At 58.0% G+C, this 426,678-nt stretch carries 340 protein-coding genes, 5 tRNA genes, 1 other RNA gene and 2 pseudogenes (1 of these 348 only partly in view); 184 read left to right on the top strand and 164 right to left on the bottom strand.

What is annotated here, in order from left to right; all coding sequences use genetic code 11:
- Positions 1–2,315 (top strand): putative Ig domain-containing protein (locus VGM18_20290; GenBank protein ID HEY3975354.1); only part of this gene is annotated, 2,315 nt, incomplete at its 5' end.
- Positions 2,316–2,533: 218 nt separating this feature from the next.
- Positions 2,534–3,001 (top strand): NUDIX domain-containing protein, encoded by a 468-nt coding sequence (locus VGM18_20285; protein ID HEY3975353.1) that lies wholly within the window; start codon positions 2,534–2,536, stop codon positions 2,999–3,001.
- A gap of 112 nt (positions 3,002–3,113) precedes the next feature.
- Here the strand turns inward: VGM18_20285 and VGM18_20280 are convergent, their stop codons facing one another.
- From VGM18_20280 to VGM18_20170, 23 genes are all read right to left on the bottom strand, one after another.
- A complete protein-coding gene (locus VGM18_20280) occupies positions 3,114–6,368 on the bottom strand; it encodes a choice-of-anchor D domain-containing protein (GenBank protein ID HEY3975352.1) in 3,255 nt (1,084 codons plus the stop codon).
- Between the two features lie 148 nt (positions 6,369–6,516).
- Positions 6,517–7,596, bottom strand: coding sequence for a sulfotransferase (locus tag VGM18_20275; GenBank protein HEY3975351.1), 1,080 nt, complete (start codon positions 7,594–7,596; stop codon positions 6,517–6,519).
- On the bottom strand, positions 7,593–8,780 hold the full coding sequence (locus tag VGM18_20270) for a glycosyltransferase family 4 protein (GenBank protein ID HEY3975350.1): 1,188 nt from the start codon (positions 8,778–8,780) through the stop codon (positions 7,593–7,595). The genes VGM18_20275 and VGM18_20270 overlap by 4 nt, the downstream gene beginning before the upstream one ends.
- A gap of 144 nt (positions 8,781–8,924) precedes the next feature.
- Complete coding sequence (locus VGM18_20265) at positions 8,925–9,704, bottom strand: WecB/TagA/CpsF family glycosyltransferase (protein HEY3975349.1); 780 nt, start codon at positions 9,702–9,704, stop codon at positions 8,925–8,927.
- A 172-nt stretch (positions 9,705–9,876) separates the two neighbouring features.
- On the bottom strand, positions 9,877–10,875 hold the full coding sequence (locus tag VGM18_20260; GenBank protein ID HEY3975348.1) for an NAD-dependent epimerase/dehydratase family protein: 999 nt from the start codon (positions 10,873–10,875) through the stop codon (positions 9,877–9,879).
- Positions 10,876–10,970: 95 nt separating this feature from the next.
- Entirely contained in the window at positions 10,971–12,521 is a 1,551-nt protein-coding gene (locus tag VGM18_20255) for an O-antigen ligase family protein (GenBank protein ID HEY3975347.1), read from the bottom strand.
- Between the two features lie 49 nt (positions 12,522–12,570).
- On the bottom strand, positions 12,571–13,671 hold the full coding sequence (locus VGM18_20250; protein HEY3975346.1) for an endo-1,4-beta-xylanase: 1,101 nt from the start codon (positions 13,669–13,671) through the stop codon (positions 12,571–12,573).
- Positions 13,672–13,719: 48 nt separating this feature from the next.
- Positions 13,720–14,619, bottom strand: coding sequence for a sulfotransferase domain-containing protein (locus VGM18_20245; protein HEY3975345.1), 900 nt, complete (start codon positions 14,617–14,619; stop codon positions 13,720–13,722).
- Positions 14,620–14,634: 15 nt separating this feature from the next.
- Positions 14,635–16,029, bottom strand: a complete 1,395-nt coding sequence (locus VGM18_20240) for a hypothetical protein (protein ID HEY3975344.1) — start codon at positions 16,027–16,029, stop codon at positions 14,635–14,637.
- A gap of 159 nt (positions 16,030–16,188) precedes the next feature.
- Positions 16,189–21,612 carry an amino acid adenylation domain-containing protein gene (locus VGM18_20235; GenBank protein HEY3975343.1) on the bottom strand — a complete coding sequence of 1,808 codons (5,424 nt, stop codon included), beginning with the start codon at positions 21,610–21,612 and terminating at the stop codon, positions 16,189–16,191.
- Positions 21,613–21,695: 83 nt separating this feature from the next.
- A complete protein-coding gene (locus VGM18_20230) occupies positions 21,696–23,657 on the bottom strand; it encodes a non-ribosomal peptide synthetase (protein ID HEY3975342.1) in 1,962 nt (653 codons plus the stop codon).
- Between the two features lie 30 nt (positions 23,658–23,687).
- Positions 23,688–25,133: a sugar transferase gene (locus VGM18_20225; protein ID HEY3975341.1), complete on the bottom strand. Its 1,446-nt coding sequence runs from the start codon at positions 25,131–25,133 to the stop codon at positions 23,688–23,690.
- 246 nt (positions 25,134–25,379) lie between these two features.
- The gene (locus VGM18_20220) at positions 25,380–25,640 is read right to left on the bottom strand and encodes an acyl carrier protein (protein ID HEY3975340.1); all 261 of its coding nucleotides are present in this window, start codon (positions 25,638–25,640) and stop codon (positions 25,380–25,382) included.
- A 169-nt stretch (positions 25,641–25,809) separates the two neighbouring features.
- Positions 25,810–27,378 carry an amino acid adenylation domain-containing protein gene (locus VGM18_20215; GenBank protein HEY3975339.1) on the bottom strand — a complete coding sequence of 523 codons (1,569 nt, stop codon included), beginning with the start codon at positions 27,376–27,378 and terminating at the stop codon, positions 25,810–25,812.
- A gap of 153 nt (positions 27,379–27,531) precedes the next feature.
- Positions 27,532–28,674: an acyl-CoA dehydrogenase family protein gene (locus tag VGM18_20210; protein HEY3975338.1), complete on the bottom strand. Its 1,143-nt coding sequence runs from the start codon at positions 28,672–28,674 to the stop codon at positions 27,532–27,534.
- 183 nt (positions 28,675–28,857) lie between these two features.
- Positions 28,858–29,484 (bottom strand): hypothetical protein, encoded by a 627-nt coding sequence (locus VGM18_20205; protein HEY3975337.1) that lies wholly within the window; start codon positions 29,482–29,484, stop codon positions 28,858–28,860.
- A 156-nt stretch (positions 29,485–29,640) separates the two neighbouring features.
- Complete coding sequence (locus tag VGM18_20200; GenBank protein HEY3975336.1) at positions 29,641–30,420, bottom strand: CpsD/CapB family tyrosine-protein kinase; 780 nt, start codon at positions 30,418–30,420, stop codon at positions 29,641–29,643.
- A 66-nt stretch (positions 30,421–30,486) separates the two neighbouring features.
- Entirely contained in the window at positions 30,487–31,560 is a 1,074-nt protein-coding gene (locus tag VGM18_20195) for an AAA family ATPase (GenBank protein HEY3975335.1), read from the bottom strand.
- A gap of 5 nt (positions 31,561–31,565) precedes the next feature.
- Positions 31,566–33,149 carry a hypothetical protein gene (locus tag VGM18_20190; protein HEY3975334.1) on the bottom strand — a complete coding sequence of 528 codons (1,584 nt, stop codon included), beginning with the start codon at positions 33,147–33,149 and terminating at the stop codon, positions 31,566–31,568.
- An 82-nt stretch (positions 33,150–33,231) separates the two neighbouring features.
- Positions 33,232–34,026 carry a polysaccharide biosynthesis/export family protein gene (locus VGM18_20185; GenBank protein HEY3975333.1) on the bottom strand — a complete coding sequence of 265 codons (795 nt, stop codon included), beginning with the start codon at positions 34,024–34,026 and terminating at the stop codon, positions 33,232–33,234.
- Positions 34,027–34,105: 79 nt separating this feature from the next.
- Positions 34,106–34,417, bottom strand: a complete 312-nt coding sequence (locus VGM18_20180) for a helix-turn-helix domain-containing protein (protein HEY3975332.1) — start codon at positions 34,415–34,417, stop codon at positions 34,106–34,108.
- Positions 34,418–34,484: 67 nt separating this feature from the next.
- Positions 34,485–35,015 (bottom strand): UpxY family transcription antiterminator, encoded by a 531-nt coding sequence (locus VGM18_20175; protein HEY3975331.1) that lies wholly within the window; start codon positions 35,013–35,015, stop codon positions 34,485–34,487.
- Between the two features lie 468 nt (positions 35,016–35,483).
- The gene (locus tag VGM18_20170; protein HEY3975330.1) at positions 35,484–36,860 is read right to left on the bottom strand and encodes a TonB family protein; all 1,377 of its coding nucleotides are present in this window, start codon (positions 36,858–36,860) and stop codon (positions 35,484–35,486) included.
- Between the two features lie 340 nt (positions 36,861–37,200).
- On the opposite strand from VGM18_20170, the gene VGM18_20165 reads away from it, so the two are divergent.
- Together VGM18_20165 and VGM18_20160 are read left to right on the top strand one after the other, a co-directional pair.
- Positions 37,201–38,607 (top strand): UDP-glucose/GDP-mannose dehydrogenase family protein, encoded by a 1,407-nt coding sequence (locus tag VGM18_20165; GenBank protein ID HEY3975329.1) that lies wholly within the window; start codon positions 37,201–37,203, stop codon positions 38,605–38,607.
- Between the two features lie 83 nt (positions 38,608–38,690).
- Positions 38,691–39,662 carry a UDP-glucuronic acid decarboxylase family protein gene (locus VGM18_20160; protein HEY3975328.1) on the top strand — a complete coding sequence of 324 codons (972 nt, stop codon included), beginning with the start codon at positions 38,691–38,693 and terminating at the stop codon, positions 39,660–39,662.
- Between the two features lie 31 nt (positions 39,663–39,693).
- On the opposite strand, the gene VGM18_20155 is transcribed toward VGM18_20160, so the two are convergent.
- From VGM18_20155 to VGM18_20140, 4 genes are all read right to left on the bottom strand, one after another.
- On the bottom strand, positions 39,694–41,097 hold the full coding sequence (locus VGM18_20155) for a choice-of-anchor tandem repeat GloVer-containing protein (GenBank protein HEY3975327.1): 1,404 nt from the start codon (positions 41,095–41,097) through the stop codon (positions 39,694–39,696).
- Positions 41,098–41,102: 5 nt separating this feature from the next.
- The gene (locus tag VGM18_20150; GenBank protein ID HEY3975326.1) at positions 41,103–42,917 is read right to left on the bottom strand and encodes a hypothetical protein; all 1,815 of its coding nucleotides are present in this window, start codon (positions 42,915–42,917) and stop codon (positions 41,103–41,105) included.
- Positions 42,892–43,266, bottom strand: a complete 375-nt coding sequence (locus VGM18_20145) for a hypothetical protein (GenBank protein HEY3975325.1) — start codon at positions 43,264–43,266, stop codon at positions 42,892–42,894. Before VGM18_20145 ends, VGM18_20150 begins: the two co-directional genes overlap by 26 nt.
- A 431-nt stretch (positions 43,267–43,697) precedes the next feature.
- Entirely contained in the window at positions 43,698–44,858 is a 1,161-nt protein-coding gene (locus VGM18_20140) for a PilZ domain-containing protein (GenBank protein ID HEY3975324.1), read from the bottom strand.
- A 351-nt stretch (positions 44,859–45,209) separates the two neighbouring features.
- Between VGM18_20140 and VGM18_20135 the strand changes: the two genes are divergently transcribed.
- From VGM18_20135 to VGM18_20105, 7 genes are all read left to right on the top strand, one after another.
- Positions 45,210–45,809, top strand: a complete 600-nt coding sequence (locus VGM18_20135) for a prepilin-type N-terminal cleavage/methylation domain-containing protein (GenBank protein ID HEY3975323.1) — start codon at positions 45,210–45,212, stop codon at positions 45,807–45,809.
- A complete protein-coding gene (locus VGM18_20130; GenBank protein ID HEY3975322.1) occupies positions 45,809–46,450 on the top strand; it encodes a prepilin-type N-terminal cleavage/methylation domain-containing protein in 642 nt (213 codons plus the stop codon). The genes VGM18_20135 and VGM18_20130 overlap by 1 nt, the downstream gene beginning before the upstream one ends.
- Positions 46,451–46,483: 33 nt before the next feature.
- The gene (locus VGM18_20125; protein ID HEY3975321.1) at positions 46,484–47,536 is read left to right on the top strand and encodes a prepilin-type N-terminal cleavage/methylation domain-containing protein; all 1,053 of its coding nucleotides are present in this window, start codon (positions 46,484–46,486) and stop codon (positions 47,534–47,536) included.
- Positions 47,537–47,594: 58 nt separating this feature from the next.
- Positions 47,595–50,552 (top strand): PilX N-terminal domain-containing pilus assembly protein, encoded by a 2,958-nt coding sequence (locus tag VGM18_20120; GenBank protein HEY3975320.1) that lies wholly within the window; start codon positions 47,595–47,597, stop codon positions 50,550–50,552.
- A 251-nt stretch (positions 50,553–50,803) separates the two neighbouring features.
- A complete protein-coding gene (locus VGM18_20115; GenBank protein HEY3975319.1) occupies positions 50,804–52,150 on the top strand; it encodes a DUF3179 domain-containing (seleno)protein in 1,347 nt (448 codons plus the stop codon).
- 78 nt (positions 52,151–52,228) lie between these two features.
- Complete coding sequence (locus tag VGM18_20110) at positions 52,229–52,423, top strand: hypothetical protein (protein ID HEY3975318.1); 195 nt, start codon at positions 52,229–52,231, stop codon at positions 52,421–52,423.
- A 116-nt stretch (positions 52,424–52,539) separates the two neighbouring features.
- A complete protein-coding gene (locus VGM18_20105; protein HEY3975317.1) occupies positions 52,540–53,151 on the top strand; it encodes an HAD family phosphatase in 612 nt (203 codons plus the stop codon).
- A 71-nt stretch (positions 53,152–53,222) separates the two neighbouring features.
- Here VGM18_20105 and VGM18_20100 read toward each other — a convergent pair whose 3' ends face one another.
- The 6 genes from VGM18_20100 to VGM18_20075 form a co-directional block, all read right to left on the bottom strand.
- Complete coding sequence (locus tag VGM18_20100) at positions 53,223–54,359, bottom strand: DUF4440 domain-containing protein (GenBank protein HEY3975316.1); 1,137 nt, start codon at positions 54,357–54,359, stop codon at positions 53,223–53,225.
- A 63-nt stretch (positions 54,360–54,422) separates the two neighbouring features.
- Complete coding sequence (locus tag VGM18_20095) at positions 54,423–54,863, bottom strand: TonB family protein (GenBank protein HEY3975315.1); 441 nt, start codon at positions 54,861–54,863, stop codon at positions 54,423–54,425.
- 309 nt (positions 54,864–55,172) lie between these two features.
- Complete coding sequence (locus tag VGM18_20090) at positions 55,173–55,703, bottom strand: hypothetical protein (GenBank protein HEY3975314.1); 531 nt, start codon at positions 55,701–55,703, stop codon at positions 55,173–55,175.
- Positions 55,704–55,981: 278 nt separating this feature from the next.
- Positions 55,982–56,983 (bottom strand): metallophosphoesterase, encoded by a 1,002-nt coding sequence (locus tag VGM18_20085; GenBank protein HEY3975313.1) that lies wholly within the window; start codon positions 56,981–56,983, stop codon positions 55,982–55,984.
- A 95-nt stretch (positions 56,984–57,078) separates the two neighbouring features.
- Positions 57,079–60,123: a carboxypeptidase regulatory-like domain-containing protein gene (locus VGM18_20080; GenBank protein HEY3975312.1), complete on the bottom strand. Its 3,045-nt coding sequence runs from the start codon at positions 60,121–60,123 to the stop codon at positions 57,079–57,081.
- Positions 60,124–60,275: 152 nt separating this feature from the next.
- Positions 60,276–61,550, bottom strand: a complete 1,275-nt coding sequence (locus tag VGM18_20075; GenBank protein ID HEY3975311.1) for a DUF5666 domain-containing protein — start codon at positions 61,548–61,550, stop codon at positions 60,276–60,278.
- 364 nt (positions 61,551–61,914) lie between these two features.
- Between VGM18_20075 and VGM18_20070 the strand changes: the two genes are divergently transcribed.
- Positions 61,915–62,541 (top strand): hypothetical protein, encoded by a 627-nt coding sequence (locus tag VGM18_20070; protein ID HEY3975310.1) that lies wholly within the window; start codon positions 61,915–61,917, stop codon positions 62,539–62,541.
- Between the two features lie 31 nt (positions 62,542–62,572).
- On the opposite strand, the gene ilvA is transcribed toward VGM18_20070, so the two are convergent.
- From ilvA to gltB, 3 genes are all read right to left on the bottom strand, one after another.
- Positions 62,573–63,781: a threonine ammonia-lyase gene (gene ilvA, locus VGM18_20065; protein HEY3975309.1), complete on the bottom strand. Its 1,209-nt coding sequence runs from the start codon at positions 63,779–63,781 to the stop codon at positions 62,573–62,575.
- Positions 63,782–63,890: 109 nt separating this feature from the next.
- The gene (locus tag VGM18_20060; protein HEY3975308.1) at positions 63,891–65,345 is read right to left on the bottom strand and encodes a glutamate synthase subunit beta; all 1,455 of its coding nucleotides are present in this window, start codon (positions 65,343–65,345) and stop codon (positions 63,891–63,893) included.
- Complete coding sequence (gltB, locus tag VGM18_20055; GenBank protein HEY3975307.1) at positions 65,338–70,020, bottom strand: glutamate synthase large subunit; 4,683 nt, start codon at positions 70,018–70,020, stop codon at positions 65,338–65,340. Before gltB ends, VGM18_20060 begins: the two co-directional genes overlap by 8 nt.
- Positions 70,021–70,320: 300 nt before the next feature.
- On the opposite strand from gltB, the gene VGM18_20050 reads away from it, so the two are divergent.
- On the top strand, positions 70,321–71,223 hold the full coding sequence (locus VGM18_20050; protein HEY3975306.1) for a LysR family transcriptional regulator: 903 nt from the start codon (positions 70,321–70,323) through the stop codon (positions 71,221–71,223).
- Between the two features lie 133 nt (positions 71,224–71,356).
- Here VGM18_20050 and VGM18_20045 read toward each other — a convergent pair whose 3' ends face one another.
- Genes VGM18_20045 through VGM18_20030 form a run of 4 tightly spaced genes read right to left on the bottom strand, consistent with a single transcriptional unit; the run spans position 71,357 to position 75,273 of the window.
- Positions 71,357–72,112, bottom strand: coding sequence for a phosphoadenylyl-sulfate reductase (locus VGM18_20045; GenBank protein HEY3975305.1), 756 nt, complete (start codon positions 72,110–72,112; stop codon positions 71,357–71,359).
- Positions 72,109–72,945: a uroporphyrinogen-III C-methyltransferase gene (gene cobA, locus VGM18_20040; GenBank protein ID HEY3975304.1), complete on the bottom strand. Its 837-nt coding sequence runs from the start codon at positions 72,943–72,945 to the stop codon at positions 72,109–72,111. The genes VGM18_20045 and cobA overlap by 4 nt, the downstream gene beginning before the upstream one ends.
- Entirely contained in the window at positions 72,942–73,562 is a 621-nt protein-coding gene (locus tag VGM18_20035; protein HEY3975303.1) for a bifunctional precorrin-2 dehydrogenase/sirohydrochlorin ferrochelatase, read from the bottom strand. Before VGM18_20035 ends, cobA begins: the two co-directional genes overlap by 4 nt.
- Positions 73,555–75,273, bottom strand: coding sequence for a nitrite/sulfite reductase (locus tag VGM18_20030; protein ID HEY3975302.1), 1,719 nt, complete (start codon positions 75,271–75,273; stop codon positions 73,555–73,557). Before VGM18_20030 ends, VGM18_20035 begins: the two co-directional genes overlap by 8 nt.
- A 415-nt stretch (positions 75,274–75,688) precedes the next feature.
- Between VGM18_20030 and VGM18_20025 the strand changes: the two genes are divergently transcribed.
- Genes VGM18_20025 through VGM18_20015 form a run of 3 tightly spaced genes read left to right on the top strand, consistent with a single transcriptional unit; the run spans position 75,689 to position 81,441 of the window.
- Positions 75,689–78,991, top strand: a complete 3,303-nt coding sequence (locus tag VGM18_20025) for an alpha-mannosidase (GenBank protein ID HEY3975301.1) — start codon at positions 75,689–75,691, stop codon at positions 78,989–78,991.
- Positions 78,988–79,995: an ROK family protein gene (locus VGM18_20020; GenBank protein ID HEY3975300.1), complete on the top strand. Its 1,008-nt coding sequence runs from the start codon at positions 78,988–78,990 to the stop codon at positions 79,993–79,995. Before VGM18_20025 ends, VGM18_20020 begins: the two co-directional genes overlap by 4 nt.
- Before the next feature lie 36 nt (positions 79,996–80,031).
- Positions 80,032–81,441 (top strand): hypothetical protein, encoded by a 1,410-nt coding sequence (locus tag VGM18_20015; GenBank protein ID HEY3975299.1) that lies wholly within the window; start codon positions 80,032–80,034, stop codon positions 81,439–81,441.
- A 94-nt stretch (positions 81,442–81,535) separates the two neighbouring features.
- Here the strand turns inward: VGM18_20015 and VGM18_20010 are convergent, their stop codons facing one another.
- Positions 81,536–81,868, bottom strand: coding sequence for a hypothetical protein (locus tag VGM18_20010; protein ID HEY3975298.1), 333 nt, complete (start codon positions 81,866–81,868; stop codon positions 81,536–81,538).
- A gap of 156 nt (positions 81,869–82,024) precedes the next feature.
- Between VGM18_20010 and VGM18_20005 the strand changes: the two genes are divergently transcribed.
- A complete protein-coding gene (locus tag VGM18_20005; GenBank protein HEY3975297.1) occupies positions 82,025–83,518 on the top strand; it encodes a hypothetical protein in 1,494 nt (497 codons plus the stop codon).
- A gap of 59 nt (positions 83,519–83,577) precedes the next feature.
- On the opposite strand, the gene VGM18_20000 is transcribed toward VGM18_20005, so the two are convergent.
- From VGM18_20000 to VGM18_19925, 16 genes are all read right to left on the bottom strand, one after another.
- On the bottom strand, positions 83,578–85,743 hold the full coding sequence (locus VGM18_20000) for a VWA domain-containing protein (protein ID HEY3975296.1): 2,166 nt from the start codon (positions 85,741–85,743) through the stop codon (positions 83,578–83,580).
- A 23-nt stretch (positions 85,744–85,766) separates the two neighbouring features.
- On the bottom strand, positions 85,767–89,237 hold the full coding sequence (locus VGM18_19995) for a TonB-dependent receptor (protein ID HEY3975295.1): 3,471 nt from the start codon (positions 89,235–89,237) through the stop codon (positions 85,767–85,769).
- A 270-nt stretch (positions 89,238–89,507) separates the two neighbouring features.
- On the bottom strand, positions 89,508–91,325 hold the full coding sequence (locus VGM18_19990; GenBank protein HEY3975294.1) for an outer membrane beta-barrel protein: 1,818 nt from the start codon (positions 91,323–91,325) through the stop codon (positions 89,508–89,510).
- Positions 91,326–91,533: 208 nt separating this feature from the next.
- Positions 91,534–92,106 (bottom strand): potassium-transporting ATPase subunit KdpC, encoded by a 573-nt coding sequence (kdpC, locus tag VGM18_19985; protein HEY3975293.1) that lies wholly within the window; start codon positions 92,104–92,106, stop codon positions 91,534–91,536.
- A gap of 8 nt (positions 92,107–92,114) precedes the next feature.
- Positions 92,115–94,142 carry a potassium-transporting ATPase subunit KdpB gene (gene kdpB, locus VGM18_19980; protein HEY3975292.1) on the bottom strand — a complete coding sequence of 676 codons (2,028 nt, stop codon included), beginning with the start codon at positions 94,140–94,142 and terminating at the stop codon, positions 92,115–92,117.
- Positions 94,143–94,148: 6 nt separating this feature from the next.
- Positions 94,149–95,951, bottom strand: a complete 1,803-nt coding sequence (kdpA, locus tag VGM18_19975; protein ID HEY3975291.1) for a potassium-transporting ATPase subunit KdpA — start codon at positions 95,949–95,951, stop codon at positions 94,149–94,151.
- 1 nt (position 95,952) lies between these two features.
- On the bottom strand, positions 95,953–96,042 hold the full coding sequence (gene kdpF / locus VGM18_19970) for a K(+)-transporting ATPase subunit F (GenBank protein HEY3975290.1): 90 nt from the start codon (positions 96,040–96,042) through the stop codon (positions 95,953–95,955).
- A gap of 770 nt (positions 96,043–96,812) precedes the next feature.
- Entirely contained in the window at positions 96,813–97,805 is a 993-nt protein-coding gene (locus VGM18_19965) for an aldo/keto reductase (protein ID HEY3975289.1), read from the bottom strand.
- A gap of 15 nt (positions 97,806–97,820) precedes the next feature.
- A complete protein-coding gene (locus VGM18_19960; GenBank protein HEY3975288.1) occupies positions 97,821–98,600 on the bottom strand; it encodes an alpha/beta hydrolase in 780 nt (259 codons plus the stop codon).
- Between the two features lie 140 nt (positions 98,601–98,740).
- The gene (locus VGM18_19955) at positions 98,741–99,391 is read right to left on the bottom strand and encodes a sigma-70 family RNA polymerase sigma factor (GenBank protein ID HEY3975287.1); all 651 of its coding nucleotides are present in this window, start codon (positions 99,389–99,391) and stop codon (positions 98,741–98,743) included.
- Positions 99,392–99,517: 126 nt separating this feature from the next.
- Complete coding sequence (locus VGM18_19950) at positions 99,518–99,682, bottom strand: SDR family oxidoreductase (GenBank protein HEY3975286.1); 165 nt, start codon at positions 99,680–99,682, stop codon at positions 99,518–99,520.
- 235 nt (positions 99,683–99,917) lie between these two features.
- Positions 99,918–100,367: a nuclear transport factor 2 family protein gene (locus VGM18_19945; protein ID HEY3975285.1), complete on the bottom strand. Its 450-nt coding sequence runs from the start codon at positions 100,365–100,367 to the stop codon at positions 99,918–99,920.
- A 387-nt stretch (positions 100,368–100,754) separates the two neighbouring features.
- Positions 100,755–102,035: a choice-of-anchor tandem repeat GloVer-containing protein gene (locus VGM18_19940; protein HEY3975284.1), complete on the bottom strand. Its 1,281-nt coding sequence runs from the start codon at positions 102,033–102,035 to the stop codon at positions 100,755–100,757.
- Between the two features lie 67 nt (positions 102,036–102,102).
- Entirely contained in the window at positions 102,103–103,695 is a 1,593-nt protein-coding gene (locus tag VGM18_19935) for a TIGR03118 family protein (GenBank protein HEY3975283.1), read from the bottom strand.
- Positions 103,696–103,851: 156 nt separating this feature from the next.
- Positions 103,852–104,046 (bottom strand): hypothetical protein, encoded by a 195-nt coding sequence (locus VGM18_19930; protein HEY3975282.1) that lies wholly within the window; start codon positions 104,044–104,046, stop codon positions 103,852–103,854.
- 225 nt (positions 104,047–104,271) lie between these two features.
- Positions 104,272–107,229: a PAS domain S-box protein gene (locus VGM18_19925; GenBank protein HEY3975281.1), complete on the bottom strand. Its 2,958-nt coding sequence runs from the start codon at positions 107,227–107,229 to the stop codon at positions 104,272–104,274.
- Between the two features lie 151 nt (positions 107,230–107,380).
- Here VGM18_19925 and VGM18_19920 point away from each other — a divergent pair, with 151 nt between their 5' ends.
- From VGM18_19920 to VGM18_19910, 3 genes are all read left to right on the top strand, one after another.
- Positions 107,381–107,830: a DUF2231 domain-containing protein gene (locus VGM18_19920; GenBank protein HEY3975280.1), complete on the top strand. Its 450-nt coding sequence runs from the start codon at positions 107,381–107,383 to the stop codon at positions 107,828–107,830.
- A 106-nt stretch (positions 107,831–107,936) separates the two neighbouring features.
- The gene (locus VGM18_19915) at positions 107,937–108,923 is read left to right on the top strand and encodes a metallophosphoesterase (GenBank protein ID HEY3975279.1); all 987 of its coding nucleotides are present in this window, start codon (positions 107,937–107,939) and stop codon (positions 108,921–108,923) included.
- A gap of 59 nt (positions 108,924–108,982) precedes the next feature.
- Entirely contained in the window at positions 108,983–109,369 is a 387-nt protein-coding gene (locus tag VGM18_19910) for a cupredoxin family copper-binding protein (GenBank protein ID HEY3975278.1), read from the top strand.
- Between the two features lie 368 nt (positions 109,370–109,737).
- Here the strand turns inward: VGM18_19910 and VGM18_19905 are convergent, their stop codons facing one another.
- Positions 109,738–110,481, bottom strand: a complete 744-nt coding sequence (locus VGM18_19905) for a glucose 1-dehydrogenase (GenBank protein HEY3975277.1) — start codon at positions 110,479–110,481, stop codon at positions 109,738–109,740.
- 58 nt (positions 110,482–110,539) lie between these two features.
- Here VGM18_19905 and VGM18_19900 point away from each other — a divergent pair, with 58 nt between their 5' ends.
- Positions 110,540–111,238: a helix-turn-helix domain-containing protein gene (locus tag VGM18_19900; protein ID HEY3975276.1), complete on the top strand. Its 699-nt coding sequence runs from the start codon at positions 110,540–110,542 to the stop codon at positions 111,236–111,238.
- 1,724 nt (positions 111,239–112,962) lie between these two features.
- Here the strand turns inward: VGM18_19900 and VGM18_19895 are convergent.
- Positions 112,963–113,682 carry a hypothetical protein gene (locus VGM18_19895; GenBank protein HEY3975275.1) on the bottom strand — a complete coding sequence of 240 codons (720 nt, stop codon included), beginning with the start codon at positions 113,680–113,682 and terminating at the stop codon, positions 112,963–112,965.
- 140 nt (positions 113,683–113,822) lie between these two features.
- Here VGM18_19895 and VGM18_19890 point away from each other — a divergent pair, with 140 nt between their 5' ends.
- The 8 genes from VGM18_19890 (at position 113,823) to VGM18_19855 (ending at position 120,469) form a co-directional block, all read left to right on the top strand.
- Entirely contained in the window at positions 113,823–114,590 is a 768-nt protein-coding gene (locus tag VGM18_19890; protein HEY3975274.1) for an alpha/beta hydrolase, read from the top strand.
- Between the two features lie 69 nt (positions 114,591–114,659).
- On the top strand, positions 114,660–115,400 hold the full coding sequence (locus tag VGM18_19885) for an alpha/beta hydrolase (GenBank protein ID HEY3975273.1): 741 nt from the start codon (positions 114,660–114,662) through the stop codon (positions 115,398–115,400).
- A 414-nt stretch (positions 115,401–115,814) separates the two neighbouring features.
- The gene (locus tag VGM18_19880; GenBank protein ID HEY3975272.1) at positions 115,815–116,657 is read left to right on the top strand and encodes an enoyl-CoA hydratase/isomerase family protein; all 843 of its coding nucleotides are present in this window, start codon (positions 115,815–115,817) and stop codon (positions 116,655–116,657) included.
- 9 nt (positions 116,658–116,666) lie between these two features.
- The gene (locus VGM18_19875) at positions 116,667–117,518 is read left to right on the top strand and encodes an MBL fold metallo-hydrolase (GenBank protein HEY3975271.1); all 852 of its coding nucleotides are present in this window, start codon (positions 116,667–116,669) and stop codon (positions 117,516–117,518) included.
- Positions 117,519–117,954: 436 nt separating this feature from the next.
- Positions 117,955–118,353 carry a hypothetical protein gene (locus VGM18_19870; GenBank protein ID HEY3975270.1) on the top strand — a complete coding sequence of 133 codons (399 nt, stop codon included), beginning with the start codon at positions 117,955–117,957 and terminating at the stop codon, positions 118,351–118,353.
- Positions 118,350–119,081, top strand: coding sequence for a hypothetical protein (locus VGM18_19865; GenBank protein HEY3975269.1), 732 nt, complete (start codon positions 118,350–118,352; stop codon positions 119,079–119,081). Before VGM18_19870 ends, VGM18_19865 begins: the two co-directional genes overlap by 4 nt.
- Entirely contained in the window at positions 119,078–119,893 is an 816-nt protein-coding gene (locus tag VGM18_19860) for a hypothetical protein (GenBank protein ID HEY3975268.1), read from the top strand. The genes VGM18_19865 and VGM18_19860 overlap by 4 nt, the downstream gene beginning before the upstream one ends.
- A gap of 36 nt (positions 119,894–119,929) precedes the next feature.
- Entirely contained in the window at positions 119,930–120,469 is a 540-nt protein-coding gene (locus tag VGM18_19855) for a metallophosphoesterase (protein HEY3975267.1), read from the top strand.
- A gap of 25 nt (positions 120,470–120,494) precedes the next feature.
- Here the strand turns inward: VGM18_19855 and VGM18_19850 are convergent, their stop codons facing one another.
- From VGM18_19850 to VGM18_19830, 5 genes are all read right to left on the bottom strand, one after another.
- Positions 120,495–126,296 carry an alpha-2-macroglobulin family protein gene (locus VGM18_19850; protein HEY3975266.1) on the bottom strand — a complete coding sequence of 1,934 codons (5,802 nt, stop codon included), beginning with the start codon at positions 126,294–126,296 and terminating at the stop codon, positions 120,495–120,497.
- A gap of 240 nt (positions 126,297–126,536) precedes the next feature.
- Entirely contained in the window at positions 126,537–126,983 is a 447-nt protein-coding gene (locus tag VGM18_19845) for an SAV_6107 family HEPN domain-containing protein (protein ID HEY3975265.1), read from the bottom strand.
- Entirely contained in the window at positions 126,955–127,578 is a 624-nt protein-coding gene (locus VGM18_19840; GenBank protein ID HEY3975264.1) for a nucleotidyltransferase domain-containing protein, read from the bottom strand. Before VGM18_19840 ends, VGM18_19845 begins: the two co-directional genes overlap by 29 nt.
- Positions 127,579–127,628: 50 nt before the next feature.
- Entirely contained in the window at positions 127,629–128,723 is a 1,095-nt protein-coding gene (locus tag VGM18_19835; protein ID HEY3975263.1) for an AAA domain-containing protein, read from the bottom strand.
- The gene (locus VGM18_19830; protein HEY3975262.1) at positions 128,723–132,436 is read right to left on the bottom strand and encodes a DUF4011 domain-containing protein; all 3,714 of its coding nucleotides are present in this window, start codon (positions 132,434–132,436) and stop codon (positions 128,723–128,725) included. The genes VGM18_19835 and VGM18_19830 overlap by 1 nt, the downstream gene beginning before the upstream one ends.
- Positions 132,437–133,458: 1,022 nt before the next feature.
- On the opposite strand from VGM18_19830, the gene VGM18_19825 reads away from it, so the two are divergent.
- Positions 133,459–134,145, top strand: a complete 687-nt coding sequence (locus VGM18_19825; GenBank protein HEY3975261.1) for a site-specific integrase — start codon at positions 133,459–133,461, stop codon at positions 134,143–134,145.
- Here VGM18_19825 and VGM18_19820 read toward each other — a convergent pair.
- Positions 134,124–134,201: transfer RNA gene (locus VGM18_19820), tRNA-Glu, on the bottom strand. The genes VGM18_19825 and VGM18_19820 overlap by 22 nt on opposite strands.
- A 282-nt stretch (positions 134,202–134,483) precedes the next feature.
- On the opposite strand from VGM18_19820, the gene VGM18_19815 reads away from it, so the two are divergent.
- The 3 genes from VGM18_19815 (at position 134,484) to VGM18_19805 (ending at position 137,929) form a co-directional block, all read left to right on the top strand.
- Positions 134,484–135,986 (top strand): ATPase domain-containing protein, encoded by a 1,503-nt coding sequence (locus VGM18_19815; protein HEY3975260.1) that lies wholly within the window; start codon positions 134,484–134,486, stop codon positions 135,984–135,986.
- Positions 135,979–137,205: an ATP-binding protein gene (locus tag VGM18_19810; GenBank protein HEY3975259.1), complete on the top strand. Its 1,227-nt coding sequence runs from the start codon at positions 135,979–135,981 to the stop codon at positions 137,203–137,205. Before VGM18_19815 ends, VGM18_19810 begins: the two co-directional genes overlap by 8 nt.
- Before the next feature lie 85 nt (positions 137,206–137,290).
- Entirely contained in the window at positions 137,291–137,929 is a 639-nt protein-coding gene (locus VGM18_19805; GenBank protein ID HEY3975258.1) for a hypothetical protein, read from the top strand.
- A gap of 70 nt (positions 137,930–137,999) precedes the next feature.
- On the opposite strand, the gene ppdK is transcribed toward VGM18_19805, so the two are convergent.
- The 3 genes from ppdK to VGM18_19790 form a co-directional block, all read right to left on the bottom strand.
- The gene (gene ppdK, locus VGM18_19800) at positions 138,000–140,789 is read right to left on the bottom strand and encodes a pyruvate, phosphate dikinase (protein ID HEY3975257.1); all 2,790 of its coding nucleotides are present in this window, start codon (positions 140,787–140,789) and stop codon (positions 138,000–138,002) included.
- A 205-nt stretch (positions 140,790–140,994) separates the two neighbouring features.
- The gene (glyS, locus tag VGM18_19795) at positions 140,995–143,139 is read right to left on the bottom strand and encodes a glycine--tRNA ligase subunit beta (protein HEY3975256.1); all 2,145 of its coding nucleotides are present in this window, start codon (positions 143,137–143,139) and stop codon (positions 140,995–140,997) included.
- A gap of 55 nt (positions 143,140–143,194) precedes the next feature.
- The gene (locus VGM18_19790) at positions 143,195–144,238 is read right to left on the bottom strand and encodes a glycine--tRNA ligase subunit alpha (GenBank protein HEY3975255.1); all 1,044 of its coding nucleotides are present in this window, start codon (positions 144,236–144,238) and stop codon (positions 143,195–143,197) included.
- Between the two features lie 315 nt (positions 144,239–144,553).
- Between VGM18_19790 and VGM18_19785 the strand changes: the two genes are divergently transcribed.
- The gene (locus tag VGM18_19785) at positions 144,554–145,606 is read left to right on the top strand and encodes a cytochrome c (protein HEY3975254.1); all 1,053 of its coding nucleotides are present in this window, start codon (positions 144,554–144,556) and stop codon (positions 145,604–145,606) included.
- A 72-nt stretch (positions 145,607–145,678) separates the two neighbouring features.
- On the opposite strand, the gene recO is transcribed toward VGM18_19785, so the two are convergent.
- Positions 145,679–146,422, bottom strand: a complete 744-nt coding sequence (recO, locus tag VGM18_19780; protein ID HEY3975253.1) for a DNA repair protein RecO — start codon at positions 146,420–146,422, stop codon at positions 145,679–145,681.
- A gap of 166 nt (positions 146,423–146,588) precedes the next feature.
- Here recO and VGM18_19775 point away from each other — a divergent pair, with 166 nt between their 5' ends.
- Positions 146,589–147,032 (top strand): hypothetical protein, encoded by a 444-nt coding sequence (locus tag VGM18_19775; GenBank protein ID HEY3975252.1) that lies wholly within the window; start codon positions 146,589–146,591, stop codon positions 147,030–147,032.
- Between the two features lie 210 nt (positions 147,033–147,242).
- Here the strand turns inward: VGM18_19775 and VGM18_19770 are convergent, their stop codons facing one another.
- From VGM18_19770 to VGM18_19730, 9 genes and pseudogenes are all read right to left on the bottom strand, one after another.
- Entirely contained in the window at positions 147,243–148,475 is a 1,233-nt protein-coding gene (locus VGM18_19770) for a choice-of-anchor tandem repeat GloVer-containing protein (protein HEY3975251.1), read from the bottom strand.
- Between the two features lie 216 nt (positions 148,476–148,691).
- Positions 148,692–149,195: a DUF5818 domain-containing protein gene (locus tag VGM18_19765; protein ID HEY3975250.1), complete on the bottom strand. Its 504-nt coding sequence runs from the start codon at positions 149,193–149,195 to the stop codon at positions 148,692–148,694.
- A 417-nt stretch (positions 149,196–149,612) separates the two neighbouring features.
- A complete protein-coding gene (gene pnp / locus VGM18_19760) occupies positions 149,613–152,072 on the bottom strand; it encodes a polyribonucleotide nucleotidyltransferase (GenBank protein HEY3975249.1) in 2,460 nt (819 codons plus the stop codon).
- A gap of 331 nt (positions 152,073–152,403) precedes the next feature.
- A complete protein-coding gene (gene rpsO, locus VGM18_19755; GenBank protein HEY3975248.1) occupies positions 152,404–152,670 on the bottom strand; it encodes a 30S ribosomal protein S15 in 267 nt (88 codons plus the stop codon).
- Between the two features lie 110 nt (positions 152,671–152,780).
- Positions 152,781–153,539: a hypothetical protein gene (locus tag VGM18_19750; protein HEY3975247.1), complete on the bottom strand. Its 759-nt coding sequence runs from the start codon at positions 153,537–153,539 to the stop codon at positions 152,781–152,783.
- A 28-nt stretch (positions 153,540–153,567) separates the two neighbouring features.
- The gene (locus VGM18_19745) at positions 153,568–153,978 is read right to left on the bottom strand and encodes a hypothetical protein (GenBank protein ID HEY3975246.1); all 411 of its coding nucleotides are present in this window, start codon (positions 153,976–153,978) and stop codon (positions 153,568–153,570) included.
- Between the two features lie 746 nt (positions 153,979–154,724).
- Positions 154,725–155,045, bottom strand: coding sequence for a BrnA antitoxin family protein (locus VGM18_19740; protein ID HEY3975245.1), 321 nt, complete (start codon positions 155,043–155,045; stop codon positions 154,725–154,727).
- Positions 155,029–155,312, bottom strand: a pseudogene (locus VGM18_19735) (BrnT family toxin). Before VGM18_19735 ends, VGM18_19740 begins: the two are co-directional and overlap by 17 nt.
- A 495-nt stretch (positions 155,313–155,807) precedes the next feature.
- Entirely contained in the window at positions 155,808–156,107 is a 300-nt protein-coding gene (locus tag VGM18_19730; GenBank protein ID HEY3975244.1) for a hypothetical protein, read from the bottom strand.
- Positions 156,108–156,616: 509 nt separating this feature from the next.
- Between VGM18_19730 and VGM18_19725 the strand changes: the two genes are divergently transcribed.
- Both VGM18_19725 and VGM18_19720 read left to right on the top strand, forming a co-directional pair.
- Positions 156,617–157,021 (top strand): VOC family protein, encoded by a 405-nt coding sequence (locus VGM18_19725; protein ID HEY3975243.1) that lies wholly within the window; start codon positions 156,617–156,619, stop codon positions 157,019–157,021.
- 48 nt (positions 157,022–157,069) lie between these two features.
- Positions 157,070–157,303, top strand: a complete 234-nt coding sequence (locus VGM18_19720; GenBank protein HEY3975242.1) for a hypothetical protein — start codon at positions 157,070–157,072, stop codon at positions 157,301–157,303.
- Between the two features lie 192 nt (positions 157,304–157,495).
- On the opposite strand, the gene VGM18_19715 is transcribed toward VGM18_19720, so the two are convergent.
- Complete coding sequence (locus tag VGM18_19715; GenBank protein ID HEY3975241.1) at positions 157,496–158,716, bottom strand: DHHA1 domain-containing protein; 1,221 nt, start codon at positions 158,714–158,716, stop codon at positions 157,496–157,498.
- 115 nt (positions 158,717–158,831) lie between these two features.
- Here VGM18_19715 and VGM18_19710 point away from each other — a divergent pair, with 115 nt between their 5' ends.
- Complete coding sequence (locus VGM18_19710; GenBank protein ID HEY3975240.1) at positions 158,832–159,653, top strand: alpha/beta hydrolase; 822 nt, start codon at positions 158,832–158,834, stop codon at positions 159,651–159,653.
- A gap of 35 nt (positions 159,654–159,688) precedes the next feature.
- Here VGM18_19710 and VGM18_19705 read toward each other — a convergent pair whose 3' ends face one another.
- The 3 genes from VGM18_19705 to VGM18_19695 form a co-directional block, all read right to left on the bottom strand.
- Positions 159,689–160,939 (bottom strand): threonine synthase, encoded by a 1,251-nt coding sequence (locus VGM18_19705; protein ID HEY3975239.1) that lies wholly within the window; start codon positions 160,937–160,939, stop codon positions 159,689–159,691.
- 64 nt (positions 160,940–161,003) lie between these two features.
- Positions 161,004–161,195: a twin-arginine translocase TatA/TatE family subunit gene (gene tatA / locus VGM18_19700; protein HEY3975238.1), complete on the bottom strand. Its 192-nt coding sequence runs from the start codon at positions 161,193–161,195 to the stop codon at positions 161,004–161,006.
- Between the two features lie 124 nt (positions 161,196–161,319).
- Positions 161,320–162,357: a ferritin-like domain-containing protein gene (locus tag VGM18_19695; protein ID HEY3975237.1), complete on the bottom strand. Its 1,038-nt coding sequence runs from the start codon at positions 162,355–162,357 to the stop codon at positions 161,320–161,322.
- 405 nt (positions 162,358–162,762) lie between these two features.
- On the opposite strand from VGM18_19695, the gene VGM18_19690 reads away from it, so the two are divergent.
- The 4 genes from VGM18_19690 to VGM18_19675 all read left to right on the top strand — a co-directional run bounded on the left by VGM18_19690 (position 162,763) and on the right by VGM18_19675 (position 166,363).
- Positions 162,763–163,311 carry a c-type cytochrome gene (locus VGM18_19690; protein ID HEY3975236.1) on the top strand — a complete coding sequence of 183 codons (549 nt, stop codon included), beginning with the start codon at positions 162,763–162,765 and terminating at the stop codon, positions 163,309–163,311.
- 231 nt (positions 163,312–163,542) lie between these two features.
- Positions 163,543–164,667 (top strand): hypothetical protein, encoded by a 1,125-nt coding sequence (locus VGM18_19685; protein HEY3975235.1) that lies wholly within the window; start codon positions 163,543–163,545, stop codon positions 164,665–164,667.
- A gap of 80 nt (positions 164,668–164,747) precedes the next feature.
- The gene (locus VGM18_19680; GenBank protein ID HEY3975234.1) at positions 164,748–165,335 is read left to right on the top strand and encodes a sigma-70 family RNA polymerase sigma factor; all 588 of its coding nucleotides are present in this window, start codon (positions 164,748–164,750) and stop codon (positions 165,333–165,335) included.
- Positions 165,336–165,568: 233 nt separating this feature from the next.
- The gene (locus VGM18_19675) at positions 165,569–166,363 is read left to right on the top strand and encodes an anti-sigma factor (protein ID HEY3975233.1); all 795 of its coding nucleotides are present in this window, start codon (positions 165,569–165,571) and stop codon (positions 166,361–166,363) included.
- 186 nt (positions 166,364–166,549) lie between these two features.
- On the opposite strand, the gene acs is transcribed toward VGM18_19675, so the two are convergent.
- Entirely contained in the window at positions 166,550–168,541 is a 1,992-nt protein-coding gene (acs, locus tag VGM18_19670) for an acetate--CoA ligase (protein ID HEY3975232.1), read from the bottom strand.
- Positions 168,542–168,875: 334 nt separating this feature from the next.
- Between acs and VGM18_19665 the strand changes: the two genes are divergently transcribed.
- Entirely contained in the window at positions 168,876–169,205 is a 330-nt protein-coding gene (locus VGM18_19665; protein ID HEY3975231.1) for a hypothetical protein, read from the top strand.
- A gap of 162 nt (positions 169,206–169,367) precedes the next feature.
- Here VGM18_19665 and VGM18_19660 read toward each other — a convergent pair whose 3' ends face one another.
- The 3 genes from VGM18_19660 to VGM18_19650 form a co-directional block, all read right to left on the bottom strand.
- Complete coding sequence (locus tag VGM18_19660; GenBank protein HEY3975230.1) at positions 169,368–170,396, bottom strand: substrate-binding domain-containing protein; 1,029 nt, start codon at positions 170,394–170,396, stop codon at positions 169,368–169,370.
- Between the two features lie 139 nt (positions 170,397–170,535).
- Positions 170,536–171,939: a rhodanese-like domain-containing protein gene (locus tag VGM18_19655; protein HEY3975229.1), complete on the bottom strand. Its 1,404-nt coding sequence runs from the start codon at positions 171,937–171,939 to the stop codon at positions 170,536–170,538.
- 242 nt (positions 171,940–172,181) lie between these two features.
- Entirely contained in the window at positions 172,182–172,460 is a 279-nt protein-coding gene (locus tag VGM18_19650; GenBank protein HEY3975228.1) for a PilZ domain-containing protein, read from the bottom strand.
- 273 nt (positions 172,461–172,733) lie between these two features.
- On the opposite strand from VGM18_19650, the gene VGM18_19645 reads away from it, so the two are divergent.
- The 3 genes from VGM18_19645 to VGM18_19635 all read left to right on the top strand — a co-directional run bounded on the left by VGM18_19645 (position 172,734) and on the right by VGM18_19635 (position 175,051).
- Positions 172,734–173,525 (top strand): TPM domain-containing protein, encoded by a 792-nt coding sequence (locus VGM18_19645; GenBank protein ID HEY3975227.1) that lies wholly within the window; start codon positions 172,734–172,736, stop codon positions 173,523–173,525.
- Between the two features lie 45 nt (positions 173,526–173,570).
- The gene (locus VGM18_19640) at positions 173,571–174,335 is read left to right on the top strand and encodes a nucleotidyltransferase domain-containing protein (GenBank protein HEY3975226.1); all 765 of its coding nucleotides are present in this window, start codon (positions 173,571–173,573) and stop codon (positions 174,333–174,335) included.
- Positions 174,336–174,430: 95 nt separating this feature from the next.
- Positions 174,431–175,051 (top strand): LemA family protein, encoded by a 621-nt coding sequence (locus VGM18_19635; GenBank protein HEY3975225.1) that lies wholly within the window; start codon positions 174,431–174,433, stop codon positions 175,049–175,051.
- A gap of 169 nt (positions 175,052–175,220) precedes the next feature.
- Here the strand turns inward: VGM18_19635 and VGM18_19630 are convergent, their stop codons facing one another.
- The 5 genes from VGM18_19630 to VGM18_19610 all read right to left on the bottom strand — a co-directional run bounded on the left by VGM18_19630 (position 175,221) and on the right by VGM18_19610 (position 182,669).
- Positions 175,221–176,684: a TolC family protein gene (locus VGM18_19630; protein HEY3975224.1), complete on the bottom strand. Its 1,464-nt coding sequence runs from the start codon at positions 176,682–176,684 to the stop codon at positions 175,221–175,223.
- Positions 176,681–179,944 (bottom strand): efflux RND transporter permease subunit, encoded by a 3,264-nt coding sequence (locus VGM18_19625; protein HEY3975223.1) that lies wholly within the window; start codon positions 179,942–179,944, stop codon positions 176,681–176,683. The genes VGM18_19630 and VGM18_19625 overlap by 4 nt, the downstream gene beginning before the upstream one ends.
- 95 nt (positions 179,945–180,039) lie before the next feature.
- Entirely contained in the window at positions 180,040–181,215 is a 1,176-nt protein-coding gene (locus VGM18_19620) for an efflux RND transporter periplasmic adaptor subunit (GenBank protein ID HEY3975222.1), read from the bottom strand.
- 200 nt (positions 181,216–181,415) lie between these two features.
- Positions 181,416–182,189 carry an RraA family protein gene (locus VGM18_19615; protein HEY3975221.1) on the bottom strand — a complete coding sequence of 258 codons (774 nt, stop codon included), beginning with the start codon at positions 182,187–182,189 and terminating at the stop codon, positions 181,416–181,418.
- A gap of 132 nt (positions 182,190–182,321) precedes the next feature.
- Entirely contained in the window at positions 182,322–182,669 is a 348-nt protein-coding gene (locus VGM18_19610; protein ID HEY3975220.1) for a hypothetical protein, read from the bottom strand.
- Positions 182,670–182,864: 195 nt separating this feature from the next.
- Between VGM18_19610 and VGM18_19605 the strand changes: the two genes are divergently transcribed.
- Positions 182,865–183,413 (top strand): hypothetical protein, encoded by a 549-nt coding sequence (locus VGM18_19605; protein HEY3975219.1) that lies wholly within the window; start codon positions 182,865–182,867, stop codon positions 183,411–183,413.
- Between the two features lie 153 nt (positions 183,414–183,566).
- Positions 183,567–183,950 carry a hypothetical protein gene (locus VGM18_19600; protein ID HEY3975218.1) on the top strand — a complete coding sequence of 128 codons (384 nt, stop codon included), beginning with the start codon at positions 183,567–183,569 and terminating at the stop codon, positions 183,948–183,950.
- A gap of 251 nt (positions 183,951–184,201) precedes the next feature.
- Here the strand turns inward: VGM18_19600 and VGM18_19595 are convergent.
- A tRNA-Asp gene (locus VGM18_19595) sits at positions 184,202–184,278 on the bottom strand.
- A gap of 400 nt (positions 184,279–184,678) precedes the next feature.
- The gene (locus tag VGM18_19590) at positions 184,679–185,887 is read right to left on the bottom strand and encodes a response regulator transcription factor (GenBank protein ID HEY3975217.1); all 1,209 of its coding nucleotides are present in this window, start codon (positions 185,885–185,887) and stop codon (positions 184,679–184,681) included.
- Positions 185,888–186,708: 821 nt separating this feature from the next.
- Here VGM18_19590 and VGM18_19585 point away from each other — a divergent pair.
- The 17 genes from VGM18_19585 to VGM18_19505 all read left to right on the top strand — a co-directional run bounded on the left by VGM18_19585 (position 186,709) and on the right by VGM18_19505 (position 207,992).
- On the top strand, positions 186,709–188,214 hold the full coding sequence (locus tag VGM18_19585) for a sigma 54-interacting transcriptional regulator (protein HEY3975216.1): 1,506 nt from the start codon (positions 186,709–186,711) through the stop codon (positions 188,212–188,214).
- A complete protein-coding gene (locus VGM18_19580) occupies positions 188,211–188,879 on the top strand; it encodes a polysaccharide biosynthesis/export family protein (protein HEY3975215.1) in 669 nt (222 codons plus the stop codon). The genes VGM18_19585 and VGM18_19580 overlap by 4 nt, the downstream gene beginning before the upstream one ends.
- 8 nt (positions 188,880–188,887) lie before the next feature.
- Positions 188,888–190,402, top strand: coding sequence for a hypothetical protein (locus tag VGM18_19575; protein ID HEY3975214.1), 1,515 nt, complete (start codon positions 188,888–188,890; stop codon positions 190,400–190,402).
- A gap of 55 nt (positions 190,403–190,457) precedes the next feature.
- Positions 190,458–192,062, top strand: a complete 1,605-nt coding sequence (locus VGM18_19570) for an XrtA system polysaccharide chain length determinant (GenBank protein HEY3975213.1) — start codon at positions 190,458–190,460, stop codon at positions 192,060–192,062.
- A gap of 5 nt (positions 192,063–192,067) precedes the next feature.
- A complete protein-coding gene (locus VGM18_19565; protein ID HEY3975212.1) occupies positions 192,068–193,081 on the top strand; it encodes an AAA family ATPase in 1,014 nt (337 codons plus the stop codon).
- 33 nt (positions 193,082–193,114) lie between these two features.
- Positions 193,115–193,978 carry a CpsD/CapB family tyrosine-protein kinase gene (locus VGM18_19560; GenBank protein ID HEY3975211.1) on the top strand — a complete coding sequence of 288 codons (864 nt, stop codon included), beginning with the start codon at positions 193,115–193,117 and terminating at the stop codon, positions 193,976–193,978.
- Between the two features lie 17 nt (positions 193,979–193,995).
- Positions 193,996–195,384 carry a TIGR03013 family XrtA/PEP-CTERM system glycosyltransferase gene (locus VGM18_19555; protein ID HEY3975210.1) on the top strand — a complete coding sequence of 463 codons (1,389 nt, stop codon included), beginning with the start codon at positions 193,996–193,998 and terminating at the stop codon, positions 195,382–195,384.
- A 52-nt stretch (positions 195,385–195,436) separates the two neighbouring features.
- The gene (locus tag VGM18_19550) at positions 195,437–196,639 is read left to right on the top strand and encodes an alkaline phosphatase family protein (GenBank protein HEY3975209.1); all 1,203 of its coding nucleotides are present in this window, start codon (positions 195,437–195,439) and stop codon (positions 196,637–196,639) included.
- Positions 196,636–197,871 carry a glycosyltransferase family 4 protein gene (locus tag VGM18_19545; GenBank protein ID HEY3975208.1) on the top strand — a complete coding sequence of 412 codons (1,236 nt, stop codon included), beginning with the start codon at positions 196,636–196,638 and terminating at the stop codon, positions 197,869–197,871. The genes VGM18_19550 and VGM18_19545 overlap by 4 nt, the downstream gene beginning before the upstream one ends.
- A 49-nt stretch (positions 197,872–197,920) precedes the next feature.
- Entirely contained in the window at positions 197,921–199,075 is a 1,155-nt protein-coding gene (locus VGM18_19540; GenBank protein HEY3975207.1) for a glycosyltransferase, read from the top strand.
- A complete protein-coding gene (locus VGM18_19535) occupies positions 199,072–200,181 on the top strand; it encodes a FemAB family XrtA/PEP-CTERM system-associated protein (protein HEY3975206.1) in 1,110 nt (369 codons plus the stop codon). The genes VGM18_19540 and VGM18_19535 overlap by 4 nt, the downstream gene beginning before the upstream one ends.
- Positions 200,182–200,272: 91 nt before the next feature.
- Positions 200,273–201,217: an XrtA system polysaccharide deacetylase gene (locus VGM18_19530; GenBank protein HEY3975205.1), complete on the top strand. Its 945-nt coding sequence runs from the start codon at positions 200,273–200,275 to the stop codon at positions 201,215–201,217.
- 45 nt (positions 201,218–201,262) lie between these two features.
- A complete protein-coding gene (locus VGM18_19525) occupies positions 201,263–202,519 on the top strand; it encodes a hypothetical protein (protein ID HEY3975204.1) in 1,257 nt (418 codons plus the stop codon).
- A 21-nt stretch (positions 202,520–202,540) separates the two neighbouring features.
- Positions 202,541–203,521 carry a glycosyltransferase family 2 protein gene (locus VGM18_19520; GenBank protein HEY3975203.1) on the top strand — a complete coding sequence of 327 codons (981 nt, stop codon included), beginning with the start codon at positions 202,541–202,543 and terminating at the stop codon, positions 203,519–203,521.
- A 56-nt stretch (positions 203,522–203,577) separates the two neighbouring features.
- Positions 203,578–204,894: an O-antigen ligase family protein gene (locus VGM18_19515; GenBank protein ID HEY3975202.1), complete on the top strand. Its 1,317-nt coding sequence runs from the start codon at positions 203,578–203,580 to the stop codon at positions 204,892–204,894.
- Positions 204,891–206,969: a hypothetical protein gene (locus tag VGM18_19510; GenBank protein ID HEY3975201.1), complete on the top strand. Its 2,079-nt coding sequence runs from the start codon at positions 204,891–204,893 to the stop codon at positions 206,967–206,969. Before VGM18_19515 ends, VGM18_19510 begins: the two co-directional genes overlap by 4 nt.
- Before the next feature lie 39 nt (positions 206,970–207,008).
- Entirely contained in the window at positions 207,009–207,992 is a 984-nt protein-coding gene (locus VGM18_19505; protein HEY3975200.1) for a glycosyltransferase family 2 protein, read from the top strand.
- Between the two features lie 15 nt (positions 207,993–208,007).
- On the opposite strand, the gene VGM18_19500 is transcribed toward VGM18_19505, so the two are convergent.
- Complete coding sequence (locus tag VGM18_19500; GenBank protein HEY3975199.1) at positions 208,008–211,391, bottom strand: putative Ig domain-containing protein; 3,384 nt, start codon at positions 211,389–211,391, stop codon at positions 208,008–208,010.
- Positions 211,392–211,739: 348 nt separating this feature from the next.
- On the opposite strand from VGM18_19500, the gene VGM18_19495 reads away from it, so the two are divergent.
- The 10 genes from VGM18_19495 to VGM18_19450 all read left to right on the top strand — a co-directional run bounded on the left by VGM18_19495 (position 211,740) and on the right by VGM18_19450 (position 234,452).
- Entirely contained in the window at positions 211,740–213,386 is a 1,647-nt protein-coding gene (locus VGM18_19495) for an MBL fold metallo-hydrolase (protein HEY3975198.1), read from the top strand.
- A gap of 10 nt (positions 213,387–213,396) precedes the next feature.
- On the top strand, positions 213,397–215,415 hold the full coding sequence (locus tag VGM18_19490; protein HEY3975197.1) for a non-ribosomal peptide synthetase: 2,019 nt from the start codon (positions 213,397–213,399) through the stop codon (positions 215,413–215,415).
- On the top strand, positions 215,412–223,571 hold the full coding sequence (locus VGM18_19485) for an amino acid adenylation domain-containing protein (GenBank protein ID HEY3975196.1): 8,160 nt from the start codon (positions 215,412–215,414) through the stop codon (positions 223,569–223,571). Before VGM18_19490 ends, VGM18_19485 begins: the two co-directional genes overlap by 4 nt.
- Before the next feature lie 41 nt (positions 223,572–223,612).
- Positions 223,613–227,638, top strand: a complete 4,026-nt coding sequence (locus tag VGM18_19480) for a condensation domain-containing protein (GenBank protein HEY3975195.1) — start codon at positions 223,613–223,615, stop codon at positions 227,636–227,638.
- A 103-nt stretch (positions 227,639–227,741) separates the two neighbouring features.
- Positions 227,742–228,812: a methyltransferase, TIGR04325 family gene (locus tag VGM18_19475; protein ID HEY3975194.1), complete on the top strand. Its 1,071-nt coding sequence runs from the start codon at positions 227,742–227,744 to the stop codon at positions 228,810–228,812.
- A 91-nt stretch (positions 228,813–228,903) separates the two neighbouring features.
- Positions 228,904–230,472, top strand: coding sequence for an oligosaccharide flippase family protein (locus VGM18_19470; protein ID HEY3975193.1), 1,569 nt, complete (start codon positions 228,904–228,906; stop codon positions 230,470–230,472).
- A 234-nt stretch (positions 230,473–230,706) separates the two neighbouring features.
- Positions 230,707–231,336: a PEP-CTERM sorting domain-containing protein gene (locus VGM18_19465; protein HEY3975192.1), complete on the top strand. Its 630-nt coding sequence runs from the start codon at positions 230,707–230,709 to the stop codon at positions 231,334–231,336.
- A 163-nt stretch (positions 231,337–231,499) separates the two neighbouring features.
- On the top strand, positions 231,500–233,788 hold the full coding sequence (locus VGM18_19460) for a tetratricopeptide repeat protein (GenBank protein HEY3975191.1): 2,289 nt from the start codon (positions 231,500–231,502) through the stop codon (positions 233,786–233,788).
- Positions 233,789–233,832: 44 nt separating this feature from the next.
- Positions 233,833–234,084, top strand: coding sequence for a hypothetical protein (locus VGM18_19455; GenBank protein ID HEY3975190.1), 252 nt, complete (start codon positions 233,833–233,835; stop codon positions 234,082–234,084).
- 38 nt (positions 234,085–234,122) lie between these two features.
- Positions 234,123–234,452, top strand: a complete 330-nt coding sequence (locus VGM18_19450; GenBank protein ID HEY3975189.1) for a hypothetical protein — start codon at positions 234,123–234,125, stop codon at positions 234,450–234,452.
- An 81-nt stretch (positions 234,453–234,533) separates the two neighbouring features.
- Here the strand turns inward: VGM18_19450 and VGM18_19445 are convergent.
- Positions 234,534–234,610, bottom strand: a tRNA-Val gene (locus VGM18_19445).
- A 171-nt stretch (positions 234,611–234,781) separates the two neighbouring features.
- Between VGM18_19445 and VGM18_19440 the strand changes: the two genes are divergently transcribed.
- On the top strand, positions 234,782–235,672 hold the full coding sequence (locus VGM18_19440) for a ChbG/HpnK family deacetylase (GenBank protein HEY3975188.1): 891 nt from the start codon (positions 234,782–234,784) through the stop codon (positions 235,670–235,672).
- 148 nt (positions 235,673–235,820) lie between these two features.
- Positions 235,821–236,501: a PilZ domain-containing protein gene (locus VGM18_19435; GenBank protein HEY3975187.1), complete on the top strand. Its 681-nt coding sequence runs from the start codon at positions 235,821–235,823 to the stop codon at positions 236,499–236,501.
- A 221-nt stretch (positions 236,502–236,722) separates the two neighbouring features.
- On the opposite strand, the gene VGM18_19430 is transcribed toward VGM18_19435, so the two are convergent.
- The 3 genes from VGM18_19430 to VGM18_19420 form a co-directional block, all read right to left on the bottom strand.
- The gene (locus tag VGM18_19430) at positions 236,723–237,274 is read right to left on the bottom strand and encodes a transposase (GenBank protein ID HEY3975186.1); all 552 of its coding nucleotides are present in this window, start codon (positions 237,272–237,274) and stop codon (positions 236,723–236,725) included.
- A 126-nt stretch (positions 237,275–237,400) separates the two neighbouring features.
- Positions 237,401–238,855 carry a choice-of-anchor tandem repeat GloVer-containing protein gene (locus VGM18_19425; GenBank protein ID HEY3975185.1) on the bottom strand — a complete coding sequence of 485 codons (1,455 nt, stop codon included), beginning with the start codon at positions 238,853–238,855 and terminating at the stop codon, positions 237,401–237,403.
- 79 nt (positions 238,856–238,934) lie between these two features.
- On the bottom strand, positions 238,935–240,506 hold the full coding sequence (locus VGM18_19420) for a hypothetical protein (protein ID HEY3975184.1): 1,572 nt from the start codon (positions 240,504–240,506) through the stop codon (positions 238,935–238,937).
- Between the two features lie 492 nt (positions 240,507–240,998).
- Here VGM18_19420 and bshA point away from each other — a divergent pair, with 492 nt between their 5' ends.
- Positions 240,999–242,144, top strand: coding sequence for an N-acetyl-alpha-D-glucosaminyl L-malate synthase BshA (bshA, locus tag VGM18_19415; protein ID HEY3975183.1), 1,146 nt, complete (start codon positions 240,999–241,001; stop codon positions 242,142–242,144).
- Here bshA and VGM18_19410 read toward each other — a convergent pair.
- From VGM18_19410 to galE, 4 genes are all read right to left on the bottom strand, one after another.
- On the bottom strand, positions 242,114–243,466 hold the full coding sequence (locus tag VGM18_19410; GenBank protein ID HEY3975182.1) for a histidine kinase: 1,353 nt from the start codon (positions 243,464–243,466) through the stop codon (positions 242,114–242,116). The genes bshA and VGM18_19410 overlap by 31 nt on opposite strands.
- A 25-nt stretch (positions 243,467–243,491) precedes the next feature.
- Positions 243,492–244,478 carry a D-2-hydroxyacid dehydrogenase gene (locus VGM18_19405; GenBank protein ID HEY3975181.1) on the bottom strand — a complete coding sequence of 329 codons (987 nt, stop codon included), beginning with the start codon at positions 244,476–244,478 and terminating at the stop codon, positions 243,492–243,494.
- A gap of 8 nt (positions 244,479–244,486) precedes the next feature.
- The gene (proC, locus tag VGM18_19400) at positions 244,487–245,311 is read right to left on the bottom strand and encodes a pyrroline-5-carboxylate reductase (GenBank protein HEY3975180.1); all 825 of its coding nucleotides are present in this window, start codon (positions 245,309–245,311) and stop codon (positions 244,487–244,489) included.
- Between the two features lie 124 nt (positions 245,312–245,435).
- On the bottom strand, positions 245,436–246,413 hold the full coding sequence (gene galE, locus VGM18_19395) for a UDP-glucose 4-epimerase GalE (protein HEY3975179.1): 978 nt from the start codon (positions 246,411–246,413) through the stop codon (positions 245,436–245,438).
- 281 nt (positions 246,414–246,694) lie between these two features.
- Between galE and VGM18_19390 the strand changes: the two genes are divergently transcribed.
- Positions 246,695–247,033, top strand: coding sequence for a 4a-hydroxytetrahydrobiopterin dehydratase (locus VGM18_19390; GenBank protein HEY3975178.1), 339 nt, complete (start codon positions 246,695–246,697; stop codon positions 247,031–247,033).
- 227 nt (positions 247,034–247,260) lie between these two features.
- Here VGM18_19390 and VGM18_19385 read toward each other — a convergent pair whose 3' ends face one another.
- Positions 247,261–248,277, bottom strand: a complete 1,017-nt coding sequence (locus VGM18_19385) for a YpdA family putative bacillithiol disulfide reductase (protein HEY3975177.1) — start codon at positions 248,275–248,277, stop codon at positions 247,261–247,263.
- A gap of 245 nt (positions 248,278–248,522) precedes the next feature.
- Here VGM18_19385 and fumC point away from each other — a divergent pair, with 245 nt between their 5' ends.
- Positions 248,523–249,959, top strand: a complete 1,437-nt coding sequence (gene fumC, locus VGM18_19380; GenBank protein HEY3975176.1) for a class II fumarate hydratase — start codon at positions 248,523–248,525, stop codon at positions 249,957–249,959.
- Between the two features lie 223 nt (positions 249,960–250,182).
- On the opposite strand, the gene VGM18_19375 is transcribed toward fumC, so the two are convergent.
- The 6 genes and pseudogenes from VGM18_19375 to ffs form a co-directional block, all read right to left on the bottom strand.
- The gene (locus tag VGM18_19375) at positions 250,183–250,704 is read right to left on the bottom strand and encodes an EamA family transporter (GenBank protein HEY3975175.1); all 522 of its coding nucleotides are present in this window, start codon (positions 250,702–250,704) and stop codon (positions 250,183–250,185) included.
- A gap of 9 nt (positions 250,705–250,713) precedes the next feature.
- Positions 250,714–251,133, bottom strand: a pseudogene (locus tag VGM18_19370) (EamA family transporter).
- A 253-nt stretch (positions 251,134–251,386) separates the two neighbouring features.
- Positions 251,387–251,842: a nuclear transport factor 2 family protein gene (locus VGM18_19365; GenBank protein ID HEY3975174.1), complete on the bottom strand. Its 456-nt coding sequence runs from the start codon at positions 251,840–251,842 to the stop codon at positions 251,387–251,389.
- 261 nt (positions 251,843–252,103) lie between these two features.
- On the bottom strand, positions 252,104–253,102 hold the full coding sequence (locus VGM18_19360; protein HEY3975173.1) for a beta-ketoacyl-ACP synthase III: 999 nt from the start codon (positions 253,100–253,102) through the stop codon (positions 252,104–252,106).
- A gap of 194 nt (positions 253,103–253,296) precedes the next feature.
- Positions 253,297–253,587 carry a hypothetical protein gene (locus VGM18_19355; protein HEY3975172.1) on the bottom strand — a complete coding sequence of 97 codons (291 nt, stop codon included), beginning with the start codon at positions 253,585–253,587 and terminating at the stop codon, positions 253,297–253,299.
- Between the two features lie 166 nt (positions 253,588–253,753).
- An RNA gene (ffs, locus tag VGM18_19350) (signal recognition particle sRNA small type) lies at positions 253,754–253,850 on the bottom strand.
- Positions 253,851–254,139: 289 nt separating this feature from the next.
- Here ffs and VGM18_19345 point away from each other — a divergent pair.
- Positions 254,140–256,341: a DUF3488 and transglutaminase-like domain-containing protein gene (locus VGM18_19345; GenBank protein ID HEY3975171.1), complete on the top strand. Its 2,202-nt coding sequence runs from the start codon at positions 254,140–254,142 to the stop codon at positions 256,339–256,341.
- Between the two features lie 28 nt (positions 256,342–256,369).
- Here the strand turns inward: VGM18_19345 and VGM18_19340 are convergent, their stop codons facing one another.
- Positions 256,370–257,011: an outer membrane beta-barrel protein gene (locus VGM18_19340; GenBank protein HEY3975170.1), complete on the bottom strand. Its 642-nt coding sequence runs from the start codon at positions 257,009–257,011 to the stop codon at positions 256,370–256,372.
- A 169-nt stretch (positions 257,012–257,180) separates the two neighbouring features.
- Between VGM18_19340 and rimO the strand changes: the two genes are divergently transcribed.
- The 10 genes from rimO to VGM18_19290 all read left to right on the top strand — a co-directional run bounded on the left by rimO (position 257,181) and on the right by VGM18_19290 (position 267,185).
- The gene (gene rimO / locus VGM18_19335) at positions 257,181–258,722 is read left to right on the top strand and encodes a 30S ribosomal protein S12 methylthiotransferase RimO (protein ID HEY3975169.1); all 1,542 of its coding nucleotides are present in this window, start codon (positions 257,181–257,183) and stop codon (positions 258,720–258,722) included.
- A gap of 138 nt (positions 258,723–258,860) precedes the next feature.
- Entirely contained in the window at positions 258,861–259,073 is a 213-nt protein-coding gene (yacG, locus tag VGM18_19330; GenBank protein HEY3975168.1) for a DNA gyrase inhibitor YacG, read from the top strand.
- Entirely contained in the window at positions 259,070–259,843 is a 774-nt protein-coding gene (locus VGM18_19325) for a transposase (GenBank protein ID HEY3975167.1), read from the top strand. The genes yacG and VGM18_19325 overlap by 4 nt, the downstream gene beginning before the upstream one ends.
- Before the next feature lie 21 nt (positions 259,844–259,864).
- Positions 259,865–260,425, top strand: a complete 561-nt coding sequence (locus tag VGM18_19320; protein ID HEY3975166.1) for a phosphatidylglycerophosphatase A — start codon at positions 259,865–259,867, stop codon at positions 260,423–260,425.
- Between the two features lie 88 nt (positions 260,426–260,513).
- Entirely contained in the window at positions 260,514–261,560 is a 1,047-nt protein-coding gene (locus tag VGM18_19315; GenBank protein HEY3975165.1) for a gluconolaconase, read from the top strand.
- A gap of 117 nt (positions 261,561–261,677) precedes the next feature.
- Entirely contained in the window at positions 261,678–262,922 is a 1,245-nt protein-coding gene (locus VGM18_19310; GenBank protein ID HEY3975164.1) for a competence/damage-inducible protein A, read from the top strand.
- Between the two features lie 112 nt (positions 262,923–263,034).
- Entirely contained in the window at positions 263,035–263,622 is a 588-nt protein-coding gene (thpR, locus tag VGM18_19305) for an RNA 2',3'-cyclic phosphodiesterase (GenBank protein ID HEY3975163.1), read from the top strand.
- 90 nt (positions 263,623–263,712) lie between these two features.
- Positions 263,713–264,381 (top strand): glycerol-3-phosphate 1-O-acyltransferase PlsY, encoded by a 669-nt coding sequence (gene plsY, locus VGM18_19300; protein HEY3975162.1) that lies wholly within the window; start codon positions 263,713–263,715, stop codon positions 264,379–264,381.
- Positions 264,378–265,397, top strand: coding sequence for an NAD(P)H-dependent glycerol-3-phosphate dehydrogenase (locus tag VGM18_19295; GenBank protein HEY3975161.1), 1,020 nt, complete (start codon positions 264,378–264,380; stop codon positions 265,395–265,397). The genes plsY and VGM18_19295 overlap by 4 nt, the downstream gene beginning before the upstream one ends.
- Before the next feature lie 861 nt (positions 265,398–266,258).
- Positions 266,259–267,185, top strand: a complete 927-nt coding sequence (locus tag VGM18_19290; GenBank protein HEY3975160.1) for a polysaccharide deacetylase family protein — start codon at positions 266,259–266,261, stop codon at positions 267,183–267,185.
- Positions 267,186–267,251: 66 nt separating this feature from the next.
- Here the strand turns inward: VGM18_19290 and VGM18_19285 are convergent, their stop codons facing one another.
- Positions 267,252–267,623 (bottom strand): GIY-YIG nuclease family protein, encoded by a 372-nt coding sequence (locus tag VGM18_19285; GenBank protein ID HEY3975159.1) that lies wholly within the window; start codon positions 267,621–267,623, stop codon positions 267,252–267,254.
- A gap of 274 nt (positions 267,624–267,897) precedes the next feature.
- Here VGM18_19285 and VGM18_19280 point away from each other — a divergent pair, with 274 nt between their 5' ends.
- Together VGM18_19280 and VGM18_19275 are read left to right on the top strand one after the other, a co-directional pair.
- Positions 267,898–269,745, top strand: a complete 1,848-nt coding sequence (locus tag VGM18_19280) for an HD domain-containing phosphohydrolase (protein ID HEY3975158.1) — start codon at positions 267,898–267,900, stop codon at positions 269,743–269,745.
- Positions 269,746–269,893: 148 nt separating this feature from the next.
- Complete coding sequence (locus VGM18_19275) at positions 269,894–270,154, top strand: hypothetical protein (GenBank protein ID HEY3975157.1); 261 nt, start codon at positions 269,894–269,896, stop codon at positions 270,152–270,154.
- Between the two features lie 105 nt (positions 270,155–270,259).
- On the opposite strand, the gene VGM18_19270 is transcribed toward VGM18_19275, so the two are convergent.
- Together VGM18_19270 and VGM18_19265 are read right to left on the bottom strand one after the other, a co-directional pair.
- Positions 270,260–271,477, bottom strand: a complete 1,218-nt coding sequence (locus VGM18_19270; protein ID HEY3975156.1) for an MFS transporter — start codon at positions 271,475–271,477, stop codon at positions 270,260–270,262.
- A 146-nt stretch (positions 271,478–271,623) separates the two neighbouring features.
- The gene (locus VGM18_19265; GenBank protein HEY3975155.1) at positions 271,624–272,910 is read right to left on the bottom strand and encodes a choice-of-anchor tandem repeat GloVer-containing protein; all 1,287 of its coding nucleotides are present in this window, start codon (positions 272,908–272,910) and stop codon (positions 271,624–271,626) included.
- Between the two features lie 297 nt (positions 272,911–273,207).
- Between VGM18_19265 and ftsY the strand changes: the two genes are divergently transcribed.
- The 4 genes from ftsY to VGM18_19245 all read left to right on the top strand — a co-directional run bounded on the left by ftsY (position 273,208) and on the right by VGM18_19245 (position 276,596).
- Complete coding sequence (gene ftsY, locus VGM18_19260) at positions 273,208–274,167, top strand: signal recognition particle-docking protein FtsY (protein HEY3975154.1); 960 nt, start codon at positions 273,208–273,210, stop codon at positions 274,165–274,167.
- Between the two features lie 94 nt (positions 274,168–274,261).
- Positions 274,262–274,468 carry a hypothetical protein gene (locus tag VGM18_19255; protein HEY3975153.1) on the top strand — a complete coding sequence of 69 codons (207 nt, stop codon included), beginning with the start codon at positions 274,262–274,264 and terminating at the stop codon, positions 274,466–274,468.
- A 106-nt stretch (positions 274,469–274,574) separates the two neighbouring features.
- Positions 274,575–275,741: a bifunctional diaminohydroxyphosphoribosylaminopyrimidine deaminase/5-amino-6-(5-phosphoribosylamino)uracil reductase RibD gene (gene ribD, locus VGM18_19250; GenBank protein HEY3975152.1), complete on the top strand. Its 1,167-nt coding sequence runs from the start codon at positions 274,575–274,577 to the stop codon at positions 275,739–275,741.
- 210 nt (positions 275,742–275,951) lie between these two features.
- On the top strand, positions 275,952–276,596 hold the full coding sequence (locus tag VGM18_19245; GenBank protein HEY3975151.1) for a riboflavin synthase: 645 nt from the start codon (positions 275,952–275,954) through the stop codon (positions 276,594–276,596).
- A gap of 185 nt (positions 276,597–276,781) precedes the next feature.
- Here VGM18_19245 and VGM18_19240 read toward each other — a convergent pair whose 3' ends face one another.
- Positions 276,782–277,549: an ATP-binding cassette domain-containing protein gene (locus tag VGM18_19240; GenBank protein ID HEY3975150.1), complete on the bottom strand. Its 768-nt coding sequence runs from the start codon at positions 277,547–277,549 to the stop codon at positions 276,782–276,784.
- 67 nt (positions 277,550–277,616) lie between these two features.
- Positions 277,617–278,279, bottom strand: coding sequence for a molybdenum cofactor guanylyltransferase (locus VGM18_19235; GenBank protein HEY3975149.1), 663 nt, complete (start codon positions 278,277–278,279; stop codon positions 277,617–277,619).
- Between the two features lie 186 nt (positions 278,280–278,465).
- Here VGM18_19235 and VGM18_19230 point away from each other — a divergent pair, with 186 nt between their 5' ends.
- Complete coding sequence (locus VGM18_19230; GenBank protein ID HEY3975148.1) at positions 278,466–279,005, top strand: PilZ domain-containing protein; 540 nt, start codon at positions 278,466–278,468, stop codon at positions 279,003–279,005.
- A gap of 416 nt (positions 279,006–279,421) precedes the next feature.
- Complete coding sequence (locus VGM18_19225; GenBank protein HEY3975147.1) at positions 279,422–280,510, top strand: hypothetical protein; 1,089 nt, start codon at positions 279,422–279,424, stop codon at positions 280,508–280,510.
- A 149-nt stretch (positions 280,511–280,659) separates the two neighbouring features.
- Here the strand turns inward: VGM18_19225 and VGM18_19220 are convergent, their stop codons facing one another.
- Positions 280,660–281,190, bottom strand: coding sequence for a hypothetical protein (locus tag VGM18_19220; protein ID HEY3975146.1), 531 nt, complete (start codon positions 281,188–281,190; stop codon positions 280,660–280,662).
- A 409-nt stretch (positions 281,191–281,599) separates the two neighbouring features.
- Here VGM18_19220 and VGM18_19215 point away from each other — a divergent pair, with 409 nt between their 5' ends.
- The 3 genes from VGM18_19215 to groL all read left to right on the top strand — a co-directional run bounded on the left by VGM18_19215 (position 281,600) and on the right by groL (position 285,356).
- On the top strand, positions 281,600–282,940 hold the full coding sequence (locus tag VGM18_19215) for a hypothetical protein (GenBank protein HEY3975145.1): 1,341 nt from the start codon (positions 281,600–281,602) through the stop codon (positions 282,938–282,940).
- Positions 282,941–283,198: 258 nt separating this feature from the next.
- Positions 283,199–283,534, top strand: coding sequence for a co-chaperone GroES (locus VGM18_19210; protein HEY3975144.1), 336 nt, complete (start codon positions 283,199–283,201; stop codon positions 283,532–283,534).
- Positions 283,535–283,691: 157 nt separating this feature from the next.
- A complete protein-coding gene (gene groL, locus VGM18_19205; protein HEY3975143.1) occupies positions 283,692–285,356 on the top strand; it encodes a chaperonin GroEL in 1,665 nt (554 codons plus the stop codon).
- A gap of 106 nt (positions 285,357–285,462) precedes the next feature.
- On the opposite strand, the gene VGM18_19200 is transcribed toward groL, so the two are convergent.
- The 3 genes from VGM18_19200 to VGM18_19190 form a co-directional block, all read right to left on the bottom strand.
- Positions 285,463–285,903 carry a hypothetical protein gene (locus VGM18_19200; GenBank protein HEY3975142.1) on the bottom strand — a complete coding sequence of 147 codons (441 nt, stop codon included), beginning with the start codon at positions 285,901–285,903 and terminating at the stop codon, positions 285,463–285,465.
- A 525-nt stretch (positions 285,904–286,428) separates the two neighbouring features.
- Positions 286,429–286,875 (bottom strand): IS200/IS605 family transposase, encoded by a 447-nt coding sequence (gene tnpA, locus VGM18_19195; protein HEY3975141.1) that lies wholly within the window; start codon positions 286,873–286,875, stop codon positions 286,429–286,431.
- Positions 286,876–287,159: 284 nt separating this feature from the next.
- Positions 287,160–287,813, bottom strand: a complete 654-nt coding sequence (locus VGM18_19190; GenBank protein HEY3975140.1) for a hypothetical protein — start codon at positions 287,811–287,813, stop codon at positions 287,160–287,162.
- A gap of 72 nt (positions 287,814–287,885) precedes the next feature.
- Here VGM18_19190 and VGM18_19185 point away from each other — a divergent pair, with 72 nt between their 5' ends.
- Positions 287,886–288,299, top strand: a complete 414-nt coding sequence (locus tag VGM18_19185; protein ID HEY3975139.1) for a helix-turn-helix domain-containing protein — start codon at positions 287,886–287,888, stop codon at positions 288,297–288,299.
- An 84-nt stretch (positions 288,300–288,383) separates the two neighbouring features.
- Entirely contained in the window at positions 288,384–289,223 is an 840-nt protein-coding gene (locus VGM18_19180; protein HEY3975138.1) for a hypothetical protein, read from the top strand.
- Positions 289,224–289,263: 40 nt separating this feature from the next.
- Here the strand turns inward: VGM18_19180 and galT are convergent, their stop codons facing one another.
- Positions 289,264–290,289, bottom strand: a complete 1,026-nt coding sequence (gene galT, locus VGM18_19175; GenBank protein HEY3975137.1) for a galactose-1-phosphate uridylyltransferase — start codon at positions 290,287–290,289, stop codon at positions 289,264–289,266.
- Between the two features lie 233 nt (positions 290,290–290,522).
- On the opposite strand from galT, the gene asd reads away from it, so the two are divergent.
- From asd to VGM18_19140, 7 genes are all read left to right on the top strand, one after another.
- Complete coding sequence (gene asd / locus VGM18_19170; GenBank protein HEY3975136.1) at positions 290,523–291,575, top strand: aspartate-semialdehyde dehydrogenase; 1,053 nt, start codon at positions 290,523–290,525, stop codon at positions 291,573–291,575.
- A gap of 133 nt (positions 291,576–291,708) precedes the next feature.
- On the top strand, positions 291,709–293,082 hold the full coding sequence (gene lysC, locus VGM18_19165; protein HEY3975135.1) for a lysine-sensitive aspartokinase 3: 1,374 nt from the start codon (positions 291,709–291,711) through the stop codon (positions 293,080–293,082).
- Between the two features lie 150 nt (positions 293,083–293,232).
- Positions 293,233–293,919: a dihydrodipicolinate reductase C-terminal domain-containing protein gene (locus tag VGM18_19160; protein ID HEY3975134.1), complete on the top strand. Its 687-nt coding sequence runs from the start codon at positions 293,233–293,235 to the stop codon at positions 293,917–293,919.
- 131 nt (positions 293,920–294,050) lie between these two features.
- Positions 294,051–295,181, top strand: a complete 1,131-nt coding sequence (gene dapA, locus VGM18_19155) for a 4-hydroxy-tetrahydrodipicolinate synthase (GenBank protein HEY3975133.1) — start codon at positions 294,051–294,053, stop codon at positions 295,179–295,181.
- A gap of 268 nt (positions 295,182–295,449) precedes the next feature.
- Positions 295,450–296,313 carry a 2,3,4,5-tetrahydropyridine-2,6-dicarboxylate N-succinyltransferase gene (locus tag VGM18_19150; protein HEY3975132.1) on the top strand — a complete coding sequence of 288 codons (864 nt, stop codon included), beginning with the start codon at positions 295,450–295,452 and terminating at the stop codon, positions 296,311–296,313.
- Between the two features lie 65 nt (positions 296,314–296,378).
- Complete coding sequence (locus VGM18_19145) at positions 296,379–296,600, top strand: AbrB/MazE/SpoVT family DNA-binding domain-containing protein (GenBank protein HEY3975131.1); 222 nt, start codon at positions 296,379–296,381, stop codon at positions 296,598–296,600.
- Positions 296,591–297,034 (top strand): type II toxin-antitoxin system VapC family toxin, encoded by a 444-nt coding sequence (locus VGM18_19140; GenBank protein ID HEY3975130.1) that lies wholly within the window; start codon positions 296,591–296,593, stop codon positions 297,032–297,034. Before VGM18_19145 ends, VGM18_19140 begins: the two co-directional genes overlap by 10 nt.
- 45 nt (positions 297,035–297,079) lie before the next feature.
- On the opposite strand, the gene VGM18_19135 is transcribed toward VGM18_19140, so the two are convergent.
- Positions 297,080–297,733, bottom strand: coding sequence for an HAD family hydrolase (locus VGM18_19135; GenBank protein ID HEY3975129.1), 654 nt, complete (start codon positions 297,731–297,733; stop codon positions 297,080–297,082).
- Positions 297,734–297,757: 24 nt separating this feature from the next.
- On the bottom strand, positions 297,758–298,456 hold the full coding sequence (locus VGM18_19130; protein ID HEY3975128.1) for an EcsC family protein: 699 nt from the start codon (positions 298,454–298,456) through the stop codon (positions 297,758–297,760).
- Between the two features lie 201 nt (positions 298,457–298,657).
- On the opposite strand from VGM18_19130, the gene VGM18_19125 reads away from it, so the two are divergent.
- Together VGM18_19125 and VGM18_19120 are read left to right on the top strand one after the other, a co-directional pair.
- Positions 298,658–300,322, top strand: coding sequence for a ribonuclease J (locus VGM18_19125; GenBank protein HEY3975127.1), 1,665 nt, complete (start codon positions 298,658–298,660; stop codon positions 300,320–300,322).
- A gap of 124 nt (positions 300,323–300,446) precedes the next feature.
- The gene (locus tag VGM18_19120) at positions 300,447–301,220 is read left to right on the top strand and encodes a hypothetical protein (GenBank protein ID HEY3975126.1); all 774 of its coding nucleotides are present in this window, start codon (positions 300,447–300,449) and stop codon (positions 301,218–301,220) included.
- A 28-nt stretch (positions 301,221–301,248) separates the two neighbouring features.
- Here VGM18_19120 and VGM18_19115 read toward each other — a convergent pair whose 3' ends face one another.
- A complete protein-coding gene (locus tag VGM18_19115) occupies positions 301,249–301,677 on the bottom strand; it encodes a TA system VapC family ribonuclease toxin (protein ID HEY3975125.1) in 429 nt (142 codons plus the stop codon).
- Complete coding sequence (locus tag VGM18_19110; protein ID HEY3975124.1) at positions 301,674–301,910, bottom strand: CopG family transcriptional regulator; 237 nt, start codon at positions 301,908–301,910, stop codon at positions 301,674–301,676. Before VGM18_19110 ends, VGM18_19115 begins: the two co-directional genes overlap by 4 nt.
- A gap of 59 nt (positions 301,911–301,969) precedes the next feature.
- Here VGM18_19110 and VGM18_19105 point away from each other — a divergent pair, with 59 nt between their 5' ends.
- The 4 genes from VGM18_19105 (at position 301,970) to VGM18_19090 (ending at position 308,122) form a co-directional block, all read left to right on the top strand.
- Complete coding sequence (locus VGM18_19105) at positions 301,970–303,004, top strand: threonine/serine dehydratase (GenBank protein ID HEY3975123.1); 1,035 nt, start codon at positions 301,970–301,972, stop codon at positions 303,002–303,004.
- Positions 303,005–303,314: 310 nt separating this feature from the next.
- Positions 303,315–304,304, top strand: a complete 990-nt coding sequence (locus tag VGM18_19100) for an SH3 domain-containing protein (protein ID HEY3975122.1) — start codon at positions 303,315–303,317, stop codon at positions 304,302–304,304.
- 124 nt (positions 304,305–304,428) lie between these two features.
- Positions 304,429–305,322 (top strand): undecaprenyl-diphosphate phosphatase, encoded by an 894-nt coding sequence (locus VGM18_19095; GenBank protein HEY3975121.1) that lies wholly within the window; start codon positions 304,429–304,431, stop codon positions 305,320–305,322.
- 364 nt (positions 305,323–305,686) lie between these two features.
- Entirely contained in the window at positions 305,687–308,122 is a 2,436-nt protein-coding gene (locus VGM18_19090; GenBank protein HEY3975120.1) for a DNA translocase FtsK, read from the top strand.
- A gap of 85 nt (positions 308,123–308,207) precedes the next feature.
- Here VGM18_19090 and VGM18_19085 read toward each other — a convergent pair whose 3' ends face one another.
- From VGM18_19085 to VGM18_19070, 4 genes are all read right to left on the bottom strand, one after another.
- Positions 308,208–308,993 carry a zinc ribbon domain-containing protein gene (locus VGM18_19085; GenBank protein ID HEY3975119.1) on the bottom strand — a complete coding sequence of 262 codons (786 nt, stop codon included), beginning with the start codon at positions 308,991–308,993 and terminating at the stop codon, positions 308,208–308,210.
- Positions 308,994–309,241: 248 nt separating this feature from the next.
- The gene (locus VGM18_19080) at positions 309,242–309,781 is read right to left on the bottom strand and encodes an HD domain-containing protein (protein ID HEY3975118.1); all 540 of its coding nucleotides are present in this window, start codon (positions 309,779–309,781) and stop codon (positions 309,242–309,244) included.
- A 112-nt stretch (positions 309,782–309,893) separates the two neighbouring features.
- Positions 309,894–310,307: a PIN domain-containing protein gene (locus tag VGM18_19075; GenBank protein ID HEY3975117.1), complete on the bottom strand. Its 414-nt coding sequence runs from the start codon at positions 310,305–310,307 to the stop codon at positions 309,894–309,896.
- Positions 310,298–310,582: a hypothetical protein gene (locus VGM18_19070; GenBank protein HEY3975116.1), complete on the bottom strand. Its 285-nt coding sequence runs from the start codon at positions 310,580–310,582 to the stop codon at positions 310,298–310,300. Before VGM18_19070 ends, VGM18_19075 begins: the two co-directional genes overlap by 10 nt.
- Before the next feature lie 377 nt (positions 310,583–310,959).
- On the opposite strand from VGM18_19070, the gene VGM18_19065 reads away from it, so the two are divergent.
- From VGM18_19065 to ispG, 7 genes are all read left to right on the top strand, one after another.
- On the top strand, positions 310,960–311,502 hold the full coding sequence (locus VGM18_19065; protein ID HEY3975115.1) for a helix-turn-helix transcriptional regulator: 543 nt from the start codon (positions 310,960–310,962) through the stop codon (positions 311,500–311,502).
- 279 nt (positions 311,503–311,781) lie between these two features.
- The gene (locus tag VGM18_19060) at positions 311,782–312,855 is read left to right on the top strand and encodes a trypsin-like peptidase domain-containing protein (protein ID HEY3975114.1); all 1,074 of its coding nucleotides are present in this window, start codon (positions 311,782–311,784) and stop codon (positions 312,853–312,855) included.
- Positions 312,856–312,923: 68 nt separating this feature from the next.
- Positions 312,924–313,769 (top strand): isoprenyl transferase, encoded by an 846-nt coding sequence (locus tag VGM18_19055; GenBank protein HEY3975113.1) that lies wholly within the window; start codon positions 312,924–312,926, stop codon positions 313,767–313,769.
- A gap of 100 nt (positions 313,770–313,869) precedes the next feature.
- Entirely contained in the window at positions 313,870–314,766 is an 897-nt protein-coding gene (locus tag VGM18_19050; protein HEY3975112.1) for a phosphatidate cytidylyltransferase, read from the top strand.
- A gap of 85 nt (positions 314,767–314,851) precedes the next feature.
- On the top strand, positions 314,852–316,048 hold the full coding sequence (locus tag VGM18_19045; GenBank protein HEY3975111.1) for a 1-deoxy-D-xylulose-5-phosphate reductoisomerase: 1,197 nt from the start codon (positions 314,852–314,854) through the stop codon (positions 316,046–316,048).
- A gap of 39 nt (positions 316,049–316,087) precedes the next feature.
- Positions 316,088–317,416 carry an RIP metalloprotease RseP gene (rseP, locus tag VGM18_19040; protein HEY3975110.1) on the top strand — a complete coding sequence of 443 codons (1,329 nt, stop codon included), beginning with the start codon at positions 316,088–316,090 and terminating at the stop codon, positions 317,414–317,416.
- Positions 317,417–317,854: 438 nt separating this feature from the next.
- The gene (ispG, locus tag VGM18_19035; GenBank protein HEY3975109.1) at positions 317,855–319,108 is read left to right on the top strand and encodes a flavodoxin-dependent (E)-4-hydroxy-3-methylbut-2-enyl-diphosphate synthase; all 1,254 of its coding nucleotides are present in this window, start codon (positions 317,855–317,857) and stop codon (positions 319,106–319,108) included.
- 73 nt (positions 319,109–319,181) lie between these two features.
- Here ispG and VGM18_19030 read toward each other — a convergent pair whose 3' ends face one another.
- Both VGM18_19030 and VGM18_19025 read right to left on the bottom strand, forming a co-directional pair.
- Positions 319,182–320,531, bottom strand: a complete 1,350-nt coding sequence (locus tag VGM18_19030; GenBank protein ID HEY3975108.1) for a choice-of-anchor tandem repeat GloVer-containing protein — start codon at positions 320,529–320,531, stop codon at positions 319,182–319,184.
- A gap of 224 nt (positions 320,532–320,755) precedes the next feature.
- A complete protein-coding gene (locus tag VGM18_19025; protein HEY3975107.1) occupies positions 320,756–321,670 on the bottom strand; it encodes a LuxR C-terminal-related transcriptional regulator in 915 nt (304 codons plus the stop codon).
- Between the two features lie 258 nt (positions 321,671–321,928).
- Here VGM18_19025 and VGM18_19020 point away from each other — a divergent pair, with 258 nt between their 5' ends.
- Positions 321,929–325,075 (top strand): CusA/CzcA family heavy metal efflux RND transporter, encoded by a 3,147-nt coding sequence (locus tag VGM18_19020; GenBank protein HEY3975106.1) that lies wholly within the window; start codon positions 321,929–321,931, stop codon positions 325,073–325,075.
- Positions 325,076–325,097: 22 nt separating this feature from the next.
- Here VGM18_19020 and VGM18_19015 read toward each other — a convergent pair whose 3' ends face one another.
- The 5 genes from VGM18_19015 to VGM18_18995 all read right to left on the bottom strand — a co-directional run bounded on the left by VGM18_19015 (position 325,098) and on the right by VGM18_18995 (position 332,773).
- Entirely contained in the window at positions 325,098–327,182 is a 2,085-nt protein-coding gene (locus tag VGM18_19015; GenBank protein ID HEY3975105.1) for a hypothetical protein, read from the bottom strand.
- 20 nt (positions 327,183–327,202) lie between these two features.
- Positions 327,203–327,346, bottom strand: a complete 144-nt coding sequence (locus VGM18_19010) for a hypothetical protein (protein HEY3975104.1) — start codon at positions 327,344–327,346, stop codon at positions 327,203–327,205.
- A 609-nt stretch (positions 327,347–327,955) separates the two neighbouring features.
- On the bottom strand, positions 327,956–330,088 hold the full coding sequence (locus VGM18_19005; GenBank protein ID HEY3975103.1) for a hypothetical protein: 2,133 nt from the start codon (positions 330,086–330,088) through the stop codon (positions 327,956–327,958).
- Between the two features lie 270 nt (positions 330,089–330,358).
- On the bottom strand, positions 330,359–331,195 hold the full coding sequence (locus tag VGM18_19000; protein HEY3975102.1) for a Ku protein: 837 nt from the start codon (positions 331,193–331,195) through the stop codon (positions 330,359–330,361).
- Positions 331,196–331,492: 297 nt separating this feature from the next.
- The gene (locus VGM18_18995) at positions 331,493–332,773 is read right to left on the bottom strand and encodes a sensor histidine kinase (GenBank protein HEY3975101.1); all 1,281 of its coding nucleotides are present in this window, start codon (positions 332,771–332,773) and stop codon (positions 331,493–331,495) included.
- Between the two features lie 457 nt (positions 332,774–333,230).
- On the opposite strand from VGM18_18995, the gene VGM18_18990 reads away from it, so the two are divergent.
- Both VGM18_18990 and VGM18_18985 read left to right on the top strand, forming a co-directional pair.
- Entirely contained in the window at positions 333,231–334,259 is a 1,029-nt protein-coding gene (locus tag VGM18_18990) for a TIGR03118 family protein (GenBank protein HEY3975100.1), read from the top strand.
- Between the two features lie 250 nt (positions 334,260–334,509).
- Positions 334,510–335,532: a TIGR03118 family protein gene (locus VGM18_18985; GenBank protein HEY3975099.1), complete on the top strand. Its 1,023-nt coding sequence runs from the start codon at positions 334,510–334,512 to the stop codon at positions 335,530–335,532.
- 139 nt (positions 335,533–335,671) lie between these two features.
- Here VGM18_18985 and VGM18_18980 read toward each other — a convergent pair whose 3' ends face one another.
- Entirely contained in the window at positions 335,672–336,208 is a 537-nt protein-coding gene (locus VGM18_18980; protein HEY3975098.1) for a hypothetical protein, read from the bottom strand.
- A gap of 154 nt (positions 336,209–336,362) precedes the next feature.
- A complete protein-coding gene (locus VGM18_18975) occupies positions 336,363–337,778 on the bottom strand; it encodes a hypothetical protein (protein HEY3975097.1) in 1,416 nt (471 codons plus the stop codon).
- A gap of 559 nt (positions 337,779–338,337) precedes the next feature.
- Between VGM18_18975 and VGM18_18970 the strand changes: the two genes are divergently transcribed.
- From VGM18_18970 to VGM18_18960, 3 genes are all read left to right on the top strand, one after another.
- A tRNA-Lys gene (locus tag VGM18_18970) sits at positions 338,338–338,413 on the top strand.
- Positions 338,414–338,620: 207 nt separating this feature from the next.
- The gene (locus VGM18_18965) at positions 338,621–338,845 is read left to right on the top strand and encodes a hypothetical protein (protein HEY3975096.1); all 225 of its coding nucleotides are present in this window, start codon (positions 338,621–338,623) and stop codon (positions 338,843–338,845) included.
- Positions 338,846–339,045: 200 nt separating this feature from the next.
- Positions 339,046–340,065 carry a cyanophycinase gene (locus tag VGM18_18960; protein HEY3975095.1) on the top strand — a complete coding sequence of 340 codons (1,020 nt, stop codon included), beginning with the start codon at positions 339,046–339,048 and terminating at the stop codon, positions 340,063–340,065.
- A gap of 93 nt (positions 340,066–340,158) precedes the next feature.
- Here the strand turns inward: VGM18_18960 and VGM18_18955 are convergent, their stop codons facing one another.
- From VGM18_18955 to argS, 7 genes are all read right to left on the bottom strand, one after another.
- On the bottom strand, positions 340,159–340,683 hold the full coding sequence (locus VGM18_18955; protein HEY3975094.1) for a putative metal-dependent hydrolase: 525 nt from the start codon (positions 340,681–340,683) through the stop codon (positions 340,159–340,161).
- Between the two features lie 240 nt (positions 340,684–340,923).
- Positions 340,924–343,152 carry a radical SAM protein gene (locus VGM18_18950; GenBank protein HEY3975093.1) on the bottom strand — a complete coding sequence of 743 codons (2,229 nt, stop codon included), beginning with the start codon at positions 343,150–343,152 and terminating at the stop codon, positions 340,924–340,926.
- 532 nt (positions 343,153–343,684) lie between these two features.
- Positions 343,685–344,098 (bottom strand): type II toxin-antitoxin system VapC family toxin, encoded by a 414-nt coding sequence (locus VGM18_18945; GenBank protein ID HEY3975092.1) that lies wholly within the window; start codon positions 344,096–344,098, stop codon positions 343,685–343,687.
- Positions 344,098–344,340: a type II toxin-antitoxin system VapB family antitoxin gene (vapB, locus tag VGM18_18940; GenBank protein HEY3975091.1), complete on the bottom strand. Its 243-nt coding sequence runs from the start codon at positions 344,338–344,340 to the stop codon at positions 344,098–344,100. Before vapB (VGM18_18940) ends, VGM18_18945 begins: the two co-directional genes overlap by 1 nt.
- Before the next feature lie 98 nt (positions 344,341–344,438).
- Complete coding sequence (locus VGM18_18935) at positions 344,439–344,786, bottom strand: GIY-YIG nuclease family protein (GenBank protein HEY3975090.1); 348 nt, start codon at positions 344,784–344,786, stop codon at positions 344,439–344,441.
- 130 nt (positions 344,787–344,916) lie between these two features.
- Positions 344,917–345,924, bottom strand: coding sequence for an alpha/beta hydrolase (locus tag VGM18_18930; protein HEY3975089.1), 1,008 nt, complete (start codon positions 345,922–345,924; stop codon positions 344,917–344,919).
- Between the two features lie 54 nt (positions 345,925–345,978).
- Positions 345,979–347,997: an arginine--tRNA ligase gene (argS, locus tag VGM18_18925; protein HEY3975088.1), complete on the bottom strand. Its 2,019-nt coding sequence runs from the start codon at positions 347,995–347,997 to the stop codon at positions 345,979–345,981.
- A 237-nt stretch (positions 347,998–348,234) separates the two neighbouring features.
- On the opposite strand from argS, the gene larC reads away from it, so the two are divergent.
- The 7 genes from larC (at position 348,235) to VGM18_18890 (ending at position 355,641) form a co-directional block, all read left to right on the top strand.
- Positions 348,235–349,722 carry a nickel pincer cofactor biosynthesis protein LarC gene (gene larC / locus VGM18_18920; protein ID HEY3975087.1) on the top strand — a complete coding sequence of 496 codons (1,488 nt, stop codon included), beginning with the start codon at positions 348,235–348,237 and terminating at the stop codon, positions 349,720–349,722.
- 103 nt (positions 349,723–349,825) lie between these two features.
- Complete coding sequence (gene metG, locus VGM18_18915) at positions 349,826–351,856, top strand: methionine--tRNA ligase (GenBank protein ID HEY3975086.1); 2,031 nt, start codon at positions 349,826–349,828, stop codon at positions 351,854–351,856.
- Between the two features lie 217 nt (positions 351,857–352,073).
- Complete coding sequence (locus VGM18_18910; protein HEY3975085.1) at positions 352,074–352,898, top strand: TatD family hydrolase; 825 nt, start codon at positions 352,074–352,076, stop codon at positions 352,896–352,898.
- Positions 352,899–352,957: 59 nt separating this feature from the next.
- Complete coding sequence (locus VGM18_18905; protein HEY3975084.1) at positions 352,958–353,452, top strand: YajQ family cyclic di-GMP-binding protein; 495 nt, start codon at positions 352,958–352,960, stop codon at positions 353,450–353,452.
- Positions 353,453–353,489: 37 nt separating this feature from the next.
- Positions 353,490–354,479: a polyprenyl synthetase family protein gene (locus VGM18_18900; protein ID HEY3975083.1), complete on the top strand. Its 990-nt coding sequence runs from the start codon at positions 353,490–353,492 to the stop codon at positions 354,477–354,479.
- Positions 354,480–354,669: 190 nt separating this feature from the next.
- Positions 354,670–355,482 carry a VTT domain-containing protein gene (locus VGM18_18895; protein HEY3975082.1) on the top strand — a complete coding sequence of 271 codons (813 nt, stop codon included), beginning with the start codon at positions 354,670–354,672 and terminating at the stop codon, positions 355,480–355,482.
- Positions 355,483–355,506: 24 nt separating this feature from the next.
- Positions 355,507–355,641 carry a hypothetical protein gene (locus VGM18_18890; protein ID HEY3975081.1) on the top strand — a complete coding sequence of 45 codons (135 nt, stop codon included), beginning with the start codon at positions 355,507–355,509 and terminating at the stop codon, positions 355,639–355,641.
- A gap of 104 nt (positions 355,642–355,745) precedes the next feature.
- Here the strand turns inward: VGM18_18890 and VGM18_18885 are convergent, their stop codons facing one another.
- Positions 355,746–356,384, bottom strand: a complete 639-nt coding sequence (locus tag VGM18_18885) for a DinB family protein (protein HEY3975080.1) — start codon at positions 356,382–356,384, stop codon at positions 355,746–355,748.
- A gap of 287 nt (positions 356,385–356,671) precedes the next feature.
- Between VGM18_18885 and vapB (VGM18_18880) the strand changes: the two genes are divergently transcribed.
- The 8 genes from vapB (VGM18_18880) to VGM18_18845 all read left to right on the top strand — a co-directional run bounded on the left by vapB (VGM18_18880) (position 356,672) and on the right by VGM18_18845 (position 362,451).
- Positions 356,672–356,905 (top strand): type II toxin-antitoxin system VapB family antitoxin, encoded by a 234-nt coding sequence (gene vapB, locus VGM18_18880; GenBank protein ID HEY3975079.1) that lies wholly within the window; start codon positions 356,672–356,674, stop codon positions 356,903–356,905.
- A gap of 27 nt (positions 356,906–356,932) precedes the next feature.
- The gene (locus tag VGM18_18875; protein ID HEY3975078.1) at positions 356,933–357,340 is read left to right on the top strand and encodes a type II toxin-antitoxin system VapC family toxin; all 408 of its coding nucleotides are present in this window, start codon (positions 356,933–356,935) and stop codon (positions 357,338–357,340) included.
- 124 nt (positions 357,341–357,464) lie between these two features.
- A complete protein-coding gene (locus VGM18_18870) occupies positions 357,465–358,466 on the top strand; it encodes a tagatose 1,6-diphosphate aldolase (GenBank protein ID HEY3975077.1) in 1,002 nt (333 codons plus the stop codon).
- Between the two features lie 430 nt (positions 358,467–358,896).
- Positions 358,897–359,934 (top strand): hypothetical protein, encoded by a 1,038-nt coding sequence (locus tag VGM18_18865; GenBank protein ID HEY3975076.1) that lies wholly within the window; start codon positions 358,897–358,899, stop codon positions 359,932–359,934.
- A 699-nt stretch (positions 359,935–360,633) separates the two neighbouring features.
- Positions 360,634–361,017, top strand: a complete 384-nt coding sequence (locus VGM18_18860) for a cupin (GenBank protein HEY3975075.1) — start codon at positions 360,634–360,636, stop codon at positions 361,015–361,017.
- A gap of 61 nt (positions 361,018–361,078) precedes the next feature.
- Positions 361,079–361,285, top strand: coding sequence for a type II toxin-antitoxin system VapB family antitoxin (locus tag VGM18_18855; protein HEY3975074.1), 207 nt, complete (start codon positions 361,079–361,081; stop codon positions 361,283–361,285).
- Positions 361,282–361,680, top strand: a complete 399-nt coding sequence (locus VGM18_18850) for a PIN domain nuclease (GenBank protein ID HEY3975073.1) — start codon at positions 361,282–361,284, stop codon at positions 361,678–361,680. Before VGM18_18855 ends, VGM18_18850 begins: the two co-directional genes overlap by 4 nt.
- A gap of 51 nt (positions 361,681–361,731) precedes the next feature.
- Positions 361,732–362,451 (top strand): ATP-binding protein, encoded by a 720-nt coding sequence (locus tag VGM18_18845; protein ID HEY3975072.1) that lies wholly within the window; start codon positions 361,732–361,734, stop codon positions 362,449–362,451.
- A 22-nt stretch (positions 362,452–362,473) separates the two neighbouring features.
- Here the strand turns inward: VGM18_18845 and guaA are convergent, their stop codons facing one another.
- Together guaA and VGM18_18835 are read right to left on the bottom strand one after the other, a co-directional pair.
- Positions 362,474–364,054 (bottom strand): glutamine-hydrolyzing GMP synthase, encoded by a 1,581-nt coding sequence (gene guaA / locus VGM18_18840; protein ID HEY3975071.1) that lies wholly within the window; start codon positions 364,052–364,054, stop codon positions 362,474–362,476.
- 126 nt (positions 364,055–364,180) lie between these two features.
- Complete coding sequence (locus VGM18_18835) at positions 364,181–365,218, bottom strand: hypothetical protein (GenBank protein ID HEY3975070.1); 1,038 nt, start codon at positions 365,216–365,218, stop codon at positions 364,181–364,183.
- Between the two features lie 253 nt (positions 365,219–365,471).
- Between VGM18_18835 and VGM18_18830 the strand changes: the two genes are divergently transcribed.
- On the top strand, positions 365,472–365,840 hold the full coding sequence (locus VGM18_18830; GenBank protein ID HEY3975069.1) for a hypothetical protein: 369 nt from the start codon (positions 365,472–365,474) through the stop codon (positions 365,838–365,840).
- A 127-nt stretch (positions 365,841–365,967) separates the two neighbouring features.
- On the opposite strand, the gene leuS is transcribed toward VGM18_18830, so the two are convergent.
- Positions 365,968–368,598, bottom strand: a complete 2,631-nt coding sequence (gene leuS, locus VGM18_18825) for a leucine--tRNA ligase (protein HEY3975068.1) — start codon at positions 368,596–368,598, stop codon at positions 365,968–365,970.
- Positions 368,599–368,649: 51 nt separating this feature from the next.
- Complete coding sequence (locus tag VGM18_18820; GenBank protein HEY3975067.1) at positions 368,650–369,489, bottom strand: fumarylacetoacetate hydrolase family protein; 840 nt, start codon at positions 369,487–369,489, stop codon at positions 368,650–368,652.
- Between the two features lie 370 nt (positions 369,490–369,859).
- On the opposite strand from VGM18_18820, the gene VGM18_18815 reads away from it, so the two are divergent.
- Entirely contained in the window at positions 369,860–371,776 is a 1,917-nt protein-coding gene (locus VGM18_18815; GenBank protein ID HEY3975066.1) for an alkaline phosphatase family protein, read from the top strand.
- 93 nt (positions 371,777–371,869) lie between these two features.
- Here VGM18_18815 and VGM18_18810 read toward each other — a convergent pair whose 3' ends face one another.
- Positions 371,870–372,811 (bottom strand): deoxyribonuclease IV, encoded by a 942-nt coding sequence (locus VGM18_18810; GenBank protein HEY3975065.1) that lies wholly within the window; start codon positions 372,809–372,811, stop codon positions 371,870–371,872.
- Between the two features lie 219 nt (positions 372,812–373,030).
- Here VGM18_18810 and aroF point away from each other — a divergent pair, with 219 nt between their 5' ends.
- The 5 genes from aroF to VGM18_18785 all read left to right on the top strand — a co-directional run bounded on the left by aroF (position 373,031) and on the right by VGM18_18785 (position 377,014).
- Positions 373,031–374,089 (top strand): 3-deoxy-7-phosphoheptulonate synthase, encoded by a 1,059-nt coding sequence (gene aroF, locus VGM18_18805; GenBank protein HEY3975064.1) that lies wholly within the window; start codon positions 373,031–373,033, stop codon positions 374,087–374,089.
- A gap of 245 nt (positions 374,090–374,334) precedes the next feature.
- The gene (locus tag VGM18_18800; GenBank protein ID HEY3975063.1) at positions 374,335–374,982 is read left to right on the top strand and encodes an energy transducer TonB; all 648 of its coding nucleotides are present in this window, start codon (positions 374,335–374,337) and stop codon (positions 374,980–374,982) included.
- Positions 374,983–375,019: 37 nt separating this feature from the next.
- Positions 375,020–375,292, top strand: coding sequence for a hypothetical protein (locus VGM18_18795; protein ID HEY3975062.1), 273 nt, complete (start codon positions 375,020–375,022; stop codon positions 375,290–375,292).
- Complete coding sequence (locus tag VGM18_18790) at positions 375,283–375,687, top strand: PIN domain-containing protein (GenBank protein HEY3975061.1); 405 nt, start codon at positions 375,283–375,285, stop codon at positions 375,685–375,687. Before VGM18_18795 ends, VGM18_18790 begins: the two co-directional genes overlap by 10 nt.
- A 112-nt stretch (positions 375,688–375,799) precedes the next feature.
- Positions 375,800–377,014, top strand: a complete 1,215-nt coding sequence (locus tag VGM18_18785) for a beta-propeller fold lactonase family protein (GenBank protein HEY3975060.1) — start codon at positions 375,800–375,802, stop codon at positions 377,012–377,014.
- 142 nt (positions 377,015–377,156) lie between these two features.
- On the opposite strand, the gene VGM18_18780 is transcribed toward VGM18_18785, so the two are convergent.
- A complete protein-coding gene (locus tag VGM18_18780; protein ID HEY3975059.1) occupies positions 377,157–377,588 on the bottom strand; it encodes a BrxA/BrxB family bacilliredoxin in 432 nt (143 codons plus the stop codon).
- A gap of 277 nt (positions 377,589–377,865) precedes the next feature.
- Here VGM18_18780 and VGM18_18775 point away from each other — a divergent pair, with 277 nt between their 5' ends.
- The 4 genes from VGM18_18775 to VGM18_18760 all read left to right on the top strand — a co-directional run bounded on the left by VGM18_18775 (position 377,866) and on the right by VGM18_18760 (position 381,043).
- Positions 377,866–378,951 carry a UDP-N-acetylmuramate dehydrogenase gene (locus VGM18_18775; GenBank protein HEY3975058.1) on the top strand — a complete coding sequence of 362 codons (1,086 nt, stop codon included), beginning with the start codon at positions 377,866–377,868 and terminating at the stop codon, positions 378,949–378,951.
- Between the two features lie 248 nt (positions 378,952–379,199).
- Entirely contained in the window at positions 379,200–379,901 is a 702-nt protein-coding gene (locus tag VGM18_18770) for an RNA polymerase sigma factor (GenBank protein ID HEY3975057.1), read from the top strand.
- Entirely contained in the window at positions 379,898–380,476 is a 579-nt protein-coding gene (locus tag VGM18_18765; GenBank protein ID HEY3975056.1) for a hypothetical protein, read from the top strand. The genes VGM18_18770 and VGM18_18765 overlap by 4 nt, the downstream gene beginning before the upstream one ends.
- Before the next feature lie 21 nt (positions 380,477–380,497).
- On the top strand, positions 380,498–381,043 hold the full coding sequence (locus tag VGM18_18760) for a hypothetical protein (protein ID HEY3975055.1): 546 nt from the start codon (positions 380,498–380,500) through the stop codon (positions 381,041–381,043).
- A gap of 214 nt (positions 381,044–381,257) precedes the next feature.
- Here the strand turns inward: VGM18_18760 and VGM18_18755 are convergent, their stop codons facing one another.
- Positions 381,258–381,947: a uracil-DNA glycosylase gene (locus tag VGM18_18755; GenBank protein ID HEY3975054.1), complete on the bottom strand. Its 690-nt coding sequence runs from the start codon at positions 381,945–381,947 to the stop codon at positions 381,258–381,260.
- Between the two features lie 138 nt (positions 381,948–382,085).
- Here VGM18_18755 and VGM18_18750 point away from each other — a divergent pair, with 138 nt between their 5' ends.
- The 10 genes from VGM18_18750 (at position 382,086) to VGM18_18705 (ending at position 393,044) form a co-directional block, all read left to right on the top strand.
- Complete coding sequence (locus tag VGM18_18750; GenBank protein HEY3975053.1) at positions 382,086–382,859, top strand: class I SAM-dependent methyltransferase; 774 nt, start codon at positions 382,086–382,088, stop codon at positions 382,857–382,859.
- Between the two features lie 305 nt (positions 382,860–383,164).
- Positions 383,165–384,874 carry a pyrrolo-quinoline quinone gene (locus VGM18_18745; protein HEY3975052.1) on the top strand — a complete coding sequence of 570 codons (1,710 nt, stop codon included), beginning with the start codon at positions 383,165–383,167 and terminating at the stop codon, positions 384,872–384,874.
- Between the two features lie 125 nt (positions 384,875–384,999).
- The gene (gene lolA / locus VGM18_18740; protein HEY3975051.1) at positions 385,000–385,674 is read left to right on the top strand and encodes an outer membrane lipoprotein chaperone LolA; all 675 of its coding nucleotides are present in this window, start codon (positions 385,000–385,002) and stop codon (positions 385,672–385,674) included.
- Positions 385,675–385,917: 243 nt separating this feature from the next.
- Complete coding sequence (locus tag VGM18_18735) at positions 385,918–387,117, top strand: type II secretion system F family protein (GenBank protein ID HEY3975050.1); 1,200 nt, start codon at positions 385,918–385,920, stop codon at positions 387,115–387,117.
- A gap of 94 nt (positions 387,118–387,211) precedes the next feature.
- Positions 387,212–388,882: a GspE/PulE family protein gene (locus VGM18_18730; GenBank protein ID HEY3975049.1), complete on the top strand. Its 1,671-nt coding sequence runs from the start codon at positions 387,212–387,214 to the stop codon at positions 388,880–388,882.
- A gap of 192 nt (positions 388,883–389,074) precedes the next feature.
- Positions 389,075–389,971 (top strand): hypothetical protein, encoded by an 897-nt coding sequence (locus VGM18_18725; protein ID HEY3975048.1) that lies wholly within the window; start codon positions 389,075–389,077, stop codon positions 389,969–389,971.
- 102 nt (positions 389,972–390,073) lie between these two features.
- Complete coding sequence (locus VGM18_18720; protein ID HEY3975047.1) at positions 390,074–390,832, top strand: hypothetical protein; 759 nt, start codon at positions 390,074–390,076, stop codon at positions 390,830–390,832.
- The gene (locus VGM18_18715) at positions 390,832–391,371 is read left to right on the top strand and encodes a hypothetical protein (GenBank protein HEY3975046.1); all 540 of its coding nucleotides are present in this window, start codon (positions 390,832–390,834) and stop codon (positions 391,369–391,371) included. Before VGM18_18720 ends, VGM18_18715 begins: the two co-directional genes overlap by 1 nt.
- The gene (locus VGM18_18710; protein HEY3975045.1) at positions 391,372–391,977 is read left to right on the top strand and encodes a hypothetical protein; all 606 of its coding nucleotides are present in this window, start codon (positions 391,372–391,374) and stop codon (positions 391,975–391,977) included.
- A gap of 140 nt (positions 391,978–392,117) precedes the next feature.
- A complete protein-coding gene (locus VGM18_18705) occupies positions 392,118–393,044 on the top strand; it encodes a hypothetical protein (protein HEY3975044.1) in 927 nt (308 codons plus the stop codon).
- Between the two features lie 122 nt (positions 393,045–393,166).
- On the opposite strand, the gene VGM18_18700 is transcribed toward VGM18_18705, so the two are convergent.
- Entirely contained in the window at positions 393,167–393,562 is a 396-nt protein-coding gene (locus tag VGM18_18700) for an iron-sulfur cluster assembly accessory protein (GenBank protein ID HEY3975043.1), read from the bottom strand.
- A 307-nt stretch (positions 393,563–393,869) separates the two neighbouring features.
- On the opposite strand from VGM18_18700, the gene VGM18_18695 reads away from it, so the two are divergent.
- The 3 genes from VGM18_18695 (at position 393,870) to VGM18_18685 (ending at position 394,977) form a co-directional block, all read left to right on the top strand.
- Positions 393,870–394,136 carry a hypothetical protein gene (locus VGM18_18695; protein ID HEY3975042.1) on the top strand — a complete coding sequence of 89 codons (267 nt, stop codon included), beginning with the start codon at positions 393,870–393,872 and terminating at the stop codon, positions 394,134–394,136.
- Between the two features lie 186 nt (positions 394,137–394,322).
- A tRNA-Leu gene (locus VGM18_18690) sits at positions 394,323–394,407 on the top strand.
- Positions 394,408–394,536: 129 nt separating this feature from the next.
- Positions 394,537–394,977, top strand: a complete 441-nt coding sequence (locus VGM18_18685; GenBank protein HEY3975041.1) for a nucleoside deaminase — start codon at positions 394,537–394,539, stop codon at positions 394,975–394,977.
- A 429-nt stretch (positions 394,978–395,406) separates the two neighbouring features.
- Here the strand turns inward: VGM18_18685 and lhgO are convergent, their stop codons facing one another.
- A complete protein-coding gene (gene lhgO / locus VGM18_18680) occupies positions 395,407–396,621 on the bottom strand; it encodes an L-2-hydroxyglutarate oxidase (protein HEY3975040.1) in 1,215 nt (404 codons plus the stop codon).
- A 109-nt stretch (positions 396,622–396,730) separates the two neighbouring features.
- Positions 396,731–401,563 (bottom strand): fibronectin type III domain-containing protein, encoded by a 4,833-nt coding sequence (locus VGM18_18675; protein HEY3975039.1) that lies wholly within the window; start codon positions 401,561–401,563, stop codon positions 396,731–396,733.
- Positions 401,564–401,851: 288 nt separating this feature from the next.
- Between VGM18_18675 and modA the strand changes: the two genes are divergently transcribed.
- The 4 genes from modA to VGM18_18655 all read left to right on the top strand — a co-directional run bounded on the left by modA (position 401,852) and on the right by VGM18_18655 (position 406,076).
- Positions 401,852–402,643: a molybdate ABC transporter substrate-binding protein gene (gene modA, locus VGM18_18670; protein ID HEY3975038.1), complete on the top strand. Its 792-nt coding sequence runs from the start codon at positions 401,852–401,854 to the stop codon at positions 402,641–402,643.
- 69 nt (positions 402,644–402,712) lie between these two features.
- Complete coding sequence (gene modB, locus VGM18_18665) at positions 402,713–403,408, top strand: molybdate ABC transporter permease subunit (protein HEY3975037.1); 696 nt, start codon at positions 402,713–402,715, stop codon at positions 403,406–403,408.
- A 36-nt stretch (positions 403,409–403,444) separates the two neighbouring features.
- Positions 403,445–404,623: a molybdenum ABC transporter ATP-binding protein gene (gene modC, locus VGM18_18660; GenBank protein ID HEY3975036.1), complete on the top strand. Its 1,179-nt coding sequence runs from the start codon at positions 403,445–403,447 to the stop codon at positions 404,621–404,623.
- A 73-nt stretch (positions 404,624–404,696) separates the two neighbouring features.
- Positions 404,697–406,076, top strand: coding sequence for a hypothetical protein (locus VGM18_18655; protein ID HEY3975035.1), 1,380 nt, complete (start codon positions 404,697–404,699; stop codon positions 406,074–406,076).
- 22 nt (positions 406,077–406,098) lie between these two features.
- Here VGM18_18655 and VGM18_18650 read toward each other — a convergent pair whose 3' ends face one another.
- Together VGM18_18650 and VGM18_18645 are read right to left on the bottom strand one after the other, a co-directional pair.
- The gene (locus VGM18_18650; GenBank protein HEY3975034.1) at positions 406,099–407,856 is read right to left on the bottom strand and encodes a glycosyltransferase; all 1,758 of its coding nucleotides are present in this window, start codon (positions 407,854–407,856) and stop codon (positions 406,099–406,101) included.
- A 113-nt stretch (positions 407,857–407,969) separates the two neighbouring features.
- Positions 407,970–408,266, bottom strand: a complete 297-nt coding sequence (locus VGM18_18645; GenBank protein HEY3975033.1) for a DUF3467 domain-containing protein — start codon at positions 408,264–408,266, stop codon at positions 407,970–407,972.
- Positions 408,267–408,521: 255 nt separating this feature from the next.
- On the opposite strand from VGM18_18645, the gene VGM18_18640 reads away from it, so the two are divergent.
- Positions 408,522–409,073: a GAF domain-containing protein gene (locus VGM18_18640; GenBank protein HEY3975032.1), complete on the top strand. Its 552-nt coding sequence runs from the start codon at positions 408,522–408,524 to the stop codon at positions 409,071–409,073.
- A gap of 49 nt (positions 409,074–409,122) precedes the next feature.
- Here the strand turns inward: VGM18_18640 and gpmI are convergent, their stop codons facing one another.
- The 4 genes from gpmI to eno all read right to left on the bottom strand — a co-directional run bounded on the left by gpmI (position 409,123) and on the right by eno (position 413,346).
- Entirely contained in the window at positions 409,123–410,754 is a 1,632-nt protein-coding gene (gene gpmI, locus VGM18_18635) for a 2,3-bisphosphoglycerate-independent phosphoglycerate mutase (protein HEY3975031.1), read from the bottom strand.
- 141 nt (positions 410,755–410,895) lie between these two features.
- A complete protein-coding gene (locus VGM18_18630; protein HEY3975030.1) occupies positions 410,896–411,186 on the bottom strand; it encodes a hypothetical protein in 291 nt (96 codons plus the stop codon).
- Positions 411,187–411,245: 59 nt separating this feature from the next.
- Positions 411,246–412,055: a hypothetical protein gene (locus tag VGM18_18625; GenBank protein HEY3975029.1), complete on the bottom strand. Its 810-nt coding sequence runs from the start codon at positions 412,053–412,055 to the stop codon at positions 411,246–411,248.
- Positions 412,056–412,059: 4 nt separating this feature from the next.
- Positions 412,060–413,346: a phosphopyruvate hydratase gene (gene eno / locus VGM18_18620; GenBank protein ID HEY3975028.1), complete on the bottom strand. Its 1,287-nt coding sequence runs from the start codon at positions 413,344–413,346 to the stop codon at positions 412,060–412,062.
- A gap of 274 nt (positions 413,347–413,620) precedes the next feature.
- On the opposite strand from eno, the gene VGM18_18615 reads away from it, so the two are divergent.
- A complete protein-coding gene (locus VGM18_18615; protein ID HEY3975027.1) occupies positions 413,621–414,220 on the top strand; it encodes a DNA-3-methyladenine glycosylase in 600 nt (199 codons plus the stop codon).
- 52 nt (positions 414,221–414,272) lie between these two features.
- Here the strand turns inward: VGM18_18615 and VGM18_18610 are convergent, their stop codons facing one another.
- Positions 414,273–414,575: a GxxExxY protein gene (locus VGM18_18610; GenBank protein HEY3975026.1), complete on the bottom strand. Its 303-nt coding sequence runs from the start codon at positions 414,573–414,575 to the stop codon at positions 414,273–414,275.
- Between the two features lie 299 nt (positions 414,576–414,874).
- Here VGM18_18610 and VGM18_18605 point away from each other — a divergent pair, with 299 nt between their 5' ends.
- The 9 genes from VGM18_18605 to VGM18_18565 all read left to right on the top strand — a co-directional run bounded on the left by VGM18_18605 (position 414,875) and on the right by VGM18_18565 (position 422,846).
- Entirely contained in the window at positions 414,875–415,294 is a 420-nt protein-coding gene (locus tag VGM18_18605; GenBank protein HEY3975025.1) for a cobalamin B12-binding domain-containing protein, read from the top strand.
- Positions 415,294–416,022 carry a hypothetical protein gene (locus tag VGM18_18600; GenBank protein HEY3975024.1) on the top strand — a complete coding sequence of 243 codons (729 nt, stop codon included), beginning with the start codon at positions 415,294–415,296 and terminating at the stop codon, positions 416,020–416,022. Before VGM18_18605 ends, VGM18_18600 begins: the two co-directional genes overlap by 1 nt.
- Before the next feature lie 224 nt (positions 416,023–416,246).
- Complete coding sequence (locus VGM18_18595) at positions 416,247–417,956, top strand: acyl-CoA carboxylase subunit beta (GenBank protein HEY3975023.1); 1,710 nt, start codon at positions 416,247–416,249, stop codon at positions 417,954–417,956.
- 102 nt (positions 417,957–418,058) lie between these two features.
- Positions 418,059–418,937 carry a hydroxymethylglutaryl-CoA lyase gene (locus VGM18_18590; protein HEY3975022.1) on the top strand — a complete coding sequence of 293 codons (879 nt, stop codon included), beginning with the start codon at positions 418,059–418,061 and terminating at the stop codon, positions 418,935–418,937.
- Positions 418,938–418,980: 43 nt separating this feature from the next.
- Complete coding sequence (locus tag VGM18_18585; GenBank protein ID HEY3975021.1) at positions 418,981–419,763, top strand: enoyl-CoA hydratase-related protein; 783 nt, start codon at positions 418,981–418,983, stop codon at positions 419,761–419,763.
- 13 nt (positions 419,764–419,776) lie between these two features.
- Positions 419,777–420,208 carry a thioesterase family protein gene (locus tag VGM18_18580; GenBank protein HEY3975020.1) on the top strand — a complete coding sequence of 144 codons (432 nt, stop codon included), beginning with the start codon at positions 419,777–419,779 and terminating at the stop codon, positions 420,206–420,208.
- A gap of 103 nt (positions 420,209–420,311) precedes the next feature.
- Positions 420,312–421,862: a histidine ammonia-lyase gene (gene hutH, locus VGM18_18575; protein HEY3975019.1), complete on the top strand. Its 1,551-nt coding sequence runs from the start codon at positions 420,312–420,314 to the stop codon at positions 421,860–421,862.
- A gap of 23 nt (positions 421,863–421,885) precedes the next feature.
- Positions 421,886–422,299, top strand: coding sequence for a secondary thiamine-phosphate synthase enzyme YjbQ (locus VGM18_18570; GenBank protein HEY3975018.1), 414 nt, complete (start codon positions 421,886–421,888; stop codon positions 422,297–422,299).
- Positions 422,300–422,303: 4 nt separating this feature from the next.
- Positions 422,304–422,846, top strand: a complete 543-nt coding sequence (locus VGM18_18565; protein ID HEY3975017.1) for a DUF4337 domain-containing protein — start codon at positions 422,304–422,306, stop codon at positions 422,844–422,846.
- On the opposite strand, the gene VGM18_18560 is transcribed toward VGM18_18565, so the two are convergent.
- On the bottom strand, positions 422,843–424,645 hold the full coding sequence (locus VGM18_18560) for a carbamoyltransferase C-terminal domain-containing protein (GenBank protein HEY3975016.1): 1,803 nt from the start codon (positions 424,643–424,645) through the stop codon (positions 422,843–422,845). The two genes, VGM18_18565 and VGM18_18560, sit on opposite strands and share 4 nt — an antisense overlap.
- Before the next feature lie 49 nt (positions 424,646–424,694).
- On the bottom strand, positions 424,695–426,678 hold the 3' portion of the coding sequence (locus tag VGM18_18555; GenBank protein ID HEY3975015.1) for a bi-domain-containing oxidoreductase. Its footprint extends 254 nt past the window's final position; only the last 1,984 of its 2,238 coding nucleotides appear in the window; the start codon falls outside the window, past its right edge; the stop codon is at positions 424,695–424,697.

Genomic DNA, 426,678 nt, shown 5'->3' with positions numbered 1-426,678 from the left:
TGGCGAACAGCTCCAACGTTGCCGTGACCTGGTCGGCCTCAAGGGGTACGATTTCCAGCAGCGGTCTGTATCAGGCGCCCTCGGTCAGCGCCAATACGGACGCGACTGTAACTGCGACCAGCTCGGTCGACTCGACGAAGTTCGGAAGCGCCGCAGTCACAGTCACACCTTCAGTGTCTGCGCTCTCTGTTACGACCACCTCCCTGGCCAATGCAACGGCAGGAACGGTATACTCTGCCACTCTGTCTGCCACTGGAGGAACAACCCCATACCACTGGAGCATTGCGTCAGGAACTCTGCCGACGGGCATCACCTTGGCCAGCAGCGGCTTGCTCTCTGGAACGACCTCGCAAACAGGACAGTTCACCTTCACCGCCCAGGTTGTGGATTCCTCTTCCCCCAGCAAAACGGCGACGAAATCTTTAACTCTGAACGCCCTCGGATCGATCACCGTGACTGTCAGCCCGGCCGCGACCTCGGTTTCATCGTCAGGAACGCTACAGTTTACCGCCGCGGTGACCAACACCTCCAACGTTGCCGTAACCTGGTCGGCCTCAAGGGGTACGATTTCCAGCAGCGGTTTGTATCAGGCGCCCTCGGTCAGCGCCAACACGGACGCGACTGTAACTGCGACCAGCTTGGCCGACTCGACGAAGTTCGGAAGCGCCGCAGTCACCGTAACGCCTCAGGTGGCGGCGCTCTCTGTTGCGACCACCTCCCTGGCCAACGCAACGGCAGGAACGGCATACTCCGCCACTCTGTCTGCCACTGGAGGAACGACCCCCTATCGCTGGAGTCTTGCGTCAGGAACTCTGCCGACGGGCATCACCTTGGCCGGCAGCGGCTTGCTCTCTGGAACCACAACGCAGACCGGACAGTTCACCTTCACCGCCCAGGTTGTGGATTCCACTTCGCCCAGCAAAACGGCGACAAAAGCCTTAACTTTAACCGTGAGCACCTCAATAATTTCGAAGGGAAATACGGCGCCCTCCACTTTGTTTGGCTTCTCCGCCACCAATACCTCAATCGGCGGTTACCCGACGGTGAATTATTCGATGCAGCGCTTCTGGGACTCGCCGCCGCTACAGTGGCCGTCGATTAACACCGCATCCGGGGTCTTCGATTTCAACAACCTCGACGCTACTCTGGCCACTGCCTATTCCAGCGGCGTGACGGAGGGTATGTACACTCTGGCCCGGACTCCATCGTGGGCCTCGTCCAATCCATCGGATATGTCCTGTAATTATGCCACCGCCGCATCCGGAGGCGGCGGGGGAGAATGCGATCCCCCGAATGATCTCAACAGCGATGGCACAGGAAGCAATGCCATCTGGAAGGCTTGGATTACCGGGATTGCCTCCCATGTCAACAATCCAACGTATTTGCAGACGCACGCTCACATTAAATACTGGGAGATCTGGAATGAACCCGACGCTCAGTTTTACTGGAACGGTAGCTTCGCCCAGCTGGCGCGCCTCACCGAGGACGCGAATTGCATTATCACTGGCCGAGGCGTAATCCATGAGAGCGGCAACGGCACCGCCACGGCTTGCACTGCTACCGCGATCGACCCTACCGCGCAAATCATCATGTCTTCGGGCCACGCAACTGGCAAGCTTCTGACTTACGCGCAGAACCAACTCTATTGCAATGCCTCTCCCACCGGATACCAACTGCCCTGTCCAATTCCCGGGAACGCGGTTGCCTCCGCCGTCGACATCATCAACTTCCACATGAAACCGGGAAACCAAACCGGAGACACCTGCCCGCCGCCCACGGCTTGTACACCGGAGTCCGCCATGCAGATGTACATCTCAGGAATTCATGGCATTCTTCAGCCCGCCGAACAGGCCAAGCCGCTGTGGGATGGTGAAGCGTCCTACGCGGAAGCCGGCTTTACCGGCGCCTATACCGATGTCGACATGGCGGCTTCTTTCCTGCCGCGCTTCTATCTGATCGACTGGTCTCTCGGCATCTCCGGCATCGCCTGGTATGACTGGAGCTACATGACGACTCTGCCCGCCCCAGTACAGACTTCCTATCAACAGACTTACAACTGGCTGTCAGGATCGTCTCTCAGCACGCCGTGCGCCGCCAGCGGGACGGTGTGGTCCTGCACGATCACCAAGTCTGGAACGCAATACCTGATCATGTGGGACGCTTCGCAAAGTTGCGCTAACGGCTCATGCACCACGGCGACCCAGACCGTTGGCTCGCAATGGTCAACGTATCAAGACATAACCATTGCCAACGCGCCGGTTTCCATCTCCGGACGAATCGTTCCCGTGGGCATTAAGCCGGTAGTGATGCACTGAAAACGGACGACCGGGCCGGGATCGCCGGTCCAGACCCGCCGGTACAAGATCCCAATCCAAGATCGCAACCCTCTCGTTGCGTGACGAAGAAAGAGCCCGTATCGAAACGATGCGGGCTCTTTTTGTTTGCGCATATTCATCGCTACCGCTCCAACCTAACCGGCCCGCTCGGAAAGCTTGCGTGCTAGACTTCAGTTGTCTGCCGTGCTGACCAACCTGTGCTGAGCCACCTGAAGCGCCGGCTGTTCTGGATCGTCGCTCGAACTTGCTTCCTTGCCTATCGCTGCCTGCCGATATTCGGCACACTCCGCGCATCCATCGCCATCATCCGCCGTGATCAGACTTTCCTGGTCATCCAGCGCAACGATGGACGCGGCCTTTCCTTACCGGGAGGCATAGCCGGGTGGAAAGAAGCGGAAGAGAAGACTGTTCAGCGTGAGGTTCTGGAAGAGACTGGATTGAGCCTCACCAAAGAGGAGCTGAGATTACGCTATCGCAGCACGGTGGACGTGCCTTGCGACATCTCAGTGTTTGAGGCCGAAGCCATTGGCGTGTTGGAGGGTTCCTGGGAAGGATCGCCGCGCTGGATGACGCTGGATGAACTCGAAGCTGGACTGCTGGAGAGCCAAAGGCCTGTTCTCGAGTTGCTCAAGAAACTTGCCGGCGAAAGCTCCGCTGAAGCATGAGGTTTACGACCAAGAAAAAAGGCTGCGGATGCGCTTCAAATTAGAAGCACACCACGCAGCCTTCACATCGATTTTTCTTCAAACCAGCTTTTTCAACAACCCAGCTTGCAGCCTATTGACCGGTGCCCGATAAGGTCACCACTTGCGGGGAAGAAACCGCGGAGTAGCTGAATGTAAGGTCGCCGTTGATCGATCCGGTGTTGGTTGGACTGAACTCCACTCCAAGAGTGCAAATTCCGTTCGCCGGAACGCTCGTGCCGCACGGAATTGCTCCGCCGCTGGTATAGATATAGTCGCCGCTGGCCACGATGCTGGTAATGGGAAGCGCGGTGGTCTCGTAGTTGGTGACTGTGATTACCTGAACCGCACTCGTGCTCCCTACTGCCACCGTTCCAAAGGCGAGCGTCGCGGGAGACATTTTTACCGGCTCAATGCCGGTGCCTGCGGCGTTCAGCACTTGCGGGCTGATCGCAGCGTTGTCGATTACGGTAATGCCTGCGAGCGTGCCGCCCGCCACCAGCGGCTTGAACGTAACGGTCACGGTGCATGACTTGCCCGTGCTCAACGCTCCGCCGCAGGGTGATGTACCGCTCGGGGTCACTGTATATGAGCCGCTTCCGGTCACGCTGGTGAGGTTTACCGTTGCTGTGCTCACGTTCTTAATAGTGACGACTTTGCTCGACGTGCTATTCAAAATAATATTGCCAAAGTTGAGGTTTGACGGGCTGAAGGTCAACGGCACCGCGGAGCCGTTCTGTCCGGTTCCGGTAAAGCCGCCGAACGCGGGGCTCTCCGGCGCGTTGCTCGTAACGGTCAAGGCGCCTTTGATCGTGCCGGAGTAGGTAGGCGTAAAGGTTACGGAAAAAGAACATTTGGCCTTCGCCGCCAGCGTCCCGTTGCACGGCGTCGACCCGCTGCCCACGGCCGAAAAATCTCCGCTGGTCGTGAACGTAAAGGTCAAAGTCTTGCTCTGATTGTTGGTCAGCGTCATCGTCTCTGCGGCACTGGAACTGCCCACATTCGTGGCGGGAAAAGTTATATTTGCAGAGAATGTAAGGTCCGTCTGTCCTATCCCGCTCATGGTTACGATGTGGGGCGAACCCGGCGCGGTGTCGTTAATCGTGATCGTACCGGGCGCCGATCCAGTGACTACCGGCGCAAAGCTGGCCGTAATCGTACAAGTCTGACTCGCCGTGAGCGTTACACCCGTGCAATTGTCCGTCTTGGTATAGCCGCCGCTCGGCATCACAGAATTCACCGTGATATTCGCAGAGCCGTTATTGGTGACCGTAATTTTCTGGCCGGCGCTCGAAGTGTTGATGACCTGATTGCCAAAAACCAGGTTGGTCGGCGAAATAGAGATCGACGCCATAGAGGAAACACCCGTCCCCCCAAGTGCCACCATCTGCGGGCTCGTGCTGGCATCGTCGGTAATCGTGAGTGTGCCCGTTGCCGCGCCCACGGCCGACGGAGTGAAGTACACACTGATCGTGCAGTTTCCCCCCGGAGCCACTGCCGCTTGACAGGTGTTGGTCTGGCTAAAGACTCCGCCGCCCGTCGAGATGCCCGTGATATTCAGAGCCACCGCCTGATTGTTGGTGACCGTTTCTACCAGTGCCGTACTCTTCACATCCACTTGCTGACTTCCGAAATTGAAGGCGACATTCGATAGCAATACCGGCCCGCCCGCGCAGGTACTCGCCGGAGGCAGCTTCGCCATTTCCGTGTACCACCACGGTTCTGTGGTCCGGTTGCTCGGCAGGTATTCTCCTGCGACCCAAACCGTGCAAGAGTCGCTCGGATCGAGCACTCCGCTGGACCAGTCGCCCCAGCGATATCCCAAACTGTCGGTATCTTCGGCGTCGCCGTCAGTAACAGGACTGGCGATGTATCCCCAACTGCTCCCCTGCAACGTGCCCGGATTGAAATTCAAGCTATCCAGTCCCGGATGCTGAGATGTCCCGCTTCCCGAAATTTGCAGTATGCCTTGCAGGTTGCCGGCTTTATCCCGGACGATGCTGGGCAGATAAGTATAGAGAGTCGAGTTGGACGGATCCACGATTTGATAGTCGGCGGAAACATATACAGTTTGCGGAGCGGCGGCATTCCTTTGCAGAACACGCACGTCGGCTTCGGTTTGCGTAAGCTGCCGGTTGCTGGGAACGATTTGAAGGGCATGCGCGGAGGTCCATACGCTGCCCTGCCCGCCTTTGGCGGTGTAGTGGAAGAACTGCTGCATGCGGTCGGCCACAGAATCGATCACGATGCCAGTGCTCGCCGTGGAAGGCTGCGGAATGCAAACCGTATTGTAGTAATTGTTCGCTTCAAAACAACCCAACTGATCGCCGGCCGGCTGCGTGGATGGAAGATCCCAGCTGGTGACGAAGGTTGGCGTCGGGGTCGTCGCACTCCAATTGATCGTCCACTGTTCGACGCCCTGGGTATGATTCGGATCGGTCAAATAGCTCGCGCCATCTTTCGGAGGCTCGATCATGTAGGTAAACATTTCTCCGTCCGCCGAGATCGGCGGAGTCGTGTCGGAGTTATTGGCCGGCACCCAACTGCGCCGCTGGTTGAACGTGGTGAGTGGATGCGCTACTGTGCAGGCAGGCGTCTTCGAGTTGTTAACATACGGATTCGACGTGCTGGCGCGCAGTCCGGCTAAGTCCACCGCGCACACCAGCACTCCGTTGATATTGTCGGCGTTGTTGACATCTTGCAGATCGTAAGTGATCCACATCGCCTGATCGGTCGCTGCCGTGTAGGGCGGCGTGGTCGTAGTGGAGCTTTGCCACAATCCGGTCTGCGGATAATCGGGATAGTAGAAATTCCCGTGCGAATTCGTCGGGATAACCGTATCCAGATCGAATTCGAAAGCAAACCAGGCAAATGCAGGAGAAGTTGACGAAACATCTTCAACGTTGCTAATGGCCACGCACATGTAGTTATGGCCGCCGCCTGAAGCCGTGATTCGCTTCTCCATGATCCACAAGTTGTAGACGTTGTCGTGCAGCAGTTGCGAGTTCGGGCTGTAAGCCGTCGGGCAGTGCGTGGTGTGGCCGGAATTGTTGCCGTTCTGGCTCCACGGCCCAGCATCGGACTTTACATTCGTATTCCCTAGAAAATTCACCGGCTGATTGGCATTGACTCCGCTCTTGTACCAGCACTGGTAGCCACTGTTGACGTGCTCGCAATAGTCGTAGAGCCCGACCGCGATGGTCGGGTCCGGGGCAGCCGTCGAGTTGATGCGGTCCGCAACTGTATTCAGGCCGGTATACGTGCTCAGTGTTCCCTGGCCAAACCCATAGCCGCAAAGCAGCGTGAACGCACATGCGAGAAATGCCAGCAACTTGGCTCGATGAGTCAAGGCGGAAAGCTCCTTAGTGAAAGTTGGGGAGGGAGACGTTCGGCAGTAGCTGTGCATGTGAGGGTCCAATCCGCCAAAACAATGGCTGCTATACATCTTTTAGAATGAATAGTTTGGGGGAACTATCGCCTGGGTTACTGAGCTGACGCTACGGCTTAGCTGCAACTCTTTGGTACCGCGACTTCACTTGACGGTAACTTTGCCAAGCCGCTATAGGCACAAAGGCATATGCGAAAGGAACAATCAGATCCAAGCTGCGCAAGGCCCTGTGCCGGACTCGATCGACCGTACGCTCGAGCCAGGAAGCTGGTCTCGCACATTCCTTGGCGGTCGCCACGATCGGCCAGCTTCCTCCCGACTCCTTCCGCCAGAATGCGACGTAACGCTCTATTTTGCTTTTTAGCGCGGAAGAGAGAACCTCCGGGCGATCGCGCTTGGCCACAATGCTCGAGCTCTTAACCCCGGAATGATGATCGCCGTTATATAAGGCCGAGCGATCCGCTCCCTCGAGCGATGCCATCCGCGAGTCGAACCGGATGCCAATGAAGTCACAGATGGCCGTGATCGACATTGCGGGATCGCGGACCAGATCGTCATACTGCAACTGATGAATCGCTGCCCCACGCCGCGCCAGTTCGTCCGCCTCTTGCTTCATTCGGCGATAACCGAGCAGCGCCCGCAAATCCATTCCCTGTCGCGCAAACCAGGGAGACTTCTCCGCGGCACGAACAATGCTCCGCAAAACTTCCGCCGGATCGCGCCAGATTACAATAAACTTTGCCTGCGGAAACCAATCGGCCAGGTCCGTCATGCAGTCGTAATAGCTCGGCGACTTGCACCCCCAAATCGTCGCGCCGTTGTTTCGCGCATACTGCCGCGCCACCGCACTGAAAGCGCCGGGCAGATCGCCGATGTTCTCCGCAATCAGACTGGGATCGATCTTGTGCCGGGTTAACACGCCGTTCCACGAATCCACCTTCTTCAGCCACCACGAACTCTTTCTCGGCAGCAAGAACAGGGGCGACAACAGCGCTAGATCCGATTCATACATCAGTCCGATCTGCGGATGCTGGTTCAGCAGCGCGTAAAGCAGCGAAGTCCCCGAACGCCACATGCCCACCACAAACACGGGCCCTGCGCTCATCTCGGGACTCTGCACCGCAGCCTTGTTCGCAGACATGTCGTGTGCGGTCGCCGTGCGTTCGCCATTGACTGTCGCCGTACTCATGCCGCCTGCGCCTGCGCAGAAATTACTTGCTCAAAAATTTTCATCAGATTGCGGTAGCCCTGTTCCGGACCATATTTCGTTTCCGTCAAGCGCCGTCCGCATTCGCCCATGCGGACGGCCTCGTCCGGCCGGTCCACCAACCATTGAATCTTTTGCGCCAGCTCGCTCACGTTACCGGCCTCAAAAAGAAGACCCGACTTCCCTTCTTCCACAATGTAAGGCAGCCCACCCAGGCGCGCCGCAATGATGGGCTTGCACGCCATGAACGCCTCCAGAGCCGTCACCGGAAAATTCTCGTACCATTCCGAAGGCATCGCCAGACAACGAGCGTTGCGCAGAATCTCCCATTTCTCACTGCCGCTCTTAAAACCCAGCATCTCGATATTGCGAATTCCTTTTTGCTGGACGTATTGCCTGAACTCCTGCTCCAGCGGACCCGTGCCCAGAATCTTCAGCCGCACCAGCGGCAGTTGCTCGAAAGCCCGAATCAGTGTCCAGCAGCCTTTTTCAGGGGATAATCGCCCCATGAACAGCACATAATCTCCCGGCATTTTCCCAGCAGGCAGCGGCGGCGCGTACACAAAATTCGGTCGCACGAACAGCTTCGACTCCGGCACGCCCATTTCCTGCATCTTCGATTTGAAAAACTCAGTCAGGCAGATGAACCCGGAAATCTTGTCGATCACTCCCCCTACCCGGTTCAGACCTAACGTCGCAGCATACAACCCGCTGAACGCGTAGCTGTCTTTGTAGCAGCGCTTGCGAACCGCGTTCAGGTAATCGCCGCCCTTGCACGCTTCGCAGATTTGCCCCTGCGTATAGAACAATCCGTTGGGGCAATGCAGGCGAAAGTTGTGCAGCACCTGCAACGTGGGAATGCCGAGGGAATGCAGCTTGTGATACCCCGAGGGGGAGATCAGCGGGTAAACGTTGTGGATGAAAGCCACGTCCGGCCTGAATCCCCGGACCACATCTTCCAGTTCTCCACTGGTCTTCCACGAGTAAATCGTCTGGGGGAGGAAGGCGGCCTTTTCCGTCAGGCCAAACTGCTTGATCTCGTCGTTATGCCGCGAATAATGGTAAACTTCGTCGGCATGTTTCCGCAGCAACTCTGTTTCCGCGCGCACCACTGAGTCTTCCCCACCAAACTGCTGATACGCACTGTGGACAAGAAGAACTCTCATGGTCAAGATTCATGCCGCAACTCACGCTTGTCATTGCCAACGCAATTTACTTAAATTGTCATTTCGAGCGCAGCAAGATGGCGCGCCTTACGCGTCATCTTGCGGAGTCGAGAAACCCGGTGTTCCTCGCCCGCGAAATTGGCGTCAGATTTCCTGCTGCTCCCCAAAGCCCAGCAACTCCAGCGCGATCCGGTACACAAACTTCGGATTATTGACCAAATAACGCTTCCACAGCCGCGCCGGATCCTGATAGATGCGGTGCATCCACTGCACCCCCACCACCTTCATCCAGTACGGCGCATCTTTAATTCGCCCCGTATGCATATCGAAGGCCGCGCCCACACCGAACATCAGCTTGGTATCGAGCTTCGACCGATACTGGTCCATGAACTTTTCCTGCTTCGGCGTGCTCAATCCCACCCAGAAAAAGTCGGGCTTCGTTTCCGCAACCATTCGAACCAGACCCGCCTCTTCCTGCTCGTTCAGCGCACGAAATGGAGGACAGTAAGTGCCAACGACGTTCAGTCCCGGAAAGCGCCGAGTCAGCGAATCTTTCAGCTCATCCGCCACTCCGTCGTTTCCGCCGTAAAAGAAGTGGGTATACCCTTTCTCCGCCGACAGCGCGCAAAGCCGCAGCATCATGTTAGGGCCGGTTACCTGGCGCATCTGAAGCATCCCGCGCAGCCAACCCACCCATACCGTCGGTCGTCCATCGGGAATGTTCAGGGCTGCCTGGTTGATGATGCGCTTCAGGTTGGCATCCATTTGCGCTTCCATGATGCCCTGCACTCCGGTGACGCAGACGTAACCCTTGTCACCGCGTGCGACCGCCTCCTCCACCTGAGCCAGCGCCCGGTCCATGTTCGTGGCATGAACCTTGACGCCCAGAATCTTCACGCACTTGTCTGCCGAAAAGGTTTCCATGATCGTGCCCTGCATTTTCTTGCAATGAATTCAGACTTACGCGCGAATGCGAAAGACAACCGCGAACGGGAAGGGCACGGCTTTCAGCCATGCCGTCGGCGGCAAAAACACCTGAGGGCTTTAGCCCCTGAGGCCCGCTGACTCTTCCCGCCCGCCGATTCGTTAGACGAGATTAGTCGCCCGTAACTTCGGCCAACTCGCCCACTTCTTTCTTCTTCACTTCCCCTTCGATCCACTTGTAGGTAATGGCCAGACCCTTCTCGAGAGGCATCGAAGGCTCCCAGCCCAGCACCTTGCGCAGCATGGTGTTGTCGCTGTTGCGTCCGCGCACCCCCTGCGGCTTGTTCAGGTCATGCTCTTTGGTCAACGTTTTGCCGGCAATGCCGCAGATCATATCGACCAGATGGTTGATGCTGACCATCTCGTCGGTGCCCAAATTCAGGGCATCGCGATGATCGGAAGCCATCAGCCGGATCAGGCCCTCGACGCAATCATCCACGTACATGTAGGAACGTGTCTGCTCGCCGTCGCCCCAGATTTCGATCGCGCCGCCGTCGTTGGCTTTCGCAACTTTGCGCGAGATCGCCGCCGGAGATTTCTCTTTGCCGCCATCGTAGGTGCCGAGCGGCCCGTACACGTTGTGGAAGCGTACGATGCGCGTCTCGAACTTGTAGTCGTGATAGTAGTAGCGGCAGAGTTCTTCCGCGAACAGCTTCTCCCAGCCGTAACCCGGCTCGGGATCCGCGGGATACGCGTCCTCTTCCTTCAGCGGCGTCACTTCTGCATTCTTCTGCTTCGATTGCGCGTAGACGCAAGCCGACGACGAGAACAAGTAACGCTTCACGTCGTTCTGTTTCGCCGCCTCCAGCATGTGCGCGTTGATCAGAATGTTATTTTTCGAGATATCGGCCAGGAACGACGTGATGTAGCCGATGCCGCCCATGTCGGCAGCCAGGTTGTAGACCTGATCGATGTCTTGCGTGGCGGTCAGGCAATTGTCCCACACCCGCAGGTCGAGAATTTGAAAATCGTCCGCGGCTGAGGTTTCGTACTCGGGATATTTCACATCCACCCCGCGAACCCAATGACCATCGGCCTTCAAACGCTTTACCAGATGATGACCAATGAACCCACCCGCACCCGTTACCAGAATCCGAGATTTATTTGCCATTTGCGTGAACTCCCCCCAAGGTATTTTTGTTTTTGGTGTTGCAGTTTTATTGGAAACCTTTGTTGCCGCACTTCTTCGGACAAAATTCTCGGCCGCTAGAACGCCCGCAGCTCCAGGGCACGGCTGCGCTGCGCCTTCTGGCTCTGCCGCACGAACTCGGCATAGCCCAGAATCGCGAAATACAGCAGAGGACAGTGCCAGCTCAACTCATCGTTAAAGAACGAATGCATGGTGAGCATGCCCAGCAGCGCGAACATCTCGAGCGCGAGCTGGCGCTGGTCGGGGGAAAAGACATCGCTTCGAATGCAGCGATACAAATACCACCACGCCGCAATCAACGCGCCGGCAAACGGGATGATGCCCCAGAAGCTGGTCCCGATGAGAACTTCAATCCAGTCGCTGTGCATCATGGCAGCCGAGCCGACCCCCAACTTGCCCAGCACCGCAAAACGTCCGGCCGCGTACGCTCCCAGGCCGGTAAACGGATGATGCATCAACTGCTCAATGCCATAGGCCCACCACGCGGTGCGGCCGCTCAATGAGCCGATCGCCGCGTCCGATTGATCGCGCTCGGCAACGCTCAATACCATATCCCAGGCGTAGCCCAGCAGTTTGTCGTTCAGCAGGATTGCTACAGTAATTAGCGGTGCCACGGCAAGGCTGCCCCAGGCGGCGATTTTTCGCAGACGTTTCGACAAAACCACGATCAGCACCACCGCAAAAATAAACGCGGCCTCCGCGTTTCTGGTCTTCGACAGGGCCATCGAGACCACACCAAAAATCAGCAGAAGAACGTACCAGGCGCGGTTCTTGATTTCTCCGAACACGGGCAGCAATCGGCACAGCGCGATGATGGCCAATACCGCCCCGGAAGTTCCGACGCTGTTGGAAGCTTCCACGGGAATCACGCCCGTGAGGCGGCCGCCATCCATCGCCTCCGTCGGCCATATCGGAAGATTGCTCCACACCCCCAGCAGCGAGAGTCCGTAGAACGTCAGCGTCCAATCCAGCAGATTCTTGTAGGTGAAGAAGCCCTCGGCGCTGGCCACGATCGCGGCCAGAAGAGAAACGTCGGCCAGAAATTCCAGCGACTTATACGCCGTCCATGAGGCATTCACCGACCACGCCGTCGTCGCCAGACAGACCAGGCAATAGATTGCCATCGCACCTGGAATGCCCCGAAACAACGCTCCCAGCCAATTCGGCTTCTTTAGTATCAACCGGACAATCAGCGTGATCGACACGAAGGCTTCAGGAATAATTCTCAGCATGGCGTAGGCGTCGATCGGATTCGCCCTGGCCTCGCCGACGTCGCGGATGCGGAACACCAGCATGCTGAAAAAGATGAAGAACCACAGCGGATGCCACCAGGTCCAGTTCTGCGCCAGTTCCCGCGCGCTCGCCAAGGCTTCCGGCGCCGCATTAATCATCAGAAAAAGAAGTGGAATGCACGCCCCGATAACGCCCGCAACGATCAGCACCCCATACGGCGACGACCCGGCCAACATCGAAACTCCCACCGAGATGGAAAATCCGACTACGACAAAAAACACAAGCAGCCACCACGGCTTGCGCGGGCGGACCTCGAGCGTATGGTCCTGGCGCACCTCCGCCAGCCTCGTCCGTTCTAAAACGCTGTAGCTCATCGCCCTTCTTCCTTGTAGTGCATCTTCTTCTGACCCATTTTCTTGTAGCTTATCGCCCTTCCTTCAATGCCTGCAGCACGCCCTCGTAGGCCGGCTTTTTCCCGTAATTATCGTCGAACATGGTCTGCTTCGCGTTCGGCATCCCCTCGCCCCGCAGAAAACTATAACGATCCGCAATCCCCCAGGTCGTGAAGCCGATGCAATTCGAATCTTTCAGGCAAGTGTGGACCACGTTGTAGTAAATCTCTTTCTGCTTCGCAAACACTTCCCTAGAATCCGTGGCTCCCTGATACAAGTCCATTTCCGTGATGTGCACTTTTACCCCGGCCCTGCGCGCGCTTTCCAGAAACGACTTGAACTCTTCCAGATACGTCGGCCGCAATTCAGGCATCTGCCAGTGCATTTCCGTCCCCACGGCGTCAATCGGAGCGCCCGCCGCTTTGACTCGGCTCACCAGCGCGAAGAACGCATCCGCCCGCTCTTTGTCGATTCCACCATGGCCGAACGTATCGTTGAGCACAAGCAGCGCGTTGGGATTGGCCTCGCGGGCATACTGGAACGCCTTCACGATGTACTGCTCCTCCCCCAGAATCCGCGCCCAGCACCCGTTATGCGTGGGATTGGTCGGCTCGTTCACCACCTCCCACGAATAATAAGTATCCCCGCCGTGGCGGACGATCGTCTGGATGTGCTCCTTCAGAATCTGATCCAGCTCCTTCGCCGACCATCCCCCACAAGCTTCAGTATTAAAGTTCAGCCAGGGCGACGACGTCATATTCCGATACACCAGGCTGTGTCCCATGAGCTTCATCTGATGCTGCCGGGCGAAACTCATGGCCTCGTCCATCGGATCGAAGTTGAAGCGCCCTCGCTCCGGCTGCGTGATCCCGGAAAACACAATCGAGACCGCCGCATTAAACTCCCGTGCCAGCACGGGCTTGTACGATGGATCGTGATTCCACATTCGCCCTTGAATCGTTGTCCCGACCCAAAACCCCAGCGGTTCGGCAGCTTTGCGCAAGGTGTCGTTTTCGGCGGCGACTCCCGCTGCTTTCTCTGGGAGCACTTTTTCTTGTGCAACTTTTTCTTGCCCAATCATCCACGCGGCAAGCAGCAACATCATCGCCAGAATCGAAGGAATTTGCTTCATTACATGAGTCATCGCGAGGTGGTTACATCTGTATGGTTACGGTGCCGGTTACCCTCGCGCGGGTGAGGCCAGTTCTTCCGATTGATTTTCTTTCGCCAGCCCTGCCGGATATCCCGCCCGCACCAGCGCTTCGCCCGCGTACTTCTCCACCATCTCGATCTGCGCGGCGCTCAGCTTTTCGCGCCATCCACCGACCGACCCGGTGCGCACGAAGCGCGCATCTTCGCGGTCCACGCGATGCTTGCGCAGCAACGTTCCCTTACCCAGCGTCGCCCCCGATTTCTTGGCTTTGTCTTCTTTCTCGCGCATCGCCCGCAGTGAATTGTTTTCTATGGCCTTGCGGACCCGTTCCCGGTCCCCTGGAATTCCCAGGAACTCGAGCATCTCCATCAATCCCGTTTCCGTATCCTTCCGCAGATCTTCATAGCGCACGACCAGCAGATTGCCATTCTTCGCCAGCGGACAGTTCATCCACGAGTCGACGTGCGCCTGCCACGATCCAAAGCGCGTGACCTTTCCTTTTAAGAAAGACTCGACATATCCGTCCATGCCGCGGCCATCGTCGAAGTATTGCGAGAACCCCATTTCCTTGTCCCGCGCCCAGTTGGAAAGCATCACGTCGCGCAGATCGCGCATAAGATAAACGGCGCGTTTATATTCTGGCCGATACATTTCATGAGTCTTGATAAACCGCCCGCCATTCGGCAGCACTGGCTTCATCTCGCGGTGCGTCCCCATCTCCGGCAGAATCTGGTTGACGTTGAGAAATCCCGCGTCGCCCTTGCCCAGAATCTCCATCAGAACAAAGCGCAGCCAGGTGTTGCCCGAGCGTTCGAACGAAGCGAATAATACGTCGTTATCGTTGAGACCGCGATGTTGCCACCATGCCTTGGGGAGGCGAAGCTTGGTGCGCGAAGCCTTAAAACGGAGTTTCTTGAGAGTATTCATGATCGAACTTTCCCCTTACAGAACCGGACTCGGAATGGAGTTACTGACCGACAATGACTGCGCTTTGCGATGGAGGATGTACATCGAAATCAGAAATGCGGCGAAGTTGGCGACGATGATGCTCACGACTACCCCCCACAGGCCGAACATTTTCGTCGCCGGAACTCCGATGACAAGCGAGAGCACGCTGGCTACCACGCGGGCATAGAAGATCGAATCCGGAGACTCAATCGCGCGCAGCAGAATCGCCGGTCCAAACGCCGCCGCCCACATGGTCGTTCCCAGTGCCACGTACGGAATGAAGTGCGCGACCTCGGTGTACTTCCCGCCGTAGAGGACGTGAAAAATCACTGTTTTGAAGGGAATCAGCAACGCCCAGTAGGCAACCGCACCGACTACGAAGAGCAGCGTGATCCGCCGCACCAGCGGCCCAGAACTCGCAACGCCCTTCTCCCGGCACACCCGCGCCGCATAGGGCAGAAACAAAATCGAGAGCGCCGTATAACTCTGCTCCATGGGCAACGAAAGATTCATCAGCGCCCGCAACTGCCCGGCCTGCGCCATCCCCGAAAACGCGCTAACCAAGGGGTAGTACATGTAATAAGGAATCCAGGTCACCACCGAGACCGCCAGCGCCCACCGTCCGTATTCCCAATGCTTCTTCCATGCCTGCCCGGCCGTGGGCGCCGTCACCGTATCCGGCGGCAGAACTTTGTTCACCTGCGACAGCAGGAAGAATCCTGTGCCCAGGGCGCCGATCGCCATCAGCAGATACGCCGAGAATGGCGAGACCAGCGCCTTCTTATAGGCGACGAACAGCCCGCCCGTCACCAGCACGCAATAAATGAATGCCCCGACCGCAGCCCGCGCCGGCGCCAGATTCATGTAATATGCGCGCCGCAAGAGCCAGAAAAACAGAATGCAGGGCGACGCGATCGCAACTCCGGCCAGCGCTCCCGGCAGCCCCTCGGCCTTGCCCATCGCGTAAACAATCGCCGCCGACCCGCCCAGCAGCACCAGGCCAAAAACAGTCAGGATCGCCTGAATCCCCAGCAGTGCCTTCAAATATCCGCGCAGGCATTGGCTGTAAGCCGACCCGCTGAACACCCCTTGCGGCTCCGACAGCAGCGCATGGTAGACATAGGAAAGCAGCAGAAAAACCGAAAACGCCAGCGAAAACGCACCGTACTGCGCTGGAATCAGCCAGCGCGCCAGCAGAATCCCGATCAGAAAATTCGATCCCGAAATCAGTCCCTGATCCAGAATCGCCAGTCCACCCTTGGTAACCCAGCGCCCGAGTTTGCGCGATAATCCACCGGAGTCAACGTCGCCTTCGTCGGCAGGCGCGACGACGACGGCGTCCTCAACGTATTCCGGGTCGAGCAATTGTTCGGTATCAGGTGCACTCATAAATTCGATTTTTCTTAAATCGATCGTTATCGATCGTTAAGGTCGCGAACTCCGACCTCAAAGCTACTTACCACTTGTCATTTCGAGCGAAGCAGAATGGCGCGTTTCGCGCCGATCTGCGCAGTCGAGAAACCTGCTGTTCCTGGGAGCGTCCCGGCTCTAACTGCCCACCGCAGCCAGCAAACCTTCCTGCACCGATTGGGCCAGGCAGTCGCCCAACTCCTGCCCCAGAAACCGTACTTGCGGCTCCTTCAACAAGCTGAGGTGATCGCCGCTGATCTCCCGCAGGTCCACGCCGTCCGCCGCCACTTGCCACCAGATCGCGTAAGGATCGTTCAGGCTGCCGACGGACTTTTCCTTGACCCGAAATAAAGTGACGCGACCGCGATACGGCTCGACGTCATAATCCCCCGCAGCCTTCGCGCAGGCCTGCCGAACGTTGCGCAACGCCCGTGGAAGCATCTGCAACTCCAGCCGCTTGCGTAGCGTCATCATGACGAAGCTGCCCTTCTTCCAGACAAAGCTCACCTGTTCTTTCAGGGGAAGTCCAAACAGATTCTTCAACTGCGATCCGCGCGATTGCATCTTGCCGGGATAGGTATCGAACAAGGCCAGCAGCGCCATTTCCTCTCCCTGCGCTTCCAGTTGCTGTGCCATTTCGTACGCCACTAAGCCGCCAAAGGAATATCCACCGACCCGATAAGGCCCCTCGGGTTGAATCCGCTTGATCTCCTGCAAATACCGTTTCGCCATCTCCGGAATGCTGGTCAGGCATTCGCGCTTGCCATCCAGCCCCTGCGGCTGCAGCGCATAAAAAGGTTGATCCGGCCCCAGATGCCGCGCCAGGTCCCGAAAGCCGACCACGTTCCCGCCCACGCCATGCACGCAAAAAAACGGCGGACGCGATCCCTCGGCCTGAATCGTCACCAGCGAAGACCACGAATCGGAATATTTCTCGTGCCGCAGCAATCCGGAAAGTTGTTCGACCGTCGGCGCCTGCAACAGCGCAGCCAGCGGAAGCCTCTGCCCCAGCGACTGCTCGATCCGGTGCATCAACCGCGCCGCCAACAGAGAATGTCCGCCCAGCTCGAAGAAATTATCCCGAATGCCGATCGGTTTCTTGTCGAGAACCGTCTCCCAAATCGCCGTGAGCTGCCTTTCGAGTGCATCGGTAGGCGCAACATATTCCTGCGTCTGCGCAAAGTCGGTCGACTTCGGCGCCGGCAATGCCCGCTTGTCCACTTTGCCGTTGGGCGTCTTCGGCATCGCCTCCAACAAGACGAACGCCGACGGCACCATGTAGTGCGGAAGTTTCTGCTTCAGAAACGATCGCAACTCGCTGGCGGTGGGAACCTGCTCGCGCGACGGCACTACATACGCAACCAGATTCTTCTCTCCCGACGAATTCTCGCGCGCCGCCACCACCATTTCGCGCACCCCGGCGTGCGCGCCCAGCACCGCTTCAATCTCTTCCAATTCCACGCGGTAACCGCGGATTTTTACCTGGTCGTCGGTGCGCCCCGCGAATTCGATCTCTCCGCTCGCCAGATAGCGCGCCAGATCGCCCGTCTTATACATCCGTGCTTCGGGATCTTTGCGGAACGGATCGGCAACGAACTTCTCTGCCGTGGTTTCGGGGCGATTCCAGTATCCCCGAGCCAGCCCAGGCCCCGAGACGTACACGTCTCCGGCAATCCCGACCGGGAGCGGCTGCAAGTTTTTGTCCAGAATGTAAATCTTCGTGTTGGCAATGGGCCGCCCGATCGGCAAAACCGCCGGAATTTCTTCGCCCGCCTTGGGCTCGTACGACGTCACAATCACGCTGGTCTCAGTCGGACCATACGTATTCACCCATCGCACTCGCGGCCCCGCAATTTTCCGCCACGCCGTCAACGCCGCCGCGGAGGCCTTTTCCCCGCCGACAATTAGAATCCTCAAACTCTGCGGTAGCCGCTCGGACGACTCCGAAAGTTCGCGGACCAACTCGTGCCAATATGCCGTCGGCAGATCGAGCGCGGTCACACCCTTCTTCGCGACCCAGCGCAGAAAGTCTCCCGCCGCCAGCGACGCATTTTCCTCGCGCACCACCAGCGCCCCGCCAGCCATCCATGTCGGAAAGATTTCCTCGACCGCAATGTCGAACGAGATCGAGGCAAACTGCGCCATCCGGTCCGCCGTGCTGATTCCAAAAAGCCGCGCGGCGGCAACGTTGTGATTCACCAGCCCGCCATGCGTCAGCAGCACTCCGCGCGGTTTGCCCGTGGAACCCGAGGTATAGATCAGGTACGCCAGATTTTCCGGCTTCACTCCGCTGCGAACATTCTCCGCGCTCTCCGGCGCGAACATCTGCCAACCGGCATCCACATTCACGACTTCGGCGTTGAAATCCGTAACTTCCGCCAACAGGCCGGCCTGCGTGAGCACCAGCGCAGTGCCGGAATCCTCCAGCATGTACGTCAGCCGCTCTTTCGGGTAAGCCGGATCGAGCGGTACGCAAGCGCCTCCCGCCTTCAGCACCGCCAGCAATGCCACCGGCAATTCAATCGACCGCCGCAGGCAGATGCCGACCTTCGACTCCGGCCCAATGCCGCGCTTCCGAAGAAAATGCGCCAACTGATTGGCGCGCCGGTTCAACTCTCGATAGGTAAGAGACAACGTGCCGTGCTCGACCGCATTGGCATCAGGCGTCCGCGCCACCTGAGCTTCGACCAGTTCGTGCATGCAGAGTTCGCGCGGATATTCGGTTTCGGTGCGATTCCACTCCGCAAACTGCCGCTGCTCTGCGGCTGACAACATGGGAAGCCGGGAGACCTTCTGCTCGGGATCGGCGACAATCGCCTCCAGCATGGTCTCGAAATGTCCCGCCATGCGCGCGATGGTGGCCGCGTCAAACAGGTCGGTGCAGTAGACGAAGCGGCCTTGCAGCCCCGAAGGCCGGTCATCCAGTTCGAGATCAAGGTCGAACTTCGCCGTGCCAATTTCAAGATCAAGCTGGTTCACGTCCCATCCGTCCTCGTACGCGGGCGTTGGCGGCGCCAGCGAAAACATTACGGGAAATACTGGATTCCGGCTCGTGTCACGCCTTACAGAAAGCTCCTCCACCAGGCGCTCGAACGGAGCGTTATCGTGCGCGAGGGCGCGCAGCGTGACCTCCCGCGCGTGGGTCAGCAATTCGCGGAACGTAGGATCGCCCGCCAGCCGCAAGCGCAGCGCCAGAGGATTCTGGAAACATCCGAGGAGCGACTCCAGTTCGGTGTGCTTGCGTCCGGAGGTCACCGTGCCCAGCACGAAATCGTCCTGTGAGCTGTAGCGCCGCAGCAAGGCGGTAAAGCAGGCCAGAATGGTGGTGAAGAAGCTGGTGTGCTCGCGATTCGCTAACTGGTGCAGGCGGTCGGAAAGATTTTTCGAAAAGGCAAAGCGGTGCATCGCCCCGCGAAAGCTTTGCAGCGCCGGCCGCGGACGATCCGTCGGCAACTCCAGCACCGGAATCTCGCCGTCGAGCTGGCTCGACCAGTAGGCGCGCGATTCCTTCAGTTCCGCCTCGCCTAATACTGAAGATGAACGCTGCCACGCGGCAAAATCCGCATACTGCACCGGCAACTCCGCCAGCGGCGCGCCCGGGCCCGCGAGAAGCGACTCATAAACCGTGACCAACTCCGGCAGAAAAACGTTGTACATCGAGAAGCCGTCGAAAATAATGTGGTGTAGAAAAAGATAAAGCCGGAAATCTTCTTCGCCCAACTGCACCAGCGTAGCGCGCAACAGCGGACCGCGCTCCATATCGAAAGGCAATCGGGCGCGCTCCCGCCCCCGGCGCAATGCCTCCGCTTCCCGCTCTTCGATCGCCAGATGTCGCAGATCGATCGCCTCCAGATTCGGCTCATACGGAGCGTTCACAATCTGCACCGGATGCCCTTCGACCACTTTGAAGGTGGTCCGCCACGCCTCGTGACGCCGAATGATCTCAGTCAAACTCCGGCGCAGCGCGAGCACATCGAGCGGTCCGTTGCGAACAACGGTGACCGATTCGTTGTACAAATCCTTCGCAAACTGGCAGTGCAGCCAAATCTGTTCTTGCGCAAACGACAGGGGAGCAGGTCCGGATTCGCTGCGCCGGGGAATGACCGCCGCACTCTCCGCCTGCTGCGACATCCGCGATTGCAAGTATTTCCTGATCAGGTCCTGCTTGTCGTGGGAAGCAGAGTCCGATGGAATGCCGGAAGACAGGCCCGATTTATCGGCCGGCCCCGGCGCTTCATACGGGCACTCGGACGGTTTTACTGCCGGCACATCAGCCTTGGTGCGTTGCGAACCGCCGGATCCTTCCCGTTCCGCCGCCTCGCCCACTTTCACCTTCAACGCCTTCAACCCGCGCAGACCCAGATTCGAACGCCACTCGAGCGACTGCGGCGCCAACGTAATTTTGGGAAAGCGTTGCAGAAAAGCTTCGAAAAGAACCTGGCCTTCGACTCGCGCCAGCGGCGCTCCAAAACAAAAATGCGCCGCATACCCAAACGCCAGGTGCCGGTTATCTTTCCGCGTAATGTCGAAGCGATCCGGATCGGGAAACTTCTCCGGGTCGCGGTTCGCCGCCGCCATCACCGCAATCACCGCTTGCCGCTTTTGAATTTTCTTTCCGCCCATTTCCCGCTCGGATGGGCACATTCGCGCCGTATGCTGGCTCGGGCTTTCATAGCGCAGCATCTCCTCCACCGCCGACGGAATCAAAGACAGATCGCCCCGCAACCGTTCCATCTCTGCCGGATTGCGCAGCAAAGTAAGTACTCCGTTTCCAATCAAATTGGTGGTCGTTTCCTGCCCGCCCACCATGGTCACGATGCAGTTCGCAATCACTTCCTCTTCAGTCAACCGGTCGCCGTCAATCTCCGCCGTCAACAACGAATGAACGAGTCCTTCACGAGGCTGCTCGCGCTGCTGGCGAATTGCATCCTGAAAATAAGCCGTCATTCCGGCGACCGCATCCAGAACCTTCGGATAGCGGCCCGGATTATGCTGGAAATTCCCCAGCATCTCGGCAAAATCCGCCGACCACCGTTTCAATTGCACATGATCCCGGGTCGGCACGCCCAGCATTTCCGCAGTCACGATTGCGGGCAAAGGCTCGGCCAGGTCCGCGATCACATCGATCTCGTCTTTCCCCTGTAGCCCATCCAGCAAATTCTTCGCAATATCCCGGATGTGCCCGCGCAACTGCTCGACTCGCGCCGGAGTAAATGCCTTCGACGCCAACCCCCGCAGCCGCGTGTGCGCAGGAGCATCCATGAACAGCATCTGCTTCACCATCACGCCGGCGATCGGATTCAGCGACGACAATCCCATCTCGTCCAGTTGCGCGGGAGTCGGCGTGCGGTCGGCCGAGAAATTCAGCAGCACTTCCAGCACATCGGAATAGCGCGTCACCACCCAGGCATGCAAAAACGGATCCCAGTGCACCGGATCTTCCGAGCGCATGCGCTGAAACAACGGATAAGGATTCGCCAGCACCTCCGGGTCAAGAAGGTGATACAGGCTCATCGCCATATCGCGGCTCTCCAGCCGTGGTGGTGTGTTGGCGCTAGACATGTTTTCTAAAATATCTGGCTAAATATGTCGGGAGTTTAATTTGCTAAGAAGCTGGCCGTACCCCTGGCGCCCCTCTGCTTGCTTCAGTTCGTTGCGATCTTGTTCTGATCCACCTTGGTCTGATCCATGTTGGTCTCATCCATGTTGGTTTGATCCATCTTGGTTAAGATCAGGTTCTCAATCTCCATCGCCATTTCGGCCACCGTGGGATGATCGAATAATTTCAATAACGTTAAATCGACGCCGAAGGTCTCGCTCACGCGGGCGATCACCTGCGTGCCGAGCAGGGAATGTCCACCCAGCAGGAAGAAGTTGTCGTTCACCCCCACCCGTTCGAGCTTCAACAGCGGGCGCAGAATCTTCACCAGCCCTTGTTCCACCAGAGTCCGCGGTTCTATGTAGACTTCGTCCGACAAGCGGTTCCCATTGACGCTCGGTAACGCCACGCGATTCACTTTTCCCTGTTCGGTGACCGGCAAGCTGGGGATCGCGACAAACGACGCCGGAACCATGTAATCCGGCACGCGCTGCCGCAAATATTCGCGCAGCGCCGTTGCACTCACCCGGGCGCTCGGATTTAACACCAGATAAGCCACCAGTTGCTTCTCTTCCGGCGCGTCCTCCCTGGCAATCACCAGGCTTTCCTGCACAGCGGGATGTTGACTCAATACAGTCGAGACTTCGCTGGGCTCGACCCGATAACCCCGCACCTTGATCTGCTCGTCCAAGCGTCCCAGGAACGCGATATCGCCGTTCGGCAGCCAGCGCCCTACATCGCCGGTGCGGTACATGCGCGCGCCAGCCACCGCGCTGAAGGGGTTCGGCACAAAGCGCTCCGCGGTCAAGTCCGGCCGATTCCGATATCCGCGACCCAGGCCGGCCCCGGCAATGTAGATTTCTCCCGAGCCCTCGGCGACCGGCTTCTGCCGCTCGTCCAGGATGTAAATTTCAACGCCATCGATGGCGTGCCCGATCGAGGGGGCCGTCACCATCTCGTTTGCCGCTATTTCGTTCGCAGAAGTTTCGGCCGCGGAAGTTTCGGCGGAGGAAGTTCGCGCCGCAACCACGCCGGAGGTGCTCACCACCGTGCACTCGGTCGGACCATAATTATTCACCAGCACAAAGGGCAGCCCTGGCGGGGGATATACCCTTAACGTATCCGCGCCGGTAAGCAGGAATCGAAGCGTCGCCGCCGCCGGCCACTCCAGCCGCAAGAGCCTTTCGGCCATCACCGTAGCCGCGAAACAGATCGTGATCTTTTTCGACAGCAGCCAGTCGCGCAACGCGCACGCATCGTTTCGCACCGAATCGTCCGCCAGGTGCAAGCTTGCCCCAGCAGCCAGGTACGACCACATCTCCCAGACCGCCGCATCGAACCCTAGCGCGGATTGTGCGCTGGCTCGATCGGTCGCTATAACTTCAAACGCGCGCCGGTGCCAGGCAACCAGATTCGCCAGGCCGGAGTGGATCGACTCCACTCCCTTAGGCTGTCCCGTCGAACCGGAGGTGTAGATGATGTAGGCCAGATCGTCGCCGCTCACGCCGCTTTCGAGAGCGCGGTCGGGCGCGGCAGCAATGTGGTCAGACTCGCCGTCGAGCGTGATTACGCGGCCGTCGCCCGCTGGAAATCGCTGCGCTAGGCGCGTCGTCGTGAGCAAAACGCTCGCCTTCGAATCGCGGAGCATGAACGCCAGCCGCTCCACGGGATGAATGGGATCGAGCGGAACATACGCTCCGCCGGCCTTAAGAATCGCCAGCGCCGCGATCACCATCGCCGGCGTGCGGTCGAGATAAAGACCAACCGCCACATTTCGCTGGACTCCGGCTGTCCGAAGATAATTTGCCAGCCGGTTGGCGCGCCGGTCGAGCTCGCCATAAGAGAGCTCTTCCGCTCCGCTGGCTACCGCCAACGCGTTCGGATTCTCCGCCGCGCGCAGTGCCACCGCTTCGTGCACACTGAGTTCGTATACACCCGCACCCGGCGAACTGAAGGTGCTGCCAACGCGGATCTCAGGGACAGATCGAGCGATATTGACGGAAGGCATAGTTTTTGAGAGTAAGACGTTCTTAAGTTCTTACGCGGCCCCAGAACCTTTCAGGACAGCCGGAACAGTCTTGGCCAGAATCTCTAAATCGAGCCACAACGACCAGGTGCGAATGTACTGTAAATCAAGTTCCATCCACTTTTCGAAGGTGGTGGAGCTGCGCCCCATAATCTGCCACAGACAAGTAATGCCAGGACGCACGCTGAACCGCTTGCGCTGCCAGTCCTGGCAATAGGTTTCGAACAATTCGTAATCCCGCACCTGCAACGGACGCGGACCCACCAGGCTCATCTCCCCCTTCAGCACATTAAACAGTTGCGGAAGTTCGTCGATGCTGGTCTTGCGCAGAAACGCTCCGATCGCCGTGATGCGTGGATCGCTCTTGATCTTAAACACCGCTCCGTCGGCTTCGTTCAAGTGCTCCAGGTCCTTCAGGCGCTGCTCCGCATCCACCACCATGGTGCGGAACTTATAAATCTGGAACATTCTCTTGTTCAGCCCCAGCCGCTTCTGCACAAAGAAAATCGGTCCCGGCGAAGTCAGCTTCACCAGCAGGGCCGCCAGGAGCATCACGGGCGAAACCAGAAGGATCGCCGTCACCGAGACCACAATGTCGATCGCGCGCTTGATCGTGAGGCCCCAAAAATCGGTAATCGTACTCTCGTGGCTGATCAGCGCATCGCCGTCAAACTCGTCGGCGCGCTGGCGCGCTTCTTTCAAGTCGAAAATATTGGGCAGGAATCGAACAATGATCCCCTGTTGTTCGCAGGCCGACGCAATCTGCGACGCGTATCCGTGGAACGACCGGATGGGCAGCGCCAGCACGACTTCATCGACAACATTGCGCCGCACGTACGAAGGCAAGGTATCGAGGCTCGAAACCAAAACGTGTCCCTGCCTCTTGAACTCCTCTATCCCGGTCCACTCTTCGTCGGCGAATCCCAATATCTTGTAACCCAGTTCCGGCTTGCGCTGGATTCGCTCCACCAGTTCCAGCGCGCGCGAGTTCGTACCGATCACCAGCATGTTCCGCGTGTTCCGCCCATGGCGCCGGGCATACGCCAGCGCCTCTCGAATCACGACACGGCTGAGCACCACGCTCGTCGTAGTCAGCAACCAGAACAGCGCCAGAAAGATTCGATTGACCACCCAGATGCGGAAACTTAAGCCGAAGACGGCTATCACGATCGTCCCCAGCGTTGTCGCACGCAGGATGTCCCAGATTTCCGAGCGCCGGCCCACCAGCCGCTTCGAGCCGTAAAGCCCGAAGACGCTGAATACGATGTGCCAGATGGCGAGAAAACTGATGAAGAGAATAAGATTCCCGAGCTTCACCCGCAACTCGAAGAACTCCGCCAGGGTAAACCGCCCCACCCGCTGGTATTGCGGCAGGGTCGACACGGCGAAGGAAACCACCATCAAGAGCAAATCAAACGCCTTGAAACCGTTGGAAAATACTTTACGGCCGATGCGCATAAGAAATCCTGGGATGGGTCTGAGTCTGTCGCGAACCGTCTGTCGCGAACCGTCTTTCGCGAACCGTCTTTCGCGAACCTGGGGGAGGGGAAACAACTTTACAACTAGGGCCTGAGCGGACAACGCGGCCGGTGCCCGCTTTACGATCAGGGTTTGCGACTAAGCGTGGACGATTTGGATCGAAAAACCAGGTCAACAGTTTACGTCAACCGTTCACGTCTACGCCGATCGGACTTGAAGTAGTATTTACTTCTTCGACTTGGCAATCACGAGCCGCTCGATCGCATCGATGCTTTCGAGATTGTCGTGCGTAATTTCTTCGTCTCCGACGCGAACGTTGAACGTGTCCTCGAGAAACGACACCAGGCGAAAAATTCCCATGGAATCGATGATGCCGTTCTTGGTCAATACTTCCTGGTCCGTGATTTGCATGATGCCCTTGGGCTTGGCAAACTCCTCCAGCACATACTCGCGGATCTGATCTTTCACCATGGCTGACTCAATCATTTTCGTCTCCCAACTGCTATTGATTTATTGCTTGCCGATTCATTCCTTGCCGATTCATTGCTTGCCGATTTATTGCTTACCGAATCCACAACCAAACTTTCGCTTCCTGTGGAAGAGCGGCGCTTTAGCGCCGCGTAAAGCCCCTACTGTGACTTGGGCTTTAGCCCCGCTAACGCACGCCCGCAGGCTCCGCCGCTAACTTGACCCGATCGATCTTCCCCGTCGAAGTCTTCGGCAGCTCCTCGCACAAATCCATCACTTCCGGAATCATGTACTTCGGCACCCGCGACGCGCAGTATTGCTGCAACTCAAGCACGCTCAGCGATCCCGCAATGTGCAGCGCCACCACGGCCCGAATGCGGTTGCCGATGATCTCATCCGGCACCGCCAGCACCGCCGCTTCGCGCACTCCAGGATGGCTCAACAATGCGCTCTCAATCTCGCCCAGCTCAATGCGATAACCGCGGCTTTTGATCATGCTGTCGCGGCGGCCCTGGAAATAATAGTTGCCATCCTCGCCCACCGTAACCATGTCCCCGGTGCGGTACATCTTCTCTTCGAAGTGATGTTGGAAATGATTCGGCACCACCATCTTCGCCGTTTTCTCCGCGTCCGCCCAATAGCCGTTAGTCACCGCCGGCCCGCGCACATACAACTCGCCCGCCTCGCCCTTCCCTGCCAGCCGTCCCTCCGGCGTCACCGAAAAGCAATCCGTATTGGCGCAGGCGATTCCGATCGGCAGCTTCTCCATCCCGGCCAGCCGTTCGCGCTCTACTTTGTAATACGTGCAGACGTTGGTTTCGGTGGGTCCGTACAGATTGTAAAGTTCGCTGTTGGGCGAAACCTCCGCCAGTTGGCGCAGATATTTCATCGGGAATACTTCGCCGGCAAAGAGCAGAATGCGAATGCTCTTCAATCTCTCCGCCGTCACCCGCCCATGCAAAAGCAACAACATCAGCGCCGAAGGCACCGAGTACCAGATCGTAATTTGCTGGCTTTCGATAAAATTAGCCAGGCTGGTCGGAAACACCGCCAGATCCTCGGTAATCAGGTAAACCGTCGCCCCTGCTTCCAGGGTGTTGTAAACATCGAACACCGAAAGATCGAAGTGCAGCGGCGCATGATTCGACAACCGGTCGTCGCCGCGCACCTGAAATTCTTCCGCGCACCACTCCACAAACGTCAGCGCATTCTGGTGCGACAGCATCACGCCCTTGGGCCGCCCCGTCGAACCGGACGTATAAAGAATGTAAGCCAGGTCGGTTTCGATCAGATCGACCTTAGGCGCATGCGACGCCTCAAACGCCGCGAGTTGCGTCCAAGAGATGAGATCGCTTCCGTTGCCTTCGCCTTCGGTCAGAATGCAGCATTCCAGTTCGCTCTGCGTCTCCGGCGTCAACGCCGCCCGCTTCTCGCTGTTGGTAATCAGAATCCGGATGCCGCAGTTCCCGATGATGTAGCCGACGCGATCCGCCGGCGCCTGCGGATCGAGCGGCACATAAACTCCGCCCGCCTTCAGCACGCCCAGCATACTCACAATCGATTCCACGCACTTGGGGAAGAACAATCCGACGCGATCACCCTTGTCGATCCCCTTTTCCCGCAAAAGATGCGCCAACTGATTCGACCGCTCGTCCAACTCCCGATAGGTAATGCTACGGCCGCGCGCCCACACCGCCGGCTTCTCCGGATAAGCCTTCGCACTCTTGCTCAACAATTGCTGCAATACGTATGCCATGATCGAAAACCCTGTCCAATAGGATTTAGTTTGGAGGATGAAGCAACAACGATAAAGTCTACGATTTACGATGTCATCCTGACCGGAGCCGTCTTTCAGGCGAAGGGAAGGATCTCCCGCTCAACAGGCCCAGAGCGCCAGCCAAGACAAACACTACAGACCCTGCATGTTCGCGATAATCACCCGATGAATTTCCGAAGTCCCCGAATAAATCGTGCCAGCGATGGCGTCGCGCAATTCCCTTTCGAGTTCATACTCAGTCATGTAGCCGTAGCCGCCATGCAACTGGATCGCGTCCAGGCAACTCTGCACGCACGCCTCGCTCACATAAAGTTTAGCGATCGAAGCCTCGCGCAACGGATGCCGGCCCTGGCTCTTCATCCACGCCGCCTTATAAAGCGCCAGCCGCCCAGTCTCGAGTCGGACATCCATGTCCGCGATTTTGTTGGCGATCGCCGAAAATTTTCCGATGGGCTCGCCGAATTGCTTGCGCTCGCGGGCGTACTTCACGCAAGTTTCCATGATCCGCTGCATCGCACCCAGGTGGCTGGCCAGAATGCAGATGCGCTCCCATTCCATCGACGAGGTGAACACTGCCTGCCCGCCAAATTCCTTGCCGAGCAGGTTCTCTACCGGAATCTCGCAATCCTGCAGCGCAAGTTCCGCCATCGGGGAAGTCCGCAGCCCCATCTTGTGCAGCTTGCGGCCGACGGTGAAACCGGGCGTTCCCTTGTCCACCAGAAATGCCGTGACCCCGTTTGGCCCGCGGCTGGGATCGAGGTTCGCAAAAACAATCGTGACGTCCGCATTCGGAGCGTTGCTGCTGAAGGTCTTCGATCCGTTCAGCACATACTTATCGCCCTTGCGCTCGGCCCGCGTCTTCAGGCTGTAGGCGTCCGAGCCCGACCCCGGCTCCGTCATCGCATGCAATCCCAGGCCCCCGCTCACCAGGCCAGGAAGATATTTCTGCTTCTGCGCCTCGGTGCCAAAATTCCAGATCGGAATCTCCGAGCTCCACATGTGCGCATTGATTGAAAACAGCAGCCCGTTGTCGTGGCATCCGTAGCCGAGCGCTTCCAGCGCACATACTGTAGTCAGAATATCCGCGCCGCCTCCGCCATACTCTACGGGAATCGGCAGTCCCTGAATACCAAACTTCGCGCATTTCTCCCACAGCGGCCGGGAGAATTCTTCGTTGCGATCCCGCTCAATAACGTCGTCTTTCAGCTCCTCGCGGGCAAATCGCAAAACCTCCTTACGAAATGCCGCCTGCTCCTCGTTCCATGCAAAGTCCAAGGTTGTCGTTCTCCTTTTCGTTCTGGCCCCAGTACCCCGGACTGCCGGATACGAGCTTAGTACTGCAATGTCATCAATGATTGCGATTTCATCAAGAACGCGATGTCATCCTGACCGGAGCCGTTCCTCAGGCGAAGGGAAGGATCTCAGTCTTAATCGGCCCGGCGCGCGAACCCGACCGTCTTACGCCGAAATCCCAGCCGCCGACCGCTCCGGCACGGCCGCACTGGCAGGCGCAGCCGGCGCCGGCGCCGGCGCCTTCACAAACCGTTGCGGACGCCCGCCCGGCAACTTGATGCGCGCCGGAACTCCCATCACCATCATGTTGCTGCGCACATCGGTCAGCACCAGGCTGTTGGCCGCGATGGTCACGTTGCTGCCGATCTTCGCGTCTCCGACCAGCTTCGCGCCAGGGCCGAAATAAACATCGTCGCCAATTCCGCGGCAGGCATGCGAAATCAGGCATCCCGTGGCGATCGTGAAATTCTTGCCGATTTTCGTCGCCCCCAGGTTGATCGCGTACACCGAGTGGATCACCAATCCCGGCCCAATATCGGCCCGCACGTCGATATGCACGCTGGTGAAAACTTCCACCCACTTGCGGAAGAAAAGCCCTGAAATCCGCAGCAGCAGCCCAATCACGGGGATGCGCACGCCACGCGCCCAGCGCGAATAGCGGTAAGCGATCACCGGCCAGGTCGAATGCCGGACCATGACTTCCAGGCGCTTGCCCAGACTCGGCTTCCAGTTCGGGTCGTTGCGCGTCTCCCGCATCGCCCGGTTAATGTCTTCTCTCAAATTCTCGAACATAAGTCTCTTAATGTTTCGTGCGAACTGTTTCGACTAACTTTTTTGCATTGTCATCCAACGTCGTTTATCCAATCAAGCGGAGCCGCTCTTCAGGCGAAGAGAGGGATCTCGGTCGCAACCGCTGCCGCGCGCCAGCCGCACGGCACCCCTGGCACTCTACAGTTTCCGGTAAATCGCCTCCGGCACCGGAAACGTACGATGATTCAGCACCGCCCCCAGCACCCGAACATTCGCATGTTCCAGATTGCGCACCGCTTTACGCGCCGTCTCGCGTCGCGACAAATTCGCTCGCAGCACCAGCACGATCCCTTCCGCGCTGCGCCCGAGCATCAGGCCATCGTCGCCCGATCCCATCGAGGGTGCATCGATCAATACATAGTCGAACTCGCGCTGTAATTCCGGCAACAGCGACCGCATGCGGTCCGAGCCCAGCATATTCTGCATGCCGTCGATTTCCGCGCCGCAGCTGAGCAGCCACAGGTTCGGACGCGAAAGCGAGGTCACAAATCGGCGCACCGGCTCATTCACCTGCAACGCGTCGGTGAGTCCGTAATGATTGGGCACGCCGAATTCGCGATGCAGCCCCGGCGAACGCAGGTTCGCGTCCACCACGCACACCGATCCGGAGGTTTGCGCGGCCAGCACTTCCGCCATGCGGGCGCAAATCCAGCTGCATCCATTGCCCGATTCCATCCCCGAAACCACGACCACGCGCGACTTCTCCCCTGGCATCAAAAATACGCGCTGCACCAGCTTGAAAATTTCTTCCTTCTGCTTATCTTCCATTTTCAATTGGAGGGGTTGCAGCTCGACCGGCTGCGCTGCATTGACCACCGGCTCTTCCACCGTGGCCGTTTCCGTGGCTTGCGCTATGGGGGCCTGGAACATTTCCTGTTCCTTGCCCAGGTTTTGCATCAGTTCAAAGTTTCTGCTCATAAGGTCCCGTAGTGCCTCTAGTCTTCTGGTTCCCGTGCTGTTTCTACCGACGCCGCTACGTGGCGGCTAGGCTGACTGCCGGTCGGGACGGCCCGATCCATTGCGCCAGTTATGCAACAACCGCGCTACATCCCGCATATGCTCGATAGCTTCCGCCGGGCTCAAGTAATCCTTCGCCCCCGCACCCGCCGCCGCGATCGCATTGGAATATTCCCGCGCCACGCCGGGAATTTCCTCCACCGGATGAAACGGATCGCCATTGGAGCCATTCGCCCCGTTCGCTCCGTTTCCATTCGAGTGCCGGTGCGGCGGCAACCCAACATCCGACACGAAGCGGTGAATATCCAGGTCGTGCACCACTTCCCGCACCATGGCCGCGTCGACCATCCTTTTTCGCATCGCGCAGGCCAGCGAAAGCGTGTGGAAACAATAATTATTGATCTGCCGCGGAATGCCCTCGCTTACTTGCGCGATCAACTCCTGCGCCTCCGGCGAAAACAGCTTCGCTCCCTTCAGTCCGGCCACTTGCAGGCGATGATCCATGAAGTGAACCGTTTCTTCGCGGGTCAGCGGAGCCAGTCCGCTCACCGAAGTAATTCTCTGCCGCAACTGCACCAGCGCCGGACTCGCCAGCTTGTCCGCCAGCCCCGGCTGCCCCACCAGAATAATCTGCAGCAACTTGGCCTGCGGGGTCTCGAAATCGGAGAGCAGCCGGACCGTTTCCAATACGGTTGCATCCAGATTCTGCGCTTCGTCGATCACCACGATAAAGCGCTTGCCGGCTCGCGCTTCCTGCACCAGGCAGCGGTTAAACTGCTCGTGCATTTTTACGAAATCCTGCGACTCGCTCTCGATGCCAATCTCGGCCAGCAGGAAGCGCATGAACTCCCGCGAGCTGCACTGGGTTTGAAACAAAAACGCCGTCCGGGCCGTGCGGTCGAACTTGGCCAGCAGATGGAAGAGCAGCGTGGTCTTCCCCATTCCCGGCCGCGCGATCAACGACAAAAAGCCGCGGTTCGCCTCGATCCCGTAATAGAGAGATGCCAGGGCTTCCCGGTGTCCCGGTCCGAGATAGAGATATCGCGGGTCCGGCGTGACACCGAAAGGCTGCTCTCGAAGGCCGAAAAATTCTAGAAACATCGGTCTTACCCTCGTCCCTGAATGACTTGTCCGCTGGTTCCGGTCTGGTCAAACCTCTCGTTGTCCGCCCGCCCATTTCCGTTTCCATTGCCGCTCGGCAACTCGTTGGTCCGATGCAGTGGAACCGCCGCCAGCACCGGAATCCTCAGCTCCGACATCACTTCCGAAGGCGTGCGGAAGGACTGATCCGCATAATCGATCGCGAATACCACTCCCAAACTCACCGCCGCCGCCAACAAGCAAGCCACCAGAGCGAATATCCACGGAGAGCGCGTCGGCAAACTGGGCAACAAAGGCGCCTGTGCCACTGACACATTCAGCAGACGGGTCCGGTCGAGAGCGTCCTCGATCCGGGCTTCTTCTTTTTTCTTGGTGTACAAAAGATAATTGGCTTCGTTCGCCTTCTCGGTGCGCACTAGGTCGCCTTGCAGAATTCCCTGCTGATCCATCTGCCGCGCCTGCGTGTTGTATTCATTGACGATCGCAACCAGCGAGGTCTCGCGCGCCTGGAAGCCGCTTAAATCCGCCTTCGCCTTTGCCAGCTCCGAATCGACCCATGCGTAGGTGGGATTCTGCCCGGTCGTTTCTTCTTTCACCGGAGAAGTTTCCTCTTTCGCCAGCGCCGCCGTCGTGTCCGCGATCTGTTTATCCACTTCCTGCACCAGCGGATACGTGGGTTGATACTTAGTTAACAACGACGTGCGGCTGTTTTCGAGCGTCAGCAACGTTGCCTTGAGATTTTCGAGCACCTGCGCGTTGTCCCCCGCCTTGGTTTGGGTGGTCAGGCGCGCCGGAGTGGACCGCGCCTGATTCTCCAGATCCGTAATGCGCTTCTGGGTTTCGGCAATTGATGCCCGCGTGGTCTGCAACGATCCGTTGAAATCAGCCAGCTTTTGCAGAGTCATGTCCCGCATCGTAGTGGGCGCGACGCCGGCTTGCTGCCCGGAGAATCCTTTCAACTGGGCTTCCGCACTCAGCATGTCTTTCTTGTACTGCTCCGCCTGCTGGTCGAAGAACTCGAATTGTCCCGAAGGATGATGCACATCCAGATGCTTTTGCAGATAGGCCTCGTCAAGGGTGGCCAGAACTTTCTGCGCCTGTTTGGGATCATGCGATTCGTAGGCGACAAAGATGACGTTGGTCTTCTTCAGCACTTCGACCTGCAAATCCGCGCGCAAATCCAGCACCGCTTTGTCGAGGCGATTCTGCGGCGTCTGCCAGGGATGCAGCAGGCCCGATAGCAATTTTTTCTTATCCAGGCCGCACGTCGTCACTACTTTTTGCAGGACGTCCTGGCTCTCGAGTAACTCCACTTCCGAGTTAATCTCTTCCTCGGCCACGGTGTCGTGAAATACCATGGGCGCGTTCTGTTCGGGCGAAACCACGGGGTCAACGCGGTCGCGCTTCACCAGAATCTTGGTTTCGGCGCGGTACTTGGTGGGCAGGAATATCGCGGACAGGCCCACACCCAGCACTACTCCCACGAAACACAACACCAGAACCCGCTGGTGGCGAAATCCGATCGCGACCACGTCGCGCGCGGTAAACGAATAGGGCCGGTGCCCGTGGCTGCTGATTGCTTCAGTCATAATCTCTCCGTGTTCTTTCATAGTTCCGGGCATACTTGAACCTAGTTCCCGGACATACCACACGAGCCAGTTCGGGGGCCTTCTATGGGATTGTCAGTGGAAGATACGTACCCATGCTCAGGTTCGGAATATAGCGATCGATCTTCGACATCGTATTCTTGGGAACAATCAGCATATCGCCGGGATGAAGAAATGGATCCTCCGTCAGGTTTCCCTTCTTCTCCATCTTTTTCACGTCGATCAGCTTGGCCTCAGTCCACTGGTCGTCCAGGCGGCGAAACAACATAACCTGCGAGTGCTTGGCGCTCGATTGAAAACCGCCCGCAATCTCGATCGCCTGGGTCACCGTGACGTGCCCATGCATGTCGTACTTGCCGGGCTTGGCTACTTGTCCGCCAGCCACGAAGTACGGCTTCTCAAAGTCCTTCAGGACTACCGAAATCAAAGGATCGTTCAGAATCTTCGAGTACGCCATGCGCAGAGTCTGGGTCAGCTCCGGCACCGTCTGATCCGCAACCTTCAGGTCGCCGACGCCCCGCAGGGTCACGAAACCATCGGGCTGCACCGCCACTGCAACCTGATTGAATTCGGGGCTCAGCTCGAACGTGAGATCGAAGGTATCGCCAGGCTCGATGTGGTAGCGCGGACTGCGCTGCGGAAAGTTAGCGGCGGTGCTAGCCGAAGATGTGTTAGCCGCAGTTGCCACGGTGCTCGTCGGAGTCGAGGTCGAACTGCTGGCCGCCGGCGCTGCGGTAGCGCCCGCTGACACCAGCGACGCGGCTGGCGTCGCAGCCTTTTCCCCCTGTGCCGCGCAAACGGCAGTAACGGCCAGTACTACTGCGCACAATCGTATTGCCGACACGAAACTCGTTTTCATTATCATTGCAAGTCCTCCGACATAATGACACTGCACCCGATAACGCCCGGGGATTATTCTCTTCGTCCCGCCCTAAGCGCTAACCCTGAGACTCTGCTTTAAGAATCTCGCTCACCGGCGGTTCTTGCCCCCGTGGACGCGGCGTCAGGTTGTGCTGGCGAATCTTGTACAGAATTCCGCGGTAGCTGATGGACAGCAACTGCGCTGCCCGCCGCCGGTTCCAGCCGGTGTACTCCAGCGTCCGGCTGATGGCATAAATTTCAGCTTCGACGCGAAGGCTGCGCAGCGAGGGCGGATTCTGGCCCTGTTCCGCCCCGCTCTCATTCCGAGACAGCTTCCCCGCCATCGGCTGGGATTCAATCTTACTGCCTTTCACCTGTGTTTCATTCATAAAGTGCACCTCACCACAGCGTTTGATCTTTTTGAACTTTGTATTTCCAAGTAAGGGGAGAAGGAGACTAAATCGGTTCCACGTGATAGCCGGCCACTCGGACACTTAACGATCGCTGAATCAATCCCACAGAAATCACCAGGCTGCGGTCGCTGTTTTCGGCGGCCAGAATGCCTTCCATCCCGTCCAGCGCCCCGCCGGTCACCCGCACCCGCTGGCCGACATGCAGATACGGCCGCTCCTGATAAGTCAATTTGCTGGCCAGAAGAGTATTGATGTTCTCGATCTCCCGATCGGGGATCGGAATTCCCACGCCCTGCACGCCCACGAAGCTAACCACGCCCTGGGTCTTAAGAACGCGCACGCGATCGTCCGAGGCATGGTCCACGCGCACGAACGCATAGCCCGAGAACAGCGGCATTTCCACTTCTTTCTTGCGATCGCTCCAGTTGCTGATTTTGGTGACGACGGGAAGGAAGGACTGGATGCCCTGAGTTTCCAATTGCCGGGCCACCAGTTTTTCGTGCCGCGAGCGGGTGCGAACGGCGTACCAGCGTGTCGGATCGGCAGTCGCAACGCTTTCCATTGACTGTTCCATTTCCTCCGCTTGTAGCTCTCCGTTCATGGCTCCGCCCTCTCAGTCACATTCGTGGTTCCGACAGATTTCCCACGGACGCGACTTTTGGTTGATTTAATCCTGGACAAGCGAGAACCTGATCGCTTGCGCTTTCATGAAAAGGGGGGGGTCAGTACTACCAGTGAAATTGCCTTAGACTCAAGGCGTAAAGCCAACAGCAAGTGGGACTAATCTAGCGACTCCTGCAAGATCCTGCAATGGGAAGAAAGTGCTGGTGAAGAAAGACTTCCGTGGAGCTAAAAGACTTGTTTTCACTAGAGAAGAAAGACCCCAACGCCCCATACCTGGTCGCTTTTCATAGACTTGGAATCGCCCAAAAAACGCGGCAAAACCGGGCAATATCCGTCAATTGCCCGTATCTCTCGACAAAATCTCAGAAAAGATAGCCTTCGCGATACTTCGTGCCCTTCGCGATTCCGAGTCTATTCGTTAGTTCGGCGGCAGCCTAAACCGGATCGTGATTCGCGCCTGCCTTTCCACTGGTCTGCCGTCGACGGAGTAAGGACGATACCTCCACTCCCGCACCGCCCGCACCGCCGCATCCGCCAGCACCGCATCGCCCTCTACAACCGCGATGTTGCGCACCACTCCATCCGATCCAACTTGCACATCCAATACCACCACACCCTGAATATTTCGAACTCGCGCCGCCTGAGGATACTCTGGCTGCACGCGATGAATGAGTCGACTCGCAAGGTCATCATGGCTCGCCTTATCTGGGGTTGGGTTCGATTGAGCAGCAGCCGATTCCTCCACGGCCGGCTGACGATAGATGACTCTGCCATTTTGTGTGACGACGAGCTCGCCGCCGGACGCTTCGGCCAGGACGGGCGCGGTATTTTGTGGCCCCATCGCGGCGCCTGAGCTTTGTGGTTCCGGCGAACCGGTCGATGGGGCTGCTTCGCTCCGCTTTGTCTGACTCTCGGGCCCTAACCTCGACCCCGCGCTCTTTAACTTCGAGCCTTCGGATCGCAATCGCAGTTCGAACGCTCCCCGCCACCCCACCGCCAGCACCAGCAATATCGCGGTCACGATCACCAGCACGCCCAGCAGCGATGACCAGAGGTCTGTGCGGACACGTTGCCGATCTTTCTGAACGTCTCTCTGAACGTCTTTCTGAACATCTTGAACTTCACTCTGAACGTCGCTCTGAACATGGGGGAGCCCCGACGATTTTTCTTCGAGCGCGATTCGGGTTTCCAATTCGCTCTCCGCATCCTCGGCACCTCGCTTGTTCTCCATCACGCGCCGCGCCAATACTTGCAGCGAACTCATATCCCGATCGCTGAAGGCGTACGGTCGTGATGAGAACACCTCGAGAATTCCAAACGGATTCTTATCATCTCCCAGCGGCAATACCATGATCGATCGGACACCCAGTTGCCGGCAGGCTTCGGCATCCACGCGCGGGTCTGTTTCCGTGTCGGCGCATTGCTGCATCTTTCCGTTTTGCAGGCACGCTCCCGACAACCCTGACGTAGTCTCGACTCTTGTTCCCAAGTCAGGCGCATCCGCCCCCGCAGTCGCGCGACAAACCATTTCGCCATCTCTGGCCAGCGCGATCGCCGCTCCGGTGGCACCGGTCAACAAGCGCGCCTGTTCCACTAAATCGTTCAGCACCAGGTCCAACGCGAGGTCGAACGATCCCGTTCCGCCGCCATGCGCCGCAAGGGCCCGCGCCACCTCAAACACATCGCGCGCATTCTCCGAAGAAACCACATTCCCCATCTGGCGAGATGATTTCTGATCCGCATTCTTCTCTTGATCCCAGGATGGTGCGGGTTCGTACGATTCCGGTTGCGGCATGGGGTTGGAGTCATGCGAGGACCAACAGTCTTCCGCCGGCACTCGGCTTCTCATGCGGAGTCTGGCGCGAATCCAGTGCGGTGTCAACCGCAAACGCAGTCGTATTCACAAACGCAGTCGTGGAAGAGCGGCTCTTTAGCGCCGCGTCCAGCCCAATCCACGAATTGGGCTTTAGCCCCGTCGGTCGTGCTCAGCGAAAAATTTCCCGTTTTGGCAGTTCCTCAATCCCAACACAAGTTTTCTGACCCACGATCTCAAACAACCCACTAGAATTTGTAAGATCAGAAGAGAGTTAGTCCCCGGCAGTATTATTTCTCGACTCCTCTTGAGGACTTCAACGATGCGGATTGCAGTGGTAGGGTCGGGATACGTAGGTCTGGTAGCCGGCGCCTGTTTCGCCGATCTCGGACACGACGTGATCCTCGTCGATAACGATCAAGCCAAACTGGCCGCGCTGCGGGACGGCCAGGTGCCCATTCATGAGAAGTTTCTGCCCGAATTGCTCAGCCGCCATCGCGGACAGCGCCTTACTTTTTCCGACGATCTAACCGAAGCGGCGCGCTTGAGTGCGGTGATCTTTGTGGCCGTCGGCACTCCGCCCACCGAAAGTGGAGAAGCCGATCTCTCTTACGTCGAATCGGTGGCTCGCGAAATCTCCGGGGGCATCAACGATTACAAAGTGGTCGTCGAAAAGAGCACCGTTCCCGTTTACACCAGCGATTGGGTGCGCAGGATCATCCTGCGTAACGGCACCGACCCGGAGTCATTCGATGTGGCCTCCAACCCCGAATTTCTGCGCGAAGGCACCGCCGTCACCGACTTCCTGTTCCCCGATCGCATCGTCATCGGCTGCGACAGCGAGCGTTCCGCCGAAGTCCTGCGCGAGGTCTATGCTCCGCTCACCGATGGCAGCTACTACCGGCGCACCGACGCCATCCCCAAACCCGACCGCGCTCCGATCCCGCCGCCGCTCATCGCGACCAGCAGCAAGAGCGCCGAGTTGATCAAGCACGCCTCGAACGCTTTTCTCGCCATGAAGATTTCTTTCATCAACGCCGTCGCTTCGGTCTGCGAGTCGGTCGGCGCTGACGTGAATCAAGTGGTTCACGGCGTCGGCACCGATTCCCGCATCGGCTCCCGCTTTTTGAACCCAGGCATCGGTTATGGCGGATCCTGCTTCCCTAAAGACGTGATGGCCTTTCGCTCCGTCGCGCGCGAGAACGGATACGACTTCCGCCTGCTCGACGAAGTCATGCGCATCAACGAAGATCAGCGCCAGCGCTTTCTGCGCAAAGTGCACAGCGCGCTCTGGACCCTGCGCGGCAAGAATCTCGCCGTGCTGGGCCTGGCGTTTAAAGGCGGCACTGACGACGTCCGCGAATCGCCGGCGTTATTTCTGGTGCAGGCGCTCTTGCAGGCCGGCAGCAAGATCACGGCCTACGATCCCGCCGCCATGGAACGCGCCCAGCAACAAATTCCGCAGGGCGTCACCTTCGCCAGTTCGGCGTACGAAGCCGCGCACGGCGCCGACGCTCTGCTGATCCTCACCGAGTGGGAGGAATTCGCCAACCTCGATCTCGCCCGCATTCGGCAGGAACTCAAGTTCCCCATCGTCGTCGATGGCCGCAACTTGTATGATCCCGAAATCATGGCCGCCCAGGGATTTACTTACTACAGCGTGGGCCGCGCCGCCGCTCATCCCGATGGCGTTCCCGCTCCGGCGATGAAAAACGGCAAGAAAGCATGATCGGCGAAGTATGATCCGACAAAGTATGATCGGCGAAGTATGATCGACGAAGTTATGATCAACGAAGTTATGATCAACAAAACATGAGTAAGAACGGCAATCGAGCACAACGCGCAGTCATTACCGGTGGCGCCGGCTTCCTCGGCTCTCATCTCTGCGATGCCCTGCTCGGCGAGGGCTGGAGCGTCGTCGTCGTCGACAATCTTCTGACCGGCCGCCGTGCCAATCTCGATCACCTGCGCAACGAGCCGCGCTTCGAGTTCGTAGAACAAGACATCTGCCAGCCGTTCGATGTTGGCCGGGTCGACTACGTCTTCCACTTCGCCAGCCCAGCCAGTCCTGTGGACTATACCGTGCATGGCATTCCCACGCTGAAGGTCGGCTCACTCGGGACGTTTCATGCTCTCCATGTCGCGCACAAGTACGACGCGAGGTATCTCGTCTCCTCCACCTCGGAGTGTTACGGCGATCCGCTGGAGCACCCGCAGAAAGAAACTTACTGGGGCAACGTGAATTCCGTTGGCCCGCGCTCGGTCTACGATGAGGCCAAACGTTTCACCGAGGCCGTCACCATGGCCTATCATCGCTATCACAAAGTGGACACGCGCATTGCGCGCATCTTCAACACCTACGGCCCGCGCATGCAGCTCAACGACGGACGCGTCGTCCCCAACTTCATGAAGCAGGCTCTGCGCGGCGAACCCCTCACGGTCTATGGCGATGGCGGCCAGACCCGCAGCTTTTGCTATGTCAGCGACGAGATCGACGGCTTCCTGCGCCTCTCGAAATCGGACGAGCATCTTCCCGTGAACATCGGTAACCCGAATGAATTCACCATCCTCGAATGCGCGGAGATGGTTTTGAAGGTGACCGGATCGAAGAGCAAAATCAGTTACGGATCGCTCCCCATCGACGACCCCCAGCAGCGCTGTCCCGATATTAGCAAGGCGCGCCAGTTGCTGGGATGGGAGCCCAAGATTGATCTGGAGATCGGATTGCGGCAATCGCTGGATTATTTCAAGGCAGCGGCTGCCCAAGAAGTGCACGTGAAGTAAGCCCGTATTTGAAGGCCCCGCCCGTCGAGCGTCACTTCAAAATCCGGAAGCTCCGGTTACCGTTCAGCGTGCCGGATGGCGTGGTCACGGTGACGGTTCCCGTGGTTGCGCCGCTGGGGACGACCGCCGTCATATAGGTATCGGACTTCACCGAAAAGCTGGTGGCGGGTACGCCGTTGAAGGTGACGCTGGTCGCGCCAGTAAGTCCCTGGCCAAGAATCTGCGCCGTGTGGCCGACCTTACCCGTGTGCTGCACGAACGTGATGAACGGTGCGAGCCCCATGTTGAGGCTGTAGACGGCGCCGTAGCCGTAGGCGCCGCCGTATTCGGCACTGCCATAAAAAAGGCCGTTCGTATCCTGCAAAAGCGCAGACCCGATGCCCGAGCCTACCGCCTGAGGAAATCGATACAGCTGCTGGTATTGACCGCCTAGACTAATTCTAAAAAGCGCCCCTTCGTTCTGTGTGCTTAGGCTTAACGTTCCGTATAAATATCCGTCCGTACCCTGCACCACGCCTCCCAACGGGTTGTAGGCCGTGGTCGAGGGATCGAAAGAGAACAATATTGAAACCGACCCCTTCTTATTCATCTTGAACACGGTTCCGTATCCTGACTGCTGTGTCGAGCCTCCCAACTCCGTCGTCCCGTAGAAATTTCCGTCGGTGGCCTCGACGAGCGGTCCCTGCGGAACCCGGCCTCCGCTTCCTCCGGGGAAGCTATAGGAGAACAGCATTTTGCCGGAGGTGTCCAGTTTGAAGGCTGTTCCAAAATTGTGGGCCCCGCCGCTGCGTGCAATGCCATAAAGATAGCCGTCGGATCCCTGAAGAAGTCCTGCCCACACGTCGATTCCGTGGATGGAGTCGAACACATATAGAGTTGTCAGCGTTCCGGCCGAAGGGGTGTACTTGTAGATGGTGGGCGGATTTCCCGCGTTCCCTGCGGTAGTTCCGTAGAAGCTGCCGTCGGACCCTTCGATGGGAGCCGACGTTGGCGACGAACCGTCGCTTCCACCAAGGAAGTTGTGGAGGATCGTAAAGGTGCCCAGTGGGCCCAGCCGATAGAGTACGCCATACGCTGAAGTTCCACCCGCCGCGGTTGCCCCATAGAAATTTCCGTCGGTACCTAGTGTAAGCCCTGCGAATGGATTGACTCCTCCTGCCTCTGATCCGAAACTGTGAATTACGTGCATCACGCCGGTCGTAGAGAGGCTGAAGTCCGATCCGGAGAACCCAAGCGGATTCGGCGAAGTTCCATACAGTTTGCCATCTCTGCCCTGCGCTGGCGGTGCGGCCGGATCGCCCGACTCGTTCTGCCCGGTAAAGCTAATTACGTCGCGAACTACCTGCGCGCCAGCTTCACTTGCCGCTATTAGTAACCCGAGGGAAACGACTGCGGCTGACCCGAATTTAGCAATCTTGGCCATAATCTTTGCCATCCAGTCTATTTGGTCTGCCCGTAGACCACGAGAAGTCCCGGACAGGTTGATGTGGAACTTCCGCCGTAGGCTGCAGGGGAACAATTGACGCCGCTGACTGACAGAAGACCGGGGGAGTAGGCAGGGCTGCCCCCTCCGACAAATACCATGCCGTTTGCTACAGTCGGCACCGTATACTTGACGCCGCCGGGCCCCGACGTGCCGCTTGACCACAGCTCACCAATGTTGCCGCTTGTCGGAATGGGATTGTAAACGTAAAGGTTAGCGGGTGAGGCTTTGTTGGTCGTGGTCGTCGTTCCGCTCCCCGCTTTGCTGATGTTTACGACCCAAAGAAGGGCATTGCCGGAATTCTTATTGTCCCACGAAATGGCGGGGCTTGCGCCTGGGTAGCCGAAGGTGGGGGGAGTGGTGGCGTTGGAGCCTGGCGTTTGGAACTGCCAAGTGGAAGGGCTAAGTTGGTAGGCATTCAGGACGTCGCCCGAGCCCGCTATGTATAAGTAATTTTCAAAAACACCTTGCGACGCGTTTCCCGCCCAGAAGGCCGCAGTGGCCCGGCTGCCCGGGGCTCCCTGGAGCGTATTTAGTATGTTTACGCCCTTAAAGCACTGCGCAATCTGCCCGTTTGTGGGTGTTGTGGTGAATTGGGTGCACGCGGTATTTGCGGAGTTCGATACGGTGCTGCAACCGTACCCGCAGTCGTCTAGGCCGCCCATCAGGCTTTGCGGAGAAGTACTCGTCGAGGTGCTGTAGCAAACATCATAGAGTACGCCCTCTTTGCCGCCGCCAATCAGTTGCTGGTTCGATGGGCACAGGGGATTCGGGGAGCCGGACGGGACCGTCGGCGACAAGAGAGTAACGCCGCCCGAGCCCAGATCAAAATCGCCGGCGGTAGGAATCACAACGGAGTTCTGAGTGGGATTGGGGCACGTTCCCGTGCTGTTAACCACGCAGACCGATTTGCCACCCGTATTTTTGTCGAGAATTGCCCAGGCGTTTGGGGTATAGAAGTCGACGGGGGTCAACGCCGGCGATGTGCCTGTGGTCTGCACCAGCTTCACCATGCTTTGCCCGAAATCCGTAGGCAACTGTGTCGCACTCGTACTGGGTGTGAAAACGCCGTTGCCGACGGCTATATAGACGTTGTTGTTCGAGTCGAGCACGGGGGCGCCCCCGCCCATCCAGATTCCGCCGCCGGGTTTGTTGTTCGGGTCCGCGGCTTCGGTGTCAAGAACTCCGATGGTGGAGAACGTCGTGCCACCATAATTGAATTGGAACGCAGCCAAATAGCCGCTGTATTGACCGTTAGTCGGAGGGGTGTCGCAGAATGAGCCGAACCCCACGTAAATATTCGCCGGCCCGGTTGAAGTTTTGTACATGGCGAGGCCGACGCGTTGGTTTTGCCCGACGGCAAGGAAGGGGTCGGTGGTATCGCCGAGGTAGTTGTTAATGGCGGTAGGAATATCGTAGGGCCCGTTGCTGTTTAGAAAGTTGTTGGCGGGGGTTATATCGAGGCCAGCGTTCAATTGGATCGCGTGGAGCCGATAGGTCCAGCTGCCGCCGCCAGCCAACACGTGCGCGGTCACGACGTACATGATCGGTGGAGTGACTGTGGTATCGATCACCGGTGTTGCCGTTATGCCGCTCTGCGGAATTACGTTGTTGCAGGTCCCAGGAAGCTGATCAAAGGGAATCGCGTATTCGTTGGTACCGTTAAGGGATGTGGCCCAGCATGGTGTCATCTTAAAGCTGCCGACGGTGCTGTTGTCCACAGCAAAAGCGTAGACCGAGTTGTTTTCAGAGGCGACTACGACGATGTTCATTATGCCAGTGCATGTGCTCCCCTTCGAGCTTCATGGTGATTCCGGTGAGGTAGAGCGGCTGCGCGTAGATCAGGCCGTCAATGACGGTGGAGGTATTGGCAGCGCTGGAGCCGATGAACCCGAACGTTCCCGCCGCAATCAGAGTCGAATTGAGGATGCTCTCATTGGGCTGCACGCCGTCGCGCGACTTGTCGTTGTGATACGTCGTTACGCAGGGTGTGGTGACGGTAACGCAGGCTCCGGGGGTGTTCGGGTCGATAGGATCCTGCGCCCAGGCGATGCTGGCAGTGATAGTAATAACGACAACGATGCAGAGGTGGAAAAGCGGGCGGCGACTGGGCGTACGCAAGGTGTCTGCGGTTACGATTCGAACCTCGGACGGGGCCCTGTGCTGCTGCATACTGGGTTCACAGCATGGCGTTGAATCGGCGGTCTGTCAAGGGAAATGCTGTTGGCAAAGATAGAGATGAGGCGGGCTGGGCCAATGTAAGATCGGCAAAACCTATTAGCTTCTTTTGCGGCGACTTAGGCGGAGACTCTTTATGGGTTAGTGCCTTATTAAGCAGAAGGGCAAATCTGTCAAGTCCACTTTCGTAGGTATTGAACGTCCACGAAAGTAGACATTTCTTCCACAGCCTAACTAACTCAAAACAAGGCATCGCCAAAATGCCTCGTAACAGAATCAACCACTTGAGGCTCACGACTCCGTACCTTTTCCACAGTGTTCCTGCAGGAACATATCGGGGACAGCTAGATGAAGCGAAGTAGTTGGAACTTACTTTAGGAGGGTTCCGTGGTGCTGGCGACGAAGGCGATCAGCTTGTTGACGTTAGCCTGTTCGTCTTTCGTTTTGAGTTCAAAGGCCACGCCGATCCCATAACCGGGATGCGAGGCCTGCACCAATCCGCGCAGATGCAGCTTTATTTCGTAGGTGCGAACCACGATCTCGACCGACTTGCCTTGCGGAATTGACAGCGGCACTTCGAGATAGCAGCCGCCCGAACTCAGATCGGTGAGGCAGCAATGATTGGGAACCGAGCTTCCGGTCTGATACACTTCCGCGCCCAGGCGGCAGGCATAGCGCACCAGCTTGCGCCGGTTATCGGCATCGGAAACGGCCGCAGTCGCCGCCGCCATCTGATATGCCCCGCTTGGCGATTTGGCGCTGCCATGGGTTTGCTCGGCCACCGACACCATCGCCAGTTGCAGGCCGTCGTCCATCTGCATCTCTACGGTGATTTCGGGAAACTGATTTTGCCGAACGCCATTGGCCACATGGACCGCGAGGAAATCCGTCAACAACCGGCGCGAAGTCTTGGGCACATCCACAAATTGAACGCCGGCGCGGCCGCTCCACTCCTGCCACACCACCTGGCCCGATAAACGAATGCTCGCGGTCTGATCCGGCAACTTAAACTGGAAATACACTTTACTGACGGGCGGAAGTTGTTTGCCGAACTGCACCTGCATGCCTTCTTGCGACAAATCGACCAGGGTGGCTTTCTCCTGCGCGACATTGGCGTAATCGATGGTGGCTTGGGCGTGCACCGGAGCGCGCGGATTTTTGCGCTTTTCCTTGCGCATGACTTCGCGCGCCGCCTTCAGCGTGCTCAGCGCCCGGTCGTAGGCGACCGGTTTGTACAGAACGAAGTTCACGCCCATGGAAAACATTTCCCGGATGCTTTCCTGCCCGGCCACGACCACGACTGCGAGCGTGGCATCGTTCACGCGGGACTCGCGCGAGTCCTTCAACAGGGAAATTACCTGCTTATTGGATCCGCCGGACACGATCAACACGTCGAAACGTTCCTGCGCCAATCGGACGCCGGCGCGCACAAAATCCGGGCAGCATTCGACCCGAATGCCCAGTTCTTCGACGACCTGGCGCAGCACCTGCGTCGGCTCCTCGTCCACGCACACGAGCAGTGCAGATAGAGTCATACCTGCCTCATCCTAGTGATCCCCTCGTTCCGCCCACAAGTTACCGGGGTCACCGTCCTAGGGAGCCCGCGCGGAAGGCTGCGCTCTTAACTGGCGCGTTCTCAATCCGTGACATGAGTAACCACTTATCGGCGCAAAAGACCAACTCTGGTATTGACCCCTCGTGCGTTGACGGCACCATGAACCGTTCCTAGGATGATCCATGACGCGATGCAGGAGCGCGAGCCCCCGCTGTTGTTCAGGCAGGTTATGCGATCTCCCCCGTTCTGGCGTCGGGCGTCTGGCGTCGTTTGTGATTGACGGGAGCGAGTAGCGCATTTGCAGGAACCGCTTCTCCCTCCGAGACAAACTATGACATCGAGCAAACATCGCGGATTCTCTCTGCTGGAATTGCTGATCGTCGTCTCCATCGGCATGATCATGGCGGGGGTCACGTTCATGGCTCTGAAGCCGCTGCTGAACCAGGATCATGTGGACCAAAGCTATGACACGGTCCTGGGAGTGATGCGCACTTATAGAAATCTCTCCATCGCCCAGAGCAAGCGCTACATCATGATCTTCACCCCTCCCCGAACCCTCCAGGTGGAGTACTGGGGCGTGGGCGTGCCGGTGAATCCGGCGCCGGTGCCGGTGGCGACTTATACGCTGCCGTCCGATATCTCGTATGCCGTGCAAGCGGGATTTCCGAATCCCGGGCCGGAGAATTTCGGCACCGGAAACACAGCGGTCACGGTGAACAATTGCGCGCTGGTGACTCAGAACTGCGTCATTTTTTATCCCGACGGCTCGGCGCAGGACGATACGGGCAACTTCAACAACGGCGTCATTTATCTGACGCGACCGGGCGACCTGTACAGTTCGCGTGCGCTCACCATCTGGGGCACAACCGGAAGAATGCGGGGCTGGCGACTCTACCTGCAAGGTGGAGTCAACAAATGGGTGCAACAATAATGCGCACATCTTATTACGCAGGTCGTCATGCAACTCGTTACGCAACTCGTCAGGCTGCTGCGCGGCACAGTTCGAGGCAGGCCGGGTTCACAATTATCGAGACCATGATCGCGATCGCGATCATGGGCATCGGCATCCTCACGGTGCTGGCCGCTTTTGGCAGTGCGCTGGCCGCCACTCAGGGGGCGGAGGAAAATCTGATCGCCCGGCAGAAGGCGCTGGAGGCGATGGAGAGCATTTACACGGCGCGCAACACGCAGCAGGTCACGTTCTCGCAAATCAATAACATCTCCAGCGGCGGCATTTTCACCAACGCGGCGACTCAACTCCTCTCCGCCGGTCCCGACGGACTGGTGAATACTGCCGATGACGTCAATTTCCCCGCCACCGGCGCATGCGCGGCCGGACCGGAGTCCATCACCCTGCCCGGCCCTGACGGCATTCTGGGTACCGCCGACGACACGTGCATGAGCCTGGCGAATTTCAGGCGGCAGATTCAGATTGGCACCGTCCTCCAGAGCGATGGCGTGACCATCAATCCCAATCTTAAGCAAATCACCGTGACCATCAGCTATTACATCGGCGGAGCCTCCACTCCGCGTACGTACGTGGTGAACGGACTGATTTCGGCTTTCCGATAGAGCGGGAACGAGAAACCGAGCATGGGAAACATCATGAAACTGTCAAAACGAGAACCGGGACGAGGCTTCACGCTGGTGGAAGCGACTGTTGCCATGGCCATTGGCTTGATCGTGCTGGCGTCTATCGTCAGCCTGTTCAAGACGGCGATGAACTCCACCATGCTGATGACGCAACGGGCAGAAACTCAGCAGAACATGCGCGGCGCTATGGATCTGATGGTCAAGGACATCAGCATGGCTGGAGCCGGTCTGCCATCGGGGGGAATCCAGTTGCCGGTGGGAGCGGTGACCAAGTTCGGTTGCGATCAAACCGGCACCTGCCATGTCGCCACTCACGCTTACCCGACTGGCAACTATATGTACGGCATCATTCCCGGATACACCAATGGGGTTGAGGGCGGCGCGGTCATTCCGGCTGCGCCGACGGCGATTAACGACAGCATCACCAGCATTTACTGCGACTACAACTTTCCTTTGTTTGAATACACCGTGACTTTCCAGTCGCCGTACGTCAATCAGATCACTCTGGCGCCGGCGACAGGATTCACTCCTCCCGCCATCAATTCAAACGGCGGCATTCAGGTCGGCGACCTGATTATGCTCAGCAATACCGCCGGCACAGAGGTGGGTGAAGTTACCACCCTTAACGCGACCACCATCACTTTTGCGGCACTGGATCCGCTCAATTTCAATGTAGCCGCCGGGGCCAATACCGTCGCATCGATTTCCGGCGGATCGAATACGGTCGCGTACCGGCTGTACGCGGTGACGTACTACTTGACGGTTCCGGGGGCCGGGCAGACTCCGCGCCTGATGCGCCAGGTCAACGGGCTCACGCCGGTTCCCGTGGCCGACGACATCATCAACCTGCAATTTGCCTACGACATTTACAACTCGACGACCAACGCGCTCGATGCCGACGAGCCCAACCCCCTCGGAGTAGGGGACTCTCCCAACAACATGCAAAAGATCAACATCATTGTCATGGGAGAAAGCATGCTGACCAACGGAAACAAATCCCAGAACATGTATCTGGCGACGGGAGTCAGCGCCCGCAACATGGCATTTCGTAATCGGTATCAGTAATTCGTTATCGGTGTTCGTTATCAGTAGTTCGGTGTTTTGGGGCAGGAGACCAAACAACATGCTACAGGGAAAAATGGGACGGCGAAGAATGGTACAGGGAAAAACAGGGCAAGGAAAAAACGGTTCGCAGCGGGGTTTCACGCTGATTGCCGCACTGCTCATCATGGTGCTGCTGTCGGGCGTGGCGGCTGGCCTTATGTTCATGGTCACCAACGAAGCCCACATGGGTGGCAACGACCTGGAAAATAATATGGCGTACTACGGGGCTGAGTCGGGCATGGAGAAACTGACGGCCGATCTCTCCGCTCTTTACAGCCAGTACCAGGTCCCGACTAACGCCCAGATTCAGAACCTGGTCAATTTCCCCCCAACGTCGGCCATGGTCCCGAACATGAACTATCCCGCGGGAAGCATCACCATCAGCTATCCGGTGAACGGCAGTGGAGAGCCGGTCAGCAGTTGGAATACGGTTAGCTCGGGATCGAACCAGGGACTTTACGCCGAACTTATCCCGATGACGATGCAGGTGATCGCCACACGGCCCTCGGGCGCGAGCGTGAATATTACCCGCAAGGTGGAAGTCTCGCTGATTCCGGTATTTCAATTTGGAGTGTTCTGCGGCTATGACTGTAGCTACTTTGCCGGTCCGAACTTCAGCTTCGGCGGACGCGTGCACACCAACCAGAATCTTTTCCTGGCTTCGGGCCTTAACCTGGTATTCAATGACAAGATTTCGGCATTTTCACAAATCGTGATGGATCAATTGGAAAACGGCCATTCAACGACGGTAGGTTACGGCGGGACGGTCTACGTTCCCAAAGCCACTGCAGGCTGCCCTCTCAACGGAGTATTTCCTCCGACCGGCGTCAACTGCGTGGCTCTTCCCGGCGCAGGAACGGTTCCGGGGGACGCCAGCTGGAGCGGCGGTTATCCCAGTGTGGGTGGCTCGGTCAACAGCAACTTCCCCAGCATTTCTTCCGGAACGCTGAACGGATTTATGGTGAATTCGCTGACCGGCGCGAAGAACATGCAGTTGCCGTTCGTGCAAAACAGCTGCACCAGCAACCCGCCGCCCTGCACCGATCCAATTTCGATCGTGCGCAAGCCGCAGCCCGGCGAATCGGCAAGCAGCACGCTGGGCACGGCGCGCCTTTATAACAAGGCAGTCATTCGCATCCTTCTGGCGGACACGCAGGTCGACTTGCATCCTGAGCGCGGCGCGATTGCCGATGGACAGGATTACCAGTTCCCCACCGCCTCTGGTACGGTCTATGCTCCGGGTACGACCGAATATTTTGGTTGGGCCACGCCGGGAAGCCATGGATGGGTCAATCCCCTCAGCAATGGCGTGCTGCAAAACTGGACCGCTACCGGATTTCCCATCATCGGGGAGCTGACCAGCAATCCCACTTCGGTAGCGCAAATGGCTGTCGCTGCGACCGGAGGCCCCTGGCTGCGCGTTGAGTACTTGAACAATGCCGGGACCTGGGTGGGCGTCACGACGGAGTGGCTGGGACTGGGTTTTGGCCGCCAGTTCGATATCGTCCCCACTGCCCCCGGTACGACTAATACGATTGATCCCAACGCGATTCTCATTCTTCATCAACTTATGCCCACCGTGGCTCAGACCGCAGCCTCCGCTCACGGCGCAGGAACGCAAGGAAACTGGTACCCGATCAACTTCTATGACGCGCGCGAAGGCGAGATGCGCGACAACACCGTGGCCAACACGGTGAGCGGCACGAAGCAATATTCTTCCTGCTCGGTGCAGGGCATTATGAACGCGGTTGAGCTGGACGTGGGCAACCTGGCGAAGTGGCTGAAGGGTTCGATCGGCGCCAGCGGACTGAACGTGAACTACACGAATTTCAACGGCTACGTTCTGTACTTCTCCGATCATCGCGGCATGCTGCCGTCTACGCACACTTCGAACGGTGGGCAGACTCCTGCCGGCGTCATCAACGGAGAATCGGGACTTGAGGATGTGGTGAATTCAAGCGCGAATCTGACTTCCACAACGCCGGACGGAGTTCTGGAAGGCGCGACTTATTACACGTACTCGCCCGAGGATGTCGATCAGAATGGGTTCCTCGACAATTGGGGTGAGAAAAATCTGGGCTATGGCTTCGAGATCAACACCGGCTCTCCGCTGAATGGGTATCAGCGGATTGTGGTCTCAGGGGCGGGCACGGCTAGTTCGATCGACTGCGCAGCCTATAATCCCGGTACCACCGCCACACCACTTCCTATTCCTACCACCACCACGCTGCTTAGTGGCGTCACAGATCAGCGGGGCATGGCGAATCCGGTCAGCGGAGCTCGCCACGTATTGAAACTCGTGGATGGGGGCATGAGCGCCGGCCTACTGAGCTACCTGCCGGTCATGCCTACGACCAGCGGATGCTCGCAAAGCGCGACCAATCCGACGGGCTGCGGTGGGTTCACCATCGCTTCCGAGAACCCGGTGTACATCCAGGGCAACTACAATACCAACTCGTCAGATCCTTTCTGGGGCACGGCCAATGCCGCAACGCCAACCCAGACCCCGCATTCGGCAGCGTCCATTATCGCCGACTCGGTCATGCTTCTATCGAACCAGTGGAGTGATGCGAACAGTCTCGCGAACCCCGACGTCGCTGGGAATCGTGTTCCCACGGCGCCTTCGTATTACCGCACTGCAATCTCGGGTGGAAAAAGTGCTCCATTCCCGCAACCCACCTGGACCAACGTGGCGAACGACTTCGGAACCGACGGAGGAATGCATAACTTCCTCCGGTATCTCGAGAACTTGGGCGCGCAACCCCTCTACTACAACGGTTCGCTGGTCAGCATGTACTACTCGGAATACAACACGGGAACGTACAAAGACGGGCCGGGCGGCGACGTGTACAGCCCGCCGCAGCGAGATTACTACTTTGACGTCCTGTTCCTGACGCCGAGCAACCTGCCACCGGCAACGCCTCAGTTTCAGGACATCGACAACCTGAGTGCGCACCAGAACTTTACGCCGCAGTAGTTTTGCTGAAGCTGCAACCACGAAGGGCACGAAGGTATACGAAGGAAAACCTTGACGGCAAGGTCCTTTATACTTCGTGCCCTTTGTATTTTGGCATGGTTGCGGTTTCGTTTTCGTTTTTTCATCTTTTGCGAAGCTTTCGGGCGGGGCCTTCGGGCGGGGCCGGACGAATGCGTCCGGCCCTACGTGATCTTCGTTTGGGTAAGATCGTATAGATATACTATTGCTCGGCTCCCCAGGCCTTTGCGAGGATGCTCGACGCCATGCAGCCTTATTTTTATCGTCGCGGCTATTTGTGGTTCATCTTTGGTTTGTCCGCGCTCGTAGGCATTGCATTTTTCTTGATCCCTGCGTTTATCATCCGGCCGTTTGCACACCAGAGTGGGCGAGGACTGGCGCTGGCGCTGGCTCTGCGCGAGCGCGCGCCCTGGGGCACGGTATGTGCTGGGATTGTATGTCTGCTCGCAGCCACGGCGCTCTGCGGCGGCTCAAGATCCGCTGATGTGGGATCGCGCACCAGACGGGGCGAGTGGAGGCGCAAGGCTATCCTCGGCGGGGTCATCTTGTTGGTCGCATTTTCTACCGCGATGGCGCGGCTGAATTACTTTGAGTGGATGTTTCATCCTGTCGATAGTCCGCAGTTCGAACTGGCTGCGGCGAGCAAGCTCGACAAAGGAGAGATGGTTCTCGCGGTGCGCATGGGCTCCGACGCGCGCGCCTACCCCATCCGCGAGATGGCTTACCACCACATTGTGAATGATTTGGTCGGCGGGGTCGCAGTGGCTGTGACGTATTGAACGCTGTGTCACACCGGTCTGGTGTGGTCGCGAAATGTGAACGGAAGAGTGCTGCATTTTTATCTGGCCGGCATCAACAATCAGAATTTCCTGATGCGCGATAAAGAAACCGGCACGTGGTGGCAGCAGATCACCGGGAGGGCGATCTCCGGCCCTTTGCAGGGCGCGTCACTCGGGTTGGTGCTGAGCGATGAATTAACTCTGGGCGAATGGAAATTGGAGTTGGGGGACGCATCCGGCGGCAAAGTTTTGGCCGAGGTGCCGAAGTACGCAAAGGAATACGACAGCAATTGGGAGCCGGAAGTGGCGAAGCTGCCGGTGGTGATCAGCTTTCCGGGAACCGTGTTGAAGTCGCGCGACGTCGTGGTCGGCTTGCAGATCGACGGACCGGCTCGCGCTTATCCCTGGGACTTACTGGTGAAACAATCGCCGGTGGTGGATCGGGTGCATGGCGTACCGTTACTGTTGGCGGTCGGGCCGGACGGAAAATCGTTTCGAGTCTTCATCAGCCGCATCGACGGACAGGATGCTGAGTTCTTTTTGAAAAGCGAGGGCGAAACCGAGACGCACGTGGCGACGGCAACCGCGGCGGCGCCCGTCGCCGAACCCAAAGCCACTCCCGCTCCCGCTGCAAAGCCTTGGATTCTGCTCGACACCACCACGGGGAGTGAGTGGAATTTTCAGGGATGCGCTGTCTCTGGTCCGGCGCTAGGGAAATGTCTGGATCGGGTTCCGGCGCTGAAAGATTATTGGTTCGATTGGCGCAACTATCATCCGGAGACGACGGTTTATCAACGGTAAGTTGTCGCGGTTCAGGCTCTCGCATATGTCTGATGGCGCAGCCTGGTCAAGCGGAAATATGCCGGATAGAATTACGCTATGGCCATGGAAGCGCATCCCGAATCCAATCGCGAGCAAGATCGAACCCAGGCGGCCACGCATATTGCCGGTGCCCAAAAGATTCTGAAATCGCTGCAAGAGAAGATCGGCGAGCATCCGGAAATCGGCGATGCCATCACGAAACTGGAGATGGCATTGAATGTTCTGGCGGTGAAAACCGGCGGCCTGCTGTAAAGGCGATCGACTTTTAATTGACTGACTTAATCTGAGGTTGCAATCGCCTTGTGGTTCACTCCCCGAAGTTCATCTACACTTTGTTGAGAACTATTTGAGCAGACGGAGGGATCACCTTGTCGAGCGTTCGCGCGATTTTCTGGGATGTCGGCGGTGTGCTGCTCACCAATGCCTGGGACCACACCGAACGGGCCGACGCGCTCGAACACTTTCATCTCGACGCAAAACAATTCCACGATCGGCACGAGATAGTAGTTGCCTCGTTCGAGCGGGGGCAGATCACACTCGACGAATACCTCGACCGCACGGTCTTTTATCAGAAGCGCGTTTTTTCGCGCGAGGCCTTTCGCGAGTACATGTTTTCTTTAACGAAGCCCATTCCCGACGTTCTGGACTTTGCGCAGGCCCTCGCCAAGTCGGGAAGATATTTCATGGGCACGATCAACAACGAATCGCGGGAACTCAATCAATATCGGATTGAGAAATTTGGACTGCGGAAGATCTTCCGGCTTTTTGTAAGTTCGTGCTACGTGGGATTGCGCAAGCCTGAGTGCGAGATTTATCGCCTGGCGCTGGAGATCACGCAAATTCCGGCGGAAGAATGCTGCTTCATCGACGACCGCGCGGAGAATCTGGAATACCCGTCCAAACTTGGGATGCACACGATCGAGATGCGAGGTCTCGATCAGCTACGAGGCGATCTCGCGAAGGTAGGCGTGACGCTGTGAACGGAACCGGTCGTCGGTCATCGGTTGTCGGCCATCGGTCGTGAGCTCGAGATTGACGGCCGACGCCTGCTTTACACGTTCTTGCGCGGTTGGCTGGTCTTTACGGCTGCGCCCTGCGGGATGTCGGACTCGAGGGTGGTCAGCGTCAGATCGCTGGACCAGCAGTCGGCGGTGACTCTCCACTCGCCGTTACCCTGGCGCGCGCAGACCCACAAATATTTGCCGCGCTCTTCGCGGCGTTTGCCGGTGGCGCTGGGGATCAGGGCTTTGAATCGTCCACCTTCGTAGGCAAGTTCGCCGACAACTTCCACGCGCAACGGTTCCAGTTCGACTTCTCCCAGGCCGGCGTCGAGCGCACCGAAGAAAAATTCGTGCACCGCCGACGCGCCGCGCAGCGGGGGACAATTCGAGCGCAGCACCAGGGCGTCCGCCGTATATAGCTCGAGCAAATCATCGAGATGTTTGGTATTGCAGGCCAGCACCCACTCGTGCGCGATGCGCCGCACCGCAGCTTCGGCGCGGCTCAAGTCTCCACGCAGGGCCGCTGTAGGCCGGAATTTTTCTTCTCGCAGGGAATCGCGCACGGAATCGCGGGCTGGCTCCGCCGCCGATCGCGCCGCGATGGCTTCTCCGCCAGGAAAATAATGATGATGATAATGGTGATGGTAGTGGTGAGTTTCCTGTCCGGTGGGCCGCGTGGAGGGCGGCCTCATGGCGGGATCTGGTTCAAGGAACGTATTGGATGAAGGCGTGAGAGCCTCCGGTTCTTTTGGATTCGCCACCGGCAAATTCGCTGGGGGCGAAATTTCGGATTCTGGCGCCGGCGATTCTGTCACCGCGATGCCGCACATACCGCAGAATTTGTTCCCCTGGCGATTCTGATAGCCACAAACTCCACAGACAATCGTATTGGGATCGCCGGAGAGTTCCTGGACCGAGAGTTGCTGCGCAGAGACTTGCTCGACGGAATGGTCGGCTGCGTGTTCCGCGTCGGCTTCGGTGGCCAGACGCTGAGCGGCTTCCAGCGCCGCGGCAATCGCCTCCGGACTCGGCTTAGGACGCCGCAATTCAGGCTGGAGCCTGCGGTAGAGTTCGTCCATTTCGGGGCGGCGAAGGGGGGCATCGGCGGGTCCGGGATCTTTGTCTTTTTCCCGGTCTTTGCCTTGGCGCTGGTTTCGGTTGGGGTCTTTGTCCACGAATCGAATCACTCCGCCGGCTCATTCTAGTCCAGCGGGCGGGACTCGTGCTATGGGGCTCGTGCGATTGGACTGCTATCGGCTGGAGAACTGGATCTTGCCTTCGATCTCGGTGGGAACGCCGTTGCAGGTTGCCGGACGATATCTCCAGGTGCGCACGGTCTGGAGCACGTGACGATCGCCGGTGAGGCCGGCACTCTCGAGAATCAGTGGGCTATGAACGCGGCCGTCGGTTCCGATGATAAAGCTGACTGTGACTTTGTGGCCTTTGGTAGCGGGAGGAAAAAGGGGATCGGGAGTGGCGAGGGCCTCGGGCGGCTCAACGTCTTCGCAAGAAGGGCGGGAGCTGACATGAGCTACATCGACAAACTGCGCAGCGCGGGCCAGAGTTCCCGAGAGCCGATTTTCACGCTGCTCGAGGGTTGCCGACTGCGGGCGGGGGGCGGGTGCGCTCGCAGCGAACGCAAACACCGGGATGGCACAGATCAGAATCGCAGGCCAGTTGCGACGATGCATAGAGTCTCGTGGTTTCCTTTCGACTTATGGCTCGCGGCTATGGAGTGCCGACAGTTGAGCCGGAACGAGCTTAAACCGCTGCTGCTGGGGAGGCAAACGCAGGCCCACACTATCGAATTCGTATCTCATTGTCAGCACATGGGTTACGAGTAGGCGCCGGAAGTCGATGCAGATGCGGGTGCAAGAGATTGCATACTGGCGAAGAATGCTGTCGTCGAAGTAGTGCGCATATCAAGAATGGACTTTCTTCAATAAGCGAAGGGAGGCGAAGCTGACGCTTCGCCCCCAAATTCGAGTCGGCCGGAGAGCCTACGGTTTGTAGATACTGTAGAGGTTGGTGTAGGTGTACATCGTCGTTCCGTAAGTGGTGTAGAACGACATGTAGGCGGTGTGAGTTCCGGGAGTTACCACAACGTTGTTGATAGAGCTGATGGCAGAGTAGGAGCCGTCGGCTGCGTCGTATCCATTGTAGGCGCAAGCGCCCGCAATCGCTCCATCCACAACCAGGCAGAGTGCGCGGTCGTCGTCGGCAAGGCCGCCGCCGGAACTGGTGGCGAACGAATTCACCAGCAGAGTGCAGGTGTTATAGACGCTGCTCGGGCAACTGAAGGTCGCTCCACCGTCTTCTACGTTGAAGCCGGCGGCGAGAACGGCATACGGCGTGGCGGTCGTGATGAAGTTAGTCCTGTTGATCTCGTTGGTTGGTGGCGGAAAGTGCAAGTTTGAGATGTTGCGGGGAGGGCCTGCTTCGTGAGTTCCAGCGGCGGACACCACGAAGTACGCTCCGACCAATAACATGGTGAGAGCAACGCAAAGGGCCAGCTTTGTTATCTTCGTCATGGTTTCTCCTTGGTACTCCAAACAAGTTTGTGTAAATCGAACGGTGGTACGCGGCCCAGACTTCAAAAGCCCCACGAAGTTACCCCATCTGGCAGGAATCTTAAAGCGCAAATTTTCAATCTGCCTGTGAAAAAACTCTTGATCGGCAAACTCTTGCACAGTAATGAAAATTTGTTGCAGCAAGGAACGGCAGTTTGAAGTGCGGGCTGGAAGTGTCCGACTTTGCGCGCTCCGCGCAAAGGTCGCGAAGTCCAAGAGGACGCCTGCCCAGGTCGAGCCTAGCGACTCGCGGCACGGCGCAGCGTGAGTAGCGTAATTTCGGGGGGGCAGTTCATGCGAACTGGAACGCCGACTGTGCCCAGTCCGGGATTGGTGTAGAGAGTGAGCCCGCGCACGTTGTACAGACCCCAAATGTACTTTCTTCCCAAGTCCGGCAAGTAAATGGGCCGGACAAACGGGATGCGCACCTGACCTCCATGGGAGTGACCGGAGAGTTGGAGATCGACGGGATGTCGCGCCACTCGGTCGGCATAGTCGGGCTCGTGCGCGAGCAACACCGTGGCATCATCGGCAGGAATGTCATGCAGAGTGGAGTTGAGGTCGGCGGTGCCGCCCAGCACATCGTCGATGCCAGCGAGCCAGAAGCGCGCTCCGTCGTGTTCAATAGCGACCGATTGATTGGATAACACTGGAATTCCCGCGCCGTGAAGCGCAGCGGTCACGCGATCGGGATCGGTAAAGGCGTCGTGATTTCCCAGCACCGCCCAGGGGCCGTGAGGCGCGCGCATTTGCCGCAGCAGTTGAGCGCAGGGCTCGGCCGCAGCCGCGGCTTCGGTGGGGTCGCCGACCCAAGGAGAAGTAACGAAGTCTCCAGTGAAAACGATCAGTTCGGGATGCAGATCGTTGACCAAGCCGATTGCGGAATGAATCGGATGCACCGAGAAGTGAGGATCGTAATGGAAATCGCTGAGCAGGGCGATGCTAAAGCCATCCAGCCGGGAGGGCCAGCGGCGGAGGGCAATCTCGCGGCGGACGACGCGAACCAGATTTGGCGCGAGCAAGGTGGTGTCGAGGGCAAGTGCGGCAACGCCTGCGGCCGCGGCGAGGCCGAGAAATTTTCGGCGGGTGGTGCGGGACTTGCGCGCTACCAGTTCGTTTGCAGATAGTTCAGTTGCGTTGGGGCTGAGCGGGACGGACTTGGCCGAACGTTCGCCGGCCGGGTTTCCGTTCGCCTTTGCTCCGTCAGCCTTGGGAAGAGAGCGCAATCGGGTTTTTGGCACCCCACGCTTGTGGATCGCAGTCCGTTCATTTCAGCATATCGCGAACCCTTCGGTCCGCGATATACCGAGCCGAGTGCGCCTGTTCTATAACGCAATCAGAAGGCAAATGTGGCTTGCAGTTCGATGCGGCGATTGGCGGAATTGCCCTGCGAGAACGGACCGCCTTGCAGCGAATTGGAGACGTCAAAGAGCCGGGAACCAAGAACTCCGTTAGGATTCGAGGCGTTGACGTTGTTGAAAACGTTGCGGGCATTCACGCCGAGAGTGACGTTGTAGCGCCGGTCCGAACTTGATGAAGTGGTAAAGCCGCCACCTCCGCCGCCGAAAAGCGGGCCCCGCGGGCCACCGCCGGCTCGTCCGCCGCCACCTCCGCCGCCAGAACCACCCTGCGGTTGGTGCGGTCCTGTGGCTTTAGTCCTGGGCCCGATTCCGAAGGTTTTCGTAAAGCGCAGGTTCATCACAAAGTGATTCGGGCCCGTGCCGTAGTTTATGGGCAGAAGCCTTCCGGTGGCGCCCGAGGCGTCGAAGGTTCCCAACTGGGTGCAGTAGATGGAACCCGAGGGCGCAGCTCCGGCGGGGCAGGTTGCGGTGGAAACCAGCGTGGGACGGTCGTTGTAGATCTGATCTCCGTTCTGATCAATCGGGGACGTGATGTTGAAAGGAGAGCCGGAACTGATGACCATGAAAGGACTGAGGCGCATCAGGTAGGGCAGGGCGATACTGCCGCCGAGGAATACCCGATGCCGAATGTCGAAAGCGCCGCGGCCATAGTCCTGGCTGATGTTGTAGGAATTGGACGCGAAGCTGGCAGAGCCGGAGTTAGAAACGCCAGCGGTATCGCTGTTGGCATAATTCAGGGTATAGAACCCGAACAACTGGAGCTTTGCTCCGACGCGGATATTGCTGTTCACGATGAGCTGATTTTGTTTGAAATTGCCTTCGGAAACGTAGCGGTAGATGTTGCCTCCGCTCACCGCTGCGCAAGCGGGAAGTCCGGCTTGCCCGCAAGGGGTGCCAGGGTAAGGAGCGTTGGCGTTGATGGTGACCAACTGATCGAATCCCCGCGAGTTTAAGTACGTGGCCGCGACGGTTGCGGATTTCGTGACTTGGCGTTCCACACTCACCGCGCCTTGCAGAGTGTAGGGAGCATGCAAGCGAGGACTGATCTGGTAAATGTTGGAACTGGAAGTACTCACTGGGCCGCAGTTGGAGAAATTCGTGAGCGCAACACCAAGCCCCGGGAAACAGGTGGGGTTGTCGATGATGAACTGCTGCTGCGTGACTCCGTTCAGGCGCTCGGCCTGCAAGATTGGCGTGGTCTGGAAGCGATCGTAGAAAATTCCGTAGCCGCCCCGAATCACCACTTTGGGTGGAAGGGTGCGGCCGCCCACGCCCCAGGCGAATCCCAGGCGCGGGGCCCAGTCTCCGCGGTCGTGGATGTAATTTTGGCTCTCGAAACGCAGACCGGCACTGAGGGTGATATTCGGGCGAATTCGCCAGTCGTCCTGGACGTAAGGTTCGACGTCGTAGTAATCGATGGCAATGTTCGGGCTTCCCGTTGTGTAGGAGAGCTGGGTCGCATATGGAATCCCGCCCCCACCGTTCAATTGCCGCTCGGCATAAGCCAGAGAAATCGGACAGGGCGTAGTCGCGCCTAGCGCGCAGGGCGGATTGTCATTCGGTGGAGGCTCATTCCCTGGTGTATTCAGCGACGAAAAAGTGAAAGTGCCATTGAACCCTGAGGTGGAAAAATTTGGTTCGTGCGTGGCGCGGACGCGCGCCCCGAACTTGACGGTGTGATTGCCGTGAATTAACGAAGTATAGTTCTGGATTTCGTAATTATTCTCCACATCGTTGAGGTTGCCCTGGCCGAAGCCGCCGCCCGTAAAGTTGCCGAGCACGCTCACCGCTGGATTCGTATCCTGCGGGGTCTGGATCGTCACGTCGCGGTTGTACTGGAAGCGCGTCTCATTAATGACTTTCGAGCCGATCACCTGTGTATCGCTGACCTGCACCGTGTCTTCGGTTTCCTTGGAGTAGTAGGCCTGGGTCGGTAGGCTGGTAACGCCCGGCAAGTCGTTGTTCTGAGTGTCGCGATAATACTGGTAGCGCGCCGTCAATGTGTTGTTCTTGCTGAGCGCCCAGTCGAAGCGCGGACCGAGGTTGGTGCGCTGGCGCGGGCTGGAAATGGACTCGACCAACGAAACTGGAGTGGTGAAAGTGGGATCAAGCACGACCGCGTTGATGGCGGACAATTCGTTGATGTTGCGGCGTTGCAGGTTGAAATAGAATGACGCTTTCTTGCCGATCGGTCCGCCGATGTTTCCGTTGTACTGAACGGAATCGTAAGGAGGCTCGGCACCCGCGAATGGATTGGGCGAGTTAAAGGCGGAATCGTTGCCCAGAACGAAAATCTCTCCGTGATATTTATCGGTGCCGGGCTTGGTGAAGATTTCGATGCGGCCGTAACCCAACTTATCGTATTCGGAGGAGAACGGATTCTGATTGATGCGAATTTCTCGGATTGACGATTTGGGCGGCAGTTGACCGGCGGTAAAGCCGTCAATGTACATCTGTCCGCCGTTGGGACCTGCCGAAGGCCCGGCGAGGGCTTGCAGATCGGAGAGCAATTCGTCGGGATCGTCGGGCAGCGCTTCGAGTTCTTTACCGGAGATCGTGATCGCGCCGGCGTTGTTCGAGGGATTTACGTCAACCGTCGGCGCCGTGTCGGAGACCTGGACTTTCTCGGTCTCGACTTCGATTGCCATCGATACGTTCAGTCGCAGGGGCTGATTGCCGATTATGACGTTGTCGTTTTCGTAGAGAGTAAATCCTTGAGCGGCGACCGTGAGCGTGTACTTTCCTGCCGGCAGGGACTTGAATTCATACATGCCCTGGGCATTGCTCTGCACTACGACGGGAGATCCGTTTGGAGGAGTCATGATCACATTGGCCGCAGAAATAGCGGCTCCCGAGGGATCGGTCACCAGGCCCCGGAGCGATCCGGCGGAGGTTGCAGCGCCGGTTTGAGCTGACGACGTTTGGCCTGACGCCGCTTGAGCGACCGAAGCTTGACCCAGCAATGCGCTTACTGACAGCAACGATAACGATGTTATGACGAGGTAACGCAGGTATCTCATTTGCAATTTTCCTGATTTCTGAACAGGTCTGGATTCATTTGAATTTTGTTTCGTATGAATTCGGGAGTGGCCAAACATTCGGGAGCGGCGGCCAAACAATAATTCAGCAATAACCTTCAGCAACAATCTTCAAGCAATAATCATTGAGAGAGCTACGGGCCGGAGTCGCCCCCAGGTGCGCCCCCTAAGCTCCACGGAGCGAGCATCATCGCCTGGCCGGCGGTGGGCGAAGCTTGAAGGATCGGCTCAACCCCGCTGAGCAGCGTAATCGCGGTATTGGGACTCGAAGGCGAGCCTTCGGTGGCGAGGATCACTACTGCGTCTCCTTTTTTCAGGTCGAGATCAGTCAATGTTGAAGACGGAAGTCGGCTCAGGACTTGCTGGAAATCGATGGCTCCGCCGGTGCGCACGCCACCCGGCGCACCACCGCCCATCCCTGCTGCGCCCGCGCCCGGAGTTCCGACGCCTGGAGCACCCGCATTTCCGCGCGCTGACGAACCGCTGGTCGGCGTTCCGCCGGCTGGCGCGGAGGAACTCGCCGCACCCGGCATACCCGGCGGAAGGGCGCTCTTGATTCTCATCGCAAAGCGCTGCGCCATTTCGGCCGGTATCTTGTGGAGTTGCGAGTCGGGCGTAATTTTCACCTCCACGGTTTTCTTGCTCAACACATCCTGAACGCTGAGTGTGCCGGTGCTTGCATCGACACTTTTGACGGTTCCCTCGATGTAGGGGAACTTGCCGGAGACAATCTCGTCGGCGGTTATTTCGGCGCCATCGGAGCTGCGAGTCCCGCGCGCGCGCAATTGGTCTCCGACGTGAATTTCGTGCAATGTGCTGGGCTTGGCATCTTCAAATTTCACGGAGTCGGGAGCGTAGCGCCGGATGACGGTACTTTTTGTGATGTGGACGACGGTGGTCTTGGTTCCGGTGCGGCAAGAGGCCGCGACGGTTATTGTGCCGGTGTTTTCATCCAGAGCGCAGACGAGGCCGCCCATGCCACGCTTTTGCCAGTCCTGGCGGATTTGCTCACCGACGGCGGCCACGGTTGAGCGCGTGATGACGATGATCTCCAAGGCGGCTAGCGTCTTGCCGTCATCGGATGCATGGCCGCGGGCGCGAATCGTATCGCCGACCTGCAACTCCTGCAACTGAATGGGCGTGGCATTCTTGAGGTCCTTTTCCCCGGGGGCAATGCGCAGGATGCGTGCGTTGGGCTGCACAGTCACTGCAACCTCGGCACCGGCTTCCGCTGCGAGCGTGATTGTGTTTCCATTGATCGCTTTGATGGTTCCGATGCGCTTCGCCACCGCGGCCTGGCCCGCATTCTGCGCCTGGGAAAAAGTCGCTGCGAAAGATGCCGGAAGAAACGGCGCTCCGGTCACGAGCATGACGGCGAATCCGACGGTTGCAAGTGTTCGTCTTGCCATCGTTCGTCCCGCCATCGTTCTTATTGCGGTCAATCGTAGTTTTGCGCTCATACGCCCCACCTATAATTTACATTGCCGCAGGCCGCGGAAGCCTATGGTTTACAAAGTTTTACCCAAACATAACAAGTATGGCGGGCGGCGTTCCCGGCGGGCATTTTCGGAGACCGTTTCTTCTGACGCATCCAGAGTGCTAATAGACGAGGGGGGTGGGCGGAGATACGATTTTGACAGGCAAGTTTGCGGATATTTGTCTTTCATGCATGTTCCTATCTTACGTCGTTTTCTGTGTTGGGCGATGCTGCTCGTCCTCCCTCAGGCCGTCTTGGGCCAGAGTGGGACGGACAAGAACGGTCTAGCTCCGCCTGTGCAGCCTCAGAAGGGCGGGTCAATTCTCCGCACCCAGGGCAGCGTCTGGGTCAACGGCTACGAAGCCAGGGACTCCTCCGCAGTGTTTCCCGGCGACCTGCTCGAAACTAAGGCTGGAGCTTCCGCGAACCTGAGCCTGGAGGGAACTACTATTCTGCTTGAGCCAGAAACCGTCGCCCAACTGGGAGCGAATCTTCTTGAATTGGATCATGGCAGCGTTTCCGTGGGAACCTCGAAAAGTTTTAAGGTGAAAGTAAATTGCCTGACCGCAATACCAGTGTTGACGGAATGGACGCAGTATGAGGTGGCGAATCTGAGTGGAAACATTCAGGTGGCCGCGCGCAAGAGCAACGTGAATGTGGAGCGCGCGGGAATCAAGGAAGCGGCCCACAAGAAACCGATTGCAGGGACGGGAACGTCCAGCGGATCTACGGTTCACGAGACCGAGCAAAAGAGCTTCGATCAGTCGGAACTGTGCGGGACTCCGCGCCCGCAAGGCGCCGGTGCCAGCCCAAACACCAAATGGATTGCGGCGGGTGCGGCAGGGGGAACAGGAGTTCTACTTTGCGTCCTGCTGTGCGGCGGTAGCAGCTCGAAAACTCCTATTAGTTCGTCGGCTCCGTGACCGACTGTCTCGGATTACTATTCGGGCTGGATCACAAAATTCTTTCGTGGGTGTAGCCTGCGGCGACCAGGGCCTCCAGAAGCTCGACGATATGGTCGGGGCCTCGGGTTTCCATGGTGATGTCGATGGCGGTGTCGCCGAGATTGACACCGTGGTAGGCGCGATCATAGGCGGTCTCGACGATATTGGCGCGATGGTCGGCGAGGATTCCGGTGAGGCGGTGCAGCGCGCCGGGATAGTCGGGCAGGTGAACGCGTAGACGGACGAGGCGGCCGTCTTTCACGAGACCGCGCTCGATGATGCGCGAAAGCAATGTGACGTCGATATTCCCGCCGCCGACGAGGACGGCGATTTTCTTTCCTTGGAGCGGCAGCTTGCGGTTGAGCAGGGCGGCGATGGCGGCCGCTCCCGCGCCTTCCGCCAAAGTTTTTTCGCGCTCCAGCAACAGGAGAATTGCGTTCGCGATTTCTTCCTCTTCGACCGTCACGATGTCGTCGACATACTGTTGAACCAGAGGGAGCGTGCGCTCTCCGGCGCGGCGTACCGCGATTCCATCGGCAATGGTCTTGGCGGCGTTCAGAGTAACGGGCTTGCCTTCGGCCACGGCGGCTTTCATGGAAGGAATGCGCGCGGGTTGCACGCCGAAAATCTGCACGGCGGGACTCGTTTCTTTGACGGCGCAGGCGATGCCGCCGATCAATCCTCCGCCGCCAATGGGCGCGACGATTACTTCGATCCCAGGATGCTGCTCGAGAATTTCCAGCCCCAGCGTTCCCTGCCCTGCGATGACGGCATCATCGTCGAAGGCATGAATGAGCGTCAGGCCATCGTGCTGGCTCAGGTGAATGGCTTTCTCGTAGGCCTCGTCGTAGTTTGTGCCGTGAAGAACGACTTCGGCTCCGTAAGCGCGCGTGGCCGAGACTTTGGTTAGAGGTGTGGGGAGCGGCATGACGATGCGGGCGGCTATTTTGTGCCGTCCCGCGTGGTAAGCGACGCCTTGCGCGTGATTGCCGGCGGAGGCCGCGATTACGCCGCTGGAGCGTTCATCCGGATTGAGAGTGAGAAGTTTGTTCAGCGCGCCGCGTTCTTTGAACGCTCCGGTGCGCTGCTGATTGTCGAGCTTGAGGAAAATGGAATTGCCGGTGAGGCCGGAAAATGTCTCCGAGTGCGTGCAGGGCGAAACGCGGATATCGGCGCGAATTCTGTGGAGAGCGGCCTGGATGTCGGAAAGTTGGATCATGCGGGTTGAGCAGCATCTTACACGGCCCCGGCTTTCAAGTTCTGCATAGGTATCGCGACGGGGGAAATCAAAGCTTGAACCGCAAAGAACGCTAAGAAAGACAAAATCATCAGGCGATTTGTTGCGCGGCGGAAGCTGGCGTGACCGGGCGGATGGATTGCGCTTTCAAGTACGCATCTACTGAGGCAGCGGCTTTGCGGCCTTCAGAAATCGCCCACACTACCAGCGACTGTCCGCGGCGCATGTCGCCGGCGGCGAAGACTCCGGGAATTGACGACATATAGTTCGGGTCGGTCGCCACGTTGCCGCGGTTGTCGAGTTGAACTCCCAGTTGCTCGATCATGCCACGGCGCTCGGGGCCGAGGAAGCCCATGGCGATCAGGACGAGATCCGCGTCCATGCTGAACTCGGTGCCGGGGATGGAGTCGAACTTCGGAGGAGTGCCGACCCTAACGGCGTGAAGTTGTTTAACGTGGCCGGCCGCGTCGCCGATGAATTCTGTGGTCGCAATGCTCCAGTCGCGCACGCCGCCTTCTTCATGAGCGCCCTCAACGCGAAGTTGCATGGGCCAAAGCGGCCAGGGCGTTAGCGGCGAGCGTTCGTCGGGCGGCTTGGGCATGATCTCGAACTGATGCACTGAAGCCGGCTTCTGGCGATGCACCGTGCCCAGGCAATCGGCGCCAGTGTCGCCGCCGCCGATGATGACGATGCGTTTTCCGGTGGCGAGAATTTCGGTCGCGGGATCGAGCGTGTCGCCGAGGCAGCGTTTGTTCTGCTGCGCGAGAAATTCCATCGCGTAGTGAATTCCCTTCAACTCCCGTCCGGGAATTTTCAGGTCACGAGGACGCTCGGAGCCGCCGGCGAGAACTATGGCGTCGAAGTCGCGGCGAAGATCTTCGACAGGAATTTTCGTTCCTACTTCCGCATTGGTTACGAACTTCACGCCTTCGGCGGACATCTGTTCGAGGCGGCGATCGATGATGTGTTTTTCGAGTTTGAACTCGGGGATGCCGTAGCGGAGGAGTCCGCCGAGGCGGTCGGCTTTTTCGTAGACCGTTACAGCGTGGCCGGCGCGGCACAACTGTTGAGCAGCAGCGAGTCCGGCTGGACCTGAGCCGACGACAGCGATTTTTTTTGCGGTGCGAACTTTCGGAGGCTCGGGACGAATCCAACCTTCGAGAAATCCGCGCTCGACGATATTTTTTTCGTTTTGCTTAATGGTGACCGGAGACTGGTTGATACCCAGCACGCACGAGGCTTCGCAGGGCGCGGGACAGATGCGTCCTGTGAACTCGGGAAAATTATTCGTGGCGTGCAGTTGGCGAAGCGCGTCCTTCCAGCGTCCGCGATAAACCAGATCGTTCCAGTCAGGAATGAGATTGCTGACGGGGCATCCGGTTTGGCAGAAGGGCACGCCGCAGTCCATGCAGCGGGCACTCTGCTCGCGCAGCTTGGCTTCGGGAAAATCCTGGTAGATCTCGAACCAGTCATTCACGCGTTCGGTTACGGGGCGGCGCGGGGCAAGCTCGCGCGAGTAATCCATGAAGCCGGTGGTCTTACCCATGCAACACCTGACCATGCTGCACCTGCTCGGCTTGAAGCTGCTCGGCTTGAAGTTGCTCGGCTTGAAGTTGCTCGGCTTCAGCCAGGAGGGAAACAGGCTGGCTCGGAATGTAGGCTTGTTCGCTCCGGCTGATGCCCAGCACGCGCTTGAATTCGTGCGGGAAGACTTTGATGAAGCGCGAGCTCATCTCGTTCCAGTTCGCGAGAATCGACTGCGCGCGGCGGCTGCCGGTCAGTTCGCGATGCCTCGTGATCATGTCGCGGACAATCTGAACGTCCTGCCCATCGAGCAGAGGCTCGAGATCAACCGAATCGAGGTTGCAGCGCTTCTCGGTGAAGTCTCCACGCTCGTCGAATACGTAGGCGACGCCCCCGCTCATGCCGGCGGCGAAATTTCTGCCACAGGATCCGAGCACCAGCACCAGACCGTTTGTCATGTATTCGCAGCCGTGGTCGCCGACGCCTTCGACAACGGCAGTCGCGCCAGAGTTGCGCACCGCAAAGCGTTCACCCGCGACTCCATTGAAGAAGGCTTCGCCACTCGTCGCGCCGTAGAGCGCCACATTGCCGATGAGAATATTTTCTTCCGCGGCGAAACCGGAGCCGCGCGGGGGATAAACAACAATGCGGCCGCCGGAGAGTCCCTTGCCGACATAATCGTTGGCTTCGCCTTCGAGCGTGAGCGTGACGCCTTTCGCCAGGAACGCGCCCAGACTCTGCCCAGCCGAGCCGGAAAGTTGAACGCACACGGTGTCGTCGGGGAGTCCGGCAGAACCGTGGCGGCGGGCGATTTCGCCGCTCAACATGCTGCCGACGGAGCGGTGGATGTTGCGCACCGGAAAATTCACTTTGATCGGCGTTAAACTTTCAAGAGCATCTTGGACCTGCCCGAGAATTTTGTGATCGAGGGCCTGCTCCAGGCCATGATCCTGCGAGTGGATGCGACGCCGTGCGACGCGCGACGGCACGGGCGGGTTGTAGAAGATTGCCGAGAAGTCGAGGCCTTTCGCCTTCCAGTGATCTTTCCAGAAGTTCAGCGCGGAATTCACATCGAGCATATCGACACGGCCGACCATCTCGTCGACGGTGCGGAAGCCGAGATCCGCCATGTATTGCCGAAGTTGTTGGGCGATGAAAAAGAAAAAATTGATGACGTGCTCGGGCTGTCCCTTGAATTGCTGGCGGAGCACCGGGTCTTGCGTGGCGATGCCGACCGAGCAAGTGTTGAGATGGCATTTGCGCATCATGATGCAGCCCATCGCGATTAGAGGCGTGGTCGCGAAGCCGAACTCTTCTGCCCCCAGTAACGCGGCAATGGCGACATCGCGGCCAGTTTGCAACTTACCGTCGGTTTGCACGCGGATGCGGCTGCGCAGATCGTTCAAGAGAAGGACTTGCTGGGTTTCGGCGAGACCAAGTTCCCACGGAACGCCGGCGTGCTTGATGGAACTCAAGGGCGACGCGCCAGTGCCGCCGCTGTCTCCGCTGATGAGCACGACATCTGCGTGCGCTTTGGCCACGCCCGCCGCGACGGTGCCGACGCCCACTTCGGCGACCAGCTTCACGGCGATGCGTGCCTGCGGATTTACATTCTTCAGGTCGTAGATGAGCTGCGCGAGATCTTCGATGGAGTAGATATCGTGATGCGGTGGCGGCGAGATCAGCCCCACGCCAGGAATCGAGTGCCGCAGGCGCGCGATTACGTCGTCGACTTTGTGGCCGGGCAGCTGGCCGCCCTCGCCGGGTTTCGCGCCTTGCGCCATCTTGATCTGCAACTCGTCGGCGTTCACGAGATAGTTTGCCGTCACACCGAAGCGCGCAGATGCGACCTGCTTCACCGCGCTTCGCCGTAAATCGCCGCTGGCGTCGGGCCTGAAGCGCTCTTCGTCTTCTCCCCCTTCGCCGGTGTTCGACTTGCCGCCGATGCGGTTCATGGCGATGGCCAGAGTCTCGTGCGCTTCCTTGCCGATCGAACCGAACGACATGGCGCCGGTGGTAAAGCGTTTCACGATTTCTTTGGCGGGCTCGACTTCCTCGATCGGAAGCGGCGTGTCGCTCTTCTTCAACTTCATCAGGCCGCGCAAGGTGCACAGGTTGGCGCTCTGATTGTCGATGAGGTCGGTGTATTCCTGGAATGTCTTAAAGCTATCCTCGCGCACGGCGTGCTGCAGCTTGCCGATGGTCTGCGGATTGAGAAGATGATATTCGCCGTTCACGCGTTGGTGATAGGCGCCGCCAACTGCAAGTTCGGTTTCGAATTCGGTCAGCGGGCGGAAAGCGTATTCATGTTTCAGTTGGGCTTCGGCGGCCAGAACCGAGAGACCGATGCCCTCGAGTCGTGAGATGGTCCCGGCGAAATACGCATCGATCAACTCTTTGTTCAGCCCGATCGCTTCAAAGACTTGCGCTCCCTGATAACTTTGCAACGTTGAGATGCCCATCTTCGAAAAAGTCTTCAGCAGGCCCTTTTTGATGGCTTTCATGAAATGCTTGACGGCGAGTTCGGGAGTCACATCGCCCAATTCGCCGCGCCAGGCCAGATTCTCCACGCTCTCAAGCGCCAGGTACGGATTGATGGCGCTCGCGCCGTAGCCGCTCAGCAAGGCAAAATGCATGACTTCGCGCGGCTCGCCGGATTCGGTGATCAGCGCAACCTGGGTTCTGGTTTCCTCCCTCACCAGCAGGTTGTGCACTGCGGCCAATGCGAGCAGACACGGAATGGGAGCGTAATCTTTGTCGACGCCGCGATCGGAAAGAATGAGCAGCGAGTATCCTGCCTTTACCGCGAACGAGGCGCGCTGGCATAGATCGTCGAGAGCGCGCTTGAGGCCAGATTCACCGTCGGCGGCGCGAAATAGAGCAGGCAGCGTGGTCGCGAGCAGGTCGCGATTCGAAACGCGGCGAAGTTTTTCCAGTTCGCGATTCGAGAGCAGCGGATGCTCCAGCTTCAGCATGTGGCAATTCTCTGGCGCTTCTTCGAGAATGTTGCGCTCGCTGCCGATGTAGCTGATGAGTGACATCACCATCTCTTCGCGGATGGGATCGATTGGAGGATTCGTCACCTGCGCGAATAGCTGCTTGAAATAGTTAAATAGCGACTGCGGCTTGTCAGAAAGACAGGCCAGTGGCGTATCGGTTCCCATCGAGCCGATCGGTTCTTCACCCTTCGAGGCCATGGGCGCGAGGAGCATCCGCAAATCTTCATCGCTATAACCGAAGGCGCGCTGGCGGCGGAGCAGCGTCTCTGCGTCGGGATGGTGCATGCGCGTGGGGTCGGGCAACTGATCGATGGTGATCTGATTGTCTTTCACCCACTCGGCGTAGGGTCGACGCGCAGCGAGTTTCTGCTTGATTTCTTTGTCAGAAACGATGCGGCCTTCGACGGTGTCGACCAGGAACATTTTTCCAGGCTGGAGGCGGCCTTTGCTCTTCACCTGTTCCGGCGCGATGTCGAGAACTCCGGCTTCCGAGGCCATGACCACCAGATCGTCGTGGGTGACAACGTATCGACCTGGACGCAGGCCGTTGCGGTCGAGCGTGGCGCCGATGACGCGGCCATCGGTAAATGCCATGGCAGCAGGGCCGTCCCAGGGCTCCATCAGGCACGCGTGATATTCGTAGAAAGCGCGCTTCTCCGGCTTCATGTGCGGATTGCCCGACCAGGCTTCTGGAATCAGCATGGCCATCACATGCGGCAGGCTGCGTCCGGCCTGGAGAAGCAATTCGACTGCATTGTCGAAGTTGGCGGAGTCGCTGCCGTCGGGAGCGATGATTGGGTAAAGCTTTTTCAAATCGTCGCCAAAGAGCGGAGATTGCAACAGCGACTGGCGAGCCTGCATCCAGTTGACGTTGCCACGAAGCGTGTTGATCTCACCGTTGTGCGCGACATAGCGGTAAGGATGCGCGCGATCCCAACTGGGAAACGTATTGGTCGAGAAGCGCTGGTGGACCAGACACAACGCGCTGACTGCATCGGGATCGGAAAGTTCGCGATAGAAGTTGGTGATTTGCGAAGCCAGCAGCAATCCCTTGTAAACGATGGTGCGGCAGGAGAGCGACGGGATATAAAACATTTCCGCGTCTCCAATGCCGGATTCGCGGATTTCATTTTCGGCACGCTTGCGCACGACGTAGAGCTTGCGTTCGAAGGCCTCTTCGTCGGCGCAAACGGCGGCAGGGCATTTAACGAAAATCTGCTGGATATACGGCTGCGAGGCACGCGCTACGCGACCGATCGCAGAAGCATAGACCGGAGTGTCGCGCCAACCGATGAGCGTCAGGCCCTCTTCGCGAACGATGCGTTCGAGAATTCCTTCGCACTGAAGGCGCTGATGCTTCTCGACGGGCAGGAAGGTCATGCCGACGCCGTAGCTTCCCGCTTTCGGCAGCGTAAAGCCAAGCTTCTCGCATTCGCGCGCGAAGAACTTGTGTGGAATCTGAATCAGGACGCCGGCGCCATCTCCGGTTTCAGGATCGCAGCCGCATGCGCCGCGATGCGCGAGGTTGAGCAGAACCTGGATTCCCTTGCGAACGATCTCGTGGCTTTTCTGACCGCTTATGCTGGCGACAAATCCGATGCCGCAGGCGTCGTGCTCGTGCGCGGGGTTGTAGAGGCCCTGGGCGGCAGGCCGGCGGGGCTTGCTCACGCCAAGCTTCGAGTTGAGACGCGTCGTCATCGAGTCTACGGGGACTCCGTTTGTCGAGCTGAATTTCGTGGCAAATCACTTGTACTTGCGTTCTTTGTTCTTTGCTCTTTGTTTTTGGCGTGGCTTGCAAGCGCGAGGCGGGGTCACACACCTCTGCTCAGGAACAGCCGTTCGTATTTTGGTGCCTGCGGGTAGGCAAAGTACAATACAGAATTTCGATACAAGCCATGCAAAATTCAGAGCGGCTGCCCGCTGAGTGTTTCCCAGTTATTAACCTTGGAATTGCGACTGCTCCGCTATAATTCCGGTCAACTATTTCGCTCAAACACAATGGACTTCGATCAACTCATTACGTTCCTGGAAGTGGCCCGGCAAGGCAGCTTTTCCCGCGCTGGAGAGAAGGTTTTCCGCTCCCAGTCAGCGGTTAGCGCGCAAATCCGGCAACTGGAGCAGGAATATGGCGACCGCCTGCTCGACCGCTCGGGCAAGACGGTGAAGCTCACGCCGGCGGGGCAGGTGTTTTTTGAATACGCCGAGCGACTGAAGAGCCTGCGCGATGAGTCGTTGACGGCGGTTGCGGACCATAGCGGCACGCCGCGCGGCACCTTGCGTGTGGGGGCGAACGAAGCAACTTGTTTATACGTTCTGCCGGAAGTGTTCGGAGAATATTGCCGGCGCTATCCTCCAGTGCAGATCAGCATCTACCGCAATTTCACTTACAAGATCGTGGAGAAACTGGAAAACGGGCAGGTGGAAGTGGGGATTTTGACGCTGCCGATCCAGTCGCCGAGCCTGAAGATTCAGCCTATTTTCCGCGACAAGCTGATGCTGATGGTGAGTCCCAAGAATCCGCTGGCTAGGTTCAAGGTGGTACCGGTGAGCGAGATCGTCAAGCATCCACTGCTGTTTCCGAAGACCGGGCACACGCGCAGGCTGCTCGATAAACTGTTCCGCCCCCATTCCGCCGACCTTCAGGTTCGGATGGAGTTGCCCAGCATTGGGATGATCAAGAGCTTTGTGGCGGCGGATTTGGGCGTGTCGCTGATCAGCGCGTCATTCGCGCGCGATGAGGTCGACTCCGGGCGGGTCAAACTGATCGAGATTGAAGACGCGGTGCTGTACCGTGAGCTTGGGCTCGCCTATCGCCGCGACCGCACCCTTTCCGTGGCGTCGACGGCGTTTGTCGCGCTGCTGCGGCAGTTCGCCACGCAGATGAAGAAGGCGGAAGATTAGGTCGGAAGATTAAAGGTTAACGATTGGTTACAGGCAATCGGAATTTTTAATTTCCCTGCGCGAGGCGCCGCGAGTAGCCTTTAGAAGAATCGTCGTTCCTCTAGCCGCTAAGGACGCAAAGTCGATCTAGTTCTCAATTCCCCACCTTGGCGATTTTCGCCGCTTCAGATGCTGGAGGTAGCGGCTCGATGAGGTGCAGGCCGCATTCGGTTTTGGCGAATCCGGGCCAGCGGCCGGCGCGGGGATCTTCTCCTGGGCGAACCGCGCGAGTGCAATGCGTGCAGCCGATGCTGGGGTAGTCCTGATTGTGAAGCGTGTTGTAGGGAACATCATGATCGTGGATGTAGCGCCACACTTGCTTGGATGTCCAATCGACCAGGGGATTGATCTTCACCAGGCCGAACTTGGCGTCCCGTTCCACTCGGCGTGCGGCGGAGCGGACTGAGGTTTGGTCGCGGCGAATGCTGGTAATCCAGGCGCTCAACTCTCCGAGTTTGCGGCGCAGCGGCTCTACTTTGCGCAAGCCGCAGCACAGGTCCGGATCACGCTTCCAGAGCGCTTCGCCGTGCGTGCGCTCCTGCTCTTCGGGTGAAAGCTCGGAATACACTTTCTCGACCGCGATGCCGTATTTTTCTTCGATCCGATCGATCAGGTTGTAGGTTTCGGGGAAGAGAAATTCGGTGTCGATGGTGAACAGGCGAAACTCTTTGCGGACGCGCGAGGCCATATCGATCAGGACCATTCCCTCGGCGCCAAATGCCGAAGAAATGGCAACGTTGTTCCCGAAAGTCTCGAATGCCCAGGCTAACGCGCGCTGCGGAGTCCAGCTTTCCGCTGCATGCTGCACATCTCCGATCTGCTTTTGAATATCGCCCTCGATGGTCTTCACGCCCCTGGCTCCTCATTTGTTCTGAATCCCGCTGACGAAACTTCGGTGAAAACCGCGGCGGGCAGCGGATTGCTTTCACCCGCGGAAATAGCCGATATAGCGAATCGCGGGCCCATGACTTCTGGATCGGCCCAGCGCACGACTTCTCCAACTACCAGCAACGTTGGAGCGGCGAGCTTCGGCGGCCGGTGCAACTCGGCGATCGTGGAACGGTGCGCGCGCTGCTGTGGCGTGGTCGCGCGCGAAATAATCACACATGGGGTTTCCGGCGCCAAACCGGATGCTTTCAGCCTCGCGGCGATCTCGGCGTAATTCTGTCCGGGCATGTAAATGACGAGCGTTGCGCCACTGCTCGCTAACTTGTCCCAGTTTGCGGCTTCACTTCCCGGCGCTTGATGTGCCGTAAGAAACACCAGCGCGGAAGATGCGCGTCGATGAGTCAACGGAATCTCCGCCACGGCCGCCGCACCCATGGCGGAGCTAACTCCGGGTACAACTTCGAACGCAATGTTGGCTCTTCGGAGCGCTTCCATTTCTTCTCCCGCTCGGCCGAAGATCAACGGATCTCCGCTTTTTAACCGCACTACGCGCAGACCCGAATCCGCGAGCGCGATCATCAGAAAGTTAATTTCCTCTTGCTGAATTTTCTTCTTCCCGCAGCGCTTGCCGACGTTACGCTTTTGCGCCCTTGCCGGGATGAGTTTCAAGACTTCCGGCGCGACCAAATCATCGTGCAACACGGCATCGGCTGTTTGCAGCACACGCAGCGCCTTTACTGTGAGTAACTCCGGATCGCCTGGCCCGGCGCCAACGAGATAGACTTTTCCTTTCATGCGCCCTCCCCCTTGGCAGCGAGTTCCGGGGTCTCGGCCAGCGCCGCTTCCAGCGCTTCCCTGCTGGCCAGCGAATGTAAAAGATGGAGCTTGCGTCCTTTGTCGAGATCGCTGGCCAGGATGAGCTTTCGAGTTTCACCAAGGTCCGCTACCCACGCGGCATATCCGGGGCCAAATTGTTTTTCAAGCTGCTGGCGAATCTTCTGCGCCAGCGAAGGACTTTGCCCTGCGGTTGAAACTGCGATCTGCAAATCGCCACGGCGCACGACCGCGGGATAGAAGAAGTCGCAGAGATCGGGAACGTCGACCACGTTGCAAAGCACGCCGCGCCGCTGCGCTTCGCGATATACGAACTCGTTCAAGCTGCGCGCATTCGTGGCCACGATGGCCATAAAGACGCCCGACAAGTCGTCGGTCGAAAAGGCGCGCAATTCGAGATCGAGCAATCCCGCGCGCGCCCATTCGCGGACCGCAGGAGTAGCATCGAGAGCGACCACGCGGATGCGCGCTCCGGTGTCGAGCAAGCCGCCGATCTTGGGTTCGCCAACTTTTCCGGCGCCCACGACAAGGCATTGCCTGCCCTCCAGCTTCAGAAACATGGGGAACAAGTTAATCACCGATTCCTCCGGCAGACTGCGCCAAGCCGCGAGTTGGCTCTGGCAAGTCGCGGGCCACTGCGGCCACAACCTCGCCCGCAAGAAACTCACGCAGTTGCGCATCGGTGTGTCGAACAAAAAAGCGGCGTAGATTTTCTCCCGGTTCGCGCTGCGCCAGGTATCGGCCCAACAGTCGTTCGAGCGCGTCGGGAACTTCAGTCGCCGGGCAACGATATCCGACGGGCCGCGCGGTCGCCTGATGGAATCCGAGCGCGCCGCCTACGCAGAAGTAATAGGCATCGACCATGTCGCCATTAACTTTGATCTTCTTGCCTTCAATGCCGATGTCGGCGATCCAATGCTGTCCGCAACTGTTGGGACATCCCGTCACGTGCAGCTTCAGGTGCTGATCGAAACCGGGAAGCCGCTCTTCCATTTCTTCCACTAGCCAGCGGGAAAACTGCTTGGTTTCCGTGATGGCAAGTTTGCAAAACTCTGTGCCGCTGCACGCCACTGTTCCCCGCCAGAATGGGGAGCCACCGACCTTCAATCCAATCTCATCGAATTCTTTGGCCAGTTCGTCGGCGTTGATGATGGGCACGTTTACGACCAGCAGGTTCTGCATGTTGGTGGCCCGCAATTCGCCATCGGCATAGCGCTCGGCAAGGTCGGCTGCGGCCTGCATCTGATCGGCGGTGATGCGTCCGCGCAAGGCCACGGCTCCCACATACGCTAGACCGGACTGCTTCTGCGCATGAATTCCGACATGGTCGCGATACACATCATCGGGCGGATGCTCTTCAACGGCGGGATCAAGTTGGAATCCGATGCGCTGGTGCAGTTCGTCGAGGAAGCGGTCGGCGGTCCAGCCATGGCGCAGGAAGAGAAATTTCAAGCGTGCGCGTTCGCGGTGCTCGCGCAACACGTCGGAATCGCGGAACAATTCTGCGATGCCCTTGACGACCGGCAGCACCTGGTTCCAGCGCACGAATGCATTCAGCCGCGCGCCGAGATACGGTTCCGTCGAAAGTCCGCCAGCGACGCGGAGAGAGAATCCAATCTCTGGCTTTCCGCCAACCGTGCGTGTGATCGCGGTCAGTCCGATGTCGTTGATCTCCGGATACGGGCACCACACGCGGCAGCCCGTGATCGAAATCTTGAACTTGCGGGGCAGATTGTAGAAATCGGCATTGCCCGCCAGAAGGTGCGATGTCTCCAGGACCAGAGGCGATGCGTCGACGAGTTCGTCGGCGTCTACGCCGGCGACGGGGCAGCCGGTGACGTTGCGGACCACATCGCCGCAAGCGCCGGTGGTGTTGAGTCCAACCTGCGCGAGGCCGTCGAGCACCTCCGGCAGCGATTCGATCGTGACCCAGTGCAGTTGAATGTTCTGGCGTACGGTCAGGTCGGCGATGCCGTTGGCATGGCGGCGGGTGAGATTGGCGATGGCGCGCAGTTGGCGGGAAGTCATGATGCCGTTGGGAATCCGGATGCGCACCATGAAGCGTTGCAGCGCCTTACCCACGCCGCCCTGGCCGCCGGTTACTCCAGCGCCATCGCCCTGGGTGTAGACTCCCCACCAGCGGAAATAGGTTCCGATCCATTCCGGAGGGATGGAATCGAATCCGTCGCGCGCGAAGCGGCGGATTTCTTCCAATCCGTCCCATGGGTTGGCGGCGCGCTTCAGGCGCTCAACTCGCTGGGCTGTGGTTTCCTTCGCAGTTTGTGTCATAAGAGTTGTGTCCAAGAGTTCAAAGCAAAATAAAAAACCCACCGCCAGGTTTTTTGGCGATGGGTGTATGAGTGCTTGAGTTAAGAAAAACTTCTTAGGTCAGCAGCCCTCCCGCGCCAGCGCACACGCATGCACAACAACAACAGCTACACATGCACATGGCGCGAAGATTTGGGGACGCTGACATATATCTCTGACCTTGCAGCTTGAATTCTAGTTTGAACGGCTCACGCTGGTCAACAATCTTACGTAACAACTTCGATTCATAATTCCGATAGAAAGAATCATAAATTTTCGCGCGCGCCGCACGAGCGCCTCAACTTGGCTGTAGAATCAGCGACTTAGCATTTATAACAACTGCTGAGTGATAATCTTCGCTTCGCAGCAGTTGCGAACTCCAATGAAAGGCATTTCGATGAAGCGTTCCTTCGCCTTCCTCTTTTTCTTTGCGGTTGCGATCTTGTTCCAGACAGTTTTTGCCCTCTCGCAGACGGCCTCGGCCGATCCCTATAAGGCGACTCTCGACCGGTTAGGAGCGCTCACGCGCCAGGGTGAAATCGAATGGCGCTATCACGGCGACGTTCCCCATCCGGAGGACCCGGGCCTGGATGATTTCGCCTGGAGCAAGTTCACGGTGAAGAATGTTTCGGGGCCGGGAGGACAACATCCGAATGAAGAGCATTGGGCCGGAAGCCGCGTCTTCCGCCGCTGGATTCAAATTCCCGACAAGATCAATGGCTACTCCACAAAGGGGTCGCGGGTGTCGATCGATTTGCGTTTTGGCAGTCCGCAGGGTTTGAAGATTACCGTCTTTTCGAATGGCGCGATTCTTTATCGTGGCAGTGACGACGATATTCTGCCCATGCTGCTGACCGAGGATGCACAGCCGGGCCAGAAATTTCTTGTCGCGGCGCGCGTGGTAGCGGACGATAACGCGCAATCGGAATTCGTTCATAGCGAATTGACCATCGAACCGCCATATACCCGGCCAGATCCCGCATTCTTGCGCAGTGAAATTCTTTCGGCTCGTCCCATCATTGCAGCTTACGAGGAAGGCAAGGCCGAACGTGAACGGGAGCTTGACGCAGCGCTGAAGGCCGTTAATTTCTCGCCGCTCGATCGCGGAGACCAAGCCGGCTTCGATGCTTCGCTCAGGGCAGCACAATCTAAACTGCAAGCGCTGAAGCCGTTTCTGCAGCAGTTCAACATTCGCATCGTCGGCAATTCGCACATCGACATGGCATGGCTCTGGCCGTGGACCGAGACGGTCGAAGTTGTGCGCAATACATTTCAGAGCGTGCTCGACCTGATGCGCGAGTACCCAGACTTCAAGTTCACGATGTCATCGGCGCGCGCGTATGAATGGATGCAGGAGAAATATCCCGATCTGTTCCGGCAGATCGAGCAGCGCGTGAAGGAAGGCCGGTGGGAGGTCATCGGCGGCATGTGGGTCGAGCCCGACTTGAATATGCCGGACGGCGAATCGTTGGTGCGTCAGATTCTGGTGGGGAAGGGATATTTTCAGAAGAATTTCGGCGTGGATGTGAAGATCGGATGGAATCCGGATTCGTTCGGTTACAACTGGCAACTGCCGCAGATTTACAAGAAGTCGGGCATGGATTATTTCGTCACTCAGAAATTGTTATGGGCGCACGAATACACGACGTTCCCATACAAGTTCTTCTGGTGGCAAGCGCCGGACGGCAGCCGCCTGCTCACTTATTTTCCGCATGATTACGCCGGCGGAATCGATGCCGAGCCGCTGGCCAAAGATGTCTCGATCTGGATGCCTTCAATTTATGGCAAGAGCATCCCTCGCGACCCCGAGATGATGCACCTGTACGGCGTCGGCGACCATGGCGGCGGCCCCACTCGCATTATGCTCGACAATGCCGACCGGTTGCGCGCTCCAGATGCGGTGTATCCGAAACTTGAGTTCAGCTTCGCGCGCGATTTTTTCAGCGACATGGAGAAGAAACTTCCTAACATGCAGGTTCCCACCTGGGATGGCGAACTTTATTTCGCCTATCACCGCGGAGTGTTCACGACGCAGGCGGAAACCAAGCGCCGAATTCGGCGAGCCGAGGAAAATGTTCTGAACGCTGAGAAATTCGCATCGCTGGCCTCGCTTTTCGGGCGAGCCTATCCGCAGGATGGAATGGAGTTGACGTGGAAGAATCTGCTGTTCGATCACTTCCACGACATTATGCCGGGCTCGGGAATTGCGGTGAATTATCTGGATGCGAAGCGCAACCTGGAAGATGTGGATCGTGCCGCGAACGACGTCACTATGGGATCGCTGCGCGAGATCGCGGCGAACGTCAATACGAATTCTCAAGGCGATGGAGTCCCGGTGCTGATCTTCAATCCGCTGTCGTGGCCGCGGACCGAAGTAGCCGAGATCGAGGTGCAACTACCGGCTCCAATGCGCCAGGTTGAAGTCGTCGATTCCACGGGGAAACCGGCGGAATCGCAACTTTTATCTATCGACGGAGACACGCATCGTGCCCGCCTTTTATTGCTCGCGACCGTGCCGTCGCTGGGCTATCGCACCTATTTTGTGCGCGCGGCGCCGGACGCGCCCGCCGTCCACTCGATGCTGAAGGCTTCCGCCGACTCATTGGAGAACGAATTTCTTCGCGTGAAGATCGATCCGCAAACCGGTTGCATGACCAGCCTGTTCGATAAGCGCAGCGGCACCGAATCCCTTGCCCCCGCAGAAACCGATAGCGGCGGACCCACGACTTCAATCTGCGGCAATCTGTTGCAGACTTTCGTCGACAAGCCGAAGGCGTGGGATGCCTGGAACATCGACGCTGATTTTGAGAAGCAACATTGGGATTTGGATAAGCCGGATGAAGTGAAGCTGACAGAAAGCGGACCGCTGCGGGCTGTGATCCAGGTCAAGAATCATTTTCAGAACTCAACTTTCGTACGCGATATAACTCTCTACGCGGGCGTCGATCGCGTCGATGTGAAAACGACGACTGAATGGCATGAGAAACATATTTTGCTGAAAGTCGCGTTCCCGCTCAGTGCACACAACGACAGAGCGGCATTCGAAATCCCCTTCGGCTCGGTGGAGCGACCGACTACGCGGAATACTCCCGCGGAGATGGCGCAATTTGAGGTTCCAGCGCAGCGCTGGGCCGACATCTCAGACTCCAAACACGGATTCAGCCTGCTCAACGACTGCAAATATGGATACGATGCCAAAGGAAATGTGCTGCGGCTTTCGCTGCTGCGGTCGCCGGAGTGGCCCGATCCACACGCCGATGAAGGCCATCATGAGTTCACGTACTCACTTTTTCCCCACGGCGGCGGCTGGAAAGAGGCGCTTACGATTCGCCGCGGCTACGAACTGAATTACAAGTTACTTTCGCTGCCATTCGCAAAACATGAGGGAACACTTCCCGCCGAGCATTCGTTCGTGCAAGCGCAACCCGATAACGTCATCGTCACCGCCGTGAAAAAAGCAGAGGACGATAACGCGCTGGTTGTGCGCTTCTACGAGTGGGCGGGCAAGGACGGTCAGGTTACAATTCAACTTCCTTCGGCCGCGGAGTCGGCGGAAGAAACCGATCTTATGGAAAGGTCCATTGGCAATTTGTCGATGCACAACGGAGCCGTTAGCGTACTCACCAAGCCGTACGAGATTAAGACGATCAAAGTGCGGTTCGCCGCCTGGCGTCAGATGGCGGCGACGGCACAACAGTGACTGATCGAGCCCAGACTTCCCGCTCGAACATTAGTGGATCGCAGCGCCTCGCGCCAATTCTCGGGGTCGACATCGGCGGTACGAAAGTCGCCGTCGGCCTCGTCGACCATGATGGCAAGATTCTCGCGCAAGCTCGCAAGCCGATGGTCGCCAATAGCACGGCCGAAGCTGGATTCGACGCAGTCCTGGCCGCCATCGATTCGATCTTGTCCGCTGTCCCGGGCGGCATTCACAGTATCGGCATCTGCGCTCCTGGGCCGTTGGATCCCAAGACAGGAGTGGTTCTGAATCCTCCGAATGTTCCCTGCTGGCGCAACTTTCCTTTGGCCGACAGAATCGTGGATCACTACAGCGTGCCCGTGAAAGTCGATAACGACGCCAACGCTGCGGCCCTGGCGGAAACGCGTTGGGGCGCGGCTCGCGGATTTCGCTACGTTTTCTACGCTACGATCGGTACCGGCATCGGGACTGGCTTTGTTCTTGACGGCCACATTTACCACGGCCACACCGGCTCAGCCGGCGAAGGCGGACATGTCAGCATCGACTACCGAGGTCCGGTTTGTAATTGCGGCAAACGCGGGTGCATCGAGATCCTCGCCGCCGGCAAGGCGATTGCATTGCGAGCGCGCGCCAAACTCGCCGCCGAACCGTCCCGACATTCCGCGATCCTCGACCTGGCAAATGGAGACGAGGCCGCTGTCACCGCCGAACTCGTGGGCCGGGCATTTGCTGTGGGCGACCCGCTGGCGCGCGAAGTTCTTCAGCAGACGGTCGAGGTCTTAATCCCGTGGCTCGGGAATATCGTGGATCTGCTCGACCCCGACGTTCTGGTAATGGGCGGGGGCGTGGCGGCGATGCTCAAACCGTTCTTCGACGACATCAGAACTGGGCTTCCCCGCTGGTGCGTGAACCCTCACGCCGCGGAAATTCCTCTGAGAATGGCTCACTACGGAGCCGACGCTGGAATTGCGGGTGGCGCGGCACTTTGTGCGGAAGATCTTTAATAACAATTTAAACTTGTGGAGACTAAAGGACTACCAATGTTTACTTCGCCTCGCCATTTCGCAGCATTTGCCGGCTTCACAATCGTTGTCGCCGCGAGTCTTTCTATGCATGCGCAGGATCTCCCCAAAGCTCCTCAGGCACAGATCTTTTCTCTGACGCCTGCCGTCGGTCCCTACACTGAGCCGGCAATCGCCGTGAATCCAGGTAATCCGCAGCAAGTCGTGGGCGTGTTTCAGGACAACGTGCATGCGTCTTACTCGACCGACTTCGGCCACTCGTGGAATCCGGCAGAAAACGTCGCACCCAAGAACTATCGTATCTCCGGCGACGTGTCGGTCGCCTTCGATAACCAGGGCCATGCCTTGGTGTGCTACATCGCCTTCGACAAACTCGGAGCTTTTAATTATTGGGCGCACGGCGCAACGCGTAATGGCATCTTTGTTCGCCGCTCGCTCGATGGCGGAAAAACCTGGGAAGCCGACCAATTTCCGGTTGCCGAGCAACCCAGTTCGCCGGGAATTCCGTTCGAGGACAAACCGATCATCGTGGCCGACAATACCAAGGGACGTTTCGCCGGCAATCTTTACGTCGGATGGACGCGCTGGCGATTGACGGATTCGCAGATGGTATTTTCGCGATCCGTCGACGATGGCAAGACGTGGTCCCAGCCCATCGAGATCGATGCGCATCCTGGACTGCCGCGCGATGACAACGGCGCCGCCGAGGGGTTCGACGGCGTCGTCGGTCGGGATGGAACGCTGTATGCGATCTGGAGCCAGAACGATGACATCATGTTCACCGAGTCGCGCGATGGCGGAAAGACTTTCTCTCACGCTCGTGCCGCCATTCATACGGCGCCCATTATGTTCGCGATTCAAACACTCGAGCGGGCCAACGGGTTCCCCCAGATTGCCATCGATCCCAAGGGCAAGCGTCTATATGTAACCTGGAGCGATTACCGCAATGGCGATCTCGATGTTTTTCTGGCAACGTCGGACGACCGAGGCAAGCATTGGGCCGCGCCGGTCCGCGTGAATAACGATCCCGTGCACAACGGCGCGGAACAATTTTTTCAGTGGCTTGCAGTGGACCCAATCGATGGCAGCGTGAATGTTATCTTCTACGATCGGCGCGGAGATCCCAGGGGGCGCAAGCAGATCGTGGTCCTGGCCCGATCGACCGACGGCGGACACACCTTCAACAACTATGCCTGGACCGATGAATCATTCGACGCGAGCGGGGTCTTTTTCGGCGACTACAGCGGACTGGCGGCGTACGGAGGGCGCGTCTATGGCATCTGGACCGAGAAGCCGCCGCCGCCGGAAGTCAAGGACAAGCCGGAACAAAGCGGTAAAGACGCAAAAGATACGAAGGAAACGAAAGAGCCGCCGCGCGGAACCGTCGTCAAAATCGGAATCGCTGTCTTCGGGGCGGCAGAGCAGTAAGTGAGGGTCGGGCGGGTAGTCAGCCTGTCACATTTCCTCCGAAACAAAAAGACGATCTGGCCAGACGATCGCCTTTTCAGGGGAGGTCAGCGACCTAACGCGAGAAGCCGCTTCCGTTGGAGCCTTCAGCGTCTTGCGTGGCCTTGGTCTCCCGGCGCTCCAGTTCCGCCTGACGCAACTGCGTGGCTTCCATGGGATTCATCCCAGCCTTCAAATTTGACTTTTCCAGAAAGTAGCGCCAGCCCTCATGGCGATCCGTCGGGCTCTGTCCGGCTTCGAAGTTCTTCAAGGTCGACTCGGCGTTCTGCCGTCCCTTGACGACCTCGACCACTCCTGCGGATTCATAAGTACGGACGTTGTGACGTATCACAACGTAAGAGGCCTTGAGTTCTTCGTGCGTCAGATGCTCTCCCTGTTTCGCTCTCAATGCTGAACGTTCATCCGGAAGGTTCAGCCGCAAGCAACACCACTCCCAGAATATGCGCGCAAGCCGCGATTGGCAAGCTGATTGCGGGATGGCGGGTTACCCGCGCTTGGCCGAATGTTCAAAACATCGTGTTACAACTGACCGAAGCACTTCCCCATGACCAGCAATGTCCGCCAAAAAAGCGCTGAATCCTTGCAGTGGGCCATCTGGCTCGGGTTGGGCTCATTGTTTTGTGCGCTGATCTCTTACAACTTCGCCGACATTGACATCTGGCATGAGATGGCCTTGATCCGGGAAAGTTTAGCGGCGGGACATCTGCTGAAGGCCGATCCGTACGCATATACCCCCACGATCCATCCCCTGGTCGATCACGAATGGGGAGCGGGCTTGATCGCATATTTCCTGACTGCCCGGCTAGGAAGTTCATCCCTGATCGTTCTCAAGTTTCTACTCGCTCTGGGCACCGCCTTTTTGTGCGTGCAGTGTTCGAAAATGCGCGGAACCGATTTTCGTCTGCTGGGAATCTGCGCTCCGCTGCCCATCGGGTTGATGTATCTGGGATTTTTCTCGGTCCTCCGCGCACAGGCGTACTCCTTCTTTTTCACGGCGCTTCTTTTAATGCTGTGGGAGTTCGATGACCGTTTCGATGACCGTCGAGCATGCACGTGGGTTTTGGCGTGGCTTGCGGTTTTCCCCGTATGGCTGAATGTGCATGGAGGTTTTGTTATCGCGATCGCCCTAACCGGATTACATATCGTCGAGCAACTTTTGCGCCGTAATCCGGTCCGGCGCCCGCTGTTACTACTGGGCGGGATGTGCGCGGAAGTATTGTTCAATCCCTACGGCGTTGCTTATGTCAGCTACCTGAAGCGGGCACTCTCCATGGCTCGCCCCTATGCTGCGGAGTGGGGACCAGTCTGGACTCTGGGCGAGCCTTTAACGGCCGGGTTCATGGCTGCTGTTCTTGTCGGCGCTTATGCCGTGGCATCGGCAGGGTTGCGTCAAACTTCGGGAATCCTTGTTCTGAGCGCAACCATGCTGGAAGCGGCGCTTCACCGCAAGCTGCTGCCGTTCTTTGCCATCGCATGGCTTTGCTACGTCCCCTCCTACCTTCAACAAAGCCGCGCGGGAATATGGCTTCTCCACTTCGCGCAAAAGAGATCGCGATTCATGCAGGCCGCATGGATCGCCCTTGCCTGCATTTGCCTGACAGCATCTACGCGGCAAGAACCGTGGAAGCTCAATGTGCCGCAACCCATCTATCCCGTGGGCGCCGTGCAATATCTCGCACGGCAACACTTCGCGGGGAATCTCATGACGCCATTCCGATTAGGAGCGTACATTTCCTGGAAGCTCTTCCCCGCCGTCAAAGTTTCTTTGGACAGTCGTTACGAGGTAGCCTATCCCGACGACGTCGTGCAGCGGGTTTTTACTTTTTACGACGCTCGTCCCGGTTGGCGAGCCATGCTCGACGGTTCCGCGACCGATGCGGTTCTCGTACCTCGAGGAGCCCCGGTCGAGAAGTTGATGAGCGGAACGAATTGGACGCGAACTTACGCCGACCAAGAATTTGAAATTTACGTCAGACCCGGGATCCGTCTTCCGTTCGAGGACTGGAGTGCCGCGTCGTTCCGCGGAGTTTTCCCTTAGTCAATATCCCACGGGCAACAATATCCTGGTCCGCCCGCCGATATGCGGATTGCGCATTCCTAGTGAGCGACGGTCGCAGTTTCCGGTCGAATCAGTAAAGCAAGCCTCGGGAATAGAAAGTGGCCGCCCGCATCATCGATGACGTTGACCTGACAGGTATAGAACCCCGGCTTCAGCGGACTCAGTGGCAGGTCCAACTGGAATACGCCGGCTCCGCGGTCGCGGGCATTCAACTCCGTCAGTTCGACCATCGTGCTTTCGAATACCTTAGCTTTACCGCGAAAAAAGCCCACGCTGCTGAGCAGGCGGATGCTGGACTTACTTTGTGCTGCCGATGGTCCTGATTGCACAGCCTCCGACGCACTCACGCGAGTCGGGTCATAAACTTCATAGTAGAGACGGAGGTGCTGGGCGGAAGAGAATACGTGGGTTACATTCGGAATAATTTCCGTTCCGCCGCGAATCAAAGGATTGGGAGTCGAGCCTTTCTTCGCCGGTTGCAGTTGGCTGGCCAGCACAATCGAACTCATCTTCAAGGGCTGCGACTTGAGATCCGGAATTTCCAGATCGGTTTCGAATGAACCCATGCGGCCGGTTTGGTTTTCCCGCACCACCAATTTCAGGTGATATTTGCCGGGAGTCAGACTCAACCCGGTGTCGTATTGCACGTTCTTTTTCTGAACCTGTGACGAACTATCGATAGCCAGCTTCACCGTGTCGCGAATGCGGGTCACCGGGTGCTGTTCGGTGTCGAGGACCATGCCGATCACGTCCAGCGTAGCCTGGTCTCGGTCACTGCTGCGGGTGAATGGAATCTCCGATCCGGGCACGACGAGTGAGATGGGAACGAAGAATTTCTTGGCATCGATTCGAAAATAGCCAGCGCTGAGATACAGCGGAAGATCGGTGGTCGGCAACTCGGAAGCGAGTTCTTCCTGCAACTGCAGCTCCTTGTCTTCCTTCGTGGAATGCTTGTAATCCGCGGGCGCGTAGTAGCCGCGGCGGTAGTCGATCTTCGCGCCCGGCAGATTAACTTTTACCGTGATGCGCCGGTAGCGGCCGTCTCTAGCGGGATTCGTGCTGTGAAATCCAAGCAGATAGTAGATGGACGTATCCCGTTGCACTCCCTTGAAGACTTTCGTAAAGTCGTTGGAGTCGAGGAATGCGCGTCCGCCGGTATCGGCGGCGAGCGTAACCAGCGTTTCCTGCGTGGTGAAGTTGGAGTTCAAAGCATTGATCGTAGCCTGGCCGGAATAGGCGGACGTGCCTCGCATGCTGGCATTCTGTGCCTCTCCCCCGGCCACAAACGCTTGCAGGCCGCGCAGGTCCATGGTGTAAATCGCCAGATTAGCGCGCACGGCTGCGTTGACCGCCGCCCGCAGTTCTGATTGGTTCTCGATACCGGTTCGGTCCATTCCGCTGGAAAAATAAATCAGCGACTTTTTCTGCTGGAGGTGCGAGAGCTTCTCCGCGACCGAACGCAGCCCCTCCAGCCGACGATCCGTATTGAAGATGTTGTATTCCGTATCGTCTGCGGTGAAGGGTTGACCCGTGTCGGGCGTGCCTTCGGTCGTGCCCGTGGTGCCCTCTTCGAATCCCTGACCGCTTCCGCTGCTGAAAGCCTGCAACTGTTTCTTGAGCAGATCGTGGTCCGAAGTGAAATCCTGGTTGACCAGCAGTGCGCTGCCAAGAGAAACAATCGAGACCAGATCTGCCGGAGCCATCTGTTGGTCAATGTAATTTTCGGCGGATGTGACTGCGCGGTCGATCTCGTCGGGTTCCATAGCGGAGAGATCGAAATACAGAACGATGAGCCGTCGATCCTTATACAGGTTCGCCGCATCCACCGCGGAAGGAGTTGCCGCTCCGGGATTTGCCGGTTCAGAAGCTGCGCCGGGCAGCGATTTCACCTGGGTCACATCCTGCGTCGCAACAGAGTCCACCTGCTCCAGGTCGAAAGAAGAAATCTTCTGTGGTTTGTTGTCTTCGAGGATCGTGAAATCTTCCGGCTTCAGGCCCAGCACGGGATTTCCATTCTTATCTCGCACGGTCACATTCACCAGTACAAGATCGGACTGCACGCGAAAAGTGTAATCTGCCGGCTGCTGCGAGGATTGAGAAGATCGGGAGGATTGGGTGGACTGCGAGAATGACGACGACAGCGCCGAGCACAACAGGCAAATGTCGATGCCGACCGTCAGAATCTTGCTCGCCCGTCGTTTCAAATTAAAAAACATCTCAGTTGTCCTCAAAACCGGAACCGGGCGGTCATGGTAATTTGCCGCATCGCCCCCACGCCAGTTACTCGGCCAAAGGTCGGCGAGTTGACCGACGTATCAATCGTCGTGTAGTTGGGCATATTAAAAATATTGGTGGCTTGCGCCCGCAATTCCAGCACGCGAGACTCTTTCAGCGGCACTGTTTTGGTTAACGCCATATCAAACACTTCCGTTCCAGGGCCGGTAATGCTGTTGCGGCGGGCGTCGCCATAAGGCGTTGGCTGCACGGGCGAGAATGCGGCGGTGTTGAACCATTCGCCAATCGTAGGATGCGGCAGCACAATCGATTGCCCCGGAACCAGGTTGGGACGCAGGGTGCCGTTCGTCCCGCGGTTAACCTCGGCCGCGTTGCCGATGAATCGCGGCGTGAATGGAAGCCCGGAAGCAATCGTCCAGTCTCCGCTCCACTGCCAGTCGCCGAAGATCGCGCGCAGCGGCGTATTTTCCGTCAGCCAATGCCGATCGTTTCCGAAGGGCAGTTCCCACAAATAGTCCGCGGTGAACTTATGCGTCTGATTGAAGCTGGAGAGCCCGCGCTCGGCGGAGAGATCAAAAGGATTTTGCGCCACACTCGCCGCACTGCTGGCCGACGAGCTGCCGCCACCACCAACCGGTCCGGTGCCTCCCCCGCCGAGGCCAGACCGGCCCGCGGCCGTAGTGACTCCCGCTCCAATGGAGGACGCATCGTCAATGGCTTTGGAAAAAGTATAGAGGCCGCCAACCGAAAAGCCATTGGACAAACGCTTTCGCAGGCGCACGGAACCGGCGTTGGCTTCAGAATCCCCCACCGAACTTTCGAAAGTAAAGGCCTGCGCGTACGGAACTCGAATTCCGTTGGCGTCGCGGTTGGGCGCCTGAAGCATGTCGAGGCGTGTACCTTTCGTTCCCGTGTAGTCTAGATTGAAAACCAATGTCGGGCGGATCTGCTGTTGAATGTCGAGATTGCGAATCTGCACGTAGCCGAGCCGGTAATTTGGATTCACCGCATAATTATTGGTGATGCCATTGGCCGAAGGCGGCGGAAAACCGTTCTGCAATGTAAGCTCTCCGGCGGTGGTCTGGATGTTAGTCTCCGCCGTCGAGAACGGCGGCTGAAAAGCCAACTGCTGCGCGATTCCCTGGTAAGCCCCAGTGTTGTAGTTGATTCCGTATCCACCGCGCACGACCATCTTAGAAAACGGCTTCCAGGCGAAACCCACACGCGGCGCGACATTATTGCGATCCGGCCGCACCAGACTGCCGGGCAAGTTGCCACTGTAAGGTCCAGGTTGCCCGGGCACGACCACAGCGACCACCGGCGTGCCCAGCGCCGGGTTCAACACTGCGGGCGAAAGATCGAGATTCGCAATCAGGTTGTTCTCTTCGGTTAGCGGCGAAACGTACTCGTAACGGACCCCCAGATTCAACGTCAGATTCCCGCGCACTTTCCATTCATCCTGCGCATATAAATCCCAATAGTTGCCGTGAAAGTGATAGTTGTCTTTGCCAAACTGCACAGAAGTCTGCTGCGGCAATCCAAGAGCAGGCTGGCCATTCAAGAACCCGTCATAAAGAAAATCGGCAAAATCGTATCCAGTATTGAGGCCTGTAAAGATGAACGACCCGCGCGCATTGCTGCTGGTTTCGGTGTTGAGTTGGACGCGCCGGAAGTCGCCTCCCCAACGCCACGTGTGCTTGCCATGATTCCACACCACACTGTCGGAAAAAATGTACGTCTGGTTCCGCAGCAGTTGCGGATTGACGTCTTGCAGGCTGCCGAAATTAGTGAAAGATAGAGTGGGCAATCCCCAATCGAACGGATTCGTTGAAACTCCATCGATTCCTACCGCAGCGGCAATGTTGTCGTTAAACGCGTAGAGATTCTGCGTCCGCGTCCGGCTGCGATTGAAATCGACCCTTACGCTGTTGGTCAGCTTGCCGATACTTCGCACATATCCCACTGGCACATCAAAACTCCGGACGTTCGTACTTCCGCCCACACTCGGAAACGGGTTGGTAATGCTCGCGCTCGATCCGTGATAGTGAAGGCCGAGCGTCAAATTATTGCGCGGAGCGTTGCGCCCTCCGCGCCGTCCGCGTGGGGTCGCGGCTCCGAACGTATGGTTCACACGCACGTTCAAGTCGTCGCTGTCATTCGTCGCGGAAGTCACAAAGTGAAAATTCTGAAAATCCCCGGGAAGATTCGGTTGCGGGATGTAGGGCAGCAGAGCGCCTGCCACGGGATTAATTTGAGGAAGCGTATTGTTCGGGAAAGGCGTGTTCGTCGCGGGATCGATAATCTGGACCGGTTGCCCTGCTTGCGGCCCCGTCGTATACGTCGTTCGGGAAAAATTGCCCTGCCGTTCGAGCAACGTAGGAACCGTGGAAAACTGATCGAAAGGATTCTCTCCGCGCTTACCGTTGTAGTTAACGAAGTAGAACGTCTTCGCGCCACCGTGATAGATCTTGGGTATGTTCAGCGGTCCGCCCACCGAAGCTCCGAAGCTGTTCTGCACGTAAGCTGGATTGGTCGCCGGTTCTCCGGCCAGGGCATAGGGCGCGGCATTGAGCGCCGAATCGCCGACGCCATAGTAGATCGATCCGTGGGGATGATTGATGTCGAAGCCTCGGCGCCCAACGATTGCTGAGCTCCCACCGAAGCCGCGTCCCCCACCTCCGCCGCCGGGCCCGCCGAAACTTCCGGGCCCGCCGCCGAATCCAAAACCACCCCCCTGGGCACGAGCATCGTTGATCCGTTGTTCGATCTCATCTCCACTCATCGCGTTGAGCGGATTGGATGAGTTGCCCGAGACGGCGATAGACTCGGTAGCGCTGTTCGGATCGATGCCTGGCAAAGGCATTCCTGATGGCACGACATCGGTGATCGAATTGCCACCCGCATCCTGACCACCCGCAGCCTGCTGCACAGAAAGATTCTGAAACCCACGTTGAGCCGTGCCTGGAGCCCCGGCCCTCCGCCACTCATGCGGGGCGGATTTCGTCCGAGACAAAAGTGTCAATTCGAAATTCGACAGCACATTTTGGTGCGACGCGTCGATCACGACTTGCTGCGTGGTATTGGCAAACGCCGTCATTTGTATGCCCACGGTGTAAGAGCCATAAGCCGGCACCTGCGCGGAGAAGCTTCCGTCCACGTCGGTCCAGGTGGAAATGTTCTCGTTCGAGGATGCAGGAGAAATAGATACCGCGGCGCCCGGAATCGGCATGTTGCCGGACTTTACTACGCCGTGGATGATTCCGCCTTGCGCCTGGCTTGCAGGAGGCTGTGCTGACGGAACCGGGGCTGCAGGAACTTGAGCTGGCGGAACTTGTGTTGAAGGAATCTGCGTTGAAGGAGTGTGGGCTGGCGAAATGTCAGTTGTCTGAGCCTGCCCGGAACCGCGACTAAGAACAAACAAAATCAATCCCAAAATCAGAAACCGCAAAACTAGTCTTCGCACTGCGGAAATCGACGAATCGCTTGGGCATCTTGAACCATGGCGGCAACGCGACGGAAGAACCACGACCAAACTCTGTCTGAACACTGCTTCGGCACCTCTTCTCACGCACCCCGTGGTGAAGGTGCGCACGCCATCAGTGAAATTACAAGGAGTTTTCGCTCCGCTACAATGGGCTCCCTACGATGGATGATAGCGTGATCGTCTCGCGGCCACTGTAAAACTTTGTCTGTTTGTCACCTCTTTTCCGACAACGAGGGCTTCGATTGCGCTCTAGAACTTCACCATGATAGCCGTTCTGAAACTGGGCTCGTCCCTGACCAGGTTAGGAGTCCACAGACCGCCGTTATTGCCGCAACCCGCTGCGGTCGTAGACGGCGTGTTGTCCATGCAGACGAATTCGCCAGGAGAACCATTATTGCCGCCGGGAGGAGTGATCCCGCCAGGTCCTGACCAATAGGGTTGATTCGCGTGGCGGTAGCCGAACTCCCACAGGAACGAAATGTACTGCTTGGGCATGTAGTAGAAACTGGCGGACGTATCCCAGGCTTTGAACGGCAATCCCGGAGCACTTGGGAAATAAGGAGATCCGGAAACGGCATCTGCTCCGTTGATTGGCGGAAGCAGGGTAAGGTAGCGTCCCGGATTGTCCAGCACCCCTCCGCCCAGTGTAATGGCATACAAGTCGTGCTTGAACCACCAGCGGTTATAGGCCATCCATCCCGCGAAACTCTGCTTCGGACCGCCCTTTACGCCGACAATCGGTTCATTTTTGTGGCAGCTTACGCCTCCGCCATATTCGCATCCCAGATCGCCGGTCAGAGAAAAGGCCATCTTGTCGACGAACCTTTCTGGGTGGTCGTAGTACTTGACCTCGATGCTATCGTCGGTGTGGATGCGCGAGCGGCCACCACCGGGATCGCTTGCATTCAACGTGTCTTCACCCATCCCGTAGTTGTTGAACACCATTGAGATCCACTGCTTCGGGCGGTAGAGTATCTGTCCGCCTAAACCGGGTCGATTGCCGATTCTGCCGTAAGATTGCCACCCATTGATGATCCAGGGCTCGATCTTCAATTTGTCGGTAGGAAACCACTGGATGCGAAGGCCGTTGAAAAACCAGGGGGTATTCGACGAGACAAACGAAGGCTGGTAGGCCCAGTTGTCGAAGTTGTAGTAGCTGAACAGGCCGATGTAAGAAACAAATATCCCCGCGTCAACGTTGAGCCCATGGTTCACATTGAAGTGGTATCCACCATAGGCTTCTGCAAAATATTTGTAGGCGCCCCGCAAATCCCACTGACCGCGGCCTACACTGGGATCGTTGCGCGGGGTAGTAACGCCAAACATCCCTCCCATAGTCAATACTCTGCCCCGGACGTTTTGCCAGTGGAAGTCTCCCCCGAAACTGATTTGCTCTACCTGAATCTCATTCGAACGGAAGATCTCGGTCGATCCGCCCAACGAATCATCCCTCGGGTGGTTGAAACTGTAAATGTAGTCTGTGTCAAATCTGATCTCTGGGGTGAAGAATTTGGAATCCCAGACCGCGTCTTTGGTGTGCGGGCTACCATTCAACCAACTCCAATCGGCATAGGCAAACGGAGCCGTGGGCTCGACTTTTTCAGGCGGCGTGGACAACCCAGCTTTCGCTTCCTGCGCGGCGGACACAGCAGGCTGGACCGCAGATTCGGAAGGAGCAGCGAATGTTGCTGAAGGAATCGGAGAGGTGGTTGCCGTCGATTCCTCAATAACAGGCGATGCCGGTTGGACCACCGCGCGGCCTTTCAGTTCCGCTTTGAGCTCTTCGATTTCCGCCTCCAGCGCGGCGAACTTTTTCGCAACTGCGGGCGATATTTCGGGATCCGGCGTGGAGGTTCCCGAGCGGGGGGCTACGGGAGTATTGGGCGCTCCTCCGTCGTGCACCAATGCGTTGGGCTGTGATCCATCAGACGCAGCTACTGCGGATAGGTCGCCACGCTGGGACTGGGCTTCACAGCGCTTCGCTGGAGCAAAAAGAAAAACAAACCCAAACGCAAAAGGCAAAGCCCCGGCTGTCAAGATCGCATACAACTTAGCTTTTATGTTCATGACACCCTATCTCCTGCTGATTCAAAATCTTGCTGCATCCCGCAGAGCGGCAACATCGGTTGATGTCCCTGAGATCACAGACGCGCCTTCGCCCGTTTCTGATTACATCCGGAAGGGTACAAAGGTCGAGAAAAGACATCGCATAAAAGCATTGAAGATTCATAACTGGCAATCCAATTGATCTTTCAACCCCTTCAGCGCTTAACTATCAGTGCTTAACTGCAAGATCGTCGAGGGCAAGATTGAGTTCGAGCACGTTCACGCGGGCTTCGCCGAGCAGGCCAAGGTCGCGTTGCCGAGTATGCTCCTGGACCAAATCGCGGATGGCGGATTCGGGAACGCCGCGTTCGCGAGCAACTCGACCAATTTGAAACTCGGCTGCGGCGGGCGAGATCTCCGGATCGAGGCCCGATGCGGATGTAGTGATCAGGTCCACTGGAATGGGCTGGGCGGGATTCTCCTTATGCAGATTCTTGGCATCTGTCTGAATGCGGTCGATTAGTTTCTGGTTGGTGGGCCCGAAGTTTGTTCCTCCAGAATTGGCTGCATCGTATCCGTTGCCGGCGTTTGAAGGCCGAGAGTGGAAGTACTTTGGCGAAGTAAAGGGCTGCCCAATGATGCGAGAGCCGATCGCTTCGCCGTTGCGACGAAGGATCTGGCCATTTGCCTTTTCGTAGAACAACACTTGCGCCAGGCCGGTGATCACAAGCGGATAGACCAGTCCCAGCAGAATTGTCGTGGCGATGGTCATTAGGAATGCAGTAATCAGGTTCTTCTTCATTCAGGTCCTCAGGCCAATCCGGCGGCTGTAATTATGACGTCAATGATCTTGATGCCCACGAAGGGCGCAATCAATCCACCGACGCCGTATATAAGGAGGTTGCGTCGCAGCAGAGCCTCGGCATTCATGGCGCGATATTTCACGCCTCGCAGAGCCAGCGGAATGAGCGCAATGATGATCAGCGCATTAAAGATGACGGCGGAGAGGATAGCCGACTCCGGCGTCTTGAGCTGCATGATATTCAGCGCGTTGAGTACGGGGAAGGTCCCTGCGAACATCGCCGGAATAATGGCGAAGTATTTCGCGACATCGTTGGCAATGGAGAACGTGGTGAGCGCACCGCGTGTCATCAATAGCTGCTTGCCGATTTCGACGACCTCGATGAGCTTGGTGGGATTGGAGTCGAGATCCACCATGTTTCCGGCTTCTTTCGCGGCTTGTGTGCCGGTGTTCATGGCAACGCCGACATCGGCCTGAGCCAGTGCGGGCGCGTCGTTGGTGCCGTCGCCCGTCATGGCGACGAGTTTGCCGCCGGCTTGCTCGCTGCGAATGAGCTTCAGTTTGTCCTCGGGCGTGGCCTGGGCGAGAAAATCGTCGACTCCGGCTTCGCGTGCAATGGCGGCAGCGGTCAGCGGATTGTCGCCGGTGATCATCACCGTGCGAATCCCCATCGCACGCAACTGGGCGAACCGATCGCGGATTCCTCCTTTGACCACATCCTTCAGATGAATCACGCCCATCGCACGGCGATTCTCCGAGACTACGAGCGGAGTCCCGCCCGAAGATGCGATCCGCTCAACGGCGGCGCGCACGTCCTCTGGCAGGGCCGCATTGTTCTCCTCGAGATAGCGCGCAATCGACTCGGAGGCGCCTTTGCGAATCTTATAGCCATCCAAATTGACGCCGGACATACGAGTCTGCGCCGTGAACGGAATGAATTCCGCCTCGTGATCGGCGAAGTCACGGCCCCGAAGCTTGTATTTTTCTTTGGCCAGCACAACGATGGAACGGCCCTCCGGAGTTTCATCGGCCAGAGACGACAGTTGCGCGGCGTCAGCCATTTCGGCTTCGGTCACTCCGGGTGCGGGCAGAAATTCAGTGGCCTGGCGATTTCCGAACGTGATGGTTCCGGTTTTATCGAGCAGCAGAGTATTCACATCGCCGGCGGCTTCTACAGCGCGTCCCGACATCGCAAGCACATTGTGCTGCACCAGACGGTCCATGCCGGCAATGCCAATGGCCGACAACAACCCCCCAATGGTGGTGGGGATGAGACATACCAACAGCGAGACCAGGACGAATACAGTCTGCGGCGATCCGGAATAGATGGCAAACGGTTGCAGCGTAACCACCGCCAGTAGAAAGATGATGGTCAGCCCGGCGAGCAAAATGTTGAGCGCGATTTCATTGGGCGTTTTCTGTCGCGAAGCCCCCTCTACCAGTGCAATCATGCGGTCAAGAAAAGTCTCGCCGGGGTTTGACGTGATCTTCACCTTGATGTGATCGCTGAGCACGCGCGTTCCGCCAGTGACGGCCGACCGATCGCCGCCCGCTTCGCGAATCACGGGCGCAGATTCGCCGGTGATCGCAGATTCGTCAACCGAGGCTACCCCTTCGACAATTTCCCCATCTCCCGGAATGAGTTCCCCGGCAGAGACCAAACAAATATCGCCCGTCCGCAGCTGGGCACTCGCAATCTCTTCCAATTTGTTATCGCAGGTAAAACGCTTCGCGGCGGTTTCCGACCGGGCCTTCCGCAATGTCTCTGCCTGAGCCTTACCGCGGCCTTCGGCCATCGCTTCCGCAAAGTTGGCAAATAGCACGGTAAACCAGAGCCACAACGTGATCTGTAGGTTGAAGCGAAACGCCTCATGGGGATGGAGGACCAAAAGCACGGTCGTGATCACACTCCCGATTTCCACCACGAACATCACAGGATTCCCCATCATGTTTCGAGGGTTGAGCTTGAGCAATGAACTCCAGGCGGCGTTGCCGACGAGATTCAAATTCCACATCGATTTGCGATGGCTTGCCATAGTTTCCTAGAAACTCTTTCCGGCGTTCATGAGAAGGTGTTCCAGAATCGGCCCGAGACTCAAGGCCGGGAAGAACGTGAGGGCCCCCAAAATTAGGATGACGCTGATCAACAGCAGCGTGAACATCGGCGTGGTGACCGGAAACGTTCCGAGTGATGGCGGCACATATTTCTTCTGAGCCAGGTTTCCGGCAATCGCCAGCATCGGAATAATCATGAAAAAGCGGCCCACCAGTGTTGTGATCCCCGTGGCGGTGTCGTACCAGAGTGTATTGGCAGTGAGTCCGCCGAATGCAGAACCGTTGTTTCCCGCGGACGATGTAAACGCGTAAAGGATCTGACTGAGGCCGTGGGGGCCGGGATTGGTGATGCTTGACGTTCCGAAGCCCCTCGCGGTCGAGATTCCGGTGAGCGTAAGAATGATCAACGGAAAAACCAGCGAGACCAGCATCGCCATCTTTATGTCGTAGGCCTCGATTTTCTTCCCCAAATACTCCGGCGTGCGCCCGACCATAAGTCCAGCGATAAATACGGCCAACACGACGTAAATGAGAATTCCATACATTCCCGATCCCACTCCACCGAAGATCACTTCGCTCAGCATGATGTTGACCAGCGGAACCATGCCGCCCAGCGGTGTGAATGAATCATGCCAGCCGTTGATCGCGCCGCAACTTGCATCCGTGGTCACGATGGCGAATAGCGCCGAGTTGGCAATGCCGAAGCGAACTTCCTTGCCTTCCATGTTGCCGCCCGGTTGCAGGCTCGTGGCCTGCTGTGCGACGGTCGTCGGGTACAGCGGATTTCCTTGCGCCTCTGCCCAATAGGCGACAGTCACGCCTGCCAGAAACAGGATCGCCATCGCCGACCAGACCGCCCATCCGTGAGCCGGAGAGCCGGTCATCCGGCCGAGCGTGTAGGTGAGACCCGCGCCGATAGCGAAGATGCAAAACATTTCAAAAAGATTAGTAATGGGTGTTGGATTTTCGAATGGATGGGCGCTATTCGCGTTGAAGAAGCCACCGCCGTTCGTGCCCCATTCCTTAATAATCTCCTGCGATGCGACCGGACCCTGCGCGATCGTCTGCGTCGTCACTGTGTCCATGATGGGCTTGCCGTTGGCGCCAACCACGGCTTTGCCGTCAGCCCCCACGCGCTGCACTTGTTGCGGTTCGAGCAGCTTTACCGTGTCGTAGGGCTTCAGGTTCTGCACCACTCCCTGCGAAACCATGAACAGAGATCCCACCACGCAAAATGGCAGAAGAACCCATAAACAACAGCGCACGAAATCGACCCAGAAGTTTCCCAGCGTATTCATCTGGCGGCGGGCAATGCCGCGAATGAAGGCAATCGCCAGCACGATGCCTGTGGCCGCGGACGCGAAGTTGTGAAATGCGAGCCCCGCCATCTGCGTGAGGTAGCTCATCGTCGTCTCGCCCGAATAAGCCTGCCAGTTGGTGTTGGTGGTGAACGACGCGGCTGTGTTGAAAGCAACGTGCTCGGGCGTGACCGCTCCGAAGTGCTGTGGATTGAAGGGCAGCATACCCTGAATTCGCTGGATCAAATAGAGGGCCAGCATCGACACCGCGCTGAATAGCAGCATCGCCGTAGCGTACTCGGCCCAGCGCATCTCATGATTTTCGTCAACGCATGTGACGCGGTGGAGCAAGCGCTCGATCGGTCGCAGCACCGGGTCAAGGAACGTGCGCTCGCGGGCAAACACGTGGGTCATAAAAACGCCCAGCGGCTTAGTCACAGCGAAGATCAGGCCCAGAAATACGAAAACCTGCAGCCAGCCATTGATCGTCATTTCAGAATTTCTCCGGACGCAGGAGCGCATAGAAGAGATACACGGTCACAACCGCGCTAACAATCAACATAATGAGAGACTGTATGTCCACAAGTTCCTCCTATTTCATTCGATCGCAGAAACGCACGTACGCAATCGAGCCGGCGAAAAACACAACCGTGACAGCAATCCACAGAACGTCTTGCACGCTACTCTCCTCGACTTAAGTATCGATTCCGTTGCACAAACATCACAGGGCTATGCGTTCCCTGCTTCGTCCTGGAAACTTGTTTTTCCCACTCTCAGTATTCATTACGATGAGTTCTCCTCGTCGTCTTGAGTGGTTGACTTTTGCCACGTAGAACTTCCTTCTACCGAGGCGCAGACTCATCCATTCCTTGATAAACGCCACCAGGACGCGCATTAAAAAGATTTCGGCGCGATACACGATAGCGCTAGCGCAAGCCTCATAGATGTCGCCCCTCGGCTGGTTGCTCGAAGGCAAGAGATATTTGACGCCTCGAGGCATAAGAGTGGGCTCAAGAGTTCATAAGAAATTCGTAAGGAGAATCGCACCCGCTGTTTTTCTTAAGTTCACGCGTTGGTTGAACCGCAATTAAGTTCGACCGGAAACACTGCACCGGTTTCTGCCACGTAGGAAATATCAATTGTCGGGAGTCAGACCCGGATTTGCAGCCTGGGATGCTACCGCCCGGCTTCACCGAAGACATTTCGTTAAACACAGCCGCTCAGCGACCGCTCAATTGCCCGAACTGCTCAGGATACAGCCGAGCGCAATGGCTGAGACTTGCAGATTGCTTTTTCCAACCCTACGTTTTTGCGTTTGTTGCTCCTTGCCATTTCGTGGAAACTTCTGTTCCCTTACCGGCCTACCATTTTTTGCAACTCTTCGGGATAGCGAGCGCCTTGCACTGGAATCTTAGAGGCGGCGATGTCCAGTTCGCGGAGATCTTCGGCCGTAAGTTCGAGGTCCGCCGCCCCGAGATTTTCTTCGAGACGATGAAGCTTCGTGGTGCCAGGAATCGGCACAATCCATGGCTTCTGGGCCAGCAGCCATGCCAGAGCGATCTGCGCAGGCGTCGCCTTCTTCTGTTGCGCGAACCTGCCAATCAGGTCAACCACTGCCTGATTCGCTCGGCGATTCTCTTCGGAAAAGCGAGGAGCGATGTTGCGGAAATCGCTCTTGTCGAATTTCGTATCTTCGCCGATCTTCCCCGTGAGGAAGCCCCGGCCAAGAGGACTGTAGGCAACGAACCCAATCCCCAGTTCCTCCACCAGCGGGATCAGTTCCCGTTCAGGCTCTCGCGACCAAAGAGAATACTCGGTCTGGAGTGCGGTAACCGTCTGGACATCGTGAGCGCGGCGGATGGTCTGAACTCCCGCCTCGGAGAGCCCAAAGTGTTTTACTTTGCCTTGCTGAATCAGATCCTTCACCGCTCCGGCAACTTCTTCGATCGGTACAGTCGGATCGACACGGTGCTGATACAGGAGATCGATGACATCGATCCGCAACCGCTTCAGTGAGGCCGCAACCACTTCCTTGATGTGCTCCGGTCGGCTGTCGACGCCTGTCTGTTTGCGAGTATTCGGATCGAATTTGAAGCCAAATTTGGTGGCGATCACAACCTGATCGCGAAAAGGAGCGAGCGCTTCGCCCACCAGTTCTTCGTTGGTGAATGGTCCGTAACTCTCAGCGGTATCGAAGAATGTGACACCGCGTTCGACTGCGGCACGAATCAGCGAGATGCCCTCCTGCCTGTCCATGGCTGGCCCGTAGGCATAGCTCATGCCCATGCAGCCAAGTCCGATCGCCGATACCTCTAAGTTGCTTTTTGCAAGTTTGCGCTTCTGCATTGTTCCTCCTTCGAGTTACTTCGAAACCGCGCTTGCTGCGCTCTCGATTACGTCTGCAACTTCCTTAGGATGCGAAATGTAGACTGAGTGGCTGGCTCCTGCGACTTCGATCGTATGGCTTTTGGCGCGTCTGGCATACCAACGTTCCAAGTCAGGGTTGATGGTTCGGTCGCTTCCCGCCACTATCATCCAGCTCGGTTTGTTTTTCCAGGCAGCCGTAGTGATCGTCGCTGAAAAATTGTCGGCAAAGTTGAGCACTTGCGAACGCGCCATGATTGCGGCCTGTTCGCCGGGAAGGTCAGCCGCAAACAATTCATGAAATTGTGCCGGGTCGATATACGTGAAACCATCCGGCGTTTTCTTTATGGCACCCGATTTGGCGAGGTCGCTGGGAAAGCGCTTTCCGTCTTCCGACTCTTTTTCGCCGGAATCCGGCATGTGCGCGGCGACATATACCAGGCCGACCACAGCTGGATCCGCACCTGCCTCAGTGATTACAGCTCCCCCATAGCTATGAGCGACAAGAATGCACGGGCCTTCTTGCAGCGCAAGGATTCGCCTGGTTGCAGCCACATCTTCCTTAAAGGACGTCTCCGGCTCCTGAACGATGCTGACGCTATAGCCATCCTTGACAAGAATGTCGTAGACGCCTTTCCAACCAGAGCCATCTGCCCAGGCTCCATGTACCAGAACGATGTTCTTAATCGGCGTACCAGACGTTTGGCCGACGGAATTGCTGGATATGCCAACGGCGCATAGACATGCGAGCACCGCCTTCACATAGTTCGCCATCATACAAACTCCTCAACCTTACATTTCCTTGGAAGCACTTTGCCTCCACGTTGATTGCACGAGATGTGGTGCTCCGGGAATGATGATCGGTTATGTGATCCGCCTTGCAAGGGCTGAGTCCCTCCAATCACTAAATGTGTTCGTCAAATCGATGCGGGAGGACTGCCGATGGGTTTCCGGAAATAAACTGTCAATCTTTCCCGGAGCCGGAGCCGTGCGCGAAGCAGGCGCGATTTGACGGCAACGGTGCTCAAACTCAGCGCCTCGCAGGTTTCTTTGACCGACAGTTCTTCGATATCGCGGAGAACGAACACCACTTTCAGCGCTGGTTGCAGCGAGTTCAGGCACTTGATCAGAATCTTCCGAAACTCCACCTCGCCATAGCGTTGCTGCGGATTAGGAGACCAGTCCGCCAAGTCCCTCGGGAGGGCATCGCTCTCATTCGGAAAACTACAGTCGAGCGACTCTTCCCGGAAGCTGCGCTGTTTGCGCAGTTTCATCAGGGCTTCGTTCAACACGATCCGAATCATCCACGTGGAGAACTTTGCATCCTCACGAAATTGATCCAGTTTCTGATAGGCCTTCAAGAAAGCTTCTTGAACTGCGTCTTCGGCTTCCTCGCGGTTATGCGTGACACTTCGTGCAATTCGCAGCATCCTTCTGTCGTACCTTCTTACAATCTTGTCGAAGGCTTCGACACTTCCTTTCTTTGTCGCGTGCACGAGAGTCAGGTCGTCCTCGGCTTCAAGAGGAGCCTCACGCTCCACGAGGGTTTCTATAACGTAAGTGCCCATACGCCACCTCACATTTCGTTTCGGACGGAAACGTCGCGCTCATCGCTGGTAGAACCACTTGACCGCTCTTCTTCTACTCAGCCGGGCATTCAGTAATTAGTCCCCGGCCCTTGGACCGCGGCGCTGTCAAACCTCATTAAGAGTCAACGATTGGCCGTTGAGATAGGACAATTCGTCCGAAACAAGCCATGCAACGGCGTCAGCTATTTCCTCCGGCCGCCCAATTCGGACAAGGGGATGAGCCGCGCCCGTCCTGTCGATTTCTTCACTCCCAAAAGCGGAGAGCAACATCATGAGCGACTCTATCCTTCTGCAGCGAACATCCGGCGTAACTCAAGAATCTGCGAGTGCACATCCGGCGGTAGGCCTGCGGTTCGCTGCTCATCGGCGCCGTACATTGGTTCGTCACCTTCCGGCTCACGCCGAGACAGCCTCTGTGCTCTGATCACCTCATCCGGATCGAATCCCCAAACGGATTTGAATGACATAATGCGATTCCTTCAACCGATAAACCACGTCCGTGATGTCAATATTCGATCCATTCCGTAAAGTGGGCGGCCAAGGCCGTGCGCCGCGCTGTCAAACCGTCGTAGTACTCGTCCCATTCGGCAATCTTGCCATTTTCAATACGTACAATCGAGGCTCCAGCTATCGAAACGGGAACTCTTCTGGTGAGTCCGGCGTAGAAAGGCTCGTTGACAGTGACTTGAAGTGTCCACTGCGTGATGACGTGCTCGCCGCTGACCAACGTCTGGTCGGTCCGCACGAAGTAGTCCGGATAAAGCTCTCGGGCCTTTCGGAAGAATTCAGTCACACCCTCTTTTTCCGTAAACTTCAATCCAATGCCGTGATCCTGATACCGACAATTTGCGGTGAAACAAGCGCTAGCGTCCTCAATTTGTTCCTGGTTTAAGTGCCTCAGCGCCTCCGATACGACCTTTTCTGGCGACAACGTCTGAACTGATACATCACTCATACAAGATCTCCTTCTTAGTATTTCCATGGCCAAAGCACTGTAACCTCACACGCTCTGGCGGCGTTCTCTCGCGAAAACCGTTGTGGCTGTTCAAAGACCACCAAGTGCGACTGAAGATGTCTCCAATCTGTGTTGGTGGTGCAACAGCCCTGCTGCGCGCTCGCCGATGATGACGCAAGGAGCCGTGGTATTGGCGGGCTACAACCGACCCGGAGAACCCGATCCACAGACGATGAAGTCATACTGCGACTTCAAATTCGACCTGAGCCTTTGCTGATTCGCGCGAACGCGCTCCTTGAAATCTGCGCCTGTCCGCTGTGTGCTATTCGACCTCATCACGACTACTCCTTTCCCGTTACTGCCGGAAATCCGAACAATCGAGGACGGCTAAGGAACGATTTTGTAGACCGTAGCCGATCCGCTGACTGACCCTTGGGTTGTGCCGAAAACCGTGTTGCCACGCTTCAGCAGTTCGCCGATTGGGTCCGACCCGTCATTTCCACCCGCGAATTGATGGAGTGGGGTCAGCGTCCACGTACCACCCTGCGCTGCCGGCGGAACGAGGTGAAAGAAGTTGCCGTTGCCTGTGGCGCCACCTTGCGAGGCTGTTCCAAAAAAGCCGCCGCTTCCGTCGGCCACCAAACCAGTCTGCGGCTCACCTCCATCGGTTCCGCCAGAGAAATCGTGCAAGACAACTTCAGTCCAGCTCCCTCCACTTTGCGCGGGTGGCGTTAGCTGAAAGACGACTCCCTGGCCGAACTGACCACCCTGAAAAGTGACTCCATACAAGGAGCCTTTGAACTCAAGCAAATTGGCGACGGGCTGCGCTCCATCGGTAACGTTGAAGGCGAAGATAGGCGTCTCCCTAAAATTGTTCGAACCGTCGCTGGGAGGCGTGAGTTGGAAGACTACGCCATTGTTGAATTCGCCATCGGTCTCCGTCGTACCGAAGAAATTACCTTTACCGTCGGCGATCACACCTATTTGCGGCTGGCCGCCATCCGCACCACAGGCGAAGTGGAAAATAACAGTCTCCTCGAATGTGCCGCCCGAAGCCGGCGTTAGTTTGTAAGCGGTGCCGCAATTGGAGGTGCCGCCAAAGCTCGTGGTTCCGAAAGTCGTTCCGTTTTGATTCAACAGGGAACCGAGAGGGCCGGAACCGTCCCCGCTGTTTTGGCCCTGAAAGTTCTCAAGCACTTTTTCAATCCAGGGACCATTGGAACTAGTGGGAGGGCTTAAACGAAAGATAGTTCCATTATTTGCCGTGCCCCCCATAAGCGTCGAACTGACGAGGTCGTCGTTCGATGCAACCACCAAGGGCGAACTGGGAAACCCTCCATCATTGCCATCGGCGAATGAAAAAATGACTTTCTCCGTCCAATTTGTCTTTCCGGCCGCCGGTGGTTTCAGCATGAAAATTGCGCCAAAACCGTTCGCTCCGCCGAATTCGGCTGAGCCGAACAGATTGCCTGCCGGATCCGCTTGCACCCCCGCCATTGGCGCTTGCCCATCACCCGCCTTGTTAAAGACATGCAGAACCTGAAAAGCCGATTGCGCCGCCAAAGGTTTCGATGTGCTTGCAAAAACCACAGCTATGACGAGCAAGCTAAAGATGACGCGAGCACAATGCGTTTTGTTTTTGTCTGGAAACATTTGTATTTTTTTCATGAGATCAATCCTTTTCTTAAGTATTTTGTCGCGGCACCGAAGTGCTCCCTGACCTGAGCTGTTGGACTTAGTTAATGGTTACGTTTACGGCGCTGGTGTGCGTCAGTGAGCCGGAGGTGCCCGTCACCATCACGTTCACCTGACTTCCCTGCGGTGGAGTCTTCGAGTTGCTACCGCCGCAACCCAGTGCAAACACTGAGACGAGAAGCAGTAGACCTAGCAGGCCTATCCACAGACTGCTCTTCCGCACAAGAAACTTTCTTTTGCGAGTAGTCAGAACAGTTCCGAACAGTCCCAGCCCAGGCAGCAGCAGTGCCGCACCACCGCCATAGCCCCCACTCGGCGCCGTCGCAGCGACAGTGATCGACAAGGTTGAGCTCGACGCACTAGATCCGGGTGAGATCGTTGACGGATTGAGAGCGCACGTCAGACCAGTCGGTGCAGAGCAGGTAAGGGAAATTTGCCCGTTAAAGCCTCCGACCGCGCCCGCGGTGATCTTGAGACTCGACGTACCGCCCGGACTGATCGTTGCGCCTGGGGCCGAGACAGTCAGGGAAAAATCGGGACCATTGGCCGCGGCTGCAGGCGCAATGGCGGCAAACACTGCGGTCGTGCTTCCTCCCGTTGGGAAATTAGGCTGGTTGTTGCCTCCGGCCGTGATATACAGCGTGCCCGGATCCCCAGAGGCGCCGCCTCCGCCAACCACCATGTCCCACAATCCGGGGTTCACCAATGCCGTTGGAGGGTTCGCTGTGTTGGTGAGCTGGCCGAGAAATTTCCCGGTTGTATCGAACGCGCTGATGGTACCGTCGCCAAAGTTTCCCACCAGGACCGCACCGGCGAACGTTCCGAAGCTAGCCGGAGCTATAGTTATGCCCCAGGGAGCGTTCAGATTGTTGCCAGTACCGGCCGCTACGAGTGTTTTCACGAAATTACCACTCGTGTCGAAGATATCCACCTGGCCCTGACCGGCGCCGGGAACGGAATCGTGCTTTGGACCATCCTGCATCGCGTAGGCGATATAAACCATGCCATTCACGACATGGATGCCATGGGGAGCAAAGCCGGCCGGAGGGGCGGTAGCAGTCCCATTCGTGAAGGAGCCAGCTAGGTTCGTGGGTTGAATATTTGAATCGTAGACGTCAACTTTGCCGCTGTTGAAGTTTGCTGCCAAAAGTGACGTGCCCGTAATGGCGAGTCCTTTGTAAACCGCGCCACTCGCCGAATTATCGAAGGCTACGTTTGCGTTGTTGCTGCTTCCATTCCAACTGGTGATCAATCCATCTTCTGTGTCAAAGAGAAAAGTTCCTCCACCGAAGGAGCTACCGCTTCCGTTGTATACAGTTCCGGTTGGGCATCCAGGACTGCAATTCCCATTTGGGTTGTGTGCCGCCCCCGGTATGGTCACCACCAGCTGAGCGTTTTTGACTCCATTGTTGTCATAGAGCGTGGAAGTGCCGCTGTTATTATTGGCGATCCAGAAATCTTGTTGCGGAGCGAAAGCGATTCCCCATGGGTTCAATAGTTGAGGATCTGTAGTTTTAGCGCCGGCCACATTCGAGACGAGGTTGGTCTGCGAATAGCCGGCCTGCTGGGCCCACATACCTGTTGGAATCGCCAAGGCCAGGAGCAGGCCGAGAAGTAACGATGCTTGTTTCAAGTTGTTCTCCACAGTTTTAGGATTTGTTCAACACAGCTTTTATTCGAAGACCTTTAAACTCTGAGCCATCCTGGTGTGCCGAAAGACTGAACTCACCACCGCGATTGCATTCCTCTCTCAAATCGAGGCTTTACTGCAGTGCCTGCGCGTCGTCTCTCAATCTTTTTCTCTATCCATCCATTCGCGGATATAGGGGGGACAGTTTTCAAGCTTCATGCCATCCGCCTCGCCAGCCCTTAGAAACCTCACTGCGTCGCGATCCGCCAGCCTCAGGTCTCGCAAATCCAGAATGATATTTCGGTACTCGCAGTCAAAATGCTCCTTCAGCTCCGCGACCTGTTCCGCCGCCATACGTCCACTCAAGGTAAAGACTGCAAATCTCTGCCTCGCTGATCTTTCGATCCTCAGGGTCATGAGTTATCGTCGCTCTGTATTGCTGTCCGGGCGACTGATGTAAGTGGAAATGCAATACAGAGGCCAGATGCAACAGCTTGAAAACAGGAGGTCAGGGCCAACGGCGGGATGACGAGACTTCGGGAAGTGCCGAATTTTCGGGAGTTGAAAAGTGAGCTTAAACTACTCGGAGGCGAACTTACGTTTCTTGATCTTTAGCTGCTTTATTTTCGAGTCCAGAGTTGATCGGGGAATTCCCAGTTTCGCTGCCGCCCCTTCTGGGCCAGCAACTTTCCCTTTGCTTTCTGCCAATGCAGTTTCGATAATCCCTCTCTCCTGATTTTGGAGAGTATCGGGCAAATAACCTGACAAGTCTTCCCGAACTGGCTCCGGGCTGGCCAGCCAAGCCTTTTCGATCCGAAAGATGTCGCCGCCGCTAAGGATCACCGATCGCTCAACGATGTTTTGCAGCTCACGGATATTTCCCGGCCATGAATACGACTGGCACAGTTCAAGCGTATTCTTGTCAATCCTGCGAATTTGCTTGCCAAGTTTCTCCGCGTATCGCTTAACGAAGTACTCGACCAATATTGGAACATCTTCCTTGCGCTTGCGCAGAGCAGGCACCTCAATCGGGAAAACGTTGAGCCGATAAAACAAGTCCGAGCGAAACGTTCCCGCGGCGATAGCTGCCGTTAAATCACGGTTGGTTGCGGCTAGGACGCGAACGTCGGTCGTCAGAATTCGGTTACCTCCCACGCGCTCGAACTGCCGCTCCTGAAGTACTCGGAGCAATGTAACCTGGGTCTCTGCGGGAAGATCGCCCACCTCGTCGAGAAAAATCGTACCGGAATGTGCCAGCTCGAAGCGGCCCTGCCGGCGCTGCACCGCCCCGGTGAAGGCGCCCTTCTCGTGACCAAAAAGCTCCGACGCGATCAAGGACGCAGGAATCGACGCACAGTTTACGCTGATGAATGCCTGGCCCGAGCGTTGTGAGTGCTTGTGTATGGCGCGCGCAATCAACTCTTTTCCGGTGCCGGTCTCGCCTGTAATCAGCACCGTCGAATCGGTGGGCGCTACTTTCAAAATGCTCGAGAGCACGTTTTGCAGGGGCGGAGACGAACCCACAATTTCCTCAAACATGAATGCCTGATCGATCTGCTCTCTCAGCGCCAGATTTTCGTCACGCATCCTCTCTTCGGCCTGCTTGCGATCCTCGATATCCGTCCCAGTCGCATACCAGCGAATAATGTTCCCATGGTCGTCGCGAAGCGGATTGTAGCGGACAAGAAACCAGCGATATTTCCCGTCCTTCCCAAGCCCTCGTTGCTCATTTTCGAAAGGCATGCCGCGCGCAAGCGCTGCTTGGCGTTCCTCACGCAACCTTTCCACATCCTCAGGGTGCAGGATCCGCGCCCGATGGTCTCCCCTCTGGAGTTCCTCCAAAGTGAAACCGCTGTAATCGAGCACGGTCTGATTTGCATAAAGGGGCGTCCCGTCCGGGCGCAACACGAAAATATAAGTGGCGATGGCGTCAACCATCCGCCGCAGCTCTATTTCCTCCGCCTGGATTTGCTCAAACGCCTTCTGCAGAGCCGAGTTCGCTTCGTGCTGCTCGCTGACATCCACGTCGGTGCCAACGTATTCCACAATATTTCCCGTCTCATCGAGAACCGGGTGCCCGATCCCGTGGATATGCTTTACCGTTCCATCAGGCAATACAATCCTGTAATCTTGCACAAAATCGGCTTTCTCGCGGCGCGCCTTCTCGATCCGTTCGTTAAATCTGTCGCGATCGTCGGGGTGCATCAGTCGAAAGAACTCTTCCGAATCCGGGAGGTAGCTTCCTTGTGGATCTAGTCCAAAGATGCGTCGCATTTCCTCGGACCAGTAAATCGCTCTCTCCGTGTTGGGGTTATAACCCCAACTGCCCGTTTTGGTTAGTCTCTGCCCCTCGGCCAGATACGCCTCATTCCGCCGCAGGGATTCTTCGGCGCGCTTGCGCTCTGTGATGTCCTCGGACAGCGCCATAAAGAATCGCGGTACTCTCTCGGTGCCCGGCACGAGAGAAACGTTGACGCTTACCCAAATCAAGCTGCCGTCCTTGCGTGAATACTTTTTCTCCATCTGAAACTGCCGGCATTTGCCCTCCAGCAACTCGCTGACGAGCGCCCGATTGGCTTGGTGATACTCCTCGGGTGTAATGTCCAGAAAAGAAAGTGAACGCAGTTCCTCCTCCGTGTAACCCAGCATTGCCTGATAGACATGATTGGTGGCTAGAAAGCGGCCGCCGTCCGGGTCGGTCAGCGAAACGCCGATAGCAGAATTTTCAAAGACGGATCTCCATCGCTCCTCGCTTTTCCGAAGGGCTTGTTCGGCCTGCTTGCGGTCTTCGATGTCAATAGCGGTTCCATACCATCTGACAAGTTTTCCAGTTTCATCGCGCAGCGGTACATTGCGAATAAACCACCAGCAATATTTTCCGTCTGCCCGCCGAACCCGGGTTTCAGTATCCATCGCTCGCCCGTTCTCAAGGGCGCTCCGCCAATCGACGACGATCCTCGTCCGGTCATCGGGATGAACCACCGATTCCCACTTCCAACCCAAGGCCTCGTCCAAAGCTAGACCTGTGAACTGCAACCAACGATCGTTAACGAACTCCACCTGGCCCTCGGGCGAGGTGCTCCAGACGTGCGCCGGAACCGTATTGACCACGTCGCGAAGCGCTCTCTCGCTCCGTTCAAGTTTCGTTTTTGCCTCTTTGTACTCGGTGATATCTCGATAAATAAGGTAGACAGCTATTTTGTCGAAGCCTATCGAAATGCTTTTTGCCACAACGGAAACTTCAAAACGAAGGCCGTTCTTGCGTTGCCGAATGCCTTCGAATTCGATTCTCTTCCCCGAAAGGAGCGAAGCCCTGTGCTTAAGATGCTCGGCGTGCAATTCCTCGGGAACGATTAAATCCGCAAGCCCTTGTCCCGCAGCCTCTTCTGCTGTGTACCCGAAGATTCTTGTGAATTCCTTATTGACTCGCAAGACGTGGAAATCATCGTCGGTCATGATTACCGCGTCGAGCGACAGGTCAAACAGTCCGTCAAACTGCTCTTTCTCTCTGCGCAATTCCTTAGCCGAATCAGCCATGGTTTCGCCCTTCTCTCAATTACTGTAGCTCCGTTCCAATGACGGTACAACGCAACAGCCGATTCGACGCGGTGAGCCAGTAGGCCAGTCTGGAATAAAAGATCCGGATGCCAGTTATCTCTCACGAAGGTCACCCTTAAGGAGCGGCGTAATGGTAAGTCCCTTTGATCTCAAAACCATACTTCTGGCCAAGCACGCACAACACGTCGTCCTCATCCATTTTCCAATCGCCCTGTTCATCGCGGCAGTTGTCTTCGACTCGATCGCGCACTGGGCGAAACGCCAGGGATTGGCAAACGCCATTTACTACAACTTGCTATTGGCGGCGATATCAAGCGTGCCGGTAATCGCGACGGGCCTGCTGGCGTGGCAGTTCCAGCTTGAGGGTCAAAAGCTCAAGGGAATCCTCCTGCTTCACCTGTTATTTGCGCTGCTCTCGAGCACCATGATCTGGCTGGTTTGGTGGATACACTTTCGGGCACGTCGGCGCCAAGTAGCCCTACCCAGATTTCGTCTGGCAATCGAATTGGTTGCCGTTGGTGTTGTCGCTATAACGGCACATTTAGGCGGCTTTCTGAGCGGCGTGAACGGACCCGCCTAGATCCGGGTCGGGTACGGCACGGCGATTCACAATAAGTTTCGCGTTAGCCGGGAATAAAACCAATCTTTCAAGGTTATCTACCTCGATGGCGATTCACGGAGGGCAAATGGCAAACAAGAAGCAAGATCTGATCGATCAAAAATTACAAGACTTTAACAACGACGGCGTCGATCGCCGCGGCTTTCTCAAGTGCATGGCCTGGGCCGGTACCGGACTTCTCTGGACGATGAACGGCGGCGTTCCCGCGTCTCGGGCCTTTGCGAAGAACATGGGCAAAGATGCCGGCAAAGGCGCGGACTTCACTTTCGTACAGATCAGCGACAGCCACATCGGCTTCAACAAGCCGGCGAACCCAGATGTTACTGCCACCTTGCAGGTCGCCATCAACAAGATCAACGCTATGCCCCAGAGACCGGATTTCGTCATCCACACGGGTGACCTAAGCCAACTCTCCAAGCCCAATGAATTCGATACTCTCGACCAGGCATTAAAAGGCGCATCGGCGAAGCAGATCTACTTTGTGCCCGGCGAGCATGACATGCTCTCCGATAACGGGGAGCAGTATCTCCAGCGCTACGGCAAGGGAACGAAGGGTACCGGGTGGTACAGCTTCAATCACAAGGGAGTCCATTTTGTCGGCTTAGTGAACGTCGCCAACTTGAAAGCCGGAGGTATGGGATCGCTCGGTCACGAGCAGCTCGAATGGTTGGAGGATGACCTAAAAGGACGATCCGCCAGCACTCCTATTGTGCTGTTTGCGCACATTCCGCTGTGGACGATCTATTCCGATTGGGGCTGGGGGACCGATGACAGTGAGCAGGCATTGTCTTACGTGAAGAGGTTTGGTTCCGTCACCGTCCTCAACGGGCATATTCACCAGATCATGCAGAAGGTCGAAGGCAGAGTCTCGTTCCACACCGCGATGTCAACTGCCTTCCCCCAACCTGCACCCGGATCAGCTCCGTCGGCCGGACCGATGAAGGTGCCAGCGGACCAGTTGCAACAGGTGCTGGGCATCACGGATGTGAACTATGTAGTCAGCGGCAAGAGTCTTGCAATCGTCGACTCGCAGCTATCGGCCTCAGGTTCTTAAAGTTTGTGCTTCAACAACAGATTAGCCGCCTGGGCGCGGCCCAACAAAACGCGATAACAATGTCAAACTTGGAAAGGAACACGACCATGAAGGGCAAGAATGTATGCGTTGCAATTCTCGCGGCAACAGTAGTGATTGCGATTGTATCGCTGCTAGCGGGATCACCCATAGTGAGAGCGAGTGACAGACCCTCTTCGCAGGGGGCAGAAGTGAAAATTGACAATTTCAGTTTTGGGCCACAGACGATCACGGTACCAGTCGGAGCGACAGTCACCTGGACGAACCGCGACGACATTCCTCACACGTCGGTCAGCACGGAGGGTGCGTTCAAGTCGAAGGTGATGGATACTGACGAAAAGTTCTCCTATACCTTTACCAAGGCGGGAACCTATCCCTACTACTGTAGTATTCATCCAAAGATGACGGGCCAGATAGTCGTGAAATAAAGGCTGTTCGCCTCGGCGAACGGCGGCCTTTTGATCGCGGGTTGGCATTGATATGAAGGCAAACTGCCCCGGCGGTGACCAAGCGCTTACGGGAGTTGTCCCGAAACTTTCCCACGGGCATGGACTACACATTCCGTTCGACAACAACAAGGCCATCACTCAGGGCATTCACTTTTCACAAGTTCTTTGCAATGTTGGCGTCCCCGACGGGATTTGAACCCGTGTTGCCGCCGTGAAAGAGATACGAACGATTGTAAGTAACTGAAATCAAAGGCACGGTTGCTTGCGCCGGTTCATTCGGCATCCGGCTCATGCGGCGCAATACGTCGCGCAAAAGTCGTGTTGAGGTTCAGTGGTAGAAGAAGGGCTTACACGGCCACACCGCCGCCATCGACCGGCAAATCGATTCCAGTGATAAAGCTGCTTTCGTCCGAGGCCAGGAACACCGCTGCCGCTGCGATCTCTTCAGGTTTTCCCATGCGCCCCATCGGAATCATCGTTTTGAAACGTTCCTTCATCGCTTCCGTGTTCGCTCCAAATTGACCTGCAAGAATAGGTGTCTCTGTGGGACCGGGACTGATCACGTTCGTGCGGATTCCTTTGGGTGCGAACTCCGCCGTCCATGTGCGCACGAACGAGCGCAGCGCCGCCTTGGTCGCTCCATACGTCGCATAGGCCGGGAAGCCTTTTTGCCAGATCCCCGAGCCAGTCAAGATAATTGATCCACCCTGTTTTATCAGAGGCAGAGCCTTTTGGACTGCAAAGAACACCCCTCGCGCGTTGATGTCGAAAGTCTTGTCGTAGTCCTCGGCGCTCACGACTCCTGTTGGTTTCGGCTCTGCTATGCCCGCGTTCGCAACCAGCACATCGAGCTTGCCTTTCTTTGTAGCTACTTCCTTGTATAGCCGGTCCAGGTCGTCGAGATTGGAAACGTCCCCTTGGACGGCAGTCACATTGCTGCCGATTTCGGCGACGGCCTTATCCAGCTCCGCCTGCCGGCGGCCGGTAATGAAGACATAGGCTCCCTCTTTCACGAACCGCTTGGCGGTCGCAAGTCCGATACCGCTGCTACCCCCGGTGATGACGGCGACTTTCCCCTGTAATGCAGCCATGATTTGATCTCCTTCTCAGATTCGAAGTGTCCGAACTTATGGACCTGTCGTTTCAGATGTGCGCGATGCGAAATGGGTTCATATTTTTCAACCTTTCGTTCCAGAAATGCGTCAAACGTTTATGAATACCTCAATGCCCGTGGAAGTGAAGATGGGGCGGCCTCGCGGCTTTGATGAAGACGCCGCGCTCGAAGCTGCGATGCGAGTCTTTTGGGAGAAGAGCTACGAAGGCGCGACCATGGCCGACCTGACAAAAGCCATGGGAATCAATCGTTCCAGCATGTATGCCGCATTTGGCGATAAGGAATCACTCTTCCACAGGGTCATGGAGCGCTACCGCGAAGAACGGATGAGTTATATCAGCCAGGCTCTCGCTCTGCCGTCGCTGCGGGAAGTCGTAGCCAGGGTGATCTATGGAACCGCGGAGTTCCTCTCGACACCTGGCAATCCTCGGGGCTGCCTTTCGGTCCAAGGGGCACTGGCATGTGGCACAGATGCGGAACCTGTAAAACAAGCAATTATCCACTGGAGAAGGAGCGGTGAAGCGGCTTTGAAGAAGCGACTGCAACAGGCGCAATCTGAAGGCGATTTCCCTGGAGAAATCCAACCCGCAGACTTTGGCCGATACCTCGCTTCGGTAATAGCAGGCCTTGGCGTTCAAGCCGCCAACGGGGCAACGAGGGCAGAATTGCGGCGCGTCGCTGAAATCGCCTTGCGCTGCATTGAAACTGCTCTTTCGCAGACAGGAAAGCAGTAACCCGAAGCGTGCGCACTTCTTCTGCTTTAAAGACTGGCGTCGAAAAGCGCAGAGCTTTACATCTTTCTGCAAGAGCTACGCCGACACTCTTCACCAAGAGGCGCTTCGGTGAACACCATCCCTATCCGGCTTGGGCACGAATCATTCAACGTGACGCGCGCTGCCGGGGGCAAGGACGCGAGTCCAAAGAAGCGCAATTCGAATCTTCCGCTTTCATTTTCGAGGTTTTGGCCGTATCGTCGGCTAACCTGAAGTTGAGCCCCGTTAGGAGGCGACGGGTTGCCCGTCATTCGAACACAATGCGTTCAACTTGACAGAACTCAACTTCTGGCCGGGAATCGCTTCCCGATTACCCGTGACCACGAGCCATGATGCCTGGAACTTGAAACCCGCGCAAGCCAATCGCATTAATCGCACGCTTGGCCGAGATCTCCTTCGAATATTTCCAAGGGCCCTTTGCGTCCCGAATTTTCCCGCTTCCATTTTCCTGGAGGCGCGCCAACCACACTCGCAAAAGTCCTACATAGCTTGGATTGGTCCGAGAATCCTGCCAGCAGTGCGATTTCCGCCAAGGAATTCTGCGTTTGGGAAATGAGGCCCTTCGCGATCTCGACGCGTTGCAGAATCAAATATCGATGCGCGGACATTCCAAACGATTTCTTGAATGACCGTGCAAAATGGCTGACGGAGAGTCTGCATTCATCGGCAAGAGCCCCCAACTTCACTTCGCCATCCAAATGCGCGTGAATCAGCTCTACGACACGCCGTTTTTGCCACGGGGCCAAACCGCCCTCAAAACGCTCCACCGGTCCAGTGGTACCGCCGTAACGCCCGACGAGGTGAGAAGTAATCGTCAACGTAAAATAATCCATGAACAGCCGAGAGAATATTTCCGGTGTTTTGAGGGATGGCACGATTGACTGCGTCAAGTGATACAAGGTCGGATCCGGAGTTCCGTAAACGCAAAAGAGCCGTCTAACTCGGGACACTCCTTGATCGTCGGTGAATGCATCCAGTGTCGTTCGTGGAACGTGGAAATGAACCCAGTCGATTGCACCCGGGTTTCGGATGCTCGAATCTGATTCCAGATCGCACATCGCAACTCCGCCCGTCGGCCATGGGCCGGTCTTGATGTGTTTTCCATCCGTCCACAGTTCCCAGTCACCCTTGCCTGCTGGATTCAGATGAACTGAAACAACGTAAGCTCGTTCCGATGGAATTGAGGCTGTCCGTTCCGGGATTCCACTGCGTGCGATCAAACGCGTCATCGCCAATTGTGGCCGGACAACCGAGTCCAAGGAATCGATAGCCACATGCGGCGGTTGGTTCATTGTGAAGTATTTCGCCATCTGCGCGCCGTACGCACTTGCAGAATTTCCTGAAGTCGCCATCAAAAACTCCATTCTGAATCTGCTCCGTTCCAAAGCTTTCGAAGAAAGTTGTTCGGACGAAATCCACTAAATGATCGAAAGCCAAGCGGCGCCAAATCGCACACAAAATATACATCTGTCTAAAGATTTCGAAAACAATTTTCCACCGGATCCGTCCGGTTCAAACCGCGTTTGATTCCACAAACGAGCGAAAAGATCCGCACACTTTTGCTCAGATTATTCATGCGATGGCTCCCTGCTTCACTTCAAGCCGTCGCCCCACATCACAGTCTGAACAGCGAGAAGGATGGGTTCCTGCTATGAGGAAATAGTCCCTCGATGAATCATGAGCGTTCATTGCACGCGCTCGTACCGCATTGTCCAGACTCCTCGATCGCCTGAACGGTATTCGTTTCCATCCCATGGTGAACCGCAAATATGCAAGTGCGCGTAGGGCGTTCCAGCGAACATCACCATCGTTCCTGCGTCTCGCATGACCGTGCCGAGGCCGGTCACTTTCGCGTCGAACGGCCAAAGGATCATCCAATGCGGACCGATCGGAATCGCAGGGCTTGTCGTGTCAAACGGGTCCGTGAAACTCCTTTGCGTCGCTCCGTTCAACATATAGATCAGGCCCGGCGAAGTATTGGTCGGTTTTGGCTTTCTCGCGAGAAGATCCTTGAACCAAACCATACCCATCGGATCCAGCGCCATATCGACTTTTCCGATGATGTTTTGGTCTCCGGGAACGCACACCCAATTATTGGTGCCAGCTCGAAGGACGCTCAGATTTCCTAGATGGTCCATCTCACCGACGGTTGCGTCGGCCGTGACTTGGGAGGGACCCGCAAGCATCGCGCGCCGTATCTTTTCCTTCTTGATTTCTTCCGTCATTCGCCCATTCTCCTCCGCCGAGCCAAGTGAACTTAATGCGACTCCGGAAGCCGCAGCGACACTCATAAATTTCCGCCGACTCAAGGCTCCAGTTATTGGGCTAGAACTGTTCTGCCCTTTCTGATCGTCATTCATAAGTCTCCTTGTCTGACCAAGAGAATCTAGTTTGCTGACCACCACACTACTCCCTCACAGCCGACTCTGGGCCAGCCTGTCAGTCCTTGCGTTCATTCTGCGGGCAATAAACGGCAAAAAAAGCAAGAACGAGCAAGATGGAGTTCGGTGATATCCCCTACGCTCTTGCCATGGAGGAGAAATTTATGCGTGATTTTCTGAAAAGCATTCTCGTGGTCGTTTCAATCGTAATTCTATTGATCGCCGGATCTCTTATGGCACAAAGTGCGCCAGTAAAGAATATCGTCCTCGTCCATGGGGCCTTTGCTGACGGCTCCAGTTGGTCGAAGGTCATTCCCTTGCTTCAGGCGAAGGGCTATCACGTTACTTCGGTCGCGATCCCGCTTACTTCGTTCGCTGACGATGTCGCCGCAACGAAGCGTGCGATCGCCGCCGAAGATGGGCCAGTGATCCTGGTCGGCCATTCCTATGGTGGAGTCGTAATCACCGAGGCAGGAAACGACACTAAGGTAGCCGGCCTGGTATATGTCGCGGCGTTTGCCCCAGATGCAAATCAAAACATCACGGAGATCAGCAAGCCTTTCCCGCCACCTCCCGGTCTAACCATGGTCAAGCCGCTGAATGATGGTTTCATCCTGCTGACGCCAGAAGGTATTGAGACCGCATTCGCTCAGGACTTGACCAAGGACGAAAAGGCACTCGTTCTGGCGGTTCAGCCCCAGACCGCGGGCGCGATCTTCGGTGCGAAGCCCACAGCGGCTGCCTGGCATAGCAAGCCCACGTGGTACGTCGTTTCCAGCAACGATCGCATGATTGCGCCGGAGCACGAGAAGAGCATGGCGAAGCAGATGAACGCCGCGACTACGGTCCTGCCATCGAGCCATGTCGCTATGCTGTCTCATCCCAAAGAAGTCGCTCAGGTGATCGAAGACGCAACCCTCGGAAAGAAATAAGGGCGATCCGCAGTTGAATTAGCCGCGGGCCGAAACACATTCCATACCAAAAAATCTAGCACGGCACGCTTGAATCAAAGCACTGAAAAGGAGAACAAAATGAAACCTATGCAAACCAAACCCAGCATCGTATTTTGCCACGGGCTCTGGGCTGACGGCTCGTGCTTCAGCAAGTTAATCGGTCCCCTGCAGACTGAAGACTATGAGTGCATCGCGGCGCAATACGGCCTCAACTCAACGGCCGAGGACGTTGCCTTAACGAAAGCAACAATCGGGCGGGTCAGCAACCCGGTCATTCTTGTCGGCCACTCCTACGGCGGAACTGTCATCACCGGCGCTGGAACGGACGATCGCGTTGTCGGTCTGGTTTACATCTGCGCGCTTGCTCCGGACGCGGACGAGAGTTCGCAGACGCAGCAGTCTAAATTCCCGACGACTGACGTTTTCTCTCAGATAGATGTCGTGGATGGTCGTATCTGGCTGCGTCGGGAGGGCACAAAGTTTTTCTGCGGAGACCTTTCGGAGCAGGAGCAGCAGCTCGTTTGGGCGACACAAGGTGTTCCGACACCCGACCTGTTTGACGCGAAGGCGGGAGGAACTGCCTGGAAGTCAAAGCCCAGCTGGTACATCGTCGGTAAGAAAGACCACACGGTTAATCCCGATCTGGAGCGCTTTTTCGCCAAGCGCATGGGCGCCACCGTGTACGAGCTCGACAGCAGCCATGTGCCGATGCTCTCCCAACCGCAACGCGTCCTCGACGTAATCCGTACCGCAGCAAAAGCCGTTCAAGAAGCTACGGCGGCGGCCTAAAAACGTCGGGCGTGGAATATTGCCTGCAGCAATTCCCGGTAACCGTTCAGGTAGGTTGCTGTCACTTGAGAACATCGAGTCCGGCTGAACGGTTACAGGATTGAGGCCACCGCACGCCTGAAAGAGAGCTCAAAACGATATGTCATCAGATTTACTTCAGAACGTTCTTCAGGCGCACGGGGGCATACAGCGCTGGAGTCGCTTCGCAACCATGGAGGCAGCATTCGTGACAGGTGGGCAATCGTCTCGTCCGCACTGCGATCGATACCCCTCTCGCCGAAGGCCTTGCGCTTGAGCGAAATCTCTTCATGAGATTGTGCATCTCCGACGATGCGCTAGCGCGCATGCGCTCTTACGAAGCAAAGAAGATCACAGACCCGTCCCGCTCGCTCGAAGCTTAAAGGAGGATGAAAAATGGCCAAGTCCAATACGACGCCGATACGCGTGATCGAGGAAACGCCCGGCTATTGGAGAGCGGTGTTCGATTATCCGCCCTTCAATGTCGTCGATGGGGATGTCTTCCGGGCACTCCAGTTCCTTCTTGTCCGAATGGAGACGAGCGAGACGCTGCGGGTGGTTGTATTCGAGAGCGCGCTTCCCGACTTTTATCTGTCGCATTTCGATCTGACCGGCAACCTTGGCAATGTCATGACGGGGATCGGGCCCTCCGGCTTGCCTATCTTGATGGACACGTTCGTACGCCTCACGAAAGTGCCGGTCGTCAGTCTCGCCAAGATCAGGGGTTGCGTGCGTGGCGTCAGCAGCGAGTTCGTTCTTGCATGCGATATGCGCTTCGCCTCGCGCGAGAACCTGAAACTCGGCCACCCCGAACTCGGAGTCGGGCTGCATCCTGGTGGCGGCGGAACAGAACGCCTTCCCCATCTGGTGGGACGTGGGCGGGCGCTTGAAATCGTCCTGGGTGCCAACGACTTTGACGGCGAGATAGCGGAACGATATGGCTATGTGAACCGATCATTGCCGGACGCCGAGCTGGACGGCTTCGTCGATGGCCTTGCGCGCCGGATCGGCTCCTTCGATCGGCCCGCTCTCGCAGCGGCAAAACGTCTCGTCAATGAGGTCTCCTTGCCGTCGTTCGATCGACTCCTGGCCGCCTTCACATCATTTGGGACAGCACTCGGCTGGCCCGCGGCCCAGAGGCGTGTAGGAGCCGTGTTGGAGCGCGGACTGCAAAGCGACGCCGAATTCGAGAAGGATTGGCCTGAGATGCTTGGTACTCTCGGCGCGCCGAAACATTGAGGAGGAGTGATGACGAATCGACTGCGGTGGGAAGTTTTTGTCAGTGTCCAAATTCCGGTAGTCACGGATAACCTTGCGCCCAGGACGACGGAGATGAAGTGGTCGCCTATCTCTTCAACGCTCATTTCCGGCGAGCGCGATGCAGTTCTGGTGGACACGGCAATCACGGTCGATCAAAACCAGAAACTTGTCGATTGGATCGTGGCCAGCGGCAAGAATTTGACGGCAATCTACGCAACCCACGGCCACGGCGATCACTTCTTTGGAGTACACACAATTCAGAAAGCATTTGCAGGGGCTAGGTTCGTCGCGAGGAAAGAAGTCATTGATGTCATGCGAAAGCAGGCATCGGCTGCGGTAGTTGAATCATATTGGCAACCGCGGTTTCCGGGGCAACTAGATTCAACCCTTGTGATCGCAGACGAACTCAAGGGCGGGGTTCTCGAACTGGAAGGAGAACAGCTTGTCAGTGTCTCTCTCGGGCATACCGATACCGACAGCACGACATGCCTTCACGTCCCTTCGATTGGGCTGGCCGTTTGCGGCGATGCGCTCTACAACGATGTCCATCTCCACTTGGGCGAATCGGACGCCGAAGGCCGTAAAGAGTGGATCGCAGCCCTCGATACGATTGAGTCACTCAGGCCGGTAGCCGCCATAGCGGGACACAAGAGGCCGGACGCGCCTGATACGCCAAACAACATCGAAGCGACGCGAAAATACATTCGCGATTTCGACAACATTGCTTCCCACACCAAGACCGCGCTCGAACTCTACGATGAGATGCTTACGATTTATCCCGAACGTGTGAACCCGGCCGTCTTGTGGCTTTCGGCGAAGGCGTCAAAGCCGGGGACGTGAGCAAGATTCAGAGCGCTCTCGCATAGGAGGACCGCTGCGGAAAGAGGCGCGAACCTGAAGATCACTTCATGGCTAGCTCTCGCAAACAGGGTACCGAGCTTGCTGCCCATGAGTCCTGAGCCAAAAACGCCGATACGCATGTGCTCTCCGCGCAATGTCGGAAGGAAGCGCAACGCTCATCGTGGAGTGATTCAGCAGCTAAACCGTAGCGTAACCCGTAGTGCGCCAAAACCGGCAATTCCGCAAATTGTTGATCAGGTTGGCGTCCCCGACGGGATTTGAACCCGTGTTACCGCCGTGAAAGTCGTCCTAGAGTTCTTAACTGATTGAAATTAAACGGTACGGATAGCGCTCTAGGGCACTTATCGGACTGTAGAGACGGGTTATCGGACTGTTAACGGACTGTGATGGCCAGGTGCCAAGGAGCCTGAAAATCATGGACCCTACACTTCTTTCTCTGCTGGAAGCGATCCCGCAGAAACCGCCTCGCTCCAAACTCGAAACCCACCGCGAACTGATTCGCCAACTGCGACGCAAGGGCTGCACCTATCGCGATATCGTGCGCATTCTCCGCGAACGCGTCGGCCTTGACGTAGCAGTCAGCACGATTCACTCGTTCATCAAGGTTCGCGCAAAACACCGAAAGCAGGTGCAGTACGAACTGCCACCGCTCGAACCGCAATCGTCCGTGACCGCCCGCATGAATCCCGAAGACGTTGCCTCCCGAATTGCGGCGCTTAAAGCAAAGCCAGTCGAGCACAAGGCAAAATCCAAGCACTTTCACTTCGAAGAGAGCGAGCCGTTGAAACTCATCGGCCAAGGAGGATCGCGATGAACACCCAACCAAAGAAGAAACGAGTCGTTTTTACCATGGGCGGCAAAGGCGGAGTTGGCAAGACTGGCCTGATGGTCACCCTGGCTGAGTGGTTCGAAGCCAATGAGATTTCGTTCACGCTGCTCGACCTCGATACGGAAAACAAGGCACGGGGATCGCTCAAACATTTCTTCAACGGGTCAGTAGCTAAGGTGAATATTCACACGCCAGCCGGCCTCGACGCGTTCGTGGATCATCTCGAATCCGGCGCGGCGATCATCCTCGCCGACATGGGAGCCGGTTCGGGGCAAGTGGCGAGCGACTGGTTCGACGCCATGTATGAAGACGTTTCTGCCACAGGTGCGCGCTTTACTGCCGTAGGCGTTATCACGCCAGATCCGGCGAGTGTTGAAAGCGTCCTCGCCTGGGCAAATCGTCTGCAGGATCGCGCCCAGTATCTTGTCGTCCAGAATGCAACGAGTCCCCAAGCGGACTTCAGCTATTGGGACTCGGCTGAGCAAGCGCTCCGTTTCCGAGAAGCTCTCTCACCGATGGTAATCCGTGTGGAATTTCGCTTGGCCGAGTTGGAAAATCCGGCGCGGCAGCACGGCGTACGACTCGGACAGGTAGCCACGAGGCAGAACTCGGTCCACGAACTAAAGCGTGCGTCGATCGTGATGCGCGCCGAAAGCTATCGGCGGCGTCTCTTTTCCGAATTCGACCGGGCGAAGGAGGTGTTCCTGCCATGAACACGGATCAGCAGGTCCTGAGTTTGGCGGGTACCGAACCCGAAGGCCAGACGCTGTTCGATGAACTGGCAGGACTGGTGCCCGCTGAACGACAGGCCGAATACTACAGGGTCATCGCGCACACGCGCACACTCAGTCCAAACGATGAGATGCTCAGGATACTGGAAGCAATGGGCATTCTCGCACTGCTTACGCGAGAAACGCCCGCGGAAATCGCCGCAGAACGCAAGCAGCTGCGAAAGATTCTGGAAGCCTCGGCGTCGCAAGCCGGTACAGTCGAGAAGCGGATGGAAGAGTACGCATCACGACTCGAATCGCGCCTCGCTCAATTGCCGAAGGAATTGGAAACAGGGTTAGACCCGCCACGAATTGCGAAGTTGCTGGGTGAGAGCCTGCGACAGTGCTTCCAGCAGTCCGGTCTGCCGGATACTGCCAGCGCTCTTGGCCAGTCCTGTACTGAGATGAACTCCGTTCAAAAGCAATTGCTGAACGTGCTGCGAGAGGTAGCCCACCCTGACGTTGGGGTGATTGCCAGAACCAGGAGCGCCAACGACTCGCTTCTGCGGAGCATGGCTACTAGAGCACAACAGATGGACGATTTCCTTGTTAGGCTGGAAAAACAGGTGTGGGCGATTTGGCTGCCTGTCGTTACCAGTGCTGCCGTAGCCTTGGGTTTCGCCTTAGGGACGTGGTTTGCCAACTGGAGGCAACCCGCGCCCGAGACCGGGAACGCAGATCAGTCGCAACAGCGGCTGAGCGCTCCCGACGACGCATCTCAAGCCGCTCAGCGCGAGCGGACAAAGCGCCATTGAGGGCACGATTGCATCGCCACAGAGTTCAAGGGATCTATGCCGGACACATGGTTCACAGCAGATTTTCATTTTGGACACCGCAACATCATCCGTTACTGCAATCGTCCGTTCGCAAACGTCGCGGAGATGGACGAGGCAATCATTGAGCGATTGAATGCATCGGTAAAGGCGAGCGACGTTCTCTATTTCCTCGGAGATTTCTGCATTGGAAGCAAGTCACTCGTTCTGGAGCACCGGAGGAAGATTCGCTGCAAGAAGATTTTTGCGGTGCCCGGCAATCACGACAAAGAAGCTCGCAAGTTGAGCGAGGATTTTTCTTGGCTCAACAACCTCGCAGAAATCTCCATACATGGCCAACCCATCGTGCTCTGCCACTATGCCATGCGCGTATGGAACGGTTCCCATCACGGCTCTTGGCATCTTTATGGACACTCCCATGGGCGATTGCCAGAATCGCCCACTTCGCTGTCACTGGATGTCGGCGTCGACACACATGACTTCCGACCATGGCACTATGACGAAATTAGTTCATTGCTGACAGGGAAAGCAAAGGCACGAAGCGTACCCGGTGGCTAGGGGCACTCCGGGCTGCGAGAGATTCCTATTCTGCTGCTACGGTCTTCCCCGGTTCTGACTGTGGACTCGGCTTAACGTTGAAATCAGCTGGTGGCAGGGCGACCAGCGCCTCGGGGTTGTAGTAGTCATACAGAATCGAGGGAGCAGTTCGGGCTTTTAGCCCGTATCGAGGACGGAACGCGAAGGTGAGCTTGGTGCCTCCGGCGTTTGGCCAAAGATAAAGTACGAGACGGTCGGGCAGAACATCATAATGCGACACAGTCCATCCCGAGTTGTTGACTACATCGTCCAACACCCGGCGATCAACGTCGGCACCAGGTGGTAGGCCAATTTCAGCAATCATCATGCCCCATCCACGGCTTCCGATTCGCTCGGCGTCGATAGAACAACGAACCTCCTCTCCAGCGTGAGCTTCCGTCTTATCGAATCTGACCGCGAGACGGAGGGCATCAGAATCGCCGGGACGAGTAGCCTCGGTGACAGCGGTTCCGGCCCACGGGACATAGTAATCGGCGACAACCTGAACACTGGCGGAAGAAAGCGTACTTCCGTTCTGGACGACTATCGTGTTATCGCCCGGCTGAATCATCTCCGAAATATCAATAATTGCTGGGGCGTCTGAGGTCGGAGACCACGCTCCAGTGAGCGACACAGCCTTGCCATTGACTGCAGCCGCGAGTCTAGCGTCGGGGTTTCTAAGAGCGCTCGTATCGATTCCTTTAAGTAGTGCAGATAGAACATCGACAGTCGCCTGACCCGAGTACCAGACCCCGTAACGATCCTTCTGTTGCAGTAGCCACAGCGTGCCCGCGTCAACCAACCTGCGGTTGTCAGGAGTTGGATCGATGGTCGCGAGCGATAAGACGGTCATCGCGGTACTCTCGACGCGGCCCGCATGTCCCCAGCCGTAAAACGGAGTGTTGTGCGCGAGAGCCCAGTACATCCCACCGTGTTCTGGGGCAGCTAGTTTGACGAGTTTCGCAACCGCGGCGGACGATTGTTGTTTATCGCCGAACTGATAAGTCGCGATGGCGAACTCTGCAAGGGCATACGGTTCACTGAGATCACGATGAGGATCGGACAAATAGGCGAGTGCACGTGAAACCGATTCGTAGAGAGACTTCTTCAGTGGTTCCTGGGCACGCTTTTCCGATTGCGCCACTGTAACGGCAATGTACGCGGTGAGCCCGCTGTCATCGTATCCGTACCGTGGTTGCCAGTGGCCATCTTTCGCCTGCTGCCCAATGAGCCATTTCTCAGCACGGTGGATGATCTCGCGATCAACATCGGTGAACTCTGAGACATCCGATAGAAACCGCACGGCATAGGCAGTGAGTGCCGCATCCGGCGAGCCGTGACCCCAATAACTGAACCCGCCGTCGGCCTCGCGATAGTTGAGCAAACGGTGGTAACCGAGGCTCACATAGCGGCTGGCCTTCGCCTGCAATGGAGCATTCGTCCTACCGGAGGCCTTGTAGTACTTCAACAACATCACACTCGGATATGTCGAAGACAACGTCTGCTCACCGCAACCGTAGGGACGCTCCAATCCGGCTTCGATGCTCTCCGTGACCTGAGCCAGCAGGTTGGGATAGATTTTCAATCTGGAGCGCACACTTCCGGGAATAACATCGGGCGCGATGTTCAGCGAGAGTGTGGAGTCACCGCGGAGAATGCTGGCCACAGTTGAGCTTTGCTCCAAACCATTGGGATGAACGGTAACTGACTTCTCGATAGCGTCGCCGGTAGTGCGATTCGCAGCGTAGACCTGCTGTTTGCCGGCCTTCACTGTGGCGATCGCACGGAATGGGAATGTGGCAGTCCTGGATTCGCCAGCATCCACTGAAATCTCTTGTTTGCCAGGCTGTTCCAAAGAGAACCAACTGGCCGGCTTCAGTTCGACGCTGAGTTGCTGTGCCTGCGGAAGGTAATTTCGCACTACGACCGGAAGGTCGATGACATCACCGATGGTGAGGACCTTAGGCGGATCATGCTCAAGAAAGAACGGTTGGAAGGCTTGGATTTCGCTGTCGGCTACCCCGATCTCGCCCGTCTTTGTCGAAGCCAGCACGGTCATCTTCCATGTGGTGATGTTGTCGGCGAGCTTGAACTTCAACTTGGCATGGCCGCTGGCATCGGTAATTACGGAAGGCGACCAGAACAGGGTCTCGGGAAAGTAGTCACGCAGCCTCGGCGTAAATGTCTCTTCGTGAACCTGAACCTTGGTTCCTTCGGCAGACTTGCTTACCGCCACGGATGCGCTCGTTGTCTCAACGTTGGCGACCGCCGCTGAAACCTCTACTGTCTCAGACACCGAGCCAACGTTGAGCATGACATTTACAGCCGTCATGCTCGTTGAATGAACTGGCACGGTGCGTATCTGGGTCGCTCGAAATCCAGGAGCGGAAATACTCATGTCATAAGTGCCAGGCGGAATGTTGCGAATGACGTACGCACCGTCCGCACCAGTGGTCGCAGAGAACTTCTGGCCGGTCTGCCGCAGCGTCGCGACTACGGTAGCGCCGCCAATGACGGCACCAGTCGCGTCTGTCACAACCCCGTTCATGGCACCGGTGTTTCCGCTCAACGGCTCAGAAGTAACGGATTGAGGGATCAGGTCCTTGCCGCTCTGCTCGGCAATGTCACGGGAGAAGCTGGCAACGGGAAAGTCGTCTAGAGTGTTCGCCTTGCCGTCTGGACCAGGACTCATGATGCGAATCCAAGCGAGCTTTCGCGTCACGGGAGTGCCCGTTTGGATTCTTGCGTCAGCCTGATAGGTAATCCGGGTCGCGTCGCCGTATTCCGACTCGACGCTGTACTTGACGTAATAAGGATGTCCCCAGGGGTCCACCAGTTGGCGGAAGTTGACGCCACTGTCCATCATCGCTTTGTCGAACGTCTCGTCGTCTTGAGGGAACGATCCACTCGAACGAGAGAGACCGTAAAGCCCCGAATCGACCTTCGCACGCGCCTGCTCAAAATAGTCGATGGCGCTGGTCCAGATAGCAAACGGTTCGTAGAGATCTCGCGGAATGTTGTGTCCAGAGCTGCGGACAATAATTTGATAGATCGAGCCGCTGACTTGGAATGTGAACTGGTAAGGGTTGCCCCAGGGGTCGCGAAGTGTTTTGAGGTCGAGTCCACGCGAGAGTACAGCGGCGCTGAGAGCATCACGATCGCGGATGTATGCGCCCGAGGATGCGTACGTCTCTTTTACAACGCGGTCAATGATCTTTCCGAAAGGCTGGAAGTATGGCCAGCTCACGGTAAGGACATCAATGTCATCTGCCGTACCCGACTGCTTGTCAGGACCGGCGGACACGACATTGAGCGTGCGATTACGGTAGTCGATGCCGAAATTGTAGCGATACGGAGTACCCCAAGGATCGACGATGCTTCCAGGGTCGAGGCCCCCTTTTCGAAGAACGGACGCCAGTTCATCGGTGTTCGTGGCAAACTTCCATCCGATCACATCTTCGTCGAGAAGAACTTTGCGGACTGGTTCAAGTTCACTCCGCATCTTCTCAGAGAAGAGTGAGCGGGTTTCGTATCCGTATTTGTAACCTTCGATTTCTGGTAAGCCGACCCAGTAGTAGCCGCGGCCCTGCAAGAGCATCTCGGCGACAAGGTCCATATCGTCAGGCAGTGGCTTTGAGAGGTCAAGCCCGTCAAGGTCCTTAAATGTGATTCCTCCAACGGACTCGGGTGGATACCACCAACTCCAGTCCCAGAAACCGTAGTGCCCCTCCCCGAATTCCTGGTCCGTACGAATTCGTTCTTCTACCGCTTTGTCCACTACCACAACTCCCAAGGCGCTGGCGGAAGTCGCCCCAGAGGGAAGGCTAACATTGAGCGCGGCACTTACGTCCTCTCCTGGCTTGTACGTTGTGCGGTCCGTTTTGACTTTTACGGTCAGGGTTGACGGACTGGGAAACAGAACGGCCCTCGCGCCGGAGGGGATCTCGTAGCGCTCCTCACTGTCCGTTTCCAGCGAATACGCTGCGAGGATCAACTCTCCCTTGAACTCGGGCTGGTACGGGACAACCGTGAACCCTCGATGATTATGCAGACCTATCCGACCAGACCAGAGGACAGCTCCATCGCGGGAGAGGTCGACGATGACGTGCCCCGAGAGAGTGCTGGAGGCGCGAACAGAGACGACCATTTGATCATTGGCCTGATACAGAGACTTGTCGGTTGTGACCTGGATCAACCGGTCGGAGTCACTCCAGAACACTTCGTCATACGAAACGGTGTGTCCGCTGTTGTCGCGCACGTCGAAAACCAACTGATAGCCGGTGTTCTGGTTAGAGTTGTCGTCACCTCCAGTCAGGAGCTGTAGATCGGAAACCTTGGCGACGCCGTATCGGTTAGTTTTCACGGTACGAAGGAAATCCCGGATGCCGGATGAACGTTCCTCGCGATAGTTGCTGTAGCGGTTTCGGTCCTCGCTGACGTTGACATGACACTCCGCGGGCGTGCCGTCCGGATAGTAAGTGGAGAGGTAAAAGGCGGCCCGATCTCCGCTGACGTTCATGCCCGAAACATAGACGTGGATCTGTTGATGACTGAGGCGGACCTGAAAGCGACGCTGCTCGGTCTTGCCAGTGCTGGGATCTGTGACATACGCCGCGTAGTTGAGGTCTTTGAAGCGTCTGTACGTCTCCTCCGCGAGTTCCTCGTGTAGCTTCGCAAAGTCAAGTGTGAATGTCGCCCTCCCGAAATGGTCGAGTTCGCCTGACTGATGATCGGCCTCATCAACTACCCACTTGTGCTGGGTCGAATCCCAATGACCCTGCTCTTCGCGGACCAGCTTCACTGGACCGCGGGTCAGGTCCTTGCCGAACAGGTACTTAGCAGATACCTCAATTGATGCGCTTTGACCCGGCAAATAGTAGGAGCGGTCCGGCTTGGCAGCAACGGTAAAGTTAGGGAGATCGTACCGGCTGACGCGAACGTTCGTCATCTCTTGAGCGCTGCCGTAACGATCGCTGTTTGAGAGTGAAACCTGGAGCCCATATGGACCGAGTTCGGTGGAGTCGGGCAGATCCCAGTCGATGTTGGCGATGCCGAATTCGTTAGTTTTAGCGGTGGTGCTGAATACAGTGTTTGAGTCGGGGTCAACCAGCTTGAACTCGGCGTCCTCGTTTGCGATGGCGTGCTTATCGACACTAAGTACGAGGGCACGAGCGTGCAGCGACTGCCCTGGCTGATAGAGAAGCTTGTCGGTATTGATAATGATTCGGGCGCGCGGGTCGAGATCGAAGTCGAAATCCTCTTTCCGCGTTTGGTCGCGTTTCCGAGCCTCAACGTTGACTGAGCCCCCGTCAGTCACACTTCCTGGGATTCGGAACAGAAGAACCGCATCGCCAGATGAGTTCGTAGAGTGCGCGATTGCCGCAGATTTGTCAGCCGAGTCGAAGTCCAGTTTGCCTCGAACCTCCACTCCGCTCACCGGCTTCCGCGTAACGGGATTGGCTGCGTGAACCCGGACGCGATATGCCTGGCCAGGTACGGCTTTGTCGGCGTGCGCGATACGGAGTTCGAACATCTCGGGGGAAATAGTCCCGAGGGCAACGATTCCGTTAGCGACCTGCTTGCTGTTCACTTGGAGACGGTACCGCACTCGGTACCAGAGCACCGGGTCGTTCTCAGAGACCGTCGGGACAGCCGGTCGCGGCAGATTCCGGTTAATTAAGTTGCGGCCGGGTTGGAACAGCTCGCTATTAACGGTGCGGGATGATGCGACGACTGCGTCTTTAGGATCAAGCAGCTCAACGTAGAGAATCCCTGAGACGACCGATCCAGACTCGTTCAAAACGGGCACTGCGAGTGAGATTTCCGTTTCCGAGATGACAGCACTCATCTCCGATTCGCTGATACGGATAGTCGCGGAGCTCGCGAAAAGACACGCCGAACCAACGAGTAGGAGAATGGCCAGCAAACGAATGTATTGCGCAGATCGCATGTAATCTGACCGCCAAGCGTAAGATTTACGCGAATGGTAGCACGGGAAAGGACTTATTTCTGTGTCGCGGGGGGCTTGGTATCAAACCGTGGCCGTTTTCTACTTCTTAAGCGAAGGGTGATTTTTCGCAATCCAATCTTCTACCTCGCCACAAAACTGGAACGCCTGGGCAAGAAGTTCCTTCGCTTCGGTCTCAGTCGCTACGTTGGAGAAGGTGTAGTCGATGGTATTTCTCTTCCGGCGACAGGTCTCAAAATAATCGGCGTACTTGTCAGCAGGCTTACCCAATACAAGCTTTACGCTTTCAAACGATACGCGGTGATGTCCGACCTTGCTTACGATACGATACCCTGCACACGCGATGGCCATGTTTGCGGCTTGGAGTGCAGCGTTGTAGGCAGTTGCGAACTTCCGGTCTGCCGAAAGGCCGGCAAGGCTCGCGTCTGCGAGGTCCCGGGCGATCAGGGCGCGCATATTGTCCAGTTCCTTCTTGGATGTTTTGTGTTTCTGGGCATCTTTATCTGCCAACAATTTCGTCCAAGTCACTCTGACCTCCTCTCACAAACTGCTTCCTACCCCGCAGGATCGCAGTAAGGAAATGATCGCGTGATTTTACTTTCTCCCGAAACTCTTCGGAAGAATATACCGTGGCGTTCACTTCCCTCCCAAGGCGCTGTTCCGCCTTGCGCAGTGCTGGGGACAGGTCTGCGAGACCCGCTTTGCCTATAACCATCAAATCCACGTCACTCGTTGCATGTTCACGGTTTCGCGCCACCGAACCGTAGACAAAGGCAGATTGGATCGTATCGCCGAACGGCTCAAGAATCTGCCGCACAATTGGAACCAATCCTGCAGTCTTCTCGAAAAGTTGCTGCAGTTCCCGGAATACAGGCGAACTAGTTTCCGCTTTGAAGTAGGTTCGGGTTCCCTCACGGCGGTGCGCCAATATTCCGCTCGCCACGAGCGACGACAGCTCGCGCTGAAGGCTGGATGGGGTGGTCCCGAGGCGATCGGCGAGTTCCGACAAATACCACCACTTCTCTGGCTGCGTAAGCGTGGCCGCGAGCACACCTTGTCGCACCTGTGGGAACAAAGCCGTCAGTACGGACGAGTTACGCATATTGCGTATATTATTACGCATATTGCGTAAGTTGTCCAACTGTACATTGGAGCGCGTGGCCGGGTGTAGGCTCAGGCACGAGCCGATTCCAGTCGGGCGGCAGATAGAAACTGCAACAGTCGAGTCTCCTCATGCCGTTTGTTCTTAAACCAGTCTGTTGACCAGATTCGATAGATTTTCCAGCCGTGACTCTCAAGGATCTCCTGACGTAGCCGATCGCGATCGCGCGCTGACTTCGCTGAGTGATAAGCTGCCCCATCACACTCGATTCCTGCCAAGAATCGGCCTGGGGTGGCCGAGTCTCTGACGCCGATGTCGATGGAAAATCCTGCGACTCCCACCTGGGGCACGATGTCGTACCCAGCCGACTTGAGAATGTAGCCAACGGAAATCTCGAAATCGCTATCAGGTTCGCCGCCCGAGCCCGGCATCTCGGGAATTGTGCCGCTCTTAGCAAATTCTAAGTATTGCCGGAGTACCTTCACACCCCAAGAAGCACCGTCCGTCATGATGTTGTTAGCTTGTAGCGAGGAGAACACCTCGACGCGTTTCTTGGCGCGGGTGAACAGAACATTCAGTCGCCGATGCCCCTGTGGTCCGTTGATAGGCCCGAACCTCTGAAACTGCTTGCCTTGCTCATTCGGTCCGTACGTGGTCGAAATGAAAACCACGTCGCGCTCATCGCCTTGCACATTTTCCAAGTTCTTGACGAACAACGGTTCCGACTTGTCCCGCCACTCCAATACGAACGCCTCAGCGTGAGGGTCGTTCATGATTTCCTGGTCAAGCAAGTCGTCTATCAGTTCACGTTGTTCAAAATTTAATGCGACGATTCCGAGGCTCTCTTGAGGGTGTACGCGCATATGTTCGACAGCAGCTCGAACGACTCTCTGTGCTTCGGCAACATTCCTGCGATTTACGAATCGTCCATCTGGGACTTCGATGAGCTTCACTCCTAATTCCGGATGATCCGAATATGCTGACGGAAACACGACTAGGTTCTTGTAAAACTCGTGGTTCGAAAACTCTATTAGGCTGTGATGTCTTGAACGGTAATGCCAACGCAACCGCCTGATCGACTGGTACACCGACGTGGCGACATCGAGAATGCTCTCAGCATCCTCAGCAGCGGTGAGATCATCGTCGGTCCCGTCCCCGTCTTCCATTACTCGTTCGAAGAACGTGGTCGGGGGAAGCTGCTTCGGATCTCCAACAACAACCAATTGCCCTCCCCGTGCAATTGCGCCGAGGGCATCCTCGGCTTGAGTTGGGATGCTTCATCCATGACGACGAGATCAAAAACTAGCCTGCCCGGTTCTAGGTACTGAGCAACCGACAAAGGACTCATCATGAAACACGGCTTAAGTGCCTTTAAAGCATCTCCCGCACGGTTCACGAGCTGCCGTATTGGCACATGACGTTTCTGTTTCGCTAGCTCGTGATCGATCAGCGAAAGATCAGTCCATTGTGCTACCGGTCCAGATCGAGTTCCCATTGGTACGGAACGGGCGTCTAGAACAGATGCCGCGTATTTGGCATTGAGAGACATGATCTCGCGATCAAGACCAGCAAACCGAGCCCTTACATTCTCGTGAGCTAATCCTTTGAATAACATCAAATCGGCATGAGCATTAATGCAACTGGTGGCTAGGGAGCTGTAAAAAAGATACTCGTAGACTCGGGGCAGCCCGTCAGTCGTCACCGCATTGCTGAGAACCAAACGAGGCACCGCAGGCAACGTTGCGACCGAGCACTCGTCCCAGGAGCGTAGCCAGTCGACGAACATCGGGAGGTCATCCGGGGCATGCAGTGCCCGTACCAAGCGAGCAGCCACTGCCGTAAACGGAACTTCGTAGATCGTCTGACAACCCCAAAACCCCACGACATCCAGCCTGGCAATTTTCGTCATGGACAGCAGTGTTCGCTGAAGTTCCGACATCGAGTCTATGTAGCTGTTCAGCTCACTACGAAGCAACGGAGAATTCGTGTCGAAATCTTGCAGTAACCAGCGGCAAACAGCGGGCGGAAGGCCGCTGGCGTCAATATCAGCTGCGAAGTCCAAGGCTTGTCTTATTGCGTCGACGTTTGTGTCCGGACCTTCGCAGACCTTCCCTAACCCAAGCTCGTTGGTTAGACGATCAGACTCAGCAACATGCACGCTATCGTCACGGCATAGATCATGCAGCCTTCCAGCATGAGCCAACTTGAGAAGATTCTTAATTCCGCTTTGGGCTGCCAGGGTGGACAAATGGGACAGTTTACGGGCGACCCCTTGGAGATCAGCCTCGAAGTCTTCCAGAGAACCGTCCCACGAAGACCTCATAGATGGCGGCAGGGCATCCGTTGTCGGCTTGGCGAGATCGCAAACAGTTGTCAGAGCGTCGATCTCCTGGCTCCTCCCTTCGATCTGCCGGCGCAAAGCTCGAAAATCGGCGGTCGGCATCGTGGCAAGAACGTTCAGAAAGTCTTTGCCCGCCGAGCCTAGACTGAGAGCTGCTCCGGAAAGCCATTCCGCCACGCGCAGAAGGGCCGGCCACGGACTGTTGATACTGTCATAATGAAGCCCTGCAACTTCGCTGAAACGCACGTCGGCATTGAAAGCGCTCAGCCGATCTTTGTATTCAGCCAACTCCCTGAGTCCTGAGACGACCTCCGAGAGGCGAACGCTGTTGGGCGTTTTCAGCATCCTGCGGAAGGCTCGCTTCGCATTTCGACAATCCTTTCGAAACAAGCGGCTAACAACATTGCTATCCAAGAGGTTCGCTGCATGATTGTGCAGCTCGTCAGATGAAGGAAGGTTGCTCAGTTCAAACTGTTCTCTGAGCTTCGTGTTTCTGGCGCAGATGTCGGCAGCTTTCTCTTGGGCCAACCTGATCACACTGGGTGAGTATTCACGCTGAAGCGCGGGGTGCCGGTAGTTGATTTCCCCATCGGGAGCCGTGGCGAACGCTCTGAATGCTTCAAGAAGCAAGTCGGAGCCTTCGCGGCTGCTAGAAACTGCCGGTGAGAGAGTAGCATGAGCCCAAGACGACAGAGTTAATGCGTGAGGAATCTGATCAAGTAGCTCTTTGACACTTGCGGCGTGGACATTTATATCCGCCTTGGACAGCTCCCCGATATCATTCCCATCCACTAAGCAAGAGAGTTCGTGGAGAGAAGAAGGATAGCCTTGGGTGGCCGTACTTAGGTCCGCCAACTGTGAAATCTGAACCCTAATCTTGTGCCAGCTTGATATCTGGTCGCAGAAGGCGCCAATGAACCGGCGCGAACTATCTGAATGGAGTTCGGGTAGGAGAGCAAAGGTAGGATTTGGGCTGCTAGGAGAAAGGCTCGCCTCAATTGATCGACACCACTCCAAATCTCCCAGAGTCCCGGCAACTACGAATCCGCGCGCTTGGAGCTTCGCGACGGCATCCGCGCAGGACTCCGCCAAATCATTGCCACTCCGGATCAGTCTCAGTAGGTCGGCTTGTTCTGGATATCCGATGTCTGCCGACTCGACGCCATACCAGGGATGTTCTTTTAGCACGGGCCACTTCTGGAACATCTCGTTGGTCATAACCGCGAAAAGATCCGTGGCGTGCTTGCCGCGCTCATAGGCAGGACGGCTAAGTCGCTCCTCGTCTCGAATCATCAACGAATCGAGATCGGGAACATCGCCGGAAAGGGCCATCGCTGCGCGATGTCTGGCCCATATGATCTCAAAAGTTGTGCTTCCAAACTGCGGGTGCGGTAGATTCAGCAGGCGAACGTACTTATTGAGTTGGGCTCTCGTTTCCTTGGCCTGACTCAGCTTGTATTCCAGATTCGGAGCACCCGCAAAAGTGTTACGCGCGGTCAATCGTCGTTCAAGGCCGTTTAGCAGCTCACGTTTCTGCGTCTTGTGACTATGCAATTCTAAGCAAAACAGGCCCAAGCCAATTGCGTCGAGACGCCGGTAGACGACCTCCAGCGCAGCCAACTTTTCTGCAATGAAGAGTACCGACTTCCCCTTCAGAAGCGCGGCAGCGATCAGATTCGTGATGCTCTGGGATTTTCCAGTTCCTGGTGGTCCCTCAATAACCAAATTATTGCCATTGAGAGCGTCGATCAACGCGCTGTGTTGCGAACTGTCCGCGTCATAGAACAATCGCGGAACCGGCAGCTTCAGATCCTCATCATCGATTGGATATTCTTCAGGAAACGTTAAAGTTGATGCCTTAATACCCTCAAATAGGTTCTTGATGACCGAATGATCTGTAATCCTCGCTTTGGCTGGCCACCGCGCAGGGTCAAGATCGAGGAACATCAGAAGCTTCCCAAAACTCAGGAGCGCAAGCGTCAGGATATTCTTGACCTGCCACCCTGGCCTACTAGAAATTGCTTCGCGAACAGCATGAGCATAAGACGATGGGCTATCCTCCTCGCGAAGGTAGGGCAGGGCCACGCCAAAGTCCCGCTTCATTTTTTCAACAAGAGACAAGTTAGTCGTGAGGTCTTCACCGGAATATTGGATTTGGTAAACCCATCCCTGATTTCGCGGTGCTTTCTCCCGTTCAATCGTGACCGGCATAATTAGAAGGGGCGCATGTGACGCCGGGACCGTCTCCGAGTCTTTCCACTCCAGGAATCCGAAGCACAAATAAAGCATGTTCGCACCGGATTCCTCAATCGAGGTCCGCGCTGTAGTGGTGATCTTTTTGGCCGTCCTATCGAGATCGTCTTGGTAGGCGAGGACGCGCATCCGCGGTGGTTCGTCAGTGGAATCAAGATCAAACTCTGTGTTCCAGCCAAGCTCAGCAGCGTAGTCTCTTGCTGGAATCGGCTCTTCCTGATCGCCATCGGTCAACACGAAAGGATCGGCCGCACTGCGTGCGACGCCACTGGGCTCCGAAGTCAAAAAGAAAAAAGATTCTTCGGAGTGGAAGCAACAAATGCGTCTTGTACGGTTTCTATACGAATATTGTTCTCGTCCGCCCATGACGCGAAGACTAACGCCAGCCGAGTAGTGAAGGAGTTCGAAGTCGATCGGATAGAGCCGAACATGGAATTCGGTTTCCAGACCTGTCTTTGATTCCAGCCACGTCTCGACTCTCTACTGTGGGGTCATATGAGCGAGATGCACGAAGCGGTACCAGTCACCCAGCCTGTTCCTCATTTCGAGAGATTTCTCGATTCACGCGAAGCCGCAGCATTGCTGCAAATTCATCCGAAGACACTTCAGCGTCTCGCTCGCAAGGGCGAGATACGCGCCATGCGGATCGGAAAATTGTGGCGCTTCCGCACATCTGATCTCGACGCGTGGGTTGATTTGCGGTTAAAGTTAGGCAGCTATCCGTACCGTCCCTAACCACGGAGGATCGTGATGAGACGGACGAGATTTCAGCAAGGCAGCCTTCGGATCGTGAAGCGTGCCCGCGGCCGGAACGCTTGGGAGTATCGGTGGTACGAACTCCAGGCAGATGGCACTCGCAAGCGACGCTGTCTGATCGTTGGTACTGTCGAGCAGTACCCGAACGAGGCTTCGGCACAAAAGGCCGTTGCCGCACTTCGGGCAGACATCAACGCTGAGAGTCCGCGCACCAGTTTGACTCCGATCAGTGTTCAAACGCTCATCGAACACTACCGGGAAAAGGAACTGGGGCCGAATTGCAGCAAAACACGGAAGACGCAGGTTACCTACGAGGGCTATTTCAACAAGTGGATTCTGCCTCGCTGGGGAAGCTATCGCGTCACCGAGGTTAAGGCAGTCGCTGTGGAGCAGTGGCTTCGTTCGTTGTTGTACGCAAACGGAAGCAAAGCCAAAGCTCGAAATATCATGAGCGCGGTTTTCAATCACGCTGTCAGGTGGGAATGGCTTGATCTAAATCCCATCCGCATGGTGCGTCAGAGCGCCAAGCGGACCCGGATGCCCATCGTGCTATCCATCGAACAGATTGCGGCGCTGCTTCGCATCCTGAAGGAGCCTACGCGCACGATGGTATTCCTCGCCGCGTTCACGGGCCTTCGGGTTGGAGAGTTGCTGGCCTCAAGTGGAAAGACATCGATCTCAAGAAAATGGAGATCCATGTCATCCGCTCGATCGTCATGCAACACGTTGGCGACTGCAAGACCGAAGCCTCCCGTAAACCGGTTCCCCTCGACTCGCGATTGGCTAAGGTTCTGTGGAGCTGGCGAACTCAAAGTCCGTACCCCATTGACGAGGACTGGGTATTCGCTAGTCCACACAGTGGAGGCAAACTGCCGTACTGGCCAGGTTCGCTCTACAAGGCGCACTTGGAACCGGCGGCCAAAGAAATCGGAATCGTGGGCCATTTCGGTTGGCACACATTCCGACACACGTACGCGACGCTCCTCAAAGGCAACGGGGAGGACGTGAAGGTTGTGCAAGAACTCATGCGGCACGCAAACATCTCGGTCACGCTGAACATCTACGCGCAAGCGATCACGCAAACCAAGCGAGATGCGCAGAGCCGGGTTGTGAGCTTGTTGCTCGACAAAAACGAAGAAAAACCAAGCACCAAGGCTTATCGGACGTTAACGGACATACAAAATTCTGGAGGGGATTTGCAAGTTGTTGAGAAGTTTGGCGTCCCCGACGGGATTTGAACCCGTGTTACCGCCGTGAAAGGGCGATGTCCTAGGCCAGGCTAGACGACGGGGACGATGGCAGAGAGATGCCGGTGAGTCTTGATGTTAACAGCCGGTCTCAGACGGTGTCAAAACGGATCCGGGCCGTTGCTAGTGGGTCAGTCTGATCGCTAGCGGACGAGTCCGATCATCAGACTCACCCCCTAACCTGACGTGCAAATACATCTGGATCCAAACATACATAGATCAATGTATTTACGAGACCGGCCTTGATCCAAAAAATAGGGCTGCGGCGCTTGTGGTCATGGGGTGTGCATGCGTCCACACACTGAAAGGAAAAACGCAAAGGCTAACTCATGCTAGATCGGCAACTGGCACTCGCGGTCGCTCGCTGTAGTTCAGGATGTGTAGGCCTGGACGACGTGCTGGGCGGGGGATTCCCCACCGGCCATTCTTATCTCATCGAAGGCGAACCCGGCACCGGCAAGACCACCCTTGCCCTTCAGTTTATCGAGGAAGGAATTCGCCGCGGCGAGAAAGCTCTCTATGTCACGCTTTCCGAGTCTCGCGATGAACTGCTCACAGTTGGCCGGGTGCATGGACTCCGACTGGATGGCATCGACATCCTTGAAGTCAGGCCCAGCGAGGAAGACCTTAAGCCCGAGGGCCAGTACACCGTTTTCTATCCTGCCGAGATCGAGCTTAACGATCGTGTGCAAACCATCATGGCCGAAGTGGATCTTAAGAAGCCTTCTCGGCTGGTTATCGATGCCCTGTCGGAAGTGCGCATGCTCGCGAAAGATCCTTTGCTTTACCGCCGCCAGATTCTCTCTCTGAAAGAGTACGCCCCAAAAGACTGCACGGTATTGCTGCTCGATGACCGCAGCAGCAGCTACACCGATCTCGAGCTGCACAGTATTGTGCATGGCGTTATCACTATGACCCGAGTGTCGCGCGAGTATGGCAAGACCATGCGCCGGGTCGAGGTCACCAAACTCCGCGGCTGCGCTTTTCGGGAAGGCTTTCACGATTATCTGATTCGCACCGGAGGCGTGTGCGTTTTTCCCCGGCTGGTCGCTGCGGAATACGCCAGCACTCAGGAAGAAATTAGCGTGGCGCCGAGCGGCATTCCCGAACTCGACACTCTGGCGGGCGGAGGGCTCGGCCGCGGCACCAGCACCCTGCTGATTGGACCTGCGGGATGCGGCAAAACCACCATTGCTCTCCGTTGGCTGACCACCGCCGCCGAGCGCGGAGAAAAATCCGCTGCCTTCATTTTTGAAGAAACTCTCAACACCCTGATAGGCCGCGCCGCCGGCCTGGGGATGAACCTCAAGCCTCTGATCCAATCCGGCCGCATGAAAATCGAACACATCGACCCCGCGGAGGTCTCTCCGGGCGAATTCGTCCACATGGTGCGGCAATCGGTCGAGAATGACGGAGTTCAGGCCGTTCTCATCGACAGTCTCAACGGCTTTTTACAGGCCATGCCGGGTGAGCAGTTTCTCGCACTTCATCTTCACGAACTGCTCACCTATTTGAACAATCGGGAGATATTGACCTTGCTGGTGCTGGCGCAAATGGGTTTGGTAGGTAGCGCCATGCAAAGTCCCATCGATGTGAGTTATCTGGCGGACAACATTTTGGTCCTGCGTTACTTCGAAACACATGGCCAGGTTCGCCAGGCTATCTCCATGATGAAAAAACGCAGCGGCAGCCACGAACGCTCGATTCGCGAGCTCCAGTTGGGTCCAAAAACAATCAGGGTGGGTGCGCCGCTGTCGGATTTCCAGGGAATTTTGTCGGGAGCTCCGACTTCTCTGGCTCCTATTCTCGGACCAGGTTCCGCCAATGACTAATTCCGCCGTGCTCGATCTGCAAGTGTTGGTCTTTGCACCCTTTGGCAAAGACGCAATACTCATTGAACGTGTGCTGCGTCAGTCGGCGCTGCCCATTTGCTCGCTGAGCACGTTTTCGGAATTCGAAGCGGCCATTTCAGAGCACGCCGGCGCTGCCATCATTACCGAAGAAGTTCTTCAGAGCGCGGCGATCGTAGCATTGGCGAAAAAACTCTCGGCGCAGCCTCCCTGGTCCGACTTTCCCGTGATCGTACTCACCGGAACCGGACTAAGTACACTCACCACCGAGCTAGCCGTACGCTCACGCGCGCCTCTCGGCAACGTGACCCTGCTGGAACGCCCGTTGCGCCCGGTCACTTTGATCAGCGCCGTGCGCAGCGCGCTTCTGGCCCGCCGCCGGCAATATGAGGTCCGCGATCATCTGCGGGAACGGGGGGTGGCGGAACAAGCGCTCCAGCGCGCGCATGATGTTCTCGAATCCCTGGTCGAGCACCGCACCGCAGCGCTGCGCCGGCTCTCGGCGGAACTTCTGCGCGTGCAGGACGAGGAACGCCGCCGCATCGCCCGCGAACTCCACGACAGTCTCGGCCAGGACCTCGCCGCCGCCAAGATCTGCCTCGACATGCTCGCTCAGGAACTCCCCACCGAATGCGCCCTTTTGCGGGACGCACAAAGTCTCGTCAATCGCTCCATCGCCGACACTCGAACTCTTTCGCACCTTTTGCATCCTCCGCTGCTCGACGAAGCTGGATTTGTTTCGGCCGCCAAATGGTATGTGGAGGGCTTTGGCAAGAGAAGCGGCATCGCCACCCAGCTTCACCTGCCCGAACACCCCTATCGGCTTTCCCGCCGAATCGAGACCGCCCTGTTCCGCATCATGCAGGAAGCTCTCACCAACGTTCATCGCCACTCTGGCAGCCGCACCGTAGAAGTCGCCGTAGTCGCCGAGAAATCCCGCGTCGTCCTTACCATAAAGGACTTCGGCATGGGCGTTCCGCGAGAAGTGCTGGATCGTTTCTGGAAGACTGGAAACGTCGGCGTCGGCCTGGCCGGCATCCGGGAGAGACTCAAAGAACTGGACGGCTTCCTTGAGATCGAATCCGACCTCGATGGCACTTTGATCAAAGCCACGATTCCAGTCCCCGCCTCGGATCCTGTCGGCCGCGATTCCATCAGCGCCTTGCCCTTAGCCGAGCGCCACTCGCTCCTGGCTGATTAGCCGACGTAACGATTTCCTTGCCGCAAATGACCACCAGCCAACCGCTATCCACGCATTACAATAATTCTGCGAGCCCGCAAACTCTATGGCCGATCCTCTATTTCTGAGTCTCTGGTTTCCCGACTTTTCCGGGCCGGCTATGCTGCCCCACATGTTCGCCCTGCTGCAGCAGTTCCCTTTTTCGGACCAGCGTCCCGGCGTCACTTATGCAGCCGTACAGCCCGTCTCGTGGAACGAAGCCAGCGTTCTGGAACGCCGCTTCTCTCCCGGAATCTCGCCCGAGGAAGCCGTCGTCGTCGCAGCCGATCTCATTCATGACGACTATGCCTATGTTTTCGACACCTATTGGGATCTCTGGACGCCAGCCGAGAACGCCCCAGATGGCGGCGGCAAAGATGCGCGGGGGCAAGACGTGAACTCCAAGGAATGGCGGCTCATCCCCAGCCTGGTGAAGTTTATCGTGCAAGGCGAAGAGTTCGACGACGGAACTTATCAGGAGACCGGCCACATCGAAATCGATTTCGGCCTCGACTCACTTTTCGTGCAGGAGAACGTCGAACTCACCGAACAAAATCAGGCGAAGATTCGCGACAACGTCACCAAGCTGGTGGAATTCACGAAGAAAGCGGAGATGAACACCAGAGCCACATCGCGCCGACTATGGTCAGAGTCGGAAGAGAGCCTCCCTCAAAAACTAATCGCGCGCCTGCAAAAAGTGCAATAACTACAGAAGGCACAGAGAATCACAGAATTGCATTATCCTGTGATCCTCAGTGCCCTCTGTGGTTAAAGTTTTATTTCGTTCTTCCACCCTCAACCTTTAACGTTTCAGCAGCGGCCGCCTGCGCCGCCGCCAACCGCGCCGTCAACACGCGGAATGGTGAGCACGAAACATAGTTCAGCCCGGTCCGGTAGCAGAACTCAACCGACGACGGTTCGCCGCCGTGTTCTCCGCAGATTCCGACTTTCAACGTCGGCCGCGTCTTCCGCCCGCGCTCCGTAGCCATCTTCACCAGTTGTCCAACGCCCTCCTGATCGAGCGCGGCAAACGGATCCTGCTTCAAGATGCCCTCCGCCAGATACGTCGGCAGCACCTTGTTGACGTCATCGCGCGAGAAGCCAAACGTAGTCTGCGTCAGGTCGTTGGTGCCGAACGAGAAGAACTCAGCCTCTTTCGCGATCTCATCCGCCACCAGCGCCGCCCGCGGCAACTCGATCATGGTGCCGACGAGGTACTCGACCTTCGTTCCCTTCTCCTTGAATACTTCATCAGCGACGCGACGCACAATCGCCGCCTGATTCGCCATCTCTTTCACCGTGGCCACCAGCGGAATCATCACTTCCGGCAGCACCTTCACGCCCTTCTTCGTGACATCAACCGCCGCCTCGAAAATCGCCCGCGCCTGCATCTCGGTAATTTCGGGATACGTGATGCCCAGCCGGCATCCGCGATGCCCAAGCATGGGATTGAACTCGTGCAACTGCTCCACCCGCGCCAACAGCGTCGGCAACAGTTTCTTCAGATCGCCGACGCCCTTCGCGCCATAATCGGCGTACCGCGCCACCAGCGCCTTCTTCGCCTTCGCATCGGCATACTGGAAGGTCGCGATCTCGACCATCAAGTCTTCGCGACGCGGCAGGAACTCGTGCAACGGAGGATCGAGTGTCCGGATAGTGACCGGCAACCCGTCCATCGCCTTGAAGACTCCCGCAAAATCCGCACGTTGCAGCGGCAACAATTTCTTGAGTGCCAACCGGCGGTCCTTCTCGTTATCCGCGAGAATCATGGCGCGCATGTGGCGAATCTTGTCTTCCCCAAAAAACATGTGCTCGGTGCGGCAGAGCCCTATGCCTTCTGCTCCAAATGTCCGCGCCTGAATCGCATCACGCGGAATGTCCGCATTGGCGCGCACTTTCATCTTGCGGAACGGATCGGCCCACTGCATGAACTTTTGCAGCTCCGGATCATCCGGAGAAGGATCGAGCGTGCCCAGCTTTCCCTTGATCACGCGCCCCGTCGTGCCGTCGAGCGAAATCCAGTCGCCCTCTTTAAAGGTTTGACCCTTAACCCGCATCTCGCGCGCCTTCTCATTCACGTCGATGTCGCCCGCGCCCGCCACGCAACACTTGCCCATACCGCGCGTAACCACCGCAGCGTGACTGGTCATGCCCCCGCGCGAAGTGAGAATCCCCTTCGCCACTTCCATGCCATGAATATCTTCCGGCGTCGTTTCCGCGCGCACCAGAATCACCGGATTCTTCGCCGCATCGTGTCCCGCCATCTTCACCGCTTCATCGGCGGTGAATACGATCCGCCCCACCGCCGCGCCCGGCGACGCCGGCAGTCCCGTAGCCAGCACTTCTACCTTTGTGCTCTTCTCATCCAGTCGCGGCACCAGGAAGTCATACAACTGATTCGGCTCGACCCGGAAAATCGCTTCTTCCTTCGTGATCAGTCCTTCCTCCACCATGTGAATCGCCACGCGAACCGCGGCCAGCCCCGTGCGCTTGCCGTTGCGCGTCTGCAGCATGTAGAGCTTGCCGTCCTGAATGGTGAACTCGAAATCCTGCATGTCTTTGTAATGTTTTTCGAGCCGCGTGGTAATGTCGCGCAGCTGGTCGTAGACATCCGGCATGATCTTCCGCAATTCAAGGATCGGCACCGGCGTGCGCACCCCCGAAACCACATCTTCTCCCTGCGCGTTTAGCAGGAACTCGCCGTAAAACTCTTTCGTCCCGATCGCGGGGTTGCGCGTGAAGCCCACGCCCGTGCCGCTGGTGTCGCCCAGGTTGCCATAAACCATAGCCTGCACGTTGACCGCGGTTCCCAGCATGTCGTCGATATTGTTAATGCGGCGATAGTGCTTCGCGCGATCGTTGAGCCACGAGCGGAACACGGCATCGCGCGCCATCACCAACTGTTCCCGCGGATCCTGCGGAAAGTCGCGCTTGGCGTGCTTCTTCACGACTTTCTTATATTCGACGATCACTTCCTGCAACGCCTTGGCGTCGAGATCGGTGTCGAGCTTAGTCTTCTTCTGTTTTTTCTTGGCGTCAAACACTTCATCGAATTCCGACTTCTCAATGTCGAGCACGACGTTGCCGAACATTTGAATCAATCGCCGGTAGGAGTCCGCGGCGAAGCGCGGATTGTTGCTGCGCTTGGCCAGAGCTTCGACGCTCTTGTCGTTCAACCCAAGGTTGAGAATCGTATCCATCATCCCGGGCATGGAGAACTTCGCGCCGGAGCGCACGCTCACCAGCAGCGGATTCTCGCCCGTCCCCAGCTTCTGCCCCTGCAACTCTTCCAACTTGGCCAGCGCCTCATCCATCTGCCGCTCAACTTCTTTCGAAGTGGCGCCGGTCTTCATATACTCGCGACAGGCTTCCGTCTGAATGGTGAACCCCGGAGGCACGGGCAGCCCGGCATTGGTCATCTCCGCCAGCCCGGCGCCCTTGCCGCCCAGCACATCCTTCATCTTGCCGTTGCCATCGGCCTTGCCGCCGCCGAAAAAGTAAACATACTTGGTTGCGCCCTTCTTATTTTCCTTAGCTTCCGTTTCCGGGAGAGTCATCGTCGCCATATGAGTCCTTTGTGTGTTGCCGATTTTTCAATTGCACTTTTGTGAAATCTAATCTCGCGCTGTCATCCTGAGCGAAGTTGCCGGCCGCGAAGCGGACGGCAACGCAGTCGAAGGACCCCATGTACCTATGCGCTACCAGAGGCCCCACGAGGAATTTCTGCCAAGATCCGTCCCGCGGATATCGCGGACGATTGCGTTCAGCGCATTACGCCTTCCCTTCCGTCACGATCTCGGAAAAATCCGCGATCGTCGAAAACTCCTTCAACAATGTCTGCAACAAAGCCAATCGGTTCGCCCGCACTCGTTCGTCATCGACCATCACCATCACTTTGTCGAAGAACGCGTCCACCGGTTCCCGTGCGGTCGACAGCAACCGCAGCGCGTCTAGATACTCCTTCTTGCGCCGGTGCTCTTCCACGCGAACGCCTGTCCGTTCCAGATACGCGATTAAGCTCTTCTCTTCTTCGGCCGAACCCGGCAGAGCTTGAAATCTTGCCGCCGGCGCAATTCCCTTCTCTTCCGACTGCCTAAGAATATTCCGTATGCGCTTGCACGCTGCGCCAATCGCCTGAAACTCCGGCATATGCAATACCTGCTTCACCGCCTCAGCCCGCCGCACCGCGTCCACGACGTCTTCCCAATCCGCCGCCAGCACGGCTTTCACCACATCGTAGGCATACCCGCATACATCGCGCAGATAAAACTCCAGCCGCTCGCGGAAGAAGCTCGCAATCGACTCGGAATACTTTTCCTCCGCAACAAACTTCTTCTCCGCCTCCGACCGCTGATATCCCGCGCGCGCATCGCGCATCAGTTCGCCCAGCCGCAACGGCAATTTCTTTTCCGCGAGAACTTTCACGATCCCATTGGCCTGCCGCCGTAGTGCAAACGGATCCTTCGATCCGCTCGGCACCAACCCCAGCGCAAACATTCCGGCAATCGTATCGGCCTTGTCGCCGATCGACAGCACGGCGCCTTCGAGCGATCGCGGCACCTCGTCGTCCGTCGACTCCGGCTTGTAGTGGTCGTAAATCGCATCCGCGATCGCCATCCGCGTCGCTTCCGGCAAACTATCGTCCAGTTGCTGCACCCGCGCATAGAGCCCGCCCACAACGCCCTGCAACTCGGTAAATTCTTTTACCAGTTCGGTAGTCAGATCCGCCTTCGAAAGGCATGCCGCCTTGTGAATCACGCCCGGGCGCACCGTGATGCCCGCATGTTTAAGAATTTCGCTCAACCAACTGCACAGTCGCTGCACGCGCTGCGTCTTGTCGAAGTAACTCCCCAGGTCTTTTTGAAAGGTAACGTGTTTCAGCAGGTCGAGTCGTTCAAGTAGAGATTTCTTCTGATCGGTCTGCCAGAAAAATCGCGCGTCATTGAAGCGCGCTCGCAGCACGCGTTCGTTGCCGTGGCGGATAAGTCCTTGCGAATCGCTGTCAGTATTCAGCACGGCCAGGAAATGCGGAGCCAGTTTTCCCTCCGCATCTTCCACCGCAAAATATTTCTGGTGGTCGCGCATCACCGTGACCAGAACTTCTTCCGGCAATTCCAGAAACTGGGGATCGAAACTTCCCAGAATCGCCGACGGAAATTCCGTGAGATTCACTACGGTATCGAGCAATGCCTTATCTTCGCGCCAGCGCGCGCCGGGAATGGCGCGCGTCGCAGCATCAAGCGCCTTACGAATCTGATGCTCGCGCTCGTCACGTCCCAGCACCTTTGCCCCTCGCAGCAAATCAAAATAGGCCGGCCCTGCGCGCGGGATCGTCACTTCGCCAGGTTTCAGAATGCGATGTCCGCGCGAGTTCTTCCCAGCGCGAATCCCGTCGAACTCTATCGGAATCGTTTCTTCATCCAGCATTGCCACCAACCAGCGCACCGGACGAACAAAGCGTTCGTTCGACTTCTGCCAATACATATTCTTCGGCCAGTAGATGGTGGAGAGTTCTTTGGGCAGGCCCTCGGCAAGAATCTCCGCCGCGCTACGCCCTTTTTTTGTGACTCTCGCCGCGATGTATTCGCCCTTCGGCGTGATCACTCGTTCGAGCTGCGTTACCTCGACGCCGGATTTTTTGGCGAACGCATGAGCCGCGGCCGTCGGCTGCCCCTCTTTATATGCGACGCTGACCGACGGCCCCGTAACTTGCTCGACCACGTCGGCCTGCGATGCGGCGATGCCGCCCGCCAACACCGCCAGCCGGCGCGGCGAATCGAAATGTATGACCTCGCCTCCCGCCAGTCGCTCCCGAGTTAACAACGCAGCCACGCGTGACCGCAACTCCTCCGACGCCGCCGCAATCATCCGCGCCGGAATCTCTTCGCACCCGATTTCTAATAGAAAGTCTGGCATGAAAGAACTGATTTCTATTTCAACCCGAAAATGATGAGGATGACAGTCGGTTGAGCTAACTAACAACCGGCGACAGCGCTTCTTTCTTCGCCTTCGGTTTTTTCTCACGCACAGGTTCGGGCTCGTCGGATTTTTCCGACGCAGCAGCCGCTTCGCTCTTCTGCTGATCCACCCAGGCCTTCGCGATCCCGACCGCCAACGCTCGCACACGCGCGATCACACCGACGCGCTCGGTTACCGAAATCGCACCACGCGCATCGAGAATGTTGAACAGGTGCGAGCACTTCAAACACAGATCGTAGGCCCCCAGCAGCGGAAATCTTTGTTTGTTGCACAGGACCCCGTCCCCGCTCGCCTTGTTTCCTGCCAATGCTGCATACTCTTGGATCAGCTCCTTGCACTCCGCCTCACACAAATCGAAGTGTTGCCACGCCTTCGCCACATCGGCCAACTCGAAGTTGTAGACGGAGAACTGTTGCTCCTCCGCCAGCCGCACGTCGCCGTATTTCACCACCGCGCCAGTATCCGGCTCGCGCGCCCACACGATGTCGTAGATCGAGTCCACATCCTGCAAGAACGCGCCGATGCGCTCGAGGCCGTACGTTAGCTCCGCAGAAATCGGAAACAGATCCACACCGCCGCATTGCTGAAAATAAGTAAACTGCGTGATCTCCAGCCCGTCGAGCATGACCTGCCAACCCACGCCCCACGCGCTGAGCGTCGGCGCTTCCCAGTTGTCTTCTTCGAACTTGATGTCATGCTGGCGCAGATCGATGCCAATCGCACCCAGAGACTCCAGATATAACTCCTGCACGTTCTCCGGCGGCGGCTTCAGAATTACCTGCAACTGCATGTGCTTGAATAGCCGGTTGGGATTCTCGCCGTAGCGCCCGTCCGCTGGGCGCCGCGATGGCTGCACGTACGCAACCTTGTAAGGCTTCGGCCCCAGCACGCGGAGAAAAGTCTCCGGAGCCATGGTCCCTGCGCCCACTTCCACGTCATAAGGCTGCTGCAACACGCATCCGCGCTCCGCCCAAAATGCCTGCAGGCGCAGGATGAGTTCCTGAAACGTAAGCGGGTTGGAAGTGGCTGGAGTCATGAATGAATGCTTCTAGCTGCTGGCTCCTAGCTTCTAGCAAAACTTACGGCTGCCTTCGCAGGAGCTAGTGGCCAGGAGCTAGAGGCTGCCTTACAGTGCCGTTGGGAGCGCAGCAGGTTAATCCACGATTGTAATGGATGCAGACCTCAGCCGTCAGCCTTGAGGGGCGAGAGACGTGCTCAACTTGAAACTGGCCAGATTGAAACGGGCGAACAAGATTTTATTGCGCCGGCAGTTCTCTGCTGTATACTTGCGCGGCGAAAATAATTGATTCGCTATTGAACCTCGCATTCAACCTAGCCACTGGGGGCGTGCATGAGCGAGCGGAACAGGATATCCCTGCGGATTCCTGCGGCTGTGGTTGTGCTTTTCCTTATCTGTCTCTGTAACACCAACCAAAAAGCGTCGGTCGTTGCTGCCGCCAAGCCTACGGCATCGATTCTGGAAATGAACACGATCCCGCGCACGCCGGAGCGACTGGCGCGCGGCAAGTACTTGGTCGAAGGCCTGCTGCAGTGTTGGGGATGCCACTCCGAGATCGATTTCACCAAGCGCCCGGCGGTGCCGGTGCGGGGCAAGACCGGCGGCGGCTTCGTCTTTCCCAACGCTGAAATGGATCTGCCGGAGCCGAATCGCGTAGTGGCGCCGAACATCTCTCCCGATCCGGATTACGGCGCGGGGAAATGGAAGGACGCGGATTTTGTGCGCGCGCTGCGCCGCGGCATTGGTCATGATGGGCGAACTCTTTCCCCCCTGATGCCCTACGCGTTTTTCCGCAACCTCTCCGACGAGGACTTAGCGTCGGCGATCGTCTACGTGCGCTCGGTAGCCCCAGTGCACATCGAGCGGCCGAAGATCGTCCTCACCGACGACATTCGGAAAACTTTTCAGCCGCTGCCACAGGCGTCGTCGGTGCCGCAGCCGGATAAGTCGGACCGGGTTGCGTACGGGAAATATCTGGTGAATGCAGGGCATTGCGCCGCTTGCCATACGCCCACGGACGAGCAGGGCAATCCGATTCCTGGGATGGACCTCGCCGGTGGCCAGGTACTCACCGGGCCCTGGGGGCCAGATCCGGTCAAGATGGTTTCCGTGGCTTCGCTCAACTTGACGCCCGATCCCTCGGGCATAGGATATTTCGACGAAAAGATGTTCATCACAACCATTCGCACTGGATCGGTGCAGGCGCGTCCGTTGTCGAATATTATGCCCTGGGGATTTTTTCGCAATTTGACTGACGACGACTTGAAGTCCATCTTCGCTTACCTCAGAACTCTGAAACCTGTGTGCCACCGCGTGGACAATACCGAAGAAGCGCGTTACTGCAAGGTCTGTAAGAGCAAGCACGGGTTTGGCGACAAGAATTGAGGGCCGCGAACCAAGTAGTCACCCCCCCAAGGCGAACCGGCCCTGCAACGAGAAGGCCGGATGTGCAAGCCGCTAAAATCCGCCTTTCTCCAGCATCCCCGCCGTGACTAGTTTTTTTTCCAAATGGCGCTGCAGGATTTGAATCAGAAATTTCCGCAGGTCGGCGGCTTGCGACTTCGGCCACGGCGTCGCTGAAACATTCTCTACTGGGGCGCGAAACATCTGCGCCGCCAGCGTGCGCGAGTCGCTGGAGATTTCGGACGAGGCCAGGCGTTTGTCGTCAGGACACATCAGGCCGTCGGCCAGCGCGTGATAATAGGCGCGGCTGCCGTTCAGGCTGCGGCCGCAAACCGTGCACTCCGTCAACTCCGGAAGAAAGCCGACCAGTCGCGTCAACCACAAATCGAAGTACGTGATGGGCATCCAGATTTCGGGCCCGTTCAGAACGTGCAACACGGAAAGTGTGAGACGAAAGATCGCATCGTTGGCCTCATGGTCGGGGAGAAGTTCGTCCAGCAATTCGGCAATGTGGCCCAGGGCGACGGCCCGCGCGTAGCTGACCTCCGACGCCATGGGAGATTCGAGAACTTCGCAGGAATCGAGGCGCGCCAATTCCTGGCGCTCGCGGACATCGTAAAACGCACGCACATACGTCAGCGGTTCGAGGGCTCCGCCGAAGCGCCGTTTGGATTTCTTGGCCGACCGCGCCACACCACGAACTTTGCCCTCCACGCGCGTGAACAGCGTAACCAGCAGATCGGCCTCGCGCAGCGGATAGCTGCGCAGCACAATCGCTTCTGACTCTCGCAAGGCCATGGGACGGGGACGGCTTGATTTTAGTGGAAGGAGCTTTCAGCCGTCAGCTATCAGCCATCCGCCAAAAGCCCCACTTCTCGCAAAAGGCGCGAGAAAATAAGGCACCCCATTCGACTTGGCTGCGGCAGGCTGGCTGAGATTAGCGGCACGATATACTTTCTGTATCGTGAAACGAGTTGTCCTTGTCTCTCTTCTAATCTTTGCAATCGCTACCCTGGGCTTTGCCGACGACGCATCGTTTCGCCATGTTCGGGTGCCGAACCTGAAAGGGCAGCACGTCAAAGCCGTCCTGATCTTCAGCGACGGCGACAAGGCGGTCGAAGTACATCCCAGGAAGGGTCCCGCGGTGAACATTCCGTACGGGCAGATCGACAAAGTTTCCTATGAATACACTACCGAACTCACAATCGGTCTGACCGAGGCCAAGAACCATTGGCTCAAGATCGACTACCACGACCAGGACGCCCCGAAAGTCGCCCTCGTGCTCATGGACAAGCACGACTATCTGCACATCCTGGATGCGCTCAAGAAACACACTGGAATCGATGCTGAGATTCTGGGCAACGCCGACAAGCGCCACGAAAAGCTCTGGCCCTCAAACAGAAAATAAAATCACCGTCGAGGCCGGCAGCGCGCATCCCGATTTTCGATGGCTCTGGCCTAGCTCCTCCCGGACGAATGCGTCCGGGGCTACGTGATTACCAATCCTGTCTCGCCGGATTCTGCGGTCCTATCCAACGTTTCCTCCGCACGAAAATCTTGCAGTCCACCGAAACAATTTCCCCCCACTCACACTATCCCCGTGAGGCGATGCTTTTCTTCACGGCGTCACTTCAAACACCGCGCCGCCGTTCGCCGGGCCGCCCTGAAACGACGTGCCGTACAAATTCCCGGCCGCATCCGCCACCAATCCGGCACTCGGACCGCAGCCGTCATTTCCGCCCGTGAACTCATAGATCACATTCTCTTTCATGCGTTGTGCTCGCTGCGCAACCTCGAAAATCACTCCGTTGCCATTTATCAACGCACAAGCTCCATTCGAAATCCCCCCTTGCGACGTAACCCCATAGAATTTTTGGTTCAGAAACAAGAGCGGAGCCATTGGGCCCAGTCCGTCGAGGTCGTCGAAATCGAAGTAACTGACTGACCACCCTTTGTTCTCCGGTATTAGCTGAAACACCGTCCCTTCGGCGCTCGGGCCGCCGTTATTCGTGGTGCCGAAAATCTTCCCGTTCGCCAAAGTCACTCCCGCTTCTGGTCCATTTCCGTCGCCGCAAAAAACCGATCTGTAGCAGAAAGTATGGAGAATACTCTCCGTCCACGTTCCATAAGCGCCTGGCGATAACTCAAAGACTGTGCCGTCGGCTTCAAAACCTCCGGACAACCCGCCGACGTCGGTCGTGCCGTAAAGGTTGCCCTTGGCGTCAAATACCACTCCCCCAATCGGGTAAGCCCCGTCAACCGGATAATTGAAAAATGTGTGAAGGATTTCTTTCTTCCAAGCGTCGGCCTTGATCAATTTGAACACCGTGCCGCAGCCCAGGGAACAAGCATTGGCCACGCCCCCGATCGTGGTCGTACCATACAGATTTCCCGCAGCGTCCATCACTACGCCGCTCGGCATTCCTCCATCCGGTATTCCGGTAAATGTGTACAGCACAGTCTCGGTCCACTCGCCCGAGGACGGCGTCAGCTCAAACACCACTCCGCAACCGATCGTGCAGTTCTGATCGACCAGTCCTCCCTGCGACGCAGCCCCATACAGATTTCCTTCCGCATCGAACACGATCGTTCCCAGCGGCAACCCGCCATCCGCGCCGTCTTTGAAGTTGTAGAGAATCTTCTCCGTCCAGCTTCCAGTCGAATTCTTCACCAGCTCAAAGACCGTTCCGCCACCATAGAGTCCCCCGCCGACGGTGGTCCCGTAAAGATTTCCGGCGGCGTCCATGATCATTGGACCCTCCGGCAGCGCCGCGTCGGAACTCCCGGATGTGCCGAATGTGTAGAGCACCTTGAAAGCGGCGGCATTCCCCACGCTGCTCATTCCAAACATGATTGCTAAAGTGAGTGCAAAGGTAAAAATTCGCCACCGGCCTCGGCGCATGACAACTCCTTGAGAACGATAATGAGAACGAAATCGGGCCAGCGTTAGATGTCTCGCCGTTCTCCAAGGTTGGCAGATACTCCCCGCCACAAACAAAAGGCGCCGAAGATCACGGAGCGGTTTGCCCGGTGTCCTCGGCGCCTCTTTTTTCCGAAAATCGTAACCCTACTTCACCTGAATCATTGTGCCGCTGGCATCCAGCTTGCCCTGTACTCGGACGCGCTTGCCGTCAAACTTCTTCACATCGTCCTGATGATCGATGTCATAGGTCTTGCCCGAATCGGTCTTCAGCACATACTTGTCGCCAGACTTCTCAACCGTACCGGAGAACGTCTGCGTGCCGGCTGCGCTCGGCGTATCGGTCGCATTCGGGGTGGCCGAAGTGTCCGGCTTCGAGTCCGGCGTCTGCGTCTGATCCGGAGTTTGCGAAGGAGTCTGCGAAGGAGCCGCGGAAGGCGCTTCCTGCGAAGGAGTCGTAGCATCAGGCGCTGGTGTCGGAGCAGGCTGTTGTGTAGGCGGAGTATCTGGCGTCGGCGCCGGCTGAGCCTGATCGGCCGGGCTGGAACTCGATGGAGTCGATTGCGCATTTAGCATGCTGCCCCAGGAGATCATACCGAGGACGACTGCCAGGGTGGCGAGAAATGAAAGTGACTGAATCCGTGTTTTCACAAAAAATCCTCCAGGAGCCATTCGGCTCTTTTGGAGAAGTAGCAAACCGACTGCCACGAAAACCAGAAGCTCCTCACTACATTCAGGCACTCCGCGCATACCTATTGCAAAAGCAGCATTTAGCTATGCCCATGAAGATTCCCGGAAATAAATCTCGGTGATATTTGTTCGCCGCCTACACCAGGCGCTGTAGCATCAAACTCCGCAATTCCGTGTTGCCACCGCGACCTCCCGCCGACTTCTTGCTCGCTGTCACGAAAACTATTCCAAAGTCGTGACCCTGAATTCCTCGGTGTGCCTCTGTGCCCTCTGTGGCTGAGGGGTTCGGTTCAGGGAAAGAAAAAAGGCCGCAGCATTCGCCGCAGCCCTTGTTAGTTTTGATCCGTGAAAATCTGTGAAGATCCGTGGCCCAGGGTTCTAGTGCCGTCCCCCGCCACCACCGCCGCCGCCCGGACGCCCGCCCCGCCCGCGGTCGCCACCACCGCCGCCCGGACGTCCGCCACGTCCCCGGCCGCGTCCGCCTCCGCCGCCAGGTCGCCCGCCGCGTCCGCGATCTCCGCCGCCATCCCGGCGCGGAGGCCGATCGCCGCCGCCGGCACTCACGTGCGGCGGTCCATCGCGATTGAAATTCGGCTCGTCGCTCGGCTCATCCGGAAAATCTCCGCCGCCCTCGATCACCAGCGAACCCGTCATGGCCGGCGCCGGCTCGTCACTATCGCCACCATGCGCGGGCGCCATCCCAGCATCAACGGGCGGAGCCTCGCCGCCGCCCATCTTCGCCCGCTGCTCTTTCAGAATCGCTTTGCGCGATAGCCGGATGCGGTTGCCTTCCACCGCCAGCACCTTCACCAGAACCTGATCGCCCTCTTTCAGTTCGTCGCGCACATCGGCAATGCGATGCTCGGCCACTTCGCTGATGTGCAGCAACCCGTCGGTGCCCGGCAGAATCTCGACGAACGCGCCAAAGTCGGCCAGCCGCGTAACCTTCCCGAGATAGGTTTTTCCTACCTCGGCCGTCGCCGTAATGTCGCCGATAATCTGGAGCGCCTTCGCCGCCGATTCCTGGTCGCTCGACGCCACCTTCACCAGCCCGGAATCCTCCACGTCGATCTTCACGCCGGTCTGCTCCACGATCGAGCGAATCATCTTGCCGCCCGGCCCGATCAGGTCGCGAATCTTGTCGACCGGAATTTGCACGGTGTAGAAGCGCGGCGCGTAATCGGAAATCTTCTCGCGCCCCGTCGTGATCACTTCCTCCATCTTGCCGAGGATGTGCATCCTTCCCCGCTGCGCCTGCGCCAGCGCCTCGCGCATGATCTGCGCCGTGATGCCGGCAACTTTAATATCCATTTGTAGCGCCGTGATGCCGTCTCTGGTCCCGGCAACTTTGAAGTCCATGTCGCCGTAATGATCTTCCGCGCCCGCTATGTCGGTCAGGATGGCGTACTCGTCGCCTTCCTTCACCAGTCCCATTGCAACTCCGGCCACGGGAGCCTTCAACGGAACGCCCGCATCCATCAGCGCAATCGACGCGCCGCAGATGGTTGCCATTGACGATGATCCATTCGACTCCAGAATGTCGGAAACCACGCGCATCGCATAAGGCCATTTGTCTTCGGTCGGCAACACAGTCGACACGGCCCGCTCCGCCAGCGCCCCATGCCCAATCTCGCGCCGGCCCGCTCCCCGCATAAACCCAACCTCTCCCACCGAAAACGGAGGAAAATTATAATGTAAGAGAAATCTTTTCTTGGCTTCGCCTTCGAAGCCTTCCAGGCGCTGCATGTCGTCGCTGGTACCGAGAGTGGTTGTAACCAGGGCTTGGGTTTCGCCGCGGGTGAAGATGGCGCTGCCGTGGGTTCTGGGCAGGACGCCGGCTTCGATCCAGATTTCGCGGACTTCGTCGAATGCCCGCGCATCCGGACGCCGCTTCTGATTGATTACCTGCTCGCGGAAAATGCGCTCACGCAGCGTCTCGTAATAATGCTTGAGTTTGTCCTTGGCTTCGTCATCGTCCGGCGGCAACTCCGCTTGCAGCTTTTTCTTGATATCTTTGACGAGCGCGTAGCTTTCTGCCTTGGGATGCTTCTTCGTGTCGAGCGCGTCGGTGAGTTCGGCGCCGACTTTCTTTTTCAGATCGTTGTAGTACGCGTCGTCGAATTGCGGAGGCTCGACGGTGCGCTTCGTCTTGCCGACTTTCGCGCGCAGATCGCTCAGCGCGGCGCAGATCTTTTTGATTTCGGTATGGCCGAACTCGATCGCGTCAACGACTGTCTCTTCCTTCACTTCTTTCGCGCCAGACTCGATCATCACGATGCCGTCGGCGGTTCCGACGACCATGATGTTCAGCAGTCCCTCGCGCATTTCGTCATACGTGGGATTCACCACGAACGCGCCATTGATCATGCCCACGCGCACCGCGCCGATCGGTCCGAGAAATGGAATGTCCGAAAGTGTCAAAGCGGCAGAGGCGGCGTTGATGCCGAGAACGTCAGGGTCGTTATTACTGTCCGCGGAAAGCACGAAGGCGATGACCTGCGTCTCGCACTTAAATCCTTCGGCAAACATCGGACGCACCGGTCGATCGATCTGGCGGCTGGTAAGCACTTCGCGCTCGCTCATGCGGCCTTCGCGCTTGATGAAGCCGCCGGGGAAACGTCCGCCAGCGTAGGTGTATTCGCGATAGTCGACGGTGAGCGGGAAGAAGTCGATGCCTTCGCGCGGATCCGGATTGGAAGTTGCGGCGGCGAGCACGACGTTCTCGCCGAGGCGCACCACGGCCGATCCGCCAGCTTGTTTGGCGAGCTTTCCGGTTTCAAATGAAATTTCTTTGCCGCCGGTGAGATGTACGGTGACGCTGGTTGCTTCTGGTTTCATGATTCAGTCCTTTGAGAACAGCTGCTAGCTGCTAGCTCCTAGCTTCTAGCTGGGCGCCCAGGCTCGCGCTCCGGCGCGAGCAGTGGAGATTTTTTCCGTCCAACCGGGAGAAGACACACTTCACCCGCCGGATGCAGTTGGATAGGTTCGTTGCGCTTGAAAACCGCACGTGTGGAGATTTCCTCGATGCTGGCCCGTCTCTCCAGAGACGGATTTCCAGAAATAGCCCGGAAGGAAGTTGATCGAATCTGATGTCCCCCACTCTAACGTCGCAAAGTGCGCGCCGTTAGAATGGGCCACCCAAGATCGAGGGACTTTCCGGGTCAAGTATCTACTTGCGGATGCCGAGTTTCGTAATGACAGTTTTATAGCGCTCGGAATCGTATTTCTTCAGGTAGTCCAGCAAGCTACGCCGCTTGCTGACCAGCATAAGCAGGCCGCGGCGCGAGCCGTGGTCCTTCTGGTGCGTCTTGAAGTGCTCCGTCAATTGACCAATGCGTTCGCTGAGCAACGCGATCTGGACTTCAGGGCTGCCGGTATCGCTGGGATGCGTGCCGTATTGGTCGATGAGGGTCTTTTTGTGCTCTCTGGCTAACACTTGCCTGGTGCACTCCTGTCTTTAATCGATTGTCCTTGTGACGTTTAGAGAATATCACGGGCGGTCGGGGAGCGTAAAGGAGGGGCGGTGAGGCGACATCGGTCATTCGGTTATCCCAACAGCATCTTGTCAGACAACTTCTCTCTCACGTATTTGGAGCCTATATCCGTCAAGCGAAATCGCCCCGACGTCAAGAGGATCACCTGCCGTTGAACCGGGGATGTCAGTGCCTTTAGAGCCTCGGTGATTCTCGGCGGGTCGTGCATGACGTACTTACCAAGTTCTTTGCGGCTGAATCCGGCTTCGCCAGCATAGTGCAGCAGCATTAAGATCTCCTCCGAAGGGGAGAGATCGGTCCGCTGCACCATGAGTACGTCTTCGAATCTCCCTATTGCTGGTACCTCGAACTGCAAGAGTTCGCGGATCGCCCTCGAAACTTGCTCACGATCGCCGTTCCAGAAAATTCTGAGCGACTCAGAGAACGCCCAACGAACCATATCCACAACCACCTTGGAGTCCATGTGATTCGGTGTGTAGTTGGGCGATATATGCACGGCACCGCGCTGACTGCGGAACTTATAAATTATCTTAAGAACCTTGATTAGGTGGATTGCATCGTGCCGAGGACTAATTGCATGAGGCACCTGATCATTCTCCACATACGCGCAGCAGTCCTCGAACTTCTTGCCAGCGTTTAGATTTCCAGAGTCCTGGTGATAGAGGATGCGCGAGAGAATCTCGCAGAATTGTCCACCATCCAATTGGGTCGGCTCCCAGTCCCCTTGGATGAAACGTTTCTCCTGCGCAATGAACTCTTCAACTAACAATTGAGCCAGTTGAGCGTCCAGAGGCGGCGTCAACTGGCTCATTAACGTGTTCTTGCTGATTAACATCGGCCTAAGCCGCTACGGCCCCTCCTTTGGCTTCCGTAACAAGCTTATCGGCCAGTTCCTTGCCGGATTGCTTGAGAAAAAATCTGCCGTCAAGAGAACCGAATAGTTCGGCCTTACCGCCGACATCGCGCGCGATGTTTCTCTTCACAATGAGACCGGCATCTTTAAAACGGGCCTGGAAGATGTCTGCGATTTCGGCTGCGCTGAGGTCCGCCTTTCCTATTTCTTGTTCAACAACTCTGAGAAGCCATGCGATCTTTTGAAATGGTTTCCACGTCTGGACAGGAGAACCCCAACGGCTCGGATCGTGCGTCCAGGTGATCGGCGAATCCGCTGCGGCGCTGCTGGATGATGCCCGCCCGGACTTTCTGGTGCGCTTGCGGGTCACTGGTGAGGAGTCCGCATCGATGGTCATGGGCTGCACATGTCCGTTCTTCGGAGCCTCGATTAGTCCTGCTGGCGAAAGGACAGCCGCAAAATGTCGTCCGACATTGTTCGCGACGATCGGCGCGATTTCTCGATCGCCCTTGACATGAATCTTTAAGCCGGTCAGTTCGAACTCTACTTCAAAATTTGCGAACTTGTTCATAGCCACTCCTTTGGAATTTTCTAAGCAGGCTAGGGCTGGTCATGCGGTTGAGGCTGGAGTGGACGACGAAGCACCACGCAACTGCAAACCGACTCGAAGTCTACACTGTTCAGACTAACACATAGTCACACGTGGTGTCAAACTGGTTGGGGCGATAGCCTGTTCGCCCCAACTAATAGTCCATGCGATGGCAAGGCACACACCGATTGCCAAGGATTAGGGTCGGCTCATCTTCGCAGAGCCGCGACTGAGGCTGCCCCATTCGTCGCGGTTTTCGACGGATGGGCACCACGAACGCGACCCGCGGTTTCCGTCTCGCCGGACGCGTGACGGTTTCAATCCCAAGCAGGATGGGTCTGTGGTTCCCACCCCTTCGACAAGCTCAGGGCAGGCTCATTCGCAGAGAACGCGAATGGATGGGGCAGCCTTTTTCGTGGCGGTGCATAGAACAACCAAGGTTGGGTCGTCTCGTCTGAGGAGCGGGCCTCAGCGGCTGAAGCCGATTGATTTTTGATGGCGCTTACGGCACGACTGAAGTCGTGCCCTTCCACCGTCCGTACGGCCACGGCCGCTCACGCGCGCCGCAGTTCGTCCAGCATGCGCTGGCGGAGGATTTGGTTGGCGCGGGTTTGGTAGCCTTTGCCGGCTTTCTTTAGCCACGCGATCACGTCGGCGTCGAGGCGCATGGACACGGCTTGTTTCACTGGACGATAGAACCGGCCTCGTACTGCGTCTTTCCATGCTCCGGGCGGGAGTTCCGGGATGTCGGAGGTGTCGATCTGATCATACGGCATGGCCGCCAGAGCTGACAGTTCCCTCTTCTGCTTCGCGGTCAAGGGCTGCGCGACGGTTCTCTTGAATCTTACTTCGGTTTTTTTAGTCGCCTTGCGCATAGATGTTCCGTTCCCGGCGCGTTGCTTTTCGAGCGGAGAGAACGCGGATCACCGCTTCTTCCTCGTGTTCACCCACCGTGTGAGCCACCAACAGCATGTGGAGGCCGTTCACCATACCGATGGTCTGCCATCGCGCCTCGCCTTCGACTTCCCTGTCCTGCGCCGTGACGTGAAAAGGGTCGTCGAAGACATGAACCGCCGTCCCGAAGCTGATGCGGTGTTTTTCTGGTTTGCCCGGTTCTTGCGCGCGTCCCAGGTGAATTCCAACATCTGCCTCGTAATTACGAATCTGTATATACGATAAGCCCGCTGCAAAATTCAAGGTCGGGCTCATCTTTGGCCGGCGCGGCTGTGCCGGCCTTTGCAGCACCGCGACTGCGAATCCCCCATTCCTCGCGGTTTTCGACGGATGGGCACGACGAATGCCGGCTCCGCCGGTTTCCTTCTCCCCGGATGCACAACGCGTTTAAACCCCGAACAGAATGGGCCTGTGGTTCCCCACCCCTTCGACACGCTCAGGCGCCGCTTCCCATCTAGCAAGATAAAGGCCTGGGACGCGGACGCCGGTTGACCCCCAAGAATCCCATGTATCTCAAAGCGTCGTCGTGAGGCCGACAAATCCATAGATCCCTCGGCCCGCAAAGAACGCGGGCCTCAGGATGACAAGCTTTTACTGTGGAGGCACTATGGAAGCTCGCTGATTTCCGTGGCTAGAGCATGAGCCCGACCCCCGCGGCGGCGCTGCCGGTAGCCGTACAAATTTTAGGGCCTGATGCGCAGCAGGCGCCAGGCTTCGCGGTAGGAGTCGTAGATGCCGCGGCGGCGGTCGCGTTTGCGGCGGAAGAGGAGGCTGGTGCGCCCGAGAATGTCGCGGAGAGGAAGGATGAACCAGGAGTCCTCGGGAATGACGTAGGCGGCGATGAAATCAATTTCCGTGAGTTTGTAGGGGATGGCTCGGCCGTTGATGCGGCGATGGGCGTTGGTGCGATAAAGGCCCGTCGACGAGTTGGGTGGAGCATGTGACTTGAACGCGAGAGAGTTTGGGCATGGTGTCGGGCTCATGGGAGTCGACGATGAAGTCGTAGCGTTCGCTGTCACCGTAGGGCTTGGAGACGGCGAATCCGAGTGCGGTGGCTTTGAGGGTGAAGGCGAGTTCGGCGAGTTCTCCGCGGCGCTTGGTGGTGAGTTCGCGCTGGAGTGCGGTTGGAGGTACGGAGTTCCTTCGAGTGAGCTTTTTCGCAAGCGGCTTGGCCGGGACAGGGATTGGGCACGACGCGGAAGGGGTCCGACGCGCGCGTCTCGACTTTGACATGATCGGGAAAGAGAAAAGGCGCAAGCTTGGGAGCTTGCGCCTGATTTCCAGTCTATATATCTAGAATAGCATTTCGCCGAGGGTAAACCGGAAAGGAATTTATTTTTATTTTGTGATTGTCCTGAGCGAGTTACGGGGATTTCCTCAAGTTGAGGGTCTTGACAGATTTCCAGGGAAAACGAGGTCCGCAAGAACGAGGTGGAAGGTCGGCGAAGGGCCGCGACGGGGAATAATGTAGGATTCTTCCGGAGACCGTGCTATGGCGAATCCCAATGCATCCCGTGTGTACTACGAAGGCAGTCAACCGATTCTGCGCGTCGAAAATATGGAGGCCAGCCTGCGTTTCTATGTCGACGTCCTCGGATTCGCCAACGCCAGTTGGGGCAGCGACGACTTTACGTCCGTGAACCGTGATCGCGCCGGCATTTACTTGTGCCGCGGCGGACAGGGGCGCGGGGGCGCATGGGTGTGGCTCGGTGTCGAAGATGTTGTAGTCATCTACGAAGATTTGAAGGGCCGCGGCATCCCGATCCGCATGCCCCCCACGAATTTTCCGTGGGCGCTCGAGGTCCACGTGGAAGATCCCGACGGGAACGTATTGCGTTTCGGTTCCGAACCCAAGCCGGGTTACCCAAGTTCCACAAAAGCTCAGGCGCACTATTAATCGGAGATTAACCGGCACTGCGGCAAATACAGCGTATGATCGTTACTGATGCCATATATCACCGAACGTCTCTCCAGCCTTCGCCAGGAAATCGCTGATTTGCGCACCCTGAATGCCCGTTTCAGCGAAAAAGGCGGCCACAATGCAGTCGATCAGACGGCGCTCGAATTGCGCACCAACCGTCTGCGCGAGATTAAACAGGAGTTGTCGAACATCCTGAACCGGCCGGACGATCCCAAGGTCTGGTGGGAGCGGGCGCGGCGGCAGCAACCGCTGGCGTAAGCGCCTGGCTTGATCCTGAGCACCCACGTTTCGACATTCGAAACGTGGGTGCGGTAGTTTCTGGTGGAACTCTAAGTCGCCGGCGGCAAAAGCCTGGACCACAATGGTCGCGAAGAACTGCCGCAAAGGCCGCTCAGAAGATGTAAGTGTGATTGGAGTCTCCTAATTTTTTTCCTGCTGGGGTTCCGCTTCTCAATCTCCCTTTTCAATCATTGCAGCAACAGCTTTAAGTGCGTCGTCGATTCCGGCCGCGTTTGGCACGCCGCCTTGCGCCATGTCTTTACTACCACCGCCGCGGCCACCTAGTTTGGCCATTGCTTCTTTCAACAGCGCGCCCATGTCGAAGGGCTGGCCCGCGGACTGCGCAAAGACCAGCGCCGGCTGCGGAGAGGTTGTCGCCAGCAGTGCGATGACGTGCGGAGACAGCCGCGTTAATTTCTGCGCGAGCAGCTTGACGAAGTTCAGGTCGCGGTCGGCGAGGGTACGAATGACGACGCGGCGACCGTTGACTTCGGGAGTTTGAGCGAGCAGAGAAGCGGCATAGACACCGGCCAATTCTTCGAGAGACTGCTCTCGTTCTTTCCGCAGCGATCTGATCTCGTCGAGCAACTTGCGCGCCTGCTGCGGCACGTCGTAGATGTGCGCGGAAAAAAGCGCGGCGGTTTCGGTGAGCGCCGAGTAGTCGCGGCGAGCTGTAGCGACGGCACGCTGGCCGGCGACGAATTCCACGCGCCATCCCTGGCGAACTTTTTCGGTTTTGCGCAGCAGGATGCTGGCGATCTGTCCGGTGCGGGCGACGTGCGTGCCGCCGCAGGCGGTCAGGTCAAAGTCGCGAATGTCGATGAGGCGGAGTTCGTCGCGCTCGGTGGGCGGCAGTTTGCGCAGGCCAAGCTTCCCGGCTTCGGCACGGGTGACGAAGCGAATATCTACTTCGCGATTCTCCAAAATGATTTCGTTGGCCAGGCGCTCGGCGGATTCGATTTGCTCTTTGGTCAGCGTCGGCGTGTCGAGATCGATCGAGCAATAATCGTCGGCCATGTGGAACGAAACGGTCGCCATGCCGTGGAGCCGCACGAAAGCTGACGAAAGCACGTGCTGGCCGGAGTGCTGCTGCATGTGGTCGCGGCGGCGGGCGCCGTCGATCTGGCCGCGGACGCGGGCTCCGGGCTTCACGTCTTTTACGGACTCGACGTAGTGCACGACCTTGCCGTCTTCTGTGTCGGCGACTTCGGTGACTTCGAATTCGGTGGAACCGGCAGTGATTTTTCCGGTGTCGAAGACCTGGCCGCCGCTGGTGGGATAGAACGCAGTGCGATCGAGAATGATGGCGGGGCGCGGGGTTGCGATCACGTCGCGAACTTCGGCGTCGAAGTCATAAAGGAAGGAATCGTGGTAATAGAGGCGCGTGGTCATGGGCAGCAAAACCATTTAACCACAGAGGGCACTGAGGAGCACGGAGGAACGCGGGCCTTGTATCGAACGATATGCGAGAATATGCACTCGCAAACATCACAGCAAGGAGATAAAAATGGACACGATCACAGTCAAAGACGGCACGCAGATTTTCTACAAAGACTGGGGCACAGGGCAGCCGCTCGTATTCCACCATGGTTGGCCGCTTTCGGCGGATGACTGGGACGCGCAGATGATGTTTTTTCTCGAACGCGGATTCCGCGTGATCGCGCATGACCGCCGCGGCCATGGGCGCTCCACGCAAACGGTTACCGGCAACGAAATGGATACATATGCCGCCGACGTGAAGGAGTTGGTCGACAAGCTTGACCTGCGCAATGCTGTTCACATCGGCCATTCGACGGGTGGTGGAGAAGTTGCCCGGTATGTGGCTCGTTACGGTAACGGCAGAGTGGCGAAGGCGGTGTTGATCAGCTCTGTGCCGCCGATCATGGTGAAGACTGATAAGAATCCGGGCGGGCTGCCGATCGAAGTGTTCGATAAATTTCGCGAGGAAACGGCCAAGCATCGTTCGCAGTTCTACCTCGACACCACGCTTCCCTTCTATGGTTTTAACCGGCCGGGAGCAAAGGTTTCGCAGGGCGTGCGAGAGAACTGGTGGCGGCAGGGAATGATGGGCGGGATCAAGGCTCAATATGATTGCATCAAGGCCTTCTCCGAGACCGACTTCACCGAGGACTTGAAGAAGATTGATGTGCCCACGCTGGTGATGCACGGCGAAGACGACCAGATCGTTCCCTTCGCCGATGCCGGGCCGCTTTCAGCCAAGCTGCTGAAGAATGCCACAACGAAGTTTTATCCTGGGTTTCCACATGGCATGCCGACGACGCAGGCGGATCAGATCAATGCCGACTTGCTGGCGTTCGTGAAGAGTTGAACGTCACAGTGCATGCAGCACGGTTTCCTTGAACGTCAATACGGCCCGATGATGCCGCCGATTTGGCGGGATGATGGTTTCTTGGTAGTGGCTCCCCGGACGAATGCGTCCGGGGCTACGTGTTTCGTATCCAGCACGTCCAGATATTTCAGGCCTGTGCCGGTGTTAAACAGGACAACCGTGTCTTCGGGTTTGAAGAATTCGGTGGCGCGGAGTTTGCGGTAGGCGACCAGGCTGGCTGCACCTTCGGGCGCGGCGAAGATGCCTTCGTGTCTAGCCCAATGGTGGGTGGCTTCCACGATCTCTTCATCGGTGGCAGCAATGGCGGCGCCTTTGCTTTTCTTTAGAATATCGAGAATCAGGTAGTCGCCATAAGGCTTAGGCACGCGCAGGCCCGATGCTAAGGTCGCGGCGTTCGGCCACATTTCCGACGACGGCTTTCCTTCTTCAAAGGCCTTCACAATGGGAGCGCAACCGGATGATTGCACTGTAATCATCTTCGGGCGCTCTGGCCCGATCCAGCCCAGGGCTTCCATTTCGTCGAAGGCCTTCCACATTCCGAGCAGGCCGACGCCACCACCCGTGGGATAGATGATGCCTTGCGGCATTCTCCATCCCAGCTGTTCGGCGACTTCGTAGCCCATGGTTTTTTTGCCCTCGACGCGATAGGGTTCTTTGGTAGTGCTGACGTCGAACCATCCGTCTTTTTTCCAAAGCTCGGATTCCTTCAGGTCTGCAACTTTACGAGCGCAGTCGCTGATGAGCCCGTCGACCAACGTCACATGCGCGCCGTAATAATCGCACTCGATACGGTTGGCCACGGGGACATCTTTCGGCATGAAAATGTGCGCTTCGAGCCCCGCGGCGGCGGCGTAGGCGGCGAGCGCACTGGCGGCATTGCCGGCGGAGGGAATCGCGAGTTTTTTCAATCCGAACTTCGGGCCGAAGTGGCGAGCCATGGTAACGGCGGCGGAGAGTCCGCGCGCCTTGAATGATCCGGTGGGATTGAGGCCTTCGTCTTTTATATAAACATTGGGAAATTCGCGGCTGGCCAGCATGGGCGTGAAGCCTTCGCCGAGCGTGACGGGGTTGGCTTCAGGCAAGACGGCGTCGTAGCGCCACATGGTGGGGGCGCGTCCGGCCAGACGCGCCGAAGAGAACGCGCGCCTGATCGCCGCCAGATCGTAGCGGGCGTAGAGAATGCCGGCGTCTTTCGGACAAACCGATTGCGGGCGGTCCGCGGGATAGTGTTCGCCGCAGCGGGTGCATTCGAGATGAGTCAGCATGCCGAAGGTGAGTTTAACATCGGCTCCCGACTTCCGGCTTCCGACTTCCGACTTCAGTTCGTCGTCACTTGCTGTCGGTTGACTCCGTCTTCGACGTGGGCTTTTCTTCTTCTTTCGCGGTCATTGCCGATTTGAAGCCGCGAATGCTTTCGCCAAGCCCTTTGCCGAGTTCGGGAAGTTTTTTGGGGCCGAAAACCAGTAGAGCAATTCCGGCGATGAGGAGCAGATGCGTGGGCTGAAACAGGCCTTCAAACATTTTTCTCTCCTGAGTTCATAAAACATAATGTGCATAGAATGCATTGGGTAGAAAATGGGGCGCTGCAATTTCTCCAGCAAAAGCGCAGCGCCCCGCGAAAATCGGCAATCGGTCGTTAAGCGGTTCAGAAACCCCGTTGCGCTGCATCAGCGGCTGCGGCTGCGGCGTTCAGCGTGTCGAAAAACTCGTTCGACTGGCCAATGAACAGACCACTGTCGGTGAAGGCTTTGACGGCTCCGGCAGCGATGCCAGCGGGCTCGGTCGGGCGAATCACGGCGCAGTGGGGCAAATTCGCGTTGATGAATTCGCACGCCAGCGGAAAGATGAGGTTGGTCTGGAGCAACGGATTATCCGCGGCGTTGAAGTCTGGGAAAGTGAGCCCATTCGTGGGATCGGTGAAGGGAGCGATGGGAGCTTGCACGCCGTTCCCGGCAAAATCCACCCACTCCAGGAAGTGCGCGACTTCGTCTCCGCCAATGCTAACCGCGACCCGCAGAACTTCGACGTCGTGAGCTTTCTGCGCCATGGCTGAGTACAGGCTGCTGCCGCCTTGCTCGATGGCGCCGAAGTGAAATGCCGCCGTATTGGCGATGGCCTGCACGTGATCTGTGGGGCCAAAGTCGGAGTTGTCGCGGGGAATGGCGGGCACGTCAGCGAGTACAATCGCTTGCGGATACGTATCGCCGAAATCTGGATTTGTGGTGCTCCGGTAGCGTGTGTAGTAGCTGGTGTCAACCGTGAGCTGCATGAGGTTGGTGAGGCGCCCGATCGGCTTGGCGCCGCTCGCCTTGCTGCTGGGCAGAGTGCGGAACTTGCTTAGATTCAGGGGCTGTGCGCCGCGCATCTGCAAGTATGCATTCAGGAACTTCGCGTGGCTGATTTCGTCGAGCGTATTGCTGGTGATGTATTGCGAGGCGTCGCCATCGAGTTGCTGCAAGGCGAGCTGGTAGGGATTTTGCGTTCCTGCGCTGAGTCCGCCGAGTTCCGCGTATTGCTCCCACAGGTCGCTCTCAATCTCTTCCGCAAAGGCGACAAATTGCAGGATGGCCACATCGCCCGGGGTGAGTTTCGAGCTGCGGCCGGACTTGGTTTGAGCTCGGCTCTGGCCCGCCAATAGAGCGCCGGCGGTGAGGGTGGCACCGGCCATTCCAAGTCCTTTCAGGAAAGAACGGCGCGGTGCGACACGGCGGGACTGCGGGTTAGGGGATGCGCCGGATTCGGCGGATTCGACGGCTGACGGTTGATTGAGTTCTGAGTCGAGAGCGGGAGAAAACGGCTGTTGATTGCGCATATTTTTTAAACTCCAATTTTTTGGCGATGAAGTTGACTCGAGGCAGGGACTTCGAATCAGCGTGAATGCAGAATATTTCGATCGGTCGTCGCATCTGTCACGAGGGAGTTAGAGAGTTGTCAAAGGTTCGTCTTTCAAGCAAGGGGCGGCACTGAGGAAAAAATAAAATTCGTTTCAAGCTTGGAAATCACAGAGTTTCCAGCATTTACAACTTTGGGTTAGTATCAGTTTCCGGTTTCGTATCGGTATCTCAGCTGTCGCGATAGGAGAGAGCGTATGGGAAAGTTTCTGATCGGGCTGTTTGTGGGCTTGATTGTAATTCCGGTAGGCGTCTATATGTATTTTTCTTCGGGAAGCGTGCCGGTGGCGACTTCGGCGGAGCCAATGCCATTTGAAAAGATGCTGGCCGGGATGGCGCTGCACGCGCGGATGAATAAGGAGATGCCGAAATCGGTGCCAGTCGCGGCGGATGAGGCTGCCTTTGTGGCGGGCGCGCAAGTCTACAAGGAGCACTGTGCAGTGTGTCACGGACTTCCGGGGAAGCCGCAAACCGCGATCGCGCAGGGAATGTTTCCCAAGCCTCCGAAGCTTACCGAAGGGATGGGAGTATCGGACGATCCGCCGCAGGAAACTTATTGGAAAGTTGCGGGAGGAATTCGCATGACGGGGATGCCGGGATTTGAGAAGACACTCTCGACCACGCAAATGTGGCAAGTAAGTTTGTTGCTGGCGAATTCCGACAAACTGCCGCAGGCGGCGAAAGACGCTCTCGCCGCCCCTCCGCCGACAATGCCGGACATGAAGATGCCAGATGTGAGGAAATAGGAAGGACGTCGGAGTCGGCGCGGGGTTGCCTTCATTTTTTGTTTCCCCATCCCGTACGGGTCATTATTGTGGATACCCCGTCCAGGTTGGCGCTGCATCGAACCTGCAAGATATCGTAAGCTATACGTAGACGAATCCTGATCGGGAGGGATGGTGCGCTGCCCCCGCTGTGGCAATGAGAATTCGGAGGAGAACCGCTTCTGCGGCATGTGCGGAGGTTCTTTGTTGCCGGTGTCGGAGCCGGTTGCTTCGACTGCGGCGCAGGGAGCTGGCGCACGAACGCCAAGCCTTTCCGAGCAACCGCAGACGCCCACTCCGTCGCGAACGGCAGCATCGCCTAGCATCAGTGGGCCGTCGTTTCTGGGATTGAACGACTCGCCGCCGGCCGGCCGGCGAGCGGGACTGAGTATTGATCCGCATGCATCTTCCGGTTCGAACCTCGATTACTTGCTTGAAGATCAAGAACCACACAAGGGCTGGGGCGCCGGAAAATTTGTTCTGATTCTGCTGGTGCTGATGTTCGCGGCGGGGCTGGGATATTTTCGCTGGAAGCACGGACTGCCGCCGTGGTCGATTCCTCCCGATAAGAAATTTCCGGCGGCGCAGAGTACCGACACCGCCGACACGAATTCCGCGACGCCCGCCGGAAATAGCGCGGGCACGGCAGCATCGCCGTCAGCAGCGCAACCTGCTGCGAACCCGGATGCCAACAGTGCCGCAGCTGCGAATTCGGCCGCCACAAGTCCTGCGACCACAAGTCCTGCAACAAATCCCGCAGCGTCAAACCAATCCCCAGCGAATCCCACGGCCGCCGCGAACAGCCCAGTTCAGACCGGCCCAGTTCATTCCAGCCAATCTCAGAACGGCCCGGCGCCGTTGACTCCGGACGCCCCTGCCGAAGGCGACGCCGCGACTCCAAGCGATTCCACCTCCTCGCCAGCCACGCCCGCAACCAGAACACCAGTAACCGCCGCTGCGGAGGCTCCCCGCGCCGCGCCTCACCCCAAGCCAGCGGCCGCTTTGCCCAAGCCTCCGGCGGAGGCCCGTCCGGTCAGCGATTCCGTGGCCGAAGCTCAGAAGTATCTTTATGGACGCGGCGTGCCGCAGGACTGCGAGCGCGGCATGCACTTGTTGAAACCCGCTGCGGCGCAATCGAATCCCAAGGCCATGATCGAGATGGGCGCGCTATACTCGGCGGGATTGTGTACGCCGCACGATCTGCCCACGGCCTATCGCTGGTTCGCGCTGGCGCTGCGGAAAGATCCCGACAATCAGTCGGTGCAGGCGGATCTGCAAAAACTCTGGGGCGAAATGACGCAGCCGGAACGGCAACTGGCGATCAAACTGAGCCAGTGAGGTTATAGGCAAGCGCCCGAAAGAGGCAATCCGCCAGGGGCCCTCGGTACGTATTTCTAACAAGGAAGAGACTGAGCGCGTTGTCGACTCCCGAAATAAAGTCGAGTCCTGAAAGCAAAGGGATATCGGACGACCTGGCCATGGTGACGGCCATGAAGTCGGGCGCTGGGAGCGCGGCGGCGGAGCGCGCTCTCGCGGAGCTCTACGACCGCTATTCGGGCGTTGTCTATGCGGTCGCGCTGCGCGTGCTGGGCGATACCGGAGGGGCGGAGGATATTCTGCAGGAGGTGTTTTTGCAGTTGTGGCGCAATCCGGGGGCCTTCGATGCCGCGCGCGGCAGCCTGGGCCCGTGGCTGGCAGTGATCACGCGCAATCGCGCGATTGATTCTCTCCGGCGGCGCAAGCCGGAAACGGATATTGAAGAAGTCATCGTCTCCGTGGCGCCCGATCTTGCCGGCGACGCCGATCGCACGCGTGCCGCGGAAAAAGTTCGCGGCGTACTGGGCGCCATGCCGCCGCCACAGCGCAACGCGCTGGAGATGGCATATTTCGAAGGCCTGAGCCATTCTGAAATCGCGATCAAGACCGGCGAGCCGCTGGGCACGATCAAAACCAGAATTCGCGCCGGATTGATCGCCTTACGAAAAGCGTTTCAAGGCGGAGGATAGATTTTTTTGAAGGTGAGGGAAGCAAGAACGTGGCAAGAAATGGGTGCCCCATCCTTTCGCGTTCTGTGCGAAAGGGTGGGAATTCGAGAGGCATGAAGCAAGAGTTCTTTGGTTTGAAAGTGAGAGCCGCAAGAAAGCGGGTGCCCCATTTCTCGCGTTCCTGGCGAGAAGTGGGAGTTCGAAAGGCCGAAAGCAAAGGTTGTTGATGTTGAAGTTCCAGCGATAGAAGGTAAATGTCAGTCCACGAACAATTCGCCGAAGATCTCGCACTGCACGCGCTGAATGCGCTCGAGGGCGAGGATCGCGTGAACCTGGAAAACCATCTGGCGACCTGCAGTTCGTGCAGGATGGAGCTTGAGCAACTGCGGGGCGACGGCGCGCTGCTGGCGCTGTCCACGTTGGGCCCGAAGCCTCCGGCGCGGGCGCGGCAGCGCCTGCTGGATGCGGTGGCGAAAGAAGCAGCAGCGTCGCCCACTTCTCGCACAGAGAACGCGCGAGAAATGGGGCACCCGCGGAAATCTTTGTGGGGACTCTTGGGATGGGCGTCCGCCACGGCAATTCTCGTGTTCGCCGCGTCGCTGTGGAAAGAAAACGCCGAGCTAAAGCGGGGCGCGATGATCTGGAGCGCCCGCATTAGCCAGCAGACGGCGGACCTCGAAAAGGCGCGGGCCATCGTGAACGCCATCACCGATCCCGCGGGACAGCACTTCACGCTGGTCTCAGTAAAGACTCCGCCGCAGCCGCAGGGCAAGGCTTTCTATCTGCGCAATCGCAGCACCCTGCTGTTCGTCGCGAACAATCTGCCGCCGCTGCCTCCGCAAAAAGCGTACGAGTTGTGGCTGATCCCAAAAGAAGGTGCGCCCGTTCCCGCGGGCGTATTCAAACCAGATGCCCACGGCAGCGCCACAGTCGTGAATCCCCCGCTGCCCGGTCAGATGGAAGCCAAGGCCTTCGCGATTACAGTAGAGAATGAAGCGGGCGCGACCGCGCCCACGATGCCCATCGTGATGATGGGCACCGGCGAGTAGGCCCGATTAAAGCTTCACGGCGCGTTCCGGCAGATCACCACGAAAACGGCTGCCCCATCCTTTCGCGTTTCTTTGCGAAAGGGAACACCACGAACCTCTGTTTCTGGGTCTTTGGTTGAAGCTGACGATCGCGTCGTGGATGGAAACCGGTCGTATCAGCATTCGTGGCTGCCGCGCTGTACGCTCTTACACTTCGTCCTGCTCCCGCAGCTTGGCGATTACTCCGAAATCTTCGAGCGTGGTGGTGTCGCCTTTCACGTCGCCGTGAGTGGCTAGTTCGCGGAGGAGGCGGCGCATGATTTTTCCGCTGCGCGTCTTCGGGAGCGAGTCGGTGAAGCGGATGTCGTCGGGCTTGGCCAGCGCGCCAATTTCTTTTGCAACCCACTTGCGCAGGTCTTCTTTTAGTTCGGGCGTGGGCTTTCTTCCCTGCTCCAGCGTGACGAACGCGGAAATCGCTTGACCTTTCAAATCATCGGGACGGCCCACCACCGCGGCTTCGGCGACGGCCTCGTGCGCGACCAATGCACTCTCGACTTCCATCGTGCTCAGGCGATGGCCGCTGACATTGAGCACGTCGTCGACGCGGCCCATGATCCAGAAATATCCGTCTTTATCTTTTCGCGCGCCGTCGCCGGTGAAATACATGCCGGGAATTTGCGACCAGTAATTCTTCACGTAGCGGTCGGGATCGCCATAGACGGTGCGCAGCATGCCGGGCCACGGGCGCTTGAGGACGAGAAATCCGCCGGAGCCGAGCGGGACGGAGTTGCCATCCATGGTGACGATATCGGGGACGACGCCGGGAAACGGCTTGGTCGCAGAGCCGGGCTTAGTAGCGATTGCGCCGGGCAGAGGCGTGAGCATGATATGTCCGGTTTCAGTTTGCCACCAGGTGTCTACGATAGGGCAGCGATCGCCACCGATGACCTCGCGATACCACATCCAGGCCTCAGGATTGATGGGCTCGCCGACGGTGCCGAGCAGGCGCAGGCTGGACATGTCGTGTTTCTTCGGCCACTCGTCGCCCCATTTGAGAAAGGTGCGAATTGCCGTGGGCGCGGTGTAAAAGATATTTACCTTGTGGCGCTCGATGATCGACCAGAAGCGGTCGGGCTCGGGAAAATTCGGCGCACCTTCGTACATCAGGCTGGTGGCGCCGTTCTGGAGAGGGCCGTAGACGATGTAGCTGTGGCCGGTCACCCAGCCGATATCGGCCGTGCACCAGTAGGTGTCTTCCTCTTTCAGGTCGAAGACCCATTTTGTGGTGAGGTAGGTGCCGACGGAATATCCGCCGGTGGTATGGACGACGCCTTTGGGTTTGCCGGTGGTTCCGGACGTGTAGAGGATGTAGAGCGGATGTTCGGCGTCGAGCGGTTCGGCGGGGCAGACGTCGGAGGCCTTGGCCATGAGTTCATGCCACCAGTTGTCGCGTCCTGCTTGCATGTTGATAGGAGTGCCGGATCGTTTATAGACGACGACGTTCTTCACAGTCGGACACGATTTCAGCGCTTCTTCAACCGCGGGAAATAATTTGACTTCTGCACCGCGCCGGTACGAACCATCCTGCGTGATGACGGCGGTAGCTTCCGAATCATGAATGCGATCGACCAGCGCGTTCGATGAAAACCCTCCAAAAACGATAGTATGAGTCGCTCCGATGCGGGCGCAGGCTAACATCGCTATGGGGAGTTCGGGCGTCATGCCCATGTAAATGGCGACGCGGTCGCCCGTCTTCACTCCAAGACCTTTCAGTACATTCGCGAACTTCTGCACTTCGCGGTGGAGTTGCTGGTAGGTGAGAACGCGGACTTCGCCGGGTTCGCTCTCCCAGATGATGGCGGCCTTATTCTTTCGCCAGGTTTCGACGTGGCGGTCGAGGCAATTGTAGGAAAGATTAATCTGGCCGCCGACAAACCACTTCGCCCAAGGGCAATTCCATTCGAGAACGTTGTCCCACTTCTTAAACCAGTGCAGTTCGCCGGCGATGCGCGACCAGAACTTGTCGGGCTCGTCGACGGATTCTTTATACAGACGCTCGTATTCCGCGAGGCTCTTGATGTGGGCCTTCTGGCTGAATTCGGCGGGAGGTTCGAAGCTGCGCTGCTCGTTCAGGATGGAATCTATGTGTGGGTCATGAGTGGCAGGGGATTTGGGAAGAACGTCGGCTTTATCGGCCATGATAAGAACCTCGAACCTGGAGGATATTTCGTTCGTACCGGCAACGCCGGCACGAGTCGCAGGAGTTTATTCTACACATCGCCTGGAGCGCGACGTGAGTGGAAGGCGAAATCTTGAACCGCAAAGCTTGCGAAGGAAAGCCGCAAGGGACGCGAAGATCTCACATTCGGCGGCCCCTTAGCAGTTCGCGTAAGATTCAACTCCCCGGGCGACTAACAGCACGGACGGTAGCCATCGGCAGATCAAATCGGAGTATCTGGCGATATTTCTTGTGGTGGCCGGAAAAAACAGGTGTACAATTCCGCGCTATAGTTGCCGCCCGCAGGAGGTGCGCATGCAAGCCCGCCTCGCTTCACTTCTCTTGATTGTTCTCGTAGTGCCGGCTGCTCCGCAGGAACCGGGAGCCGCGCGACAAATCAACCAGAGAATCGAGATGAAAGAACAACGCTTAAACCAGATTGAGAACGATCGCACGCAGGCCCATCCGGCGCTGGTGCGGCTGCAACTCGTCCATCAGGATGCTCAGGAATTGTTTACTCTGAGCGCCGCTGTACAGTCCGACCTCCAGCAACTGGGAAGGGGCATGCTGACCAAAGATCTCGGGGCAAAGCTGAAGAAGATGGAGAAACTTTCCAAGCGGCTGCGGCAGGAAATGAATCCTTGATCGGGCAGGTTCCGAGGAGCAGTGGTGCAAGTTGCAACTCGGCTTGCGCGCTGCGACCATTGAGCTTGAGATTCCTTCGACTTTGCCCAGGACTGGCTCTTCGCTTCGCCTGACGAGCGCCTCTCAGGATGGCAATGCTAATAGCGACCCGGGAAAATGCGCCTAATTGATCTGCTGGTCTGCGGGCAGACCCAAGTTAATTTCTTTTAGCGTTTGGAATCCGTCTTTGACGACGGTGGCTTTGATGTTGTCCCTGGTTACCAGGACGGGGCTTAGCAATATAGCGGGAACGTTCGTCTTGCCGTTACCCAAGGTCGCGCCTGCGTCGGTTTTCTCGCCTTTCGCCAGGTGAACGGCCGCTTCGGCCGCGGTTGCCGCTTCGTTAGGAATGGATTTGTAAACGGTCATGGTCTGCGTGCCCTGGGCGATGCAGATCACCGCGGCCAGGTCCGCGTCCTGCCCTGAGACCGGCACCTTGCCGGCCAGGTTATGTTCGCGCAAAGCCTGAATCGCACCTCCGGCGGTTCCGTCATTCGAGGCTAGAACCGCGGCGATGTCCCCGCGGGAGGAGTCAATGGCCTTCAGCATGTGGAGGTAGGCTTCGGAAGGGAGCCAGTCGTTGCTATAGGCATCCGCGATGACTTTTATGTCTCCCCGATCGATATAAGGACCCAAGACGTTCATTTGTGCGTCATGCAGAGTCTTTGCACCTTCGTCGTGGGGAGAGCCGCCGATCAACACATAATTCCCTTTGGGCGCAAGATTCACAATCGATTCGGCCTGCATGCGGCCGATCTCAACCCGGTCAAAACTCACGTAGAGATCAACATCGCTATTCTGTACGAGGCGATCGTAGCTGATGACCTTCACATTTGCGGCCTTGGCTGCGTCGACGATGCGGGCAGCCTTATTGGTGTCGTGGGGCAGTAACACCAGCACCTGGATGCCAGCCTTGATCATGTCCTTCACTTGTTGGAGTTGAAGATTATCGTCGCCGTTGGCGTCGCTGGAGATCACATTCGCGCCGAGCTCTTTGGCCCGCGCCTGAAAAGAATTCAGGTCGGTCTGCCACCGCTCTCCCTTCATCGCTTCCACGGAAAATCCGATCTTGATTGTTTTGCTGTCGGTTTGCGCGTGCAGAAGTTGAGCGCCGAGGACAATAGCGAACAGGATGGATAGTATCGCTGACATTGGTCGGCGTTTTGCCAAGATATTTCCCCCGCGATTAGATTGGCCTCAGTATAGACGGGTGCGGACGACAGTCCTTGGTCACAAGGGTCACCGAGGACACACGAAAGGGAAAGGCGGAATATGCACTTCTGGGTATCGCTTAAACCCTGACGGGCTTCGGAGTAATGGTGGGGAGTCTGGCCTGGTGCCAGGCATCGAACCCTCCAGTCAGATTGAACACCTGCGTGAAGCCGGCGCGTTGCAGCAGGCTGCTGGCAATCATGCTGCGGTAGCCGCTTTTGCAGTGGACGGCGATGGGGGCGTGGTGGTCGAGTTCCGGGGGAGAAACTTTGAAATTGTCGAGCGGCCACCAGGTGGCGCTCTCGATGTGCCCGGCATCCCACTCGGACTCGCGCCGCACGTCCAGCACTTGCACGGGATTGGATTTTATTTGCGTATCGAGTTCGCTGGCAGTGAGTTGCGCAATGGTCGCTAAAGGAAGACCTGCTTGCTTCCAGGCGGCGATACCTCCGTCGAGATATCCGTTGAGAACTTCAATGCCGACGCGGGTCAGGCGGAGTCGGGCTTCCTCAATCTGCTCGTCCGAGGCGGCGATCAGCACGGGATGCGCCGATAAACCGAGCACGGTGCCGGCCCACGAGGCAAACTGGCCGCCGAGTGCGATGTTCACCGAGCCGGGCACGTGCGCGGCGGCGAATTCCTCGTTGGGGCGAACGTCGAGGGCCATCTCACCGGCGTTCAACAGGATGTTCAATTGGGCGGGCGCAAGGGCGCGCAGCGGAGGAAGATCGGACAATGCGGCGGCGCCAGTGCGGTTGATCTCGGCGTCCTTCAGAAAATAATCCGGACGTGTGGGAAGATTGCTGGTGAGCTGAGCGACGAACTCTTCCCTGCTCTTAATTTGTAGCGCGTAGTTGGTGAGGCGTTCGGTGCCGATGGTGGATGAGCGCTCGGCGCGCATATTTTTTCCGCAAAGAGAACCGGCGCCGTGCGCGGGATAGACCAGCACTTTGTCGGGCAGCGTCAGCAATTTCGTGTGCAGACTGTCGTAGAGCAGTCCTGCCAATTGGGCCGGAGTGTGGCGGGGCGAAAGATCGGGCCGCCCGACATCGCCGATAAAGAGCGTGTCTCCGGTCAGCACGGCCCAGGGCTCAGAAGGTTTCTCTTCATCCGCGATGCGGTCGGTGACGACCATGCAGATGCTTTCTGGAGTGTGCCCCGGAGTTTCGAGAACGCGGATCGAGGCCCTGCCGAATTTCAATTCGAATCCGTCGGTGACGGGCACGTGAGGAAAAATGGCTCCGGCTTGCGCGCCCATGTAGATGGCAGCGCCGGTGCGGGCGGCGAGTTCGCGGTGTCCGGAGACGAAGTCGGCGTGCAGATGACTTTCAAAAATGTGGCGGATAGTAAGGCGGTGATCGGCGGCGGTTTTCAGATATAACTCGACATCGCGTTGCGGATCGACGACCACGGCTTCGCCTTCGGAGGCGAGCATGTAGGAAGCATGGGCGAGACAGCCGAGATAGAACTGTTCGAAAAACATAGCTAGGGAATGCTAGAACAAGGGGGTGGAGAATGTCACGGTGGCCTGTTGGATTGTACCGGGGTAGGCCCTTTAATCCTGCCAAAGTGCAGGCTTGGATTTCGGCTTCAGCGGCTGCGATTGTGCAGGCCAAACCCCAGCGGGCAAAAGCCATCTGAGTCTCTCGCTGTTTCGGCACCGCTGAACCGGCGCACGGTGAGCTTGTCTCGCCGATCGCTGGATCGTGAAGAAACACCAGAAAATCACGCCGGGAGCGGCGTGATAAATTCGAGGCCGAAGCAGAAGCCGTTGCGGGAGCGGACGATGGCGGGGAGACGCGAGGGCGTGGGAGTATCGAATTCAATTTCCAGTAAGTCGCCGGGGTTCAACAGGATACCAGCGTACAACACCATGCCGCCTTCGCTCATTTCCGTGCCGCGACCCTCCACCACCGTGGTGGAAAAGCCCCTGGACGTAACGACGCGGACAGGCATATCGACGGGAAGTCGCGGCCAGCGGCGGGTGGTGTCAGAATTTGGCACGCCAATAATGATGAACGCTCGACCGGGCTTTCGGCAAATTACTAAGGTGATTGGGCGGCGGCGGGCAGCGGACCTACTACTTACATCTCCGGATAAGAGATCTCAGGCTGAGTCCATTGCTACTGACCCATTCGTTCTGATGGTCGTAAACCCCCGCCATGTTTGAGATCAGGTCAGAATCGGGATCAAAGTCAAGGGCGACGGACTGGAGTGTCCGTTCTACACCGGCGGGGGTCTCACGCCTGACGCCTGGCTTTTCTGTACAATCTGCGGGTGAGTTGGCGCGCGCGAATATGTCTGACTGCCGTGCTGGTATTGTCGCTGGGCGCGGCAGTACGGGCGGAGTCGGTCGCTCAACTACAACCCACCGGCTACGTCAACGATTTCGCGCATGTGCTGAATCAGACGACGACTGCGCAGATCACCGATACCTGCCAGCAAGTCGACGAAAAGGCTCATGCCCAAATCGCCCTGGTGACGATCAATTCGCTCGATGGCTCGGATATCGAGACCTTTGCCGTCGATCTATTTAAGAAATGGGGCATTGGCGCAAAGTCCACCGATCGCGGAGTACTGATTCTGTACGCCATACAGGATCACAAGGCGCGCATTGAAGTGGGGTACGGGCTGGAACCGATTTTGCCCGACGGCAAAGTAGGAGGATTTCAGCGGGAAGCGATTCCGCTGATGCGCAGCCAGGAGTACAACCAAGCTTTACTGCTGGTAACGAGCCGGGTTGCGAACGTCATCGCGGCGGATGCGGGCGTGCAACTCACGGGAGCGACGCCTCCCGCCCCGGTTCCCGCAGTGCGCGAACCAAGCGGAGGGATTTCGATTGGCGGAGTGATTGCAATCATCGTGGTGGTGTTGATCATCCTGTTGACGCCGTTGCGTAGTCTGTTCTTTTGGCTTCTCTTTTCGCAGATTTTTGGCGGGCGCGGAGGCGGGTTCGGTGGCGGTGGATTTGGCGGTGGGGGAGGCTTTGGTGGTGGGGGTGGGGGTGGCGGGTTCGGTGGTTTTGGTGGGGGCAGTTCCGGAGGCGGCGGCGCCAGCAGCAGTTGGTAGCAAACGAGGAATGCGATGGTTTCTGCAAATCGGAACGAACGGAACATGAACAACAAAGTCGACGGCACGATAGACAGCAAAAATAAGGATAAGCTCGACGAGTTCGTGAAGCGGCTTCGCGAAGCAGCGGGGACGAATCTGGAGAGCGTCATTTTATTTGGATCGGCGGTGGCGGGTGATTTTCGTCCAGGGCAGTCGAATCTGAATCTGTTGTGCGTGCTGGGCGATAGTTCGTTCGCGGGGTTGCAGGCTCTGGGGCCGGTCGCGAAATGGTGGGGCAAGCAGAAGCAGCCTGCGCCTTTGTGCATGACGCGGCGGGAACTGGAGCGGTCGACGGATGTGTTTAGCATTGAATTGCTCGACATACAGCAGCAGCATCGGGTGCTGTTTGGCGATGATCCCGTGCAGGGCTTGAAAATTTCACTGCATGTGCACCGGGTGCAGGTGGAATATGAACTGCGGGAGAAACTGATTCTCCTGCGGCAGCAGGTGCTGCTGGCGGCGGGAAACGATGCGCGGTTGTCGGAGTTGCTGCTGCGTTCGGTGCCCTCGTTTGGCACGTTGTTTCGGCATGCGCTGATTGCGCTGGGGGAGGCGGCGCCGGCGAGCAGGCGGGAGGCGGTAGATGCGTTGGCCAAGCGAATGGGAGTCGATCTCTCGGCGATCCATCAGGCGCTGGATGTGCGGGAAGGGAAATTGGAGCGGAATGAACTTAAAGGCAGCGATCTGGCAGCGCGCTACCTGGCGGCGGTAGAGAAAGTGACGGCCGCGGTCGATGAGGCGTTAGACTCAGAAGCATCGGGGCGCTGATTTTCGATTGCAGAATTTCGATTGCTGATTTTCGATTGCAGAATTTCGATTTTAGATTTTCGAGTTTTGATTTCAGATTTCGGAGGAGGAAGCGTATGGGGAAGGGCTTGCTGGTTGTCATCGTAATTCTGGTGATTCTGGCGGTGTTTACGCTGGTTTTCTTCGGGCAATATGTGAGCGTGAAGAACACGCTGGTTCAAAAGAATGAGGCGGTGAAATCGGCATGGTCGCAGGTGGACGTGGTGCTGCAACGGCGTGCGGACCTGATTCCGAATCTGGTGGAGACCGTGAAGGGCTATGCACAGCAGGAAGTGACCGTGTTTGGCGACATCGCCAAGGCGCGTTCGGCGCTGCTTTCGGCGGGGACGCCGCAGCAGAAGATTGCCGCGAACGGACAACTCGATGGTGCGATCGGGCGCCTGCTCGCCATCTCAGAGAATTATCCCCAACTGAAGTCGAACGAAAACTTTCTGCGCCTGCAAGATGAACTCGCGGGCACCGAGAACCGCATCGCCGTGGAACGTAAGCGCTATAACGACACGCTGCAAGACTACAACACGTATGTACAGCAATTTCCCAACAGCATTTTCGCGGGATGGGCCGGGTTCAAGGTGAACGACGCATATTTCACCGCCTCGGAAGGGTCGCGGCAGGTTCCGAAGGTAAATTTCGCGCCCGCTCCGCAGGGGAATCCGCAACCGGCGCCGGCGCACTAACTCGAGGGCGAGGTGCGTGGCTTACGCTCCCCGCTGGATTAACGGGAGATCCCCTTCGACTTCGCTCAGGGCAGGCTCTCGCTTCGCCTGAAGAACGCTCCGCTCAGGCTGACGCCGCGGTTTATCGATTCAAGAATGGACGACTACTAGGGCCCAGCGAAGCCTCCCTCTAGATTCCGTTGGTCTGGTACTGCAAGACGGCCAGGGCTAGACGGTAGTCGTAACCGGCTCCTACATCGGCGATCTGGGCTTGAGTCTGTTGGAGCTGCGCCTGGCTGAGTTCGACGATCGAACCCAATCCCAGGTTGTAGCGGGACTGCGCCAGATTGAGGCTAAGGTTGGCTTGCTCCAAAAGTTGTTGCGTTACCGCGAGGCGGTCGTAGGACGTTTTGGCATTGAGCCATGCGGTGCGCACATCGCGGGCGATACGGTCACGTAGATCCCGCAACCGTTCCTGCGTGGCTTGTGCACGGAGCGACGCTTCGTGAGAGCGAGCCGTAAAAAGAAATCCATTGAATACAGGGATTTCGACATTGACTCCGACCGCGCCGTACCAACTGGAAATGATGGGATTGCGAACCGGAGTGTCACCCACGGCTCCGAGCGCCCGAATATTCGGGAAGAGCAGGTCTCGTTCCGCCTTTTGAAAACGTTCGGCGGACTCCGACTGAAACTCGAGAGAAAGAATCTCCGGGCGCATGGTGAAAGCTGCTCGGATCAGATCGTCGACGTTATCGGAGGGTGGAGCGACCGGAGATGAGTCTCCCACCAGTTGAAAGTTTTGCAGGTTCTGGAAACCCAGAACCGCAGACAGCGAAGACTGCGCGGCATTCAGATTATTCTGGGCATCGAGCAGCAGAAGTTTCGCCTGCGCAAGGTTCACGTTGGCAAAAGTAAAGTCCAGCTCCGACTTTAATTTGCTCTTGAACAATGCACCCACCTGATTGGAGACCGTCTGCCGATCTTTGACCGTCTGTTGCGCCACAATGAGAACCGCCTGGGTTTGCAACGTGTTGTAAAAGGCCTGATCGACGGCCAGAAGAATCTGTTCCCTGGTGGCCAGAGCATTCTGGTCTTCGGCTTTGGCGGCGAGGTTCGCGCTGGCGACTAAGTTCGTGGTGCGTCCGAAGTCCGTGATCATTTGAGTCACCAGGGCGCCGGCTGCGGCGCGCTGGTAAACGGTCGGGTTGTTCAGCGCGCCGGCCGTGATACGGGTTCCCGGATTGGCATCCACGGCGGTGAGATCAATTTCCGCTGTCGGCCATAAAGCCGATTTAGATTCGCGTGTCACCTGCCGCGAGGCGAGAGCGATTAAGCGGCCGACCGAAATTTGCGGATTATTCTTAAGGGCGAGCGCCTCCGCGTCTTTTACTGAGAGCAGCGTCGGCGCACCCGAAGCGCTCTGTGACGATGGGGCCTGCGCCGGCATTTGTCGGTTCATCGTGCCTGCGTGAGTCCCGGAGCTTGAACCGGCTATCGACTGAGTGGCCGTTTGCGGCATCGGCGCGGAAGGCAGAGTTGAGAGCTTCGCAGAGTTGGCGTCCTGCGCTACTCCGGCCAAGGGCAACGCCAGTATCGCTGTTCTTGCGATCGCATTTCTCACTCCCCGAAAAGCCTGCCGCGGGCGGTTCATGCTTGCACCTCCTGCGCCGGCGCCGCCGGATTCTTTTCGCCGCGGTTGCCATAGACCAATAAGTAAGCGGCGGGCACGATGAAAATTGTGAGCAACACCGAGGAGGTAAGGCCTCCGATGATGGCCTTCGCCATGGGCGCGTATTGTTCGGCGCCGGTGCCCAACCTCAATGCCATGGGAATCATGCCGATGATGGTGGCGAGCGAAGTCATCAGAATGGGCCGCAGGCGCACGCGGCAGGCGGTGATGACCGCATCCTTCGGCGACAATCCCTGCTTCTCGAGATTGTGAGCGAAATCAACGATCAGAATGCTGTTGGAGTCGGCGATGCCGACCAACATCAGCACCCCCATCAGCGACATCACGTTTAACGTTGCGCCGGTGAGCGGCAGGATGATGAGCACGCCCACGAATCCCATGGGAATCGCCAACATGATCAGGAACGGGTCGATGAACGACTTGAACTGCGCGGTAAGAATCAGGAAAAGCAGAAGAAACGAAATCAGGAAGCCGAAGGCAAAGCTCTTGAACGACTGCTGCATGCCGACCACCATGCCACGCAGGTTGACGCGAACGTTTTCGGGAACGTTCGCATGCTTGAGGATGTCGTGAATCCTGCCGGTCACGCGTTGCAGGTCTTCTCCGGTCGGGGTCACATAGATATCGATGGCCTTTTGAATCTGGTAATGGTCGACTTCGGTCGGGGTTTGGACCTGCTTGACGCTGACCACATTGCTGAGGACGGTGGTTGGCCTGCCTCCGTCGGAGCAGGCCCAGGACGGTTGACCGTTTCCGAGTCGCGGCGGCCCCGACGGCCCGCAGTTCACGCCGCTGCCTGTGGCTGGATCGCGCAAAGGAATCTGACCCAGGTCGGCCAGGTTGTGAATCGCGGCCTGGCCTTTTTCGAAGTACTGCACGGTCAGGTAGTAGTCGTTACCGCTTTTGCGATCGACCCAGTAATTGGGAGCGATCATGTAATTGGAGTTGAGGGCGGTGATGACGTTATCGACCACGTCTTTTTGCGTGAGTCCCAACTCGCCGGCGTGGACTCGGTCTACGTTGAGTCGTAGCGCTGGATAGTTCATGTCTTGCGGAACGTAAACCTGGCCTACGCCGTGAATCTGACGAATCTGAGCGGCCAGGTCCTGCGCGATCTGATTGTCCTGCGCAAGACTGGAACCGCTCACCTGCACATCAATCGGAGCCGGCATGCCTGTGTTCAAGATGGCGTCGACCATGGAGCCGCTGGAAAAGAATGTGCGAACCTCAGGAAAGTTTTTGGCCATGCGCTGCTGCACGCGGTCCATATACTCGAAGCTGCTCAGCTTGTGCGACTCGCTTAACTGCACCTGAACCGTCGCCGTGTAAGGGCCGGAGTTCGTCGTGTACAGTGAAGAAAAATCGGGGACTACGCCGATGTTCGAGACGATCCTCTTCAGGTCTTGACCTTCCATCGCGCCCCGAATGAGATCTTCGACTTTGGCGACGTATTGGTCGGTCACTTCGATGCGTGTTCCGGTAGGAACTTTCAGATTGATGGTGAACTGGCCGGCATCGGTCTTGGGAAAGAATGCTAGTCCCATGAGCGGATAAATCAAAAGGCTGGCCACGAACACGCCGCTCAAAAGCAGAACCGTGAGTCCGGGGCGCAACAGGGCGCGCCTCACCCAACGCTCGTAGAACTCCAGAAGGTTGTTGAACACGCGATTGAAGCGGGCATTGAACTTCTCCATCCTGGAGGGCGAGTACTCCTCGTGATACTCCGAGGTGTCGTGAACTTCACCATGAGGTTTGGCCTTCAGAAAGCGCGAACAGAAAAGAGGAATCACCGTCATGGCTACTACAAACGAGGCCAGCAGCGACAGACAGAACGCCAGCGCCAGCGCGGAGAATAGAAATTTAGCGACGCCGTAAAGAAATACGACGGGGAAGAAATCGACCACGTCGACCAAGGTCGCCGCCAGAACTGCCAGGTTCACTTCCGCTCCGCCCACTTCGGCCGCGATCATCGGCGCAGCGCCCATCTCGAGATGGCGATAGATGTTCTCGAGCGAGATCACAGAGTTGTCGATGACGCGCGAGAAGGCGAGCGCCATGCCGGCGAGGATCATGGTGTTGATGGTGCCGCCCAGCAGGGCCAGCACCACAAAGGCCGCCAACGCCGATAATGGAATCGAAAGCAACACGGCGGATGTCGCGCGAAAGCTGCCCAGAAAAATCAGGATCATCAGACTGGTAAGAATCAGCCCCAGAACGCCTTCGTGCAGCACGGTGTGGATGGCTTCCTTCACGTACACAGATTGGTCAAAGACAATGCTCGTGACCATCTGCTTGGGAATATCGTAAAGATGCTTGATGAGGGCGCGTACTCCATCGACCACAGCGATGGTGTTGCTGTCGCCGCCCTGCTTCATGATGGGAATGTAGGCGGACTTTTGACCGTCGATGCGGACGATGTTGCTTTGTATCCCGTGAGAATCTTCGGCTTTGCCAACGTCATTGACCGTGACCCAGGAATGTCCGTCGACTTTGAGCGGAACTTTGCCCAGTTCGTCCATACTGTTGACCAGGCTGTTGGAGTAGACGAAGTAATCGTAAGGGCCCATCTTCACATCGCCGGCGGGCAGAATCAGGTTCGCGCTGTTCACGGCGCCCACCACATCCATCAGGCTCAATTGGCGAGAAGATAATTTATAAGGATCGACGTAGACCATGATCTGCCGGTAGATTCCGCCGAATACGCCGGGGATCGAGGAACCCGGCACAGAGGTGATCTGGTTACGAATCTGAAACTGGGCGTAATCGTGCAACTGCGTTTCGTTGAGGCCCTCGCCTTTCACGGTAACCAGTGCGACGGGCAAACTGGAGGCGTCGAACTTGAGCACGACCGGAGGCAGCGTGCCCGGCGGCAGACGCTTCAGGTCGGCGAGAGCCAAGTTGGACAATTCGGTGACGTCGGCATCGGCGCTGGTCCCGGGCTGAAAATAGACTTTGATGATGCTCACGCCCAGCATCGATCGCGACTCAAAGTGATCGACGCCCGCCGCTAGAGTAAAGAAGCGCTCGAGCGGGTCGGTGATGTCGGTCTCGACGTCCTCGGGCGGCATGCCGGAGTAAAACGTCGCCACCACAACTTCCGGCAAGTTGATCGGTGGAAATAGATCGACCGGCATGCGCGCGATGCTGGTCACACCGATGACCACCAGTGTCAGGCAGATCACGATAATGAAATACGGATTACGTATGGAGAAGCCTGGCATAAATATTTCCAATCTGACTGCGTGGTAAAACCTTTAGGGCATTAACCACGAAGGCCACGAAATACGAAGGAACCCCGTGCGCTCTGCCGCACTGTTTATTGCGTACCCCCCTCGTGGTACTCCATCACGGCGACTAATTGAGGATGAACTTTTTGCCCAGGTTTCAAGCCGCTGCGATCGCTGACTACGACTTCCTCGCCTTCGCTCAGTCCGGAAACAATTTCGGCGTCGCTGCTGGTTTGCAGTCCCACCTGCACCGCTCGTTCTTCCAGCATTCCGTCGGAGTTGACGACCCAAACGTCAGTTTTGTCGCGTTCATGACTCAAGGCCTGAACGGGTACGGCAGGAATGTCTACTTTCTCGTCGACATTGAGTTGAGCCTCGGCATAGAGGCCTGGCAGCAAAAGACGATGAGGATTGGGGACATCGACTTCGGTGTGCATAGTCCGCGTATCGGCGCGGACGTCGACAGAGAATCGTGCTACCTTGCCGGGAAACGTGCGATTCAAAGAGGGAACGTTCACGTTCACCCGATCTCCGATCTTGATGTAGCGCACGTAGGATTCTGGAACCGGAATGACCAGACGAAACAGGTCGTCCTGCGAGAGCCTTACTAGAGGAATCGCCTGCGTGCTCGAGCCGGTGCCGGCCTGCATGAGGGTTCCGAGATTGGCGTAGCGCTCGGTGACGGTGCCGGCAAATGGCGCCGTGATTTTTGAATAGTCAAACAGACTTTGGTCGTGAGCGAGCTTCGCTTTGGCGACGGAGAGCTGGCTCTCGGCGGCTTCCAGGCTGGCCTGTCCGGCATCGACTTGCGAAGACGCCGCCAAATCTTTTCCCTGAGCGTCATCCACTTCCTGCTGGGCCACGATTCCCGGTTGGCTCTGGAAGACTCCGTTCAAGCGTGTGTATTGCAGATGCAGTGCGTTGTACTGAGCCTGATAGCGTTGTAATTCGTGCTGCGCTCTCGTCACCTGATTGGCCGCGTTTTTGATCTCCGCCTGGTCCTCTTGCAGTTGCGCTTCCAACTCAGGAATCTCAAGAATGGCCATGACCTGGCCCGCTTTCACCGGCGTCCCGTAGTCGACCATCAACTTCTTGATGTAGCCAGATTCCTTGGCATAGACATCGATCTCCTGGAAAGGCACCAACTCGGAAGAAAGCGTGACTTGCTGCCCGAGAGATTTCTTGACTACTTTCGCAACTCCGACCGTGATCGTTGGTCCGCCCGCCTCTACTCGCTTTTCCCCGCTTCCTGAACAAGAAGACAAGGGGACGGCAAATGCGACGGCAGCAGCCGCTAGAGCAAGTGGAACGGATCCGGGGCGCCTGTGTGCTCTCGGCGTGCCGGATTTGCAAGCATGTTGAGTCATCGTGTTACCAGCCTTTTTTTCTGCCGTTTCTTCTTCTGTTTCTCCGAACGATCCGCTCGATCGCCGCGGGGGACGCGATTCATTCCGCGTTTCGTTCACTAGAGTATCTTCTTCATAATCTCGCCCAGCTTCGCAACCGAGAAAGCGCTGGATTGGCAAAAATCGATTACTTTCTGTTCAGCTGCGCGCAGTTCGGCGGCAACCGCCGGAATCCTTGAGGCAATTTGTAGCGGTATTGAGAGCACGCCGTTCGCGTCGCCATGCAGCAGTTCTCCCGGATGGACTTCCAGACCTCCTACCGTGATCTTCGCCCCGAAATCGAAGATGTGGGCGTAGGCGTGCGAGACTGCGACACTGCCGGCAAACAGCCGAAATCCCATTGTGCGTACGGACGAAACTTCGCGCACGGCGCCATTGGTCAAATACCCGATGCAGCCCAACGCCTTCAAAATCGCAGCGTGCATGTCGCCGACAAAGGCGCCTCGCCCAGGAGGATTATCCATGTCTTGCAAGACCAGGACGCGCGGGGCAGGACACTGAAGAATGTAGTTCCAGAAATCGGCGCGATCATGGAAGGTGCCGCCCCGCATGGGAGGTTCGCCGCTACGGAGACGGGCGGTAACGGCGTACCCGACCATCGGTGGAACGGCGCCGATCGGTGGCGCGGCGCTGAAGGTAACTTTACTGGAGGGATCATTGCACGAACCTTCGTTGCACGAACCTTCGTAGAACATGGACCGAATGCTGGCGTCGGAGAATCCTGTATTGCGCAATCTGACGTTAAAAGTTTCGACGGCGTTCGCGACCATGCACGTATCGAACTGGCGAAGCGCATCCAACTCTTCTTCTGTCAACAAGGGTGCAACGGCCATGTGGGTTTCCTTTCAGGACCCGTCTTGCATCCACCCCAGAAACCGTCTATTGCGATGAGATGAGCCAGACGCGCCGGCAAATTCGATGAGATAAGATCGAATTACCGGCAATATAGTTGCTCCAGGAACGGGCTAGGAGAGAGACTTAAGGGCGGGCGGAGGTCGCTTATAGAGGCTCTTTTCGAAAAGAAGGCTCGCGATGGGCGGACCGGACGGCGCAATACGTGGATACGAACTCGGGGCCTGCATCACGGCGGTAGCCGACACCGGAATCCAGCTAGCGACAGTCTTGATAAGGCGCTGCCGGGCGCGCTCCGGCGAGATATGCTTGTGCACGGTAGTCGCCGACCCGCTCACTCTCCCGCGCGCGAAGTTATAACGCGTGGCCACGCTCACAGTGAGTGCGCATACGGCAAATAAAACCACTACGGCACACCACCGTTTGCTCAAGCCATTTTCGGGATTTGTCAGCCGCAGCATCTTCAGCCCTAACAGCAGGATTTTGGGATCCTGATTTTTTCTAGCATACCGGACCGAACTTGCGCAAGCCGCCAGGCTCGAATGCAATGTTACAACTGTAACGGTATAGAAACGACGACAGCGATTTTCCACGCGGCGCCGGTCCAAGTACCCAAGGGCATGGCCTTAGTCGTCCCTCTTCTCTATAATCCCGCTGTGGCTCTCGTTGTCTTCCTCAGGGGCATGAATGTGGGCGGTTTCAGAAGGTTTCGCCCCACCCTCTTCGCCAAGAAACTGAGCGACTATGACATAGTGAATGTGGGCGCTGCCGGCACGTTCGTGGTTCGCAAACCGGGACCCCGCGCGAAGTTCCGCGCCGAAGTGCTGCGCAAGCTGTCATTTGCGGCGGAAGTGGTGTTCTGCGATGGTCGCGATCTTGTCCGCCTGGAGAGGGAAAATCCCTTTGAGGCCTCCGCCACATCGCGCACCGACGTCGTCCGATTCGTAAGCATCCTGCCGAAGGCCGGTCGCTGTCGGACGTCTATTTCATGCACCTTTCCGCCAGGCGGAGAGTGGTTCGTGCGCGTGATCGGCTCCCAAGACCGTTTCGTCTTCGGAGAGTATCGTCGCAGCATGAAAACCATCGGGTACCTTGGCCAAATCGACAAACTCTTCGGCGCCCGCGCCACGACGCGAAATTGGAACACCATAGTCGCGGTTGTTCGGATTTTGAAAGGTGGGGGAAAACGGCCTAAGCGCGATTGAACCTTTGTGGGCAGCAGGTCCAAGCCCGCCGGTGATAATTTTCCGAGTTGCCCCGGAAACCTGCATTCACCGCACTCAGAAGGCTTTTGGTAATCGATATCTCACGCCAGCCTTGGTACCATTTTGTCTCTGAGCAAACTAGCCAGTTAAAGGTTGATCCGGATCGATATTGGTTTGTCGGCAACCGTTGAGTTATCTCCAAAGCGCCAACAAACCTGCCCTCTTTGGATCCTCAATGCTCTAAGTGAAACCCATAGGCAGTTTCAGAGCATGAGAAACATTTACTGGACTTTGCCCTATCAGTTCTCGCAATTGCCAACAGGTGCGAGGAGCGTGCTGTCGTTCGATGACCGGGAACTGCTGCCGGCGAGTTCTATCAATAGGAAATTGGGAGGCGAGTTGTTAGGGAATTGGGAGGCGAGTTGTTCGCAGCTGTTCCCCTTAGTGGTGATCCGATTTGCCGCTTTGATCGGCCACCTGCGAAAACTCTTCTTCCGCGTTTTCTTGTTGTCGTTCTTCCACGGTCTTGGGATTTAGTTGCTCCCTATGCCTTAGTTCGGTGGCGTGCAGCTGATATAGGAAGAGCACTAATTTCCAACTGTCGGCGTCTCTGCTGTCGCGTGCGCTTCGCCGAATGCGGGCATCCCGGTCAAACGAACCGAAAGAAACTTGGTGCTCGCCCGGAGGTTGCGGTCCGAAGCATTGGCAGGACGCTTTTCCCGGCCTGTGGATTGTGCCTTTGTGCCTATGCCGGGACGGCGCCATTTCCGCAAGTACTGAATTCGAAATGGCGGGGACGACGGGACTCGAACCCGCGGCCTCTGCCGTGACAGGGCAGCGTTCTAACCAACTGAACTACGTCCCCACTTTTGCGCTGCTCGGAAACTGCGTGGTCTATAGGGTCAGCTGTCCCTGCCCTGTCGTTAAATTGTAGCAGAGCAAATTGGAATCGGTACAGATTCGGGGCCAACGGCACTTTGCGGCTTGGCTTTACGCGCCGGGCGGTTCGGCGCGAGTTCCTTCGACTTTGCTCGGGCAGGTTATTTTTTCCTCAGAACTTCTGTTCTTTTTTGCCCGAAGAAAGGCTGCGCACAGCGGACGCAGCGATCTGCGAAACTAAGCCGCCACTTGCCGTCCACGTGCGAATGGGATGAGAAGTGGATGAGACCGAAAATCTCTTTTTAGTAGCTTTCTTTGGCTAGCGGTGAGCCTGGGGCGTGGTCGGGGTTCAGTGGTGTTCTCCTGTGTCAATCAGGCTGTGCCGCCTAGGCGATGGAAAATTTAGCAGACTCCTTTTGCACACCAACCCGGCGGAGGGGGATGGTCTCGCAGTGGTCTTTCTGGAACTCCTGGTTCTGAGATTCATGGTTCTGAGACTCATGGTTCTGGAACTCATGGTTCTGAGACTCCCGGTTCTGAGACTCATGGTTCTGAGATTCATGGTTCTGGGACTCATGGTTCTGGAACTCATGGTTTTGATTTTGGAACAGCTGGTTTCGAGACCTCTCGAGCCATTCGCTTGCGCGCTGTTGAGCCTCAAGAATTTCGACAGAATTCATCGAGTACTGCAATTGGGCCTTGACCTTATTGATTCGCTCGCGCAAGTCCACAAGGGTATGCTCCGACAAAAGGCACCACATGTAAGAGGCGACCGAATCCTGTGAGGTTCCCTGGCCCTTGCGGTAGAGCTCGGCCAAAACGATTTGCGCCTCCGGCGAACCCTCGGTCGCTTCTTTTCGGCAGATTTCGAATTCCGAAATGGGGCTTTTTTCGAGGTCGGGATTTGGGGCGGAGCTTCGCCACGGGGCGGACGGACGCAGGGTCAGATGGAGAAGCTCCATCCGGCTCGAAACGCCGATCTTGTCAAAAATGCGGAACAAGTAGTTCTTTACGGTATGACGACTTAGGCCCAGGCGATCGCCGATCTCGCGATTGGTGAGTCCCTCGGCCAGGGAGCGAACGACCTCGAGTTCGCGCTCGGAGAGCAGACTCATGCCTTGATAATCCAGTGCGCTGATTTCGGGTGCGCTCGCAAGAACATCCAGGACAAACAACATTTCTTTGGCGCTGGCCCAGACCTGGCCGTCATCGACGCAACGAATACATTTGCAGAGATCCGCTAGCGAGGCTTGGCGGCCGAGGACGCCTCGGGCGCCGGCGCGAAACGCCTGCACCACGACTTCGCGCTTGGAAGATTCCAGCAGCATGACTGCGGGCAGGTCCGGATGTAGTGAGCGGAGCGTACGGAGGACCTCGAAGCCGCGACCCGGTTCATCGAGAGTCGAGCTGACGACAGCAACATCAATCTGGTCTTGAGCGGCCGCTTCGAAAACGTCGGCAGGAGTGGCGGCAGAAAGCGCCTGCAATTTCCCGACTCGCTGGATACCCTCGGCCAGAAGTTGACTGTGCAGCGCACTGCTGTCGACCACGATCACGCGTATCGGACGCCCTTCCGGAACTTCGCGTACGCCCATTGACTCCCCCCTTCGCATCCAGCAGCCAGGTTCCACAGACAGATGCTCGTTGGAGCCAATGCATCGTCTAAAGGAACATCTTCACTCGGGGGAGAGGCACTGAGCCCAGCGCTCAAAACGAACCGGTCCGGGAGAGAGACCGAAGTTGAGCACTACTAACACAGATACAGATGAAGATCGCGTGGGGAGATACTTCAAAGTGGCGCGCGACCGGTACAAATTAATGTGATAGTAACATTGCAACCGAGACGATTCAAGTGCGAAGGTTGCATTCTTTTGGACATTGCAGATTTTTTGCAGCGCGACGAAGTAAATTGCGCTCTTCATGACACAAATTGTTAAGAACGATCGAACGATCGAACGCTCTCAAGATTCAGCGCGGGTGAGTCGAACGCTACGTTTTAGTAACCAATCCACAACACCGAAGTAACTCATCCCGCTAACCTTCTCCTATTTCAGTATTTATCGGTGTTGTATTCCCCGACTTAAGAGAGCTGATCAGCGGGGCAAGGAGCCTCGGAGCACAGGGATAGAGACATGTGTCTCACGCCCAGAGTTCTCCAGCTTGTGGGAACAACGGACGTATCCCCGATGAGCCACATGCCACCGGGGAACTCTACCTCTTGCAGGCACTTGCATGTGTCTTTAGGCTTGCGACATCCCCCTCCTTGCAACAAATTCTCCCCCAAGTGAGCGTCCATCAGCATCCGCTGGGCCCATGAACCGCATGGGACTGAAGGGGCGGAGCTGTATCAAACCTCGTAAGTTTCAGCTCATAAATTCACATGATCGATGTTGTTGAACAACGACGGCGAATAGCAATGACCTCGCCGCACATCCTGGTGATGAGCGAAAGCGCGGCGAGCGCCCGGGCGGTGAGCGGCTTGCTGGCAGAGAGGGCTTGCCATTCCCATCTGGTGCAGAACGAAGCGGAGGCTCTGCTACGAGTTCGTCAGCATCCCGCTCCAGACCTGGTTTTGCTGGAACTGAATGGTGGCAAGTACTCCTTGCGGACACTGGAGAATCTGCTGCGTTTCTGTCCGGAAGTCAAAATCGTAGTGGTCTCGGATCATCACGAAACTCGCCAGATTGTGGAGGCGATTCGCCTGGGGGCTCGCGACTTCCTGACGATTCCGGTGGGATGCAGGGAGCTGGAGCAGGTCATTCGGCGGCATGCGCAGTCCGCCGCATCGCGAAGCCTGTCGCTGGTGCGAGAGACGGTTGAAGATTTGGGAGACGGACAATATCTGGTGGCGGCGAGCGCCGCAATGCGGAGGATTCGCAGTCAAGCCGAGCGGTTGGCCCATATCGACGCTCCCGTACTGATCCTGGGAGAGAACTGGACGGGCAAAGCGGGGGTGGCTCGCCTGATCCACAAGTTGTCGGCGCGCTCGCGAGAGCGTTTTTTGCAGGTGAATTGTGCCGCGTCTGCCGGCGAGATGCTGGAAAGAGAGCTGTTTGGCGGCGAGGAAAAGAAACCAAGCGCGGCCAGGCAAGGAAAGATCGAGTTGTGCCACCTGGGAACGTTGTTGCTGAATGAAGCGCTGGCCCTGCCGGCGCGGTTGCAAGCCCAGTTGTTACAGGTGTTGCAGGAGCGTCAGTATTTCCGGTTGGGTGAGGACGATGCCATTCAGGCCGATGCGAGGATCCTGGCGGCGACGAACACGGAGGGCGACGCCGGCCGGGCGGACAGCAACCTTTGCGAAGACCTCTATTACCGGCTGAGCGCTTTCGTGATTCAGTTGCCGCCTCTGCGGGAACGGCGGGAAGACATGCCTGCCTTATTGCAGAACTTCATGGCACGCCTGGCAGCGCAATATTCGCGGCCCCCGGTCGCATTTTCTCGCGCCGCCCTTGATGCCTGCCTGCACTACTCCTGGCCGGGCAACTTAAGGGAGCTGGAAAACTTCGTAAAGCGCTACCTGGTGATGGGGGAAGAAGCCATCGCACATGGGGAACTGCGTTCCGGCGCTGGCCGGCAGCACGCCAAGGGAAGCAAGTGGAGTTCTCCTAAAGGAGCTTCCGCTCGGCAAGCCTCCCAACAGCCTGGAAATGAGGAAGGTCCTGCCTGCCATTTGAAAGCATTAGTGCGCAACATAAAAGACGAGGCTGAAATTCGAGCCATCCGTAAAGCGTTGCAGGATACGGGCTGGAATCGCAAGCGGGCGGCCAAGCTGCTCGACATCAGTTACCGGGGCCTGCTCTACAAGATCCGCCAGCACTCGCTGACAGAGGAGTCGGAATGGGATTCGGCAACTCCCGTGCGGCAAGGGCCTTACTCCCACCGAGTTCCAGCGCGTCACCTAGATTCTCCGGAGGAACGATGAAAAACCAAACAACATTTTCTGCGGCGGCACTCGCCATGTCGATGCTGTGCGGGAGCCTGACTGCGGCCTGGGGGCAGAATCAGAACAGCACAGCCGTAGCGCCGTCGAAGGAATACGCGAAGCTGGTAACCGGCAACGCCGGATCCACCGGCTCGGTGCTAGCGGCAACAACTGGCAAGGAACACTACCTGATCGGAAACGAAGACGTGCTGGCGATCAATGTATGGAAGGAGCCTGACGTTTCCCGATTGGTTCCGGTGCGCTCCGACGGAAAGATCTCTCTGCCTCTGCTGGGCGAAGTGCAGGCCGCAGGAAAGTCTCCGAAGGAACTGGAAAGCGACATTGCCAAAGGATTGCGCGATTACATTTCGGAACCAGAAGTGACCGTAATTGTGCAGGAGAGCAAGAGCCGCAGGTTCAGCATCCTCGGCCAGGTGCAGCGGCCGGGATCGTACCTGTTGAGCGGAGAAATGAGAGTCCTGGATGCGATCGCGATCGCCGGCGGCTTCCGGGACTTCGCCAAAGTGAAGAGCATTCGAGTGCTGCGCCTGGAAGCGGACGGCAAGCAAAGCAGTCTGCCATTCAACTACAAAGACGTGATCAAGGGTACGAATCCGGGACAAAATGTCGAACTCGAGCCGAAAGACACGATCTACATCCCGTGAGAGCCGCCATGCGAATTCTTTCATCCATTTTCGTCGCGATGTTGGTGAGCGCGATCGCGCTGGGACAGTCCCAGGGGGACGGCTCGGCAGCGGCCGCGGTATCGTCGGCGACGTTGCCTGCAATCGCCGGCCCGTCTTCGTCTTCTGCATCTTTCGCTTCCGCATCTTCCTCCAGCGCTTCTACCTCGGCTGCACCCGCGGCGGCGTACGGCTACATTCCGTTTGCAGGCAGCTCACAGGGAGCGGAGGCTGATGTCGACTCGTCGAATCCGAATACGCCGTGGCTGCCGGTGCTGATTAATGGCGAGACGCCGTCGGCGGCTTTCGCAGGAGAGCTCGAACGAAACAACCAGATCTCCGGCGGAATGACTGTTGCCAGCGGTTACGACGAGAACGCACTGACGCAGAACGGCGGCCAGGTTGACAATGCGAGCGTCTCATTCCTGCCCAGCCTGTCCTGGGAGCAATCCCGGCCGCACGGACTGTTCGATCTGAGTTATAGCCCAGGCTTCACCGTGAACCAGGCGCTGCCCGAGCTGAACAGCTCGACCCAGAATGCCGGGATGAATTCGCAGCTTCGGTTGACGGAAAACCTCACCTGGAGAATTCGCGACGCATTCGTCGCAACGAATAACGGTTGGACCAATACCACTGCGGATGCACCCGGCAGTGTCTTGCACGAACCGTCGCAGCCGGTGCTGATGCCTCTGGCGCGGACTGTGAGCAATCTGGCGGCAAGCGATCTGATCTACCAGATAGGCGCGGGAACGATTGTGGGCGGCACAGGTTCCTATTCGCTGTTGAGCTATGGCAACCTGCAAAGCGGACCCGGTGCGGAGTTGGGCGTTAATTTGATAGACAGCCGAACCACCGGCGCCGAGATTTTCTACCAGCACAGGATTTTGCCCAAGCACTGGATCGGGCTGACCTATAGTTTTCAGCGCCTCAGCTTCGACGGCGGCCTCGAAGAAACCCAAAGCCACAGTGCGCTGCTGTTCGACACGATTACGATTCAGTCTCACCTGACGCTGTCGCTATTTGGCGGCGCCACGCATTCGCTTACGAATGGACAGGTAGCGCTCGTGACTTCCGGTACGACCGCAACGGCCGGCTCGGCACAATGGTCGCCCAGTGCGGGGGTAATGCTTGGATGGGAAGGCACACACACTGCGGTGAGCGCGACCTTCAGCCGGCGCGTCGAGTCCGGCGGCGGCATCCTGGGAACGGTCGACCGGTACAGCGGGATCGCCACGGTGCGGCGGCAATTCAGCCCGAACTGGACCGGCGCCATCAACTTCATCTACGACAGCAACCGTCCCCTGGATGGCGCGGAAGGGGAATACCGCACGCTTTCCGGAAGTGCGAGCGCCGAGCGGCGAATTGGACGGCAGATGGCGGCAGCAGCCAGTTACACCCGGGTCCACCAAACCTACGGCGTGGTGATTCCCACCCAACTATTTCCCGACCACAACCGGGCGATGGTAAGCGTGAGTTACTTCTTCAGCCGTCCGCTTGGTCGGTAGCAAGACCGAGCCTCGGAAAACGGACCGGACACAGGAAACAGGACAGAGAAAAAACATGATCGAAGAATTGGAGCAAAGCTCGTCCCCTTCGCGCACCCTTGAGCAATACCGGGGAATCGTAACGCGGCGCCGCTGGTGGATTATTTTGCCGGCGTTTCTCGTCTGGGCGGCAGTCTGGGGTGTCAGCTGGTTTCTCCCGGCGTCCTACAAATCGGAGACGCTGATTCTGATTGAACAGCAGAAGGTGCCGGAGCAATATGTGGTTTCGAACGTTGCCAACGATCTACAGGACCGATTGCAGAGCATGACGCAGCAGATCATGAGCCGCACTCGGCTGCTGCGGATTATCGAACAATTCGACCTTTATGCCGGAAGCCGCGGGCGCATGACCGAAGAGCAGATGGTAGACCGGATGCGCAAGGACATCGAGATTCAGTTGGTGCAAGCGCCCGGTCGCAAAGACGATCTTTCGGCTTTCCGGGTAAGCTACTCGTCGCGCGATCCGCTCGTGGCCCAGCAAGTAACCAACGAACTGACCTCGCTGTTCATCGAGGACAATTTGCAATCGCGGCGCCAGCAGTCGCAAAGCACGACCGGATTCCTCGACAGCCAGATGCAGGAGGCGCGCCAGAAGCTCAGCGCACAGGAAGAGCGGGTGCGCGACTTCAAGACTCACTATCTGGGAGAACTGCCCACGCAGATGCAGAGCAACGTGCAGATTCTTACCGGGTTGCAGGCCCGGTTGCAGGGCGCGACCGAGTCGCTCAGCCAGTCGCGGCAGCAAAAGACCTATCTGGAATCTCTATTGGCGCAGTACCGGGCAGTGCATGACAGCCTGAGCCGCGGCGGCGATCAAGGCCAACTGCCGCCGGCGCTGGACGAAGAAATCGCGCGGCTGAAAGCGCAACTGGCGGAAGTGGCGGCGCGCTATACCGAAAAGCATCCCGACTATAAAAAGCTCAAAGAGCAGTTGCAGACTGCCGAGCGCATGCGGGACAAGATCGCAGCCGAGGTCAAGACGACGCCGGCGGCCGGAACAGACGATAAGACGCCGACCACCTACAGCGATTTGAAGGACATGTCGGCGATGCTGCAGATCGAGAGCCAGCTCAAGGCCAATGAAGTGGAGATCGCGAACCGGCAGCAGCAAGTGAAGACCGTCGAAGCGCAGATCGACGACTATCAGAAGCGCATTAACGAGGCCCCGGTTCGCGAACAGCAACTGGCCGACTTGACGCGCGATTACGATCAGTCGCGGGCCAACTACGAATCTTTGCTGGCCAAGCGCAACCAGTCCGAACTGGCGACCAATCTCGAAGAGCGCCAGCAGGGGGAGCAGTTCCGTATCCTCGATCCCGCCAGCCTGCCCCAGAAGCCCTACAAACCCGACCGCCTGCTGTTAAGCGGCCTGGGCCTGCTGCTGGGCTGCGTGCTCGCGGCTGCCATCACGGGTGCCCTGGAACTGACCGACGATCGCATTCACAGCGAGAGCGATCTCGAAGGCGTGGTGACGGCGCCGATTCTGAGCGAGGTTCCGACACTGCGCACCGTGGCTGAAGAATCGTGGGCTCGTCGCCGCTTCTGGGTCGAATGTTTGGCTGCAAGCCTGATGCTGGCGGCGACTGCGATGGGATTGTTCGCGACGTACTACTTCGGGTAAAGCCTATGTACAAAACTTTTTACGGACTGAAGCGCAGTCCCTTCGAAATCTCGCCCGATCCGCAGTTCCTGTTCCCGACCTTGCATCATCGGGAGGCGCTGGCCTCGATCTATTACGGAATCTGCCGCCGGAAGGGTTTCGTGGTGATGACCGGAGAAGTGGGAACGGGCAAGACGCTGCTGGTGCGCTGTCTGCTCGAACTGCTGAACCGGCAGCAGATTGCCTTCGCCAACGTATTCAACGCCCAGCTTTCCGACCTCGATTTTCTGCGCTACATCGCCGGCGACCTGGGATTGAAGTTGCGCAATCAGCCCAAGAGCGAACTGCTGCTGGAACTGAATCATTATCTGATCGAACGCCACCGCAACGGGCAGACGACGGTACTGGTAGTGGACGAGGCCCAGCATCTTTCGGCGGCAGTGCTCGAGGAGATTCGGCTGCTGACCAATCTGGAGACCTCGCAGCAGAAACTGCTGCAGATCTTACTTGTAGGTCAGCCAGAACTGGAGGAAAAGCTCGAAAGCCATGACTTACGGCAATTGAAGCAGCGCATCGGCCTGCGCTGCCGCCTGGAGTCGCTGACCGTGGAAGAAACCCGCGGCTATATTGCCCGCCGCCTGCGGCAAGCGGGGGCGGGTGAGCAGGCAGAGTTCATCTTCCCGGCGGCGGCGTGCACGGCGATTCACCGCTGTTCCGGCGGGATTCCTCGCCTGATCAATACGATTTGCGAAAACGCGCTGATTACCGCCTTTGCCGCGCGTTGTTCGGAAGTAAAGCCCGAGATGGTGGAAGAGATCGCTCGCGAATTCCGTCTGGGAGTGGTGAAGTCGGCTCCGACGACGGGTTTTGCGGCCACTCCCGTCATAACCGGCCCAGTCATGACCAGCGAACAGGAATCGTTGCTTCGTACATTTCTAAATTTGCTCGAAACACTGGAGCGATCGAGTCAAGGCCGGCCCGATGGTGTGATCTGGCCATCCCCGGCGGCAGCAGAGAAAAGCAGCGTAATTCCCCAATAAGACCGACTAGGCAACGAAAGGGAACCCTAAAGAATGAGTCACGTCTTCGATGCACTGAAGCAGGCGGAAACGGAGCGCAGCGGGCGATCGCTGGACGTTTCTGAACTGGGGGATTTTGCCACCCGGTTGCTGCGCGATGAGATGAAGCAGCAGAAGGTCGACCGCAACTGGATGGACGACGTGCAAGTGGTCAATGTGGCGGCCCGCGAAGAACATCGCATGGTGACCTTGACCGACCCGGACTGCCTGGGAGCGCAGAAGTTTCGTTTGCTGCGGGCGCGGCTCCGTCATCTGCGGGAAAAGTCTCCGCTCAAGAGAATTGTAGTGACGGGAGGAGTGCCGGACGATGGAAAGACCGTGGTTTCGTCGAACCTGGCCATGAGCCTGGCACACCACAATTCGCAACGCGTGTTGCTGCTCGAAGGCGACCTGCGCCAGCCCGCGGCCAGCGCTCAGTTCGGACTCCAGGGACTGCGCGGGTTGAACGAATGGTCGCTGGAGGACAAACCGATCGGCGAGTTCATTTACCGGCTGGGCGCTTCGCAATTGTTCCTGCTGCCTGCGGGAGAACCGGCCGAAGATCCGCTGAAGATTCTGAACTCCAGCCGCTTCGCGGCCACGCTCGATCGAATTTCGGTCTTTTTCGACTGGATCATCATCGACACGCCGCCGCTATTCCCGGTCGCCGATGTGCATTCCTGGGTGAACTACTCGGATGGCGTTCTGCTGGTCGTGCGGCAGGGTCACACTCCGAAAAAGCTTCTGCAAAAAGGGCTCAGGAATCTGGACGGCGTGAATCTGCTGGGGGTTGTAATGAACGACGCGCCGGCGGCGGAACATACCTATTACCGCAAATATTACAACCAGAGCGTGAATCGCGCTCATTCAGAGAAATAGAAAGGTCGACGCAGCCTGTGATTCGTATTCTCAACGTTTATTTTCCATCCCGGACCGTATTGCTGGGGGTGTCGGAGGTGGTGCTGGTCTGCCTGGCCTTTACGCTGGCGGTGTTTGTCCGCATGGGCCAGGACGCCGATCTGCTCTTCGCCGACGAGCACGGCCTGCTGAAGATCGCTCTGGTGGCCAGCACTTATTTACTGTGCATGTATTATCTCGACCTCTACGAATCACAGGTTTTGGGCAATCCTCATGAAGTCCTGACCCGGCAATTACAGGTGCTGGGCCTCGGAAGCGTGATGCTCGCCATTTTTTACTACGTGTACCCGGAAGCGCAATTAGGGCGCGGCGTATTCTTGCTCGGGCTGCTGCTGATGATTCCGTTCCTCATCTTGTGGCGGAAAGTGTTTCGGCGGTTGGTCAAGTCTCCACGCATGTCGGAGAAGACGCTGATCGTCGGACATGGTCCGCTGGCCAAGGCCCTGACGCGCGAAGTGCGGGTGCGGCCGGAGCTGGGCCTGGAGATTGTCGGCTGGGTGGACGTATCGCAGAACGGTTTTGCCATGGACGGCCTGCCCTTTTTGGGGGAACTGTCGGCGCTGCGAAAGGTCGCGCGCGAGCAAAAAGTCGGCCGCCTCGTGCTCGCGCTGGAGGACCGGCGCGGCAACCTGCCGATCGATGATCTGATGGCGTTGCAGGCCGCCGGCGGCGTGGTGCAGCAGGGAGCGGACCTCTACGAGAGCGTCACCGGGAAAATTCCGCTGCACTCGCTGCGCCAGGGATGGCTGCTGTTCTCCTCATCGTCGCATGCCTCGCGCAAGTTTCTGCTGCTCAAACAGGCCTTCTCGCTGGTGTTGTCGCTGGTGGGCTTGCTCGTGAGTTTGCCGGTTCTGGTGGTGATTGCAATTGCCATCAAACTGGATTCCAAGGGACCGCTATTTTATTGCCAGAAGCGGGTGGGAAAAAACGGAAAGGAATTCACGCTGTACAAGTTCCGCACCATGCTCGACGGCGCGGACGCCGACGGCCAGCATCGGCCGGCCCAGGCCAACGACGACCGCTTTACCCGCGTCGGGCGGTGGCTGCGGCGCACCCGGCTCGACGAAGTGCCGCAAATGTTCAACATTCTGCGCGGCCACATGGACTTCGTCGGTCCCCGACCTTTCGTCCCCAGCCAGGAACAGGAATGCGCGCGCCAGATTCCCTTTTACAGCCAACGCTGGGCGGTGAAGCCGGGCGTCACCGGATGGGCTCAGATCAATCACGGGTACTGCGCCAGCATTGAGGACAACATCGAAAAGGCGGCGTACGACCTTTATTACATCAAGCATATGTCGATCGGACTCGACCTTTTCATCATTTTCCGCACCATCAAGACGGTGCTTCTGGCGCGGGGTTCGCGGTGAAGACATCCCGAATTCCCACTCCCATTACTTTCCACAGATCGCCTGAGGTGGCATGTACACGTTAGCCGAGACGATTTCTTCGAGTTCCGAGTCGATTCAACCCGAGGCTAACCTTCGCCTGTTTGTGCTGATCGATGCCCTCGGTTGGGAGGTGTTGAAGGAACATGAGTTCCTCAATGACATCCTTCCGCATCGGCAGCCGCTGCGCACGATTCTGGGTTTCAGTTCAGGAGCAATTCCAACCATCCTGACCGGTAAGACTCCCGCACAAACCGGGCATTGGAATCTCTTCTACTACGACCCGCAAGGCTCGCCCTTTGGCTGGTTGAAGTGGTTTCAGTTTCTGCCCGACTTCGTCTTTGAGCACCGCATCACCCAGAAGATTGTGAAGGAACTCGGCCGTCACGTGCTGGGCATGGGGCCGCTGTTTGAGTGCTTCGTCAGTCCGCGGCTTTTGCCCTGGTTCAATTGGGTGGAGAAGAAAAACATCTACGATAAAGACGGGATTTCGGGCGCACATTCGATTTTCGATCGTCTTGCCGAGCAGGGAGCGCCCTACAAGGTCTACTCCTATCACCACCAGGGCGACGAGGAAATCCTGAAGCAGGCAGCGCTGGATGTTCAGGCCCGGGCCGCGAATTTCTACTTCATTTATCTCTGCGAAATCGATTCCCTGTTGCACCGCCATATTCTCGATCGAGGCAAGCTGGCGGAACGGTTGGACCATTATGCCGAGCATCTGCGCGGCATCTTCCGCGATGCCAAGCGGATCGACCCCAGTGCCAGCCTGACTCTCTTTTCCGATCACGGGATGACTCCGGTGACGGATCGCTTCGATCTGGTGGGGGCGATCGAAGCTCTGGGCTTCTCCATGCCGGACGATTATCTGGCGGTCTACGATTCCACTATGGCGCGGTTCTGGTTCTTCAACTCCGAAAGCCGGGCGAAAATCGCCGAGCGTCTGGCAGAACTCAATTGCGGACGCGTCTTGCCCAATGCGGAACTGCGGGAACTTGGCGTGTTCTTTCCCGACCAGCGCTATGGCGAGATCGTTTTCCTTTTGCATCCGGGCTGGCTCATTTCGCGCAGCGACTTCAATGGCAAGGGCTGGAATCCGATCGGCATGCACGGATATCACCCGGACGACGCCTATTCCGACGGAGTTTTTCTGAGCAGTGAAAAGCCGCCGGTCGCGATCCGCTCGGTGGCGGACGTTTATCAATGCCTGCGGCAGGCGCTAGGAACGGCGCGATGAAGAGTTCGATCAACGAGATCGCCATCCACCTCCAGACCCGAGAAGTCATGAAGCATCAGCCGATCTCGGTATTGCATTTCACCAATGCAACCGCGCGCGCGGGCGCCGAGGAGCACATTCTTACCCTGCTGCGCGGACTCGACCGGCAACAATTTCGGCTCAGCCTGGTATGCGACCCGGAAATTGCGGAACTTATGCGTCCCGACGTGCCCAAGGATGTGGAACTGATACCGCTCACCTTCCGTCGTCTGCGGGATGGCGCAGCAGCATTTCGCCTGCGGCAGATTCTGCGCAGCAGGCGCGTCGATGTGCTGCATTCCCATCTGTTCTGGAGCAGCCTGTTTGCCTCGCCAGTCGGGCATTTCTGTGGTGTGCCGGTGGTGATCGAAACCACGCATGTGCGGGAAGTGTGGAGAAAAGGATGGAAGGCAAACTTCGCGATTGACCGCGCGGTCGGACGATGTGTAGACCGTTACGTCGCTGTCTCCGAAGCCAACGGCCGGTACCTGATTCAGGAGAAAGGCTTGCCGGCCGGGAAAGTCAAAGTGATTCGCAACGGCTCCGACATTCGCCGCTTCGATCCGGAGTACAAACCCGGGGTCGCGCTGAAGACAAATTTGGGCTTGGCAGAGTCCGACCCCTTGGTGGTGGTGGTGGCGCGTCTCGAACCCCAGAAAGGACACCGGGTTCTGCTCAACTCCATGCCGGCGATTCTTGCGGAATTTCCCAATGCGCGGCTGGTTTGCGTGGGTGAGGGCGTTCTGCGCGCTGAATTGGCGGGTCAGGCCCGTGCTTTGGGTTTGGAGCAAAATGTGCGATTCGTCGGAGCGCAGAACAATGTGCAGGACTGGCTGGCGCTCGGGCAGATGAGCGTGCTGCCCTCGTTTTACGAGGGATTGCCGCTGGTGGCAATCGAGTCCCTGGCTGCCGGCGTGCCCGTGGTCGCAACCGATGTCGACGGAACTCCGGAAATTGTCGTCCACGGAAAGACCGGGCTGACGGTGCCGCCCAACAATTCCACAGCACTCGCGCAAGCCATCTGCCTGCTGCTGCACTCTCCGGAATTGCGGCGGCAGTTCGGAGCCGCGGGACGGCAATGGGTTCTCCAGGAGTTTACCGAGGCGCAGCAAATCCGGCGCACCGCGGAACTCTATCGGCAAACCTACTCCCGCAAGACGGGCCGGTCGACCCTGCATGAGTCCCGGCCCGAAACTTCGAGCACGGCGGTCTGAGAATTCGCTCAATCGAGTTGCATTCGGAACCGGTAATTCCTGACTTTTTATGAAAATCGTTTTTTGGATCGGCGCCGGCTGGCTGTTGTATGTCTATGCCGGCTACCCCATCGCTCTCTGGCTTCTCGGCTGCTTTCGGCGCGTTCATCCCGTAGCGGGTGATGCATTGCCCACGGTGTCCGTGCTGATCTCCGCCCGCAACGAAGAAAAAGATATCGAATGGAAGGTGCGCCAGACTCTGGCATGGGACTATCCGGTGGAACAATTGCAGGTGTTGGTGGCGTCGGATGCTTCCGAGGACCGGACCGACGCTCTTCTGCACTCCATTCGCGACCCGCGATTTGGTTTCATCCGTTTGCCGGAACGCGTGGGCAAGAACTCGGCGTTGAACCGGCTGGCCGCGATGGCGAACGGCGATTTGCTCTTCTTTACCGATGCCAATTCCGACATCGATGCGGGATGTCTGCGCCGGATGGTGAGGCATTTTGCGGACCCGCGCGTGGGCTGCGTGACCGGCGTGGAAGACGCCGTGAGTGGCGAACCAGCAGCGGGGCTTTCGACGGGTGGCGGCGCCTATCTGGAGTATGAGTCCGCGATCAACCGACTGGAAAGCGATTTAGGTTCCGTGCTGGTCTGTGACGGGTCCATATTCTGCATGCGGCGCACTCTTTATCGGGATGTACGTCCGGAGCTGGCCAACGATCTCGAATTGCCGCTGCGGGTGGGACGGGGCGGGGCCTGGGTGCTCTACGAACCCAGCGCGCGCTCGCGCGAATACACCACGCCGAGCGCCAGCGAGGAGTTTTCCCGGCGCAAGCGCATCTGCGGCCAGGGCATTCTCGGCCTGTGGACCTTGCGCGAACAACTGACCGGGCTGCGGGCATGGCAGTTCTTTTCACGGAAATTTCTGCGCTGGTTCTCGCTCGCTCCCATGTTCACAATTTTCGTGGCCAGCGTGGCTTTGCGGCTGGACCGCTGGTATGCCGCATTGCTGGGGCTGCAATGTGTTTTCTTCGCGCTCGCCGCCATGGGTTGGCTGATGAGCCGTCAGGGGAAAAGGCCAGGCCGGATCATCGCGCTTCCCTTCTACTTCTTGCTGATGAATGTCGCCGCGGTACGCGGAATCGCCGAGGCGCTGCTGGGCCGGCGGTTTGCGGTTTGGGATATTGCCCAGCTTTCGCGCGGGCGACAGGGGGCGGCATGAGCACCACGATGGTTCAAGCGACGACGGCAGCAGAATCAATGACGGCGGCATCCGATGCCGCAGTTACCACCCGCCTGGCGACTACTGCCTGCGATGCGGCGCGCTGGGAAGCCTTTGTAGCCGGTCATCCGGAGTCGACGAGTTATCACGCCTGGGCGTGGCGGACGGTTTTCACGAATTCATTCGGATGGAAGCCCTATTACTTGATCGCGGAAAAAGATGGCGAAGTATGCGGCGTCTTGCCCCTGATCTGGCAACGTAACTGGCCCATCACGTCTGCGCTGGTATCGATGCCCCATTTGAAGGGCGGCGGAATTCTGGCCAATAGTGTTGAAGCCGCCGAGAGCCTTCTGGCCGAAGCCAAACAGTTGGCGCTGCACTTGAAAACCGATTGCCTCGAATTGCGTCATGCTTCCCTGTCGGAGTCCTGCCTCGGACTACCGGCGCGTACCGATAAAGTCACGTTCGTGGTCGGTCTGGAGCGCGACGAAGAAAAAATGCTGAAGGCCCTCGACGGTAAGGCCCGCAACATGGTCCGCAAATCCATGAAGCAAGGCTTGACTGTAGACTTCGACAGCGAAGGCTGCCTGGAAGAGTTCTATAAGATTTACTGCGAAAACATGCGCGAGCTGGGCTCGCCGGCATATGCGCGGCGCTTTTTCGAGGAGATTCGCCAGGCGCTCCCCGCCAACACTTACATCTGCATTGTGCGGCATCAGGGCAAAGCCATTGCGGGCGCGTTCTTATATGGATTCCGCAATACTATCGAGGCGGTCTGGGCGTCGTCGCTCTATAAGTATCTCGACATGAAACCGAACATGTTTATGTACTGGCACATGTTCCGCTTTGCCAGCGAACGCGGGTACGACACGTTTGACTTCGGCCGCTGCTCGATCGACTCCGGCACCTACCGTTTCAAGAAGCAGTGGGGCGCCCGCGAATTGCCGTTGTATTGGCACCAGTGGCGGGCTGACGGCGCGCCGCTGGCACAGCCGAAGGGAGCGAGCCCGGCCTTTCGCCTGGCATCGTGGATGTGGCAACGGCTGCCTTTGCCGCTCACCAATGTACTGGGCCCGCATTTGATCAAGTATTTGGCAGGCATTTAACGTAACTCCCCTCGCTCTTACTCCCCCGCGGTTGTTCCCGTGGCAGTCTTGCCGTTTCCGCCACCCCAGTTCCACTCCCCCCACCAAACCTATGTCCATCACTGAAGTACAATTGCTGACCCGCAAACCTGCGCAAAGCGTAGCGGCGCCAGGTCCACGAGGCCATTCCGCACGCGCGCGTTGCGTCTTCTCCGTGGATGTGGAGGACTGGTTTCACATTCTGGATGTGCCTTCGGCGCCGCCGATTTCTGTGTGGGACCGTATGCCTTCGCGCGTGGAGGCCAATTTCTACCGGCTACTGGACTTGTTCAGCATGAAGAAAGTTCAGGTCACGTGCTTTTTCCTGGGCTGGGTGGCGGAAAAATTCCCGCATCTGGTGACGGAGGCAGTCGAACGCGGCCACGAAATCGGCTCCCACGGATACTCGCACCGTCTGGTCTACCAGATGGCGGCGCGCGAGTTCCGCGAAGATGCCCGGTATTCGCGGCTGCTGCTCGAAGATCTATCTGGCTCAGCCGTGCTCGGCTACCGCTCGGCAGGATTTTCGATGACCGATGCGACACCCTGGTTTTTTCGGGAACTGGCTGAAGCCGGCTATGTCTACGATTCGTCGGTATTCCCGGCGAGGCGCGGCCACGGCGGCATGCCGGCGGCTCCACGCGTTCCCCATACCGTAGCCCAGGGCAACCATAGCATTGTCGAGTTTCCCATGACGGTGACCGATTTCGGAGCGGAGGATATGTGCTTCTTCGGTGGCGGATATCTTCGGCTGTCGCCCTATTGGCTGATCCGGCGGATGACACGCCAGGTGCTCGACTCGGGGCGGCCGGTGGTGTTCTACATTCATCCCCGCGAGATCGATCCCGATCACCCCCGGCTGCGCATGAGCTTCTCGCGGCGCTTCAAGTCGTACGTGAACTTGCGCTGGACGGAAGAAAAACTTCTGCGCATTCTCGAAGACTTCCCGGTAAGTCCCTTCCGGGACTTTCTTTCGACTGACGGCCGGAGTTGGGAGCTCGACGCGACCACGGCTTGAGCCGCCGCATTTGCTATGTCAGAGTCCATCACTATCGCGAACGAAATGAACGTGGCGCTTCAGCCGCCTCCCGCGTCTGTTCGCCCGGCAATCGTCGCAGGAATAATCCTCCCGGGAATAGTCGTCCGGCAGATCGTCTGCGAAGAAACTGCGGCTGCCTGCGCGGGCCTGACCGGACTCGACGCAATCATTCTGACGGGGAGCATGGCGCGCGATGAGGCCTCCATCGCGAACGATCACGGGATGACGGTGGTGCGCGGCGATGCCGAATTTCTGCTGGTGTTCGCCGAGAACAGTCGTGTTCCGGCGCCTGACGCAGCTGAACGGATCGCGAAAAAGGTGGAAGAACGGCTGTTGGATCGCAATCTGCGGTGCCGCGTCTGCCTCTCTCCGGTCTCGACCATGTTCCTTGAGGAAATGGTTCCCAACATTTTCGGATACGAGTTGCGCTCCTGCGGCCAGGTAATCTGGGGCGATGCGAATGCATTGGCGCGCGTGCCCGCGATGGAGGCTGCCCGGATTCCGCTCGACGACGCAGTTCGTTTGCTATGCAACCGCATGATCGAACTGCTTGAACTGGTCGCCGTGTCGGGTCGGGGATCGAAAGAAACTCAATACGCCACGGTGAAGTTGTATCTCGATATGGCCACGTCGTTTCTGGTTTTTGCCGGAGCGTACCAGCCCACCTATCGCCGGCGGATCGACGAACTGAACCAGCTTGCGGCGACGATGCCGGTGGCAGACGCGCCTTTCTCTCTGTCCGAGTTCACCTCCGCAGTAGAGCATTGCACGTGCTTGAAACTTGCATCCTCGGATTTCTCGGTGGCAGCGTCAGCAACTCTCAGCGTCAACCAGCAACTGATCGAAGGAGTCCGCCTGGCGCATCGGCTGTGGCAATGGGAATTGGTCCGCCTGTTGAAGCTCGATCCCAAATTATCCGACGAACAATTGCTGGCGTGCTGGGCAAGCTCGCAACCCTGGACAGTGCGGCTGCGCGGCTGGGCTCGCGTGTTGCGCGACGCAGACGGCGCGGCCATGCGGAGAAACTGGATGCGTTGGCTAAGGCTCGCGGTCCGCAACTCTCCTCGTCAAAGCATCTACGCGGCGGGTTGCCAGTTATTCTTTCGGCTGCCAAACCTGTTGCGTAGCCAGCGCGACGAATCTCTGACAAAGTGGAGAAGCCTGCTCCCGGTCATTCCCGAAGTCAATGTCGCGCATCCGGGGACGGCAAGCGAGTGGGCTGCTCTCGCTGCCGCGATTGCACGGAATTATCACCAGTTCGTGGAGTTCACTCGAACCTAGCCATCGATACCAGAACCGATCATGAATCACGAAATGACATTCACTCAATTGCCCGCATTGCCCGAGTCGCCTCGGATCAGCATTGTGATCCTGAATTACAAGCGTCTCAGCGCGTTGCAGCAGTCCATCGAATCGGCGTTACAGCAGACTTATGCCAACCGGGAGATTATTGTGGTGGACAATCACTCCGAGGAAGATGTCGCCGGCCTGGTGAACAGTCTCGATCCCGGAATTAAGCTGATCGAACTGCCGGAGAATCGCGGCACCTGCGGCGGCCGCAACGCCGGAATTCGCGAAGCCCAGGGCGAGATCATTATTACGCTCGACAACGACGTGCATTTCGCCTCCTCGTTCGAATTGACCAAAGTGGTGGCAAAGCTGAGGGAGCGGCCGGACGTTCACGTGCTGGCGTTTCAGATGTGCGAAGCGGGCACGGGAGAGATTCGGATACGGGAGTGGTGCCATGCCCGGAACTGGAAACAATTTGGGCAGACGGAATTCGACACGTTTTATTTCGTCGAGGGCGCCTGCGCCCTGCGGCGGGAAGTTTTCGAACACGCGGGTCATTACTATGATCGGCTGTTCATCGGTTGCGAGGGACACGACCTGGCCATGCGGATCCTCGATCATGGCTTCCGCATCCTCTACACGCCCAATATCCGCGTGCTGCATTTGATGTCGGCCGAGACGCGTACCTCGGACCGGCCTTACTATTTTTACACGCGAAACTATATCTGGATCGCGGCCAAAGATTATCGCGTCTGGCCGGGACTGCTCTTCCTGCTGCCCAAGCTGGCTATGATGTTTTATTTCTCGCTGCGCACCAATAGGGTGCGGGCGTTCTTCCGGGGAGTCTGGCACGGACTGCGGGGTCTTGCGCAGGTGTGGGCGGAGCGCACGCCGGTCCAGCGGCGCACGCTGCGTTATCTGGCGGAACTGGAGCGCTGGCGGCCGAACCTGATGCTTCGTCTGGCCCGCCACCGAACGCAGCCGCAAATCTGAAACAGGTATCGAAATAATTCAAAAATAATTTTCGTGACCCACTTTTTGGAACCCACGTGATTCTCTTCTACTTCCTGATTCTGCTGTTGCCGCTGACGACGCATCCCTTGTGGACGCGGACGATGGCCGGCGTGACTCCGATCAAGGCTCTCGGGCTCATGATTGCGGTGTGCGCGCTGGTTCACTTTTTCCGTCGCAACGAGTCTCCCCGCTTTTTTAGCGCTTGGCAGGCTCGTCTCTATGGATTGCTGTTGGTCATCGCAGCGGTATCGCTGGCGGCGAATGGGCAAGATTTCGAGCTGAGACGGGAAATGCTCCAGATTTATGTTTCTCTGGGCCTGCTCTTCTTTGTGACGCTCGTGCTCATCGATTCCTTGCAGTGTCTGCGCTATGTGCTGTTGGCCATGATCGCGGCCACGGCGGTTGCCTCGTTGTATGTCCTGCGCGAATGGCAGGTGTATCACAACATTTATCCCGGGCTGCGGCCGGGCGGGGTTTCCGGGGACTGCAACTACTTCGCGGCTTCCGCCCTGATCACCCTGCCCATGGCCTACTACTTCTGGCGCAGCACGGCCCGGACCTGGGTCCGGCTGTTATGCGTGGCTTCGATCTGGCTGACTCTGGTGGCGATGCTGCTGGGCGCGTCGCGGGGAGGCTTCCTCGGACTGCTGGCGGGGCTGCTCATGATCATTTGGAGATCCCGAGCAAAGCTGCGGAACCTGGTCCTGGTTTCATTGACCATCGGGCCGCTAGTTCTGCTGGCGCCTTCGTCCCCGCTCCGTCGCTTGCTGCAACCCGACTACGCCGACAATCTGGGAAGCGATATACGGATCGTGCTGTGGCGCGCGGGTTGGCGCATGATCCAGGAACACCCGCTGTTCGGTGTGGGCCTGGGCAACTTCGCGCACATGAGTGGAGTTTATGAAGACCGCAGCGCTTTGTATGGAACCGTGACCGACAAAGTGCAGGGCCTGGCCTGCAATGCGTTTCTCGAACTCGGAGCCGAACTGGGTTTAATCGGACTGCTCGTGTTTGTGGGCATTCTGGTGACGACTTACATTTCGCTCGGCCGCGTCCGCCAGCGGACCGGCGGCGCGAAGGCGAACTTATTGAACATGGCGGCCACTTCCATGCAGGTGGGGCTGGTCGCTTTTTCGGTATCCCTGATGTTTCTCTCCGGGCAGTATTTGAAGCCGTTCTGGATGCTGTTGTTTCTTTCCATGTGTCTGCCCGTGCTCGAGGCGCAGCAGCGCCGGAAACTCCGCAAGCGGGAGCCTGCGAAGAAAGAAACGGAGCATTCTCAGCCGGAACCCGAACTTTGGTATGCCGCCACCGCAGTCCTTGGGACTGTGGGAAACGAATTGGTGCGATGAATCTGTTACCGACACGAAGCGGCTTGTGGGCCATGGTACTCGCTGGGCTCGCAACGTTCCCGGCTTGCGTGCGGGCGCCACAGACTGTATTGGCTGCGCCCACGCCGGCGAGAGCCGTTGCGCTCGACCAGTTTGGCGGATTCAGCAACTTATCGTCGCCGAATCGCGCGACCGGACAGTTTAGGGTCGAGAAGCTTGGCAATCGGTGGATGTTCGTCGATCCCGCGAATCATGGATTCTTCATGATCGGCGTTTATGCCCTCAGCGAAGATCAGTCTACCGGCGATACCGGAACGACATACTACCAGCGCACCAGCGCGAAGTATGGCGACCCGGGGCCGAGCTGGGCTACCGCTCAACTGCGGAGGGTCACATCGTGGGGATTCAACGCCCTCGCGCCTTACGCTTCGGACTATGTATTGCCCATCACCAAAGACTATCGCTTGCCGGGAGATCAAACTCAGCCGCTGAAGCTGCCCTTCATCGGGCTTCTGCGTCCGGCTTACTACGGGATGCTGAATCAGAATCAGTGGGCCGCTCAGCCGGTAAAGGACATGATCTACGGCGCGAGCCCCTACTATCTCAACAGCAACGGCTATCGTCCCGGGAGCGGCGTCGCCGATTTTTATGACGGCAACCTCGATACGTTCTATGCCAACGAATTGAAATTCGATCCGTACACGCAGGCCATCAAGGCCTCTGTCCACAAGCAGTACATGGTCGGCATGAGCGTCGATGACGGCGATCAGATGTACGGCTTCGGCAAGGGCCCGGATTTTGGCGGAGGTTACAACAGCGCTCACCTGGGCTGGATCGTTCTGACCATGTCGCCGATGCAAACCGCCAATCCCAACAAAGGTTTTGTTTACCGGGATGCGGTGGTCTATTCCAAGCGCGCGCTCCGCGACCGGTTGACGGCGAAGTATGAAACGATCGCTGCATTGAATGCGGCCTGGGGATCCGACTATACGACCTTCGACTCCTCAGGGACGGCAGTTACCGGAGACAAGATTGGCATGGGCACCGGCTCGCAGTCCGAATTCCATGCAAAGCTGTCCAAACTTGGAATCACACCGATGTCGGTCGCGATCAAAATGGACGGCTTAACCGTGGCGGGCGACCTGGAGCCGGAGGCTCATGGACAGTTGTGGGGTCCGCACGTCTCCGGCGCCATTGACTATGCCACCGGCGAAGTCAGCGTGAAGTTTGCCGATGGACACTTTCCCGCGAGCGGCGCAGCCATCACCGCCGATTATGTCGAGAACGGCTGGGGCATCGGCACAGGATTGATGGATGAAGACGGCCGTCCGTCGCATCAAGGCTGGGTGGGCAAAGACTTCACGTTCCTGAAAGGCATAAGTGCTAACGTGAAGGCCGACCTCGATGACTTTCTCTATCACATCGCAGGGCACTATTTCTCCATGTGCAAGTCGGGGATTCAGGCCTGGATGCCGGGTCTGCTCTATCTTGGACCGGACACGCTCGGAACCTGGGGAGCGCCTTCCAACCGCAACGTTCTGAAAGCCGCGGGCCAATACGTTGACGTAATGTCGATCGGTGGGGGCATGCCGATGTCGCAGGCAATGGTGGACTTCATCGGCACTTACTACGGCGACAAGCCTTTTTATGTCGGCGAATTCCGCACCGCCAACCAGGATTCGGCGATGCGGCGCCCGGCCTCCGTGCCGGAGAGCGACTATCGAACGCAGAATGACCGCGGAGAGGCATACTACAAAGTTGTGACCGCATATCCCAACCTTGCTTATTCGGCGAGTGGTGTCCACCCCTATGTGGGGATCTTGTGGTGGCAGTATCTGGACAACTGGAGCGAGAAGAACGACTGGGGATTGGTTTCGTTGTCCGACAACGCCTATGACGGCAACGAGGCGCGCACGACCGGGAGTTCGAAGCAAGACATTCCCTGCTCGCCGCCGCTCACGAATTATCACTGCGGAGGCGAGCGGCGCGATTATGGCGACGTGGTCTCCTGGGTGAAAAGTGCCCATTCACAAATCCAGCAGATTCTTCAGCCATCCGAGGCGACGGCGCCGACCGTAGCGAACAATCGCAAGTAGTTCTTCTACTCAGCTCTTAACCGAAGGGGAACAAGTTCCGTGTTTTCGATCTCCATCGTCATTCCGACCAAGAACCGGCTCAACGACCTGAAGCTGACGGTCGAGACGCTGCTCGCGCAGACCGTATTACCCGATCAGCTTGTCATCGTCGACCAGAGTTCGGGGGACGAGAGTGAGTGCGCAATCCGCAGCCTGCTGGCACAAGCGCCGCAGGAGACACGAGATCGCGTCCGCCTCAACTATGTTCTCAACCCTGCGATTACGGGCGGAGCGCAGGCGCGCAACCGCGCCATGGATATTGCCGATGGCGCAATCTGGCTTTTTCTCGACGACGATGTATATCTGGAACCGGATTTCATCGAGCAACTGCTGGCCGCCTATCGTCAGTTCCCGGCCGCGGCCGGCGTTTCTGGAATTGTAACCAACTACAGTCTTCCACCCTGGTCCGCGCTCGCCTGGCGCACGCTGTTTGTGCGTGGACAGTTTCATGACGATCGCCAGCCGGTTTACTGGAATGCCTCGCGCCTGCGCGGTCAAGATCCGGTTCCGGTCAGCCGCTTTGGCGGAGGCTTGATGAGCTTTCGCGCCGAGGCCATCCGGAACGTTCGGTTCGATGAAAACCTGAGCGGAGTCTCCGATGGCGAGGATGTCGATTTCTGCGCTCATCTCAAACCCGGCTCGCTGCTGCTGATCACACCCAAAGCCCGGCTCGTGCATAACCAGTCGCCAGCTGGACGGTCGCAGAAGCACTGGACCAGCCGGGAGGCGAAATCCAATCACTATCTCTACTACCGCAACTGGCGCTCCGGAGTCTTCCATCGAATTTGCTTCTACTGGATGAACTTAGGCTATGGGCTGGTAGCGTCGTTCGCCTCGCTGCGCCGCCGATCGCTCCAACCCTGGCGCGATCTTTTCGAGGGCATGCGCGATGGGCATCGCGTCAGCCGGCCGCGGCTACTCCCGTCGGACATGGGAAAAACGAACTACCAGAGCTCGTGTGGCCGAGCGAGTCTCCGGCCCTGATGTGATAGCTGAAGGTTAGTGTTGAACCGCTTGCTGGATCGTCTGATGCGCGCTGGTAATCGAAGTAATGACATCGCCGTAGTTGCGTTCTTCGCCGCCACAGAGATATTGCTGGATCGGCGCCGAACAGGTTACCGTCCGCACACCCGCTCCGCCCGTGCCAGTCACGGCTTCGTGGGCGTCGTAGGCATTGTCGGACAGGCTGACGATACCCCAGTCATCTTTTTCGCCCCAGTTGTCGAGATACTGCCACCACAAAATTCCGACGTACGGCCGGCTGCCGTTGGCGGTGTAGGCCAGATTGGGATAGGTGGTCACGATCGAGGAGTAATTCGCGCCGCGGAGTGCCTGAGTCGTAAAGTCGGTCTGCGGCACGGAAGCTGCATAGCGATAAAATGCCGAGTCCGCATTGGCGGTACGGAATTCGCCGAAGTAAAACGGCTTGTCTCCGTAGTAAGCGTACATGAAATCGATCATGGCCTGGCTGAGCGGCCAGCCTCCACCCATGGCCATGACGTCGATGTATTGCGCCGCCGCCAGCAACACGTTGCGATTGGAAGGCGCGCCCCAGGTGCCGAGGGTATCGGGACCGAAATACATCATGCCGGGCAGCCAGGCCTCAATGCCGTTCTTGCACATGGAGAAGTAATGCGCCGCGATCTGGTAGAGAAAGCTGTCCAGATCGGTCTTGGTGTTGGGATTTACATCCGTCATGAAGGTAAAGTCGATGCCCACCCAGCCGCGGTGAGAGACGCGGGCGTCTTCGTCCATCAGTCCGCTGCCGATGCCCCAGCCGTTCTGCACATAGTTGGCGGTAACGGCCGACCCGCTGGCCGGCGCGTGACCGCTCGAAAAGGTCACGGTCAGAGCTCCGGTCGAGTAATTGATGCTGCCGCTAAGGTGCGGTCCCCAAAGTTGGCCGCCGCCGGTATCGCCACCGACTGGCGAGCCGGCAACCAGAATCTGGAGACTATATTTGCTCACCGTGGGCGAGCCCAGGGTCTTGCTGAACGTGAGTGTCGATGCGTTGCCCGTGCCCACGGTCTCCGCGGTGATGGTTTTGCCGGAAGAGCCAAAGGTCGTATAGTCCGATCCCCAGGCGGTGTTGAGCGCGGAGATGGTTCCATATTTCGCTTCCAATTGGCTTTGCAGAGCCTGCTTGGAATAGACGGTGGTATCGGAGTAGACGAATCCCTTGCCCGAATTAGCCGTCTGCACCGGCGACAGAGTCAGCACCATCCAGCCGAGGTGCGAATTGTTGTATCCGCCGGTGAAGTCCGGTCCTTTGCCGAAGCCGTACATTTCATCGCCATCGTCGATGCTCATCCCGATCATGTACTGCTTATAGGCCGAGGGCTTGACGGACAGAGCGTAGGAATCGTTGGCCAGTTCGTTGGTGTAGAAGGTAGTGAGGTTGTTGTCGTAATAGTCGGCTACCCCGTTACTGGGAATGTAGCCGGTGTAGTAAGGGCTCAGGCCAAAGAGCATGTTTTTGATCGGCTGCGGCGCCCAGTTACTCTGGTTGAGCATCCCGTAGTAGGCGGGCCGCAACAGGCCGACGAAGGGAACTTTGACCGGATTGGTCTGGTCGCCGCCCCAACTGGAATCCTTCGTAACCGGCAGCACATAGCTGGAGGCGTAGGTACCGACCGAATTGAATCCCCAGGACTGAATGCGCTGCAACTGCGCCGGACCCCAGGTCGGGCCGGTGTCGCCGTACTTCGCATTGGTGCGATTGTAGTAACTGCTGCCCATATCGTCTACGGAGGTGTCCTGGTCGAGGACGTACATGCCGATCATGAAAAAGCCGTTGTTCGCCGGATCGACGAACATCCACTTGTTGCCGAATTTTTCAGTGCGGAAGTAGGTCGTGGGCTGGTTCGGGGAGGGCATGGCGATCAAGCCGCCATATTGATCGAACAGGGAATTACTGACGGTTATGGTGAACGCTTTGGTGGCGCTCTGCTGCGGCGAACCCGAATCCTTTACTTTAACTGTGAAGTTCGCGGCCCCGGCCTGGCTGGGGGTTCCGGAAATCGTTCCTGTAGTGGCAGCCAGCGACAGGCCCGCCGGCAACTTGCCCGCAGAGATCGACCAGGTAAAAGGCGCGGTTCCCCCGGTGCGAGAAACTGTGGCGGAATACGGCGCACCCGTGGTGGCGTTGCTCAAACTGGAGGATGTGATGGTCAAAGTCGCCGCAGAAATGGTGACGCTATAGGTTTGGGATGCGGTTAACTTCGGCGAAGAGGAATCGGATACTTGCACGGTGAAAGCCGAGGTTCCGCTGCCAGTAGGCGTCCCGGAAATCGTTCCATTGTTGCTGAGCGTCAGGCCGGCCGGCAGAGTTCCGGAAGAAATGCTCCAGGAATAAGGGCTCTTTCCACCGGATATGGAAATCGTGGACGAGTAGGGGGTCCCGTTGGTGCCGTTCGGCAGCGTAGTTGGGCTCATCACCAGCGGTTGCACCGAGTCGGCAATGGTGACGGTGAACGCTTTCGTGGCTGTCAGCTTCGGAGAAGACGAGTCCGTAACCTCTACAGTAAAGGCGGAGGAACCGGCGGTAGTCGGTGTGCCGGAGATGGTTCCGGCACGACTCAAAGTGAGGCCGGCAGGCAAGGCGCCCGACGAAATGGTCCAGGCATATGGAGTCAGCCCACCGGTGGCAGCCAAAGTCGACGAGTATGCGGTACCGCTGGTTCCATTCGGAAGCGACGAGGTCGTGATCGAAAGCGGCTGCACCGAGTTTGACACGGTAAGCGCGAGCGACTTGGTGGCGCTTTGCTTGGGTGAGGACGAATCCTCCAGCTTGACCGTGAAAGTGGACGATCCTGTCGTGGTGGGTGTGCCGGAAATCGTTCCGGCCGCGCTCAGGCTCAGACCTGCGGGCAAGGCTCCTGAGGAGACGCTCCAGCTATAAGGTGTTTCGCCCCCGGAGGCCGCCAGGGTGGTCGAATAGGACTTGTTGATCGTTCCATTCGACAGCGAGTCGGTGATGACGCTGGGCGGAACCGGATCGACCATCATGATGAAAGCTTGCGAGACATTCTGCTGCGGCGAATTGGAATCGGCTACTCTTATCGCGAATGTGGATTGCCCTATGTTCGTAGGCGTCCCGGAAATCGTGCCCGCGGCGCTCAACTTCAATCCGGCCGGCAAAGCTCCCGATGCCACCGCAAACGAATAAGGTGTAGCGCCGCCCGATACAGAAACCGCTTGAGAATATGCCGTTCCGGCTGTCCCGCCTGCAAGCGTGCTCGATGTGAATGCGAGTTGGGAAGAAGACGAAGAAGAAGTCTTTCCGGTGGAGAAACCGCAACCAGCGCAGATCGAAAGCAGACTTAAGAGCGTCGCCAAGCCAATAACGCAGACACGATCAGCCGAGTGGGGGATAGATTTCATAGAGTTACCGGTCTTTTCGAATCGTGAACTTCAACATAGAAGCTTAAGGTTCAATCCGAAAGGTAACGCAGGGTCGATGACCATCCCCACTCGGAAGTGCACAAAATTTGGTGACCAGGCTAGTACTTCCGTTTCTGGAACCGCCCCAAGGCGACCGTTGTTCGCTGATATTCTGAAAGCGTCCTCTGCGACCCACAGACTCCTCCCTTGTGGCCAGAGACTGCGAATTCGCTCTAATTTTTCCCCCTCAACCACGGGTACATGCAAGAAATTGCATACTGGATTTTGAAACCAATCGAATCCGACCTAAGTAGCTGATAAATAAAGCTGGATCCTGGAGTTGTTGGCATGGCAACTGCACTGTTTAACGGCACACCGAAATCCTCCTCCCTGTCCCCTTCGAGTGCACAGGAACCCGTGTATCTAAAGCCGAATGTCGTGATTGAACCTCTGGTCGATGGCTGGTATGCCTGGGCCCACTTGATTCCGCCGGCCACGGCAGCGAGGAATATGACTGAGCGCCATCTGCGGATCATGAATTCGTACATTGAGTCCCCGGAGACGCACGAGTCGGCTGTGAAAAATCCGGCGCTGCTGGGCGGTCCGTTTATGGATTTCGAGGAGAACCGGGTGGAAGCAGTCAATCGGTTACGCGAGCGCACGCTGGCCGAGCGCAAACCGCTGCTGGAACTATCGCGCGCGATCGAGGAACTCGACGCCCTGCTGCGGGAAAAAGGGACGGGTTACAGTCTGGAAGCGCTGTACGCCGAAGTTCCGGAGAATTTGCAAGGGTATGTGGAGCTGGTCTACGACTTAAACAACCATCCTTCATTCCGCCTGATCGAGCCCTTGCTCTATAAGAGCCGGTTCTATGACTCGTCGTTGCAAAGCGTGATGTTGTCGGAGATCGGCGGAGACGATCGCCCGTTCGTATTCAGCACGCCGCGGCTCGACCGGCGGGATGCGGTGCATCTGCCCATCCCCTTCGCCAGCGAAAAAGTCGACGCTCTGGCGCGCATGAAGCACGAACCGACAACGCTTGCCGATCTGCGCGAGACGCTCGACCTGAGCCGCGAAGACGAAGCGCTATTCCGCTCGTTCCTGACCACGGAGAAACCGAAGCCATACCCGAAGTACGAAGGCGAGGGCGCGCGCTGGCGCTACTTTGGCCATGCCTGCATTCTGATCGAGACCCGCGACGTCACTGTTCTGCTCGATCCGGTTCTCAGCTACACCTACGAGAGCGACATCTCGCGCTATACCTACGAGGACTTGCCGGATGTAATCGATTATGCGCTGATCACCCACAATCATCAGGATCACATCCTGTTCGAGACTCTGCTGCAACTGCGCCACCGTATCCGGCACGTGGTGGTGCCGCGCAGCGGCGGCGGCGCCTTGCAGGATCCTTCGTTGAAGCTGCTGCTCAAGGAATGCGGCTTTTCGAGCGTCATTGAACTCTCCGAGATGGAAGAGATTCCGTTCGAGCGGGGATCGATCACGGCCATTCCTTTCCTAGGCGAGCACGGCGACTTGAATGTGCTGACCAAGTCCGCCTATCTGTTGCGGGTGAATGGTCACAAGCTGATGTTCGCGGCGGACTCCTGCAACATTTCGCCGAAGATGTACGAGCACATTCACCGCGAAGTCGGCGACGTGGATGCTCTGTTCGTGGGCATGGAATGCGACGGCGCTCCGGTCTCCTGGATCTACGGCCCATTGCTGACGCAGCGGCTGGAGCGGCCCAAGGACCATTCCCGGCGGCTGGCGGGATCGAACTTCGAGCGCGCCATCGATATCGTCAATCAGTTTCATTGCCAACAGGTTTATGTGTACGCCATGGGGCAGGAGCCCTGGCTGACGTTCATCTCCAGCATCAAGTACACGGAGAAGTCGAACCCGATCGTGCAGTCGACGCGTCTGCTCGAAACCTGCCGGGAACGCGGCATTGCCGCCGAGCGGCTGTTTGGCGAGAAGGAGATTTTTCTCTCCTAGGGGCGCGCTTATGCCCGCTCGGTTGACGACCGACATGACCTACGAAAAAACAAGAATCGCGATACTGGATGCGACGGAGCCGAGTACGCCGAGGACTGTACCCATCCTGCTGCCCAAACCTTTCCGGGTATGGAATGACACTGCGACGGATTATCCCCGTGACAAAAGTGTCGCCCAACTCTTCGAGGAAGTTGCCGCCCAATTTCCGGAGAACATCGCGGTTGTATTTGCCGAAGAACGAATCACCTACGGCGAGTTGAACCGCCGTGCCAATCGCTTGGCGCACCGCCTGCGCCGCATGGGCGTGACCACAGAGACGATGGTGGGATGCTGTATCGAGCGATCCACAGAACTGATCGTTGCGCTGCTTGCCGTGCTGAAAGCCGGAGGCGCTTTTGTGCCTCTCGATCCCGCGTACCCCCAGGAGCGCTTCGATCTGTTGCTCGAAGAAACTCGCCCCGCCGTGGTGCTCACGCAACGTTCCCTCGCCGCAACGGTCTTGGCTGGACGCAATCTGGCTTCGCTTTCGGTGGATGAAGTGCCCGCTACGGTGATGCCGTCAGCGGATGACGAAAATCCGCAACCTGCCGGCGGGCCGCGCAGCCTCGCATACTTGATGTTCACCTCCGGATCGACGGGGCGGCCGAAGGGTGTGCTGATCGAAAACCGGTCCATCGTGCGGTTGGTCCGCAATACCCAGTATTGTCAGTTCGGCCCCGACCAGGTGCAACTCCTGTTCGCTCCGATCTCCTTCGACGCCTCAACCTTCGAAATCTGGGGAGCCCTGCTGAATGGCGGCAGGCTGGTGGTGATGCCGCCGCAGACTTCCTCGCTGGAAGATCTGGGACGCACCATCCGCGAACAGGGAGTGACCACCCTGTGGCTGACTTCCGGACTCTTCCATCTGATGGTGGAGCAACGTCTCAGCGACCTTGCATCCGTGCAGCAGTTGCTGGCCGGCGGCGACGTGCTCTCGGCGCGCCATGTTCGGCTGGCGCTGCAGAATCTGCCGCAATGCCGCGTGATCAACGGTTACGGACCCACCGAGAACACGACCTTCACTTGTTGCCATCCCATGCAGTCGGGCGATGTCATCCCGGACTCCGTGCCTCTCGGAGGACCGATCTCGAACACGCAGGTCTACATTCTCGATGAGCAGATGCAACCGGTCGCGCCCGGCGAAGTTGGCGAAATCTATGCCGCGGGCGACGGCGTGGCGCGCGGCTACCTCAACCGCGCTGACCTGACCGATGAGAAATTTCTTGCCGATCCTTTTGTCGAAGATGGCGAGACGCGGATGTACCGCACTGGCGACCTCGGGCGCTGGCGCGGGGATGGCACGATCGAGTTTTGCGGCCGCACCGACAATCAGCTCAAGCTTCTCGGCCACCGCATCGAGCCCGGCGAGATCGAGAGCGTGTTGTCGCGGCATGACGGCGTACAGCAAGTTTGCGTGGTTCCCCACAGCGACGGCAACGGATCGAAGCGGCTGGTCGCGTACTACATCGCCGGGTCGAGTGCAGGCGCGGCCGCATGCGAGTTGAAGGCTTACCTGAGCGCACGGCTACCGCAGTACATGATTCCCGCGTTCTTCGTCCCCGTCGCGGCGATGCCGCTGTCGCCGAATGGCAAAGTCGATCGCGCGGCATTTCCCGCGCCGTTGGGCGGCGTAGCCACCCCTACACCGCAGGCGCCGTCGACCGCGCTGGAAGAAACATTGAAGGATTTATGGCAACGCGCCCTACAGGTGCAGCCATTGAACCTCGACGACAACTTCTTCGATCTGGGCGCCGACTCGCTGACGATCGTGGGCGTGCACTCCAGTTTGCAAAAGAAGCTACAGCGCGAGATTCCCGTCACCGACCTGTTCGAGTTCTCGACCATCCGAAGCCTGAGCCGGCACCTTAGCGCGGGTGTCGGCGAGCAGAATGCTCCGGGTCCGGCGTTTTCCGAACAGCAGCAGCAGGCGCAGCGGCAGCGCGACGCGTTTGCCCGGCAACGCCAGCGCAGGGGAGGCGGTTCTCAATGAGTTCGCAAGGAAACAAGAGCCCGCTGCTCGACACTCCTCTGGTAGACGGGGTCGCGATTATCGGCATGGGTGGGCGCTTTCCCGGCGCCGGCAGCGTGGCCGAGTTCTGGAAAAACCAGCTTGCCGGCGTCGAGTCGATCTCGCACTTCACCGTCGAAGAGCTGGAAATTCCGAACGCCGCGGCGACGGCGAGCCATCCCAACTATGTGCGGGCGCATTCAGTGCTCGAAGGCGCGGATCTGTTCGATCCCGAGTTCTTCGGCATTTATCCGCGCGAAGCCGAGCTGATGGATCCGCAGCACCGGCTGTTTCTGGAGTGCTGCTGGGTTGCGCTCGAAGACGCCGGCTACGATCCTTTTGCCTATGCGGGGGCGATTGGAGTGTTCGGCGGAGCTAGCCACGCGACTTATTTTCTATCGCGGCTGTGCGCCGACCCCGAATTCATCCGCAGGTTCACGAGCGGCTATCAACTGGAAAACTTCGCCGAGATGATGGGCAACCAGATGGATTTTCTGGCGACGCGGGTTTCTTACAAGCTAAACCTGCGCGGCCCGGCATTCGGTATGGTGTCTGGCTGCTCGACGTCGCTGGTTGCGGTTTCGCAGGCCTGCCAGTCGTTGCTGACGTATCAAAGCGACATGGCGCTGGCGGGTGGCGCATCAATCACTTTCCCGCAGAAGCGCGGCTACCACTATCAGGAAGGCGGCATGGGATCGGCCGACGGCCGTTGCCGCACTTTCGATGCCGATGCGCAGGGCACAGTCTTCGGCAGCGGCGTCGCTACGGTTCTGCTCAAGCGCATGGAAGATGCGGTGCGGGATGGCGACCAGATTTATGCGGTGATTCGCGGCTTCGCGGTGAATAACGACGGCTCGGCCAAAGTGGGTTACACCGCTCCCAGCGTCGAGGGCCAGGCCCGCGTGATCGCGCTGGCGCACGAAGCGGCGGGGATCGATCCCAATACCATCGGCTATGTCGAAGCCCACGGCACCGGCACACCGCTGGGCGATCCGATCGAACTGGCGGCGCTGAACCAGGCTTTCCGCGCTCGCTCGAACCGCAATCGATTCTGCGCAGTGGGAACGGTAAAGACCAACATCGGTCATCTGGACGTGGCCGCCGGCGTCACAGGCCTGATTCACGCCGCGCACATCGTACGCGATGGCGTTTTTCCGCCGACGCTGAACTTCACGAAACCGAATCCGAAATTCGATCTGGAGAACAGCCCGTTCTACGTGAACGCGCAACGCGCGGAGTGGAAGTCGAGCGGATCGCCGCGGCGCGCCGGAGTCAGTGCCTTCGGCGTGGGCGGGACCAACGCGCACGTCATTCTGGAGCAGGCGCCGGATCGCCCTTCCATTCCTTCGGCGAAACCCGCGCAGTTGCTGATTCTGTCGGCACGCACGGAAGTGGCGCTCGATCGCGCCACCAATAACCTGCTCGAACACTTGAAAGCTTCTCCGAACCAGAGCCTGGCGGATGCGGCCTGGACGCTGCAAGTCGGCCGGCGCAATTTCGGCTGCCGCCGCAGCGTAGTCGCCAGCAATACGGCCGAAGCGGTGACCGCTCTTACGCAGCGCGACCGGAAGAGAGTGCAGAGTCGGTTACGTCCCGTCGAAAAGCCCGCAGTGTTCTTTCTCTTCCCCGGGCAGGGTTCGCAGCACGCCAACATGGCGCGCGAGGTTTATCAGACCGAGCCGGTATTTCGCGCCGCCGTCGACCGTTGCACCGAGATTCTGCTGCCGCTCATGGGCGGGGATCTGCGCTCATTGCTCTATCCGCCCGACGGGGCTTCCGACGAGGCCAAGCGGCGGGTCACCGACACCGTCATTGCTCAGCCCGCAATTTTCACCATCGAGTACGCGCTGGCGCAGCTTTGGATGAGTTGGGGAATCCAGCCGCAAGCCATGCTCGGTCACAGCATCGGCGAATTTGTGGCGGCGTGCCTGGCGGGCGTGTTCTCGCTCGAAGACGCGCTCAAGCTCGTCGCCACGCGCGGAAAGCTGATGCAAGTTCTGCCTGCGGGAGGCATGCTCTCGGTGCGCCTGCCGGAAGCCGAAGTCCGCGCCCGGTTGAATGGCCATCCTTCTCTATCGCTGGCGGCAGTGAATTCGCCGGCGCTGTGCGTAGTGGCGGGGCCGTTCGACGCGCTCGACACTTTTGAGAACAAACTCGCCGGCGAAGGCGCGATCTGCCGCCGTCTGGTCACTTCGCACGCCTTTCACTCGGCGATGATGGATCCGATTCTCGAGCCCTTCACGAAATGTGTGCAGGAAATTTCACTGCATATTCCGTCGACTCCTTATGTTTCCAGTGTCACCGGCGCCTGGATCACGGACCAGCAGGCGACCGATCCGGCGTACTGGTCACGGCATTTCCGCCAGCCGGTGCAGTTTTCCGCGGCTATAACCGAGTTGCGAAAGAATCCGGCGGCAGTCTTATTGGAAGTGGGACCCGGCAATGTGTTGGGACAACTGGCGCGGCAGCACTCCGGATTTCACGCCGACCACTTAATCGTTTCCTCACTCTCCGACGGCCATTCCGGCCAAGGCGATGCTGCCAGCCTGATGAACGCTCTGGGTGCATTGTGGACGGCCGGGGTTCAGCCCCGCTGGGCAGAGTTGCATCTAGGCGAACGCCGCCAGCGTATCTCGTTGCCCACTTATCCCTTCGAACGCAAACGCTACTGGCTGGAAAACAAGTCCACCGAAGCAACGCCCGAGTCCAGGCCTTCCGCCACAATTCAGGAATCTCAACTTAGCCGTCTCTCCCCCACTCTGACGGAGGAAAAAGAAGTGAGTCATCCGCAATCCGCAATTGCACCGATCCCGGTGAAGCGCTCGGCCAAGATTCGCACCCAGCTTCTGGAACTGATCGAAGAACTCTCCGGCATGGATGTGTCGCAGGCCGACGGGTCGGCGACTTTTCTGGAGATGGGCTTCGACTCGCTCTTCCTGACCCAGGTGACGCAGGCTCTGCAAGCCAGGTTCGGCATGAAGATTTTGTTCCGGCAGTTGATGGGCGAGCAGTCGACGCTGGACGCGCTCTCCGCTTACCTGGACGGCAAGCTTCCGGCGGTGGCGCTCGCCGAACCGGCGACAGCGTCGATTGCAGTTGTGTCACCCGCCGCGGTTCCGGCGCACTCCGCACCCACGCAATTTTCAATCCCATCGACCAATGGCCACGGAGATCACGCCTTGTCCGAATCCTCCCTCGAACGCCTCATGCGCGAGCAGTTGCAGGCTATGAATCAAGTTTTCGCGAATCAACTGGAGACGTTTCGGGGCACAACTGCAGGAGCAGCGACGACCTCATCCGCGCCGGTCCCACCCGCGTTCGCGCCGGCAAGAATTACACCTACTCTGGTGGCAAATCCCATCGCGGCAACAGCGAAGCCCGAAACGATTCCCGTCCCGGTTGAAAAAGAATTCAAACCCTTTGGTCCGTACAAGCCGATTCAGAAGGCGACCTCAGGCGGGCTCACCACGCAGCAAGAGCAGGGCCTGCGCCGGCTGATCGAGTTCTACACCAGCCGCACCCAACGCTCCAAGCAGATGACGGAAGAGAAGCGGCGTTGGCTGGCCGATCCCCGAGTGGTCTCCGGCTTCCGCCGCGAGTGGAAGGAAATGGTCTATCCCATCATTACTACGCGCTCGAAAGGTTCGCGCCTGTGGGATGTGGACGGCAATGAATACATCGACATCCTGAACGGCTTCGGTCCCATCATGCTCGGCCATCGTCCGGACTTCGTCGAAAAGGCGATCGAACAGCAGCTCCACGAAGGCTTCGAGATTGGCCCGCAGACGCCGCTGGCCGGCGAAGTGGCGCAGATGTTCTGCGAGATGACCGGCAACGAGCGCATGACTTTCTGCAATACCGGGTCGGAAGCGGTGATGGCCGCGCTGCGCGTGGCTCGCACCGTCACCGGCCGCAACCAAGTTGCGCTGTTCGCCGGCGCCTACCACGGAATGTTTGACGAAGTCCTGGTCAAAGGGTTCAAGCGCGCGGGTGCGCCGCAATCTGCGCCGATCGCTCCCGGCATTCCGCGGGAAAAGGTTGCCCATGTCACCGTACTCGACTACGGCACGCCGGAAGCGCTGGATTGGATCCGTCAAAACGCGAAAGATCTCGCGGCGGTGCTGGTCGAACCGGTGCAGAGCCGGCATCCGAACCTGCAGCCAGCCGAATTCCTCAAGGAAATTCGCCAGATCACACAAAACTCTGGGGCAGCGATGATCATGGACGAAGTGGTCACCGGCTTCCGGGTTCATCCCGGCGGATGCCAGGCACTGTTCGACATCCGCGCCGACCTGGCCACCTACGGCAAAGTGGTGGCGGGGGGAATGCCCATCGGCGTCCTCGCCGGCAAAGCCGAGTTCATGGATGCGCTCGACGGCGGCGCGTGGCAGTTCGGCGACGAATCGGTTCCTGAAGTCGGCGTCACGTTCTTCGCTGGAACTTTTGTGCGGCATCCGCTGACCCTGGCGGCGATGAAGGCCGTGTTGCTGCATTTCAAAGAACAAGGCCCCGCGCTGCAAGAGCAGTTGACGGCCCGAACCACGGGCCTGGCGCGCACCCTGAATGAATTCTTCGAACAACAGAATGTGCCGACGCGGATTCAAAGCTTTGGCAGCGTCTTCTATTTCAGCTTCCCGGCCGAGGAGCGTTTTGCCAGCCTCTTCTATTACTTTCTGCGGGCCAAGGGGATCCATATCCTCGAAGGCTTCCCCACATTCCTGACTACGACCCACAGCGAAGCCGATATCGAGCAGATCGTGCGGGCCTTCAAAGAAAGCGTGGCCGAGATGCAGCAGGCCGGATTTTTTCCGGCGCCGGAACGGAATGGGAAAGACTCTGTCGCAACCGTCAGCGCTTCACCCGCTCCGCAGTTCGCGACCCCAGCGCCCATGACCGAACCGCAGCATGAGATTTTTCTGGCGGCCAACCTCGGCGACGATGCTTCATGCTCGTTCAATGAGTCTTTCAGCATCTATCTTCGCGGGGCGCTCGATGTCGAGAAGCTGCGTGACGCCGTGAATACGGTCATCGCCCGGCACGAAGCGCTGCGCGCCACCATCGACAAGAACGGCAGCCAGTTGCACTTTACTTCTGCCCTGAAACTGGAGACGCCGCTGCGCGACTTCTCCGCGCTGAACCCGGAAATGCGCGAATCTGAGTTGAAGCAACTGCTGGCTCAGGATGCGCGCACGCCCTTCGACCTCACGGCCGGCCCGCTGGTGCGCACCGAGCTCGTGAAGCTCCAAGCCGATCATTACATGTTGCTGTTCACCTCGCACCACATCGTCTGCGATGGGTGGTCGACCAACGTGTTGATCGACGAGTTATCGCAGCTCTATACCACTGGTGTGCAAGGCCCGCCGGATCTTCCGGTAAAGCATCTTCCCGCGCCGCTTCGCTTCAGCGAATATGCGAGCAAGCAGCGCCGCGAAATAGATTCCGCAGAAACGGCGAAAGTCGAGTCCTATTGGCTGGCCCAGTTTAAAGACATTCCCGCGCCACTCGACTTGCCCGTGGATCGCCCGCGTCCTTCGGTGAAGAACTACGCCGGTGCTACTTATCGCGCACGCATCGACGCCGAAGGCTATCGCCAGATTAAGAGCATGGGATCGAAAAAAGGCTGCACGCTCTTTGCCACGCTGCTGGCCGGTTTCCAGGCGTTGCTGCACCGGCTGGCCAATCAGAACGACATCGTGGCGGGCGTTCCCGCGGCTGGTCAGTCTCTGCTCGACGACGGCCGACTGGTCGGCCATTGCGTAAACTTCCTGCCGCTGCGCGCCCGCTTCGAAGAAAGCATGACTTTCGCCGCGCTGCTCGGCCAGGTCAAAAAGACGGTGCTCGATGCCTATGAGCACCAGTCCTACACCTACGGCACGCTGGTGCGGAAACTGAGCATGCCCCGCGACCCGAGCCGTCTGCCGTTGATGGAAGTGCAGTTCAATCTGGAACGCCTGGGCGCGGGCACGGAGTTTGGCGGGCTGCAAGCCACCATCGATCCCAATCCTAAGAGCGCGGTGAATTTCGATCTGTTCTTCAACATCGTCGAGTCCGATCGGGGCCTGATGATCGATTGCGATTACAACACCGGACTGTTTGATGAATCGACGATCGCCCGCTGGCTGGGACAGTTCGAGCGCCTGCTGCTGGGCGCGGTTGCGAATCCCGACCTGCCGGTGGATCAGTTGCCGCTGATGACTGGCGAGGAAGTCGCTGCGCTGCTCGGGGCCTGGAATCCGAATCCCTCGAAACATCCGGTAACCCGCACGGTTCACCAGACGTTTGAAGAACATGCCGCTCGAACTCCCGAGGCCGTTGCCGTCGTCATGGGCGAGCAGCGCATGACCTACCGTGAGCTCAACGAGCGGGCGAACCAACTGGCTCGCCACCTGCGGAAGCAGGGAGTACGGCCGGATTCGCTGGTCGCCGTATGCTTCGAGCGCTCGCTCGAGATGGTCATGTCGTTCCTGGCGGTATTGAAAGCGGGCGGCGCGTACCTTCCGATTGACTCCTCTTATCCGGCAGAAAAACTGAGCGCGGTGCTCAACGATGCCGCGCCTGCCGTGCTCCTTACTCAGGATCGCCTGGCCGACAGCCTGCCAAAACACAATGCCGAAGCCATCCGCGTCGATAAAGACTGGGCCCTGATTGCGCTTCAGCCCAGCGACAACCTTGAATCCGCGGCTGGTCCCGATCATGTCGCCTACGTTATTTACACTTCGGGCTCGACCGGCAAGCCGAAGGGCGTAATGGTGACGCATGCGAACGTAGTCCGTTTGCTCAAGGCCACCGAGCCCTGGTTCGACTTCGACGAGAACGATGTCTGGACGATGTTCCACTCCTACGCCTTCGACTTTTCGGTGTGGGAGATTTGGGGATCGCTGACGACCGGCGGACGGCTGGTGCTGGTTCCCTACTGGGTAACGCGGTCGCCGCAGGATTTTTACAACCTGCTGGCGCAGGAAAAAGTCACGGTGCTGAATCAGACGCCGGCGGCCTTCTACCAGGTGGTCCAGGTGGAAGAGTCCGGATTCGTCAGGCCGCTTGCGCTGCGTTATGTAATCTTCGGCGGCGAAGCTCTGAACTTTGCCAATCTCCGCCCCTGGTTCAAGCGTCACGGCGACGCGCATCCGAAACTCGTCAACATGTACGGCATCACCGAAACCACGGTGCACGTCACCTACCGTCCACTGACTGTTGCCGATGCTGAACGCGAAACCCGCAGCCTGATCGGCGTACCCATCCCTGATCTTCGTCTCTACCTGCTCGATGCGCGGCAGCAGCCGGTTCCCGTGGGCGTTGCCGGCGAAATCTACGTCGGCGGCGACGGCGTTGCGAAAGGGTATCTGAACCGGCCGCAACTGAATGCCGAGCGCTTCCTCGCCGATCCCTTTGCCGGGCGTCCCCATGCGCGGATGTACAAGTCCGGCGATCTGGGACGCTTCCTGAATAACGGCGATCTGGAATATCTCGGGCGCAGTGACGATCAGGTCAAGATTCACGGCTTCCGTATTGAGCTTGGCGAAATCGAAGCCGCGCTGGCGCAGCATCCCGATGTGCGGCAGTGCGCGGTTATCGCCCGGAAAGACAGGGCCGGCAAAGATAAAGATAAAGACAAAGACGGTCCGGCCGAAAACAAACTGGTCGCCTACATTGTTCCCGCGAACGGCAGCACGCCGGACACTGCGCACGTGCGCGAGTATCTGCAATCGAAACTTCCGGCCCACATGATTCCTTATGCTTGCGTGTCGATGCCGGCCCTGCCTCTTACGGTGAACGGCAAAGTGGATCGGGCGAAGTTGCCGGCGCCGGATTTGGGCGTCGCCGCCCGGACTCGCGAGTATGTTGCTCCCTGCACGCCGCAGGAAAAAACTCTGGCTGGAATTCTTGCTGAGGTTCTGCATCTGGAGCGGGTCGGCGTGACCGACAACCTGTTTGAGTTGGGCGCGGACTCGCTGCATGTTTTCCAGATCACCTCGCGCGCGATGGCGGCAGGATTGCCGGTCACGCCGCGATTGCTGTTGCAGCAACGCACCGTGAGCAGCGTCCTGTCTGAAATGGGCAAGGCGCAAGTTACGCCGCGGGCGCAGGCGCCGGCGATTGTTCCCGTGGCCCGGCAGAAATACCGGATCACTCGTTAGCTTCACTATCTTCTTCCTCTGGAGACGAAGGGATAAAGGCATTGGATTACGCAACCAGAACATTGGCGACGCAGGAGGCTACGCCCTTGATCGCGCCTGACGGCGACGGCGAGTTCCTCGCCTTTCCATTGACTCCGGGACAGGCCGCCATGTGGCGGGCCGATCGATTCTGGCGAGGGTGTTCTCTGCTCAATGCCTCGTTCCGCTGGAGTCTGACCGGGACACTCGATCGCGCCATCCTCGAACGCTCGTTTAACGAAGTCGTGCGGCGGCATGAAATCCTGCGCGCCACCTTCACGGAAGACAAAAATGAGCTCGTGCAGCTCATCGCTCCATCGCTCGAAATCAAAATCACTCTTGAAGACTTGCGCTCTTTGCCCACGACCCAGCGCGAGGCCCAGATGGATGACATCTGCACGATGGAGGCAAAAAAGGGTTTCGATCTTGCGACGGGACCGCTGCTTCGCGTCGGACTGCTGCGAATGGAAGATGACCGGCACGTACTGACGCTTACCCTGCACCACATCGTCATCGATGGCTGGTCGGTGAGTCTTCTGATGGAAGAATTGCAGGCCATCTATAGCGCATACGAAAAAGGCGAGGAATCTCCGTTGCCGGACCCGGCCATTCAATTTGGCGATTACGTGGTCTGGCACAAGGAATGGATGGTATCGGCGGAAATCCGCCAGCAACTGGAATATTGGAAGAAAAAACTGGCCGGCTATCGCCGCCTGGATGTTGCCGGGGATCTTCCCCGCACCGATTTTCCTCCAACCTCGCGGCGCCAGATCGGCAGCAGGATTATTTCGCAGATGCTTCCCGGTCAGCTGACCGATGCGCTCAAGAAATTCAGCGATCAAATGGGCGGCACCATGTACACGACGGCGCTGTCAGCCTGCATGATGCTGTTACAGCGCTACACCGGGAATACGGACATCAGCGTAGCTTCGCCGCTGGCTGGACGAAACCGCGCCGAGATTGAGGGTCTGGTCGGACTCCTGTTTAACAATTTAACTTTGCGCGCGAACCTGGCCGGCGATCCCGCCTTTGTGGAGTTTGCGGCGACCATACGGGACACGGTGTGGGAAGCCTTTGCCAATCAGGACATTCCCTTCGAAGACGTGGTACAGGCGATTCGGCCCGAGTCGGATCCGCTACGCGATCCCTTCCTTTCCATCAATTTTGTTTGCCAGCGCGAGTATGCCCGGGCTTCGACGTTCGTTCACAAATTCGGCGATGTGGCCGTGCACACCATGCCGTCGAAGTCGATGGGCGCGCTTTACGATTTGAACTTCTTCATGGTGCAGCGCGAGGCCGGCTGGCGGCTGTCCCTGGACTACAACACCAGCCTGTACCAGGAATCGACCGCGCAGCAGATGCTGGCCGGCTTCCGCGAGCTGCTCGAAGGCATTGCGGAAAATCCGGGCCGCCGCCTTTCCGAGTTCCCTCTGCCTCCGGATCAAACGCTCGACCGTCGCCGGGAACCGAATGGCCCGATCAGCGAGCCCGAATATTACGCAATGCCGGTCAGTCCTGCCCAGGAGCGTTTTTGGCTGCTGGCCAAACTAGCGCCTGGCAATCCGGGGCTCAACATGGCGTCGTGTATGCGCCTGGCAGGTCCGATCGACTTGGAAATCCTGGAGAAGAGCCTGCAACTGCTCGTCGATCGGCATGAAACCCTGCGCACGACTTTCGAGGAATTCGACGGAGAGCTCGCGCAGATGGTCGCTGCCACACGGACATTCTCGCTTGCCATCAGTTCCGTGCCCGACCTGCCCCAAGCCGAATGCGAGGCGCGTGTGCGGGAACTTGTCCGCGAAGAAGCGGGTGTGCCGTTTGATGTTGGGACCGGCCCCCTATTCCGTGCGCGCCTGTTCCGCATCGCTCCCGACGACCACGTGCTGGTTACGACGATCCATCACATCCTCGCCGACGGGTGGTCCGGCGGAGTCATTCAGCGCGAACTCTGGACTGCGTATGAGGCTTTGCTTCAAGGCCGGGAACCGGCGCTCGCCGCTTTGCCCATCCAATACAGCGACTTCGTTGCCTGGGAAAAGGAGCGGTCGGCTTCCGCGGAGATGCGGGAACACCTGGACTATTGGGTGAAACAACTTGCGGCGCCGTTGCCGCTGATCGACTTCCCGCTGGACCGGCCTTCCACGAACCGGCCCGCTTCGCAGGGTGCAATGGAGTCGCTTTTGTTGCCGGAAGAGTTGATGAAGTCTCTCAAAAACCTGGCGCAGGCGGAGAATGTGACGATGTTCTCGTTGACGCTGGCCTGCTTTGCGACTTTATTGTCCCTGTACTCCAAGGAAACAGATATCCTGATCGGCTCACCGATTGCGAATCGCAAGCCAGAGACCGAGGCGCTGATCGGGCCCTTCGCCGAGCCGGTCGCCCTGCGCCTGAACCTGTCGGGTAATCCCACATTTCGCGAACTGGTGCGCCACACCGGCGAGAGCGTTTTGGATGGAATGAGCCACGCCGAGCTTCCCTTCGAAACCCTGATCGAAAATCTGCCGATGAATTCGCCCGGCGGACGGAATCTCAATTTTCAATTTTATTTTTCGTACCAGACGGCCTTCTTGCAGCCTCGGCAGGTGCAACAGCTCAAGGTGACGCCGATGCCCAAGTTCAGTCTGGGGATTCCCTTCGAACTGCAACTGGTTTTCATCGAGCGGCGCGAGGGCGTGCGGGCGGAGCTGGAATATAATCCCGATCTTTTTGATGCGTCTACTATCCAGGGCGCCCTGAAACACTACCAGAGTTTGTTAAGAATCCTGGCGGCCCAGCCGGACGCGCCCATCGCCAACCTTCCGCAGCCAGCAATGGCGCGCTCAGCGCGAAGCCGGCAGCAGGATCCGATCTCGCCTGATCCGGCTCTCACGCCCCAAGCCAGAGCAGACGCGGAGCCCGCGAACGAGATCGAGCAACAACTGGCAGCTATCTGGAAAGAAGTGCTGCGCCGCGATGGGATCAAGGTGACGCAAAACTTCTTCAGCCTCGGCGGCTATTCGCTTTCGGCGGCAAAGCTGCTCCTGAAGATCGAAAAACGCTTCGGCAAAAAATTTCCGTTGGCCGCACTGTTCGAAGCTCCGACGATCCGCCAGCAGGCGGAGTTGTTGAGCCAAGGCGAAAGCAAAACTTTCGGTGGCCGCGTTCTCCCCATTCAGACAACTGGCTCGAAGCCTGCCCTGTTCTGCGTGGACGGCGGTCCTTTCTTCGTCCCGCTGGCCGAGAATCTCGGCGCAGACCAGCCGGTATACGGCCTGCGTCTCGAAGACACGACTCAGTTCCCTTCGCCCTACCGTTTCGAGGACATTGCCGCCTATCACATCGAATCTCTCCGCATGGCTCAGCCCAAAGGCCCGTACTACCTTGGCGGCTGGTGCCTGGCCGGCGTACTGGCCTTCGAGATGGCGCGGCAGTTGGAAGCGCAAGCAGAGGAAGTCGCGCTGGTGGCGTTGTTTGATGCCGCCAATCCTGCGTACCTGCGGCGATTCTCCAGAATGGAAGTGGCGGTGCGCCGTAGCCTGTTCTGGCTGCAAAAGGGCAAGCTGCATTTTCACCGCATGCGCCAGCTTGGGCTGCGCGCGGCCTGGGAATATCTGGGGGAACGCGTCGAAAGCGTCCACCAGAATCTTCGCCTGGCACGCTTGCGTCGCAATTATCAGTCGAGTGTGGGCAAGACGGAAAAGCTTTCCGAAGAGTTGCGAGGAGCCAATGCGGTCGTCTACCTGGCGGCGCAGGCATTCAAGCCTGGTCCCTATTCAGGCCGGGTAGCTCTGTTTCGCAGCGGGCTCGAGCCGATGTCGCTGCACCGAGATACTACGCTCGGTTGGAAGGACGTGGCCACTCGCATGGTGGTCGAGGAAGTCCCCGGTGACCACCGCGAAATTTTCGACGAACCGGCGGTGCGCGTCCTGGCGGCGCAATTGAATGAACAGCTAGGGCATGAGCCGGCTCTTTCGGTTTCTCCGTTTGATCGATCCCGCGCAGAGAATGAGGATGCTGCGGGAAGCGCCGTCAATCCGGTAGGCCGGCAAATGCCGCAAGGGACACTATGAGAACGATCGAGATGATGGCCGCGCTGGCCGGGCTGCAATCAATGCTGCCGCAATCGCCATTCGGCCTACGCTGCTGCGGTGGTAGAGGATGACAGGCACAGATATGGCAACCATGATCACCGAGACTGAAACCCGTGTCGCGAACGGCGCCTGGGCTGAAGCAGAAAAGCCTGAAGCAAAAAAGCCCGAAGCAGAAAAACAGGTTGCGGACAGCACAATTGCAATCCCGGCAAAAGTCTCGCTACCGGCAGTGACGGCGGATCCGGGCGCGCCGCGCGAATCGGCGGAGCCGAGTTGGGCCATTCTCCGGATGCTTCGAAAAATCCGTCTGATGCAGATCAGAACGCTGGCGACCCTGCTCATCTATATGGGTCGCGTATCCGCTGGCGGCTCAATCGTACTCTTCGCGCGCTCGCTTGCCCCCGTCCGCTGGGTGCTGGAACGCCTCCTCGGGTACCGCCGTTCCTTTCGTTCGTTCGCGGAAGCCCGAAGTTGCTCCACGCGATATATCAGCGCCGGTCACGAACATGAAGACGACATCCGCATGCATATATCGTCCTCTCGCGTCGCTCGGGAAAGCGACTACCCAGTGTTCTATTGGCTTTCCCAATCCGGAGAGCCGCTGCGCGGCGTCTTCGACTTCGGCGGAAATATCGGCAATCTTTTTTATTGTTATCAAAACTATCTTCCGTTCCCGCCGGACATTTCCTGGAAAGTGTACGACCTGCCGGAATTGCGCGCGGCCGGAGAGAAATTAGGCGCCGAACGTGCGGAATCGCGAATTCGCTATGTCGAAAGCCTGGAGCAGTTGGACGCAACCGATCTGTTTCTAGCTTCGGGCTCGTTGCATTACTTTGAGTCTTCTCTCCCCGAACTTCTCGCGCAGGCAAAGCAACTGCCGCGACGGGTACTGGTAAATCGCACACCGTTCTCCGACGCCGGCGAGTTGCTCACGATCCAGGACAACGGAACCTTCCTGGTGCCATGCAAGCTGCATAACAAGCGGAACTTCTTAGCGGGTATGGCCAGACTGGGCTACGAGCTGCGTTCGTCGTGGCCGGTGGCGGAGCGGGCGCTCTACGTTCCACTCCATCCCGATTGCTCCAGCGCAACTTACTTTGGATTCTATTTCGAGCTCGATGTATCCAACGGGCGGATGAGCGATAACGGTTGAGCGATAACGGTTGAACGATTGGGTGAACGATTGGGTGAACAATAAAGAACGGCTCCAGGTTGGCTTGTGAGCCTTTCAGAAGTCCAACGACATGCTAAAGAACATATTTTCGAACTGGATTGCGATTGTGGTGGTTGGCGCGATCGCCTTCCTGCTGACTCCTTTCCTGATCCACCATCTGGGGAACGTGGAATTTGGTCTGTGGGTCTTGGTGGGCTCCATCTCAGGCTACTCGGGGTTGCTCGAATTCGGTTTGCGGGCAACCTTGCAGCGCTATGTGGCGCGTTATCGCGGAGTGAACGACCGGGCCGCTTTGAATCAGATCTTTATGACCGCGCTGGCGTTGACCTTATGCATCGGTGTACTGATTTTTGTGATCATGCTGCCCTTTGCCTGGGTCCTGCCAGGATTTTTCGGCCTCAGCGGCGAACGCGCGCATGACTTCACGCTGTTGATTGTGCTGATGGCGATCAGCATTCCAGTGAGCCTGGTGATGTTGTTGCTGGGCACTTATGTCTGCGGATGGCAACGGTTCGATCTTTATAACCTTATCTCGGTGGCGCGCTCGGTAATGCACGCGCTGCTGATTGTCGTGGTGCTGCGGCACGGCTATGGGGTGGTGGCGTTGGGTGTTCTGAGCATCGTGGCGACTGCCGGTCTTCTGCCTCTGGATTGGCTCATGGTGCGCCACGTCGACCCCGAGCTTCGGCTCGACTGGCGTCTCGCCACGCCGGCCAAGGCGCGCGAGCTTCTGGAATTCAGCGTGTGGATGTTCCTGAACAGCACCGGCATCCGGCTGCGAACTTTCACCGATTCCATCGTGATCGGGCGGGTGCTGAACGTGGCGCTGATTGCGCCTTTCAGCGTGGCGGGTCGGCTCATGCAGTACTTCGACCCCATCATCAACAGCATGGTCAGCCCGATGCTGCCGGTCATGAGTGGGTACGAGGGGCAAGGCCGCCGCCGGGAACTGCGGCAATTTTTCCTGCAAGCGACCAAGATCACGACGCTCATGACATTCCTGATCGGCTCGATTCTGGTTCTGGACTCCCGACTGCTGTTGCGGGTTTGGGTAGGGGAAGAGTTCGTCTCGACCTACACCCTGGTGCTGATCTTGCTGGTTGGGTACGTTTTTGAACTGGCACAGCGGCCATCGACGACTGCGCTCGTGGCTCTGGGGTGCCACCGGGCATTGGGCGGTTGGACCTTAGGCGAAGGCCTGGCCAACCTGGTCCTCAGTATCTACTGGGGCCACAAGTACGGACTAGTGGGTGTTGCGCTGGGAACAACCGTGCCGCTGGTCATCGTCAAACTGACCTTGCAACCGTGGTACACGCTCCGCAAGCTGGGCGTAACCGCTCGCGACTATTTCGGAATCTCGTTATTTCGACCGGTACTGGTGTGCCTGTTGTTTCTGGCAGTTTGCCACTGGCTGATGGGATCGGGGCCGGCAACCGGAATCCTCGGATTAGGCTTCACCGCGAGTTGGCAGGGACTACTGTTTGGCGTCATTACCTGGATGATCGGACTCAGCCCAGTCGAAAGAACGCAGGCGCGCCAACGAGTTTCCACCATATTCGCCACTCTGGGATTCGCCAAGGCTGAAGAAATCGATCGCGAAGCCGCGGAGCAAGCCAACGATCTGGTAAATGTGGGCTAAGGCCACGAAATCCTGCAAATCGATTTGGCCTTGTTTTGCCCCATAACGTGCAAGAAATTTCGCTCCCCCGCAAGCCCCCTCGCGCACCCAGCCCGGGTAAAGCGGGAGCTCGTAGCCTGATGATTTCAAGAGCGTTTCGATGGATGGTACGAAGGTAACCGAGACCTGTTTTGGACTTCAAAGTGCATATTATTTCTGGATTGTTACTTCGTCTGAAGGAAGTGAGTTAAATCGGTGAAAAATACAAAGAAACACACGACCCTGTGGTCGTTAGCTCTACTTGTCGGTCTCCTGGCCGGGACCGCATTGACCGCGTCAGCTCAAAGTCAGATTAGTCTGGGCGGCGGAAGCCAAAACGTTACCTTTGCCCCTGGCGGCATAACTTCGGCCTGGGTCTCATTCGGAAACTGTAACGGCGTCACCTGCTCAGTGGGAGGGGCTGGCGCGTTCAGCGCTTCACCATTTGCGCTCGGGGTCGGGAAACTGGCCGACTCCAACAGCGCGGCGAACAGTACGTTCACCTTCACGAGTGAAGTCGGAACGACCGGTCCCGTCCCGGGGGCCTTGGCGCTTACCTTGGCGGATGGAAGTTCACACCCGCAATTCAACATCGGGCCGGGGGACTTGCGCGGCGGCGGCGCCGATCTAAGTTACATGTTGAACCAGTTGCTTTGTTCTTCCTCCACTAGCGGTCGCTGCGCATTGCAGACCATCTCCAGCACTGCCGATGGTATGCACTGGGATCACTGGCGGCATGCGAAGCTGACGGTTGCGCCCGAACCTACGGCAGCGTTCCTGCTCGGGACTGGGTTGCTTGGCATCGCGTTACTGCGGCGCCGCAAACTGGCTCAGCCTGAAGCGTAAATCTTTTTTGCAACTGTTATCACCGCCCGGCACACTCCCCCTGACCCTCCCCTGACGAACGCTGCCGCACCAACCACGGCGCCGACAAAACGGATTGACTCCCCTCGGTGTTGAAACTGTAAAGGCGAAAGGCTCGGGGTAAGAGCCCAATGGAGAATCCAACTTGCGTCGCATAATTGCATTGGGACCGGTTCTTCTGGCGATCCTGTGTTCTCTCGCTTGCAGCCGCAGCCCCGAGGTCAGCAAGCGGCGATATCTCGAGAGCGGGCAGTCTTACGTCAAGAAGGGCAAGTATCAGGAAGCTCGCATTCAGTTTCTGCACGCGGTGCAGATCGACCCTCGGTATGTCGAGGCCAACTACGAATTGGCGCAAGTTAACGTCAGTCTTCAGAAATGGAGTGAGGCGCTTTCTGCTCTGCAACGCACGGTCGAACTAGATACCAGTCGCCTGGACGCACGGCTGAATCTCGCGCAGATTTATCTTTCCGCTCGCCAGTACGATCGCGCCCAGGCCGAAGCCAGAGCTGTGATTGAAAGGGACGCGGGCAATGTCGGAGCCCTCCAGGTATTGGGCGCGGCCCTCGCCGGACAAGACAAGAATGACGACGCTCTGGCCGCCTTTCAAAGAATCGCAGAACTGACCCCTGGTGACGCCTCTTCTTTCGAAAATCTCGCGCTTCTTGAGATCGGCTTGCGGCGCTATGATGCCGCCCTCGATCATCTCCGCAAGGCAATCGCGGCGGATCCGAAGTTCGAGCAAGGCTATGCGAACCTTGCGACCTTCTTCCGCATGCGAGGTCAACTACCCGAAGCGAAACAAGCGCTCGCGGAAGGTGTCCGGCATAACCCGGACTATCCCGCGCTGTATGTTCTGTGGGCGGAGATCCTCGCGGGCGAAAAGCTTCCCACAGACGCCGAGGCCGTACTACAGAAGCTGAGGGACCGCGCCGGACGGTCAGGCCAAGCCGAAATCGCAGTCGAAGTCAATATTGCAATCGGGGATTACTATCTCGGGCACAACCAGGCGCAACCAGCCCTGACGGCCTATCGGAGCGCGTTATCGGCCTCGCCGAACAACAACGAAGTGAAGAACCATCTGGTCGAAGCCTATCTCGCCGCCAATCGAGCCAAAGAAGCGCTGGCCCTGAACCAGGAAGTGCTGCGCAACGACCCCGCGGATGCGGCTGCGAAACTGCACCGGGGAAGCATGCTTTTGCTTACCGCCAAGAAAGAGGATTCCGTCGCCGAGTTGCGCCGACTGGTCAGCAATAATCCAGAATCGCCGCAAGCTCACTACTTTCTCGGTTTGGCCTACTGGCGAAGCGGGAACCTGGCTTCGGCTCAGTCGGAGTTACAGGAAGCGGTAAGTGCATTTCCCGACTTCTTGCTCGCCCTGCGCAGTCTGGCCAATCTTCACTTGTCGCAGGACGATCTGCCCGCCGCGAAAGAATTGGCTCAGCATGGCGTACAAGTGCTTCCTGGCGATGTGGACGGCCATTTGCTGCTGGGAAGCGTGCTGTTGCGGCAAGGCGATATCGCAGGTGCCGAACACGAGTTCCGAGTCGCCCAGAGCCTGGCGCCCCTCAACGCCGAACCCCATTACCAGTCCGGGCTTGCCTTCATGGCGGCGAACCAATGGCAGGAAGGCGAGCGTGAATTTGAAGACGCTCTGCGCTTGGACCCGCAATTCAGCGGGGCGCTCGCCCAGTTGGTCGATTCCATGGTAGCGCGCAACCAGCGCGCTGCCGCCATCCGCCGCGCTCAAAAATATACAAACGCAAATTCCTCCGACGCCAGCGGCCATCTCATTCTGGGTTCGTTGTATTTGGGCGGCAAGCGTTATGAGGACGCGCAACGCGAGCTTGCCAGAGCCACTGAACTCGATCCCTCGATGACCGCTGCGTATCTGCGAATGGGGCAACTGCTTCAAGAAAAGGGCGAAATCGACGCGGCCATTGCCAGCTATGACAAGGCCGGCGAACTACAGCCCAACTTCCCTCCTCTGATTACTCTGCTCGGCAACCTGTACCTGTCGAAAGGTGACTTGCCTGGCGCGCGTCAGCGGTATGAACGCGCCCTCGGGATCAACCCGAATTTTTCCCTTGCGGCCGCCAATCTGGCCTTGGTCGAGGCCAGGCAAGGCAACAACTTAAACGTCGCTCTCGGTCTCGCACAACGGGCCAAAGAACTAGCCCCCGAGGTGGAGAGCATCAATGACACGCTGGCCTGGATCGAGTATCTGAAAGGCGCCACAAACGATGCCGTTCCCCTGCTTCAGGACTGCGTGCGCAAGGCTCCCGAGCAGCCGCTTTACCACTATCACCTGGGAATGGCTTTACTGGCGGATGGAGCGAAACGACAGGCGAAAACGCAACTCGACACCGCATTGCGCCTGAATCTCGCCGGGGACGATGCGCTCCAGGCCCGCAAGGCTCTGGCACAACTGGATTGAGAAATCGAGACAGGAAGAAAACTCCAGAAGAGAGGTAAAGACGAATGTCGACTAACTCGTATTTCAGAAAATTAACCGAGAGCCAGCCGCCGGTAGTGGAGCCCGGACAGCGCAAGCCTCCGCAACGTGCGCTCGTGGCTCGACCGGATGAAGTCGTGGGCGCATCGGCCCCCTCAATTGCAGACCGCTCCGCGTATGGCAATCGGACAATGGTCGTTCCGGCAACCTGGGCGGAGGCGATTCGGAATCCGAAAATATGGGCAGAACTTCGACCGCTTCTCGTCGACGAAGATTAGGCGACGACGGAAGCAACTCTTCTGACTGAGGTGAGATCTTGCGGAATGAACTTGACACCCCGTTCGAAAGTATCGAAGGCGCGCAGGAATATCTGCGCCTGCTGGCTCATGCGGTGAACAAAACCCGGCAGGAAGTTGAGAGCGATATCGTCGCTCATCCAGAGCAAGAACAACGCCGCCTGGAGGCGCTGCGAATTGTGGCTTACAAGCTCGAAAAACTCGAGCAACACATGAAGAACAGCCGGCGCATCCTGAACGATCTGCGCTCTTTGCGCAGGCTCCTTTTCGAGGAGAGACGCCCACCGGCATCCCCGTCGCGGAACGTGTCCTCCACGTCCGACGCGGTGTATGAATCGGAATTGTACTAACCGTTGCGCTCAATCCGGATCACCAGGGATCCGGCAACAACATGACCGATTGATGTTTTCGATTACGCCAAGACGTGTGAATGGTGGGCAGTGCAGGACTCGAACCTGCGACCTCCTGCTTGTAAGGCAGGCGCTCTAACCAACTGAGCTAACCGCCCTTCTTAGTCTCGCCCGAAGCCAACGCCTGCTGCGAGAACTTGAATGGACGCACGAAACGCGCTGCAACGAGTATACGCGAGCCGCAACCAACGGGTTAAGGGCTTCGGCCCGCGAAATAGTCGACTCAGCCGGAGAAAATCCGGAAGACCATCGCCTGCTAGACTGACTGCGTGCGGCGGTTGATCGTCAACGCGGACGATTTTGGCTACACTGCGGGCGTGAACCGGGCTATCGTTGAGGCTCACAGGCATGGCGTCGTCACTTCTTCCACGCTGATGGCCAATGGCGCGGCCTTCGCCGACGCGGCGCGACTCGCTCCTGCTGTTCCGCAACTCAGCATCGGTTGCCATGTTGTGCTCACGGACGGCGATCCTGTTCTGCCCGCCAAACAACTCCCTTCACTCACCTCAGCCGCGCACTTTCGCGATGGCATGGTGGCGTTCGCCGCGCGCGCGATTGCTGGCGCCATGAATGCCGACGAAATCGTCGCCGAGGCCACGGCACAAATCCGCAAAATCCAGTCTGCCGGCATTGTCGTTTCTCACATCGACACTCACAAACATACCCACTTGTTTCCGACGATTCTGCGGCCGCTGCTGCGCGCGGCGGCGGCCTGCGGTGTGCGCGCCGTACGCAATCCCTTTGGCCCGCGGTTACCGTTGCAATCGAGTCACCTGCTGTCGCGCCCGGGGCTTTGGGCACGCTACGTCGAAGTAAGGATCCTGAACGGGTTCGCCGGAAAGTTCCATGCGGCAGTACTCCAGGAAGGCTTCGCTTGTCCCGACGGCACACTGGGAGTGGTGGTTACCGGAGCGCTCGACGAAACATTGTTCCCGGCTATCGCCCGCAGCATTCCTGAAGGCACGTGGGAATTTGTCTGCCATCCCGGCTATAACGATCCCGATCTTCAAGCCGCCGCAACCCGGCTTCGCCAATCGCGGGAGACGGAGTTGCGCGTCCTGACTTTGCCCGCAGCCCGGCAAGTGCTGGCGCAGGAAAATATTGAGCTCATTTCTTATCGCGAACTCGCAACAAAAGCCGGAGTAAGCCAGCCGTCGTAATTCAATCATTTCGTTCTAAAGGCGGCTTCGCTAAGTACCGTTCCAACGCGGGAATGGGTACTCTCGTAACCTGCCAATCTGCTGCGCGGCGTATGATACTTTCCATACCCTGTTGTTTGAGTTTTTGTAATCTGGAGGGTTTTCGCTCATGTCGGCCCCAGCGCCTGCTCCGCGCGCGACTCTGGACTTAAAGGTCCGGGTATGGGGCATGGGCGCGAATAACCAGCCGTTTTTCCAGAATGCAATGGCGCAGAACGTGAGCGTGACCGGCGCCTGTCTCTTTGGCATTGAGCCCGATCTGAAAGTGGGTGATGTGATCGGCGTGCAGTATGAGACAAAGAAAGCTCGTTGCAGGGTGGTCTGGGTCGTCGATGCGGGAGCATTGAAGAAAACTCAGGTAGGCGTGACGCTGGTCGCCGACCAGGATTGTCCATGGGCTGCGGCTCTTCCCGCCGACTTGAAACCGGACGAACGGACCGAGCAGCGCCACGACAACCGGAGAAAATTTCTTCGCCACCGGATTAATTATCCTCTGGAGCTGCGCGACGAGCGCGTGAATACTCCCATGCGAGTCAACGCCACCGACGTCAGCGGCAATGGCTGCTATGTTGAGACCGTCATGCCTCTGCCGATCGGCACCGCGCTACGAGTGGACTTGTGGATTGAAGATGACCATCTCACGCCGAGCGCCGTGGTTCGCACCCGCGATCCTGGGGTGGGCATGGGCATCGAGTTCACCGGAATGCCGGAAGAATCGAAGAAGCGCTTTCAGGCTCATCTCGACAAAATGGACCCTGGCATTTCCTTTGGGCACAAAGAAAGCATCTAGCGCTTGCAGAGTCAAATTCTTAAAGTGTTCCTGTAGGAACGTTGTGGAAAAGTACGGAATCGCCGGCCTCAAGTGATTGATTCGGCTGCGAGGCGTTTTGGGCGGGTGGCCCATCCTTTCGACCTCGCGTACACCAGCAACACGGTGGGTGCCCCATTCTTCGCGTACTTTGCGAAGGATGGGCGGTACGGACGCCTGCACCGGAGTGTTCGGCCCGACACTTAGGCTATTTGATCACGAAAGGAAATCTCCGGCCAGCCCTCATTCACGCGCACCGGGCCGGCCTCCTCCAACAGATAGAACCGATAGCTGCTCCAGCGCCATTGTTCCGGGGACGTCACGAGTGCCCGCTTGACCGGATTGCGGTGCATGTAGCGCAATTTCTCAACCCGCTTTTTCGTCGTCCAAACATTGAAATCGTAGAAGCGCGCCTGCCAGAAGGCTCGACGTGGCTCTTGTTCGAACAGGTTTCGCTGTCGCGGATTCCTTCGCTTGCGCTTCGGCAACAAGGCGCGGGCCGTGCGCTGTTTCAAGACTTGCATCACCGTAGAAGGAGTTCCCACCTCTGGTTCGGTGACGAGAAGATGAATATGTTCCGGCATGATGACGTATCCGACCACGACAAAGCGGTAGCGCTGTCGCGTCTGTTCGAGGATGGAGAGGAATCGGTCGCGAGTCCGCGCCGAGTTGAGCAAAGGGAGCCGTCGATAGCAGGAACAAGTGATAAAGTGCAGGTGGTGGGCGCCGTAAGTTCGATGCAGGCCAGTGGGCATGACGAAGAATTATGGTACAAGCAGCATCGCGCCCACCCTCGCAAAAACGCGAGGATGGGGCACCCACAGTTTCGTAATGGGAAGAAAGATCAACGGAAAAGATGAAAGGATGGCCCACCCGTCCGGTTACTTGATAATCCGGAAGTTGACATTGCTGGTTAGGGTTCCAGATGGAGTGGTGACCACGACTTTCCCGGTGGTGGCGCCATTCGGAACGACGGCGGTCATGTAGGTGTCCGCTACGACGGTGAAACTCGTCGCGGGGACGCCGTTGAAGGTCACGGATGTTGTCCCGGTCAGTCCCTGCCCGAGAATCTGAGCTTTCTTACCAACGCTGCCAGCGGGGCTCACGAAGGCGATGAACGGCCCAAGGCCGGTATTCTCGCTGAAGATGGTGCCGAAGGAAGTGTTGCCGTCCCCAGCGGTGCTCCCGTAAAAAGTGCCGTTGGTAGCCTGAAGTAGCCCGGCTATCGAAAAGTAGCTGTCCTCGAAGGCATATAGACTGTCGATCCCGCGGCCCGAGCCGACTTCGTAAATATTGCCGTTTCCCGATGGGGCACCGCTAGACGTTGTCCCGTAGTAATTTCCATCCGTCGCCAAAATTAATCCCGCAAAGGGAATAGAACCGTTACCCCAACTGAAGTTCTGCAGTGAGGTGAACTTCCCTGTCGAGGTGACCTTAAAGATCGTGCCGCAACCGACGTCGCATACATCAAGCACGGTGCCACCGTAGTTTGCAGTCCCGGAAAAGTTTCCTGTCTTGGACTCGACCAGCGCCCCAATGGGTCCGGCGCCATCGATATAGCTGAAAGCATGCAGCGTTGTCAGAACGCCCGCGGGCGTCATTTTGAATACAGTGCCGCAGTTGACTCCGGTCTCTTCGCAGTTAGTCGCATCGTCGCCGTAGGTGGTTCCGTAGAAGTTGCCATCGCTGCCCTGAATCAATGAACGGGGAGAGGCACCATCGGTGCCGTCAAAACTGTGCAGCGTAGTGAGTTGGCCGCTCGGTGTCATTTTGAAGACGGTCCCACACAGATAGCAGGATGCATCCGCACCGCCGAAAACGGTGGTTCCGTAAAGGCTCCCGTCGGTTCCCAGGGTCAGTGATCGAGGAGAGGAGCCATCTGCGCAGTTGGTTTGGGCGCAGAAGCTGTAGAGCGTGGTCAACGCGCCCCGTGTGGTGATCTTAAAAATCGTGCCGCCGGAGTTTGCTCCTCCGCCGCTGGTGGTTCCGTAGAAGTTTCCATTAACAGCCAGCACCAGGGTTCCTTGCGGATTTGCTCCGTCGGCGCAGTTCGTTTGACGGCAAAACTTGTGAAGCGTCGTGAGGGTTCCACCTGGGGTAACTCTGAATACGGTACCGCATCCGTTCGGCGACTCGCACGAGGTGGGACCTCCGTAGGTCGTAGTTCCGTAAAAACTGCCGTCAGTTCCCTGGACGAGCGACGCATAGGGGCTGGAGCCGTTTACTATATTGAAGTTCACCAATGTTGTGAAAGTCTGGGCATTCGAGGACGCTGCCCCAACCACGCAAACGATCAAGAGCAGATAGATTGCAGACGTCCATCCGAAGTTAGTCATACCATCTCCTTATGTTGGTCTATCGGGGCCAAAATCCCTCAATTTTGAAACATCGAACTAGGGCTCTCTTTTCGCCCTGTTATGGTGCCAGTGCAATAACGGGTTCGCTACCACCGGCTGCGACCCAGCTATCCGCGGGCGGGGTGAATGGGCCAGTGATTTGCGCGCCGAGTGTTGTCGGACCCTCGGAGGTCGCAGGTAACGGGATTAGTGTTGTCACTATAGATGCCAGTTTCAGCGCGGTGGCCTCGCCAGTAAGTCCAAGGTAGTATTTGCCGGTCGGAAATGCTACCGTGCCTTCCTGAAAAGCGATTGGTGCCTGCACACCCGTCGTCGTGAAAGCTTGTGGCGAAATGTGAGCCACCAGAACAACACAAGGAGGGGTGAACGTCATGCATAGGGTTGTGGAGTTTGTAACCGCGTAGATTCCGACACTGTACAAATTAGTAGGAGTTGTGTCGGCGGTTGCGACGTCGAGAACAATATGTCCGGCCATCACCTGTGCGGGGATTATTAGGCCGTAAATGTATTGAGTGCCACTCGTGGCAATCGTTACGCTGCCCGCTGTTGGGCCGTTCGTCCAATAGCTCTGTAGAAGCGCGCTCGCTTGGGGGACCAGATCGACTAGATGGCTCGTCGTAGCGGGCGAGGCCGTGTCGCCCACAGCGATTCCGATGGACTCGCCCACGGGACATGCGTTGGCGCTATTTACAACGTAGCTGGCGTTGGCGTCATCTTTGCAGACGAAGTCGCCGTTATGGAATGTGACGCCCGTCGTCCCGGCGCTGAGAATCGGTACGCGTCCGTAGCGCACGGGAGTAAGCGTAACACCAGTATTAGGTGGCGGCTGCAAGGCCAGCTGCCCTGGGATGCTGCTATTAAACACGCCGACCCAATTCTCCGCAGCGCCAGTGTTCGTGCAGGGCTGAACGACCTGCGAGGCGCCAGTCGCACCGGTGGGACAGGCCAGTCTACCGTCCGTTACTGACACGTTCGATACGATGTAGCCCTGGAGAATCTGCAGAGAGCCTTCGATTGACCCGTCAGCGCCTGTGCCCGCTTGAAGTTGCCCAGGCTCGATAGTGATGAATCCTGCGCCCAATCCCGCGGCTGTACTCAGGTTCGTTTGACCAGTGAACGTGGACGGCGTGTTCGCGCTTGCCCCCGTTAGCAGGGGCTCCGGTCCGACAGTTATCTGCCCCCTAGACGCAATATTGATCTGGGCGGGCCAGAGCATAGTGATGTTGTGCGTTTGATTCGTCGTCGCCAACCGCGTCCACTCGATAACGTCCTGCGGGTTCGCGCCGCTGCCTGCGTCGACGCGCAGCTGCCAGCAGCCCGGCGCCGACACCGGCGTTCCCATTCCGAGCAACTGCTGGGCGCACATTTGAAAATATGGCGAGGGGTAGTTGGAGGAAACGGCCTTAGCATTCTGGAGTATGTCGATACCGCCCATGCCGCTGCCAAACGGCGTTGGCAGCGTTGCACCGCCGGTCGAGTTCGACTGGTTAATGATTTGTAGCGGCGTGTTGGGGTCTGGGCCCGATGAACTCATCGCCTGAATCGCTGTCAAATACTTCGGCGCAGCAAGCCCGGTGCCGTCCGTCGCCGACAGCAGCGGAAGGGTACCGCCGCACTCGGTTATCAACACTTGGTTCTCTGACAAGGCTGCCGCACACGATTGCATCGGCGCAACTGGCCGGCCGGCACGAGAGGCGTTTGCCCTCGGTCCGGTGTTGCCGGGCTCGCTGTCGATGGGATCTTTCGTTGAACCCTCTGCCTTCAGAACTGGAGTTGCCTTTGAGGATTGACCAAACGCATATGCACCGAGGGACCCAAGCGCAAGACCTAGTACGACAATCTTTGGGATTCTCATTGCACTCCTATTGAACTGCGATCAAATGGCGGAGGCCCAATTCAGGTGCCGCGAGGACAGGTCTGTCTCTTGTCGGGGGGAACTGCGCGACAACAACACCGCCGATTTGACCACACAGGTCTGAACGGCGTCAATAGGAAAGCGAGCAGCTCGCGGGTCCGGCGCTCTCCTCGGGCCTTCAGTGGCGGCAACCCCATGTAAAATCTGCAACTCCTGCGCATTCCGGCCATCGAATGACGGGAGTATCGAGAAGGCGGCCTCTCGCGTATGAAGATTGGGATCACGTGTTATCCGACGTATGGCGGCAGCGGTGTGGTCGCCACCGAGTTGGGGCTGGAGCTGGCGCAGCGCGGGCACGAGATCCATTTCATCTCGTATGCGCAGCCGATTCGGTTGCGGGGCGAAGAACCGAATATCCACTATCACGAAGTGGAAGTGTCGCGTTATCCGTTGTTCGATTATCCTCCGTACGATCTGGCGCTGGCGACGCGCATGGCCGAGGTGGCGCAGCTTTATGATCTCGACTTGCTGCACGTACACTACGCGATTCCGCATTCGGTGAGCGCGCTGTTGGCGCGGCAGATGATGGCGGAGGGACCGCGTGGACGCCGCTTGCCTTTTGTTACGACTTTGCACGGCACCGACATCACGCTGGTCGGCCTCGACCGTTCCTATCTGCCGATCACGCGCTATTCGATTCAGCAGAGCGACGGGGTTACGGCGATCTCGAACTATCTGAAAGACCGCACGCAGCGCGTGTTCGACGTGAAGAACAGCATCGAGGTGATTTATAACTCGGTCAATTGCGATGTTTACCGCCGCAACCCGGAAACTTTTGCGGAAATGCGAAAGGAATATGCGCCTAACGGCGAGCGCGTGCTGGTGCATTTGTCTAACTTTCGTCCGGTGAAGCGCTTGACTGATGTGATTGAAATTTTCGACCGGGTTCACAAGAAGATGCCGTCGAGATTGCTGCTGATCGGCGATGGCCCCGACCGTTCTGTCGCGGAGTGGCTGGCGGTGCAAAAGGGCATTCACAGCGACGTGCTGTTTCTGGGCAAGCAGGATCAGATTCAGGAGAAGGTATCGATAGCCGACATTATGCTGATTCCGAGCGAACTGGAATCCTTTGGGCTGGCGGCGCTGGAGGCGATGGCGTGCGAGGTGGTCCCGATCTCGACGCGGGCCGGCGGCGTACCGGAGGTCATCGACCACGGCAGGAGCGGATATCTCGCCGACGTGGGAGACGTAGAGACGATGGCGCGGTACGCCATCGATCTGCTGAGCAACGAGCAACTTCTGCGGACCATGGGGAAACAGGCGCGGGAGGCGGCGATGGAGCGGTTCTGCTCGACCAAGATTGTGAAACAGTACGAGGATTTTTACCGGCGCGTGCTGGAGCGCTCGGCATAGAAGCCTTCCGGCACGGAACTCGCCGCTTCGACGAGCGGCAGGCGGATGCGAACCAGAGTTCCCTTCCCTTCGTGACTGTCGATAGTCATGCGCGCGGTGTCTCCGTAAAGCACCTGCAGGCGCTCGGAGATGTTAGCCATGCCGATGCCCATACCCGACCAACTGCTGCTCTCTTCCAGGTGAGTGGAGCCCATACCGACGCCGTCATCTTCGACTTCGATGATGAGGCGGGAGTCGACCATACGGCTGCGAAGATAAATGCTGCCGCCCTCCACTTTCGGCCCCAGGCCGTGCTTAATGGAGTTTTCGACCAGCGGCTGTAGCAGCATGCTGGGGACGACCACGTCGAGCGTGGCAGGATCGAACTCTTTGACCACGCGAAGTTTATCGCGCCCGAAGCGCACGACTTCAATGTCGAGATAGTTGTCGATGAATTCGAATTCTTCCCGTAAAGGTGCAAACGCCTCGCTGCTGTTGAGCAGGCGGCGCAAAATCGTCGCCAGCTTGAAGATCACTTCCCGCGCCATGTCTGGGTCGAAGCGCACTAGCGATGAGATCGAATTCAAAGTATTGAATAGAAAGTGCGGATTGATCTGGTTCTGCAAGGCCTCCATGCGGGCGTGCAGCAGAAGGCGCTCTTGCTCTTCCAGCTTGATTTGGATGCGGACGCTGTTAAAAATCTTCAGCTCGATGCCGATCGCCATCACCGACGCGGCGTAGATGGCGCTCTCCACCCACCAGTTGTCCAGACTCTCCAGCGCAAACATCGAATGCGGAAAATAATCGACCAGTTCGGTTTGCACGAAACGCAGACCGATCACGGTGGTGAAGAAAATAATCTGCCAGTCGAAAAGTCGAGGCCGGGGCAGATTGCGGCGGATGAGCCGAAAAATACTTTGGTCGATGAATGGAGTGAACGACCAGATATCGTCCTTATCGAGCGCCATGGTACGAAACTGGCCGGAGATAAATCCGCAGAGCAGCAGGAAAGGAAGCGTGGCCCACTCGCCGTGCAACATAGCGGGAAAGGCCATGAGCACGCCGCCGAGCGAGCCGGCCCAACGCCCGCCCACCATTCCCAGGAGAATGGTGGTTTCGAAGCTAAGATCACCGGCTAGAAAACTTTTCTGCCACATCCGGATCCAAACGCCGACCATGATCGGCAAGCCGAACCAAAGGACGAGGTAAATCTTCTGCCGGAAAGTGCGCTCCTCGCGAAACAACAGAAGCTTGAATTCCTTGGAACGCACCAGCGTGCTGGATACAGCCGCGGCCACGCCCAGCTTGACCAGCAAGTTGATGAGGATGAGGCGCTGTTCCATTACCAAAACTGTAGCACGCCTTGCTTCAGTATCCCTTGTGCTTGTCGACCACGAAGCGCAGCGGCTCATGCGCCAGATAGCGGCGGAGATTGTCGGAGAATAGATCGTAGTGCCGATGCCAGAGCTTTTCGGTGAGGCCTGCGGTATGCGGCGTGATCAGCAGATTCTCTACGGACCATAGTGGAGAGTCGGCGGGTAGCGGTTCGAGTTCAAATACGTCGAGCGCGGCTCCGGCGATGTGGCGTGTTCGCAGCGCCTGCGCGAGCGCGGCTTCATCGACCTGCGCGCCGCGGCCGACATTGATCAGGCACGCGCCGGGTTTCATCGTGGCGAGGCGATCGGCGCTGATGAGTTTTTCCGTGGCGGGAATCAGCGGGGCAGCTAATACCACATAGTCAGACTGCTTCAGGAGTTGGTCGAGCGCCGACGTCGGGAATACGAAGTCAACACCTTCCGGCTTTTCTTTTTCCATGTGCTCGCGCACGGCGATTACGCGCATGCGCAGAGCCGCGGCCATCTGTGCCACCCGGCGTCCGATGCTTCCGACGCCGATCAGGCCCAGAGTAGCACCCGAGATTTCGCGGGGATGCGGTCCATCGTTCCAGATTTTCTCCTGAGCCCAGATATGTTGCTTCTGGAAGAGAACGGCCTGCGGAATCTTTTTCGCCAGCGCGAAGACCAATGCCATCACATGCTCGGCGACGACCGGACCGTGGACTTCCCGCGAGTTTGTGACGACAATGTCGCTGTCGATCAATTCCGGAAACAGCAACTGATGCACGGCGGCGCTGGGAGCGTGCACCCACCCCAGATTGCGGGTCGCGGCCAGTTGTTCGGGCCGCAGCGAGATGGTGAAGATGATTTCAGCGTCGCGAAGATCTGCCTCGATGCCCTCATAGCTGTCGCGCAGCCTGATCTGTACCTGCGGAAATTCCTGCGCCAGCCGCTCCCCGAACCAGGCGGGCACCTTCCACAAATCAAAGCGGTGATGCACGACAATCAGCAGCTTCATCGATGAGACTATCCGTAGGCCAGTTCTTTGGCGCGCTGTGCCGCTTTTACGACCGCTTTGATCAGCGTGACGCGCAACTTCCCTTCCTCAAGTTCCATGATGGCATCGATGGTGCAGCCGGCCGGCGTGGTTACGGCGTCTTTCAGCAGCGCCGGGTGATCGCCGGTTTCGAGCACGACCCGCGCCGCGCCCAGCGTGGTTTGGGCGGCCAGCAAAGTCGCAATGTCGCGCGGCAGTCCGACTTTCACCCCAGCCTCCGCCAGCGATTCGAGGATGATGTAAATGTAGGCTGGGCCGCTGGCTGAGAGTGCAGTCACGGCGTCCATGTGTTTTTCGTCGACCACAACCGTGCGGCCCACGACATCGAACATGCGGCAGGTCAGGGCGACGTCTTCCGCGCTGGCGTGTTTGCCTTTGCAGATGGCCGTCATCCCCGCGCCCAGCAGGCATGGCGTATTGGGCATGGCACGGATGACGGGAACATTTGGCGGCAGATTTTTTTCGATCATCGACGTCGGCACCGAGGCCGCCACCGACACGATTACCTGCTTCGAAGTAATGTGCGGGCTGATCTCGCATACTACGTCCTCGACCACCTGCGGCTTCACGCCGATCACAATAATGTCGGCTCCTTTCGCCGCCTCCCCGTTGTTGGTGCCAACTTTTAGTTTCAGCTTTGTCGCGAGCGCCTGGGCGCGCTCTTCGTGGGCAACGGTCGCGCAAGTGGACTGCGCCGAGAGCATGCCGCTCTTCAGCAAGGCCTGTAGAATAATGCCGCCCATCTTGCCCGCACCCAGGAACGCCACTTTCTTCCCTGCCAGATCGTTTCCCATAATTTTCCTCAGGAAGTCAAAATCAAAATCTTAACCACAGAGGGCACAGAGGTTCACAGAGGAAGAGCAGGACATTTTTCAGTGCTCTTCTGTGCCCTCTGTGGAAAAGATTTTTGCTGCAAGCTTAACGCACGGTAGCCTCACGTCGCCGCTCCATCCAGTTCCATGCGGTCTTGACTACGTCGCGCAGACCGCGAGTTGCCTTCCAGTCCAGCAGGGCCTGCGCCTTCGCTGGATTCGCCACCAGCGTCGGCGGATCTCCCGGCCGCCGCGCTACCCTCCTGTGCGGCACGCGCTTTCCGGTAACCTCCTCGACCATCGAGATTACTTCCTGCACCGAAGCGCCCGTGCCGGTTCCAACGTTCACGGCACAGCTTTCCTTCCCTGCCGTCAGGTGATCCAACGCCTTCAAATGGGCGCTCGCCAAATCGTTCACGTGGATGTAGTCGCGCACGCAAGTTCCGTCGGGGGTGGGATAATCAGTGCCAAACACTTGCAACTCGGGGCCAAGACCCGCGGCTGCGCGCAGCGCCAGCGGAATCAAATGCGTTTCCGGCTCATGCAGTTCGCCGATCTCTCCGCTGTCGTCGGCGCCTGCCGCATTGAAATAACGCAGGCTGGCGTAACGGAACCCATACGCCCGATCATATGCCTCCAAGGCCTGCTCAAAGAATAGCTTCGTTACTCCGTAGGGATTCACCGGCTCGCGCGGCGTATTTTCTTCGATGGGAATTTTTGCCGGTTCGCCATACACGGCGCAGGTCGAGGAGAAAATGATCTTCTTTACGCCCGCATCCAGCGCGGCGTTCAGCAGCGAGAGTCCGCCCTCGACATTGTTGTGAAAATATTTTCTTGGATTGCTCACCGACTCGCCGACATAAGCGTGCGCGGCGAAATGCATGATGGCTTCGGCCCGCCGCAACACTTGAGCCAGAGCCGCAGAGTCGAGCATGTCGCCCTTGACCAATTCAAAGCCGGCCGCCAGGCATTCGTAGCCGGTGCTGAGATTATCGAAAATAATAACTTCGTGCCCAGCCCGCCTCAGGGCCCGCGCCGCATGGCTGCCAATGTATCCCGCACCGCCAATCACCAGAACGACCACGATATGATCCTTTCTGTCTTTCCTTCTTTACTCTCTTCGCGTGTTCCTACGACAGCCGGCGGCTCGACGAGCGAAGCAGCACGCCCCGGCGTCCACGGCGATATCCAATGGCTTCATGGTTGCTGGAGTAACATTCAGAACCGGGAGGGGAGCAGAACGAACATTGTACACAGAACGCAGGCGATTCGATGCGCGAATGATGTGGCGATCCCTTCGGCACCTGCCCAAGTCAGCACAGTTCTCCTGCTAGGATATATCCCTATCTCCCTGCGAGGGTACTCATGGAAACTGCACTTGCCGACAGAAAATGCGTGCCTTGCCGCGGAGGCGTTCCGCCGCTCAGAGGACCGGGACTGGGCGAGATTCATCGGAGCGTCCCGAAGTGGGCAGTGGTGGACGAGCATCACCTTCGACGCGAGTTCAAGTTCCCCGACTTTCAGCAGGCACTCGAATTCGTCAATCGCGTGGGAGCCCTGGCCGAGGAGCAAGGACATCATCCTGACATTTTTCTGGCGTGGGGCAAGGCGGAGATTACGCTCTGGACCCACAAGGTCGACGGACTCACAGAGAGCGACTTCATTATGGCGGCGAAGATCGATCGGATGTGGGGAGTAGATTAAGAACGAATCCTGCTGAAAGCAAGCTCAGAAGGGGCAAATCGTGATTGAAGAAATCAGAGCCGCCCCAACTTCGCCGCCATCCAGAGGCGACGGAAATTGCGGTTGCCTCGGAGAGGCCGATGTAAGAGGCGAGCGAAATGGAGGGAACAGTGCGGATCCATGCGGGCTACCAGTGTAACGGCGTGAGTCATGGGTCTGCCGGAAGGAGATTATTTATTACCTGGGCCTTATTCTTGGGGAGTGGGATCGTAACCGCGCTGGGATGTGGGCTTCAGATTCTTCTTGAGGTCTTCCGCGATTTGCCGGCCGTGGAAGCGTCCGTTTTCAATAAATATCTCGTTGGTCCGCGATCCAGCTACGATCACGCCTGCAACATAAATTCCCGGAACGTTGCTTTCGAGCGAGACTGGATCGCACACCGGACGGCATTGCTGCTCTGACAGTTCGATGCCCATGCTGCGCAAAAAATCGTAGTCAGGATGGTAGCCAATCAGCGCCAGCACGAAGTCGTTTTTCAATCGGACCGGGCCGCGCGGCGTGTTCAGCACGACGTGGTCGATCCCGATTTCCTGCACGCTGCTGCTGAAGTAGGCTTCAATCTCTCCTGCCTTGATTCGATTTTCGAGGTCGGGCTTGATCCAGTACTTAACGTGATGATGAAGCCGCTCCTCGCGATGCACCAGCGTGACACGCGCGCCATGACGCCACAAATCGAGGGCCGCGATCGCCGCTGAATTCTTTCCGCCGATCACCAGCACCTCCGTGTCGTAATAAGGATGCGGCTCGCCGTAGTAATGCGAGACCTTAGGAAGATCCTCGCCCGGAATGCAGAGCTGGTTGGCCAGATCGTAGTAACCAGTCGAAACAATAACCTTCTTCGTCTTGTAATCGTGCGGACGGCCGGCGCGATCGGTCGCCGTAATGCTGAAGTTACCATCTTCCCCCATGACAGTCTTCACCCATTCGTACTGGCGGACGTCGAGGCGATAGTGCTCGGCAACCTTGCGGTAATATTCGAGCGCTTCTTCGCGGTTGGGCTTTTGCAGTGCCGTGGTAAATGGAATGTCGCCAATCTCAAGCAGCTCCGGCGTGGTGAAGAACACCATGCTCGGAGGGTAATGAAACAAGGAGTTGACCAGGCACCCTTTGTCGACGACGACGACTTTGAGTCCGATTTTTTGGGCCTCGATGGCGCACGCGAGTCCCGTCGGCCCGGCCCCGATGACGAGCACATCGCAGCGCATATCGGGCTGCGGCTTGGCTTTGGCCTTGGCTTTCACCAGCGTGTCGAGTTCGGCAGCCACAACAAATTCAGGCATGGGAATGCGGAGTCGGTCGAGGATGACGAGGGTTCGAACGCAACTCGGAAAGCGATGATTCTAGCATGGGGCAAATCGATTGTTCGCCAAACTGACGACCGCCTTCCGCGCGCAGCCCGGGGCTATAATTTTCTGTTGCCCTTATCTCTCCGCCACCGCCAGGAGTTTCCATGTCCACTGTTACCGAGAAGGCCGCCGAAACGGGCTTAAAAAAGTCTGCTATACCCACCCGCACCGAATCCGACAGCATGGGGAAGATCGAAGTTCCCTCGAGTGTGTACTGGGGCGCGCAGACGCAGCGCTCTCTGCTGCACTTCAACATTGGACGCGACACCATGCCGCCGGAGCTGATCCGCGCTTTCGGCACACTGAAGAAGGCCTGCGCGCTGGTGAATCAGGATCTGGGCAAGCTTCCCGCCGACAAGGCGAAGCTCATCGTCCAGGCAGCCGATGAAGTGATCGCGGGCAAGCTCGACGACCAGTTCCCGCTGCGTGTCTGGCAGACGGGCAGCGGCACTCAGACCAACATGAACATGAACGAAGTCATCTCCAACCGCGCCATTGAAATTGCCGGAGGAGAAATGGGATCGAAGAAGCCGATTCATCCCAATGATGACGTCAACATGTCGCAGTCATCGAATGACACGTTCCCCGCGGCGATGCACATTGCCGCGGCGGATCGCGTAAAGAATGCGCTGATCCCCGCGATTAAAACAGTGCGCGCCGCGATTGAAGCAAAAGCCAGGGAATTTCACGACGTGGTTAAGATTGGCCGGACGCACTTGCAGGATGCCGTGCCCTTGACCATCGGCCAGGAATTCGGCGGCTGGGCCAGCCTGCTGGAGCGCGACATCCATCGACTGGAGCAGGTCCTCGAAGGGCTTTACGATCTGGCCATTGGCGGGACGGCCGTGGGCACGGGCCTGAACACCCATCCGGAATTTGCCGAACGCGCCGCGAAGAAGATCGCGGAACTCGCTGGACTTCCCTTCCGCTCGCACGGCAACAAGTTCGCCGCATTGTCAGCGCACGACGAAATCGTCTTCGCGCAGGGCGCGATGGAAACGCTGGCTGCCTCGCTGATGAAAATTTCCAACGACATCCGATGGCTGGCCTCCGGACCGCGCTGCGGCCTGGGCGAGATCTCCATTCCCGAGAACGAGCCGGGCTCATCGATCATGCCGGGCAAAGTGAATCCTACGCAGTGCGAGGCCATGACCATGGTCTGCGTGCAGGTGCACGGCGCCACGGCCGCCGTCGGATTCGCCGGATCGCAGGGCAACTTCGAACTGAACGTCTACAAGCCGGTCATCATTTACAACTTTCTGCACTCGGTTACGCTCATCACCGACGCCTGCCACGGGTATGTCGAGTACATGCTCAACGGGATTGAAGTCGATCGCGCGAAGGTGGACTGGTACGTCAAGAATTCGCTGATGCTGGTAACTGCACTGGCTCCAAAGGTGGGCTACGACAAGGCCGCCCAGATCGCCCACACAGCGCACGTCGACCACTCAAGCCTGCGCGAGGCGGCGCTTAAGCTGGGATACCTGACCGGCGAGGAGTTCGATCAACTGGTGAAGCCGGAAAAGATGACGCGACCGTAAAGTCTTGCACATTTAGATGCGCGGCACACAAGGAGACGTATGCCAAAAGGAAAACATGGAAAACAGGGCGATCAACTTGCCACCCGTCCCCGAATGGCTGCGAGGGGAACCGAGCCAACTCTTTCGCTCGAGGAACTGATCGCTCAGGTCACACCCGAGAATTGTCACCCAGAGATAGACTGGGGTCCGGATGTCGGCAGGGAAAAAGTCGCCTGGCAGGTTCCTAGGGCTCGGCGAATTCGGCGACGTCCTTCACAGGATTAGGCGTAGCAGTTTTCCCTGCGGTCGTGATCACCACCACACTCACCAGCACCAGCAGCGTTCCGACGATGGTGCGCGGGCCGAGGGCTTCGCCGCCGAGGAAATATCCCACCAGGACGGCGACGACCGGGTTCACATAAGCGTACGTGCCCACTTTTGTCGGCGACTCCTGGTGGAGCAGCCAAACATACGCGGTAAATGCAACGATTGATCCGGCCACGATCAGATAGGCCAGAGCGATCCATGCCCCGCGAGAAACCGCCCGCACATGAAAGCCCCGGAACTCTCCGAGAAGCGCAGCGGTTAGAGTGAGAAAGATTCCTCCAGCTAGCATCTGCGCCCCGGAACTCATGGCCTTGGAGGTGGGCAGCGGCAGCCTGCGGCTTAAGGACGCCGCAATCGACCAACTGATGGCCCCGAGGATCAAGGCGCAGGCGCCAGTGGAATCAATGGGAGCTTCTCCCAGGTTCAGGGTACGGCTCACAAGTACAGCGACCCCGCCAAGACCGACCAGCAAGGCGATCGTGAGCCGGAGCGTGAGGCGTTGCGTCTTGAGAATCCCGATCTCGCCGATTGCCATGAAGACCGGGATCGTGGCCATCATGACCGCGGCAATGCCAGAGGGTACACGGCGCTCAGACCAGAAGACTAGACCGTAGTCGAAAACAAAAATCAAAACGGCGAGCTACGAGGCACTACGCCATTCGCGAGGGGTTGGAGAAGGCGTGCCTCGTACCCGCATCCATCCGAAAAGCACGAGTCCCGCCGTCAGGAAGCGCATGGCCGCGAGAAGAAATGGTGGAACTACGCGCACGCCCACACGAATGGCGAGATATGTAGAGCCCCAGACAAAATAGATAATTGCGAAGGCCAGCAGAACTTTCCACGCGCTTGGCTTTGATGTAGCTGGCATGCAGGTGATTTCGGCGGTCTTCGGTCTTCGGTCGTCGGTCGTCGGTTGTCCGTCGTCGGTGGTCCGCAAACACCGAACGTTGGCCTTACTCCTAAGAGTCCAAGACCGAGCACCCCGCGACCGAATCCCTTACGACCCGATTAGATCACCCGCACTTGTTACGGGTGCGGATTTCCGCTATAGAAAAATTTTATGGCGCGATAAGCGAGACGCCGCTAACGCGTAATGTACGGATCGAAGAAGCCGTCTGGGGTTATTTCTTCAGCAGGCTGGTGTGGCTGGCCACGCATTGCCATTTGCCGGTGTCGAGAACCCACGTGTCGGTGAATCGTCCGACGTGGTCGTATGGCTTACCCTGATAAGTGCCGGCGGTGTGATAGATACCCGTGATCACCGCCGTATCGCCGAAGAAGTTCATCTTCACGTCCTGGATATTGGCGAGGCTGGGTTTGAAATGCGGATCTTTGATGTCTGCCAGAAACTTCTGCTTATCGCTGACGTCGCCGTCCCACTCGGTGTTTATAAAACGGCTCGAAACCAATGCATCCAGGGCGGATGCATCCCGGTTTACCTGAGCCTCATTCCACAGGTGCTCCAGTACTATCAGCTTAGTCTCGCGGGGATCGGCGTTTTGGGCGGCGACTCCGGCCGAGCCCAGGAACAATACCAGGAACAACAGCAGAGACCAGCAAATCGCCTTACGAATCATGGCTTGCACGCTCGCCGGCATCCCCACGTGGGGCGAACGTTCAAAAACGATAGCAGCGGGACTGCGTTCAAGCTATGGAAATGAACTAAGGAAACGTTACGAACGTCACGGAAAAAGCGGGCGTCAGACGTCGGGCCTCGGGCGCCCCGTGTCCGGCTTCAGCATCCAGCTTAGACATTAACCGGCGGGTGCATTGCTTCGACTCGAGTGCTTATGAAGTCCGCGGTCAGAGGTCCAATGCCCAGGGCCTGAGTCCCGCTTCTAGTACGCCCAACGCAGCAGAGTAGCGCCTACCGTAAACCCCGCCCCTACCGACGCCAGCATCACTAGGCTTCCTTTTTTCAGCTTACCCTGCTCGAGCGCGGTATTCATCGCCAGTGGAATTGTGCCCGCGGTCGTATTCCCGAAGCGGTCGATGTTGACAATTACCGCTTCGGGCCGCAGGCCCAAGCGGTCGGCCGTGGCGTTGATGATTCGGAGGTTGGCTTGATGAGGAATGAATGCATCGATGTCGGAGCCTTTCAACCCATTACGCTCGAGCAGCGTCTGGCAGAGCTCAGTCTGCTTCCGGACGGCAAACTTAAACACCTGCTGGCCGTCTTGATGCACGTAATGCATGCGCTTCTCAACCGTCTCCTTGCTGGTGGGATTCAGGCTGCCTCCGCCTGGCATATAGAGAAACTGCCCGCCCGATCCGTCAACTTCGTGAACATAGTCAATCAATCCCACAGAGTCGTCTTCGGCGGGCTCCAGAATCGCCGCCCCCGCACCGTCCCCGAAAATAACGCAGGTAGCGCGGTCGGCGTAGTCGATGATCGAAGACATTACATCCGCGCCGATCACCAACGCGCGCTTATGCTGGCCGCTCGCAATGAATTGCGCCGCGGTCTGCAAGGAGTAGAGAAAGGCAGAGCAGGCTGCAGAGACATCGAATCCCCAAGCTCCCTTGGCGCCGAGTTTGTTTTGCACCAGGCAGGCGGTGGAGGGAAAGAACATGTCCGGAGTGACCGTGCCCACGATGATGAGGTCGATGTCGCTGGGATTGAGGCCGCGGCGTTCTAAGGCAATCTTGGCAGCTGCCACGGCGAGGTCACTGGTGGCTACGCCCTTGTCCACGATGTGGCGCTCGCGAATGCCGACGCGGGCCATGATCCATTCGTTATTGGTGTCGACCATTTTTTCGAGGTCGGCGTTGGTAAGAAGACGAGGCGGCACGTAGGTGCCGAGAGCGCTGATCTGGGCGCGGATCGGTTTGGTCAATGAGTGCTCCGGCTAAAAGTATGGACCGCTTATTTTGCCGCAGCGGGAAGACATTGTCCAATTTGCCGGTGGTGGGTCCGAAAAGAGATAAAGAGAAAAGGCTTGAACCACGAAGGACACGAAGTTTTGGGCTTCCTCGGCTTCGTGGACCTTCGTGTCCTATGGTGTTAGCTCGCACAAATTGGCCGGCATTGTTAAGCCGCGGCGTGTTCCTTTTCGTGCTCGATCCATTCGCGGACGATGTTCGGGCACGATGCGATGCCGAAATCGTGATTTTCGCCATTGACCAAGTAAAAAAGCGCCGCGCGGTCCAACTCTTCTAAATGCGAGAGATCTAACTCGGGCCACAGGTTGCACTCGATCGCCGATTGCACCAATTGCTCCATATAGGGTAGATGCCCTTCGAATAGCTTTCCCGTTACGCGAATAGTGACATGGGGTTGCATGGCAGAAACTTTTATGGAAGGAATAGTGCGATCGTTCATGTTCTCCTCGGGGGCCGGTCGATTTTTCAACCGCGCCTTGCTTTCTATAGATGGCCCGGAAAAACTTTTTATGCGAAAAGAGTCGTAAAGAGATTGTAAATTTCGGTAATGAGAGGTCGAAGAACCGCGCGGGGTTGGCTGTGAAAAAAGATGAACTGAAATAGTCAGGCACCGGGGACTCACTGCACACGCAAGAGCCCGTTACCGTTGCTTCCTTCCGGACCTGGCGGGGTTGGCGAGAGTACGTCGCGTGAGACCGATGCCTGACCTGAACCATTTTAGCATTCCGCGATTTTGTACCCTTGGGCGCGACGGCTGTGTAGCGCCGGCGTCCCGCCAGTCGTCCGGGGGGGCATCTTACCCCCCACCGCCGAGCGCAACCCTCGTTTGCTGCGGACAGCATGTGACTTTCGGTGCAAGAATCTTCAGGCAAAGCCTTCCCTTCTGGGAAAGGTTGTCGAACAATAGAGCATCGGCGAGTTCCGCTCGCCGGATAGCCTTGGGGGCTGCCCCCACATTTCGGTTCCATATTTGTCCCGATATAGCGAGGAAATGGCGACTCAGGCTTCCCAATCCGGCGTGATCCCGCTCGCGAGGGCCATCGACCATTACTTCGAACTGGCGCTCTACCTGCTTGTGCTGACTGGGTTTGCCACCCTGGCCGGGACTGGTGGACTCGACCTTCCCTCGACAATTTTGGTGGGAAGCGCGCTGGCCGTCCGTGGCTACTTGTTGGCCAAACGGATCCGAGTCGTAATTTCCGAGCGCTGGACCACACCCCTGTCGATCGCCTACTTCATTTTCTTTGCGGCCGACTACCTCCTTTTCTCGCGCGCCTTCCTTCCCGCTACAGTGCATCTGGCATTATTCGGCGTTGTGGTGCGGATGTTCTCCCTGCGCCGCGAGCGCGACCATATTACCCTCGCCATCCTCGCCTTTCTGATGGTTCTTGCGGCTGCGGTATTGACCGTCGACAGCATCTTCCTGCTCTCATTCTCCGCGTTCATGATGATGGCCGTCGGAACGTTTGTGCTTATGGAGATGCGCCGATCTGGTCAGACGGCCAGTATTCAGGCAAGACATTCCCACGATCCCCAGGAACATCGCCACCTGGCTTTTTCGCTGGCGCGAGTTGCGCCGGCGTTGATGTTAATGATTCTCATCTGCGGCGCCGCCGTCTTCTTCCTGATGCCTCGCATGAACGCGGGATATATGGGCGCCTACTCGTTTGGCACCGACCTCTCGTCGGGTTTCAGCGAGCGCGTGCAGTTGGGGCAGATTGGGCAGATTCAACAGTCGGATGCGGTCGTCATGCATATTCAAATCGACGGCGACCGCGTAGGTGGATCTGACCTGCATTGGCGCGGCGTGGCGTTGGCGAATTTCGACGGGCACAGCTGGTCCGACCCGAAAGAGCAATTCGCTCTGCGGCGGCAGCTAAGCACCAGCATTTTTCAGGTCCCTCGCAGCGACGCCGCGCTGCGGTCTTATGCGGCACGGAATCCAGTCCCCGAGCATGTAATCCACTACCGCGTCCTGATGGAGCCCATCGGCACCAACGTCTTTTTTCTTGCACCGTGGGCGCGCAACGTGAATGGCAGCTACTCGCGGCTAACTGCCGACTCCGGCGACGCGGTATATGACTCCGATTCGCAGCATCCCATCAGCCGCTACGAGGCTGATTCCGACATCGCGACGCCGTCGCGAGAAGAGTTGCGCGCCGCCGGACGAAACTATCCCGCGCAGGTGATGGCGCCGTACCTTCGCGTGCCATCGGATCTCGATCCCCGGGTTCCGCAAATGGCGGCTCAGATCGCCAATTCCGCGAAGAACGATTTCGACAAATCCGCCGCCATCGAGAATTATCTGCGAACACGATTTGGCTACACGCTGCAACTGGAGCGCGCCCCGGTCAAAGATCCGATCGCGAATTTTCTCTTTGTGCGCAAGCAGGGACATTGCGAATACTTCGCGTCTTCGATGGCGGTTATGTTGCGCACGCTGGGCATTCCCTCGCGCGTGGTCAACGGATTCCGCTCCGACGAGTTCAACGACCTGACTGGAAACTACGTGGTGCGCGCGAAAGATGCCCATTCCTGGGTGGAAGCTTATTTCCCCGGCTATGGCTGGCAGACTTTTGACCCGACTCCCGCGGGCTCCAGCGGCACACCGCACGGTTGGGACCGGCTGGCTCTATATCTCGATGCCATGTCGTCATTCTGGCGCGATTGGGTGGTCAGTTACGACACCTCGCATCAGTATTCTCTCGGCCAAGCCGCGGTTGGCGGCACCCTTCGTCTCTGGCAGCGATCGCGCATCTGGGCTCGCGAACGTTATGCCGCCATGCTGAGATGGGCGCGGCAAAGTCAGGATCGCGTGCAGCATTCGCCGGGCGGCTGGGCGATCTTCGCCGCTGTTCTCGTGCTCCTGCTTCTGTTGCTGGGAAATATCCGCCGCATTGCCCGGTTGCTGCACGAGAAATGGTTGAGTGCGCATCCCGAGCGATCCCCGGAACAAGCTGCGGCTATATGGTACGCACGCATGGCGCGCGCGCTGGCGCGGCGTGGAGTGGAAAAACCTGCCGCGCAAACCGCCCAGGAATTCGTAAAGAAAATCGAAGACGCTCGGCTCCGCGAGCCAGTGGCACGCTTTACCGCGGTGTACGAATCCGCGCGCTTTGGAGATTCCGCCGAAGATGCTCGGCGTTTGCCGGAGTTGTACGAGGAAGTCGAGTCGGCTGCGCGCGCCCGCTAGTCAACTTTTTGCGTGCGCGGCCCCCCAGCTAAAAACGCCAGAACGCTCCGCCCCCCACAAAATAGTTGTGCTGCCGCGAATTGCTGGTTGGAGCCAGCGGAAAATCCGGCTCTCCGGACCAGAAGTCACGAACTTCTCCGCGGATGAAAAGTTTCTTCCACACCTTCACATCCAGACCGAGCCCACCCTGGATGACCGCAGAGGTCGACGAGCCGCCCGGGTTAGGTCCACCATAGATCAAATTCTTGCTTTCAGAGATGCGCCCAAAGCCGACGCCAATGCTAACCCACGGCGAGACCGCCGTGGTCGGAAACAAGTTCGCACGGGCCGCCGGAACGACGAAGAGCTCGCTGTACTGGTTGGGCACGATCGCGAAGCCATAAGCGCCGCCATTGATATCTTCGTCCTTGTTGACCATCACCATCGCCTCGCCGGAGATCGCGAAGACTGGAGTCACAATAAGCCGGCGCGCATACTCTATGTTAAACGTGAGGCCGTTGCCGGAAGAGATGACGGAATTCGGATCAGGTCCACCGGTAACACCTTTATTGCTGATGAAGGTGCGTCCCAGGATGCCGCCGATTTCATTCGTTTCATCCTGCGCAACCGCCGACGCTGATAACAAGGTCGCTGCAAGAACTGCCGCAATCCACAGACGTTGACCAGACATTTCGCCTCCTGCGAGGTGATGCTAAATTGTGACGGCGGTAAGACATAGCCTAGCACGACCCCGGCTGTTTTGGACCTGTGGGTATCTTTATGTGTTACCTGAACTATCGGCGAACTTGAGACGCTGCTTCGAAAGGCTGCTCGCTGAAATGCTAAAATAGAAAGATTGGATGCCTGTAAAAGACCTCACTATCGGCGGCCCCCAAGAAAACTCGACGCAGAATACCCCTGCCGAGAGTCCGCAGGCGGTACTTTCGCAGAGTGGGTCACCGCAGACCGAATCACCGCAGAGAATCGGGTTCGTCAGCCTGGGCTGCCCCAAGAACCTGGTCGACAGCGAAGTGATGATGGGTATGCTGGCGCGGGCCGGAGCTAAACTCACGCGCCGCGCCGAAGACGCTGACGTGATCGTAGTGAACACCTGCTCGTTCATTGAAAGCGCCCAGCAGGAATCGGTCAACACGATTCTCGAAATGGCGGCGCACAAGACCGGCGGCAAAGCCAAGAAACTCGTGGTCGCGGGATGCCTGGTCGAGCGTTTCCGCGACCAGATTCGCAAAGATATTCCCGAAGTCGATGCGGTTGTCGGTACGGGCGAGTTGGAGAAAATTCTTGCCGCCACCGGCGTGCCGCCGGCGCCTCCCCTGAGCAGTAATTCTCCTCTTGTGGTCATACAGTCGCGGGCTGAAGGCGATGCCCGCGCCGCGCAGGGCCGATTCTCACGCGAATCCTGGGACGGGGCGATCGAGGACCTGCCCAACTATCTTTACGACGACTCGACGCCGCGCGTACTGGCGACGCCTGCCCACATGGCTTATATAAAGATCGCTGAGGGCTGCGACCATCCCTGCACCTTCTGCATCATTCCTCAGTTGCGCGGCCAATTCCGCTCGCGCCGTTTCGAATCCGTCATCGCCGAGGCCGAGCGTCTGGCCCAAGGCGGCGTTCGCGAAATTACTCTCATCGGCCAGGACACGACCTGCTACGGCGAAGACTTGGGCCTGAAAGACGGCCTCGCTCTGTTGCTCGAAAAACTGGCCGCCATCGACGATGTGCGGTGGGTGCGTTTTCTCTACGCCTATCCCAACAAGATCACCGGCAAATTGCTGGATACCATCGCCCGTCACGAAAAGATCTGTTCCTACATGGACGTGCCCTTGCAGCACGCTTCGGCCTCAGTGCTAAAGCGTATGAAGCGCGGCGGCGGACCCGATGTCTTCCTGCGTTCTATCGCCAAGATGCGCCGCACCATTCCCGACCTGACCCTGCGCACGTCGTTCATCGTCGGCTTTCCCGGCGAGACTGAGAAAGAATTTGAAGAACTGTGCGACTTCGTCCGTGAGGCGCAGTTCGACTGGATGGGCGCATTCGCCTATTCCGATCAGGATGGCGCTGCCGCTTACACCCTCGAGAAAAAGCTTACGCCCCGCGAGATCGAGCGCCGCCGAAAGCATCTGATGGGCATTCAGCAAAAGATCAGCAGGAAGAAAAAGAAGGCGCTGGTGGGCCGGGAAATCGATCTGCTGCTCGAAGGCGAGTCGGAAGAAACCGAACTCCTGCTCGAAGGCCGCACTCCCATGCACGCTCCGGAAATCGACGGCAAAGTCTTCGTCAACGATTTTCCCGAAGAGATTGTCCCGCAGCCCGGTGAGTTCTATCGCTGCCAGATCACCGAGGCGCACGATTACGACCTGGTTGCGAAGATCGTTTAACGAAGATCGTTTAACGAAGATCGTTTAAAAAAGATCGTATAGCGAAGGTCGTGCAGCGAAGGCCGAGTAGGAGTCGCCTCTAGAAATCATCCTCACGGAAAATCGTCGCCCCATCATTCCCGTTACAATAAGAATTGCATGCCGCGTAAGCGTACCCTTAAACTCCGGTGCCCGATTTGCAAGAAACCGGTAAAGAGCACCGACGCGGATTTCCCCTTCTGCAGCGACCGCTGCCGCCTCATCGACCTCGGCAAGTGGTCCAGCGGCGCTTACGCGATCTCATCGCCGGTAGCGGACGCCGACGACCCGATTCGCGAAAGCAATCCAGAAGACCCCGAGGACGAGTCGTGAGCGGCGAGCCGAAGCCCGCACTGAAGCCGACGCTCGAAACCGAAGCCGTCGCCGCCGCGACCGACGGTAGCGCCGGCGTCCCGCCGGCTGTCGCGGGGGCGTCCCGCCCGCGCTTCGGCGAGCTTACAATTCGCGATCGAGGTCGATTACCTCACTGGGAAAGAGAGAACTCAACCTACTTCATCACGTTCCGACTAACCGATTCCTTGCCGAAGTCCGTCCTCGATCAGATCGAATCCGAACGCGAGGCGATTGTTAAAACTGCAAATCAGCTACACCGCGATCTGAGCCCCGACGAGCGCCGGAAGATTCAACTGCTTTCCACGCCCACCGTCGAAAAGTTTCTTGACAGCGGCGGGGGCGCTTGTCACCTACGCAATACCGTAGTCGCACAAGAAGTAGCCAACACGTTGCGCCACTTCGACGAAAAGCGCTATCGCCTCTTTGCCTGGTGCATCATGCCGAATCACGTGCATGTGGTCGTGAAAATCTTCCCGAGCGAGACCCTCGCGACCGTGGTTCATTCGTGGAAATCGTTCACCGCGAAACGCGCGAATAAGATCCTCGGACGGAACGGCTCGTTCTGGCAAAGGGAGTACTATGACCACCTGATACGGGACGAAAGTGAGTTAGAGCGCTCGATTCGCTACGTGGCGGAAAACCCTGAGAAAGCAAAGCTCAAGCAGTGGAAATGGGTTTGGGTGTGCGGGCGAGACGCCCGCATGACAGCCGCCGAGGACGGCGGCGCTACAAGATCGAGCGGCTCCTAAACGAAGGACGCATCAACAACCATGGCATCAATCAAGTCGTCAGCGACCGCACCGCCTCCCGACCGTAGCGCCGGCGTCCCGCCGGCTGTCGCGGGGGCGTCCCGCCCACGCGCACCGCTGTGGGCAACTCTGGTTGCGACCTTCTTCGGAATCGGCCGGCTCCACCCCGGGCCCGGCACCTGGGGATCGCTTGCAACGGTCGCAGTCTGGGCCGCGGTCGCGCACTTCCTGGCTGCCTCGCTGCGAACTCCGGTTGCTGTCGCGGCTGCAACATTCGTTACTCTAATCGGCATTCCCGCCGCCACCCACGTAGCGCGCGCATCAGCCGCGAAAGATCCCCAGTTCGTAGTAATCGACGAAGTCGCCGGACAACTGATTGCCCTTATCGCCGTCCCCCTCACGTGGAAAACTTTCCTCGCGGGTTTTATACTTTTTAGAGCGTTCGATATCGTCAAGCCGCCCCCGGTACGGCAACTGGAAACACTTCCAGAGGGCTCCGGAATCGTGCTCGACGACGTCGCCGCAGGGGTTCTCGCATTCGTGGTGATGCATCTCCTGCTGCATTTCCGGCTACTAAACTAGTACCGAGTTGCGAGTATCGGGTACCGAGAGAAAATCGCTCTTCGTACTCGCTACGTCGCTACTCGGTATTCGCTACTCGGTACTTTTCATGAGCCTTTCCGACCGCATTCTCGGCAAGAAAAACGTCAACGGAGGGCCGCGCATCGAAATGGTCGCGCCCTCGGCGGCTTTGGCTGGAGGCGAACTCCGCATTACCGGGTCCGGTCTGCGGCCTCAAGATCTGCATCGTCCGAAAGTAAAATTTGGCGCCTTCGAAGGATCCCTCGTCGTAAGCTCCGATGCCTTTCTGGTCGCACGCGTCCCCGAAGGCGCAATCTCAGGCCCCGTCGTGGTCGCCACTGACGGCCGCGTCAGCAATTCCCACCCGGTGGCGGTGGCAGTCCCTATCGCCGAAAATCTTCATCCCGTGACTAATCCGGCGCTCGACCCCGAGGGCAACCTGTACGTGACATTTTCCGGATCGCGCGGCCAAAAGGTTCCAGTCTCGATCTATAAGATCGACACCAACTATAAAGTCAAACCCTTCGTGTCCGACATGATGAATGCCACGGCCATCGCTTTCGACCGTGAGGGACAAATGTATGTCTCTTCCCGCTTCGACGGCGCTGTCTATCGCGTGACCCCCGGCGGCGCCATGACCACCTACGCGGAAGGCATGGGCGTGGCCACCGGCATCGCCTTCGATCGCGAGCAGAGTCTTTATGTCGGCGACCGCAACGGCACGATTTTCAAAATCTCCCGCGACCAGCAGGTTTTTGTCTTTGCCACGCTTGAGGCCAGCGTCTCTGCCTATCATTTGGCGTTCAGCCCCCAGGGCAATCTGTTCGTGACCGGCCCAACCGATCGCGTATACAAGATAGATCCCGCGGGAACCGTCAGCACGTTTTACAAGGGCCTGGGGCGACCGCAAGGACTTGCCTTCGACGTAAATGGCAATCTCTACGTGGCCGCCTCGCTTTCGGGCACACGCGGCATCGTGAAAATCGATCCCGACGGATTATCCAATCTCGAAGTCGCCGGACAGGGTCTGGTCGGCCTGGCATTCGCACCCGGCCCGTCCGTCATTCTCGCGACGAATAACAGTGTGCATCACCTCGTGTGGAATATTCAGGGTCTGCCACTGTGGCCGGAATAGTCTGCTTAAAAGGAATTGTCATTCCGAACGAAGTGAGGAATCTGCTTCTGTTCGCGCGATCGATACAGCAAGGTTCCGGCCCTCTGCACGCCGCTTTTCATTTAAACTTCTACTCACGTGAACGCCGAAATCATCGCGGTGGGTTCCGAGATGCTCACACCTCACCGCATGGATACCAACTCGCTCTACCTGACCGAGCAACTGAATCTGCTGGGCGTCGATGTAATTTTCAAAAGCGTTGTCGGCGACGATCTACGGCGACTCGTCGCCGCGGCGCAGCATGGGCTGTTCCGCTCTGACATTCTGATTTTCAGCGGCGGCCTCGGACCTACAGAAGACGATCTCACCCGCGAGGCCCTCGCGGAAGCACTCGGCCTGACGCTGCGGCGCGATCCTGAGATTTTGTCCCGTCTCGAGCGGCGATTCGCCGAGCGCGGCTGGAAGATGTCCGCCAACAACGCCAAGCAAGCCGATGTGCTCGACGGCGCTGCGGTGCTCCCGAACATGAATGGAACCGCACCCGGTCAATGGCTTAGCGGCCAGTTCGACGGCCGCGAATACATCATCGTCCTGCTCCCCGGGCCTCCGCATGAACTCAAGGCTCTGTTCGAAGGCGAAGTGCGCGAGCGCCTGCGAACAAAAATTCCTCCGGCTTTTATTTCGATTCGTACATTAAAGATCGCGATGCTGGGCGAATCGGCAGTCGACGCGCGGGTCGCTCCCATCTACAAACGCTACTCTGACGTCGAGACCACGATTCTCGCCGGCGCCGGAGAAATCGAATTGCACTTCAAAACCCGCGCCTCTACGCGGGATGCCGCGCAACGACGCGTCGATGAAGTCGCCGGCTTGTGCGAAGACGAACTCGACGACGCCGTCTTCTCCCGCAATGGCGAATCGCTGGAACAGATCGTCGGCTACTGGCTACAAATGCGCAACGCCACCCTGGCTGTGGCCGAATCCTGCACCGGGGGCCTGCTCGCCGAACGCATCACGTCGGTGAGCGGCAGCTCGCGATATTTTCTGGGCGGCGCCGTTGTCTACTCGAACGCGCTCAAGACCGAGTTCGCCGGCGTGCCTGCGGAAATGATCGACCGCCACGGGGCCGTCAGCCGCGAAGTCGCAGCGGCTCTGGCCGAGGGCATCCGCTACCGTTGCGAATCGACCTTCGGCGTCGGCATCACGGGAGTGGCCGGGCCCAACGGCGGATCGCCTGAAAAGCCCGTGGGCATCGTGTTTCACGCCGTGGCGGGCGACCACGGAACCGAAGTCGTGCAACGAAATTTCCCCGGCGACCGCAAACGCATCCGCCGCTTCGCCTCCACTATGGCGTTGGATATGGTGAGGAAGAAATTGATGTGAGGAACGCAGCTTCTAGCTGCTAGCGAAGGCGGCCATCAGCGTTCTAATGGTCGGGGTGAATGGTGAACTGCTTCAAGCTAGAAGCTAGGAGCCAGAAGCTAGCAGCTGTCTCATGCGCCTCTTCATCGCTCTCGACATCAACGACGCAATCCGTGAGCGTATCATGCGATTCATCGCGGGCGTAAGAGGATTCGCGCCCGACGCGCGCTGGGCGAAACCGGAATCGCTGCACGTCACTCTGAAATTTATCGGCGAGCAGCCGGAGTCAGCGATCGATCCGATGAAGCAGGCATTGAGTGCGATTCGGGCGAGCTCGCCGGAAATTTATTTTCGCGGCTACGGCTTCTTCCCTACCGCGAAATCTCCGCGTGTCTTCTGGGTTGGCATGGAATCCGGCCCCGAACTCGCGGCATTGGCAGCGGCAGTCGATGAAACCATGGCGTCGCTCGGAGTTCCAGGAGAAGACCGCCCATTCAATCCACATCTGACGTTGGCGCGCGGCGCAGGCGGTTCTGGGTCCCCGCGCTGGCGCAAGGGAGATCGCCCGAATCGCACGTTTCACCATCTCCAGGAAAAACTTGCTGCGCTGCCCACTCCAGAGTTTGGTATGATGGCGGCCCGCGAGTTTTTTTTGTACCAGAGCCAGCTCTCCCCCAGAGCATCGAAGTACACCAGGCTGGCGCGATTTGATTTAAAGTAGCGCCGAAGTAGCGCTGGCGTCTCGCCGGCTGTCGCGGGGGCGTCTCGCCCACGCCGCGGGCAATATCGCGAAAATCGACGGCGTTCCAATATGCCGAGATTTCTGATCATCGCCGCCGCAAGCTATCTGCTGGGCTCGATCCCTTTCGGCTATCTTCTGGTCCGCCTCTTTCGTGGCGAAGATGTCCGCCGAACCGGCAGCGGCAACATCGGCGCGACCAATGTCTCGCGCAAGTCCCCCGCGCTCGGCGTGCTGACCCTTCTGCTCGACGCCCTTAAAGGAGCCGCTGCTGTGTCCGTCGGCGTCATTGTGAGCCGACCACTTTCCGAACAAATCTCGCTCTCTCCAATCCCCTGGCACGGAATGGCGCACTCATCGCCAGACTTTGCCATCTGGGCAGCCCTCGCCGCATTCTTCGCCGTCGTAGGCCACATGCTTCCCATCTGGCTGAACTTCAGCGGAGGAAAAGGCGTGGCCACCAGCCTTGGCGCGTTTGTCATGATCGCACCCAAATCCGTGCTTGCCTCCGCCGTTATTTTTCTGGTGCTGGTACTCATCTTCCGTTACGTTTCGCTGGGATCGATTGCCGCCGTCGCAGCCTTCCCGAACGCCGCACTGCTTCTGCACGAATACGGGGGCGCCCCGCTGGCGCTCGTGCTCATGGCGCTCACATCGGCGCTCATCGTCCTGAAGCACAGCGCAAACATTGTCCGGCTGCTGGCAGGCACAGAGCATCGCATTGGGTCGAGGCGCGCATGAGTGAAATCGCGGTCATCGGCGGAGGCGCGTGGGGCACGGGCCTCGCCATCGTGCTTGGACGCAAAGGAACGCATCGCGTACGTCTCTGGGCTCACGAGCCGGAAGTCTGCGCCTCGATCGCGAACCATCGGGTCAACGATAAATTTCTTCCCGGGCATCGCATCCCGGAGTCGGTTTCCGCCAGCAACGATCTGGCTGCGACGCTCGCTGGAGCGCAGATCGTCGTCAGCGTTATGCCTTCGCAACACTGCCGTGGGCTGTTCGAGCGCATGCGGCCGTTGATCGAGCCGGACACCCTGATCGTCAGCGCAACTAAAGGCTTGGAAGAGGGCTCGCTGCTGCGCATGACCGAAGTGATCGGACAAGTGCTGAAGCGCGAGGACGGCATCGCTCAAGCGGTGGGAGCGCTCAGCGGGCCTTCGTTCGCACACGAAGTCGCTCGCGGCGACCCCACGGCAATCACCATCGCCTCGCAGAATGCCGATTTGCTGCGCACCGTGCAGCAGGAGTTCAGCGATCCTGCCTTCCGCGTTTACACGAACAGCGACGTCATTGGCGTAGAGTTAGGCGGAGCGTTGAAAAATATCGTCGCCATCGCCGCCGGAATTTGCGACGGCCTGGGCTTCGGCCATAACTCGGTTGCAGCGCTGATCACGCGCGGCCTCGCGGAGATGACTCGACTGGTCGTGGCTTGTGGAGGACGAGCCGAAACCATGGCAGGCCTCGCCGGACTCGGCGATCTCGTGCTCACCTGCACCGGCGGCCTGTCGCGCAATCGCAGCGTAGGAGTCGAACTCGGCCGCGGACGCAAACTCACAGACATTATCGCGGGCATGCACGGCATGGTCGCCGAGGGCGTCTTCACCACCTCCGCCGCCGTCGGCCTCGCCCACGCCCGCGGCGTAGAGATGCCCATCACCGAGCAAATGCACGCCATCCTGCATGAGGGGAAATCTCCGCGAGAAGCGATTCAGGTGCTGATGGCGCGAAGCGGGAAGAGCGAGGCGGGTGGATAGTTTGTGGTGTGCAAAAGAAACTGAGTAGTTGTAGTAACTCACGCCATCACTCGCAGACTGGATCGTGAGCATAAACGACGTTTGCAGGAAGTATGCGAACTCAATTTATATGGGAGCGACCCTTACCGCTGACACAGCTACTGAGCCAAAGTGTACGTAACTGTTTTGAGCTTCAGTTGAGCACAGAATTGTGAATTGGCCGCACTGTTTGGTCGGGAAATCACGGTTGCACTCTCCTCCATTCGGTTTAAATCCAGAGTAACTTCCTCGCAGCCACTGCCCTCGGCCTTAGCTTCGACTTTCGAAGGCTCCCAACTTGTGACATAGAAGAGATCTATGTCAGGCTCTGTCTTACCCTTCCGGATGACGCTACTTGCGCGAATACACACGCCCAAAGACTTCACGCATCGGATTTCAACCACTGCTTCCACGCTGGTGACGCTTTGGCCCTGAACCGCCCAGCCACTACCATAAGCTCTAATCTCGTCATGTATCGGTGCATCGGGACCATACCAACAGAATGTCACTTGCGCGTTGCAGGGCTTAGGCTCAACTCGTGCCGCCGTCCCGTGCGGATTTGACTGAGCTTGAATCCATCCTGCCAGAAGAACAAATAAGAGAGTAAGGCAACTTTTCACGTGATCTCTCCCTCCAGTTGAAGGAGTATAGCCGATGCCGTACCACCGGATTTGAATCGTTGCGCATTGGCTCGGAAGGGGCGTAAGTCAATGCTCGGAAAGCCAAATGGGCGTAACACCGTCATTTCACTGATCGCCCGGATGCGCCGGCTGGCGGTGCTCGGACCCACAGCCCCGCCCCGTGTTACGCTTTACGATTCCACTACCTCCGGGAGCCCTTTCCATGAGTCTGGCCACGATCACCTTCATTATCCTCCTGCTCCTGTCATCTGTAACCGCAGCCGCACAAACCAAAGCCATCGCCGAACGCCTCGGCTACCCGCGCGATGCGAAGCTGCTCATCATCCATGCCGACGATCTCGCCGTCGCTCACTCTGAAGATGCCGCCAGCATCGATGCGCTCGATCAACATGCGGTGACCTCCGCCAGCATTATGGTTCCCTGTCCCTGGCTGACCGAAGTCGCCGATTACGCCAAGGCTCACCCCGACGCCGACCTCGGCCTGCACTTGACCTTGAGCAGCGAATGGAAAACTTATCGCTGGGGCTCGGTCGCATCCAAAGACAAAGTTCCCAGCCTCTACGATCCCTCCGGATATCTTTGGCCTGAGACCGAGCCAGCCGCGAGCAATATCAAACCGGAAGAAGCCGAGCGCGAAATTCGCGCTCAAGTCGAACGCGCCCTCGTCATGGGAATCCATCCCACGCATCTCGACAGCCACATGGGCGTGCTCTTCGCGCGCCCCGAGCTCTTCGCGGTCTACGTCAAAGTTGCGCATGAATACAAGCTGCCTTTCCTGGCGGTTCGGACGCCCGACGCGACGCCGGCGCTTCTCTCCTCGCTGACTGACAAAGATATCCTCTTGGACGCCATAGTGATTGCCAATCCTTCCGTTGCCGCCGCGAACTGGAAAACTTTCTACCTCAACGCCATCAAGAACCTGAAGCCCGGCCTCACCGAAATCATCGTTCACCTCGGCCACGATGATGCCGAACTGCAAGCCGTCACCGTAGACCATCCCGACTACGGCGCCGCCTGGCGCCAGCGTGATTACGACGCCGTCACCAGCCCGGAATTCAAGAAGGCGTTGGAAGAGAATCACGTGATTCTTATTGGATGGAAAGATCTGAAGAAGCTCGTGAACGAGTGAATTCCGAATAACCTGCGGCAACAGCTGCCGACACCAATCCTCTACAAAGACATTGTCACGAAGGCGTCATCCCGAAGCCCCGCGTTTTCTCCAGCGGGGCGAGGGATCTCCCTGCTGATCAGCGTCGGGGGCATGCTTGTACAGGTTTTGCCAGTCTTTGGCCAAGTCTTCCCATCGGGGATTCACGGAGTCGATGAGTCTGATCTTTTTGCTTCGCCGCCAGCCCTTGATTTCCTTTTCGCGGTTGATGGCGGCATCAGGATAACAAAATTGCTCGTACCAGACGAGCCGAGTCAGGTTATAGCGGCTCGTAAAGCCGGGAACCAACTTGTTCTTGTGCTGCCAGACGCGACGCACGAGGTCGCCCGTTATGCCGGCGTAGAGCACTGCGGAATCCGGCCGGTTCGTCATGATGTAAACGAAGAATAGCTTTGCCATTCTTTTCCCTTTACTACAAGAGCGCCGCTTATGTCTGTAACGGATGAACATTGGGGTCGGTCGCTGCGAGATCCCTCGCCCGCTGGAGAAAACACGGGGCTTCGGGATGACCCGCTCCGGATTTCGACGAGTACCGCTCGCGAAATTACTTTCGTAACGCCCACCTCTCCTGCTTTTCGTTCCGCCCCCAACTTCTCCCATTAGAATTTTAAGGTCACCTTGAAAGCCGCCGCCATTTCGCCTTTCGGCGTCTGCGAGAAGTGAAGGGAGATTCTTGCCCGATAGCGCTCCGAATCACGCCCGCATCCCGATTCTGTATGTAATTCTCGGTGTGCTTCTGTTGATCAGCATCGTCCCCATGTATTTCTACTCGGCGCAAGTCGAGGCCATTAACCGGGACCGCCTGAAGACCAACGAGATGCTCTTGCAGAATACGGTGACGCGTTCGCTCGCCGACGATCTGGCGCAGCATGAGCGCTCTCTGCACATGATGCTGGCCAATCTGTCGTCGGCGATCCAGGTCGCCAGCGGCGGCGACATTGGCGAGACCAATATTCAAGCTCCGGAACTGCGGGCGCTGCTGGAAAACTTCGTTTCGTCTTCAGACGAGATTGCCTACGCGACCCTGCTGAACTCCGATGCCAAAGGCATCTCCGCCGGACGCATCGCGCCCGACGCTTTTCTGAACCGCGAACTCGAACGAGCCTACGCCGCCGCCCGCGATGGCCGCGAATACAACGGCCAGGCTCTCGCCGTCGGCGAAGGAAAATCGGCGCGCACAGTATTTGTCGTGAGCTATCCAGTGAAGTACGGAACGCGTTTTCTGGGAATGATTGCTTCCGTCGTCGACCTGCAATTCCTGATTCGCCGGTTGCAAGAAGTCGCCGGCGGCGGACTCACCCCATACGTCGTCGATTCCCAGGGCCGCCTCGTGGCCGCGACCACTCCCGGTTTCGCCACTGGGCAGGACATGAAGAAGATCGACATCGTTCGCAATTTCGTCGATGGCGGCAACAAAGCCCAACTGGCTGAGACGCGCGAGTTCGCCGTCGACAACGGCTCTGAGCGGGTCCAAATGCTGGGCACCTACAGCCCCGTCATGTCGCTGAACTGGGCGGTGGTGGTTCAGAAACCGCGCGACGAGGCCTATCGCGGCGTCATCGAAATGCAGCGCACGGCCCGCTTGCTTGCGTTGCTGGCGGTCTTCTTGAGCATCTTCGTCAGCATTGTCGCCGCGCGGCGCATCACCAATCCGTTGCAGGTACTCACCCAATCCAGTCGGGCCCTGGCGCGTGGAGACTTTTCGCAGCGCGTCAATCTCTGGAGCCGCACCGAAATCGGCGAACTCGCCCACACTTTCAATACCATGTCGGATGAACTCGAGCATTTCGTAGAAGACCTCAAACGCGCCGCCGAAGAAAATCGCGAGTTATTTATGGGCTCCATCCAGATGCTCGCCGGTGCCGTCGACGAAAAAGATCCCTACACGCGCGGCCACTCCGACCGCGTAACCCGCTATTCTCTGCTGGTCGCCAAGGAGATGAAGCTGCCCGATTCCTTCCTGGAGACCCTGCGCATCTCTGCCCAACTGCACGACGTAGGCAAAATCGGGATTGAAGATCACATTCTGAAAAAGCCCGGCGCACTCACCGAAGAAGAATTCGAAGTAATGAAGACGCACACCACCAAAGGGGCGAACATTCTGCGCCCCGTCACGCAACTGGCAGAAATGCTTCCGGGCATCGAGTTGCATCACGAGGCGCTCGACGGCCGCGGATATCCCTATGGACTTCAGGGCGATCAGATTCCTCTGTTAGCCCGCGTGATCGCCGTCGGCGACACCTTCGACGCCTTGACCACGAACCGACCGTACCAGCAGGCGCACACCCCAGAGCAGGCCTTGCAGATTATCAAGAACCTCGCTGGCAAACGCCTTGATCCCAAGGCAGTCGAGGCGCTGCTCGCAGTCTGCGCCCGCGGCGAGATCAAGATTCAACGCTTCACCATCCGGCGCCCCATCGCAACTCCGCCCACCGAGGCGCCCGCCGTCCCCGTGGCGGCCGCTGTCGCTGCTCCGTCTGCTCCCGCCGAAGGCGCGCCCCTGGAACGAAGCCGAGTCTAGCGCCACGATCCAGCGCTGCAATCCTCACCGCTTCGGGTCATCCCGAGCGGAGCCGTTCTTCAGGCGAAGAGAGGGATCTCGCGCGCACAGCGAAGTCCGAGAATCACGTCACACCGATCGAGTTATATAATTGGCACGGGACTATTCCATGCCCACGCTAACTAAGAGACGAGATCTAACGGAAGGCGAGACTGCCGTTCTCACCATAATTCAGCAAGGCTATGGCGCGCACAACAGTCTCGACAAAGTGTACTTCTCCCCGGAAAATGACGCTGTCATGTTTGTCCGCCTACAGAACGGCATGTCGATTATCATGGCGAACATTTCGCACCTGGCGAACTGCCGCTCCAACGGAACCATCTCCAGCGACGAGGAGTTAAGAATCAAGTGGCTGCGACTAAAAGCCTGATCCTGGGGGCATTGGTGAGCATAACCGCACGGCCGTGGAAGAGCGGCCCTTTAGGGCCGCGTAAAAACCCGCAGATTGTTTACGGGCTTTAGCCGGTGGTTCGCGTTACAACGCCGCCACTCTTCGCTGCACCACCAGAAAATATCCCGCCACCAGAATAAGGATCAACCCGTTCGCCCCCAAGACAATCGGCGCGGTGAACATCGGTACCAGCCACCCAGTCATCAGATTGCCCATCGGCATGCCTCCGCGGAACGCCCAGTTGTAAACGCTCATCACCCGCCCGCGCATTTCGTTGGTCGTAATCAACTGCACCAGCGACGTCACGGTGGCGAACACCGCCATCATCGACGCGCCCACAAAGACCAGCATGGAATAACTTAGGGGTAACGATTTCGACAGCGAGAATCCGGCGATCGCGGCGCCCAGACAAATCAGCATCGCCAGGGCGAACCGGCCTTTCTTCGAGATGTTGCCCAGGCTCGCGACGCCCAGCGAGCCTAGAATCGATCCCACACCCATCAGCGAGAGCAAGTTGCCATACGTCTCGGGACCACGATGGAAAATATCTTTCACGAACACGGGAATGTAGGTTCGCATGGGCATGCTCAAAAACGTCATCAGGAATGCCAGCACGATCAGTCCCACCATCGATCCATGGCCCCACAGAAAACGAATGCCCTGCTTCAGGCTGGTGTAGATCGACTCCTTCGTAATCTGGGGCACGAATCGCGCCGAGATCATCGCGAGCGAAATGATGGGCGCGACAAACGAAAGAGCGTTGAGGCCGAAACACCATGTCTCGCCCAGCTTAGCCAGCGTGACGCCGGCCAGCGCGGGCCCTACAGTCACCGCCAGATTGAACTGAATGGAGTTCAGCGCGATCGCGTTCGGCATGTCTTCCTGATCCACCAGCGTAGGAATCAGCGCCGAGTAAGCGGGCCCGCCGAACGCCTGCGCCAGGCCAGAAACAAACGACAGGCACAGAATCGGCCAGACATGCGTGAGGCCGAGCGCAACCAGAATAGTCAGCGTTCCTGCACTCGCCATCTGAACGTACTGCGAGGCTGTGAGAATTTTTCGCCGTTCTTTGCGGTCCGCGACGACTCCGCCCAGCGGCGACAGCAAGAAGATTGGAATACCGGCGAGAAACTGATCGAGGCCCAGCAGGAACGCCGAGTGACTCAGCCGGTAGATGAGCCATTGCTGCGCCACAATCTGCATCCAGGTGCCAATGCTGGACATGCAGGCGCCGATCCACATCAGGCGAAAATCGCGATATTGAAATGCTTTGAAAACTCTGCGCAGCGTTGGCGTTGACATGGGCTCCGGGCGGAATGGTAGTCCGACATCTATCTTCGCACGAGCGCGCGTCCGCCGCCTCTTTACAGAGGGACGACTTCAATCCGCAGAGATTGGATGACGCGGATGCGGCTGCCGATCCGCGCCGTGACTTGCTGGTCAGCGGCCTATGGATTAGTGATCTGCCAAATGGTTCCGCAGAACAAATCGCATCCCGTCACGCCACCGTTCTGAGCCGTACCGTAGAGGTCTCCCGTCTTGGCGTCGAGCGTAACCGTCCCCGTCAGGTATCCGCCGTTGATTCGATAGGTAAACTGATACAGCGTCGTTTCCGTCCAGGCTCCGCCCTTCACCGCCGGAGGCACTAACTTGTAGACCGATCCGTCGCCCGCCGGGTGCATGTTCAGGCTGCTGGTGGTGCCGTAAAGATTATTGTTGGTGTGGTTCCAGGTAAGTCCCGCGACTGGATAAGCCCCCGAGTCCAGAGTGAAAGCATAAAGAATGGTCTCGGTCCCGGTTCCCGGGGCCAGGGAATACACGACGCCGTAGTTATTCGCGCCGCCGTAGCTGGTCACACCGTAAATGTTCCCACCCGCATCGAAGACCAGACTGCCCGCCGGGCTTGCTCCGGTCGTACTCGAACCTCCAAAGGAATACAACAGAGATTCAGTCGCCGGTTGACCGTTGGCCGCCGGTACATACTTGTACATCGCCCCTTGATTGAACGCTCCCCCCGCAGCCGCGACTCCATACAGCGCTCCCTTCGAGTCCAGAAGAATTGGACCGTTGGGCGTGCTGGCGTCCCCGGTATCTCCGAACGAATACAACACGCTCTCGGTATAACTGGTGCCGTTCTTCGTCGTAAGTTCGTAGAGCACTCCGCTGTCCCAGGTGCCGCCCCGAATCGTAGTCCCGTAGAGGGTTCCCGTCGAAGTCAGGGCCAGGGCGTACGCCGTTGGGAGATGTCCATCTCCGCTCTGCTTGAAGGCGTAGAGAGGCACCTCAGTCCACGCGCCACCCAATACGGCGGGCGGATTCAGCTTGTACACTCCCCCGCAATTGCATACCGGATCCCCACCGCTGTAAGTGGTCCCGTAAAACGCGCCCTTCTTGTCTTGCACGAGATCTGAGATCGGCATGTAGCCCGCGGCATTCCCATAGGGGACAAAATTGTACAGGTATGTGATCGTCCAGGCGCCGCCGGAGACTGGTGGCGACAACTCAAACACCGTTCCCACGCCGTAGGTGCCGCCGCCGCGCGTCGTGCCATAGAAATTCCCGGACGAGTCTTCGATCAGAGCTCCCTGCGGCCAGAAACTCGTGGTCTCGCTGAAGGTGAAAAGCGTACTCTCGGTTTCGATGGCGGCGTTGGCCACCGGAATCAGTGCAGGCGTCGCAATTATGACGATCAGAGTGGTCAGAGCGAGGAGAGCAAGGGTCTGCGTACGGTTCATCGAAACCTCCACAACGATTTTTGCGATTCCCGGGGGGGAGTAAGAAGCCTGGGGGATCCTGCGTCTGCCGCGACAACCAGCAGGCCAGCAGCATACCATAATATTTTCGATTCTGCGCCCAGTAAATGCGCTCGTGAATCTGAATTTACGCGGCGTGAATTGTATGCAGAATCCTGCACATTGAAGGTTCGGAAAAAAGTAGCGCCGGCGACCCGCCGGCAGTCGCGGGGGCGTCCCGCCCGCGCACCCCGCCACGTGCAAAGAGCTGCCCGTATAATCGAACTTTGGCAGTCTTATATGATTCAGACCCTGTTCGGCAGCCTCGAGCAAGAAAAAGAAAAGAAAACCGGCTTCTTTGACCGCATGAAGCAGGCGGTCACGCGCACCCGCGAAAATCTCGCCGAGCGCATCGACGAGGTCGCTTCTTTCGGCAAAGAGATCGACGCGAGCACCCTCGATGACCTCGAGGCCACGCTCATCGGCGCCGATTTAGGCAACACCACGACGCAAGAAGTTCTCGGCAAGCTGCGCGACAAGGCCAGCCGCAAGCAGATCAAGGACGTTCAGGAACTCAAACGCCTGCTGAAAGAAGAACTGCTGGCGATTCTGACCACTGCGAACACTCGCCCAGTCAGCAAAGTCGATGGGCCGGAGGTAATTCTGGTAGTCGGCGTAAACGGCACCGGCAAAACGACGACGATCGGTAAACTCTCACAAGTCTTTCGCTCGCAGGGAAAAAACGTGTTGCTCTGCGCCGCCGACACCTTCCGCGCCGCTGCCATCGATCAACTCGAAATCTGGGGCTCGCGCACCGGCACCGAAGTGATCAAGACCAAACCCGGAGGCGATCCGTCAGCCGTCTTATTTGACGCCCTGCAGTCGGCGGTTGCCCGCAAGTCCGACTACGTTGTCGTCGATACTGCCGGCCGCTTGCACACAAAGACCAGCCTGATGTCGGAGCTCGATAAAATGCGGCGCACCGCGCAACGCATCATCCCCGGCGCGCCCCACGAAACGCTGCTGGTAATGGACGCCACGACCGGTCAAAATGGCTTGCAGCAGGCCCGCATGTTCACCGAGTCGGCGGGAGTCACGGGAATCGTACTCACCAAACTTGACGGCACCGCCAAGGGCGGAGTTGTCGTTGCCATTTCGCGTGAGCTTGGATTACCCGTCCGCTATGTCGGCGTTGGTGAAAAAGCCGGCGATCTTCTGCCCTTCGATCCCAAAGAATTTGTAGACTCGTTATTTGAGTAAGCAGGCATAGAATGATTAGTGGCCCGTGATCGGCTCAGTAAAGTCTGCCGCTGACCATTCGACACTGACCACTGACCGCTTTTTAGGAGTATCTATGCGGGATGAACAGAAACGTTCGCGACTGCGAATTGCATTGGATTTTCTAAAGCGCCTTCTCGGCGTGAAACCCTCTACCCCGCCGGGCGATCCCTACGCCTATGCGATGGCGCCGTTGCGCCGCGGCCCGAAAGGACGCAGCGGTGCCGCAGTAGCCGAGATCGAAGAAGACTCGTATCGGAGCTTTCCTCCGCGGCGAAGTTAGTAGTTCGTGGTTTTTCTTCGCGTCCTTTGCGGATTTTCTTAGCGTCCTTTGCGGCGAGGCTTTTGCTCTACAAGCACAGTTGGAACACGTGATAGCCTCTCCCTGAATGCCCGCACGCCCAGCCGACGATCGCCATCTTAAGCAAGCGCTCGAACTCGCCCGCCAAGGCATCGGCCTTGCCTCGCCGAATCCCTATGTAGGAGCGCTGATTGCCGACGCCAATGGCAACGTAGCCGGCACCGGAATTTATACATACGCAGGCGTAAAGCACGCCGAAATCCTCGCCCTGGAAGCGGCCGGCGCGAAAGCCCGCGGCGGAACGCTCTACATCAACCTCGAACCGCATGCGCATCAAGGCCGCACCCCACCATGTACCGACGCGCTGATCGCGGCAGGAATTCACCGCGTAGTCGCGTCCATGCCCGATCCCAATCCAAAAGTAAGCGGACTCGGATTCGAGAAACTGCGCACCGCTGGCGTGCAAGTCGAAGTCGGAGCCTTGGAAGAAGAAGCTCGTCGCCTGAATGAAGCCTTCGCCCGCTACATCCGCCACGGCACGCCACTGGTAACTCTGAAAGCCGCCATGACGCTCGACGGCAAAATCGCGCCGCCGCCAGCCGAAGAATTAAACCGAGCCGAAGGAGTTCCCCCCGGCGGATGGGTGACCAGCGAAGTCGCCCGCGCCCACGTGCAGGAATTGCGGCACGAGAACGACGCGCTCATGGTTGGCGCAGGCACAATTCTTTCCGACAATCCCCTGCTCACCGATCGCAGCGGGAGGCCGCGCCGACGCTCTCTGCTCCGCGTGATTCTCGATTCGCGCCTCCGCCTGCCGCTCGATTCCAGAATCGTTCGCAACGCCGCTGCCGAACGAAAAGATGATGTGCTGGTCTTCTGCTCCTCCGCCGACCCGCAGAAAAAAGTCGAACTTGAGCAACTTGGAATTCGTGTGGAGACCGTTCCCGCCGCTAGTCCCGACGGACGCCCGGATCTCACCGCTATTCTTCGGCGCCTCGGCCAGTTAGAAATGAACTCGGTCATGATCGAAGGCGGAGCAATCGTCAACTGGACCGCCCTCGCAGCCAACGCCGTCGACAAGGTCTTCCTGTATTACGCTCCCAGGATTCTTGCCGGGACAGGCTCGATTCCCTTCGCCTCCGGAGCCGGATTCCACCACATGAGCCAGGCCGCGCAGGTCAAGAACGTCCACCTCCATCGCTTCGGCGAAGATTTCGCAGTAGAAGGATACTTGCGCGATCCCTACGGCGAATAAAGGCGTTTTCAAAACCGAGGCGCAAGACGACGCTTGCCATCCTGAGCGGAGCCGTTTTTCAGGCGCAGCGAAGGATCTCCCGCTTAACCAGCCTCTGAGCGTAAGCCAAATTGCGTCGCCACGGCAAACTACATTGCTACTCTGTGACTCTGTGCCTCCGTGGTGACTTCATTGCGGGTTTATGATGTTAGTTTCATCTCGGAGGCCCTCATGTTTACCGGCATCGTCGAAGAAGTTGGGTACATCACCCGCATCGAGCAGCGGGGCGAAAACCGCCGCATCACCGTAGCCGCCAAGAATATACCGAAAGAACTGAAGAGTGGCGACAGCGTAGCCGTCAGCGGAGTCTGCCTGACCGCACTCGACATCAAGGAAGGAACCTTCTGCGCCGACCTCGCGCCCGAAACCTGGGTGCGCACATCGTTCTCCCGCATCCACGAAGGCGCGCTGGTGAATCTCGAACTGCCCATGAAAGCCGGCGGCCGTTTCGGAGGCCACATCGTGCAGGGCCACATAGACGGAGTCGGCAAGCTCATCGCTCTCGATCGCATCGCCGAATCGGACAACTGGTGGCTGCAGATCGAACTGCCCGATGAGATCGAGAAATATACCGCCTACAAAGGCTCGATTTCGATCGAAGGCATCAGCTTGACGGTCGCGAAGTTAGAAAGAAATCGCTGCACCATCGCCATCATTCCGCACACCGTCGAGATGACGAATCTGCATTCGCTGAAACCCGGCGACCCCGTGAATCTCGAAGCCGACCTGATCGCAAAATACGTCGACAAGATGATGCGAAGCGAAGCGCGAGAGAGTTCGCTGACGATCGAAGACTTAGTGCAGCAAGGCTTCTAAACGAAAGATGTGGCGCCGTTTGGTAGCGCCGCCGTCCCGGCGGCTGTCCGGTGGGCGTCTCGCCCACCGCGCCGGCAGCGAGCGAAAATTACAAAACATCTCAGCATCAGACCGAGCTTCCGGCTGCGAGCGCGAGTCGCGCTCGCGACAGCCGGCGAAACGCCGCGCTGCTTAAGGCGAGAAATTCACGCTTCCAGTTTCATTTCGTCGAGTTCCAGAAATTCCTGAATGATGAGATGCGGCGATTTCTCCATCTCGGCGTACGGTCCGAAGAAAATCGCGCGCCCCTCATGAAGAAACACAACGCGTTCGGCCAGTTTCTTGGCAAGCCGCATATCATGGGTCACGACGATGCTGGTCAGGTTCAGCTGAATTTTGAGTCGCTTGATGAGGTCGCCGAGCAACTGCGCCATGAGGGGATCGACCATCGTGGTCGGCTCATCATAGAGCACGCATTCCGGCCGCGCCGCCAGCGCCCGCGCGATCGCCACCGAGCGCTTCATGCCCGTGGAAAGATCGGAGGGCAGTAAGTCGCGCATCTCCTGCACGCCCACCATTTGCAGCAGGCCATCGACGATCTGATAAATCTGCTCTTCGCTCAGTTCCTGGTGTTCGCGCAGCGGAAACGCAACATTCTCACCCACCGACAGGGAGTCGAACAGCGCGCCATTCTGAAACACCATCGTGACTTTCTTGCGGATGAGTTCAAGCTGATCCTCGTTGTAATCGGTGATGTCCTCGCCGGCAACGATGACGCGTCCCGAGTCCGGCTTAAGAAATCCCATGATGTGATGCAGCGACACCGATTTCCCCACACCGCTGCGACCCAGGATGCACACGGTCTCCGCCGGGAGAACGTCGAAGCTGACATGATCGAGCACAACATTGTCCCCAAAGGCCTTGGAGACCTCGCGGAATTCGATGTACGGCGCGGGTTGGGGATCTTCGGGCATGCTCAACTTCTTACAGCGTTGTCATCCTGATTCCAAGAGCATTGTCACGCTGATTCCAGGAGCGTTGTCATCCTGAGCGGCGTTGTTTGCCGCGAAGGATCTCTGCATTTTCCCCTGACGGATGCATGGCAAATTCTCCACCAGCCTCCTCCACATCCGCCGCCGTATTCAAGTTACGAAACATCGTCGGCGTAAAGCCTGCTGCTATCAACTCGTCTTCGCTAACCACCTGGGTTCGCGAATCGTCAAACAATGCGTCTATCTTATAGCGACCTGCATGCAGAGCTTGCTCCGCCGCATCTGCAAACTCTCGGCGATAAACCGCGCACAAGGGCTGCCAGCCCCGCTCTGTCTGCGCAACGGTCACAATCGCCGACGGCGAATTCCGCGCCCGCCCGATCAAATACTCTAACAGCGCCGCCGACAAAAACGGCACATCCACGGCGAGCATCAAATTCAGTTCCGCCGACGACGCCCGCAGCGCCGCGTGAATTCCTCCCAGCGGCCCGCATCCAGGAAAAATGTCATCGACAACCGGCGCGAAAGCCGCAAACTTCGCGGGATCGCCCACGATGCGCACATTCGAAGTGACGGACTGCGCCAACTCCAGCGACCGCGTCAGCAGCGTGCGTCCGTCGAGCGGAACGAATGCCTTATCGGTACCCATGCGCGTGCTTTTGCCTCCGGCAAGGATGAATGCGGCCACATCCGAGGAGGAATCGCTGTCCATGGAGCGATGATACATGCGGTACCGGCAGGCTAAAACCTTCCACAACCTAACTGTCTGCATCGATTCAACTTATGTACGCTCCCGCACGAACACGTTGCACGAAAGTAACCTACCCAAAGTCAGTCCTTCGCGAGATGATGGGCATGCATTCCGGGTCCCAGCCCGGAAGAATTAGAAGAATCCAACATGGCTCAAAAATTCATGGATGTGCTTATGCTTGGGCGCTGCTCGCACGAATTTTCATGGCCGCGCCGTGGCAACGATGGCGACTACTACCAGGTCTGCCTGCTCTGCGCCGCGGAATACAAGTATGACTGGACCACCATGCGCCGCACCGAGCGCGTGGAGCACGCCAAGCCTGAAACCGGCCCACGGCGCAGCCATGCGCGCGAGAAAAGGCCGTCGTGGGTGCCGCGGGCACGTCGCTTGAAACTCGACATTCCGCTGCGCTATCGCGTCAACAAGACCAGCACCTGGTTCGAAGGAATCATCGAAAACATCAGTCAGAGCGGTGTGCTCTTCAACGGCCCGCAGCAGCTTCCCGTGAACGCGCTCATCGAGATGGTCTTTGAAATGCCGGAAGAAATTTCCGGACAGAAGAACAGCAACGTCGTCTGCCAGGGCCGCGTGATGCGCGCCAAAGATGCATCAACCGCTGAGCCAGCAGCAGAGCAGGAAAATAGCGGGCTGGCCGCATCGATTGTCGACTATAAGTTCATCCATTAGGAAGCTTTCGCCAAAGTCTCATTAAAGTAGCCCTTCTTCCCGCCCTTCGCGGAATTTCTTCGCGCCCTTTGCGATTCAGGCTTTCTGATTGCGCCCGTCAACCAACCGACTTGCCGAACAAAGCTATACCTCCCCGTCCTCCTGTCTGCCACCTCGTCATGTCCCAATGTCCCGTCGGGCCGAACAAACGCTCTTACCCAAGGATGAAACGAAATCTTTGGTGAACGGTTTCCCGACGAAATGCATCGAAAGCAACGCCGCTATTCGTCTACGCGAATTAGATCCTAGGCATCGCGCCGAAGGATATTCCAACTAATCCCGCGGCCAGTGAGACCTGCCATAAGACCGGCCTCTGGGAATCATGCAGTTCGCCGAAGCCGCTCCATCCTAATTTTGATACCGTTTCGGAGGTTAAGATGACGTCGCTTAGTAAGTTCTCCATCGGGACAGCGTTGCTGTCCCTCGTGTTTGCGGCCATGCCCGCGATCGCCCAGATAACCATTTCCGGCAATTTGCCGGCATCGAGCGGAGGGACTTATACCCTGCCGATCACCGTTTCCGCGCACGCGACGGGGAATGTCGGCGGTTGGCAAGTGTATTTCGGCAACACCTCATATTATTCAAGCAGTACGGGCCTGGGAGGATACCTCGATGTAAACCTCAACAATGTTCCGACTGGAACTTACCAGGTGACGGTGACGGCCTACGAGAGCGGCAACGGGAACGTTTATGCTTCCTATGTGGCACAGAACGTTAAGGTCATCTCCAACCCGCTACCCACCCCTCCATCAGGCTGGACCAGTCCAACCTATCCGAATCTCCAGAATCCCGCTCACGATCCTGGACACTGGGACTCATACTGTCCCACCGGTTGCAGCAACGGATCAAGCAGTCTGACTCAGGACGTAGCGTCGCCTTCGCTTTCGGGCGCGTCGATGGCGGAGTATGCGGCTTCCAACAACTATTATTACGACATCCTGTATTACCAATATCTGGGATGCCCCAGCGGCGGCTGCGAAGCGGTGGGAAATATGATCGACGATTTCTGGTTCTACACGGCGCCGTCTCCGTCCAACGGCTTCCAGCAGCTTGAATTCGATCCTGATCTTTATGATTCGTATGGCTACGAATACCAGGGAAGCGTTGCCTGCCGGATGAACGGGACCGACGCCGGAACCTGGTATGTGTGGGACATGAACACGAATAGCTGGGTATCAGCCTCGCGTTCCTGCACCATCACGCCGCAACAGTGGCATCACCTTTCGTGGAACGTCGCTTTCAACACCAGCGGCAGCGGATGTCCCAACAGCGTCCCCTGCTACACCTACAAAACCCTGGTCTTCGACGGAACAACGGTCTTCAGCAATCTGGGCTGGTCTTATAACGCCGACAAACTGTCGTCGTACACCACGACAGTGAATGTCCAACAGGAGATCGATAACTTCGACGCCGCAAACGTCGCTAACCACGTCTATTACGACAACTACAACCTTTGGGTCTGGTAGTCCAGGCTTTCGGATTCGTGAATCGAGGTTGCCCCACCCCCTTGTCTCCGCGAATTTTGCGGAGACAGGGTGGGGACTAAAAAATGTGAGCCGTCTTCACTTCTTTCCGAACTCATACAAATAACAGAAGAGTCTCTTCAACCTATCGCTCAAGCCGCTCGCATTGCGAGAGCTGCTTTTCTTCCTTTATTCCCCGTGGTGGTATGCAAGATGTGCAGGGCGAAGATCGCTGCGTCAACCGCTTGACGTTCTCGCAGATTTTCGCTGCCGGCGTGAAATAGCTCTCGAGAACGCAGGGTTAGGGCCCACTCAGCCTGGGCAATGCGCTCCGACAGCTTACTTTTATCCGTCTCAAACACCGCAGCCGTATAGAGTTCTCTCCAGCTCTTATGAATCGGAGAAGCGGTTCCTTCAGTATTCACAGTGCACTCCTTTTTCAGTTGCTCCAACGGTCGGTGTAGAGCCAGTTCGCAAGGGCATACAGGTAGGCATAGGTTCCATTCCGAATCGGTGCCATCGAGCCGGACTGTTGCATCAAACGATCGCATCACCGCACCGCAACGTTTGCACCGGCGTTGTTGCTTTGGTTCCGAAGACATGGCGGAGAGAAATGCTCCGATGGATTCGACCAGCTCCTCTTTTTCTCTGTCGACTTTTTTCCTTTCGATGGATTGTGCCATTGGGAAAACGCCTTTCAGCTTGCGTATGTTTTGATCATACGTCCGCCTGGACTTTCCGTCTGCGCGGTTGTGGCTACAGATCAGTACGGTTTCGCACATACATTTCAGCGGGAAATCGGGGCCGGGCTTTGTTCATGAGAACCACCACGAAAAGAGCGGCCCGAGCTTCGCTATCTCGGAGAATCGGGAACGGTCGGGGGTGTCACGGTGTCTCATCAGGGGTGTCACGGTGTCTCTAGGTTGTATCGGCTGCTCGCAATTTGGGTGTCGATAATTTAGGGTGTCGATGATGAAGCGTATGCGGAACTGCTACCTAGTCGTATTGGCGCTCGCAACATCCGCTCTAGGCTTTGCCCATTCGCCCGGGCCGGCTACGCCCAAGCAGCCAGCGTTTTCAATCGCTATCAGTATGCCGCCCGTCGTCAGGGCGGAATCTGAAATGTTGTTGGAAATTGCCATGACCAATACATCCGATAAGGACGTCCCCTATGGCGTTATCGCGGGATGGCCGGCGTGGTCGATGTTTCAAATCGACCTTCATGACTCTGCCGGCAATCTGATTCCAGAAACGCCACTAGGAAAAAGAATTCATGACGGTCCCTTGACAGCGAGTGTGTTTTCCGCTCCGCTAGCGCCAGGCAAAGCATTACGACCGATCGTAATGCTGAACTGGATCTACGACCTCGGCCGACCCGGCGACTACACCGTTCAAGCACGCAGGATGGACCAATCGAGCGGCATGGAAGTGAAATCGAATATCCTGACGTTCCGGATTCCTCTATCCGCGCCACCTTCGCGCCCAGGCAACCCAACGATTTCGATTGCGATCACCTCACCATTCGAGTCGGTCAGTGCAGGTTGGCAAATACCGATTGAAATCTCGGTGAAGAACCTCTCGCGCCGGGGCGCCAACCTTGCCGTCTGGAACGGCCAAAACCAAGACGCAACTTCAAAGGAGCCGGATGAGTTTGGCTTCGGATTGGAGGTGCGAGACGGGCACGGCAATCCCGTGGCGCTTACAAAGGAAGGACAAGCCATCTTCAAGCATGAGGAGTTGCCTACTGGCTACTTTGCGTTTGTTCCTCTTCCACCTGGCGAAATGGTGGAAGAAACGAGGGTGCTCGGAGGAATTTGCGACATTCGCAGCCCAGGACTGTATTCAATCCAGGTAGTGTTGAACGATCCGACAACGAACCTTCCTGTGAGGTCAAATGCGATTCGCGTCGAAGTAAATGAGTCGGCACCGGTGCACCCAGCGTTCGTAATCACTATCAGCCAGGACGAAGCTCTCACGACGGATCGTCGATTTGGATTGAGGCTATGCCAAACCAACATTTCGAACCATAGGATCAAGCTCGACAATTACACGTTCGAACAGGAAATTTCGCTTCGTGACAGCCAAGGATTACCGGTGCCATGGAATGAAAAGGGCAAGAGGACAATAAAAGAAGGAGACGAGAATTTCCATCGAGGTGACCGCGGCGTTGACGCCAGCCACCTGTGGGACCTGGCTCCCGGCGGGAACCTGTGTGGGGTTATTACCCTGGATGGATTTGGTGCGAATGATACGAGTTGGGATATTAGCAAACCAGGCAAATATTCAATTCAAGTTATTCGATTTGATTATCCAGACAAGGCTCCTGAGCAGAGAATGGAAGAGTTGCCGAAGGTGAAAACCAATACCATCACATGGGTTTTCTCTCCGGAATCATCGATGCTAAAGAAGGCGGGCGGCAGTTCGATTCGTTAGCTGAGTTAGATAGAAGAAATTGCAAGGGCAGTGTTCCAATCACTCCCGGTTTGGGCTTGTGTGGGCCACCACCGCTTTTGAGGAAAGCATGCCAGCATTGACTCAGCCGTCCCTCTTGACAAACTTCCACCTACGTCTCTACAATTAGCACTCGTGAGGCTTAACTGCTAACAGCGGCTGCCTAACCCAACCAAATCATACGTTTACGCATATCTCAGGCAGACGAATCTGCCTACTACTTGAAAGGAGTAGCACACCATGGCGAAATTTTCACCGCTTCATGACCGCATTCTGGTCCGTCGCGTGGAAGAGGCTTCCACCACCCGTGGCGGCATCATCATCCCCGACTCGGCCAAGGACAAACCGCAGGAAGGCGAAGTCATCTCCACCGGCAAAGGCCGCACCAACGACGAGGGCAAGACTTTTCCCTTGGCCGTCCACGAAGGCGACCGCATCCTGTTCGGCAAATACTCCGGCACCGAGATCAAGATTGATGGCGAAGACTACATCATCATGAAAGAAGAAGAAGTTCTCGGCATTCTGACCGGCGCCAGTACCCCGGCTAAGAAGGAACTTGCTGGCAGCCGCAAGTAAATGTCGTTGGTCGTTAGTCGTCGGTCGTTAGCCAAAACCTAACACCCACGACCCGATTTAGCTAGAAGCTAGCAGCTAGAAGCTCAAAGCCGAAAGCTGATAGCCACCCCAAGAATCCGCAGGCCAATCCTGCGCAAATCAGATTAGGAGACAAGCAATGGCAAAGCACATCGTTCACGGAGAAGAATCCCGTCAGGCGATCCTCCGCGGCGTCAACCTTCTGGCCGATGCCGTGAAGGTCACCCTCGGCCCCAAGGGTCGCAACGTAGTCATCGAAAAGAAATTCGGTTCGCCGACCATCACCAAAGACGGCGTCACCGTCGCCAAAGAAATTGACCTGAAGGACCCGCTCGAGAACATGGGCGCACAGATGGTTCGCGAAGTCGCCTCGAAGACGTCCGACGTCGCCGGCGACGGAACCACTACCGCCACCGTTCTCGCCCAGGCCATTTACCGCGAAGGCGTCAAGACCGTCGCCGCCGGCGCGAATCCCATGGCTCTGAAGCGCGGCATCGAGAAGGCCGTCACCACCATCGCCGGCAAGCTCGACAAAGAAGGCAACCGCGTCAACGGCGAAATCGACAAGCTGTCGAAGCCCGTCACCGGCGAGATGATTGCCCAAGTCGGCACCATCAGCGCCAACAACGACGAGACCATCGGCAAAATCATCGCCGAGGCCATGAAGAAGGTCGGCAAAGACGGCGTCATCACCGTCGAAGAATCCAAGACTCTTGAGACGCAGCTCGAAGTTGTCGAAGGCATGCAGTTCGACCGCGGCTACCTCTCGCCCTACTTCGTCACCGATCCCGAGCGCATGGAAGTTGCCCTCGAGAACGCCTACATCCTGATCAACGAAAAGAAGATCAGCTCGATGAAGGATCTTCTTCCGCTGCTCGAGCAGATTGCCAAGTCCGGCAAGCCGCTCCTGATCATCGCAGAGGACGTGGAAGGCGAAGCGCTCGCCACTCTCGTCGTCAACAAACTGCGTGGAACGCTGCAAGTCGCGGCCGTCAAGGCTCCCGGCTTCGGCGATCGCCGCAAGGCCATGTTGCAGGACATCGCAATCCTGACCGGCGGAAAGGCCATCACCGAAGACTTGGGCATTAAGCTCGAGAACGTTCAGATCAGCGATCTCGGCCAGGCCAAGAAGATCACCATCGACAAAGACAACACCACGGTGGTCGAAGGCAAGGGCAAGCACGCTGAGATCGAAGGCCGCGTAAAGGAAATTCGCAGCCAGGTGGAAAAGACGACCAGCGACTACGACCGCGAGAAGTTGCAGGAGCGGTTGGCGAAGCTGGTTGGTGGCGTAGCCGTGATCAAAGTCGGCGCCGCAACCGAAACCGAAATGAAGGAAAAGAAGGCCCGTGTGGAAGACGCGATGCACGCCACCCGCGCAGCCGTAGAAGAAGGAATTGTCCCGGGCGGCGGCGTGGCACTGGCCCGTTGCGCCAGCGTCCTCGAAAAGGTGAAGGCCGAAGGCGATGAACAGATCGGCATCAACATCGTCAAGCGCGCCATCACCGAACCCCTGCGCATGATCGCCGAGAACGCCGGCGAAGAAGGCGCCGTAGTTCTAGGCAAAGTACTCGAAGCGAAGGAAACCAACTACGGCTACAACGCCTTCTCCAACGAGTACGAAGATCTGGTCAAAGCCGGCGTGCTCGACCCAACGAAGGTCGTCCGCACCGCGCTCCAAAATGCCGGATCGATCGCCAGCCTGATGCTCACCACCGAAGCCCTGGTAGCGGAGATTCCCGAAAAGAAGGAAGCTCCGGCGCCAGGCGGACACGGTGGCGGCGGCATGGGCGATATGTACTAGGACTAGCCGTCCAGGCAGACGCGCCTTCGGCGCTAAAAACCTAGACGCAACCGAGAAGCCCCGCCGAAAGGCGGGGCTTTTTTTCAACGAATTCTCTAGCGTTCACTCATCCCGCCATTTCGGGCAAAAGTGACTCCACCGCTCCATCTTCCAGACCAGAAACATTTGGCAGAGAACCACCACGCTCCCAAATGGGTGTTAAAACGATACGTTCACGCAGCTTAAACTCGAAGGGTTCGAGTTCGATAGCCTGCCTTGTTCGTCCGCTTGCGGGATCAGTTGTTTGAGATGCTTTGGGCAGCGTTTCTTGAACTGCTCTTTCAAAGTCCTCGACGGTGCTCCAGAAGCCGATATTCACATACGTACGGTAATTGCGGTCGGTAATGCTGAATGTGTTGAATTTCGGGTCCGACATAGCTACGGGCTTCGTGAGAATCTCCCGATAGAAACCTTTCTTGAGTTCCACGTTCATGAGCGTCTTCCAGTACTTCTCGAACTCTTCCACCCTGTCTTCCTTTATCTGCCAATACACTAAAATTATCATCATGGTCTTCCTCCTTAAAGACCGCATGTTTGTATTTGGTTTTTTCTGCGCTCTCTCCCGGTGAATTGCTGCTGGTGGGATCGAGAGGAGACGCGAAAGGAGGAAGGGATTTACCTAGAAATGCGTCTCACGCAAACGTTGCCCGCGTGGGCTTTCGGAAACATAGAATACCAGTTCGCCCGGCATAGCACCAGGCGTCCCCGCCAGTGGGACTGGCAGGTGGCTCACACACAACGCGGTCTTCGTTGTGTGCGAACGATGCTGCTGACAGCCAAGGGTGCGGCTCAGGCGTCCCTACGGGACACGGTTCTTGTGCTGGGGTGACGCAGGGCCGCCAGTGAACTGGTGGGCTATTTTCAGTGGTCCCTCTGGGACCCTTCGCGTCGCTGCGCTCCGCTCTTCTCGCTCGAAAATATCGTTGGCTATCACGGGCGCAGGTCCCGGAGGGACCGTCTGACAATAGCCCGGCGTTTCCAACGCCGGGTAGACGGCGACGCCGCGGAACCGCGTCCCGTAGGGACGCCTGAATCATCCCCATACGTGCTGCGGATCGTATTCCACGCCGTGCTTCTTCAAAAACGCCACAAATTCTTCTTCAAATGTGCGTTTGCGATGATGCTCCACCTGAGACCGGATGTATGCAATCGTATCGTCCTTCTGCGAAATTCCCACCGTGAACGCCCCGTACCCTTCCTGCCACGCGAACTCTCGGGTGTGCTTCACGTTCATCCAGTGCGATGAAGCCCCTTTCACGAGTTGTATGGCTTTTGCCAGCGGCATGGTCGCAGGTAACGACAACAATGCATGACAATGATTTTCCGTCCCGCCGACAATCAACGCCTTGAATCCATTCTTCCGAGCGATGCCGCCGACGAAGGCCCACAGATCGGATTGCACTTCCGCTGTAATTAAATTACGCCGGAGCTTGGTCGAAAAAACACAATGCACGAGATCGGAGATATAAGTGTGCGCCACGCGGACCCCATTTCAGGCGTCCCTACGGGACGCAGCTTCATCCCGTCCAGCTTACCCGGCGTTGAAACGCCGGGCTACTATCAGGCGTACCTTCGGACGCTTTTCATTCCCGAATTGGAACTTGCGGGAGGGTGAGCTGCTTCGGCCTCGTAGGCTCACTCGGCAATCCCACCCTGTCTCCGCAAAGTGCGCGGAGACAAGGGTGGGGCAACCTCTGATTCCCGAATCCGAAAAGGGTGGGCAGCCCCGAAGGGCCGCGCCATTTGAAAATTGGCTTTAACCGCTTATCTGCCGAGACTCTGCGCCTTGAAGAGCGCAGTCAGGTGCAGCATCAAAAACACCGGCACTAAGAATGTTGGAATCAGCACCAACGGAAGCTGTGTCATGGGAGCCGTTGAGACCGATCCTAACAACTGGGGAGCGAACAACGGGACAATCGCCGCGATACTTACGGCGACAGTGAGGTCCAAAATGCCAGAGATATTCCAGGCCAAGAATCTGTTGCCTGCTGCAAACTCAGGCCGGCGCAGAAGAGCTCCCAATACCAAAGGGGCAGTCGCGCCGATCGCCATATCGCCGAGCCCCGCCGGCCAGGCGAAGATTCCGGGCAAGACTTTATAGGTGTACAACGTGAGAAATCCGAAGCCCGCCCATCTCCATGCCTGCATTCCGACAATGAGGCGAAGATCCGCAGACAAAACAAATTCGCGAAAGGATCGGATGGTCCAATACCCGACGAGAAAGAGCGCCAGGGGAGCCACTAGACCGATCAGCAATGCAAGCGGCGGCGCCCCTGCTGGGGTAACGAACGCGCCATATGCGCCCAGGATTAAGACCAGTCCGAACCAGATTGAACTAACGACAGCGACGAGAGTGCCTATACCCGAGACCGCCGGGATAGTTGGCTGATTGACTTGCGAAACGACGGCGTTTGCCATAGTAACCTCGATTCTTTGGTGGTGACTTGCACTTTGCAAGTTACTTCGGAATGTAGCATACTGACTTGCAGTATGCAAGTCACTCGGCCTAACAAAAAATTGCACCGAATAGAAGACAAAACAGAACCGCCAGGTTTTGAGCGGTCACGCTGCGCGGTCGCCTGTACGCTCGACCTGGTTGGCGACAAGTGGTCTTTGCTTGTGGTCCGAGATCTGCTCGGCGGCAAAGCGACCTACGGAAAGCTGCAGAACTCGTTTGAGGGTATTCCCACGAATATTCTTGCGGACCGGCTGAAGAAATTGGAAACGGCAGGCATTGTTGCGAAGTCCGCGTATCAGGAGCGTCCTGTGCGCTATTCCTATGAACTCACGAAAAAAGGATATGCCCTGGGTGACGTTTTGCTGGCGCTAGTGAGGTGGGGCAGGAAGCACATACCGGGCACGCAGGCTATCGGAACACCGGCAGGCAATGCGCGGAATGCCTAGGGGTGCGGCCTGCTCCTCGACAACCACATTCCATCCCTTCCGCATCGGAAAGGCGACCAAAGCGTTCATTCTGGAGTATCCCGCATGTCTCGCTGTATCCTGTCGCTAATCGTGTGCCTCATTGCTTGTTATTCTCTCTCTGCCTTCGCCGTAACCTACAAGGAGATCTCCGTCCCGAACTCCGCCAGCACCGAGGTGTACGGCGTCAACACTGCTGGTTATCTCGTCGGCGATTATTCCACCAGCAGTGGAGAACTCCGCGGATTTCTTCTCGCCAACGGAACCTTTACCGATATCGTTCATCCAGGCTCGACTTTCAATATTGCAACCGGAATCAACGACTCCGGCACGATCTCCGGATATTTCGTCGACGCCAGCAATGTCGACCACGGATTTGTGTATACCTCGGGCACATTCACGCAGATCGACTATCCTGGGGCGACGAGCACGCTAGCCATGTCGATCAATAACGCGGGCGTTGTCGTCGGTTTTTATTGGGACGCCGCCGGCAACTCTCACGGATTCACTCTGGCGGATGGCCGATTCTCGAGCATCAATGGCCCGGGCGCGATTCGCACCGGCGTGCTCGGAATTAACAATTCGAACACTGTAGTCGGTTATTACGTTTCTCCCTCGTTCTTCATCAACGGCTTCGCAAAGAGTGCAGGAGGCCAGCTTCGCACCGTCGATTACCGGCCGAACACGGAGACGGAAGTTGCCGGCATTAACGATCTCGACTGGATGACCGGTTATTACCTAACCAGTTCGGGCGATGTCGGATTTGTTCTGAACGGCGGGAAGTTCGAAAGCTTTTCCTATCCGGGAGCGGCCTCGACATTGCCAAATGCAATCAACCAGGGGGGAGTTATAGTAGGCACATTCACCGACTCGACGAACCGGGCCCACGGATTCGCGCGCTACTAATCAAGAGTTATCGCTCGGAGTAGCGGAGAAAGCCGCGCCTCTACTCTGCCGCACCCGCTGCCGCCACTTTCTCCACCGCGACTTTCCGCAAGAACTCCGCTGCCGCTTCCGGCAGAACTGTGTTGATGAACATGCCCGATCCCAGCTCGAATCCGGCCACCCGGGTCAGCCGCGGAATCACGCTGACATACCAATGAAAATGTCGAGCTCCGGAATATTCCGCCGGCCCGCTGCGCACCGTAAAATTCAGGTCAGGATTCTCCAGTCCCACATAAAGCTTGGCCAGCAGCGTCCGCAGAACGCGCGCCAGATCGTTAATCTCCATCTCGGAAATATCTCCAAAGCTGGCCATGTGGCGCAGCGGAAAAATATGTGTGGCAAAGGGTGTAGCCGACGCGAACACTTCCATCGCTACAAAGCGCTCGCTCTTGATCACGATGCGCGTCGCGTCTTCGATCTCGCGCTCCACCATGTGGCAGAACATACATTCTCCGACGTCGTCGTAGTGTCGCAGCGCTTCGTGCAACCGATGCCGCACCTGACTCGGAATCACCGGCGTTGCAATCAACTGTGAGTGCGGATGCTGCATGCTCGCTCCCGCATCCGCCCCGTGGTTCTTGAAAATCGTAATGTGATTCACGCGATGGTCGAAGCTCAGCGCGTTGTAGCGCTCTTTGTAGACTCGCAGTATGTTCGCCACCTGCGCGTCGGGCAACAGTCCCATATAACGCGAGTGATCGGGACTGTCGATGATGACTTCGTGAAAGCCGAAACCTTCGATCCGGCGCCGCAAATGCTGGAGACTGCGCATGGGCTGCACTTCGCTCGACAGCGCCGCGAACTTGTTGGGGATCACCCGCACCGCCCAGGGCTCGCCGTTATTCGGCGACCGCGTTACTTCCACCGGTGTCTTGCTCTCATTCCCCGGACAAAATGGACAGCTCTCCACAAACGCGGACACGGGCTCAACTTTGCGATGAGTGGCCAGCTCTTCAGGCCGCTTAGCCCGTTCGGTAGCGATGATGACCCATTCCTTGGTGAAAAAGTTCTGCCGCAGCTCAGGCATGCGAAATCCCTCCAGATCCTTCATCGGCAATTGCAGCGATCTCTGGAGTTTTAGAAAATGCACGGCTCGTGGCCGCGCCGCATAAGCCACGCTTCGTAACGGCGTTAGCGGCAGACGTAGTTTTTTCCGTCGCAGTTTAGTTCGTTCCGCGGACGATTCCTCTTTCGTAACCAATGAAAGCCGCATTCGCGCTCCCCGCCCCCCTCGGCTGTTATAGAATTCCACATATTCTTATGACCCCCAAAATTCCTGTTGGCATCCTCGGCGCCACCGGCGTCGTCGGACAAAGATTCATCCAGATCCTGGAACATCACCCCTGGTTCGAGGTGGCATGGCTGGCCGCGTCCGACCGTTCGGAAGGGAAGGTCTACGCCGAGGCCGCGCGCTGGCGCTTGAAAACCCCAATCCCTGCGGCCGTCGCTGCCATGAAGGTTTCACCGGCCACACCCCAGGACGCACCGAAAATCGTGGTGGCCGCTCTCGACTCCGCCATCGCGGCGGAAATGGAACCTCGCTTCGCCGATGCCGGCTGCGCCGTAATCTCTAATTCAAGCGCCCTGCGTATGCAGCAAGACGTTCCTCTCGTGATTCCCGAAGTCAACGCGAACCACATCAAGCTCATCGACGCCCAAGCCTGGCGCAAGAAATCCGGCGGCTACGTCGTCACCAATCCCAACTGCTCGGCCATCGGCCTCGTGATCGCGCTCGCGCCTCTGCATCGGCAGTTCGGGCTTGAGACCGTCATGGCCGTAACCATGCAAGCCGTCAGCGGCGCGGGATATCCCGGCGTCGCCTCCCTCGACATTCTCGGCAATGTCATTCCCTTCATCAAAAACGAAGAAGAAAAAATGGAGGAGGAAACTAAAAAGCTTCTCGGCCAGATGAACGCCACCAAAATAATTCCCGGCGCCTTCGCCATGAGCGCGCAATGCAACCGCGTCGCCGTCGAAGATGGCCACACCGAATCCGTTTCCATCCGCCTCAAGAAAAAGGCAACGGCGCAGGAAATCATCTCCGCCTGGAACGGCTATCGCGCCGAGCCGCAAGAACTGAAATTGCCCAGCGCTCCCGAACGCCCCATCATCTATCTCGAAGCCGTCGATCGGCCGCAGCCGCGTTTCGACGTCGATCTCGGCGCAGGCATGACCACCGCCATCGGTCGCCTGCGCCCTTGCAGCGTCCTCGACTGGAAATTCACCGTGCTTTCGCACAACACCATCCGTGGAGCCGCCGGAGCCGCCGTTCTCAATGCCGAACTCCTAAAAGCCAAGGGCTACATCGCATGATCTGCGCGGCAAGCACTAACCGCGACGCTGACATTGATGTAGCGCCGCCGTCCCGGCGGCTGTCGCGGGGGCGTCTCGCCCGCGCACGGATGCATCGCCACGGAATCGAAAGCTCCTCCCGGGACCGACGCCAATGATCGTCATGAAGTTCGGCGGAACATCCGTCGAGGACGCGAAAGCCATCGACCGTGCCGCCTCCATCGTCGAGGGACGCCTCGCCCAAAAACCCGTCGTTGTAGTCAGCGCCATGGCCAAAGTCACCGACACGCTGCTCACCATGGCCCGAGCCGCCGGAGAAGGCGAGCGCAAAGCGGCGCTCAAACTCTGCCGCTCGCTCCAGGAGCGCCACTACAACACCGCCAGCGAATTGCTGGGCACGGCCCGCTTCACCGAATTCCATTCCGAACTCGGCTCCGACTTCGAAGCGCTCGACGAACTACTACGGGGCATCTCCGCGGTGGGCGAAATCACGCCCCGCACCACCGACCACGTCGCCGCCTTCGGCGAAATGCTTTCCAGCCGGATCGTCGCCGCCGCCTTCGCCGCCCGCGGACTGAAGGGAATCCATGTCGACTCCCGCGACGTCTTGGTTACCGACAACGCCTATATGCAGGCGGTTCCGCAATACGAAGAAACCAACGCCAAACTTCTCGAACGGGTTCAGCCCCTGCTGCAATCGGGCCAGGTGCCGGTGATGGGCGGCTTCATCGGCGCCAATCGCGCCGGCATCACAACCACGATCGGCCGCGGCGGTTCCGATTTCTCGGCGGCGATTTTCGGCGCCGGCCTGGGCGCCGATCGCATCGAGATCTGGACCGACGTCGACGGCATTCTCACCACCGACCCGAGAATTTGTCCCGACGCCCGCCGCATCAAGGTCATCAGCTTCGACGAGGCGGCCGAACTCGCCTACTTCGGCGCGAAAGTCCTGCACCCTGCAACCGTCCTGCCCGCGATCCAGAAAAATATTCCCGTCTACGTACTGAATTCGCGCAATCCGTCGTGCGAGGGCACGCGCATCACCACGCGCGCCCCGCAGGGAAAAAATATCTTCAAGGCGATCGCCGCCAAGAAGCGCATCACCATCGTCAATGTCGCCGCCGCCCGCATGCTGCTGGCTCACGGATTCCTTCGGTCCATCTTCGAAGCCTTCGACCGCCACAAGGTCGCCGTCGACGTAGTCTCCACTTCCGAAGTCAGCGTATCGCTTACCGTCGATTCCAATCAGGCGATCCCCGCGCTGGCCGCCGATCTCGCCAAACTCGCCGACGTAAAATATGAAGGCCGCAAAGCCATCGTATGCCTGGTCGGCGAAAATCTGCGCGATACGCCCGGAATCGCGGCGCTGGTATTCCGCGAACTGGCCGATAAAAAAATTCGCATGATCTCGCAAGGCGCCTCCGAAATCAACCTGACCTTCGTGATCGAAGAAGACGAAGTCCCCGACGTAATCCAGCGCCTGCACAAAACGTTTTTCTCGGAACTGGACCCGCAGGTTTTCGCCTAAGAAGTCCTCGCCTAAGAAAAACCGAAGCGCTTGATCGCAAAGAACGCTAAGATATCGCAAAGGAGGCAAGGAAATTCTCCGCTGCCCTTTCTTCGCGCACTTTGCGGCTCTTCTTAACGAACTTTGCGTTTTAGATGCTTTCCCCAAATCATGAACTTCCTAATCCTAGGCCGCGGCAAGACGGGATCGCTGGTAGCCGAAGTCGCCGCCGAGCGCCGACATCATATTCGCGTAGCCGGTTCCAAGGAAAATGCGGGCGACGCAGCGGTTTCTCCCGAAGAGCTCCGCGATATCGACGCCGTCATCGACTTCACCACCCCGCACTGCGTCCTCGCCAACATCGAAGCCTGCGTGCTGACTGGCAAAAACATGGTCGTCGGCACGACCGGGTGGTACCACAAGATCGATCGCGTCCGCGCTCAAGTCGAGCAGCACAACGCGGGATTCGTTTACTCCCCAAATTTTTCTATCGGCGTCAATCTCTTCTTTGACGTCGCCCGCGCCGCCGCCGCCGCCCTCCGCCGCGATTATTCCGGACAGATTTTTGAACGCCATCACGTACACAAGCAAGACGCTCCCTCCGGCACCGCCATTGCGCTCCAACACGTTATCCGCGAAGCCAGCGGCCAGGATGAAGACTTGGAAATAACTTCTTTTCGCGAAGGCGACGTCGTCGGCCTGCACGAGGTTGTCCTCGAGTCCGAAGCCGACCGCATCTATCTCTGCCACGACGCCAAATCCCGCCGCGGCTTCGCCGAAGGCGCCGTCCGCGCCGCTGAGTGGCTAACCGGGAAAAAAGGCTTCTACGAGTTCAAAAACATCTGGCGGGAAGTGTAGGAACGTACCCTCGAAGACCGAAATGAAAAATGTGAGGACAGCCGCCCTCGGCTATCCCGTCGCGCAAGGCTCGACCTTCCAAAAGCTCCTCGACATTTTCCTTCACCCGGTATTCGCGCTATCTTATTCCTATGCAACTTCGTGGCTGCGGCACCGCCCTCGTCACTCCCTTCCATCAGGACGGTTCCATCGACGACACTGCCCTGCGCAATCTGGTCGCATGGCAAATCGAATCCGGAATTGACTTTCTGGTTCCCTGCGGCACCACCGGCGAGACGCCCACGCTCACCCACGATGAGTGGCTCTACGTGATCGACACGACGATCGAAGTCGTCGCCGGACGCGTCCCCATCGTCGCCGGCGCAACCTCCAACGCCACGCACGATGCCGTTGAGAAAGCGAAAGAACTCGCCGCTCGCCCCGGCGTCGACTACATCCTCACCGCCAATCCGTATTACAACAAGCCCACGCAGGAGGGCCAGTACCGCCATTTCAAGGCCATCGCCGAAGCGGTAGGCGACAAGCCCATAATCCTCTACAACGTGCCCGGCCGCACCGCCGCCAATCTGGAACCCGCAACGCTCGCGCGCCTCGCCGAGATTCCCAACATTGTCGCGGTGAAAGAAGCCAGCGGCAACATGACGCAGATTGCCGAGGCCATCAACGCCGTCCCCGAAACATTTCTCGTTTTTTCCGGCGACGATTCGGTCACGCTGCCGGTAATCGCTCTCGGCGGTGTCGGCATCATTTCCGTCGCCAGCAACGAAATTCCGCGCGAAATGGCCACGCTCACCCGCGCCGCACTCGCCAACGACTGGAACACCGCGCGCAGTCTGCATCGCAAGTATCTGCCACTGATGCAAGCCAACTTCATCGAATCGAGTCCGCTTCCGGTGAAGGCGGTTCTCGCGATGATGGGCAAACTCGAAGAGGTCTACCGCTTGCCCCTTTTGCCCATGCGCCGCGACACTCGTTCGCGTCTGCAAAAAGTCGCCACGGACCTCGGCCTGATTGCCAGGCCCGCTGCTCACGCCGCCGATGCCGCCGATTTTTTCATTTACGAGAACTGGGCCGCCGGACCGCGCAAGATCGTCCTGCACCGCGGATCCTGCGGCCAGTGCAGCCAAGGCAAAGGACGCCCCGCCGGCCACGATGCCAATCATGCGCGCTGGCACGGCCCCTACCCTACGTTGCCCCAGGCCCGCGAAACCGCCCACGCCATGACCGGCGTCCTGATCCGCAGCGAGTGCAAGTGCGTGTAGAAGAGCGGGCGTCAGGCCTCGGGACTCGGGCGTCGCACCTCAAGAGCCGCACCTCACCTACGACTTTGAGCGCCCATAAAGTTTTGTCATCCCGACCGAAGCGAGCGAACGCGAGCACAGTGGAGGGACCTGTTTTTCGTCGAAAGCAATTTCGATTTCAGATTGCAGATCGAGTCCCGTCGCGCGAGCCGCGTCGACAACCAGCTCCACGGTTTTTCGATCTGAAATCCGAAATCTCCAATCTCAAATCCTCTATACTCTCCAGCACATGTCATCCCTGAAATCCTCCATCGAGCGGCTCGCCGCTCAGGGCGAAATCGAACACGATCCTGAAGCGCGACGAGTATTCCTCGAATTTCGCGACCAGCTCACGCAAGGCAAAATCCGCGCGGCCGAAAAATCCGCCGCCGACAAGAACGGCCGCTGGACGGTCAATCTCTGGGTCAAGCAAGGCATTCTGCTCGGCTTTCGTCTCGGCGAACTGACCGACATGAGCGGCGCCAGTTCGACCGCGGGCCTGCCCTTCGTCGATAAAGACACCTTCCCCGTCCGTCAATTCACCATTGCGGACAAAGTCCGCGTCGTTCCCGGGGGCTCGTCGGTCCGCACCGGCGCCTACGTGGCGCCCTCGGTCATCTGCATGCCGCCTATGTTCATCAACGTCGGCGCATACGTCGACGAAGGCACCATGGTCGACTCGCATGCTCTGGTCGGCTCCTGCGCGCAGATCGGCAAGCGAGTCCACCTGAGCGCCGCCGCGCAAGTCGGCGGAGTCCTCGAACCCATCAACGCCGCCCCCGTCATCATCGAAGACGACGTTCTGGTCGGCGGAAATTGCGGCATCTACGAAGGCACGCTGGTGCGCGCTCGCGCCGTGCTCGGCGCCGGAACCATCCTGACCCGTTCGACGCCGCTTTATGATTTAGTCCGCGGCGAAGTCTACCGCGCGACCGCCGATGCGCCACTGGAAGTTCCGGAGAATGCGGTCGTCGTTCCCGGCTCGCGCGCCGTGAGAAAGGCGGCCGCCGGCGAAGCGAAAGACTGGAATCTTTCCCTCTACACACCCGTCATCGTGAAGTATCGCGACGAAAAAACCGACAGAGGAATCGAGTTGGAAGACTGGCTTAGGTGAAGACCGGTGCAGACAATGACTCTAGGCCTTTAGATTTCGCTTTACTTTATGCTAAAATGTAAAGCATGGCAGAGGCCACTCTTTCTTCAAAGAACCAGATCGTCATTCCCCGCGAGGCCCGCGAGGCGTTGCAGCTCAAGCCCGGAGACAAGCTCCTCGTTAGCGCCGTCGGCGGAAAAATCATCGTCATGGAGAGGCCTAAGTCCTATCGTTCAGCGCTGGCGGGCATCGCGCGCGGACTTTATCCAAAGGATTATTTGAAAAAGGAACGCAACAGTTGGAGATAGCGAGGCTGCTCGCCCGGCACTCCCGCGTCGCCCTCGACACCTGCGTCTTCATCTATCAGATGGAGCGCAATCCAAGGTATTTTGAGGTAGCCAACAAGGTCTTCGAGTGGATGGAGCGTCCCGGCTCCTCTGCGATCACATCGACAGTGGCTCTGACCGAGATCTTAGTCCAACCATACAGAACTGCGAACTTGCATCAAGCCGAGGATTTCTATGCCCTGCTCACATCCATGCCGAATCTGGATTGGGTTGCACCTTCACTCCAGATTGCTAACTCAGCAGCCTCACTGCGCGCCAGTTATCGGCTGCGAACTCCCGACGCGCTGATTGCGGCAACTGCCATCTCTTGCCAGGCGTCCGCTTTCATCACCAACGATCCTGTCTTCAGGCGCGTTGCGGAGTTCGACGCACTGATTCTGGACGACTATGTCTGAATCGATTCCAAGTGATACATGACCGCACGAGAATTCTTGAGGCAACTAAACCTCGACCAGCAACTTCCCCGCCCCATTCGACGAAATCTGAACCTCCGCCAACCTTCCGATCACTGCATCCGCATGCGCCACTCTATCCGCGGCATAGGTGCTGGTAATGCCGATTACCTTCATCCCGCCGGCGCGCGCCGCGTCGATTCCGGCCGGCGCGTCCTCAATCACCAGGCACTCCGCGGGCGCAAGCTCCAATCCCTCCGCTCCCTTTAAATATGGCTCGGGATGCGGCTTCCCATGGGTCACGTCATCGGCAGTAACAAGAACTTTCGGCACCGGCAAGCCGCAAAAGCGCAACCGTGCCCGCGCCAGCAGCCGCGAGCCGGATGTCACCACGCCCCACCTGCCGTCGGGAATCGAATGCAAAAGTTCGAGCGCCCCCGGCATCACGACGACTCCTTCATGTGTGTGCGCTTCATGGCTCTCGATTTTTCGCGCTTCCTTCTCCGCATCCAGATGTGGCGCCACCCGCCGGATCACCTCGATCGTACGTACCCCATGCGCGATGGCCATGATCGCGTCGCCATCCACACCCTTGCGCCGCCCCCAATCGCGCCACTCGCGGTCCACTGCCCGCGTGGAGTCCACGAGCACTCCATCCAGGTCAAAAAGAATAGCTGCACAGGAAAACGAAAAGGTTGGCATCACTATTTTTGTATCACGGCCACGCTAGCTCGTAATCGCGGGAAGAATCGCCGGACTCGGATTCGCCAACGCCATCTCTCGCGCCCGCTGTCGGGTGATCAAATGCCGCTGCCGAAAATGCGCTTTGGCGCGCTCTCCCCACGCTTTCACGAACCAATAATTCAGCCCGGCGCCGATCGCCGAACTGGCCAGCGGAATCACGCGCCCAGCCCACTTCTCCACCACCTCCGCACTGGCCTTCGCCGCTATGGCTTGGATGACGCGCGGCACAAATTTGTTGACCACTTCCTTCTCGATCAACTCGCGGCTGATGTCGACTCCGGCCGCGCTGGCCGCCGCAATCCACAGTTCGGCAATCTCGTCATCGGTATTGAACTCGAAGCCATAGAGCAAACTCAACTTCTGAATTGTCCGCATCGTGATCGCCGATAGAATTCCAAGATCTGGCACGATCGTAATCAGGCCGCCCAGCCCGAATCCGGCGCCTTCAAGCGCCGCGACTTTCATTCCCGCCCGGATGATCGAATCCGCCACGGCGTCGATCTCGCCCATTTCCAGCGCGTACAGCCCGTGATATCCGCTGATCGGTACTCGATATGCCGCCCGCAACTGCAGCAGAAACTTTTCAGGATCTACGCGCACCGTCGAATAGGCGCGGCTCAGCCCCTTCACCAGCGCCGTTTCCACCCGCCGCCGCAGCCACGATTTGTTCTGCTCAGCCATTGCTTCAACCTTATCCCAGCGAGACCGAGAAAGCCATTGGGAGAAAGCTCTAGTTCTCAGTTCTCAGCTACCGACGAGCGACGAATGACGAACGACGAATGACGACCGACGACGAGTCTCAGATGCGGCCTCATCGCCTACCTTCGTTCCCGGCCGCGTCGGTACCCTTCGCGACACATGTGCTAGCATCGTCTTTACTCAATGCCCACTGGAAAACTGCAGATTATCCCCCTTGGAGGCCTCGGCGAGTTCGGCATGAACTGCATGGCCGTCCGTTGGGGCGACGATATCCTCGTCATCGACGCCGGACTCATGTTCCCCGAAGCCGAACTTCTCGGCGTCGACATCGTAGTCCCCGACATCACCTATCTCATCGAGAACCGCAGTCGCATTCGCGGCATCGTGCTCACTCACGGGCACGAAGATCACATCGGCGCCCTCCCCTGGATGCTCTCCGAACTCAAAGTCCCCGTCTACGGCACCGAGTTCACACTCGCCTACGTGGAAGACAAACTCGACGAGCATGGACTGCTCGACGATGCCGACCTGCGCGAAATGCGTCCCAACGAGCGCTTCAAGGCCGGAATCTTCACGATTCATCCCATTCAGGTCACGCACAGCCTGGTCGAATGCGTCGCGCTCGCCATCCATACTCCTCTCGGCGTCATCATTCACACCGGCGATTTCAAAGTCGATCCCACCCCCACCGACAACAAACTTTTCGATCTGCACACCTTCGCCGACTACGGCAAACAAGGCGTACTCGCTCTATTTCAGGATTCCACCAACGTCGAGCGTAAAGGCTACACGCCCAGTGAGCGAGCAGTCCGTCGCAAGTTCGACGAAGTTTTCGCCCACACCAAGCGCCGCCTTTTCATTTCGTGTTTTTCATCTTCGATTCACCGCATCAATCTGGCGGTGCAACTCGCCTACGAACATGGCCGCAAAGTGGCCTTCCTCGGGCGGTCCATGAACAACTCCGCCGAGATTGCCGAAGACCTCGGCTACATTGAAGTTCCCGATGGCCTCGTAATCAATCCCGGCGAGATGAAGAATTTTCCGCCGGAAAAAGTTTGCGTGCTCATCAGCGGTACCCAGGGCGAACCCATGTCGGCGCTCTCCCGCGCCGCCGTCGATAATCACAAGCACGCCAAAATCGAAAAGGGCGACACCGTCGTACTCTCGAGCCGCATCATCCCGGGCAACGAAAAAACCATCTATCGGATGATCGACCACCTCTTCCGCCGGGAAGCCCACGTCATCTACGAAGACGGGACCTCGCCGCCCATTCATGTCAGCGGCCACGCCAGCCAGGAAGAACTCAAGCTCATCATCAACCTGGTCAAGCCGCGCTATTTCATTCCCGTGCACGGCGAATATCGACAATTAAAGTTGCACGCAGAAATGGCCGCCGCCATGCACGGTTCCGTGGGCAAGGTCATGCTGATCGAGAGCGGAGACGTTCTCGAGTTCGACGAACTCGGCGCCCGCAAAACCGCCCGCATCAAAGTCGGCCGCGTCTGCATCGATTCCGGTTCGCGCACTGACGTGGTTGAAGATCTAATTATTAAAGACCGCCTGCACCTCAGCGAAGACGGCATTGTCCTGCCCATCATTGCGATTAATAAATTGTCGGGCGAAGCCGAAGCCGCCCCCGAAATCGTTACCCGCGGCTTCAACCCCGGCGACGACGGCCTGATGGACGGCGCCAAGCGCATCGTCGAAGACACGCTCGCCCACTCCAGCGAAGAAGAAAAAGGCGACTACGGCGTGATCAAAGAAAAAATCCGCGCCGACCTGAAACGCTACATCTCCAAGCAAACCCAGAAACGCCCGCTGATTATGCCCGTAATTTTGGAGATTTGATCGCCTCGCGTGGGGACGGACGCATTCGTCCGTCCTGGGAGCGAAGCCCGAGGCTTGATGAGGCACATTGGATTAGCCGCACCGAGATGGTATATATTGCAAGCGTTGGACGGTGAGGTGCATTGTGAAACCGTTCGCCCTACTAGCTACTTCTCTGCTTCTCGTCATTGGTCTCGCCGCGCAGGACACAACTTCGTCGGGCCCACAAAATTTAGCCGCGCCCAGGCATGTGCTTGGCATCGATGTCTTTCCGACTCCCGCAACGCCGTTTTCAGGACGAGACTGCGTCGACATTACGACCCACGCTGCGAGCGGTAGCGTCCAAAAGGCCCATCTTGACGGTGCCCTGGTGGCCAGAGACCGCCGCGGCCGCGTCTATCGAGAAATCCGCGTTTGGTTTCCCGCCACTCCCACCCCACGGTCGCGATTGGATTACATCATTCTTCTGGATCCCGCAGCTCAGACGCGGACCGAATGCAAGATGGAGGCACGGTCCTGCACAATCGCTAGCCTCGACCAGTCCCCTGAGGCCAGGCCTTGGCTGGACGGCCCGTTCGATACTGCGCCGTATTACCTTCACAGTGTGGGTTTGGGAAGCGACATCATCGAAGGCATTGCCGTTGAGGGTACGCGCATCAGCAGCTCTCTTGATGCTGGCGTGTTTGTGAATAATGAGGCGCCCGTCGAGAAGCTGGATTTCTGGCACTCCACTGAACTCAAGATCGATTTATCCGTGGTTCGCAGCTACAAGGATGGAACCGAGAGAGTGGTGCACGTCGTCGACCTATCGCGCTCCGAACCCGATCCGAGCTTGTTCCAAATTCCCGCCAATTTCGCAGTCATCGACCTGCGGAGATCGAAAGGTGGAAACTCGCCAACGAATGCGGCCGAGGAATAAGGCGCGAGTAGCATTTACGGAGAGGGTCCTACGTCAGAGGATTCACCCACCGCAGCCCCGGAAACCGCGCAAAATCCCGGTCGGTTGTGTGCAGCACTCCCCCATACTCAACCGCCAGAGCTGCGATCTGCGCATCCGTCACAAGGGGACCGGAAGCCTGCCCTTCTACCACCATCCCACGAAACAGTAACCAGTGACCATCGCCAGGTACTAACACCCGCACGATCGACTGGTCCAGCCACATGCTTACGACCTCGACTGCTTTTGCTGCGGTGAACCGCTCTCCAGGCAAACGCGAGTCGGTCATGATGCGGACAAATGCAGAGATCGACTGCCACGGAAGCCCAACCATCTCAGCCCCCGCCAGTGTCCGCTCCAGCCAGTTGCGGGCCTTCGCGTGATTACTAGAGCCGCTGTCGTAGGAATAGATAAGAAGATTCGCATCGACTACGATCATCGGTGTTCTGGGCCTTCGAGATATTCGAGCAGGTCTTCGACCTTATCGAAATCCCTGGGCAATCCAAGATTGATCGGCGTCACCTTGAAGGGTTTACGAGGGGCCTGTTTCGTGGCTGTGAGCCCCAGGCGCAACGTTTGGTTTACCACTTGCTTAAACGGCTCGCCAGATCGCCGCGCTTCCTTCTTCAGCAAGGCCGCCACGTCGTCATCGAGCGTAAGAGTGGTGCGCACATCATGATGCTATCGAGTAAGGCATCATGATGTCAAGCCCAATGCATCGAACCTTCACCATGCCTCGATTAGAATCTAACTCACACATGATCACCCTCGCCGATCTCCATTCCGCCCGATCCCGCCTCGAAGGCATCACCACCCGCACGCGCCTCGTCGAACTCGTGTGGGGACAGCCGCCCTCGGCTGTCCAATCCGGCCGCCGCCTCTTCCTCAAGCCCGAAAATCAACAGCCCATCGGCGCTTTCAAACTGCGCGGAGCCTACAACAAGATTGCGTCTCTGACCGACGAAGAAAGAGAGCGCGGCGTCATCACTTACTCAAGCGGCAATCACGCGCAGGGTGTCGCCTACGCCGCACGCGCACTAGGCGTGAAGTCCGTCATTGTCATGCCTAACAACGCCCCCGCCATCAAGCGCGAGGCCACTGCCGCCCTCGGCGCAAAGATCGTGCTGGTCGGGCCCGGCAGCAGCGAACGCCAACTCAAAGCCGAAGAACTCGCCGCCGAATATGGCTATGTCATCGTGCCTCCCTACAACGACGAGAAGATCATCGCCGGTCAAGGCGCCATCGGGCTCGAAATTCTCGAAGACATGCCCGACGTCGAAACCGTCCTCGCCCCCGTCGGCGGCGGAGGCCTGATCAGCGGCGTCGCCGCCGCCATCAAACTGACTAAGCCCTCGGTGAATGTTTTCGGCGTCGAACCCGAACTTGCCGCCGACGCCCAAGCCAGCCTGCGCTCCGGAAAAATCGTCCAATTCCCCGCCGAGCAGGTTTCGCGCACCATTGCCGATGGACTCCGTACCCAAAGCGTCGGCCCCATCAACTTCGATCACATGCAATGTTTCGTCGACGGCATCGTCACGGTCACCGAGGACGAGATCCGCGCAGCGATGATGCTCCTCGCCCAAAATCCCGCAACCATCGCCGAACCCAGCGGCGCAGTCGCCACGGCCGGATTCCTCTTCCACTCCAGTCAGTTGCCAACGACCAAGATAAACGTGGCGATCATCTCCGGCGGCAACATCGAACCAACCATGCTCGAAGAAATTCGCCGCGAACAAGCCGCATCTGAGAATGCAATCCGCATCTAAGAAATTAATGCCTTCGGCGAAAGCGGCGAAGGAATGCTCCTCACCCCCGCAGGCGGCGGGCAAGCGGCTCCAGTGCCGCCCGGGAAAATCCAAAGAGAAATAAACCCAACACATTGTTCAAATGACCTTGACTTCAACCGACCGAATGATGATCCTGAGGTCGCAACTCCACAATGCCATGACCACACGTCGCGCCACCGGCGATAACTCTTTTGTTTCTAAGATTTTCCCCGCATCTCATTGCAGCTCTAAGATTTTTTCTCAATTTTCCTCTAACTCACTGATTCCAATGCATAGGGGGGGAGGGGGGGTGCCCTACGTCGCGCTGCGATTCCGTTTTCGGGCATTGTTATCACTCAGCGCCTGTGTGCTGCTTTCCACTGGCCTCGCTTTCTCCCAGGCACAACGAGGCACCCTTGTTCATGAGGAAACCATCCGCGTCTCGCCCGCCGCCGACGCCGCCAAACTGGGCCAGGCCGCCCGCGGACACGAACTCATCATCATCGACACCAGCCGCGACTGGACTCACGTCGAAGCCATCCTCCGCGAGCCCAGGAAAGATGCCGACGAAGACGACCCCGAATCCGAAGGCAAAACCATCACCGGGTGGGTGCAAAGCAAGGCTCTCGTAAACTTGAGCACGCCGAACGGCGACAAGATTATCTTCGGCGAAGCCACAGATTCCGAAGATCAGGCCAGCCGCCGCCGCGGCCGTCGCGATGCCGCCCAGGACGCCATGCGGCTCTACTATCGCGTCTACGACCTGTTTCCCAATTCTCCACTCGCCGCCGAAGCCCTCTACCGGGCCGCCGATATCCGCTGGCAGATCGAGCGCTCCGACGTGCTCACGCGTCCCTCGGCCCGCGAGCGCGACGCCTACATGCGCGGCCAGATCGACGAACAGTGGATGAAGCTGGTCATGAAGAAATACTCCGGCACCAAGTGGGCCGACCAGGCCGCCTTCCATCTCCTCGAAAACAAACTCTGCGGCGATTGGCAGGGAGCCTCAAAGTGTCCCGAAAAAGAAGCCGAGATGTATGAGAAATACGCCAAAGAGCACGAGCAGTCGCCCTCCACGCCGGAAGCGCTGTACGACGCGGCTTGGCGCCAATCCGCTCTGATCGAAATCTACAAAACCGAAGCTAACCAGAAGAAATCGGAAGCGGCCAAGGCCCGCGCGCTGGAGATGGCGCAGAAGATCGCGAGCCAATACGCTCAAAGCGACTGGTCCCCGCGCGCCCAGACGCTGATCTTCTACGTCCAGCAAGGCATCCCAACCTACGGCAATGCCGGCGATTAACTAACAAGGCGACTAACTAACAATTTGTCATCCGACCGAAGCGAGCGAACGCAAGCGCAGCAACCGTTAACGCCGCCACAAACTTTTTCTGCGATACTGTTCCCTTACTTTTTTCGGAGGACGATTGAACGACTACCTGCTCTCCCTGATCCTCGGCATTGTCGAAGGCCTCACCGAATTTCTTCCCGTCAGTTCGACTGCGCATCTGCGTCTCTCCGAACTTCTGCTTCATATCAGCTTGTCGGATGGCTACTGGAAGATGTATTCCATCGTCATTCAACTGGGCGCGATCCTCTGTCTGCCCGTTTATTTCTGGAGCCGCATCACCAAGTTTCTGTCGACCTTCCCGCGCGGTGAAAACGGAAACAAGACCGCCCTGACTCACCCTCTCGGTCTCACCACCGTCGCATTCGTTGTCACGGCAATTCCATCTTTCTTACTGACCAAGGTGATCGGCAAGCATCTCGAAAACATTGCCATCATCGGCTGGTCGCTTCTGATCGGCGGGATCGTGATGTGGCTGATCGACGCCTTGAACGCCAAGTCCGAAGCCGCCGGTCCCGGCGCGGCCGGAAGCCGCATCCATACCTGGAAGATGGAAGACATGAGCCTGCCGCAGGCCATCTGGATCGGCTTCTGCCAGATCTTCTCTGCCGTCTTTCCCGGAACGTCGCGCTCCATGTCGACCATCGCAGCCGGGCAGGTCGCGGGCATGTCGCGCGCCTCGGCCCTCGAGTTTTCGTTCTTCGTTTCTATCCCGACGATGGCCGCCGCCACGCTCTACACGCTGCTCAAATCGCTCAGCGGCAAAGGCGAAAATCCCATCGGCGTATCGCAGATCGACGCCCACGGCTGGATCGTCCTCGCCATCGGCTTCGTGGTCTCATTCATCGTCGCCTATGCTTCGGTCGCATGGTTTATGGCCTACGTCCGCAAGCGCGGCTTCGCGCCTTTCGCCATCTATCGGATTATTGTCGGAGTGTTGGTACTGGTGTTCGCCGCGAGGCTTGCTGCATGAACCCCGCCCCTGATGTCATCCTGAGGCGCGGCGAAGCCGGGCCGAAGGACCGTACGTCAGCGAATCCCATCCATGCAGAACGGGAACCAAAACACCGCATGCAGTGTAGCGAACCCGTGCACGGCATTTCCGCTCACAGCACTCATAAGGCCCCTCCGAGAGCTATCGCTCTCGTCAGGGTGACATCGTTATCTGAACTATCTGAGAAAGACGCCAAGTGCTTCACCGCGGGCCGAGGGAAACTCACTCAACACTCCCATCTATTTCCCTGATTGTCGGAACCCCGGCTTCTTGGCATAATGTAAGGGCTCTGGCCGATTGCGCCATCGACGACCAACGTGTCTTCGGTGTGGAATCTGCCCACATGGATTACTTGGCAGGCATCTTTGTTCCCACCAGGAACCGGCGGCTCAATGAGCTGATCGGATTCCTGATGTGCGTCTCCGCGCTCCTCCTCTTTCTCGCGCTCGTTTCCTATTCTCCGCTCGATCCCTCGTGGAACAGCGCCTCGGTCCTGACCGGTTCCCATGCGGCGCGCAACTGGATCGGCGTGGTCGGCGCTTTCACCGCCGACATGCTGCTGCAATTTTTCGGCGTGGGCGCATTCCTGCTGGTAATTTTCCCGGCGATGTTGGGCACGCGCTGGTTCCGCTCCTTGCAAGTGCAGTCGCCGCTGGCGAAAAGCCTCGGCGGAATCTGGCTGGTGATGTTCGTCCCGGCGATGCTGGCCTTGCTGCCTGGTCAACTGCGCTGGCTGCACGTGATCCCAATCGAAGGCCTGCTCGGCCGCGTGATCGGCGACGTTCTGATTCACTACTTGAATCTCGTCGGCGCATATATTGTGTGCGCGACATTGCTGGCGGTGTCGCTATATCTTTCGACCGCGTTCTCGTTTTCCGCGATCCAGCTCTGGGCTCCGACGCGCTTCGCCTTCGTCACCGCGTTGTGGAATCGCTACAAAGATTGGCAGGGCGAGCGCGCCAAGAAACGCCAGCAGAAAGAATTGGAGCAGCGCCGCATCTCGAAGCCCGTGGTCAAGACACAACTGATCCAGACGCGTCCCATCACGCAGGCGTCCGCGCCGGAACCGCGGCGCACGGGAATCGAGCGCATGATCGAAGAAGAACGTGTAGGGACGGACGCATTCGTCCGTCCAGTCGAGCGCAGCTCGACCGCGGTGGGCGGAATTCTCGCCGAATCTCTGGCCACTAGTCCTTCGGCTGAATCCGCAGTCGATCCCGAAGTCGATCCCGAAGTAACCGAGCGCGGCGACAGCGGCAACAAAGCCAAAACTACCATGCCGCGCATCGCCGGCGGATACAAGTTGCCCTCGAGCAGCCTGTTGCAGCGGCCCGACGAGCAGCAGCAAGTCGACGCCGACGAACTCAAACTGCTGGCGCAAGTGCTCACGGAAAAATACGCCGAGTTCGAGATTCACGGCCAGATCACACAGATCAATCCAGGCCCGGTCGTCACCACGTTCGAATTCAAACCGGAAGCCGGCATCAAATACAGCCGCATCACTAATCTTTGCGACGATCTCTGCCTCGCGTTGAAAGCCGAGAGCATTTTGATCGAGCGCATGGCCGGAAAAAGCACGGTCGGCATTCAGGTGCCGAATCGCCAGCGCGAAATCATCTGGCTGCGCGAGAACATCGAGTCGCAGGAGTTCATGGGCTCGAAGTCGAAGATGACGATCGCCATGGGCAAAGACATCAATGGCCGCATCGTCACCGCCGATCTCGCCGGCATGCCGCACTTACTGATCGCCGGATCGACGGGCGCGGGCAAGAGCGTGGCCATCAACGCCATGATCATGTCGATCCTTTACAAGGCGACGCCCGACCAAGTGCGCCTGATCCTGGTCGATCCGAAGCGCCTCGAACTTGGCAACTACGAAGGCGTTCCGCATCTCTATACGCCCATCATCACCGAGCCGAAACTCGCGGCCAATGCGCTGCGCAACGCGGTGCGCGAAATGGAGCGCCGCCTGAAACTGCTCGCGGCCAAAGGCGTCCGCAACATCGACCAGTACAACCGGCTTTTCGATTCGAATGGCACGCCCAGCCTGTTCGCCGAAGAATCGGATGAGAAGCCTCTGCCATTCATCGTCATCATCATCGATGAGTTGGCCGACCTGATGATGCTCGACTCCAGCAACGTGGAAGAGTCGATCACGCGCCTGGCGCAGATGGCGCGCGCCGTCGGCATTCACCTGGTTCTGGCGACGCAACGGCCGAGCGTCGACGTCATTACGGGATTGATCAAAGCAAACTTCCCTGCCCGCGTTTCGTTCCGCGTAGCAACGAAAGTTGACTCGCGCACCATTCTCGACGCCAATGGCGCCGAAGCTTTGCTGGGCAAAGGCGATATGCTGTATTTGCCCTCCGGTTCGGCGCGCGTGCATCGCCTGCACGCACCGTTTGTTACGGAGAAAGAAATTGCCGCCGTCGTCGAGTTCTGGAAAGCGCAAGGCCTCGCCGAATATCAGCAGCAGTTCCTGGAAGCGCCCAAAGACAGCCGCGAACCAGCGATCGGCACGAATGATGGCGGTCCCACCGCCGACGGCGAGCCCGAAGACGATCCCATGTACGGTGATGCCGTGAAGCTGGTCGTGGAATTCGGCAAGGCCTCCACTTCCCTGCTCCAGCGGCGCCTGCGCATCGGCTACGGCCGCGCCGCGCACCTCATCGATCTCATGGAGCAGGACGGAATCGTGGGCGCCGCCGACGGTCCCAAGCCCCGCGAAGTGCTCAAGCGTCCCGACTGGATTTCAGAGATCGAAGAGACCACGCGTTAGAACTGCGGATTTTCAGGCAGCGCTGGCGACAACAGGTTCCTCACGGCCTTCGGACGTTCGGAATGACATCCCCAATTATTGCCTCTCACCAGCCCACCCAATCCACAAAGCGAGCTTTCCAGCGCAGCACCGACTCGGGCAGCCAGCTCTTGTAGCGCAGCAGCACGGTAGCATGAACGGCTTTGGCGGTTTTCGGCGCGGCCTTGTTGCTGAAAACGAGATAGTAAATTCCGGCTCCCGCCGGAACCTCCGCCTGCACGCTGCCCGCTATGACTTTTCCGCTTTCATAGAGGGAACCCGTAGCGTACCCGTTCTGCCAGACGGTGAAGGCAGAGTCGGTCAGAATATAGACTTCGATGTTGCTATCGACGTTGGCGTCTTTAGCTTGATTCCTGCGATGACTTGCATCCTGGCTATCGGCAGCGCTGGTGAACTGCCCGACGACGGCTACATTCATCGAGCCTTCGGGCAACGCGAATTTGTAGTAGCGAAAGGTATGGGCTCCCACAGAAAAAGCAGAATCGAGAATAATACGGTCCTGCTTCAATCCCACCAATTCCTGGAACTGTTGCGCGCCCGAACTGTCGCTGGTCACGGCCCACAAAACGACTCCGATCAGCAGCACCAGCAAGATCGAAACCAGCAGGCGCCTTTTGTTCTTCGGCTTCGCACCTGCCGCTGGTGGCGGCACTTCCAGGACGGTGGCACTGGTTTCTGAAAAATCGGCTGGACTGGCCGAAGAAGCCGCCGCTGACGCGACAGGCTTTCCGCATTTAAGACAGAACTGCGCCCCATCGGGCAGGGTCGCCCCACATTGGCTGCATCCCACGAGCACCGCAATGGACGGGGGAGTGGTGCTATTTGTCGGCATACTCACCGGCCTTCCGCACTCTCTCAGGCTATCTCACAAGCCCTGGGACAGAGGTGCGACCATCACGCAGACTTTGCGACGTACGTTCTGCAACGGGAGAGTGTGTCGTTCGAATGCAGAACGTCAGCAGATATTAGCACAGGTTTCAGGGAATTGAATGTCTGGGCTGCGGGCGGCAAAGCAGGACCCCGATCATGCTTGGAGTATCGCCAGTAACCACGCTGGCAAGAATCAGACGAGCACGAAGATCAACTGTTCTGCGGCTTGGCCGCGCTGCCATCGAGCCCGAGTTTGTCCGCGATCGGCTTCAGCGCCTCGATGCAGAAAGCAATGTGCTCATCCAGATCCACGCCCAGCGCGGCCGCGCCCTGAATAATGTCATCCCGGTTCACCTTGCGGGCGAATGCTTTATCTTTCATCCGCTTCCGCACCGACTTCGTGTCGACCTCGGCCAGCGACTTGCCGGGCTTGATCAACGCGACGGCCGTGATGAATCCCGCGAGTTCGTCGCAGGCGAACAGCGCCTTCTCCATCGGCGTGTCGCGCGTCACGCCGGTATATTCGGCATGCGACATGATGGCGCGGCGGATCTCGTCGGAGTATCCGCGCTCTTTCAGAATTTCGTTACCCTTATATGGATGATGTTCAAGGCTGGGCCAGCGCTCGTAATCGAAATCGTGAATCAGTCCGACGATCCCCCACAGATTTTCATCGTCAGGCGTGCCATTTCCCAGCTTGCGCGCACACGCGCGCATGCAAGCCTCCACGGCCAGCGCATGTTTGCGCAAACTTTCCGACTGGGTGAACTCAGTCAGTAGTTCCCAAGCTTCTTCTCTCGTTTTAATTTGATTTCTCCTTTTGGGCGGAATGGCTCAATGAGCGATATCACGTTTCTTGTATCTATAGCTGGACGACTGACAGGCCCGGTATTATACGGAAGTGCCGCGTATTGACGGTCAGGAGAGAGTAGCCCACTTCTAGTGCGGTAGCGCCGATCAGCAGATCGATGAATGGAACGATGACGCCTCGGCTCTGCTGCTCTCCGTCGAGTTTCCCTGCCAGCAACGCCGTCTCTCGAGTGTAGGGATAGACGGCGACATCGTTCACCAGTTCGCGGATGAAGGCATCACGGCGGTTGCGTGCTTCCGCTGTCTGAGCGCGGTAGATACCGTGTACAAGTTCCGTCAAACCTACCGCTGACAAAACGGCCCGCTGGTCGCCTGTGGCGGCAACGATTTGTTTAAGCATCGCGGTTACAGTGTCGCCGCGCCGTTCGGCGGCGATGACGACGCTGGAATCGAGGATCAGTCCCATGTGGGCGGGTTCAGCGGCTCACGATGGCTGTCGATGATGGCTTCCAGATCGCTGGCAAAGTCGCCGTCGAGCGTGACGGTTGAACCATGCGCTTCGGCCAGAGCAATAGACTCAGTGAGCAGCCGGCCCGGTTCCGGTTTGGCGGGACGCACCGATACCACGACCGGTTCGTGGCCATCAATCACAATCTCGGCGCCAGCGCGAACGCGCGCCAGCACATCCGCGAAGTTGCGGGCCGCCTCCTCTTCCGAGATATGGATCACATAGTCAGCCATGGCGGGATTATACCGTCATCTCCCGCTCGGCGGGTGTCCACTGAATCGAGATAGACCGCGTCCGCGAACCGAAGGCGGGGAGAGCAAGCGCGATGAAGAGACACCTCAAAAACGGGCCAATTTGCAATAGGAATCAGACTAGTAAACATCGCGCAGACTCACTGTTCACTTATGAGTTCCCTTGTTCCTTCCGGGTTTTGCCGACTGCATTTCGCTTCGCGTGCTTGACTGCTACAGTTTTTGTGCATTTTACCCTTGACATCCACAGGCCGAATGCCGCAGATTGAGCCTGCGAGTTAAGGAAGGCTCCCCCAAGTCATTCCTGATCTTGCAGTTAGGCTGTAAGGAGTTGCTAGCTCTGGCACTCCCACAACCCGATGGCTACGACTCTTGCCCCGGTAGATTCTAGGGAAGTCGTCCGATGCGATCATTGCCTGCTGGTCCAGTTCCGCACAACCAATAATAATTGCCGACGCTGCCACGCGTCACTGGACGAGGAACCGGAACCTGAACCCATCATGGTAGTGCCGCCGATCATGATGCCCGTGCCCGGCAATAACGGCCGCGGACATCTCAACCTGGCGACCTCCATCCGCTCCCTGCGCCTGCGCAACGGGCTCAGCCAGCGCCAACTTGCGGGACGAATGTCGGTGCCGCGCACCTACGTATCTAAAATTGAAAATGAGAAAGCCACGCCGACGCTGTCGTCCCTGGAACGGCTGGCGCGCGCCCTGGAGGTCACCGTGCCCGAACTGCTCAGCGGCGGCGAACGCAGCCGTCAGGAAGAAGTCAACGAACTGATGAAAGATCAGTTCATCGCAGAGTTGCTGCCCTTCGTCGCGCAACTGAACGGCATGCAGATGTCGAGCATCCTAACGCAGGTGCGAGATTTGACGATACGGCCAAGACGCACCGCGTAAGGTGGATGAGCGGCCCTGTGGAAGAGAGGCCGCTGTGGAAGAGCGGCCCTTTAGGGCCGCGTCAGGCGGCCAATGAAGGAACGGGCTTCGGCCCCTGAGCAATCCAACAAATTTTATCCGGGCAACCAGCCAACACGAACGCCGGGACCGATTTCTTGGTCCCGGCTTTTTTGTGGCTCGAGGTTTCGACGCTCATGTGGGGACAGCCGCCTCGGCAGTCCGGCGTGAGCGAAGCTCCGCCGCCTGAATCCAACCCAAATCGACCGACATCTATCCATCATGTCCCCGGAAGAAGTAAGCAATGAATTCTCGGCGCTGACTCCCGTGAGCCAGATCTCGCAGCCAGCGTGGGAAAAATCCAGCACCATCGCAACAGTCGCCGCCTCCGACGCTACCCTGCTCGACGCCTACTCGACAGCCGTAACCAGCGCCGTAGACCGCATGGCTCCGTCAGTCGTAAACATCGAAGTCCACCAGGCCCCCGCTCACACCCGCTCCGGCGAGCCCCGCGAACGCCGCGGCGGAGGCTCCGGATTCGTCTTCACTCCCGACGGCCTGATCCTCACCAACAGCCACGTCGTGCACGATGCGGTACGCATCGCCGTAACGCTTTCAGATGGTCGCCGCATGCCAGCCACGGTAATCGGCGACGACCCCGCCAGCGACCTGGCAGTAATCCGCCTCGACCAGCCACACTCCGGCGAGCCCGGCGTGATCGCGGCCGCGCTTGGCGATTCACAGCGCCTCCGCGTCGGCCAGATCGTGATTGCGATCGGCGCGCCCTACGGATTTCAGTCCACCGTAACGGCAGGCGTAGTGAGCGCCCTCGGACGCTCGCTGCGCTCGTACTCGGGACGCCTGATCGATGATGTGATCCAGACTGACGCCTCGCTCAACCCCGGCAACTCCGGCGGCCCGCTGGTCGATTCCGCCGGACGAGTCGTCGGCGTAAACACCGCGACCATTCTGCCTGCGCAGGGAATCTGTTTTGCCATCGGCATCAACACCGCGAAGTTCGTCGCCAGCCGTCTGCTGCGAGACGGCCGCATCCGCCGCAGCTACATCGGCGTCTCGGCGCAGACCGTGCCCGTGCATCGCCGCGTGGTGCGCTTCTACGATCTGCCGAAAGAAATGGGAGCGGTGGTCGTCGGCGTCGAAGACAACAGCCCCGCCAAGCGCGCCGGCCTGCGCGAAGGCGATATCATCGTGGCGTTGGAAGGCCAGCCAGTGGCTGGCGTGGACGACCTGCACCGCATGCTGACGGATGTGCACGTCGGCGTAAGCTGCTCGCTGACGGTTCTGCGCTGGACGGAGAAGCTGGAGTTGAAGGTAGTGCCGGAAGAGGCAAAGTAGGTAGTTGTGCAGGCTTATGTGGCGCGGACGTTATTGCATCCCCTTCCTCCCTGTGGTAGCCTCATATCGTGACCACTTTGCACGACAAAGTACCCACGGGCCTGGACCGCAAAGAAATCGAAGTTTACCGGCGACTCGATCCCGCACGGCTCCCGAAACATATCGCCATCATCATGGACGGCAACGGCCGCTGGGCCAAGCGCCGCCATATGCCGCGCGTTGCCGGACACCGCGCTGGAGTCGCCGCCGTCCGCTCCACGGTTGAGACCGCGGCGCGCATTCACATCTCTGCACTCACGCTCTACGCCTTCTCCGAAGAGAACTGGAAGAAGCGTCCCAAAAGCGAAGTCGGATTTCTCATGGGACTGCTCAGCCGCTATCTGAAGGCGGAAGTCCCCACGCTGAACGAGAACAACATCCGTCTCGAATACATTGGCCGCCAGCAGGAACTTCCCGCCGACGTGCAAGCGCGCATGGAATGGGCCCGCGAAGCCACGTCGCGGAACTGCGGCATGGTGCTCACGCTGGCTCTCAACTACAGCGCGCGCAGCGAACTGGTCGACGCCTTCCGCTCCATGCTGCACGCCGCCTCGAAAAATGGCGGCATCGAGCATCTGCACACTAATATTGATGAAGACATGGTCGCGCGCCATCTGTACACGCGCGATCTGCCCGATCCCGACCTGGTCGTGCGCACTTCGGGCGAGATGCGTTTGAGTAATTTCCTGCTATGGCAACTCGCTTATGCCGAGATTTACGTGACGCCCACGCTCTGGCCTGACTTCCGCGGCACGCACCTGCTCGAAGGCATCGCCGAATACCAAAAGCGCGAACGCCGCTACGGCGGGCTGAATCACCATGATTCGAATCATGCCGACGGGCACGCGCTGATCGAGTCCAGTACAAAATCTTAACCACAGAGAACACAGAGAGGCACAGAGGAAAAATGACGTCCTTTCTGTGCCTCTGCGCCCTCTGTGGTTAAATTCTCAGTTTCGTGCAAAGATACTTCCCTTGCTAACACGCATTGCGACTGCGCTCGTCCTCATTCCGATTGTGCTGGTGCTCATTTTGCGAGCGCCGGTGCCCATTCTGGCAATCGTCGCAGCCGTTGTGGCGATGCTCACGATTCATGAATTTCTGAAGCTCACGGAATCCTACGGCGTGAAGCCGCTGCGGCTGCCCACTTATATTTTCGTCGCGATGTTTTTTCTTCTGCTCGGCTTTCCCGTGGGGAATGAAAAGCCGCTGCTGTCCACGGCAATCTTTGTTTACTGCGTGGGATTCGGAGCGGCCATCGTGCCCTTTATTTTTCTGACGATCGCGATGCAACGCGAAGACTTGAGCAGCGGATATCCAGCAGCCGCAGCCTCGGCGTTCGCCTTCGTCTATATCGCCCTACCAATGGCGATGCTGGTGCAACTGCGCCAGCAGTGGGCAGGCGCGTTTTTTCTGCTGTATTTGTTGCTGGTGGTTTGGGCGGGAGACATCACCGCTTATTTCGTCGGCAAATCGATTGGCCGCCATTTGATGTCGCCGCGCGTCAGTCCCAAGAAAACGTGGGAAGGCGCCGCTGGGTCGCTCGCTGGCAGCCTCGCCGTGGGATGGTTGCTCTTTCACTATGCGCTCCCACTGAGTTCAGCACTGCTGCGCATCGGCCTGATCGAGCGCCGCGACGGCCTGTTCGGCCTGGAGCAGCCAGCGATGGCGCCAATCATTCTGCTGACGATCGTACTAAACATCGCCGCACAACTCGGCGATCTGGTCGAGTCGCTCATCAAGCGCGGCGCAGGCGTGAAAGATTCCGGAGCGATTCTGCCCGGCCACGGCGGCATGTTCGACCGCATCGACGCCCTGCTCTTCGCCGCCCCAGTGCTGTGGTTTTATACGGCCTGGCGCGTGATGCAGTAAGCTGCCACCCTCTTCAACAGCACACGCCCGAAAACGCGTAAAATAAGAAGGCTGTGTCGCTCTTCCCTAACCGCCTGAAATATTCATGAAACGCATCGCCATCCTGGGTTCCACCGGCTCCATCGGCCGCAGCACGCTGAGTGTCGCCGAGTCTTATCCCGACCGCTTTCAGATCGTAACGCTGGCCGCCGGATCCAATCTCGAAGCGGCATTCGAGCAGGCGCGGCGATGGCGACCGCGAGTAATCTCGCTCGCCGCTGAAAAAGATGCAGATGCTCTACGCACTCGCCTAAAAAAAGAAGGCCTCAGCGAGATCGAGGTCGCACACGGCGCAGCCGGCGCGGTCCGAGTCGCGACGCACGCGAATGTCGATTTCGTAGTCAGCGCCATCGTCGGTGTGGCAGGACTCGAAGCGACTTTCGAAGCGGTGCGCGCCGGAAAAGCTGTTGGTTTAGCGAATAAAGAATGCCTCGTCGCCGCCGGAGAGCTCATCACCGCTGAGGCCCGCAAACAAGGCAAGCCGCTGCTGCCCATCGACAGTGAGCATAACGCCGTGCATCAATGCCTGCGCGGCGGACGCATGGACGAGGTCGACAGGATCTGGCTCACCGCTTCCGGCGGACCATTCCTAAACACGCCGCATTCCGAGTTCGCATCGATCACCGTAGAGCAGGCGCTGAACCATCCCACCTGGAAGATGGGGCGGCGCATCACCGTCGATTCGGCGACATTGATGAACAAGGGCTTCGAGGTGATCGAGGCGTGCAGATTGTTTCACATGCCGCCGGCCAAAGTGGACGTCATTGTCCACCCGCAGTCGACAATTCATTCCCTGGTAGAGTTCGTGGATGGCAGCATACTTGCTCAAGTTTCAGTAACAGACATGCGGCTGCCGATCCTCTACGCCTTAACATATCCCGAACGGATTCAATCGGATATGCGCTTTAATCTGGGTGACTTGCGTCATCTGGACTTTTGCCCTCCGGACCTGAAAAAATTCCCTTGTTTGCGTTTAGCCTATGAAGCGGCGGAGGCGGGGGGCGCAAAAACCGTAGCCCTGAACGCAGCCGACGAAGTGGCGGTCGCGGCATTTCTGGAAGGCGCCATTGGCTTTAACGACATTCCCAGGATCATCGAAGATGTTCTGACGGCGACAATTTCAGTAAAACTGGCATCGGTTGTGAACGTTCTTGAAGCCGATGCCGAAGCCCGCCGATGTGCCAATCAGCGGATCGCAGATGTAAAGAAAAGTCAACGGCCCCGAGCAACATCTTTTGCGTGATTTCGGAATCTAACCAGTCGGTGAGGAAATTTCCTTTATATGTTTGAACTCTCGAATCTCTACTACCTGTACATCATCCCGGTTTTGGGCTTCATGATCCTGATTCACGAGTTTGGCCATTATGCCGTGGCCAAGTGGCTGGGAGTACGGGTGGAGCAGTTTGCCATCGGATTTGGCACGCGGCTGATCGGCTTTCGCAGGGGCGAGACCGACTATCGCATCAACGCCATTCCACTGGGCGGCTACGTCAAGATGAGCGGCGAAAACCCCATGGACCAGCGTTCCGACGATCCCCGCGAGTTCATGAATCACTCGCGCTGGCATCGCTTTCTGATCGCGATTGCCGGGCCGACCATGAACATTCTGCTGGCGATTGTCCTGCTCACCACCGTCTACATGGTGCACTATGAATATCCCGCCGTGTACGACGACGCGCCGGTGATCGGCTGGGTAGCCAAAGATACGCCCGCCGCCAAGGCCGGATTCCAGGTCGGCGACCGCATCACGCGCATTGACGATGTGCAGAATCCCACCTGGGAGCAGGTAGATCTGAAACAGGCGATGAACCCCGGACAGCCACTCGTGGTGGACGTGGAACGCAATGGCAAGTCTCTCGAAAAAACCGTGGTCCCGGAGCCGATGGGCCTTGACGAGATTGGATACGCGGGTTGGGCGCCGAAGGAAGACACCGTCACCATCACCGACCTGCAAGACGACATGCCGGCACAGAAGGCTGGCCTGAAGGAAGGCGACAAGATCATCGCGCTCGACGGCAAGCCCGTCTCCGCCTTGGCGGAGATGATCGAGAGCCTCGCCATCACCAAAGACAAGCCGATTACGCTGACCGTGCTGCGCAAAGGCGAGCAAAAATCTTTTACGCTGCAACCTGTGCTGTTGGAAAAACGTTATCGCATCGGCATTGGCACCGAGCAGATGAAGGTGAAGACGCTCCCCTTCGCGGCGGCTCTGAGCTTATCCTTCCACAAGAATGGCGAGAACGCGTTGCTGATTCTGGAACTGGTCAAAAAGATGGTGCACGGCAAGATGCTGCGCTCCATCGAAGGCCCGATCCGGATTGGCCAGGCCGCCGGCGAAGCCGCCCGCAGCAAGGGCTGGACCCCGCTCATGGGCTTGACCGCGGCCATCAGCCTGAATCTCGGCATCTTCAATCTGTTGCCCATTCCCATCCTGGATGGCGGCGTGATCCTGTTCCTGCTGATCGAAGGCCTGATGCGGCGCGACATCAGCATGCACATCAAGGAGCGCGTGTACCAGGCTGCTTTCGTCTTCCTGTTAGTGTTCGCGGCCATGGTCATCTATAACGACCTGCTAAAGACGATTCCAGGCTTGGCCGATCGACTGCCTTAGCGGCCGCCAACGCCCATCTCTGTGCAAAATCAGGCTCTAGTTCCCCGCGAGCTTTTGTGGTACAAACATCACAACTCTAAGCAGTCTGTTCATGCGGATTCGGGGGGCAGATGACGCCTGACGAAAGAGAACAGATGTTCATCCTCTGTCAGAGGCTCGCGGTCGAGGAAGACTTACGGGAATTTTCGAAATACGTGGTCCAGCTCAACGCCTTGCTGGATCTTAAATCCGATCGCATAAAGAACGCGCCTTCGTCGCCGTCGACGCGAGTTTAGGGCATCGGCGCAAGTTTAGGGAATTCTCCATTCTCGCTGGTTCAGCCGGCCGATGCTCCGCGCCTTGACCGCGGGGTTCCCATAGCGAACTCTTCGGCTGACCCGGCGAAGCCCCCGGATGCACACCGCAACCGGAAAAATCGGTTAAAATAGAAGTTCCCATATGGCAAATATTCAACGGAGAAAGACCGTTACGGCGCTGGTCGGAGGCGTGCGCGTTGGCTCGGATGCACCCATTGTAGTGCAGTCCATGACCAATACGGACACCGCCGATATTCCCGGCACGGTTCAGCAGGTTGCGGCTCTCGCGCGAGCCGGGTCGGAGCTGGTGCGAGTCACGGTGAATAACGACGAGGCAGCCGCGGCGGTGCCCCACATCGTTGAGCAACTCGATCAGCAGGGCGTCCGGGTGCCCATCATTGGCGACTTTCACTACAACGGGCACGTGCTGCTGACGAAGTACCCCGAGTGCGCGCGCGATCTGGCCAAGTATCGCATTAATCCCGGCAACGCCAGCATCGGCAAAACCGGCGACTCGAATTTTCGCACCATGATCGAAGTCGCGGTGAAGTATCAGAAGCCGGTGCGCATCGGCGTGAACTGGGGCTCGCTCGACCAGGCGCTGCTGACGCGCATGATGGACGAGAACTCGCGGTTGGCCGAACCGAAGGATGCACGCGAAGTGACCATGGAAGCAATGGTCGTGAGCGCACTGACGTCAGCGCAACTGGCGCAGCAGTTTGGCTTGCGCGCGGATCAGATTATTCTCAGCGCAAAGGTCAGCGGAGTCCAGGATCTGATTGACGTCTATCGCGCGCTGGCGGCACGGTGCGAATATCCGCTGCATTTGGGACTGACCGAAGCCGGCATGGGCGCGAAGGGTGTGGTCGCGTCGGCTGCCGCAATGGGTGTCGTGTTGCAGGAAGGGATCGGCGACACAATTCGCGTTTCGCTGACCCCTGCGCCGAATGGCGATCGCACGGAAGAAGTCCGCGTGGCGCAGCAGATTTTGCAGTCGATGGGTATCCGCAGCTTTACGCCGCAGGTCACGGCGTGCCCGGGTTGCGGACGCACCACCAGCACATTCTTCCAGGAAATGGCGGAGCAGATTCAGAGTTATCTGCGCGAGCAGATGCCATCGTGGAAAGGCCGCTACGTTGGCGTGGAAGAGATGAAGCTGGCGGTGATGGGCTGCGTGGTTAACGGCCCAGGGGAATCGAAGCACGCCAACATCGGGATTTCGCTGCCGGGAACGTTCGAAGAGCCGAAAGCGCCCGTCTATGTCGACGGGCGGCTATTCACCACGCTCAAGGGCGATCGCATCGTGCCCGAATTCATTGAGATTCTCGACGAGTACGTCGACTCGCATTACGCGGCGCGCGATGCCGTGAAGGAAGAAGTTTCCGCGAAGGTCTAGACTTTCTCACGTGCCCAAGAAACAAGCCGCCCGGGCAAATCGGGCGGCTTGTTTTTATGCGGAAATTAGCGGATCACTTCGTTACACGAAAGATCGCGTTGCTTCCGAGCGTCCTCTTCGGTGTGGTAACTTCCACTCTGCCGGTGGTCGCACCGGTTGGCACGGTGGTGCTGATTTCGGTACTCCGGATGACGGTGAATTTTGCGGCAGTGCCGTTAAAGGTAACGCCGGTCGAACCGGTCAGATTATTTCCCAGAATTATCACCTTAGCTCCTACCTTGCCAGAGCTGGTCTGGGTTTCGACGAACGGCCCGAGGCCCACGCCCAAGCTGAAGACCGTGCCGCACCCTGCCGGACAAACGTCAGTAAAGTTTCCCCCTAAGGTGGCGGTCCCGTACAACGTACCGTCGGTGGCTTGCAGGAGTTGTCCCTGAGCCCAGTTGCCGTCGTTGCCGTCAAAGTTGTGCACGGTGCTCAGAGCGCCGTCGGGAGTGATTTTTACAATCGTGCCGTTGGCGGTAGTCCCGCCGGAAGGCGTTGGCTCGTAGAAGTTTCCGTCAGTGGCTTGCACAAGTGCGGCAAAGGGCAGAGAGCCGTGGGTGCCGTCGAAGCTGAGCAGGCTGGTGAATACGCCGCTGGAATTAATTTTGAAAACCGTGCCGCAACCGCCGCCGCAATCGGCACTATTGCTTCCGCCTCCGAAGGTGGTCCCGTAGAGGTTTCCGTCAGCGGCCTGAATGAGACCGGCATTGGGGTTTTCGCCATCTGGACAACCGCTTTGTGCGCAGAAGTTGTAAAGTGCGGTGAAGGCCCCCTTGGGAGTGATCTTGAAGATGGTTCCACCTCCGTTGCCACCGCCCATGAGTGTGGTGCCGTAAAAGTTCCCGTCAGCCGCTTGTAGCAAACGTCCGTATGGCTGCCATCCATCGGTATTGTCGAAGTTGTGGAGAGTGGTCAGCGTGCCGCCCGGAGTCATTCTGAAGATCGTACCGTAGCCAAACGTCCCCTCATAAACGGTCGCGCCGTAGAAGTTGCCGTCGGTGCCTTGCACCACCCCCGCTATGGGTTCAGAACCTGCATTCTCAAAAGAGTTGAGCGTAGTCAATGCGCCGGCTGCAGTGATTTTGAAGACGGTCCCGGTCTCAAAAGCGCCTCCCTGGGAACAGGTTCCGTAAAAGTTCCCATCGCTCGCTTGTATAAGTCCGCCGGTAGGAAACTTACCGTCGGAACCGCTGAACGAGTACAGAGTCGTGAGCGCACCTTTGGGGGTGATTTTGAAAACGGTGCCATCGCCGTCGACGCCGCCACAAGCCGTTGTCCCATAAAAGTTCCCGTCTGTAGCCTGGACGAGACCCATGTAATCCGCACAGCCGCCGTTAGTGAGATCGAAGTCCAGCAGTGTGGTGAAGGATTGGGCGGGCAACCGGGTCGCGCCGGCGATACAAAGTAGGAAGACGACAGCCGCTACTTTTGGGAAATGAAGTCTCTTCAGAAAGCCCCCTTTTTTCGCCCTCGCAGACGCGAGAGCCCGACCGAGAGATCTTAGTTCGAAAGCAGAAATCGACGGGGGATGGACGGCACGGCTCGTGGCAAGGATTATCCCCGAGGCCAGACGGCTTGTCAATTTCGGCACGCGCCAGAGCGGGCCTAAAGCAGGTCTCGATAGCGTTCCAGCGCGACGCGAACCAACTGGCTTCTGGTACGCACTTCCGTCTTGCCAAAAAGCTGCTGGAGGGTATTCTTGACGGCGCTCTCCGAGATTCCCAAGCGCGAGGCGATTTCCTTGTTCGCTAAGCCCTGAACCACCAGGCGCAGGGCATCCAGTTCGCGGCTGCTCAGGGAGGGGCGTTCTGTTTGATCCAACGTGGCCGAACCCGGGCCGGCCAGGGCAGATTGTTCTTCGCTCACGTCGGCGACGATGGCCGCCAGCTTGGGTTTCGTGCCTTCCTTATAAGTCGAGAACCAGACTTCGGCAAGGAACGATTCTCCGGTGCCCCGATGGCCGCGGCACTGCATCGAAGTGCGAAACTGCGGGCCCTCTTCCCAGCGCAGCGCGTGATGCAGTTCGGGGAGGAAGGCGGCGATCGGCTGCCCGATCAATTCTCCATGCTGGGGAGCCATGAGATCCACCGCAGCGCGGTTGGCCAATTCGATGAAGCCACGCTGATCGACGGTGACGATGGCCGCGGGGCTGGTTTCGACCAGCACGCGAATGCGTTCCTGGGACTCCAGGCTTAAGCGGCGATTGCGAAGAACTTCTGAGGTCAGAAGTCCGCAGCCGCACAGGGCTAGGGCTTCGAATCCCAGGCGGATGTTGGCATCGGAGGGGTCAAGGTTGCTGAAACGCTCGCTTAACAACGCGCAAGCGATCCCCAACAGGGCGATCGCCCAACGCGGCAGGAATCCGGCGGCGAGCATGATGGGGAACAAGTACAGAAAGCCCAGAGAAAAGTAAGGTTTGGTCCACCAATCCACAACCGCGATTGCCAGAAGAATGGCACTGCTGGCGAGCAGAACAGGGACCCGGTTGCGCCGTTCCCAGATCCAGTCCAAGTGAGGCATGCATTTGGAATAATCCGCCAAATTATCCCACGCCATCGGCCGTTTTCATAATCCAATCGAACGATTTATCCGGAAGATTGTAACGTCGTCCGGAAGATTAACTCTCAGGCCGATTGAGTGCCTCCCGCCCAAGTTCCCTTTAGAAGATAAATAAGGCTGACCCTCGCGACCGGACGAGGGCGGTGAGTGGTGTCGGCCAGGCGAAGACATCACGTTGCAACATCGGCATAACAGCTTCGGCATAAAAGGGGAGCAACAATGATCCGGCGCGTCGTCGATTTCGCGCTCAGCAATCGCCTTCTGGTTCTGGGACTGGCTCTGGTGCTCTTCGCCTGGGGCATCATTTCGTTCCACAACCTGCCCATTGAGGCCTATCCTGACGTGGCCGACAACTACGTGGAAGTCATCACCCAGTGGCCGGGGATTTCCGCTGAGCAGATCGAACAGCAGGTCACCATCCCGCTTGAGACGGTAATGAACGGCATCCCGGGCGTGGTCCATCTGCGTTCCTTCTCGCTATTCGGCTTGTCCGACCTGAAACTGGTGTTCGAAGATGGAACCGACAACGCCTGGAACCGCGAACGCGTGCTGGAGCGCCTGAGCCAGGTCACGTTGCCGCCTGGAGTGTCGCCGCAGATGGGCACCGACTGGAGTCCGGTCGGTCAAATCTACTTCTTCACCCTGCACAGCACCAATCCCAAGTATGACGCGATGGAACTGAAGTCGATTGAAGACTGGGTCGTTGAAAAAAATCTCAAGTCTGTGCCTGACATTGTGGACGTGGCCAGTTTTGGCGGACCCACCCGGGAATACCAGGTGCGGATCGATCCCAACCAGATGGTTTCCTACGGGCTGAGTCTGGCCCAGGTCGAGCAGCAACTCGCCAACAACAATGCCAATGCTGGCGGCAGCTTCATTCAGGCGGGCTTGCAGCAGATCAACGTGCGCGAGGTCGGACTGGTTGGCAATACCCACGACATTGAAGAGACCGTGATCTTCACGAAGAACGGCACGCCTCTTCGTATGCGAAACATTGGGGTAGTTTCGCAAGGTCCGAAAATCAGGCTGGGCCAGTTTGCCCGCGCCCTTCATCGCGAAGATGGAAGAATCATCGACAATGACGACGTGGTCTCGGGTATTGTGCTACTGCGCAAGGGCGCTCCCGCCGACCCGGCGCTGAAAGCCCTCCACGAAAAAATCCAGGAGATGAACGATCACATCCTGCCGCCGGGAGTAAAGATCGTTCCCTTCATCGATCGCAGCGATCTTGTCCACTTCACCAGCCACACGGTTTTGCACAATCTGACGGAAGGAATGATCCTGGTATCGATCATTCTTTTCATCTTCCTGGGCAACGTCCGCGGAGGCCTGATCGTTGCGGCCACGATTCCGTTTTCTTTGCTCTTCGCATCCATCTGCCTCGACTTGAAAGGCATCCCCGCGAACCTGCTGTCTCTCGGGGCCCTGGACTTTGGCATGGTGGTGGATGGCGCAGTGGTGATGATCGAAAACATTGTCCGCCACATGGGTCTCACCAATGGAACGCAAACTCCTACCGAGCGGATTGGCGAAGCCTCGCATGAAGTCCAGCGCCCGGTGTTCTACGCCATCGCGATCATCATCACGGCATACCTGCCAATTTTCACCCTGCAACGCGTGGAAGGCCGCCTGTTCCGTCCCATGGCATGGACCGTCGCCTTCGCCCTGGCCGGCGCTTTGCTGTTTTCCATCCTGATCGCGCCTGTACTGGCCAGTTTCGCTTTTGCCAAGGGAGCGAAAGAGTGGCACAACCCGGTCATGCATTTCCTGACCGGGCGCTATCGCGTAGCCGTGCGATGGGCAATTCGCCATCGCGCAGTTACAGTCGGTGGTTGCCTCTTAGCTGTCGCGGCGGCAAGCTATCTTGCCTTTAGCGGCGCGATCGGCTCCGAATTCCTGCCCCATCTCGACGAGGGTGCGCTTTGGGTCCGAGGCACGCTCGCACCCAGCACCGGGCCGGACGAAGGCATCCGCGTCGCCAATCAGGCTCGCATCGTCCTCTGCTCCTTTCCGGAAGTCCCCCAATGCACCAGCCAGGTCGGGCGTCCCGATGACGGCACCGATACCACCGGTTTTTTTAATACCGAGTTCTTCGTCGATCTGAAACCCAAGGAAGAGTGGCGCCCGATTTTCCACGAAGACAAAGATGAACTGATCGCCGCCATGCAGCGCGAACTCGACAAAATTCCAGGGGCCCTCTGGGGCTTTTCGCAGCCCATCGAAGACAACATGGAAGAAGCGGTCAGCGGGGTCAAAGGTGAACTCGCCACCAAAGTCTACGGCCAGGATTTGAGGACGCTGGAAGCCAAGGCCGATGAGATTGTCGGAATCATGCGCCAAATTCGCGGAATTGAAGATCTGGGAGTCTTTCGTGTACTCGGCCAGCCGAACCTGAATGTAGCGGTAGATCGCAATGCCGCCGCTCGCCACCAGATCAACGTGGCCGACGTTCAGGACGCGATCCAAACCGCCGTCGGCGGCAACGCGCTCACCCAGGTGCTGCAAGACGAAGCCCGCTACGATCTGGTGTTGCGTTATCTTCCCCAATATCGCGATACCAAGGAAGGCATCGAGAAGATTCGGCTCCTGTCGTCCACTGGAGAACGCGTCTCACTTGCGCAACTCTGCAACATTCAGGTACAGGATGGCGGCTCTGAAATATATCGCGAGGGCAATGAGCGCTACATCGCAATTAAATACAGCGTCCGTGGACGCGACCTGGGCAGCGCCGTCGAAGAGGCCATCGAAAAGGTGACGCATCAGGTAAAGCTGCCTATCGGCTATCACCTCAAGTGGGAGGGCGAATATGCCAGCCAGAAGCGCGCCAACGCTCGCCTGCTGATCGTGCTACCCATCACCATCCTCATCATCTTCATCATTCTTTATACAATGTTCAAGTCATTTAAGTGGGCGATGCTGATCATGGCCAATATTGCGATCGCGCCCGTCGGCGGCCTGCTGGCTCTTTTGTTCACGGGTACGAATTTCAGCGTCTCTTCCGGGGTAGGATTTCTTGCGCTGTTTGGCGTATCGGTGCAAACCGGCGTCATCATGCTGGAATACATCAATCAGTTGCGCGTGAAGCGCTACACCATCGAAGATGCGGCAGTGGAGGGAGCGGTATTGCGTCTCCGTCCCATCATGATGACGATGCTGGTGGCAACCCTTGGCCTGCTGCCCGCCGCGATGTCTCACGCGATTGGTTCGGACTCGCAGCGACCTTTTGCCATCGTGATCGTGGGCGGTCTCATGGCCGCACTGATCATGAGTATTTTTCTGTTACCCACGCTCTACGTTTGGATCGCCGGCGAACGCGACGTCCTGCCCGCCAACTCGACCTTTGCCGAAGGCGAGCACGTCGACTAGGCGCGTATGGACGTAGTGGCGATCATTGCAGCGCGGACTGCGTGGCTTTGACCAGTGTCGCCCCGGTTTTGGTCGTGTAATAGACGCTCGAAGCTTGCGACAGATTGCTGTTGTTGTCGGGGATAATGCCGCTGGTGCCGCCAGTGGCGGCGAGCGCGGTCGTATTGGCGTTGATCGTCGGGAACCCACTCGTAATGTCCAGGCTCATGATGCAGCCACCGGTTCCGCCCAATTTAGTTGCGACGCAGTTATTGGTGACTCCGACAAAAAGAAAATCTTTTGCCAGCGTAGAGTTATAAAACTCCGATACCGGCGACGAATCGGCGGTGCCAGTGGCCAGAGCGGCCGAGTTCGAGACGGTCGAGTTCATCACGCCGCCCGTGAATCCGACGCCGTAGAGCGTGGGAAGCGTACCGGTGCCGGTTCCTGCGACAAACATCATCGGCGGTGGAGTTGTTCCACCTGTGTAAAAAGAGTTGTTGAAGTCGGGCAGGTATGGTCCGGTATAGGTGGTGGTCTTCGTGCCCACGGCTACGGAAACGCTGCTCGCCATACTCGTGGGCGTCTGCACGACGATGGCATGGGTGCCGTTGGAGTTGAAGCTGGCGTAGACCATCTGGTGAGTGCTGTCGATTACCACGGGATTCTCCGACGTGGTGCCGCTGGCCACGACTGGGCCGTACACCACAGAGGGCGCCGCGCCGCTGTCGACTACATAATCGATGCGGCCGCTGCTATCCGTGAAAAAAACTTTGTTCGACACCTGATCGTAGACGGGAGTGGATGGAATGGCAGTGATGGGAGCGCTCCAAACGATCGTTGGGACGCTGCCGTTGAATACGTTGCTGATCTTGTAGAGGTAGCCCGAGCCCACGCCAGCCGTACTGTAACTAGTGACATAGGCTACGTCGCGGAAGTCGGCCCCGGTGTAAAGAATAAAAGGAGCATTCGTGGAGCCTTGGTTGGTGACGCCGCCGTCGGGAGAAAGCAGCACGCGATTGTCGACGGCATTATTTCCGCCGCCAGCTCCAGGCACGACCGGGGCCGTCGCGCCGGTCCCGTTGGTCCCGGTGCTGCCAAGCGTGAGGCAGTGGAAGTACGAACTGCCGGAGAGATTCTCCACGTAGGCAATCTGCTTTCCGCTTTGAGAGATGACCAGCGAAGCCGGAACCTGTCCCGTACCTGAAGCGTAGGCGAACTTGACCGTCGGGCCGGTGGTGGGGCAGAAACCGGTTCCACTGGAATTGCTGTAGAGATTATTGAGTCCCAGGATGTTGGCTTGAGTGCTCGATCCGCTGGTGGGTATGCCGATAACCACGAAGTCGTTGGCGCAACTGGGCGCCGACTTCACGTTAAACACATATTTCGCGGGGAACATCTGGCCGCCGCCCGGGTCGGGACCAGAACTCACGCCCGGCGTGAAGAAACCTGCCGAGGTAATTTCAACGGTGTAGACGCCTCCGGCGAAGCTATAGAAAGAATAGTTACTCGCGCTATTGCCCCAGATGTTGACCTCCGTACCGCCGCCGGTGAAGAGAAGACCATACCCATCGAGCGTCGGGTTGGCGGCAGGAAAGAAGAGGTCATCGTAATCGAAAGCACCAGCGGGGCTGACCGTCACGCCTGGCCCACCGGGATGCAGGGTGTAAGAGCCAATGTCGCTGCCACCGGTCACGTTGAGGGTGCCCGCGGTGACGAGCAGTTCGCCACCACCTAAGTTCGTGGAAGTCAGGGTTCCATTCCCCGTCTGGGCGGTAATGCCAAATGTATAGGTAGAGTCGAACAGCGGCTCAAAATATGCGAGTCCTAAAGCCACGCTCCAGTCTCTTTTCGTGCGCGCCTTCTGATTTACCGGATGACTCTGGGGCCACCAGGCCTCGGGATGACGGAGATACCAATTTTGCAGCCAGCGCGGTTCTCTTTGGATTTCAGCCTGCTCGGCTGCATCACTGGCATCCGGAAAGAGAATATGATGTTGAGTCCAATCGGAGACAATCCCCAGAGGAACGCTGGGCGACGCCGTCTGCCCTGCCGTCGGAACCGATGCCATCAGCCCGCAGCAGAAAATCAAAGCCACGATAAACAGCCTGTCAAAGAATATTCGCACTGTTTTCTCCGAAACTCGCGCTACGAAACTTTTCTCGCGCTGTGGCACTGCCCTTCCGTAACCGTTTTTCCGCAAGTCAGCGCAGAGGTCTCGAACACCTTCTCGAAGCGGAACTCGGGCTTGACGTAAGGCTTCTTCGGCGGCGCCTCTTTCTCTGTACTCATATCCCCTCCAGTGTTGCAGGGCCCTGCCATCGTGAAAACTCATGGCTACGAAAAACCGGTCACCCTGTTTCATGCATTTCAAATCGTGCGCATTCGACGGCAAAGTTCGATCGTGCAGATTTCGACGCACGAGTTCGATTCCGCAACGACTCTATCCAAAAAATTAGATTGTTTAGATCCGCACTGGCTGGGGTTGGACTACCGTTGCCGGAATAGTACGCGGGCGAAACGGAAGAGTCAATGAAAAGTGGCCGCCGGTAGTTGGGTCAGTTTGGGCTGCGTGGCCCATAAAAGAAAAAGAATAGGGAGGTCGCTCAAGCGACCCAGCCCGCCCAGAGGTAGAGAAAACTACAAACACCGATTAAAGCTAGAAACAGGAAGAACAGCGCGTCCCAGAGCAACTTACGGCGAGCAACTTCTGACTGCATGGCTGTATTCCTCCATGCGTAGTGTCCCGCCGTTTCTTCCCCTCCCGTTAACTACCTCGGAACCTTGTTACGAAAGCCGAACATCCTTCCAAATTTTAAAACTGACCCACTACCCGGCCGTCCGTGCATGCGACGGATCATTAGAAAGCATCCCGGCGACTTGCGGGCCGACTGGAGGCCGCTACTGCCCGGTCAGCAGGAAGATGGGATTCTGCGGCGGGGGTAAAGGAACGGCTGTCCCGGTATCGCTTGTGGGGGATACATTGGCGATGGTGCATGGCGATACGTTGGCAGTAGTACAGGTAAAAGCAGCTTGAAACTGTGTCGCCGACAATCCGGTATTGAGAACGGTAAGCGTCAATCCGTTCAGCGCCGTGCCCGCGCTTGAAGTCATCCCCGTAATGGAGAGCTTCTGTCCTGCAATAAAGCTGTTTAGCGCCGTGAAGGTCACGACATTGTTCGTAATCGAGAAGGAAGTGACAGCGGCGACCGCGCTGCAACTGGGAGACCCGCAGGCGCTGAATTGCGGAGCAATGTTGGTCACCAGTTGGTCGGGAGTGTTATTGCTTTGCGAAGAGACCGAAGTGCTGGTGGTGCTGATGTCGGCGACGGAACCGGCGTCGCAAATGCTCACATAGACGTGGCTGCTATCGGCTGCGGCGGTGGCGAACATCCGAAAGCGAGTCGCTCCGGGAGCGTAGGCGGTGGCGGACACGCAGCTCGCGACCGGAGGCACGGCATATTGAGTGGCCGCGAACTGAGGCGTCATCAGCAACGACAGCGATGGATTCGGCGCCAGCAAAGTGGAAGCCGCCGGCTTGACCGTCATCGCAAGAGCGTCAAACACAGTGAGCATCGGAACAATGCAACTGCCCGCGGGGCCTACATTCGGATCCGAGCAATTGGTCTGCGTCTGAAAACTGGCGACGTAGAAGCGCGAGCCATCGGGCAGCGCAGCGATGGAAACCGGGGAGCATCCCGTTGGGCACGGGGGGTTCGTACCGGCGGCCATGTTGATCGTCGCCATCAAGGTCGGCGTGTCATTGGCGTTGCCGCTCAGGTCAACACCGCCGGTGGCAGAAAACACATAGAACGTGCCGGTGTTGGGATTGGTGACGTAAATCCGGTTGAGATGCGCATCATACAAAACGAAATTGGCGCCTGCGCCCACCGACAAATTGGTCTGGCTGGGAAGCACGGTGTTGGTCGCGGGATCGATCGGAATCAAGTTCCCTGATTCGTTCGACGCAATGTCTCCCTGAGTGAGCACGTAAACTCGCCGGCTGTCGACGCGGGCCACGGCCCAAACCGGAATGCTGCCGGCAGTGTTTCCGACTGGAATCGTCGCGGCAGTCGACAGGTCGATGGGCGAAAGATTGAGCACGTCGTTGTTGCCAAACGTGTCTTTTCCCTCATTGAGCACATACAGATTCTGCGAGTCCGGAGTCTCCACCATCGCGATCGGATGTGCCGCCGGGGCGAGGTACATGATGTTGGAGATGGTATTGGCGGCGGTGTCGAGCGCGGCCACGGAGTCCGTGCTGGGCAGGTTGCAGTTCGCCCCGTTTTCATCTCCGAAGTTAGCCACAAACACGGTGCTGGCCTCGGTTGTCGCGACGAAATCAGGCAGGTAACGGCAAAATAGCGGAATCGGAACCGTCGCGGTTCCACCGGAAGTCGGGGTCAGATTCGTGATGGTATTCGCATACTGGACGGTGGTTCCGCTGACGGATGTAATGGGGAAACTGCCATCGTACCCGGTCGGGTTGAGAGGGTTCACTCCGCCTTCGACCACTCCCGAAACCACGATCAAGCCGCCCACCTGGGCATTGATGAGAGGAGCGCTCAGCGTCATGGTGACCGTCGTTCCGGATTCGCTGATGCTCAGGATGCCGGCAAGCTGGGTAGGGCCGACGTTGGGCAGGGTAAAGGTGTTGACGGTGCCAAAACCAGTTGCAGTTCGGCTGTTCACCGCCGGGAAGAACGAAGTGACCACATCCGCGTCGCCGGTGTAGAGGCTGCCGGCGCTGGCCACAAAAATCCGCGAACCGTTGGACACCGTGGCGGCATGCGTAGGATTGACGCCCATGTCCGCTTCGCCAATGTTGGTGTCCCCCGAGACATCGATCTGGAACGCGGTGCCGGGATTATAGGGCACATTCGTGGTCAAGCCGAACACGGCGTGAAAGTTCGCCGGGTTCGGTGGAGTAGTGCCAGTGGGAATCACTACGGGGCGATAGACCTGGCCACAGGAAAGTTCGAGCCAGGTTGCCAGCGCAATCGCGGCCACCCAGCCCACACGTCGGAAACTCATCGGCACCCCGAAGGAGAATTTCTGTTTCGCATGCAGTGGGACAGAATTGGTTATTGTAACGATTGTCGAGCGTACGCGCTAGCGTCCGGCTTCCGGTTCTCAGTTCTGGATGCTGCGCCAGTCGCGAGGGATGCCTGAAGCGGTTTTCGGAGGGGATGGACGCCTCGTCCGCCCTGCGGAGCGAAGCTCCCCATTGCGGCCGCCGAAGAGTGGCCGGCATTCAGTTTGCTCACTTCGCGCGCAATCCGGAGGAGGGCATCCAGAGTTCCACTACCGCCGCCGCGACTTTGCGGCCGCTGCCGGTTCCTCGCTCTTGATGGCTGCGGCGGGCTTCTTCTTGCCTTCCATTTGCGCCAGGCTTTGTTTCAGTGCGGCCATCAGGTCTACGACCGGAGCCAGTTTCTTCGGCTTCTCGACTTCGGCCACTTCCCCGCCCTCGAGTTTGGTCTCGATCAACTTCTTCAGATTTTCCTGGAAGGTGTCTTTATATTTCTCCGGATCCCACTCATCCGCGAGTGCTTCGATCAACTGGTGAGCGACTTTCACCTCGGCTTCTTTCAACTCAACATCGGGGGCGCCGAAGCCTTCCACTTTTTTCACTTCTTCGGCGTAGTACATCGTATGCAGCATCATGCCCCCTTCGTGCGGACGCAGGAAAACGGTGTATTCGCGATTGTGCATGGTGATTTTCGCAATGGCGACGTATTCGCTCTCTTCGAGCGCCCTGGTAAGCAGGGCGTAAGGGCGGCGTCCGGCTTCCTCCGGCATCATGTAATACGACGACTCGAAGTACACCGGATCGACTTCGCTGGATTTCACGAATTCGAGGATCTCCATCGTTTTCGCCGTTTGAGGCTCGATCTTCTTAATCTCATCCGGCTCGATGATGATGTATTCATCTTTGCGAAACTCGTAGCCCTTCACGGTGTCGGCGCGATCGACCACGACGCCTTCCGCCTGGCAGATGTATTGCTGCTTCAGGCGCGACTTGTCGGTGCGATGCAGCATGTTGAAAGAAATGCCGGAACTGCGCGCGCCGGAAAAAAGACGCACGGGCATAGAAATAAGTCCGAAAGTTAAATGACCGGACCAGACAGATGATGGCATAGTTCCCCTCGCAGGCAATCCCGAAGCGGCCAGAGCGCCAGCTTCAAGATCGGGTAGCTAAACACCACAGCACAGAGAGTTTAGCCTACAACGATGCTTGGATGCACCAATCGCTTCTCACGTTGGGCGCAGGAGTAACCCAAACTCGAAACCAGAGGGGATGGGGTCGGCCGTCCGAAGACCCTACGGGTTGTATTAACGGAATGGGTTCCAGAGTTCGAAGACGGCTTGGGATTGAACGGCCAAAAAAGAAGCAGGTTGCTCCCCTTGGTCGGGAACGACACGATGGGGAATTGATTACGGGAGGGCGGGATTTCGGTCGGAGGAGGTTTTGGGGCGGCCGGCATCGGCTGAGTTGGGGCGACGCAAGGCGGGCAGAGCGACGCGGACGATGGTACCGGTCTGGATAGACTGAATCTCAAGGCGCCCGCCTAATTCGCGGACGCGCTCGCGCATACCTGTGATGCCAACGCCGGCAGAACTCACCGAGGAGTTGAATCGCTGTAGACGTTCTTCGGAAATTCCTTTGCCGTTATCGCCCACTTCTAATTTGAGTTGATCGGAATCGCGGCTGAGCCGGATGCTGGCGGCAGAAGCTCCGGAATGGCGATGAACATTGGTCAGGCTTTCCTGCAAAACGCGAAAGAGGACGAGTTCGCAATCGCGCGGCGGGCGTTCCATCTGCTCGGGGATGTCGCACTCGACGTGAATGCCGCTGCGCCTGGAGAATCCGTCGGCAAACCAGCGCGCGGCGGAGGCAAAGCCGGCCTCGTCGAGCAGAGGAGGATGGAGGAGATACGAAGTCGTACGAACTTCCTGGAGGGCATCGTCCGCCAGCGCGTCCAGATCGTCGAGCAGTCGCAGGATCTCCGCGCGCCCGGTGGCGATGTGCCGGATTAATGCAGTCGACATCTTCATGGCCGCCAGAGTCTGGCCGGCGGTATCGTGCAGGTCGCGAGCGATGCGGCGGCGTTCTTCATCCTGAAGGGTCATCAGGTGAAGGGATAATTGGCGTTGCTGCGCCTCCGATTGTTCGCGGACTTTGATCTCAGATTCCAGCCGGACCAGCGTTTGCGACAATTCCCGGGTGCGATCGTCTACGCGCTGTTCCAACTCATCGTGCGCCTTGCGCAATTCGTTTTCGGCATGGCTTCTTTCGCGGGCTTCGGTGGTAAGGGCGACGATGGTGTCGTTGAGCAACAACTGTTTCTTCCGGGCGGCATCGCCGAGTGCGGTAAGAACGGCACACAGCAGAATGAAGCCAACGATGGCATGAACTTCCGGCAGCCGGACGCCCCCGAGGGAATGCCGGGGATCGACAAACCAGTAAAAAATTCCAAAGAAACCAAGCGCGCCGCTTAGGACTGCCGGAGCGAAGCCGCACACAACGGCACAAAACGCTACCGCAATATATACCGTGACGTAGAAAGCGACATGTCCGAGCAGTGGGTCCAGAACCCAGCGCAATACGATTGCCAGGACTGCGGCCGCGACTGCGATCAGATAACGTCGCGCGGCGGCCTCACGCGGAAGTGGACTAAGAAGTGCGAGGAAGCGTGAGAGAAGCGGGCTTGCCATGCGACCTCCCTGAATACTACGAAGCAAAGCACCATTCGACTCGGCGGGCGCGAAGGTGCGGTTGTCAGTTAGTGCGCAGGATATAAGTAGAGACAATATTGAAGATGCACCATCGGGGGAGAAAGTTGCAAGAAGTGCTTTAAGTACACACGCTAGAGAGGTGCGGGCGAGGCGTGGCAAGTTTGGATTTCAACGGCTTCGGGCTTAGAGAGTACACAATCGTACAGCGACAAAACCACGCGGCCGAGCTTTGCTCGGGCCGGGACGGGCGGGGCGCCCGTCCCTCCACAAGAAAGGCGCGCGTCTTCACAATAAGAATGCAAAACGTTGACATCGGGCTGACAATCCGCCGTCGGGTGCGACCTAGCATCAGGTGGCTCGTCAGGAATTGTGAACGGACGCGGAGAATACTCCACCCCACACCCCTGCCCTGACCTGCACTCCAAAGGAGATCTATATGCAGCGTCGCAGAGTTACCTTCGCACTTGTCTCGGGACTTGCACTGATGTTGGTTTCGAGTGCGGCCACAGCGCAGTATCAACTTACCAATCTGGTGTCGAATCAAGTCGGACAGGCCAGCCACAACGATCCGCTGCTGGTGAATGCATGGGGACTGGCATACGGTCCGGGTGGGCCCTTCTGGATCAGCGATGAGAGCACAGGGTGGTCCACGCTCTATACCGGCGGAGGCATCAAGCAAGGATTGCAAGTGGTGATTCCCTCGGAGAGCGGGCAGGGACCGGGTTCGCCGACGGGTATCGTGTTTAACGGATCGCAGGAGTTCCAGGTGCAGGGATGGGCGTCGATTTTCCTTTTCGCGACGCTCGATGGCACGATCAGCGGATGGGCGCCGCAGTCGAATCCGAACGCGGCGATCGTCGCCGTGGATAAGTCGAGTTCGGGCACGGTGTATACCGGACTCGCCATTACGAGCAGGGCCTCGGGTAATTATCTGTTCGCGGCCGACAATTGGAATAACAAAGTTGATATGTACGACGCCAATTTCAATCTGGTGATGTCGTTCACAGATGCCACGGTGCCGGCGGGATTTGCCCCGTTTGGAATTCAGGACATTAACGGACTGCTGTTTGTGTCGTTCGCCAGCCCGTCCGGCAAGTCGGGCGGATACGTGGACATGTTCAGCGAAGCGGGAGTGTTTCTGAAACGAGTGGCGCAAGGCTGGCCCTTGAACCAGCCCTGGGGCTTTGCCGCGGCGCCGGATAATTTCGGGACGCTCAGCAATACGTTGCTGGTCTCGAACAACACCAACAAGACTTCGACGATCAATGGATTCGATGTGCTGACGGGAGCGTTTGTCGGGACGGTGTCGGATGCGAACGGAAACAAGATTCAGATCGATCAGTTATGGGGCATTGAATTTGGGGGTGGGAACTCGAACGACGGCAACAAGAACGAACTCTTCTTTACGGCGGGACCGAACAATAATCTGGCGGGCACGTTCGGAAAAATCGCGGTTGTGAAGTGACGTCGGCAACCGGGCAGAAAACGAGCGAAGTCCGTCCGTAGGGTGTCGCACAGCACCCGGCCGAGCTTTGCTCGGCCGGGACGCGCGGGGCGCCCGTCCCTCCGTTAGCGATAGAAAATGCAAATTGGTGACAAAACCGTGACAACCGGGAAAGGCCGTCAGACTTAGGATTTCGTGGCTAGTCGCCGGCCTCGAATTTCGATTTCAACTTTGCCATTTCAACTTTGCCATTTCAACAAGGAGAATCTGCATGTCCAGTTCCGTTCGTCGCGCGATCACCTTCGTCGCCTGTTGCGGGCTTGCCCTGATGTTGTCGGGGGCGGCCATGGCTCAGGCCTACTCAGCAACTTATTTGGATTCGAACCTGGCGGGAAAAGCCAAGCATCAGGATTCTTTGCTACAGAACCCCTGGGGATTGGCCTACGCCCCGGGTGGCGCTTTCTGGATCAGCGATGAAGCTTCGGGATGGTCCACGCTCTATGACGGAAGCGGAAATCTACAGAGTCTGAAAGTTGTGGTGCCGTCATCTTCGGGGACGGGCGCGGGATCGCCGACAGGGATCGTTTACAACGGGTCCACGCAATTCGCGATTGATTCCTGGGTTTCGGTATTTCTGTTCGACACACTGGATGGAACCATCAGCGGATGGTCGGACTTTGAACCGAGCACAACGCTGATTGCGGTGCGACAGGCGGGAGCGTCGTACACGGGATTGGCGATCACGAGCCATCCTTCCGGGAACTCGCTGTTTGCCGCAGACGCGGCCAATAACAAGGTGGATGTTTTCGATGGCAACTTCAATCTGGTGAAGTCATTCACCGACAGCACGATTCCGGCGGGCTTTGCTCCGTTCGGGATTCAGGATATTGGGGGACAATTGTATGTCACCTATGCGGCGCAGAACGGTGGGCCAGGCGGATACATCGATATCTTCACGGAAGACGGGGTCTTCGTAAAGCGCTTTGCGCAGGGCAAGCCGTTGAACCAGCCTTGGGGCCTGGCAGTCGCCCCCAAGAATTTCGGAACGCTGTCAGGCACTCTCCTGGTTTCGAACAATGCAGCGATGGGCACGATCAACGGATACAACCTGGCGACCGGAAAGCTCGTGGGCACGATGAAAACTTCTCTGGGAAAGCCGCTTTTTATCAACGGACTTTGGGGAATTGAGTTCGGCGGTGGCGCGACTCTCAACGGAAAGACGAACCAGCTATTCTTTACGGCTGGTCCCAACGACACGGATGGGTACTTCGGGGTAATCAACTTCGTGAAATGAAAACGCGACACGGAATGGAAGCAAAGGCCGCCTGCGAGGGCGGCCTTTCCCTTTCCCCACGTAGCGGCGGACGCATTCGTCCGCCCGCATGAAATTGGTAAGGCTAGGCCCCGGACGAATCCGTCCGGGGCTAGGCGATTTATTGCGGAGGCGAAGTTGGGTCGGTCGGAGTCTTAACGGCGGGCCTTGCGGTGCCAGCCTTGGCGTCGAGCGGCTTCTCCGCATAATTATCTTTACGGGGCTCGTACTTCGAGTTCGTATCGCCCAACGGAGCAGAGTGGTCGACAGGTTTCATGGCGATGACCTGGTAGCGGCGCTTTTTTCGATCGCCGTCCGGGATGCGCATCTCCATTACATCCTTGAAAATTCTGAATTCGCCTTCCTTCCCGACGGGAAGGATGACGGGATGTTTGTGATTGAGCGGTCGAATGTGGTACTCCATTTCGTCGGTGCGCAGCATGTATTGCGGGCAGAGTTTTTCGTCGGAATCGACGTGAGTGGCTCCAATGGAGCCAAAAACGCTGCCCAGGCCGGTCAGTCCGCGCTCTTTCGCGCCGCAGGGCACGGCCTCCATTTTTTCGATCATGGCGCGGTCGTTATGCTTCTTGTCCCCCGCGAAAGCGGGAACGGCGAGCACGAGAGCGCAGAACGAAATCATCAGCGTGTGTCTTTTCATGAGTGCCTCTGCTTTCTGAGAATTGCCAAACTTCGAATTTCTTAAAATCACTAAGAATCGCGCAGTACGAAATCGCGCAGGGCGAAGGGAAGGGCAAACGGCCCATCCCTTCGACACGCTGACTTGAGTTCATCTTCGATCATTGTTTGTGCTTTCATTTTTGGTTCGGCATCGGGTTCGACATCTTTGGATCGGACATGGGCCGCGGTCCGGGTTTGGCCGGCGTTTCAAACTGCTGGGCCGACTTCACGAACGAAGCGGAGTTTTCGCTCAATTCCTCGTTTACCTGCGGATGCGCTTGCAGGTAGCTGTGCAACTCAGGATGATTCGCCAGATATTCCTGGTTGGTCGCAAGGCCCGGGTTCTTGCTGAGTTCCGCGCCGATGTTGCTGTGGTCCGCGAGAAAACTGTGGAAGCTGGAGAGTTCGCCGCGGGTCACGTCGTTGTCGCCGCGCATGGCGTCTTCGCGGCGGTCAAAGCGCGCTTCCTGATGCATGAAGGCGTTGGGATTTTCCTTGTACTCCTCGCGCACGCCCGGGTGGCTGGCCAGGAATTCCTGTAGCGCGGGATGATCCTGGACAAATTGCTTGTTGTCAACGAGCGACGGATCTTTGCGCAACTGCTCGGCGATCTCGGGGTGACTGTCCATGAAGCGATCCATGTTCGCGAGTTCGAGATGGGTCACGTCGCGATCCCCTCGGTTATCTTGGCGCTGATCGAAGCGATCTTCACGGTGCATGAACGCGTTGGGATTTTCTTTCAACTCCTCGCGCACCCCAGGATGACTGGCCAGAAATTCCTGAAAAGCAGGGTGATCGTGAACGAATTGTTTGTCGTCGGCAAGCGATGGGTTTTTCCGCAATTGCTCGGCGATCTCCGGATGGCTGTCCATAAAGCGATCCAGATTCCCCAGTTCGGTGCGGTTGATGTCGCGATCGCCCCGGTTATCTGCTCCTAAATTTTCTTGGCGCTGGTCGAAGCGGTCTTCACGATGCATGAAGGCGTTGGGATTTTCCTTGTACTCCTCGCGCACGCCGGGATGACTGGCCAGGAATTCCTGTAGCGCAGGATGATCGTGAACGAACTGCTTGTTGTCGACGAGCGACGGATCTTTGCGCAACTGCTCGGCGATCTCGGGATGGCTGTCCATGAAGCGATCCATGTTCGCGAGTTCGGTCCGGTTGGTGTCATTACGGTCGCGGTCTCGATCTCTGTCGTCTTCCCGGCGATCGTAGCGTTCTTCCTGATGCATCACGGCGCTGGGATTCCGATTCAGATCCTCGCGCACTTCAGGATGGTCTTGCAGGTAGCGCTGGAGTTCGGGGTGATTGGCCACGAAGTCCTGGTTATTTATCAGCGCTGGATCTTTGCGAAGCTGTCCGCCAATTTCTGAATGGCTATCGAGAAACTGGTCGAATGCGGCCAACTGCCGATGAGTCAGGTCCGCATCGCGGTCCTGCGGCATAGAGTTGGATTGAGCTCTTGCGGGCGTCACCGAAATCAGGGTGGCGAGCGCCATGATTGGAAGCCAGGAATGAATTCGGACGTGCTTCGTAAGAGGATATTTCATAAAAAAACGCCTCCGGATACGAGAGAATCCTTGCATGCGAGTGGCACAGGGTAGAAATGCACGGAGGTGGCCATTGGAGGAATCGACCAAAAGGGCACTGTTTGCAGGGGCTTGGGGCGAGGGCCGGGAAAAGTACCGAGGTCCCGTCAAGGATGGAAATTCGACACGAAGCGGGAAAAACGTCCTACAGGAATAACTCTAGAGGGTTTGCGATTCAGATTCAGGATTGAATGCAGATTTAACGGACGCTAAACCGGGCGAAATTAGACCGGGCGGAAGAGGAGAAGGCCAATCAGTACGGCTACGCAGAGCCCCAGGATGAGTAGCGAAGTCTTCTCGACTTTCAGAGTGTCTTTGCGCGGGCTGAATTCTGCAGACATGGATTCAGTTTCAATCAAAAGATCCGGTTTGAGAATAGCTCGACTGTGGATGGCACGGGCGTAACTGTGTCTAAAGTTTTATGGGTTGCGGCCGCGACGCTTTTGGAGGGACGGCGAATAAAACCGAAGCTTGTGCGAGTCCCATAAGCGCTTTGCCTTGTGTTAGATTGGAAAGATGTGGGCGCGTAGCTCAGTTGGCAGAGCAATGCCCTTTTAAGGCATGGGTCGATGGTTCGAGTCCATCCGCGCTCACCACTCACTTCCCGTCCGGCTCTCTGCAAGATTCGTTAACTCCAGCCCTTACCCGACCTCGAGGTGCGGATTTCTTTCAAATTCCCCAATTGTTCTAAGTAGTCTGCCAGGAATTGCACTGCAAATCACGCTCACCCGCAGCAATCGATCATCCAATTTGCCGAACGTCATTTTCGTGATGGAATCGATTGCCGGTGTAGAGGAGAACCTATGAAGACGAATTCCGAATACCACAGCAAAAACGTCGCCGCCGAGCCCGCCTGTGCATATTGCGAGAACATCTTCGAGCATGCGGCATGGTGTGCCACTCGTGATCCACAGGTAGCGTACGCCTATCGGATTGTGGAGGATGCTTCCAAGTTGACCGCAGGAGACTCGTTGATGCTGCACTCGCTGGGCGTGGCATGGGTGGAAACGGGTGACACGGGTATTTGAGCGCGATCTTCTGAGCATGGTTTGCTGAGGGTGGTCTGCCAATCTCCGCGGGGTGGTCGAGTTGCTCTCGACGGGCAGCTGAGGGCGCCTGTCCCCACCGGGCGCTCCCACCTACTGCTCCACACGCTGGTCCCACGTGCCCCGACGTAGGTTCGGGACACGCCGCGGCTTCGAGTTCGATCTAGGGTATAGTTCTCAGCGTGCTCAAAACCAATCGGCTGGTGCTGAAAACCAAGCTGCGACGCCTTCTGCCGCTATTGCTCGCGGCATGCGCCGCAAATCTGGCGCATGCCGAATCCTCCAGGTATTTTCGGCTCGGAAATAAGGAAGACGCTCAGACTAAGCCCATGGCGGGCATCGCCATGATGGGCGGAGGGAGCGACCTGGACGAGGCCTTTCGGTGGTTGTGCGATCGGGGCAATGGCGGGGACTTTCTGATTCTGCGGGCCCGGGGAGACGACGGTTACGATTCGTATGTGAACGGGCTGTGCAAGGCGAATTCGGTGGCGACGCTGATTATTCCGGATCGGGAGGCCGCGGGAGAGCCGCGGGTGGCAGACATTATTCGCAAGGCGGAGGTCGTTTTTATTGCGGGAGGAGATCAGGCGAACTACATTCGCGGATGGAAGGGCACGGCCGTCGAGACGGCGATCAACGACGACATCGCGGCGGGCAAGCCGATTGGCGGGACCAGCGCGGGGTTGGCGATGCTTGGGGAGTTTGTTTACGGGGCCCTCGGCGACAAGCCGGACGATAAGGATCTGGCGTCGACGGATGTTTTGCCGAATCCTTATTTTGAGCGAGTGACATTGGTGCGGGATTTCCTGAAGGTTCCGCATCTGGAGAATCTGATCACAGATTCGCATTTTGCCAAACGCAATCGCATGGGACGGACGCTGGTATTTCTGGCGCGCATTATGAAGGATGGATGGAGCGCGTCGCCGCGTGAAGTGGCGATCGACGAGAAGTCAGCCGTGCTGGTAGAGAAAGATGGAAAGGCTCGCGTGGTGGGCATGGGAGAAGGCGCCTATTTTTTGCGTCCCACACACGCGCCGGAAATTTGCGAGCAGGGCGCGGCGCTTACGTTTCGCGGGATCGGCGTGTACCAGGTGCCGGCAGGCGGGCGGTTTGATTTAGTTTCGTGGACGGGCGAGGGTGGCGCGGGTTATACGGTATCGGTGGAGGCTGGCAAAATTTCGAGTGCCCGGCCTTCGAGGTAAGCCTTCAGCCGTGCATTCACGGTATCATTTACATCGTATTCAGATGTTCCAGGGCGGAAGGACACATCTGATACAACGCCCCCGCTTCTGCGCCTACCAACCGCTCCTTTCCCGCAGACTCGTGATATGCGCCACGTGATGGCGGCCATGCCAGGCATAGAGCGCCAGAGTCTTCTCCAGCGTCATCGCACCCAGCTCCGGATGGCGGAAGGTACGCTGCCAGTCGTTGGGGGAGAGCGACCGCAGCAGCCGTATCCAGCGGTCGTGCAAGGATTCCAGCAGGCTCAGTGAGACCCCGACGGGAGTCGCCTTCGTGTCAGCGAGTTCCGCCCAGCGGTCTTCCGCATACGGCTTGATCGTCGGCTCATCTTCAGTTAGCGCCAGCTTGAACCGCACGTACGCATTCAGGTGGCTGTCCGGCACGTGATGCACAACCTGCCGCACCGTCCATCCGTCCGGCCGATAGGGCTTGTCGAGCTGCGATTCGGTAAGTCCTTGAATCGCGGCGCGCAAATTCGCCGGCGTGCGGGCAATGTCGTCGAGAGCGGATTGTTTCTGCTCCTCGGTGAGACCGGCGTTGAAGTGAAACTTGCCAACGGGATAGCGCAGATCGTTCATTCTGACTCCAGAAGAGGAATATTCGACTAGAGATGATCGAAGATCGTCAAGGGTTCAACAAAGTGGGATCATTCGGTCGCATGGTGGCGCGGTCAGGCTACTCGCCTCACCATCTACGAAGCACGCCGGCCAAGCTGCTGACGGCGTGAGAAGCTCAAAAAACTCTACCGCAAAAACTCAGGCCGCCCGCAGGCGGCCTGTTTGTTGTTAACTGGAAGCTGCTAGCTGGGAGCTAATCGCTCAATCCCCCGCCACCGGCTCCGCTACTTCCGGCTTCGCTATTTCCGGCTTCGGCGCAGGAGCAATGCCGCCATTCGTCTTAGTGAGAGCGCCGAGCGGAATAAACCCATTCTCAGCCACGACCGGCTTCTCTTTCAGCACGACTTCGCGATACAGCGAAGCCATCCGCGCGTTATAGGCTTCGTCGTTCTTCTCCGCCCCTCGCGCCTCGGGTGCCCCATTTCTCGCGTCCTTTGCGACAAGCGAGGACTTCTCGGCGGCAGCCTTCTGCTTCGCATCCCGCGCGCGAATTTTTTCCTCGCGCGCATTCTTCGCGATGCCTTTGCTGTCGAGATCGCGTTGCAGTTCATTGGTCACGATCTCTTCGCGCAGCTTCAGATACTCCGTCGCCGTCTCTGGCTGCTCCATGTTCACTTTCTTGCCGCCGGCAAAGATTTCATGTCGTCCGTGCTCCTCGTACCACTTGGTCAGCGTGGCCGTCATGTGCATCTTCTCGATGATGTTCCGCCAGCCCACGCCCGTGTTGTAAGCGCAGAACGAAATCTCGCCTTCCTGCGTCGCGTACGGAATAATGCACTGCTCCGTCCGCCGGAAGTCGTAATTGAACAGGTCCTGAAACCACATCCCCGCGATGAACAAAAAGTTCCAGCGATCGCTCGTGCGCCGCTTCATCACGTCGTCGATCGTCCTGTCCGGTCCCACCTTGCCGTAGTTTTTTCCCGTGATGTGATAATTCTTGTCGAACTTTTTCAAAAGATCCATCAGCTTGAAATGCGTCGGCGCCTGATACGGATCGTAGTTCTTCATCAAACACAAAGCCATTCCAAATCCCGTCCAGAACTTACCGCGCGCCGCATCATTCACCTTCGCAATGTCCTTGGCAAGCTGATCGCCCTTCAAGAACGCCGTGACCGGCACAGCCTCCTTGGTTTCCTTGTCAATCATGACAGCCATGCCAGTCCCGCAATTCGGGTGGCAACCACAAGATAGTTGCCCCCAGTCGTTTTTTGGGTCGTTGACGTGCATCAGGTCGGCCCAGTCGCTAAAGGTTCCCATGAATGAAATCGGGAACCAGTCGCGGGTGGGCTCGCCCAGGCCGGTTTGATTTTTTACGTCGTGCGCGAGATGGCTCAGCGTGTAGCGCTGCGCGGCGCGGCGGTCGTCGGTGACGGCTTCGTCGCGGCCGGTGAAGCTGACCGGCTGGAAGCTGAGGAAGCTGATTGTTTTCGGATTGTCGAGCGCGAACTTGATGATTCTTCCGACCTGCTCGTTGTTGATGCCGTTGACGATCGTCACAACTGGAACGATTTCGCATCCGGCTTTGTGCAGGTTTTCAATCGCCTTCAATTTCACATCGAACAAGTTTCCGACGAGGCGATGCGCATTCGCGGCGTTGCCAATGCCGTCGAATTGCAGATACGCATAGCGCATGCCGGCTTCGACCGCCTGCTGCGCGAATTCAAAGCTCTTCGCAAATTCAATTCCGTTGGTTGCGGCCTGCACGGAGTTGTATCCGACCTTGCGCGCGTAGCGCACGGCGTCAAGGAAGTACGGCGACAACGTCGGCTCGCCGCCGGAGAACTGCACACTCATCTGCCGGCGCGGCTTGATGGTGATGGCGTTGTCGAGCATCGTCTTGATTTCTTCCCACGTGAGTTCGTGGACGAAGCCAACCTGGTTCGCGTCCATGAAGCAGGGATCGCACATCATGTTGCAGCGGTTGGTCAGATCGATCGTCAGCACCGAGCCGCGACCATATTTCACCGTGGAAGACCCGTGGTGATGCAGATGCTCGTCGTTATGCGCCTTGATGTCGCGGCCGGGAAACACGTCTTCAAGATGCTTCGAGAACTCCGTGTCGATCGACATCACGTCTTCGAAGTGACCGTGCGTCGGGCAATCTTTCACCATCAAAATCTTTCCGTCTCTTTCGACGATGGTGGCCTTGATCTCGCCGACCTTCTCATTCATCAGCACTTCATGCGGCAGATGCCCGTCGAGAATCTGCTGCCGGATCTCCGGCACACACTTCGGGCATAGCGAATCGGTCGAGCGCGGCCAGCCCAGCGGCGGCTTCGACTTCTCGTACGACTTCAGCAGCGGCTTTTCCGACCACTTCGGCGTGGGCGACGGATTCGGCTTGATCCGGTTCAAGCGATCGAACACGGCCCAAGTCCCTTGAGCGGCAATGACGGCTGCTTTTTCTACGTACTTGATCGGCTTGCGCATTTTAGCTTCTGGCTCCTGAATTCTAGCTTTTAGCCATTGGCTTTTAGCCCTTGGCTTTCGTTTCTTTGGGATGGCGACTCACCTATACCAGTTAGAGCTATCCCCAAACCTGCGAGTTCTAGTTTTTTTCCCGAACCGGCATTCGCCTGTCCGTTGTCATTCCGAACCGGCAGTCTTCTGCCAATCCGATGTCATTCCGAACCGGCGCTTTTTGCCGGTGAGGAATCGGTTTTTGTTTTTCGCCTCGCTGGGTTTCACTGGAATGAACCTGAGATTCACCCAAACCCTGAGGCAATCCCTGGGAACAGTTGGTCCTACCGACCTGGTTTCTTACACTTTTCCCTGGTTTTATCTGGTTCTATCCTATTGGGAAGATTGGGAAAGGCGCATCCATAACCCAATGAACGGGGCAAATTTGGGGTTTAGCGGGGATTCGGGGGATTAGATGGAGCTAAAGTGTTGAAAGCAAAGGGGACGAGTCCTCAGCTCTCGCAAAGGACGCGAGAAATAGGGCACCCAGACCGTGGATGCTTTACGGCTTCGCCCAATCTTCCCACAGGAGCCCTTTCACGCGCGGGAACTCGGAAACGTTGGCGGTGACCAGTGTCAACTGATGACGCAATGCCTGTCCTCCAATTAAAAGGTCATACGCTCCAATCCGTTTGCCGGAGGCTTCGAGGGCTGCCCGAAGGGTGCCTGCTGCGCGGGAGTCGGCGTCTTCGAAAGGAAGCACGAGAATCGGGCCGGACAAAAAGGCCTCGAGGCGCTTACGATTGAACTCCTGCTTCGTGCTCTTGCGCACGCCATACCACAGTTCGAAAGTTGAGATAGACGATACCAGAATTCGCGCACCTCCGTCTGACGCTTTTTTCACGCGAGTGCGGACTCCTGCCGAAGTACCGTTGATCAGGGCAATGCAGGCGTTGGTATCCAGCAGGTAGTCCACTAGAAAATTTTCCGCTTCGGTGTGCGGGGCTGGCGGCGTCCGCGAGACATAAACCGCTCGGAGTTAAATTGGTCCAGTGCCTCAAACCAGCGCGACGTGTCCGGGATTAGCGGCTCAAGCAGGACTCCTTGCTGGACTCGGCGGATGCGCACGCGGTCTCCCTCGAAACGAAATTCTTTGGGCAGGCGGACGGCTTGGCTGCGTCCGTTTTGGAAGAGTTTGGCGATGTCGGGCTTGGGCATGGGCGGCTTCCGGGGTAGTATATATCAGTAATATATATCGGGCAAAGCGTTTTGATCTCTGCAACTGTCATTTCCCACTCTTTGTCTCCCACTCTTTGTCATTCCGAACCGGCGTTCTTTGCCGGTGAGGAATCTGCTTTCCCGTCGACTCGCATGACAACCGGTTCGCCCCAGCCTGCGGCGAGGTCTTCCCAGGTGGGATTATTTTCGCGGATCAGAGCGACTTTCTTCTCGCGACGCCAGGCTTTGATTTCGGTTTCGCGGGCGATGGCATCGCCGACGTTTTGGTAGGCGTGGAAGTAGACCAGGCGGTGTACGCGATACTTAGCGGTGAACTTTCCTCCCTCGCCGGCTTTGTGGCGCAGGACTCGGGCCATGAGAAATCCGGTGACGCCGATGTACAGGACGCGGCTTTTGCTCGACATGATGTAGACGTAGTAGCACATCTCCGGCGGCAAGGGCGCTCCCGGTGAACAGCAGGTTCCTCACGGCTGAAGCCGTTCGGAATGACCTAGAGATCAAGGGTGGTTTTCATCGTGACGTGCGTCACAACGGCGCTCGAAATGACAAATATTCTTATCGGGGAGAATCCTGCGCGGCGCGGGCTTGATCGACGACGCTTTTAACGGCGTCGATCACGATCTCGGGGCGATCGAACTGGATGTAGTGGCCGCTGTTTTTCGCGATGGTTTGGGCGCCGCGGGTGGAGAGATGCGGCAACTCTTCCTGCATCTTCTCCCAGGCTTCGTTGGTGGGCTTGGTGAGGTCGGAGGGAAGGTCGGCGGAGGGTTTGTCGGGATCATGGGAGAGCACGGCCAGAGGGATGTCGCCGAACGGGCCCGTGCCGGCTGTCTGGGCGGCGCTTTCGGGGAAACTTTTTAGTTCGGCGACACTTTCGCGCGCGCTGTGGAAGTTGCATTCGGCGGCGCGCTGCACGGGGTCATCGTCGCAAAGAGCGAGCAGGCGCGGAAGCCCGAAGGGCATGGTGTAGGCGAGGAACTCGGCCTCGCGCAGTTCGGTCGCTTCAATGTTTTTCAGTTCCGGAGGAAGACGATTTTCCTGGTCGGGGTGAGAGGAATCGACGAGCACCATGCCGGCGACTTCCTTGCGATAGAGGCTGGCGAAGAGGCGCATGGTCAATCCCCCCATGGAGTGACCGACAAGAATATAAGGAGGCGCGATGCCTGCCGCCTGGAGCAGTCGATGCAACTCGGCGGCGATCGCCTGACTGGTGCGGGGTTGAGGACTGGGATCGCTGTAGCCGAGGCCGGCGCGGTCGTAGGAACAGACGCGGCTGAATTTGGCGATCTGCGGCTGCACTTTGCCCCAGGAAATAAAGGTGTCTCCGAGGCCGGATTCGAGGATGACGGTGGGAGACCCCTCCCCGGTGCAGTTGAGGTGCAATCTGTATCCGCCGATGTCCACGAGTTTGCCGGGCATGGGATTGAAGCGGCGGTCGCGAGCCTCAGCAATGTTCTCGTAGATCATGGCGGCGCCGGCGAGAACGAGCGTCAACGCGAGCAAGGCGCGAAGGATGCGGCCAAGCCACGGAGCGGGCGCGGAGGAGGACGCTGAGTTCGGCATGTAGAAACTGATTCGCGGCGCGAGCACGACCCGTGCGCCGCGAGTGGCGGTATTTTACATGACCGGGGGCACGGTGGTGCCCATCACTGCGAGGCAGCGAATTAATTCGCGGCGAACAACGGCAACGGTGGCCAGCAGGAATTGTTTTCGCTGTTCGTCCGCTTCGGCGAGGATGGGGTGGCGGTGATAGAAGGTGTTGAAAAGTTGGCCGAGCTGAAACACATGTTTGGCTAGGAATGCGGGTTCGGTGGTCGCGATGCACTGGTCAATCACTGCGGAAGTTTTGGAGGCGGCGAGCCAGAGTTCCCAGATTTCGTTCCCCCCGATTTCGCTGGCTTGCGCGCTGGTGAGAAAGTTCGTCAAGTCGGAGGCGGAAATTTTGCTCGCGGCGTCGGCGCGGAAACTTTCGGGGTCGATTCCGGCTTTGCGGAAGATGCTGGTGGCGCGCACGGCTGTGTACTGAGCGTAGGGTCCGGTCTCGCCGTCGAAGCTGAGGGCCTCTTTGAAATCGAATGCGATCATGGACTGCTTGGTGTATTTCAGCATGAAGTAGCGCAGGGCGCCGATGGCGATCTGCGTGGCGATATCCTGGCGCTCCTGGTCAGTGAGTTGGGGATGGCGCGCGTCGACTTCTTTTTTGGCGGAGGCGATGAGCTGGTCCAGCAGGTCGTCGGCTTTTACGCCGAAGCCTTTGCGTCCGCTGACTTCGATGTAAGAGCGCGCTTTGTCTTCATCGCTCAGGTTGTAGCCGAGTTCGGCGGCGCAGCGCGGAGTCAGCACCACCATTCCATAGGAAACGTGCGTGAAATGGTCGGCAGCTTCTTCATGACCGAGACCGCGCAGAGCTTCCATCACGGTGTTCTGCGCTTCCGACTGCCGAACATCGATGACGTTATAGTTTTCGGCGACATCGCCGAAGTGCGGATGATCTTTTTCGCCGTTGGCCGTGGAGATCCAGCAGTCGTGCTGGTTGGGATAGCGATAGAACTTGCGATAGCCGAAATCGCGCCCGAGCAGACCGAACTTCCACATGTGGTAGGCGATGTCTTTGCCGACGTAGCCGACGGTGCCGTTAGAACGGACGATGACTTTCTGATCTTCTTCCGATATTTCGTCTTTCGCAGACCCCGCGGACGAGGCGTCCGCGGCTCCCTGTTCCGCGCTGGTTCCCGCGCGGCGCATGACCCAGCAACCCTTATTCTTGCCTTCAGTCTCGAAAGTTAGCACGCCGCTTTCTTTGAGCCTGATAAAGGCCGCGTCCCAGAAGTGCAGCTGAAGGATTTCGCTTTCGCGGGGAAGGAAATCGTATTCGATGTCGAGGCGATCCATGGTTTCGAGATGGCGCCGCAGCACCGCAACCGAGATCGAATCGGCGATGGCCGCCGTCTCCGAAGATGCGTCTTCGATGGCGTGCAGCGTCTGAAGGCGAAATTGCAGATTCTGTTTGTCGGCCTCGTACCATTGCGAGACGCGCGCGTAGAGATCCCAACAGTAGTAGTCAAAGCGCGGCTGGCGCGTGAGCGTCTCGATTTCCGCGCGCGATTTCTTCTCGATGTGAGTGAAGCCCACGACAACATCGGCGACCTGCACCCCGGTGTTGTCGATATAGTTCTGGATGTCGACCGAACGCCCGGCATAGCGCAGCAGCCGGACGAAGGTGTCACCGAGAATGGCATTGCGAAGGTGGCCGATGTGCGCCGCTTTATTGGGATTGATGCTGGAGTGCTCGACCAGAATCTTCCCGGGGGGAACTTCAACCGCGGGTTTCCGATCGGCGGCGAGTGCAGATGCCATCCATCCGCGATTGATACTGACGTTCAGATAGCCCGGAGGTGCGACCTGGATTCCGGCAATACCTTCAATGGGTCCGATTTCATCGCGGATCGCTTCGGCGATCTTCAACGGCGCGGAGCGCAGGGGCTTGGCGAAGGGAAAAATTGGGATCGCGAAATCGCCGAGCTCGACCTTCGGAGGCTGTTCGACGACAACTCTTGGCAGCGCGACGCCGGGATAGCGACTCTGTAAACACTCCAGCACACGCTGGGCGAGACGGTGTTCGAGATGACGGTACAAGAAATCCCTCTAAGTGATTGAAGAAACGGTGATTTTATCAGAGTGAGCGTCGGCCGCACGTTTGACCGAGGCGTGGGAGCTTACCTATGATGAAGGATTCGTCTTCGGCGTCGGCAAACCGGTCCGGCAGGATCTGGCGGCCAAGCACCGGTTCGCCGAACGCCCCAGGATCAACGACCAACGATCAACGATCAACGATCAACGACCAGCGACTGACGACCGACGACGGTTTTTCTTATGCGGATTGCCTACCTAGAGTGTTTTTCCGGAATGAGCGGCGATATGTTCTTGGGCGCGCTCATTGATGCCGGAGTTCCGCGGCGGGTGCTGGAAGAGACCGTTACGGCCTTGGGAGTGGGAGCGCGGTTGGAGATTTCGCGAGTCGTCCGCACCGGGATTTCTGCGACCAAGGTGGACGTTTGGGTGGACGGGGAAAAGGATTTGCCGCGGGAGGAATATTGGGCGAAGCAAGATGCGGCGCGTCCCCTCTCGCCCGCGCTAGCTGACCATCAACACGGACATGGCCATGAGCGCGGGCACGAACATCCGCATGCACAAGAACCTGCGGATCGTCATTCGCATCCGCAGACTGCTCATGGCGAGAGTTCGCGGGCAGAGCCTGCCCTTTCGACAGGCTCAGAGCCTGCCCTGAGCTTGTCGAAGGGAGCGCCCGCGCCACACGAACATTCCCATGAGCATTCTCATACTCACGAGCATTCGCATGGACGAGGACTGACTGAGATTCGCGGAATCATCGGGCGGGCAGCGATCAGCGAGACGGCGAAGAAAACGGCGATTGCGATCTTTGAGGCGCTGGGCGCGGCGGAGGCGAAGATTCACGCGACTTCGATCGAGAAAGTTCACTTTCATGAAGTGGGCGCGGTCGATGCCATGGTCGACATCGTTTGTGCCGCGGTGGGAGCGGAGGCGCTGGCAGTGGATGAGATTGTCTGCTCTCCGCTGAACGTGGGCGGAGGGATGGTGAAGTGCGCGCATGGAACGTTTCCGGTGCCGGCGCCGGCGACCGTTGAGTTGCTGAAGGATGCGCCGGTGTATTCCTCCGGATTGCAGGCAGAGTTGGTAACGCCTACCGGCGCGGCAATCGTGAAAACTTTGGCCGCGCGTTTTGCGGCATTCCCGGAGATGAAGATTGAGAAGTCGGGGTACGGAGCGGGATCGCGCGAGTTTGCGGGACATCCGAATGTAGTGCGGTTGACGATTGGCGAAGCTTCGGCATCTCTGACTGCTGGCATAGCGGAGAATACCGCATCGGAAATTCTGACCGTACTGGAGGCGAATCTCGACGATCTGAATCCGCAGGTCTTCGGATACGTAATGGATCGTTTGCTCGAAGAAGGAGCGCTGGACGCCTTTGGCGCGCCGGTGCAGATGAAGAAGAACCGTCCGGGAACGCTGCTGACGGTGCTGTGCAAGCCGCAAGATGCGGGGAAGTTGACGCGCTTAATTTTTGCCGAGAGCACCACGCTCGGGGTGCGGCGGCGGGACGAGGTGCGCGCGACGCTGGCGCGGCGTTGGGAAAAAGTAAGCACCCAGTGGGGCGAGGTGCGCATCAAGATCGCGAGCATGAATGGTTCGGTGACAAATTACGCTCCGGAGTATGAGGATTGCCGGCGGATCGCAGCCGAGCACCGCGTACCGTTAAAGACTGTCATGCACGAGGCGGCGCGGGCTTATTCGGAGACTGCGAAAGGCCTGAACCACTGAGGGCGCTGAGGTCCGCGGGTACGGAGCGTAGGGATGCGCGGTTCGTCGGAAGAACGACTGCGCTCGGAATGACGCCCACCCCGAGGCTGGTATCGACATATCTATGACGCGAAACTTTTATATTACTACGCCGATTTATTACGTGAATGCGCGGCCGCATATTGGACACGCTTATACGACGATTGCCTGCGACACAATTGCGCGGCGGCAACGGCTGCTGGGCGCGGATGTCTTTTTTCTTACCGGCACCGACGAACACGGGCAGAAGATTGAGCGGGCGGCGGAGGCGGCGGGCAAGACTCCGCAGCAGTATGCGGATGAGATTTCGGCGCAGTTTCGCCACTTGTGGAAGCGGATGGGAATTTCGAACGACGACTTCATCCGCACTACCGAAGAGCGACATAAGAAGCGGGTGCAGGAATTGTTCCGGCAACTGCGCGACCGCGGGTTCATCTACAAGGGAACCTACACGGGGCAATATTGTGTTTCCGACGAGCTGTATGTGGACGGCGCACAGCCGGGCGATCTATGCCCGACCTGTGGACGAATTACCGAAACCGTGCACGAGGAAAACTATTTCTTTAAGCTATCGGCATTTCAGGACAAGCTGCTGGAGTTGTATGCGAATCCGAAGTTTATTCGTCCGGAGACGCGGCGCAACGAAGTGATTTCCTTTGTGCGGTCGGGGCTGCGCGACCTGTCGATCAGCCGGTCGACATTTTCCTGGGGCATTCCGGTGCCGGACGATCCCAAGCACGTGATTTATGTGTGGCTGGACGCTCTGGCGAATTACATCACGGCGATCGGCTACGGGTCGACGCATGCCGGGGCGCAGGAGGCATTCCGGAAATATTGGCCGGCCGATGTGCAGATGATTGGAAAAGAGATTGTCCGATTTCACTGCGTATATTGGCCGGCGTTTTTGATGGCGGCCGGACTGGCGGTGCCGAAGGCGATCGTGGCCCACGGCTGGCTGCTGTTTGAAGAGAGCAAGATGTCGAAGTCGCGCGGCAATATCGTGCGCACCGAGACCATTCTCGATGTGCTGGGCGCGGATGCCCTGCGCTACTTCCTGCTGCGGGAAGTTGTGTTTGGGCAGGATGGATCGTTCTCGTTCGACGCGCTGGTGCAACGCTACAATTCGGATCTCGCCAATGGACTGGGAAATCTGGCCAGCCGCACATTAACCATGATTAACCGATATTTTAGGGGTGAGGTGCCGTATCCCTCGGCGACGGCGTCGAAGACCGCGGGAGACGCGGCGATTGCGGAGACCGCACGGAATACGATCCGCGAATTTGGGACGCTGTTCGATCAGTTTCAGTTTTCGCGGGCGCTGGAAACGGCATGGGGACTGGTGGCGGCGGTCGACAAATATATTGTCGAAAACGAACCTTGGTCGCTGGGCGAGAAACAGGATGACGGGAGCCGGGCGCGGCTGGCGACGGTGCTGTATACGTCGGCGGAGGCGCTGCGGATTGTCACGGCGCTTGCGTACCCCGTAATTCCGGAGGCGACGGCGAAAATCTGGACGCAGATGGGACTCGGCGATATCAAGACAATAGCTTTGAGCGAATTGGCCTGGGGGCAGTTGCCGCTGGGGACGAAGCTGGGCGAGGTGCACCCGGTGTTTCCACGGGCGGACAAGAGCGCTGTCGAAAGGATGCAGCAGATGGAAGATTCGCAACGAGGGACCGGTGCGGACGAAGTCAAGCGAGCGGGAGAACCGGCAGTTGCTGAACCGGTGGGGGCCGCGCCTGCGGATCCGGTGGCGGCGGTTCCTATCGCGGCTTCTGTCGCAAACGACGGGAAGATTACGATCGACGACTTCGCGAAGATTGAGTTGCGCGTGGGCGTGGTGAAAGTTGCGGAGCGTGTGCCCAAGGCGGACAAGCTGTTGCGACTGGAGATTGACATTGGGACTGAGGTGCGGCAGGTCCTGGCGGGGATCGCGGAGGCTTATGCGCCGGAGACTTTGGTTGGGCGCAAGGTGGTGATCGTGGCGAATCTGGCTCCGCGAAAGCTGCGCGGGTTGGAGTCGAATGGGATGATCGTCGCCGCGTCGCTGGAAGGCGGAAAGCCGGTGCTGGCAAGCTTTCTGGAGGATGTGCCGGTGGGGGCGAGGCTGAAATGAGGCGTCCGGCGTTACGCGTCGGACCTCAGACGTCGGACCTCTGACTTCGGGCTCTGACCTTCCGATTGCCGTGACTCTATTCCGTCAAAAGCCTGAACCGCGAAGTACGCGAAGGAAAAGCCGCAAAGATCGCGAAGGAAAGCTGTTGGGTAGTTCCATTGCGGTTTCATCGTCGGATGTCGAGGTCTGAGGTCCGAAGTCTGAGGTCTGACGTCTGATGTTTGTTGATTCGCACGCACATCTCGATGGAAAGCAATTCGACTCCGATCGCGAGGCAGTGATTGCGCGGGCGCTCGAAGTTGGAGTGCGCACGATGGTGGCCATTGGCAATGGCGACGGACCGCCAACGCTGGATGCGGGGGTTCGGCTGGCGGAAAAATATCGATTTATTTATGCGACGGTGGGGATTCATCCGCATGAGGCGCGGCTGGCGGATGAGGCGGCCTACGAGACGATGGAGCGGCTGGCGCGGCACGAAAAGGTGATTGCGTGGGGAGAGATTGGGCTGGATTATTTTTACGATCATTCGCCGCGGGAGACACAGAAGGTGGTGTTCGCGCGGCAGATGGAGCTGGCTGCGGCGGCGAAGCTGCCAATTGTGATTCACTGCCGGCCGTCTGATCAGAGCGAGGATGCGTGGGAAGATTGCCTGGGGATGCTCGAGAAGCAGTGGGCGCCGAAGGGGCTGGGCGGAATTCTGCACTGCTTTACGGGGAATTGGGCGCAGGCAAAGCGGGCGCTTGATATCGGATTCATGATTTCGTTTGCGGGGAATTTGACGTTTCCCAAGGCGCAGCAGATTCGGGATGCGGCGCTGGAAGTTCCGCTTGAACGCATGCTGATCGAGACGGATTCGCCGTATCTGGCGCCGGTTCCGCACCGGGGAAAGCGCAATGAGCCGGCGTTTGTGATTGAGACGGCGCGCCGGATTGGCGAGCTGCGCGGGTTATCCGGGGATGAAATCGGGGCGCAGACCGCGCGAACTTTCTACAAATTTTTCAAAATTGCTGAAATGAATGAAAGCAAAGTATCCCTCCGCTAGCGCGTGCGTTCTGTTAACCTCTGGTTAAGATTCCTTTGTTTCAGAAAGATTAGAAATATATGCCCGATAATAGCTTTGATGTAGTGAGCAAGATCGATCTGAACGAAGTGTCGAACGCGATTCAGCAGGCGCTGAAGGAGATTCACACGCGCTTCGATCTGAAGGATTCAAAATCGAATATTGAGCTGGAAAAAGACGCCATCGTCCTGCATTCGGCCGACGAGTATAAGTTGAAGGCGGTGAACGACATCTTACAGCAGAAACTGGTGAAGCGCGGAGTTTCGCTCAAAGGGCTGACCTATGGCGCGCTTGAGCCGGCGGCGGGTGGAACGGCGAAGCGCAAGGTGACGATGCAGCAAGGCATCGCCATCGAGAAGGCGCGGGAGATCGTGAAGCTGGTCAAGGACTCGAAGAAGAAAGCGCAGGCGTCGATCCAGGCGGACCTGGTGCGCGTCAGCAGCAAAGATCGCGACACGCTTCAGGATGTGATCGCGCTGCTGCGGGGGCACGACTTCGGGATTGATTTGCAGTTTACAAATTATCGAAGCAATTAAAGTCAAAAAAAACTTAACCACAGAGGGCACAGAGGCATTGAGCGCGCCGGCGGCCATTAACGGAAAAGAGATATTTGATCTGCTGCGGGACGACCTTGTCGCGCTGGAGGGGGAGTTTGGGCGCGATACGGTTTCGGGCGTTCGGGCGATTACCGAGATTGGCGAATATTTGCGGGCGGGCGGTGGGAAGAGGATCCGGCCGGCGTTGTTGCTGCTTTCGGCGAAGTTGCTGGAGTACTCGGGTCAGGGCGCGGTGCGGCTGGGCGCAGTGGTAGAGATTATTCACACGGCGACGCTGGTACATGACGACATCATTGATGACGCTACAACGCGGCGCGGGCGTCCGGCGGCGAATACGCAGTGGGGGAATTCGAAGTGCGTGCTGGCGGGCGACTGGCTCTACATGCAGGCCTTCAAGATCGCGGTGCAGGAGCGGAACTTCCGCATTCTCGATACGCTGATCGAACTGACGCAGCAGATGGTCGAGGGCGAACTTCTCCAGATGGAAAAGCTGGGGCAGTCGATCACGCTGGAGGAGCATTTCGACTTAATTTTTCGCAAAACGGCTTGCCTGTTTTCGGTGTGTATGCGGCTGGGAGCGATTCTTGGCGGAGCTACGGCGGAGCAGGAAGCGGCGCTGGGGCAGTACGGGCACAATCTGGGGATGGCGTTTCAGATTGTCGACGATGTGCTCGATCTGACCGCGTCGGAAGATGTGCTGGGCAAGCCGGTGGCGAGCGATCTGCGCGAGGGCAAGGCGACGATGGCCGTGATCCATGCGCTGGAGCGCTGCACTGCGGAAGAGCGGGTGAAGATCGCGACCGTGTTGCAGCATGGCGCTTTCAACGGCGTGACCCATGCGGAGGTTCTCGAAATCTTGCAGCGCTACGGATCGGTCGAGGCGGCGACGGCTCAGGCGGCGCACTATGCGGACGCGGCGCAGAAGGCGATCTGCACGTTTCCGGATTCGGAGATCAAGCGGGCGCTGCTGTGGGCTCCGGAATTTGTGGTGGCGCGGGAGAAGTAGGGAAAAAGCTCTTCGCTCCCAGCTCTTAGCCTAAAACCTCATCGGCCGGTGCCTCTCGCGCGACGACCTCTTTGTTTATACTGAACCCTTTCCAAATGTCCGCTAATCAAAGTGCTACACGCACAATGAGTGTAGCCTGTTTCATGACGGGTTCGGGCAGCGCGGCTGAAGCCGCGCCCTTTCAAGACTTATGAGTGAATTGCTCTCCATGATGGCGCGGCATGGGTATGCGCTGACGTTTGGAGTTTTGTTGGCCGAGGCGGTCGGGCTTCCCTTCCCGGCCGCGATTGCGCTGGTGGCGGCGGGGGCGGCTTCTGCGTCGCACACCTTGTCAGGGCCGGCGGTGCTGCTGATTGCGATGGTGGCGCTTCTGGTCGGCGACACCGCGCAATTCTGGCTGGGGCGCTACACGGGCTGGGCGCTCCTGGGATTTTTGTGTCGGTTGTCGATGAATCCGGAGACGTGCATTCTCAGGTCGGCAGAATCGTTCTACAAGCGCGGCAAATTGACGCTGGTGTTTGCCAAGTTTATCCCGGGCATTAACACGATGGCGGCGCCGCTGGCGGGCAGCATGAAGATGCACTTCGGGCAGTTCCTGCGGCTGGACATGGCAGGGTCGTTGCTGTATGCGGGCGCGTACCTGATGGTGGGATATTTGTCGCGCGATTTTCTGGCGGCTACTTTGTCGGGATTTCACGCGGCCGGACGGGCGATGGAAGCGGTGGTCATCGCGGCGCTGATGGTTTACGCGGTTTATCGGGCGGCGCAATTCCGCAAATATAAGAAGTATCGGGTCATGCCGCGCGTGCAGGTGCAGGAACTGGCGGCGCGGCTGGCTTCGGAAGATGCCAACCGGGTGTTGATCGTGGACGTGCGCAGCCACGGCTACTATGACGTTGGCTCCGAACGCATTAAGGGATCGATTCGCATCGAGCCCAACAATCTGGAGGAGGAGATCAAGAATCTTCCCAAGGATAAGGACATTTATCTGTACTGCACTTGAGCGCGCGAGGCGACTAGCGCCCGGGTGGCGCATCTACTGCAAGAAAAAGGATTCAACGCGTTTGTGATCGTGGGTGGATTCGCGGCCTGGCGGAAGGCCGGGGAACCGCTGGAGTCGGTGCCGAAGAACGATCTGGTGAAGCTGCCGACGTTCAGTTAGTCGTTGGTGGTTGGTGGTTGGTCGTTAGTCGTTGGTCGTTAGTCGTTGGTCGTTGGTCGCTATTGGTTGGGATTCTCTCATGCAACCTTCCTTCTGAGCGCCTACTACTTCTGTTCCGCCTTCTTCTCCGCAGCCGCCTTCTGTGCCTCCACCGTCCACGGCGGCACAACGCCATTCTCGCGCGCATAAGCCACTATCTGCCCAAGGTGCTCATGCGCGTCGGCGACCAGGATGTACACTACGTCCCCGGCATTGGCCTGCGGACCGAGTTTCGGCAGCAGCTTGGCGAAGTCGGCGTTGCTCATGCCGTTGATCGCGGTCTTCGTAAACTCCCACGACTTGTTCAGCTCGGCAACAATCTGCGCCCGATCGGTCGTGGATTTTTCCAGCGCCTTGCCATCGAATCCCGCCGGACGCTCCGCTCCCATCATCCCCATGATTCCATAGCGCTCGCCGGCCACATGCAGAAAAACTTCCGCGAATGAGCGCGCATCCGGCGCGGGACGCCACGTAAGTTTGTCGGCCGGCACCGCGTTCGCCAGCTCCAGAAACTTTTTCTGCACTGCGTCAAGGTCTACCAGCGCCTGTCCCTTCATGTCATAACTGGGAGCGGTGTGGTCGGCGGCCGTGTCCGAATTCTTTGCCCATGCCGCGCTTGCGCCTACGCCAATGCCTGACAACAAAACCGCGCACGCAACTACCACTCTGATCGCATTCGATCGTTTCAAGTTTGCTCGTTTCATCTCTTAGACCCTCCTCGAAGAACTGCCTCCTTAGACGGGAGAAAGACAAAATGGTTTTCATCCGAGCGGAGGTGTTCCGGGAGGTTGAAATGACAACCTGAAACGAAACATCCTGGAGAAGTTTGTCCCCATCGCGTAGTCTGTGTCCCCTGCGTCGAAAATTGTTTTCTTCGGGTGTCCCATCCATGCGCGCTCTGCGCATGGTTCACCCACGTCTACAGCTTCCGCTTGCGGGCACCCAGGATAAATGTATATACCTAATGTATATACGCAAGGAGAGGGAGACCATGGGCACCGCCCGAGTATTCAAGTCCGGCAACAGCCAGGCCGTCCGCCTGCCGAAAGAATTCCGCTTCAAGAGCGAAGAAGTCGAAATCTTCCGCCGCGGCAAGGAAATCGTTCTCCGCGAAAAAAGCAACGACATGGCGCGCGCCTTCGAGCTGATCGCGGGTTTACCCGAAGATGTTCTTCGGGCCGCCGCCGAAGACGACGGCCCCCCGCAGAAGCGCAAAGGCCTGTAGACGACATTGGCTAGTGTGGAACCCGCGATGGAACTAACCTATCTCCTCGACACCAATATTTTTATCTACATCCGCCAAGGCAGGCCGGAAGAGGTCGTCCGCCGATTCAACAAACTCCGCGCTGGCGAAGCCGCGGTTTCGGTCATTTCCTATGGTGACTTGTTCTTTGGCGCCGCCAAGCGCGGCCAGCGGTCGGAGGATCTGGAACGGCTGCGTGCCCTTATGCGCCTGTTGCCGTGTCTTACCATTCCCGAAGCTGCCGCTGAGATTTATGGAGCGGTCCGCGCCGAACTGCAATCGAAGGGCGAAATCATCAGCAACAACGACCTCTGGATCGCGGCCCACGCCCTGGCCTCTGGGCTGATTCTCGTTACTAACAATGAGAAAGAATTTCGTCGCGTGCGCGGCCTGAAGGTCCAAAACTGGACAGCGTAGCAGCGTCTGACTTGGAATTCCTGACGCCTGACGCCTGATGCCGAACGCCCGCTTGCCCGCCCCGTGGTTTACAATGTTCCGTACTTCCAGGCACTCATCTCACCCGTACTTCAGGAGGATTCCCGTGAAACTCACCCCTGGCAAACTTGCCGGTCTCAAGAAGGTCTCCAACGAACGCGGCGTCATCGCGGCCGCTGCCATGGATCAGCGCGGCTCCCTGCAAAAATCGCTGGCCAAAGAGAAAGGCTGCGACGTCAACGACCAGATGATGGAAGAATTCAAAAGTCTGGTCAGCGAAGTTCTCACTCCGCACGCCACCGCCATCCTGCTCGATCCCGAGTGGGGACTGCCCGCCGCCAAGCGCCGCGCCAAAAACGCCGGCCTGCTGCTGGCCTACGAAAAAACTGGATATGACAAAACCGGCCCCGGACGCCTGCCCGACCTGCTCGACGTGTGGTCCGCGCGGCGCCTGAAAGAAGCCGGCGCCGACTGCGTCAAGATTCTGCTCTACTACACGCCCGACGATCCCAAACACGTCAACGAAATCAAGCACGCCTGGGTCGAGCGCATCGGCGACGAATGCCGCGCCAATGACATCCCCTTCTTCCTCGAGTTCGTCGGCTACGAAGAGGGCGCAGACGAGAAGGGCGCGGCCTACGCCAGGAAGAAGCCGCACATCGTTACCGAGAGCATGCGCGAATTCAGCAAAGACCGCTACGGCGTCGACGTGCTCAAAGTCGAAGTCCCGGTCAACATGAAGTTCGTCGAGGGCACGAAATCATTCGGCGGAACGAAAGCCTACACGAAAAAAGAAGCCATCGACCACTTCCACGCCGCCGCCAACGTCGCGACCAAGCCGTTCATTTATCTGTCGGCCGGCGTCAGCAACGCCGAGTTCAGCGAGACGCTGGAACTCGCCGGAGAATCCGGAGTGAAGTTCAACGGCGTGCTCTGCGGCCGCGCCACCTGGAAGGAAGGCATCCCCGTTTACGCCAAGCAAGGCGCAGCCGCATTCCGCAAATGGCTCGAAACTGAAGGCGTGAAGAATATCAACAACGTCAACGACAAGCTGAAAGCCGCGACCAGTTGGCACTCCATCTACGGCGTAGAGTTGGTCCACGCATAGTTCCCCGCTCACGCAGGGGCGGATGCATTCGTCCGCCCCGCGCAGCTCAGGTGTAGAGCGGACACTCCTGTCCGCTGCCTTTGACTTTGATTTTGACCTTGGATTTTGACTTTGATTTTGAACTTGGATTTTGACTTTGGATTTTGACCTTTGACTTTGATCCTTTGATTTTGATTCTTTATCCCCTGGGAACGAAAATCAAAAGCAACTTCAAAGGCAGCGGACAAGAGTCTGCTCTACAAAAAACCTTCCCGCTTTTACAAATCCCTACCCATTCTTTGCAAACCTTTACCGCATAAAGTGCTATCTTTCTCGAAGATAGGCGAGTCAAAAAGATAGGCGAATCAAATCGATGCCATGCGGGTTTCCTCTGAATAGAGTCCGCAGGAATCGAAAGCGCCCTCAGAGAGCTTTCGCAAGAGGTGCCACTATGAGTTGCCGTCGACTCTGTCGTCCGTGCCTTTCTTCCATCTCGTTCGCTTCCACACTCGGCAAAATTCAATCCTGGCAAATAGCCGCCTTTGCTGCCGTGCTATTCGCAACCGTCGCATGCTTTGCGCAAAATCAATCGCCAGGCAATCGGGAGTCGGACGAGCAGTCCAGCTCAACGCAGCCCGACAGCCGAGGCCCCACCATCACTATTCCGGCTGGGACGCGACTTGCCCTCGTGCTGACGCAGCCGGTCCAAACTCGCCACCTGCGCCGCGGCGATGACGTCTACGCCCAAATCACATCACCGGTCAGCTCCGGCGACGAAGTCGTTATTCCGCCGGGGACTTTTGTCGACGGAACAGTCGACCGGCTGGAACGCCAGGGCGGACGCGGCGAAGTCCGTCTGGATCGCATGTCGATTACCTTTCCCGATGGTTACGTTGCTCCCGTCATGGGCCCCGTGATCCTGGAGAGCAGTGACGGCTATGCCTTCAAAGACCCTGGCCCAGGCCGTGGCGTCGCGGCGTTCGCGGTACCCGCCGCCGGCGCTGGTATTGGAGCGCTCATTGGCCACTCCATCGGCAAGCCGGAGTCCACGATCACTTCGACTCTGCCTCCAGGATGCATCTCAGCGCCGCCGTTTTGTACGACGGTAACCACGCCCGTATTCGGCACTCAGGGCAGAGATGCGATCATCGGCGCCGGCATCGGCGGCGCGATCGGCGCGCTTGTTTCTGTGACCCTGTTGTTCGGTTCGCATCAGTTCTTCCTCGCCGCCGGGTCGCCGGTCGAACTTATCCTTCAGAATCCGATTACCTTGCGGCAGGACGAGGTTGCCAAGGCCGTTCGCGATTTCCAGCAGCATCCCGAAACAGTACAGCCTGTCGTACCGCCTCCAATCTTTTATCCGGCACCTGGTTCGGATAACAGCCCGCCGCCTCTGCCTCAAAGCAGCCCGCCGCCTCTCGTGATTCCAGGCCCCCCCGGTCCCGATGGCGTCCCCGGCGCGCCGATCGTCATTCCGCAAACACCGTAAGACCGAGCCGGGACGCAACTATCATTTATCCTCCCAATTGAAACGGTGGGATTGAAGCGCGGAATCCAATCGGGCAGATTGAAGCGGCTGCGCCGCATGCGCGAAGCAGCCACCTGCGCGACCTCATCCCGCGCGGAGCCCGTTCCTCAGGCCTAGCGAGGAATCTCCCGCTCAATCCGCCCAGGGCTGAACGGAACCTGGACGTGATAACCGCCAAACCATTTTCCTGGCGGACGTTTTCCACAGAAAAATTATTTCGATGTGACGAACAACCTTCACTGAGAAAACTCCCTCGCGTACTGTGGACAATGTAGGGCCCGGATGTGAGCGGCGCAAGTCCTAGGAAACTCGCGGCCCCCGCAACCTCCCCATGCGAGCGAGGGACAGTTGGGGCATCCGAACGCCAGGGCGCTTCAGATAAGCTACCCCGAATAGCTCGGGGCTGGCGCCCGTTGTGGGAGTGATCACTCCTAACGTTTTAAGCTGGAAACAGGAAACGGAATTGGAGTTCAGATGAATCGATGAACATGAACTGGTGAGGACGAAGTTGATGAAGATGGATCGATCGGAAGCGACGGCATAGGAACTCGAGCATTTGTGAGCGAAGTTTGCGGCCCTTCTCGGCGCGCCCCTTGCGGTAAAGGCTTTTGTTGTACTCTAATCACCGGAAGCCGAGAGGCGGAAGCCGGAAGCCGACCCATGCCCACACTCATCCCACAGCCCACCCGCGTTCAAGCCGCCGGCAACAAGCCCAAGCTCATTGACGAATACATTGGACGCGTCAACTCCAACACCGCTGCCGCCAGCGTCGCCCACATGTGCAGCCCGCAGGGCTGGCTTGAGCCCGGCCAGACTCCGGAGTTCGACGAGTTTACCGTCGTTCTAGAAGGCATGCTGCGGGTTGAGTTCAAAGAGGATCACACCGACGGACACAAAGAAGCGTCCCTTGATGTCGCCGCCGGACAAGCCGTCATCGTCCACGCCGGCGAGTGGGTGCGTTATTCCACTCCTCTCGAAGGCGGCGCCGAATACATTGCCGTCTGCCTGCCGGCGTTCTCGATGGAGACCGTCCATCGGGATTGATCGGTACACATAATTGTGAAATACTTACACATCGGAAATTTACCGCTGGAATGAACCAACGATGCGAACGAATATCGACATTGATGACCGCTTGATGCGCCGGGCTATGCGGTGCAGCGGAGCGCGAACCAAGAAGGCAACCGTAGAGGCAGGCTTGCGTTTGCTGGCGCGAACCCATGAGCAAGGCTCCATTCGTCGCCTTCGGGGCAAGGTTCGTTGGGAAGGCGATCTCGCCCAGTCCCGCAAAGGTCGCTTTTCGGTTGAATGAGCATGGTGATCGTCGACACCACGGTCTGGATCGACTATCTTCGCGGCAGCGACAATCCTGAAACCAGATGGCTGGATCGTGAACTGCAACAGCAGCCTCTGGGATTGACGGACCTGACCCTGTGCGAAGTTCTGCAGGAGACGAATGACTCCGCCTTCGCGCAAGTATGGACAGATCTACTCAAGTTTCAAGTTTTCGAGACGGGCGGCGCCGATCTGGCGATCGCCGCCGCGCAGAACTATCGCACGCTGCGCAGAAGTGGTTCTACCATCCGCGCCACCATCGACTGTCTAATCGCCACGTTCTGCCTGGAGAATCATCACCGCTTACTGCATCGCGATCGCGACTTTGATGCTTTCGAGAAAAAGCTAGGACTTCAGGTGGTCCACGCTTAGCACGGGTTGCAGCCTGGTGGGTCGCGTCGGCAAAATGGTGAGGGTGACGCCGTGAAAAAGAAAATCCTGCTGTCCTGGAGCAGCGGCAAAGACAGTGCGTGGACCCTATCCATTCTGCGCCAGCGCAGCGATATAGAAATTGCAGGCCTGCTGACTATAATCAATACCCAATTCCAAAGAGTCGCCATGCATGGCACGCGCCGTGCCCTGCTCAAGTTGCAGGCGGAAGCTGCCGGTCTGCCCTTGTGGGAAGTCCCTCTGCCTTGGCCCTGTAGCAACGAACGTTACGAGCAGGCAATGTCCGCCGCTTGCACCGCAGCCATCGATGAGGGAATCTCCGGTATCGCCTTTGGCGACCTTTTCCTCGAGGATGTTCGCCGTTATCGCGAAGACCGTCTGCGCGGCTCAGGGCTGGAGCCCATCTTCCCGGTCTGGGGATCGAACACGCAAAAACTAGTTGCAGAAATGCTCGACGCCGGCCTCCACGCGCGGATTGTTTGTCTCGATCCCCGCAAGCTGCCGGCGGATGTTGCCGGCTGCGACCTCGATCGCGATCTGCTGCGCCGCCTGCCCGAGGGAGTCGATCCGTGTGGCGAGAATGGAGAATTTCACACCTTCGCCTACGCCGGACCTATGTTCTCCAGCCCCATTGCGATCGAGTCGGGTGAAACTGTTACGCGAGACGGCTTCGTGTATTCGGATGTGCTGCCCATCGGATATCCTGCGCAAGCGCCAGAACTTTCCATCAACCTTCCGTGGGCCTCAGGCTAATAGCTAACAGCTAAGGGCGGCCTCATTCCCACTCGATCGTCCCCGGCGGCTTCGAAGTAACGTCATACACCACGCGGTTCACGCCCTTCACTTCGTTCACAATGCGAGTCGAGATCGTCTTCAGTACTTCGTGCGGCAGCGGCACCCAGTCGGCGGTCATGCCGTCTTCGGAGCTTACCGCGCGGATCGCGCAGGTATAGGCATACGTGCGCATATCGCCCATCACCCCGACCGACATCACCGGCAGCAGCACCGCAAACGACTGCCAGATTTTCGAGTAGAGTCCGGCCTCTTTAATTTCGCTGACCACAATCTCGTCGCATTCGCGCAGCAGCGCCAGGCGCTCCGGCGTAACTTCCCCCAGCACGCGCACCGCCAGGCCGGGGCCGGGAAACGGCTGCCGCTGTAGGATTTCTTCGGGCATCCCCAGATCGCGACCGATTTTTCGGACTTCGTCTTTGAACAGATCTTTCAGCGGCTCGATCAGCTTCAGCGTCATCTTTTCCGGCAGGCCGCCTACGTTGTGATGCGACTTGATGACCTGCGACGGTCCACGAACCGAGCGTGATTCGATCACGTCAGGATAAAGCGTCCCCTGCACCAGCCACTTGACCTTGCCCTCGGTCTTCTCGATGCGGCGCGCTTCTTTTTCGAAGACTTTGATGAATTCATTGCCGATGATCTTGCGCTTTTTCTCCGGATCGTTGACGCCCTCAAGTTTCTTAAGAAAACGCCCGGCCGCGTCGACCGCGTCAACATGCAGACCCAGCTTGCCGCGCAAAGTTTTTTGCACCTTCTCGAATTCATTTTTGCGCAGCACGCCATTGTTCACGAAGACGCAAGTCAGCCGCGACTTGCCGTTCTTGTCACGCAAAGCGCGGTCGACGAGCACCGCGGCAACCGATGAATCCACGCCCCCGGAAAGCGCCAGGATGGCGCGCCCAGTGCCGACTTGCTGGCGAACCTGTTCAACCGTCAACTCGATAAAGCGCTGCGGAGTCCACGCCGGTTTCGCCCCGCAGATCTGAAAGATGAAGTTTCGCAGCATCTGCGTGCCCTGCGGCGTGTGGTGCACTTCGGGATGGAACTGCACGGCGTACCATTTTTTAGCGGCGTTCTGAATTCCCGCCACCGCGTAATGGGTCTTCGCCATCAGTTCAAAACCCGGCGGCAATTCGAGCGCCTCGTCGCCGTGCGACATCCACACGGCGAGTTTCTTGGCCAGGCCCTGAAATAAGATCGAGTCGGAAACGATATCAACTTCCGCGTGGCCGTACTCGCGCTTGTCTGCGGGCCGCACTTTGCCGCCGAGCGTGTGCACCATGAACTGCAATCCGTAGCAGATGCCGAGCACCGGCAAACCCAACTCGAAGACCCGTGCATCGGCCGGCGGCGCGTCTTTGTCATAGACCGACCAGGGCGCGCCCGAAAGAATAATTCCTACCGGGGCGTAGCTCTTCACTTCGTCCAGCTTCGCCGTGCAGGGCAGCACCACCGAAAAGACATTCTGCTCGCGAATGCGGCGCGCGATGAGCTGTGTATACTGCGCGCCAAAATCGAGAATCACGATCGATTGGCCGAGACCGCTCTGGCCTTTAAATATTTGGTTGTGGGGAGATTGGTGCGGGGATTTGATTGGCACAAACAAGTTTCTCAAATTCAGAGAGCGAGTGTAAAGAGAGCGTCGTGAACGTAGTTCTGCGTTCGAATTCTTCGCGTGGGGACCTCTCTACGCGAAGCCGGGCATGTCGCTCAGAATCGGCTCGTCGCGGTCGATAGTGGTTTGCACCGGCGGGGATGCTGGAGGAAGGACGGGCAACGCGGGCGCCGGAGCAAGCACTGCCTCCGGCATCTCGGCAATGCAAATATATCCCGCCAGCCGCGCCATATAGATCCAATCGGCGACCGCAAAATATATCAGCGTGACCAGCAGCATGACGGCCACGATCAACCGTCCGGGAACGATTGGAGCGAAGCCCATCGGCATCGAGACGATCGTGAAGGCTGCGACGAAAGCAACGAGATGAGCGAATCCAGTCCAGATGCTGACCGCGAAAACACGGCCGATGCGCTCGCGGCAGAAAGCGACGGCGGCGGTAATCGCGCCAACGGCATTCTCGCCGTCGCGCACCGCAAACACTCCTGCCAGCGACAGGAACCAGTTCAGCGACCACCACGCCAGCGAGATCATCCCTGCCAGCGGCAAAAATAAAAAGAAAGCGAGCCCGGGCCGCGGATTCATGTCGGGTGAGGCCAAGCCAGCCGCGATCCATGCTCCAACAAATCCTAAGCCAGCCGCGAGCGTTACTGCGGCTCGCAGAAAATTCAACCGGAGCAGCGCAGGCAGCGGCGAGCGTTCGATTCCATTCACCTCACGGACGAAATCCGTAGAGACGTTGCCGGTAACGTCTCTACGGAAATAATCGAGCAGGCCGCGGACCGTGGCGATGCGGCCCAGCGATGCGGCGACCATCCAGAGCAGCGTCAGCAACAACCCTGCCAGCAGCCCGCCGATCACCACCCGATTCAGACTTCCGCGCAGGATATGCGCGATCGCCTCGCCGACCAGGTAAGGCTGCCGCGTCCGCAGAAAAAGCAATTCGCCGTTGGTCACGGGCAGCGTGTCGAGATATTCGAACAGACCGAAGAAGAACAAGGCAAAGGCGGTCGCCCCTGCGGTCCAGCGCCAGGTGATTTCCGCCAGCGTGAACAGAGGCCGCCGAAAGGCGGCGCGGAACCCTTCGAGAGTGGGCGAAATTGCAGGCATGTTTAAGAAGATCTGAGGCTCACTCGATTGAGGCTCACTCGATAACGAAAGTTTTCATTAAATCTACAGCAATTACTTCGCGCGCCCGCAACACGGCCGCCTTGTTTTGTTAGATTCAATTTCAGCTCGCACGACGCGCGTTTCAAGAAATGTCTTGATTTGTATTGTTTTGCGATATCTGCATCCGGCGCTGCTCGTCGAGCATCCCTTAGGGCGAACACCAAATTATCGCAACTTTTAGGAGAATAGCATCATGAAGTCGTTACAGTACCTTGCTAGCTTTGCCATTTTGGCGGTCGTTCTGTCCACGAGTTCGTTCGCCAAGGACAAAGACAAAGACACTCATTCTGGATCTTTCACCTTGTCGGACACGGCGCGCGTCGGATCGACCGAACTCGCTCCGGGCTCCTATAAGGTCGAATGGAACGGACCGGCCAACAACGTAAACGTCAACATCTTGCAGGCGGGAAAAACCGTGGCCACCGCGCAAGGTCATATCGAGAGTCTTCCGCAACGCGCCCCGTATGGAGCCGTGACGGTAAAAACACTCGACGACAATACAAAAGTTTTGGATGAGATTGAGTTCAACAACCGCTCCGAAGCTTTGCAAATAGGGGAGTAAGCTGCGGCTCTCTCCGATACCAAACAGGCGGTCCGGAATCAACCCCGGCCGCCTGAACTTTTTTCGGAACGCGGATTAGTGAGCCAGATTACTGAGCTAGATTAGTGAACCAGATTACTGAACCAGATTACTGAATGACGATATTCACGAGCTTGCCGGGCACGTAAATCTTCTTCACGATTCGCTTGCCGGCGATGGCGGCCTGCACCTTCTCGTCGGCTAGCGCCGCAGCAACAACGGTCTCTTCGGCTGCGTCCGCGGGCACAACCACGCGGCTGCGCAACTTGCCATTGACCTGCACGGGAATTACGAGCTCTTCTTCTTTCGCGAGTTCCGCGTCGTAACGGGGCCATGGCGCTTTGAGTAAGCTTCCCTGCTCACCCAGCATCTCCCAGAGTTCGTGGGCGAGATAGGGCGCAAACGGCGCTAACAACAAAACTAAGTTGCGCTGCACTTCCGCCAGAAATGTAGGCGGCACCAACTTCTGCGCAATCGCCTCTTCGGCCGCATACAAACAGTTGACCAACTCCATGATCGCGGAGATGCAGGTATTGAAGTGCCAGCGTCCCTGGAAGTCGTCGCTGACGCGCTTGATCGTCTGGTGCATCTTGCGCTGGATGGCGCGCGCCTGCGGCGTCAACTGCGGTACGGTAGCCGTGTTTGGCATTTTTGTAATTGCATTTCGTACGATGAACCTGTACACGCGCCCCAGAAATCGCTGGATTCCTTCCACTCCGGAATCCTGCCAGTCGAGATCGCGGTCGGGCGGCGCGGCGAACAAACTGTTGAGACGCGCCGCATCGGCGCCGTAGCGCGCGACCATTTCATCAGGCGACACCACATTGCCCAGGCTCTTCGACATCTTGGCGCCGTCTTTAATCACCATCCCTTGCGTGAATAATCGTTCGACGGGTTCGTCGTTGGAGATCATGCCCAGGTCGCGCATGAACTTCGTCCAAAAGCGTGAATAGATCAAATGCAAAATCGCGTGCTCGACGCCCCCGATGTATTGATCGATGCCGCGTTCGCCAAACCAGTATTGCGCGATCTTGCCGTCGAAGGGCGCGTGGTCATTGTGCGCGTCGGTGTAGCGATAGAAATACCAGGACGAATCGACGAACGTGTCCATGGTGTCGGTTTCGCGGCGCGCCGGCCCGCCACACTTGGGACAGGTGGCGTTGACGAACTCCGGCACGCGGCTCAAAGGCGATCCGCCGGTGAGGGTGATGTCGACATTTTCAGGCAAGATGACCGGCAAATCTTTTTCGGGTATAGCTACAATGCCGTCTTTCTCGCAATAGAGCATGGGGATCGGCGTGCCCCAGTAGCGCTGCCGGGAGATGCCCCAGTCTTTCAGGCGATAGGTCACGGTCGCCTTGCCGATCTTGGTCTCCTCGGCGTAGGCCGACATCGTCTTGATTGCCTTGGCGCATGCCATGCCCGTGTAGCGGCCGGAATTAATCAGCATGCCGTCATGGCCGACGAACGGTAGAATCGGCTCGGCCACAGTGTCATCCATGTCGCCGGACACCGGCAAAATGACGAGGCGAATTTCGAGCTTATATTTCTTCGCGAATTCGTAGTCGCGGTCGTCGTGCGCGGGTACGCTCATGATGGCTCCGGTGCCGTAGTCCATCAAAATATAATTCGCGACCCACACCGGAATTCGCTCGCCGTTGAACGGATTAATGGCATAGCGGCCGGTTGGCACGCCATGCTTTTCGATCTCGCCAATATCGCCGGTCTCGCGGGCCTTGCGCTGTTCGGCGATGAGTTGATCGACTTTGGCGCGCAACTCGGGATTCTCCACCGCAAGATCTTTGACGATGGGATGCTCCGGCGCGAGCTGCACCGAGGTGGCGCCGAAAATCGTATCGACGCGCGTGGTGAATACGGTGATGGTCGAACCGCCGGGGCCGAAGCCTTTGTGGTTCTCGGAGTAATCGAGTTTGAAATCGACCAGCGTGCCTTCGCTGCGGCCGATCCAGTTGCGCTGCATGGTCTTAACTTTTTCCGGCCAGCCCGGGAGCTGGTCGAGGTCGCGCAACAATTCGTCGGCATACTTGGTTGTACGTACAAACCACTGCTCCAGTTCGCGCTGCTCCACCACCGTATCTTCATGCCGCCAGCAGCAGCCGTTGGAGAGCACCTGCTCGTTGGCCAGCACGGTCGCGCACTTCGGGCACCAGTTGACTTTGCTCTTCTTGCGATAGGCCATGCCTCGTTCGAAGAGCTTGAGAAAGAACCACTGGTTCCAGCGGTAGTATTCCGGGAAGCAGGTGGTCACCTCGCGCGACCAGTCGTAGCCAAAGCCCAGGCGCTTCATCTGCGCCTTCATGTTGGCGATATTGTTGAGCGTCCACTGGCGCGGCGGCGTGTTGTTGGCGATGGCCGCATTTTCCGCAGGCAAGCCGAACGAATCCCAGCCCATGGGATGGAGCACGTTGTAGCCGTTCATCCACATATAGCGGGCGAGCGCGTCACCGATGGCGTAGTTGCGCACGTGGCCCATGTGTAGCGCGCCCGAGGGATAAGGCAACATCTCAAGCACGTAATATTTTTTCTTGGCCGAGTCGGGTTCGGCTGCATAGAGCGATTTGGCTTCCCGCCAGCGCTCGAACCACTTCATCTCGACGCGCTGCGGATCGTAACGCTCGTCGTGGGGACGATCGCCATTGGAACGATCGTCATTCGGACGATTACCATTCGTACGATCAGCGGGGCTCGTCGCGGCTTCGACTTTTTGTTCCTGCGGCATAAGATAGTTGAAACAGTCATTCTACAACGTCTCTACGAGTGGCGGACACGGTCATCCGACCACGTTGACCAGCGTTCCGATCGGCGGGATGGTGATGCGGATTTCGTCGCCCGCCTGCAACGTGAATGAATCGGGAGGCACAATGCCGGTGCCGGTGAGCAGAAAACATCCATGCGGAAAACTGTTATTGCGGTAAAGATATTCGACGAGTTCTTCCGGCTTGCGCTTCATTTCGTTGAGCGTGGTCGCGCCTGAAAATACGCTTGCGCCATTGCGGCGAATCTCGATCATGATCTCCGTCGCTGCGGAGAGTGGCTCGTCAGAAATCAGCAGGCAAGGACCGAGCGCGCAACTGCGGTCGTAGACTTTGGCCTGCGGCAGATACAAGGGATTTTCGCCTTCGATGTCGCGCGAACTCATGTCATTGCCGACGGTGTAGCCGACGATGCGTCCGCCCGGCGTCACGAACAGAGCCAATTCAGGTTCTGGCACGGACCAGCGCGCATCGTCGCGAATCGCCACCTTCGCGTTCGGACCGACGACGCGGTGCTGCGTCGCTTTGAAGAACAACTCCGGACGCGCCGCGGAATACACGCGGTCGTAGAAGTCTCCGCCGCCAGCACTCTTCGATTCTTCCATGCGCGCGTTGCGACTGCGATAGTACGTCACGCCCGCTGCCCAGACCTCCTGGCCGCCAATCGGCGCAAGCAAATCCTGCGGAGAAAAACCGGCAGTCGTTTCCGCAATGAGCGGGCTCAGATAATCGAGCAGGTCTTCGCGGGTAATCAGATCGTCCCAGGAAGGCGCATTCACGGTATAGAAACGATTCGCGTGCTCGGCTGCGATGCCGTGGCGGGTGCGATAGAGCTTGATGGAAACGGAAGATGGCATGGACCAAGAGTATCGATCGTAGAGACGTTGCTTGCAACATCTCTCGCCATGATCCGAAATGCTGGAAGCGCGAGCCGCAGATCGTGGAGCAAAATTCGAAACGGCTCTTTGCCAATCGTTCCCATTCCGAATTGACGATTTGCGATCGGCTCCCTGTGGACGTATTCATCGAAAATTAATCTGCTTTCAGACTTTTCTTGTTGCGGCCATACCGAATTGCCTGTATTTTTGACGCACCTTTCAGACCCGATTTCGAAAGACCCAATTTAATTTCCACCTCCTAGAAGCGGTAATCGCGCGCTGAGGCACCAGTACGCTGTTGCACGTGTGTCGAAAAATGCACTTCTGGGAAGTCGCCGGAGTGTGTTCAGTGAAATCCGTAAAGCTGTTAGGCCTTCTGTTCGTTTTCGCCGTATCTCATCTCATTGCATCTGCGCAAACCGGGCCGGTTCCGCACTCTTCCCACATTTGGATTGTGGCGGAAGAAAATCACAGCTATGAAGATGTGATTAATAACTCAGGTATGCCTTACTTCAATTCTCTTGCGAACACCTATGGATTGGCCACGCAATATTACTCGACGCAGCACAACTCGCTCTCGGCGTTGATGTGGCTGGTTGCCGGGGAACAAGTCACCTCCGACGACGACGCGGCGGGTTGCTTCAACGTGGATAATGTCGTCCGCCATTTATTGGCACAGAAGTCCACATGGAAAGCTTATGAAGAGGACTTGCCTTACTCTGGATTTCAGGGATTGAGTTGGGCCGATTATGTCCGACGGCACAATCCGCTGATCGATTTCACCGATTCCTGCGCCTCGTCGCAGATAAACAATTCCGTTCCGTTCACTCAACTCGCGATCGACATGGAGAACAATGCAACGCCGACGTATGCGTATATCACGCCGAATCTGAACGACGATGCGCATGACGGCACGCTCCAGCAAGCCGACCTGTGGTTGTCGGAACAAATTCCTGCGATCCTGGCACGGCCTGAGTTTCAGCCCGGCGGCGACGGTCTGATGTTTATACAGTGGGACGAGGGCGATGAAAGCGGATCAAACCCCGATGACCGCTGTGCTTCCAATATTCAGACGGGATGCGGCGGACGCGTAGCGACGCTTGTAATCGGTCCGCAGGTCAAGCCGGCATATCAATCCAATGTACTTTATTCCCACGTGAATTTACTGGCGACGGTCTGTGCGGCTGCGGGGTTCACTTCCTGCCCCGGCGCTGGAGCGCTGGCCGATCCTATGTCCGACTTCTTCAACACCGTGAGCATTGGTACGCCGTTCAATAATGCGGTTGTCGCCTCTCCGGTGCAAATCAGCGCCACCACTAGCAACTCCAGTGCGGTAACCGCGATGCAAATTTACGTGGATAATGCGCTGCAATATCAGGTGAGTGGAAGCCAGGTGAACGCAGCCATACCGATGAGTTCCGGCGCCCATAATGTGGTGGTGCAATCCTGGGACGCAAAAGGCGGCGTCCACAAAAGCGGAATCAATGTCACCGTCCAGTCAGAGTCGGTTGTGATTACCACGCCAGCGCCCAACGCAGTGGTTTCCTCGCCGGTGAAAATTGCCGCTACTGGCGGAGGGACGAGCGCCGTTTACGCGATGCAAATTTACGTGGACAATACGCTGCAATATCAGGCCAATGGCGCCAGCGTGAATACCAGCCTTTCCATGAGCGCCGGTCAGCATTACATCGTCGTGCAGGCATGGGACGACTGGGGCGGGATCAGGAAAAATGGCTTCTATGTAACGGTCGCTGCGCCCTCCATCACGATCAGTTCGCCCTCGGCCAACTATTCTGGATATTCGCCGGTGGAAATGATCGCAACTTCCGTCGATGCGAATCCGGTTTATGCCATGCAGATCTATGTGGACAACATACTGTCCTATCAGTACACGGGACCTGGAGTTCAGGCCGCGATGAACATGACCGCCGGAACGCACAACGTGGTATTCCAGGCGTGGGATACGGCGGGCGGGATCTACAAAAAAAGCGCCACCGTGAACGTAACGCCGATCGTGCCTGTATTTTCCGCGCCGACGGCGAACAGCAACGTAGCCAGTCCGATGACGGTAAACGCATCGGTGCAGAGCGACGCGCCCGTCGCAACCATGCAACTGTATGTCGACAACAACCTGCAATACACGGTCAGCGGTCTCAGCCTGAATACACAGGTGACTCTGTCGCCCGGTACGCACTATTTGGTCGCGCAAGCCTGGGACACCGGGGGAGGAACCTGGAAAACGGGCGAATACGTCACGGTGCCATGAAGCGAGCAGGAGTGGCGACGCGGCGCTGGACGGAACGGGCGAAGGCGCCCGTCCCCACATCGCCCGAAATGCTGGAAGCAGAGACATAGCAAGCTACGTCTCTACGACCAACTTCTTCAATGCGTCAACATTCCTTCGATCATCGCCGGGCTTGTCGATGGGGGTTTCGGCAATGAAGGCCGCGTGCGCCAGCCGCAGATCGTTGAGTAGAATGCGAAATGGCTCTGAGCCGATCATTCCCATGCCAATTTGCTGATGGCGATCGAGCTTCGATCCGCGAGCCGCTTTGGCGTCATTGCAGTGCCAGACTTTGACCTGATTCAGACCGATGGTCGCGTCGAGATTTTGGAGGGTTCGATAGAGGCCGTCTTCGCTGACGATGTCGTATCCGGCAACATGCGTGTGACAGGTATCGATGCAGGCGCCAACGGGAATGATCCCGCGCAGGCGATCGATCACTTCCGCAACCTGCTCAAAACTGCCGCCTAGAGAGAATTCAGCGCCGGCGGTGTTCTCAATCAGGATGGTCAGTCCTCTGCCAGCCAAGTCGAGCCCTTGCGTGGATGCGGCAATGGCCGCAGCGGTGCGCAGCAGACCCTGTTCGCGGTCGGCGCCGCGGAACGAGCCGGGATGCAGCACCAGATATTCCGCGCACAACGAAAGCGCGCGCTCGACCTCGCCGCGAAAGGCCTCCATCGATTTGCGCAGAAAAAGTTCGGTGGAACTGGCCAGATTGACCAGGTAATTGGTGTGGATGACCAGGGGTTTCAGATCGTAGCGAGCCCGGAGGCGGCTCATTTCGGCGCATTGCAACTCGCCCAGTTCATATGGAGCCCACTGCCGCGGGCTGGAGGAAAAAATCTGGAAGGTATTGCAACCCAGGCGGTAAGCGCGTTCAGCGGCATTCTGTACTCCTCCGGCAGAGGAGGTATGAATTCCAATGCGCCGCGAAGTCAGGCGGGGCGGGCGCTTCGGAGCGCGCCGGTTGAGAATGTCCTGTTCCTGCACCATGGAGCGGGAAATGGAGCGGGGCATGGGAAAAGTATAACGAGGCGGCGGCGCGCCTCGCTGCGCTCGGCGGGACGGGCGAAGGCGCCTTTTGTTTACTTTCCGGCACATTTGCGAGCCGGGTGGGCGCAACGGTAGACTTGAGGCGCGGCTTCTCCTGCGGCCGCGGCGAGAAAGTCGAACTGCGCTCGACCGGATAGCCGATGACGGCTGTCCCTATACGAGCCTTTCCCAGGGTGAAAGTTTATGCTTGTGGTCATGAAGGCGCTCGCCACCGAAGAACAGGTGCGCGGCGTTTGCCAGAAAATTGAGAAACTCGGCTACCGCCCGCATCCCATGCCGGGCGCGACTCGCACCGCCATCGGCATCACCGGCAACAAAGGCGAAGTCGAGCAGGGCACGCTCGAAGAAATGCCGGGCGTGCAGGAAGTCATCGCGGTCTCGAAGCCTTACAAGCTGGTGAGTCGCGACGTCAAAGAAGATAACACGGTGATCACTTTTGCCGGGACGGCCGCGACTATCGGGGGCCCGGGTCTCGCGATTGTTGCCGGGCCGTGTGCCATCGAGAATCGCGAACAGGCTTTCGCCGTGGCCGAGCGCGTGCATCGCGCCGGAGCCCAGTTCTTTCGCGGCGGAGCTTACAAGCCGCGCACTTCGCCTTATTCGTTTCAGGGACTCGGCGAGGAGGGTTTGCGCATCATGGCGGAAATCCGCCAGCAGTTTGGCATGAAGATCATTACCGAGGCCATCGACCACGAGTCGCTCGATCTGTGCGAAGAATATGCCGACGTGATCCAGATTGGCGCCCGCAACATGCAGAATTTTTCTTTGCTGAAACGTGCAGGAAGAGCGCGCAAGCCTGTTCTGCTGAAGCGCGGCATGTCCGCCACGCTGGAAGAATTTCTGATGGCGGCGGAATATATTTTGAGCGAAGGCAATTACAACGTGGCTTTGTGCGAGCGCGGCGTGAGGACGTTTGCCGACCATACTCGCAACACGCTCGACCTGAGCGTAGTGCCCGCGGTGCAGCGCCTGAGCCATCTGCCGATTCTGGTCGACCCCAGCCACGGCACCGGCAAGCGCAACAAAGTCACTCCGCTGTCGCGCGCCGCGGTCGCCGTCGGGGCCGACGGATTGATGGTGGAAGTGCATCACAAACCGGACGAAGCTTTATCCGACGGCCCGCAATCGCTCTTCCCCGACCAGTTCGACGAATTGATGACGCAGGTGAGGCAGATCGCGGCGGTGGTGCGGAGAGCCGTGCCGGCGATCGGGGCGAGGGAGACGGTGGGGGTGAGCAAGTAGGAGTAAAGCTCGGAATCCGGGTGCCCCATATCTCGCGTCTTTTGCGAGATGTGGGGATTTTTGATCCTGCTCTCGAATCGGAGCGAGAAATGCGACTCCCGACTCGTCTTATCCTTTCAACGTTTGCTGTAGCTCTTCTGTTAAGCGGTCTGTGTGCGCAAGATTCTCCGCCGGCAGCGCCGGGAAGTTCGGCGCCTTCGGTTCCGCCCTGCGCGCCGGGGACGACCTTCGAATATCCTGACCACATGGCTCGTCCGAGATATCCCAAACAATCTCTGAAGGCTGGGATCGAAGGCACCGTTGAAATCCGGGCTCGAATCGGCAACGACGGCAGAACCGAAGAATTGAGTTTAATGAGCGGCGAGCCGGTATTCGCTAATCCGGCACTCGAAGCGGTTCGTAAGTGGCGCTTCCACCCTGTGCTGATCAAGGGCCAGCCCACCGAGGCCATTTATAAGGTCCGGGTCAGGTATGTTCTGATCTTGCAAGAAGCGGTCGCTGATGTGGAGTTGGAATCACCGCAAGAACCAACGGCGGTTGCCTCTCCGTCGCCCGCCGAGATCAACTCGCCTGACGGCCCCGTGTACAGAGTGTCAGCAGAAAATGGAGTAATCGCCCCAAAAGCAATCTACTCGCCGGAACCGGAGTTCTCTGAAAAAGCCCGCAAAGCTGGGGAACAAGGAAACGTGACGCTCTCCCTGATCGTGGGAACCGACGGCAAGCCGCGAGATGTCAAAGTGTCCTGCAGCTCGCAACCTGATCTGAACGACAATGCCGCCGAGGCCCTTAAGAATTGGAGATTCGAACCCGGAACGAAAGACGGGAAGCCGGTCATGGTCGAGGTCGCAGTAGAAGTCCAATTCCACCTCGACGGCCTGTCGTCTACTCACTAGACCTTGCTTTCTATGTATAATCTGATAATCTGATTTTATGAAGACCGAGACGATTTCCGTGACCGAGGCGGCCCGTAACTTCGCCGATTGCCTGAACCGGGCCCATTATCAGAACACGACATTCGTTCTGCTCAAGAACGGAAAGCCGTTTGCCCGGCTGGTACCGGACGGGGAAAAGATACATACGGCGGGCGATTTGGCGAAAGCGCTGAGCAAAGTTGATTTGTCCGAGGAAGAAGCCAGAGCCTGGAACCGCGATTTGCGCAAGGCTCGCAAGGCTCTCAAGCCCCAACCCGATAAATGGCGATAATCGTAGACGCCGATGTGATTATCCGCGGAGAGCGTGGGACGTTCGACCTGAAGGGATGGTTGTCAGAGCGTTCCGGGGAGCCGGTGGAAATCGCCGCGATTACGGTCGCCGAGTTATGGCATTGCGTCGAAGGCGCCGACGCCGCTTACAGATCGAAGCGTGAGACTTACGTGCGATCCTCAGTGGAAAGAATGTCGATCATTCCTTACACAGAGACGACTGCCCTCATACATGCCCGCATCTGGGCCGCGCTCGAAATGACCGGCCGGATGATCAGCGACTACGACCTGATTGTCGCTGCTACCGCTCTGGAGCGTGGCAGCACAGTTGCGACTTTCAACCAGCGCCATTTCTCTTCGGTGCGAGGACTGAAAGTAATCCAGCCGAAAGCTTGAGCGGCGAACGCTAGCAGAGTCCCACTTCTCGCAAAGAACGCGACCGCTTACTTGTTACTCCCCAGGTTCCACTTCTGCTAATCTTTGTTTTTCTCTGAAACCGAAGCTGCCTTTGAGAAAACTCCTCTTCATCGCTGTGCTGCTTCCCATCCTTGGCGGGGTGGGGTGGTGGTATTTTCGCGAGGAGCCGCTGCCTGACTACGGGCCGTTTTATCGCGAGTACGCGTACGTCAGCAACGGCAAGAGCGACACGGTCAGCGTGATCGATCTGCGCGCGTTTGCGCTGGCCAAGACCATCCGCGTGGGCAGCGAGCCGACCGGGATCGCGACCAGCAGCAGGAAGAACGAAATCTATGTAGTCAATACCGGATCGAACAACGTTAGCGTGATCAATGCCGAGACCAATACTGTGGTGGCGACGATCGGCGTGCATGGGCGGCCTTACTTCATCGACGTGAGCGACGACGGCACGCGCGCCTATGTGGCCAACTCGGGTTCGGCCAACCTGAGCGTGATCGATCTTGAAAAGCGGATGGTGATCGGCAACCTTCGGGTGGGCGCTGCGCCCGGGCTGGCGCGGGTTTCGCCGGATGGTTCGACCGTGATCGTAAGCAATCGCGGAGACAACACAGTCTCTGTGATCGACGCGAAGTTGCTGCGCGTGCGCGCCACGCTGCCCGTCTGCCAGCAACCGGAGGACATCGCCATCCTGCCGGATTCGAGCAAAGCGTTTGTGGCCTGCTCGGGCTCGTCGCAGGTGGCTTCGATCGCGCTGCGCAACGATGGAGTTCCGGCCAAAACTGCTGCGGCCAACACAGTTTCCACGAACGACAAAAAGGAAGACCGCGTGCTGGCGCTACTCGATGTCGGCCGCACGCCGGTGAGTCTCGCGCTTAAGCCCGACGGCGGCGAATTGATGGTATGCGATTTCGATTCCGACAGCATCTCGATCATCGAAACCGGAAACGACGAAGTCGGCAGCAGCCTGGAGATTGGCCAGCATCCCTCGCGCGGCGTGGTCACGCTCGACAACTCGCGCCTCTACGTTTCGAACTTCGGCTCCAACAGCGTCGCGGTCTATGACATCGATCTGGGCCGCCGCATTGCGACGCTGATGGTGGGGAGTCGCCCCGACGGTCTCGCGCTCACGCCGGATCAGAACCACCTTCTGGTGCTCGACACGCAATCCGGGGATGTGACGGTGATTCAGAAGCGCAAGCCGCGAAAACTGGAACCCACGGAGTATTCGCTGCTCACGCTGATTCCGGTAGGCGTGCAGCCGAATGCGATCGTGGTAAAGGCGTTCACCGTAAGCGCGAAGAAGTAGCGGCGTATTTCTTTCGCTCCCGTCGCACTCCCAAAAGAGTTTGTCATTCCGAGCGCAGGAAGGAATCTGCTTTGGTGCCGAAGCCGCAAACAGCAGGTTCCTCGTCGCTTCGCTCCTCCGAATGACAAAGAAGGTAAGGGGACTACACCGTCGCGGGATTGCCGCAGAGCTTGTCGAAGGCGGCCTTCAGATCGGCCGCGATCGCGGGAGCTTCGCGCGACTCGATGTCGCGGCGCGGCATCAGGTAGACGAGTTGGCCGTCGCGCAGAATGGCGATCGATGGTGAGGATGGCGATTGCCCCGTGAAATAGCTGCGAGCCCGTTCGGTGGCTTCTTTTTCCTGCCCGGCAAAGACCGAGTAAGCATGATCGGGCCGGATGGAATTCTGCATCGCTATGCGGACGGCCGGGCGCATGCGTCCGGCGGCGCATCCGCAGATGGAGTTCACCACCACCATCGTGGTGCCAGCGCGATTCTTCAGCGCCTGATCGACTTCCTCGGGCGTGCGAAGTTCTTCGATTCCCAGGCGAGTCAATTCCTCGCGCATGGGAATAACCATAATTTCGGGATACATCGGCATGAGTGTTCCTCTCGTTTCTTTGGTGGATGAATCTCTATTGTAACGTGGATTCATGGGTCATCTTGATCATCTTGAGGGAAACGGCGATCTTGCCTCGTTGGTCGTTGGTCGTTGGTCGTCGGTCGTTGGTCGTCGGTCGTCGGTCGTTGGTCGTCGGTCGTTGCTCGTTGCTCGTTGGTCGTTGGTCTTCAACAGCCAACGACCAACGACTAATGACGACTATCGACTAAAAAAGAACGCGTGGTTCCTGTGTGTATATTGAAAGCGTCCCATGCTGCTGCAAGAGAACGTTCCGCTGGCGCCGCTCACTACCTTCCGGCTGGGAGGGCCGGCGCGTTTCTTCGTCGAAGCCACGTCGATCGGGGATGTCCAGGAAGCCGCCGCGTTCGCCGCGGCGCGAGATTTGCGGCTCTTCGTGTTGGGTGGCGGCAGCAATCTGGTCATTGCGGACCGCGGATGGCCGGGAATCGTGCTGAAGATAGCGATCCCCGGCATCGAGCAACAGGCTGGCCAACATCCAGATAATCATGATCTAGATGGTCAAAATGAAGAAGGCAAGCTTCTGTTTGAAGCTGGCGCTGGAGAGTCGTGGGACCGATTCGTCTCGGCCGCGGTGAGGGCGAATTGCGCCGGCGTCGAATGCTTGAGCGGAATCCCGGGCAGCGTAGGCGGCACGCCGGTGCAAAATGTCGGCGCGTACGGGCAGGAAGTTTCGGAAACGATTGAGTCGGTACAGGTCTACGATCTCGAGGACGGCCAAGTCCGCGAACTGTGCAATGAGGCCTGCGGTTTCACTTACCGCTCGAGCATTTTCAATACGACGGAACGGGGACGGTTCGTCATTCTGCGCGTGACCTATGCGCTCACGCCCGGCGGTGAGCCGCGCCTCGACTATGCCGATCTGAAGCGCCATTTCGAAGGCCGCGAGACTCGTCCGAATCTCGCCGAGACGCGCGAGGCCGTGCGCCACATTCGCGCCCGTAAAGGCATGCTGATTGTTCCTGGCGATCCCGATGGCCGGAGCGCAGGTTCGTTTTTCAAGAACCCCGTGCTCAGCGAAGAGCAACATAAAGAGTTGGAGACACGTGCCGCGGCCAAGGGACTGACTCTGCCGAGCTATCCCGCGCTGGAGAAGAGCCGAAAGGTTTCGGCGGCATGGCTGGTCGAAAAGTCGGGATTCGCTCGGGGAGGCGGTATAGGCCGCGTCGGCATTTCGAGCAAACATGCCCTCGCCATCGTGAATCGCGGCGGGGCGACCGCGGACGACGTGCTCGCCTTGAAAGACCAGATCCAGCAGCGCGTGGAAGAAATCTGGGGCGTGCGGCTGGAGCCGGAACCGGTGATGGTGGGGTTTTAGAAGCAGGGGTCAGGGGTCTGGGGTCAGGGGTCAGGGAACAGTAATTCAAAGCCGCGCTCGCTGGACAATAGCGAATTCTTTTGACCCAACCGCTAGCCCTTACTCTTAATCCCTGATCCGTCAATTCAGATCGACTGCAAGCGATTCATCTAGTGCCGTTCTTCTCAAGAGTTGCACTGCCAAGAGTTCCACTACCAAGAGTTCCACCGCAAAATTTCCCGAACAGAATGGACCCCGGGGCGGTCTTCATGATTGAGGGCAGACGAGTGCTGGCGGGAGAGGCGATCCTGAGCGGAGCGGCGACGGTCGACCAAGATAGAGACCGAGGCAAAGATCCGGAGAATGGTCGAGATGCGTCACAGAGCAACGTCGAGCGCAGTTCCGACGAAGTGCTCGAAGGGCTGGTTCGGGAGCATTCGCGGCTGGTCTATCGCATCGCCTATGCGGTTCTGCGCAGCCACCCCGATGCCGAAGACTCCACTCAGGAAACGTTTATGCGCGTGCTGCGCTATAGCTCGAAGCTGGCCGCGGTACAGGATATGAAGACATGGCTGGCGCGAATCGCCTGGCGCGTCGCCGTCGACCGCAGCCGACAGCGTGGAGGCGCGCGGGAGATTTCGTTGGAAAATCCTGAGAGGCCGTGCCACGAGGTGGCGTCGGCCGACACCCCGGCGGACGAAGCGTTGCAGAGCAGCCAGTTCAATGCGGCGTTAAAGCGAATGATTGCTGCGCTTCCGAAGAAACTGCGAGAGCCGCTGGTCTTATCGTCGGTGGAAGAAATGTCGCCGCGGGCAATCGCCGCGATCTTGAGCATTAACGAAGCAGCCGTGCGCTCGCGAATCTTCCGCGCCCGCCAAATTCTGAAGGAGAGGTTGGCGGGACAGACGGCAGAGAAAAAGATCGCGGGGAAAAAAGATCCGCGAGAAAAAACTGGCAGGTGCGAATCATGACAGACGAGACACGGGTCGAACTCGACCGAGTGCTCGATGCTGCACTCGCAGATTACGCAGCCGTCGAGCCCCGGGCCGGACTAGAAGAGCGCATTCTGGCCAATTTGCGCGCCGAGCCGATGCATGTCGGCGGGGCGCGATGGAAGTGGGGCTGGGCGGCCGCGGTTGCTGGGGTTGCGCTGATTGTGTTGACCCTGAGTTGGTTGCAGCGGCCTACCCCGACGGTCGCGAGTCATCCCTCAGGCGCGAGACAAAGCCCGCCGCAGTCGGGGACGGAGTTGTCGAGTCGCGCTGCGGTAGAGGTTCCCCTACGGGCGCACGAACGGATTCGCAAAACGGCGGCGCGTCGTTTTCCTCGCACGGCAGTAGCAGGCGGGCCCAAGCTTGATGTTTTCCCCTCGCCGCAGCCGCTGACCGAGCAGGAAAAACTTTTGGCCGGCTATGTCGCCGAATATCCGGAACATGCGGTTCTTCTCGCGCGCGCTCAAGCCGAAGACCTGCGCCGGGATGAGAAAGAGGAAATGCGGGAATCGGGAGCGGTCAGCGGAGACAATTCACAGCAGCTAACCAAGTAACGAACACAAGGAGATTCATAAATGTCGAAAAAGATGATTGTGACGACGGTTTTAGTTCTGACGGTGCTGGCTGCTGGGGCGTGGCAGAGCGCGGCAGCGCAAGAATCCGGTGCAGCTAAGGCCGCTTCCGCAGAGAAAACACTGACAGTTTATCGCCTCGACTTCTCGCTCAACGAACTGGAGGACGGCAAGAAGATCAACTCGCGCCAGTACTCCATGAATCTGGTGGGCGGCGAAGCGAACGAATTTAAGATCGGCACCAGGGTGCCGGTTGATGCAGGGAAGGAGGGCGAGTACCAGTACCTTGACGTGGGAACCAACATCTGGTGCCAGCTCCGGGAGCATGGCAGCGATTTATTGCTGGTGGTTCGCGCCGATGCCAGCAACTTCGCGCCGACTCCCGAAGGAAGTCAGGAGCATAGTTCGCGCCCCCTGATCCGGCAGGTCAAGATCAACGCCAGCACCAACGTGGCGCTGCTCAATAAACCGACCGTCATCGGCAGCGCGGACGATCCTAACTCCAAGCGGCAGTTTCAACTGGAAGTTACGGCGACGAAGCTGAGATGAGGCGTCGTTGGTCGTTGGTCGTTCATCGTTCGTCGTTGGTTGTTAGCCGCGTTACATAGGATTTTGCGGTTCGGCCAACGACCGACGACCGACGACGCTTCTAAGAGTGTCCGACCTACACGAGACGAAAGCGCCGCTCTCGGATCGTGAACCCAGCCTTTCGGCTATACCCTCGAATGAGGAAGTGGTTGAACGGCCCGTTACGAGCGGCGCCTCACAGTTTCCTATCGGCAATTCTTGCCGCCTCTTGAAAAATCTCGACAAACATTTTTCGCGTCAGCTTGCCGGTCTGCGTGTTCTGGTTCGAGGGATGGTATGACGCAAGTAACACCTTGCCGTCCGGCATGCGGTAATGGACGCCGTGTTTGAAGAGGTACGGTTTCTTGCTGGCGAGCATCCCCTTACGCTTGAGATAGTTCAGGTAGGCGTCGAAGCCGATCTTGCCCAGGGCGACCACGACTTTTACATTTTCTAAGCCGGCCAACTCTCGATCGAGGAAATATGCGCACTCAGCCAGTTCCTGCGGCAGAGGCTTGTTGTCCGGCGGAGCGCAGCGCACTGCGGCGGTGATGTACAGATCGCGCAACTGCATGCCGTCGTTGCGGTCGATGGCGTTGGGCTGGCTGGCAAATCCAGTGTCATACAAAATGGGATACATGAAATTGCCGGAGGCGTCTCCTGTAAACGGGCGCCCGGTGCGATTGGAACCATGCGCGCCCGGAGCCAGGCCCATGATCAGCACGCGCGCGTGGGGATCGCCGAATCCCGGTACGGGTTTACCCCAATATTCCCAGCCGAGATAGGCGCGGCGCTTTACGCGCGCGACCTCTTGCCGGTAAGCGACCAGCCGCGGGCAACGCGTGCACGCAACGACTTCGCGATTGAGAACTGTGAGCCAGGACATCCGGTCATTACATCACATCGCTTGTGGAGGGGCGGACGTCCGGTATGCGTCGGCGTGAGAGTATACCGGGCTTCGCCCGGGGGCGGACGAGGCGTCTGCCCCTCCACAAGCAAACTGTTTATGCGATAGCTTCTAGAGATGGATTCGCGGCCACAGATCGGCGTGCTGCAAACAGCGTGGCAATGGTGGACCTACGCGGCTACGTATGAGGGATATTTCGCGGCCACGCGACGCCTGTTGGGCGTGCTTTGGGAGTTCGCCCTCGATTCCACGCCGGAGCGCCGGCGGCAGCGCTACGGCGATGCCGATTACGACTGGGATCACCTCGTCAACACCACCAGCGGCGCCGTAGGCTGGCGCGACCGCCTGCTGGGCATGTTCCATTCGGCGTATCAGCCGACCGAGCCGGCGGCGTTTCACGAAATGCTCGATGCTTTGCAAAAGACCTTGCAACGGATCCCTGGGCCGGACGGATACACGCTGAATTTCCGCGCCTACTGCTTCATCGATCTCGGGTCGGGCAAGGGACGAACGCTGCTGATGGCCTCGGACTATCCCTTCCGCCGCATCGTGGGCGTGGAGCTTCTGTCCTCTCTGCACCGGATCGCGGAACAGAATTTGCGGCAGTACAAAAGTGAATCGCAGTGCTGCGTCGCGATCGAATCGATCTGCGCCGATGCCGCCGCCTATTCTTTTCCCGAGGATCCACTGGTGCTTTACCTTTTCAATCCATTGCCGGAGTCGGGCATGCGCCGTGTGGTCAGGAACCTGGAATCGTCACTGGCGGCCCGGCCCAGGCCGGTGTACGTGCTGTATCACAATCCGCTGCTGGAGTATGTGTTGGCCGAAAGCGAGCGGCTGAAGAAGATCGCGGGCACGCATCAGTACTCGTTGTTCATGAGCGTGTCGTGAAGTTCAGGAACGTCTCGTGAAGCGGGGCTGATGGTGGAGGGGCGGACGCCGGGGTTCGGAAGATGTGCAAGAAGTTTCATTCTTGACGGGGACTCCGCGGTGGGCAAAAATCCCAAGAGTTTGTACCCACCCCCATGTTTCATCGTCTCTCGTAAGGCATCTACCGAGCTTGGCTTCCGCGAAGTTGTTTCACGGACGGCCTAGCTCCAGAAGTCCCCCTTTTATTTCAACGAAGCAACGCAGATCTCTGCCCACAGACCGTCTCAGGATTGGAAGACGGGCTCGGCCCGAGAATGGAGAGTTGAATGGCGATATGCCCCGGAGCTGTACGGTTTCGCTGGCCGATTCCTTTTTCTTTGGGCTTTGTCTGTTTTTGGCTGATCGCGTTTTGGGTAGTCGCAACCGCAGCCAGCGCGGGGCAGGCCACGGTCTCGACTTATCACAACGACAAGGGACGAACCGGCCACAATCTGCTGGAAACCACTCTTACTTTAAGCAACGTGAACTCCACACAATTTGGCAGGATCTTTTCACAGTATGTGGACGGCTACATTTATGCGCAGCCGTTGTACGTCCCCAATGTCAGCGTCGCGGGACTGGGCACGCACAATGCGGTATTTGTGGCCACCATGAACGACAGCGTCTACGCCTTTGACGCCGATAATCGCGCGGGCTCGAACGCGCAGCCGTTGTGGAAAGTAAGCTTCATCGACCCGAAGAAAGGAATCACGACGGTCTCCAGCAACGACGTAAATTGCTCCGATCTGATTACACCGGAAATTGGGGTTGTGGGCACGCCGGTGATCGACACGACGAGCGGAACGTTGTATGTCGTGGCGCGAACTAAGGAGAAGAAGGGCGTGTTTTATCAGCGGCTGCATGCGCTCGATATCGGCAGCGGAGCGGAAAAATTTGGCGGTCCGGTGGTGATTCAGGCGTCAGTGGCGGGTACGGGCAATGGGTCGGTTAACGGCACGCTGAGCTTTAATCCGCAGATCCAGAATCAACGCTCCGCGCTGCTGTTGCAGAACGGGCAGGTGTACATCGCGTGGGGTTCGCACTGCGACAGCGGCGGCTATCACGGATGGCTGATGGCGTACGACGACAAGTCGCTGGAGCAGAAGGGCGCGTGGGCGACGACGCCGAACGGCGAACAAGGCGCGATTTGGGAGAGCGGCTCCGGGCCGGCCGGAGATGAATCGCTGAATACTTATTTCGCGACGGGCAATGGAACTTTCGACGCCAACAGCGCCGGCACCGATTACGGTCAAAGCATGGTGAAGCTGGCGTCGCCAAAGAAAGGCACGTTTGCGGTGCTCGACTACTTCACGCCCTACAACGGTCCCAACCTGAATGTGGGAGACTTCGACATCGGCTCGGGAGGCTTGATGCTGCTGCCCGACCAGACCAGCGGACCGGTTCTTCATCTGTTGATCCAGGGCGACAAGGTGGGGAACATTTATCTGGTGAACCGCGACAACATGGGGCACTACAATGCGCAGAATAACAATCAGATCGTGCAGTATCTGGCGGGCGCAGAACTGGGAATGTGGAACTCGCCGACGTTCTGGAATAATCGCATCTACTTTGGCGCGGCGAATGACACGCTCAAGGAATTTGGCTTCAATCCAAGCAACGGATTGCTCAACACTGCGCCGGCTTCTCAGACCACGGCTCCATTTCCCTATCCCGGAACCACGATTTCGGTATCGGCGAATCAGGACAGCAACGCCATCGCGTGGGGACTCGACAACTCCTCTTACAAAACCAATACCGGAGCCGTTCTGCACGCCTACGACGCCAAGAACCTGGCGACCGAACTCTACAACACCAACCAGAACGCCAGTCGCGACAATCCGGGCGGGGCCGTGAAGTTCGCCGTGCCGACCGTCGTGAACGGGAAAGTGTATGTGGGGACGCAGAGCAAGCTGAGCGTGTATGGACTGATTTCCAGTTCGAGCCAAGGAAAGGAGTCGTCGGTAAGATCCTCAGATGGCTCCTCTAGGTTGAAATGACAAGCCCTCTGCTGCGGCTTACAATCAGTTGAGGAGCCCTCCAGTTGGAACCTGTCCTGTGTTGCCCTCCCGAGTTGCGTGAGGGTGTGACATGTTGGGCGGGTACCCGGTGAAAATCGATCCCGATGCGAGTTCGTTGGCTGAGCTTTGCGATTGCGCTTTATATAACTGCGACGCTCGCACCTGCGGGCATTGCGGCAGACGCTCCGGTTGACGTCAAAGCTGTGGCTGAGGCGGTCGACGCTCACTACAACCATCTTCATTCGCTTGAGGCAGAGTTCACCGAGTTGTATCGCGGGTCGGGGATGGGGCGGACCGAAACCGGGACGCTGTGGCTGAAAAAACCGGGCAAGATGCGGTGGGAGTACCGTTCTCCCAGGGAGAAGCTGTTTGTCAGCGATGGGAGAGATGCGTGGTTTTACGTCCCGGCGGATCGGCAGGCGCGGAAGACGGCGGCGAAAAAGCTGGATGACGTGCGCTCTCCCCTGGCGTTCTTGCTGGGCAAGGCCAAATTAGAGAAAGAGTTACAGGGATTATCTCTAGCTCCAGATATAGAGCCGCTACAGTCCGGGGACGTGGTGCTGCGGGGAGTGCCGACGGCGTTGGCGGATCGCGTGAGCGAAATTGTGCTGGAGGTGACGCCGGAGCACCAGATTATGCGCATTGTCATTCAGGAAGTGGATGGGGCAGCGACGGAATATCGGTTTGGCGAGACGAAGGAAGACGTGCCGATCGCCGATGGGCGGTTTGCGTTCAAACCGCCGGCGGGGACTGAAACGGTCGAGGGGGCACTGGAGTAGGGGTTCGTGCCAGCAGCGGCGGAAAGCAGATTCCTCGCTTCCGCTCGGAATGACAAAGCATCCTAGCCCTTGAAACATCCATTTCTTGAAGTTACTTGAGTACCGGGCAGGCGTCATCAGATGAGTGTTGGTGTCTTAGAATAGTTAGTGGGAATGTTAGACTGAGCGATAAGGCGAGCTGGGCAAAACGATCGGCAGCGGAATCGGCAAAGTCGGCGGGAAGGTCAGCGGAAAAGTCGGCCAATGGCGGAATTTGTAGTCAAGATCGCGGACGATCGCGGGCACGTCCAGCAGCACATCGAGCAGGGCTACTCGGAAGCGGAAGTGCGCGACCGCTTCTCGCAGCAAGGCTATTTGGTGTACTGGGTCAAGCCCCAGGGCATGCTGACGTCGGGTGTGTCGCTGAGCCGGCGGCGGAAGTTGAAGCAGAGCACGTTTCTGGTGTTCAACCAGCAATTTCTGACGCTGATCCGGGCCGGGCTGCCCATCCTGAATTCGCTGGAACTGCTGATCAAGCGGCAGAAAGACGCGCAGTTGCGGCAGATTCTGGAGAACGTGCGCGATCGGGTGAAGGGCGGCGAATTGCTGTCGGATTCTTTTGCGGCGCAGGGGATCGTGCCCAAAATTTATACGACCACCCTGATGGCGGGGGAAAAGAGCGGCAACATCGACGAGGTGCTGACGCGCTATATCGCCTTTCAGCGGCTGGCCATGACGTTCCGCAAGAAGCTGTTCGTGTCGCTGATTTATCCCACGCTGCTGATCAGCGTGGTGATCATCATGGTGACGTTTTTGTTCACTTACGTGGTGCCGAAGTTTGCGGATTTGTTTGAGAGCCTGGACGCGAAGCTGCCGGCCATCACGGTGTTCATGCTCGACGTTGGGCAGAATGCGCAGAGGTATGGGCCATATTTCTTTGTTGGGCTGGTAATTTTCCTGTTCGCGATGTGGCGCTGGAAAGAAACCGATCGTGGAGCGGACCAGATCGATCGCGTGATTTTGAGCACGCCGGTGTTGGGCGACATTCGATTGAAGCACCAGATTGCGAGTTTCTCGCGCATGCTTTCGACGCTGTTGCAGGGCGGCCTGCCGCTGGTGCCGGCGATGGAAACCGCAGGCGCTTCGATGAGCAGCCGTCGCATCTTAAAGGGAGTGATGCGGGCCGGCGTAAGAGTGCGCGAGGGCCAGGGACTGGCGGGCAGCCTGGAAGAGCAGAAGATTTTTCCGGAGCTGGCGGTGGAAATGATCGAAGTCGGAGAATCCACCGGAGCGTTGCCGGCGATGCTGAACTCGGTGGCGGAATTTTACGAAGAAGACGTGCAGACAGCGCTGGGCGCGTCGATGGCACTGATCGAGCCGCTGATTTTGATTGTGATGGCGATTTTTGTCGGCGGAGTGCTGATTTCGCTGTATTTGCCGATCTTTACTTTGGGAGTGCATTAAATCGTCGTTAGTCGTCGGTCGTCGGTCGTTAGTCGTCGGCCACTGACAGATGACGACGACTGAAATTTTTGAGTGGGCCGCAGCAGGAATAAGCATGGCGACAGCCGATAAAAAATCGTTGTTCGTAGGTGGGGGAAACGGCGGGCCGATCAGCCCGACGGGAAATCCTATCACCGACCTGGAGCGCGCACAGGATGTGGCGCGGCGCTATCGCTGCGAGTTTATCGACCTGTCGGGCTTTGAGTTGCATCACGAGCTGTTCAAGAAAATTCCCGTCGAGCTGATGTTCCGCTACAAGTTTGTGCCGCTCGAAGAAACTGTCGACGGCAAGCTGGCCATCGCCATCGCCGATCCCAGCCAGCTGATGATGATCGACGAGATCAGCCTGCTGCTGAAGCAGCGCATCATCACCAAAGTTTCAACGCTGAAGCAGATCGACAACATCCTCACCAAGACCGAGCAGTCGCAGCGGGTGCTCGAAGAGGCCAGCGAAGGCTTCCAGATTATTCGCGAGGACGAGAATACCGGCGCCGAAGAGACACTGAGCATCGACAAGTTGACGGCGACGGGCGATACCAGCCCGATCATCCGCTTAGTCGATACTACGATCTTCACCGCGCTGCAACGGCGAGCGTCCGACATTCACATTGAGACCCGCGACGATTCCGTGGTCATCAAGTTCCGCATTGACGGTGTGCTCACGCAGGCCATGCCGCCGATCGGCAAAGAGCACCATTCGACGGTGATTTCGCGTATCAAGGTTATGAGCGAGCTCGATATTTCCGAGCGGCGCGTGCCCCAGGACGGACGCTTCCGCGTGAAATATAACGGGCGCGCCATCGACTTCCGCGTCTCGATCATGCCCTCGATTCATGGCGAAGACGCTGTATTACGTGTCCTCGATAAAGAATCGATGAGCGAGAAGTTCCGGACTCTGACTCTCGACGTAGTTGGGTTTGACGAAGATGACCTGCGCCGCTTTCGCCGCTACATCAAAGAACCGTACGGCATGGTGCTGGTGACGGGGCCGACGGGCAGTGGCAAAACGACTACGCTCTACGCCGCGGTCAACGAAATCAAGACCGACGAAGACAAGATCATCACCATTGAAGATCCAGTCGAATATCAGTTGCGCGGCATTACGCAGATTCCGGTGAACGAGAAAAAAGGACTGACCTTCGCGCGCGGGCTGCGATCGATTCTGCGCCATGATCCGGACAAGATCATGGTGGGCGAAATCCGCGACTCGGAAACGGCGCAGATCGCCATTCAATCGGCGCTGACCGGTCACCTGGTCTTTACCACGGTTCACGCCAACAACGTGGTCGATGTGATTGGCCGATTCCTGAATATGGGCGTCGAGCCTTACAACTTTGTTTCGGCGTTGAACTGCATTCTGGCGCAGCGACTGGTGCGGTTGATTTGCGAATCGTGCCGCACGGAAGTCCATTACGCGCCCGAAGTTCTGGAAGCCAGCGGGCTCGATGCGGCGCAGTGGGGCAAGGTTCCGTTGTATGACGGGCCGGGCTGCATTGAGTGCGCGGGCACGGGATTCCGCGGGCGAACCGCGATTCACGAACTGCTGGATTTAAGCGACCGCATCCGGGAAATGATTCTGGCCAAGAAGCCGACGTCGGAGATTCGGCGCGCCGCCCGCGATGAGGGCATGCGCTTCCTGCGCGAGTCGGCGCTGGATAAAGTCCGGCTGGGAATGACCACGCTGAAGGAGATCAATAAGGTCACGTTCATTGAGGCGATGAGGTAAGGCATTGTTCGAAGGTTTCAAGGTTTCAATATTCTGCAAATGAATCCCGAGGCTTTCATCGTTGAAACTTTGAAGCCGTGAAACTCTGAAACTGTGAAACCTGCCAACCTCAAGTTCCCTTTCAGCTATTGCAATTCCTGGCGATAAGGATTCTGATTTAGAGAACAGAATTACTCAAAGGCGTACTCGGGAATGAGTTCCAATTCAAACACACCTAAGCCGAAGCTGGCTTGCGAAATTGCGGCGGACCGCGTGCTGGCCGGGCGCTTCTCGGATGCGGGAGGCGGGCTGGAGGCTTCGGCGGCGCGCGAACTGGCGCCGGGCAGCGTGGTTCCGGATCTGGTGGAAAACAATTTGCGGCAGCGCGAAGCGGTGCGCGCCGGAATCCACGAGGCGCTGGGCGGAGTGGCGCAGCGCTCGAAAGATGTGATTGCCGTTGTTCCCGACGCTGCCGTGCGGGTGATGCTGGTCGAATTCGATGCGCTGCCCTCGGATTCGGACGAGGCGCTGGGCGTGGTGAAATTCCGGCTGAAGAAGTCTCTGCCCTTCGACGTCGACAAAGCGAAGGTTTCGTATCACGCCCAGAAAGTAGGCGAGGAAGTGCGCGTCGTGGCAGCTGTGGCGATGACAAGCGTCATCGAAGATTACGAGAAAGTATTTCGCGAGGCGGGATTCAATCCCGGCGTGGTGCTGCCCTCGACGCTGGCGGCGATTGGCGCGGCCGACGGGAAGAAGCCGACGCTGGTAATCAAAGTGGATGCGCACACGACGAGTATTGCGATCCTGAATCAGGATCAGCTGCAACTGTTCCGCACGCTGGAAAACTCGCGCGGCGTGACCATTAACGGCGAGCAACTGGCGGAGGAAGTGTATCCGTCGGTGGTGTTTTTTCAGGACACTTATCACCTGAACATCGAGCGCATCTATATTGCCGGGTTGGCGGAGCCGGGCGGAGCCGCTCCGGCGTTGCGGGCGCAGACCGGCGCCGATGTGCAGGAGCTGGTGTCGTCAGCGCAACTGGGCGCGAGCACGGGCGGGGCGGTGCCGAAGTGGAGAATGGCAGGAGTGGTGGGAGCGTTAATTTCGTGAAAACCGTCGTTGGTCGTCGGTCGTTGGTCGTCGGCAAAACCCAAACCAACTACTGACGACCGAAGACCGACGACCGAAGACTAACGACTAACGACCGATTTTATGCGTCTTGATATCAATCTCGCGAGCCAGCCTTACGAGGATGCGCGCCAGTTCTGGATGCGCTGGGGCACCGCCGTGGGTGCGGTGGGGGTGCTGACGCTGGTGCTGGTAACGCTGGACGTGACCGGCTGGGTGAATGCGCGGCGGGATCGGGCGGCCATTGCGCAGAAGGAAGCGATGATTGCCGATCGCGATCGATTGCGCGCCAACGCGGAGGGATTTCTGAATCGTCAGGAAAACCGCAACACCCGCGATATGTCGCAGTTTCTGAATGAACTGATCGAGCGCAAGGCGTTTTCCTGGACGCGCGTGCTGGAAAATCTGGAAAAGGTAATGCCGCCGCGAGTGCACCTGATCGCGATCACGCCGCAGCTCGATGAGGATAATCAGCTGGGGCTGAAGATGAGCGTGGCGGGCGATTCGCGGGATCGGGCACTCGAACTGGCGCGCCGCATGGAGGAATCGAAGCGCTTCGCGGAAACGCACATCACGGACGCGCGTTTTCAGCAGTCGCAGACCGGTGACAACGAGCAAGTCGATATTGTTGCGGTGTACATTCCCGAGCCGCCGCCCGCGGGCCCGGAGGCGCAGAAACTGGAGCCGAGGGCGAAGACCGGCGCCAAACCGAGCGAAGGCAAAGGATCCGAGGGTAAACCTTCGAATGGCAAGTCTTCTAATGGCAAATCTTCGAATGACAAATCAGTGGCTAAACCGGGCCTGAAACCGAAACGGGCGATGCCGAACGGAGGGCCGCGCTAATGCCTGACTTCCGGCGAACCCGAAAAAGTCTGAAAACGGCGCTGGCCATCATGGCGGCGGCGGATGTGCTGGCCGCGGCGGTATATTTTTCGCCGCTCGTCGGTTCCGCGGAATCGCGGCGGCAGGAATTGAACACGCTGCAAACGGAGTTGATCACGAAGACGCGCCAGGTGGCGCCGCTGAAAGATCTTCCGCAGAAAGTTATTTTGGCCAGTCACGAGATCGGCGACTTTTATAAGAAGCGCTTCCCTACCCAGGAGTCGCAGATTCTGACGGAACTGGGGAAGATCGCGGCCGCCAACGGTGTAACCATCGACCAGGAGAAGTACAAAGTGCTGCCCACCGACGCCGGGGGATTGGAGCCGGTGGAAATCGAAGCGGACTTCTCCGGCAACTATACCGCACTCGCCCATTTCATTAACGCGATGGAGCGAGACGAAATGTTTTTTATCATCAATAGCGTTACGCTTGGCGGCCAGCCGCAGGGTCCGGTCAAATTGAGCGTGAAGCTGGAAGCGTATTTGAAGGCGGGATCGTAAGTGCAACTGGGATTCGAAAACAAGAAGAAGACGATGTGGGCGGCCGGGCTGGGCGCAGTGGCGATTCTCGCGCTGGCGTTTGAAGTCATCCCGTATTTCACCGGATCGTCGACCGAGGCTTCTTCGAGCGTGCCGCCGATTGCGGCGCCAGTCACGCCCCGGTCGAATCCGCGCGCGGGAGCGAAGCCGACGAAGAAGGCGCGCGTGGAAAATCTCGATCCCACGTTGCGGCTCGATTTGCTGGCTACAAGCGAACAAACGATCTATCAGGGGAATGGGCGAAACATTTTTGTATCGCAGGCGGAAGATGTGAAGATTGAGCATCCCACGTCATCGGGTGCAACTGATGTAACCAAGGGTCCGGCTTACGTTGTGCCAACCGCGCCGGCTTCGCCACCGATTCCGCTCAAGTTCTATGGGTTCGCGAGCCGGATGGGCGAGCCAAAGAAAATATTCCTGAAGAATGGCGAAGATGTCTTCGTCGCGGGAGAAGGCGAAATTGTGGACCGGCAATATAAGGTGATTCATATCACGCCCACGTCGGTGGAGATTCAGGACGTGGTGAACAGCGGCCCCCCGCAAAGCATTCCGCTGACGCAGGGGTGAAAGGATTGGGTAATTGAGTGATTTTGTAATTGGGTAATTGAAAACCGGAGGGCGTATCAATTACTCAATTTCACAATTACTCAATTTTAGCGATGTTGTTGCGACCAGAAATTCGAGACAGACGGGACAGCGGCTACATCATGCTGACGCTGACTCTGGTCATGGCGCTGATGGTCATCTTTGCGGCGGTGATCGTGCCGACGATTGCGTTCGACATCAAGCGCGATCGGGAAGAGGAGATGATTCACCGCGGCGTGCAGTACGCGCGAGCAATTCGCGGGTACTACAAAAAATTCGGCCGCTACCCGGTCAAGCTCGAGGATCTCGAGAGCAGCAACAACCTTCGTTTTCTGCGCAAGCGGTATAAGGATCCTGAGAACTGCAAGAACGGCGTCTGCAAAGATTTCGTTTTGCTGCACTATGGCGACCCGCAACTGGCGATGGGCGGACTTGCCCTCGGTGGCGGATCGATACCCGGCGCAAATCCGATCGGCGGAAACGGGCCGAATGGTCCAGGCGGGCCTCCGGGAAATGCGCTGTTCGGAGCGAATTCCAATTCGTCGTTCGGTCAGAATCAGGCAGCGACGAATACGCCGGCGGGAACGGATGCATCGCAGCCGAATTCGCAAAACGGTGCGGACGCGACCGGCGCAAATGGGACGGGCGACGCCAATGGGACAGGCAACAATAACGGCACAGGGAGCGGTACCGGTGGGAATAGCAGCGGCCCCGGCGCGACCTTTGGCGGCGGTCCGATTGTGGGAGTGACCAGCGCCAATAAGAAAGACAAGACCATCCGCGAGTTCAATCACAAAAAAAAATACAACGAATGGCAGTTCGTTTACGACCCGACGACCGATCGTGGCGGCCTGATCAAAGGCCCGTACCAGCCGCAGATTACGGCGTTCGGACAGCAGGGCATGCCGAATCTCAACGGTCAGCAGCCGGGGAGCAGCAGTCCGTTCAGTTCGTCGCCTTCGGGAATGCAGAATAATTCAAGTTCGCCATCGTCGGGAGGATTCGGAGCACCGAACCCTCCGGCGACGAATCCTCCACAGCAGCAGTGAAGGACAGCCGCGCTGCGCGCGGGGGACGGCCGAGGGCCGTCCCCACATAAACTCTCTCCGAGTGAAAAGGCCTCACCGTTTTGGTGAGGCCGCTCCAGGTTTCCAGAAGGATTTCGCGACGGTTACACGCTGAAGGATGAGCCGCAGCCGCAAGTACTTTTCACGTTCGGGTTTTCGAACTTGAAGCCGGCGCCTTCGAGGGTTTCGACGTAGTCGACGATGCAGCCATTCAAATACATCACCGAAGTCGCATCGACGAACACTTTGAGGCCATCCATGTCGAAGGTCTTGTCCATCATGCCGGCGCCGTTTTCGAACTGCATGGAATAGGAGAAACCCGAGCAGCCGCCACCCACTACGCCAATGCGCAAGCCGGCGGGAACGGGATTCTGCTGTCCCATGATCTCTTTCACCTTGCCGACGGCGTTGGTGGTCAGGGTCACAGGGGCGGGCTTCTTGGTGACTTCAGTTTTGGTCGCTTCGGTTTTGGTCACTTCAGGTATGGATGTGGTGGCCATTGGTATCTCCTTGGCTCTAAAGCTGTTTTAATTATAGCAAAAGACGTTTCCGTCACAAGCGCGGTTCCAGCCCAGGTGCGGAAGCTCTCTGGGCATTGGATGCGGGCCGCCGACGGCGGGTCGCCTTTCTTGCTGGGGCCGTGACGGCACTTAACCGACTTCGCACCATGTATTAATTCAGTGCCGGGGCTTGCCAACGGGTCTATAATCGTCGCGTTAAGGCCTTCCCGCCTGGACGCGGGTTTTGCGCGCGCCTCGCTCAGGAAGCGGAAGCTGCTCGCTTGGGTTCACTCTGCCGAGGTGGCTTATGCTGACGATAGTGGCGGTTGGATTTGGGATTTTCGCCGTTGGTCTGATCATCCTGCTGATCTACAAGAGCACGCTCACCATGCACGAAGATGAGCAACTGTTTCTGGATGATGCCAACTCGCACATGCAGGAAGAACAGACCGAACTGTTAGTCAAGGTCAACCGTTTGACGATTCCGATGCGCGTGTTCAGTATTGGGGCCGGAGTATTTCTTCTGGCACTGGTGGCGATGCTGATCTTCCAGAAATTGAACGAGGTTCAGTAAGCAACGGTGTTCGTGAGAGCAATGTGGAGCGGCGATGCAGCGTCGCGGTCCGGGATAATTGTTTGCACAGGGAGTATTCCCCTGGACCATCTTCCTTTGGGCGATCGAGTCTTGGGACTATCGAGTCTATCGAGTCCGTCCTATTTCCTCAACATTGTCCAAGCAGTAAACTATATTTCCGAACGCGCGAAAGTGGCGGAATTGGCAGACGCACCAGACTTAGGATCTGGCGGGTAAAACCGTGGGGGTTCGAGTCCCCCCTTTCGCACCAATCGCTTTGAAGAACCTCAGGTTGGTTGCCGCACCGAAACTTTCCTCGTTCCGATCGCACCGCCAAGGCTCCCGATTGTGCCAGGGTGATTTAGGCATCGATGCGTCTGGGGATATTTTCCGGAGGAGCATGAACGATCAGGAATTGCTGCGCGAGGCTCTCGAAGAAGCGCGGACCGGATTGCGCGAAGGCGGCTTGCCGATCGGCTCGGTGCTCGCCGACCGGCGCGGGCAGATTGTCGCCCGGGGATATAACCTGCGCGTGCAGAGCGGAGACCCGACGGCGCATGCGGAAGTCGTCTGCGTGCGCAATGCCGGACGGCGGCGGGATTGGGCCGAGTTGACGCTGGTCAGCACGTTGAGTCCGTGCATCATGTGCACGGGGACGGCCTTGCTGTTTCGCATTCCCCGCGTCGTAATCGGCGAGAACCGGAACTTTATGGGAGCGGAGGAATTGTTCCGGAAGAGCGCAGTAAGTGTGGTCGTGCTTGACGATGAGGAATGTGTTCGCCTGATGCGCGAATTCATTGCGGCGCATGCCGACTTGTGGAATGAGGACATTGGGAAATAAGATCGCGGGTTTCGCTTAGCGCGCCGCAGGAACGTGACGATCGTGCTTCGGCGGAGCCGCGCTCTCGCTGGCAGGAAGCGGGCTCTTCAAATCCCATCGGCACAGCGGGCAGCGAGTGGCCACGGAGAAGACAATGCGACCACAAGCTACACAGTTGAGGTTGGGGCAAACTCTCATGTTCGAGCTCCTCGCTGCGGATGCGCCTGCCATCGCAGCGCAACGAATCTCTGCGCTTTCGAATTCCACACTAGCACGAAGAAGTACCAGCTGATGCGCTCCTTTTCCGTTGCCTGAGATTGATTTTTCTTCTGGACGCGGCTGGCGGTTGTAGTGGGGCGAGCGAATGGACCAGGCGAAAGGCATGGCCTGCGGCCACCCTGGACGGGGGCGTCCGGGGCTCCACAAGTCCGCGGGACTCCACGAGCGGGGCTACGAGACGCCGAGGTTTTCGGTGGCCATACTGACGATGGCTTGGGCGATCGTCAGCGAGGCTGTCGCGGCGGGCGAGGGGACGTTGAGGACGTGAAGGACCTTTCCCGAGGGCACGAATTGAAAATCGTCTACTAGTGTGCCGTCGGGCTTCAGGGCTTGGGCGCGCACGCCGGATCCCCCGGGGACGAGATCGTTCTCGCCAATCTCCGGGAGCAGGCGCTGCAAGGCGCGAACGAAGGCGGGCTTCGAGAACGAGCGCTGCCACTCGCCGAGGCCGTCGCGCCAATGCTGGCGGGCCATCCGCCAGAAGCCAGGAAATGTGAGGGCGGAAGAGAGATCGCGCACGTTGATGTCGCGATGACGGTAGCCCTCACGCGCCAGAGCGAAAACGGCGTTGGGTCCGGCGTCGACTTTGCCGGTAATGCGGCGCGTGAAATGGACGCCAAGAAATGGAAAACGCGGATCAGGCAAGGGATAGATCAGCGCGCGCACGAGCGAAGCGCGCCTGGGCGTGAGGTCATAATATTCGCCGCGGAAGGGGACAATCATGATGCCGGGATCGTCGCCGGCCATGCGCGCGACGCGGTCGCTGTGCAGGCCGGCGCAGTTGATGAGCCACGTGGTTGAGTATGTGGCGCGCGAAGTCTCGACTATGATTTCGTCGGCGCGCCGGAGAATAGCTGTCGCGGCTGCGGAAATAAGCACAGTACCGCCGCGAGCGGAAATCAGCTCAGCGTATTTTTCGGAGACCTTCGCATAGTCGGTGATTCCCGTCGAGGGCACGACCAGGGCTTGCAGCCCGCTGGCGTGCGGCTCGATTTCGCGCAGCTCCTCGGGACCGATCAAGCGCAATCCGGTAAGGCCGTTGGCTTGGCCGCGCCGGCGCAATTCTTCAAGACGCGGAAGTTCAGCTTCTTGGGTCGCGACGATAACTTTGCCGCATACGTTATGGGCGATGCCGTGCTCGCGGCAGAACTCGACCATGGCCGCGGCCCCGGTGACGCAGAGCCGCGCCTTCAACGAGCCGGGCTTGTAGTAGACGCCGGAGTGGATGACGCCGCTGTTGTGGCCGCTTTGGTGGCGGGCGACGCGGGATTCTTTCTCTAACACCAGGAGCTTGAAGTGCGGAAAGCGGCGCGTAATTTCGAGCGCGACTCCCAATCCTACGACGCCCGCGCCGATGATGACTACGTTGTAGCGAGAGTCGGTCATTGAGACATGATCATAGCCGGCCTTCGGTCGCCGGTCGTCAGTCGTCAGTGACAACGATTTTGCGATTGATGTTTAGCCGACGACTGACGACCGACGACCGAAGGCTTGTTTAGTCTACGATGAGAAGCACCTGCAAGCTCTGGCCGGCATCGGGTGCGGTGCCGGGAGAACTCCCGGTCACTGTGATGGGGTAGGTTTGACCGCCGTTTCCACTGGCTAGGGTAGTCACGCTGACTGCTCCGGTCGGCGCCGACACACCGAAGGAATCCATGGCCGAGACCTGGAAATTGTAGAGCGTCGACGGTTGGAGCCCGGTCACTGTGTAGCTTAGGCTGGTGGCATTGGCGATGGCAGACTGGTCCTGAAAGATCGAGTAGGTGATCGCGCACCCGGCCGTCGCGGAGGAAGCCGTCCAGGACAAAGTCGTGCCGGAACTCGTCGTGGCGGAGGGCGCCAATCCCGAGGGAACGGTCGGCGCGGACGAACAAGTTCCCCCGCCTCCGCCAGTACTGACGCCGCTGCACGAGAGCAGGGCCAGAGTCGTCAGAATCAGTATCGTAATGAGACCGAGAAGCCTGGGCGTCGCGTGGCGACTGCCTCCGGCGCCGCAACCGATCACGATTACGGGCAACAATGACCAGAGCGCGTAAAGCATGGTGCGGTGAGTGGAAGAAGAGCGATTCGAAGAAGATTGACTCGAAGAAGATTGGAGCTGCGCCTTCCGCGCCGCCGTGGAAATACTCATCACCACGTCGACGGCAGAAGATCCTGGAGTTTGCGGGCCCGAAGGGCTGAACAGGCATTGCGCCCCGGCCGGGAGTCCGGAAGTACAGGCGAGCGTTACCGCGCCACTGAACGAAGTACCGACCGGTTGAATAGTGAGGCTATAAGGGCCGCTGGTTTGGCCGGCGGTCACGGTCTGGCTCGCGGTCGACGAGAAGACGATAAAATCCTGCGCCACAGTCAGCGCAATCGTGAAGGAATGGCTGGGCGCTCCCGTGGTGTCCTGGGTATTGATGTTGATGTTGTACGTTCCGGCGGCCGCGTCGTTGGTAACGTTGAGAGTGGCGGTCAGGTTCGCCGAGCCGCCGGTAGCCAGAGTCAGGGGATTCGCCGGTGTGAGCAGGCATTGTGCGCCAGGCAGGGCGCTGATGTCGCATGTGGCATTGACCGCTCCGCTGTAAAACGTAGACGCGATCAGCTTGAGGCTCGCCGTACCCTGACCGCCCGGCACCAAGGATAGAGTCTGGGTTCCGGAAATAGAGTAGTCGCCTACATTCAATGGCACGGCCAGCGAGTGGACATCGGAACCGGCAGAGCCGGTCACGGTCAGCGTGTAGCTTCCGGCGATGAGGCTGGCAGCGTTGACGGTGACGGTTGCTGTCGCCGGGTAGGAACTCACTGAGTTGGGGCTGATGCTGCAATTGCCTGCGTGGATAGAGATGGAGCAACTCAGCGTCACGATGTTGCTGAATCCATCCTGCGATGAGATCGAGAGCGTGGCCGAAGCGCCGGCGCTGCCCACATTCACTTCCGGCAATGTGAAGGGCTGGAGAATAAAATCCGGGTTCGTGGTGACCACTACGGTGAAGCTTGCGGTGAGCGGTGTTTCGGCTCCCGCGGTCGTGGCCTGAATGGTTACGGTGTAGGTGCCGGGCGCGGTGGTGACGGGTACACCGACGCTGGCCGTCATGTTTGCCGGGTTGCCTGCCGTAGGGTTGACCGTGGTGGAGGGGGTTAGCGTGCAGGTGGCGCCGGGCAGGCCGGAGCAAGAGACATTGACGCTCTGGTTGAACGATCCCGCGGCGGTGATCTGAAAGCTCACGGGGATTGAAGTGGTTCCTCGCGGAACGGTTACGGTCGCCGGCGAGGGCGACGACATCGCGAGGTTGACGATTTGCAGGGTGAGCGGGACGAGATGGGTGATGTTATCCGGATCGGACCCGACGGCCTGCAAGTTGAAATTGTAATTGCCCACTACGTCGCTGGCGGTCAGCGTGAATGGAGTTTTGTCCGCGGGAGTCAGCGTTGCGGGTACAGCCGAGCACGCGGCGGGCGGAGCTGTGGAACCCGCAACGCAGCTCAGGGTCACAGAGCTGGCGTATCCGCTTAACTCGCTGGCGGTGCCATTCCAGGTGGCGGTTTGTCCGGGAAAGACGACTAGCGGAGAAGTGGAGACGGAAATCTGAAAGTCGGGCGTGATTACGAGATTGAATTCCCAGACGCCGCGGCCGTAGGTGGATGCGCGCAATAGCTGCTGGCCGCCGCCCGTGAAGATTCCAATCGCCGTGACTGCGGCGTTCGGCAAGAATCCGGCCTGGCCCGTCGTGGGATCGGGTCCGAGTTCGACCCATGCGGGAGGTAGAGACGTTGAGGCTGCGAATACGCCAACGTCGGTCGCAACAAACACCTGTGCCATCTCAGCGGAAACGACCACGGCGTTCGCCGGGACGTCGGGAAGATTTCCGGTGTAGTCGAACCAGGTCGCGCCGGCGTCGGTCGTCCGCCAGACATGGCCCGTGCTGCCGGTAAATCCCATTACCGTCACGTATGCGGTCTGACCGGTGGTGTCGGTCGGATCCAGGGCAACGCCCGAGATGGGAAATTGATTAGGATTGATGCTGCCTTGCGGGCCGTTGTTGGTGACGTCGTAGAACGCGGGAACGCCACCGGTAGCGTAGCGCGTGACCCAGACGTGGCCGCCGGCGGGCGTAGTGAGAACTCCGGCGATGGGGCCGAGTCCGCTGGTGGTTGCATAAATTACGCTGGAGCCGTTGTCATCGGGCACGCCGCCTGTGGCCAAAGAGCTGATCTGGTTGATTTCGCTACCGGTGCAGGTAGCGGAACCGAGAGTCTCAAAGTTCGGGCTGAGGACGGTGAACGGGCCGCCGGTGCGCGGTCCGCGCCATACGCGGCAAGTGCCCACCAGCATCGCCGAGGACGAAGCGGGATCGAGGATGTAGGGAAAATAAAATGCGCCGTCGTCCCCGCCCACGGTGCTGCTGGTGACGACGAAGTCGAATCCGCTGTTGTCGCAGGCGACCCCGTTTGAGCAAAGTTGCACGCCAAGACCGCCCGGGGGCAGGTCGGGATTCGACGCGTAAAAGTTTGTGGGCGTATTTGGATCGATGGCGTTGTAGCCGCCATCGCCGCCGAGAACGTTTCCCCAGCCTGGATTCGTCGTGGCTTGGCCGGTCGCGGGGGAGCCATTGTCCTGAGCGCCGCCGAGCAGCGTGTTCTGGTCGGTAGGATGCTGCGAGAAGCCGATGAATTGCGTCATCGATCCCAGATTCTGGTTGAGATCGTCAAACAGGTTCGTGCCGGAACAAGAGCCGGTGCTCAGACCGAAAAATCCGTCGAGCGCGCGGTAGATGCCGCCGTCATTAGCGAAATACATGAGGGCGTTGCCGGAGGCGGGGATGGCGTATGCCAGCGCGTGCTGAGCGGGATGCACATGGGCAGGCGCGGCGATGGGATCGCAGCCGTAGACGTGCGTGAGGTTCAGGAAAGAAGAACCGGTGCACGCGGGATTCTGCGAGGTAATTTGACATTTGTAGAGATTGATCGCGCCGGCGTAGAGATCGGTGCCCGAGCCGTTGGGAAGCGCCAGCAGTTCCAGATTGTAGGCGCCTTGCTGGACGCCGCAGCCATCGAAATCGCCGCAGTTGGTAATCGCCGCATCCGAGATTGTGTTCCAGGTGTTGCCGCCGTCGAGGCTTTGCCAGATGCCGCCGTCGACGGGGATTCCGGTGGAGGAAAGAGAAATCAACCACGCATACATCTCGTTGCGGCCGGGAACAACTGTCATTTCCGCGCGGTAAATTGGGCAGGCGTAGTTATTCGAGGTCGAGATAGGCGGGCACGCCGTTGTGCTGAGTGTCGAGCCACTGGGTTGAGAGGCGAGTCGAGTCCAGGTCAGACCATCGGGAGATGAATAGAAGCCGTGATAGCGGACGGCAGCGAAGAACTGGCCATTGCCGGAGTTGGCGCTCGCGTTGAAGACAACCGAAGTTGCGGAAGCGGCGTCGGTTGCGGCGCCCCCGGGATCGACGAGAGCGTTGTAGCTCCAGGTTTGACCGGCATTGAGCGAGGTGTAGAGGCCGGGCATAGTGCCGGTATTGACAGCGCCGGCGATCACGCCTTCTGAAGTGGTGGCCATGGCGGCGACTACGGTGTCGATTTGGGCGCTGGCGGTGTCGAACGCCATGCGCGTGCCACCAAGGCCGCTGAAGCTGAGCGCGTTGTTGTTGGCGCTGGAAATCAGAGTCCAAGTGTTGCCGGCGTCGGCCGAGCGGAGAATTCCCAAGCCGAAATAGGAGTCGGTGGAGTTGTCTGCTTCGCCGGTGGCGGCGAGGATCACCGATTCTGTGGGATTCGTATTGCCTGGTTGGATGGCGATGGCGCCGATCGAGAGCGTGGCTTGATCGTCGGTCGTAGGCGTCCAGGTCACGTTGTTGGCCGTGCCGTTGGCGGCGTTGGTCGACTTCCAGACGCCGCTTTGTGCCCCAGCGATATACAACGTGTTGCCGCTGGGATCGGCAGGATCGATGGCAACGGCAGTGGCTCGGCCCGAAACCTGACGATAATCCTGTGTGCCGGTGCCGGAAGCGTCGGACGCCAGCGGCACCGGACCGAGTGGAACCCACGAGCCGGAAGAGAGCGAGGCTGGCGCGATTCTGCGCGAGGAGGCGTTTTCGCGAGCGGCGGCGGCATGCTGCGCACGCAGCTTAAGTTTTGTCTGCCAGGCGCGGCGGCGAAGTTCGGCGGCGTTCTTGCCGTGAACCAGGCGTCCGCGAAAAAACCACTCATTGCGCTGCTGAACATGGTCGTCTCCGGGATCGGAGGAGGAGCGCTTATTGGGAACGACTTGCTTCGTGGTTTGCGCTGATGTGAAGGAAACCGAAGCGAGCCAGCAAATCGAAACGATTGCGAGAATTCGCATGATAATTCGCAGCGATGTTCGTAGTGAAGACAGAGAGGAGCCGCAGGACATAGGAAAACTCATCCGCCAGTATGGGAACTGGACGCAGCCGAAGCAATGCAAAAGCGGCATTTGGAGCCGATGCTGGCCCACTTTGGGAATAACTGGAACTGCGGCAGGGGTCAGTCGAGAGGTTTCGACGTTGTACAATTTGCGTTCGGGCTGGTAGATCAAATGCAAAGACCTCAACCACAAAGAGCACAAAGGTTCACAAAGGAAAATCGTGGGCGCCCGACCGCTTTCCCCAGGATGGCAAGCCTTTGGCTTGCGGCATGCCTGCTCTGGAGTGCGACTTGCAGCCTGGCGCAGCAGAAAAACGGGTCGGCCGAGCTGACCGTGGCGGCGGCGGCCGATTTGAGCGCCGCTCTCAAAGAGATTGGCGATAATTTCGAGAAGAAGACGGGCGTGGTCGTGAAGCTTTCGTTCGGAGCCTCCGGCGCTCTCACGCAGCAGATTCACAACGGAGCGCCGTTCGATCTGTTTTTCTCGGCGGACATGGACTATCCTCGCCAACTCGTGGCCGAGGGCGACGCCGACGGTGCGAGCCTGTACCAATACGCTCTGGGAAAGCTGGTGCTGTGGGTGCCGGCCGACTCCCGGCTCGACGTTGTGCGTCAGGGCATGAACGTTCTGCTCGACCCGTCAGTGAAGAAGATCGCCATTGGCAATCCGCAGCACGCTCCTTATGGGCGGGCAGCCGAAGCAGCTTTGAAGCATGCCGGGATGTATGATCGGGTCGCGGATCGGCTTGTTCTCGGTGAGAACGTTGCGCAGGCAGCGCAATTCGTGGAGTCGGGCAATGCGCAGGCGGGATTCGTAGCGCTGGCACATGCGATCGCGCCCGGCATGCGCGGCAAAGGGAAGTATTGGGAAGTCCCGGCGGATTATTATCCCCCGCTGACGCAGGGTGTGGTTGTGCTGTCGCATTCGGAACACAAAAAAGAAGCGGCGGAATTTCTGAACTACATCAAAACGAGAGAAGTCGCCGAATTGCTTCGCAAGTACGGCTTCACGGTGACGGCAAGCGAGCCAATGAAGTAGCTCCAGCGTCTCGCCGGGTATCGCCACGACAGCCGCCGGACCGGTCCTGAGCCGCGCTATGAAAATCTTATGGCAATCGACTGGCAAGCTTTCTGGCTGACGCTGCGACTGGCGATCACGGTATCGGCCATTTTGCTGGTACTCGGCCTGCCCATCGCGTATTGGATCGCGTTTTCGCGCTGGCGTTGGAAATTCCTGGTGGAGGCTGTGGTGGCGCTGCCTATCGTGCTGCCCCCGACAGTGCTGGGATTCTACGTTCTGGTCGCGCTCGGACCGCGCAGTCCGCTGGGCCGTTGGTGGAACACGCTCAGTGGACACACTCTGGCGTTTACTTTTGGCGGGCTGGCGATCGGATCGATCCTTTATAGCCTGCCGTTTGCGGTGCAGCCGTGCGCGGCATCGTTCGCGGGCGTGGACCGGCGGCTGATCGCGGCAGCGACTACTCTGGGCGCTTCTCCGCTGCGAACTTTCTTTCGGGTGATTGTTCCGCTGTCCATCCCAGGACTGATTACGGGCGCGGCCCTCAGCTTCGCCCACACCATGGGAGAGTTCGGCGTGGTGCTGATGGTGGGCGGGAATATTCCCGGCGTCACGCGCACCGTCTCGATTGATATTTTCGATCGCGTGCAGGCCTCCGACTACGCCGCCGCGAATGAAACGGCGCTGGTACTACTGGCGTTCAGCTTTGGCGTGCTGGCGCTGGTGTATGGCCTGAATCGGAAGGCGTGGGTGATCGGACCTAAAACGATCGAATCTAATAACTAAGGCCCATTTAAAATAAGACCCGTAAAATGGCCGGATATGAGTGAGCCGAGTACCGACCAAGCCGAAGCGATTACCGTTTCGCCGGGAGGCGCGCCGTCGCAGCAGGCAGCAGGCCCGCTGCTCGATGTACGGTTTCGCAAGCGCTTCGTGGGTCACTCACCGGAGTTTGTTCTGGCGGTTGAGTTCCAGGCCGCTGCCGGCTTCACCATTCTGTTTGGGCCATCCGGAGCCGGCAAAACCACTCTGCTGGATTGCGTTGCCGGATTGGCGACACCTGATTCCGGGCGCATAGCCATCGGCGACCGCATTCTGTTTGATGCGGCCCAACACATCGATCGTAATGTGGCGCGACGCCGCATCGGATACATGTTTCAAACGCTTGCCCTGTTCCCGCATTTGACCGTCGAAAAGAATGTGGAATTCGGGCTGGCCGATTTGCATCGGGCGGAGCGCGCGGCGCGGGCGTCCGCCATTCTGGAGAGACTGCGAATTTCGCATCTGGCGCAGCGCTACCCGCGGCAAATCTCAGGCGGAGAAAGCCAGCGGGCGGCGCTGGCACGAACTCTGGTGACCGAACCTGCGGTGCTGCTGCTTGACGAGCCATTGGCCGCGCTCGATGCGGCGACGAAGAGCAAGATTATCGACGATCTCCGCGCCTGGAACCAGGCTCATCGCATTCCGATTCTCTATGTAACGCACAGCCGGGAAGAGGTGTTCGCGCTGGGCGAACGGGTGATCGTACTGCATGCCGGTCGGGTCGTGGCACAGGGCACGCCGCATGAAGTAATTTCCGCGCCACTGCAAGAGACGGTGGCGCAATTGGCGGGATTCGAGAATATTTTCGACGCCGATGTGTTGGCGGTGCGCCCGGAGCGTGGCACCATGACTTGCCGCGTTACCGGCGATGGCGGGCCGGTCTTGTTCGAAACTCCTCTGGTGCACGGAGGCGTGGGCTCGACGCTTCGCATCGGCATTCGTGCCGGCGACATTTTGCTGGCTACGTCGCCGCCGGTGGGATTGAGCGCGCGCAACGTGTTTCCGGGGCGCATCGCAGCGCTCGAACAGCGCGACGTGATCGTATCCGCGCGCGTGAAGTGCCGCATCGAGATGGAAGTCCATCTCACGCTGGCCGCCCGCGATTCGCTGCAACTTGCACCGGGCAAAGAGGTGTGGCTGGTGATTAAGACGCACTCCTGCCATTTAATGCGGAAGTAGCTCTTGACAGCGGAAGGATTCGGGGTATGATTCTGGCGTTAGTATTCCCCCCGCGGCCGATCAGGAGTACCCCATGAGTAATACCAGGTTGGCAGCATTAGCGTGCTGGTCAATACTTCAACTTCAGCTCACTCTCAGCCACGGCTTCGCACAAGGCGTGCAGCCCTATCCCAACGCGATTACCGATCGAGTGGTTCGGCAGGAGACCTGGATGTCCGCGCCGCCCGTCAACACCGTATTCGAGGATCCCGATTTCGGATCGCAGATGGTGCGAGTTACGGATCAGACGACAAACTTCAAGCATACAGGCGGATACTTTCGGAGTCCCGCGGTCGGAGAGACGAACTCGTGGAGCGCAGATGATACGAAATTTTATGCAATCGGCGAAGGAGGAGTCGACTACGCCTTCGCATTTGATCCATCGACGATGGCGATTAGTTCGTTGCCCGGCGCTGGGGCGGGGCAGGGGCTGGTAATTGGACTTCGTCCCGGCCCTACGTTCAGCTTTGTCGATCCCGACCTCATCTATGGCACCACGACCGCCAATCGATTCACCATCAGCGAGTACCGATTTTCCACCGCCGCTACCACGCCCTTGATCGATACCTCGACCTGTGGCGTCCAGCCGGCGCTCGATTTGACAAACCCGGAGATGCAGAGCGATGACGACGTAAGCCTTGCGGCAGACGACAGCCGCGTTTCGGTTTCCGAAGGTGGTCCTGAAACCGGGGAAAATCCGATCGTCGTCGTGTACGACAAAACTCTGGGCTGCCGCTGGTACAACACGCAAACCGGACAGATCGGAGGGCAATGGGGACCGTCTGGATATGCGGCGGTGCCGGGTTTCTTGATCAATCATGCCCGCATTTCCGGCGATGGCCTGCACATGAGGCTGACCGCGTATGGCCTGGGCTTTTATATCTGGGACCTGGAAACTTTGAATGTTACCCACTGCGACCTGCACACGACCCTGGAATGTGCTGGTTACGGAACCTTCGGGCGCAGCACTTACATCAATTCACCGGGAAAGATCGACGAAATGAACCTGGTGAAGAGACCGATCGACAACCTGGCCGACATTACCGCGCTGGTGTGGCCCCTGCTGGTACCTTCCTCTTTCGAACAGGAGAAACATTTCGCCTGGGCCCCGGGATACTTTGACGACAACAGCCCGGTCTGCGCTTCGCTTTACGATTATGATGGGGACACAACAATCTTCCGCCCATGGGATGATGAAATAGTCTGTATCGAAACCGATGGCTTCGCTTCAACCGTCTGGAGGTTTGCGCATCATCGGACTTATTGGATCGGTCCATATTTCAACACCCAGCCGCTGGGCAATATCTCGCCGGATGGACGGTTCTTCCTCTTCACGTCGACCTGGGACGGCCAACTGGGGCTCGAAGCTAACGGCACGCCGCGTTCCGACATGTGGATCGTAAAGTTGGACTGAGTTCCCAGGCGAGGGCGATCCGTCACCAGGCGGGCCACGAAAGGCTTCTGCTTTCCGCATTCTGCACTTCACCCTGTTCCATCTCGAGGACCGCGATCCATTGGCCGTTGCGCTCTTCGGCGAACACGACCTTGCCACCTAGAATATGTGCGGCGGCCGCGGGCGGCAGATCACGATGAAAGCCGAAGAACTTGCGCTTCAGATCCATCCAGGTTTTCCAGCGATCCAGCAGCGGGTGCGGCGGCTCGTATTTGGTGGAGAAGAGCAGCGCCGCCTCGAAGTTCGAGGGGGAATTCGAGTTAGAGTTGGAGCGAAAGTCGGCGGCCGAGAGCACTTCCTCGAGCGAGAAATCTTCGATGCGCACGATCTGCATGGGCCGAGCGATATAACCCAGCCAGGGACGCGTTAGTTCATCCGACGCCGGCCAGGCTGTGAGCACGTGCGCCATGGGATAGCGGGCTTCGAGAAAACGGTCGCCATCTTCGTGGAGAAGCACGTAATCGCGATAGGCGAGATTATCTTCGGGGGAGAATCCGTAGGGGGGATTCCAAAACCACGCGGCGACGAATGCGAGGGCGACCAGAGCAGCCGCCGCGGGCCAGTAGCGTAATCGCCGCCGCAGCGTGGAGACGGCCAGGATGATCACGAGTGGGACTGCGGGCAGCATATAGCGCGCCAGCTCCGCGCCGCCGATCAGGGACAGGGCGACCACATAGGATGTCACTACCACAAAAAAAATCATTTGAACCGGGATCGCGATGCGTGGACGCTCAACGCCTTCGTCTTGCAGCGGCGGCCAAAGCATGGCCAGAACCATGGCGAGCGTCAGGAGCCACAAGTGCATATAGCCGAAGGCTTGCCAGAGCCGCAGAACCAGCGCCAGCAGAAAGCGCAACGGGTTGAGGGTGGCGGCTACGTTGTAGCGAAAAAATTCCGGATTGCCGAAGACGTAGCCGGTGCGCGTCCAATGATAGGTGTACCAGAGGGCGAGCGGCAGCAAGGGGGCGAGAAGGGGAAGAATTCGGCGTGTGGTGGATTCGGCGCCTCTTTCGAGCCATAGCGAGCGCAGCCAACAGGCGGCCACCGGGGCTGAAGCCCCCAGCGATTTGAAGCGGCTTACTGGACCCTGAAGGGCCGCTCTTCCACCGAGGACCTCGCTTCCATGCTCTCGCGCCACCCGTCGGCGCATTGCCATCAGCCGGCCCAAAACTTCCCAACCCGCCAGCGCTACCGGCGCGAGAATGGCGGTTTCTTTGGCTAATGCGGCCAGGGAGAACCACACCACCGTGGCGAGCGGACGGTGCTCGATATACGCGACCAGTCCCCAGAAGGTGAGTCCCGCGGCGGCGAGATCGACCTGGGCGAACGAACTCTGCGCAAAGAAAACGGGATAGAGCGCGGTACACAACGTGGAAGCGATCGCGGCCTGCGTGTTGGCCACGCACGCGGCCAGGCGAAACACTCCCAACAAGGAGAAGGCCGCGACCATGAGCATCGCCGACCGCGTCACCACCGGCGCAAAGCCCACCACCTTCCACCATAGCGCGACCCAGGCCAATACCAGCGGCGGGTGCGCGTTGGAGACGGTGGTGTGCGGAATCAGGCTGCCGGTGAGCAGCAGATCGCGCGCGGCGGGCACATAGTATCCCGCTTCGTCCCAGAAATAAGGAAGCTGGAGTAGAGGAACATGCAGCAGAAAAATTACGACAAAGATGGCCGCGAAGGCTGGGGCAGGATGGATCGGGTCAGGATGCGCGCGGGCTCTATCGTGAAAGGGCATTCTAGCGGTTCGCTTGCATTGGATCAGTGGAAGCGGGGGGCTGCGCCCACGCCGGACGGCCGAGGCGGCCGTCGCCACATGGCCTCAGTTGCCGTCCCGACCGTTCCGGGTATCTAGTGCACTGGGCCTTGCGGGGCCATGCGCGGATCAAGCTTGATTTCCCCGAAGGCGCTCTCATAGCCGGCGATGTTCTGTTGCAGCAATCCCAGCAGCGCTTTGGCTTGCTGCGGACTCAGGTAGATGCCCTCAAAATTCTTGATCTCCACGTGGGTTTCGGTCTGTTGCTGGAGGGTGCCGAAGACTAAAAAGAAGTCCCAAATATTCACGCGCATTTGAACGCTGTTGGCATAATTTTCGCGGTAGTCGGGGCCATTGATTAACTTCACGTTGGGTTGGGTCGGATTGTTCATGGCGAAAGTGTAAATGAGTTTGCGGTGGAGATGCCTGCCACAATATTGGTGCAGCTGACAGAAACTGTCAGGGGTTCGCCGATTTACGCCCGCCGCCTTTGAAAAAATGCGGGCCAAATACTCGCTCTTGGCCTGTCTTTTACTGAAAATACGAGACTTACGGCGTTCGTCCTAGTTACTTTGGGGAGTACCTTATGGTGAGAAAAATGCGATAGAGTCAGAGTTGATCCGTGGCAACGGAGAATACGGGAACCTATGACTCAACATAACGACTCCGGGATGATGGAAGAGATTGTTCTACCTGAGCATTTACTTCCGCTGGGCTCAGTCCTCGGCGAGGGCGTGTCGGCCCAAGAGCTGTGCGCGGTTCTGGCCAGGATTTTCAGCGTACAGCAAACTGAGGTCGCTCTGATGCGGTTGGAAGGCGGACTGCTCCGCTTCATATTTCCCGAGTACCTGCGGACCACTGGATCGATTCCGCTGTCTAGCAAAGCCGTGGCAGCCCACACGGCGTTAAGTAAGAAGGCGGAGATCTTCAACAACTTTGCCCGCGTGAAACATGCCAGCATCTTCGAAACCATCAAACCCGGCAGCAGCGATGCGGACGAGCCGATCCAACCGGCTCCCATTCAGAAGCTGATGTCGGTGCCGATCATGGACCGGGATCTGGTGGTGGTAGGAGTGATTCAGATTTCGCGCAAAGCGCTGGACGCGAAGCTTGCCAAAGATTTCAGCCGCGAGGATCTGCACGATCTGGAGCTGGCGGCAGGGCTTCTGGCGACGGCTCCGGCGTTGCTGGAGAACTAAAACAACTTGAGCGGAACCAGGGGGGACGCTGCGACTCAGCGTCCCCGTTTTATTTCGTCTTCGCTGGTTTCAACCACACTCGCAGATCGGCTCCCGTCATTTCCTTCGGCTCGTCGATGCCGAGCATTCCCAGCAGGGTCGGCGAAATATCGCGCAGCGATCCGTTCGGCTTCAGCGTGAACTGTTTCGCATTTTCCGAGACCACAATAAAGGGCACGGGATTGGTTGTGTGCGCCGTGTGCGGCCCACCGGTTACGGGATCGATCATCATTTCGGCGTTGCCGTGGTCGGCGGTGATCAGCATTGCGCCGCCTTTGGCGCGGATCGCGGCCTCGAGGCGGCCCAGGCAGGCGTCGACCGTCTCGACAGCCTTGATTGTTGGTTCAATCTTTCCGGAGTGGCCGACCATGTCGGCGTTGGCAAAGTTCACGATTACCACGTCGAAGGTTCCGTCTTCCGTCGCTTTCACAACGGCGTCGGCAATGCCTGCTGCGCTCATCTCTGGTTTCAAGTCGTAGGTTGCTACTTTCTGCGAAGGCACAAGAACGCGCTCTTCGCCGGGGAACGGCTGCTCCACGCCGCCATTAAAGAAGTATGTAACGTGCGCGTACTTCTCGGTCTCGGCCACGCGCAGGTTGCGCATGTTCAGGCCGCCCATGACGTTGGCCAGAATGTTCGCCATCGACTCCGGCGGAATGACAACGGGCAGGCTAAAATTCTTGTCATAGCGCGTCATGCAAACATAGTTCAGATTCCTGGGCACGCGGTCGCGCGGAATCGCGGCATCGAGATCGGTCGCGCCGGGAAGATCGCTGCCACCGTTTTCGTTCAATCCGCTGTTGCGGGTGAGCGCGCGCGTGATCTGGCGAACTCGGTCGGCGCGAAAGTTGAAGCAGATGCAGGAGTCGTCATTGCGAATCGTTTGCGTGGCGCGGGCGCTTTTGCCGTCGTCTTTCGCATCCTCTACAACGAACGGAATCACGAACTCGTCGGTCATCCCTTTGTTATAGGAATCTTTCATGCCCTGCACCGGATCGGACTGCTTGCCGCCTTCGGCGTCGGCGAAGACCATGGCGTTGTAGGCCTTGGCAATGCGCTCCCAGCGGCAGTCGCGATCCATGGCGTAGTAGCGGCCGTTGACGGTCGCGATCTTGCCACAGTTGTATTCGCGCATTTTCTGCTGGAGTTGTTCGAGATATCCTGCGCCGTTGGTGTGCAGCGTGTCCCGGCCGTCCATGAAGGCGTGGACGAACACGCGATCGAGCCCGTTCTGCTTCGCCATTTTCAGCAACGCATGAAGGTGCGCCTGCTGCGAGTGCACTCCTCCATCCGAAACGAGGCCAAACAGATGTAGCCGCCGCTCGCCGGTGCGCGCATGCTTCATCGCCTCGAGCAGCACGGGATGCGAGAAGAACTCCCCGTTCTGGATCATCAGATCGATGCGTGTGATATCCATGTGGACGATGCGCCCAGCGCCAATGTTGAGATGCCCGACCTCGCTGTTTCCCATCTGCCCCTCGGGCAATCCGACGAACGGCCCGCTGGTATGAATCAGCGTGTTGGGATACTCGCGCAGCAGCCGATCGTAGGTCGGCTTCCGCGCGAGCGCGATGGCGTTGGCGTTGGTTTCGGCGCGATAACCCCAGCCGTCGAGGATGGTGAGAACGAGTGGTTTAGGCATAAGACAGCTTCTAGCTTCTAGCTCCTAGCTGTTAGCTTCTTGCTTGTGGTGCAGTGATCAAGAATCGGGAAGGGCACGACTTCAGTCGTGCCGATAAAACGCCTTCAACGAAGCTGGCTTTAGACGCTGGGGTCGCGTCCATCACCAGAAGAGATCCTCGACATCTTTGGGAAGCGGATCGTCGAAATCGTCGGGGACGGTGAACTCCCCCTTCGCGGAGCCAAGGATGAAACGTTTCGGCTGGACTTCGGTCAACCGGGCAACTGGCAACGAGCTCGTATCGCCGAAATGACAAGCGATGGCGTCCGTGACGTTCACAGTCAGCTCATCCAAGGTCTCGGCCTGCGTGAAAATAGAACAGCCGAGCGCTCGGGCCTCGAAGCCGCCCTCCGGTGACTTTCGAAACACGAAGATAATTTCTGTCTCTGACATGCTCTTCGCACCATTCTACGCTTCACGTATCCCGCCTCGTCGGGTTACCTTTTCCATGCTCAGAAACCCATAGCGTCATCGGCTGACGGGCCATACGTCGCCGGCAGCGGCTTATCGTTCATTCGCAAATAGACGCCAAGCTGGGCGCGATGATGCACCAGGTGATTGAGAAACATTTCGCGGTAGGCCAGAAACCGCGATCCCGAGAATATGCGCTTGCCCTGGAAACTCAACTTCCAGCTCTCGGTCCACGCCGAATCAGGGATGTTCTTCAGCGCCTCGCGCACCTTCGCTGCGCCTTCGTCAAAGGCCTTCACTAGTTGCTCGGGCGACTCGAAGGGCACGCGTGTTCGCTTCGGCCCGGTGCTGAAGTCCAGCTCCGGCGTCGTTAGAATCGTGAATCCGAATCCTGCCAACTCCGCCACATGCGGCGCGAGTTTCCCCAGCGGCATCGATTTCGCATGCGGCTTGAAGTCAGGATTGACGGGAACGCGTTCCAGCATCGCGCGCGTGCTCTTCACTTCGGCATCGAATTCTGAGAGAAGTAGTTCGTTGATCATATTCCGCCCTTCAATCCTCGATTCGTGTTTTACCTCCTCAGCATATCTCTCAAACATTGCAACTCGCCCGGGCAGCTTCATCTTGGCGGCTGCATCGCGGAGACTCAGCCAAAACTCTCCGTTCATGGGGTTCTTTTCGCCATACTCGGCGAGGCAATCGCAAGCCAGTTCCAGTTCGTTGTGATCAACAAATTCGTCGAACTGCTTGATGTTTGGATCATCGGCAACTTCTTCTCTGAGAGAACCCCGCGCACGAGAGAGATCTGCCCGAATCCAATCCCACAATCGTAGAAAATCAGTCTGATCCATTGGCTCAACCGTGATAATTTAGCGCCCCCAACCCCAGAAACCGCGATGTTCCACCCAATTCTTCTTCAATCCGCAGCAACTGATTGTATTTGGCGATGCGGTCGGTGCGGGAGGCGGAGCCAGTCTTGATCTGCCCTGCACCGGTCGCCACAGCCAAATCGGCGATGAACGTGTCTTCAGTCTCGCCAGAGCGATGCGAAATCACTGACGTGTAGCCATTGCGGCGAGCCAGGTCGATCGCGTCGAGTGTTTCGCTGACGGTGCCGATCTGGTTCACTTTGACCAGAATGCTGTTGGCCACGCCCTTGTCGATGCCCTCTTGCAGGAACTGAACATTGGTGACGAACAAGTCGTCGCCGACCAACTGAATCTTGCCTCCAAGTTCCTGGGTCAGCTTCTGCCAGCCGTCCCAGTCGTTCTCGGCCAGGCCGTCTTCGAGCGAGACGATGGGATAGTCGTTCACCCACTTCGCCCAGAAGGCGACCATCTCGTCGGAGCTTTTGGCCGACTTGTCGGATTTCTTGAAAACGTATTTGCCATCCTGAAAAAATTCGCTGGCTGCGGGATCGAGCGCGATGGCGATTTCTTCTCCTGGCTTGTAGCCGGCTTTGGTAATCGCCTCGAGCACGACCTCGATTCCTTCCACATTCGACTTGACCGACGGGGCGAATCCGCCTTCGTCGCCCACCGCGGTGTTGTAGCCGCGCTTCTTGAGCACGCCCTTCAGCGTGTGGAAAACTTCCACGCCCCAGCGCAGCGCTTCGGAAAACGACGGGGCGCCCACCGGCATCACCATGAATTCCTGGAAGTCGACGTTGTTGTCGGCATGCGCGCCGCCGTTCAGAATGTTCATCATGGGCGTCGGCAGCGTGGTCGCGCCCGCGCCGCCGAGATAGCGATAGAGCGGGATGTCGATGCTGTTAGCCGACGCGCGCGCCGCCGCCATTGAGACGGCCAGGAGCGCATTCGCTCCCAGCCGGCCTTTGTTTTCGGTGCCATCGAGTTCGATCATGCGGCCGTCGAGACCGCGCTGGTCGAAGGCGTCCCAGTTGGCGAGGGCTTCGGCGATTTCGCCATTCACATTCTCCACCGCTTTGAGCACGCCCTTGCCCAAGAAACGGTTCGGATCTTCGTCGCGCAACTCGACGGCCTCGTGCTCGCCGGTCGACGCGCCGCTGGGAACGATGGCCCGGCCCATTGCGCCGTCGGCCAGAAAGACTTCCGCTTCTACGGTAGGATTGCCGCGAGAATCCAGAACTTCGCGGGCATGAATGGCGGCGATATTCGACATAGCTTTCCGTTTCCTCGAGCTTATGATTCAGTATCGCGCCGGGTGAGGCCGCGATTGGCGTTACGGGGTATGACTGCGAACTTTTACGAAAACAACGATTATAGCGGATGGCTCCGATCGCGCTGTGATCTCGGGGTACACTTCAGCCGCTCCCTGTTCGAGTTACTAAAAAACAGCTTGCTCGGGATGCCGAGGAATTTTTAAACGCAGGCAGCGTCTCTGGTTGTATTCGATTTTTGTTCGCCTGTGAGCGATTTTGTGGTAAATATAGGCCATGCGAAAGGCCATCCTTCATCTGAAGAAGTCGGACCCGATCCTGCGCGCGATTATCGAGAGCGTGGGACCGTGCCGGATGCAGTTTGATCTGCCGGAATTTGCGAGTCTGGCTGAGGCCATTGTTTATCAGCAACTGAACGGGACGGCGGCGGAGACGATCTTCAATCGTTTTGCGGCGCTGGCGGGAGATCCGCTGACGCCGGAAGGAATTCTGAAATTGAGCGATACGCAGTTGCGCGGCGTGGGCTTGTCGAAGCAGAAGTCGGCGTATCTGAAAGATCTGGCGGCGAAGACGGCGGCGGGGCTGCTCGACTTTGCGCAGCTTCCGACGATGACCGATGAGGAGGTCATCCAGCATCTGACGCAGGTGAAGGGCATTGGGGAATGGACGGCGCATATGTTTCTGATGTTTTCGCTGCGCCGTCCGAATGTGCTGCCGACGGGCGACTACGGGGTACAGGTGGCGATCAAGAAGCACTATAAGAAACGAAAATTGCCGAAGCCCAAAGATATGGAGAAGATAGCGAAGGCGTGGGCGCCTTATCGCAGCGTGGCGTGCTGGTATATGTGGCGGAGCCTGGACATCAAGACGTTATAACCAAAATCTTTTAACCACAGAGGGCACTGGGGATCACTGAGGACTTCTTTATTTATTTCTCCCAGTCGTTGCCGTCTACCATGCGTTTGATGCCGTCGCGGAGATGGGCTACGTGGAAATTGATCAGTAAGCCTACGCTGCGGCCGCTCAGGCGGATGTAGGAGAGCAGTTGAGCTTGGTGGACGGGATTGATGGCTTCGACACACTTGATTTCGACAATGACCTGGTCTTCGACGATCAGGTCAATGCGATAGCCCAGTTCGATCTTCTCTCCGTCGTAGATCACAGGGAGGCCAGGCTGTTGGGCAACGGCGAGGCCTGGTTTGCGGAGTTTCGTGAGCCAGACAGGCTTCATAGACGCTTTCGAGAAGCCCAAGGGCCGAGATGCGAATGAACTTTCATCGCAGCCGTGATCACCGCGCCGGTGATTCGATTGACTCGCGGAGTGGTGATGACTGTCGAGGCGGCCATAGGACTTCTTTATCACATGGCGGCAAGTATCTTCTGTGACTAATGACCATTGGTTGCGAAACAGAGTGCGGAAAACCCTTAACCACAGAGGACACAGAGATTCACAGAGGAGAATCTGTCTTTTTTTGAGTGCTTTGGTTTGCCTCTGTGATCCTCTGTGGGCTCTGTGGTTAAATGGTTGCGATGGCCGATACGAAAATTCGAGTGCTAGTGGCAAAGCCAGGGCTTGACGGGCATGATCGGGGGGCGAAGGTAATTGCCCGCGCGCTGCGCGATGCGGGCATGGAAGTGATTTACACGGGGCTGCGGCAGACCCCGGAGATGATTTGCACGGCGGCGCTGCAGGAAGATGTGCAGGTGATTGGGCTCTCGATTCTCTCGGGGGCGCACAACGCTATCGTGCCGCGCGTGATGGACCTGCTCAAGCGGAACAAGATGGACGATGTAATTGTCGTGGTTGGCGGCATTATTCCGAACCAGGACATCGATGGGCTGAAGAAGATTGGCGTGGCGGCGATTTTCCAGCCGGGCACGGCGATGGATGACATCGTTCAATTCATTCGCGCTCATGTGAAGGGGCCGGGCGTGCCGGCGGCCGGCTGATGGCCGCGATCACCGCCGCCCGGGCGCGCGAGATCCTCGCAAATACAATCGGTCCGGTGCCGTGGTACTGGAAGACTTTTCCGGCGTTCCGTTCGCTGGCCGGGCAAAACTTCGTCTGGACTCATCATGGAGATCAGGGGCCGATTGCGAATCTGGTGACGTTCGGTCTCGAGCAGGAGCCGGATCGGGCGCGCCTGGCGTTGAATACATATTGCCGTCCTTTTCTGGCGGCGCCGAATTTTGTCGGCGTCTGGTGCCCGGAAGGTCGGACCATTCGCCTCGCCTGTTTTGACCCAGACCAACTGAAGGCGTTTGATCTGGCCGAGGTTGCAGGATGGTTCAAGCCATCGGCCGACCGTATTTATTCGGCGAGCGCGCCGATTGCGGATTTCGAGGTACCGCTTTCGCTCGGACCGGGCATGCACAAGATTGAAGCGCCCACGGAATTGGCGACGGTCGACGAGTTGATCGTTCCCACTAGCTACAAAGCGATGTCGAACGATGATCCGGCGTTTGCGTTGTTTGTTTTCTATCCGCAGGCGGGGCTGGTGGAGGTGCTGCCGCAGAAATGGTTTACAGCGGCGCAATACCGCGTGGGCCAGCAGTGGATTACGCGGGCGGCGCGCGATCCGGAGTCGCATCGCATCATAGGAGAATGTTTTGGGGTCGGAACGTTTCTGCTCGAGGAAGACGGGTGCCGATTGGCGGAGTGGGTGGAGAGGAGCTAAGCGTTAGCTCTTGGCTCTTGGCTCTTGGCAAACTCATTGAAGAGATCGTCATTGTAGCAATTTCCCAGCGACAATCGCGAACATCAGAAATTAGGAAAATCCAGACTAGGCTGATTGCGCGGTTTAGCCCGCGTGGTATACCGTAGTCAGTCCGCGTCTTCGTTTTCGGGCTTTATTGCTCGATCTATATTCATCGCACCGCATCGTCGTTATTTATCGAATTTATGGCTGAGCGCAACGAACTTCCCACCGAGAACTCCTCCGCACCGGCCAACGTGTTGTCGACCAAGATCGATCCTACGTCGGCACGCTTCGAAGCCAACATGCGATTTCTGGCGGACTTGATGTCGCAGGTGCGCAATGAGGGCGAAAAGATTTGCGAGGGCGGAGGGGCAAAGGCCACTGACAACCAGCACGCCAAGGGGCGACTGACGGCGCGGGAGCGAATTGCGCTGCTGGCCGATGCGGGGAGCTTTTTCGAACTCGGCCTTTACGCCGCGCATGGCATGTACGAGGAGTGGGGTGGAGCTCCGGCCGCCGGCGTGATCACGGGGATGGCGCGGGTTGAGACGCGAATGGTAATGATCATCGCAAACGACGCCACGGTGAAGGCGGGCGCGTTTTTTCCGATGACGTCGAAGAAGGTGATTCGTGCGCAGAACATTGCCATCGACAATCGTATTCCGACGATTTACCTGGTCGATTCCTCGGGAGTATTTCTGCCGCTGCAAGAGGATGTCTTTCCCGACACCGACGATTTCGGGCGCGTCTTTCGAAATAACGCCGTAATGTCGGCGATGGGCGTTCCGCAGATCGCGGCCATCATGGGCATGTGCGTGGCGGGTGGCGGATACTTGCCGGTAATGTGCGATCACGTGCTGATGACGGATGGCAGCGGATTATTTCTTGCCGGGCCGGCGCTGGTGCAGGCGGCGATTGGGCAGAAAGTTTCCGCCGAAGATCTGGGCGGCGCGGCGATGCATTCGGCGATCAGCGGGACAGTCGACTTCCGAGAAGCGAATGACGAGGCCTGTATCGCGCGCATTCGTTCGATTGTCGAGAAGTGGGGATACCGTCGGCTTTCGCCGTGGGACCGCAAAAAGCCAGTCGAGCCGGTGTTAACTGCGGAGGAAATTTACGGAATTTACGATTCGTCGCCGGCGCGGCCTTATGACATGAAAGAAGTGCTGGCGCGCGTGCTCGACGGCAGCCGCTTTGATGAGTACAAGCCGGAGTACGGCAAGACTCTCATTTGCGGATATGGGCGGATTGGCGGCTTTGCGGTCGGCATCGTGGCCAATCAGAAACTACATGCACAGCAAACGGATCACGAGGGGCACAAGCGCGTCGAGTTCGGCGGGGTGATCTACACGGAGTCGGCGGAAAAAGCAGCGCGTTTCATCATGGATTGCAACCAGAATTTGATTCCGCTCGTATTTTTTCATGATGTGAACGGGTTCATGGTGGGGCGCGATGCGGAGTGGAGCGGGATTATCAAGGCGGGAGCGAAGATGGTGAATGCGGTTTCGAATTCCGTGGTGCCGAAAATTACGGTGATCGTCGGGGGATCGTTCGGCGCGGGGCATTACGCGATGTGCGGGAAGGCGTACGATCCGCGATTTGTGTTTGCCTGGCCCACGGCGCGCTACGCCGTGATGAGCGGGGACGCCTCGGCGGGAACGCTGGTAGAGGTCAAAGTTAAGCAACTGGAACGCGGCGGCAAAAAGCTGAGCGAGGAAGAAAGAAAAGAACTATACGAGTCGGTGAAGCGCACCTACGACGAGCAGACCGATCCACGGTACGGCGCGGCGCGGTTATGGATCGACAAGATAATCGATCCCGTCGAAACCCGGGATGCGATTACGCAGGCATTGGAAGCGGCGGCGCTGAATCCGGATGTGCCGGAGTTTAAGGTGGGTGTTCTGCAAACGTGATTCAACTTCTTGGCCACGGATTGGCACGGATCAAAACTGATCGAGCAGAAGAATTAAACTGTTCCCTGCAAATCCGTGAAGATCCGTGGCTGATAGTTTTGCATGAGTGGCTTGGTCAAATTGATTGAGTGCCCGCGGGATGCCTGGCAGGGGCTGAAGGGGATGATCCCTGCCGATTTGAAAGTGGATTACCTGAAGGCGCTGATCAGCGTGGGCTTCAAACATATTGACGCGGTGTCGTTCGTATCGCCGAAAGCTGTGCCGCAGATGGCAGATTCGGAAGAAGTGCTGAAGGAACTGGACCCGCCGGATGACGTGGAGATCATCGGGATCGTGGTCAACGAAAAGGGCGCGCAGCGGGCGATTGAGACCAAGGCGGTATCGACGCTGGGATTTCCTTATTCGATCTCGGAGACGTTCCTCCGCAAGAATCAGAATCAGGCCCCCGAGGCGGCGCTGGAAGAATTGGAGAAAATTCAGAACAAAGCAGATGCCGCGGGGCTCGATGTCGTGGTTTACATTTCGATGGCATTTGGAAATCCGTATGGCGATTTGTGGAATCCGGACGAGGTGATCGAAGCCATTTCCCTGATGGAAGTCGACAATCTGCGGATGATTTCGCTGGCGGATACGGTTGGAATGGCAAACGTGCAACAGGTCAGCGATCTGGTGGGCGCGGTGATGGCCAAGTACGACTACCTCGAGATTGGCGTGCACCTGCACAGCCGCCCGGGGCAGGCGGCGGAGAAAATTCTTGCGGCTTTCGATGCTGGTTGCCGGCGCTTTGACTCTGCATTAGGCGGACTCGGTGGTTGTCCCTTTGCGCAGGACGCTTTGGTTGGTAACATCCCGACAGAGACGGTAATCGAGACACTGAAGCAGCGCGGAGCTGAATTGCCGCCGCTGAAACCGCTGAATGCTTTGCTGAAGGCTACCGCGGGGATCGGGGCGAGGTACTCGAGTTCGGACGCGGCAGACTAGTCAGCCACGGATTTGCACGGATCATCACGGATAAATCGAATGCGTGAGCTATAACACGATACAACTCGCATACGGCGCGGGCGTGGCGACGATCACGCTGAATCGGCCGGAGAAGCGCAACGCGATCAGCTTCGATCTGATTGAGGACTTGTTGCGGGCGCTTGACGAAGTCGCGAAATCCGACGCGATAGTCCTCATTGTGACCGGAGCGGGCAAGGCGTTTTGTTCGGGGATGGATCTGGACAATTTGAAGTCGCTGCTGGGGCGATCGGCTGAGCAGAACCTTCAGGATTCACAGACGATGGTGCGGTTGTTCCGGTCGCTGTATGAATTTCCCAAGGTGACGATCGCTGCGGTGAACGGCGCGGCGATTGCCGGTGGAACTGGGCTGGCGCTGCTGTGCGACTTCACGCTCGCAGTGCCGGAAGCGAAGTTCGGTTATACCGAAGTGCGAATCGGCTTTGTGCCGGCGATTGTTTCGACATTTTTATTGCGGCAGGTGGGCGAGAAGCAGGCACGCGATTTGTTATTGACAGGAAGGCTTTTCGGGGCAGAGGAAGCGGCACGCATGGGACTGGTCAGCGAAATTGCCGAGGCCGACGAACTGATGACGCGCGCTCACGAACTTGCCGCCCTGCTGATGGAGAACAGTCCGGCATCGTTGCGCGCTACCAAGCAACTGCTCACCGATCACGCCGGTCCTGAACTCGACAAACAGATCGAAGCCGCCGTGCGCGAGAACGCCGCGATCCGAACCACGGCAGACTTTCGCGAAGGGATTACATCGTTTCTGGAAAAGCGCAAGCCGGTATGGACCGGAAAATGACTTAGACGGGAAAATGAATTCCAATCATCCTCATGAGTTTCACGAGACCCGGCTGCGGGTGCGCTATGCCGAGACCGACCAGATGGGCGTTGTGTATCACTCGAACCATCTGATCTGGTTCGAAGTGGGGCGCGTGGAACTGATGCGGGAGATGGGATTTTCCTATCGCGACATGGAGCGCGACGATGGACGATTCATCGCGGTGGCGGAAGTGCAGTGCCGCTATCGCGCTCCCGTATATTACGACGAAGAAATTCTGATACGAACGCGGCTGAAGACGGTGCGCGAGTCAGTCATCATCTTCAGCTATGAACTGGTGCGGGCTGACAACAACGTATTGGTAGCGGAGGGCGAGACCACGCACATCGTCACTGACTCGAAGATGAAAGTGGCGGCTTTGCCGGAGAAATACCTGACGGCGTTCCGTGCCGCGATGGGAAAGTAAGCTCGGGTTGGCCTGAACGGACGAGCACCGAAGCGCTGGAACACTTCACCGAGCAATTTTTACGGAGCAACTTTTCACGGAACAATCTTTTCATGGAGCAATCTTGAACGCACTCCACATTAACGGAGACGATCTCACGCTGGAAGATCTCGGCGAGGTCGCGAGCGTCGCTTCGCGACGAGCGGCTTTGCTGGCTCCGGACGCGCGACAAGCGGTGAACCTGGCTCGCGCCGTGGTCGACGAAATTGTCGTCAGCAATAAAGTCGCTTACGCCATCACCACCGGGGTCGGGAAGTTGAGCGACGTACGCATCGCGGGCGACCAGATTCGAGAGTTGCAGGTCAATCTGGTGCGCTCCCATGCAGTCGGGGTGGGTGAACCGCTCTCCGTCTCCGAGACGCGCGCCATGATGGTGCTGCGGGCGAATTCGCTGGCCAAGGGGCACTCCGGAGTTCGGGCGATCGTGATCGACACACTTTGCGAGATGCTCAATCGTGGAGTTACGCCGGTGGTGCCGTCGCAGGGGAGCGTGGGCGCGAGCGGCGATCTGGCGCCGCTGGCGCATCTGGCGCTGGCTTTGATTGGCGAAGGCGAGTGCATTGACGAAAGAGAAGTGCGCGTTCCCAGCGCGGAGGCGTTGAAGCGGGCGCAAATTAAACCTCTTGTGCTTGAGGCCAAGGAAACGATCTCGCTGATCAACGGAACGCAAGCCATGCTGGCGGTGGGAACTCTGGCGTTACTGGCAGCCGAAACACTCGTCGACACTGCCGACGTGTTAGGGGGCTTGTGCTGCGATGCACTGAAGGGAACCGACGCAGCATTTGACGAGCGGATTCACCAGGCGCGTCCGCATTCCGGACAGATCAAGACCGCGGCCAATTTACGTCACATGCTGGAGGGCAGCCAGATCCGCGAGTCGCATCGCGAATGCGGGCGCGTGCAGGATGCTTATTCTTTACGCTGCATTCCGCAAGTTCATGGAGCGGTGCGAGACACATTCGATCACTGCCGCAAGGTGTTCGAGACGGAGGCAAATTCCGCGGTTGACAATCCCCTTGTTTTCCTCGGCAACTCCAAGCTGACGGATGCGAAGAGCGCCCAGGGCGACGTAATCTCCGGCGGAAATTTTCACGGCGAGCCGCTGGCTTTTGCTTTGGATTTTATGGCGATTGCGTTGAGCGCACTGGCGGGCATCAGCGAGCGGCGGATCGAAAGGATGGTGAATCCCGCACTGAGCGAGGGATTGCCGCCATTTCTTGCATCCGGCGCGGGACTGAATTCCGGCTTCATGATGCCGCAGGTCACGGCGGCGGCGCTGGTCAGCGAAAACAAAGTGTTGGCTCACCCCGCCTCGGTGGATTCGATTACGACTTCGGGCAACAAAGAAGACTTCGTCTCCATGGGCATGACGGCCGCGATCAAACTGAAACGAGTCGTTGACAACACGCGCAACGTGCTGGCGATTGAGGCCATGGCGGTGGCGCAGGCGCTGGACTTTCTGGCTCCGTTGAAAACTTCGAAGCGAGGAGAGGCCGCTCATGCTGCGATTCGGGCCGTGTGCCCTGCCATGGAGAAAGACCGGGTAATGTATAAAGATTTCGCGCGGATTGCGGAATTGATTCAGAGTGGAAAGATTGCGGCAGCTCTGCGTTAGTTTCAGCGATCAGGAATTTCGAAATGAAGACGCTTACGGAATATTTGAAGTTTCACACCAAAACGCATCGTGCTTACGTGCACATCACGCCGCAGGTCGATGAGATCGTCGCTAAGAGCGGAGTACGGGAAGGCATGGTGCTGGTTTCGGCGATGCACATTACCGCCGGAGTGTATGTCAACGACAACGAGAGCGGCTTGATCGAGGACATCGATCAGTGGCTGGAGCATCTGGCGCCGTTTCGCAAGAACTACAAGCATCATGAAACCGGCGAGGACAATGGCGACTCACATCTCAAAGCGCTGCTGATTCATCATGAAGTAATCGTGCCCATTACCGCGGGCAAGCTGGATTTGGGCACATGGCAGCGAATTTTTTACGCGGAATTCGATGGGCAGCGGGACAAGCGCGTGATCGTAAAAGTTATGGGAGAGTGACGCGATGTCGGAAGAGCTAAACGAATTACAGGAACACGCAGAGCATGCGAAACACGATCCCACGCTGGCGCCGATCTCGATGACCATGGCGATGCTGGCGGTGCTGGTAGCGGTAGTCACTTTGCTTGGGCATCGCGCCCACACTGAAGAAGTCGTGCTACAAGCTAAGTCTTCCGATCAATGGGCCTACTATCAGGCTAAGAATATTCGGCGGCATACTGACGAACTCTTCGTCGACCTGACCTCGGTAGAGGCGACTACCGACGCTGCCACTCTGGCCAAATTGCATGACAAGTATGCCGGCGAGGCGGCTCGCTACAAAGACGAACAAAAGGAAATCGAGGACAAGGCGCGCGATATGGAAACCGAAGTTGGCCACGAGCGGAATCGCGCCGATCGATTTGATCTGGCGGAAGTCTTTCTCGAAGTGGGGTTGGTGATCACGTCGATTACGCTGCTCTCGGGGCGTAGAATCTTCTGGTATCTGGGCGTGTTGCTGGGTGTTGTAGGAATCGTGATCGCGACGACCGGATTCCTGGTGCACTAGGTCTGCGTCCGGCTAATCCTTATTGCTTCCGGCGCGGAAGTGGATGCAACTTCATATTTCCCATCCGGCTTTACTACCAGGAATGGACCAATCGCCAGTGTATCCATTCGCGTGCGCTGAAAGCAGTCGATCGCTTCTTCGGGCGTGCAGACAATCGGCTCATTCTCGTTGAAGCTGGTGTTGAGAATCACGGGAATGCCGGTTTTGCGATGGAAGGCGGAGATGAGATCGTAGTACATCGGATTCTCTTCGCGCGTTACGCTCTGGAGGCGGCCGGTATCGTCCACGTGATTCACAGCGCACAGTTCCTTACGCTTCTCGGCCCGAATTTTATAAACGTGCAGCATGAAGGGCGAAGGATGATCGCGTTCGAAGTACTCGCGTTGATAGTCAGCCAGGATGGAAGGCGCAAAAGGCCGGAACCACTCGCGGTGCTTGATGCGGGCGTTGAGAACATCTTTCATATTAGGCAGGCCGGGATGTGCGACGATCGAGCGATTGCCGAGGGCGCGGGGACCCCACTCCATGCGGCCCTGAAACCAGCCGACGACATTGCCGGCTGCAATCTCATCCGCGACTGCATCGAGTAATGCGGCGCGATCCAATTTGCGAGCGTCTAGCCCGGCGCGCTGAAGCGCCGATTGGATGCGCGAGTCGGAGAACTCCGGACCGAGGTAGGAATTCTTCAATTCGTGGCGGTGCGGTTGCTTGAGCACGGAATGATAGGTATGCAGAGCGGCGCCAATGGCCAGGCCTTCGTCTCCGGCGGCGGGCTGAATGTAGGTTCGGCGGAAGGGCGTGCGATCGAATAGTTTGCCATTGGCCACGCTATTGAGTGCGCATCCGCCGGCCAAGGCAAGGTCTTCAAGCGGGACTTGACTATGAAGCTGATTCGACAGATGGAAAAATATCTCTTCAAAGCGGTTTTGCATGGCGAAGGCCAGGTCCATGTCGCGCTGGGCGATCTCAGCATGAGGGTGGCGCGGGTCGCCGAATAACTCCTCCATTCGCGCGGAGAAATGGCGCGCCAGCTTTACGGTACCGTCGGCGAGAACCTGCATCCCCTGATTGCTGCCCAGCGACTTGAAATAGCTAAGGTCGAGTGCAAAACCTCTGTTTGCCTTGAAACTCGGCGTAACGATCTTGCCGATCGCTTCGCAGTACGTATCTTTTCCGTAGGGCGCGAGGCCCATAACTTTGCCTTCGTCGCCATATTTGCCATAGCCGATGAATTCGCAAATCATGCTATAGAAGCTGCCCAGCGAGTGCGGAAGAAACACTCGATCGAGGACTTCGATTTCGTTGCCTTCGCAGCGGGCCATCATGGTGGAAACGAAATCGCCGGAGCCGTCGTAGCTGAATCCTGCCGCCTTATCCCAGGGCGAGCAGTAGTAGGCGCTGGCAATATGGGCGATGTGATGTTCGAGATGATGCTCCTGAAAACGAAGTTGCGCCGCATCGACGTCGAGCGCCTTCGAGAGCAGCGAGCGCACGTCGCGCATGGCTTCTTTGCGCTGACGAAGCCGAATAAAGTTCAGGATCTTGGCCGGGTTCGCCAGCGCGTATTGAACTTTCTTCGTGAGATTCGCGTCGCTGTCTTGTCCGACGGCAATATGTTCGATGTCGGAAATCTTCGCGCCGACGGCATCCAGGCAGGCTTTGACCGCGAGGGCGGGAAAGCCGCCGAAATGTTTTTGGCGGTTCAAGCGCTCCTCGGCGATGGCAAATTTGATTTCGCCGTCGAGCACGATCGCCGCGGAGGCATCGGCGTGAAACATGTTGAGGCCCAGAATCAGCATGAACTACATTCGCCTCCTCGGATGTTGCGTGCGAATCATTATCTGAAAATCACGGTTGAACGCTGGAGTTTTCCCGCGCTGCATCCAGAAATGCTGCGGCGCGTACAGCCAGGCGGTTGCCGGTCCCCAGCGCCTCATGGACGCGCAGGGTAGCGAGCGTAGAGCACACCAGATCGTCGAATTCGATCGGGGCCTGGGCATGCTGCTGCGCGGCCTGCGCAAATGCTGCCCACTCGGCCTGATGTCCTTTGTCCTGACGCCAGCGCGCATGAATCGTCTGTTTGCGGCCGCTGCGTACTAGTTCCAGACGGCGAAAATCTTCGAGCACCGCGGCGCTTCCGCCCCCGAACACTTCGATGCGTTCTTTGGAGAATGCACGGTCGCCATTGGCCAGATAACCGATCGTCCCCTCGGAGCCGTTGGCAAAGCGCAACGAGATCAGAACATTGTCGCCACTGTAGCGACCGGAGTTGCCGACAGCTCGCGCTTCGACTTCGACGATAGGTGCGCCCGCGAGAAAGGCGAGGAGGTCGACGAAGTGGCAAACCTCGCCGAGAATGCGGCCGCCTCCCTGCTCAGGATCGTTCACCCAATGGCCAGGAGAAAGATGCCCGGCGTTAATACGATAGTGCAGCGCCAGCGGTTCGGCGATAGGAGCGAGGAATGATTTAAGGCTTAGGGCCATGGGGGCGAAGCGGCGATTGAAGCCGACCATCAGCGCCGGACGCCGAGCCGAAGGGATTGAAAGATAGGCATCGACGATTGCGCGTAACTCATCTTCAGTCAGGCACAGCGGCTTTTCGCAGAAGACGTGCTTCCCTGCCGCTAGCACTGCCAGGACCTGTTTCGCGTGCAGATGGTGGCGAGTGGCGATGACAACCGTGTTGATGTTGGAATTTCGAATGAGATCGCTCTCGTCGGTCGAGGACTGGGAGAATCCGAATTTCTTTGCGGCGTGCTGGGCGTGAGATCCAGTGGCCGCACAAACTACAACGAGAGTGGTGTTCGACGACGCTTTCAGCGCGGGAATGAGCGTGCCTGCGGCAAAGACTCCAGCGCCCAGCACTCCGACGGAAACGTTGCCCGCAACTGGAGGCTGGGCCGGTTGCACGCTTTGTGGCGCAAGCGCGAGGGTTCGCGCCGCTTCCGCACCCGCGGCATATTGAATTACGACTCCCAGGAACGGCTCGCTCGACTTTCCGGTGATTAAGTCATAAGCGCTCTGGACGCGCTCGATCGGAAAACGGTGTGTGATCAGCGCACTCACATCCAGCTTTCCCTCGGCGAGCAGGCGCACGAAGGCTTCCATGTTACGGGTTTCGGTCCAGCGCACGTAACCGATGGGATAGTCTCGGCCTTTCTGCTCGTAAGCGGCGTCGTAGCGGCCGGGGCCGTAGGAGCGCGAGACGCGGAAGTCGAGTTCCTTCTCGTAATAGGCTTTGCGCTGGATGTCCATGCCGACCGTGCCGACAGCGACGACGATCGCGCGATCCCGCGCGATGGCGCCTGCCAGATTGACCGGATCGCTGCTGGAGGTTTCGGCCGCGATCAGGACGCAGTCAACGCCGGCGCCACTCGATGTCTCAGAACAGAGATCGCGAAAGGCCGCGGCAGAACTGGCGACGCCGTCGGCGCCCATTTTTCCAGCCAGGTCAGCGCGCGATGCATCAGTGTCCATTCCCAGTACGTTGCAGCCCGCAGCCTTCAGCAGTTGTACGCTGAGTTGGCCCAGCAAGCCCAAACCAATCACGGCGACAATATCGCCCAGCCTGGACTCGGAAGTGCGGATGCCGTGCAGAGCCACAGCACCGAGCGTACAGAATGCAGCTTCATCGAATGGGACTTCTCTGGGAGTTTCAGGTCGAACTTCGCCCGGAGTTTGCCCAAGGATCGAATTACGTGCAGGAATTCGCGCCATCAACAATCGCGGCACGCATGCGATCTCCGCGTGAACGGCGAAACCCGCGCCGGCGCAGGAGACGCGGTCACCCGTCCGCAAATCCATGACGCCCTCGCCGACGGCAATAACGGTT

The sequence above is a fragment of the Candidatus Sulfotelmatobacter sp. genome, from assembly GCA_036500765.1.
In the GTDB taxonomy this organism is placed as follows: Bacteria; Acidobacteriota; Terriglobia; order Terriglobales; family Acidobacteriaceae; genus Sulfotelmatobacter.
The sequence above is the reverse complement of the archived record's forward strand: the minus strand, read 5'-3'. Positions and strand labels throughout refer to the sequence as shown.

Excerpts from the sequence above, each read along its gene's own strand:
- VGM18_20275 (HEY3975351.1), bottom strand. The coding sequence starts at position 7,596 with ATGAGTACGGCGACAGTCAATGGCGAACGCACGGCGACCGCACACGAC.
- VGM18_20270 (HEY3975350.1), bottom strand. The coding sequence starts at position 8,780 with ATGAGAGTTCTTCTTGTCCACAGTGCGTATCAGCAGTTTGGTGGGGAA.
- VGM18_20265 (HEY3975349.1), bottom strand. The coding sequence starts at position 9,704 with ATGGAAACCTTTTCGGCAGACAAGTGCGTGAAGATTCTGGGCGTCAAG.
- VGM18_20260 (HEY3975348.1), bottom strand. The coding sequence starts at position 10,875 with ATGGCAAATAAATCTCGGATTCTGGTAACGGGTGCGGGTGGGTTCATT.
- VGM18_20255 (HEY3975347.1), bottom strand. The coding sequence starts at position 12,521 with ATGAGCTACAGCGTTTTAGAACGGACGAGGCTGGCGGAGGTGCGCCAG.
- VGM18_20250 (HEY3975346.1), bottom strand. The coding sequence starts at position 13,671 with ATGAAGCAAATTCCTTCGATTCTGGCGATGATGTTGCTGCTTGCCGCG.
- VGM18_20245 (HEY3975345.1), bottom strand. The coding sequence starts at position 14,619 with ATGAATACTCTCAAGAAACTCCGTTTTAAGGCTTCGCGCACCAAGCTT.
- VGM18_20240 (HEY3975344.1), bottom strand. The coding sequence starts at position 16,029 with ATGAGTGCACCTGATACCGAACAATTGCTCGACCCGGAATACGTTGAG.
- VGM18_20235 (HEY3975343.1), bottom strand. The coding sequence starts at position 21,612 with ATGTCTAGCGCCAACACACCACCACGGCTGGAGAGCCGCGATATGGCG.
- VGM18_20230 (HEY3975342.1), bottom strand. The coding sequence starts at position 23,657 with ATGCCTTCCGTCAATATCGCTCGATCTGTCCCTGAGATCCGCGTTGGC.
- VGM18_20225 (HEY3975341.1), bottom strand. The coding sequence starts at position 25,133 with ATGCGCATCGGCCGTAAAGTATTTTCCAACGGTTTCAAGGCGTTTGAT.
- VGM18_20220 (HEY3975340.1), bottom strand. The coding sequence starts at position 25,640 with ATGATTGAGTCAGCCATGGTGAAAGATCAGATCCGCGAGTATGTGCTG.
- VGM18_20215 (HEY3975339.1), bottom strand. The coding sequence starts at position 27,378 with ATGGCATACGTATTGCAGCAATTGTTGAGCAAGAGTGCGAAGGCTTAT.
- VGM18_20205 (HEY3975337.1), bottom strand. The coding sequence starts at position 29,484 with ATGTTCGAGAATTTGAGAGAAGACATTAACCGGGCGATGCGGGAGACG.
- VGM18_20200 (HEY3975336.1), bottom strand. The coding sequence starts at position 30,420 with ATGAGCAGAAACTTTGAACTGATGCAAAACCTGGGCAAGGAACAGGAA.
- VGM18_20195 (HEY3975335.1), bottom strand. The coding sequence starts at position 31,560 with ATGTTTCTAGAATTTTTCGGCCTTCGAGAGCAGCCTTTCGGTGTCACG.
- VGM18_20190 (HEY3975334.1), bottom strand. The coding sequence starts at position 33,149 with ATGACTGAAGCAATCAGCAGCCACGGGCACCGGCCCTATTCGTTTACC.
- VGM18_20185 (HEY3975333.1), bottom strand. The coding sequence starts at position 34,026 with ATGAAAACGAGTTTCGTGTCGGCAATACGATTGTGCGCAGTAGTACTG.
- VGM18_20180 (HEY3975332.1), bottom strand. The coding sequence starts at position 34,417 with ATGAATGAAACACAGGTGAAAGGCAGTAAGATTGAATCCCAGCCGATG.
- VGM18_20175 (HEY3975331.1), bottom strand. The coding sequence starts at position 35,015 with ATGGAACAGTCAATGGAAAGCGTTGCGACTGCCGATCCGACACGCTGG.
- VGM18_20170 (HEY3975330.1), bottom strand. The coding sequence starts at position 36,860 with ATGCCGCAACCGGAATCGTACGAACCCGCACCATCCTGGGATCAAGAG.
- VGM18_20165 (HEY3975329.1), top strand. The coding sequence starts at position 37,201 with ATGCGGATTGCAGTGGTAGGGTCGGGATACGTAGGTCTGGTAGCCGGC.
- VGM18_20160 (HEY3975328.1), top strand. The coding sequence starts at position 38,691 with ATGAGTAAGAACGGCAATCGAGCACAACGCGCAGTCATTACCGGTGGC.
- VGM18_20155 (HEY3975327.1), bottom strand. The coding sequence starts at position 41,097 with ATGGCAAAGATTATGGCCAAGATTGCTAAATTCGGGTCAGCCGCAGTC.
- VGM18_20150 (HEY3975326.1), bottom strand. The coding sequence starts at position 42,917 with ATGAACATCGTCGTAGTCGCCTCTGAAAACAACTCGGTCTACGCTTTT.
- VGM18_20140 (HEY3975324.1), bottom strand. The coding sequence starts at position 44,858 with ATGACTCTATCTGCACTGCTCGTGTGCGTGGACGAGGAGCCGACGCAG.
- VGM18_20135 (HEY3975323.1), top strand. The coding sequence starts at position 45,210 with ATGACATCGAGCAAACATCGCGGATTCTCTCTGCTGGAATTGCTGATC.
- VGM18_20130 (HEY3975322.1), top strand. The coding sequence starts at position 45,809 with ATGCGCACATCTTATTACGCAGGTCGTCATGCAACTCGTTACGCAACT.
- VGM18_20125 (HEY3975321.1), top strand. The coding sequence starts at position 46,484 with ATGAAACTGTCAAAACGAGAACCGGGACGAGGCTTCACGCTGGTGGAA.
- VGM18_20120 (HEY3975320.1), top strand. The coding sequence starts at position 47,595 with ATGCTACAGGGAAAAATGGGACGGCGAAGAATGGTACAGGGAAAAACA.
- VGM18_20110 (HEY3975318.1), top strand. The coding sequence starts at position 52,229 with ATGGCCATGGAAGCGCATCCCGAATCCAATCGCGAGCAAGATCGAACC.
- VGM18_20095 (HEY3975315.1), bottom strand. The coding sequence starts at position 54,863 with ATGCATCGTCGCAACTGGCCTGCGATTCTGATCTGTGCCATCCCGGTG.
- VGM18_20090 (HEY3975314.1), bottom strand. The coding sequence starts at position 55,703 with ATGACGAAGATAACAAAGCTGGCCCTTTGCGTTGCTCTCACCATGTTA.
- VGM18_20080 (HEY3975312.1), bottom strand. The coding sequence starts at position 60,123 with ATGAGATACCTGCGTTACCTCGTCATAACATCGTTATCGTTGCTGTCA.
- VGM18_20075 (HEY3975311.1), bottom strand. The coding sequence starts at position 61,550 with ATGGCAAGACGAACACTTGCAACCGTCGGATTCGCCGTCATGCTCGTG.
- ilvA (HEY3975309.1), bottom strand. The coding sequence starts at position 63,781 with ATGATCCAACTTTCCGACATCCAGGCCGCTCTCCACAGAATTCGCGCC.
- VGM18_20060 (HEY3975308.1), bottom strand. The coding sequence starts at position 65,345 with ATGGGTAAGACCACCGGCTTCATGGATTACTCGCGCGAGCTTGCCCCG.
- gltB (HEY3975307.1), bottom strand. The coding sequence starts at position 70,020 with ATGACGACGCGTCTCAACTCGAAGCTTGGCGTGAGCAAGCCCCGCCGG.
- VGM18_20050 (HEY3975306.1), top strand. The coding sequence starts at position 70,321 with ATGGACTTCGATCAACTCATTACGTTCCTGGAAGTGGCCCGGCAAGGC.
- cobA (HEY3975304.1), bottom strand. The coding sequence starts at position 72,945 with ATGAAAGGAAAAGTCTATCTCGTTGGCGCCGGGCCAGGCGATCCGGAG.
- VGM18_20030 (HEY3975302.1), bottom strand. The coding sequence starts at position 75,273 with ATGACACAAACTGCGAAGGAAACCACAGCCCAGCGAGTTGAGCGCCTG.
- VGM18_20025 (HEY3975301.1), top strand. The coding sequence starts at position 75,689 with ATGAAGCGTTCCTTCGCCTTCCTCTTTTTCTTTGCGGTTGCGATCTTG.
- VGM18_20015 (HEY3975299.1), top strand. The coding sequence starts at position 80,032 with ATGTTTACTTCGCCTCGCCATTTCGCAGCATTTGCCGGCTTCACAATC.
- VGM18_20005 (HEY3975297.1), top strand. The coding sequence starts at position 82,025 with ATGACCAGCAATGTCCGCCAAAAAAGCGCTGAATCCTTGCAGTGGGCC.
- VGM18_19990 (HEY3975294.1), bottom strand. The coding sequence starts at position 91,325 with ATGAACATAAAAGCTAAGTTGTATGCGATCTTGACAGCCGGGGCTTTG.
- kdpC (HEY3975293.1), bottom strand. The coding sequence starts at position 92,106 with ATGAAGAAGAACCTGATTACTGCATTCCTAATGACCATCGCCACGACA.
- kdpB (HEY3975292.1), bottom strand. The coding sequence starts at position 94,142 with ATGGCAAGCCATCGCAAATCGATGTGGAATTTGAATCTCGTCGGCAAC.
- kdpA (HEY3975291.1), bottom strand. The coding sequence starts at position 95,951 with ATGACGATCAATGGCTGGCTGCAGGTTTTCGTATTTCTGGGCCTGATC.
- VGM18_19965 (HEY3975289.1), bottom strand. The coding sequence starts at position 97,805 with ATGCAGAAGCGCAAACTTGCAAAAAGCAACTTAGAGGTATCGGCGATC.
- VGM18_19960 (HEY3975288.1), bottom strand. The coding sequence starts at position 98,600 with ATGATGGCGAACTATGTGAAGGCGGTGCTCGCATGTCTATGCGCCGTT.
- VGM18_19955 (HEY3975287.1), bottom strand. The coding sequence starts at position 99,391 with ATGGGCACTTACGTTATAGAAACCCTCGTGGAGCGTGAGGCTCCTCTT.
- VGM18_19950 (HEY3975286.1), bottom strand. The coding sequence starts at position 99,682 with ATGTTGCTCTCCGCTTTTGGGAGTGAAGAAATCGACAGGACGGGCGCG.
- VGM18_19945 (HEY3975285.1), bottom strand. The coding sequence starts at position 100,367 with ATGAGTGATGTATCAGTTCAGACGTTGTCGCCAGAAAAGGTCGTATCG.
- VGM18_19940 (HEY3975284.1), bottom strand. The coding sequence starts at position 102,035 with ATGAAAAAAATACAAATGTTTCCAGACAAAAACAAAACGCATTGTGCT.
- VGM18_19930 (HEY3975282.1), bottom strand. The coding sequence starts at position 104,046 with ATGGCGGCGGAACAGGTCGCGGAGCTGAAGGAGCATTTTGACTGCGAG.
- VGM18_19925 (HEY3975281.1), bottom strand. The coding sequence starts at position 107,229 with ATGGCTGATTCGGCTAAGGAATTGCGCAGAGAGAAAGAGCAGTTTGAC.
- VGM18_19920 (HEY3975280.1), top strand. The coding sequence starts at position 107,381 with ATGGTAAGTCCCTTTGATCTCAAAACCATACTTCTGGCCAAGCACGCA.
- VGM18_19915 (HEY3975279.1), top strand. The coding sequence starts at position 107,937 with ATGGCAAACAAGAAGCAAGATCTGATCGATCAAAAATTACAAGACTTT.
- VGM18_19910 (HEY3975278.1), top strand. The coding sequence starts at position 108,983 with ATGTCAAACTTGGAAAGGAACACGACCATGAAGGGCAAGAATGTATGC.
- VGM18_19905 (HEY3975277.1), bottom strand. The coding sequence starts at position 110,481 with ATGGCTGCATTACAGGGGAAAGTCGCCGTCATCACCGGGGGTAGCAGC.
- VGM18_19890 (HEY3975274.1), top strand. The coding sequence starts at position 113,823 with ATGCGTGATTTTCTGAAAAGCATTCTCGTGGTCGTTTCAATCGTAATT.
- VGM18_19880 (HEY3975272.1), top strand. The coding sequence starts at position 115,815 with ATGGCCAAGTCCAATACGACGCCGATACGCGTGATCGAGGAAACGCCC.
- VGM18_19875 (HEY3975271.1), top strand. The coding sequence starts at position 116,667 with ATGACGAATCGACTGCGGTGGGAAGTTTTTGTCAGTGTCCAAATTCCG.
- VGM18_19870 (HEY3975270.1), top strand. The coding sequence starts at position 117,955 with ATGGACCCTACACTTCTTTCTCTGCTGGAAGCGATCCCGCAGAAACCG.
- VGM18_19865 (HEY3975269.1), top strand. The coding sequence starts at position 118,350 with ATGAACACCCAACCAAAGAAGAAACGAGTCGTTTTTACCATGGGCGGC.
- VGM18_19860 (HEY3975268.1), top strand. The coding sequence starts at position 119,078 with ATGAACACGGATCAGCAGGTCCTGAGTTTGGCGGGTACCGAACCCGAA.
- VGM18_19855 (HEY3975267.1), top strand. The coding sequence starts at position 119,930 with ATGCCGGACACATGGTTCACAGCAGATTTTCATTTTGGACACCGCAAC.
- VGM18_19840 (HEY3975264.1), bottom strand. The coding sequence starts at position 127,578 with ATGCGTAATAATATACGCAATATGCGTAACTCGTCCGTACTGACGGCT.
- VGM18_19835 (HEY3975263.1), bottom strand. The coding sequence starts at position 128,723 with ATGGAAGACGGGGACGGGACCGACGATGATCTCACCGCTGCTGAGGAT.
- VGM18_19815 (HEY3975260.1), top strand. The coding sequence starts at position 134,484 with ATGCTAGATCGGCAACTGGCACTCGCGGTCGCTCGCTGTAGTTCAGGA.
- VGM18_19810 (HEY3975259.1), top strand. The coding sequence starts at position 135,979 with ATGACTAATTCCGCCGTGCTCGATCTGCAAGTGTTGGTCTTTGCACCC.
- VGM18_19805 (HEY3975258.1), top strand. The coding sequence starts at position 137,291 with ATGGCCGATCCTCTATTTCTGAGTCTCTGGTTTCCCGACTTTTCCGGG.
- ppdK (HEY3975257.1), bottom strand. The coding sequence starts at position 140,789 with ATGGCGACGATGACTCTCCCGGAAACGGAAGCTAAGGAAAATAAGAAG.
- glyS (HEY3975256.1), bottom strand. The coding sequence starts at position 143,139 with ATGCCAGACTTTCTATTAGAAATCGGGTGCGAAGAGATTCCGGCGCGG.
- VGM18_19790 (HEY3975255.1), bottom strand. The coding sequence starts at position 144,238 with ATGACTCCAGCCACTTCCAACCCGCTTACGTTTCAGGAACTCATCCTG.
- VGM18_19785 (HEY3975254.1), top strand. The coding sequence starts at position 144,554 with ATGAGCGAGCGGAACAGGATATCCCTGCGGATTCCTGCGGCTGTGGTT.
- recO (HEY3975253.1), bottom strand. The coding sequence starts at position 146,422 with ATGGCCTTGCGAGAGTCAGAAGCGATTGTGCTGCGCAGCTATCCGCTG.
- VGM18_19770 (HEY3975251.1), bottom strand. The coding sequence starts at position 148,475 with ATGTTTGGAATGAGCAGCGTGGGGAATGCCGCCGCTTTCAAGGTGCTC.
- pnp (HEY3975249.1), bottom strand. The coding sequence starts at position 152,072 with ATGAAACCAGAAGCAACCAGCGTCACCGTACATCTCACCGGCGGCAAA.
- VGM18_19750 (HEY3975247.1), bottom strand. The coding sequence starts at position 153,539 with ATGAGCCAGTTGACGCCGCCTCTGGACGCTCAACTGGCTCAATTGTTA.
- VGM18_19745 (HEY3975246.1), bottom strand. The coding sequence starts at position 153,978 with ATGACCATCGATGCGGACTCCTCACCAGTGACCCGCAAGCGCACCAGA.
- VGM18_19740 (HEY3975245.1), bottom strand. The coding sequence starts at position 155,045 with ATGCGCAAGGCGACTAAAAAAACCGAAGTAAGATTCAAGAGAACCGTC.
- VGM18_19730 (HEY3975244.1), bottom strand. The coding sequence starts at position 156,107 with ATGAGCCCGACACCATGCCCAAACTCTCTCGCGTTCAAGTCACATGCT.
- VGM18_19725 (HEY3975243.1), top strand. The coding sequence starts at position 156,617 with ATGGCGAATCCCAATGCATCCCGTGTGTACTACGAAGGCAGTCAACCG.
- VGM18_19720 (HEY3975242.1), top strand. The coding sequence starts at position 157,070 with ATGCCATATATCACCGAACGTCTCTCCAGCCTTCGCCAGGAAATCGCT.
- VGM18_19715 (HEY3975241.1), bottom strand. The coding sequence starts at position 158,716 with ATGACCACGCGCCTCTATTACCACGATTCCTTCCTTTATGACTTCGAC.
- VGM18_19710 (HEY3975240.1), top strand. The coding sequence starts at position 158,832 with ATGGACACGATCACAGTCAAAGACGGCACGCAGATTTTCTACAAAGAC.
- VGM18_19705 (HEY3975239.1), bottom strand. The coding sequence starts at position 160,939 with ATGCTGACTCATCTCGAATGCACCCGCTGCGGCGAACACTATCCCGCG.
- tatA (HEY3975238.1), bottom strand. The coding sequence starts at position 161,195 with ATGTTTGAAGGCCTGTTTCAGCCCACGCATCTGCTCCTCATCGCCGGA.
- VGM18_19690 (HEY3975236.1), top strand. The coding sequence starts at position 162,763 with ATGGGAAAGTTTCTGATCGGGCTGTTTGTGGGCTTGATTGTAATTCCG.
- VGM18_19675 (HEY3975233.1), top strand. The coding sequence starts at position 165,569 with ATGTCAGTCCACGAACAATTCGCCGAAGATCTCGCACTGCACGCGCTG.
- acs (HEY3975232.1), bottom strand. The coding sequence starts at position 168,541 with ATGGCCGATAAAGCCGACGTTCTTCCCAAATCCCCTGCCACTCATGAC.
- VGM18_19665 (HEY3975231.1), top strand. The coding sequence starts at position 168,876 with ATGCAAGCCCGCCTCGCTTCACTTCTCTTGATTGTTCTCGTAGTGCCG.
- VGM18_19660 (HEY3975230.1), bottom strand. The coding sequence starts at position 170,396 with ATGTCAGCGATACTATCCATCCTGTTCGCTATTGTCCTCGGCGCTCAA.
- VGM18_19655 (HEY3975229.1), bottom strand. The coding sequence starts at position 171,939 with ATGTTTTTCGAACAGTTCTATCTCGGCTGTCTCGCCCATGCTTCCTAC.
- VGM18_19640 (HEY3975226.1), top strand. The coding sequence starts at position 173,571 with ATGAACAACAAAGTCGACGGCACGATAGACAGCAAAAATAAGGATAAG.
- VGM18_19635 (HEY3975225.1), top strand. The coding sequence starts at position 174,431 with ATGGGGAAGGGCTTGCTGGTTGTCATCGTAATTCTGGTGATTCTGGCG.
- VGM18_19630 (HEY3975224.1), bottom strand. The coding sequence starts at position 176,684 with ATGAACCGCCCGCGGCAGGCTTTTCGGGGAGTGAGAAATGCGATCGCA.
- VGM18_19625 (HEY3975223.1), bottom strand. The coding sequence starts at position 179,944 with ATGCCAGGCTTCTCCATACGTAATCCGTATTTCATTATCGTGATCTGC.
- VGM18_19615 (HEY3975221.1), bottom strand. The coding sequence starts at position 182,189 with ATGGCCGTTGCACCCTTGTTGACAGAAGAAGAGTTGGATGCGCTTCGC.
- VGM18_19610 (HEY3975220.1), bottom strand. The coding sequence starts at position 182,669 with ATGCTGCGGCTGACAAATCCCGAAAATGGCTTGAGCAAACGGTGGTGT.
- VGM18_19590 (HEY3975217.1), bottom strand. The coding sequence starts at position 185,887 with ATGGGCGTACGCGAAGTTCCGGAAGGGCGTCCGATACGCGTGATCGTG.
- VGM18_19585 (HEY3975216.1), top strand. The coding sequence starts at position 186,709 with ATGACCTCGCCGCACATCCTGGTGATGAGCGAAAGCGCGGCGAGCGCC.
- VGM18_19580 (HEY3975215.1), top strand. The coding sequence starts at position 188,211 with ATGAAAAACCAAACAACATTTTCTGCGGCGGCACTCGCCATGTCGATG.
- VGM18_19575 (HEY3975214.1), top strand. The coding sequence starts at position 188,888 with ATGCGAATTCTTTCATCCATTTTCGTCGCGATGTTGGTGAGCGCGATC.
- VGM18_19570 (HEY3975213.1), top strand. The coding sequence starts at position 190,458 with ATGATCGAAGAATTGGAGCAAAGCTCGTCCCCTTCGCGCACCCTTGAG.
- VGM18_19565 (HEY3975212.1), top strand. The coding sequence starts at position 192,068 with ATGTACAAAACTTTTTACGGACTGAAGCGCAGTCCCTTCGAAATCTCG.
- VGM18_19560 (HEY3975211.1), top strand. The coding sequence starts at position 193,115 with ATGAGTCACGTCTTCGATGCACTGAAGCAGGCGGAAACGGAGCGCAGC.
- VGM18_19550 (HEY3975209.1), top strand. The coding sequence starts at position 195,437 with ATGTACACGTTAGCCGAGACGATTTCTTCGAGTTCCGAGTCGATTCAA.
- VGM18_19545 (HEY3975208.1), top strand. The coding sequence starts at position 196,636 with ATGAAGAGTTCGATCAACGAGATCGCCATCCACCTCCAGACCCGAGAA.
- VGM18_19540 (HEY3975207.1), top strand. The coding sequence starts at position 197,921 with ATGAAAATCGTTTTTTGGATCGGCGCCGGCTGGCTGTTGTATGTCTAT.
- VGM18_19535 (HEY3975206.1), top strand. The coding sequence starts at position 199,072 with ATGAGCACCACGATGGTTCAAGCGACGACGGCAGCAGAATCAATGACG.
- VGM18_19530 (HEY3975205.1), top strand. The coding sequence starts at position 200,273 with ATGTCCATCACTGAAGTACAATTGCTGACCCGCAAACCTGCGCAAAGC.
- VGM18_19525 (HEY3975204.1), top strand. The coding sequence starts at position 201,263 with ATGAACGTGGCGCTTCAGCCGCCTCCCGCGTCTGTTCGCCCGGCAATC.
- VGM18_19520 (HEY3975203.1), top strand. The coding sequence starts at position 202,541 with ATGAATCACGAAATGACATTCACTCAATTGCCCGCATTGCCCGAGTCG.
- VGM18_19510 (HEY3975201.1), top strand. The coding sequence starts at position 204,891 with ATGAATCTGTTACCGACACGAAGCGGCTTGTGGGCCATGGTACTCGCT.
- VGM18_19500 (HEY3975199.1), bottom strand. The coding sequence starts at position 211,391 with ATGAAATCTATCCCCCACTCGGCTGATCGTGTCTGCGTTATTGGCTTG.
- VGM18_19495 (HEY3975198.1), top strand. The coding sequence starts at position 211,740 with ATGGCAACTGCACTGTTTAACGGCACACCGAAATCCTCCTCCCTGTCC.
- VGM18_19490 (HEY3975197.1), top strand. The coding sequence starts at position 213,397 with ATGCCCGCTCGGTTGACGACCGACATGACCTACGAAAAAACAAGAATC.
- VGM18_19485 (HEY3975196.1), top strand. The coding sequence starts at position 215,412 with ATGAGTTCGCAAGGAAACAAGAGCCCGCTGCTCGACACTCCTCTGGTA.
- VGM18_19475 (HEY3975194.1), top strand. The coding sequence starts at position 227,742 with ATGGCAACCATGATCACCGAGACTGAAACCCGTGTCGCGAACGGCGCC.
- VGM18_19470 (HEY3975193.1), top strand. The coding sequence starts at position 228,904 with ATGCTAAAGAACATATTTTCGAACTGGATTGCGATTGTGGTGGTTGGC.
- VGM18_19455 (HEY3975190.1), top strand. The coding sequence starts at position 233,833 with ATGTCGACTAACTCGTATTTCAGAAAATTAACCGAGAGCCAGCCGCCG.
- VGM18_19435 (HEY3975187.1), top strand. The coding sequence starts at position 235,821 with ATGTCGGCCCCAGCGCCTGCTCCGCGCGCGACTCTGGACTTAAAGGTC.
- VGM18_19430 (HEY3975186.1), bottom strand. The coding sequence starts at position 237,274 with ATGCCCACTGGCCTGCATCGAACTTACGGCGCCCACCACCTGCACTTT.
- VGM18_19425 (HEY3975185.1), bottom strand. The coding sequence starts at position 238,855 with ATGACTAACTTCGGATGGACGTCTGCAATCTATCTGCTCTTGATCGTT.
- bshA (HEY3975183.1), top strand. The coding sequence starts at position 240,999 with ATGAAGATTGGGATCACGTGTTATCCGACGTATGGCGGCAGCGGTGTG.
- VGM18_19410 (HEY3975182.1), bottom strand. The coding sequence starts at position 243,466 with ATGGAACAGCGCCTCATCCTCATCAACTTGCTGGTCAAGCTGGGCGTG.
- VGM18_19405 (HEY3975181.1), bottom strand. The coding sequence starts at position 244,478 with ATGAAGCTGCTGATTGTCGTGCATCACCGCTTTGATTTGTGGAAGGTG.
- proC (HEY3975180.1), bottom strand. The coding sequence starts at position 245,311 with ATGGGAAACGATCTGGCAGGGAAGAAAGTGGCGTTCCTGGGTGCGGGC.
- VGM18_19390 (HEY3975178.1), top strand. The coding sequence starts at position 246,695 with ATGGAAACTGCACTTGCCGACAGAAAATGCGTGCCTTGCCGCGGAGGC.
- VGM18_19385 (HEY3975177.1), bottom strand. The coding sequence starts at position 248,277 with ATGCGCTGCGATGTGCTCGTCATCGGGGCCGGGCCGACGGGACTCGCG.
- fumC (HEY3975176.1), top strand. The coding sequence starts at position 248,523 with ATGTCCACTGTTACCGAGAAGGCCGCCGAAACGGGCTTAAAAAAGTCT.
- VGM18_19365 (HEY3975174.1), bottom strand. The coding sequence starts at position 251,842 with ATGATTCGTAAGGCGATTTGCTGGTCTCTGCTGTTGTTCCTGGTATTG.
- VGM18_19355 (HEY3975172.1), bottom strand. The coding sequence starts at position 253,587 with ATGAACGATCGCACTATTCCTTCCATAAAAGTTTCTGCCATGCAACCC.
- VGM18_19345 (HEY3975171.1), top strand. The coding sequence starts at position 254,140 with ATGGCGACTCAGGCTTCCCAATCCGGCGTGATCCCGCTCGCGAGGGCC.
- VGM18_19340 (HEY3975170.1), bottom strand. The coding sequence starts at position 257,011 with ATGTCTGGTCAACGTCTGTGGATTGCGGCAGTTCTTGCAGCGACCTTG.
- rimO (HEY3975169.1), top strand. The coding sequence starts at position 257,181 with ATGCCTGTAAAAGACCTCACTATCGGCGGCCCCCAAGAAAACTCGACG.
- yacG (HEY3975168.1), top strand. The coding sequence starts at position 258,861 with ATGCCGCGTAAGCGTACCCTTAAACTCCGGTGCCCGATTTGCAAGAAA.
- VGM18_19320 (HEY3975166.1), top strand. The coding sequence starts at position 259,865 with ATGGCATCAATCAAGTCGTCAGCGACCGCACCGCCTCCCGACCGTAGC.
- VGM18_19315 (HEY3975165.1), top strand. The coding sequence starts at position 260,514 with ATGAGCCTTTCCGACCGCATTCTCGGCAAGAAAAACGTCAACGGAGGG.
- thpR (HEY3975163.1), top strand. The coding sequence starts at position 263,035 with ATGCGCCTCTTCATCGCTCTCGACATCAACGACGCAATCCGTGAGCGT.
- plsY (HEY3975162.1), top strand. The coding sequence starts at position 263,713 with ATGCCGAGATTTCTGATCATCGCCGCCGCAAGCTATCTGCTGGGCTCG.
- VGM18_19295 (HEY3975161.1), top strand. The coding sequence starts at position 264,378 with ATGAGTGAAATCGCGGTCATCGGCGGAGGCGCGTGGGGCACGGGCCTC.
- VGM18_19290 (HEY3975160.1), top strand. The coding sequence starts at position 266,259 with ATGAGTCTGGCCACGATCACCTTCATTATCCTCCTGCTCCTGTCATCT.
- VGM18_19285 (HEY3975159.1), bottom strand. The coding sequence starts at position 267,623 with ATGGCAAAGCTATTCTTCGTTTACATCATGACGAACCGGCCGGATTCC.
- VGM18_19275 (HEY3975157.1), top strand. The coding sequence starts at position 269,894 with ATGCCCACGCTAACTAAGAGACGAGATCTAACGGAAGGCGAGACTGCC.
- VGM18_19270 (HEY3975156.1), bottom strand. The coding sequence starts at position 271,477 with ATGTCAACGCCAACGCTGCGCAGAGTTTTCAAAGCATTTCAATATCGC.
- VGM18_19265 (HEY3975155.1), bottom strand. The coding sequence starts at position 272,910 with ATGAACCGTACGCAGACCCTTGCTCTCCTCGCTCTGACCACTCTGATC.
- ftsY (HEY3975154.1), top strand. The coding sequence starts at position 273,208 with ATGATTCAGACCCTGTTCGGCAGCCTCGAGCAAGAAAAAGAAAAGAAA.
- VGM18_19255 (HEY3975153.1), top strand. The coding sequence starts at position 274,262 with ATGCGGGATGAACAGAAACGTTCGCGACTGCGAATTGCATTGGATTTT.
- ribD (HEY3975152.1), top strand. The coding sequence starts at position 274,575 with ATGCCCGCACGCCCAGCCGACGATCGCCATCTTAAGCAAGCGCTCGAA.
- VGM18_19245 (HEY3975151.1), top strand. The coding sequence starts at position 275,952 with ATGTTTACCGGCATCGTCGAAGAAGTTGGGTACATCACCCGCATCGAG.
- VGM18_19240 (HEY3975150.1), bottom strand. The coding sequence starts at position 277,549 with ATGCCCGAAGATCCCCAACCCGCGCCGTACATCGAATTCCGCGAGGTC.
- VGM18_19235 (HEY3975149.1), bottom strand. The coding sequence starts at position 278,279 with ATGGACAGCGATTCCTCCTCGGATGTGGCCGCATTCATCCTTGCCGGA.
- VGM18_19230 (HEY3975148.1), top strand. The coding sequence starts at position 278,466 with ATGGCTCAAAAATTCATGGATGTGCTTATGCTTGGGCGCTGCTCGCAC.
- VGM18_19225 (HEY3975147.1), top strand. The coding sequence starts at position 279,422 with ATGACGTCGCTTAGTAAGTTCTCCATCGGGACAGCGTTGCTGTCCCTC.
- VGM18_19220 (HEY3975146.1), bottom strand. The coding sequence starts at position 281,190 with ATGGCACAATCCATCGAAAGGAAAAAAGTCGACAGAGAAAAAGAGGAG.
- VGM18_19215 (HEY3975145.1), top strand. The coding sequence starts at position 281,600 with ATGCCGCCCGTCGTCAGGGCGGAATCTGAAATGTTGTTGGAAATTGCC.
- VGM18_19210 (HEY3975144.1), top strand. The coding sequence starts at position 283,199 with ATGGCGAAATTTTCACCGCTTCATGACCGCATTCTGGTCCGTCGCGTG.
- groL (HEY3975143.1), top strand. The coding sequence starts at position 283,692 with ATGGCAAAGCACATCGTTCACGGAGAAGAATCCCGTCAGGCGATCCTC.
- VGM18_19200 (HEY3975142.1), bottom strand. The coding sequence starts at position 285,903 with ATGATGATAATTTTAGTGTATTGGCAGATAAAGGAAGACAGGGTGGAA.
- VGM18_19190 (HEY3975140.1), bottom strand. The coding sequence starts at position 287,813 with ATGGCAAACGCCGTCGTTTCGCAAGTCAATCAGCCAACTATCCCGGCG.
- VGM18_19185 (HEY3975139.1), top strand. The coding sequence starts at position 287,886 with ATGCAAGTCACTCGGCCTAACAAAAAATTGCACCGAATAGAAGACAAA.
- VGM18_19180 (HEY3975138.1), top strand. The coding sequence starts at position 288,384 with ATGTCTCGCTGTATCCTGTCGCTAATCGTGTGCCTCATTGCTTGTTAT.
- galT (HEY3975137.1), bottom strand. The coding sequence starts at position 290,289 with ATGCCTGAGCTGCGGCAGAACTTTTTCACCAAGGAATGGGTCATCATC.
- asd (HEY3975136.1), top strand. The coding sequence starts at position 290,523 with ATGACCCCCAAAATTCCTGTTGGCATCCTCGGCGCCACCGGCGTCGTC.
- lysC (HEY3975135.1), top strand. The coding sequence starts at position 291,709 with ATGATCGTCATGAAGTTCGGCGGAACATCCGTCGAGGACGCGAAAGCC.
- VGM18_19160 (HEY3975134.1), top strand. The coding sequence starts at position 293,233 with ATGAACTTCCTAATCCTAGGCCGCGGCAAGACGGGATCGCTGGTAGCC.
- dapA (HEY3975133.1), top strand. The coding sequence starts at position 294,051 with ATGCAACTTCGTGGCTGCGGCACCGCCCTCGTCACTCCCTTCCATCAG.
- VGM18_19150 (HEY3975132.1), top strand. The coding sequence starts at position 295,450 with ATGTCATCCCTGAAATCCTCCATCGAGCGGCTCGCCGCTCAGGGCGAA.
- VGM18_19145 (HEY3975131.1), top strand. The coding sequence starts at position 296,379 with ATGGCAGAGGCCACTCTTTCTTCAAAGAACCAGATCGTCATTCCCCGC.
- VGM18_19135 (HEY3975129.1), bottom strand. The coding sequence starts at position 297,733 with ATGCCAACCTTTTCGTTTTCCTGTGCAGCTATTCTTTTTGACCTGGAT.
- VGM18_19130 (HEY3975128.1), bottom strand. The coding sequence starts at position 298,456 with ATGGCTGAGCAGAACAAATCGTGGCTGCGGCGGCGGGTGGAAACGGCG.
- VGM18_19125 (HEY3975127.1), top strand. The coding sequence starts at position 298,658 with ATGCCCACTGGAAAACTGCAGATTATCCCCCTTGGAGGCCTCGGCGAG.
- VGM18_19115 (HEY3975125.1), bottom strand. The coding sequence starts at position 301,677 with ATGATCGTAGTCGATGCGAATCTTCTTATCTATTCCTACGACAGCGGC.
- VGM18_19105 (HEY3975123.1), top strand. The coding sequence starts at position 301,970 with ATGCCTCGATTAGAATCTAACTCACACATGATCACCCTCGCCGATCTC.
- VGM18_19090 (HEY3975120.1), top strand. The coding sequence starts at position 305,687 with ATGGATTACTTGGCAGGCATCTTTGTTCCCACCAGGAACCGGCGGCTC.
- VGM18_19085 (HEY3975119.1), bottom strand. The coding sequence starts at position 308,993 with ATGCCGACAAATAGCACCACTCCCCCGTCCATTGCGGTGCTCGTGGGA.
- VGM18_19075 (HEY3975117.1), bottom strand. The coding sequence starts at position 310,307 with ATGGGACTGATCCTCGATTCCAGCGTCGTCATCGCCGCCGAACGGCGC.
- VGM18_19070 (HEY3975116.1), bottom strand. The coding sequence starts at position 310,582 with ATGGCTGACTATGTGATCCATATCTCGGAAGAGGAGGCGGCCCGCAAC.
- VGM18_19065 (HEY3975115.1), top strand. The coding sequence starts at position 310,960 with ATGGCTACGACTCTTGCCCCGGTAGATTCTAGGGAAGTCGTCCGATGC.
- VGM18_19060 (HEY3975114.1), top strand. The coding sequence starts at position 311,782 with ATGTCCCCGGAAGAAGTAAGCAATGAATTCTCGGCGCTGACTCCCGTG.
- VGM18_19045 (HEY3975111.1), top strand. The coding sequence starts at position 314,852 with ATGAAACGCATCGCCATCCTGGGTTCCACCGGCTCCATCGGCCGCAGC.
- rseP (HEY3975110.1), top strand. The coding sequence starts at position 316,088 with ATGTTTGAACTCTCGAATCTCTACTACCTGTACATCATCCCGGTTTTG.
- ispG (HEY3975109.1), top strand. The coding sequence starts at position 317,855 with ATGGCAAATATTCAACGGAGAAAGACCGTTACGGCGCTGGTCGGAGGC.
- VGM18_19025 (HEY3975107.1), bottom strand. The coding sequence starts at position 321,670 with ATGCCTCACTTGGACTGGATCTGGGAACGGCGCAACCGGGTCCCTGTT.
- VGM18_19020 (HEY3975106.1), top strand. The coding sequence starts at position 321,929 with ATGATCCGGCGCGTCGTCGATTTCGCGCTCAGCAATCGCCTTCTGGTT.
- VGM18_19010 (HEY3975104.1), bottom strand. The coding sequence starts at position 327,346 with ATGAGTACAGAGAAAGAGGCGCCGCCGAAGAAGCCTTACGTCAAGCCC.
- VGM18_19005 (HEY3975103.1), bottom strand. The coding sequence starts at position 330,088 with ATGAGTTTCCGACGTGTGGGCTGGGTGGCCGCGATTGCGCTGGCAACC.
- VGM18_19000 (HEY3975102.1), bottom strand. The coding sequence starts at position 331,195 with ATGCCATCATCTGTCTGGTCCGGTCATTTAACTTTCGGACTTATTTCT.
- VGM18_18995 (HEY3975101.1), bottom strand. The coding sequence starts at position 332,773 with ATGGCAAGCCCGCTTCTCTCACGCTTCCTCGCACTTCTTAGTCCACTT.
- VGM18_18990 (HEY3975100.1), top strand. The coding sequence starts at position 333,231 with ATGCAGCGTCGCAGAGTTACCTTCGCACTTGTCTCGGGACTTGCACTG.
- VGM18_18985 (HEY3975099.1), top strand. The coding sequence starts at position 334,510 with ATGTCCAGTTCCGTTCGTCGCGCGATCACCTTCGTCGCCTGTTGCGGG.
- VGM18_18980 (HEY3975098.1), bottom strand. The coding sequence starts at position 336,208 with ATGAAAAGACACACGCTGATGATTTCGTTCTGCGCTCTCGTGCTCGCC.
- VGM18_18975 (HEY3975097.1), bottom strand. The coding sequence starts at position 337,778 with ATGAAATATCCTCTTACGAAGCACGTCCGAATTCATTCCTGGCTTCCA.
- VGM18_18965 (HEY3975096.1), top strand. The coding sequence starts at position 338,621 with ATGAAGACGAATTCCGAATACCACAGCAAAAACGTCGCCGCCGAGCCC.
- VGM18_18955 (HEY3975094.1), bottom strand. The coding sequence starts at position 340,683 with ATGAACGATCTGCGCTATCCCGTTGGCAAGTTTCACTTCAACGCCGGT.
- VGM18_18950 (HEY3975093.1), bottom strand. The coding sequence starts at position 343,152 with ATGCGCAAGCCGATCAAGTACGTAGAAAAAGCAGCCGTCATTGCCGCT.
- vapB (HEY3975091.1), bottom strand. The coding sequence starts at position 344,340 with ATGCCCAAGCCCGACATCGCCAAACTCTTCCAAAACGGACGCAGCCAA.
- VGM18_18935 (HEY3975090.1), bottom strand. The coding sequence starts at position 344,786 with ATGTGCTACTACGTCTACATCATGTCGAGCAAAAGCCGCGTCCTGTAC.
- VGM18_18930 (HEY3975089.1), bottom strand. The coding sequence starts at position 345,924 with ATGCCGAACTCAGCGTCCTCCTCCGCGCCCGCTCCGTGGCTTGGCCGC.
- larC (HEY3975087.1), top strand. The coding sequence starts at position 348,235 with ATGCGGATTGCCTACCTAGAGTGTTTTTCCGGAATGAGCGGCGATATG.
- metG (HEY3975086.1), top strand. The coding sequence starts at position 349,826 with ATGACGCGAAACTTTTATATTACTACGCCGATTTATTACGTGAATGCG.
- VGM18_18910 (HEY3975085.1), top strand. The coding sequence starts at position 352,074 with ATGTTTGTTGATTCGCACGCACATCTCGATGGAAAGCAATTCGACTCC.
- VGM18_18905 (HEY3975084.1), top strand. The coding sequence starts at position 352,958 with ATGCCCGATAATAGCTTTGATGTAGTGAGCAAGATCGATCTGAACGAA.
- VGM18_18895 (HEY3975082.1), top strand. The coding sequence starts at position 354,670 with ATGAGTGAATTGCTCTCCATGATGGCGCGGCATGGGTATGCGCTGACG.
- VGM18_18885 (HEY3975080.1), bottom strand. The coding sequence starts at position 356,384 with ATGAAACGAGCAAACTTGAAACGATCGAATGCGATCAGAGTGGTAGTT.
- vapB (HEY3975079.1), top strand. The coding sequence starts at position 356,672 with ATGGGCACCGCCCGAGTATTCAAGTCCGGCAACAGCCAGGCCGTCCGC.
- VGM18_18875 (HEY3975078.1), top strand. The coding sequence starts at position 356,933 with ATGGAACTAACCTATCTCCTCGACACCAATATTTTTATCTACATCCGC.
- VGM18_18865 (HEY3975076.1), top strand. The coding sequence starts at position 358,897 with ATGAGTTGCCGTCGACTCTGTCGTCCGTGCCTTTCTTCCATCTCGTTC.
- VGM18_18860 (HEY3975075.1), top strand. The coding sequence starts at position 360,634 with ATGCCCACACTCATCCCACAGCCCACCCGCGTTCAAGCCGCCGGCAAC.
- VGM18_18855 (HEY3975074.1), top strand. The coding sequence starts at position 361,079 with ATGCGAACGAATATCGACATTGATGACCGCTTGATGCGCCGGGCTATG.
- VGM18_18850 (HEY3975073.1), top strand. The coding sequence starts at position 361,282 with ATGAGCATGGTGATCGTCGACACCACGGTCTGGATCGACTATCTTCGC.
- VGM18_18835 (HEY3975070.1), bottom strand. The coding sequence starts at position 365,218 with ATGCCTGCAATTTCGCCCACTCTCGAAGGGTTCCGCGCCGCCTTTCGG.
- VGM18_18830 (HEY3975069.1), top strand. The coding sequence starts at position 365,472 with ATGAAGTCGTTACAGTACCTTGCTAGCTTTGCCATTTTGGCGGTCGTT.
- leuS (HEY3975068.1), bottom strand. The coding sequence starts at position 368,598 with ATGCCGCAGGAACAAAAAGTCGAAGCCGCGACGAGCCCCGCTGATCGT.
- VGM18_18820 (HEY3975067.1), bottom strand. The coding sequence starts at position 369,489 with ATGCCATCTTCCGTTTCCATCAAGCTCTATCGCACCCGCCACGGCATC.
- VGM18_18810 (HEY3975065.1), bottom strand. The coding sequence starts at position 372,811 with ATGCCCCGCTCCATTTCCCGCTCCATGGTGCAGGAACAGGACATTCTC.
- aroF (HEY3975064.1), top strand. The coding sequence starts at position 373,031 with ATGCTTGTGGTCATGAAGGCGCTCGCCACCGAAGAACAGGTGCGCGGC.
- VGM18_18800 (HEY3975063.1), top strand. The coding sequence starts at position 374,335 with ATGGCTCGTCCGAGATATCCCAAACAATCTCTGAAGGCTGGGATCGAA.
- VGM18_18795 (HEY3975062.1), top strand. The coding sequence starts at position 375,020 with ATGAAGACCGAGACGATTTCCGTGACCGAGGCGGCCCGTAACTTCGCC.
- VGM18_18790 (HEY3975061.1), top strand. The coding sequence starts at position 375,283 with ATGGCGATAATCGTAGACGCCGATGTGATTATCCGCGGAGAGCGTGGG.
- VGM18_18780 (HEY3975059.1), bottom strand. The coding sequence starts at position 377,588 with ATGTATCCCGAAATTATGGTTATTCCCATGCGCGAGGAATTGACTCGC.
- VGM18_18775 (HEY3975058.1), top strand. The coding sequence starts at position 377,866 with ATGCTGCTGCAAGAGAACGTTCCGCTGGCGCCGCTCACTACCTTCCGG.
- VGM18_18770 (HEY3975057.1), top strand. The coding sequence starts at position 379,200 with ATGATTGAGGGCAGACGAGTGCTGGCGGGAGAGGCGATCCTGAGCGGA.
- VGM18_18765 (HEY3975056.1), top strand. The coding sequence starts at position 379,898 with ATGACAGACGAGACACGGGTCGAACTCGACCGAGTGCTCGATGCTGCA.
- VGM18_18760 (HEY3975055.1), top strand. The coding sequence starts at position 380,498 with ATGTCGAAAAAGATGATTGTGACGACGGTTTTAGTTCTGACGGTGCTG.
- VGM18_18755 (HEY3975054.1), bottom strand. The coding sequence starts at position 381,947 with ATGTCCTGGCTCACAGTTCTCAATCGCGAAGTCGTTGCGTGCACGCGT.
- VGM18_18750 (HEY3975053.1), top strand. The coding sequence starts at position 382,086 with ATGGATTCGCGGCCACAGATCGGCGTGCTGCAAACAGCGTGGCAATGG.
- VGM18_18745 (HEY3975052.1), top strand. The coding sequence starts at position 383,165 with ATGGCGATATGCCCCGGAGCTGTACGGTTTCGCTGGCCGATTCCTTTT.
- lolA (HEY3975051.1), top strand. The coding sequence starts at position 385,000 with ATGCGAGTTCGTTGGCTGAGCTTTGCGATTGCGCTTTATATAACTGCG.
- VGM18_18735 (HEY3975050.1), top strand. The coding sequence starts at position 385,918 with ATGGCGGAATTTGTAGTCAAGATCGCGGACGATCGCGGGCACGTCCAG.
- VGM18_18730 (HEY3975049.1), top strand. The coding sequence starts at position 387,212 with ATGGCGACAGCCGATAAAAAATCGTTGTTCGTAGGTGGGGGAAACGGC.
- VGM18_18725 (HEY3975048.1), top strand. The coding sequence starts at position 389,075 with ATGAGTTCCAATTCAAACACACCTAAGCCGAAGCTGGCTTGCGAAATT.
- VGM18_18720 (HEY3975047.1), top strand. The coding sequence starts at position 390,074 with ATGCGTCTTGATATCAATCTCGCGAGCCAGCCTTACGAGGATGCGCGC.
- VGM18_18715 (HEY3975046.1), top strand. The coding sequence starts at position 390,832 with ATGCCTGACTTCCGGCGAACCCGAAAAAGTCTGAAAACGGCGCTGGCC.
- VGM18_18705 (HEY3975044.1), top strand. The coding sequence starts at position 392,118 with ATGCTGACGCTGACTCTGGTCATGGCGCTGATGGTCATCTTTGCGGCG.
- VGM18_18700 (HEY3975043.1), bottom strand. The coding sequence starts at position 393,562 with ATGGCCACCACATCCATACCTGAAGTGACCAAAACCGAAGCGACCAAA.
- VGM18_18695 (HEY3975042.1), top strand. The coding sequence starts at position 393,870 with ATGCTGACGATAGTGGCGGTTGGATTTGGGATTTTCGCCGTTGGTCTG.
- VGM18_18685 (HEY3975041.1), top strand. The coding sequence starts at position 394,537 with ATGAACGATCAGGAATTGCTGCGCGAGGCTCTCGAAGAAGCGCGGACC.
- lhgO (HEY3975040.1), bottom strand. The coding sequence starts at position 396,621 with ATGACCGACTCTCGCTACAACGTAGTCATCATCGGCGCGGGCGTCGTA.
- VGM18_18675 (HEY3975039.1), bottom strand. The coding sequence starts at position 401,563 with ATGCGAATTCTCGCAATCGTTTCGATTTGCTGGCTCGCTTCGGTTTCC.
- modA (HEY3975038.1), top strand. The coding sequence starts at position 401,852 with ATGGCAAGCCTTTGGCTTGCGGCATGCCTGCTCTGGAGTGCGACTTGC.
- modB (HEY3975037.1), top strand. The coding sequence starts at position 402,713 with ATGGCAATCGACTGGCAAGCTTTCTGGCTGACGCTGCGACTGGCGATC.
- modC (HEY3975036.1), top strand. The coding sequence starts at position 403,445 with ATGAGTGAGCCGAGTACCGACCAAGCCGAAGCGATTACCGTTTCGCCG.
- VGM18_18655 (HEY3975035.1), top strand. The coding sequence starts at position 404,697 with ATGAGTAATACCAGGTTGGCAGCATTAGCGTGCTGGTCAATACTTCAA.
- VGM18_18650 (HEY3975034.1), bottom strand. The coding sequence starts at position 407,856 with ATGCCCTTTCACGATAGAGCCCGCGCGCATCCTGACCCGATCCATCCT.
- VGM18_18645 (HEY3975033.1), bottom strand. The coding sequence starts at position 408,266 with ATGAACAATCCGACCCAACCCAACGTGAAGTTAATCAATGGCCCCGAC.
- VGM18_18640 (HEY3975032.1), top strand. The coding sequence starts at position 408,522 with ATGACTCAACATAACGACTCCGGGATGATGGAAGAGATTGTTCTACCT.
- gpmI (HEY3975031.1), bottom strand. The coding sequence starts at position 410,754 with ATGCCTAAACCACTCGTTCTCACCATCCTCGACGGCTGGGGTTATCGC.
- VGM18_18630 (HEY3975030.1), bottom strand. The coding sequence starts at position 411,186 with ATGTCAGAGACAGAAATTATCTTCGTGTTTCGAAAGTCACCGGAGGGC.
- VGM18_18625 (HEY3975029.1), bottom strand. The coding sequence starts at position 412,055 with ATGGATCAGACTGATTTTCTACGATTGTGGGATTGGATTCGGGCAGAT.
- eno (HEY3975028.1), bottom strand. The coding sequence starts at position 413,346 with ATGTCGAATATCGCCGCCATTCATGCCCGCGAAGTTCTGGATTCTCGC.
- VGM18_18615 (HEY3975027.1), top strand. The coding sequence starts at position 413,621 with ATGCGAAAGGCCATCCTTCATCTGAAGAAGTCGGACCCGATCCTGCGC.
- VGM18_18610 (HEY3975026.1), bottom strand. The coding sequence starts at position 414,575 with ATGAAGCCTGTCTGGCTCACGAAACTCCGCAAACCAGGCCTCGCCGTT.
- VGM18_18605 (HEY3975025.1), top strand. The coding sequence starts at position 414,875 with ATGGCCGATACGAAAATTCGAGTGCTAGTGGCAAAGCCAGGGCTTGAC.
- VGM18_18600 (HEY3975024.1), top strand. The coding sequence starts at position 415,294 with ATGGCCGCGATCACCGCCGCCCGGGCGCGCGAGATCCTCGCAAATACA.
- VGM18_18595 (HEY3975023.1), top strand. The coding sequence starts at position 416,247 with ATGGCTGAGCGCAACGAACTTCCCACCGAGAACTCCTCCGCACCGGCC.
- VGM18_18590 (HEY3975022.1), top strand. The coding sequence starts at position 418,059 with ATGAGTGGCTTGGTCAAATTGATTGAGTGCCCGCGGGATGCCTGGCAG.
- VGM18_18580 (HEY3975020.1), top strand. The coding sequence starts at position 419,777 with ATGAATTCCAATCATCCTCATGAGTTTCACGAGACCCGGCTGCGGGTG.
- VGM18_18570 (HEY3975018.1), top strand. The coding sequence starts at position 421,886 with ATGAAGACGCTTACGGAATATTTGAAGTTTCACACCAAAACGCATCGT.
- VGM18_18565 (HEY3975017.1), top strand. The coding sequence starts at position 422,304 with ATGTCGGAAGAGCTAAACGAATTACAGGAACACGCAGAGCATGCGAAA.
- VGM18_18560 (HEY3975016.1), bottom strand. The coding sequence starts at position 424,645 with ATGCTGATTCTGGGCCTCAACATGTTTCACGCCGATGCCTCCGCGGCG.